Raw genomic sequence first — 461,373 nt, 5'->3', positions numbered from 1 at the left:
CTGACCATGGCGCTGCGCGGGGTGGGGGATTCGATCACCCCGCTCAAGTTCATGGCTTTGGGTTCGGTGCTCGACGTCGTGCTGAACCCGGTCTTCATCCTGGGGCTGGGGCCCGCCCCGGCGCTGGGGATCGAGGGGTCGGCGGTCGCGACGCTGATCGCCAATAGCGGCTCGCTGCTGGCCCTGGTCGCCTATCTCTATGCCAAGGACCTGGTCATCCGGCTGCGCGGGGCGGAGTGGCGCTATCTGATCCCCACGCCCGCATTGCTGAAGACGATCCTGGTCAAGGGCTTTCCGATGGGGCTCCAGATGCTGGTCGTCTCCACCTCGGCGCTGGCGATGATGGGGCTGGTCAACCGGCACGGCACCGCGACCACGGCGGCCTATGGCGCGGCGAACCAGCTCTGGACCTATATCCAGATGCCCGCCATGGCGGTGGGCGCGGCGGTCAGCGCCATGGCGGCGCAGAATATCGGCGCGGGGCAATGGGACCGGGTGGGCCGGATCACCCAGGCGGGCCTGCGCATGAACTTGCTGCTGACCGGGGCGCTGGTGGTGCTCGTCACCCTGCTCGACCGGCATGTCCTGTGGCTGTTCCTGGGCAGCGAGCCCGGCGCGATCGCCATCGCCGCGCGGATCAACCTGATCGGCGGGTGGAGCTTCATCCTGTTCGGCGTCTCGATGGTGCTGGCGGCGACGGTGCGCGCCAACGGGGCGGTCGTCGGGCCATTGGTCATCCTGGCCATTTCGATGTTCCCGGTCCGCTTCGGCCTGGCCAATGCCTTTGCGCCGATGCTGGGCGCGGATGCGATCTGGTGGAGCTTCCCGGCGGGCTCGCTCGCCTCGATGCTGATGACGATCGCCTATTACCGGCATGGCGGCTGGCGAAAGGGCAGGCTGGCCCAGGCTACCACCCCGCAGGAATGCGAGGAACAGGCCCTGGCCGAGGGGCAGCCGACCAACAAGGCGATGCCGGTCGGCTGACGATCAGGCCGGGGCCATCACCTCGATGATCCCCGGTGCGATCCTGGCCGTGACGGGCGTGTGCGCCAGCACCTCGCCATCGATCGAGATGGGCAGCGGCGGGATGGTGTTGATCCGGATCGAGCGGCCCCGGAACTCGCGCACCTTTTCCTTGCGATAGTCGCTGCGCAGGATGCTGGCCGCCCAGTTGACGATCAGGCGCCGCTTCACATGGCCGCACACCGCCTGGACCACGATCTCGCCCGAATCGACCGACGCCGATTCCACCAGCTCGGTGCCGCCATGATAAGGCCCGTTGGAGATGCGGACCTCGACCACGCGCAGCCTTTCGCGCGTTCCGTTCTGTTCGACGATCAGGGTGAAGGGGCGGAAGCGCAGGAACTGATAGGCTGCCCAGCCCAGATAGCCCAGCCGCCCCGCCACCTTCTTGAGCTTGTGCGGCACCGTCTCGGCGATCTTGGGGCTCATCCCCATCGCGGCGCAATTGGCGTAATAGTCGTTGTCGATCATGCCCAGGTCGATCCGGCGGGGCCGGCCGGTCCGGATCACCTCCACCGCCCCCTCGATATCGAGCGGGATGTCGAGCGAGCGCGCGAAGCTGTTCGCGGTGCCCAGCGGCAGCACGCCCAGCATCACGTCATGCCCGACCATCAGGTCGACCAGGCCGCTGATCGTGCCGTCGCCGCCGCCCAGGATCAGCAGGTCGGGCTTGGCCGCCAGCAGTTCGCGGACCGTGGGCTCCAGATCCTCCGGATCCTCGACCGCGCGCGCATCGACCGGATAGGGCAGGCCCGACATGGCCTTGCAGGCCCGCTCGAACAGCGCCTGTCCGCGCCGCGACTTGGCGTTCACCACCATCGCCGCCGATCGTATCTCTCTCAAGACGGATTTCCTTTCGCCCCCGGAACGCTTGCATGCAACGCTTGGCAAGCGCGGTCCGATCCCCCAAATGCGGACAATCATGACGGCATCATACCCCGCGCTTCGCCTTCGCCGCACCCGAGCTTCCCAGTGGAGCCGGCGGCTTCACGCCGAAACGGTGCTGACCCCGGCCGATCTGATCTGGCCGCTGTTCGTGACCGAGGGGCAGGGGGTGGAGGAACCGATCGCCAGCCTGCCCGGCGTGTCGCGCTGGTCGCTGGACGGCATCGTGGCGCGCGCGCGCGAGGCGGCGGACCTGGGCATTCCCTGTCTGGCGCTGTTCCCCAACACCCCCTCGCACCTGCGCACCGATGACGGGCGCGAGGCGCTGAACCCCGACAATCTGATGTGCCGCGCGATCGCGGCGATCAAGGATGCGGTGCCGGACATCGGCGTGCTGACCGACGTCGCGCTCGATCCCTATACGACGCATGGCCATGACGGGCTGGTCGATGCGGCGGGCTATGTCGTCAACGACCGCACCGCCGACGCACTGGTCCAGCAGGCACTGACCCAGGCGCGCGCGGGTTCGGACGTGATCGCGCCGTCGGACATGATGGACGGCCGCATCGGGCTGATCCGCGCGGCGCTGGAGGCCGAGGGCTTCGTCAACGTCCAGATCATGGCCTATGCCGCCAAATATGCCAGCGCCTTTTACGGCCCGTTCCGCGACGCGGTGAACACGCGCGGGCTGCTGAAGGGGGACAAGCGCACCTATCAGATGGACTCCGCCAATGCCGAGGAGGCGCTGCGCGAGGTCGCGCTCGATCTGGCCGAGGGCGCGGACAGCGTGATGGTCAAGCCGGGCCTGCCCTATCTGGACATCATCCGCCGCGTGAAGGACGAATTCCGCGTGCCGACCTTCGCCTATCAGGTGTCGGGCGAATATGCGATGATCGAGACGGCGGTGGCGGCGGGCGCGGCGGACCGCGATGCGATGGTGCTGGAGACGCTGATGGCGTTCAAGCGCGCCGGATGTTCGGGCGTGCTGACCTATCATGCCGCCCATGCCGCCCGGCTGCTGAACGGCTGAGCCGGACCATCGCCATTTCCCGGTCCGGCCGCTTGCCCGCGCTGATGGTGCGCGCGCTGTTCGTGGCGACGATCCTGACGGGATCGTTCCTGCTGTTCCTGGTCCAGCCGATGGTCGCGCGCATGGCGCTGCCCCGGCTGGGCGGCGCGCCCGCCGTCTGGAACTCAGCGATGCTGGTCTATCAGGCGCTGCTGCTCGGCGGCTATGCCTATGCCCATGCGCTGGGCCGATGGCGGCCACGGGTGCAGGCGGCGGTGCATGTCGGGGTGCTGGCGGCGGCGGCCTTGTGGCTGCCGATCGGGCTGATCGCGGTCGACCTGCCCGCCAATGCCGAGCCGACCCTTTGGGTGCCCTGGCTGCTGGGCCTGTCGATCGGGCCGCTCTTCTTCGCCGTATCCGCGCAGGCGCCGCTGATCCAGCGCTGGTTTGCGCTCGCCGCGCCGGGGCGTGACCCTTATGTGCTCTACGCGGCCTCCAATCTGGGGAGCTTCGCCGGGCTGATCGCCTATCCGCTGCTGGTCGAGCCCGCCATGGCGCTGCGGGGGCAGAGCCTGATGTGGAGCATCGGCTATGGGTTGCTCGCCTGCCTGGTGCTGGCCTGCGCGGCGCGACTGCCCGCGACCGGGCAGAAGGCCGAGGGCATCCCCGCGCCGACGCCCGCACCCGGATGGCGGCGGCGCGCGCTGTGGACCGCACTGGCGGCGGTGCCCTCGGGGCTGGTGCTGGCGACCTCGACCTATATCACCACCGACATCGTCGCGATGCCGCTGCTATGGGTGTTGCCGCTGGGGCTCTATCTGCTGAGCTTCATCATCGCCTTTGCCGCGCGGCGCGGAGTGGCGGACATGCTGACCCGGATCGCGCCGGTCACGCTGCTGCTGTTCGGCGGGGTCATCATGGGCGGCTATCCGCAGCGGCCCTATTTCAACGTCGTCGTCGCGCTGATGCTGTTGTTCATGGTGTCGGTCGCGCTGCACACCGCGCTGTACCGGGCGCGGCCCGCAGTCGACCGGCTGACGGGCTTCTATCTGTGGATGGCGGTCGGCGGGGCGCTGGGCGGCGTGTTCACGGGTCTGGTGGCGCCGGTCCTGTTCGACTGGACCTATGAATATCCCCTGCTGATCCTGGCGGCGGGGATGCTGATCCCGCAGCAGTTCCTGACCGCATCCCTGCGCGACCTGTGGCGGCGGCATCGCCGGACCATGCTGGTCGCGCTGGCGATCGTGGTGGGCGTGCTGCTCGACCTGCGGCTGGTCGGCGTTCCGGCCTGGTTCGGCGAGGAGCGGCAGGGTTTGGCGTTTCTGGTCATCGCGGCGCTGGGCTTCCTGACGATCGGCGCGCGGACGGGGTTCGTCCTGCTGCTGGCGGGGGCGCTGGTGCTGTTCGGCGGCTATCGCGCGCTGTCCCTGTCGATGGAGCGCGACGCGCGGATGCGCAGCTATTTCGGCGTCTATACGGTCCGCGACGGGCCGGGTTATCGCGAACTGGACCATGGGGCGACCGTGCATGGCATCCAGCTGCGCGGCTCGCCCGAGCGGGAGCGGACGCCCACCACCTATTATGCCCCCTATTCCGGGGTGGGCCGCGCGATGCGGGCCGCGCCCTCGCTTTATGGTCCGGGCGCGCGGATCGGGGTCGTCGGATTGGGGACGGGGACGCTGGCCTGCTATGCCCGGCCGGGGCAGCATTGGCGCTTCTACGAGATCGATCCGGTCATCGTCCGCATCGCGCGCGACACCGGCCAGTTCACCTATCTGCGGCGGTGCCAGCCCGATCCGGTGATCCGCATCGGCGACGCGCGCATCCGGCTGGCGGCGGAGGCCCCGGACAGCCTCGACCTGCTGGCGCTCGACGCCTTTTCGTCCGACGCGGTGCCCGCGCATCTGCTGACGCGGGAGGCCTTTGCGACCTATGCGCGGGTGCTGTCCCGCCGGGGGCTGCTGCTGATCCATATCTCCAACCGCTTCGTCGATCTGGAGCCGCTGGTCGCGGCGGCGGCGCGCGACGGCGGATGGGCGGTGCGCAAGCTGGCCTATGCGCCCACCGACCTGGACCGAGAGGCGGAGGCGACCGGATCGGTCTGGCTGGCGCTGTCCCGCGATACGGACCTGCTGGCCCGGCTGGCGGCGCAGGGCGGCGACTGGCGCCGGGTCGCCGCGCCCAGGGGGCTGGCCGCCTGGACCGACGGTTATTCGACGGTCCTGCCCTTCGTCCGCAACTTCTGAGCGACGTTCAGCCCGCGGGCAGGCTGGTCGACAGGGCCTTGATCTGTTCGCCCTGCCGCGTGTTCGCCTCGACCGCGCGCGTCCTGAGCGCGGTGAGCGCGGGATAGTCCGCCTCCAGCGCCGCCGCGCGCGCGATCGCCCGGTCGTCAATCTCGGTCAGCAGGCCCGAGGTGCGCGCCCGGATCTCGTCGAGTGCGGCAAGGTCGGTCTGCGCGGTCAGCCAGGCATCGCTGCCCACCGTCTGCCCGCGTGCCTTGGCGGCGCTGGCCCGCGCCTGGTCATAGGCCTTGGCGAATTCGTCCTGGATGCCGCCCAGCCGCCCGGCCAGCTGTGCGATCTGCGCATCGAGCGCGGGGTCGGGCCTGGCCTCGGGCGTTTCCACCTCGGGCTCGGCAAAGCCGCGCTTCTCGACCGGCCGCACCGCCAGCGAGGGATAGGCGCCGGTGTCGCGCGAACATCCCCCCAACAAACCGGCGGACATCAGGCCGAGTGCGAGGAGGGGGCGGGCGGTCTTGCGAAAGCGGAACTGGGTCATCGTCGCCCATCCTAGCCGGGGAAGCGTCCGGTGGAAAATGCCCGGCACGGCAAAGCGGACCCGATTGCAAGAAAATGTGGATAAGTGTTTTTTGTATATTGCCACGACCCGAAACCGCTTCTATCAGCCCACCTCCACAGCGCGCCCGTAGCTCAGCTGGATAGAGCATCAGACTACGAATCTGAGGGTCGGACGTTCGAATCGTTCCGGGCGCGCCAGTGGATCATATAACAGGTCTTCACGACCTCATGCGCGCCCGTAGCTCAGCTGGATAGAGCATCAGACTACGAATCTGAGGGTCGGACGTTCGAATCGTTCCGGGCGCGCCATTTCTTCCCACATCGCCGGTATCGCCACCCCGCCGGGGGCCAGTCGTCGCGCGCCAGCGCCGACGCAGCCATGGGCCGCGCCGACGCCGGTGCGGATCAGCGCCAGCCGAGCGCGGGCGCGATGTGGCGCAGGATGTTCTCGATCACATGCGCGTTATACGCCACGCCCAGCTGGTTGGGCACGGTCAGCAGCAGCGTGTCCGCCTCGGCAATGGCTTCGTCGGCGCGGAGCTGTTCGATCAGCCGTTCGGGCTCGTCGGCATAGGATCGGCCGAAGACGGCGCGCATATTGTCGATGATGCCGACCTGATCCTGGCTGTCGTCGCGCCCGAAATAGGCGCGGTCCTGGTCGGTGGTCAGCGCGAAGATCGAACGCGAGACCGACACGCGCGCGGGACGGGCATGGCCCGCCGCCGCCCAGGCGTCGCGATAGGCGCGGATCTGCCTGGCCTGCTGGACATGGAAGGGCTCGCCGCTCTCATCGGCCTTCAGGGTCGAGCTTTGCAGGTTCATGCCGCGCTGCGCCGCCCAGATCGCGGTCGCGTTGGAGGCCGAGCCCCACCAGATCCGGTCGCGCAGGCCCGGCGAATGCGGCTCCAGCCGCAACAGGCCCGGCGGGTTGGGGAACATCGGGCGCGGATTGGGCTTGGCGAAACCTTGGCCTTTCAGCAGGTGCAGGAAGACCTCGGCATGGCGACGGCCGAGATCGGCATCGCTCTCGCCCTGGGCGGGGCCATAGCCGAAATGCCGCCAGCCCTCGATCACCTGTTCGGGCGAACCCCGGCTGATGCCCAGTTGCAACCGGCCGTTGCCGATCAGGTCGGCCGATCCCGCATCCTCGACCATGTAGAAGGGGTTTTCGTAGCGCATGTCGATGACGCCGGTGCCGATCTCGATCCGCGAGGTCCGCGCGCCGACGGCCGCGAGGAGCGGGAAGGGCGAGGCGAGCTGCTGCGCGAAATGGTGTACGCGGAAATAGGCGCCGTCCGCGCCCAGTTCCTCGGCGGCGACCGCCAGGTCGATCGACTGGAGCAGCACGTCCTGCGCCGAGCGGGTGGCCGACTGGGGCGAGGGCGACCAATGGCCGAACGACAGGAATCCGATCTTTTTCATGCCCCCAAGATAGCGCGGGCATGGCCGCCTTGCACGGGGGGCTGGGGCACCGATCGGGAAACGCTGGGTTTTCCCGATCGGCGTAACCGGGTCTATCGGGTGCGCCAGCCCCGGTCGAGCGCCGCCCGCTCGCCATCTCGGTCGAGCGGCATGTCGGCCATCATGTCCTGCGCCGCCGCCATCAGCGCGGCGTCGGAGGAGCCCGCCTGCGCATAGCCGCCGCGCTCGGGCGTGCTGCCCGGCATGGTCCGCTCCAGCGCCCAGCCGCGATCGGTGCGACAGGCGATGCCGTCGGCGGCGGCAGACTGGAAGACACGGCAATAGCCATTGTCCCGGTTGCGGAAGCTGACCGCGATCCGCACCGCACCCGCCGTCCCGCTGGGCTGCCGGTCGAGCGCCTTTGCCAGCGACCCGGCGGCATAGAGCCCGTCGGCATTCGCGGCGACCGGCCCCTGGTCCACTCGCTGCCCGAGCACGACGCCGATCACGAGACAGGCGGCCATCGCCGCGACCGAGCGCCACGGGGCCCCGGCCCAGCGCGACGGCGCGGGCGCGCGGGTCGGCATGGCGACGACATTGGACCGCAGCAGCGCGGCCAGCCGGTCGGGCACGGGTTCGTCGGCGACCGGGGCAAAGGCACCCGACAGCGTCGCGCGGAGCCGCCGGTGCCGCGCCACCTCCTCGCCCAGCGCGGGATCGGCGGCGATGGCGGCCTCGACGCGCTTGGCGGTCAGCGGATCGAGCGCGTCGTCGGCATAGGCCATCAGCATTTCGGGTTCGATCGTCATGCCGCTTCTCCCAGCCGCGCCATCAGCGCCTGTCGCCCGCGCACCAGCCGTGAGGTCAGGGTGCCCATCGGAATATCGAGTATCTCCGCCGCCTCCTTATAGGCCAGCCCTTCGACCAGGACGAGCGCCACCGCCTCGCGCTGTTCGTCGGGCAGGGCGCGCATCGCCGCCTCCACCTCGGTCAGCGCGACATGCGCCTCCGCCGCGCCCGGCGCGCCGACGCCCATCCCGGCATCCTCCGCGATGAATGTCTCGGACGCGCGGCGGCGGGCGCGGGCGGTGTCGATCCAGGCGTTGCGCATGATGCGATACATCCAACTGTCCAATCGCGTTCCCGGCTGCCAGGACGAGCGGGCGAGCAACGCCTTCTCGATCGTGACCTGCGCCAGATCGTCGGCATCGGCCGCGTCATGGGTGAGCGATCGCGCGAACCGCCGCAGACGCGGCAGCAGGGCCAACAACTCCTGTTCGAACGCAGCCAAGCCTGATTCCTTGTTTGTCAGGATGAAACGGGTGAGGATTGTCGTTTAATCCATGTCAGTGTCGATTTTGGCAATGGGGCCGGTTTCGACAATGGGAGCGTGACGATGCGGCCGGTGATGATGGGTCTGGTGCTGGTGGCGGGCATGACGGCATGGGGGGCGGCCTCGGCACAGCTGCTGCCGGGCCTGCCCTCGCTGCCCGCCATGCCGGGGATCGGCGGCGGCCTGCCCGACATTCCCGGGCCCGATACGATCCTGTCTGAGGTCGGCCGTGTGTCGCGCGCGACGGTGGCGCGGCTGGACGCGGCGCGGCGGGCGGCCTTCGCGCAGCTGGTCCGCGACCACCCCGATGCGATCGTGCTCGATCCGCAGGGCTTTCCGGCGCGTGCGGGCGAGGTGGTGGTCGATTCGCCCAGCGAGGCGCTGCTGAACGCGGCGGCGCGGTCGGGATATGGGGTGATCGCGCGCGAGGATGTGCTGGGCATCGGCTTCGTGCGGTTGCGGCTGCCGCCGGGGCGGACGCTGAAGGCCGCGCTGGACGAACTCCGCGCGCTGGGGGGAGAGGTCAGCGCGGACCAGCTCCACCTGCCCAGCGGTGGCGGCCGCGCCCTCGTCATGATGCCGCTGGTGCAGCGCGGCGGGCAGGGGACGCTGGTCGGCGTGATCGATGGCGGGGTGGAAGGCGCGGCGGTGACGCAGGGTTTCGCGGCCGGTGCGCCGCGCGCCAACGACCATGGCACGGCGGTCGCCTCGCTGATCGCGGGCGGGCATGGCATCACCGGGTCCCTGCCGGGGGCGCGGATCGCCTCGGCCGATGTCTATGGCACCGATCCGGCGGGCGGCAACGCCACCGCCATCGCCCGCGCGCTGGGCTGGATGGTGCAACAGGGGGTGTCGGTCGCGACGATCAGCCTGGTCGGCCCCGCCAATCCGCTACTGGCGCGGGTGGTCGCGGCGGCACGGGCGCGCGGGCTGGTGATCGTCGCGGCGGTCGGAAACAACGGCCCCGCCGCGCCCCCGGCCTATCCGGCCTCCTATCCGGGGGTCATCGCGGTCACCGCCGTCGATGGCCGCAACCGGCGACTGATCGAGGCGGGGCAGGCGAGCCATGTCGACTATGCCGCGCCGGGGGCCGATATGCTGGCGGCGGGCGTGGGCGGGCGGCGGTTCAAGGTGCGCGGAACCTCCTTCGCCGCTCCGCTGGTCGCCGGGCGGATCGCGGCACTCTATCCGCGCCTCGATCCCGGCGCCATCGCGGCGGCGCTGGCGCGCGTCGACGCCTCGGCGGAGGATCTGGGGCCGCGCGGACAAGATAAATTCTTTGGCCGTGGAATGGTTTGCAGGAATTGCCGCACATTTTCGCGATAAATTCGACAGCCGCCGGGATTAAACCCCGATGGCGCGCCGTTGTCTCCGCAGAAGAAAAGGAGAATGACGATGAAGACGCTTCTGTCCAGCACCGCGATGCTTGCCGTGGCTCTGATCGCGGCCCCCGTGTCGGCACAGCTGCTTGGTGGCAGCGGAGGACTTGGCGGCGGCCTGGGTGGTGCGCTCGGCGGGGCGACCGGCACCCTAAGCGGGGCTGCGGGCGGTACGCTGAACGGCACGCTGGATCAGGGTCGGATCGCCACCGAGGGCGCGACCCGCACGCGCGGTTCGGTCCGCGCCGATCGCGCCGTCGACACCCGTCGCGGCCGCGTGTCGGCCTCGGGCAATGCCTCGGGCGGATCGACGCTCGATAACGCGACGCGGATCGGCGGCGCTTCGGGTGGCGGCAATGGCTCGGCCTCGGGCTCGGTCGGCGGCGGGATCGATGCGCAGCTGGTCGGCACCGACGCGGTTCGCGATGCGGCCGGTCGCGGGGTGAATGCAGTGGGTCGGGTCGCCGACGGCGCGCGCAGCACGGCGGGCGCGGTGGGGCAGCGGGTGCGCGGCTCGGCCGCCGGCCTGACCGAGCATGCGTCGAACCTCGGCACTATCGGCGGCAGCGCGGCCGGATCGGGTTCGGCCTCGGGCGGCAACGGCCTGTTCTCGGGCAATCTCGCCTTGGCCGGTAGCGGCGCGGCACGCAGCGGCGGCTTCCCGGTCAATCCCGGCATGGCGGTGACCGATGCCAAGGGGCGTGCGATCGGCGCGGTCCAGTCGGTTCGCACCAATGCGCAGGGCGCGGTCGACCGGGTACTGGTGAAGGTCGGCAACCGGGTGGCCGATCTGCCCGCCGCCAATTTCTCGGGATCGGGACAGGTCCTGGTCTCGGCCATGGGCAAGGGCGCGGTGAAGAACGCCGCCGAATAAGCGCCACCTCTGCTCAAGCGATGCGCCCGGTCCCACGGCCGGGCGCATCCCTATATCTTTGGGGCGTATTTCAGGCAGGCATCCCTTGGGCGGCGGGCAGGGTAACGATGTCCGAGGATTCGGCCCACAGGTTGATGCCGCCATCCTCCGCCGCGCGGTCGATCGCGCCTTGCTCTTCCGGCGAGAAGTCGAGGTTCTTCACCGCATCGAGCGAGTCGTCCAGCTGCTCGACGGTGCGCGCCCCGATCAACGCCGAGGTGATCCGGGGATCGCGCAGGACCCAGGCGATCGCCATTTGCGCCAGCGTCTGGCCTCGCGCCTCCGCAATCGCGTTCAGCCGCCGGATCGCGGCCAGATTGTCCTCGGTCAGCAATGTCTCGGACAGCGATCCGCCCCGGCTGGCCCGCGCATCCTGCGGCACGCCGTTCAGATATTTGGCGGTCAGCATCCCCTGCGCCAGCGGGGAGAAGGCGATGCAGCCCGTGCCCAGTTCCTCCAGCGTGGCCAGCAACTCGCGCTCGATCCAGCGATTGAGGATCGAATAGCTGGGCTGGTGGATGAACAGCGGCACCTTCTCCTCCGCCAGCAGCGCCGCCGCCCGCCGGGTCAGTCCGGGTTCGTAGGAGGAAAGGCCGATATAGAGCGCCTTGCCTTGCCGGTGCAGCTGGACGAGCGCGCCGACCGTTTCCTCCAGCGGGGTGTCGGGATCGACCCGGTGCGAATAGAAGATGTCGACATAGTCCAGCCCCATCCGCTTCAGGCTCTGGTCGCAGCTGGCGATGAGATATTTCTTGGACGAGCCGATATCGCCATAGGGGCCGGGCCACATGTCCCAGCCCGCCTTGGTCGAGACGATCAGCTCGTCGCGATGCGCTGCGAAATCGCTGGCGAGGACGCGGCCGAAATTCTCCTCCGCCGATCCGTAGGGCGGGCCGTAATTGTTCGCCAGGTCGAAATGGGTGACGCCCCGGTCAAAGGCGCGGCGCAGGATCGCCCGGCCGGTCTCGAACATGTCGGCGCCGCCGAAATTCTGCCATAGCCCCAGGCTGATCGCGGGCAGCTTCAACCCGCTTCGCCCACAGCGGCGATAGGGCATGCGACCGTCATAGCGCGCCGGATCGGCGGCATAGGGGGCGGGGAAGGGCATCGGGATCATCCTCTTTGACTTTGGCGGCCAGGATTAGGCGGCCGCGCGTGTGCCGCCAATCGCCTGGGATAATCGGCGGCGTTTATCCGAGCAGCGTCGCCAGCCGCTCCAGCCGCTCGGTCGGGTCGTCATGGCGTTCCTTCAGCAGATAGCGGCCGTCCTTCTCGACCAGCCCCTCCACCTGCGCCAGATCGGCATCCTCGCCATGCGGGGTCAGCGCGATCGCGGCCGGACCGGCATCGATGCGCGCGATGCCCAGCCCCCGCATCCGCTCGCGCAGCCGGGCGGTGGCGAGCAGGATGCGCGCATCCTCGGGCAGCGTGCCGAACCGATCCTCCAGCTCCGCCTCGAATTCGTCGATCGCCGCATCGTCGCGCAGCCGACCCAGCCGGGCATAAAGCGAGATGCGCAGATCCTCATCGGGTATCCAGTCCTCGGGCAGCCGCCCCTCGACCCCGAGACGCAGGTCCGGCGTCCAGCGCTCGACCGTCTCGCCGCGCGCGGTGCGCAGCGCATCCTCCAGCAGTTGCTGGTACAGCTCGACGCCGATCAGCCGCATATGTCCTGCCTGCGTATCGCCCAGCAGGTCGCCCGCGCCGCGCATGTCGAGGTCGCGCGCACTGATCGCGAACCCCGCGCCCAGCCGGTCGAACGCCTCCAGCGTGCGGAGCCGCTTCAGCGTGCGCGGGGCGATGGCGTCCTCCGCCTCGGTGAACAGCAGCACCTGGCCCCGCCGATGGCCACGCCCGACCCGGCCGCGCAGCTGGTGGAGCTGGGACAGGCCGAAGCGGTCGGCATGGACGATCGCCATGGTGTTGGCGCGGGGGACGTCCAGCCCCGCCTCGATGATGTTGGTCGCCAGCAGCACGTCGCCATCGCCTCGACCGAAGCGGACCATCACGTCATCGATCTCGGCGGCGGGCAATTTGCCATGGGCCTGGAGGATCTCCAGCTCGGGGACCAGCGTGGCCAGCCGCTCGGCCAGCGGGGCCATGTCGGCGATGCGCGGCACCACGACGAAGCTCTGTCCGCCGCGCGACCGTTCGCGCAGCAGCGCGGCGCGCAGCGTCTCGGGCGAGAAGCGCGACACCGCCGTGCGGATGGGCTGCCGCCGCGCCGGGGGCGTCGCGATGATCGACAGCCGCCGCAAGCCGACCAGCGCCGATTGCAGCGTGCGGGGAATGGGGGTGGCCGACAGGGTCAGGACATGACCGGCGGACAGTTCCTGCAGCCGCGCCTTGTCGCCCGCACCGAACCGCTGTTCCTCGTCGACGATCACCAGCGCCAGGTCCCGATAGGCGACGCCCTTGCCCGCCACCGCGCCGGTGCCGATCACCACCCGGATGCTGCCATCGGCCAGCCCCGCCTTGACGCGGCGCTTCTCGGCGGCGCTCGACAGGCGCGACAGCCCGGCGACGGTGACGTCGGTCCCCTCGAACCGCGCGGTAAAGCTGTCGAGATGCTGGCGGGCCAGCACCGTGGTCGGGGCGGCGAGTGCGACCTGGCGGCCCGCGAGCGCGGCGATGGCGGCGGCGCGCAATGCGACCTCGGTCTTGCCATAGCCGACATCGCCGACCACCAGTCGGTCCATCGGCCGCCCGGAGGCAAGGTCGGCGCGCACCGCCTCGATCGCGGTCAGCTGGTCGGGGGTTTCGCTGAACGGGAAACCGGCGGCGAAACGCTCATAGTCGGCCACCGGCGGATCGAGGACCGGGGCATGACGCTTGGCGCGGTCCGCCGCCATGTCGGTCAGCTGGCGGGCGGTCTGCGCGATCGCAGCATCGATGTCGCCGCGCCGCTCCTGCCAGCTCTTGCCGTCCAGCGTGTCGGACCTGACCACGTCGTCCTCGCCGCCATAGCGCCACAGCCGATCGGCCTCGGCGACCGGGACCAGCCGGGTCGCGGACTTGGCATAGACCAGCTTGATCGCATCGCCCTGCACCCCGTCCTGCCCGTCGAGCGGGACGATGCCCGCCACCGTCGCGATGCCGTGATCTTCATGGATGACGGTATCCCCGACGCGAATCTCGGCGGTCTGGATCAGCGACAGGTCGACATGCGGTGTGCCGCCGTCGCCGCGATCGGCGCGACTGCCCAGCAGGTCGGCGGCGGCGATGGCGATGATCCCCTTGCGCCGGAACCCTCGCTCGGCCGGAGCGACCAGGGTGAGCAACGAACCCCGCCTGGCCCTGGTCGCCTGTTGCCAGCCCTCGACGCGCTTCGCCTCGGCCTTCAGCACATGGTCGACGCGGCGCCCCAGGAAGCGAAGATCGCGCTCGCTGCCGATCAGCACGACCCGGTCCCCGGCGTCGAGCGCGGGACGGGCGAGCCTGGCGAAATCGCGCAGCGGCGCGCGCGTCTCGACAAAGCGGGGCGGCTCCTCGCCCTCGCGCGCGACGGTGGCGGTGCGCCGCTTGGCCAGCGCGTCTTTCCAGGCCGCGTCGCCGATCATGTCCCGCGCCGCGCGCTTCGAGCCGCGCCTCGCGACATCGGCGCTGAGCAGCAGCAGACGGCGGCGCCGCTCATCCGCGCCCGGCTCGACGATGACGAGCGCGTCGGGCAGATGGTCCAGCAGGCTGCTGGTCCGGTCGCCCTGCACCGGCTCCGCGACGCGGCCGAGTTCGCGCCGGGCGATATCGCCGGTGCTGCGCTGGTCGGCGGGGTCATAGGCGCGGATCGCCACGATCCGGTCGTCGCCGACCTCGATCCGCAGCGGCTGTTCGGCATCGGCCGGAAAGATATCGAGGACCTGCCCGCGCAACGCGATCTCGCCGGGTTCGTCCACCCGCTCGTCGGCGACATAGCCCAGGTCGATCAGTGTCGCATACAGCGCGGCCAGTTCGCATGGCTCGCCCGTCGCGACGCAGGGCGGTTCGGCATCGAAGGTCGCGGGCGAGGGCAGGGGCTGGGCCAGCGCCTCGCCCGAGGTGACCAGCGCGATCCGGCCCCGCCTGGGCTGCGCCAGCGCCACCCGCACGCCGTGCAGCGCCGACACGCGCTGCCCGACATTGGCGGGGGAGGCGGGGGCGTCGTCACCGGGCAGCGCATCCGATCCGGGGCAGAACAGCACCGTCGCGTCGGGCGCCATCGCGGCCAGCATCCGCGCGACCGCGATGGCGCGTGTCTCGTCGGTGACGGCGAGGAGGACATCGTCCTTCGCCAGATGCCCGGCGACGCCCGCCGCCAATTCGGCGATGCCGAGCAGGGGCACGGGGCCGTCGCCGACCGGCGGCATGGTGGCGATCTGGGTGTCGGACAGCTTGCGCACGGACGATGGCATCCCCTGAAATTCCCAGTTCCGAACGGGCGGGGTGCGGCGTCGTTCCGTGACGGATCAGGCATTTACCGGATCGCTCGCGGCGGAACCCTATGCCGTCTCGCCGCTTACGGACCGGAACATGTGAGGGAGAAGGTGAATGGATCTGGGCATCAAGGGCCGCATCGCACTGATCAGCGGCGCGGATTCGGGCATGGGCAAGGAAACCGCGCGGCTGCTGCTCGAAGCCGGGGTCCGCGTCGCGCTGACCGACAAGCCGGGCGGCACGATGGACCAGGTGGTGGACGAACTGACGCCGCTGGGCGAGATCGTGGCGGTGACGGGCGACGTCACCCGGCCCGATCAGGTCGCCGCGATCTGGCGCGAGGTGCGCGAGCGGCTGGGCGAGCCGGACATCTATGTCAACGCGGCGGGAGTCACCGGCGCGACCGGCGATTTCCTGGAGATCGACGACAAGGGCTGGCTGGAGACGCTCGACATCGACCTGATGGGCGCGGTGCGCATGTGCCGCGAGGCGATCCCGGCGATGCGTCGCAAGGGATGGGGGCGGATCGTCCTCTTCGCCTCCGAGGATGCGGTCCAGCCCTATGTCGACGAACTCCCCTATTGCGCGGCGAAGGCGGGGATCCTCAGCCTGGCGAAAGGGCTGTCCAAGGCTTATGGCGCGGACAATGTGCTGGTGAACACCGTCTCCCCGGCCTTTATCGCGACGCCGATGACCGATGCGATGATGCAGAAGCGCGCCGAGGAAAAGGGCGTCGGCTTCGACGAGGCGATCGCGACCTTCCTCGACGAAGAGCGCCCCGGCATGGTGCTGAAGCGGCGCGGCCGCCCCGAAGAGGTCGCCGCCGCCGTAGCCTTCCTGGTGTCGGAGCGGGCGAGCTTCATCAACGGCGCGGGCATACGCGTTGATTCCGGGTCGGTTTTTACGATTGCAGGCTGATTTCCCGCAGGCCGCCGGCATGGCTTTCGCCGATGGGCGGGGCTAGGCTGGCGGCCGGACGAGATGGGAGGATGGCCGATGATCGGGCGGGGATGGCTGGTGCTGGCCGGTGTGGCGGCGCTGGCGACGGGCGGGGCGGCTCAGCAGACGCAAGCCCCCGTCCGGTCCGACACGCTGGGCGCGACCAATTACGGATTTGCCGGGCCGATGACCGCCCCCCGCACCGCGCCCAGCTTCGGGGACGAATTCAGCCGCCGCATCGACCCCGCGCGCTGGCGCTGGGACGTCAGCCAGAACCGCAAGGGCTGGCCGAACAACGAGCTGCAATATTATGCCGGGCCGGACCGCGCCAATGCGCGGGTCAAACATGGTGCGCTGGTGATCGAGGCGAAGGCCGAGGCCCTGCGCGACGAGGCCGACTGGGGCGGCCAGAAGTACAGTTCGGCCAAGCTGGTGACGCAAAGGCCGCTTGGCTATGGTTTCTATGAGGTGCGTGCCAAGCTGCCATGCGGGCGCGGCATGTGGCCCGCCATCTGGCTGCTGCCGATGGACGGCTCCCGCTGGCCCGACGGGGGCGAGATCGACATCATGGAAATGGTCGGCTGGAACCCGGACGTGATCCATGCGACCGTCCACTCGGCGGCCTATAACCACCGGCTGGGCACGCAGCGCGGGGCCGAGACGCCGGTGCCGGGGGCGTGCACTGCCTTTCACCGCTATCAGCTCGACTGGACGCCGCAGGCGATCACCATCGGCGTCGATGGCCGCGCCTATATGCGGGTGAAGAACGACCGGCCGGGCGGCGCGGCGGCCTGGCCCTTCACCCGCCCCTATTCGCTGATCCTGAACCTGGCGGTCGGGGGCGACTGGGGCGGCAAGAAGGGCGTGGACGACGCCGCGCTGCCCCAGCGCATGGAGGTCGATTACGTCCGCTACTGGCGGCGTTAGAGCAACGTGCCGGACAGGATCGCCAGCGCGATCGTGAAATAGATCACCAGCCCGGTCACATCGACCAGCGTCGCGACGAACGGGGCCGAGGCGCTGGCGGGGTCGAAGCCCAGCCGCTGGAGCAGGAAGGGCAGCATCGATCCCGCCAGCGAGCCGAAGGTGACGATGCCGACCAGCCCGGTGCCGACCGTCGTCGCCACCAGCACCCAGTGCGGGCCGTAATCGTAAAAGCCCAGCGTCTGCCACAGCGCAATCCGCGCGATACCCAGCATGCCCAGTATCGCCCCCAGCGTCAGCCCGGCGGGCAGTTCGCGCAGCGCGACCCGCCACCAGTCGCGCAGCCGCACCTGGCCCAGCGCCAGCGCCCGGATGATCAGCGAGGTCGCCTGGCTGCCGCTATTGCCGCCCGAGCTCATGATGAGCGGGATGAACAGGGTCAGGACGACCGCGCGCTCCAGCTCGGATTCGAAATGCTGCATCGCGCTGGCGGTCAGCATCTCCGAGAAGAACAGGATGCTCAGCCACCCGGCGCGCTTGCGGATCATCGCGAGGAAGCCGGTTTCCAGATAGGGATTGTCGAGCGCCTCGACGCCGCCGAACTTCTGCGTATCCTCGGTATGCGCGGCGACCAGCGCGTCGAGCACGTCGTCGACGGTGACGATGCCGATCGGACGACCCTGTTCGTCGATGACGGGCAGGGCGAGTAGATCGTGGCGGCGGATCATGTGCGCCACTTCCTCGCGGTCGGTGGTCGGCGCGACGGTGATCGGATCATGGCCACGCGCCAGCTCGATCGCGGGCGAGTCGGGGTCGGCGGCGATCAGCTGGCGCAGCGAGACGGTCGCGACCAGCCGCCCCTGCGGTTCGAGCAGGAAGACCGAATAGACGGTCTCGCGGCTGCGCTCGACGGTGCGGATATGCGCCAGCACCTCGCCGACCGTGGCGTCGGCGGAGGCGGCGACATATTCGGTCGTCATCATGCCGCCCGCGCTGTCGGGCGGCCAGCGAAGCAGCGTGTCGATCGACGCGCGGATGGGGGCGGGGAGCGCGGCGTGGATCGCGGCGGCATCGTCCTCCTCCATTTCGGAGAGCACGTCGGCGGCGCGGTCCTCGGCCATTTGCGACACCAGCGCGGCGGCGCGCGCGGTGGTCAGCAGCGGCAGGATTTCGGACGCGCAGCGGAGTTCGGGGCTGTCGAGGACCGCCACGGCGCGCGCATCGGGCATTTGCGACAGGGCGTCGGCGGCCTCCGCGACCGGCAGCGACTGCAACGTATCGACGAGATCGGCGATGGACAGGCCGCGCCGCGAGGAACGGAAACCGGCGGCAACGCCGGCAATCAGATCGTTGACCATTTCAAACCTTTCGTCCGCACGACCCGGGCGGACGAAAGCCAGTCACGAAAACTAGCGAACGGGCCCGAGGCGTGCGGCGCTACTGGAACTGTCGCTGGACATGTTCTCGCTTTCTGGAACGACGCGGGGGACCCCGCATCTGCCCGGCCCTGTGATCCTCCGCAGGGCAATCGTCAACACCGCCGGGCAACCTGACAAAATTTTAATCCGGGCGGCAAGGATCGGGGGCGGTGGCTCCGTCTGGAGGGGCAAAAGGGACATAAAGGGGACCTCATCCGTGCATCGCCTGCTCTTCGCCTCGACCGCCACGCTCGCGCTGGCGGCGGGGGCGGCCGCCTCGGCCCAGACCGTGATCGACACCAAGCGCACGACGCCGGTCCGCACCGCCACCGTCAACAACGGCGCGGCTGCCGATGTCAGCATCACGGCGGCGGGCAGCGTGGTCCCGACCGGCGGCACCGCCGTCCGCATCGACAGCAACAACAAGGTCGCCAATGCCGGGACGATCCAGATCACCGACGCCAACGACTCGACCGGCATCGGCGCGGCGGCGGGCGTGAACGGCCAGATCACCAACACCGGCAAGATCATCATCGACGAACGCTATACGGCGGTCGATGTCGACAAGGACGGCGACCTGGACGGCCCCTTTGCACAGGGCGCCCGCCGCTATGGCATTCGCACCGATGGCGCGTTCACCGGCACCATCACCAATAGCGGCGAGATCACCATCAAGGGCACCGACTCCGCCGGGATCGCGCTGGGCGGTCCGCTGACCGGCAGTCTCGTCCAGTCGGGCAAGATCAACGTGCTGGGCGATCGGTCGGTGGGCGTGCAGACCGGGGCGGTCTCGGGCAATGTGACGCTGGGCGGCAGCATCGTCGCGGTCGGCGAGAATGCGGTCGGCGCGCGGATCGACGGCGATGTCGGCGGGGCGCTGACCGTCGAGGGCGGGATCGGGTCGACCGGCTATCGCTACACCACCCCGCCCGCCGATGTGTCGAAGCTGGACCGCGACGACCTGCTTCAGGGTGGATCGGCGCTGGTCGTCGCCGGCAATGTCGCGGGCGGCATCACGCTGGGCAATGTGACGGGCAAGGCGGCCGACCTCATCACCAACGGCGCGGCACCGACGATGCAGATCGGCGCGGCGAACCGGGCGGTCGTCATCGGCGCGACCGGCGGCGCCACCCCGGCGGCCGGGCTGGTCGTCAACGGGCGGGTGTCGGCGGCGGGCGTCTATAGCGGCGTGCGCGCGACCGCGCTGTCGATCGGTGGGCTGGGCGGCGCGGTGCAGATCGCGCAGGGCGTGTCCGTCGGCGGCACCGTGCAGGCGACGGCGAACGGCGCGGAGGCGACCGCCATCCGCTTCGGCGCGGGCGCCTCGACCCCGCAGCTTCAGGTCGGCGGCAGCGTGACCGCGACCGGCGGGGGCGCGGCCAGCGCGATGACGACCGCGATCCTGATCGATAGCGGCGCATCGGTCCCGACGCTCCGCAACACCGGCGCGATCAAGGCCAGCGCGACCGGCGCTTCCGCCACCGCGATCCTCGATCGCTCGGGCGGGCTGACCCTGATCGAAAATGGCGGCTCGATCGCCGCGGCGGGGGGTGATTCCTCGCGCAGCATCGCGATTGACCTGTCGGCGAACACCAGCGGCGCCGTCGTCCGGCAGCTCGCACCCGCGACCGGTGCCACCGCGCCGAGCATCAGCGGGGCGATCCGCTTTGGCAGCGGCAATGACAGGCTGGAGATTGCGGGCGGTTCGGTCAGCGGCGATGTGAGCTTCGGCGCGGGCAACAACCGGCTGGAGATGAGCGGCGGCACCTATGCGGGCACCGCGACCTTCGGCACCGGTGCCGACACGCTGGTCGTCGGCGGCAGCGCGCGGTTCGACGGCGTCGCCGATTTCGCGGGCCAGGGCCAGGATCTGCTGTCGATCACCGGCAAGGGCGTCTTTGCCGGGCGACTGGCCAATGCGGGTCATGTCGCGGTGACGGTCGCCAGCGGCGGCGGCACCTTCGCGGCCAACGGCGTATCCAGCATCGGCTCGCTGACGCTGGGCGACCAATCGATCCTGAGCGTGGCGCTGGACAAGGCCAATCCGACCGGCAACCTGATCCAGGTCGGCGGCGCGACGGTGATCGGCGCCAACAGCCAGCTGGCGCTTCGTGTGTCGGGCGGGACCGACGTGACGGGCCGCTATGTCGTGTTGCGGTCGGGCACGCTGACCGGCGCGAACAACCTGACCCTGGCCGCGAGCGCGATGCCGTTCCTCTACAAGGGGGCGATCGTCGCCACGCAACCCAATGAGATCGCGGTCGACGTCACGCGCAAGGCCAAGACCGAACTGGGCCTGAACCGCGCGGGCGTCAGCGCCTTCGACGCGATCGACACCGCGATCGCAAAGGACGCCAAGCTGTCCGACGCGATCCGGGGCATCTACGACGGCGCGGCGTTCCGGGGCGCGATCGAGCAGATGCTGCCCAATTACAGCGGCGGCGTGTTCGAAAGCGTGACGCTGGCCTCGCGCACCGCCGCCGCGCAGTTGCGCGAACCGGCGGGCGAGTTCAGCGAAGAAGGCAAATGGGGCTATTGGCTGACCCCGATCGGCTGGGACGCGTCGAAGGGCACGCGCTCGACCCGCAGCTATGACGTGCGCGGCTGGGGGGTCAGCGGCGGCATCGAGCACAAGACCGATGCGGGCAATTTCGGCGCCTCGCTGTCCTATATGAGCGGTCGCGACAATGAAGGCTCGGCGGTCAACCGCGTCGACCACAGCCAATATGAGCTGGCCGGTTTCTGGCGCGCGCGCTGGGGTGCCCTGGCGAGCCAGGCCCGCGCCTCGGCGGCGTTCCTGTCCTTCGGGTCGCAGCGTCAGTTCAACGGCGTGGTGGGATCGGAAGCGGTCCAGCGCCGCGCGACCGCCGACTGGAAGGGCATGCTCTATTCGGGGTCGGGATCGGTATCGTGGGAACATTGGGCGGGCCAGTTCAGCGTCCGGCCCATCCTGGCCCTCGACTATTACCGCCTGAACGAGGACGGCTATCGCGAGAGCGGCGGCGGGACGGGGTATGACCTGACGGTGCGCAAGCGGAGCAGCGACGAACTGGCGGTCACCGCCAGCGTCGCGGCGGGCATCAATTTCGGCGGCGACAATCGCTATGACCAGTGGAGCCGCCTGGAGATCGAGGGCGGACGGCGCGAGCGCGTCGCCGGGGCGCTGGGCCGCACGATCGCCAGCTTCGGTGACGGCACGCCCTTCATCCTCGATCCCGAGGCGCGTCGCGGCGGCTGGGTCGGCCGGGTGCGCGCGATCACCGGGACCAGCGAGATCCGGTTGAGCGGCGAGGTCAATGCCGAACAGAGATTGGGCAACGTGGCGCTGGCGGCGCGCGCGGCCCTCCAATTCGCCTTCTAGGCGAGTTCGTCCGCGTGCATCACCCCTGTAGCGCACGCGGGCGTTCGGAGCCCCACCCCGTCCTTGGGTGGGGCTCCTTTCCACATCGGGGCTCTTCGGCTAAACCACGACATTCCCTTTCCCTTTCTTCGGTCACCAGCATGCCGCCCACCGGGATCGAGGCCGTCTTCCTCGCCAATCGCGACAGGCTCGTGCGCTTTCTGGGCGCGCGCGGGGCGGGCGACGCGGCCGAGGATCTGGTCCAGGACCTGTGGTTGAAGGTGTCGGGGCGGATGGACGGGCCGATCGCCAATCCGCTGGCCTATCTCTACCGCGCGGCGGACATGCTGATGATCGATCGCTACCGGGCCAGCCGACAGGCCGAACGGCGCGAGCGGGACTGGGCCGAGGGGCAGCAGGCGGGCGATGCCGAGGCCCCCGCCGCCGAACGCGCCGTGGTCGCACGCCAGACCGCCGAGCGGATCGCCGCGACGCTGGCGGCGCTGGGCGAGCGGCCCGCGCTGGTGTTCCGGCGCGCGCGGGTGGAGGGGGTGCCGCAAAAGCAGATCGCCGCCGAACTCGGCATCAGTATCAGCACCGTCGAAAGCGATCTTCGCATGGCGGCGCACGCGCTCGCCGCGCTCAAGGAACAGATTGGATGAGCCAGCCCCCGCAATCCCCGCCCGATGCGACGATCGACACGGTCGCGATCGATTGGGCGCTGCGCATGGCCGATCCGGCATCGGCCGACTGGGACGCCTTCACCGATTGGCTGGAGGCCGATCCGGATCATGCCGGACGCTATGATCGCGCCGCGGCGATGCTGCGGGATGCGGCGGACGCGCTGGCGGCGCACCCGGATGTCATGGCGGCCCCGGTCGTGGTCGACGACGAACCCGTCATGCCCGCCCGGCGGCGTCGACCGCTGGGCTGGATCGGCGGCGCGGTCGCGGCGGCGCTGGTCGGGATGGTCGGCGTCCCGCTCTGGCTCGACCGGCCGCAGCCCTATGCCGTCGAGACCGCGGCCGGGGAAATGCGCCATATCGCCTTGCCCGACGGCAGCCGGATCATGCTGGCCGGGGGATCGCGCGTCACGCTGGACCGGGCGGATCGACGCCGCGCCGTGGTCGACCGGGGCGAGGCCCTGTTCGAGGTGCGGCACGACGCCGCGCATCCCTTTGCGGTCGAGGCGCGGGGCATCGGGCTGACCGATCTCGGCACCGTCTTCGACGTCAGGCTGGGCGCGCGCGCCATGCGGGTGGCGGTGGCGGAGGGCGCCGTCATGGTCGATCCGAAGGGTGCCGCGCTTCGGCTGATCCCCGGACAGGCGGTGGTGGCGGAGGGGGATCGGCTGATCCGCCAGCCGGTCGCGATCGAACAGGTCGGCGGCTGGCGGCAGGGGCGGCTGGCCTATGACGGGGTGCCGTTGGCCGAGGTCGCCGAAGACCTTTCGCGCTTCCTCCGCCAGCCGGTTGCCGTCATGCCCGCCATCGCCGACCGGGGATTTCGCGGCACCATCGAGCTGGAGGCGGTGCGGGAGCAGCCCGACCTGCTGGGCCGATTGCTTGACGTGCGGGTCCGCCGCCAGGCCGCCGGGTGGATGCTGGAACCGCGCGGGTGAGATTTTCGGGGGCGGGGTTCGCGGTCCTGACGGCGACCGTCGCGGCTTGCGCGACGACGGCGACGGCGGCCGAGCGCCTGCCCCTCGACCTGCCCGGCGGGACCGTCGCGACCCAGGTGATGGCGCTGGGGCAAAGGGCGCATGCCAATATCGTGGTGCCCGATGCGCGCCTCTGGTCCCGCGCGCTGCCCGCCTTGCGGGGCCGCATGTCGGTGGAGCGGGCGCTGGCGCTGATCGCCGAGCGCAGTGATGCGCGGGTCGAGGCGCTCGGCCCCGGTAGCTGGCGGCTGCTTCCCAGGGCGCGGCCCCGGATCGCGATCCCGCATCGCCGCCGGTCCGCGCCGCCGCCGCCCCCGGAAGTGCCGGACGGCGATGTCGTCGTCACCGCCAGCAAGCGCGACACGACCCGCGATCATTTCGCGGGGCAGGTGGTGCAGGTCGCGGGCGCCGATCTGGAGCTGGGCGGCGCAGGCGGCACGGGCAAGCTGGCGGACCGGATGACCGTGATCGCCTCGACCTATCTGGGTCCGGGGCGCAACAAGCTGTTCATCCGGGGCATCGCCGACTCCAGCTTCACCGGCCCGACCCAGGCGACGGTGGGGCAGTATTTCGGCGATCTGCGGCTCAGCTACAATGCGCCCGACCCCGATCTGCGGCTCGCCGATCTGGCGGCGGTCGAGGTGCTGGAGGGGCCGCAGGGCACCTTGTACGGCGCGGGGTCGTTGGGTGGGTTGATCCGGCTGGTCCCCAATGCGCCCGATGCGACGCGGGCCGGGGGATCGGTGATGCTGGGCGGATCGGCCACCGCGCGGGGCGCGCCGGGGGTGGATGCGCAGGCGGTGCTCAACATGCCGGTCATCGCCGATCGGCTGGCGATCCGGATCGTCGCCGATACCGCGAGTGAGGGCGGCTATATCGACAAGCCGCTGCTCGGCCGGACCGATGTCAACCGCACCCGGATCGAAGGCGGCCGCGCCGCCGCGCGGCTCGACCTGGGCGGCGGTTGGAGCGTCGAGGCGATCGGGATCGGCCAGCGGATACGCGGCGCCGACAGCCAATATGCCGATCGCGACGGCCCCCCGCTGACCCGCGCCGCGCCGGTGGCGGAGGGCTTTTCGGCCGATTTCGGCCAGGCCCAGCTGGTCCTGTCGGGCCGCCTGGGACGCGTCCGTTTCCGTTCGAGCAGCGGCATCACCGCGCACGACCTGATGGAACGCTATGACGCGACCCCGCCGGGCGGGCCGGTCCAGCTGTTCGCCCAGGCCAATGCCACCCGGATGCAGGCCAACGAGACCCGGCTGTGGCAGTCGTCGACCGAAGGGTCTGGCTGGCTGGCGGGGTTCAGCTATGTCCATAACCGCACCCGGCTGACCCGCCTGTTCGGCGAGCCCGGCGCGCTGGTCGCGCGGACCGGCGTGGTCAACGGCGTCGAGGAGGCGACGCTCTATGGCGAGGCGAGCGTCCGGCTGCTACCCGGCCTGCTGACCACGGGCGGGCTGCGCGTCACCCATTCGGTGCTCGACGGGGCGGGCGAGGACCTGCCTTCCGCCCTGTCGGTCCAGGCGCTGGCGCGGTTGCAGGATGTGACGGCGCGGCGTGCACAGACGATCCTGCTGCCCGCCGCCTCCGCGCTGATCGACCTGACCCCGCGGGCGCAGCTCTTCCTGCGCTATCAGCAGGGATTTCGTCCCGGCGGGCTGACCATCGAGGGGCCGGTGGTCCGCAGGTTCCGCAACGACCGGGTGGCGACGATCGAGGCGGGGTTGCGGACCGGGCGGCCGGGGCGCGACCGGTTCGACGGGTCGATCACGCTGGCCCACACGTCGTGGCGCGACATCCAGGCCGACTTCATCGATTCCAGCGGCCTGCCCAGCACCGCCAATATCGGCGACGGAAAGCTCTGGACGATCGAGATGCTGGTCGGCGCGCGGCTGGCCGAAGGGCTGCGGGTCGAGGGGGCGCTGTCCTATAATGACAGCCGGATCGACGAGCCGTCGAGCACCCGCGTCTTCGCGCTGGCCGAGGATCTTGCCGGCGATCCGGCGGCGGCGCGCGCGGCGGTGCTGGCGCGGTTGAGCCAGATTCCCAATATCGCGCGGGTTACGACGCGCGCGGGCTTGGTCTATCGCCGCATGCTGGCGGGCGGGCGCGACCTGCGCGTCGATGGCTGGCTGCGCTATGTCGGGGCGTCACGGCTGGGCGTGGGGCCGATCCTGGGCGAGCGCCAGGGCGATTATCTCGACAGCGGGCTGACCGCGCGGCTGGGGCTGGGCGCGATCGGGATCACCGCCAGCATCACCAACCTGGCCGATGTGCGCGGCAATCGCTTCGCGCTCGGCACACCCTTCGCCACCGGGCGCGACCAGGTGACGCCGCTGCGCCCCCGCACGCTGCGCATCGGGCTGGACGCCGCCTTCTGATCAGCGGCGCGGGGCCGCGAACAGCGACAGCGGCACCGCCTCGGCCATGGCGCGATAGCCCGCCATGCTGGGATGCAGATGATCGCCCGAGTCGTAGGCGGGCAGCAGCCGGTCGGGCCTGGCCGGATCGCGCACCGCCCGGTCGAAATCGATCACCCCGTCGAACAGCCCCGACGTGCGGATGAAGCGGTTGATCGCCTGCCGGTCCGCCTCGGTCTCGGGGCCGGGATGATAATAGTCGTTGCCCTGGAACGGCGTGATCGTCCCAACGATCAGGCGGATGCCATGCGCATGGGCGCGTTCGGCCAGCTGGCGATAGGCGCCGGTGATCCGGCGCACCATCGCCTGATGGGTCGCGGCGTCGACCGGATGCTCGCGGGTCAGCACGCCCAAATCATTGACCCCTTCCAGCAGGATGGCATGGCTGACGCCCGGCCGCGCGATCACGTCGCGGTCGAACCGCGCCATCAGATTGGGGCCGATCCCGTCGAGCAGCATCCGGTTGCCGCCGATGCCGGCATTGACCACCGAGAAGCGGCGCGTGGCGGGCGAGGCCGCCAGCCGCTGCGCGAGATCATCGGGCCAGCGGGTGTTGCTGTCGTCCTTGATGCCATAGCCGTCGGTGATCGAGTCGCCGATGGTGACGATGGTCGCGGTCTGCGCGGCGTCGCGTATCTCGACATCCGAGAGCGCCCACCAGCCGCCGATCTTCTGTGCATCGGGCAGGGCGGGCCGCGCGGTGGCGTCTCCGGCGATCAGGAAGGTGGTCGAGCGTGCGCCGGTATGGCCGGTCGGGGTCGTCACCGGATCGGGGAAATAGAGGCTGACCGCGACATCGCCGCCCGCCGCGACCGGCAGGGCGATCGCGTCCGAATAGAGTTCGGCTCCTGGCGGCACCACGACCTCGCCCGCGCCGTCGAAGGTCACCGCCAGCGGCGTGGCGACGTCCGACCGGCCGGGCGCGGCCAGGCCGATGCTTGCCGCGCCGATATGGAGCGCGGTGGTGCCCGCGACATTGGACAGGCGAAGGCGAAGCACCCTGCCGCTGGCGGTCAGGCGGACGGTCTGGCGGATCGTGACGGGACCGGCCTTGGCCACCCTGTCGGCATTGGTCCCCTCGACCCGAACCTGGGACGAGCCCCAGGCGGGGGTCCAGCGGGTGTCGCGCGCCTGGACGCCGGTCGCGATCATCACGGCCGTCGCGGCCACCATCGTCCAGTGCTTCATGCCCGATCCTCTCTTTGTCGCATCCGCGCTTGCGGCCTGCGGTTTGTGAGCGATAACAGTAAGCGAGACAAACGAAAATAGTCCCGGTCGTCCTGCACGACGGGGAGATCGGAGAGACGATGAACCCCCTGCTATTGTCCGCCGCGCTCGTCGCGCTGATCCCCGGCGCCGCAGCTGCGGCCGCCACCCGTCCGACCTGTGCAGGACCGGTCGTCGCCTGCGAGCGGAGCGTGGCGGGCGCCCTTTCGCTGCTGGCGCCGGGGCGGGTGGCGACGGTGGTCGTCGATCCGGGGGACGAGCCCGGCGTCCGCCGCGCCGCCACCGATCTGGTCGCCGACCTGAAGGCGGTGGGCGGCGGCGATGTCCGGCTGGCGGGGGATGCGGCGGGCGGGGCGACCGTCATTGCCGGGACGCTGGGGCACAGCGCGGTCGTGGATGCGCTGGTCAAGGCGGGACGGATCGACGTCACCGGCCTGGCCGGGCAATGGGAGGGCTATGTCGAGCAGGTGGTCGACAACCCGATGCCGGGCGTCGCGCGGGCGCTGGTGATCGTGGGGGCGGATCGGCGCGGCACCATCTATGGCCTGTACGACATCAGTGCGAAGGCCGGGGTCAGCCCCTGGACCTGGTGGGCCGACGTTCCGGCGCAGCGCCATCCGACGCTCTACCTGACAGCGGGACGCGTCGCCGATCATCCGGTTGTCAAATATCGCGGCATCTTCATCAATGACGAGGAGCCCGCATTCGGCGGCTGGGCGCGCAAGAGCTTCGGGGGGATCAACCACCGGGCCTATGAGCGGGTGTTCAACCTGCTGCTCCGCTCCAAGGCGAATTTCCTGTGGCCCGCCATGTGGGGCAAGTCGTTGTGGCAGGACGACCCCGCGACCGCGCCGCTGGCGCAGGAGATGGGGGTGCTGCTGGGCACCTCGCACCATGAACCGATGCAGCGCGCGCAGATCGAGTGGAAGCGGCAGGGCGGCGGCGCGTGGGACTATACGAAGAATGCCGACGAACTCCGCAAATTCTGGCGCTTCGGGATCGAGCGGCGCGGCCGGGCCGAGGACCCGGTGACGATCGGCATGCGCGGCGACGGCGACGAGCCGATGACCGAGGGGACCGCGACCGAGCTGCTCGAACGGATCGTCACCGACCAGCGCAGGATCATCGCCGATGTGACCGGACGCCCGGCCGCGCAGACGCCGCAGGTCTGGGCGCTCTACAAGGAGGTGCAGGATTATTACGACAAGGGGATGCGCGTTCCCGACGACGTGACCCTGCTGTTCGCCGACGACAATTGGGGCAATATCCGCCGTTTGCCCCCCATTGGCGAGACACGTGTCGGCGGATCGGGGGTCTATTATCACTTCGATTATGTCGGCGGCCCGCGCAACTATAAGTGGCTGGACACCAACGCGATCCCGCGCGTGTGGCAGCAGATGACGATGGCGCACCAATATGGTGCGGACCGGCTGTGGATCGTCAATGTCGGCGACCTGAAGCCGATGGAATATCCGACCAGCTTCTTCCTCGACATGGCGTGGAACCCGGATCGCATGGACCTGTCCGCGATGCAGGCCTATCCGGTGCGCTGGGCGACGCAGCAGTTCGGGGCCGCGCAGGGGCCGCAGATCGGCGAACTGATCCGCCGCTATGGCCAACTCGCCAGCCGTCGCAAGCCCGAGCTGATCGACGCCACCAGCTATGACTATCGGGGCGGCGAATGGGCGCGGGTGCTGGCCGAGTGGAACGCGCTCGACAAGGCCGCCCGCAAGCTCGAGACGCGGATTCCCGCCGACCGGCGCGACGCCTATTACGAACTGGTGCTGCACCGCATCGAGGCGATGACGAACCTGCATCGGCTGTATCAGGCGGTCGCCGCCAACCGCGCCGCCGCCAGTGCGGGCGATGCGGCGACGGTGGAGAAGATGGCGGCCGCCGCGCGGGGCTTCTTCGCGCGCGACGCCGCGATCCGCCGCCGTTACGAAGTGGAGACGGCGGGCGGCAAATGGCCCGAGATGATGGCGCAGACTCATATCGGCTATACCGGCTGGCAACAGCCCGACAGCGACGCGATGCCCGCGCTCGCCACCGTCGCCGCGCCGCTCCCCCTGCCACCCGCGCCGCCCCGTGCCGTACAGCGGATCGCAGCCGATCAGGGCCGGGCGGTCGATGGCGGCGGCATCCGGTGGCAGCGTGTCGCGAACTTCACCGCCGAGGGGGCTGCGATGATCGCCACGCCGACCACCGCGCCGACCATCGAGCGGCCGGGCGGGGCGAGCCCGCACCTCGTCTATGACCTAGCCACCGAGCGCGCCGGGCCGCTCAAGCTCGCGATCGTCGCGGCGCCGGGACTGGACGTGCGCGGCGGTGGGCGGCATCGGATCGCGGTGTCGGTCGATGACGGCACGCCCGTCATCCTGAACCTGATGGCCGGAGAGACGCCCGCCACCTGGGACCGTTCGGTAATCGAGAACCGGAGGGTCGCGACGACGACCCTGCCGGACGTCGCGGCGGGGCGGCATCGCGTGACCCTGTGGCTGGTCGATCCCGAGGTGGTGGTCGAGGGGATCGAAGTCCTGCCCTGACGGCTTAGCCGCCGCGCAGCATCCGCATCGCATGGGCGCGCAGCATCCCGGTATTTTCCGGGGCCGCGCCCAGCACGCCGCGCCGTTCCTCGGGCAGATGCGCCAGCGGATGGCCGTCGGGGCGGAACGCGTAATGATCGAACCACGCACGCCACGCCGCGCGCTCCGCCTCGGGCCGTGCGGCGATGGCGGTCATGGCGAGGAGCAGCGCCGCGAAGGGCTGGTCGGGGCCGACCGGAAACGCGTCCCACCAGTAATTGACCAGGATGTTGAGCGTTCCCGTCGCCTCGACCCGGTGCCACCAGAGCTTGGGCATGTAGAGCGCATCGCCCGCCTCCAGCTCGACCATGATCGCGCGGTGCCGGGCCTGCTCGAACCGGGGATAGCGCGGATCGCCGCTCTGTGCCTCGACCGCCAGCGCGATCGGCTGGCCCGCCATGGTATGGTCGATCGGCCCGACATAGAGGTCGCCGATCGCATCGGGCGGATAGAGGGTGAACCGCCGCCGCCCCGCCACGACGCAGGCGATATTGTCCATCATGTCGTAATGACAGGGCACGGTCGACGCATCGCCGATCCAGATCAGCGGCGACACGCCCGGCGGCGCGAAGGGCAGGGCATTGGCCTGCGCCAGTCCGGGCAGGACCGCCTCGGTCGGCACCGATCCGATATAGAGGCTCTCGTCCCTCTCCGCCCCGCTCGTCAGCCGTTCGATCGCGGCGCGCAGCGTCATCGTCTCGCGGCGGAAATTGAAGCCGGTCAGGTCGTCGCTATAGCTGTAGCGCCCGGCGATGGCGCGCGGGCCGATAAAGGCCTCCACCTGCCGTCCGGCATCGAAGCCCGCCAGATACCCGGCCAGCGTCGCCGCGCTGGCCGCCTGCCGCAACGGCCAGCCATCGGCCGCGCCCCGAATGATCGCGGGGCGACAGGGTTCGGCGACCAGGCGTCGAAACGCGTCATATCCGTCAAGCGCAGCGCGATCGATCTCGACCGCCGCGTCGGTCATGCCGCCAGCCCGCTCAGCCGGTCATTGCGCCGCCGCGCGAGGAACGGGATATGTCGGACTGATGCGGTCTGCGCATAGATGAGTTGCAGGTCGCCCGACCGGAACAGCGCCAATGCGGCCTCGTCGGGCAGGTCGTGCAGCGCATCGAGGCTGATCGTATAGAGCGCGTCCAGCCGCAGGCTCTCGCCATTGTCGAAGCGGAAGCTGAGGTCGATCGGCTCGATCAGCTTGTGCGCCAGCAGGCGGCCGACAAAGGCCTCGGTCTCGGGCAGGCCCCGGTGCAGCCGTCGCAGGGCGGCCTGGATCCGCTGCAACGCCGGGGCGGCGTCGCCGTCCTTTTCGAAGATCGGGTCCCCTTCGCCCCGGCCGAGCGCGGCATGGCCGGGATCGATCGCGATATTCTCGCCGGAGACGTAGAAACCCTGTCTTTCCAGATCGGCGGCGCGGTATCCGGCCAGCGTTCCGTTCGCGCCCAGGCAGAGATTTTCCTCCGGCACCAGCCCCATCAACGCGCCGGGATACAGGTCGCCGGTTTCCGGATGGCGGGCGAACAGGATCGGATAATGGAGCGCGGCGGGCAGGAATTCATCGGCCACCAACTGCACGAAATGGCGGTTTCGGTCGGGTGCGGCGGAGACGCGGAGCGCGGCATGCCGTGCGCTGTCGAGCAATTCCATATCGGCCATGACGGGCAAATCCTTTCGCGTCGCATCCTCTCGCCCCGCGTCGTCCGGCTGGCCGACAGCGGCGTCGAAGCCCGGTTTGTGTTCGGTTCCCAAGGTCTTCGTCAAGGGTGGGCATAACGCGACCCCGTCGCTCTGACAAATGGCTTGTTATAGCGCTATCATAGGAGTAGCATAAGCGTATCGAAAGGGCGGTATGGCGGCATAACGCTAGCGGCCCCGGTGATAAAAGATTGAAGGAGAGGGGAAAATGGTGTCTCGCACTGTTTCTGTTGCCGCACTGGTTTCACGCCGTGCACTGATGGGCGGCGTCTCGCCGTTGATGGCGTTAGCGCTTCTCACGCCCGGCACCGCCTATGCGCAGACCGCCGCGCCGGGTGCCGTCCGTCCCGATACGCCCGTCCAGGCCAACGCCACCACCGCGCAGCAGGCCGGTACGCCGCAGGATCAGGCGACCGCGCCCAGCGAACAGGACAATGCTCCATCGCCCTCGGGCGAGGCGAGCTCCGCCGAGATCATCGTCACCGGCCTGCGCAGCTCGCTCCAGCGCAACCTCGACATCAAGCGCACCGCGACCGGCGTGGTCGACGCCATCTCCGCCGAGGATATCGGCAAATTCCCCGACTCCAACGTCGCGGCGTCGCTCCAGCGTCTTCCCGGCGTCTCGATCCAGCGTAACGGTTCGCGTGGCGAGCCGACCGGCATCACGGTTCGCGGCTTTGGCGGCGACTTCAACACCACCCTCTATGACGGCCGTCGCATCTCGACCGCCGCGGGCGGCCGCCAGATCGACTTCAGTACCGTCGGTTCGGACTTTATCGGCGGGATCAGCGTCCTGAAGACGCCCGACGTGTCGCTGGCCTCCAGCTCGATCGGCGCGACCGTCGATATCCAGTTCCCCAAGCCGTTCGACCATCCCGGCTTCCGCGCGGCGGTCAGCGCCTCGGGCTCGCTCCAGGACCGTTCGGGCCATGTCACCCCGACGCTGGGCGCGCTGGTCAGCGACACCTTTGCCGACGATACGATCGGCATCCTGTCCAGCTTCATCTACACCCGCCGCGACACCGATACCAACCGCGTCTTCGTGTCGGGCTGGCCGGGCGGCAATTTCGCGCCCTGCCAGCTGTCGGGCAGCACCGCGACCAGCTGTGCGCCGACCACCAACGGTACGGCGGCGGCGTCCGACCAGCGCACGCTGACCGGCTGGTTCCCGCAGCAATATGGCGCCGAGCAGCAGCGGACCAAGGACGAGCGCGTCGACGGTCGCGTCGCGCTGCAATGGCATCCGTCCGAAGACGTGATGCTGACGCTCGACAACAATTATTCGCGCCAGACGATCACGACCGACGTGTTCGGCTTCGGCGTGTGGTTCAACCAGGGCGACCTGCGCAACGTGAAGCAGGACGCCAATGGTACGGCGGTCAGCTTCACCCAGACCGGCACGCCGACCGACTTCACCTCCGCGATCAATAAGCAGGTGCTTCAGACCAACCAGACCGGCCTGAACGTCAAATGGGACGTCAGCCCGAAGCTGACCGTCGAGGCGGATGGTGCCTATGCCAAGAGCTGGCTGAACCCCGGCGGCGTCGTGGGCAGCAGCAACGGCGACATCGGCTATGGCGGCAATCTGGGCACCAATCTGGGCTTCAACATTACGGGCGACAGCAACAAGGCGTTCCCGACGATCAGCAATTTCGGCCCCGCCGGCGACGGCGCGCGCTGGGCGGACCCGTCGCTGATCGGCTCGCACGTCACCGTGCTCCAGACCCAGAAGAACACCGACGAGCTGAAGCAATTCCGCGCCGTCGCCACCTGGAAGGAAGACAATCTGACGCTGAAGGCGGGCGGTCAGTATGTCGACGACAAATTCTACCAGCAGAATGCTAGCACCTTCACCAACAATTACTGGCAGGCCTATGCGGGTTACGGTTCGCCGTCGGGCCGCACCTCGGGCATCGCGCCGCTGCCGTCGAACCTGTATCAGGGTTCGATCAGCCTCAACAACTTCATCCCCGGCTTCCAGGGCGGCCTGCCGCCATCGGTCCTGATCTACAGCCCGCAAGCCTATCAGAATTATCTGACCAGCTTGGGCAACCCGCAGGCGCAGACCGTGCCGGGCTTCAACTATGGCGGCGGGGTCAACGGCTTTACCGGCGCGTTCGATCAGGCGATCGATCCCAACTCGGTCCGCACCATCCAGGAAAAGACCTGGTCGCTGTTCTTCAGCGCGCAGATCGAAGCGCAGGTCGCCAGCATGCCGCTGCACATCGCGGTGGGGCTGCGTAACGAGAATACGCATCTCAGCTCGGCCGGGCAGGGTCGCCAGCCGACCACCATCACGCGCAGCGCCGCCGACCCGACCTTGTTGTCGATCGACTTCACCCAGACCCAGCCGGTCGTCGGCCGCAACAATTATTCCTACATGCTGCCCACCCTCGACCTGCGTCTGGAGGTGACCGACAAGCTGCAGCTGCGCTTTGACGCGTCGCGCACCCTGACCCGTCCGGGCCTGACGCTGCTCAGCCCGGTGCTCAGCATCGGCAACGGCCAGCGTGTCGGCGCGCTGTCGGGCAGCGGCGGCAATCCGCAGCTGAAACCCTATCTGGCGGACAATTACGATCTGGCCGCCGAGTGGTATTATCAGCGCAACTCGTACCTGTCGGTCGACTTCTTCCTGAAGAATGTCAGCAACTTCATCGTCAACGGCGTGACCCGCCAGACGGTGAACGGCGTGGTCGACCCGACCACCGGCCAGCCTGCCGTCTTCTCGATCTCGCAGTCGATCAACGGCCCGGATGCCACGGTGCGCGGCGTCGAAATCGCCTGGCAGCAGGTGTTCGGCGACAGCGGCTTCGGTTTCCAGGCCAATGCCACGCTGGTCGACACCAACAAGCCGTACAACGCCAAGGACGTCTCGCAGAGCGGCTTTGCGGTGACGGGGCTTGCGAATTCGGCCAACTTCGTCGGCTTCTATGACAAGAACGGCTTCCAGTTCCGCACCGCGCTCAACTGGCGCGACGAGTATCTGCTGGCGTTCAGCCAGAACCAGAATACCGGGTCCTATGGCGCCGAGCCGACCTTCGTGAACCAGAGCTTCCAGGTCGACCTGACCAGCAGCTATGACGTGTCGAAGAACTTCTCGATCTTCGGCGAGATCCTGAACCTGAACAACAACAAGCAGAGCACGCATGGCCGGTTCAAGAACCAGCTGCTCGACGTGTTCGACTATGGCCGCCGCTTCACGGTCGGCGCGCGCTATCGCTTCTGACGATGGCCAGGGGCGGGGATGCCGGGCTTCGGCTTGACATCCCCGCGTCCAATCGGACCTTCTGACACCATGGTTCAACCCGTCCAGAATATCGTGATCGTCGGCGGCGGCACCGCCGGCTGGCTGACCGCGGGCGTGATCGCCGCCCGGCATCAGGGGCGGCGGCCGCATGGCTTCACCGTCACGCTGGTCGAATCCCCCAATGTCCCGATCATCGGGGTGGGCGAGGGGACCTGGCCGACGCTGCGCACCACGCTGAAGCGGATGGGCGCGTCGGAAACCGAATTCTTCCGCCAGTGCGACGCCTCGTTCAAGCAGGGCGCGCGCTTCAACCGCTGGACCACCGGCGCGGCGGATGACGGCTATTACCATCCGCTGATGCTGCCGCAGGGCTTTGCGCAGGTGAACCTGGCCTCGCACTGGCTGGCGGGCGAGGGCAAGGGAAGCTTTTGCGACGCGGTCACGCCACAGGGGCGCATCTGCGACGCGGGTCTCGCGCCCAAGACCATCGCAACGCCCGAATATGATGCGCTGGCCAATTACGCCTATCATCTCGACGCGGGCAAATTCGCCGATTTCCTGCGCCGCCATTGCTGCGAGACGCTGGGCGTCCGCCATGTCCTAGCCGATGTCGAGGAGGTGCTGCTGGCCGAGAACGGCGACATCCGCGCGGTCCGCACGGCGCAGGCGGGCGAAGTGGTGGGCGACCTGTTCGTGGACTGCACCGGCTTCCGCTCGCTGTTGCTGGGCGAGGCGATGGGGGTGCCGTTCCGGCCATTGAACGACGTGTTGTTCTGCGACACGGCGCTGGCCATCCAGGTGCCCTATGACGATCCCGAGGCGCCGATCGCCTCGCATACCATCTCGACCGCGCAGTCGGCGGGGTGGATATGGGATATCGGCCTGCCGACCCGGCGTGGGGTGGGGCATGTCTTTTCGAGCAGCCATATCGACCGCGATGCCGCCGAACGCGAACTGCGCGCCTATCTGGGCGAGGCGGGGCGCGACCTGCCCGTCCGCGAGTTGAAGATCCGTGCGGGCCACCGGGCGCGCTTCTGGGAGCGCAACTGCGTCGCCGTCGGGCTGGCGGCGGGGTTCCTAGAGCCGCTGGAAGCTTCGGCGATCGTCCTGATCGAGCTGTCCGCCAAGCTGATCGCCGAGCAGATGCCCGCCTGTCGCGAGGTCATGGACACGGTCGCCAGGCGGTTCAACGATACGACCCTGTATCGCTGGGGCCGGATCGTCGATTTCCTGAAGCTGCATTATGCGCTGACCCAGCGGACCGACAGCGATTTTTGGCGCGACAATCGCCGGGCCGAGACGATGCCCGACCGGCTTCGCGAGCTGATGGCGCTATGGCGATACCAGACGCCGTGGATGCATGACGAGTTCGACCGGGTGGAGGAGGTCTTCCCCTCGGCCAGCTATCAATATGTGCTGTACGGCATGGGCCAGCGCACCGAGATCGCGCCGGGCAGCCTCCACGCCGAAACCGTGATCGCCGAGCGGGCGCGGCGGGAGAATGACGTGCAGACCGGACGATTGCTGGCGGGTTTGCCGAAGCACCGCGACCTGATCCGCAAGATCGTGGAGCGGGGGATGCCGACGATCTGACGGCCAGGGGCGTGGCCTTCGACTTCGCTCAGGCTGAACGGCGTGAGGTATCCAGATCGCCCATTCCCACGGCCGTTCAGCCTGAGCGAAGTCGAAGGCCAAGGGATTCGCTTTCGACCTATCGCCCCGACAGCGTAAAGCGGTCCACGTCCATCCACCCGCCCCTGGCCCCCGGATTATAGCAGAACAGCGCGAATTGCTGTCCCTGGAAGGTGCCGGTCCGCCAGTCGAACGCCAGCGGGAAGTCCCCGCCCAGCGCCTGCCAATCGCGCCCGTCCAGGCTATAGGCGACACTCCCCCGGTCGGTGCGGAAGTCCATGTCGGTGCGCAGGAACAGCCTTTGCCCCGCGACCGGTCGGGCGTCGACGCGGACATCGGTCTTCTGCGTCGTGCCCTTGTCGGCGGCGACATCCTCGATCACCCGCATGGTCAGCGTCAGCCGCCCATCGGCCCCGCGCCCGACCGCGATATGGCCGCTATATTTGCCGAAGGTGCCAAAGCCGCACTGATCGCCCGCGACGATGTGCGAGGCATCGATCGCCACGACCCCGCGCCCGAACGGCCCCTGTCCCTTTTGCAGCAGGGTGTTGCGCGCGCTCCACAGCGCCGGGGCCCGGGTGGCGCGCAGCCGCAGGAAGCCGGGCCGCTCGGTCAGCGACCAGCGGTCGGGCAGGGGATTGTGGTTCCACTGCCATTGCAGGCCGAGCGTGCGGCCCGCAAAATCGTCCGAGGCGGGGAGCTGGCGGATCGGCTGGCCCATGATCGGCTTGGTCGCGGTGGCGGGGACGCGGCCGGGCGCGTCGGGCGTACCCCAGACGGGCCAGCCGTCGCGCCAGAAGACCGGGCTGATATTGGTCATCCGCCCGATCGCGCCCGCATCGACCATGACGAAGCCATAGTCGCGGCCATCGGGCAGGTCGACGATCGCGCCCTGGTGGCCGCCGGTCTTGTCGTCGATCTGGTCGCGCGTTTCCCAGGGGCCGAACAGGCTCCTGGCGCGCGACACCGTCATGCCCAGCCGCCGGGGTATGGCGTTGAACATATAGTAGAAATCGCCGCGCTTGACGATCTTCGACCCCTCGGCCCCCTTGTTGAAATAGACGACGCGCTTGTCGGTGACGCGGCGCAGGTCGCGGTCCAGGCTAAGGAGCGTGGTCGTGCCGTCCGACCCCACCGAGGTCATGATATAGGCGCTGCCGTCGGTGTCGAAGAACAGCCCCGGATCAAAGGCTTCCTCGCCGATCCGGTTCATCGCCCAGGGGCCGCGAATGTCGCGCGAACGATAGATGCGCGTCTTCTCGCCCACCGGCGTCACCGCGATGTAGAAGACGCCGTCGCGGTAGCGCAGGCTGGGCGCGAAAATGCCTTTGCGATAGGCGCCGCCATCCTTCAGCTCATAGGCGGGCAAGCCCTCCAGCCGGTCGATGACATGGCCGACGAAGCGCCAGTTCACCAGATCGCGCGAGGTCATGATCGTCAGGCCGGGGACGTTCGCGAAGGTGGTGGTGATGAAATAGAAATCGCGCCCGACCCGGATGATGTCGGGATCGGGATAATCGGCATAGAGTGGCGGGTTGGCATAGCGGCCGTCACCGCGATCCGACTGCCAGACCTGTCCGCCCGCCATGGCGGACACCCCCGCCAACGCCGCGCCGAGCGCGAGCGAGAAAAGCCGCCGCGCCGTCATTGCGGGCTATACGCATAGGGGCCGATCACCGTGCCGACGAACCCACCCGCTTTGGCGGTGCTGAGGAAGCGGACATCCATGTCGGACTTGAGCGTCGCCGTCGGCCCGTCCGCCTGATAGTCGAAGCTCATCGTCCCGCCCCTGGCATGGATGGTCAGCGTGACCGGCCCCTTGGCGGCGAAGGGCGCGGAGGCGATCAGCGTTTCCGGCGCGGTCTCGTCGCGGGTGTTCCGGCCCTCCCGCGCATAGAGCGCGATCCGGGGCTGTCCGTCGATCCGGGTCAGCCCGAAGAACAGATAGGCATAGTCGTTCTGGATCGCCGCCAGTCCGGCCCGCGCGCCGTTCGCGGTCGGGGCGAAGGTCAGCGTGGTCGAGACGTCCGCGACGACATGCTGCTGCCGCCGCCCGACAAAGGCGGGCACGCCATTCCGGTCGCCCAGCGCCGCACCGCCGTTCAGCGACAGGCGGCCATTCGCCACGCTGTAGAAGGGCGTTCGGGGGGTGCGGATGCCGATCCACTGCATCGCCAGACGATGGCCGTCGAACTCGTCGGTATAGCCGAAGTCGCCGCTGGTCGGCAGCGTGGGTGCCGGGCTGGCGGGCAGCCGGGGCCGTTTTTGCGTCCAGGGCACCGTCTTGCCCTTGTCCAGGATGATCGGCCAGCCGTCGCGCCACGTTACCGGCAGCAGGAAGGTCTCGCGTCCGATATTGTAATAATCCTCGGCATAGGGGCGCGTCGCCAGGAAGGTCGCCCACCAGTCGCCATTCTGGGTCTGGATCAGCTCGGCATGGCCCGCCGCGCTGATCGGATGCGGGCGGGCGGGGTCGAGATCGCGCTGGGTCAGGATGGGATTGCCCGCGAACGGGACATAGGGGCCGCGCAATTGCTTCGAGCGGAGAACGACCTGCGAATGGTTGACGCTGGTCCCGCCCTCGGCGGCGGTCAGATAATACCAGCCGTCCTTCTTGAAGATATGCGGCCCCTCGATCCAGACCGGCTTCTTGGACAGGTCGACGCCGCCGTTGATGAGCTGGGTGCTCTCGCCAACCATTTTTCCTGCGCGCCAGTCATATTCCTGGATCCAGATGGCGCGGTGGCCGTCATAGCGCGGCGGCTCGGCGGGGGCGCGATTGTTGACGATATAGGCGCGGTCGCCCTCCCAATAGAGCGAGGGGTCGATCCCCTCGAAGGGCAGCCAGATCGGATCGGACCAGGGCCCGGCGGGGTTCTTCGCGGTGATGACGAAATTGCCCCGGCACTGGACGCAGGTGTTGACGATATAGAAGGTGCCGTCGTGATAGCTGATGTCGGGCGCGAACACTGCCTCCGATATGGCGCGGCCCGAAAAGTCGAGCTGGCCCGGCCGGTCGATCGCATTGCCGATCTGGGTCCAGTGGACGAGGTCGGTCGAATGGAAGATCGGCAGTCCGGGGAAATGCGCGAAGGACGAGTTGACGAGGTAATAGTCCTTGCCCACCCGCGTCACCGAGGGATCGGGATAATAGCCAGCGACGATCGGGTTGAGATACTCGCCCGTCTTCGGCTTCACCTGTTCGAGCGAGCGGCCCTGATAGGTGAAGCGGTCGAAGCTGGCGGTCTGCGCGGCGGCGCCACCGGTGACGGCCAGTGCCAGGGCGAGCGCGGTCAGGCTGCGGCGGATCATGCGATTCCCTTTCGGACGGGGGCGGCGCGCAGCGCGTCGGCGATGGCGGCGCGCATCGGCTTGGGGCGAAGTGCCTCGTCATAGGGCAGGGGCCGCTGGGGCAGGCCGTCGGCGCGCGGTGCGAAGCCGTTCAGCCAGCTATGCTTGTCCCACAATCCCCAACACAGCAGCTGGTCGAGTTGCGGATAGGCGAGCATCTGGTCGAGATAGCTTTTGGCGACGGCGGCGGTCTGCGCATCGCGCCCGGCCACGTCGCGCGGCATTTCGCGGTCGTTGATGTCGAACTCGGTGATCAGCAGGCGATAGCCCATGGCGACCACTTCATCCAGGAACCGCTTCCATTCGCCGCGCTGGACGCGCGAATGGCTGCCGTCATTGCCGAGATGGCTCTGGATGCCGAGCGCGTCGACGGGGACATTCTCCTTGCGGAACCGCGCGAGCAGGCGGAGCACGCCGGCGCGGTGGGTCTCGTTGCCGACCTCCCAGGACATATAGTCGTTATAGACGCGCTGGGCATGGGGGGCGTGCTCGCGCGCGGTTTCATAGGCGATCTTGAACACGTCGAAGCCCAGCGCCTTGTCGAACACCGTGCCGCGGACCTCGCCCGTCTTGGGATCGATCGTCTCGTTGACTACGTCCCAGGAATAGATGCGGTCGCCGAAATGCCCCGCGACCTTCGCGATATAGGCGCGCAGCCATTTCTCGGCCCCGGTCGCCTCGACCGTCTGGGCGAGCGCGGGCGAGATATATTTGCCGTAGTTCCACAGGAGCGTGTGGCCGCGCAGCTTCATGCGGTGATCCTGCGCGAACGTCGCGATCCGGTCGGCGGGACCGAAGTTCAGCGCCTGCGGATCGTTGCCGAGGACATAGACCTTCATCTCGTTCTCGGGCACGACGACCGCGCATTCGCGGGCCACCAGCGCGCCATAGCCGGGATCGGCCATCGGCGAGGATCGCCCCGCGCTGATCGCGGTGCCGAACAGGACGCCCTTTTGCGCGGCCAGGTCCTTCAACGGTTCGTCACCAGCCGCGTCGAGACGCGAAGGGAGCGCTCCCATAACCAGGCCGCCCGCGATACCGGCCAGCTGCTGACGACGGGTCAGCATCGGCCCCTTTCCATTGGGTTCCATCACCCTCTCCTTGGTCTTTGCGCGGGACAGTCGCATGGCCCAACCGATCCGGCAAGGCCATGATCGCCCCTGTCAAAATGGATCAGTCGGTCAGCCGCGCCTCGCCCCAGACGACCGGCAGGGCCGCCTCGGGAGCGCTATCGGCGCGGGCGACCAGTTCGATCAGCGTGCGGCCCCGCACATCGGCCTCGATCGGGGCGGGGGCCTGGTTCAGCGCCATCGGCCGGGACCGGGCGAGCAGGCGTCCGTCGCCATAAACCTCGAACACGACGCGCCGCCCGCGCGCGGTGGCGGAGTCGTCGATGCCTACCGTCGCGGCAAAGCGCGCCTGCCCGCGATTTCGCACCTCCAGCCGCGAATTGGCCAGTACGCCCAGCCCGGTGTCATATCCCTTGCCCGCCAGCCGCAGGGGACGGCCAAAGGGGGTGCGGTCCGCCTGCGCGCCGCCCCAGCCCGCATATTGCGGATAGTCGCCCGGCCCCTTGCTGCCGCCCCAGGGGCTGAGCTCGTGATGGATGGTGGGATCGCCCTCGGGCGTGCGGATGCCGTCCTCGGCGGGATTCACGTCGCCGGGCGCTTCGGAGAGGTAATGGCCGTTCGTCAGCCGGTGCGCGCCCGTGACGCGGTAGATCAGCGTCTGGTGCGGCGCGACGGTCAGCTTGGTCTCGCCCGAAAAGCTGCTCTTCCGTCCGGTCCACAGATCGGTCATCACGACCGGGCGGTCGCCGCGCAGCTTCAGATGATCGGCGGTCAGGACGGGCTGGACCGGGCTGGCGGTCCGGTTGAGGATCGCCACCGCCTTGTCGCCATTGGCCAGGCTCTTCACGAAGATCTGGACATCGTCGGACAGATAGGCGGGCACCGCCTGATGCCCTGCCGGGTCCTGGTTGAGCGCGATGATCGCCCGGTTGCCCAGCAGCGCGATCTGCTCGGCATTGGCCTTGCGCAGGTCGAACCCGATCAGCAGCGGCGCATTCATCATCGTCCAGAGCGCGAAATGCGACCGCGCCTCGGTCATGTGGTTCGCATCGAAATCGCCCGATCCGACGAACAGCATGTCGGGGTCGTTCCAGCCATGCGGATGCGCATAGAGCGCGCGGCTGGCGCTGGTATCGAAATTGGTCAGCATCCGCGACCAGTGCGCGGTGATGTCGTCGCTGGTGCGCGAGACATTGCCGATCTGCTTGCCCCAGCTTCGGACGTCGGACGATCCCCACAGGCAGAGCGAGAAGATATAGTCGCCGTCCGGATTCTCGCGGCGCAGCGCGGCGGCGACCTGGTCGTAGAGCGCACGGACCGCCGGAATGTCGGTGCGCGCCAGCGAGTTCATGTCGATCAGCGGCGTCAGCTCGCGATAATCGCCCTTGCGCACATGCTCGGAATCCTTGCCCAGCCCCCGGATGCCGCAGCCGTCGACCTTGATGTAATCGAACCCCCATTCGCGGAAATATAGCGCGATGTCCTGGTCGATATGGCCGTACAGCCCGACCTCGCGCTCGGCGACCGTCCCCTCGGGCTGGTTGGCGAAGCTGGGCGTATAGACCTGACCGCAGCTGTTGCGGCCGATATCGGAATAGATGCCCGCTTTGAACCCCATGGCGTGCAGCCGGTCGGTCAGCGGGCGAAAGCTGGTCTGCTGGTCGGGGCCGGCGGCGGCGGAAGGGAATTTGTCCGCGCGGATGACCATGCGCCCATCGGGCTGGCGACGACGCAGCCACCAGCCATCATCGATGTTGATATAGCGATAGCCCGCCTCCGCCAGCCCCTTTTCCCGGATCAGCCGGGCCGAGGCCATGACCTTCTCCTCGTCGACATCGCTGTTGAAGGCGTTCCAGCTGTTCCAGCCCATCGGCGGCAGCGCGGCCTGCCCGTCCTGATTGGCGCTCCAGCGGCCGGTCGGGGCGAGCGGATCGACCCCGGCCTGTGCGCTGGCCGGACCGCCGGATATCGCCAGCGCGATCAGGGCGACAGCATTCCCCAGCGCCGCTCTCATGACAGGCCGCATGGCCATCCTCCCCATATTCGATCTTGGCCTTATCTTGTCCGAGTAAACCGCCGCTGTCCACCGCCTTGCGATTGAAAAAGCGGGGAATTTAAGTCCTCGAAAGACGGTCAGGCCAGATCGGCGCCGTCGAGGCGCACGGGGCGGCCGGGGACGAGCGTCACCTCGGCCCGGCGTCCGCCCAGCCGCACGGTCCGCTTGCCCGCCAGATCGCCGGTCAGCGTCGCCGAAACCAGCCGACCCTCGCGCCAGACCAGATCGACCCGCGTCCGCCCGCGGGCGCGCAGCCCGGCGACCGATCCGCTGTGCCAGGCGCGGGGGAGGGCGGGGAGCAGCAGGATCTCGTCCTCGCGGCTCTGCATCAGCATCTCGACCATCGCCCGCGTGCCGCCGAAATTGCCGTCGATCTGAAAGGGCGGGTGCGAGTCGAACAGATTGGGATAGGTGCGCTGCGGCCCCAGCAGATAGGCGATGATCCGGTGCGCATGCTCGCCATCGTGCAGCCGCGCCCAGAGGTTCGCACGCCAGGCGGTGGCCCAGCCGGTCGACTGGTCGCCGCGTATCTCCAGCGATCGGCGGGCCGCGCTGGCGAGCGCGGGCGTGCGGTCGGGGGTGATCTGGTCGCTGGGGAACAGCGCATAGAGGTGGGAGACATGGCGGTGGTGCGGATCGGGGGCGCGGCCGTCCCAATCCTCCTGCCATTCCTGCAACTGGCCATCGCGCCCGATCCGATCGGGGGCGAGGCGGGCGCGCGCCTCGCGAACCTGCCGGGCGAAGGCGGCGTCGGTATTCAGGATCGCGGCGGCGCGGGCCACCTGATCGAACAGGTCGCGCAGGATCTGCTGATCCATCGCCGGCCCCGCGCAGATCGAGACGCCGGGCGCATGTTCGTTCTCGGGCGACAGCGAAGGGCTGGTGACGAGCCGCCCGGTCCGGGCGTCGGTCTGGAGCGTGTCGAGGAAGAACAGCGCTGCCCCGCGCATCAGCGGATAGACCGAGGCGAGGAAGGCCCGGTCGCGGCCATAATCGTAATGCTCCCACAAATGGATGCACAGCCAGGCGCCGCCGGTCGGCCACATGCCCCAGGGGGCGCCGTCGATCGGGGCGGTCGCACGCCACAGATCGGTGTTGTGGTGACAGACCCAGCCACGCGCGCCATACATCTCGCGCGCGGTCCGCTCGCCCATGACGGCCAGGTCGCGGATCATGGCGACCAGCGGCGCGACGCATTCGCCCAGCCCCGTCGGCTGGGCAGGCCAGTAGTTCATCTCGGTGTTGATGTTGACCGTGTATTTGGAACCCCAGGGCGGGTTCGTGCTCTCGTTCCACAGCCCTTGCAGATTGGCCGCCTGTCCGCCGGGGCGCGAACAGGCGATCAGCAGATAGCGGCCATAGTTGAAATACAGGGTCGCCAGCGCCGGGTCATCCACCGCGCGGTCGGCGCGGACCCGCTCGTCGGTCGGTCGCGAACCCTGCGGGCTGGTGCCGAGGTCGAGGCGGACGCGCGCATAGAGGCGGCGATGCTCGGCCACCGCGTCGGCGGCGATCCGATCGTCCGTGCGGGCGGCGGCCTTGCGGAGAGTGGCGGTGGTCAGCGCGACCGGATCGCCGCCATGGTCGTCGAACCGCCGATAGCTGGTCGCCATCGCGACCCGCAGGGTCACCGCACGCGCGCCGCGCACCGCCAGCCGGTTGCCCGACACCGTCACCCGGCCGCCGACGGTCCGGGCCTGGAGCCGGGCCGCAAAGCGCAGCACCGCCTTCACCCCCGCATGATCGGCATTGCGTCCGGTCAGCGTCAGCCGCATGTCCGCCGCCTCGACCCGCGCATCGGGTTGCGGCGAGGTCAGCGCGATGTCGAGGTCAAAGGGGCGATCCGCCTCGATCCGCACCATCAGCAACTGATCGACCGGCGAGGCGAAGACAGTCCGCCGATGCTCCACCCCGCCCACCGAGAAGCGCGTCGTCGCGGTCGCGGTGTCGAGATCGAGTTGCCGCTGATAGCCGGTCGCTTCGGCATCGCTCAGCCCCGGCCAGCTGAGCGTCAGGTCGCCCAGCGGCTGATAGGGCATCTGGGTGCGCGGAGTGCCTAGCAGCGCCTTGTCGGCCAGGGCCTGCGCCTCCTTCCACTGCCCCGCCGCGATCAGGCGGCGGACTTGGGGCAGGGCGGCGCGGGCGGCTGGGTTGACCGGGTCATAGGGGCCGCCGCTCCACAGCGAATCCTCGTTGAGCTGCAACCGCTCGCGCGCCACGCCGCCAAAGACCATCGCCCCCAGCCGCCCGTTGCCGACCGGCAGCGCCTCGGTCCAGGCCTTGGCGGGCTGGCGATACCAAAGGGTATGCGTCGGGTCGGGCGGGGCCGCCGGACGGGCGCCCACCGGCCCCGCCAGCGAGCCCGAAACCGCGCCGGCGGTCAGCCCGTGCAGGACCCCGCGCCGCGACGGGCGCATCACCGGCCGCCCTTGGCCGTCAACATCTCTCCGAAGAAGGGCAGCACCTTGTCCTGGAAACGAACGCCGATCCGGTTGACGTGATCGCCCTCGTAAATCTCGAACCGATGCGCGATGCCATAGCGGTCGAGCGTGTCGTGCAGCGCCTGCGCATCCGCCTTCAACCCGTCCTGCGAGCCGACATCCAGCGCGATCGCGCGATAGCTGCGCAACGGCGTAATATACTGGTCGACAAAGGCCAGCGGCGTGTTGGCGAGCCACTTGGCCATCACGTCGTCGCGCACCTTGCCGTCCTTGACCGGCAGGTCGAGATAGAGCGGCGGGTTTTTCGGATCGGGGGACCAGGCGGCCGAGGCGGCGAGCATCGCGCGCTGGCCCCAGTTCAGCTTTTCCGATTCCTTCGGAGAGGCCAGGCCGGTCAGCAGCGTCTCGTCGGTCCCCTCGGGCCGCGCCATCATGCGCGGCGACAGGCAGCAGGGGCTCATCATATAGATGGCGCCGTACATATCGGCATGCTTCATCCCGATCCGCGACGTGCCATATCCGCCCATCGAATGGCCGACCAGGCCACGGGCTTCGCGGCGGGCGATGGTGCGATAGCGCGCGTCGATCGCGGCGATCAGGTCGTGGCTGACGAAACGCTCGAAATCGCCCACCGTCTGCGACGAGGAGTACATCGACCCGTTGTGCATCGTCCGGCTGTCGGGAAAGACCAGGATCATCGGCGGCACGCCGCGCGCGAACGCGCCCTCGATCGAGGAGGGGACATGGATCTCCTTCGTCCACTGGTCCGCGCCGATCGAATAGCCGTGCAGCGCATAGACCACCGGATAGCGGCGCGCCTTGTCCCGAGCATAGTCGGGCGGCAGCACCACGATGACGTCGCGGTCGGGGCTGTTGCCCTCCAGATTGCCTTCGATCGCGGGCGAATGGACCTTGATCCGCTCGATCGTGACGGGCTTCGCGCCCGGCACCACGGCGGGGGCCTGGGTGGCCATCTGGGCGGGCGCGGCGTGGAGCGGAAGCAGCGCCAGTCCGGCGGCGATCAGCCAGCGCGGCTGCGAAAGGCGAAGGGCCATGCGGTCATCCTCTGTCCTGGAAATTGCGCCGACATGGGCGTGTCGGTCTGTTCGTTCACCGTATCGGGTATCGTTACCAACTATGCGGGACGGGGTGTTGTCAAGCGGGGTGGAGCGGGTGGCCTGGTCCCGAATGTCAGACCGCCCGAGCGAAGCCGACGGCCACGTCGGGTCGCCACTGGAAAACGATGAACCGACCTTGCATCCTTCCGCTTGATAGCGCTATCGTTACTCGAAAGCTCCGAAGATGGAGCGAAAGGGAGAGGTAAGCGATGAAGCGCTTGATGATGGCCAGCGTGGCCGTGCTGGGTCTTTGCACGACGGCCTGCGGAACGTCGACCGATGCCGGGAACACGGCGCAGGAAACCGCCGTGACGTCCAACGACACCAACCCGACCGCGCCCGACGGCCGCCATTATCTGTCGCAGCCGCTGGTCCGCGACATCTTCACCGCCGATCCGTCCGCCCATGTCTGGGGCGACGGCAAGATGTATATCTATCCCAGCCACGACATCCCCACCGAGACCAAGGACGACGATCTCGGCAACCAGTACGCGATGCGCGACTATCGCGTGCTGCGCATGGACGAGCCGGGCGGCCCCGTCACCGTCGGCCCCGTCGCGCTCGACGTGAAGGACGTGCCCTGGGCCTCGCAGCAGATGTGGGCGCCCGATGCCGCCTATAAGGACGGCACCTATTATCTCTATTTCCCGGCGCGGGATAAGACCAAGGACAAGAACGGCCTGGGCGCGTTCCGTATCGGCGTCGCCACTTCGAAGAACCCCATGGGCCCCTTCAAGGCCGAGCCCGAGGCGATCCCCGGCAGCTACTCGATGGACCCCGCCGTCTTCCAGGATACGAACGGCACGGCGTATATGTATTTCGGCGGCATCTGGGGCGGGCAGCTCCAGCGCTGGAAGGACGGCAAATATGATCCGAACGGCAGCGACACCGACCTGAAGCAGGACGATCAGCCCGCCATCTCTGGCAAGATCGCCAAGCTGAACCCCGACATGAAGACCTTCGCCGAGACCCCGCGCGACGTCGTGATCCTCGACGAACAGGGCAAGCCGGTGCTGGGCGGCGACCATGACCGCCGCTTCTTCGAGGCGTCCTGGGTCTTCAAGCGCGACGGCAAATATTATTACACCTATTCGACCGGCGACACGCATTTCCTGAACTATGCGATCGGGACCAGCCCCTATGGCCCCTTCACCTATAAGGGCCATATCCTGAGCCCGGTGCAGGGCTGGACCACCCATCATTCGATCGTCGAGTGGAAGGGGAAGTGGTGGCTGTTCTACGCCGACACCCAGCTGTCGGGGAAGAACCACCTGCGCAACGTCAAGATGACCGAGCTGAGGTTCAACCCGGACGGCACGATCCCGACCATCGATCCGTTCGTGAAGTAAGGACCGCGCCATGTTTCTGGGCATCGATATCGGCACCTCGGGCGTCAAGGCCGTCGTGCTGGACGAACATGGCGCGGTGGTGGGGCAGGGGACCGCCGCGCTGACCGTGCAGCGGCCTCACCCGCTCTGGTCCGAACAGGACCCGGAGGCTTGGTGGCAGGCGACGACGGCGGCGGTCCGCGCCATCGACCCAGCGGTGCGCCGATCGGTGCGCGGCATCGGTCTGGCCGGGCAGATGCACGGCGCGACGTTGCTGGGCGCGGACGATCAGGTGCTGCGTCCGGGCATCCTGTGGAATGACGGCCGCAGCCATGCCGAATGCGCCGAGCTAGAGGCGAAGGCACCCGAACTTCACCGGGTCGCGGGCAATCTGGCGATGCCGGGCTTCACCGCGCCCAAGCTGCTCTGGGTCGCGCATCACGAGCCGGAAACGTTCGCGAAGATCCGGACCGTCCTGCTGCCCAAGGATTATGTCCGGCTGCGGATGACCGGCGAGAAGGCGTCCGACGTGTCGGATGCGGCGGGCACGCTGTGGCTCGACGTCGCCGCGCGCGAATGGAGCGACGACATCCTCGCCGCGACCGGGCTGACCCGCGAGCAGATGCCGCAGGCGGTCGAGGGGACGGCGCAGACCGGCCGCCTGCGCGCCGAGGTGGCGGAGGCCTGGGGGCTGGACCGGGTGCCGGTCGCGGGCGGCGGTGGCGACAATGCCGCCGGAGCGGTCGGCGTCGGCGTGGTCAAGGATGGCGATGCGCTGCTATCGCTGGGCACGTCGGGGGTGATCTTCGCCGCGACGAAGGATTTCCGCCCCAATCCGGCCGGTGCCGTCCATGCCTTTTGCCATTGTCTGCCGGACCTCTGGCACCAGATGTCGGTGCACCTGTCGGCGGCGGCCTGTATCGACTGGGTCGCGCGGCTGACCGGCGCGGCGGGGGCGGCCGAGCTGTTCGCCCGCGCCGAAAGCGTCGGCCCGGCGAGCGGCCCGGAAATCTTCCTGCCCTATCTGTCGGGCGAGCGGACGCCGCATAACGATGCCGAGGTGCGCGGCGCGTTCCTGGGCCTCGACCATGACACCACGCCGGAGCGGCTGGCGCAGGCGGTGCTGGAGGGCGTGGCCTTTGCGCTGGCCGACGGCCTGTCGGTGCTGCGCGACGCCGGGACCGAGCTGACGCAGCTGTCGGTCATCGGCGGGGGCGCGCGCTCCTCCTATTGGGGCCAGACCTTGGCCGCCGCGCTGAATGTCGAGCTCGTCTATCTGAAGGGCGGCGAGGTCGGCCCGGCACTGGGGGCGGCACGGCTCACCCAGCTGGCGGTCGATGGCGGCTCGCCGGAGGAGGTCTGCGCGCCCCCGCCCGTCAGCCACAGCATCGCGCCCGACGCGGCGCTCGCCGAGCGTTTCGCCCCCAAGATCGCGCGTTTCCGCGACAGCTATTCCCGTATCACCCCGAGGAGCTTCTAAATGGCTACCGATTTCTTCGCCGACATCCCCACGATTCGTTACGAAGGCCCGGACAGCGACAATGAGCTGGCCTATCGCTTCTACGACAAGAACCGCGTCGTGCTGGGCAAGACGATGGAGGAGCATCTGCGCTTCGCCGCCTGCTTCTGGCACACCTTCTGCTGGCCGGGTTCGGACGTGTTCGGCGGCGGCACCTTCAACCGCCCCTGGCATGCGGGCGCGAACGACAGCGCGGCGGCCGCGCAGAAGCGCGAAGTGGCGTTCGACTTCTTCTCGAAGCTGGACGTGCCCTATTACTGCTTCCACGATGTCGACGTGATGGCCGATGCGCAGGGCGTTGCCGAGCATCGCCGTTACTTTGCCGAAGCGGTCGATCATCTGGAGAAGCTGCAGGCCTCGTCGGGCCGCAAGCTGCTCTGGGGCACCGCGAACCTGTTCAGCCATCCGCGCTTCGCCGCCGGTGGCGCGACCAATCCCGATCCGGAAGTCTATGCGTTCGGCGCGATGCAGGTCCGCGACGCGCTGGAAGCGACGCACCGTCTGGGCGGGGCCAACTATGTGCTGTGGGGCGGTCGCGAAGGCTATGAGACGCTGCACAACACCGACATGAAGCGCGAGCTGGACAATCTGGGCCGCTTCCTGAGCCTGGTGGTCGAGCACAAGCACAAGATCGGCTTCACCGGCACCATCCTGATCGAACCGAAGCCGCACGAGCCGACCAAGCACCAGTATGATTTCGACACCGCGACCGTGTACGGCTTCCTCAAGGCCTATGGCCTGGAAAACGAAGTGAAGGTCAATATCGAGGCGAACCACGCCACGCTGGCAGGCCATACCTTCGAGCATGAGATCGCGACGGCGGGCGCGCTGGGCATCTTCGGCTCGATCGACGCCAATCGCGGCGACCACCAGAATGGCTGGGATACCGACCAGTTCCCCAACTCGGTCGAGGAGCTGACGCTGGCGATGATCGAGATCATCCGGGCGGGCGGCTTCACCACCGGCGGCTTCAATTTCGACGCCAAGGTGCGCCGCCAGTCGATGGACGCGGTCGACCTGTTCCATGGCCATGTCGGCGGCATCGACGTGGTGGCCAAGGGCCTGCTCAACGCCGCCGCGCTGATCGAGGACGGCCGCCTGGATGCGATCAAGACCGAGCGCTATGCGGGCTGGACCGGCGAGTTCGGCCAGCAGGTCGGCAGCCTCGACCTGGCCGGGATCGCCGATCTCGCCGAGCAGAAGGCGATCGATCCCAAGCCCCGTTCGGGCCGTCAGGAGCGGATCGAGAATATCGTCAACCGCTTCGTCCACTCGGGCAAGTAAGGTGGGGTGGGCCGGGTGATCCGGTCCGCCTCCCGCATGGAAAGGGGCGCGTCCGAACAGTCGGATGCGCCCCTTTTTTGCGGGTTCGCGTGGCCTTCGACTTCGCTCAGGCTGAACGGAGGTTTGGGCCAAAGTGCCATACGACGCCCCGTTCAGCCTGAGCGAAGTCGAAGGCCAAGGGACTCCGCCGCCCCAAGCGAACGGCGGGAGCCGCTGGATCAGGCGACCTCGTTCGCGACCATATCGCGCAGCGCTCAGGCTGAACGGGGTGTTGTAGCAGGTCCCATCCCCAACCTTCGTTCAGCCTGAGCGAAGCCGAAGGCCAAGGGGCTCCCGCCGCCCCAAGCGAACGGCGGGAGCCACGGGATCAGGCGACCCCGTTCGCGACCATATCGCGCAGCGCGTCGTGGAAGCGCGCGATCGCGGCGGTGCTGAACCCGGCGATGTTGATCCGCCCCGATCCGGCCATGTAGATGCCGTGCCGATCGCGCAGCCAGGCGACCTGGCTGGGGGAGAGGGGCAGGGTGGCGAACATGCCTTTGCCATGGGCGACCGCCGCCAGATCGATCGCGCCGATCCGCCCGCCCGCCGCCAGGGCGGCGCGCAGGCTGGCCAGCCGCTGGCGCATCGTCTCCAGCTCGTCGCGCCATTCGCGGGTCAGGGCGGCGTCCTCCAGGATGATGCGGACGATCGCCGCGCCGTGGTCGGGCGGCATCGACCAGTTGGCGCGCGCCAGCGCCAGCAGGTTGGACAGCACGACCGCACCCGTATCGGCATCGGGCGACAGCGCGAACAGCGCGCCGGTCCGCTCGCGATACAGCCCGAAATTCTTGTCGCAGGAATAGGCGAGCAGCGCTTCCGGCACCGCCGACAGGATCGTGCGCGCGCCCGCCGCGTCGATATCGAACCCGTCGCCCAGCCCCTGATAGGCGAGATCGACCACCGGCAGCAGCGCATGGTCGGCGACATGCTGCGCGATCGCGGCCCAGCCCTGCGCATCGGGATCGATCCCGATCGGATTGTGGCAACAGCCGTGCAGCAGCACCGCATCGCCCTGCGCCGCGCCGCCCAGACCGGCGAGGAAGCCGTCCAGGTCGAAATGCTGGCCGGTCAGGTCGTAGCAGGGGATCAGGGCGGGCTCGACCCCCGCCTGCTTGAACAGCGGGGCATGGTTGGCCCAGCTCGGGCTGCCGATCCAGATGCGCGGCACGCCCGCGCGCGCCAGCAGCTCGGCGGCGAGGCGCAGGGCCCCGGTGCCGCCCGGCGTCTGCAATCCGACCCGGCGGTCGGCGGGCACGACCTGGCCCAGCACCAGCTCGGCCAGCGCCCGGACGAAGCCGACATCGCCCTCCGGCCCCAGATAGGATTTGGTCGACTGTCCGGACAGCAGCCGCGCCTCCGCCGCCTTGACCGCGGTCATCACCGGAGTCCGCCCCGCCTCGTCGCGGAAGACGCCGACGCCCAGGTCGATCTTGTCGCTGCGGGGATCGGCGGCGTGCTGGCCGATGATCCGCAACAGGGGATCGTCGGGCTGGCGGGTCAGTTGGGCGAAACGCATCTGTAGGACCTCTTGAGGAAAAGGCGCGCACCATAGGGCCGTCGCGCCGAAAGGGAATGCGCCATGACCCAAATCGCGCGGTCCCGGCCGCGCGATCGCGACCGCCATGCCGCCCGGCGCCGATCCCGCGCCAACACCATGCCAAATGGGCGGCATGCAAGCTCGGCTCGCCCTGTTTTTCGCGCTAACGCACGAAATAATCTGGATATTGATTTGAATTATGGAGCCCGGCGGATTGTTGTTCGTACACAATGTGAACGGAAATCGCCGCTGCGGCATCCGACACGGTGTGCAAGTTCGGGAGGGCGCACCGACGACGGATGACATGGTCGATGCGATCGCCGCGTCGGATCCGACACGATCTTTTCCCCGGTGACGTGTTTCGCGTCATCGCCCTCGCCGCATGGCCGATGGTCGGCGGCCCGAAGAGGATAGCCTGCGATGAAGATCTGCCGTTCCTATGATCGATATGAGGTGCCGGGCGACGACGCATCGCGAGACCGGATGCCCGCCTCGGCCCGTTCGCCATGGGGATATATCCCATGAGCCTGAGTCTCAGCCGACCACTCGGCAGTTCGCCCCCCGCGCTCCAGCGTCTGTCGCGGCTGGCGACGCTCGACCAGGCCGCCGTCGCCGCGCTGATGGAGGCGATGGGCCGTCCGACCGTCTTCCGGCCGCGCCGCGAATTGCTGGTCGAGGGGCGCGACATCGTGACGCCGCACCTGATCCTGTCCGGCTGGGCCGCGCGGGTGCGCATCCTGCTCGACGGGCGGCGGCAGTTCCTCAACTTCGTCCTGCCGGGCGATGTGGTCGGCCTCTATCATCATGCCCGTGCGGTCGCGCCGACCACGGTCATCTCGCTGACCGAGGTGACGAGCTGCGTGCCGCCCGACTGGGGCGTCTCGCCCGCGCTGGACCAGGCCTATGCGGTGGGACATGCGCTGGACGAGGCGTATCTGCTGGCGCAGATCGCGCGGCTGGGGCGGATGAACGCGATGGAGCGGATCGGCGACCTGATGCTGGAGCTGCACGAGCGGCTGGCGCTGAGCGACCTGAGCCATGGCCGCAGCTTCGAGCTGCCGATCACGCAGGAAACCCTGGCCGATGCGCTGGGGCTGACCGCGGTGCATGTCAACCGGATGCTCCAGGCGGCCCGGCGCGCGGGCGACCTGATCTGGTCGTCGCGGTCGATGACTATCCCCGATCCCCGGCAACTGGCGCGCAAGGTCGGGCGGGCGCAGATCCGGGTCATGGCCGACTGAGCCGCCCGCCATCGGTCGCGGAAACCGATCAATCACCCACATGGATGATTGATGCTTATCAAGATACTGTAAAACCGATGTAAATCACGGAACAAGCCGCCTCACCCGACGCTGTCCGGGCTCGGAACGAGGAGAGGCTTATGCCGGATAGCGCCGACAGACCCTATGACGACGCGCCGCTTTCGACGGCGAAGGACACGGACGCCGCGGTCCGGATCGCGACCCATGAGGCGATCGCGGATCGCGGCGACAGCCTGACTGCGTGCGCGACCACGATCAACCGCCCGGCGGGCGAGCTGTTCGCCTGGTGGCGCGACTTCCCCAATCTGGCGAGCGTGATGGAGAATGTCGAACGGATCGACAGGATCGATGCCACGCGCTCGCACTGGGTGGTCAAGGCGCCCGGCGGGACGACCGTCGAATGGGATGCGATCGTGACCGAGGAAGAGGAGGGCCGGCTGATCGCCTGGGCCTCCGCCGAGGGGGCCGATGTCGCCAATTCGGGGCGTATCACCTTTCGCGACGCGGGCGCGCGCGGCACCGTCGTGACCGCGACGATCCTCTATGACCCGCCCGCCGGGGTCATCGGCAAGCTGGTCGCCAAGCTGTTCCAGCGCGAACCCAATATCCAGCTCCGCCGCGACCTCGCCCGCTTCAAGCAGCTGATGGAAACCGGCGAGGTCGCGACCAACGCGATGAACCCCAAGCAGTTCGAGGAGCAGGGTGCATGAAGGCGCTGACCTGGCACGGCAAGCATGACGTCCGCATCGACAATGTCGACGACCCCGGCATCGTCAACCCGCGCGACGCGATCATCAGGGTGACGGCCACCGCTATCTGCGGATCGGACCTGCACCTTTATGACGGCTATATCCCGACGATGAAGTCGGGCGACATATTGGGCCATGAGTTCATGGGCGAGGTGGTCGAGACCGGCTCCGCCTCGACGCTGAAAAAGGGGCAGAAGGTGGTGGTGCCGTTCACCATCGCCTGCGGCGCCTGCTATCATTGCGGCAAGCATCAATATTCGGGGTGCGAGAACGGGCTGCCCGCCGACAATCAGGATATCGCGCGCGAAATCTATGGCCATCCGATGGCCGGGCTGTTCGGATACAGCCACATGACCGGCGGCTATGCGGGTGGACAGGCAGAATATGTCCGCGTGCCGTTCAGCGATACCGGCCCCATCGTCATCCCCGACGGGGTGGACGACGAGAAGGTGCTGTTCCTGTCGGACATCCTGCCCACCGGCTGGATGGCGGCCGAGAATGCCCAGATCGAGCCGGGCGACACGGTCGCGGTCTGGGGCTGCGGCCCGGTCGGCCTGTTTGCGGTCCAGTCGGCGTTCCTGATGGGCGCGGAGCGGGTGATCGCGATCGACCATTTCCCGCACCGGCTGGAGCTCGCCCGCCAGTTCGGCGCCGAGACGATCAATTTCGAGGAAAGCGCGACCTATGACGCGCTGATGGTGATGACCGGCGGGATCGGCCCCGATGCGGTGATCGACTCGGTCGGGCTGGAGGCGCACGGCCTGTTCGTCGACAATGCCATCGACCAGATCAAGGCATCGACCTTCCTGGGCACCGATCGCATCCACGCCATCCGCCAGGCGATCCTGGCGGTGCGCAAGGGCGGCCGGGTGTCGATGCCCGCCGTCTATGGCGGCTTTGTCGACAAATTCCCGCTGGGGGCCGTGATGCAGAAGGGGCTGACGCTCAAGACCGGGCAGACGCATGTCCAGCATTACCTGCCGGGCCTGCTCGACGCGATCATGGAGGGGAAGATCGATACGACCTTCCTGATCTCGCACCGGCTTCCGCTGGAACAGGCGCCCGAGGGCTATCGCATGTTTCACGACAAGCAGAACGAAGTGACCAAGATCGTGCTGAAGCCCGGTCAATAAGGAGGTCCGACATGGCAGAGACATTCGCAATCGTGACCGGCGCCTCTTCGGGCATCGGCTATCATCTGGCGGCGTGCGCGGCGCGGGACGGCTATGACCTGCTGATCGTCGCGGACGAACCGGCGATCCACACCGCCGCCGCCGATCTGGCCGCGCTCGGCACCAAGGTACAGGCGGTCGAGGCCGACCTGTCCACGCTGGAGGGCGTCGACACGCTGCTGGCGGCGGCGGACGGGCGGCGGATCGACGTGCTGTGCGCCAATGCGGGCAACAGCAAGGGCGGCGCGTTCCTCGACCAGCCGGTGGAGGACTGGCGGCGATCGATCGACACCAACGTCACCGGCACCGTCCATCTGCTCCAGCGGGTGCTGACCGGCATGGTCCGGCATGGCGAGGGCAAGGTGCTGGTCACCGGGTCGATCGTCGGCTTCATCCCCGGCCCGTTCAACGCGATCTACAATGCGACCAAGGCGTTCATCGACAATTTCACCGAGGCGCTGCGCAACGAATTGAAGGAGCAGAAGGGCGTCACGCTGACCACGCTGATGCCCGGACCGACCGACACCGAATTCTTCGCGCGCGCCGACATGCTCGACACCCGCGTCGGGTCCATGGACAAGGACGACCCCGCCCAGGTCGCGCGCACCGGCTGGGACGCGATGAAGGCGGGACGGGGGCACATCACCGCCGGGCTGCTGAACAAGGCGCAGGTCGCCGCAGCAGGCGTCGTCCCGCAATCGGTGCTGGCCGAAGCCCATCGCAAGATCGCCGAGCCCGGCTCGGCCGACCGCTGACCATCACGAAGGAGACGGACCATGGGCCTATTCAGCAAGGACATCGCGACGCTGGACGATCTGTTCGTCCACCAGTTGCAGGATATCTATTATGCCGAGCATCAGATCACCAAGGCGCTGCCCAAGATGATCGAGAAGGCGACCGACCCGCAGTTGAAGGCGGGCTTCGAGCAGCATCTGCGCGAGACCGAGGGGCAGATCCGGCGGCTGGAACAGGTGTTCGAGATGCACGGGACGACCGCCAAGGCGGTCACCTGCCCGGCGATCGACGGCATCATCAAGGAGGCCAATGAGGTCGCGGGCGAGGTCGCCGACAAGCAGGTGCTGGACGCGGCCCTTATCGCGGCGGCGCAGGCGGTCGAGCATTATGAGATCGCCCGTTACGGCACGTTGGTCGCCTGGGCGCGGCAGCTGGGGCGCAGCGACTGCGCGGCGATTCTGGACGAGACGCTGGCCGAGGAAAAGGCGACCGACGAGAAGCTGACCGGCCTGGCCGAAGGCGGCGCCAACGCGGCGGCGGAAGCGGTTCAGCCCGCCTGACATTTTGGGTATCGCCGCCGGCTCCTCGCGATCCGGCGGCGGTCCCGCCTCAATGGGCGAAATGCGTGACGCCCAGCATCAGGGCCATGCCCGCCAGCGTCGCCATGCTGGTCCAGAGCCGGGGATCGAGCGCCCGGCTGCGCGGCACCAGCTCGCACGCGCCGATATAGAGGAAGGCCCCGGCGAACAGCGCCATCAGCGGCGCGAGCATCCCGCTCGGGATCGCGATGGCCAACCCCAGCACCACGCCCAGCATCGGCGCCAGCCCGTTGACCAGCAACCAGCGCCGCGCCGCCGCTTCGGAACGGGCGGCGAGGCTCAGGCTGACGGTGTTCACGCCGTCCGCCACGTCATGGGTCAGCACGGCCAGCGCGATCATCCATCCCGCCGCCGTATCGATCTGAAACGCCAGCCCGATGCCCAGCCCGTCCATCAGGCTGTGCAGGCAGAGCATGGCGGGGCCCAGATGCCCGCGCCAGGATTCGGCAGCGCGCGGGATGCCCGCCAATAGCCGGTCGAGCAGCATATAGCCCCCCAGCCCGGCGGCCGAGAACAGCATCAGCCCGCGTACCGGCCAGCGCCCCTCGGCGAGCCCCAGCGCCTCGGGAATCAGGTCGAACAGCGCGACGCCCAGCACGATCCCGGCGGTCACGCCCAGGACCAGCCCGATCCGATGCTGGAGACGCAGCGCCAGCAATCCGCCCGCCAGCGTCGCCACCATCGCCGCAAGACCGAAGGCTAGGGGAATGAACGTCATCGGGCGGACCGCGAAACGGAAGGGGCAAGGGGGGCAGGCGGCATATATTCCCCATGGACCAGCCGATGTGACGTTACAAGGTTACCTGTAACAGTCGTGGTCGCCTGCCGGGACGGGATGGGTGGGCCAGGTCGCGCGCTATCCGCGCGCGATCGCGTCCAGCACCTGCGCGGCGACCTCCTGGCGACAGATCAACAGATCGGGCAGCAGGGGATTCACGCAATTATAGACGAGTGGACTGCCGTCGATGCGCGAGGCATGAAGCCCGGCGGCCAGGGCAACGGCGGCGGGGGCGCAATTGTCCCATTCATATTGGCCGCCGTCATGCAGATAGACGTCCGCGCGCCCCTCGACCACCGCCATCGCCTTGGCGCCCGCCGACCCCATCGGGATCAGCGTCGCACCCAGCCGGTCGCCGACGCAGCGCGCGATGTCGGGCGCACGGCTGCGGCTGACGACGACGCGCAGGCCCGCCGGACAGGGGGGATGGACCGGGGGGAGGTCGTCGGTCGCGAACACCTGCCCCCGCGCCGGGACGGCCACCGCGCCGAGCGCCGGACGACCGTCGATGGCGAGGCCGATATGCACCGCCCACTCGTCCGACCCCTCGGCATATTCGCGCGTGCCGTCGAGCGGGTCGACGATCCACACCCGGCTGGCCGCGCACCGGGCGCGATCGTCGAGCGACTCTTCGGACAGGATGAAATCGTCCGGCCGTGCGGCACGCAGCCGGTCGAGGATCAGCGTGTTGGCGTCGCGATCCCCCCTGGCACCCAGCGCCGCGCCTTCCAGCCCGCTCGCTTGCAGGTCGCGGAGCAGCGCCCCCGCCTCGACGGCGATGGCCCGTGCGAGTTCGGCATCGGTCACAGGTCGTAGCTCCAGACGCCCAGCACATGCTCCACGATCCGCGAGGCGGCCTGTTCCGCCGTCTCCTTCGTCGTGTCGACGCGGATCTCCGGCCGTTCGGGCGCTTCATAGGGGCTGGAGATGCCGGTGAACTCGGCGATCTCACCCGCGCGCGCCTTGGCATAAAGGCCCTTGACGTCGCGCTCCTCGGCGACGGCCAGCGGCGTGTCGACGAAGATTTCGACGAATTCCCCTTCGGGCAACAGCGCGCGAACCATGTCGCGCTCGGCCTTGAAGGGCGAGATGAAGGCGGTCAGCACGATCAGGCCCGCATCGGCCATCAGCCTGGCGACCTCGCCCACGCGGCGGATATTCTCGACCCGCCCGGCTTCGGAGAAGTCCAGGTCGCGGTTCAGCCCGTGGCGGATATTGTCGCCGTCCAGCAGGAAGCTGTGGCGGCCCATGGCGTGCAGCTTCTGCTCGACCAGATTGGCGATGGTCGACTTGCCCGACCCCGACAGGCCGGTGAACCACAGCACGCGCGGCGACTGTCCCTTTTGCCGGGCATGCGCCTCGCGGGTGATGACGGTCGACTGCCAGTGGACGTTCTGCGCGCGGCGCAGCGCATGGTCGATCATCCCCGCCGCGACCGTCGCATTGGTCGCGCGGTCGATCAGGATGAAACCGCCCAGCGCGCTGCCTTTCTGATAGGGCTCGAACACGATCGGGCGGTCGGCATAGACTTCCGCCAGACCGATATCGTTGAGCGCCAGCGTATCGGCGGGGCGTTCCTCCTGGCTGTTGACGTCCACCACATGACGCGGCGGCTGAACCGTCGCGCCGACCAGCTGTGTGCCGAGCTTGAGCGAATAGCTGCGCCCCGGCACCAGCGGCGCATCGGCCATCCAGACGATGGTGGCGACGAACTGGTCGGCGACCTCGGGCGGGTCCTCGGCCGCCGCGATCACGTCGCCGCGCGAGCAGTCGACTTCCTCGGCCAGCACCAGGGTCACCGCCTCACCCGCGATCGCCTGATCCCGGTCGCCGTCATAAGTGACGATCCGCGCGATGCTGGTCGTCCGGCCCGACGGCGCGATCCGCACCCGGTCGCCGACCGACACCCGGCCGCTGGCGATCAGCCCGGCAAAGCCGCGAAAGTCGAGATCGGGCCGGTTGACCCATTGCACCGGCATACGGAACGACGCCGCGACCGCGCGGTCGCCGTCGATCGCCACCGTCTCCAGATGCGGCAGCAGCGCCGGGCCGTCATACCAGGGCATGTCGGGCGAAAGCGTGGTGACGTTCGCGCCGGTCAGCCCCGACAGCGGGATGGCGGTGAAACGCTCGATCCCGATGCCGCGCGCAAAGGCGGCATAATCGGCGACGATTGCGTCGAAGACCGACTGGTCGTTGCCGACCAGATCCATCTTGTTGACCGCCAGCACGATCTCCTTGATGCCGACCAGATGCGCCAGATAGCTGTGCCGCCGCGTCTGGGTCAGCACGCCTTTGCGCGCGTCGATCAGGATCACCGCCAGGTCGGCGGTCGAGGCGCCAGTCACCATGTTGCGGGTATACTGCTCGTGGCCTGGCGTGTCGGCGACGATGAACTTGCGCTTTTCCGTCGCGAAGAAGCGGTAGGCGACGTCGATCGTGATGCCCTGCTCGCGCTCGGCGGCGAGGCCGTCGACCAGCAGCGCGAAGTCGATATTCGCCCCTTGCGTGCCGACCCGGCGGCTGTCCGCCTCCAGCTGGCTTAGCTGATCCTCGAAGATGGTCTTGGAATCATAGAGCAGCCGCCCGATCAGCGTCGACTTGCCGTCATCGACCGAGCCGCAGGTGATGAAGCGCAGCATCGACTTGGCGGCATGGGTGGCGAGATAGGCGTCGATATCGGCGGCGATCAGCGCATCGGGTTGATAGGCGGTCATCTCAGAAATACCCCTCGCGCTTCTTCTTCTCCATGCTGGCGGCCTGATCATGGTCGATCGCGCGCCCCTGACGCTCCGAGGTGGTGGTCAGCAGCATTTCCTGAATGACCTCGGACAGCGTCGCCGCCTCGCTCTCGACCGCGCCGGTCAGCGGATAGCAGCCCAGCGTGCGGAAGCGGATCGAGCGTTCGACCGGCACCTCGCCCGGCCGCAGGCGGAAACGGTCGTCATCGACCATCAGCAGCATCCCGTCGCGCTCCACCGTCGGGCGGGGGGCGGCGAAATAGAGCGGCACGATCTCGATGCCTTCCTGCAGGATATACTGCCAGATATCGAGCTCGGTCCAGTTGGACAGCGGGAAGACGCGGATGCTCTCCCCCTTGTGGATGCGGCTGTTGTAGAGGTTCCACAGCTCGGGCCGCTGCGCCTTGGGGTCCCAGCCATGCGCGGCCGAGCGGAAGGAGAAGACGCGCTCCTTCGCGCGGCTCTTCTCCTCGTCGCGCCGCGCGCCGCCGAATGCCGCGTCATAGCCGCCCGCAGTCAGCGCCTGCTTCAACCCCTCGGTCTTCCACATGTCGGTGTGGCGGCTGCCATGGTCGAAGGGGTTGATGCTCAGTGCCTCTGCCTCCGGATTGCGGTGGACGATCAGCTCCATCCCCGCCGCCTCGGCGGCACGGTTGCGCAGTTCGTACATCGCCTGGAACTTCCAGGTCGTGTCGACATGGAGCAGCGGGAAGGGCGGGCGCGCCGGGAAGAACGCCTTCTTGGCCAGATGGAGCATCACGGCCGAATCCTTGCCGACCGAATAGAGCATCACCGGCCTTTCGGTCTCGGCAACGACTTCGCGCAGGATGTGGATGCTCTCGGCTTCGAGGCGCTGAAGGTGGGTTAGGCCAGTCATCGGATTGTCAGATAATGTCGCCAGCGAACCGCGCGACCAACTTATCCTGTCAATCGCGATAGTCCCGCTCCAGCGAGTCGAGAATCCGCGCACCCGCCATGAACACCGCAATGGGGCAGGCGGCGAACAGGATCTTGCCGGGAAGTCCCGGATAAGCGGTCAGATAATGCATCCCGCGCTCGACCGCGCCCAGGCCGAGTCCATAGATGACGAGAAACGCCTCGAACTTCGTCTTGATGGTGAACAGGGCGACCAGGCGGGACCACATGCGGCGCTTTACACCACCGCTCAGGCCCCGCGCCAAGCCTCAACCGGCGGCCAATATGAGACAGTCGAGCGATTCCAGCAGCGCGCGCCGGGCCCCCTCGACCTGTGCGATCAGGCGGGGATCGGCGATCCCGGTCGGATCGATCGCCTCGGGCCAATGCGCCTCGACGACGGCGGCGATCCGGTCGAGCGCGGCATGATCGACCAGGAAGCGCGGGTCGATGGTGGCGGGGTTGGCGACGACGCGCAGCCGCAGACAGGCGGGGCCGCCGCCATTGGCCATCGATTCGCGGACGTTCACCACCTCCAGCCGCCGGATCGGGCCATTGCCCGCGACATGCTCCTGTAGCCAGGACCAGACGGCGGCGTTGTCGCGCGCCTCTTGCGGCAGGATCAGCGTGGGCTGGCCGTCCGGCGGCGTGACGAGCTGCGCGTTGAACAGATAGGAGGTGATCGCATCCTCCAGGCTGACCCGCGCGGCGGGCACCTCGACGAGCTCGACATCGGGCATCAGGGTGCGCAGGTCGGCGTGGAGGCTCTCCCGGTCGGCAAAGGCCTGTTCATGCGCGAACAGCACGCGTTCATTGGCGACCGCGACGACATCGTTGTGGAAGGCGCCCGCCGCGATGGCGGCATCCGACTGGCGCGCGAACAGCACCCGGTCGGGCGACAGGCGATGCGCGCGCGCCACGGCCTCGCACGCCTGACGGTGCTGGCGCGCCGGGAAGGGGCCGCCGCTCTCGCCATAGACGAAGATCTCGACCCCGGGATGATCGTGGCCGCTGCACAGCCGCATGTGGTTGGCCGCGCCCTCGTCGCCGAACGGGGCGGGGACCGGCGGATGGACGACGAAGGCGGGATCGGCGAAGATCAGCTTGAGCTGCGCCAGCGTCGCGGGCCATTCGTGGCTGCGATGCGCCATGGTCAGCAGGTTGGCGACAGTCAGGTGGCATCGCCCGTCGCGCGTGTCGGGCGCGGGCGAGACGGTCGCCGCATTGGCTGCCCACATCGCCGAGGCGGACAGGCTTTGCGCCTTCAGGACGGGCGAGGCGGTGTCATAGTCGGTCGCCAGCCGCCCGAGCCAGCCATGATCGGGCCGGGGATGCGGCAGGAGGATGCCCTGTACCAGTCCCAGGTCGAGATTCGCGCGCATCTTGGCGATCCCCTGAAGCGCGGCGGCGCGGGGGTGCGAAGTCCTCCCCGCATTGCGGGTCGCGGCGAGATTGCCATGGCTGAGCCCCGCATAATTGTGGCTCGGCCCGATGATGCCGTCGAAGTTGATCTCTCTCAGCATGACGCTCACCGATCGATATGCAGGACGCTGTCGCCGACCGCCAGGTCGAGCGTGTTGGCGGCCTGTTCGGACAGGATGACCCCGCCGTCCCCGTCGCGCACCTCGGCCAGCGCGCAGCGGAAGTCGGTCAGCCGTCCCGCCGCCACCAGTGCCTCGCGCCCCGGATGCGCGTCGATCGCGACCACCCGGCTCTCGCGCGCGTCGCGGATGGTGCGCACCTGGTCGGTCCGCGCGGTCATGGTCGGACCGCCGTCGAAGATGTCGATATAATGCTCGAAGGCGAAGCCCTCATTCTCCAGCATCCGCATCGCCGCGCGGCCCGAGGGGTGGGGCAGGCCGATCGCGGCGCGCGCGGTGTCGGTCAGCATCGCGGTGTAGATGGGATGCTTGGGCATCAGGTCGGCGATGAACTGGTGGCCGTGGATCGCATTGAACTGGTCGGCTTCCTGGAAATTCATCCCGAAGAAGCGCCCCGCCAGCCCGTCCCAGAAGGGCGATCCGCCCGCCTCGTCGATCACCCCGCGCAGCTCGGCCAGCACCCGGTCGGCGAAGCGCGCCCGGTTGGCGCGCATGAACAGGTAGCGACTGCGCGCGAGCAACAGGCCCAGCCCGCCCGCGCGCTCGCCGGGATGCAGGAACAGCCCGCCGACCTCGCTCGCGCCCTCCAGGTCGGTGGTCAGCGACAGCATCTCGGCGCGGAAGGTGCGCTCCAGCTCGCGGCTATGCTGGGTCAGCGTGCCGATGCGATAGCTGTAGAAAGGATGTTTCTGCCCGACATGGGTGAAGATCTGGCAGGTGCCGCGCACCTCGCCGGTCGCGCGGTCCTCCAGCATCAGGACGAACAGCTCGTCCTTGACCTTGCCGTCGCCGTCACCGGCAAAGGCCTCATGGCTGCGCCCCAGCTTGGCGGTCAGGGCGCGGCGGTCGGGGGGCAGGTTGGTGAAGCCGCCGCCGGTCAGCTTGGCCATTTCATACAGATGGCGAAGGTCGCTATCGACCGCGGGGCGGATGCAGAAGCTGCTCATGCGGCACCGATGATGCGCAGGATGGTCAGCGCCGACAAGCCCGCGCGTTCGGCTAGGCTGTCGATCAACATATATTCCTCCGCCGAGTGGATCGCGCCGCCGCGAACGCCCATGGTGTCGACCACCGGAACCCCGGCCGCGGCGATGTTGTTGCCGTCGCACACCCCGCCCGTGTCGCGCCAGCCGATGGTCAGACCCAGATCGCCGCCCGCCGCGCGCACCGTCTCGAACAGCCGGGCCGCACCGTCGTCGATCGGTTTGGGCGGACGGTTGAAGCTGCCATGCACCGCCACGCCCACGTCATGCTCGGCGGCGATCCGCTCGGCAATGGCCTGCATCGCGGGGCCGGTCCGCTCGATCGCGGCGAGCGCGCGGGGGCGGAAATTGACGTGCAGCATGGCGAGGTCGGGCACGACATTGTTCGGCCCGCCGCCATCGATCCGCGCCGGGTTGACGGTGATGTCGTCCGAGCCCAGCCGCGCCAGTTCCAGCGTGATCCGTGCGGCGGCGACGATGGCGTTGCGCCCTTCCTCGGGATTGCGGCCCGCATGGGCGCTGCGCCCGCGCACGACGATGGTGAAATTGCCGGTGCCGCCGCGCGCCCCCGCCAGCGTCCCGTCGGGCAGCGCGGGTTCATAGGTCAGCGCGGCGACCTTGCCCGCCGCGACCCGCGCGATCAGCGCCGCCGACGATGCGGAGCCGGTCTCCTCGTCGGAGTTGATGAGGACGTCATAGCCGAACCGTTCGGCCAGCGGGCTCGCCTCCACCGCCTGGAGCGCGGCGAGCAGGACCGCCAGCCCGCCCTTCATGTCGGCGACGCCGGGTCCGCCGATGCGGTTGGCGTCGAGCCGCGTCACCGCCTGAAAGGGGTGGTCGGCCGGATAGACGGTGTCCATATGGCCGGTGAACAGCATCTGCACCGGCGCGTCGCGCCGGACCGAGAGATGCAGGTGGCGGCCATGGTCGAGGGGGGCGAGCCGCCCGTCCGCGCCGACCCGCTCGACCCGGTCGGGATCGACCAGCGTCAGCGTGCCGGGCAGGGTGCCGAATCGCTCGGCCAGCCGATCGGCCATGATCGCCAGTCCGGGCAGGTTGCGCGTGCCGCTGTTGATCGCGGCCCATTGCTCGACCAGCGGCAGCATCGGATAGGCGGCGGCGGATGCCACGGCGTCGCGTTCGATGGGTGTCAGTCTCTCCATCGCGCGAGACTATGCCATGCCATGGGGGCAGGTGAACCCCCCGCCGCGTCAGAAGCTGTACACCACCGAGGCGCGGGTGATCGTGTCGGTCGTCTGGCGGCCCGCCGGTGGCTGGCTTTCATACTGGACATTATACGAAATCTGCGCGGAGAGCGGCCCGAACACCTTGGCGTTCAGCGCCGAATTGGTGCCGATCGTGCTGTTGAACTTCTGGAGATAGGCCGAGGCGCTCTGGGTCAGCGACATGGCTGGGGTCAGCTTCCAGACGAAATTCAGGTTGCCGCGCGCCGCCAGCGCGCTTTCGATCCGACCGTCGGTGAACTCGGTATGCCGGAACGCCGGGCCGAGTTCGACGTCCAGCGTCATGCGGGGTTTCCGGATCGCGCTGTAACCCGCACCCGCCGAAGCCGAGAAACGGTTGAAATAGCCGAGGAAACGGTCGCCTTCATATTGCGCGGCGCCGTAAACGTAATTGTTCGCGCTGAGTTTGTAATTGGGTTCGTAGGACGCGACATAATGTTCGCGGCTGGTGACGCTGAAGCTCTCCTGATAATCGCCCTGGACGTGCAGCTTGTGCCGCCATTGCAGCCCCTCGCGCGTCAGGTCGAGCACGCCGGTCAGCCCCAGATTCTGGCTGTTGCCCGTCGTCGCGAACCCGCCCAGTTCGACGCGGCCATGCCACAGGTCGAAAAAGGTCGCCTCGCGCAGCGTCCGGCTGCGGCTGGCGGTCTTTTCGTCGCGCCAGACATCGGCCATCGCATCGATCGCGTCGGCGGCCTCGGGCACGGCGTTGCGGGCATATTTGACGACCGTGGTGATCTCGGTCTCGTTCCCGCTGGCGATCGCGGCCTCCAGCATGGCACGGATCGGCGGCGGGATCAGCGCGGGGTCGGGATCGTTCGGCTCGGCATTGGCCAGCAGGCCGAGCGCCATGGGGATCAGCAACAGCCGGGTCTTCATGGTTCGTGCCTTACGCCTTTGGCGGTTCCGCGGAAACGGTGCGGGCCCCGTACCCTGCGGTGAAATGCGCCGCGAAGACGACCAGCAGTTCCTCGTACAGCGCCTTCTTGAACGGCACGATCATCGCGGGCAGCGTCTCCGGCTCGGCCCAGCGCCAGGCGCGGAATTCGGGATGCTCGGTGTCGATGCGGATGTCGCCGTCCTCGCCCAGAAAGCGATAGAGGAACCAGATCTGCCGCTGGCCGCGCCATTTGTCCTTCCACACCTTGCCGATCATGTCCTCGGGCAGGTCATAGGTCAGCTCGCGGGGGGCCCTGGCGATCAATTCGACCTTGTCGGCGGTGACGCCGGTTTCCTCGAACAGCTCGCGAAGCCCCGCCGCATCGGCATCCTCGCCCGGATCGATCCCGCCCTGCGGCAGCTGCCACGCCTCCAGCGTCGAATCGATCCGCTGGCCGACAAAGACCCGGCCGTCGCGGTTCATCAGGATGACGCCCGCGCAGGGGCGATAGGGAAGGTCGGTCATGGCTGTTGTCCCATTTCGCTATGCCCCATCGCCTCGGCGATCAGTGCGCGCAACGCAAGCAGAAATCCGGTGAGGTCGGCAACGCCGGAGGGGATCGCCTTGCGAAGCGTCGCAAAGCCGTGGATCGTGCCCCGCGCCTCGCGGAAGGTGACCGGCACGCCCGCGCGCGCCAGCGCGGCGGCATAGGCGCGGCCCTGGTCGCGGATCGGATCGCATTCGGCGGTGACGATGACGGCGGGCGGCATGGCGGTCAGGTCGCCGCGCATCGGGGCGGCGCGGACATCGCCCAGGTCGGCGGCATAGCAGGCGACGAACCAGTCCAGCATCGCCCGCGTCAGGAAATGCCCCTCGGCGAAATCGCGCAAGGACGGATGCGCGCGGCCCATGTCGGTCGCGGGATAGAGCAGCCCCTGCGCGATCACCGGCACGGCGGCGGGCCGGTCGCGCAGCGCCATGGCGGTGACGGTGGCGAGCGTCCCGCCCGCGCTGTCGCCGGTAACGATCAACCCGGTCGTACCCGGCTGTCCCGTCAGCCAGCGCGCGGCGGCCTCGCAATCCTCGGGTGCGGCGGGCCAGGGATGTTCGGGGGCGAGGCGGTAATCGACCGACACGACCGGCAGGTCGAGCCGCCGCGCCATCTCGGCCGCCAGCGAGGCGTGGGTGTAAATATCGCCGATGACGAAGCCGCCGCCATGGCAGAACAGCACGACCGGGCCGGGCGCACGCTCCTCGCGCGGATCGAACCGCCGCGCCGGGATCGGACCTGCCGGTCCGTCTATCGTGAAGGCGCGATCGGTGCCGAGCGGCCCGACCGGCGGATCGGTCAGGTCGCGCGCCGCACGCATCATCCGGCGCGCACCCTCGGGCCCCAGCTCATGCTGCGGTGGGCCGGGCAGGCGGTTGTAATAGCCGAGGAAGCGGGCGACATCGGCGCGCAGTTCGGGCAACGGGGCCGGGGCCCTCCTATCGCGGGTCATGGCTTCCTAACTAGGGCGCATGATCCATGTCGTCCATCACCCGTCCTATGTGACGGAGGCCCCGGCCCGCTCCACCTATCGCTGGGGCAAGAATGGCGCGATCCGCGACCTGCTGCGCGCGAAGGGGGATGATGTCGCCTGGACAGAGCCGTCCCTGATCCCGCGCCGCTGGCTGGAGGCGGTGCATGATCCCGATTATGTCGCCGAGGTGCTGGAGGCGCGGGTGCCGCCGGACAAGACGCGGCGGATCGGCTTTCCCGTGACCGAACAGGTCGCGTTTCGGGCGCAGGCGGTGCCGGGAGGAAGCTGGACCGCGGCGATGCTGGCGCTGGAGCATGGCTTTGCCGCCAACACCGCCGGGGGCAGCCATCATGCGCTGGCGACGACGGGCGCGGGCTATTGCGTGTTCAATGACCTGGCGATCACGGCGGTGCGTCTGGTCGAGGAGGGGACGGTCGACCGCGTCGCCATCATCGACTGCGACGTGCATCAGGGCGACGGCACGGCGGCGCTGACCGCCGGGCGGCCCGATATCGTCACCTATTCGATCCATGCCGAAAAGAACTTCCCCGCGCGCAAGGCACGCTCGACGCTGGATGTCGGATTGCCCGACGGGGTGGACGATGACGGTTATCTGGCCGAGCTGGAGGCGACGCTGCGCCCGTTCCTCGCCGAGCATAGGCCGGACATTATTTTGTATCAGGCAGGCGTCGATCCCTTTGTCGACGACCGGCTGGGACGCTTGTCGCTCAGCCAGGCGGGGCTGGTCGCGCGCGAAAACCTGATCGCCGATCTGGCGCTGGCGCACGCGCTGCCGCTCGCCAGCACGGTGGGCGGCGGTTATGGCGACGACGTCATGGCCATCGCCGAGCGGCACGTCACCGCGCTCATGACGCTGGGCCAGAGATTGGGCCAGCGATTGGCGCGGCGACCGGAACGCGGGGAACCGGAACGGGATCGAAACGTAACGGCTGCATGACATCCCCGCATATTGTCTGGTTTCGCCAGGACCTCCGCCTTCACGATCAGCCCGCGCTTCTGGAGGCGGCGCAGGCGGGGCCGGTCATCCCGGTCTATATCCTGGACGATGAGACGCCCGGCGACTGGCGGATCGGCGGCGCGCAGCGTTGGTGGCTGCATCACAGCCTCACCTCGCTGGGCAAGGATCTGGAGGCGCTGGGCAGTCGCCTGATCCTGCGGCGCGGGTCGGCGGTCGCGGCGATCCGCGCGCTGGTCGAGGAGACGGGCGCCGCGCACGTCCATGCCATCCGCCATTACGAACCCTGGTGGCGCGCGGCGGAGGACGAACTAAGCGATGTGCTGACCCTGCATGACGGCAATCACCTGGCCCGCCCCGAATGCGTGACGACGGGCGGGGGCAAGCCGTTCCGCATCTATTCGGCCTTTTGGAAGGGCTTGCAGGGCCATATGCCGCCCGCCCATCCGCTCGACGCGCCCGACCGGCTGGATGCACCGGAGGCATGGCCCGAGGGCGAGGCGCTGGCCGCGTGGAAGCTGCTACCGACCAAGCCCGACTGGTCGACCGGCTTCGGCCAGGACTGGGAACCGGGCGAGGCGGCCGCGCGCGAGCGGATGGCGGATTTCGGGGCCAAGGCCTCGGCCTATGACACCGCGCGCAACATGCCGTCCGAGGAGGGAAGCTCGCGCCTGTCGCCGCATCTGCATTTCGGCGAGGTATCGCCGCGCGCGGTCTGGCACTCGCTCGACCGGCATGGCGATACCGAGACGTTCCGCAAGGAACTGGCGTGGCGCGACTTCACCGATGGCGTGGTGATGGCGCTGCCCGATTATGCCGATCGCAACGGGCGCGAGGCGTTCGATCGCCTGCCCTGGCGCACGGGCGAGGCGGCGGAGGCCGACCTCAAGGCGTGGCAGACCGGCAGGACCGGATACCCCATCGTCGATGCCGGGATGCGCCAGCTCTGGACGACCGGATGGATGCACAACCGGGTACGGATGATCGCCGCCTCCTTCCTCATCAAGCATCTGCTGATCGACTGGCGCGAAGGCGAACGCTGGTTCTGGGACTGTCTGGTCGATGCCGATTACGGTAATAATTCTGTGAACTGGCAATGGGTGGCGGGGACCGGGATCGACGCCAATATGTTCGGCCGGATCATGGCGCCGCTCAGCCAGTCGGAGAAGTTCGACGCGGGGGACTACATCCGCCAATGGGTGCCCGAATTGCGCGACCTGCCCGATGCGGTGATCCATGATCCCGAAGAAGCGGGACGGCGGCCCAAGGGCTATCCGGCCAAGATCATCGGCCACCGTGAGGGGCGCGAGCGCGCGCTGGCGGCGGGGAAGGTGGTGCGGGGATAGGGTGGGACTTGGCCTTCGACTTCGCTCAGGCTGAACGGGTCGGGCCACTCTCACCTCCGTTCAGCCTGAGCGAAGTCGAAGGCCAAGCGAAAACCTCACCGCTTCCTGCGGCAAGCATCCGAGCAATAGACGACCTGGTCCCAGTCCCGCGCCCATTTCTTGCGCCAGGTGAAGGGGCGTCCGCAGGCCGGGCAGGTCTTGCTCGGCAAATCCTGCTTGCGGACGCCATTGGGCATCAGCGCGCTTCCGTGTCCAGGAACGCCGCCACGTCGGCCAGATCGACCGTCTTGTCGAGATAGGTCCGGCCGATCCCGCGCGCCAGCAGGAAGGGCAGGGTGCCCGCCGCCATTTTCTTGTCGTGCTTCATATGCTCGACCAACGTCGCGGACGGCGCATCGATCCCGGCGGCGGCGAGGCCGTCGGGCAGGCCGACCGCGCGCAGATGCGCGGCGACCCGCTCGGCATCCTGCCCTTCGCAAATCCCCTTGCGCACCGAATAGCGGAAGGCGAGCGCGCAACCGGCTGCGACGCCCTCGCCATGCAGCAGTCGGTCGGAGAACCCGGCCTCCGCCTCCAGCGCATGGCCGAAAGTGTGGCCGAGGTTCAGGAGGGCGCGAATGCCGTTCGTCTCATGTTCGTCCGCCGCCACGATCCGCGCCTTGGCCGCGACCGAATGCGCGATGGCATGGACCCGCGCCTCCGCGTCGCCTGCCAGCAGCGCGGGGGCGTTGGCCTCGCACCATTCGAAAAAGGCGAAATCGTCGATCAGGCCATATTTGACGACCTCGGCATAACCGGCGCGCACCTGGCGCGCGGGCAGTGAGTCGAGCACGGCCGGGTCGATCAGCACCATCGCGGGCTGGTGGAACGCGCCGATCAGGTTCTTGCCCGCCGACGTGTTGATCGCGGTCTTGCCGCCGACCGACGAGTCGACCTGCGCCAGCAGCGTCGTCGGGATCTGGACGAAGCGGCAGCCGCGCTTGACGATCGAACAGGCGAAACCGACCAGATCGCCGATCACCCCGCCGCCCAGCGCGATGACATGGTCCGACCGCTCCACCCCCAGCTCGAGCAGCCGGTCGCAGACCCGCTCCAGCATCGCCCAGCTCTTGGTCTTCTCGCCCGGCGGCAGGATGATCGCCTCGCTGGCGACACCGGCATCGGTCAGCGACGCCTGGAGCTTGGCCAGGTGCGGGCGGACATTCTCGTCGGTGACGATCGCCATGGCGCGGCCGCGCGACAGCGGCGCCAGTATCTCGCCCGCGCGCGCCAGCAGTCCGGCCTCGATATGGATGGGATAGCTGCGGTCGCCCAGCGACACGGTGACGGTCTTCATCGTCCGATGGCTTTCAATATGGCGTTGACGGTGGCCTCGTGCGGGCCGCGCTTGCTGGAGACATGAATGGGGGCGAGCGCATAGATCGGATTACGGACCGCCGAGAGCTCGCGCAGCACCTTCAGCGGGTCCTTGCCGCGCAGCAGCGGGCGGGTGTCGCGCCGCCTTACCCGCTCGGCGAGCACCTCGGGGCTGGCGTTCAGCCAGATGGCGGTGGCCTGTTCCAGGATCAGCGCGCGGGTCTCGTCATTGATGAACGCGCCGCCGCCGGTCGCGATCACCTTGGGACGGCCATCGACCAGCCGCGCGATCACGCGCCGCTCGCCGTCGCGGAAATAGGGTTCGCCGAATTGTTCGAAGATTTCGGTCACGCTCATGCCGGCGGCTTGTTCGATCGCGTGGTCGGCATCGACGAAGGGCACGCGCAACCGATTCGCCAGACGGCGGCCCACGGTCGACTTGCCCACGCCCATCAGGCCGACGAGCACGATCGGTGAACCGGTCCAGCTTGCATCAACGGGGTTGTGGCTTTGCAACATTGCACTCTGCGCTATACAGCGGGCGCGCGCCCGGCAACACCGACCGGGCTTTCACGGGTCCATTATAAGGTTTTGCGTTTCATGTCCCGTATGGTCGTATCGCTTATCGTCCTGCTCGTCGTCATTGTCGGGGGGCTGTTCCTGCTCTCGGGCCGGGCGACCGAACGGCCCGTGACGCAGGTCGAAAAGGCGGTCTCGCTTGGCAACCTGCAATAAGCGTCGTCGCGCCCTCCGCCATGTGCCGAGGGCCGTCGCGCTTCTGATGGCCGGCGCGGCCGCGCTGGCCGCCGCGCAGGATCGTCCCGAATCGCTGCTCCCGCCGGGGTTCGGCCAGCCGAGCGCGCCGGGCGCCCCCCGGCCGACGCCGCGTGGCACCGCGACGCCCCGCGCCACGCCGCGTCCGGTCGCGAGCGGGACGCCCGTCGCGGTGCCGTCGCCCGCGCCGACTCCGGCCCAGGCCGACCCGGTCGGCGCGCTGATCGAATCGCTGTCGACCCCGGTTCCGACCCCCATGCCGTCCCCTTCGCCGACCCCGGCGATGGATGCGCGGACGCTGGCCGAATATGAGCTGCCCGCTTCGTCGCGCCGGTCGCTGGCGCTGGTCGGGCCCGCCGGACCGCGCGAGGGCGCAATGGGGCCGGAAATCTTCGCCGGGGCCGATGGCCGCGTCGCCGAGACGCTGATGCGGCGGCTTTCCGCCCCGCTGCCGTCGCGTTGGATGTCGATCCTGCTCCGCCGGACGCTGGCCGCGCAGCTGACGACCCCGAATGGTGTGAACGGCGCGGATTTCGCCGCCGAACGCGCCTGGCTGTTGCTGCGCATGGGCGAGGCGCAGGTCGCGCGCGCGGTCGTCCAGTCGGTCGATACGGCCAATTATACACCCAAACTCTATCAGGTCGCGATCAACGCGCTGCTGGCGTCCAGCGATCCGGCCGGGCTCTGTCCGCTGGCGGATCGCGGTGCGGCGGTGACCGGGCTGGTCGGATACCGTGTCGCGCAGGGCATGTGCGCCGCGCTGGCGGGCGATGCCGCGCGTGGCAGCGCGATCGTTCGGCAGGTCCGGCGACAGCGCGCCGCCGACGATTTCGACCTGAAGCTGGCCGAAAAGCTGATCGGGTCGGGCGGCAATGGTCGCCGGGCGGTGACGATCGAGTGGAGCGGCGCGGACCGGCTGACGACCTGGCGCTTCGGCCTGTCGACCGCGACCGGCGTGTCGATCCCCGAAGACTATCTGTCCTATGTCGGCCCGCAGGTGCGCGGCTGGCTGGCGACATCGCCTGCCGTGCCGGCGACCGAGCGCGCGAGCGTGGTCGATCAGGCGGCGGCGATGGGCGTGCTCTCCAACGTCGCGCTGGTCGATTTCTATGCGGCGCTGGCTGATAACGACCAGGCCAGCCGCGCCCAGGGCGCGATCGCCGACGATCTGCGCAATGCCTATGCCGCCGGGGATGCGGGGGCGCGGTTGAGCGCGATCCGTTCGCTCTGGGGGGACGGCGCGCGCACGCCTTATGGCCGGTTGATCCTGACCGCACGGGCGGCGGCCCGGTTGCCGGTGGTGGACGATGGCGAGGAGGCGGACCGGCTGGTCGCCTCGATGCTGTCCGCCGGACTGGATCGCAGCGCGGCGCGCTGGCACGGCGCGGTCAAGCAGGGCGGCGATGGCTGGGCGATGATCGAGCTGACCGATCCCGAGCAGCAGGGACAGGTCCCGTACGACCGCATCACGGGCTATGCGGGCACGGGCGGCGACACGCGGTTGAAGCAGCGGCTGTTCTTCGCGGCGATGGCCGGGCTCGGCCGCCTGTCCGCCGCCGATATGGAGCGCGGGGCCGAAGCCTTCGACGTCCGCATCGGCCAGCGCAATCCCTGGACCGAGGCGCTGGAACAGGCGGTGGCCGACGGGCAGACCGGCATGGTCGTCCTGCTCTGCGCGATCGGTATGCAGACCGGCAGCTGGAGCGGCGTGCCGCCCCAGGCGCTGTACCGCATGGTCGAGGCGCTGCGCAGCGTCGGGCTGGACGGCGAGGCGCGGATGATCGCGGCGGAGGCGATCGCGCGGGCATGAGCGCCACCGACCCCGTCCTGACCGACCGGGCGCTGATCGACCGTTTCCTGGAGATGATGGCGGCGGAGGCGGGGGCGGCGGGCAACACCGTCGCAGCCTATCGCTCCGACCTGCGGCTGGCGGGCGAGGCGATCGGCGGGCTGGCCGAGGCGGATGAGGCGGCGCTGCGGCGGTTGGCGGACGGCTGGTGCGATCTGGCCAACGCCACCGTGGCGCGCAAGGCGGCGGCGCTGCGCCGTTTCTATGCCTTTCTGTACGAAGAGGGGATGCGCGGGGACGACCCTTCCTCGGTGCTGCCGCGTCCGGGCCAGCGGCGCGCGCTCCCCAAGATCCTGAGCCATGCCGATATCGACCGGCTGTTCGCCGCGATCGGCGAGCGTGTGACGGCCGCGCATCCGGCCCCCGCCGACCTGCGGCTCGCGGCCTTGATCGAGCTGCTCTACGGCTCCGGCCTGCGGGCGAGCGAACTGGTCGCGCTGCCCCGCAACGCCATCCATCCCGACCGGCCGTTCCTGATCCTGCGCGGCAAGGGCGGGGTCGAGCGGATGGTGCCGATCTCCGATCGCGCGCGCGCGGCGGTGGCCGCGTGGCGCGCGCATGTCCCGGCGGACAAGCCTTGGCTGTTTCCCGGCGGCAAGAAGCACCTCTCGCGCATCCGCCTTTATCAACTGGTCAAGGCGCTGGCGGCGGAGGCGGGCATCCCGCCCGACCGGGTGAGCCCGCATGTCCTGCGCCATGCCTTTGCCACCCATTTGCTGGGCGGGGGCGCCGATCTGCGCGCGGTGCAGGCGATGCTGGGCCATGCCGACATCGCGACGACCGAAATCTACACCCATGTCGAGGCGGGTCGGCTGGTCGAACTGGTCAACACCCGCCACCCGCTCGTTGATTTTCGGGACAAGCGCCCTTAGGCGGTAGCGCCATGTCAACGAGCTTCCTCGATTTCGAGAAACCCATTGCCGAGCTTCAGAGCCGGATCGACGAACTGCGCGACACGACCGCCGAAGGGACGGTCGATATCGGCGCGGAGATCGCCAAGCTTCAGGCCAAGTCGGACAAGCTGCTGCGCGATACCTTCGCCAGGCTGACCCCGTGGCAGAAGACCCAGGTCGCCCGGCATCCGCAGCGTCCGCATTTCAAACATTATGTCGCCGGGCTGTTCGACGAGTTCGTGCCGCTGGCGGGCGACCGTGCCTTTGGCGACGACCAGGCGATCATGGGCGGCTTCGCGCAGTTTCGCGGCCAGCGCGTGATGGTGCTGGGCCATGAAAAGGGCGAGGACACCGCCAGCCGCCTGCGCCACAATTTCGGCATGGGCAAGCCCGAGGGCTATCGCAAGGCGATTCGCCTGGTCGAGCTGGCCGATCGTTTCGGCCTGCCGATCGTGACGCTGGTCGACACCTCGGGCGCCTTTCCCGGCATCCAGGCCGAAGAGCGCGGCCAGGCGGAAGCCATTGCCCGTTCGACCGAGGCCTGCCTGGCGGCGGGCGTGCCGGTCGTCTCGGCGATCGTCGGCGAGGGCGGCTCGGGCGGCGCGGTGGCGCTGGCGGCGGGCAACCGGGTGCTGATGTTCGAGCATGCCGTCTATTCGGTGATCAGCCCGGAGGGCTGCGCCTCGATCCTGTGGCGCACCGCCGACAAGGCATCCGAGGCGGCCGAGGCGATGCGTGTGACCGCGCAGGACCTGAAGGGCTTTGGCGTGATCGACACGATCGTGGCCGAGCCGGTCGGTGGCGCGCATCGCGATCCGGCGGGGGCGATCGCCAATCTGGGCGATGCGGTCGAGAAGGCGCTGGGCGAGCTGGGCGGCCTGGGCCGCGACGAACTGAAGCGCGGTCGTGCCGCCAAGTTCCTGGCGATGGGGCGGCTCTAATCGGCGTCGGCCGCCTGGACGGCCGGGTCTGAAACGAAAAGGGTCGGCGACCGCATCCCGCAGTCGCCGACCCTTTTCTCGTATCCGGCGAGCGACCTATTCGTCCCTTGCCGGGTCCGTTCATCAATTGGCGCTGGACGCACCGTTGAGGCGGGTCGAGATGTTGGTGAAGGTGTTGTGCAGGCTGTTGCCGAGCGTCTGCATCGCACCGATCGCTGCGACCGCGATCAGGGCAGCGATAAGGCCATATTCGATCGCCGTCGCGCCCTTGCTGTCCTTCATCATCTTGCGGATCGTCTTCATTCCGGGCTCCATTCCTTTGAACACCGTGTTGACCAGTCACAGTCTGAGCCGGAGGGCCGGATCAGCTGGTTATTCATAGGCTTGTATTCATTGAAGAATCTTTAATTCGCGGGTTTCCGGCCGAGCGCGGATCAGGTCGCGTCGGTCAGGCTCGTACTGATCCGGTCGAACACGGCCTGAAGGTCCACGCCGATCTGCGACAGGGCCGCGACGATGGCCAGCATGACACAGGCTATGATCAACGCATATTCGACGGCGGTCGCGCCGCGATGGTCCACCGCGATTTCGCGTGCCAGGGTGGGGATCGGGCCGAGCGCTTTCATCGATCCCATGGCGTAACGAGGAAAGGTTAATAATGTCTGTCGAACCCATGGCCCGCCCGCTCTTTCCGGTCGTCGCCGCGGCGCTGGTCGACGGCGAGGGGCGGGTGCTGTTGCAGCAGCGTCCGGCGGGCAAGACGCTGGCCGGGCTGTGGGAATTTCCGGGCGGCAAGCTGGAGCCGGGCGAAAGCGCCGAAGAGGCGCTGGTCCGTGAACTCCATGAGGAACTGGCGATCGCCGTCGATCCCGCCGCGCTGGAGCCCGCGGGCTTCGCGACCGAGATATTGCCCGACCGGCATCTCCTGCTGCTGCTCTATGTAATCCGGCGCTGGTCGGGCGAGCCCGTCGCGCTGGAGGCGGACGGGCTGGTGTGGCGCATGCCGGAGGCGATGGACACGTTGCCCATGCCCCCGGCGGACGGCCCGCTGGTGCGTCAGTTGCGCGCTTATCTGGGCGAGAGGCCGACCTCGGTCGGCCCGGCGGCCAACGGCACCGAATAGCCGCCGCGCTCCATCACCCCCCGATCGGGCGTATAGGCGCGGCCGCCGGTCGTCGTGGTCTCGACGAACAGCCGGGCCTGCGGCGTGTCGGCCCTGGCGGGATCGAGGATCAGCCGCACCGTGCCGGTGGCGGGGGTGTAGCGCACCTCGGCGATCTTGCCCGCCTCCAGCGTCAGCCAGAGCCCAGCGGGCGCGACGAACAACCGGCTACGCGCGCCGTCCTTCGGCACGACGCGGATCGTCCCCTCCGCCTCCGACAGGTTGCCGCCATAGGACAGCCAGCCCAGCCGGGGATCGTTCACCACATAGGTGGCGGCGGCATAGGCATGGCCGAAAAAGCCCATGCCATAATCCCCGCTATATGGATCCCACTCCATCCGGTCGGGCCAGCTGTGGAAGGCGGCGGAGGAGGATCCGTCCTGGCCGATATTGGTGATCCCGCCCATCAACCCGCCATAGGCGACGCGCAGCAGATGCAGGTCGGCCGGGTTGCGCCGGAACGAATCGAACAGCGGGATGGCGTTCAGCGTCGATCCGTAATGATGGATTTGCCGCTCCAGCCGGGGATATTTGCCGCCATAGAGGAAATCCCAATAGCGCCGGGCATTGCCGTTATAGCCCCAGCTGGGGATGGACGGGTCATAGCCCAATATGACTTCGCGCGTGACGTCGGCCTGCGGGCCATAGCCGAAATAGCGCATCCAGGCATAGACCTCGGCCTGGCCGGTCGAGTCCCACGCCATCTCGCTGCCAAAGGGATAGCGAAGCGTCCGCCAATGGTCCGCACGGCTCTTCATCAGCGCCTCCACCTCTGCGGCCTGGGCAGTCCAGCCCTCGCGCTTCAGATCGGTCAGGATGTCGACGAAGACGTCGCCTTCCATCAGGCCGTATTGCGCATAATGCGGCGCGTCTCGCATCATCGCGGTGATGGTGCGATAGGCATGGTCGAGATACCAGCGCCAGTCATGCACCCGCGTCATCCCCGGATGGTTGCGCGCGATCCGGTAGAGCGCCCAATGCCCCGCCGCGACATGCGGGTAATTATAGGCGCGACCCAGATCGTCCGCCTGATCCTTCTTCCACGAGGTCCAGCTCTGCCAGTCCTTGGCGGGTTGATAGAGCGAGGGGAAGGCGGCCGGGTCGTAATAGAACAGGCTCTTCTTCACACCGCCCGCATGCGGGCCGTCGGCGACCTGTAGGCGGCCGACCACCGTCTTGTCGACCAGTTCCTCGATCCGGGCGAGTTCGGTCGCGTCGGGATTGTCGAGCTGCTTCATGACGGCGGCGACCCAGCTGCCCGCGCCGCCCTCGTCGCTCATCCCCGAAATCCACACGCGCGGATCGGCGGTGACGATGCGATCCGCCTCGCGGTCATAGGTCAGGATGGCGGGCGACCGGCCGAAGGGATCGTCCTTGCCCTCAAACCATTGCCGCGTCGTCGCGAAGTGGCCGAGATCGGCCATGGTCCGCTCGAGCGGCTTGGTGACGAAATAGGGAATGGTCTGCACCTGGCCGTCGGCATAGGTCAGCGACAGCCGCGCACGGCCCCATTGCCGCCCGCGCACCGACAGCTTCTCCCAGCCGGGCTTGCCCGCCGCCCGCGTCACCTCCAGCGCACCCGCCGGATAGCTCTCGATCCCGGTGATGGGCGAGGGGGCCCGGACGAACAGCGATGCGTCGAGGTCGCTCGGCACGACATAGCCCGGCACGCCGACGACGACCGGCCGCTTCTGCGCGATCAGGGTCGGCTCGATCCCCCGGATGCTGGGCGCGGCGACGAAGCGAAGGCCGATCCGGCGGCTCTCGCCGGGGGCGAGGCGGATGCTGGTCGGCGCGTTCCAAGGCGCGCCCGCCTTGGTCCAGTCGGTCTGCGCATAGGCGGCGCTGGCGACCGTCCAGTCGTAAAAGCCCTCCGACGTCTGGGCGCGCGGGCTCGCCTCGGCGATCACCGCCTTGCCGCCGGTCTCGCGGACCGTGGGGATCGGGACATAGGCCTCCAGCGGCGTCGCGGCCTGGGGCAGGACCAGCAGCGCGGGGCCCGCGCCGTTCAGCCGCGTCACCTGCACATAGCCCGCGTCGCGCCCGATATAGGGATCGGCGAAGCTCGCCTGGGTATGCGCCTGTTCGAGCGTGCGGTCGGAGATGATGTTGTCGAACACCATCGGCAGGCCCAGCCCGCCAATCTCCACCGTCTGGCCGCTGGTGTTGGTCAGCGTGAAGGCCAGTCCGGGGGCGCCCGCCGCGTTCGTCCATTCGCGCACGATGCGCAGCGGCAGTCCGGGGCCCATCGTCGCGGTCATGTCCGCCGCCGCCAGCACGCCGCCCTTGGCAGGCAGGGCGCGGACCGGCACGCGCTGCTTCGAGGAGGAGAAATCCTGCCACGGCCCGGTGCCGGTACGGACCCGCAGGTGCAGGTCGCCCAGATGGTTGTACCCATTGCCGCTCCGCTCCCGCGACCGACCGACCGGCAGGAAGTCGAAAGCGGGATCGGCGAGCGGCGACAGGCTGCGCGCGGTCTGGCTGGCCGGATCGAGGCGCAGGCGAAACGCGCCGACGCGAATCGCCGGGGCGGAGGCTGCGGCCGCCTTGGGTCCGGTCGCGCCGGGCACGGCCTTTTGGGCCGGAACCGCCGCGACGGACAGCAGGGCCAGTGTCACGGGGAACAGGCGGAACGGAGAACGACGCATCGAGAACCCTTTCATCGGGTGTCGCTTCGCCGGTTATGGCAACGCGATTGACCCTGTCTCCAACGAACGCTAACGGTATACGGTATTTTGTGGAGAGCAAGATGGTACGGGCAAGCAGGCGCGAATGGATGCGGGGAGCGGCCACCGCCGCCTTGATTGGAGCGGCGCCCCGCGCGATCGCGGCGTCGGCTTCGCGACTTCCCGCCAAGGCCGAACCCCTGCCGCTGAACGCCGTTCGCCTGCGCCCGTCCATCTATGCGAACGCGGTCGAGACCAACCGGCGCTATCTCTATCGGCTCGATCCCGACCGGCTGCTCCACAATTTCCGCCTCTATGCCGGTCTGAAGCCCAAGGCGGAGATCTATGGCGGCTGGGAAAGCGACACGATCGCGGGCCATACGCTGGGCCATTACATGTCGGCGCTGGTGCTGACCTGGCAGCAGACCGGCGATACCGAGATGCGGCGGCGCGCCGACTATATCGTCGCCGAACTGGCCGAGGCCCAGGCCAAGCGCGGCAATGGCTATGTCGGCGGGCTGGGACGCAAGCGCCCCGACGGCACCATCGTCGATGGCGAGGAGATCTTCCCCGAGATCATGGCGGGCAAGATCAAGTCGGGCGGGTTCGACCTCAACGGGTCCTGGTCGCCGCTCTACACGGTTCACAAGCTGTTCGCCGGGCTGCTCGACATCCATGGCGGCTGGGGCAATGCGCAGGCGCTGTCGGTCGCGGTTGCGCTGGGCGGCTATTTCGCCCGCGTCTTCGCCGCGCTGGACGATGCGCGGCTGCAGGAAGTGCTGGGCTGCGAATATGGCGGGCTGAACGAGAGCTTCGCCGAACTCTATCAGCGGACCGGCGACCGCCAGTGGCTGGCGCTGGCCGAGCGCATCTATGACCGCAAGGTGCTCGACCCGCTGGTGGCGGGGAAGGACCAGCTCGCCAATTTCCACGCCAATACCCAGGTGCCCAAGCTGATCGGCCTGGCGCGGATCCACGAGATCACCGGCAATCCCGCACCGGCGGCGGGCGCGCGCTTCTTCTGGGACACGGTGACGCAGCATCACAGCTATGTCATCGGCGGCAATGCGGACCGCGAATATTTCTCGGAGCCCGACACGATCGCGCGGCACATCACCGAGCAGACGTGCGAGCACTGCAACACCTACAACATGCTCAAGCTGACCCGGCACCTCTATGGCTGGCAGCCCCAGGCGGCGCTGTTCGACTTCTATGAACGCGCGCATCTGAACCATGTCATGGCGGCGCAGAATCCGGAGGATGGCGGCTTCACCTATATGACGCCGCTGATGACCGGCATGGCGCGCGAATTCTCGACGCCCAAGGACGACGCCTTCTGGTGCTGCGTCGGCTCGGGGATGGAGTCGCATGCCAAGCATGGCGAGTCGATCTTCTGGCAGGGCGGGGACGCGCTGCTCGTGAACCTCTATATCCCGGCCGAGGCGCGGTGGGAGCGGCGCGGGGCGACCGTCACGCTCGACACCGCCTATCCGATGGAGGGGCAGGCGACGTTGCGCTTCACCCGTCTCGATCGCGCCGGACGCTTTCCGGTGGCGCTGCGGGTGCCCGGCTGGACGCAGGGCCAGGCGGTGGTGGAGGTCAACGGCCAGCCGGTCGAGCCGGTGTTCGACCGCGGCTATGCGGTGGTCGAGCGGCGGTGGAAGGCGGGCGACAGCGTCGCCATCCGCCTGCCGCTGGAATTGCGGGTCGAACCGACGCCGGGCGACGACAGCGTGGTCGCGGTGGTGCGCGGGCCGATGGTGATTGCGGCCGATCTGGGGTCGGTCGAGACGCCGTGGAACTCGCCCGACCCCGCCATGGTCGGCGCGCATCCGCTGGCCGCCTTCACCCCGGCCGAGGGTGCACCGGGGCGCTATGCGACGCGCGGCGTGTTCCGCCCGGCGGATCTCAGCTTCGTCCCCTTCTTCAGCCAATATGATCGCCGCAGCGCGGTCTATTTCAAGCGCTTCACCGAAGCGGGATGGAAGGCGGAGGAGGCGGCCTTCCTCGCCGACCAGGCACGCGCCCGCGACATCGCCGCACGCTCGGTCGACGTGATGCATCTGGGCGAGATGCAACCCGAGCGCGATCATGGGCTTACCTCGGAAATTTCCTATCCCGTCTCCTATCGCGGGCGGCAGGGGCGCGATGCGCGGTCGGGCGGCTATATCGAGTTCAGCATGGCGGTGCGTCCCGGCCCGCTGGTGCTCCAGGCGACCTATTGGGGCGACGAGCGCAAGCGTGACTTCGACATTCTGGTCGACAATGTGAAGGTCGCCACCCAGCATCTGGAAAGCGACAAGCCGGGTCAGTTCTTCGACGTCGAATATCCGCTTCCGCTAGGGGTGACGGCGGGCAAGAAGAGCGTGCGCATCCGCATCGTCCCGCATGACCGCAGCACGGCGGGGCCGATCTTCGGCATGCGCCTGTTCACCGCGAAGAAGGGCGTGACCGCGTGACCGGCATCCGCATGACGCTGGCGGAGTTGCGGTCGCTCGCGCGGGCCAAGCTGCTGGGCGCGGGGCTCGCCCCCGCCCATGCCGAAGCGGTGGCCGAGACGATGGTCGCGGGCGAGCGCGACGGATGCGCGTCGCATGGCATTTATCGCCTGCTGGTCGCCGTCTCCAGCATCAACAAGGGCGTCGTCGTGCCCGACGCCGAACCCGTCCTGTCGCATCCGGCGCATGCGCTGGTCCGCGTCGATGGCGGCGGCGGCTTTGCCCAGCTGGCGTTCCAGACCGGCAAGCCCGCGCTGATCGAAAAGGCGCGCAGGAACGGCATCGCCGCGTTGGCGCTCAACAATGTCGTGCATTTCGCCGCGCTCTGGCCCGAGGTCGAGGAACTGGCCGAGGCAGGGCTGGTCGCGCTGGCCTTCACCCCCAGCCATGCCTGGGTCGCGCCGTCGGGCGGGGCCGAGCCGGTGTTCGGGACCAATCCGATCGCGTTCGGCTGGCCGCGCCCCGATGGCCCGCCCTTCGTCTTCGACTTCGCCACCAGCATGGTCGCGCGCGGCGAGATCGAGCTTCATCGCCGCGCGGGCAAGGCGGTGCCCGACGACTGGGGCGTCGATGCGGAGGGACGGCCCACCACCGATCCCGCCGCGATCCTGTCGGGCGCGATGCGGACCTTTGGCGGGCATAAGGGATCGGCGCTGGCGGCGATGGTCGAGCTGCTCGCCGGGCCGCTGATCGGCGACATGACCAGCCGCGAGTCGATCGACGTCGATGCCGGGCGCGGCGGATCTCCGCTGGGTGGCGAATTGATTATCGCGATCGATCCCAAGGGGTTCCTGGGCGATCTTCTGCCCGAACATCAGGCGCGGGCGGAGGCGATGTTCGCCGCGATCACGGGGCAGGGGGCGCGGCTGCCCTCGGCCCGGCGCTATGCGGCGCGGGCGGTGTCGCTGGCGGAGGGCGTGGTGATCCCCGCCGATCTGCACCGCGACGTCACGGCACTGAATGGTTGAAGCAGGAAGGGTATGAGCATGACGAACCGGATCGCACCGCTTCTGGCGGGAATGGCCCTTCTCTGCGTACCGGGGGCCGCGGAGGCGAAGGCGCCGACGGCGCAGCCGCGTGGCAAAGCGGCGACGGCGACGCGTGCGGCGGACGCCCGCTTCCGTGCCTTGTCCGAGGCGGAGTATAAATGGCGGGTCAGCCAGAACGCCGCCGACGAGGATAGCGGCAGCGCCGGATCGCGTCAGCTGCCTGATGTCGGTCCGGTGGCGCAGGCGGCGCGGCTGGCCCGTTGGGAGGCGACCGCCAAGGCGCTGGACGGCATCGATATCAACGCCTTGTCGCCCGATGTTCGCACCGATTACATGGTCTATCGCGGCCAGATCGATGCCCTGCTCGCCGCCCAGCGCTTCCGGGAATATGAGAGGCCGCTGAACGCCGATACCAGCTTCTGGGGCAATCTCGCGAGCTGGGCGCGGGGCAGCTTCACCAAGGAAAGCCAGTATCGCGACTATATCGCGATGCTCCACCAGATGCCGCGCTATTACGACCAGCAGATCGGCAATATGCGCGCCGGACTGGCGCGGGGCTTCACCCCGCCGCGCGTCACGCTGAAGGGGCGCGATATCGGTGTCGCGCAGGTGGTCGATGCCGGCTTGGGCGAGGAGCAGCCCTTCTACGCACCGTTCCGCACCATGCCCGCCGCCATGGCGCCCGCCACCGTCGCGGCGCTGCGGGCCGAGGCGAGGGCGGCGATCCGCGACGATGTCCTGCCCGCGCATGTCAAGCTGCTCGCCTTCCTGCGCAACGACTATATGCCGGGCGGGCAGGCCAGCACGGCGGCCTATGACCTGCCCGAGGGCAAGGCCTATTACCGGTCGAAGATCCGCGAATATGTGACCGCCGACATGACCCCCGAACAGATCCATGCCATCGGCCTGTCGGAGATCAAGCGCATCCGCGCGCGGATGGACGATGTGATGCGCGAGGTGAAGTTCACGGGTGATTTCCCCGCCTTCCTGACCTTCCTGCGCACCGATCCGCAATTCTATGCCAAGACGCCGCAGGAACTGCTCGACCGCGCGGCCTGGTTCGCCAAGAGCTTCGACGGCATCGCCGCCGACTGGTTCGGCCGCCTGCCGCGCAGCCGGTTCGCGATCAAGCCGGTGCCCGCCGATCTCGCGCCCTTCTATACCGCCGGGCGCGGCGGTCCGGGCATCTATCTGGTCAACACCTATGATCTGCCGTCGCGTTCGCTCTATGCGCTGCCCGCGCTGACGCTGCATGAAAGCGCGCCCGGCCATGCCTTCCAGATGCCGCTGGCCGCCGAGAACAAGGATCTGCCCGCCTTCCGCCGCGACAGCTATCTGTCGGCCTATGGCGAGGGCTGGGCGCTCTATTGCGAGGCGCTGGGCGAGGATATGGGCTTCTACAAGACGCCCTATGATCGGTTCGGCATGCTGTCCTATCAGGCCTGGCGCGCCGCGCGGCTGGTGGTCGATACCGGCATCCATGCCATGGGATGGAGCCGCGAGCAGGCCCAGGCCTATCTCCACGACAATACCGCGCTGTCGGATCACGAGATCGAGACCGAGGTCGACCGCTATATCGCATGGCCGGGCCAGGCGCTGTCCTATTATATGGGGCAGCTCGCCTTCCAGAAGGCGCGGGCCAAGGCGGAGAAGGCGCTGGGGCCGAAGTTCAACATCCGCGCCTGGCACGATGCGATGCTGCAACTGGGCTATGTCCCCTTGCCCGTCATCGCGCAGCGCACCGATCAGTTCATCGCGGAGGGCGGCAAGGGCCCCTATCCCGATGAGGAATGATCGCGATTGACCTGCGATGATCGATTTGCTAAAAAGTATACGGTATCTAAATATAAACAGCAGGAAGACAGATTGTGAGCATCGGCTGGCGTGGCGTATTCCCCGCGGTGACGACCCAGGTGCGGGAGGATCTTTCGATCGATCTCGCCGACACGCAGCGCGTGGTGGACGATCTGGTCCGCGACGGCGTGACCGGCGTCATCGCCCTGGGCACGGTCGGCGAGAACAACTCGCTCGACTATGATGAGAAGGTCACGGTGCTGACCGCGATCGTCGAGGCGGTCGACGGCCGCGTGCCGGTGATCACCGGCGTGTCGGAATATGACACGCGCCGCGCGGTCCGCTATGCGCAGGCTGCCGAAAAGGCCGGCGCCGACGGCCTCATGCTGCTGCCGCCGATGGTCTATGTGCCCAAGGCGCATGAGCTGGTGAACCATTTCAAGGGCGTGGCGGATCAGGTCGGCCTGCCGATCATGCTCTACAACAACCCGCCCGCCTATCGCACGGTCATCGACCAGACGGTGCTGGAAGCGCTGGTCGACGTGAAGAACATCGTCGCGGTCAAGGAATCGGCTCCCGACACGCGTCGCTTCACCGACTTCCGCAACGCCTTTGGCGATCGTTACGTCCTGTTCGCCGGGCTGGACGACGTGGCGCTCGAGGGCCTGTACCTCGGCGCGCAGGGCTGGGTCTCGGGCCTGACCAACGCCTTCCCCAAGGAGTCGGTCGAACTGGTGGCCGCGTTCGAGCGGGGCGATCATGCCAAGGCGCTGGAAATCTATCGCTGGTTCATGCCGCTCCTCCACCTCGATGCCGAGCATGACCTGGTCCAGTCGATCAAGCTGGCCGAGCAGGTCATGGGTCGCGGTTCGGAGCGCGTGCTGCCGCCGCGCTACGTCCTCGAGGGCGAACGCCGTGCCCAGGTGATCGCGATGGTCGAAAAGGCCGCCGCGACCCGCCCGACCCTCGGGCTGAGCAAGGCCGCCTGATGGCGACGACGCTCCCGCCCCGCGACATGGTGCCGGATGACGGCCGAGCGCGGGGCGGGGGCGTCATCGTCGTGCAGACGCTGGCGGACAGGATCTTCGCCATCGTCCGCGAACGGATCGTGGCCGGTACGCTGGGGGGCGACCGACCGATCCGGCAGGACGCGCTGGCCGCCGAGCTGGGGGTCAGCAAGATCCCGCTGCGCGAGGCGCTCGCCCGGCTGGAGCAGGAGGGGCTGCTCCAGGGGGTTGCCAATCGCGGCTATCTGGTCGGTCGGCTGAGCGCGGCGCGGGCCGAGGAAATCTACATGCTTCGCTGCCGCCTCGAACCGGCGGCGGCGGCGCGTGCGGCGTTGGTCGCGAATGACGAGGACCGGACGCGGCTGATCGCGGCGTTCGACATGCTGGACCGCGCCGCGACCAGCGATCTGGCGCAGGTCGCCATCTCCAACCGGCAATTCCACATGGCGATGGTCCGCCCGATCGGACGGCCGCTGACCATCCGCATGATCCGACAATTGGCGGTGCTGGCGGAGCGCTATGTCGTCGCGCATCTGCAACCCGCCGGGCGCGATGCCCGCGCGCATCTGGAACACCGCGAACAGCTCGATGCCTTTCTGGCGCGCGACGCGGAACGGGTGCAAACATTGCTTGACGCGCATATCCGGTCCACGCTGATGGACCTGAAGGGCGGGTTCGCACTCGCCGGATAGCATGGAAACCATCGAGGCGGGGGATTTTGCTTCACATGTTCGGACCGTTCAAACCGCTGGGCAGCGCGACCCAGCATGGGGAAGGGCAGGCGCTGGCCAAGACGCTCAGCTGGCCGCACCTCATCGCGCTGGGGGTCGGCGCGATCGTCGGCACCGGCATCTACACGCTGACCGGGGTGGGCGCGGAACGGGCGGGGCCCGCCGTCATCCTGGCCTTCGCGATCGCGGGCGCGGTCTGCGCCTGCGCGGCGCTCGCCTATGCCGAACTGGCCACGCTGATCCCGGCGGCGGGCAGCGCCTATACCTTCAGCTACACCGCCTTGGGCGAGACGCTGGCCTGGGTCGTGGGGTGGAGCCTGATCCTCGAATATTCGCTGTCCTGCTCGGCGGTCGCGGTCGGCTGGGGTGGCTATCTGGTCGGCTGGATACAGGCGGCGGGGATACACTTGCCGCCCGAACTCCTGTCCGGGCCGCATGGCGGCGGCATCGTGAACCTGCCTGCGGTGGTCGTCGCCCTGTCGGTGATGGGCATGCTGATCGCGGGTACGCGTGAGAGCGCGACGCTCAATATCGTCCTCGTCGTCATCAAGCTGGTGGCGCTGGGCATCTTCGTGGCCTTTGCCCTTCCGGCCTTCCAGGGCGATAACCTCCATCCCTTCATGCCCTATGGCTTTGCCGCGCACGAGGTGGACGGTGCCAAGCGCGGCGTGATGGCGGCGGCGGCGATCGTGTTCTTTGCCTTTTACGGGTTCGACGCGGTCGCGACCTCGGCAGAGGAAGCAAAGAACCCCAGCCGTGACCTGACCATCGGTATCGTCGGCTCGATGCTGGTGTGCACGTTGATCTACATGGCGGTGGCCGTCGCGGCGATCGGATCGATGCCCTTCCAGCAGCTCGCCAATTCGCCCGAGCCGCTGGCGCTGGTCCTCCGCTCGCTGGGCCAGCCCCAGGCGGCGCATCTGATCGCGCTGGCCGCGGTCATCGCGCTGCCTTCGGTCATCCTGGTCATGATGTACGGACAGAGCCGCATCTTCTTCACCATGGCACGCGACGGCCTGTTGCCGCAGTCGCTCGCCGTGGTCAGCAAGCGCAGCGGCGCGCCGACCCGCATCACGCTGGTCACCGGCCTCTCAATCGCGCTGGTCGCTGGCACCTTCCGGCTGGACGAGATCGCCGAGCTGGCCAATGCGGGCACGCTGCTCGCCTTCATCGCGGTCGGCGCCTGTCTGATGGTGCTGCGGCGCAAGGCTCCCGAAGCCAAGCGGCTGTTCCGCTGCCCGCAGCCCTATCTGGTCGGCACGCTCGCCATCCTGGGCTGTATCTATCTGCTGTTCAGCCTGCCCAGTTCGACCATCATCCGGTTCGTCATCTGGAACCTGGCCGGGCTGGCCTTCTACTTCGTCTATGGTCGGCGGCGGAGCACGCTGGCGGCGGGATAAGCGGGCAGGCGGCCCGGGCGGCCGAACAGATAACCCTGGGCCTGGGGACATCCTTCCTCCAGCACCATGCGATGCTGTTCGGCCGTCTCCACCCCTTCGGCCACCACCGGCAGGTTCAGGCTCTGGCCCAGCCCGACGATCGCGCGGACGATCGACCGCGCGGCCTCGTCATCGGTGACGCCTGAGATGAAGCTGCGGTCGATCTTGATCTTGTCGAACGGAAAGCACTGGAGGTTGCTGAGCGAGCTGTAGCCGGTGCCGAAATCGTCCATGACGATCCCGACCCCCATGGCCTTCAGCCTGTGCAGCGTCCGCAGCGTGCCCTCCCGGTCGTGGAGCAGGACGTTCTCGGTGATCTCCAGCTCCAGCCGACGCGCGGGAAAGCCGCTTTCGGCCAGCGCCTTGGCGACGATCTCGGCCAGGTTGGGCAGCTGGAACTGGATGGGGGAGACGTTGACCGCCAGCGTCATCGGCTCGGGCCAGGTGGCGGCGGCGCGGCAGGCCTCGCCCAGCACCCATTCGCCGAGTTGCAGGATGATGCCCGTATCCTCGGCGATCGGCACGAACTCGTCAGGGACGATCTCGCCGCGCTCGGGATGCTGCCAGCGGAGCAGCGCCTCATAACCGATGACGCTCGCGCCCTCGGTCGAGACCAGCGGCTGATAGACCAACTGCATCTGGTCGCGCAGCAGGGCGTGGCGCAGGTCATGTTCTAGCGCACGGCGATGGCGGACCGCATGGTCCATGTCCTGGTCGAAGAAGGACGCCGCGCCGCGTCCGCTCGTCTTGGCGCGGTACAGCGCGACATCGGCATTGTGGCGAAGCCCATCGGCGTCGGCGGCATCCTGCGGGAACAGCGACACGCCGATGCTGACCCCGACTGCCGTCGGATCGCGGCTCAGGTCCATTTCGGTGGCAAAGGCGCCCAGGATCGTCGCGACCAGCTTGTGGACCCGGTCGGGATCGTCGACCCCGCGCTGCAGGATCAGGAACTCGTCGCCGCCGACCCGTGCGACCACCGCCGCCTCGTCGACCACGCCGGTCAGGATCCGGGCGACGCGACACAGGATCATGTCCCCCGCCGCATGGCCGAACAGATCGTTGACCGCCTTGAACCGATCGAGATCGAGCGCGAGCAGCGCGAAGGGGCCTTTCTGGTCGGCCTGTGCGATGGCCCCCTCCAGCGCCTGGGCGAAATAGGCGCGATTGGGCAATCCGGTCAGCGGGTCATGAACCGCCATATATTCGATCTGGCGCTGCGCCCGCCGCTGCTCGGTCAGGTCGCGCACCGCCATCACGGTCGATCGTCGTCCGCGATATTCGATCTCGTGACAGGCGACCTCCAGATAGCGTTCCATCGAGGCGTGGCAGGGGCGCGTCTCGACCGGGTGATCGTGCGTCAGGCTCAGCGGCACGCTGTCCATGGTTTCCAGCCAGTCCCCGGGGGTGGAGCCGATCAACGCCTGCGGCTCGACCCCCAGCATCGCGGCGAGCCGCGCATTGGTCTCGACGATACGGCCGTTCAGCAGGATCGCGATCCCCTCGCGGGTCGCCTGGGTCAGGCCGTGCAGGTCGGTCAGCCGCCGGTCGAGGATGGCCGCGCCGATCATCATCACGACGATCAGGCCGGTCGCCCCCAGCACGGCGCGGGCCAGGCCGTGCGGCTGGAGCGGTTCGAGCGTCGGATCGACCACCACTCCGCCGGGCAGGAGCGTCGTCGCCGCCATCGCCCCGAAATGCAGCATCACGACCCCCATCGCGCCCGCCAGGATCGGCAGGACCGCGCGCGTCATCCCGCGCAGCCGGATATGGGCAATCAGCGCGAGCGAGAGAAAGACCGTCGCGCCCAGCATCGCCTGCGTGACGCCCCATGGACTATACAGGATGCGGGCGGGCACGATCAGCGCGCTCATGCCGGCGAAGTGCATCGCGGCGATGCTGGCGGCCATGATCGTGGCCGCGATCACGAGCATCCCCGTCTCCCGCCGCCGGGCGATGAAGGTCAGCGCGAGCCAGATGCCCGCGATCGGAATCCCGATCGAAACGACGGTCAGCGACAGGTCGAAGCCCAGCGGCAGGGGCCCTCGATAGGCGAGCATGGCCAGGAAATGCGTTGCCCAGATGCCGATCCCCGCAGTGATCGCGGCAAAGGCCAGCCAACTGCGGCGGCGACCCTCGACGCATTCCTCCGAGCGGGCGTGCAGGAGGAAGAGCGCGGACAATCCCAGGACGCAGATCCCGGCGGCCAGTCCGACCAGCCAGGGATCATGGTCTTTGGTGATACATCCGACGATATTGAGCATGCTGTCCTGGTCCCCCGACGACCCTTCATAGGACGACGTCGCTTTCCGAACATTTAAGAGCGTTGGCACCGGATCGGAGGAAGCCGGCCGGGTAGGGCGTTCGGGGGTTTCAAAAATCGCCCAGATAATTATATACCGACTGTTATGGAAAATGCTTTGCCCGCTTGTAAGGGGCGTCCTCGCGAATTCTGCACCGAGCAGGCGCTGGCCTCGGCGCTCCGGGTCTTCTGGAGCAAGGGATATGAGGGCGCGTCGATGGCGGACCTGACCGAGGCGATGGGGATCACCAAGCCCAGCCTCTATGCCGCGTTCGGCAACAAGGAAGCATTGTTCCACAAGGCGCTGGACCTCTATGAGGCCGAGAAGATGGCCTTTATCCGCGAGGCGCTGAACCAGCCCACCGCGCGGGGCGTGGCCGAGCATTTGCTGCGCGGCGCGGTCGATGCGCAGACCAACCAGCAGGAACCGCGCGGTTGCCTGGGGGTGATCCACTCGGTCGCTTGCGGGTCGGAAGCCGAATCGATCAAGGCGGAGGTCGTCGCCCGCCGTGCCTCCTCACAGGCGGCGTTGCTCGCCCGGTTCCAGCGCGCCAAGGACGAAGGCGATCTGCGCGAGGATGTCGAGCCCGAGGGGCTGACCGCGATGCTCTATGCGCTGTTCCAGGGAATGGCCGTGCAGGCCGGGTCGGGGGCCAGCCGCGCCGATTTGGAAAGGCTGGTCGAGACGGGTCTGAAATGCTGGCCGACGCGTTGAATACCGGTCGGTATAAAATGCTTGACGGGGCGTCGGCGGCTTAATATACCGCTTGGTATGGAAGGCGCCTGGTAGTCTTCCGAACATCATTGGCGAGACATGGATACGGGCGGCATGGGGTCGCCGGATCGCGGCGGGCGGATGCGCTTTGCCGGACAGGGTGTCGCGCGACGCAAAAGGGGTATGTCATGGCCTATGTCGCTTTTCAGGAAATCGGTGCCGCGCGGGCCGCGTTCGATGCCGCCACCGCCGAACAGGGTGCGGCGGCGATCCCTCCTGACGCCCGCCTGTCCGCGCTGGAATGGCAGGTCGTGGCGCTGGCCCGTCGCGACCGCGTCTCGTCGCTGCGCGCGCCCAGCCGCCTGGGCCGGGCGCTCGGCTCGATCTTCGGCGAGACGCGCAATCCACGGCTGGCCGATCCCTCGCTCGAGGCGCTGCGCCGGATGGCGGTGCTGAGCTGGCATCATGGCTATAGCGTGCCCTCGCACGAGGTCCGCGCGTTCCTGGCCGCGGGGTACAGCCCCGATCAATATGAGTTGATGGTCGACAGCATCGCGACCGCGCTGGCGGGTTCGCGCCGTTCGACCCGGATCGCCGCCGCCTGACGGCGATCGTCGCGCCGGGACGAGGCGGCGTCGCGTCGATGCCCCTTGCCTCGCGCGATAAGCGGCGTACCTTGGGGGGATCAGCGACGGAGCAGATCCATGGCCGCCGAACTGCGTCTGACCGACCCCTTTTCGATCATCACCCTGCCCATGGCGGGCGCGCCGGGCAGCGAGCAGGCGGCGCCGTGGGAAAGGCTGTTCGCCTGGCCGCGACGGGGCGATGTCCAGCTTCCCTTCGACGCCAGCAGCCGCGAGGCGCGCGATGCCTGGGCCACCCGGCTCGACCATGCGGTGGCGCATGCTGACAAGGCGGTGCTGCTGGTCGCGGAAAACGCCGCCTGCCTGGCCAGCATCTGGTGGGCGCGGCTGTCGCCCAGCCATTATGTCTCCAAGGTCGCGGGCGCGCTGTTCTTCCAGCCGCCCTCCATCGCGCCGCTCGACCGGTCCGGCGGGCAACTTTTCGCCTCGCCCGAGGCGGCGCTGCCTTTCCCGTCTCTGGTGATCGACGGCGCGCTGCACGGACCCGCGCTGGCGCAGGCCTGTGGCGGGCGGCTGCTGGAGGCACCGCGCGCCGCGCCGCCCGCGACCGGCATGTGGCGACAGGCGCAGCGTTTGATCGAGCGGCTGTCGGCCGGGGTGGTCGAACAGGATATGCGCGTCCTGCGCACGCTGGGCATTCCCGACCGATGACAGGCATAAAAATGGCCCGGCGGGATGCCGCCGGGCCAGTCGAACGCCATAGGGAGCTTCCTTTGGCGAGCAGGAGAGGTGGCGGGCCGCGTCGCCCGCGTCCGTCCGCCGCTATTGCGGGGCCGTGCTGTTGAGGTCGGCGTCGTTGGACGTCAGCAGGTCGTTGCCCAGGGCCTCGTTTTCCGCCACCGGCGTTTCGTCATTGGCAAGCACCACCGATCCGTTATCCAGCGTGGCATTGTCGGCGGCGGTCCCCTTGGGCGAGCAACCGGCAAGCGGCGCGATCGACGCCAGCAGGATCAATGGAAAGGCGCGACGTCGCATCATGAATCCGGTTCCCTTCTGTCCCTGTACAGCCCTGTTCGGCTCGGCCTGATAAATACATACCAAATCGATGGGATATAAGAAGCGCTATTCTTTCGCGGCTGATAGCTGGGCTATCTGGCGCCTGATATTGGCCCTGGTCGGCATGGTATCGATCGCCGGTGTCGCCAGCGCGCAGCCGGTCGGGCCGGGCGGGCCGGTCGGGCTCGACGGGCAGGCGGCGCTTGCGCTCGACGCCGCGACCTATGCGACGCAGTCCGGCCTGTCGCCGTCCGACGCCTTGCGCGAGTTGCAGGTCCAGGACGCATCGGTGCCGGTGACCGATGCGCTTCGCACGGAGTTCGCCGATCGGCTGGCCGGGCTGTCGGTGGGGCATGCGCCCTTCCATGTCGATGTGCTGCTGACCGGCGACGCGCCCGTGGCGGACCGGGTGGTGCAGGTGGCGGGCATGCCGGTGCTGATCCGCTTTCGCACCGGAGCCTATGCCACCCATGGCCAGTTGGTGACCGCGCTCGCGCTTCACCAGACCGAAATCCGCGCCAGCCTGACACGCCCGCCGGGGATCGGCGTCGATCCGCGTATCGGCGCGCTGGTCGTCATGGTGGGGCAGGCGGACCTGCTGGCCGAGCCGGGCGAGGCCTTGCGCGACCGGATCGCGCGGCTGGCGGGGGTGCCGGTGCGGATCGCCACCATGGAGACGCCCGATACCGACCTTGCCGATCTGCAAGGCGGTGCGCGGCTGGTCGGTGTCGATCCGGCCGACGGGCGGCGCTATGCCTGTACCAGCGGTTTCGTCGTGCGGCGCGGCGGGGAGGATGCGGTCGTCACCGCCGCGCATTGTCCCGACAATCTGTCGTGGAGCGACGCCGCCCGCACCGAACATCCGCTGCCTTTCCTGGGGCAATGGGGCTGGGGCTATCAGGACGTGCAGGTCAATGGCAGCCCGGTGCCGCTGGCGCCGCGTTTCTGGAGCGATACGGCCAAGACGATCAGCCGGACCGTCACCGGCGAGCGCCCGCGCGATTCGACGCGGGCGGGTGACATCGTCTGCCATCGCGGCGAGCGGACCGGCTATAGCTGTGCCGAGATATGGATGCCCGATTTCGCACCCGCCGGCGATCTGTGCGGTGGCGGCTGCACGGCGGCCTGGGTCGCGGTGCGCGGTCCGACCTGTCGCAGCGGCGACAGCGGCGGGCCGGTCTTCCTGGGCGGCACCGCCTTCGGGATCGTCAAGGGCGGCAGCTACCGCGCCGACGGCAGCTGCGCCTTCTATTTCTACATGTCGCTCGATTTCCTGCCCAGCGGATGGTCCCTGGCGACCGGCGGAGGATCGCATCGCTGCATTGCAACGTTGGCGTGTCGGTAACGAATATCGGCAAAGGTCGACGACATGAAAGCGATGATCCTCGACGCACCCGGCGGGCTGGACCGTCTGCGTCTGGTCGAGCGTCCCGATCCGGGGGCACCGGGCGCGGGCATGATCCGGGTCCGGCTGCATGCGACGTCGCTCAACTATCATGACTATGGCGTCGTCTCTGGCCGGATGCCGACCGAGGATGGCCGCATCCCGATGGCGGATGGCGCCGGGATCGTCGAGGCGGTGGGCGAGGGGGTGACCGACTTCGCGGCGGGCGATTCGGTCGTCGCGTGCTTCTTTCCCGATTGGCAGGAGGGGCCCGCGCGGGTCGGCGACTTCGCCCGGACGCCCGGCGACGGCATCGATGGCTATGCCTGCGAGACGGTGGTCGCCCCCGCGACCGCCTTCACCCTGTCGCCCAAGGGCTATGACCATGCGCAGGCCGCGAGGATCACCACCGCCGGACTGACCGCGTGGCGCAGCCTGGTGGTCGATGGCGGGCTGAAGGCCGGGGACCGAGTGGCGGTGCTGGGCACGGGCGGCGTTTCGATCTGGGCGCTCCAGATCGCCAGGCTGATGGGGGCGAGCGTGGTGGTCACCTCGTCCTCCGATGCCAAGCTGGAACGCGCCAGGGCGCTGGGCGCGGATCATGTCATCAACTACCGCACCCATGCCGACTGGGGCCGGATGGTCCATGACTGGGCCGGAGGCGGCGTCGACCATGTGGTGGAGGTCGGCGGTCCGGGGACGCTCGCCCAGTCGATCGATGCGGTCCGGATCGGGGGGCATATCGGCTTGATCGGCGTGCTGACCGGTGCCAGCGGCGAGGTGCCGACCGCGACCATGATGCTGAAGCAGGCGCGCCTCCAGGGCCTGATCGTCGGCAGCCGCCGGATGCAGCAGGACTTCGTCCGCGCGCTCGACACCGCCGAACTCCGCCCGGTGATCGACCGGAGCTTTGCGCTGGACCAACTCGGCGATGCATTCCGCCATCAGGAAAGCGGCGCGCATTTCGGCAAGATCGCGGTGACATGGTGAGGGTGCCGTCATGAGCGGGCCCGAAGGCCACGCCGTCGATCCCGCCTGGCCGCATGTCGTCATCGTCGGCGCCGGGTTTGGCGGGCTGGCGGTGGCCAAGCGGCTGGCCCGCGCGCCGGTGCGGGTGACGGTGATCGACCGGAACAACTATCATCTGTTCGTGCCGCTGCTCTATCAGGTCGCGACCGCCGCGCTGTCCCCGGCGGATGTGGCCGAGCCGATCCGCCATGTCCTCGGCCGGTTCCCCAATATCCGCGTCGTGCTGGGTGATGTCGCGCAGATCGACACCGGGGCGCGCCGGATCGGCCTGTCGACCGGCGAGACGCTGTCCTATGACCGGCTGGTCGTCGCCACCGGATCGACCAGCAGCTATTTCGGGCATGACGAATGGCGCAGCGTCGCGCCCGCCTGCAAGTCGATCGAGGAGGCGCGGCTGATCCGCTCGCGCGTGCTGGGCGCGTTCGAGGAGGCGGAGCGCGACGGCGCGGCGGATCGCGAGGCGCTGATGACCTTCGTGATCGTCGGCGGCGGCCCGACCGGGGTGGAACTGGCGGGCTCGGTCGCCGAGCTGGCACGCTATACGCTGACCGCGGACTTCCGGCGCATCCGGCCCGAGGCGGCGAAGATCATCCTGGTCGAGGCGGGCCCGCGCATCCTGGCCGCCTTTCCCGATTCGCTGGCCGATTATGCCGAGCGGGCACTCGGGCGGCTGGGCGTCGAGATCATGACGAACATGCCGGTCGAGACGATCACTGAGGAAGGGCTGACCGCGGGCGGCCGCTTCATCCCGGCACGCACCGTCCTGTGGGGGGCGGGCGTCGCGCCGACGGGGGCGGCGGCGCTGCTGGGGGTGAAGCCGGGGCCGGGCGGTCGGGTCGCGGTAAAGCCCGACCTGAGCGTCGAGGGGCTGGAGGGCGTCTATGCGCTGGGCGATGTCGCCGCCTGTCCGGACGAGGCGGGCAAGCCGCTGCCGGGACTGGCGCAGGTGGCGCAGCAGCAGGGGGACTATCTGGGCAAGGCTTTGCGCGACCTGTTGACCCGGGGCCGGTCCGCGCCGCCCTTTCGCTTCCACAATCGCGGCAATGCGGCGATCATCGGGCGACACGCCGCGATCTTCGATTTCGGCCGCTATCGGTTAAAGGGCTATCCGGCCTGGATGCTATGGGCGATCGTCCATGTCGTGCTGCTGGTCAGCTTCGCGCAGCGCATCCGCGTCAGCCTGCAATGGCTCTGGCGCTATCTGACCTATCGCCGGGGCGCGCGGATCATCACGACGCCCGTGGCGCGGGGTTCGGGATAGCGTTTATTCGGCCAGCTGGGCGCGAAGGTCGACGATCGTCGCGCCAATATGATCGGTCAGCAGCCCGGCGACCCGCGCTTCGTCACGCGCCAGCCATGCATCGAGCAGCGCGTGATGCTCCTCATGCGCGCGGTCCTCGCGTCCGGCGGGTTTCAGATGCTGGACGACATAGCGTTCGGCCAGCACCTGCAACCGCTCGATCAGCTGGAAGGTGAGCGCGGCGCCCAGCGGCCGGACCAGCGCGAGGTGGAAGGCGCGGTTGAGGAGCGCGACCTCGTGCAGCGCCTCGCGCGCCGCCACGTCGAGCGCGGTCAGCGCCTCGCGCGCCGCCGCCTGATCGGCGATCGAGGCGACGCGGCTGGCCCGCGCGGCGGCATCGGGTTCGATCGACAGGCGGAGCTCGTAAATCTCCTCCGCCTCGCCCGCGCCCAGCGACCGGACGAAGAAGCCGCGATTGGCCTGGCTGACCAGCAGCCCTTCCTGCTCCAGACGCGCCAGCGCCTCGCGAAGCGGAATCTTGCTGACCCCCAACTCGTTGGCCAGCGCGTCCTGGCGGATCGGCTGGTCTTCGGGCAGGGCGCCGCTGATGATGCGTTCGCGGACGATCGTGAAGATCTGCTCCGACAGGGTGCGAACGACAAGGCTCATGGTATCTCTCGTGCCGACAGGCCGGGAGGAGCCTGTAATTTGGGAAGAAACGTATACGTCAAGCGTTCAGCATAGCGCCGAACGTCCTCCCCTGCCAAGCCCGCTCTGGTCAGGCCGGTGGCAGGGTGTCCCGCAATTCCGCCAGCCAGATCGCCGCACTGCCGTCCGAGGGCGCACGCCAGTCGCCACGGGGCGAAAGCGCGCCGCCCGGCGACACTTTCGGGCCGTTGGGAAGCGCCGAACGCTTGAACTGGCTGGTCTGGAAGAAGCGGGTCAGGAACCGCTCCAGCCAGTGGCGGATCACGGGCAGGTCATAGGCGATGCGCGCATCCTGCGGCAGATCCTCGGGCCAGCCGCCCGCCTCCGCGTCATGCCACGCATGCCAGGCGAGGAAGGCGATCTTGGAGGGCTTCAGGCCGTAGCGGATGACGTAATGCGCGAAGAAATCGTTGAGCGCATAGGGGCCGATCATCGCCTCGGTCGACTGCATCGCGCCGCTAGCATCGGCGGGGACCAGTTCGGGCGAGATTTCCTGCGCCAGGATCGCGGCCAGCACCTGGTTGGTCGCCGCGTCATACTGGCCGGTACGGATGCACCAGCGGATCAGGAACTGGATCAGCGTCTTCGGAACCCCCGCATTGACCGCATAATGGCTCATCTGGTCGCCGACGCCGTAGGTGCACCATCCGAGCGCCAGCTCCGACAGGTCGCCGGTGCCCAGCACGATCCCGCCGCGCTGGTTGGCGAGGCGGAAGAGATAGTCGGTGCGGAGCCCCGCCTGCACATTCTCGAAGGTCACGTCATGGACCGGCTCCCCGGCCGCGAAGGGATGGCCCATGTCCGCCAGCATCTGTTGCGCGGCGGGGCGGATGTCGATCTCCTCGGCGCTCACCCCCAACGCGCGCATCAGCGCCCAGGCCTGCGCCTTCGTCCCCTCGCCGGTGGCGAAGCCGGGCATGGTGAAGGCCAGGATGCGGTCGCGGCTCCAGCCCAGCCGGTCGGTCGCCTTGGCCGCGACGATCAGCGCATGGGTGGAATCGAGCCCGCCGGACACGCCGATGACCAGCGTCCGGGCGCGGCTCGCCTCCAGCCGCTTGGCCAGCGCCTCGACCTGGATGTTATAGGCCTCGAAGCAATCTTCGTCGCGCCGCGCGGGGTCGTCGGGGACGAAGGGAAAACGCTGCACCTGGCGGCGGAGGCCCTGTTCGACCGGCTCGACCCCGTGGACGAAGCCGATGCGGCGGAACCGCGTCTCGGGATGGCCCATGGCGGCGGCGGCGTCGTTGAACGTGCCGAAGCGCAGCCGCTCCTGCACGATCCGCTCGACATCGACATCGGCGATGGTGAGCGCGGGGCGCCGGTCGAACCGCTCCGACTGGGTCAGAAGCTCGCCCAGTTCGTGGATCAGCCCCTGGCCGTCCCAGGACAGGTCGGTCGTGCTCTCGCCAATCCCCGCCGCCGAATAGACATAGGCGCAGGCCGCCCGCGCCGACTGCGCCGCCGCCAGCATCGTCCGGTCGCGCGCCTTGCCGATGACGATGTTCGACGCCGACAGGTTGCAGCAGATCGTCGCACCCGCCAGCGCCCCCAGCGTCGAGGGCGGGGTGGGGGCCCAGTAATCCTCGCAGATTTCGGCATGGATGACGAAGCCGGGCAGGTCCTCGGCCGCGAAGATCAGGTCGGTGCCGAAGGGCACCGACTGTCCGTCCAGATCGATGGTCAGCCCGGTCAGGCCGACGCCGCTCGCGAACCAGCGCTTCTCGTAATATTCGCGGTAATTGGGCAGGAAGCTCTTGGGCACCACGCCCAGGATGCGGCCGCGCGCGATGGCGACGGCGCAATTGTACAGCCGCCCGTTGCGAGGCAGCGCCGCTCCGACGAGCATCACCGGCGACAGGGCGGCGCTGGCATCGACCATCTCGCCCAGCGCCTCCAGCGTGGCGCGGTGCATCGCGCCCTGAAGATGCAGGTCGTCGATCGCATAGGAGGTCAGCGACAATTCGGGAAAGACGATCAGGTCGACCCCGTCTTCATCCGCCGTCCGCGCCAGGTCGAGCATGGCCTGCGCATTGGCGAACGCATCCCCCACCGAGGCGGCGGGCGTCGCGGCGGCGACCCGGATCAGGCCATGGGTGTGAAGCGCGTAGAAGGGATGGTCCTGCATGGCTGTCGGGATAGCGGGCCGGAAAGGGGGGCGCCACCCCGTGTGGATTGCCACGGGTTAGGTTTCCGGGGGGGCGTGGCCTTCGACTTCGCTCAGGCTGAACGGAGCGAGGGAATGGGGACTTTTCAAGACACCAGTCACGTCGAGATCGTCATCAACGGAGCTGAACGGAGCGGGGGAATGGGGGCTTTCCCCAACCGCCGTTCAGCCTGAGCGAAGTCGAAGGCCACGCCCCACGCTAGCCCAATCCCCGAACCGACCTGCTGCAATTCCCCCACATCACCGCTAAAGCCCCCGACAAATCATGATCCGGAGCCTCGAATGACCATCCAACTCTACGGCATCCCCAATTGCGACACGATGAAGAAGGCGCGGACCTGGCTCGACCAGCATGGCGTCGACTATCGCTTCCACAACTACAAGACCGACGGGATCGACGAGGCCAGCCTGCGCCGCTGGGTCGATCAGGTGGGTTGGGAAGTGCTGCTGAACCGGGCGGGCACGACCTTTCGCAAGCTGGACGAGGCCGAACGCCAGGATATCGATGCCGACAAGGCGATCCATCTGATGCAGGCGCAGCCCTCGCTCATCAAGCGGCCGGTGCTCGACCGCGACGGCACGCTGACCGTGGGCTTCAAGCCCGAGCGCTACGCCGAAATCCTCCCCTGAAAATCCGCCCGCAAACCAGGGGGCTGGAGCCGGTGGCGTAGCGGGAGTAGAGGCTGGCGCCATGTCCACGACCTACACGCTCGACACCGCGACGAGTCGCGCCAATCCCACGCCCGCGCCGATGAAGCGGCTGACCATCCCCGCCATCCGCCGTGCCAAGGGCGGCACGCCCCTGGTCATGCTGACCGCCTATACGGTGCGCTCGGCGCAGCTGCTCGACCCGCATTGCGACATGCTGCTGGTCGGCGACAGCCTGGGGCAGGTGATCTATGGCCTGCCCTCGACCGTGCCGGTCACGCTCCAGATGATGGCGGCGCACGGGGCGGCGGTCGTGCGGGGCAGCTATCACGCGGTGGTCGTCATCGACCTGCCCTTCGGCAGCTATGAGGCGAGCCCGGAAAAGGCGTTCGAGAATGCCGCCTGGCTGCTCAAGGAAACCGGCGCGGCGGCGGTCAAGCTGGAGGGCGGGGTCGCCATGGCGCCGACCGTCCGCTTCCTGGTCGAGCGGGGCATCCCCGTCATGGGCCATGTCGGCCTGACGCCGCAGGCGGTGAACGTGCTGGGCGGCTATGGCGCGCGCGGCCGCAGCCCCGAGGAAGCCGCCAAGATCGTCGCCGATGCGGTGGCGGTGGCGGAGGCGGGGGCCTTTTCGGTGGTGATCGAGGGGGTGGTGGAACCCATCGCGATCGAGATCACCCGGCAGGTCGCCTGTCCGACCATCGGCATCGGCGCGTCGGCCGAGTGCGACGGGCAGGTGCTGGTCGGCGAGGACATGCTGGGCCTGTTCGACCGCACCGCGCGCTTCGTCCGCCGCTACGAGACGATGGGCGAGCGGATCGGCGAGGCGGCACGGACCTATGCCGAGGATGTCCGCGCCCGGCGTTTTCCGGGGCCCGAACAGGTCTACGCCCCCCGCGAATCCTGATCGCGCGGGGCGCAATTCCCAACCCCGCTTCCCACCGGGGCCGCTCCTCGCTAAAGGTCGCGGCTTCCTTATTGCCCTGATCCAGAATAGCGGAGCCCGTCTTGGCCCTAACGCCCCAATCCAGCCAGGCCTTTATGAGCGAGGTCGACGACGAACTGCGTCGCGACCGGCTGACCCGTTTCTGGACCCGCTGGGGCCTGGTGGTCGGGGCGGCGATCCTGATCGGCCTCGCGGCCTTTGGCGGCTATCTCTATTGGCAGCACCGCCAGCATCAGGCGGCAGGTGTCGATGGCGAGCAGTTGCAGAGCGCCTATGACGCGCTGGCGCAGAACGACACCAAGACGGCGGACGCCAAGCTGAAGACGCTGGCCGGGTCGAATGTCGACGCCTATCGCGCGCTGGCGGAATTCACCCAGGCGGACATCCTGCTCCAGCGCGACGACCTGAAGGGCGCGGCGGCCAGGTTCGCCGCGATCGCGGGCGATGCCTCGCTGGCGCAGCCGTTCCGCGACCTGGCGCTGGTTCGCCAGACCATGGCCGAATATGACACGATGAAGCCCCAGGCGGTCGTCGCCCGTCTGGGCACGCTGGCGGTGCCCGGCAATGCCTGGTTCGGCAGCGCGGGCGAGATGGTCGCGGTCGCCTATCTGCGGATGAACAAGCGGGCCGAAGCGGGCCGCCTGTTCGGACAGATTGCCAGCGACAAGGATGTGCCCGATACGTTGCGGCAACGTGCGGTTCAGATGGCCGGCGTATTGGGGGTCGATGCGGTCGGCCAGAGCGAGGACACGAAGACCCAATGACGAAGCATTTCCGCACCTCGGCAGCGCTTGCCGCGCTGATGGCGCTGGGCGCCTGTGGGGTATTCAAGGGCGCACCCAAGAAGACGCCGACCATCGGCAACCGGGTGCCGATCCTCGTCTCCGAGACGGGGGTCGAGGCCGACAAGACGATCGCCGACGTGCAGGTCCTGTTGCCCGCACCCGAAACCAACACCGACTGGTCGCAGCCGGGTGGCAATGCCGCCAAGTCAATGGGGCAGCTCGCGCTGGCGGCGCAGCCGCAGCGTCTGTGGCAGAGCACGATCGACGGCGGCTCGGCCCGCGATCCGCTGACCACCGCGCCGGTGGTGGCGGAGGGCAAGCTGTTCGTCGTCGATGTCGACGGCAACGTCATAGCCATGAACGCCGATACCGGGGCCAAGCTCTGGTCGACTGCGGTCAGCGAGGGGGAGGCCAACCATTCGGCCCGTTTCGGCGGCGGGGTCAGCTATGATTCCGGCACCGTCTTCGCCACCGACGGCCTGGGCGACGTGATCGCCGCCAGCGCGGCCGACGGCAAGGTGCTGTGGCGCGCCAAGCCCAGCGGCCCGCTGCGCGGTTCGCCGACGATCGCCAACGGCAATGTCTATGTCCTGACCCAGGACAACCAGCTTTATGCGATCAACCAGGCCGATGGTAAGATCGTCTGGGCGGGGCAGGGGACGCTCGGCACGCAGGGTGTGCTCGGCGTCGCCGCGCCCTCGGCCAGCCAGGGTACGGTGATCGCCGGCTTCTCCAGCGGCGAGCTGAACGCCTATCGCTATGAGAATGGCCGCATGCTGTGGCAGGACGCGCTGTCGCGCACGACCATCTCGACCTCGGTGTCGAGCCTGTCGGACATCGACGCCGCGCCGGTGATCGACCAGGGCCGCGTCTATGCGCTGGGCCAGGGCGGCCGCATGGTCGCGCTGGAATTGTCGACCGGCCAGCGGCTGTGGGAACAGAATTTCGCCGGTATCTCGACGCCGTGGATCGCGGGCGAATGGATATTCCTCGTCACCGACGATGCGCGCCTGGTCGCGCTCGCCCGGTCGAGCGGCAAGGCGCGCTGGATCGCCCAGCTCCAGCGTTTCCACAACGAGAAGAAGAAGACTGGCGCGATCACCTGGTTCGGTCCGGTGCTGGCGGGCAACCGTCTGATCCTGACCAATTCGGAGGGGCAGATCGTCTATGCCAATCCGGGCGACGGCTCGGTCGAGGCGACGGTCGACACCAAGGCGCCCTTCGCGCTGCCGCCGATCGTCGCGAACGGCACGCTGTACGTTCTGGATCAGAAGGGGCGGGTGACCGCTTACAAGTGATCGCTTGTCGCCTCCCCGGCAGGGCTCGGGGAGGCGATACGTTTGTACCGTGACGAAGGGCTCGGCTTTCGCTAACGCAGCGCGATGGCTAAACTCCCTATCGTCGCGATCGTCGGCCGACCCAATGTCGGCAAGTCGACGCTGTTCAACCGTCTGGTCGGCAAGAAGCTGGCGCTGGTCGACGACCGGCCCGGCGTGACGCGCGACCGGCGTGAAGGCGACGCGCATCTCCTGGGCCTCGATTTCCGCGTGATCGACACGGCGGGTTACGAGGACGAAGACCCCGATACCCTGCCCGGCCGGATGCGCCGCCAGACCGAAGCCGCTATCGGCGAGGCCGATGTCGCGCTGTTCCTGGTCGATGCGCGTGCGGGCGTCATGCCGCTGGACGAGGAAATCGCCCGCTGGCTGCGCAGCTCGAACACCCCCATCGTGCTCGCCGCGAACAAGGCCGAAGGCCGCGCCGCCGAGCAGGGCGTCCTCGAGGCGCTGGCGCTGGGCTTTGGCGACCCGGTCCAGCTGTCCGCCGAGCATGGCGAAGGCGTGGGCGACCTGTTCGAGGCGTTGCTGCCCTTTATCGACCGCGAGGACGAGGAGGAGGAAGAGGAGGTCGATCTCGACAATCCCTATGCCCCGCTGAAGCTCGCTATCGTCGGCCGCCCCAATGCGGGCAAGTCGACGCTGATCAACCGTTTCCTCGGCCAGGATCGCCTCATCACCGGCCCCGAGGCCGGGATCACGCGCGATTCGATCGCGATCGACTGGGAATGGCGCGACCGGGACGGCGAAGTGCGGCAGGTTCGCCTGATCGACACGGCGGGCATGCGCAAAAAGGCGAAGGTGCAGGACAAGCTGGAAAAGCTGTCGGTCGCCGATGCCCTGCGTGCGGTCGACTTCGCCGAGGTCGTCGTCCTGCTGCTCGACGCGACGCTGGGGCTGGAGTCGCAGGACCTGCGCATCGCCGACCGCGTGCTGGAAGAAGGCCGCGCGCTGCTGATTGCGCTCAACAAATGGGACGTGGCGGAAAGTCCGTCCTCGCTGTTCAACGGCGTGAAGAAGGCGCTGGAGGACGGGCTCAGCCAGGTGAAGGGCGTGCCGCTGCTGGCGGTGTCGGCGGCGACCGGCAAGGGGCTCGACACGCTGATCGAGGCCGCGTTCGAGACGCGCGCCGCCTGGTCGAAGCGCGTGCCGACCGGCGAACTCAACCGCTGGTTCGAGCGTGCGGTCGACGCCAACCCGCCGCCCGCGCCCGGCGGCAAGCGGATCAAGCTGCGCTACGTCACCCAGGTAAAGTCGCGCCCGCCCAGCTTCGTGATCTTCGGCACGCGCGTCGATCAGCTGCCCGCCAGCTATGAACGCTATCTGGTCAATTCGATGCGGCGCGAACTGGGCTTCGGTGCGGTTCCCGTTCGCCTGACGCTGCGTGCGCCGAAGAACCCGTTCGGCAACAAGGACGGATAAGGGCCGGGGGCGTTCGAGCCTGTCCTGGCGAGAGCGGGGCTAAGCCCCTCCCCTTCAGGGGAGGGGAGGGGTTGGGGTGGGGCATTGCCGCGAACCTCACGCTTGCGGAGGCGCCCCACCCCCGGCCCCTCCCCTGAAGGGGAGGGGTGGGGCAGTCTCATATCATCCCTATGGAATCGGGGTGACTGGGTGAAGGGCCGCCCTTGGCCTTCGACTTCGCTCAGGCTGAACGGGGCTTTGGGTTGGGTAAGGCGAGAGCGAGCCACGGGGCGGCGCTCTTCCATCGCCTATCATAATGCCGTCCCACCAGCCGTTCAGCCTGAGCGAAGTCGAAGGCCACGCCATTCGACAGCGCGGAGCCGTTCCATGCAAAACCGGGGGGCGAACCCTCGGGCCCGCCCCCTCGAAATCACCCCTTCAGATGCGGAGCCGCGCCCGACTTGGGCGTGTCGTTCTCGGCCATCGCGTTGAGCTGGACGTAATTCTGGATGCCCATGCGCTCGATCATCTCGAACTGTCGCTCCAGCGTGTCGACATGCTCCTCCTCGCTGGCCAGGATGCGCGCGAACAGGTCGCGGCTGACATAGTCCTTCACCTCTTCGCAATAGGCGATCGCGCCCTTCAGCTGCGCCACGGCCTCGATCTCGATGGCCAGGTCGCCCTTGAGCACTTCCTCGACCGTCTCGCCGATGCGCAGGCGACCGAGCAGCTGGAAATTGGGCAGGCCGTCCAGATACAGGATGCGCTCGGCCAGCCAGTCGGCGTGGCGCATCTCGTCGATCGATTCGTGATATTCGAACTGCGCCAGCTTGTAGACGCCCCAGTGGTCCAGCAGGCGATAGTGGAGGAAATACTGGTTGATCGCGGTCAGCTCGTTCTTGAGCGCCTCGTTCAGAAATTCGATGACCTTGGGGTCGCCTTTTGCGGCCATATGCTCGTCCTTTGTGATCGTTTCGGTCGCCATCTTAACGGCGGTTAGTTCCGGGCGACAAGTCGTCCCTTGCCGATAGGGTGCGAAACGCCCTCCCGGTGGCCGCGAAATGTGGTATTCCAAATATATGTTAAGCGAGATGGAAGGCCGGGCGCTGGCGAGACAGGCGACGGATCAACTGGCCCGGGTCATGGAGCATCTGCGTCACGGCATCCTGATCTACGATCGGGACGAGCGCATCACGCTGATCAACCACTATGTCAGCCGCATATTCGGGATCGCCGAGACGGCGGTGACGGTCGGGTCGACGCTTTCGAACTATCTCACCTGTGTCGGCGAGACGGTGGGTTGGTCGCGCGAGCGGGTGGCGGGCATATTGGAGAATCACCGGAGCTGGGCCCGCGAAGGCGTGCGGCGGCAGTTCGACCATCATTTCGATGACGGGCTGGTGTTCGAGATCACCTTTCACCCCGAGGCCGGTCATGGCGCGGTCATGACCTTTGTCGACGTGACCCATGCCCGCAACCTGGCGCGGGTGAGCGAACGGCGCGAGGATCTGGCGCGGCAGGCTCAGGCGATGCTGGAGCGGGTCGGCCGGATTTCGGCCAATACCCGGCTCGTCGCGCTGAACGCCCGTATCGAGGCGGCGAGGCTGGGCCATGAGGGGCGGGGCTTCGCGGTCGTCGCCGACGAGGTCCGCGACCTGTCGCTGGAGACGTCGGAGGTGCTGGTGGAGATCGGGCGGATCAACCAGGCGTCCCTTAATCTGGGCTGATCCCGGAGCCGGGCGACGCGTGCGGGGACGGTTGGTGGGCCCGGCAGGACTCGAACCCGCAACCTAGCCGTTATGAGCGGCCAGCTCTAACCATTGAGCTACAGGCCCAACCGTAATCCGTCCGTAGCGTGACGCAGGGCCTTTTCGCAACGCCGGATCGGCACTTTCCACAAGAAATTCGGGCAAAGAAAAAGGGCGCCTCCCCGTGGGGAAGCACCCTTTTTCCGACACACAGTCTGCGCTTCGGACCCGAAGGTCCGAGGCGGCATTACTGCAGGTTGTCAGCCTTGGCGTCGGCAGCGTCACGGACGTTGTCGGCGGCGGCGTTGATGTTGTCGGCAGCGTTCTCGAGCGACGCAGCAGCGGCGGTGTTCGAGGTGTTGTCGGCAACCGCGTCGAGGTTGTCGGCCTGCATTTCCATGTTGTCAGCCAGCATGTCCGCGTTGTTTTCAACAGCGGCCGCTTCCGGCGACTTCGTGCAGGCGGCCACGGACATCAGGCCGGCGGCAGCGAGAACAAAGGCAATCTTCTTCATTCGAATGCTCCCAAGCATAAGCAATCATCGCGGCCGACCCGAATGCCGTCGCGAAGCGGCTCAAATAACGTGCGGTTCATCGCGGTCAATCCGCAAAATTCATACGAAAGCAAGGTTCGCGACGAACCGATGGCGCCTATCGGGCTTTTTCAAGGCGTTGACGTTACCAAAAGGTTACCGGAATCGCCCCGGTCAGCGCGGCGTGACGGCCCCGATCGGCTCGGGCGCGTTGGCCACGACCGCCAGCATCGTCGTCCAGGCCGCGACATTCTGGCGCAGTCCCGCCGGGTCGACGCGGTCCAGTACGTCGTCGGGCGTGTGATGGGTATCGAAATAATCCCATCCCGACTGGTTCAGGTCGATCGCCGCGGTGCCCAGCTTCAGCGTCGGGCCAATATCGGTGCCGTCGCCGCCCAGGCCGCTGCCCCGCGTGATGCCCAGCGGGGCCAGAGCGGCCTGGAGCCGGTCCGCGACCGGGCTGGCGGCGGCGGGCAGGTTGACCTCGAACCGCCAGACCCGGTCGGCGCCGAAATCGCTTTCCGACGCGGTGGCATGGCGTTCGCCCGCATGCGCCTTGGCATAGGCCGCGCCGCCCATGCCGCCGACCTCTTCCGCGCCGAACCAGACGACGCGGATCGTCCGCTTGGGCTGGCCAGCATCCATGATTCGCTTGGCGGCCGCGGTGGTGATCGCCAGTCCGCTGGCATCGTCGATCGCGCCGGTGCCCAGGTCCCAGCTGTCGAGATGCCCACCGACCAGCACGATGCCCGCCGACGGATCGCTGCCCGGCACCTCGGCTATGACATTGCCCGATTCGCGCGTGCCGACCATGCGCGGGGTCAGGACCAGCTTCATCCGAACCGGCTTGCCGCGCGCCGCGACGCGTTCGAGCTGTTCGGCATCGGGCACCGACAGGGCCGCCGCCGGGATCGGCTTCACGCCCTCGGGGAAATTGGTCGTGCCGGTATGCGGAAAGCGGTGATGGTCGGTGCCGATCGAGCGGATCACGATGGCCAGCGCACCCCGCTTGGCCGCCAGCGCGGGTCCGGTAAAGCGCGCGGTGCCATAGGCGCCATACCCCGATCCGTCCTGGGTCCGGGGCATGGCGTTGCCGATATAGACGATCCGTCCCTTGATCGCCGAGTCGGGCGCCGACTGGAAGGCGGCCATGCTGGGGAAGACCGCGACGTCGGCGGTCAGCCCGCCTGCCGGGGTCGCCCCCGAATTGCCGAGCGCGGCAAGCGTCAGCTTCTGCGGAAAGGGCGCGACGATCTCGGCGCTCTCCGCACCGCGTTCCCAGACGGGCATCTGATAGGGCTCGATCCGGACATTCTTGAACCCCAGCGCGGTCAGCCGGGCGACCGCCCATTGCCGCGCCCGCGCCTCCGCCTCGGTTCCCGCCAGGCGCTGGCCGACTTCGGTCGTCAGTCCCTCGACAATGTCCCAGGCGACCGTGTCGGTCAGCGCGGCGTCGCGCAGCCGTTCGACCTCGGGCGCGACGGTCGCGGGCAGGGGCGGGGGCGTCCGCTGTGCCAGAACGGGAGAGGAAAGGGCGGAGGCGGCCAGTGCCGCAAGGACAATTCGCTTCATGGGTGCGACTGTTGCCCAGCCCGTCCCGTTTGCCAACCGCCCGCGCACCCACTACATGGTCGGGCAAACATCCAACAGTCGCAAAAAAGCACGGAGCCCCGCGCCGCCATGGCCGTCCAATATACCTATGTGATGAAGGGTCTGACCAAGACCTTCCCCGGCGCCAACAAGCCTGTCCTCAACAACATCCACCTCCAGTTCCTGCCGAGCGCGAAGATCGCGATCATCGGACCGAACGGCGCGGGCAAGTCCACGCTGATGAAGGTGATGGCGGGGATGGACACGGACTTCACCGGCGAGGCCTGGGCCGCCGAGGGCGTCCGGGTCGGCTATCTGGCGCAGGAGCCGCAGCTCGACCCCGCCAAGGACGTGATGGGCAACGTCAAGGACGGCGTCCGCCCGATCGCCGACCTGGTCGATCGCTTCAACGCCATCTCGGCGGAGATGGGCGACCCGAAGGACGACACCGATTTCGACGCCCTGATGGAAGAGATGGGCGAGCTTCAGGCCAAGATCGACGCGGTCGACGGCTGGTCGCTCGACAGCCAGCTGGAACAGGCGATGGAAGCGCTGCGCTGCCCGCCGGGCGATGCCGACGTCACCCGCCTGTCGGGCGGTGAGAAGCGTCGCGTGGCGCTCTGCAAGCTGCTGCTCGAAAAGCCCGACATCCTGCTGCTCGACGAACCGACCAACCACCTCGACGCCGAGAGCGTGTCGTGGCTGGAAAATTACCTCAAGGAATATACCGGCAACGTCATCCTCGTCACCCACGACCGTTACTTCCTGGATAACGTCGTGAACTGGGTGCTCGAGCTGGATCGCGGCCGCTATTACACCTACGAATCCAACTATTCCGGCTATCTGGAGAAGAAGGCCAAGCGCCTGGAGCAGGAAGAGCGCGACGAGGCGGGCAAGCAGAAGGCGATCGCCGACGAGCTGGCCTGGATGCGTCAGACGCCCAAGGCCCGCCAGACCAAGTCGAAGGCGCGTATCCGCGCGTTCGAGGAGCTGATGGAGAAGCAGGAGAACCGCGTCGCGGGCAAGGCGCAGATCCTGATCCAGATCCCTGAGCGCCTGGGCGGCAAGGTGATCGAGGCCAAGGGGCTGACCAAGTCGTACGGCGACAAGCTTTTGTTCGAAAATCTCGACTTCATGCTGCCGCCGGGTGGCATCGTCGGCGTGATCGGGCCGAACGGCGCGGGCAAGTCGACGCTGTTCAAGCTGATCACCGGCCAGGAACAGCCCGATGCGGGCACGATCGAGATCGGCTCGACCGTCAAGCTCGGCTATGTCGACCAGAGCCGCGACGAACTCGATCCCAACAAGAATGTCTGGCAGGAAATCTCCGACGAGCTGGAGGTCTTCCGCTTCGGCAAGCAGGAGCTGGGCACGCGCGCCTATGTCGGCGCGTTCAACTTCCGCGGCCCGGACCAGCAGAAGAAGGTCGGCCAGCTCTCGGGCGGTGAACGCAACCGCGTCCATATGGCCAAGATGCTGAAGGAGGGCGGCAACGTCCTGCTGCTCGACGAACCGACCAACGACCTCGACGTGGAAACGCTGCGCGCGCTCGAAGAGGCGCTGGAGACGTTCGCGGGCTGCGCGGTGGTCATCAGCCACGACCGCTTCTTCCTCGACCGCCTGTGCACCCACATCCTGGCGTTCGAGGGCGACAGCCATGTCGAATGGTTCGAGGGCAATTACGAGTCGTACGAAGAGGACAAGCGCCGCCGCATGGGCGATGCCGCCGACCGTCCGACCCGTCTGGCCTATAAGAAGCTGACGCGCTGATCCGCCTCGCGCATCGCTGACATCCGGCGCCCTTCCCGAGCGATCGGGGAGGGCGTCGTGCCATGGGCGGTCGGCCCATTTGCGGCCAGGGGTGCCGATCGCCTTCGGAACGGACCCGGATCGGGTTTAAAATGGTTAAAACAATCCTTATTCTGGACGCGTCCGGAACGGGGATGAAAGGGGTTCGACGGCGAATGGCGGTGGTGGAGCAGGCGCAGGGCGAGGATTTGGAAATCGCCGGCGCGGGGCAGTTGCATTATCGGCTTCGCCAGCAATCGGTGCTCGCCGCCTTCGGGATCGAGGCGCTGCGCGCGCGCGATCTGGACCCGATGCTGCAACGCGCGACCGAATTATGCGCTGAGGGGATGCGCTCGCGCTTCTGCAAGTTCCTGGAATATCGCGCCGACCGTGACACGCTGCTGGTGCGCACCGGCGTCGGTTGGGGGCCGGGCGTGGTCGGGTCGACCGAGATGCGGACCGACATGGGCTCGCCCGCGGGCTTCGCGCTCCAGACCGGGCAGGGCGTGATCTCCAACCATCTCGACCAGGAAGAGCGGTTCCGCACCCCGCAATTCATGGCCGACCATCATATCCGCCGCGCGATCAACGTGCTCGTCGAAGCCTCAGGGCAGCGTTACGGCGTGCTCGAGGTCGACAGCCCCGACGAAGGGCGATTCGAGGAGGCCGACCTAGCCTTCATGCAGGGTTTCGCCAATCTGATCGGCGTCGCCATCGAACGGCAGGAGGCCGAGCGTCGGCTGGCCGAGGCGGTCGAGCATCAGCAATTGCTGACCCGCGAGGCCAGCCACCGGGTCAAGAACAGTCTCGCGCTCGTCTCCGCCATGCTGAATCTGCAAAAGCAGGAGGATGACGATCCCCGCGTGCTGCGCATGCTGAACGACGCGCAGGCCCGGATCGCCGCCATCGCCCAGACGCATGACCAGCTCTGGCGCGGCGAGCGGGTGGGGATGGTGTCGCTCGACGATCTCGCCTGCGGGATTGCGCATCAACTGGCCGAGCAGGCGCAGAACCATCAGGTGCATTGCGACATCGAGGCGATCGAGATGAACGCCGATACCGCGATCCCGATCGGTTTGATGCTGACCGAGCTGCTGACCAACGCGATCAAATATGCCTATGACGAACAGGGCGGGGCGATCGACGTCTCGCTCCACGCGCGCGATGGCCAGATCGTCCTGACGGTGCGCGACCATGGCCAGGGGCTGCCCGCCGATTTCGACATGAAGGCGGCGTCGCGGCACAGCCTGGGCATGCGCATGATTGCCAGCCTGGCGCGCCAGTTGCGAGGGGAGGTGCGGTTCGACGATGCGACGCCCGGCACCTGCGCGACACTTACCATGCCCGACCCCAGGGAGTAGGACATTCCTCCCCTTGCCGGGGAGGATGCTACGGAATCACCGCACCCGCTTGACGAAGGTCCGGCCGTCCTCGCGGCGTTCGGTCTGGAAATTGGGCACCGCCTCGATCAGCTCGGACAGGCGCTTGAACCCATAATTGCGCGTGTCGAAGCTGGAGCGGTTGCCCGCCAGCTGGCCGATGGCGGACAGGCTGGCGAAACCGCGTTCGTCGCGCTTCACCGAATTATAGGCGTCGACCAGCAGCTTCAGCAGTTCCTCGTCGATCGGGCGCGGCGTGCCTGCGGTCCGCTTGGCCTGCTCGATCGAGGGGGGCAGCGATTCGGCGAGCGGCACGTCGGCGGCGGTCGGCTTGGCGCTTGCCGGGCGCGTCGCCTCGCCGATCAGCGCGCCGACATCGATGAACCGGCTGCACGCCTGTTTGAAGGCCTCGGGCGTCCGGGAATTGCCGAAGCCATAGACGGGAAAGCCGTCCTGCCGGATGCGGGTGGCGAGCGGCATGAAGTCGCTGTCCGACGACATGATGCCGAAGCCGTCGATCCGCCCCCGGAACAGAAGGTCCATCGCATCGATGGTCATCTTCATGTCGGTGGCGTTCTTGCCCTTGGTCAGGTCGAACTGCTGCTGCGGTTCGATGCCATGTTTGACCATGACGTCGCGCCAGCCCTTCAAGCCGGGTTTCGACCAATTTCCATAGGCACGGCGGACATTGACCGTGCCGAGCTCGGCCAGCACGGTCAGGACCGGGTCGATGGCGGCCGACTGGGCGTTGTCGGCATCGATCAGTAGCGCGATGTTGCGGGTCAGGGCATTCATCCGCCCTGTCTAGCAAAGCCGCGCCGCCGGAGCCATGGGCCGAAGCGTCAGCGTCGGCCGCCGTTGCGGACCTGTCCATTGGCCATTTCGGTGCCCTTGGTCACACGCTCATGGCTTTCGGGATCGTCGACGGCGCGGGTCAGCTCGTCGCGCGTGCCGACATCGGTGGCGATGCCGCCGGTCCGACCGACCGCCGAGGGGGCCGCCTCGGTCGCGTCGATGATCGCGCTGTCGTCATGATCGCGCGCGCTGGTGGTACGGGGATGTTCCATGATCGCTCTCCTGTGCTGCGCATCCAGCGCATGAGAGCGACCACCCGTTGCTCAGTTCGTCGGGTAAGTGATGGCGATGACCTCATATTCCTTTTCACCGGCCGGAAGGACGACGCGGCGCAGATCGCCCACCGCCGCCCCGCGCAGCGCGCGGACCAGCGGGGCGTTCCAGCCGACCCGCCCCTTGCCCGCCTCGGCCTCGTCATCGCCGACCAGCGTCAGGATGCGTTCATTGTCATCCTCGTCGGCAATGGTCACGGTGGCGCCGAACCAGACCTTGGTCCGGTCCTCCTGCCGCGCGGGGTCGACCACCTTGGCCGCCTTCATCCGCTTGGACAGCCAGCCCAGCCGCCGGTCGATCTCGCGCAGGCGCTTGCGGCCATAGATATAGTCGCCATTCTCCGACCGATCGCCATTGCCCGCCGCCCAGGCGATGGTGTCGACCAGCTTGGGCCGCTCGACGGCGAACAGCGTCTCATATTCCTGGCGAAGCGCGGCATAGCCCGCCGGGGTGATGTAGTTGGGGCGATCCATCGGCCTGCTCTATCGACTGGGCCCGGCCGATCAACCCGGCCGGGACGTCTTGCCCAGATACCAGCTGAGCGGCGTCGGCCCCCGGCTGGTCGCGCGGGCCGGGTTCATCAGGTCATAGACGACGGCGTTTTCCAGCACGCGCTGCACATAGTTGCGCGTCTCCGAATAGGGGATCGCCTCGATCCAGTCGACGATGTCGACGCTGCCCGTGCGGGGGTCGCCGTTCAGCCGCAGCCATTTGTTCACATTGCCGCCCCCGGCATTATAGGCCGCGATCGCAAGAGGATAACTAGCGAAGTTATTACGGATCCGCTCGAAATAGCTGGCGCCCAGCTGGATCGAGATATTGGGATCGGCGGTCAGCGAGGCGGGCGAATAGGCCAGCCCGATCTTGCTCGACTGTTCGGCGGCGGTGGCGGGCATCAGCTGCATCAGGCCGCGCGCGCCCGCATGGCTGACGGCGGCGCGGTCGAACTGGCTTTCCTGGCGCGCGATGGCGTGGATGATCGTCCAGCTCGATTCATAGCCGGGGGGGACGGGCACGGTCGGGAAGCCGGCGGCGGAATAATCGGTCAGCCCGTTCTGCATCGCGCTGCGCCCCACCATCACCGCCAGGTCGGGGCGGTTGATGCTGCGCGACAGGTCGGCGGCAAGCAGATGGTCGTTCTCGTCCTGCGCATCGGCCGCGATCTGGCGGACAAAGGCGGTCTGGTCCTGCCACTGGCCGATCTGGCCCAGGAAGCGTGCCGCGCGGACGATCTCCTTGGCGTCGAAGGCGGCGCGGATGGCGGGCGCGATGCCGGTCGCGGCGATGGCGGGCGGCGCGACCAGCGGACGGCCGGTGCGCTCCAGCGCAAGCTGGCCGTAGAATTGATCGCGATACTGCGCCGCGCGATTGTAGAAGGCGGCGGCCTCCGCCGTCCGGCCCGCCGCCTCGGCCGCGCGTCCGGCCCAGTAAAAGCCCTTGGCGCGGGTCTGCGGCGACTGGCTGCCTCGGCCATAGCGGTCGAACAGCGTCATGGCGTCGGCGGGACGGCCCAGCTTCATCGCGGTCTGCCCGCCCAGCCAGACGAGGCTGGTGTAATCGTCGCGCTCGCCATAGGGCTTGGTCGAGACGTCGGTGCCCGCCGGATAGGCGTCGTCCACCTGCCGCGCGATGTCATAGGCGGTCTGAAGCTGGTTGTCGGCCGAGGCGGCGCGCGCATTGACCAGCAACGCCTCGTAGAATTTCTCGACATTGCCCGGCCGCACCGTCAGCTGGCGGCTGCGCGCCAGCCAGGACCGCGCGGTCAGGCTGTCGCCGGTATCGCGCAGCCACATCGCGCGGTCGGCGACATAGCCCGCATCATTGGCGTATAGCTCGGCGGTCGAGGCGGACAGGCTGGCCGCATCCGCCGACTTGGTGCGGAAGGCCAGGCGGGCGGCGAAGACCGGGCGCCGGGCGCTGCTCGTATAGCCCAGCTGGCGCGCCGCCGCACTGGTCTGGCCGCTCCACAACAGCATGTCCATGCGCGCGTCATGATCCTCGGGCGTCAGCGCGGAGGCGAAGGTCGACATGACCAGCGCCTCGTCGGTCGGGGACAGCGCGCCGCGTCGCCAGGCGGCACGCGCGGCCTGCGCCGCCTCGCCCGGCGCGCCGGTCGCCAGCAGGGCGCGGGCATAGGCGACGCCGCCCGCCGCCGACAGGGGCGGGAAACGGCGGAAATAGGCGACGATGCTGCCGGGCGCGGCGGTGAAGTTCGCCGCCTGTCGCTCGGCCGCGCGGCGGTTGTTCGCCTCGCCCGGCCAGCCGGGATGCGCCATCACGAACCCGGCATAGCTGTCGAAGGGCAGCGAGTCGGTCTGTTGTAGCGCGCGCCACTGGGCCAGCGCCGCCGCGATCGCGCCATCGGCGGGGGCGGGCATCCCCCGAACCTCCTGCGGGCTCATATTCGCCATCTGGGTGCGATACCGTTCGAGCTGATCCTGCTCGCCCGATGCGACCATGGAACTCGCCAGCGTCGCGAGGATCGCCCCCGCCTTCGTCAATGCCATCATGGTGGACAGAATAGGGACTCTACCCGTACATGTCCTGAACAATTTCCCATTTCGGCCCAATTTCGGCGCAGCAGGAGCGCATTTCCTCTCATGTTTTCAGGGTCCATTCCGGCGCTCGTGACGCCGTTCGACGATCGTGGCGATCATCTCGGCGGGGCGTTCGACGAAGCGAAATTCCGGGACTTCGTCGAATGGCAGATCGCCGAGGGATCGTCGGCGCTGGTCGCGTGCGGCACCACGGGCGAGGCGGCGACCATGCCCAAGGACGAGCATTTCCATGTCGTCCGGGTCTGCGTCGACCAGGCCAATGGCCGGGTGCCGGTGATCGCGGGCGCGGGATCGAACGACACGATCGTCGCGATCGAGAATATGAAGGCCGCGCAGGCGGCGGGGGCCGACGCCACGCTGATGGTGCCGCCCTATTACAACCGGCCGAGCCAGGACGGCATCGTCCGCCACTTCGCCGAGCTGGCGCGCGAGGCGCCGCTGCCGATCATCCTCTACAACGTACCCGGCCGCACGGTGACCGACATTCAGGCGGCGACGCTGATCCGGATCGTCCAGTCCGCATCCGACATCTTCGTCGGGGTGAAGGATGCCAGCGGCGCGCTGCCGCGCGTCTCGCACCACCGCGCGGCGCTGGGCGCGGATTTCTGCCAGTTGTCGGGCAATGACGATCTGGCGCTGGCGTTCAACGCGATGGGCGGCGTCGGCTGCATCTCGGTCACTGCGAATGTCGCGCCGCGCCTGTGCGCCGAGTTCCAGGCGGCCTGCGCGGCGGGTGAGAGCGCGCGCGCGCTCGAGCTGCATGACCGGCTTTTCCCGCTGCACGAGGCGATGTTCGCCGACGCCTCGCCCGGCCCGGTCAAATATGCGCTCAGCCGGATCATGCCGCATTTCCCGACCGGCATCCGCCTGCCGATGACCTGGCCGTCCGAGGCGGCACGCGCACAGGTGGACGCCGCGCTGGCGCATGCCGGATTGATCTGACCGGAGCTGCCCGGCCCTGATCCTGCCGCAATCATCGCCGACCTTTTCCCGAGATCAGGGAAAGGTCGGCCGATGTGGATCGCGGTGATGATGGCCTTGCAAGCCGGGGCGGTGGCGGGGCCAGTCCTGCCCGCGCCCAGGCGTCCCTCCACCGGCCGCTGTCCGGCGGACGATGCGGGCGGCGATGTCGTGGTGTGCGGGCGGTCGTCCGAAAGCTATCGGCTACGGCCGATCCCGGACCGTTCCTCGCCCCTGACCCTGCCCAGGGCGCGTACCGAAATCCCCGGCGTCGGGACCCTGTCGGCCGAGGTCGAGCAGGGGGGCGTCGGCGGCTTTCCCAGCAACCGCGCGATGATCCGGCTCAAGATCCCGCTGGGCGGGCGTCGTCGCAACTGAAGCGATAGCTGTCGTCCAGCGCCAGCGCGAGGACCAGCGTGCGGACCCCCTGCTGGCGCGAGGCCGCGCACATCGTGTCGCGCGCGCCGCCGCTGTTGCTGCGATAGCGGTCGGCATATTCGGCGACCAGCACCGGCTTTCCGGCATCGAGAAAGGCCGAATAGCCGCCGCATTCCGAGAATTCATGGCATTGCTCGTTCAGCGCGAAGTCGAAGGCGGGTTGCAGCGCGGCGATCTGGTCGGTGTCGTTCTTGAGCCCGATCGCCAGCCCCCGGCCATGCGCCTCGGCGGCGAGGAAGCGGTTATAGTCCAGCTGCATCGCGGCGGTCAGCCCGAGCCCGTTGTCATTGGCATATCCATCGACATTGTCCGGCTCGACCGCGTCGCAGCCCTTGGCCCTCGCCAGATCGAGCCGCGCGGTCATCACCTTGCGGACGCCGGCCGAATCGATCCGCAGCCAGCGCTCGCCCGCCCAGCCGGACAGCGCCTTGCCGCGGTCGCCGCTGGCGAATTGCGCGTCGTCAGGGCGCCAGTTTTCCGAACTGCCCGCCGAGAAGTAACAGATCACGCGCCGCCCCTGACGATGGAGATCGGCGATCGTCGCGGCCGAACTGTCGAACAGGTCGATATCATAGGCGGCCACGGCATAGCCGGTATTGAGCGTCCCGTTGAGCTGCCATTGCCAGCTGAGCGTCCGCTCGGGCCGCCACCATCCGGCCGCGCTCGGCGTGGGGGTCGCGGTCGGGGTGGGCGAGGGGACGGGCGTGGGCGTCACGATCACCGGATCGCCGTCCGCCGCGCCGCCGCCACAGGCGCCGACCATCGCCAGCGCGGTGCAGGCGACGCCCAGGCGCCGGATGCGGGAGAGCGATCGATGCTTGCGTGTCCGGCCCATGCCCGCGCCTTTGCGCCGCCATTCCACCCGGGGCCAGTCCTGTCGCGGGATGGCACAGGTGGGGAACGCCCGGAAACGGGACATTGCACAGCGAGCGGCTTTTCATGGCGGGCGCGAACGCCTACATCGCTCCGTCCATGCGCCCGAAACCCCAGACATTCGACAAGAAGAAGATCGTCGCCGAGAACCGGCGCGCCCGCTTCGATTACGCCATCGAGACGACCTATGAGGCCGGTATCGCCCTGACCGGGACCGAGGTGAAATCGCTTCGCTTCGGCGAGGGATCGATCGCGGAATCCTATGCCGAGGTGCGCGGCGAGGAGGTCTGGCTGGTCAATTCCAACGTGCCCGAATTCAGCCACGGCAACCGCTTCAACCACGAAGCCAAGCGGCCGCGTAAATTGCTCCTTCATGAGCGCGAAATAAACAAGCTCCACGGTGCGGTGGCGCGCGAGGGGATGACCCTGGTGCCGCTGATGATTTATTTCAATTCGCGCGGACGTGCGAAGGTGGAGCTGGCGTTGGCGAAGGGCAAGAAGGCGCACGACAAGCGCGATTCGATCAAGGAACGCGACTGGAAGCGCGAGCAGGGCCGTATCCTGCGCGATCGCGGCTGATGGCCACGGCCGCGCCGACGATGTGGGGCCGGACGATGAACTGGGTCCGGCGCAACATGCCGACCCGCGATTCGATGGAGAGCAACCGGCTGCTCCGCCCGGTCGCGCACCGCGTGCTGGCACCCGAGCTGTGGCGTTTCACCCGCCGGTCGGTGCCGCGCGGCGTCGCGCTGGGCGTGGTGGCGGGTTTCCTGTTCCCGGTCGCGCAGATCGCGATCGCGGCAGTCTTCGCGCTGCCGTTCCGCGCCAATGTGCCGGTCGCGGCGCTGACCACCTTCATCACCAACCCGCTGACCACCCCGATCATCTGGGTCATCGCCTATCGCATCGGCACGTTCCTGTTGCGCAGCGAGACGCCGATCAACACCCAGCCGGTGGCCGAGGCCGCGACCGGATGGCTGCAATGGGCGCTCAGCGCCTTTCACTGGTTGTGGGAGCAGGGGCCCGCCTTCGGCCTGGGGCTGTGCGTCCTGACCGCGTCCTGCGCGGTGGTCGGCTATGCCGGGTCGGCGCTGGGCTGGCGGCTGTGGATCGCGCGCAAATGGCGCAACCGGCGGAGATCGCCCGCAATTTGATAGCGGTATATCGGTTTGGCGTGGGTTTCTAACGGTTTGACTAGCCGTGTCGTCCCGCTACAACCGTCGCATCACTGTCCTGTTCGGGAATTTCGATGCGCTCTCTGCTGGTCGCCGCTCTTCTGTCCACCGCGATTACTCCCGCTTTCGCCCAGACCCAAAACCCCGTCGACAAGGCCGCCGTCGGCCCGGTCAAGCCGCATGCCAAGAACGGCCCCGAAATCGGCGATTTCGGCTTCGACATGGCGGGCCGCGACACCACGGTGAAGCCGGGTGACGATTTCTTCGACTATGCCAACGGCACCTGGTACAAGACCACGACGATCCCCGCCGATCGCTCTTCCTATGGCATGTTCCACGTCCTGCAGGACCGCTCGCTCGAGCAGACCCGCACCATCCTGGACGACGCGGCCAAGCGGCCGGGCGACAAGGTCGGCGATTTCTACACCAGCTTCATGGATGAGGCGGCGGTCAACGCCAAGGGCGTCGCGCCCGTCAAGCCGTGGCTGAACCAGATCCGCGCGACCCAGAGCCGCGACGCGCTGGCGGTCGAGATGGCCAAGCTCCAGCGGCAGGGCGTCGGCGCGCCGTTCGGCGTCTATATCGGCCAGGACGACAAGGCGCCCGACACCTATATCGCCAATTTCGGCCAGAGCGGGCTCGGCCTGCCCGACCGCGATTATTATCTGAAGGACGACGCCAAGCTGGCGACGATCCGCACCGCCTATCAGGCCTATCTGGCCAGGATGCTGACGCTGGCGGGCGAGCCCAATGCCGAGGCGCGCGCCGCCGCCGTCTTCAACTTCGAAAAGGCGCTGGCGGGCGTTCACTGGACCCGGATCGAAAGCCGCGACGCGGACAAGACCTATAACAAGTGGCTGGCGGCGGACTTTACCGCCAAGGCGCCGGGCTTCCCCTGGGCGCAATATATACAGACGCTGGGCATTGCGGGCCGCCCCGCCTATCTGGTCGCGCAGCCCAGTGCGATCACCGGCGAGGCCAAGCTGTATAGCGAGACGCCGCTGAACGTCCTTCAGGACTATGCGATGCTGAAGGTCCTGCGCAGCTATGCGGGCTATCTGTCGAGCGACTTCGACAAGACCAACTTCGCCTTCTATGGCACCACCCTGTCGGGCACGCCCGAGCAGCAGGCGCGGTGGAAGCGCGGCGTCGGCCTCGTCTCCAACGGGCTGGGCGAAGAGGTCGGCAAGCAATATGTCGCCAAGTACTTCCCGCCGGAATCGAAGGCTGCCGCCGATGCGCTGGTCCGGAACCTGATCTCCGCGATGGGCGACCGGCTGCGCAAACTGGAATGGATGGCGCCCGAGACCAAGCAGAAGGCGCTGGCCAAGCTCGCCGCCTTCACGCCCAAGATCGGCTATCCCGACAAGTGGAAGGATTATTCGGGGCTTCAGATCGACCGGAACGACCTGGTCGGCAATGTCGCGCGCGCCAATGCCTTCGAGTTCCAGCGCGATCTCAACAAGCTGGGCCAGCCGATCGATCGCGGCGAATGGTTCATGACGCCGATGACGATCAACGCCTATGCCAACCCGCCGATGAACGAGATCGTCTTCCCGGCGGCGATCCTCCAGCCGCCCTTCTTCGATCCGAAGGCCGATCCGGCGGTGAACTATGGCGGCATCGGCGCGGTGATCGGGCATGAGATCAGCCACCATTTCGACGATCAGGGCCGCAAATATGACGCGACCGGCAAGCTGACCGACTGGTGGACGCCGCAGGACGTGGCGCGGTTCAAGACCTTCACCGACGCGCTGGTGAAGCAATATGATGGCTATGAGCCGCTGCCCGGCCAGCATGTCCAGGGCGGCCTGACGCTGGGCGAGAATATCGCCGACCTGGCGGGTCTGACCGTGGCGCTCGACGCCTATCACAAGTCGCTGGGCGGCAAGCCCGCGCCGATCATCGACGGGACGACCGGCGACCAGCGCTTCTATTATGGCTGGGCGCAGGTGTGGCGGACCAAGTGGCGCGACCCCGCGCTGCAACAGGCGCTGCTGTCCGATCCGCATTCGCCCGGCCATGAGCGGGTGCTGACCGTGCGCAACCTCGACCCCTGGTACAAGGCGTTCGGCGTCAAGCCGACCGACAAGATGGCGCTGACCCCGGCGCAGCGCGTCCGCATCTGGTAAGCGGACCCCGCATGGGGGCATGGTTCAGGATCGCGCTTGACCCATGCCCCGTCGGCGGACGATGAGTCGCACCATGGCGATCGCGTCTTCCGAAACCCTGTCCCCCGTCCGTGCCGCCGCGCTCGTCTCGATCCTGGGCGGTACGGCGGCGGCGGGGCTGATGTTCTTCGCGATCCGGAACTGGATCGTCGCGGCCGGCTTTCTGGCGACCGCGCTGCTGATGCTGGCCATCCTCGTCATGTGGCGGCTGCTCAGCCCGCGCGCGCAGGAGATGCGGCGCACGATCGATTGGGATTTCGCGCGCGTCGTCGCCGATGCCAGCCATGACGCGATCGCGGTGACCGACCGCGCCGGGCGTCTGGTCTGCGCCAACGAGGCCTATGCCGCGCTGTTTCCCGGCATGCCGACCCCGCCGGGCGTCCCGCTGGACGGTCCGTGCGTCGAGGCGCTGGCCCAGGCGGGTCGGACGGCGTGGCGCGACGGACTGGGCCGGGCCGACCGGATCGGGGTGATGGGCACCGAGCTGTCGGTGCTGGTCACCCGGTCGGGGGACGAGGCGGACCTGCTGGTCTGGCGCTTCGCCATCGCCGAGGAGCAGGACCTGGCCGAGACGGTCGAGCAGCTGATCGGCGGCATCCATGGCGACCGGCTGGGCGCGGCGGGGATCATGGCGGCGCTGATCGCCCCCGATGGCCGGGTGCGGGCCGCCAATCGGGTCCTGTGCGCGCGGGCGATGGGCGGCGAGATGGAGTCGATCGTCGGCCGCGACTTCGCGACCTTCCTCGCCCACAACCCCTCCGGCCAGATCCGGTTCGTCGCCGAAAAGGATGCCGCGACCCAGCACAGCCTGCGCATCCTGCAAATCCCCTTTGTCGAGGGCGAGGGCGCGCCGATGCTGGTCGTCCTGCTCGACGAAGAGCAGCAGATGGTCGCGCCCACCGGGGCGAATGCGGGCAACCATGTCCGTGGGCTCGTCTCGCTGATGCCGTTCGGCATCGCGCTGGTCGACCGGGATGGGCGGTTCCTCCAGATGAACTCCGCCTTCATGCGCGCGGCCGGGGTGAATGGCGGGCAGCCGCCGCTCTATCCGGGCGATCTGGTGGTGCGCGAGGACAAGGCGGCGGTGGCGGACGCGATTCGCCGCTTCGCCGGGGGGGCGACCCATTCCGCCGACATGGCGGTCCGGCTGAAGGATCATCCCGAGGAGCCCGTCGCGCTGACCATCGCGGGCGCGCGCGGGCTGGGTGATGCCGCCGTGCTGTTGAGCCTGAAGGACAATTCCGAGGAAAGTCGCCTCAAGCGCGAAGTGGCGCAGGCGACCAAGATGCAGGCGGTCGGCCAGCTGGCGGGCGGCGTCGCGCACGACTTCAACAACATCCTGACCGCGATCATCGGGCATTGCGACCTGATGCTGATGCGCCATTCGCCCGGCGACAGCGATTATGACGACATCCAGCAGATCCGCACCAACTCCAACCGCGCGGCGAGCCTGACCCGCCAGTTGCTGGCCTTTTCCCGCCAGCAGACGCTGCGCCCGCAGATCCTGCAACTGCCCGATGTCGTGTCGGAAGTGTCGAACCTGCTCAAACGGCTGCTGGGCGAACGCGTCCGGCTGGACGTCAGCCATGGCCGCAACCTGGGCCCGATCCGCGCCGATCCGGGGCAGCTGGAGCAGGTGGTCGTCAACCTGGCGGTCAATGCGCGCGACGCGATCCTGGAGAATGAACCGGCGGGCGGCGGCATCCTGACCATCCAGACCCGCGGTGTCTCGATGGCCGACGTGCGCGCGATGAACCACGACATCCTGCCCGCCGCCGACTATACCGCGCTCACCATCAGCGACAACGGCACGGGCATTCCGGTCGAGATCCTGCCCAAGATCTTCGAACCCTTCTTTACCACCAAGGAAATGGGGAAGGGGACCGGGCTGGGCCTGTCGACCGTCTATGGCATCATCAAGCAGTCGGGCGGCTATATCTTCGCCGAATCGCCATCGGGCGGGGGGGCGCGCTTCTCCATCTATCTGCCGGTCCATGCGGCCCCGGCGGTGCCCGTCGGCAAGGCGGTGGAGGTCAAACCGGCTCTGCCTGCGCCGACGCCCTGGGGGTCGGGCACGATCCTGCTGGTCGAGGACGAGGACATGGTCCGCGCGGTCGCCGAACGCGCGCTGACCCGCCAGGGCTATACCGTCCTGTCGGCGGAAAATGGCGAGGCGGCGCTCGACATGCTCGACAGGCATGGCAAGCCCGACCTGCTGATCTCCGACGTGGTCATGCCGACCATGGACGGGCCGACGATGGTCGGTCTGGTCCGCAAACGCTATCCCGACCTGGCCGTGCTGTTCATGTCGGGCTATGCCGAGGAACAGCTGCGCAAGTCGATCACCCTGCCCAATGTCGGTTTCCTGCCCAAACCCTTCTCGGTCCAGCAGCTTGCCGAGGCCACGCAGATCGCGCTGGCGCAACAAGCGGCTGGCGGATGACGCAAAGCATGATATGGCGGTGCCGATGACAGAGCCCGTGCAGATCCTCATCGTCGAGGACGAACCCCTGATCGCCATGATGCTGGAGGACTTTCTGGACGTCCTCGACAAACAGGTCGCGGGCACCGTGGACAGCGTCGACGACGCGCTGGCCCGGGTGGCCGAGGGGGGTATCGACGCCGCCATCCTCGACGTCAACCTGCGGGGCGGCCAGAAGAGCACCCCCGTCGCCGAAGCGTTGGCGGCGCGCGGCGTGCCCTTCGTCTTCGCGACCGGCGGGTCGGACGATGCGGTGGACGAACGCTTCCGCGACCGCCCGCGCCTGCAAAAGCCGTTCACCATGGACGGCGTGGCCAAGGCGCTGGGATCGCTCTGACCGTTCCAACGGGGTGCGAAAAGCCCCGTCGATGGCATGGCTCGCGAAATTTGCTTGCGTGGGCGGGGTGTCTGGCGACATAGGGCTGCGTCATGACACGCCAATTCGACAAGTCCCGCCTGCCGTCCCGCCACGTTTCCGTCGGCCCGGAGCGTGCGCCGCACCGCAGCTATTACTACGCCATGGGTATCCAGGAAGAGGATATCGCCAAGCCGTTCGTCGCGCTGGCGAGTGCGGGTAACAATTCCGCCCCCTGTAACACCACCCTCGATGCGCAGGCCGATGCCGCGCAGGGCGGGGTGATCCGCGGCGGCGGCATGCCGCGCCGGTTCAACACCATCACCGTGACCGACGGCATCGCGATGGGCCATCAGGGGATGAAGTCCTCGCTGGTCAGCCGAGAGGTCATCGCGGATTCGGTCGAGCTTTCGGTGCGCGGCCACTGCTATGACGCGCTGGTGGGCTTTGCCGGATGCGACAAGTCGCTGCCGGGCATGATGATGGCGATGCTGCGCCTGAACGTGCCGTCGATCTTCGTCTATGGCGGCTCGATCCTGCCCGGCCGCCACCAGGACCGCGACGTGACCGTGGTCGACGTGTTCGAGGCGGTCGGCCAGCATGCGGCGGGCAACTGTCCGCTCCATGACCTGATCGCGCTGGAAAAGGTCGCCTGCCCCGGTCACGGCGCGTGCGGGGGCCAGTTCACCGCCAACACCATGGCATGCGTCGGCGAGGCGATCGGCCTGTCGCTGCCGAACAGCAACATGATGCCCGCACCCTTCCTCGACCGGCACGGCATTGCCGAGGCGGCGGGCGAGCAGGTCATGGAGCTGGTCGCGCGCAACCTGCGTCCGCGCGACATCTGCACCCGCGAGGCGTTCGAAAATGCCGCGCGCGTCGTCGCCGCGACCGGCGGCTCGACCAATGCCGGGCTTCACCTGCCCGCGATGGCGAACGAGGCGGGGATCGACTTCGACCTGTTCGACGTGGCCGAGATCTTCAAGACCACCCCCTATATCGCCGACCTCAAGCCCGGCGGCCGCTACGTCGCCAAGGACATGTATGAGGCGGGCGGCGTCTATATGCTGATGAAGACGCTGCTGGCGGGCGGCTATCTGCACGGCGACTGCATCACCGTCACCGGCAAGACGCTGGCGGAGAATATCGACGAGGTGACGTGGAACCCCGACCAGAAGGTCATCTATGACGTAAAGACCCCGATCACGCCGACCGGTGGCGTCGTGGGTCTGCGCGGCAGCCTGGCGCCCGAGGGGGCGATCGTGAAGGTGGCGGGCATGAAGCGCCTCCAGTTCGAAGGCACCGCGCGCGTCTTCGACTGCGAGGAAGAGGCGTTCGCCGCCGTCGAGGCGCGCGAGATCACCGACGGCACCGTGGTCGTCATCCGCTATGAAGGACCCAAGGGCGGTCCGGGCATGCGCGAGATGCTGTCGACCACCGCCGCGCTCTACGGTCAGGGGCTGGGCGAGAAGGTCGCGCTCATCACCGACGGGCGCTTCTCGGGCGGCACGCGCGGCTTCTGCATCGGCCATGTCGGGCCCGAGGCGGCCGATGGCGGCCCGATCGCGCTGGTCGAGAATGGCGACACCATCCGCATCGATGCCGAGGCGGGGACGATCGACCTGGTGGTGGCCGAGGATGTGCTGGCCGAACGCCGCGCCCGCTGGACCCCGCGCATGAACGATTACCAGTCCGGCGTGTTGTGGCGCTATGCCCAGAATGTCGGCCCGGCGCACCAGGGCGCCGTCACCCATCCCGGCGCCAAGTCCGAGCGCCATGTCTATGCGGATATCTGAATCCGTCTGTCTGGCCGGCGCCCTGGCGCTGGCCGGATGTTCGGGACGGAGCGATGGCGAGGCGGGGGATGACGCCGCCGCCACCGCTCCGGCCCAAAAGCCCGGTCTCGCCATTGCCTGTGCCCGGGCGGGGGCCGCGCGATTTTCGCAAGACTGCACCGTCGAGCAATCGGCGGCGGGCGATGCGGTGATCCTGACCCTTCGCCATTCCGATGGCGGATTCCGGCGGCTTAAAGTGACGCAGGACGGTCACGGCGTCGCCGCCGCCGATGGGGCGCTTCCGGCGCAGGTCACCATCGCGGGCGACCGGGAGATCGAGATCGCTATCGGCCCCGAGCGCTATCGCCTGCCCGCCACGGTCGGCGCGCGATGATCCCGATCGCTGGCCGTACCGTTCTGACCGCCGAGGCGATGCGCGCGGCCGAGGCGGCGGTCTTCGCATCGGGCCTCGACCCGACCGCGCTGATGCGGCGTGCGGGGGAAGCGGTGGCGCAGGCGGTGGCCCGGCTCGCGGGCCCACGCGAGGTGCTGGTCCTGTGCGGCCCCGGCAATAATGGTGGGGACGGCTATATCGCCGCCGCGACGCTGAAACATAGGGGCATCGCCGTCCGGGTCGCGGCGAGCGACGAGCCGCGCAGCGACGGTGCGCGCTGGGCCCGTGCGCTTTGGGATGGCCCGGTCGAGCTGCTGGCGACGGCGCGTCCTGCGCCGGTGCTGGTCGATGCGCTGTTCGGGATCGGCCTGTCGCGGGCGCTCGATCCCGTGGTGCAGGCGGCGCTGGCACGGCTGGCGGGCGAGGCCTGGCTCGCCATTGCGCTGGACCTGCCCAGCGGGGTCGCGAGCGATGACGGCGCAATAGGGGGCGAGGTGCCCCGCTTCGACGTGACGCTGGCGCTGGGGGCGGTGAAGCCCTCGCACCTGTTGCAACCCGCCGCCGGTCGGATGGGGCAGGTGCGGCTGCTGGGTATCGGCGTGCCGGTCGAGGGGACGACCCATGTCCTGGATCGGCCTACGCTGCCCCAGCCCGACGCCCGATCGCACAAATATAGCCGTGGCATGGTCGCGGTGGTGGCGGGGAGCATGTCGGGAGCGTCGGAACTCGCCGCTACCGCAGCGCTTCGCGCCGGGGCAGGCTATGTCCTTCATTTGAGCGCGGGGGCGTCCGCCGTCGCGCATCCGCATGCCATCGTCCGCCGCGACTATGCGCCCGAAGCGCTGAACGAGCAGCGGATCGGCGCGATCGTCATCGGTCCCGGCCTGGGCCGGGATGGCGACGCCAGCGCCCGGCTGGCGGCGGCGCTGGGCAGCGGCCGCCCGCTGGTCGTCGACGGCGATGCGCTGCGGCTGATCGATGCCGAGGCGCTGGGGCAGCATATCGGCCCCAAGATCCTGACCCCGCATGGCGGCGAATTCAGCCATTTGTTCGGCGATGGCTCCGGCAGCAAGCCCGATCGCACCCGCCGGGCGGCCGAGCGGACCGGGGCGGTCGTCGTCCACAAGGGTGCCGACACGGTCATCGCCGCGCCCGATGGCCGCACCATCCTTTGCCCTGAGGCCAATTCCTGGCTGTCGACCGCTGGGACCGGCGACGTGCTGGCGGGCGCAGTCGGCGCGATGCTGGCGGCCGGGCTCGATCCGTTCGAGGCGGCGGCGGCGGGCGTGTGGCTTCATGCCGAGGCGGCGCGGCGTTGCGGGGCGGCTTTCATCGCCGACGACTTGGCAGACGCGCTTTCCGCCGTCAGAGGCTGATCGCATGAGCGATATCATCATCCGCGTTGCCGCACGCGGCGACGGCGTGACCGAAAACGGCCGCCACGCCGCCTTTGCCGCCCCCGGCGACCTGCTGGAAGCGGACGGCACCGTCACGCCCGGCCCGCATCACCAGGAGCCGCCTTGCGGCCATTTCCCCCGCTGTGGCGGGTGCCAGCTCCAGCATCTGGACGACGAAAGCTATGCCGCCTTCGTCACCGACCGGGTCGCCTCCGCGCTGGACGCGCAGGGGCTGGCCGCGCCGCTTCGCGGGCCCCATGTCTCGCCGCCGCGCAGCCGCCGCCGTGCCACGCTGCATGCCGAGGCGAAGGGCGGGCGCGTGATGATCGGCTTTTCGGAGGAAAAGAGCCACGCGATCGTCGATATCGCCGAATGCCATATCCTCGATCCCGTGCTGTTCGCGCTGGTCGCGCCGCTGCGCGCGCTGCTCCAGCGGCTGGGGTTCAAGCGGCGCGGCGACGTGCACCTGACGCTGGCCGATCAGGGGGCGGACGTGCTCGTCACCAATTTCTCGCCGGATGGTCTCGAAGCGGCGGAAACGATCATCGGCTTTTGCGAGCGGCACGGCGTCGCGCGATTCGCGGTCGATGACGGGCTGGGCCCCGAGACGCGCTGGGAGCCCGAGCCGGTGACGGTGACGTTCGGCGGCGTGGGCGTGCCCCTGCCGCCCGGCGCCTTTCTCCAGGCGACGTGCGATGGCGAGGCCGCGCTGGTCTCGGCGGTGCGCGAAGCGGTGGGCCGGCCGCGCACGACCGCCGATCTGTTCGCCGGGCTCGGCACCTTCGCGCTGGCGCTGCCCGGCAAGGTCTATGCGGCCGAGGGTGCGCGCGACGCGATCCTGTCGCTCAAAGGGGCCGCCAATGCGCAGGGGCGGCCGGTCTTTGCCGAGCATCGCGACCTGTATCGCCGCCCGCTGACCAAGGCGGAGCTGGACCGTTTCGACGCGATCGTGCTCGACCCGCCGCGCGCGGGCGCACGCGACCAGGCGGCGGCGCTGGCCAGCGCCAATGTCGCCTCGGCCGCCTATGTCTCGTGCAACCCGGCCAGCTTCGCGCGCGACGCGCGGGAGATGGTCGACCAGGGCTGGCAGCTGGAATGGGTGCAGCCGGTGGGCCAGTTCCGCTGGTCCACCCATGTCGAGCTGGCGGCGCGCTTCGTGCGTCAGCCGTCCGAGGGATAATCCGCCGCGACGAAGAACAGCCCGTCCGACGGCGCGTTCAGCCCCAGCTGCGCGCGGTCGCGGGCGACCAGCGCTGCCTCGACATCGTCCGGCGTCCAGCGCCCCATGCCGACCAGCGCGAGACAGCCGACCATCGACCGCACCTGATGGTGCAGGAAGGACCGGGCGGCGGCGCGGATATAGAGGCGGGCATCGACCCGCTCGACCGACAGCAGGTCGAGTGTGCGGACCGGGCTGTCCGCCTGGCAATGGACCGAGCGGAAGGTGGTGAAGTCGTGCCGCCCGACCAGCCGGGAGGCCGCCTCGGCCATCGCGGCCTCGTCCAGCGGCTGGGGCACCTGCCATGCCAGCCCCGCTTCGTGGGTCAGGGGGGCGCGGCGGTTGACGATGCGATATTCGTAAGACCGGCGGATGCACGAAAAGCGCGCATGCCAGTCGTCGGCCACCGTCACGCAGTCCAGCACCGCCACCGGGTTGGGCCGGATCCGCGCGTTGATCGCCTCCATCAGGCGAAAGGGTGCGATGTCCTTGGCGATGTCGACATGCGCGCGCATCGCCAGCCCGTGCACCCCCGCATCGGTACGCCCCGCGGCATGGACGGCGGTGCGCTCGCCGGTCACGGCATGGATCGCATCCTCCAGCGCCTGCTGCACGCTCGGCCCATGCGACTGGCGCTGCCAGCCCATGAAGGGCCGCCCGTCAAATTCGACCGTCAGCGCGAAACGGGTCAAAGCCGCGTTCCCGCCGGGATCGCAAAGCCGCGCAGCAGCTCGTCCGCGCTCGACACGCCACGCCCGGCGCGCTGGACCGAGACGGCGCGCAGCGCGCCTTCGCCGCACGCGATGGTCAGCGCATCGTCCAGCACCTCGCCGGGTGCCCCTTCGGCCTCGACCGGCTCGGCGGCGAGCAGCTTCACCCGCTCCCCCGCGACCTCGAACCAGGCGCCGGGTGCCGGGTTGAACGCGCGGACCTGTCGCTCGAGCTCGACGGCGGGGCGGGTGAAGTCGATCCGCGTCTCCGCCTTGTCGATCTTGGCGGCATAGGTCACGCCCTCCTCGGGCTGCGTCCGCGCAGGATAGCGGTCGGGGTCCTCCAGCACCCGGACCATCAGCCGCGCGCCCATCGCCGCCAGCTCGTCGGTCAGCTCGCCCGTCGTCTTGCGTCCGATCGGGGTGGAGTCCTCCAGCTTGACCGGGCCGGTGTCGAGCCCCGCCTCCATCTGCATGATGCCGACGCCGGTCACCGCATCCCCCGCCAGGATCGCCCGCTGGATCGGCGCGGCGCCGCGCCACCGGGGCAGCAGCGAGCCATGGACGTTCAGGCAGCCGAGGCGCGGCGCGGTCAGGATCGGCCTGGGCAGGATCAGGCCATAGGCGGCGACCACCGCGACATCGGCGTCATGGGCGGCGAACCGCGCCTGTTCCTCCTCGCCGCGCAACGACACGGGGGTGAGGACGGGGATGCCCAGCGCCTCGGCCGCCTGCTGCACCGGCGAGGCGACCAGTTGCCGCCCGCGCCGCCCGCCGGGGCGGGGCGGCTGGCTATAGCTGGCGACGATGTCATGCCCGGCCTGCGCCAGGGCTTCCAGGACCGGGACGGCAAAGCCCGGCGTGCCCATGAAGATGATCCGCATGGCAATGCCTCTCTGCGCTGGCGGGACGGCGCGCAACCCCCTATCTGTTCCCCATGGCATCCCCCGAGATCGAGGCGCTGACCCAGGCGCTGGCGCGCATCCCCGGCCTTGGCCCCCGTTCGGCGCGGCGCGCGGTCCTGCACCTGCTCAAGAAGCGCGAGGCGGCGCTGGCCCCGTTGCTGTCGGCGCTGGCGGCGGTCGAGGAGCGGCTGGAGACCTGTTCGACCTGCGGCAATATCGACACCGCGAACCCGTGCGCGATCTGTGCCGATCCCCGGCGCGACGCGGGCGCGCTCTGCGTGGTCGAGGAGGTGGCGGACCTCTGGGCGCTGGAGCGGTCGCGGCTGTTTCCGGGGCGCTTCCATGTGCTGGGCGGCCGCTTGTCCGCGCTGGAGGGCGTGCGGCCCGAAGACCTGGCGATCGACGCGCTCGTCCGCCGGATCGAGGGCGGCGGCATCGACGAGGTGGTGCTGGCGATGAACGCCACGCTGGAGGGGCAGACGACGGCGCATTACATCGCCGAGCGGATCGAGCGCTTCCCGGTCCGCGTGACCCAACTGGCGCATGGCCTGCCGGTCGGCGGCGAGCTGGACTATCTCGACGAAGGGACGCTGGCCCAGGCCCTGCGTGCGCGCCGGCCTGTGGTCTGACGCCCCGGCTTGACGCTTTTGCCCATGCGCCGTAGCGAAACCGTCATGGCCATTCTTCCGATCGTCGAAGTTCCCGACCCCCGTCTGCGTCTCGTCTCCAAGCCGGTGGAGGCGGTGGACGACGGTGTGCGCCAGCTCGTCACCGACATGATCGACACCATGTACGACGCGCACGGCATCGGCCTGGCGGCGATCCAGGTCGGCGTCGACAAGCGCGTGCTGGTCATCGACCTTCAGGAAGAAGAGGATGAAGAGGGCAAGCCGGTCAAGAACCCGCGCGCCTATATCAACCCCGAGATCCTGTCGGTCAGCGACGAACTGTCCAGCTATAATGAGGGCTGCCTGTCGATCCCCGAGCAATATGCCGAGGTGAAGCGGCCCGCACGCTGTCAGGTGAAGTGGCTGGACGAAAAGGGCGAGGCGCATGAGGCCGAACTCGACGGACTGCTCGCCACCTGCATGCAGCATGAGATCGACCATCTGAACGGCGTGCTGTTCATCGACCATGTCAGCCGGTTGAAGCGCGACATGCTGATGCGCAAGCTCAACAAGATGCGCAAGGGCTGATCCCTTTCGCGCGAATGGGCCTGTTCGTGCGGGCCCGTTCGATCTATGTTCCGGCCTGTCCTTTGGTTCTGACAGGTTGTGACAATGCCCGAATTGATTGCCGTCGCGCTGCTGGCGCTGTTGCTGGGCGGATTGGCCGGATGGCTGGCGGCCCGGCGCAAGGCCGACGGGCTGGCCGGGGAGCTGGCCACGGCCAGGGCGCGCGCGGCCGAGGTCGATCCCTTGCGCGCCGCCCGCGACGCCGCCGAGCGTGACAAGAGCGATGCGCTCCAGGCGCTGGCGGAGTTGCGCGGGCGCGCCGCCGACCTCGACATGATCCGCGCCGCGCGCGACGCCGTGGAGGCCGAGCGAAATGCGGCGCTGCGCGAACTGGCCGAGCTGCGCGCCCGGTCGCAGGAGCGCGAGGCCGCGCATGCCCAGGCGCTGGAGGCGCTGGGCCAGGCACGCGAGCAGATCAACAGCCAGTTCGGCGAGGCGGCGGCGCGTGCGCTCGAAGTCGCACAGCGCCAGTTCCTGGAACGTGCCGAGGCCCGCTTCCGCCAGTCGGAGGAAGCCTCGGGTCAGACGCTCAAGGCCTTGCTCGATCCCGTCCACCAGCGACTGCAAAGCTATGAAGAGGGCGTGCGCAAGGTCGAGGACGAACGCCGCGACGCATTCGGCGAGCTGAAGGGCCAGATCGAGGCGATGCGCATCGGCCAGGAGCGGGTCTCGGGCGAGGCCGCCAAGCTGGTCAACGCGTTGCGCAACGCCCCCAAGGCGCGGGGCCGCTGGGGCGAGCAGCAGCTGCGCAACGTGCTCGAAAGCTGCGGCCTGTCCGAACATGCCGATTTCCAGACCGAGGTCAGCGTCGCGGACGGCGAGGGCGGCCGGCTGCGCCCCGATGCGATCGTACGCGTGCCCGGCGGCAAGGCGCTGGTCATCGATGCCAAGGTGTCGCTCAACGACTATCAGGACGCGTTCGGCGCGGTCGACGAGGTCGAGCGCTTGGCGGGCCTGTCGCGCCATGCCGCCGCGATGCGTGCTCATGTGAACGGGTTGGGCAATAAGAGCTATTGGAACCAGTTCGACGACGCGCCCGATTACGTCATCATGTTCGTGCCGGGCGAGCATTTCCTGTCGGCGGCCTTGGAGCATGACCCGACCCTGTGGGATTTTGCCTTCGACAAGCGGGTGCTGTTGGCGACGCCGACGAACCTGATCGCGATCGCGCGGACGGTGGCTGCGGTGTGGCGGCAGGAAAAGCTGGCGCAGGAAGCGCGGCAGATCGGCGCGCTGGGCAAGGAGCTCTACGCGCGCCTGGCCGTGATGGGCGGGCATGTGTCGAAGCTGGGCAAGAATCTCGACACCGCGATGACCGCCTATAACGCCTTTGTCGGCAGCCTGGAGAGCCAGGTCCTGACCAGCGCCCGCCGGTTCGAGGCGCTGAACATCGACACCGGCGGCAAGAGCATCGACCAGCCCCCCATCGGCGAACAGGCCGCGCGACCGCTGACGAAGTTGATGCCGGTGGTGGAACTTGCGGGCGAGGGGGCGGAAGTCTCCGGCTAATGGCCGCGGGCAGTTGGGGCGAGGGCGGGCGTGGCCTTCGACTTCGCTCAGGCTGAACGGAGGTGGGGTGGGGCGGCTACGGTCATGGCCTCACCCTCACCCTCAGCCAAAGCTCCGTTCGCACTGAGCGAAGTCGAAGTGCAAGGGAATCGCTCTCCCCTTGCCAACCACCCTTACCCAGACCGAACGACACCAGGTTCGTCAGCCCGCCGACGCGCCACCCTGTTGGGCCAGAACCTCATAGGCCATCACCGCCGTCGCCACCGCCGCGTTCAGGCTGTCGGCCTTGCCCAGCATCGGGATCTTGACCAGCTGGTCGCACGCCGCCGCATAGTCGGCGGGCATCCCTTGCGCCTCGTTGCCGGTCAGCAGGAAGGTCGGCCCCGCGTAACTGGCGGACCGATAGTCCGTATCGGTGTCGAGGCTGAGGCCGACCAGCTGGCCCGGCCCCTGCCGCAACCAGTCGAGAAAAGGCTGCCACTCGGTCTTCACGATCGGCACGGTGAACAGCGCCCCCATGCTGGCGCGCACCGCCTCGACCGAAAAGGGGTCGACGCATTCGCCGATCAGGATCAACCCGCCCGCGCCGACCGCATCGCCGGTGCGCAGGATCGTCCCCAGATTGCCCGGATCGCGCAGCCGCTCCGCCACCAGCCAGATGCCCGCCGAGGATCGGTCGAGCGCGTCCAGCGTCGTGCCCAGTTCCTCGAACACGCCGACCACGGCCTGCGGATTGTCCTTGCCCGATAGCTTGGACAGGATGTCGGGCGTCGTCTCGATCGCTTCGCCCTCTGCCCGTTCGACCGCGCGGATCAGCTCGCGGACTAGCGGATGGTCGGCCGAGGGGCGGGCATAGAATAACAGGGTCGGCACCCGCCCGGTCTCGCGCGCTTCGGTCAGGATGCGCAGGCCCTCGGCGAGGAACTGGCGCGCCTGTTTGCGGTGGCGCTTGTCGCGCAGGTCGCGGACCCACTTGATCAGCGGGTTGGAATAAGCGGTAATTTCACGGGGCATCAGTCTTCGCCGAACTTCGCTTCCACCAGCGCGGCCAGCGCCTCGACCGTCTCGCCCGCGCCGTCGCCGGTTGCGCTGATCGTGATCGTGTCGCCCATCGCGGCGCCCAGCATCATCAGGCCCATGATCGAGGTGCCGGTCACCATGCTGCCATCCTTGCCGACGCGCACCTCGCAGGGCTGGGTCGAGGCGAGGGTGACGAACTTGGCGCTGGCGCGGGCGTGAAGGCCACGCCGGTTGGTGATGAGGACGGAGCGGCTCTGCTCGGTCATGCGGCGGCCTCGCCCAGCACCTCGGAGGCGACCGAGATATATTTGCGTCCGGCCTCGCGCGCGGCGGCGACGGCATCGACGACCTGCATCGCCTTGCGCGCTGATCCCAGGCGAATCAGCATGGGCAGGTTCATGCCCGCGATCACCTCGACCCGGCCGCGCTCCATCAGCGAGATGGCGAGGTTGGAAGGCGTGCCACCGAACAGGTCGGTCAGCACGATCACGCCGCGCCCGGCATCGACGGTGGCGATCGCCGCGGCGATGTCCGCGCGGCGCTCCTCCATATCGTCCTCGGGGCCGATCGCGATGGTCGCGATCCGCTCCTGGGGGCCGACCACATGCACCATCGCGGTCACGAACTCATCGGCGAGCCGCCCGTGCGTCACCAGAACCAGACCGATCATGTCAGACACGCATATCCATCATTTCTTGGCCGGCCCGGCTTCCAGAGAGTCTTTCGGCACGGCACGCAAATCACGATGCACCACCGTGGGCGAAAAACCGCTTTTGCGCAACCGTTCCGCGATCCGCTCGGCGACATGGACCGACCGATGCCGCCCGCCGGTACAGCCGATCGCGACGGTGATATAGGATTTGCCGCTGGCGATGTAACGCGGCACCAGCGTGTCGAGCAGCCCCTCGATCTGGCCGAGCGATGCCTCATAGGCGGGGTCGTGGCGGATATAGTCGATTACCGGCTGGTCCAGCCCGGTGCCCGGACGAAGCTCAGCCGACCAGTGCGGATTGCGCAGGAAGCGCATGTCGAAGACCAGATCGGCGTTGCGCGGCAACCCCTTGGAAAAGCCGAAGGACATGACGGTCATCACCGGCTCGCTCAGCCCCTCGACCGCATAATTGGCGCGCAGCCATTGGCCCAGGTCGTTGCTGGTCATGTTGGTCGTGTCGAGCAGGCGGTCGGCCATGTCGCGCAGCGGCGCGAGCAAGGCGCGTTCGTGCGCGATGCCATCGTCTGCCGCCCGGTCCATGGCCAGCGGATGGCGGTGCCGGGTCTCGGCATAGCGGCGCTTCAGCTCGGCCCCGCCACAGTTCAGGAACAGCGTCTCGACCGCGATGCTGGGGCTTTCGTTCAGCCGCGCCACGCGCTGCGAAATCTTGTGCGGATCGAAATCGCGCGTCCGGACTCCCAGGCTGATGGCGAGCGGGCGTTTCTTGCCCTCCATGCCGGCGGGCGGCGGCGCCTCCAGCAGACTGTCGAGCAGGAAGAGGGGGAGGTTGTCCACCACTTCCCAGCCCAGATCCTCCAGCGTTTTCAGCGTGGTCGACGTACCGGCACCGGACATGCCGGTGACCAGCAGAATGCGTTTGCGGTCCATCACAAGCGCTCCTTGATGTGCGTAACGAGTAGCTCGACCTTGATCGGTGCCGAGGCGGGGCGGGGATCGAGGCGAAACACAGGCAGGGAAACGCCCGCGATCGGGCTCCGGGCCCATTCGGGCATGCGGTCCTCCTCGCCCAGATCGATGACCAGCCCGACTATTGCCTCGGGCCGATGCGGCATGGGGCACAGGCCGACGCCCCTGACCTCGATCAGACCGGCGATCGTCTCGGGCACGCGGACCTGCAATTGGCCGCTCATGCCGCGGGCCTGGACGTAATCGTCACCGATCAGCGTCGCGCCGCGATCGATCAGCCGCAGCGCCAGGTCGGACTTGCCCGCGCCCGACGGCCCGCGCAGCAGCACGCCCATGCCCTTCACGACGACACCGGTCGCGTGGATCAGTTCGACGCGATCATCGGCCAGGGTCATGACACGGGTGCCAGCGGCAGTCGGACGACGAAACGCGCGCCGCTCATTCGGTCCTCCCGCGATTCGACATGGATGCGCCCCTGATGCGCCTCGACGATGGTGCGCGCAATGGCGAGGCCCAGGCCCGAATGACGGCCGAAATCCTCGGCAGCGGGGCGGATCGAGTGGAAGCGGCGGAAGATCGCCTCGCGCGCCTCTTCGGGAACGCCGGGGCCCTCGTCCTCAACGCGGACGATCAGGTCATTATGGTCGTGCGCCAGACTGATCGCCACCACCCCCTGATCGGGCGAGAAGGACAGCGCATTGGCGACCAGATTCTCGAACACCCGTTCCAGCCGCGCGCCTTCGCCCAGGACGATCGCTGGGCGCGGGTCGGGCGAGTCGAAGCGCAGGCGGATGCCGCGTTCCACCCCGCGCGCCTCGCGCTGTTCGATGAGCCTGCCGATCAGCGCGTGGAGGTCGACCGGATCGAACTTCGCGCGGCTCAACTGCGCGTCCAGTCGCGAGGCGTCGGAAATGTCGGTGATCAGCCGGTCGAGCCGCCGGACATCGTCGCGGACGATCGCCAGCAGCTGCGCCTGGAGCGCGGGGTCGCGGATCATCTCCAGGCTGTCGACCGCGGAGCGGAGCGAGGCGAGGGGGTTCTTCAACTCGTGGGTGACATCGGCGGCGAAGGCCTCGGTCGCATCGATCCGCGCGCGCAGCGCCAGGCTCATGTCCGACAGGGCGCGGGCCAGCATCCCCAGTTCGTCGCGACGATCGGGCAGGCGCGGCACCACCACTTCGCGCGCGCGGCCCAGCCGGACGCGGACCGCCGCGCGCGCCAGCCGCCGGAGCGGCCGGACGATGGTGCGCGCCAGGAACAGCGAAAGCAGGACCGAGATCAGTGCGACGAGCGCCAGCAGGACGCTCAGCCGGAACCGCTCGATCCGGACGGTTTCGGTGATGAAGCGGGCATTCTCGGTCGTCATGATCGCGCCGCCGCCGGGCAGCGGGGCGGCGGCGGTGATGACGGGGGTGCGGTCGGGCGCGCGCCAGACCGAGCCCGACACGCGCGCCTGTCGCGCCGCCACGACATCGGGCCATTCCGCGCCGCCGCGCCGTTCGCGATAGAGCGGCGGCCGGGCGGCACCGACGACGGTGTCGATCCCGGCGTCGAGGAAGCGCGCGATCGCCTGCCCCCAATCCTGCTTGTCGGGATCGCGCAGGACGAAGTTGCGCACGCCCAGGTCGCGGCTGTCGGCGGTCATCCGCCCCTGCGGATCATAGAGCCGCAACCGCCCGCCGGTATCTTTGGCGATCCGCATCATCAGCGCATCGCGCTCGCCCGGCCGGACCGAGCTGAGCGCCTCACCGACCAGCCGCACCTCGCGCAACGCCTGCGCCACCCGGTTGTCGAGCAGCCGGGTGCGATAGGAATCGAGATAGAAGAACCCACCCGCCAACAGCAACAGCGCAAAGATGTTGAGCGCCAGGATCCGCTGGGTCAGCGAGATCTGGCCCGACCAGCGCAGGGCCAGGTCGGGGGCTTCACTCCTCGGAGAATCGGTAACCGGCGCCATAAAGCGTCTCTATGGCGTCGAAATCGGGGTCCACCTGGCGGAACTTGCGGCGCAGGCGTTTGATATGGCTGTCGATCGTGCGGTCGTCGACATAGATGTCGTCCTGATAGGCCGCATCCATCAACTGGTTGCGGGTGCGCACGATGCCGGGCCGCTGGGCCAGCGTCTCCAGGATCAGGAATTCGGTCACGGTCAGGGTGACCGGCTCGTCCTTCCAGGTCACCTTGTGCCGCGCCGGGTCCATCGCCAGCGCCCCGCGCGTCAGCGGGCCCTGCACCTCGGCAGCGGTCGTGCCCTGCACCTGCCCGGACGCCTCCGACCGGCGCAGGATCGCACGGATGCGCGCGATCAGCAGCCGCTGAGAAAAGGGCTTGGCGATATAATCGTCCGCCCCCATCGCCAGCCCCAGCGCCTCGTCCAGCTCGTCATCCTTGCTGGTCAGGAAGATCACCGGGATCTGGCTCTTCTCGCGCAGGCGACGCAGCAGCTCCAGCCCGTCCATGCGCGGCATCTTGATGTCGAAGATCGCCAGGTCGGGCGGATTGTCGATCAGCGCCTTCAGCGCGGCTTCGCCATCGGCATAGATGCGCGTGAGGAAACCCTCCGCCTGAAGCGCGATCGACACCGAGGTCAGGATGTTCCGGTCGTCGTCGACCAGCGCGATCGTAGCGGTCATGCGATGGACTTGCCCTGGAACGAGGCTTGCGATCGGTTGGCCATGCGCACTCGGTTAGGCCAAAGCGGGACACGGCTCAACCGTCTTTGCGGATTCGTGTGTTTGACGTGTTAAACAAAGCGGCTATGAAAAGGGGGGACGCATACATATTCCTATGCGGCGGCAAGAGGTGCCGGAACTTCCGGCACCCGGCATGAGGGAATGAGGAAGCTCTTATGAACGAACGGATTCCGGAGATCGGATTGCAGGCGCAGGGGATCGAAACCCGCGCGACGCTGCATTGGAACCTGGTGACGGCGCGGCTGATCGAAACGGCGGTCGCGCGGGGCGAGGGCAAGCTGTCCGCGGACGGCCCGCTGGTGGTCGAGACGGGTGAACATACCGGCCGCTCGGCGCAGGACAAGTTCATGGTCCGCGACGACGAGACCCGCGACACCGTCTGGTGGGGCAAGACCAACAAGCCGATGAGCCCCGACGATTTCGCCGCGCTCAAGGCCGATTTCTTCGCCGCGCTGGGCCAGAAGGAAGACCTGTTCGTCCAGGACCTGTATGGCGGATCGCAGCCCGAGCACCGGGTCCGCGTCCGCGTCGTGACCGAGCTGGCCTGGCACAACCTCTTCATCCGCACCATGCTGGTCCGCCCCGAAGAGCATGAGCTGCGCAAGTTCGTCGCCGACTATACGATCATCGACCTGCCCAGCTTCCGCGCCGACCCCGCGCGCCATGGCTGCCGCTCCTCGACGGTCATCGCGGTCAACATGACCGAGAAGCTGATCCTGATCGGCGGCACGCGCTATGCGGGCGAGATGAAGAAGTCGGTCTTCGGCCTGCTCAACTATCTGCTGCCGACGACGGGCGTCATGCCGATGCATTGTTCGGCCAATATGGGCGCGGACGGATCGACGGCGGTGTTCTTCGGCCTGTCGGGCACCGGCAAGACTACGCTGTCGGCCGATGCCAGCCGTACGCTGATCGGCGATGACGAGCATGGCTGGTCGGACACGGCGGTCTTCAATTTCGAGGGCGGCTGCTATGCCAAGATGATCCGCCTCTCGCCCGAGGCCGAGCCCGAGATCTTCGCCACGACCAAGCGGTTCGGGACGGTCCTGGAAAACGTCGTGATGGACCCGGTCACGCGCCAGCTCGACCTGAACGACAACAGCCTGGCCGAGAACAGCCGGGGGGCGTACCCGATCGACTTCATCCCCAATGCGTCGAAGGACAATATGGGGGGCGTGCCGCGCAACATCGTGATGCTGACGGCGGACGCCTATGGCATCCTGCCGCCGATCGCCAAGCTGACGCCCGAACAGGCCATGTATCATTTCCTGTCGGGCTATACCGCGCGCGTCGCGGGGACCGAGATCGGCGTGACCGAGCCCGATGCGACCTTCTCGACCTGCTTCGGCGCGCCCTTCATGCCGCGTCATCCCTCGGTCTATGGCAATTTGCTCAAGGAGCGGATCGCGAAGGGCGGGGTCGATTGCTGGTTGGTCAATACCGGCTGGACCGGCGGCAAATATGGCGTAGGCCACCGCATGCCGATCAAGGCGACGCGCGCGCTGCTCAACGCCGCGCTCGACGGCAGTCTCAACCAGGCCGAGTTCCGGACCGATCCCAATTTCGGCTTCCAGGTGCCGGTCGCGGTGCCCGGCGTCGATCCGGCCATTCTCAACCCGCGTGATACCTGGGCGGACAAGGCGGCCTATGACGCGACGGCGGCCAGGCTGGTCGATCTGTTCAACGAGAATTTCGGCCAGTTCGCGGACCATGTCGACGAAGGCGTCCGCGCGGCGGCGCCCAAGGTGACGGTGGCGGCGTAGCTTCTCGGGTGAGGAGGGCGCTCATGGCGGGCGTTCTCCCTTGGCCTTCGACTGCGCTCAGGCTGAACGGGGTTTCGGGAATCCGCAACAACGCCCGTTCAGCCTGAGCGAAGTCGAAGGCCACGCCCCAACGCACGGCCTCAATCCGCCAAAGGCTCCACCAGCAACACGCCGCCATCGACATGCGCCACGCGCAGCCGAGTCCCCGTGGCGGCATCGGGTCCGCGCACTGGCCATTCGCCGTCGCCCAGCCGCGCGCGCCCTTCGCCGCCCGCGATCGGCGTCGTGACCGTCACGATCTGTCCGCGCAGCCGCCGGGCGGGCTCGTTCAGGACCGGCGCATCGCTCTCCACGGGAAAGTCCCGATACCAGCGCCGCCCGATCACGACGCACACCACGCTCCACACCGCGAAATCGGCGAGTTGCAGCCCGACCGGCAGGTCCGGCAAAGCCCAGACGGTCAACGCCGTCACCCCCACCGCGATGGCGAGGAAGATCAGGAAGACGCCCGGCACGAGCAGCTCGGCGATGCCCAGTACCAACCCCGCCGCCAGCCAGAGCGCGGCGGGGTCGATCTCCCCCAGGCTCACGAACCCGACGGCTCGAACGGCCCCGGCCTGGCGGGCGGGGTGGCGGCGCCCGGCTTGTTCGGGGCCAGCGCTTCCTTCGCCAGCTCGCCGATGCCGCCCAGCGTCCCGATCAGCTGGGTCGCCTCGACCGGGAAGAGGATCGTCTTGGCATTGGGGCTGGTCGCGAACTTGCCCACTGCCTCGACATATTTCTGCGCGACGAAATAGTTGATCGCCTGCGTCCCGCCCGAGGCGATCGCGTCGGACACGACTCGCGTCGCCTTGGCCTCCGCCTCGGCGGCGCGCTCGCGTGCTTCGGAGTCGCGGAACGCCGACTCGCGGCGGCCTTCGGCTTCCAGGATGCGCGCCTGCTTCTGGCCCTCGGCGCGCAGGATCTCCGAAGCGCGCGAGCCTTCCGCCTCCAGGATGTTGGCGCGCTTCTCGCGTTCGGCCTTCATCTGGCGGGCCATGGCGTTGACGATATCGACCGGCGGGCGGATGTCCTTGATCTCGACGCGGGTGATCTTCACCCCCCAGGGCGTGGTCGCATGGTCGACCACATTGAGCAGCCGCGCATTGATCTCGTCGCGCTTGGACAAGGTTTCGTCCAGATCCATCGCGCCCATGACGGTGCGCAAGTTGGTCGTCACCAAGTTCAGCAGCGCGACATACAGGTCCGACACCTCATAGGCGGCCTTGGGTGCATCCAATACCTGGAAGAAGACGACCCCGTCGGTCGAGATCATCGCATTGTCCTTGGTGATGATCTCCTGTCCCGGAATGTCGATCACCTGTTCCATCATGTTCACGCGGCGGCCGACGCGATAGAAGAAAGCGGGGTAGAAGTTGAAGCCGGGGGCGGCCGTGCCGGTATAGCGGCCGAAATGCTCGATCGTGTACTGATAGCCCTGGCGGACGATCTTGATCGACATCATCAGATACAGAAGCACCAGCAGCACCGCCAGCGCGGCAATGATCACGCCCATCGACAAACTCCCCCAGAGATCGATCCTGACACGTTCTAGCATGGCGGTGCAGCAAGGGCCTAGCGGGAACGGCTCGCTTTGGTTACATGGCCCGCCACTTGTTCCCTTCGCAGGATTTGGCAGCCCCATGGATATCCGCCTCGGCCTCACCTTCGACGACGTGCTCCTCGTTCCGCAGGAGTCCGACGTTCTGCCGAGCAGCGCGGACACGCGCACGCAACTGACCCGCTCGATCGCGCTCAACATCCCCGTCCTGTCGGCGGCGATGGACACCGTGACCGAGGCCGACATGGCGATCGTCATGGCGCAGCTGGGCGGCATGGGCGTTCTGCACCGCAACCTGACGCTCGATCAGCAGGTCGCCGCCGTGCGCCAGGTCAAGCGGTTCGAGAGCGGCATGGTCGTCAACCCGATCACCATCTCGCCGACCGCGACGCTGGCCGAGGCGCAGGCGCTGATGGCGCGGCACCGGATCAGCGGCATCCCCGTCGTCGAATTCGACGGCCGTCTCGTCGGCATCCTGACCAACCGCGACGTGCGCTTCGCCGAAAACCCGCAACAGCCGGTGTCCGAGCTGATGACGCATGAGGATCTGGCGACCGTGAAGGTCGGCGTCGGCCAGGACGAGGCGCGCCGCCTGCTCCACGCGCGCCGGATCGAGAAGCTGCTGGTCGTCGACGAAAGCTATCGCTGCGTCGGCCTGATCACCGTCAAGGATATCGAGAAGGCCGTCACCTATCCCTCGGCCACCAAGGATGCCGCCGGGCGCCTGCGCGTCGCCGCCGCCTCCACGGTGGGCGAAAAGGGCTTTGAGCGGACCCGCGCGCTGATCGAGGCGGAGGTCGACTGCGTCATCATCGACACCGCGCACGGCCATAACCGCGACGTCGCCCGCGCGGTCGAGGCGGCCAAGAAGCTGTCCGACACGGTGCAGGTGATCGCAGGCAATGTCGCCACCGCCGCCGCCACCCGCGCGCTGATCGATGCGGGTGCCGATGCGGTGAAGGTCGGCATCGGGCCGGGTTCGATCTGTACCACCCGCGTCGTCGCGGGCGTCGGGGTGCCCCAGTTGACCGCCGTGATGGACTGCGCCGAGGAAGGCTGGAAGTCGGGCGTGCCGGTGATTGCCGATGGCGGCCTGCGCACCTCGGGCGATCTCGCCAAGGCGCTGGCGGCGGGGGCGGGCGCCTGCATGGTCGGCTCGCTGCTCGCGGGCACCGAGGAAGCGCCAGGCGAGACCTTCCTGTACCAGGGCCGTGCCTATAAGTCCTATCGCGGCATGGGCTCGGTCGGCGCGATGGGGCGCGGCTCGGCGGACCGCTATTTCCAGGGCGATATCAAGGATCAGATGAAGCTGGTGCCCGAGGGCATCGAGGGGCAGGTCGCCTATAAGGGCCCGGCGCGCGACGTCATCCACCAGCTGGTCGGCGGCATCAAGGCGGCGATGGGCTATACCGGCTCGGCGACGCTGAAGGACCTGCGCGAACGGGCGCAGTTCGTCCAGATCACAGGGGCGGGCCTGAAGGAAAGCCATGTCCATGACGTGACGATCACGCGGGAAGCTCCCAATTACCCGACCCGCTGAGCCGAGGGACGCCCGCGCATGACCCCCGGTGCCCGCACCCAGGCGGCGATCGAACTGCTGGACGAGATCGTCGCCGCCGCCGCCAGCGGCGGTGCGGCGGCGGACACGCTGATCGCGCGCTATTTCGCGACGCGTCGCTATGCCGGGTCGAAGGACCGGCGGGCGGTGCGCGAGCTGGTCTATGCGGCGATCCGGCAGGCCGGACCGATGCCGGTTTCGGGCCGGGCCGCGATGCTGGCGGTCGCCGATCGCGATCCGGCGGTGGCGGCGACCTTCGACGGGGCGGGCCATGGCCCCGCGCCGATCGCGCCCGACGAACCGCGCGCCGAGGGCGGGGTGGCGCCGGGCTGGCTGGTCGAGGCGCTGACCGCGTCCGGGCTGGATGCGGCCCGGCAGGCCGCGCTGGTCGACCGGGCGCCGCTCGATCTGCGGGTCAACAGCCTGGCGACCACGCGCGACGCGGTGCTGGAGCAATGGCCCGAGGGCGCGGCCACGCCGCTCGCCCCGCTGGGCATCCGCCTGCCCAACGGGACGGCGGTGGAGTCGTCCGACCTCTACCGCGCCGGACTGGTCGAGGTGCAGGACGAGGGCAGCCAGTTGGTCGGCGCGGCGCTGAACGCGAAACCCGGCGAATGGCTGGTCGACCTGTGCGCCGGGGCGGGGGGCAAGACGCTCCAGCTGGCCGCCGCCATGGCCAATCAGGGCGCGCTGCTCGCCTGCGACATCGACCGGGCGCGGCTCCAGAAACTGCCGCCGCGCGCCGAGCGGGCGGGGGCGAGCATCATCGAGAGCCGGTTGCTCAATCCGGGTCACGAGGCCGAGATGCTGGCCGACTGGGCGGGCAAGGCCGATGGCGTCCTGATCGATGCGCCCTGTTCGGGCACCGGCACCTGGCGGCGCAATCCCGAGGCGCGCTGGCGGCTGACCCCGGAGCGATTGCAGCGTCTGCGCGCGATGCAGGAACAGGTGATGGCGATCGGCGCGGGGCTGGTGAAGCCGGGCGGGCGGATGGTCTATATCGTCTGCTCGCTGCTGGATGCCGAAGGGACCGACCAGGTCGCCGCCTTTCTCGCGCGGCATCCCGGCTGGGTGGCCGAGCAGATCGAACCCGCGATCGGTACGGGCCATGGGCCGGGCCGTCGCCTCGATCCCGCGACGCACGGCACCGACGGCTTTTTTGTCGCCTGCCTCCAGGCACCATGCTAGCATCCGGCTTCGTGCCCAGTCCGGAGTTCCTCATGCGTTTGACGTCCCTGGCCGCCGCCGCCGCATTGGCGGTGGTCTCGCTTTCCACGTCGCTCAGCGGCCAGCGCCCCGACAGCCAGATCGATGCCCGGTCGCTGCAATTGCTGGAGCAGGGGCGCAGCCTGAAGGCGGCGGGCAATCTCGACGGTGCGACCGACACTCTGGAAACGGCGGTGACGGTCGATCCGCGCAACCGTGCCGCCTTCGTGCTGCTCGCCGAGGTCGCCGATGCGCGCGGCCTGCCGGGCAAGGCGATCCGGCTGTATCGCGAGGCGCTGCTGCTCGACCCGAACGACACGCGCGCGCTGCGCGGTCAGGGTGAGGCCCTGGTGCAGAAGGGCGCGATCGCCCGCGCCAAGGACAATCTCGCCAAGATCAAGACGCTGTGCAAGCAGGATTGCGGCGATGCCACCGCGCTCGCCGCGCTGATCGCCAAGGGCCCCCCGGTCACGACCGCGCAGGTCGACAGCAAGACCCCGCCGACGCCTTAACCCGAATTCCTCCCTCTCACAGGGGAGGATTAGGGGGGAGACATTCACGATTGCGTATTCTTCTCCTCTCCCCTGTCCAGGGGAGAGGGTTAGCGAAGCTTGCCAGCGTGCTGGCTAGCGCAGCTTGGGTGAGGGGTTGAGCGAGCCTGGAGGCTCGCGCGCCCGCAGTGCGAGCGTCCACCCCTCACCCAGCTCCGACTAAGTCTTTGCTGTCGCAAAGACCAAGTCTGCGCAACCCTCTCCCCTCTGCGAGGGGCGAGGGAAGAACAGGCATGATGAATGTCGATCCAATCTAGTCCTTCACCCCAGCGCGCGGGCCAGGGCGACGAATTCGGCCACGGACAGCGTCTCGGCGCGGCGGGCCGGGTCGATACCGACTGCCTCCATCGCTTCGGTCGCGCCCGCCACCGGCTTCAGGCTCTGGCGCAGCATCTTGCGACGCTGGCCGAAGGCGGCGGCGGTCAGCCGTTCGAGCGTGCGGAAGCTGACCCCCTCGGGCGCCTCTTTCGGGGTGATGTGGACGACCGCCGACATGACCTTGGGCGGCGGGGTGAAGGCGGATCGATGGACCGGCATCGCGATCCGCGAATCGCTGCGCCACTGGGTCAGGACGGCCAGGCGACCATAGGCCGACTGGTCGGCACCGGCGACGATCCGCTCGGCCACTTCCTTCTGGAACATCAGCGTGCAGGACTGCCACCAGGGCAGCCATGCCCCCGACAGCCAGCCGACCAGCAACGGCGTGCCGACATTATAGGGCAGATTCGAGACGATGTGCGGCTTGCTCTCGAACAGCTCGGGCGCATTGATGCGCAGCGCGTCGCCCTCGATGACCTTCAGCCGGTCGGGAAACGCCTCGGACAGTTCGGCGAGCGCGGGGATGCAGCGGCGGTCGCGCTCGATCGCGGTCACGCGTGCGCCCGCCATCAGGAGCGCACGGGTCAGGCCGCCCGGGCCGGGGCCGATCTCCAGCACCTGCTGGTCGGTCAGGTCGCCGGGGATCGCGGCGATCCGCGCGAGCAGCTGGCCGTCGAACAGGAAATTCTGGCCGAGGGACTTGGCGGCGGACAGGCCATGGCGCGCGATGACATCGCGCAACGGCGGCAGGGGCGTGATCGGGGTCATGCGGTCAGGCCGCGGCCTCGGCCCGGCGTCGCGCGGCATCGCCCGCCATGGCGATCGCGGCGATCATCGCGCCGGGATGCGCCTGGTCCTGCCCGGCAATGCCGAAGGCGGTGCCGTGGTCGGGCGAGGTCCGCACGATCGGCAGTCCCAGCGTGATGTTGACCCCCTCGTCGAAATGCAGCGTCTTGAGCGGCACCAGCGCCTGATCGTGATAGCAGCACAGCACCGCATCATAGGCGGTGCGCGCGCGGGGGTGGAACAGCGTGTCGGCGGCGAAGGGGCCGGTCGCATCGATCCCCTCGGCCCGCAACTGCGCGATGGCCGGTTCGATCAGCTCGATCTCCTCGCGCCCGATCGCGCCGCCTTCGCCCGCATGCGGGTTCAGCCCGGCAAAGGCCAGGCGAGGGGCGGTGATACCGAAATTGCGGCACAGCCCGCGCGCGGTGGCGCGGCCCTTGGCGACGATCAGCTCGACCGACAACAGCCCCGATACCGCCGCGAGCGGCACATGGGTGGTGATCGGCACCACGCGCAGCGACGGCCCCGCCAGCATCATGACGGCATTGGCGCCCGCCACGCCGCAACGCTCGGCGACGAACTCGGTCTGCCCCGGATGGGTGAAGCCGATATCGTAGAGCTGCGCCTTGCTGACCGGCCCGGTCACCAGCGCACAGGCGGCGTCCGATCGAACGAGGCCGACCGCCAGCTCCAGCGCGTGGAGCGCACAGCGTGCGCCCTCGACATCCGGGCGGCCGGGATGGATTTCGCCCGCATCGTCGACCGACAGGATGGGCAGCGCCGTATCGAACGCCGAGACCGCCGCCGCCATGTCGGTGACGCGCCGGGTCGGCCCGTCCCAGACCCGCTCGATCGCGCGCGCATCGCCGACCGCGACGAAGGGCGGCAAACCGGCCGCGTCGCGCGCGGCCCAGGCCTTGGCGATGATCTCCGGACCGATACCGGCCGGGTCGCCCATCGAAATCGCCAGAGGCCGGATCATGCCGTCGCTCCCATCACCGATATTCGATCACCGCGTCGCGGCGAAGGTCGCGCATCTTCTGGTTGGCGCGCAGGTTGACGCGCTGCTGCTCCAGCTGGTTCTGCAACTGGTCGTTGGTCGGCAGATTGCCCGAACGCGGCTCTTCGCGGTCGCACAGCACCAGCGAGCGGACGCCTTGCTCCGGCGAGCCGAAGGGCGGGGTCGCCTGGCCGATCTGGAGCTTCAGCAGGATTTCCTGGAGCGGCGCGGGCAGCTGGCGGATCGTCACCTGGTCGTTGTCGACCACCTCGGCCTTCAGCTGGGTCGCCACGCGCTGCACGTCGCCGCAGCCGCGGATCGCCTGGGTCGCCTTGGCGAATTCCGCCGCGCGGGCGCTCGCCTGTGCCTGGGTGGTGCCAGCCGGGAACTTGACGGTCAGCTGCTTGAGCGACAGCCGCGAATCGCGCGGATCGGCGGTCAGTACCTGCCGCTTGTCGGTCAGGTACAGGATCGAGAAGCCGCCGGGGATCTGGATCGGTCCGGCGACCTGGCCGACCTGCATCTGGCCCACCGCCGCCTGAAGCTCGGGCGGCAGCTGCGCAGAACGGACCCAGCCCAAGTCACCGTTCACCGCGCGGGTCGACGCCTCGGAGAAGCTGCGCGCGAAATATTCGAAGGGCTGCTGCCCCTTCTGGATCTCGGCGATGATCTGCCGCGCATTGGCGAAGACCTGCTGCGCGGTCGCCTCGTTGGCGGACAGGAAGATTTCCTTGAGGTTATATTCCTCGGTGCCCTTGGCGGCTTCCAGGCGGGCGCGGATCGCATTCACCTCTTCGTCGCCGACATTGACGGTCGGCTCGACCTTGCGGCGGAGATAGCGGCTCCAGGCCAGCTCGCCCTCGATCTGGCGACGCATCGACTTTTCCGACGAGCCGACCTGGCGCAGGAACGCGTTCATCTGGCTGGGCGTCTTGCCGAACTGCTGCGAGAAGCGGGCATAGGCCTGGTTGATCTCGTCGGGCGTGACCGTGATGTCGGCGGTCTTCGCCTCCTGGATCTGCAACGTCTCGTCGATCAGCTGGCGCAGGATCTGCATGCGCAGCCGGTCGCGGTCCTCCGCCGACAGGTTGGTGACATTGTTCAGCGCGAGCGCCAGCGCCATGCGCTGGTCGAGGTCGGTGCCGGTCAGCACCGTGTCGTTCACGATCGCGGTCGGCTTGCGGATATTGGGGTCCAGCTTGCCGAACAGCTGAAGATTCGAGGGGATGTTGAGCCCGCCCGTGTCGGGCACGGCCTGATCCGGAACCGTCTGCGCCAGCGCGCCCGCGGCGACGGCGGCGAGCATCAGCGTGCCCCCGATGCGAAGGAAGCGGGCCTTGGAACGAATGTCGTGCTTCACCGTGTCTGTGATCCTCATCGCGCCAGCTCTCGGCGCGTAACCGCGGGGGTATGGGTCAACCATGCTGAATGTCGGCTTAGCGACCGAGATTGGTGAAGGCCAGCGTCAACAGAAAGCTGTTGCCCGCCCGCGCATCGCCGGTGTTCACATAATCGCGCCGCCAGGTGAAGCCGAGGCGAAGGCAATCATCCTCATATTGCACGCCCAGCCGGTGACGAATCGGATCGAAGCCATTGGCAACCGACAAAGAATCCTCCGACCGGTCGGTCAGGTCGATGACCGTCGAGCCAAAGGCCGACCAGAAGCGGGCGAACTGCACGCGCCCTGCCAGCCGCACTTCCTCGCGGTCCTGCAAATCCTCGATCGAGGGGAAGATATGCCGGTTCAGGCGCAGATAGCCCGCCTGGAAATAGGTGGCGCGCGATCCGATCGTCGCGTCCAGCTCGTTGCGGCGAACCGCGAAACTGTCCTTGTCCAGCCGGAAGCGGTGGGTCAGCGAGACGAAGTCGCGGAAGCGCAGCTCGGTCCGCCCCACGATATCCGACCAGCGATCGGACAGGCCGGTGCCCGGATAGAGGATGGTCTGGCGGTCGTTCAGGCGAAAGCTCTGTCCCACCAGCGTGTCGAGGGTGAAGCCGGGCAGGGTGAGCGCCCATTGCGCGCCGTAGGTGATGCGCGTCGAATCCTCGAACCGGTCATAGCCGGGGAAGCGGTTGAGCGCGAAGAGGTTGGAATCCTCCAGATCGACCGCGCGGGCATCCTCGTTGGGGATGCCGAGATTGCGGATCGGCGGGCTGGCGACGATCTGGACGCGCGGGGTGAAACGCTGGCTGCCGCCCCAAAGCTCGCCGACAAAGGGCCATTTGACATCGACCGCCAGCGCCCCGATCGCGCGCCCCTGGAACCCGTCCAGCCCCTGATAGACCAGCGGCGTGGTGGCGATGTTGCTGGAGTTATAGGCGTCGCCGCGCGCATAGGCGGTGAACGTCACCTCCTGGCCCCAGTTGGTCAGGCGGCGCAGGTCCCAGCGCAGGCTGGCAAAGGCACGCTGCGTGTCCTGGCCCGCCGTCCGGCTGATCGCCAGCGTGTTGAGCTGCATCTCGAACTTGCCGCCCAGCAGGCCGTCGTTGAAGCGGCGGCGATAGTCGATCTCGGGCAGGGCGATGGCCTGTTGCCCCTGCGGGTCGTTGACGCGCAGCGTCTGCACGTACCAGCCGTTGATCGCGAAATAGCTGTCGGCGTCGATCCGCTCCAGGCTGGCCGTGGTGCGCAGCCGGTCGTCGCGCGAAATATCGTAACGGCGCAGGAAGGTGCGGTCGGTCGTCACCCGCAGCGAGCCCGACAGGCTCCATTCGGGGGAAAACTGGTATCGGCCGATCCCGTCGAGATAGCCGCGAAACGCCTGGGTCGTGTCGGTCGGGTTGAGGGTGTTCAGGTCGTCGCTGCGGCGGCTGGCGGTGGCATAGCCGGTCAGGCGGAACGCGCCCAGCGTGTTCAGCGCCTCATATTCCGCCTCCATCATCGGCAGCACGGCGGTGAAGACGTGCGGCGTGACGGTCAGCCCCTTGTTGGGCGCGAGCTTCCAGTAATAGGGCGCGGCAATCTCGATCCCGTTGACCCGGTCGAGCCGGATGTCGGGGGTCAGGAAGCCGCTGTCGCCGCCCGATCCCACCGGCGCGGACAGGCGCGGCAGCGGGATGGTGGGCAGGCCGAACAGGTTCAGTCGCGCGCCGTTGAAATAGACGCGCTCGCGGTCCGGGCGATAGGTGACGCGGACCGCCGTGATCTTCCACGACGGCTCCTTGGGGCAGCCCTCGGACGTCTCGACCGCGCAGGGCGTATAGGCGGCATGTTCGAGATTGACGGTGCCGTCGGTCTGGCGGGTGCCCCGATCCGCCGCCAGGCGCCCACCCTGTTCGAGCACGACCAGCATATTGTCGACGACGCCGTCCTTCATCGAGTCGGTCAGCTCGATCTGGTCGCCATAGGCGATGTCGCCTTCGGGATTGGTGATCGCGATATTGCCGGTGGCGAGCACCTTGCCGGACTTGCGGTTCCACGTCACCTTGTCGGCGCGCAGGCGTTCGCCGTCGCGGATCATGCGGACATCGCCGGTCGCCGTCACGATATCGGCGTCGATGTCATATTCCAGCTGCGCCGCGCTGAAGCGGACCTGGTTGGAGTCCGCAGGGGCGGGGCCGTCGGCGGGCGGCGGTGCCACGGGGCGATCCTGCAGATCCTGCGCGGCGGCAGGCGTCGCAGCGAGCGCGGCCAACAGGGCGAGGGGCAGGGTGCTGCCGGTCAGAAGCGTCGATCGCAACACGATGATACCAGGTCCGTCCTTGCCGACATGATGATGAAAGCCTCCCCCCGGCAGGGCGACGCCGCGAATGGCCCGCCTATCGCATCACCGGCCGCCCGCTGCAATCGCGCGCTTGCCACATCGGCTCCAAGGCCTAGATGATAGCCGCTGTTACTTGTTCATCAGGGGTTTCCCATGCAGATCGCGTTTACCTCCGCCGTCGAAACCGGCGATGTCATCGTCCTTCCCGTCGCGAAGGGCAAGGTCGACACGGTGCAGTTCGGCGGCGAGGAACAGGGCGCACTGGGCAAGGCGGCCATCGAGGCGGCGCGTTTCAAGGGCGATGCGGGCACAATCGCCGAGTTCTTCGCGACCGTCGATAGCGCGGTCCGCCGGGTCGTCCTGCTCGGCATCGGCGAGGGTTCGGCGGCCGACTGGCGCAAGGCGGGCGGCGCGCTGACCGCCAAGCTGCTGACCTCGGCGTCGTCGGCGTCGGTCGATCTGACCGGGCTGGACGGCCAGCCCGCGGCCGAGGCCGTGGCGGGCTTTGCCGGGGCGGCGGTGCAGCGCGGCTGGCGCTATGACGTGTATCGCACCAAGCTGCCCGAAAGCGCCAAGCCGGTGCTGACCCGCATCGCGATCGTGGGGGCAGGCGCCGAGGCGGAAGCCGCATATGCGCGCATCCACGCGGTCAATGGCGGGCTGGAGCTGACCCGCACGCTCGTCTCGGAGCCGCCGAACAAGCTCTATCCCGAGAGCTTCGTCGAGCGCGTGCTGCGCGACGTCGACGGTCTGGGGCTGGAAGTCACCGTGCTGGACGAGGCGCAGATGCGCGACCTGGGCATGGGCGCGCTGCTGGGCGTCAGCCAGGGTTCGGTGCGCGAGGGGCGCCTGCTGGTCCTGAAGTGGAATGGCGGCGCGGCGGATGCCGAGACGCTGGCGCTGGTCGGCAAGGGCGTGACCTTCGACACCGGCGGCATCTCCATCAAGCCCGCCGCGGGCATGGAAGACATGAAGTGGGACATGGGCGGCGCCGGTGCGGTCGCGGGCGCGATGAAGGCGATCGCCGCGCGCAAGGCCAAGGCGAACGTCGTCGGCGTCATGGGCCTGGTCGAGAACATGCCCGACGGCAATGCGCAGCGCCCCGGTGACGTGGTGACGTCGATGTCGGGCCAGACGATCGAGGTCATCAACACCGACGCGGAAGGCCGCCTGGTCCTGTGCGACGCGCTGACCTGGGTCCAGAAGACCCATTCGCCCTCGACCATCGTCGACCTCGCCACGCTGACCGGCGCGATGATCATCAGCCTGGGCCATGAGCATGGCGGCCTGTTCGCCAATGACGATTCGCTGGCCGATGCGCTGCTCGCGGCGAGCAAGACCACCGACGAGAAGCTGTGGCGCTTCCCGCTGTCCGACGCCTATGACAAGCTGATCGACAGCCCGATCGCCGACATGAAGAATGTCGGTCCGCGCGGCGGCGGCTCGATCACGGCGGCGCAATTCCTGAAGCGCTATATCAACGAGGGCGTCGCCTGGGCGCATCTCGACATCGCCGGCATGGTCTGGTCGGACAAGCCGGGCGTCAACCACGACAAGGGCGCGACCGGATACGGCGTGCGCCTGCTCGACCAGTTCGTCGCGGACCGGTTCGAGGCGTAAGGACATAGGGCGGCGCGATGCAGGTCGACTTCTATCATCTGACCATGGCGCCGCTCGACCGGCTGCTTCCCGTCATCGCCGATCGGGTGATGGCGGGGGGCGGGCGGCTGTTGATCGTCAGCGGCGACCCCGACCAGCGGGCCGCCCTCGATCGGCAGCTCTGGATGGTCCCGGCGGACGGCTTCCTGCCGCATGCCCAGGCGGGGGAGGGCGACGATGCCGCCCAGCCGATCCTGATTTCGGGCGAGGTACAGCCCGCCAATGGCGCACGGCATGTCGCGCTGGCGGACGGCGTGTGGCGCGACGCGGCGCTGGACTTCGACCGCGCCTTCCACTTCTTCGACGGCGACCGGATCGCCGAGGCGCGCGCCGCCTGGCGGGCGCTCGCCGACTGCGAGGGCGTCGAGCGGCGCTACTGGAAACAGAACGACCAGGGCCGCTGGGAACAGGCGGCGTAACATTCCTCCCCGTCCCGGCGAGGACCAGCTTGTTGCCATAAGACATTGCATTGCCTTCGCGCCGCGACTAGGGCGACGCCACTTCCAGCCAACACCTTAATTCAGGAGCTGCGTGACCATCATGGCCGCGAACCGTACCTTTTCGATCATCAAGCCCGACGCGACCCGCCGCAACCTGACCGGCGCCGTCACCAAGATGCTGGAGGACGCCGGTCTGCGCGTCGTCGCCTCGAAGCGCATCCACATGACCCGCGAGCAGGCCGAGGGCTTCTATGCGGTCCACAAGGAGCGTCCCTTCTTCAACGATCTGGTCGAGTTCATGATCTCGGGCCCGGTCGTCGTGCAGGTGCTCGAGGGCGAGAACGCCATGCAGCGCAACCGCGACATCATGGGCGCGACCAACCCCGCCAATGCCGAGCCGGGCACGATCCGCAAGGAACTGGCCGAGTCGATCGAAGCCAACACCGTCCATGGTTCGGACTCGGACGAGAATGCCGCGATCGAGATCGCCTATTTCTTCAAGCCGGAAGAAATCGTCGGCTGATGGAATGGCGGCTGCGACGGGCCGGGCCGGGCGACGCGCCTGCGCTGTCGCTCGTCGCGGCCGCCACCTTTCTCGAGACCTTTGCCGGGACCATTGCCGGTCCCGACATGGTGTATCACTGCACCACCAACAGCTCGCCCGCCAAGTTCGATCACTGGATCGCGGATGACGCCTGCGTCGTCACTTTGGCCGAGCATCCCGATGGCGCAGCGCCCGTCGGCTATACGCTTCTCGTCCCGCCCGACCTGCCGGTCGAGACCGACGAGCATGATATCGAACTCCGCCGCATCTATGCGCTGTCGCTGACGCGCGGTTCGGGGCTGGGCCACAGGCTGATGGCCCGCGCGCTGGACGATGCCCGCGCACTCGGGCGACGCCGGATGCTACTCGGCGTGCTCGGCATCAACGAAAATGCCCGCGCCTTCTATGAGCGCGAAGGCTTCACGCTGGCAGGCACGCGCCAGTTCCGGGTCGGCGACACCGTCTATGACGATGTCGTCTATGCCCGCCGCCTCTAGGGCGAAGGCGACGATGCAAAGACCGGCAGGCGGGCGCACCGCGCATCTCCCCTCCGCCCACGCGGACCGTCCCGCCCCGGCTCTTGATCCGCAGGCTTCGCAGGCGCATGGCACAGGCCCTTCGCTAGTTGATGGAGCCCCCATGCGCCTGTTCGCCGCGACTGCCACGATCCTGCTGATGTCGACCACCGCGATGGCCCAGACCCCGGCCTCCGCCCCGGCCGGTGCACATGCGGCGTCCCTGCCCGCGTCCAATCCCTTCGCCGCGGCCAGCACGCTGCCGCTGGGGGCGCCGCCCTTCGATCGGATCAAGAGCAGCGACTATGCGCCCGCCCTGCTGGCGGGGATGGCGCAGCAACGGGCCGAAGTGCGGGCGATCGCCAATGCGCGCAGCGCGCCGACGTTCGACAATACCATTGCCGCGCTCGAACGGTCGGGCCGGTTGCTGGAACGTGCCAGCCTGGCTTTCGAGGGCGTGGTCGGTGCCAATACCGACGATGTCCTGCAAAAGACCGAGGCCGATCTGGCCCCGGCCTTCGCCGCGCATCAGGATGCGATCAACCTGGACCCCGCGCTGTTCGCCCGCGTCAGGACGCTGTACGACAAGCGCCGGACGCTGGGCCTGACGCCCGAGCAGCTTCAGGTGCTGACGCTCACCTATCAGAATATGGTGCGCGCGGGCGCGCTGCTGTCCCCGGCCGACAAGCTCACGCTGAGCCAATATAACGCGCAACTGTCGACGCTGGAGACCGCGTTCCAGCAGAAGCTGCTCGCCGCGACCAAGGCGGGTGCGCTGGTCGTCGAGGATCGCGCCAAGCTGGCCGGACTGTCCGAGGCGGAGATCGCGGCGGCGGCCGATGCGGCCAAGGCGCGCGGGCTGACCGGCAAATATGTGCTGACCCTGCAAAACACCACCCAGCAGCCCGAGCTTGCCAGCCTGACCGATCGCGCCACGCGCGAGGCGCTGTTCCGGGCGAGCTGGACGCGCGCGGAGAAGGGGGACGCCAACGATACCCGCGACACGATCGCACAGATCGCCCTGCTCCGGGCGCAAAAGGCCAAGCTGCTCGGCTTCCCCACCTGGGCCGATTACGTGCTGCAGGACCAGATGGCCAGGAACCCGCAGACCGCGCTGGCCTTCATGCAGCGGCTGGGCAAGCCCGTCGCCGTCGAGCAGCATCGCGAGGCGGCGGAATTGCAGGCGCGGATCAAGGCGACCGGCGGCGATTTCGAGCTGAAGCCCTGGGACTGGGATTTCTATTCGGAACAGGTTCGCAAGGCCAAATATGATCTGAACCAGGACGAGCTGAAACCCTATTTCGAGATCAACAAGGTCCTGACCGACGGTGTCTTCTATGCCGCGCACGAGCTGTACGGCCTGACCTTCAAGCGCCGCACCGACATTCCCGTCTATCAGCCCGACGTGATGGTCTATGAGGTGGATGAAGCGAATGGCGCGATGCTGGGCCTGATGTATTTCGACTATTGGAAGCGCGACAACAAGAATGGCGGCGCGTGGATGTCGAACTTCGTCAACCAGTCGAAGCTGATCGGCACCAAGCCGGTCATCTATAACGTCGCGAACTTCACCAAGCCCGCCGCCGGTCAGCCCTCCCTGATCAGCTTCGACGATGTCGTGACGATGTTCCACGAATTCGGCCATGCGCTGCACGGCCTGTTCGCGAACCAGGTCTATCCCTCGGTATCGGGCACGAATACCGCCCGCGACTTCGTGGAGTTCCCGTCGCAGTTCAACGAGCATTGGGCGCTCGATCCCAAGGTGCTGTCGCATTATGCGGTGAACTACAAGGACGGAAAGCCCATCCCGCAGGCGCTGGTCGACAAGATCAAGCGGGCCAGCACCTTCAATTCGGGCTATTCCTTCGGCGAGGCGCTGGCCGCGGCCGAGCTGGACATGAGCTGGCATTCGCTGACGGCGGCGCAGGGGCGGCAGGATGTCGACGCCTTCGAGGACAAGGCGCTGGCCGCGACCGGGCTGGACATCGCCGAGGTGCCGCCGCGCTATCGCTCCAGCTATTTCCTCCACATATGGTCGAACGGCTATTCGGCGGGCTATTACGCCTATAGCTGGACCAAGATGCTGAGCGCCAATGCGTTCAACTGGTTCGAACGCCATGGCGGCATGACCCGCGCCAATGGCCAGCGGTTCCGCGACATGATCCTGTCGAAGGGGCATACCGAGGATTATGCGCCGATGTTCCGGGCCTTCAACGGCGCGGACCCGCAGGTCGGCCCGTTGCTGAAGGACCTGGGCCTGGACGCCGATACCCCGGAGCATGCGCGGACCGCGACGACCGCCGGATAGGCCGGTGCCGGGCGGCATGACGGTGTGCCGCCCGAAAAAATCGCCTGGTCTCATGACCGTCATATTCCACGCGACGCGTCCGGTTTTTGCGGCTAGCGTCGATCCATTACCCCATGCCGTGATCGAGGAAGGTTGATGCGAGTAGCCCTGCTTTTCCGTCTTTTTCTGACGGGTATGGCGGCGAGTTTCACGAACCCGGCATCGGCGGTCACCCCGACGTCCGAACTGGTCGAGCTTCAGCGCGAGATGAACGCGCTGCTGGCCGGGCGTTCGGGGGAATATGGCATCGCCGCGATCGATCTGCGCGACGGCTATACCGCCAGCGTGAACGGCACGATCCCCTTTCCGATGGCGAGCACGGTGAAGCTCGCCATCGCGGCCGCCTATCTGACCGAGGTCGACCAGGGGCGGCGGAGCCTGGGCGACATGATCCATGGCCGCACCGCCGCGAAGGCGATGGAGGCGATGATCGTCCGCAGCGACAATCTGGCGGCCGACCAGCTGTTCGCGGCCGTCGGCGGCCCTGCCAAGGTCCAGCAATGGCTATGGACCCAGAACATCACCGGCATCCGGGTCGACCGGACGATTGCCCAGCTCCTCCGCGAGCGCGGCCATCTGGCGGACATCAAGGACGTCGCGACGCCGGTCGCCATGGTCACCCTGCTGAAACGGCTCGACAGCGGCTCGGTCCTCGCGCCGCAGAGCCGTGCCTTCCTGCTCGGCCTGATGCGGCAATGCCGGACGGGCACCCGCCGCATCCGCGCGTTGCTGCCCGCCGGAACGCTGGTGGAGGACAAGACGGGGACGCTGGACGGCATCTCGAACGATGTCGGGTTCATCACCATGCCCGACGGCCGCCGCGTGGCGATCGCCGTGTTCGCGCGCGGGGGACGCGATCGCCAGCCCGTCATCGCCGAGCTGTCGCGGATGATCTATGATCGCTTCACCGACAGCGTCCGCAATGCGGTCGCGGCGTTCATGAAGCTGCGATAACCGGGGTCGCAGGCGGTCGGTCCGCTGCGGTCGTCGCGTCGGGACCACCGCGCGAATACGGAAAATGGCTGGACAAACCCATCGGGGATTTGTCTTTTCAATGATCTACGTTAGCGCAGGCGGCGGGACGGGCCGGGGGGCCTTGTCCCGCTTTCGGGTGGCAGAATGATCAGGACACAGCCAGGCAGCATCTTCGATCGGATCATCATCTGGTCTTTCGACCGACCGGTGTCGGGTTTCACGCGCTATACGCTGGCGGCGCTGGTCGTCGCATTCGTGGCGGTCGCGCGGATCCTCATCATCCCCGACGAACTGCCATGGCTGCTCTTCATTCCGGCCACGATCGGCGTCGCGCTGGTCCTGGGGCTGGGCGCGGGATTGTTCGCCAGCATGGTGTCCACGGTCGCCGGTGCCCTGTCGATCGGCAATGCTGCCAACCCCTATTGGCTGCCGGACAATCAATGGGCGGCGGCAGTGGTGTTCCTCGTCATCCTGATCGGCATGGTCATGATGACCGGCGAATTGCGGGACACGCTGCGGCGGTCGCTGGCGCTGAACGCCGAACTGGTCGAGCGGGAGCGTTCCTCGGCGGAGCGCGAGGTGTTCCTGTCCAGCGTCCTGGCCGCGTCCACCGACTGCATCAAGGTCGTGGACCTGGACGGCAATCTGACCTTCATGAGCGAGGGCGGCATGAAGGTGATGGACATCAGCGACTTCAACGCGGTCCGTGGCTGTCCCTGGTCGGATTTCCTGAAGGGCAACGGCGCGGCTCAGGCCCGCGCGGCGCTGAAGGCGGCGGCCGAGGGGCGCTCGTCGCATTTCGAGACGCCTGCGGACACCTATATCGGCGTTCCCAAATGGTGGTCGGTTTCCGTCTCGCCCATCCCCGGCCCGGATGGTCGCCCGGCGCGCATCCTGTCGGTGTCGCGCGACCTCACCGCGCTGTACGAAGCCCGCGAGCAGCAGAAGCTCCTGAACGGCGAGCTGAGCCACCGGCTGAAGAATGTGCTGACCCTGGTCCAGTCGATCGCCAATCAGACGTTGCGCGGCGCGCACAGCATCGAACAGGCCTCCGCCGCCTTCTCCTCGCGGCTGGCCTCGCTGGGGCGGGCGACCGATGTGCTGACCACCACCGCATGGCAGCAGGCGGAGCTTCACGATGTCATCGAGGCCGGGCTGTCGGCCGTCTCCGGGATGAGGGACCGGATCGCGATCGATGGTCCGCGCATCCGATTGAACTCGCATGTCGCGCTGGCGTTGACCCTGGCTTTCCACGAGCTGGCGACCAATGCGACCAAATATGGCGCGCTCGGCAACGATACGGGATCGGTGACCTTGCGATGGCAGGTCAGCGGCACGCAGGGCAGCGCCTGTTTCCATCTGCGCTGGCAGGAACGGGGTGGGCCGCCGGTCGTCCGCCCGTCACAGCGCGGCTTTGGATCGCGCATGATCGAGCGCTCGCTCGGCGCCTATTTCCGGGGCAGGACGGTGCTCGACTTTCCGCCCGAAGGGGTCGTGTTCCGGATCGATGCGCCGCTGGGCGACACCGGCGAGCTGATCGACGGTTGATATGGGACAGCCCATTTCGCCGCGCAGCATCCTCATCGTCGAGGATGAGCCGTTCGTCCGCCACGACCTGGCGGACTTTTTCGAGGATCGCGGTTTTCAGGTCTTCGCGGCGCAGGATGCCGACACGGCGGCCGAGATCCTCGCCGCGCACGCGTCCATCCGCATCGTGCTTACCGATGTGCAGATGGCGGGGACGATGGACGGGGTGAAGCTGGCGCATGTCGTGCGCGACCGCTGTCCGCTGGCGATCCTCATCATCGTGTCGGGCATGGGGCATCCGCCCATAGCCGACCTGCCCGACGGATCGGTGTTCCTCGCCAAGCCGTTCGATCCCCGGCACGTACTGGACGAGATCGAACGCCTGTCCGCCTGACGGTCCGACCGGCCGACGCCTCGACGCGCGGGTGAGCGGCCGGGACATACGCCCCGGCCACCGTCACGTCAGAATTTGAAGCCCAGACGGGCATAGCCGAACTGGCCCGGCAGGTCATAGGTCGTCGGATCGAATCCGCCGCAGCTCAGGCAGTCGGGCGCTCTCTTCCCCAGGATGTTGTTGACCCCCATGGTCAGCGTCATACGCTGCGACATCCAGGGCAGGGTCCAGCCGACCTGCGCATCCAGATACAGGATCGGCTTCATCTCGCGATTGGCATAGGCGGGCTCGGTCACCTTGCCGATATAGCGGCCGGTGAGCGACGCCAGGAACGTCTCGCTCGACCAGTCGATCGTCGCGACGCTCTTGAAGCGGGGATAGGCCTGGTCGCCGCGTTCGGTGCCCTGCCGTTCCAGCTTGGCGCTGCCGGTGGCGGTGGGCAGGGTGGTCGAATATTCCAGCAGGACGTTGCTGGCCCAGTTCAGCCCGAACGTGCCCGCCCCGACGCGCGGACTGCGATAGAGGAGGGTGATGTCGATCCCCTCGCTCTTGAGCGAGGCGATATTCTGGAGCAGCCCGCGAATCTGCGTGATCTGGCCGCTGCCCGTCGAGGAGCGGGTGATCGCGCCGCAGCTGACCGCATCGCGCTGGTTGATGCAGTTCGCCAGCAGCACGTCCGCCCCGACCGAGGCGATCGCGTCGTCCACCTTGATCGTATAGTAATCGGCCTCCAGGCTCAGCTGGCTGGCGAAACCGGCCTCACGAGCCCAGGCAGGGCTATAGACGCCGCCCAGCACCCAGCTCTCCGACTTTTCAGGCTTCAGCGCGCGGTTGCCGCCGGTCAGGATCGGCAGCTGCAACCCGTTCTGGACGTAATTGACCGGCACGCCCAGCGCGACGCAGTTCTGTCGCACCGTGCTGTTCGCGGGCAGGCTGGCAATCCCCGAGCAGGGATCGATGACGGTGCCGTCGAACCGCGACGGCGTGCCGAACAGCTCGCCGATGCTGGGGGCGCGGAACCCCTGCGCCCAGGTGCCGCGCAGGCGCAGATCCTCGAACGGCTTCCAGCTGAGCCCGCCCTTCATCACCGTTCGGTTGCCGCTGGTCGAGTAATCCGAATAGCGCGCGGCGAACGACCCTTCGAGCAGGCGGAAGAAGGGGACGTCCTTCAGCACCGGGATGCTGAGTTCGGCGTAAACCTCGTTGACGTCGAACGCGCCCGCCGTCGGCTGGGCCGGAATGTCCGACCCCAGCCCCGCCGCGACGATGGGATCGGGGTTGAACGATCCCGTCTGGCGGCGGAACTCATATCCCGTGGCCAGACCCAGCGGCCCGGCGGGAAGCTGGAACAGCGTACCCGTCAGGTTGAAGGTCGCGTCGGTCATCGTCTGTTCGGACCGGTCGCGCTGGGTGAAGGTCACATAGTCGATCATCGCCTGGGTGATCGAACCGGCGCCGCCGAAGATGTTGAACGGCACGCATGCGCCGGTGCAGTTCGCCACCGGCCCCAGCGCCAGCGCCAGGTTGGCGGCGTTCACATTGCCGTGCGCCACCTGCTTGGCATGGTTCTCGGCATAGATGACATTGGCGTCCCAGTACCAGGTGCCCGCGCCGATCGGGATCTGGCCGTCCAGCGTGCTCGACATGTACATGGTGTCGACCCGCTGGCTGTAGTGGCGCGGTCCGTTTTCGACGAAGCGCCGCCCGATAAAGCCGTAATTGGCCGGCGTCCCGCTATTCCCCGCGCTCAGCGTCACGCCGAACGGGTTGAACGGATTGGTCCGGTCGATCGAAATGGTATCGAGCAGATTGCCGTTGCCCGCATCCGGCCCGACGAACAGCGGCAGCGGCGCCGCCTGGTTGTCCGAGGTGCGGCGGTTGTAGATCAGCTTGGTGCTCAGCCGGACATTGTCCGCCAGCTCGCCGGTGAAGTTGACGAAGGCGCCGACCCGCTCCTGCGGCGTCAGCAGATAGTTATAGGGGCGGAAGTTGAACCGATCGGCGACGGTGAAGGACTTGAAGTCGCTGTTCGCGCCGGTCGGGTCGGACGGGTCGAAGCGCGGCCGGGTGAGCGGGTTGCTCTTCAACGTCAGGTTCATCGCCTCGCCCGTCACGGGGTTGTTGATGATGAACCGGCCATTGGGCGTGCCCGAGCTGCACGTGCTGGTACAGGCGGTCGCGCCGGGATCGGGGAAGGCGTAATAGGGCCGATCGCCCGCAAAGACCGATCCCTGGTTGATGTAATTGGCGCCCGCGACGATCGAGACGCGGCCGTCCGAGGTCCGGTGCCCCCAGCTCAGCTGGTAATTCTGGGTTACCCCGTCGCCCTTGTCATAGCCGCCCAGCTGCGCCGAGGCGAGGAAGCCGTTCTGGCGCTTCTTGGTGATGATGTTGACGACGCCCGCAATCGCGTCCGAGCCGTAGATGGTCGACGCCCCGTCGCGCAGCACGTCGACGCGTTCGATCATGCTGTCGGGAATGGCGTTCAGGTCGACCGCGCCGGGAATGCCGCTCGCCGCGCTGCCGTTGATGAAACGCAGGCCGTCGACCAGCACCAGCGTGCGGCGGCTGCCCAGATAGCGCAGGTCGATCTCGGCCGACCCCGCGCCGACGCCGCCGCCATCAGGCGGGTTGCCGTTATTGCCCGACCGATTGAAGCGGGAATTGAGCCCACCCGCCGCACCGGGCAGGCGTTGCAGCACGTCGCCGATCGAGGAAAGGCCGGTCCGCGCGATGTCCGCGCCGTCGATCGCGGTCAGTGGTGCGCTCTGGTCCAGCGGATTGCGGCGGATGCGCGATCCCGTCACCACGATCGTCCCGTCGCTCGCACCCGCCGCATCGCCATCGGCGGTCTCGGCGGCGCCGCTGCCGCCCGAAGACTGGGTTTGCGCCTGGGCGTCGATGGCCAGGATCAGGGACCCGATGGCCGCCCCCGTCAGCGCCCATTTTCGCAACCGGCTCGGTCGATAAACCATGATCTTTCCCCTTTTTTGGTCCTGCTTTGCTCCCGTTCCTGCTGCGAATTTGGGGTGGCCTCTGTCGTGCCGCCTTTGATGGGGTGTGCGCCGTGATCGGCCCGTGTGACGCCCGCTGATACGGTGTGCCCATGCCGATCGCTGTCACCTCCATTTCATATACGGTATGACATTGCGGATGGTGTCAAGGGGCTTGCTGCAAGCGGCGATGGGGGCGGCGCGCCAAGTAATTCCTACCTATCGAGTAGGTAAAATAGCATTGTAGCGACTGCCCAGGGCCTTATGCCGGGCATGCGGCCGCGCCCATGGTCGCCCAAAGGGAGCAGATATGATCGGCCTGAGACTCATGGCGTCCTCCATCCCCGCGCTTGTCGCAGCCACGCCTGTCCCGGCGGCGGCCCAACAGACCGCGCCGGTCGCACCCGCCCAACAACAGGCGGCGAAGGACGCGCCCAATTTCCTGGTCATCGTCGCGGACGATCTGGGCTGGTCCGATCTGGGCGCGTTCGGGGGTGAGATCGCGACCCCCAATCTCGATGCGCTGGCGCTGTCGGGGGTGCGCTTCACCGGCTTCCATACCGCGCCCACCTGTTCGCCGACCCGCTCGATGCTGATGAGCGGGGTCGACAATCACGAGGCCGGGCTCGGCACCATGGCCGAGTTGCTGGGGCCGGAAACGCGTGGGCGGCCGGGCTATGAGGGCTATCTGAACGACCGCGTCGCCTCGATCGCCGAGCTGCTGCGCGCGGGCGGGTATACGACGCTGATGGCGGGCAAATGGCATCTCGGCCTGACCCCGGAGCGCGAACCTGCAGCGCGGGGCTTCGAGCACAGCTTCGCGCTGCTCCAGGGCCTGTCGAACCATTTCGGCGAGGACCAGAACGACGCCTGGACCCGGGCGGGCCTCGCCCCCAGCTATCGCGACGACGGCAAGCCCGCCGCGCTGCCCAAGGGCACCTATTCCGCCGATTATTTCGCGGACCGGCTGATCGGCTATCTCGACGCGGCGGCCAGGTCGGGGGATCGGCGCCCCTTCTTCGCCTATCTGCCCTTCACCACGCCGCACTGGCCGCTCCAGGCCCCGGCGGAGACGATCGCCAAATATAAGGGCCGCTATGATGCGGGCTATGAAGCGCTGCGGAGCGAGCGGCTGGCGCGGCAAAAGGCGCTGGGGCTGGTTCCCGCCGATGCGGTGCCGCACACGCTGGAACTGGCGCGGCCCTGGGCCTCGCTGACCGCCGAAGAGCGCGCGATCGAGGCGCGCAAGATGGAGGTCTATGCCGCGATGGTCGACCGGATGGACCAGAATGTCGGCCGCGTCCTGGCCGCGCTGAAGGCGCAAGGCAGGCTCGACAATACGATCATCCTGTTCTTCGCCGACAATGGCCCCGAAGGAAACGACATCCACGCGCCCAGCCCGCGCTTCAAGGTCGGTTCGCCCGATGCGGCCTTGCCCCGGGCGGAGGCGCTGGGGATCGACAACAGCCTGGGCAATATCGGCAAGGGCAGCAGCTATGTCGGCTATGGCCCGGGCTGGGCCCAGGCCAATTCGGTCCCGTCCTGGCTGGTCAAGAGCTATACCACCGAGGGCGGCATCCGGGTCAGCGCCTTTGCCGCCGGGCGCGGCGTGAAGGGCGGCGGGCGGATCGCCAATGCCAATCTGGACGTGCGCGACGTCGCGCCCACGCTGCTCGACTATGCGGGGTTGCGCCAGCCGAGCGCGTTCGCCGGTCGCCCAATCCTGCCCTATGAGGGGCATAGCCTGCGCCCCGTGCTGGCGGCCGATGCGGCGGGGGTGCGCGGCGCGGACGAGGCGCTCGGCTATGAACTCTTCTTCCGCCGGGCGTTGCGCAAGGGCGACTGGAAGGTCGTCTATCTGCCCGCGCCGACCAATCGCTATACGCGCGGCGGCGTCAGCACCGGGCGGTGGCAGCTCTTCAACATCGCGGCCGACCCCGGCGAGACGAAGGACCTGTCCGCCGCCGAGCCGGCGCGGCTGGCCGATCTGGTGGTGGCCTATGATCGTTATGCCAAGGCGAAGGGCGTGGTGCCGCTGCCCGCCGGGGCCGAGACCGCAACCGCCCCGGCGGCGCGGCCGTGAGGATAGGGGCGGCGTTGCTGCTGGCCGTCGCGGCGACCGCGACGCTGGGTGCGCAGGCCCCCGCGCCGGTGCATCGCTGTCTCGGTCAGGACGCAATCGTCTCGGTGCCCGCCGGGACCGTCCTGCTGGGCGAGGACGGCGCGGAGCGTCCGGGGCAGGCGGTGCGGGTAGCGGCGTTCCGCATCGACGCGCATGAGGTCACCAACCGCCAGTTCGCCGCCTTCGTCGCGGCGACCGGCCATCGCACCCGGGCCGAGCGCGAAGGTGCATCCGCGCTGTTCGTCGCCCCGACCGAGGCCGTATCGCTCGACGACGCCTCGCGCTGGTGGCGCTGGACGAAGGGGGCGGACTGGCGTCATCCCATGGGGCCGGGCAGCGACCTGACCGGCCGGGCGGACGAGCCGGTCGTCCATGTCGACCGCGACGATGCGGCCGTCTATGCCCGCTGGGTCGGCGGCGCGCTTCCGACCACGGCACAATGGGAACGCGCGGCGCGGGGCAATCAAAATGCCACGCGCGACCCGGTCGAATGGGCGTTCAACCATGGCAAGCCGCGCGCCAATGTCTGGGAAGGCGTCTTCCCGATCCGCGACACCGCCGAGGACGGCTATGCCGGGATCGCCCCGGTCGGCTGTTTCGAACCCAATGACCTGGCGCTCTACGACATGGTCGGCAATGTCTGGGAATGGGTGGCGGGCGAGGGCGATGTAGGGCTGGTCAAGGGCGGCAGCTATCTGTGCGCGATGAACTATTGCGCCAATTTCCGCCCCGCCGCCTATCAGGCCCAGGAACACGACCTGCCGACCTCGCATATCGGGTTTCGCGTGGCTTATCCGGTGGCTGCTCCCGGTGCGTCGCTTTCGATGCCGATCGCTCGGTCTTCATCGGGTTCGGTCATGGCGACCAATATTGGCGGGTAGGGTTGCCCGGATAAGAGGAAAGCTGTCATGCAATCCTGTGCAATTTATGGTTAACGAAAAGCTTGCCGTAGTTCATGGCTCATATTTGCATTGGTAGCCATCTGCCAAATTCAGGCATGCTCCGCGCCGATCTTGTGGCACGCTCCCGATCGCAATTGGCTCATACGCGCCAAGCTTTAACCCATGATCGGCAATTTGCTTCCGATTCCGAAGCTATAGCAGCCGATGCGGGCGATCGCGCTTTGACGAAGCGTGATCTGGAGGCACCGCATCGTGAAACGCTATCTCGCCATCGGTATCGCAGCGCTCGGCTGCGTCGTGATCCCCGCGCCGTCGGCCGCGCAGCAAAGCACGCAGTTCCAGGTGACGATGACGATCCAGGCCGAGTGCCGGTTGACCTCGGCAAGCGACCTGGCGTTCGGCGCGACCGGCGTGATCCAGACCGCGATCACCTCGACCAGCACGATCGGGGTCCAGTGCACCAACACGACGCCCTATAATATCGGCCTGAATGCGGGCGCGGGGGCGGGCGCGACGGTGACGGCGCGGCGGATGACCTCGGGCGCGGGCGCGACGGTGGTCTATGAGCTGTTCCGCGACCCTGCACGCTCGCAGATCTGGGGCAACACGGCGGGCACCGATACGCTGGCCGGGATCGGCAATGGCGCGGTGCAGACGCTGACCGTCTATGGCCGGGTCCCCCCGCAGACCACTCCGGCGGCCGGAAGCTATACCGACACCGTGCAGGTGACCGTCACCTATTGAGCTGCCCGCAGGAGGAACGCCCATGAGACGCGCCATAGCGGCGGCCGCCATGCTGCTGACGGTTCCGGCGATCGGCCGGGCATCGGACATCCGGGTCGCGCCGGTCGCCATCGATCCTTTGCCAGGTGCGCGGACCACCGCGCTGACGCTCAGCAATGCCGAGCAGCGGCCGGTACGAGTCCAGGTCCGCGTGATGCGATGGACTTCGCGCAACGGCGCGGACGTGCTGACGCCGACCAGCGACGTCGTCGCCAGTCCGCCCTTTTCGACGCTGGCGCCGCAGCAGCAATATCTGATCCGCGTCGTGCGCACCGCCAAGGCGCCGCCGGTGGGCGAGGAGGCCTACCGCGTCCTGATCGACGAGGTGCCCGATCCGGGCCGGGCGCAGCCGGGCACCGTCGACCTGGTCGTCCGCCAGTCGATCCCGGCCTTCTTCTCGGACATTCCCCGCCGAATGCCCGATGTCAGCTGGCGGATCGAGCGTTCGGGGGGAGCCACGGCGCTGGTCGGGCGGAATACGGGCAATCGGCGGCTGCGCCTGGCCGACCTGCAACTGATCGCGGGAAGCCAGCAGATCCTCGCGCGGGCCGGGCTGGTCGGCTATGTCCTGGCGGGGTCCGAGCTTCGCATCCCGCTGAACCCCGGCACCAGCGTTCCGAACGACGCCGATGTGCGGATGCGGGCGGTTTCCGATGGCGGCCCGATCGAGGTCTCCCTTGCGTCCCAGCCGCGCCGGTGAACTGGGCTGGACGATCCTGGCCGCGCTGTCCTGCGCCCATCCGGCACGGGCACAGGATGACGGCAGCCTGCGGGTAGGTGTCGACGTGGACCCCCGCCGCCAGGAACAGGCGTTGCAGCTGGAGGTCTATCTGAACGACCGTCCCACCGGCTATGTCGCGTCGTTCACCCAGCGCCCGGATGGCGGCTTCAGCGCCCCGGCGACCGAGTTGCGGACCGTCGGCGTCGCGCTGCCCGTCGAGGTCGATCGGGGCGACGTGCCGCTCGAGCGCATCGCCGGTCTGCGGTATCGCTATGAGGAGATGCGGCAGATCATGTGGCTGGTCGCGGGGCCGACCGCGGAGCGGCCGACGCTGATCGACGGCGGGCGAAACGGTCGCGGCGGGGCGGTTCCGGATCGTCCGCCGCCGGGCGTGGTGCTCGACTATACATTGTTCGCCAGCGGCGACCGGAGCGCGGTCGGTCCCCGCTTCACGGGCGCATCGGGGGCGTTCGGGACGCGGATATTCGGCGCGTTCGGCCTGATCGAGAACAGCGCCGTCGCGCTGTTGTCCAGCGGGCCGCGCGTAACCCGACTGTCGACCACCTACAGCTATGAGGATCCGTCGCGTCTGGTGACGCTGCGCGCGGGCGACACGATCAATGGCGGGCATGGCTGGACCCGGCCGATCCGGATGGGCGGCCTTCAGATCCAGCGGACGTTCGGGATGCGGCCCGACCTGGTCACCATGCCGATCCCGCGTCTGGCGGGGAGTGCAGCCGCCCCCTCGACCCTCGACCTGTTCATTGACCGGGTGCGCACGCTGTCGGCGCGCGTGCCCGCAGGGCCCTATGCCGTGATGCACCCGCCGGTCGTGCAGGGCGCGGGCGTCGCGACCGTGGTCGTCCGCGACGCGCTGGGCCGCGAGACGGTGTCGACCGCGCCCTTCTATGCCTCGCCGCAATTGCTGGCGGAGGGGCTGACGGACTTCAGCGCCGAGATCGGCTTTGCGCGGCGCAGCTATGCGATCGTGTCGAACGACTATGACCGGCGGCTGATCGCCTCGGCATCGGCGCGGCGCGGCATCTCCAGCCGATGGACGCTCCAGGCGCATCTCGAGGCTGGCGCGGGCCTCCTCCAGATCGGCGCGGGGAGCGTCGTGACGCTGCGCGACCGGGCGCTGCTGTCGGTCGCGGGCGCGATCAGCCAGGCCGGTGGGCGGACCGGGGGGCTTGTCGATATCGGCCTGGAGGCGCGCCGTCCCGGCTTCTCGGTCCTCCTGCGTTCGATGCGGACGATCGGCGGCTATGCCGACCTGGCGTCGCGGACCGCATCCTTCGGTCCGGTCCTGACGGGCGATCGTCGCATCTTCGGCGCGCCGCGCGAGATCGACCAATTCTCGCTGTCGCTCCCCATCCAGGCGACCTCGGCGTCGATTGGCATCAGCCTCGTCAATTCCAAATCGGCGGCGGGGGATCGCTATCGGCTGGCCAGCCTGTCCTCGACCGCCAATGTCGGGCGCTTGTCGCTGTTCGCCAATGCCGTGGCCGATCTGGGCGGCGATCGCAGCTTCGGCCTGTTCGTCGGCGCCAGCCTGCCGTTCGGACGGCGCGCCTCGATCACCACCGGTGCGACGGTTTCGCGAGGGCGCGTGTCGGGTTATGCCGAAATGTCGCGCCAGGGCGCGCACGAGCCGGGCTCCTGGGGATGGTCGGTGCGCGTCGCCGATGGCCGCGAACGGGCGGGACATGCGATCCTGCGCCACACGACCGGCTTTGCGCAGTTCGAGGCGACGGGCCTCTATGCCGGGGGCGGGGTATCGGGAACCTTGCAGGCGGAGGGGGCCGTGGCGCTGATCGGCGGCGACCTTTATGCGGCCCGGCGGCTCGACCAGTCCTTCGCGGTGGCCGATGCGGGGGCGAGCGGGGTGCGCGTGTACCGCGAGAACCGGCTGGTCGGGACGACCGGCGCGTCGGGCAAGCTGCTGGTCCCCGATATCGCGCCGTTCGAGCCGAGCGCCATCTCGATCGACCCCTCGTCATTGCCCGTCGATGCACGCATCGCGTCGACCCATGCCGAGGCGGTGGCCTTTTCCCGCGTGCCCGCCCGCGTCGCCTTCGGGGTGGGGCGCGAAACCGATACCGCGCTGGTCGAGTTCGTCGATGGGGAAGGGCGGCTGCTGCCGCTGGGGTCGCGCATCGCGCGGGAGGGCGCGCCCGACGAGGCGATCGGCTATGACGGGGTCGCCTTTCTCGCTGCGCTCGACCCCCGGAACGAGGTGGTCGTCACCGACCACGATGGCGGGCGTTGCCGCGCGCGCTTCGCCTTTGCGGCGCGACCGGGCGAACAGGTCCGCGTCCGCGCCGTCTGCCTGCCGATCGGGAGCACGACCCCATGAAGCCCCTGGTCCTGGCGCTGCTCGCCGCCCTGGCGCTCCTTGTCATGCCCGGCACCGCGCAGGCGCAGACCTGTTCGGCGACGGTCTCGACGATCGACTTCGGCAGCCCGGTACTCCTGGGCAGCGGCCCGGTCGATGTGACGGGGACGGTGTCGGTGACGTGCACCGGCATCCCGCTGCTCAGCGTGGTGAAGGTCTGTCCCGGCATCGGCGCGGGCAGCGGCGGCACCGATGGGTCGGCTCGATTGATGACCGGCACGGCGGGCACGCTGCGCTATCAGCTGTATCAGGATGCGGCGCGATCGGTCGCCTGGGGTTCGCTCGACAATCCGACCTTGGGCAGCGTGCCCGCGATCATCGTGTCGGTCGCGCTCAACGGGGCGGGGTCGGCGACGCGCACCCTCTACGCGCGGCTGTTCGGCGGCCAGACGACGGTGGTGCCGGGCAGCTATCGCTCCAGCTTCATCGGCAACGCCACGCAGTTCAGCTATGGGGTCGAACTGATCGGCGCGAGCAGCAACTGCACCGGCTTTGCGGGCTCCGCCTCGATCCGCCCGACATTCGATGTCAGCGCATCGCCGTCCAGGGGGTGCACCGTCGCGGCGACGCCGCTGTCCTTTCCGACGACCGGCGTGCTGTCGCGGCCGGTGACGGCGCAAAGCGCGCTGACCCTGACCTGCACCAACCAGACCGCCTATGCGGTGCGGCTCGATACGGGGCGCAATGCCGATGCGTCGGGTGTCCGGCGCATGCGGGGCGCTTCGGGGAGCTTCATCGCCTATGGGCTGTTCCGCGACGCGGCGCTGTCGTCGAGCTGGGATGGCGCGCTCCAGGCCACGGGCACCGGGCTGGCGCAGTCGCAGGCGATCCATGGCCGCGTGCCGCCCCAGCCGACCCCGGCGCCCGGCCTCTATTCGGACACCGTCGTCGTCACGGTCACCTATTAGCCCGGTCGAACCGAAGCCGGGGTGACACCGCCGCCCAGGGCGCGTGCCAGCGCGACGCTGGCCTCCAGCCTCTGCGTCTGCAGGGACAAGGCGCTCTGCTGGTCGCGGAGCAGGCTCTCCTGCGCGGTCGCGACGTCGAGATAGGTGGCCGCCCCCTTGATGTACCGGTCCAGCGCGATCTGCTCGGTGCTGGCGGCGGCGGCCACCGCCTGGGCCTGCGCGGTCTGGGCGTCGTCCAGATGGCGGAGCGTGGCGAGCGCATCCTCGACATCCTGGAACGCGCCCAGCGCATGGCTGCGATAGTCGGCCATGGCCGCCTTCCAGCCGGCGCGCGCGGCGGCGAGATCGGCGCGACGCTGCCCGCCGTCGAAGATGTTGAGGATCGCGCCGGGGCCGATCGCCCAGAACAGGTTCGGGGCGGCGACCAGACCGGCCAGCGCGGTGCTTTGGAAGCCGCCCGTACCGCCCAGCGTGATCCGGGGGAAGAAGGCCGCCCGCGCGACACCGATCCGGGCATTGGCCGCCGCCATGCGCCGTTCGGCCGCCGCGACGTCCGGCCGGTTGGCGAGCAGCGTGGAGGGCAGGCCGACGGGTATCGCGGGCTGGGCCAGCGGTGCGTCGCGGCGCGGGATGGCGAAGGTGGAGGCGGGCTGTCCGACCAGGCTGGCGATGGCATGTTCGGTGACCGCGCGCGACGCCTCCAGCGCGGCATATTGGGCGCGCGCCTCGCCGAGTAGCGCGCCCGCGCGGCCGACATCCATCCCCGTGGCGATGCCGCCGCGAAAGCGGTTGCGGGTCAGCGCGTCCGCCCTGGCGAAGGCGTCGATGGTCTTGGTCAGCAGCGCGAGTTGCTGGTCCTGTCCCCGCAACTGCACGAAATCGGTCGCCAACTGCCCCTGCAGCGCGAGCCTGACCGCCGCCAGATCGTCCCGGCTAGCCTCCGCCAGCGCGCGGCCGGACGCCACCGAATTGCGAACGCGGCCCCACAGGTCCGCCTCATAGGACAGGTCGCCGCCCAGCGTCGCGGCGGTGTAGAAATCCGGCTGCGATCCGCCCCGCAACGGGCGTTCGTCCGATTGCCGGTTGCGGAGCAGGCCGGGGGTCAGCTCGACATGCGGAAACAGCCCCGACCGCGCCCCCGCCAGCGTCGCGCGGGCGAGATCATAGCGGGCCAGCGCACCCGCCAGCGTCGGATTGTCGCGCTCGATCCGCCCCTCCAGTCCGTCGAGCAGCGGATCGCCAAAGCCCGTCCACCATGCCGCCGCCGGAGCGGGGGCGATCGCATCGACCGGCTTCCACAGGCCATCCCCCGTCGTCGGCATTTCCTTGTACGCCGCAGGCGCAGCCATGACCGGCGGGCGATAGGCGGGGGCCATCGAACATCCGCCGAGGAGCGCCAGCATCGCTCCCGACAGCCAGCGGGCGCGGGGTTTAGCCATGATGGTCGTCCCCCACGCGCACCAGCTCGCCCTGCGCCAGCGAGTCCGGAGGATTGTCGACGATCCGCTCGCCGGGGGTCACGCCCGACAGGATCTGGACGGTCGGCCCATTGTCCTGTCCGATATGGATCCGGTGCATCGCGATGCGGCCATGCGGATCGACCGTGGCGACCTGCGCCCCGCCCGCGCCGAACAGGATCGCGCTGGAGGGCACCAGCGCCGTTCCGGCCTGTCCGGGCAGATCGAACCGCGCCTGGGCATAGCCGCCGGGCTTCAGCACGTCGTCGGGATTGTCGGCCAGCAACTGGACGCGAAAGGCGCCGGACTGTGGATCGACCGCGCTCGACAGCCCCGCCACCGTTGCGGGGAAACGGCGCCCCGGAAAGGCGGGGACGCTCAGCGTCGCGGTCATGCCCGGCCGGATCGTCGCCGACAGCGATTGCGGGACGTTGACATAGATGCGGATGCGGTGGGTGTCGGCCACCCCGAACATCGGTGCCTGCGCCGCCGCGCCGGGGCCGACCAGATCGCCGACCTCGGCATTGCGCGCGGTCACCACCCCGGCAAAGGGCGCGCGCACCACGGCATAGCGTTTCATCGCCTCCAGCCGCGACAGCGCGGCGCGGGCCTCGGCGACCCCGGCGGTCTTGACCGCCAGATCGCCATTCTTCTCGTCGACCTCCTGCCGGGAAACCGAGGCGCTGGTCAGCAGGTCGGCCCAGCGAGCCGCCGTGCTGCGCGCCAGCTTCTCATGCGCCAGGGCGCTGGCGAGCGCGGCGCGGGCCTGCCCGATCTGCTCGTCCAGTTCGGGCGTGTCGATCTCGCCCAGCGCCTGCCCCTTGGCGACATGCGCGCCGATATCCTGCGACCAGCGGCGCACATAGCCGCTGACACGCGGAAAGAGCCGCGCGGCCTCCCAGGCCTGGAGCGTCGCGGGCAGGTCGAGCGCGTCGCTCGCCGCGCCGCCCTTGACGGTGACGAGGTGGACGGTCGGAATGGCATTGGCCGTCGACCAGCTGGCCGCGGACGCGACGTCATGGCTGCGCGACAGGGTTCCCACCCCCACGATGCCGATCGCCAGCACGGCGGCGGCAAGGCCTGCGGTCTTCAGGCCCTTGGGCGTGGGGGTGTCGGCCGACACAGCGGGGGCCGGGGCGGCTTCATGCATGGATGGCTTCTCCGATGGGCATGGCGGGGGAAGGGGTGGCGGCCGTCCGGCGGCGGTGCGCGATGGCGAAGACGACGGGGACGAAGACGAGCGTGGCGAGCGTCGCGCAGAGCAGGCCGCCGATGACCGCGCGGCCGAGCGGCGCATTCTGCTCGCCGCCTTCGCCCAGCCCCAGCGCCATCGGGGCCATGCCGATCATCATCGACAGCGCGGTCATCAGGACCGGGCGGAACCGGGTGGCGCCTGCCTCCATCGCCGCCTGGACGGCATCGCCGCACGCCGCCAGCCGTTCGCGCGCGAAGCTGACGACCAGCACGCTGTTGGCGGTCGCGACGCCCATGCACATGATGGCCCCGGTCAGCGCAGGCACGCTGAGCGGTGTATGGGTCGCGAACAGCATCCACACGATCCCGGCCAGCGCGGCGGGGAGGGCGGAGACGATCACCAGCGGATCGGTCCAGCTCTGGAAGTTCACGACGATCAGCAGGTAGATCAGCACGACCGCCCCGGCGAGGCCCAGGATCAGGCCGGTGAAGGCGGTGTTCATCGTCTCCACCTGTCCGCGCAGCGCCACCGTCGCGCCCTTGGGCAACTGGCCCCTGGTCTGCGCCAGCACCTGGCGGATGTCGGCGGCGACCGCGCCCAGATCGCGGCCCTGCGGCGTGGCATAGACGTCGAACACCGGCTGCACCGCATAATGCGAGACCAGGGCGGGGCTCGGCTCGCGGTGGAGCGTGCCCAGCGCGCGCAGCGTCTGGAAGCTGCCCGGCGTGCTGCCGGTGATCGGCAGATTGTCGATCTGTTCGACCGTGTCGGCGCGATATTGCGGGGCCTGGACCACGATCGGATAGGACACGCCGTTCTTCGGGTTCAGCCAGAAGGTCGGGGCGACCTGCGCGCTGCCCGCCAGGTTGACCGACAGGCTGCGCGTCACGTCGTTCTCGGTGATGCCAAGGCGGCTCGCCTCGGCACGGTCCACATCGACCGCATATTCGGGATAGTTGGACGCCTGTTGCAGCCGGACATCGGCCAGCCCCGGAATCCGCGACAGTTTCGCGACCAGCATCCGCGCATAGGCCTCGCCCCCCTTGGTATCGGGGCCCGCGACCTGCACGTCGATCGGCGCGGGCGAGCCGAAGTTCAGGATCTGGCTGACGATATCGGCGGGCAGGAAGGAGAAGGACGAACCCGGAAAGTCGTGCGGAAGCTGCTCGCGCAGGGCCTTCACGAACCCGGCCGTCGGGCCATGGCCTTCCTTCAGCGTGATCAGGATGTCGCCGTCCTGGGGACCGACGCCGCCGGTGTTGGAATAGGCGCGATTGATGCCGCTGACCGGCAGGCCGATATTGTCGACGATGGTGTCGATCTGGTCGGCGGGTACGACCTGGCGGATGCGGTTCTCGATATGGTCGAACAGCGCCGCCGTCTCCTCGATCCGGGTGCCGACGGGCGCGCGGACGTGAAGGCTGATCTGCCCCGCATCGACCGCGGGAAAGAAGTTGCGCCCCAGCATCGGCACCAGCGCGAAGGACATCAGGACGACCGCCATGAAGGCGATGACGAACGGCCGCCGCCGGGCCAGCGCGAAGGCGAGCAGGCCGGTATAATAGCCGCGCACCCCCTCGAACCGGCGCTCGAAGCCATGCTGGAACCGGCGGAGCGGGTTGCGGCTTTCGGGGCGTCCGGCCTGGGCGTCATGCGTCACCATCACCTCGGCGGTGTGCGGCCCCGCATGGTCGCGCAGCAGGTAATTGCCCATGGTCGGGACCAGCGTGCGCGACAGGACGAACGAGGCGATCATCGCGAACACCACCGCCATCGCCATCGGCGCGAACAGGAAGCCCGCGACGCCCGGCAGGAAGAACATCGGCACGAAGGCGATGCAGATGCACAGCAGCGAGACGAAGGCAGGGCCGACGATCTGCCGGGCGCCGTCCAGGATCGCGTCGCGCACCGGTTTGCCCTGTTCGAGATGCCAGTTGATATTTTCGATGGTGACCGTGGCGTCGTCGACCAGGATGCCGACCGCCAGCGCCAGCCCGCCCAGCGTCATGATGTTGAGCGTCTGCCCGGCCAGCGCCAGCCCGGCGATGGCGGCCAGGATGGCGAGCGGGATCGACGCGGCGATGATGACCGTCGACCGCCACGAACCGAGGAACAGCAGGATCATCAGGCTGGTCAGCGCGGCGGCGATGACGCCTTCGCGCATCACCCCCGACACCGCCGCCTTCACGAAAACCGACTGGTCGGACAGCAGCTTGACGTTCAGTCCGGCGGGCAGGGTCGCTTCGAGTTGCGGCATCAGCGCCTTGACGTGATCGACGATGGCGATGGTCGAGGCGGACCCGCTCTTCAGCACGGTCATCAGCACCGACCGCGCGCCGTCGACCCGGACCTCGTTGCGCTGCGGCGGCGAGCCGTCGCGGACATGCGCCACGTCGCGCATCAGGACCGTGGTCCCGTCGATCGTCCGGATCGGCAGGGCGTTGAGGTCCGCGATCGCGTCGGGGCTGTTGTTCAGCCGCAGATTATATTCGTAGCGGCCGATCCGGGCGGTCCCGGCGGGAATGATCTGGTTCTGCTGCGCCAGGGCATTGGCGACATCGGTCGCCGACAGCCGGTGCGCCTGAAGCGCGGCGGGATCAAGGTCGATCTGGATCTGCCGCTCCTTGCCGCCATAGGGCGACGGGATCGCCGCGCCCTGCACCGATGCCAGCGCCGGGCGGATCATGTTCTGGGCCAGGTCGTAGATCTTCTGTTCGGACAGGCCCCTGCCGGACAGCGCCAGTTGCAGGATCGGCACGGTCGAGGCGTTGTAGTTCAGGATCAGCGGCGGGGTGATGCCCGGCGGCATCTGATTCAACACGGTCTGCGAGACGGCCGTCACCTGCGCGGTGGCGGTCCGGATATCGACGCCGGGGCGGAAGAAGATCTTCACGATGCCGACGCCCGACAGCGACTGGCTCTCGATATGGTCGATATCGCCGACCGTCGCGGACAGCGACCGCTCGTAATAATAGATGACGCGCCCCGACATGTCGCGGGGCGGCAGGCCGCGATAGGTCCATACCGCCGCGATCACCGGGATGCGGATGTCGGGGAAGATGTCGGTCGGCGTCTCGACCGCCGCGATCCCGCCGCCCAGCACGATCAGGATCGCGAGGACGACGAAGCTATAGGGCTTGGCAAGGGCGAGCTTGACGAGTTGAAGCATGGGCATCCCGGTGTCGGACACGAACAGGGTGTCGGCGACGGCGCGGGGGAAGAGGGTGGGGACCGCGGCCGCGTCGCCGACGGAAGCTTCTTCGCGCCGATCGGGCGCGCAGGCGACTTAAATGAATTTCACACCGACCGGGGCAGCGCGATCCGGACGCACAGGCCGGGCCGGGCGTCGGACAGGTGCAGGCGAAAGCCGTGAAGGTTCAGGATCGCGACGACGACGCTGAGGCCCAGGCCGCTGCCCGGCACGTCCCGCGCCGCCACGCCCCGGTGGAAACGCCGCAGGACCGCATCGCGCTCCTCGGGCGGAATGCCGGGGCCGTCGTCACGGACTTCGATGGCCAGGCCGCGATCGTCCTCGGTCAGCGCGATGCCGACCCGCCCGCCGGGCCGCGCGAACTTGATCGCATTGTCGAGAAGGTTGCTGAGCGCCTCGAACAGCAACCGGTCGTCGCCCTCGACCCATAGCGGCCGGGTCGCCACCGACAGGGCGATGTCGCGGTCCTCCGCCAGCGGCTCGTACAGCTCGGCGACCTGCGCGACCAGCAGCGCCAGGTCGATCCTGTGGAAGCCCGCGCGTCGACGCCCCGCCTCCAGCTCCGAGATACGCAACAGCGCGGCGAACCGTTCGAGGACCAGATCCAGTTCGGCGGTCGCCCGACCGATGCCCGCCGCCACCTCCGCCGCGTCATGCGGCTGGTGGGCGAGCGCGTTCAGCGTGGCGCGGACGCGGGTGAGCGGGGTGCGCAGGTCATGGGCGATCGCATCGGTCGCGCCCTTCACCTGCGCGACGACGCGACCGACCTCTTCGACGGTCGCATTCACCGTATTGGCGAACTGATCAAGTTCGTCGTGCCGCCCCGCGATCGGCATCCGCACCGAAAAGTCGCCCGCCGCAATCTCCCGGCTGGCACGTTGCAGCGCCCGGACGCGGCGGAGCGGGGCCCGACTGAACTCCACCGCCGCCGCCGCGACGCAGAGCAGAATCAGCAGCCCGCTGACGATCAGCGTCTCCAATATGGTATGGCGCAGGTCGCGCAGCAGGCTGATGTCGCGACCGACCAGCAACGTCTCGCCATCGCGCGTCCGGAACGCGACCAGGCGGAACGGCCCGTGCGATCCGCTCTCCACGTCGACGGGACGGCCGGGGGGCAGCGGCCGCAGGAGACGGACATTGCCAAGCACCGGCGTACCGTCGCCCGCGATCAGCGCCAGATAGTTGAAGCCGGTCCGGTTCCGCCCCAGCTCATACCGGACCCGGTCGGGCAGCTGGTCGGCGGGCACCCGCGCCAGTTGCTCGGCGACGGCGTGCAGGATTCGGTCGCTGCGCGCGGTCAGGTCGCGGGCGGCGGCGAAATAGACCACGCCCAGCATCGCGATCAGCCCGATGACGAACACCGCCCCCAGCATCGCCGACAGGCGGAAGGTGCTGATCCGGACGACCTCGCGCCAGTGCAGCGGCTCAACCGGCGTCGAAGAGATAGCCCTCTCCCTTCACCGTCAGGATGGGGGAGGGATGGCCCGGCCGGTCGATCTTCTTGCGGAGGCGGGCGATATGGACGCTGATGAGATTGGCGCCGGGATCGAAATAATAGCCCCAGACCCTCTCGAAGATGATCCGCCGGGTCATCACCTCGCCCCGGTTGCGCATCAGGAATTCGAGCAGGCGGAATTCCATATGGAGCAGCCGGGTCGGCACGCCGTCCACCTTGACCGTGCGGCGGACGAGGTCGCATTCGATCCCGCCGCCGCGCAGCACCACCGCCTCGGCCTGTTCGCGCCGCCGGAGCAGCACCTCGACCCGCATCGCCATCTCGGCGAAATCGAACGGCTTGGTCAGGTAATCGTCGCCACCGGCGCGCAGGCCCGCGATCCGCTCGTCCACGTCGCTCAAGGCGCTCAGCATCAGGACGGGGATGGCGATATGACGCTCGCGCAGCCGGGCGACCAGGCTCAGCCCGTCGAGTCCCGGCAGCATCCGGTCGAGCGTGATCGCATCGAAGGCCTCGCGCGTGGCCAGAGTCAGGCCGGTCTCGCCATCGGCGGCGCGGCTGGCCTCATGGCCGTGCCGCTCCAGCTCGGCGATGATGGCCGTGGCGGTGGCGTCGTCGTCTTCGATGACCAGGATGGCAGCCATGCGACCGGCATAGCCGCACATGCCGTTCACGGCCAAGGCTCGGCGCATCAGGTGAAATTCATTTAAGTCGGCCGGATCGGGCTTTCGGGTGAAACGGCGGGGTATCACGCGCCTCATGCCCGAAGGATTCCCCATGCGCCGCCTCTGCCTGTCGATGATCGCCCTTTGCTCGGGCCTGGCCGCCGTCCCGGCCCATGCCTTGCCGACTGCCGGAGACATGGGCGACGATTGCTTCGACGTCGCGGCACCCATGGCCGAAGCGACCCCGTGTTGGGAACCCGGCCGTCACCGGAACCACCATCACGCGCGCCGCAATCGAAGCGCCGAGCGGCCAGGCCCTACCGCGTCACCGCATGAGCGAATGCCGCGACGTCGGCGATGACGGGCGCGCGGCCGCGAAAGGGGCGTGCGACCGACAGGATCATCCCGACATGCCCCAGCTTGGGATAGGTGCGCAGCGTCACCGGCACGTCGCCTGCGCGCAATCGGCTCGCCAGCGCCTCGCTGTTGCGGGGCAGGACCGTCCGGTCCTCGCCCCCGACCAGCAACAGGGCGGGGGGATCGCCTGCGCCCGCCCAGTGGACGGGCTGGGTCTCCTCGGGGCGCGGCCATGCGCCGAACGCCGCGCGGCTGACATCGACGTCGAAGGGCGCGAAGTCATAGGGGCCCGCCAGCCCGACCAGGCCACGGACCGCGCTTCGATCCGGGCCGAGCCAACGATCGTCGACCGCCAGCATCGCCGCGATATAGGCGCCCGCCGAATGGCCCATCAACACGATGCGCCGCGGATCGCCCCCGAACGACCCGATATGCGCCTCCCCCCAGCGCACCGCCGCCGCGCCATCCTCGACAAAGGCGGGATAGCGGACGTTCGGCACCAGCCGGTAATCCGGGATCACGACCACGAAGCCCTGCGCCGCCAGCGCCCGCCCGACAAAAGCATAGCCCGACCGCGTCCCGCTGTTCCAGCTGCCGCCATAGAAGAAGACGATCACCGGCTTCGGCCCGGCTTTGCCCGAGCGCGGCGCATAGATGTCGAGCACCTGCCGGGCATCGCGGCCATAGGCCAGCCCCGCCGCCACCCGCCTGGCTTCGCCATCCTTGGGCACCAGCGCGTCGAAGGTCTTGAGCGGCGAACAGGCGCCGATCATCAGCCCAAGGGCCAGCGACAGGGCGGCGCGACGCGACCGGGGACTGTGATAGGGGATCGTCATTCCTTCATGATGGGCATCGATCGCACCGCTAGCCAGTGTGCGGAACGCCACTCGACCTAGAGCGCCCGCAACGCGGCCGAGGGCCGTGCCCGCAGGACCGGAAGCGTGCCCAGGATACCGATGCCGATCGTCACGACCGCGCCGATCGCCAGCGTCGCCAGGATGACGGTCCAGTCGGGCAGCCATTCGAACTGGAACAGCCGCGTGACGACGAACCACCCGCCGCCTACGCCGAGCAGCAGCGCGACCAGGCCGACAATCCCCGCGAGCAGCGCATATTCGATCGCCTGCGTCGCCAGAACCTGTCGCCGCGTCGCGCCCAGCACCTTCAGCATGACCGCGTCATAGGTCCGTGCCGCGCGCGCCGCCGCGATCGCGCCCAGCAGCACCGCGATCCCCGCCAGCAACGCGATGCCCGCCGCGACGGTGATCGCGGTCGCCATTTGGCCGACGACGTCCTGCACCTGCTGGAGCACGCCGCCGACCTCCACGACCGAGGTCGAGGGGAAATGGGGCAGCAGCGCGCGGGTCACCGCCGATCCTTGTGCGGCGGGCATGTCGATGGTCGCGGCCAGATTGTGCGGCACATCGGCCAACGCCCCCGGCGAGAAGACCATGACGAAGTTGAACCCCAGCGTGTCCCAGGCGATCCGCCGGAACGAGGCGATCCGCGCGGTCCGCTCGATCCCCAGAACCGAGACGGTCAGCGGGTCGCCGATCCGCAGGTTCAGCGCCTTTGCCAGCCGCTCGTCGATCGACACCAGGCTCTGGCTGCCCTCCGCGCCACGCCACCATCGCCCCGCCGTCAGGGTGCTGCCGGGAGGCAGCGACGCCGCGAAGGTCAGCCCGCGCTCGCCCCGCAGCGCCCAGGCGCCTTCGGGAATCGTGGCCAGGTCGGCGACGCGGGTGGCGCCATAGCCGGTGATCGTGCCGCGCATCAGCGGAACGGTCGCGATCCGGGCCGATGGAGCGACCCGCGTGACGATGCGCCGGAATTCCGCTTCGCGTTCGGGCGGCACGTCGAGCGCGAAGAGCGCGGGCGCCCGCGCCGGGACCGAAAGCCGGATATTGCCGTCGATGCTGGTCCGGATGCTCGCCAGCAGGACGAACAGCGTCAGCCCCAGGCCGAGTGCGACGACCAGCGATACGGTCCGCGATCCCGGCCGATGGAGCGCGGTGACGGCCAGCCGCGCAAGCGGGCGGCGGGGGCGGGGCAGGCGGCGCGCGGCCGCCCGGATTGCCGCGCCGATCCCGACCAGCAGCGCCAGCGTCGCCGCCGTCGCGCCCAGAAACCCGGCCGCAAAGCCCGGACGCCCGGTGGTCGACAGCGCGAGCGCCACGACGGGCACGCCCGCCGCCACGCCCCATAGGGTGCCGCGCCAGCTGCCACCCGCTCGCGCATCGAGCACACCGCGCAACAGCGCCGCCGCCGGCACGCGCCCCGCCGCGACGAGCGGTCGCGCGCAAAAGGCGAGCGCAATCAGCAGCCCATATGCCGCCGCCAGCGCCAGCGGGACGGGCGCGATCGTCAGCCCCGGCGCGACGGGCAGCACCGACCCCATGGCCAGCCCGACCAGCGGTACCGCGACGATCCCCGCCGCCAGGCCCAGCAGGATGCCGACCCCAGCCACGGCGAACAGCTGGAGCAGATAGATCTTCGCCACCAGACCCGATGTCGCGCCCAGTACCTTCAGCATCGCGATGCTGCCGCGCCGCGCCTCCAGGTAGGAACCGACGCCGTTGCCGACCCCGATCCCGGCGATCACCAGCGCGGCGAGCCCGACCAGCGTCAGGAACTCCCCCATGCGCGCGACGAAGCGGCTGGCGCCGGGCGATGCGCGGTCGCGGGTCCGCGTCTCCCAACCGGCGGTAGCGAAGCTGCGTTCGAACGCCTTGGCGACCTGCGCCGGATCGCGCGCGGCGGCGATGCGATAGCGGCTATCGTACAGGCTACCCGGCTGGACCAGTCCGGTGCGATCCAGCCCCGCGCGCGAGACGATCGCGACCGGGCCGAGCGTGAAGCCTTCGCCCAGCCGGTCGGGCTCGTCCGCGATGATCCCGCCGACCCGGAACCATGCCGTGCCGAAGCGCAGCCGGGCGCCGGGCGTCAGGGACAGCCGCTCGGCCAGCGCACGTCCTATCCAGACGCCACCCGCACCCGGCGCGCGAACTGCGCGGCCATCGGCCAGCGTCAGCCGACCATAGAGCGGATAGGCGGCATCGACCGCCTTCAGCTGGACCGGGGCGATCGTGCCGTCGGGGGAGACGGCCATCGACTGCATCCGGATCGTTTCCGATACCCGTCCGGCGGCCTGCATCGCCGCCAGCTCGAGCCGGTCCGCCTGCCGCTGAGAAACGGCGAATTCGACATCGCCGCCCAGGATGACCCGGCCCCGCGCGGCGAGTTCGCCGCCGATCGCATCGCTCAGGCTGCCGATCGCGGCCAGCGCGCCGACGCCGAGGAACAGGCACAGCAGCAACAGGCGCAGTCCCCGGAACCGCACCGACAGCTCACGCCGGGCAAGCCGCCAGGCCAGCGACCAGCCGCTCACGCGGCGATCCGGCCATCGGCGAGTTCGACCACCCGGTCGCAGCGCCGGGCGAGCGCCGGGTCATGGGTGATGACGACCAGCGTCGCGCCGGTCGCCGCACGCCGGTCGAACAACAGGTCCATCACCCGTGCGCCGGTCGCCGCATCCAGGTTGCCGGTGGGTTCGTCGGCGAAGACGATCCGGGGGCGCGGGCCGAGCGCGCGGGCGATGGCGACGCGCTGCTGCTCGCCGCCCGACAATTGCGCGGGATAATGATCCAGCCGGTGCGCCAGCCCGACCGCCGTCAGCTCGGCCTCCGCGCGGGCGAAGGCGTCGGCTTCCCCGGCCAGCTCCATCGGCACCGCGACATTCTCGCGCGCGGTCATCGTCGGCAACAGGTGAAAGGCCTGGAGCACGATGCCGATCCCGCCGCGCCGCGCGATGGCCAGTCCGTCTTCGTCCAGCGCGCCGAAATCGGTTCCCGCCACCTCGACCCGGCCCGACGTCGCCCGCTCCAGCCCGGCGAGCACCGCCATCAGCGACGACTTGCCCGATCCCGATGCGCCGAGCAGCGCCAGGCTCTCGCCGTCTCCCACCGTCAGGTCGATGCCCTTCAGGATCTCGACCGGCGCGGCGCCGCCCAGCGTCAGCCTTACATCCGTCGCCCGGATGACCATATTGCCTGCGACCATAGTTGCGGGGATTCCAAGACAGAGATGACCAGGACGCCATATGTGGCCGGGGCCGCCCTTCTCCAAGCGGCATGGCTGTTATCCGCCTGTGATACCCGGCGCGAGGACGAGCCGTCCGCGACGAATGTCGCCTCGGCCGCCCCGGCGCAGCCCAGCCCTTCGCCGAGCGCCCGCGTCCCCGTTTCCGGCCCCCGGCGGGTGGTGCTGGCATTCGGCGACAGCCTCTATGCCGGATATGGCCTCCAGCGGGGCCAGAGCCTGCCCGATGCGATTCAGGCGCGGCTGCGCGGGCAGGGGATCGATGCCACGGTCGTCAATGCCGGGGTGTCGGGCGACACCACCGCCGACGGGCGGCGACGGCTGGCCTATACGCTCGACCGGCTGAAGACGAAGCCCGATCTGGTGATGCTCGGGCTGGGCGGCAATGACGTGCTGCGCCAGGTCGATCCGGCGGAGACGCGTGCGAACATGACGGCGATGCTGGACGAACTGGCCCGTCGGGACATTCCGGTGATCCTGACCGGGATGATTGCACCGCCCAATCTGGGGCCGGACTTCGCGTCGCGTTTCAATGCGATATGGCCCGACCTTGCGACCAGCCATCATGCGGTGCTCGACCCGTTCATCCTGCAAGGGGTGTTGGGCAACCGGACGCTGATGCTGCCCGACGGAGTCCACCCCAATGCGACCGGGGTCGCCCGGATCGCGGATCGGGTCGCGCCGCTGGTCGGCAAGGGGCTGGAGACACTGCCGAAGGATTGAGCGGGCGCCCGCACATCGCGACGCTATGCCAATGCTATGCGATCCCCGGAAATCGATCTCGAAACCCTATGCGCCGATCCGTAGCTGGGGCGGCGCGGATCACGGTCGGTCCGCGTCGATGACGAGGATCGTACGTCATGTCGGAAGTGCTGCCCGAATCGGACCCAAGCGGCCCGACCCTGTATGTCGGACAGGATGTCGCGGGCCATTGGCTGGTCCAGGATAGCGACAAGCGGATGGAGGGCCGTTTCGTCTCCTTCGCGGCCGCGATGCAGTATGCGCAGGGCGAGCGTCACGCCTATCGCGCCGCCGTCGTGGTGGCGATCGAGCCGCTCCGCCCGCTGGTGGCGTTCGTGCCGGTCGCGCCGTCCGAACGCGCGTTGCCGCGTGCGGCCTGAGGGGGGAGACGGTCGATGATCGCCCATGACCCGCGCTGGCCCGCCATCCATTCCGCTTTGTCCGGCCTGCGCGAGCAGCGGCGTTTCTCGGTCCGCATCGTCGATGCCGATTGCGGCGCGGGGGCGCTGTTGATCCGCGCGGTGCGCCATGCCCGAATGCTCGGCTTCACCGCGATCGAGGGGCGGGGGATCGGCGGCTCGCCCGCGTTGATCGGCCGCGCCCGCTCCGCTGCGCGGCGGGCCAGCGACCCCGCCATCGGCCTGGAGTTCGCGTCGCTGACGCTGGACGAAGCCTTGCGGGCCGAACGCGATCTGCCCGCCGACATCCTGCTCTGGCGCGGGCCGATCACGGCCGCCGTGTCGCAGGCCGCCATCCTCGTCATCGCACAGGACGACCGGACATGGCTGGGGATGGCGGCATGACGCGGCATGACAGGATATGGCGCGACAGGGCCTGGCGGGCGATGGGCGCGCTGCTGTGCGGCGGCGCCTGCGTGGCGGCAATGGGACTGGGCGAAGCACCGCTGGCAATCCCCTTCTTTCCGCTCGCGCTGCTGGGGCTGGTGCTGATGACCCATGGCAAGCGGGTGGCGACCGCATTGCGCGCCGAGCGGCGGGGCCATGGCCACACCGCCGACGTGATCCATGCCGAGCGTATCCGGCGCCATCGCCGACGCTTCGACTGACCATCCCTCCATCACGGAGACCTTTCATGGGATTTTTCGACTATCGCGACGGCATCCTCCATGCCGAGGACGTGCCGCTGCCGCGCATCGCCGAGGCGGTCGGTACGCCGGTGCATGTCTATTCCGCTGCGGCGGCGCGCCATGCCGCTCATGGCTTCTCGGCGGCGCTGGCCCCGTTGCCCGTCGCGCGCCGGGCCTTTGCGGTGAAGGCCAATCCCAACATCGCGGTGCTGCGACTGCTCGCGGAATGCGGCTATGGCGCGGACATCGTCTCGGGGGGCGAGCTGGCCCATGCGATCGCGGCCGGCATGAAGCCGCAGGACATCGTCTTTTCCGGCGTCGGCAAGACCGACCGGGAGATGGTCCAGGCGCTCGACGCGGGCATCGGCCAGTTCAATCTGGAACTGGAGGAGGAGGGGCAGGTCCTGTCCGACCTCGCCCGCGCGCGGGGCGTGCGTGCGCCGGTCGTCCTGCGCGTCAATCCGGATGTCGATGCGGGCACCCATGCGAAGATCGCGACCGGGCAGCGCGAAACCAAGTTCGGGGTGCCGATCGATGCGGCCCCGGCGATATATGCGCGCCTGGCGCGCCTCGACGGGCTCGATCCGCGCGGGATCGCGGTGCATATCGGCAGCCAGCTTCGCGACCTGATGCCGATGGAGCGGGCCTTTACCCGCATCGGCGAACTGGTCCGGGCGTTGCGCGCGGCCGGGCACCCGGTGAGCGATGTCGACCTGGGCGGCGGGCTGGGCATCGCCTATGCGCCGGACGAGACGGCGCCGTCGTTCGAGGATTATGCCCGGATGGTCGGTCGCGTGAGCCGGGGCTGGAACGTCGCGCTGACCGTCGAGCCTGGCCGGGCGATCGTGGGCGCGGCGGGGTTGTTGCTGACCCGCGTGATCTGGGTAAAGCCGGGCGTCACCCATCCCTATGTCATCGTCGATGCGGCGATGAACGACCTCATGCGGCCCGCCTTGTACGACGCGTTCCACCGCTTTGCGGCGGTCGCGCCGCGCGGCGGACGGATGCAGGCGCATATCGCCGGGCCGATCTGCGAGACGGGGGATAGCTTTGCGCGGGGGCGGGAGATCGACGCGGTGCGCCGGGGCGACCTGGCGGTGTTCCATACCACCGGCGCCTATGGCGCGGCGATGGCGTCGACCTATAATTGCCGCGCGGTCAGCCCTCAGCTGCTGGTGGATGGCGACGAGTACCGGATCGTCGGCGAGCGCGGCACCGTCATCGATCGCGCGGCGTGACTGGGCAGGAGGTTCAGTCGTCCGAACCATCCCGGAAAAGCATGATTTCTTAAGCCTTTCGTGAAACCTAGGGGGGCGAACAACGATCATAATATGAGAGACGATGCTCAAGAGCCTGTTCCGGGAACGGCGACGTTCCCACGCCGTACATGCCCTGGGCATCATGGGATCGCCACGCGAGCCGGGCTTTGACCGCTTCGTCTCGGCGGCGGCGCATGCGTTCGACGCGCCGATCGCCCTGCTCTCGCTGGTCCATGCCGACCGGCAATGGTTCAAGGCGACCCATGGCATGGATATCGACTGCAATTCCCGTAGCGGCAGCTTCTGCAACTTCGCGCTGGATCAGGCCGATGGGCTGGAGGTCTGCGATCCGTGCGGCGACAGTCGTTTCGCGACGTTGCGGTTCGTGGCGGGGGCGCCGCACATCCGATATTATATCGGCGCTCCGCTTCGGGTCGGGGCGGGCGTGGATGTCGGCGCGCTGTGCGTGATCGACGTCCGGCGGCGCGATCCGGCGTCCGTCGACCAGAAGGCCTATCTCGCGGCGCTCGCGCGGCAGGCGTCGGCCGCGTTGGAGGCACGGGCGGATCTGCTCGACATGCGGGGGTCGGCATGATCGCGGTCGCGCTCTGTATCTTCACGCAGCATGATCTACGCCTCGTCGCGCTCGCGCTGCTGATCTGCCTGATCGGATCGGCGGCGACCGTCCAGCTGTTCAGCCGGGTGCGCGCGTCCTCGGGCTATCGCCGCTTCGGCTGGGTCGTGCTGGGCGCGGTCGGGGCGGGCACGATGGTATGGGCGACCCACTTCGTCGCGATGATGGCGTTCCGGACGACCGCGCCGGTGGTCCTCGATCCGATATTGACGCTCCTGTCGCTGCTGGCGGTGATCGGCCTTGCCATTCCGGGCCTGGCCATCGCCGCCGGGCGACGGCGCGGGGCCGGGGCGTGCGGCGGCGCGCTGATCGGCCTGGGCATCAGCGTGATGCACTATGTCGGCATGGCGGCCTATCGCGTCGACGGGATCGTGACCTGGAACTGGCATTATGTCGTCGCCTCGATCTTGCTTTCCAGCGGGCTGTCGGCGCTGGCCTTTCATGTCCTGACTGGGCGCGGGCGCTGGCGGACCGCGGAGGGGATGGGGCTGCTCAGCCTGGCGGTCGCGGCGCTGCACTTCACCGGCATGACGGCGATGCGCATCTCCGTCCTGCAATTCGGGCAAGGACTGTCCGATGTGACGATGGTGGCGCTGGCGACGACGACGACGGTGGCAACCCTGATCATCGTCGGCTGTGCCGCGATCAGCGCGTTGATCGACGGGCATACCCAGTCGGAAACCTATCGCCGCCTGCGCCATATGGCGATGCATGACAGCCTGACCGATCTGCCCAACCGGATCAGCTTCATCGAGGAGATCGAGAAGCGTTTCCTGATCCGGGGCGGATATCCGTGCATGGCGGTCGTCATGATGGACCTGTCCCGGTTCAAGGTGGTCAACGACACCTATGGGCATCAGGCGGGCGACCAGTTGCTGGCCGCGCTGTCCGCCCGGCTGTCGGCGATGCTGAAGCCGGGCGAATGCGTCGCGCGCCTGGGCGGTGACGAATTCTCGGCGGTCATCTCCTATCACCGGCCCGAGGAGCTGGCCGATTTCCTGTCGCGCCTGACCGCCGCCTGCGACGCACCCTTCCTGTTCGAGCGGTTCACTGCCTCGATCGGGGGGAATGTCGGCGTGGCGATCGCCAATCGGGACGGCTTCGACGCCGATGCGCTGCTCGCCAAGGCCGACCTTGCCATGTACCGCGCCAAGTCCGCCCATTCCCGCCAGCCCTGCTTCTATGACGCGCAGATGGACGACGCAATCCGGCAGGGGCGCGAACTGGTCGCCGACCTCCGCACGGCGCTGGACGAGAACGCCTTCGAGCTTCACTATCAGGTGCAGGCCGCCATCCCATCGGGTGAGATTTGCGGCTATGAGGCGCTGATCCGCTGGAACCATCCGATGCGCGGCATGGTGCCGCCGTCGGAGTTCATCCCGCTGGCCGAAAAGAGCGGCGACATCGTGCCGCTGAGCATCTGGATCCTGCGCCAGGCCTGTTTCGAGGCCGCGCGCTGGGCCAACAGCCACTCCGTTTCGGTCAACCTGTCGCCCATGCATCTGGCCGATCCCCGGCTGATCGAGACGGTGCATTCGGCGCTGGAGGATAGCGGCCTGCCGCCCGAGCGGTTGTCACTGGAACTGACCGAGAGTGCGATCATCCATGACCGGCATTTCGCGCTGGGTCAGTTGCGGGCGCTCAAGGCGATGGGCATCGCCATCGCGCTGGACGATTTCGGGGTCGGCTATTCCTCGCTCGACGTGCTGCGATCCTTTCCGTTCGACCGGATCAAGCTGGATGCGTCCTTCGTCTCGGAGATCGAGCGGGACGAGCAGGCCGTGTCGATCCTGCGCTCGGTCGCCGCGCTGGGCGCGACGCTCAACATGCCGGTGCTGGCCGAGGGGATCGAGGAACCCGCGCAGCTGGCGATCGTCGCGCGCGAGGGGTGTACGGCCATTCAGGGCTATCTGATCGGCAGGCCGTCACGCCTGCTGGCCGATGCCGATCAGGTTCGCCGGATCGCGACGCGAAGGCCGCAGATCGTGGAAAGCGAGGCCGTGGCCTGAGCCCGCGACCTCGCTTCCTGCGGATCAGAAACGATCCGCGTCCATCACCTTGGTCCACACCGCGGCGAAGTCCTTGACGAACTTCTCCTTGGCGTCGTCGGCGGCATAGACCTCCGCTACCGCGCGCAGTTCGGAGTTGGAGCCGAAGATCAGGTCCACCGGCGTCGCGGTCCAGCGGGCCGTGCCCGTCGCGCGGTCCTTGCCCTCGTAAAGACCCGGCGTCGCCGACTTCGTCCAGACCGTGTCCATGGTCAGCAGGTTGACGAAGAAGTCGTTGCTGAGCGTTCCCGGCCGGGTCGTCAGCACGCCGTTCCGCGATCCGCCGCTATTGGCGTCCAGCGCACGCAGGCCGCCGACCAGCACCGTCATTTCCGGCACGGTCAGGTCAAGCGCATCGGCCTTGTCGACCAGCGCCTCTGGCGCGCTGACTTCCGCCTTGGGCCCGTAATAGTTGCGGAAGCCGTCCGCGACCGGCTCCAGATGGGCAAAGGACGTCACGTCGGTCTGCGCCTGGGTGGCGTCGACCCGGCCGGGGGTGAAGGGGAGGCTGATCGGCACGCCGCCAGCCTGCGCCGCCCGTTCGACCGCCGCATTGCCGCCCAGCACGATCAGGTCGGCCATCGACACCTGGCGACCGCCGCGCGCGAAATCCTTCTGGATCGCGGTCAGCTTGGCGAGCACCGTCTTCAGCTCGGCGGGGTCGTTGACCGCCCAGCCCTGTTGCGGGTCGAGCCGCAGCCGCGCGCCGTTGGCCCCGCCGCGCATGTCGGTGCTGCGGAAGGTCGAGGCCGAGGCCCAGGCGGTGCGGACCAGCGCCGGACCCGACAGGCCCGAGGCCAGCACCATCGCCTTCAGCTTGGCCTGATCCTCCGCCCCGATGGGTGCGAAGCTGGCGGCCGGAAGCGGGTCCTGCCAATTATAGGTCTCGCCCGGAATCTCGCTGCCCAGATAGCGGGCGCGCGGGCCGAGGTCGCGATGGGTCAGCTTGAACCAAGCGCGGGCAAAGGCCTGAGCGAACAGATCGGGGTTCTTCTGCCAGCTTTCCAGGATCTTGCGGAAGGCGGGATCGTCCTTCAGCGCCATGTCGGTGGTGAACATGATCGGCGCGTGGCGCACGTTCGGCAGGTGCGCGTCGGGCACCAGCTGCGCCGCGGCCGGGTCGGTCGGCACCCATTGGGTCGCGCCCGCCGGGCTCTTGGTCTTCACCCAATCATAGTTCAGCAGATTGTCGATATATTGCGTGGTGAACTGGGTGGGAGAGGCCGACCAGGCGCCCTCCAGGCCCGAGGTGATCGTGTCCTCGGCATTGCCCTTGCCGCACTTGTTGGCCCAGCCCATGCCCTGCTGCTCGATCGCACCGGCGGTGGGTTCGACGCCGAGGCACGCCTTTTGCGGATGCGCGCCATGCGCCTTGCCGAAGGTGTGGCCGCCCGCGATCAGCGCCAGCGTCTCCTCGTCGTTCATCGCCATGTTGCCGAAGGCGCGGCGAATGTCGGCGGCCGCGCCGATCGGATCGTGATTACCGTTCGGGCCTTCCGGGTTGACGTAGATGAGGCCCATGGTGGTCGCCGCCAGCGGCCGCTTCAGCGAGCCGTCGGGGTTCGAACGCTCGGTGCCCATCATCTTGGTCTCGGGGCCCCAGAAGACGACGTCGGGCTGCCAGGCATCGACGCGACCACCCGCAAAGCCGACCGTCTTGAAGCCCATATCCTCCAGTGCGACATTGCCGCTGAGCACCATCAGGTCGCCCCAGCTGAGCTTGCGGCCATATTTCTGCTTGATCGGCCAGACGAGGCGACGGGCCTTGTCCAGGCTGACATTGTCGGGCCAGCTATTGAGCGGGTCGAAACGCTGCTCGCCGCCGTCCGAACCACCGCGCCCGTCCCCGGCGCGGTACGTGCCCGCGCTGTGCCAGGCCATGCGGATAAAGAAGGGGCCGTAATTGCCATAGTCGGACGGCCACCAGGGTTGCGACGTGTGAAGCACCTTGCGGATGTCGGCCTTGACCGCTGCCATGTCTAGGCTGTTGAATTCCTTCACATAGTCATAATCGGCGCCATAGGGATTGGCGCGCGTGTCCTCATGCTGGCGCAGTGCGGTCAGGTCGAGGCGGCTGGGCCACCAATCGCGGTTGGTCATGCCGCCGGGCTTGGCGACGACCGGCGCGGGCGGGTCCTGCGTCACGGTCTTGGCGGCGGTGGCCGCCTTGGGCTGCGGACGATCGGTCTGCTGCGCCGGGCTGGTCAGCGCGGCGACCATCGCGATCAGGGAAACGGGTGCAATCGACATAAGGCCCCTTTGTGTGTCGTTCGTGGTGCGGGGGGCCGATTAGGAAAGCGCATGCGCGCGGCATAACGGGATAACCCGATTACAGTCATCGATTGCAGGGCGGTTGACGAACGGGTGGGGAGCGGCCTTGGGGTTACGGGAAGCCCTTGCCCCCATGCGCGCCGACGGCGGTGCCGGTCGAATAGCTCGCCTCGCCCGAGGCCAGCGCGACATAGAGCGAGGCCAGTTCGGCGGGCTGCCCTGCGCGACCCAGCGACGTGTCCTGCCCGAATTCATGCATCTTGCCCGGCAACTGGCCGCCCGCGACCTGAAGCGGGGTCCAGATCGGGCCGGGGGACACCGCGTTCACCCGGATGCCCTTCTTGGCGAGCTGCTTGGCCATGCCGCGAGTCAGGTTCTGGATCGCCGCCTTGGTCGAGGCATAGTCGATCAGGTCCTCGCCGGGGTCGTAGGAGTTTTGCGAGATGGTGTTGATGATGACCGACCCCGGCGGCATCGACGGGATCGCTGCCTTGGAGAAGCGGAAGACGTGGAAGACATTGGTCTCATAGGTGCGGACGAACTGTTCGTCGCTGATCTCCATGATGTCCGCCTTCGACTGCTGATAGGCGGCATTGTTGACCAGCAGGTCGAGTCCGCCCAGCTGGGCGATCGCCTTGCGGACCGTATCCTCGCAGGCCTTTTGCGTGCGGATGTCGGCGGGCAGCAGCACCGCCTTGCGCCCGGCCTGCCGGATCAGGTCGGCGACCTCGCGCGCATCGGGTTCCTCGCTGGGGTGATAGTTGATCGCGACATCGGCCCCCTCACGCGCGAAGGCGATGGCGGCGGCACGGCCGATGCCGCTGTCCCCGCCGGTCAGCAGCGCCTTGCGACCGGTGAGCTTGCCCGATCCGCGATAGCTGGTTTCGCCATGATCGGGGCGCGGCGTCATCTTGCTGGCCAATGCGGGCCAGGGCTGGCGCTGTTCGGGGAAGGGGGTGCGGGTATAGGCGTTGCGGGGATCGCGCAGGCTGGGGACCGAGGCGGGGGCTGCCGCCTGCGCCAGCGCCGCACCGGGGGCGACCGCGCCCGCAAGACCCAAGGCCGCGCCGCCCAGCACGCCGCGCCGAGAGGTGTCGATATCGCTCATAATCCATCCTTCCGGCGCTAACCCACGAGAAGATCGGGTGATCTTCCCGCTCAACCAGCGGGGATGGAAGATGATCCCTGTCCCGGCGCGGCGGGAGGGATGTAAAACCCGGCAGCGAGGATGCCGGGGCGTCAGGCGGCGGTGCGTTCCTCGTCGATGATCGCGCGGGCCAGGACGGCGCACTGTCCGCATTTGGGCTGGCGGCCCAGCGCGCGATACATCTGGCAGGGGGTGACCGATCCCGCACGGGCCGCGTCGCGGACCTGGGATTCCCGAATGGCATTACAGACGCAGACGACCAAGACCATCTCCCTGAGAAGCACTGTATTCGTAGCGCTAATGAGAGTGGATCGCAAGGCTCTTGCAACTCGTTTGCAGAAAAAGTCAGCTGCTCTTGGGGTGCCCGCGCGTCGCCAGACGCCACAATTTCTCCAGCGGCCCCTGACCGAACCGGTCGAGCCAGGGCTTGGACCAGAGCAGCATCAGCCCCCACATCGGCGGAACCAGCAGATAGATGGCCGCCCGGTCCCAGTGGGCGAACTGCCCCAGGCCATGGCCGTAAAAGATGAAGGTCATCACGACGCTGGTCGCGATATAGTTGGTGAACGCCATCCGACCGGCGGCCGCGATCCGGGTCGTCCACCACCCGCCGGGGCGCAGCAGCAGGAGGATCAGCGCGGCATAGCCGACCGTCCCGATCAGGCGGAAGGGCACGTTCAGGAACAATTCCGCCAGCGACACCGCGCGAACGTCGAAGCCGCTCGCCATGGTGACGATCGCCATGGCCGCATAGGCGGGCAGCGACAGCGCCATCGCGACGATCGTCCAGCGGCGATAGCGGGCGCGCGGCCAGGCCCCGGTCAGGAAACCCGATTTCAGCGCCGCCATGCCGATCAGCATCGCGCTCAACGTATCCGGCCCGATCGTCATCAGGTCGAACAGCGGGTCGCCATTATTGTCCAGGCGAAAGGCGGTGGCGGCGCTCCACGGCCCGCGCATCGCGGCGATCTCCGGCGCCAGCGCGGCCGCGCCGGGTGTGCCGAACGCGATCTGATAGGCATTCCACAGTGCGACTGCCTGGGGCGTGTCGCGGGCCGAGGCGGCCAGCAGGCTCGCACAGTCCAGCCAGCCGAGCAGCATCGACAGCCCCGCCATGAGCAGCGCGGCGATGCACAGCCGTCGCACGGACAGCCCGACAAAGGCCAGCGCGACGACCCCGACCAACGCGTAATGCACCAATATGTCGCCGGTCCAGATGAAGGTCCGGTGGATCATGCCCAGCACGAACAACACCCCCATCCGCCGCAGGTGCAGCGACGCGCCGTTCAGCCCGGCCTGGTCGGCGCGCTGGAGGATCAGCAGCGTGGAGGCGCCGAACAAAAGCGAGAACAGCCCGCGCATCCGCCCGTTGACGAAGATCTCGGTCAACAGCCAGACCGCGATGTCGCCCGGTCCCGCATCGCCCCAAGCCGCGGGATTGGAATAGGCCGGGTCGGGCAGCGCGAAGCCCGGCATGTTCGCGATCAGGACCGCCATCACCGCCACCCCGCGCAACGCATCGAGGGTCAACAGCCGCCCGCGATGGGTCGTCATGGCGGGCGAAAGGGGGGCGGGATCGGACAAGCACGGGCTCCGTTGCGGCCTGTCGGATTAGCTGGCGGCGCGCCGGATGCAACTGCCGGCGACCGCGAAGCATTGGCCTGGGATGGGATTATCGCCTCGCCTGACCGGACGCGCCTCCGCCCGCGCGCATCATTCGCCGCTGGCCTCGGCGTTCCTCCGCCGGGTCGAGCCCTTCTTCGCGGGAAGCGAGGTCACGGGTGGCCCCTTGCTGATCGCCACCATCCTGGCACTGGTCCTGACCAATATCGGCACCGCTCATGCCTATGAGCGGTTCTGGGACATGCCGGTCCGCATTGCCTTTGGCGACCGGGCGGTGTCGCATCGGCTGGCCGAATGGATCGACCATGCGCTGCTGCCGCTGTTCTTCGTCATCGTCGGCGCCGATGTGAAGCGCGAGCTGGTCGACGGGGCCCTGTCGGAATGGCAAAGCGCGGCCTTCCCGCTGGCGGGGGCGATCGGGGGCATGGCGGTGCCGATCGGCCTGTATCTGCTGGTGGCGGGCGGGGGCGCGGCCCAGCCGGGCTGGGGCACGGTGATCACCACCGATACCGCCTTCGGCCTGGCCCTGATCGCGCTGTTCGCGACCAGCCTGCCGGTCGGCCTGCGCGCGCTGATGCTGGCATTCGCGGCGGTGGACGATGTCGGCGGGCTGCTGGTCATCGCCTTTGCCTATAGCGATGCGATCGATCCGATCGGGCTGGTCGTGGCGGGCGCGGCGCTGGCGGGGATCGTCGGGCTGCGACGGATCGGCTGGGTTTCCTCGGTGCCTTATGTCCTGCTCGCGCTGATCGTCTGGGGCGGCGTACTCGAGTCGGGCATTCATGCGACGATCGCGGGCGTGCTGATCGGCTTGACCGTGCCGGTCGCGCCGCGCCTCGCCCAGGCGGCCTTTGCCGAGCGGGTCCAGCGCCGGGTGGACGAGTTCAAACATGCCCATGGCGCCGCCGAGCGCGCGGAGGATGACGAGGAGGAGCATCAACAGCGCGAGCGCGCCGAGGAGGGGCTGGGCTATCTTCAGGAAATGGCGTCGGCGACCCGCGTCGCCAGCAGCCGGTTGATCGAGGTGCTGACGCCCTGGGTCAATTATGTCGTGCTGCCGCTGTTCGCGCTGTCCAATGTCCGCATCCACCTGTCGGGCGATCTGCTGGCGATGGTGGCCAGCCCGCTCGTCATCGGCGTGGTGCTGGGGCTGGCCGTAGGCAAGCCGTTGGGGTTTCTGGGCTTTACCTGGGCGGCCAGCGCGATCGGCCTGGCGCGGCGTCCCGATCGGGTGACGTGGCGAATGGTGACCGGGGTAGGGGCACTGGCCGGGATCGGCTTTACCATCTCGTTGTTCATCGCCGGGCTGGCCTTTGGCGATGGCGGGATGCGCGAGGCAGCGTCGCTGGGGGTGCTGATCGCCTCGATCCTGGCGGCGGCGATCGGCTATGCGATCCTTCGTTCCTGCACGGGGCCCCGACCCATGGCCGGGGCCCCGCCGGAACCTTAGGCGAGGGCCGCGTCGGCGCCCATCAGCGCCGGGAAGAAGCCCTCATGCGCGCGGCGCAGATCGTCCAGCGCGACGACGAAATCGCCATCCTCGCGCTCGAAGATCAGGCGGCTGCCCGCCGTGCGGCCGATCCGCTCGACCTCGACCCCGGCCTGATGCGCGTTCGCCAGGAAGTCGACCAGCGCGGTATCCTCGACCGTGGCGATATAGAGGCCTTGATCCTCGGCGAAGAGCTGGCGGCAGGCCTCGCCCGTTTCCGGGAACTGGATCAGCGCGCCGATATTGCCCGCCAGCGCCATTTCCGCGACCGTCACCGCGATGCCGCCGTCCGACACGTCGTGCACGGCGGTCAGATGACCCGCGGTGATCGACTCGCGGACCAGGTCGCCGGTGCGACGCTCGGCATCCAGGTCGATCGACGGCGGCGGGCCCGCGTCGCGGCCTTCCAGCCCATGGACCTCGCGCAGCCACAGCGACTGGCCGATCTCGCCCTTGGGCGTGCCGATCAGGACGATCACGTCGCCGGTGCCCTTGAACGCCACCGTCGCCGACTTGGACCAGTCGGCCATCAGGCCGACGCCGCCGATCGCCGGGGTCGGCAGGATCGCCGAGCCGCCGCCGGTCGCCTTCGACTCGTTATAGAGCGAGACGTTGCCCGACACGATCGGGTAGTCGAGCGCACGGCAGGCCTGGCTCATGCCCTCGAGGCAGCCGACGATCTGGCCCATGATCTCGGGGCGCTGGGGATTGGCGAAGTTGAGGCAGTTGGTGATGGCGAGCGGCTTGGCACCGACCGCCGTGATGTTGCGCCACGTCTCGACCACCGCCTGCATGCCGCCGGTGACCGGATCGGCGTAGCAATAGCGCGGCGTGCAGTCGGTGCTCATCGCGAGCCCCTTCTGCGTGCCATGGACGCGGACCACGGCGGCGTCGCCACCGGGGCGCTGCACCGTGTCGCCGCCGACCATATGGTCATACTGCTCCCAGATCCACCGACGCGAGGCGATGTCGGGCGAGCCCATCAGCTTGAGCAGGTCAGCCGCCGGATCCTGGCAGCCGGGCGAGGTGATCGCGGCGGGAACCTCGGTCGGTACATGCGGACGGTCGTAAAGCGGCGCGTCGTCGGCCAGCGGCGCGAGCGGGATGTCGCAGACGATCTCGCCCTTGTGGCGCAGGACCATGCGGCCCGTATCGGTGACGTGGCCGATGACCGCGAAGTCGAGTTCCCACTTGCGGAAGATCGCCTCGGCGAAATCCTCGCGACCGGGCTTCAGCACCATGAGCATCCGCTCCTGGCTCTCCGACAGCATCATTTCATAGGCGGTCATGCCCTCTTCGCGCTGGGGCACATCGTCCATGATCAGCTCGATGCCGACGCCGCCCTTGGACGCCATCTCGACCGACGACGAGGTCAGGCCCGCCGCGCCCATGTCCTGGATCGCGACGATCGCGTCCGAGGCCATGAGTTCGAGGCACGCCTCGATCAGCAGCTTTTCGGTGAAGGGGTCGCCGACCTGCACGGTCGGGCGCTTGGCCTCCGCATCCTCGCCGAAATCGGCCGAGGCCATCGTCGCGCCGTGAATGCCGTCGCGGCCGGTCTTCGACCCGACATAGACGATCGGATTGCCGACGCCGCTGGCGGCCGAATAGAAGATCTTGTCCTGATCGGCGACGCCGACGGTCATCGCATTGACCAGGATATTGCCGTCATAGGCCGGGTGGAAGTTCACTTCGCCGCCGACCGTCGGCACGCCGACGCAATTGCCATAGCCGCCGATGCCGTGCACCACGCCCGAGATCAGGTGGCGCATCTTGGGGTGATCGGGCCGCCCGAAGCGCAGCGCGTTCAGGTTCGCGACCGGCCGCGCGCCCATGGTGAACACGTCGCGCAGAATGCCGCCCACGCCCGTCGCCGCACCCTGATAGGGCTCGATATACGAGGGATGGTTGTGGCTCTCCATCTTGAAGATGGCGGCCTGGCCGTCGCCGATGTCGATGACGCCCGCATTCTCGCCGGGACCGCAGATCACCTGGGGCCCTTCGGTGGGCAGCTTCTTCAGGTGGATGCGGCTGGACTTGTAGCTGCAATGCTCGGACCACATGACCGAGAAGATGCCGAGCTCCACGAGATTGGGCTCGCGGCCCAGCGCGTTCAGCACGCGCTGATATTCTTCTTCGGACAGGCCGTGGTCGGCGACGATCTGGGGCGTGATCTCGGTCATGGCCCGCGCCTTTAGCGAGGTGTCGCGGGTTCGTCACTATCGCTGTGTCGAATGATGTGCTGCTATCCGGTGGGACCAATTGCGGGGGGCGGGATCCGATGATCCTATCGATGCTGATGGGCGCGGCGCTGGCGGGGGCGCCAATGCCGCCCCGACCCGAGCGGGCGATGCTGGCGGAGGTTCAGCGTCTCTATCGCGGGGCGGGGGATCGGCTGTGGCCGGGATTCGGCAAGGTGCCGCTGGACCTGGTGCTGATCGGCCCGGATCGCGAGACCCTGTTCTGCCACGCGGCGGTCAAGGGCTTTACGGACGCCGGGCGCGACCCGCTGACGAAGTGCCATCTACAGGTCAGGCCTCGCCGGCTGAGCCCCGATCTTGCGGCGGCATATCCTGTGTTTCCCGGCGGCGAGAGCATCGCGATCGGCTATCCCGCGACGCTGGAGATGAGTCCAGCCTATTGGAAAGCCACGATACTCCACGAGGCGTTCCACCTCTATCAATCGCATTTGCCGGGCTATGGCCAGGCCGTGCAGGCTGTCGGCAGATCGCTGGGTTCCGATGGCGGCTGGATGCTGAACTATCCCTTTCCCTATGCCGATCCGAAGGTCGGGGAGGCCTTCCTCGCCATGGGGGAGGCGGGTCTCGCCTTTCTGACCGCCCCATCGGCCGAGCAGCGCCTTGCGGCCAGAAAGGCCTATGTCGCGGCGCGCGAGACGGCGCTGGCGCGGGTCAGCGCCGATGACCGGCTCTATTACGAATTTCAGGTCGGGCAGGAGGGCGTCGCACGCTGGACCGAACTGACGCTGGCGCGGCAGGGGGACGTCGCGATGCGCGCCGATGCGCTCGACCGCTGGACGGGGCTGGCGACGAGCCTGAGGGCGATTCGCGAGCAGGGTTTCAAGACGTGGAAGCGCGGCGCGCTCTATGTCTATGGCGCGATCGAGGCGGAGATGCTCGAACGCTCGGGCGTCGACTGGCGTCAGGCGTATCGCCGCCAACCCTTCGCGCTTGGCGAACAACTGCGGCGGCTGGATTAACCCAGCCGCATCGCCACCGCGATCGCCACGCCCGACAGGGCCAGCGCGCCCGCGATCCAGCCCGCGCCGGTGCGGATCGCGGCCTCGACCCCGGTGGTCGAGACGGCGGGGGCCTCGCTTTCCAGCTTGCGGGTCGTCGCCCGGATCAGCCGGGGCAGGTCGTCGCCCAGCCGGTCCAGTTCCAGCGCCAGCGCCGCCGCGCGCCGCGTCCAGCGCTCGGGCGAGAGCCGCGCCTCGACGATCCGGGCGCTTGCCCGGCGCAGCGCGGCGGACAGGTCGAAATCGGGCTGGATGCCGCTCAACACGCCGTCGATGGTGATCAGCGCCTTGAACAGCAGCAGCATGTCGGGTTGCAGGACGATCCGTTCCTCGCGAAGCACGGGGAAGATATCGGCCAGGATCGCCGCCAGCCGCAACGCGCCGCCGCCATGCCGCGCGACCAGCCGGTCGGCGACCGCCTGGAACCGTTCGGGGGCGATATCATCGGTTTGCGACCAGTGTCTCAGCGTCTCGGCGAGCAAGGTCGGGTCGCTGTTCGCGATGGACTGGGTAAAGGCGATCACCTCTTCGCGGCGACGCGGGCTGACATGGCCGATCAGGCCCAGATCGAGCAGCGCGATGCGGTTGCCCGGCAGGCACAGAAGGTTGCCCGGATGCGGGTCGCCATGAAAACGCCCGTTGATCAGCGTCATGTCGAGCACGATGTCCGCCCCCGCCGAGGCGATGGCGGCAGGATCGATTCCCGCCGCTTGCAGCATCGCGGCGTTGCGCGGCGGCACGCCCGCGATGAAGTCCATCACCAGCAGCGTTTCCGAACTGTGCGACCAGTGGATGACCGGCACGACCACGCGCAGTTCGTCCGCGAAATCCTCGCGCAGCCGGTCGGCGTTGCGGCCTTCGTTGGTGAAGTCCAGCTCTTCTAGGATGTCGCGGCCCAGCGCGCGGATCATCCGCATCGCGCCGTATCGACGCGCCTCGGCATTGGCCGCCTCGACCATCGCGGCGATCTGGGTCAGCAGGCGAAGGTCGGCCTCCATGATGGAGCGGATGCCGGGACGGCGGATCTTCAGGACGACCTCGGTCCCGTCGTGGAGCGCCGCGCGGTGGACCTGCGCGATCGACGCGGCTGCCAGCGGTTCGGGATCGAACCGGGCAAAGGCGCTCTCGGGCGGCTCGCCCAGCGCTGCCTCGACCTGATCGCGCAACTGCGCGAACGGAAGGCGCGGCGCCTCGCTATGCAGCTTTTCGAGTTCGGCGATCCATTCGGGCGGCAACAGGTCGGCGCGGGTGGCGAGGATCTGGCCCAGCTTGACCCAGACCGGCCCCAGCGCCTCCATGGCCGCCCGCGTCCTGGCGGGCAGGTCGAAGGGCAGGGCATCCGGGTCCCGCCGCGCCGGGTCGAGCCCGATGCGCGCTAGCAACACGTCCAGCCCGAAGCGCGAGGCGGTGGCGATCACCTCGGCCAGGCGGGCGCGGTCGCGTGCCGCAACCCGGATCGCGCCCAGCATGACCGGCTCAGCTATAAGGCGGCTGGGTGAAGCCCGCCGGGCTGAGCGTGAAGATCTCGCAGCCGTCTTCGGTGATGCCGATCGAATGCTCGAACTGCGCCGAGAGCGAGCGGTCGCGCGTCACCGCCGTCCAGCCATCGTCGAGCAGCTTCACGTCGGGGCGGCCGATATTGATCATCGGCTCGATGGTGAAGATCATGCCGGGCTTCAGCTCGGGGCCGGTGCCGGGGCGACCGACATGGACCACCTCGGGCGCGTCATGGAACAACAGGCCCAAGCCATGGCCGCAGAAATCGCGGACCACGCCGTAACGATGCTTCTCGGCATGGCGCTGGATGGCGTTGGCCACATCGCCCATATGGTTGCCGGGCCGGGCCTGCTCGATGCCCAGCATCAGGCATTCATAGGTGACCTCGACCAGCTTGCGCGCCTTCAGCGGCACGTCGCCGATCAGGTACATGCGGCTGGTGTCGCCGTGCCAGCCATCGACGATCGGGGTCACGTCGACATTGACGATATCGCCCGACTTCAGCGTCTTTTCGGACGGAATGCCGTGGCAGACGACATGGTTGATCGAGATGCAGGTCGAATGGGTATAGCCACGATAGCCCAGCGTCGCGGGCACGCCGCCGCGTTCCAGGATGAACTGGTGGATCAGCCGGTCGATCTCGGCAGTGGCGACGCCCGGCACCATATGGGGCACGAGCATGTCCAGCGTCTCGGCGGCCAGGCGGCCCGCCTTGTGCATGCCATCGAACGCCTCGCGGCCCCACAGCTTGATCGCGCCGGTCCGCCCCTCGGGCGCGTTGGCGGAAACGGTCACATATTCGGTCATGGCCGCGATATAGCGTGGCATCGCGGCTTTTGCGAGGCTATGTCCGGCACCATGCAAGCCGACCCCGCCTCCGAGCGTATCTGGACCGCCGCGCTGATCGTCATCGGCGACGAAATCCTCTCTGGCCGCACCCAGGACCGCAACATCGCGCAACTGGCGACATGGCTGAACGTGCAGGGCATCAGGCTGGCCGAGGTGCGGGTCGTCGCGGACCAGCCGGATGCCATTGCCGAGGCGGTCAACACGCTGCGCGTGCGCAACGACTATCTCTTCACCACCGGCGGGATCGGCCCGACGCATGACGACATCACGGTCGATGCGATCGCGGCGGCGCTGGGCGTGGCGGTGATCGAACATCCCGAGGCGCGGGCGATCCTGGAGGATTATTACACCACGCGCGGCGGCGTGACCCCGGCCCGCGCGCGGATGGCGCGGACGCCGGAGGGGGCCTCGCTGATCCCCAACCGCGTGTCGGGCGCGCCGGGCATCCGGATCGACAATATCTTCATCATGGCGGGCGTGCCGCATATCACGGCGGGGATGCTCGATGCGCTGACCGGCACGCTGGAGGGCGGGCGGCCGGTCGTGTCGGGCACGGTCGGCTGCTGGGTGGGGGAGAGCGAGGTGGCCGATCTGCTCCGCGCGACCGAAAAGGCGCATGAGGGCGTCGCCATCGGCAGCTATCCCTTTTTCCGCGAAGGCCGGACCGGCGCCAATTTCGTCGTGCGCAGTCCCGACCCCGCGCTGATGGAGACGTGCCTGGACGATCTGACCCGCGCGCTACAGGCGACGGGGCGCGACGTGGTGCCGGGCGGCATCTGACCCGGTGGCGGCGGCAATGCGCGGGAACGCACCCATTCTCGTCACGGGCGTGGCCGGGTTCATCGGCCATGCCACCGCTCACCGGCTGCTCGACCGCGGCGAGGCGGTGGTCGGTGTCGACATCGTCAACGACTATTACGACCCGGCGCTGAAGCAGGCCCGGCTCGCGACCTTCGAGGGGCGAGAGGGCTTCGCGTTCCACCGGATGGACGTGGCCGATGCCGAGGCGGTCGCCCGTCTGGTCCGCGAACGGGGCGTCACCCGCGTCGTCCATCTCGCCGCGCAGGCGGGGGTGCGCTACAGCATCGCCAATCCCTTCGCCTATGAACGCTCCAACCTGGCCGGGCACCTGGCGGTGATGGAGGCGTGTCGCAATGCGCCCGGCTTCGTCCATCTCGTCTATGCCTCGTCCAGTTCGGTCTATGGCGACAAGCCGATGGGCGGCCAGGGGTTTCGCGAGGACGAACCCGCCGCCAGCCCCGTCTCGCTCTATGCCGCGACCAAGCGCGCCTGCGAGTTGATGAGCCAGTCCTATGCCGCGCTCTATGGCTTTCCGCAGACGGGATTGCGGTTCTTCACCGTCTATGGCCCCTGGGGGCGCCCCGACATGGCCTATTTCTCGTTCACCGACCGGATCATGGCGGGCCGGCCGATCGAGGTTTACGGGGAAGGGCGGATGGCGCGCGACTTCACCTATATCGACGACATCGTTGACGGCATCGTCGGCGCGCTCGACCGTCCGCCCGAGACAGGAGGACACCGCATATTGAATATCGGCGGCAGCCATCCGGTCGGCCTGATGGAGATGATCGCGACGCTGGAACACGCGCTGGACCGCGAGGCGGTGAAGATCATGAAGCCGATGCAGCCGGGGGACGTGACGGCCACCTATGCCGATGTCTCGCGACTCCACGCGCTGACGGGATATGCCCCGCGCGTCCGATTGCAGGAGGGACTCGGCCGCTTCGCCGACTGGTATCGCGGCTATTTCCGGGTCTGATCGATTGCCGGTCCGGCAGCATCCTGCCGAAATCCGGCAATGTCAGTGCCGATTTAAAGCATTTGGAAACGAATTTCGTCCTATACGCGCAACGGACCGTCGACGGGGCGGTGAGCGTGAGGAAGAGATAGCGTGGGCATCCCCGAGAATATCGCGTGGCAGGACCCGACCGAGCGTCGCGAGGAAGTCCGCGTCCCGATCCAGCGCGAAGGCACCGTCCGCGTCGCCGACGACGGCGATTCGCTGCCCATCCTGATCTCGAACCTCCATCGCGAGGGCTGTCGGATCGACGGCTCGGTAGAGCTTTCGGTCAACCAGACCGTGATGATCGGCATTCCCGGCATCGGCCTGCGCGAGGCGCGGGTGAAATGGAAGAATGACGGGGCATATGGCGCCTGTTTCCTCCGTCCGCTGCCTGTGGGTAGCGTCGGCTCGGCGCTGGCCGACAATGTCCATGCGCTGGCGGGGGCGCCGTCGCCCGTGTCGCATGCCCAGGTCCGCATCATGCCGATCGCCGGCCGTGGCGATTCGGTCGAGAAAAAATGGTCGCCCCGCGTCCGTTTCGCGCTGTTCGTCGCGATGACCTTCGTCGGCGGCACGATGATGGTTTCGCTCGCCGATCTGCTGCTCAGCTGAGCTATTGCCGTTCGAAGCGCGGCGCGGTCGCCTTAGCCGCGCCGAGTGCGATCACGACCGGGCGATAGCCGACCGGCACCGCCGCGCCCTGACCCGCTTGCCCGCAGATCGGGCGATAGCGCACCGACCCGGAGAATTTCAGGACGAGCCGATCATCCGGCGCGTCGGTCCAGACGATCATCTTCGAACCCTCCGCCCCGTCGACGCGCAGGGCGGTGATGCCCGGCTGCGACCGGTCCACCCGCCAGGCCTTGCCCGCGGACGCCAGCGCCGTCGCCTCGCGCACCGCACAGGCGGCGGGCTTCGGGCGATAGTCATAGGTGTAGAGGCCGAAATTATCCTCCATCTCGCTCGGCCGCCGTCCCTGATCCTTCAGCTGATAGACCCAGACGCCGCCCATCCAGGGCGTCGCGGCCGACCATAGCAGGAATTGCGCGACATTGTCCGCCGCACGCTCGGGCGCGATATCGCCGCAGGGGCCGCCCGTGGTGGTCGGCCAGCCCAGCTCGGTGACATAGATGGGCAGCGCATGGCCGTCGGTCGTCGGCAGCGCGCGGTGCAGCGCCTCGATCTGGCCGATCGCATCGGCGCCGGTCCGCTTCGCCACCGGCTCGCACTGGTTGTAATAATGGACCGACAGTGCGCTCGCCCCGGCCAGCCCGCCATTGGCAGCGACCGAGCGGACCCAGGCCCAGCCCTTGTCCTCGCCCGCCGCGCCGACCAGGATCATGGCCTTGGGATCGACCGCGCGGATCGCGCGCGTCGCCTGGTTGGCGAGCCGGGCATAGTTGATGCCCGAACGCGGATCGTCGGCGGTGCCCGCCCCGCGTAGCATCCCGCGCTCGGGCGCGGCGTTCAGATTCCACTCGTTCCAGATTTCATAAAGCGGCTGGCGCGCTTCGGTGACGCGCACCGCGTCCTGATTGAAGGCGGCAAAGGCACGCCGCGCCGTATCGGATACCGGCGCCTTGCCGCCATCGACGGCGGGGTGGGTATAGGTGAGGATCCACAGCGGCCGCGCACGGGTGGCGGCGACCATCGCCTGTTGTCGGGGCGAGATGTCGCCGGGAACCGCCAGCCCCTTCTGCTTGAAGGCGACCCAGGGGATGTCGTCGCGGAACGAGGCGACGCCCAGCTCGTCGATCGCCTTGGCGGTGGGGGCTGGCTCATAGCCGAATTGGCCGCCGATGCCGAAATGCACGCCCACCCCGACGATCAGCGGCGTGGCGCGTCTGGTCAGCGGGCCGTCGGGCAACGTGCCCGCCGCCTGTCCCGAGCAGGCGGACTGGGTCCCGACCAGCAGGGTGGCGCAGGCCAGCACACGGCCGCCCAGCCGAAGCAGTGATGCGGGGGATGATCGTCGTTTCACGTGGTGTCTCCCTCGTTGTCCAACGGCGCCCCCCGGCGCGACCGGCTTTCCCGTCAATAGGCGTTCTTGTGCACCAGAACCGCGGCCGTGCGGAACAGGATCGAGATGTCCCGTGCCAGGCTCCAGCCGTGCAGATATTCCAGATCGGCGCGCAGGCGGTTCTTGAGGTCGACGTCGCGGTGCGTCGCGCCCCGGAAGCCGCGCACCTGCGCCAGTCCGGTGATGCCGGGCTTCAGCGCGTGACGCTGCCAATATTGGCGGTCGACCTCCCAGAACAGCTGGTCCCCGGCGAGCGAACCCAGCGCGTGCGGACGCGGCCCGACCAGGCTCATGTCGCCCAGCAGGACGTTCAGCAGCTGCGGCAGTTCGTCGATGCTGGTCTTGCGGATGAAGCCGCCGACGCGGGTGATCCGCTTGTCGTCGCGCGAGGCGGAGGTGTTGCCCTTGGCATCGCTGCTCTCGACCCGCATCGAGCGGAACTTCAGGATGTGGAAGATGCGGTTGCCGCGCCCGATCCGTTCCTGGCGGAACAGCACGGGGCCCGGCGAGTCGAGCTTCACCGCCAGCGCGATCAGCAGCAGCATCGGGGTCAGCGCGATGACCAGCGGCACGGTGATCAGCAGATCGAGCATGCGCTTCTTGAACATGTCGCGGTAGCTGAGCGGCCCCTGTGCCACGACCAGGGTCTGGCGGCCCTTGAAATCGGTCAGCCCGAGCACGCCGAGCGAGCCGAAGCCGGGGATCAGGATCTCGCCGTCCACCGCCGCGCCGCGCAGCAGCAGCGCCCAGTCATGCTGGCGATTGGGGGCGCAGCGGACGACCACGCGCTCATATTTCGCCAGCAGCTCGGCCAGGCGGTGGAGCATATAGGGGTTTTCGAGATCGGGCTCGACCCCGACCTCCTTGGAGAAGACGGTGTCACACAGTTGCGGCTCGGACCATTCCTCGCGCGTCTTGTCGTCGACGATCAGCAGTTCGGCGACCAGCTTGGGTGCGGCGGTCGGGCGGACCATGATGACCAGCGTCATGCGCATCGCCGCCATGAAGACCGCGCTGCTCGCCATGCCGATCGCCAGCGCGACGCGCGACAGTTCGGGCCCGGCCTTGAAGAAGAAGATCAGCGTCATCGCCGCGAAGAAGGTGATCGCCAGCGGCGTCAGCGACCGACGCAGCGAGATCGTCCCGCTGGTCAGCGCGTCGCGGCCATAGGCCTCGCTGTTGAACGCGATGATCAGGTAGATGGGCAGGATCGGATAGGCCAGGTCGATGCCGCTGAACGACAGCCACTGGCCGTCGCGGAACAGGCTGGCCACCAGAAAGCCCAGGCTGATCGCGATCACGTCGATCATCATCAGCGCGACATACAGCCGGATGCGGACGTTCCGCCGGTGGATAGCCCCGGCGAGCGACATTTCATCCGTCAGCGCTGTCGCGAAACTCATCGTAGTCTGATTTCCCATAGCCGGCATAAGGACGCTCCGCCGCTGCCCAGGCATGTGATGGCTAGCCCGGTTCATCCGGGCCAGCAATCTGCTTTCGCACCTGCAACATAGCTGTTACGACCGTTCAACAGATTATGAGCACGGGGTACCGACAGCTCTCTGAAAACCCGGTCCGGGTCGTATCAAATGGAACCAAGTCATGACGAAGATCTACGTGAACGGCCGGTTCCTCGGCCGGACGATGACCGGGGTCGAACGCTTCGCCTTCATGGTGCTGGACCGCGTCCATGCGCGGATCGTTTCGGGCGCGGAGCCCGCGCGATGGACGCTCCTCCTGCCGCCAGGGGTTGAAAAGCCTGCGCAATGGACTGGTTTCGCGGCAAAAAACGTCGGAAGCCGGGGCGGCCATTTCTGGGAGCAGGCGACGCTGCCGGGGGCGGCGCGGGACGGGGTGCTGGTCAATCTGTGCAATTCGGGGCCGGTGCTGCCACGCCGGTCGCTGACCGTCATCCACGACGCGCTTGTCTATGACATGCCGGGCAATTTTTCGCGCCCCTACCGGCTGCTTCACCAGAGTTTGGGGCGCCTTCTGTCCCGTCGATCCCATCTTGGGACGGTTTCGATGTTCTCGCGCGACAGATTGTCGGCGGTGCTCAAGGTTCCGGCGGATGCCATCCCGGTCATCCCCAATGCCGCCGATCATATCGACGCGATCGCGCCCGACGACACGGTGCTGAACGCGCTCGACGTCGAGCGCGGCCGCTATCTGCTGTTCGTCGGATCCTTCGCGCCCAACAAGAACCTGCCGCGCGCGCTGGAGGCGTTCGCGCGGATCCGGCGGCCCGAGGACCGGCTGGTGCTGGTCGGCGCGGCGGTGCGGTCTTTCGCGCAGAACGGGCTGGGCGACGTGCCGCCCGAGGGTGTCGTGCTGCCCGGCCGGATCAGCGATGCAGCGCTCATGAGCCTTTATCGCTCGGCGCGGGCGCTGGTCTTTCCCAGCCTTTACGAAGGGTTCGGCATCCCGCCGCTGGAGGCGATGCGGTTCGGCCGCCCGGTGATCGCGGGCGACATTCCCCCGGTGCGCGAGGTGTGCGGCGACGCCGCGCTCTATTGCGATCCGAAGTCGGTGGAGGCGATCGCGACGGCGATGCAGACGATGCTGCGCGACGATGCCGTGCATGCCGATCTGGCCGGCAAAGTCAGCGCGCGCAGTCGGCAGTTCAGCTGGGATGCCAGCGCCGATGCCCTGCTGCGCGCGCTGAAGGCGGTCTAGGCCGCCGTCACCCGGCGGCGAAGCCCCATCTGCCGGACGATCACCGTCGCATTGCCCGCCGCCAGCGCGGAGACGCGAAGCGTGGCGATCAGATAGGGATAGGGGCCGCTCGACGCCGGGACGATGGCGGGGCGGGTGCGCAGGGTCATCAGCGCGGGGTCGTTGATCCCCTGATCGTTGGCGCCGTTCGGATTGCTCATGTCCTGCGATCCGAAGGCCGTGCCGTTGGAGCCCATGCTGGCCCCCGCCAGTTCCAGGGTGATCGACTGGAGCGAGGCGGGAGCGGCGACCAGTTCGACGAGCGCGAAGCCCTCCAGTTCGTCGCCCGGCCGCAGATTGGCGTGATATTGCCCGCCGACCGTGCCGGGCAAGGTCTGCTCCAGCCGGAAATGACCCGCGCCGCCAAAGCTGATCGCAGCCTGGACCCCGTTGCCGATGCCGTCGGGATTGGTGACGTTCGACAGCGTGGCGGAGCCGCCGCCGCTGCTCATCGCGGCGGTCCAGCCCGAGGGCGCATCGCCCGTCACCCCGTTGCCCGCCGTCCCGCCGGTCGTCGTGGTGAACAGATGGTTGGTCAGGATCTGGCGACGGCCATTGGCGGGGGTGTCGATGACCCCGCTCGACAGGACCGGGCGCGGCGGTACGATCCGCGCGAGCAGCGCCGCCAGGCTCTTGCCGTGCCAATAGGCCCCGCGCGCATTCATATGGATGCCGTCATAGGAATAGCCCGAGCGAAAGGTCGGCGTCGTCGCCCCGGCCTGCATCACCACGGGATAGGCGTCATGGACATGGATGCCGGGCGTCCGTTCGGCATAGTCGGCGATCAGGTGGCGCAGCTGGACCAGCGCCGCGATCTTCTCTCCGCTGGTCAGGCTCGATCCGCCGACCTCATTCTCCAGGACCACGGTCATTCCGGCGGCGTAGGCGGTATCGGCGATCAGCCTCAGGTCCCGCATCGTGACGGCGGCGACCGTGTCGATCGTCACCGTCTCGCCGGTGACCGCGTGATTATAGGTAAATCCCGTCGCGACTTGGCCGATATTGTTGATACCGCCCTGCACATAGAGCAGCCCCGCGCCGGTCGCGATCGCGGCGGGCAGCCGCGCCAGCATCTGGTCGGTCCGGTCGCCGCTGACGCCGAACGTGTCCCCGATCGTCATATTATGGCCGAGCAGCGCATTGGCCCAGTTGATCGGCGACCGCGCGCAGCGGTTGCGGCGGCCGAAGTCGAGATAGATGATCGCCACCCGGCTGTCGCCGAGCGCGGTCAGTTGCTTGGTCAGCCGCCGGTCGGGGCTGACATTCAGGCGCGCCAGCCGCGACAGGCCGACCCCGATGCTGCCAGAGGCATATCCCATCGCTCAGGCCTCCGCGATCAGGTTGGCGGCGGTGGTGCCGGTGGCGCGGACATAGGCGGCGTGCACCGCGATGTAGCTGGCGTCGGGCAGGTTGCGATAGGTGACGTCGACCGCGCCATCGATCCCGCGAAGCGTCACGTCGCCGCCGATGCCGACGTAAATGCCCTTGGGAATCTGCGGCAGGGGCTGGGTATCGCTGGGCGTGACGGGGAAGGGCGCGCGCGAGGGGCTGTTCACCGTGTCGATGATGCTGCGTGGATCGGCCATGCAAAGACTCTCCCATCGGGGCGGACAGGATCGTCCGCTCCATGGTTGTTCCAGTTATGTTCCAATTTTCGTGTAGGACAGCGAAATTTTCGCGAGGCTCGTCCGTGACGGTGCGTTTCAGCCCGACTTCGCCATGCTGCGCCGCAAAATGGTACAGCCTGCCCCGGTCGCGACCGCTATACCCTTTCGATCCAACCCGCTAGGCAGCGGCGTTGTCTCCACGTCGATGCCATCAAGAGGATCAAGGTGAACGGATTTCTACGATCGGTCTGCCGCGACCTTCACCGCTATGCCCATTTCGAGCAGACGCGGCCGTCATTCGCCTTTGCGGTTCGCATGGTGCTGCTGACCCAGGGGTTCCAGTTCGTGCTGGCGCGCCGCATCCAGGATCTGATCGTGCGGATCCCGGTCGCCGGGCGGCCGCTGCGCCGGGTCTGGTGGTGGTGGACCTGCCGCCGCTTCGGCGCGGAGATCGCGATCGGTGCGACGGTGGGCGATGGGCTCTATATCCCGCACCCCTATGGCATCGTGGTCGGCGTCTGCACCATCGGCGAGGATGTCGCGATCCTTCAGAACGTCACCATCGGCGCGCGCGGGCCCGAAGCGCCCAGCCAGGCGGTGATCGGGCGCGGCAGCTATCTGTCGGCCGGATCGGTGCTGGTCGGTGCGATCACGCTGGGCGAGGGCGCGGTGATCGGCGCGAATGCGGTGGTCCTGACCGATGTGCCCGCCCGCGCCACCGCCGTGGGCATTCCCGCCCGGATCATCACGCGCGGCTGACGCCTTCGCCTCGCCCGCCGACTTTCCAGAGGATTACCCCATGCGCATCCTGAGCATCACGGCCTTCTACACCCCTTTCGTCATCGGCGGCGCGGAGATGTGCGCGCAGAACCTGACCGACTGGTTCGTCGCCAACGGGCATGAGGCGGCGGTGCTGACCGCCGCGCCGACCCCGGCGGACGAGCAATGGGGCGCGGACAAGGACGGCTACAAGGTCTATCGCGTCAGCACGCCGCACCTCTATCCGGTCGCCGCGACCAACCAGCAACCGGGCTGGAAGAAGCCGATCTGGCACATGCAGGACATTCTCGATCCCCGCAATGAGGCGGTGTTCGACCGGGTGATCGCGGAGTTCAAGCCCGACTTCATCCATATCCACTGGATCCAGGGGCTGGGCTATAACGGGCTGAAGGTCATTGCCCGGCACGGCATTCCGACCGCGATCACGTTGCATGATCTGGCGCTGGCCTGCGTCCGCACGACGATGTTCCGCGGCATCGACGAATGCGCCGGGCAATGCGGGACGTGCAAGTTCAGCGCGAAGGTGAAGATGGGCTATCTGCGGCAGCTGCCGCGCCTGGGCTTCATCTCGCCGTCTCAGGCCAATCTGGACCGTGTGGCCGAGCTGTTGCCGATCGACGATTACCCGAAGTTCCATATCCTCAACCCCAACCGCTATCCCGCCCCGACGGTGCGCCATTCGCCGCAGGCCAGGACCCGGCTGCTCTTCGTCGGGCGTCTGGAGGAAACCAAGGGAATCAACTTCCTGCTCGGCATCCTCGACACGCTGTCGAAGGATTTCGATTTCCATCTGACCGTGCTGGGCAAGGGCCCCGAGGAACTGCGCCTGCGCGAGCAATATGGCCATCACGACTGGCTGGAGCTGAAGGGCCATGTCCCGCAGCAGGAGGTGTCGGACATCATGGCGACCAGCGACCTGCTGATCACGCCGTCGCTCTGGGCGGAAAATTCGCCCGGCGTGGTGATCCAGGCGCTGGCCAACGGCCTGCCGGTGATGGGCAGCGACAAGGGCGGCCTGCCCGAGCTGATCCAGCCGGGCGAGAATGGCATGCTGGTGCCGCCGGGCGACGAGGCGCTGTGGCGCGCGGCGATCACCGATGTCCTGCGCCACCCCGAAAAGATGGCGGCGCTGCGCGAAAGCACGATCCGTTCGGCCGACCGTTTCGACTATGACCGGCTGGGCCGACAGATCATGGCGGCGCTGGAACACATCGCCGCGCAACCGGCCCGCGCAGCCTGATCGCTCAGGAGCGCGGGCGCCGGGTCACAGCAGCCGGGCGTTGACCCCCAGCCGGCTGACGCCGGGTACGTCGATGACGACCGGCATCTCGCCGACCGTGACGGTGCGGTCGGCCGTCCCCGCCGTCGCCGACTGGCAGAGCGTGCGCGTCGTATAGGCCGCAGTGCCGCCCACGGTCAGGCGGCCGGTCCGTCCGGCCAGACTGCTCCACGCGATGACCTGAAGCCCCTGCGGCGTCGCGACGCGAACCACGGTCAGGCCCGATCCGACCTGTTGTACCGACATGGCGGTGGCGTTGCGGACGATCTGTGCCGCTTCGCTGAAACCGCATAGCGCGGGCTTGGCGTTGCCCGCCGCGTCGTACAGCCCGAAATGATGCTCCAGATCGTTGGCGTTGGTGCCGGAGTCCTTCAATTCGTAGATCCAGCTTCCCGCGATCCAGGGCAGGGCGGCGGTGTGGAGCAGGAATTGTGGCACGCTGGTCGCGACGACCGAGCTGGCCACCGAACAGGACAGCGATCCGCCCGGCCAGCCCCATTCGGAGATGTAGATGGGCGGCGTCTGTCCGCCGGTGACCGATGCCAGACGGGTCTGAAGCTGATAGAGGCGGGCGATCGCCGCCGTCGCGGTGCGCAGGTCGGTGCGTTCGCACTGGTTGTAGAGGTGGACCGACACCCCGTCCGCCCGTTTGGCCGCGCCGCGTGCGACCGCATCGGCGATCCAGTCCCAACTGGGGTCGCTGCCCCCTGCGCCGACGATCACCTTGGTATCGGGCGTGCTGTCCTTGATCGCGGCGACGGTATCGCTGGCCAACGCCGCATAATAGCGCGCCGCGCGGACATCGCCTTCCTCGCCCGCGGTCATCAGCATCGGCTTGTCGGGCGCGGCGGTGACGTTCCACTCGTTCCAGATCTCGTACATCGCATTGCGGCCCGCCGTTGCCGCGACGGCGCGCTTGGCGAAGGCGACGAAGGCGGCGCGACCGGCGGCGCTGATCGGAGGCCAGCTTTCGGGGATGAAGGGATTGCCGTTGGTCAGGATGAACATCGGCCGCGCGCTGGTCTGCTTCAGGAAGCCGCTGATCGCGGGCGCCAGGTGCGAACCGTTGACGTCCCAGTCGGGCGCGAAGTCGTTCCAGAAGATGTCGTCGCGAAACGCGGTGACATTGGCCGCCTTCATCCACTGGGTGGTGGTGGCCGCGTCATAGCCGGACTTGCTGGCATAGGCGAAATGGGTCGCCACCCCAATCTCATAGGGCGTCGACCGGGCGGACAGGTCCCCGGCGCCGAAGATGATGGCGGTGGCGCCCGGATCGCTGGCCAGCGCGGTGGCGTCCGCCGAGGCCGAGCTGGTCGGCGTCGGGGTTGCGGTGGGTGTCGGCGTCGGTGTCGGTCCCGTGACCACGCTCACCGCGCCCGATGACGTGGAACCGCCCCCGCCGCCGCATGCGGCCATTAGGGGAAGGAGGAGCAGAGCAAAATGGGCACGCATGACAAAGCCTTGCTAGGTTTCATCACCTTGTAGGCAGCGCATGATGCAGGGTGGTTAAGTCCACTGGTTAATGCCGGATTCACCGGGATTTTGCCGTTACCGGGAAAATCGATTTGGTTCCCTGCTGAGGAGATAATTTCGACCTGTCCCATTTTTGCCGCGTTGCAACAAAACCGCCCCTTTTGGGACAATGCTCGGGCTTGACCGGTGATAGGGGAAAGGGCACCGCAGGTCGTTGTTGGTTGGGTAAACGTAACGAGGGCACGAGCAGGATGCTGCAAAGCGGTGACATTTTGCGGCTGCCATCACGGCCTGTTTGTATGGGAATTGCCGCGATCGCCTTATGGTGCGTCGGCGGTGCCGCCCATGCACAGGACGAGCGGCTGGGCGTTCCCCTGGTGCCGGTCCTGCCGGTCGCGCGGCCCGTCGTCGCCGATCCCGGCCTTTCGTTAACCACCTCGGCCGAGGCGGCCTATGACGACAATATCTTCCGCACCAATTCGCGGCGGACGCCGTCGGTGGATGACTTCATCCTGACGCCGGGCGTGCGCGGCGTATATTGGCGGCAGGTCGGGCTGAACGACGTGCGGGTCGATGCCGATCTGGCCTATAGCTTCTTCACGCTGAACCCGGATCGCAGCCGGGGTCGCGCCGACCTGCATGGCAGCGGGACGTTCCGGGTCGCGGGCGTGTGCCAGATCCAGCCCGATGCGCGCATCCTGCGGCAGCAATCGGACTATGGCGACATTAACGCGGCGCGCGACAATTTCCAGACGGTCAGCAATCTGTCGCTTCGCGTCAGCTGCCCGCGCACCGTCGGCTTCTATCCCGTGGCGGACATCAGCCGCCGGACGACGACGAACAGCACCGCCTTCGACTTTGCCGACCTGCGCAGCGTCTCGTTGCTGGGCGGCATCGGCTATAGCCGCCCAAGCATCGGTCAGGCGGTGCTCTATTATCGCCATCTGAACAGCGATCGTCCGACGATCAACGTCACCAACCGGGCCGAGCAGGTCGGCGTGACCTTCCACCGCGCGGTGGTCAGCCGCGTGACGCTGGATCTGGACCTCAGCTATCTCGACGTGACGTCGCGCGGGGCGAATGTGCGGCCCTATCGCGGGCCGGGCTGGGACGCCAAGCTCGAACTCAAGCCGGTTCCCGCCGCCTCCTTCTCGGTCGAGACGGAGCGCCGGATCGTCAACGACTCCCTGGTCCCGGCCGGTTTCGCCGTGCAGACCGATGTGCAGCTGGCGAGCGAGCTGCGCTTCGCCGAGCGGACGCGCTTTCGGGCCGGTGCCATATTGGGGCATCGCGACTTTCGGGGCGACCCACTCGTCATTGCGTCGCCCTTCGCGAAGGACGATTTTCAGTCCTACTCACTGGGCGTGACACGCCAGCTCGGCGAGCGTCTGAACCTGAACCTGGACGGGCAGTATAGCAATCGCAACACGGATACGGGTGTGAACGAATATCACTTCACCCGCCTTGTTGCCGGAGTTTCCTATCGTTTCTGATCGGTCCTCCCGGACCGGCCGGATATCGCGCGAATAGCATGAGGACGAAAAATGCGCCGTAAGCATAAGCTATTGCTGGCCATGGTCGTGCTGACGCCGGGCATGGCGTCGGCCCAGCAGGGTGTCGCGCCCGCCCCCGTGCGGACGGCCCCGCTGCCGACCCCGGGGGTGCGCCCGGTCGATACCGCCGCCAGCGCCTATGTGCTGGGCCCGGACGACGAGATCGAGATGAAGGTCTTCGGGCAGGACAATATGTCGCTCAAGACCCGTATCCGCGCCGACGGCACGATCACCGCGCCGTTCCTGGGCAATATCCAGGCGGCCGGGCGGACCACCGCGCAACTCGCCCAGCAACTGAGCGAGGCCTATCTGCGCGGCGGCTATCTCAGCCGTCCGTCGATCAACATCGAAGTCACCAACTATGCCAGCAAGAGCGCGACGGTGCTCGGCTCGGTCGGGCAGGCGGGCCTGTATCCGCTCGATCGCCCCTATACGGTGGCGGCGATGGTCGCGCGTGCGGGCGGCCCGCGCGCGGACGGGGCCAATACGGTGATCCTGACCCCGATGGGTGGCCAGCCCGAGCGCATCTCGCTGGCCGATGTCAGCGGCGGCGCGGCGCGGCTGGTCCAGCCGGGCGACACGCTGTTCGTGCCGGTCGCCGAGCAGGTCTATGTCTATGGCCAGGTCGAGAAGGGCGGCGGCTTCCCGGTCCAGCCGGGAATGACCTTCCGTCAGGCGCTGGCGCTAGCCGGCGGCCCGACGCTGGCGGGTTCGACCAAGCGGATCGAGGTGCGCCGCGGTGGCAAGGTCCTGCCCAAGGCGACGCTCGACGACGTGGTCCAGCCCGAGGACGTGCTGGTCATCAAGGAAAAATGGTTCTGATCCTGGGGCCGTGGAACCCGGTAATGGCGTTGGGAGTGGCGTAGATGGGGTTCAAGACATGGCTGGCCGCGATCAAGGCCTGGCTGATGGGGGGCACGGCGGAAGCGGCCACCGGCTTGCCGCGCCCGGTGACGGGTGAGCGGCCGATGGGCCGCGTGCCGGTCGGCGGCGCGGTGCGGTCGCCGGTGCCGGTCGCCCCGGCCTTCGCCGCGCCTGCCCCCGCTCCGTCGGGGTCGGCGCGTGCGCGGATCCATGCCGCGTTCGACACCGGCATGCCGGTCGAAAGCCGCGCCGGACTGGCGGGACGATCCGAAGAGCTGAACCGGCTGGTCGAGGCGGTCATCGAGAATGGCAAGCACGGCATCGTCTTCGGCGCGCGCGGTTCGGGCAAGACCTCGCTGTCGCGCGTGTTCGGCGATCTGGCGGACGAGAAGGGGGCGGTGGTCCTCTATAATCTCGCCAGCGGCGACCTGAGCTTCTCCGAGCTGTATCGTCCCTATCTCACCGAATTGGCGACCATTCCCGGCGGCGGATTGCGGCGCGGCGACATCGCGTCGCTGCTCGATGCGCCGTTCGACGCGCGCGCGCTGGCCAGCATTCTGGCGGAGCGGGTGCGTCGGCCGGTCATCCTGGTGCTCGACGAGTTCGATCGCGTGGAGTCGGCGGCGACCAAGTCCGAGGTCGCGGCGCTGATGAAGCTGCTGACCGATATGCGCGCCACGACGCGGGTCGTGACGGTCGGCATCGCCGCCAATGTCGAGGATCTGATCCAGGGCCATCCCTCGCTGCGCCGCCACATGGTGTCGGTGCCGGTCGGCGGGATCGGCGCGGAGTCGCTCAAGGATCTGTTCGTGCGCTGCTGCACGCAGGCCGGGCTGACGGTTGAGGACGGTGCGGCGAGCGAGGTCGCGTCGGCGGCCTATGGCTCGCCCTATCACCTTCGGCTTTTCGGCCTGAACTGCGCGCTGGCCGCCGAGAAGGCGGGCGTGAGCCGGATCGATCGCGAGATCGTGCGTATCGGGTTCGGCAAGGCCTTTGCGGACTGGCGAATGCTCAGCGCCACGACGGCGGACCTGCTGGTGCGATGCGCCCAGCTGCCGACCGGGCACCGCTTCGTGATCGCGCTGATCGCCTATGCGGCGGCGATGCGCACGCGGGTCGACCAGGCCGAGATCACCGCGCTGGCGATCGGCGACGGCTCGCTCGACCCGGCGGTCGTCCAGGCCGCGTTCGACATGCTCCGTCCCATCTTGCGGCCCAGCGCGATCGACGGCCAATATCTGTTCGACGACGCGCTTGCGCCGCAATTCTATCTCCTGCTGCACAGTGGCAGGATTGATCCGCAACCGGCCGACCAGGGCCTGCGCTCCGACCTGCGAGCGTTCCTGGAGCAGGGAGGGCCCATGGCATGACCAGTTTTTCCGATCTCTTGATGGCGCTGCGCCATCGCAGCCGACTGGCGATCGTCGTGGGCGGCGTGGTCTTCGCGCTCATCGCGGTGCTCGGCTTTCTCCAGCCGCGCGCCTACACCGCCAGTTCGTCGATCCTGATCGATCTGACCCAGCGCGATCCGACGACCGAACGTCAGGCCAGCGAGACCGCGGCCTCGGTGATCGATACGATCATCGGGACCCAGCTCGACATCATCCGCAGCGGTGCCGTGCTCGAAGAGGTAGCGCGTCGTGCGCCGCCATCGGTCCTCGCCAAGGCGGGGGAAGGCACGGCGGAATCGCGCATGCAGCGTGCGGTCGGTATTCTTCGCCGCAATCTGAAGGCCGATGCCGACAAGGGCAGCAATGTCATTCAGCTCAGCTATACGGCACCCACCCCTCAGGAAGCGGCCAAGACGCTGAACATCATCACCGAGGTGTTCCTCGGTAAGCAGGTGGCGCTGCGTAGCGTCGCTGCGCGCGAGAATGCCAAATGGTATGACGCCCGGACCGCAGAGGTTCGCAGCCGACTGGAACAAGCGCAGCGCCGCCTGTCCGACTTCCAGCGCCAGCATGGCATCGTCGGCGTGAACCGCATGGATCTCGAGGCCGACAAGGCCCGCAGCCTGTCGACCGAGCTCGTCGCGGCCCAGGCCGCCGCCGCCGCCGCCCGTTCCAAGTCGGGCTCGGCCGCGCAGCCGGAGGTCGCGCAATCGACTATCGTGCAGGATCTCCAGCGCGAAATCGGCGTCCAGGCCGGTCGCGTGGCCGAACTGTCCAAGACGCTGGGCCCGAACCACCCAGACATGGTGGCGGCGAATGCGCAACTCGCCGCGCTGCGCAGCCAGCTGGGCAATGCACGATCTGTGCAGGCCCAGGCGCTGACCGCCGCCAGTTCGGCAGCGGCCCAGCGCGAAGCCACGCTTCGTTCCGATCTGGCGCAGCAGCAAGCCCGGATGGTCGCCTTGTCGAGCGTGCAGGACGATCTGAACGTGCTCCAGCGTGACGTCGACGCCGCGCGCCAGACCTATGACACGGTGCGCCAGCGCTTCAACGAAGCCACGCTTCAGAGCGAGATTTCGCGGGCCAATGCCAGCAGCCTTGATCCGGCCGAACCGCCCCTCCTGCCGTCCAAGCCCAATCTGGTGCTGTGGCTGATCGCCGCCATCATCCTGGGCGCCGGCACCGGATTGGCTGCCGCCTTGGGCTCCGAAATGCTCCGGCCGCGTCTGCGCACGCCGGCGGGCACGTCGCAGTCGCTTGATCTGGACGTGCTGGCGGATATGACCGACTTGCGGTCGACGCAAAATAGCGGCTGGGCCGCAAACCGGGAGGTAATGGCGTGAGGCTCCGTTCGAGCGCGAATTCCGCGCAGTCCTATGCCGAGGCTGAGGCGCTGCAGGGGCGGGCGACAGGGCAGGGGATCGATCCCCTGCTGGTCGCGGCCTTCACGATGGACGACCCCTATGTCGTCGCGATCCGCAGCATCCGCAGCTCGATCGTCCAGCGTTATGAAGACGTGTCGCGCGACACGCGTTACTGCGCGCTGATCGGTCTCGATTGCAACGAGGCGCTGGCGGTGATGGCCGCCAATCTGGCCGTGGTAACGACGCATATGGGATCGTCGACGCTGGTGGTCGACACCAACCATGCGCATCCGCGCGTCGCCGAACTGTTCGGCTGTTCGGATTCGCCGGTGGTCCAGTCGACGCCGCTGGTCGGGTTGACGGTGATCGGGACGGGGCGCGGCGAGGGCGGTGTGGCCGACCCGGTCGAGCGTCGCCCCCTGATCGAGCAGCGCGACGAATGGAATGCGCGGGTCGATCAGGTCATCGTTGCGATCGCGTTGAACGAGGCGCATAGCGCCGCCAGTATCGCCAACGCGCTGCATGGCTTCGACGCGGCGGTGATCGTCGCGCGCAAGAACGTGACGCAAGTCCGGCCGACCCGTGCGCTGATCGACGTTCTGGACCAGCACCGCGTGCCGATCGTCGGTACGGTTCTGGTTTGAGCCACGCCATGGCGTCGGAGCACGGTCCTGCGCGCGCGGCACCCCGGGTGCTGCACGTTTGCGACAGCATCATCGGGGGGACTGGAAGCTATCTTGCGGAGCTCCTGACTCCGCAAGCCAAGCTATACGGGCCCGCGCAGCTTATGCTGCTGATGCCGCGCCAGCACATCCCTGATCTTGAGCCTCGACTGATCGATAGCGGCATTTCGCTCGTATATTTCCATCGCCCCAATCGATTGCTGGGCATGGTGATGTTGTTTTTTGCATATCTGGCATGTTTGAGGCGCTATCGCCCTGACATCGTCCATGCCCATTCGTTCGGCGCTGGGGTCTGTACCCGTATCGTACCCTGGTTTCGCCGCCACCGCTTGGTTTTCTGCCCGCATGGCTGGGCTTTCAACATGCCGGTGAGCGCATGGATTCGGAGGGCGATAACCCTTGTCGAGCGCATTCTGGCTATGCGCGTCGACCGCATCCTTTTGATATCCCAACACGAGCGGCAGTCTGCCGAACAGGCCGGAATGCCCGTCCGAAAGTTGGTAACCATTCCGAATGCGATCGCGACGGAGCCGCCTCCGGTTGCGGCGGTTTCATGGCAGGATACCCGGATCAAGCTGTTGTTCGTCGGGCGGTTTGATCGACAAAAGGGGTTGGATTTGCTGCTGGATGCCATTCGACCTCTTGGGGCAAAATATAGCGTCCGCGTCGTCGGTCGTCGGGTGGTCGGCAACGGCGTCGATTTGGGTGAGCCGCTGGATTTCGTGGATTTCGTCGGTTGGCGCGATCGAGACGAGGTCTCGGCCGAAATGAAGGCTGCGGACGCGGTGATCGTGCCGTCACGCTGGGAAGGCTTTGGCCTGGTAGCGATCGAGGCGATGCGGCTCGGCCGCCCGGTGATCGCATCCGACGCAGGCGGACTGAACGACATTCTGGATCATGGCCGCTATGGTTTCAGTTTTCCGGCCGGTGACGTCCAAGCACTTCGCACCCTGCTGACCAATCTTGATAAAGATCAATTGCCGTCATTTGGAGAAATTGGTCGCAAACGTTTTCTGGCAGAGTATTCCGCGGACCGTATGGTCGGCCAAGTTGACGATGTTTATCGCGATTTGATGACCAAATGATTTTGTTCCGGTAATTTGCGGCAATCTTTTCGGCCAAATTGGTCTCCAGACACGCCGTGTGGCACCGCCATGGGACAGATTCGCCTGTTGGCCTATTGAGTAATCCTTAAAGAAGCTCATGTTGTGAACCCGTTACACTGTTCCGCATGGGGAACGAACGGGGTTGGCTTTTGGATGGCGGAACGACAGATCAGGTTCGATGCGCTGGACGCGTGGCGGGGCATTGCGGCGCTGATCGTCGCCCTGTTCCATTTTCAGGCAGCCGGATATTTTTACGCGGTTCCGCTGGTGCGGCATGGTAACCTGGCCGTGCCGTTCTTTTTCGTCCTGAGCGGCTTCGTCATTACCCATGCCTATCGATCCAAGCTGCATGACGCGGGGGACGGCTGGCGGTTCATGATCCGACGTTTTGGACGTCTATATCCGCTGCACTTCGTCACATTGATGGTTCTTGTCGTGCTGGAACTCGCAAAGCTGGCCGCGATGCAGTTCGGGTTTTCCGCCGCCGAGGGCGCGTTTCAGGGTACGAACAACATATCGTCGCTGATCGCCAACATCTTCCTGCTGCACGCCATCATTCCATTTCCCGACCTGAGCTGGAACGCAGCGAGTTGGTCGATCAGCACGGAATTCTACACCTATCTTGTGTTTTTGCTGGTCTATCTGCTGTCCGGGGCTCGTCATCGCCTGCTGGGATGCGCCATGGCCTTTGTCGCATCCGGGCTGGTGTTGTTGAATATCGAGATATTCCACCCGCAACTGGGCATCGTGCAAGGCATGGGCATGGCGCAGTGCGTGTTCGGTTTCTTCACGGGCAATCTGACATACGAGCTGTATCTGCGTCTGCGTGACAATCCCGTATTTCAGGGAACACGGCCCGAGATACTCGCGACCGTGCTGATGGTGCTGTTGTTCTGGTTCAAGCCGCCCTTCATCTCATTCGATATTTTGGTGTTCGGCCTGGTCATCCTGCTGTTCTCCTATGAGGGCGGTGCCGTGGCGCGTGTGATGCGTGCGCCGGCGCTGCAGCGACTGGGGGAATTGTCCTATTCGATCTACCTCGTGCACTTCATCATCTTTGCCGTGATGTTCGTCATCGTGCGTCTGGCACAGGCGAAGTTGCACGTGCCGCTGATCGGCGCGATCGGCGGGATCGAGGTGATGGATTTCGGCCCGTCCTGGCTCATGGACTTGGTCGCCCTAGGCTATCTGATCACGGTCGTTATCTGTGCGACCCTGACCTATCGGTTCGTCGAGGTTCCCGGTCGCCGCTTTTTCAATCGCCTGTCCCGGAGCCGCGCCCAGCCCGAAATTCCGACCGGGGTTGAACCAACCCAGGCCTGACATGTTCAGGGCGGGCAGCCACCGGAAACAGGCTTTCCGCAGCATTAATCATTTGTTGGTCTTTGCGACGTAACGTTTGCGCAATGAGTTATGTCGCTGATCCAATTTACTTAAAATTGGTTTAGCTATTCCGATTAGAGATTCGGCCACGGATGGACTCCGATATTGGGGACCGAACCTAATCGGAGTTCCAAGCCCGTGGCTGCTCAACCTGCTTCCGTTTCTGCCTTTCTTTCGACGCTGGGCGTAAACGCCCATGCGGGCAGCGCGAACGGTGCCTATGCGAATTCCAGCATGGTGCTAAGCGCGCTGAATTACCTGGGGATCAGCACGGTTCGTGATCATTTCACGAACCTGGGCACCGGTGGTGCCGCGGTCAGCGCGATGGCCGCGGCCGGTATCAAATTCGATTTCGTGGCATCGTCCGATCTGCCTGCCAAGGGTGATGCGGGGATGGCGGACTATGTCGCCGGACTGAAGGCGTTCCAGAGCAAATATGCGGGCAGCATCTTTGCGATCGAAGGGCTGAATGAAGTCAACATTCAGGCTTTCAACTACAAGGGCAGCGGCGATCTGGCGGCTGCGGCGGCCTATCAAAAGGCGTTGTACGGCGCCGTGAAGGGCGACTCCGCCCTGTCCGGTATCCCGGTCATCAACCTGTCGATCGGGTTGGAGAGCAGCTCGGCCTACGCCGCCATCGGCAATCTGGGGGCCTATGCCGATTACGGCAACGCCCATGCCTATACCGCGACGGGGTGGCAGTCGGACAAGGTCATGGAGGCGTCGATGGCGCGCGCGGCGGGCGCGGCCAAGGGCGATCCGGTCATCGTCACCGAAACGGGCTATACGACCCTCAAGAGCGACACCGGTCTGGGCGTCAACGAGAGCGCGCAGGCCAAATTGACGTTGAACGCGGTTCTGCATGCGTATGAGAACGGCTCGAGCAAGACATTTCTTTACGAACTTTTTGACAGCAGCCTGGAGCCCACGGGTCCGGCGCGGGAATTCAACTTCGGCCTGTTCAAGACGGACGGCACGCCCAAGCAGGCGGCCGTTGCCCTGCACAACCTGACCAGCATCCTGGCCTATACCGATGCCGGGACCGGCACGGCGGCCAGCGCCGCGACCGCCTATACGCTGAAGGACATGCCCGCCGATGGGCATTCGATGGCGTTGACCAAGGGCAACGGCGCCTACGACCTGGTGCTGTGGCGCGACGTGAAGATGTGGGACAGCGTCAGCCAGACCGAAACGACGACCGCGCCGCGTTCGATGACCATCGATCTCGGCGGGGTGCAGAAGACCGTCTATGTCTATGATCCGCTGAACGGCACGACGCCGATAGCGACCTATACGAATGTCAGCTCGATCACCGTCGCCATGGGCGACAGGCCGCTGATCGTCGAGGTCGGCGCGAAGGGCGCCTATACCGAGGTCAAGCCCAGCGTCGCGCCCGACCTGACCCTGACGGCGGAAGCCTTTGTCGCGCAGATCGACAAGCTCGCGGTGTCGACCGGGCTCAACAGCGTCACGCTGACCGGCTCCTCGGTGCTGCAGGTCGCGTCGGACGCGACGATGAAGTACATGGTCGCCAATTACGGCTCGGTCCTGTCCAAGGTGAAGGGCAGCTATTCCTTCCAGGTCACGCAGACCGGAGACAATTGGAAGGAAGAGCGCAGCTTCGACAGCGCGGGCAAGCTCACCGGCACGGTGGATTATGGCTATTCGGCCGGTGTCCTCGCCAATGTCCACAGCGAACTGGCCGACGGGACGGTCAACGATCGGACCTATAATGGCGGCAAGCTGGCGCAGGTAACCACGCTGGCGCCTGGTGGGCTGCGCACGACGATCACCTATGACGTGGCGACGGGCAAGCCCACCGCAATGTCCGAGGTTACCTCGTCGTCGACGACGTACAGCGTCTACAAGAACGGGATCTTGTCGACCCGGACGATCAATGCCGCCGACAAGAGCAGCGAAGTGGACAGCTACGACTCGACCGGCAGGCTGACCACGACCGTCCGTGTCGATACGGCCGGTGTCTGGACGACGACGAACTTGGATGCCGCTGGCAAGGCGACGCGCGTCTTCATCGAACGGCCGGACGGTACCGGCGAGAACACCACCTATGGTATCACCGGCCAGGCCTGGACCACCCAGCGCCAGGTGACGGCCGCAGGCGGGCGGGTCACGCTTGTCGAGCGTATCCGCGCCGACGGCAGTTTCGTCAGCACCGAACGTTATCCGGGCGACGGCAGCAGCGTCGTGACCAGCTTCGACAGCCGTGGCGTCAGGCAACAGGAGGTCAGCGTCTCGGCCAAGGGGGATCGGACGACGCTGGTCTATGATACGGCCAGCGGCAATGTGAAGACCCGTGTCGACCAGACGACGGCCGGGACCACCACGATCACCTATAGCGGCGGCGCGATGACCGACCGCACGCTGGTTCGCGCGGACGGCAGCCGCCAGTCGGAGACCTTCTCGAACGGCGTCTGCATCCGCCTTGTCGAAGTGGCGGCCGACGCGACCTTTACCACCCGGCTATTCGATCCGGTGTCGGGCAAACCGACGAAAATCTATGTCACTAGCCCCGACGGCACCAATACGAACACGACCTTCGGCATCACCGGCAAGAGCTATGTGACCGAAGTCCAGATCGTCTCGAAGGCGGGCAAGGTCATGTCCGTCGTGCGCACCCATGCCGATGGAACCTATGACTATACCGACATCACCGGAAGCGACGGCAGCCATACGCTGACCTATTACAACGCAAGCGGACAGCGCACGAGCACGACGATCATCGCGCCGGACGGCAGCCGCACGACCAAGACCTATGATATGTCCGCAGCTTCGCAGACCGGGCAGACCCCGCAGCTCGTGGAGAGCAACAAGACCACGACCAATGGCGGCACCTCGACGGACGCGGGGCCTGCCGGTTCGGGCACCAGCATCACCTATGCCTATGACGCCAACGGCGTGCGCAAGTCGCAGCTGGCGGTGGACGCCGCGGGCAACAAGACGACCACCACCTATGATACCGCCACGGGCGCGGTGACGGCGGTCTATGCCGCCTATGCCGATGGCAGCGGCGAGACGCGGCTCTATGGGATCACGGGCAAGAGCTGGACGACCGAGGTTCAGGTCACGAACACGGCCGGCAAGGTGATCGCGCTGACCCGCACCCGCGCCGATGGCAGCGCGGTCTATACCGAACGGCGCGACGGCAACGGCCTGACCGTGACGACCTATGACGCCAAGGGCGGCAAGCAGGTCGAGACGATGACCGCGAGCGATGGCGGCCAGACGATCCTCACCTACGCATCCGATGGCCAGCTGACCCAGCGCGTGACCAAGCCCGTAGCGGGCGGTTCGACCACGGCCACGATCTCGTCGGGCATCGTGACCTCGCTGCTGACGGTCGCGCCCGATGGGGCACGCACGACGACCAAATATGACGCGAAGGGCGCGAAGCTGAGCGAGCAGTTGGTCGATGCCGCCAACACATGGACGACGACGAATTACGATGCGAACGGCAATGTCAGCCGCCGCTATGTCAAGCGGGCCGATGGTTCGGGCGACAATTATGCCTATGGCATCACCGGCCAGACCTATGTCAGCGAGCATCAGACGCTGGATACGCAGGGCAAGGTGATCGGGGTCGAGCGGCGCAACGCTGATGACAGCTTGGCCTATCTCGACCGGCGTCTGGACAATGGCGGGCGCCAGATGACCAGCTTCGACCAGAGCGGCCGGATGACGCAGGATATCGTCATCGCCGCCGACGGTGGCGAGGTCGTCAAGGACTATGACGTCGCCAGCGGCAAGGTGAAGCGTCAGCTGGACCGGCCGGCGTCGGGCGATGTCATCGTAAGCCAGTTCGACCAGGGCGTGATGGTCAGCCGTCGCAGTCAGCTGGCGACCGGCAATATCGTCCTCGAAACCTTCAATGCCGACGGGTCGTGGTCGGCGGATACGTTGAACAGCGCAGGCTCGAAGATCCAGTCCCAGAGCCGCGACGCATCGAACACCTGGCGCACGACGCTGGTCGATGCGGCGACCGGGCGGCCGACGATGCTGTTCGTCCAGCAGGCGGACGGCACCTCTGAGAACACCGTCTATAATGTCACGGGTCAGAATTATACGACCCAGGTCCAGAAGGTCGACGCCAAGGGCGTGGTCGTGGGGGTGACGCGTCTGGGGTCCGATGGATCGTTGCGCTACACCGAGCAGCGTCGCGCCGATGGCGGCATCGATGCCTCCTATTATGACGGAAAGGGGCGCAAGACCTCGGACGTCACGATCGCGACGTCGGGCGCGCGCGACACGCGCAACTATGACGCGGGGACCGGCACGCTGCTGAACATGGTGTCCGAGCAGGCCGATGGCGTGACTGCGACCACCTATGCCGGCGGCAAGGTCAGCCGCGTCGATTTCAAGGGAAGCGATGGCGCCAAGCGAACCCGCGATTACAATGCCGCCGGAACCCTGGTGTCCGACGTCACGGTCACGGCTGCCGGAGAGTGGACGACGCTGAAGTACGATGCTTCGGGGACGCTGACGACCAAGTACGTCACCCATGCCGACGGTACGGGCGAGAACACCCAATATTATGCCTCGGGTCAACCTTATGCCGAGCAGCGGCAGGTGGTCGATGCGAACGGCAAGGCTGTGGCGGTGTTCCGCTATCGCAGCGACGGCACCCTGTCCTTCACCAGCCAGACGGGCGAGGATGGCCGGACCGAGCTGTACCGCGATGCGCAGGGGCGAGCGACGACCCAGTTGCAGGTCCGCACCAATGGCGACCGGATCGAGACGCAGCTCGATGCCGCCACCGGCACGCCGTTGTCGGCCACCGCGAAGCTGGCCGATGGGACGAGCGTCGTGTCGACCTATACGGGCGGCGTTCTGGTCCGCCGCGTGACCCAGCCAGCGGGCGGCAGCGCGACGACCGAGACCTTCTCGGCCAGCGGTCACGATACGACCAGGGTCGCGGCCCAGCCCGGTTTCGGTGTGATGGTTTCGGACTCGAAGGGGTGGATCAGCGGCGGCGCGACCGACGACATCCTGCTCGCCGACCGGCGGGACATGGTGCTGACGGGCGGCAGCGGCAGCGACCGGTTCCTGGTCACGCTGGGGGCCAGTGCCACGATCCGCGACTTCGGCGCGGGCCATGACCTGCTCGACCTCAGCGCCTTTGCCAAGTCGGGCTATCAGCCGATGATCTCGCTGGAGGGCGGCAATACGCTGCTCCGTTATGCCGGAGGAGAATCAGTCACGCTGATCGGTGTCACGCCGGACAAGCTGAACACGAATCAGGCGGCATCGGGGCTGTTCCAGCTCGGCTGATCGCGATTGGGCGGCCAGAACGAGGCCCGGACGACGAAGTTCCGTCGTCCGGGCCTTATTTTTGTTCGGCCCATCGACCAAGTGCTGTCGTGACAACGAAAATGTAGGGATTTCACGCTATTGCGGTCGCATCGGATGGTGGTGCCGAGCGGGGTGCAGGCCGCCACGATCCGACCGTCGGAAGCCCGGACAGGGCGGCACCCCGCCGCCCGCCGGTTCCGGCAAGCCATGAGCGGGTGGACGGTCGACAGTGGATTTCAAAACTATTCGTGACGATAGCGGGCTGACGGCGCTCGCCGCGCTATTGGCCATCCATCGCATCGCGGTCGAGCCCGAGCAGCTTCGCCACGGCCTGGGGCATTTCCACAGCCTGACCGGGGACGATCTGGTCCGGCTGGCCAATGGCATGGACGGCGTACGCGCCAAGACGCGCCGTGCCGACTGGGCGGAGCTGGGCCGGATGCCCTTGCCCGTGCTGGGCAACGGCCCGGAGGGCTGGTTCCTGATCGGCCGGATGCAGGGCGACGAGCTATTGGTCCAGCGGGCCGGGGCGCCGGTCGTGAAGATCGGCCGCGCCGAGTTCGAGGCGATGTGGTCGGGCGAACTGGTCCTGATCGCCACGCGCGAAAGCGCACGCCTCAACCAGCGCGGTTTCGACATTTCCTGGTTTATTCCGCAGATCGTCCGCTATCGGCGGCTGATCGGCGAGGTGCTGCTGCTGACGCTGGCGCTCAACCTGCTGGGCCTGGCGGCGCCCCTGTTCTTCCAGACGGTGGTGGACAAGGTGCTGGTCCATGGCACCATGTCGACGCTGGCGGTGCTGGCGATCGGCTTCGTCGCGGTGTCCTTCTGGGAAACCGCGTTCGGCTGGCTGCGCACCCGGCTCTATTCCGAAACCAGCCAGAAGATCGATGTCGAGCTGGGCGCGCGGCTGTTCCGTCATCTGCTGCGCCTGCCGCTCGGTTATTTCGAGCAGCGCCGCGTCGGCGACACCGCCGCGCGCGTCCGTCAGCTGGAGACGATCCGCGAATTCCTGACCAACGCCTCGCTGACCGTACTGATCGACCCGGCCTTTGCGCTGGTCTTCCTGGCGGTAATGGCGCTCTATTCGATCAAGCTGTTCCTGATCAGCATCATCGCGATCCCCGCCTATATCGCGGTCGCGGTGCTGGTGACGGGGCCGCTGCGCAACCGGCTGGACGACAAGTTCGAGCGTGGCGCGGCCAACAACGCCCTTCTGGTCGAGACGATCGCGGGCATCCAGACGGTCAAGGCCGCTGCGGTCGAGCCGCAATGGCAGGACAATTGGGAGCGCAAGCTGGCGGGCTATTCCGCCGCCAACCAGCGCGTCATCGACCTGGGCAATAGCGGGTCGCAGGCGATCCAGCTGATCTCCAAGCTGAACCTGGCCGCCATCCTCTATTTCGGGGCGCAGGCGGTGATCGCGCAGGACATGACGGTCGGCGCGCTCGTCGCCTTCAACATGTTCGCGCAGCGCGTGTCGGGTCCGGTCATCCGCATGGCGCAGCTATGGCAGGAGTTCCAGCAGGTCCGCATAGCGGTCGACCGGCTGGGCGACGTGCTCAACCACCGGGTCGAGCCGGGCAGCGGCAGCCAGACCGCGCTTCCATCGATCCGTGGCGACATCCGGTTCGAGCGGGTTCGCTTCCGCTATGGCGATGACGGCCCCTGGACGCTGGAGGATATCGACCTGGCCATTCCGGCGGGCTCGACGCTGGGCATCGTCGGGTCGTCGGGCTCGGGCAAGTCGACGCTGACCAAGCTGCTCCAGCGGCTCTATGTCCCGGCGGGGGGGCGCGTCCTGATCGACGGCACCGACGTCGCGCAGATCGATCCGGCCTGGCTGCGGCGGCAGATCGGCGTGGTGTTGCAGGAGAATATCCTGTTCAACCGCACGGTGCGCGAGAATATCGCGCTCGCCAACCCCGCGCTGCCGATGGAGCGGGTGATGGAGGCCGCCGAGCTGGCAGGGGCGCACGAGTTCATCACGCGACTGCCGCAAGGCTATGACACCATGATCGAGGAGCGCGGTGCCAACCTGTCGGGTGGCCAGCGTCAGCGGCTCGCCATCGCCCGCGCGCTGATCAACCGTCCGCGCATCCTGATCTTCGACGAGGCGACCTCCGCGCTCGACGCCGAGAGCGAGGAGATCATCCAAACCAATCTCAAGCGCATGGCGGCCGGTCGTACGGTCATCATCATCGCCCACCGCCTGTCCGCGATCCGCCAGTGCGACCGCATCGTCGCGCTGGAACGCGGGCGGCTGGTCGAGACGGGCTCGCATGACGAACTGCTCGCCACCGGCGGGCGCTATGCCGATCTTCACCGACGCCAGATGGGCGTCCTGTATGGAATTGCATCATGAGCACGCTGGCGCAGAACTGGGCGCTCTTTCGCACCGCATGGTCCGAGGATCGTGCCGAACGGCGCGGGGCGGCCCGTCCTCTCGAACACAGCTTCCTGCCCGCCGCGCTGGAGGTGATCGAGCGGCCGGTATCGCCGACCGCGCGGATCACCGCCTGGCTGCTGATGGGCGGTCTGGCGCTGACCGGCGGCTGGCTGGTGCTGGGCAAGGTCGATGTCGTCGCCTCGGCACAGGGGCGGACGGTCCCGGCGGAGTCGGTCAAGCTCGTCCAGTCGGCGACCGGCGGCATCGTCCGGCGCATCTGGGTGCATGAGGGCGATGTGGTCCGGCGCGGCCAGCCGCTCGTCGACCTGGACCCGACGCTGTCGAGCGCCGACGAGGCACAGGCGCGCCAGGCGCTGCTCGCGGCCGAGATCGATGTCGCGCGCAATGCCGCGATCGTCAACGGCCTGAGCGGTGGGGCTGGGGTCTTCACCGCGCCCGAGGGGACGCCCGCCGATGTCGCGGCGACCCAGCGCCGCCTGGTCGCCGCGCAGATCGCCGGTGCTCGCGCGACCGAGGCTGGCCTGGCGGCGGCGCGGCGCTCCGCTTTGTCGGATGCCGAGGCGGCGGCGCAGCAGATGCGGACCTATGCCGCCAACCAGCCGCTGCTCGACCGGCAGGTCCAGGCGGTCGAGACGCTGGCCCAGCGCGGCTATGCGTCGGGCATGCGCGTGCTCGAGATGCAGCGCCAGCAGCGGGCCGAGGCGGGCAACCGCAACGTCGCCGCAGCGCAGCGCTCACGCGGCCTGTCGGAAGCCGGGCGCTATGCCGAGGAACTGGCCCGTTCGCGCGAGCAGGCGCGCCAAATCGCGCTGTCCGACCTGTCCAAGGCGCAGACCGAGGCGATGCAGCGCCGCGAGGAACTGACCAAGGCGCGCCAGCACAGCCGGATGCAGCGCCTGACCGCGCCGGTCGACGGCACGGTGCAGCAGCTGAGCGTCCATACGCTGGGCGGCGTGGTCGAATCGGTCCGGCCGTTGATGGTCGTGGTGCCCAACGGACAGGTCACGGTGGAGGCCAAGCTCCTCAACCGCGACATCGGCTTCGTCCGGGCGGGCCAGTCGGTCGCGGTGAAGCTGGAGGCCTATCCCTTCACCCGCTACGGCACGGTGCCGGGCCATATCCTGTCGGTCAGCCGCGATGCGGTGACCGAGGAGAAAAGCGCGCCCTATTATCTGGCCCGCATCGCGCTCGACCGCCGGACGATCGGGGTGGATGGGCGTCAGGTGCCGCTAACGCCGGGCCTGAGCGCCACGGCGGACATCCGCACCGGTCAGCGGCGCCTGATCGAATATCTGATCGACCCGGTCAGCCGCGACGTATCCGAAGCGGCGCGGGAGCGGTAGGGGATGGGGCGGGGGCCTAAACGGCTTCCCGCCTTTCCGCTCGCGGGGCCCGCCCCCAATAGCGCGGCACGATCAGCCAGGAAAATCGGCTGTTGCTCAACCACTGGCCCGCCACCACGCATATCACCGTGAGGAAGACGGTGACCCCGAGGATGACTCCGTTCGCCACGATCGACGATTGATGGATCGCGTCCAGCGGCGGCGCCATGATGCGGATCAGTCCGCCGACCCCGGCGATGATCAGAATGTGGAAGATGTAGAGCGGCAGGGTCTGTTTGCCGACCGATTTGAAAATCCGCATGATCGCCAGTCGGCCGGGGATCATCCCCAGCAAATTGGCGAAGAACCACAGCAATAGTACGGACTTGATAAGCCGAACGCCGGCGGCGTCGGACCCCCAGCTCGCCCAGATGACGAGCGCGCACAACAGGCCCGTCATGAGCAGCCGCATCCCGTTCGCCTGCTGAACGATCCGCTTGTAGATCTCGCCAAAATAGGCCCCCAGCGCGAACCAGATGAAATTGAACAGGATCGGTCCGACCTGGACGTGCCCGAACGTGTTCGTCACCATCGGTTCGACACGCTGTTGCGCGACATTGGATAGCAGCGCCATCGCCAGTGCGACGAGGAGCACCGGCCAGGGATGAGGCCCAATCCGGTTCTTGCACAGGATGATCAGCACGTTGAACAGCGGCAGGCACAGCAGGAACCAGTAGATGGTCGGAATGGCCAGAGCGGTGAGGAACTCACCGACCGTCGGGGCCGTCTCCCCGGTCGCCAGCGTGATCAGGAAGCTGCGCGAGAATAATATGCAGGACCAGAAGAGGTAGATGAACAACAGGCCGACGATGCGGGCATCGCGCTTCTCGACCGGAGCCTTGTGGATGTTCTGCGACAGGATGCCCGAGATCAGGAAGAACAAGGGCATCCGAAGAGGCGCCAATGCCAGCGCGACATCTTGCAGCAGGAAACGGTCGGGCGAGAATTCGGAAAACCAGTCGCAGACATGGTATAAAACCACGCCCACGCCACAAAATCCACGCCCGGCGTCGATCCAGTCAAGTCGCGGCTTTTGCATCAATCGGCTCGCCGCCGGAAATACATACTACGTCTGTCCGGCAAAATCCGAAGAGGTATCAGCCTTACCAGAACCACGCCAACTCCTTTTCCATCTGTCACCGCTGATGAACATATTGCTAAACGCATATCCCAGGAACAAGGTTGCAGTCGAAGGACCGTAACATTGCACCGTGACCGCATAAAAATTCAGCGTGGTCAGCAACAAAAGCTTTTCGATACTTTGATTCTTGCCGATCGTGAAATAGGACCCGATGACGAAAACCAAAAACGGCAGCCCCATCATGATAAAGGTTGCTACGTAGAAATTGTCAACTGGAACAATAAGATAACCTAATTTGGTATATTCCATCGGATAGGTGAAACAGCCCAGGCCGCACCCGGCAAAGATCGCCGCCGGTGCGTTTTCCGCCAGCCAGGTGAAGGGGAAGATCCATGTGCGGCTGATCCGGTCCTGCATGCTGAAAAGGACGGGGCTGATCTTCGTCAGGTCCATCCCGCCCATCAGCGGCATCAGGATGAACGGGATTGGAATGGTCAGATAGGAGGCGCGAGCCAGAAACTGGGCGACCCGCAGTTCGCGATCCCTTTGAATTTCTACCGCAATATAAATCGCAGAGAAAGCGATGAGGGTCAACAGAGCGGTTTTGCTCGTCGAAAGCTCCACCGCGATATAGAGCGGGATCCACAGCGCGAAGTTGACCATTCGCGGAAAATGGCGGTGCATGACGATATAGGGGACCACCGCCATATAGGCGGCCATGGTCGATTCTCCGGCGAATCCCCCGTACCGGATTTTGCCGCCCGTCCACCAGATTTTGCCGACCTGTTTGACCGCGCCGAAATTGTCGAGATTCTGTCCCAGCCAGGGAAAATCCACATAGGGGGATATCAGCAGGCCGATGGTGGACGCGACGAACAGGGCGGTGAGCGCCCACCGCGCGGGCCGCGTTGCCGTCAGCGAGCGATCGACCATGACCGCCCCCACGAAGAAGGGCAGGAACAGCTTGATCGACGACACGAAGGCGAACACCGTCGACTGCATGAACACGAGGCCGACGATCGTCGAGAACAGGAAGGAACAGGTGAGCAGGATCGCATAGGGCGACCGGCGCTGCCATGCGACGCGCCATGCGAAATAGAAGAAGATGAACAGGCTGAACAGGTCGGGGATGAACCAGGCCGCGCTCAGGTGAGCCAGCGACAGGTAATAGCGCAGCGAGCTGGTCAGCGTATCCCGGAAGAAGAACATGAACGCCACCGCCAGGATCAGCAGATAGGCCCGCTCGCCGATGATCGGCGCCTCGGTCGTCTTGCGCGATGGGGCGGAACGCCAGCGCCGTGCTGGCAGGATTTCGCCGATGGTCGTCGCCATTTACCGAACTCCCGTTTCAGCTTTTACGATGATGCCCGATCGGCCGGGGGCAGGCTGGCCGTCGCCCCGCCCGGTGCTGCCTTCGCGGCTCCAGCGACGGTTCAGCCATCGCAGCATCGGTTTTTCGATACCGACATGAACGATCGCCGATCCGATCAAGGCGCCGAGAATGACCATCGCCAGGAACAGCGCCGGCGACCGCGCCGACAGTCCCAGCCGCGCGTCCAGGATCTCGCCGACATGGATCGCGAACGGGTGGGAAAGATACAGCGCATAGGACGCGTTCCCGCCCGCGATCAGCCAGCCTATCCAGCGCGTCCGCCGCCGCGGCTCGAGCCCCAGGACCGAAGCGGTGACGATCATCACGGCGGGCAGCCCCCCGGTAAAGGGTCGGCCGATCGTGTCATAGGCCCCGATTTGGTAGAACAGCACCGCCAGTGCAAATCCGGCGCCGACCATCGTCCATGCCAGGGCGCGGGGAATCGCCATACCGCGCAGGAACATATGCGCCACGCCCATGCCCGCCACGAACTCCAGGGTGATCGGCAGGCCCCAGAAACGGATCATGCGCCAATCGGGCGGCGTGGGCGCGGCGATTGCGATCAGGAGCAGCAGAATGCCGACGATCAGCGTCAATCCCCGTCGATAAGGCAGCATCAATCCCGCGGCAAACACCAGATAGAACATCATCTCGTAATTGAGCGTCCAGCCCAGCGTCAGCAGCGGCGTGCAATAGAGGTCGCAGGTCGGCCCCGGCAGGAACAGGTAGGAGAAGACGATCCGTATCGTGCTGGGCAGCGGCACATGCAGCACCAGCCCCATGACCAGGGTCAGCGTGGTGAACAGGTAATAGAGCGGCACCACCCGAATGACCCGGCGGCGCAAGAAGTCGGCGGCGACGCCCGGCACCCCGAACCGATCATGCATCATATAATACATGACGAAACCCGAGATGACGAAGAAGATGTCGACGCCCAGACCCCAATCGAGGGGAATGACCGACCAGGGGCGGGGGGGGGGGGCGGTCAGCTTGACCAGCGCCTGCTGCGCGTGACCGCACAAGACCAGGAATGCTGCGACGAAGCGCAGGACCTGTAGTGAATCGACCCGTTGGGAACGCATCAGAGTTCACTCTCCCGCTTCGTAACACCACAAGACGGGCCTGCCTCCGCTGTGCGACGAAACCCATTCCGTCAAATGCCTTAGCGCATGCAATATGCCGGGGTATATGCTGATCGCCATTATTTGAGGGACAGATTGTCCCTTTTTTAACCCTTGCGCAGCGGCACCCTCTTCCCGCATTGGGACATCATGCTGCGCTGCATCAACGTCCCGGTCCGGCCAGCGGCCCGTCTGCGAGACAGTGGCCCTTCACGCCCGAACGTCATGTCCCGGAGTGCAATCCCCGTGGTCAGGACGGCAGAAACAGGATAGGTCCCGAACGAATGGCCGCACTCCTTTCTCGCCTGATGCGCAGCGGTTTCGTCAGCATGGGAATCCGTGCGGCAACGCTGTTCTTCCGCTTCGCGCTGTCCTTCTATGTGGTCAGCTATCTCGGACTGGAGGCGGCCGGCGTCTATGGCCTGGCGATCGGCGCGATCGGCATCGTGCCCGCCCTGCTGGGTTGGGGACTGAACTATTTCGTGTCCCGCGATGTCGTCGGCATGACCCCGGATGGCGCCGCGCCGCTGGTGCGCGATCGCCTGACCGTGACCTTGGTGTCGCTGGCCCTGGGCACGGCCGTCGCCATTCCCGTGATCGTCGCGCAGACCGGCGGGGTTTCGACCGTCTATATGCTGATCCTCGCGCTCCTGTGGCTCGAAACCTTGGCGCTTGACGTGTATATGCCGCTGGTCGGGCTTCAGATGGCCTTGCAGGCCAATATTCTGGTCCTTGTGCGGTCTGCCCTCTGGATTCCGGTGGCGGTGGGGCTGGGCATGGTGTCGCCGACGTTCCGCAATCTGGAAACCGTCTTCGCGAGCTGGATCGTCAGTCATTTCATGGCGATCGCCCTGCTGTTCGTCTTTCTGCGCCACTGGCCGGTGCGCGCCGCGCTTTCCAAGCGGCTCGACCGCGCGGGGATGTGGCTGCGCATTCGTAACGGATGGTATATCTACCTCAGCGACCTGGGGCTGGTCGGCCTCAGCTATGCCGATCGTTTCATCCTGAACGCCATGCTGGGGCTCGCGGCGACCGGCATCTACAGCTTCTACTGGTCGATCACCAATGCGCTCTACACGTTGTTGAGCACCGCGGTCGTCCAGCTGGCATTGCCCCGGATGGTGCTGGTGCTGCGCCAGCGCGGAATGGAGGAGTGGCTGGCGGCGTTGCGTCGCGAGGTTCTCAAGGTCCTGGCGTTCGCGGCCGTCCTGAGCGTCGTGATCTTCCTGGCGACCGAGGCGATCATCCGCTTCGCGCCGCCGGGGCGCTTCCCGGTGGCCCGCCCGTTGCTGATCCTCATGCTGATCGCGGCGGTCCTGCGAGCCTGTGGCGACTTGCTGAGCGTCGGACTGACCAGCGCGGGCAAGGATCGCGTCTATGCCATCACCAATGTCGGCGGCGTCTTGCTGACGGTGCTCCTGAGTTCACTCAGCCTGTGGCTGTTCGGCCTGATCGGCGCAGGCATTTCGGCTGTCGGGACCGCACTGGCCCTGTGCGTCGTGCGCATCCTCTATCTGCGCACCCTACCGAAGCGCAATCCACCCGCCAAGGCGGGGCGGCGTGACGAAACCGGTACCGCCGCGCAATGACGGAATGAAGAAAACGGCATCTGGGTGCTTGCCAAGGGAGGCGCACTTTTATAGTGGGCTTACACCATGTCGGAATTCCAACGGAACAGAAGTTGGGACGACGAACGGCAAAGCGCGGTTTTTCCAGTAAACACGACGCGATGCGGGTGTAGCTCAATGGTAGAGCAGAAGCTTCCCAAGCTTACGACGAGGGTTCGATTCCCTTCACCCGCTCCACATTCGCGCTGAACCCACATAAATCCGCCATTCCGGCGTCCGGCCGCGCCTCGCGGGACACCGGATTGTGCACCAAGCTGTGCACACGATGGTATCGTCCGCCCGCATGAGAGGTCCGCGCCGGCGTCCGGGCGAGACGTGGATGTGGCCTCGATTTCCTATCTGTGGCGGCGCGGCGCGCGCTATCACTATCGCCGCAGGCTGTACCTGCGGAAAATCGTCAACCGTCCTATAACGGTCCCTTTGGCCACCGCAGATCCGGCCGAGGCACGTCGTCTCGCCACCCGGCTCTCGGCGAAATGGGAGGTGTTGACGATGCAGATGTTCGATCGTGCCGGTTGCGGCTTTCTGAAAGCGGGCGAGTTGGAGAGCGTGTTCCGGGCGGGTCTGGACGAGGAACTGGGGCTGGCGATGGCCTCTCGGCTCGACGGCGGCATGGCGGCGGGGCTCGACCGTCGTCCACTCCGCGTCCTGGAGGCGACCTATCGGATCGCTGCCTGCCTGCCGGCCGATGCCGATAGCGCTCCATCCGACCTGATCGACGAGCTGACCGACGGCTTCTCCGCGCAGGACCGCGCCGCCGTCGTGCTCATGCTGAGATCGCTCGCGCCGCACCGAAGCGCCCGGCAGGACGCCGAGCATCTGCTGCACCAACTCTCGGCACCGGTGACCAAACGGACGATCGGCGATGCGCGGGTCCAGCTTCTTCTGGCCCGGGCTGAGGCGCAGGCGCGCGCGACCTTCGCGGGCCATCCGCTCGTCGTCCGACAGGGCGATCCATTCGCGGCGTTGCTCGACGACGTCGTCGTCGCGGCAATCCGTCGAGGGAGCGCTGGCCATCAGACACCGGCTGACCTGGGTTCCGCTGTCGATGGCGATCCCTACGCGGCTCCCGCCAGTTCCCTGTTTCTTATGCCGGATACCCGGCGTTTCAGCGAGATCATCGAGCCGACCATCGCGTCCATCCGCGGATCGGGCGACTGGAACGCAGACATGGAGCAGCGTCGCCGCGTCATCCATGGCTTCGCCTGGATCAGTGGCGACAAACGCCTCTGCGATTACGGTCCGGCCGACGCCCAGCTTTTCGCCGAGACTTTGAGAAACCTGCCGGTCGATTTCCGCTGGGGAACGGCAACCGAGGGCGCCATGTCCCGTCCACTCGCCGACGTCCTCGCCGAGGTCAAGGCGATGCCAGCCAAGACCCCGCGCAGCGACCGCACCTTCAATCGTGACCTGACGATCATGGCGCGCTTCTCGCGCGAATTGGCCAAGACCGCGTGGCGACCGAAATTCGGTAAGGACCTGATCGTCGACTTCAACGCCTTCACCACCTCGATCAAAGCAATTCCAGGCGAGACGGATCGGATGCCGTGGACCGAAGAGCAGCTGGTCTGTGCCTTCTCCAGCCCCATCTACACCGGCGGCGGCGCATGCAAGCGGCGGCTGAAGAACGATCCAAACGCGACGGTCTGGCAGGACGCCGCCTATTGGGTGCCGCTGCTGCTGGCCTATACCTTCATGAGCCGCGAGGAAGCCTGCGGGCTGGAATGCGTCGAGGTCATCTTCGACGTCAGCACGCCCTTCCTTCTCGTCAAGGCGAACATGACGAAGAGCAAGGACGGGGTCACGGCGGCAGGGCTCAAGCGCCCGTCGCGCTATCGCGTCATCCCGCTGCATCCAGAACTCCTGCGCCTCGGCTTCGAGGACTATGTGGCGGCGATCGAGGCCGAAGGGCATAAGATGCTGTTTCCCGAACTCTATCGCGGGGATCTGGCCAAGCGCGGCGGCGTCCGGTTCTACGCGACGTGCGGCCGCTATCTGCTCGACCATGTCGACAGGATCACGCCGCTCCTCCGCACCGCGTCGGGTAAGCGCGCCGATCTCCACTCGATGCGCACCGCCGGGGGCAGCGCGCTGGAGGATTCGCGCGCCAAGCAGATCCACGTCGACGACATCATGGGCCATGCCCGCAAGGGCACGGGGCCGCGCAACTACAGCAAGGCGTGGTTCGCCAAAGGCGGTGCCGCGATCCTCGAAAAGCGGCTCGCGCTGATGTGCGAGGCGACGCCGAACGTCACGGCGCACCTCGCGCGCGCGCCGCTCGCCCTGCTGCCGCTGGAAGAGCGTTCGCGGACCGGGTCATCGGTCGGGTGTGCGTCACGCAAGAAGAGCTGATCGGCGCCCTGCCAGCCGTCAGCAGCGACTACCCCGAATTAGGTCAAAGCAAGGTCATTGTGCCGGTGGAGGTACCATTTCCTCCGGCACAAGTGCGGTCCTGGGAACCAGATATCGAACCGCCGGCACGGGGGACGCAAACAGCGGGAGCACTCGCCAATCGAACAGCCGCGCCCGCAGCCATTCGGGTTGCAGCCACTCATCCGTCACATGCCGGCCGACCAGCAGAAAAAGCCAGCCGTTGATGAGGTCGTCGTCGAACGGATCGTCCGCCAAGTGGTAGTCGTGGCATTGGGACAGGTAGCCGTTGATTGCCCAATGCCGCTCTGCCCAGTGCCACCAGATGCGGCAGCGTTCGTCGTCCTGAAGGATGTCGTAATCCCGATCGATCAGCCGCGACAAGTCGTGGTCGGGCATGTCCGCGCCGGTCTGGGCGACGATCCTTGCATAGGCGCGGTCGGCCCATTGCCGCGTCTCCTCTTCGGCATCGCGTGGGATGTCCCGCATCATCCGGACATGCATCGACAGGTTGGTGAAGCGTCGCCGCGCCTCATTCGCCCAAAAGGCGAATTTCGCGTCCCGCGCGATCATCAGGTCATAGTCGCCGAAGCGCGGCATGGGATCATCCTCCCACTCGAATTCCGTCCCGTCGCCAACGGGTAGATCGAGTGGGCAGTGAAAGGGATAGGCCCGGACCGCGTCCCAATATGGGCGCGGGATCGGCCGGCCGGACCGTTCGAAATCGGCCGGCGGCAGGACGAATCCCGTCGTCAGCGCGCCAAGCGCTCCGTCGGTTTCGTCAGCCATCGGCGATACCGAAACGTCGTCATGTTCAACCAAACCCGCTTCACGCGCTCGCGTGAATGCAGCATGGAAAAGCGTGGCCGCCGGCATGTCGGCCTTGCGCTCGCGGGCGAGCGCTGCCTTGATCCTCGCTGGCAGATCTGCGGCAAGTTCGTCCGCGGGTGATTTCGTCTTCTTCGTCGACCGCTCGACATACTGTCGCTGCTGCTCCAGCTGGGCCAGGCGCAGCAGCTTGCCTAATGTCGCGGGAAGCTCGGATACCAGCTCATTGCGCAGTCGGTAGATCGCCGGCTGAGGGTCTTTGAGCGCACTCGCGGTCGTGCTGGTGCCCCAGGGCTGCCGCGCGGCCTTGCGATCGCCCCGCTGGATCAGCGCGTCGATCTCGGCTTCCACCCGGTCGCCATGCTCTTCGCACGCCAGGACCAGGGCCTTGAGCAGCGTGTCAGGTGCAAATCGCCAAAGGGCTGCGTCGTCATCCAGCATTCGGGACCTCGCGTCGTCGCCATCGCCATGACGGCTGGCCCGCAAAGATAGGCAAGGATCGTAAACCGAACCTTGCCATTCATGTCCGCAGGTGTCCCGGAACCTGCTATTGGCGGATAGCGATCTCGCCAAAGGTCAGTCGGCAAGGATTTCCCCACGATCCTTGCCAAACCTCCATCCGCATTTCCCCTAAAACTCGGATTGAGCCGAATTCCAAACCCATTTTCTGGGAACACAGCCCCAGAAGATATAAGTTGCGCAATTCCTTTATCGGGTATGCAGTACACCCGATAAAGGGGATGCTCTGGCGAGCGGTCGCTTCGCGATAATCACCGTCGTCATCGACGGTGGCGGCAATGAGCCGTAGAACTTTTCCAGTTCATCCTATAAACTGTGGAGACGCATGTCATTCACAATTTCTATTGTGCGTCGATAGTATTCGGTGGACACTACCCACCATGACATCGCAGTTCACTTTTAACTTCGAACCGTCGGCCGCAATGGACTCGGCCAAGGTTGCCCGCGCTCAGGCGGCCATCGGGCGATACCGCTCGCGCCTGGCCGATGATGACATTACCGGGCGCGAAACCGACATCATGGGCCTTCGGCGACGCCGTCGGGTCGAGGAACCCAAACGCCAGGTCGTAGTCGAGCGGGCGGCGCGCCCATCCCGTGACCTGCCGCCTGCGCGTTTCCATATGCCACGGCCTCCAATCGGCCGATTCGTTACCGCTGATGGGCACCAGTCGTTTCACTTCGCGCTGACCAGCGTGACCAAGGGGGTCGATGGGGCATGCCGCACCAATGACGGCCTTCCCGCCGATCCGGTCGGTCATGTCGACTATGTGACACGCGAGGAAGCCGTAGCGACTACTGAGCCGAATGAGGTTCATGACGCCGTCGCGCATGTTGCCTACGTGACACGTGACGCAGCCCTCGCGCGAGACGGAGAAGGGGCGGCGATAATTGAGACCAACATCATCGGCGATGCGGGCGCCTTCTTCGCCACCGTGCTCGCCCATGAGGACAGCGGCCATCCCGACGGCATCTGTCTGGCCGAGCGGTTTGATCCAGTGATGTTGGCCGTCATGATGCAGGAGCCAGACATCCCGTCAGCGCTCAAGACCGCGCTCGAGCGGATCATGGCCGATCCGGAGGCGTACCGGGTCGAGAAAGCGGGGAAAATAACCAGCGCGTCGCCGAGCAGGACGCACCCCTTCCAGGTGGAAGCCGACATCGCCGATTGTGCCAGCTGGTTGAAAAAGCATGACCCCAACGGACTGGTCCACCTACGCAAGGGGCGTGGTGGCATTGCTCAACGCCGGATCACCGGCGAGTTGCCAGCCGACCTCGACCTCGACGGCTGTCAGAGGGTCCTGAAAACGTTGAAGCACGAGTTCGAACGCCGTCACCTGCGCTGCTATATCGCGCTGCACGCACCGACAGCTGCGAACCATCAGCGCAACTGGCATTTCCACCTGCTCTATCATGACAGGCCTTGCGAGCAGATCGATGGTCAATGGGACTTCGCCATCGTGGAGGAAAAGCGCACCAAATCCCGTAATCGCCGACAGACCTATCCATATCGCCAAAAGAAATGCGCCGAGGTCCGTCACAAGGACTGGCCGATGTACATGCGGACGCGCTTCGCCGCTGCGGTGAACGTGGAACTGGAGGCGATCGGATCACGGCGGCGCTATGATCCGCGCTCGTACGAAGCCATGGGGATCGAGGCCGAGCCGCAGCAGCACCTTACTCGCAAACCGGCGTTCCTCGCGGCATGTGGCGCCGCCCCCGCAAAGGATGTCGAAAACGCGAGTAAGGGCTGGCGGGCGCGGATGGCTGCGTTACTCAAGCGGCATGACGAGGTAGAGAAGGCCGACACTGACCGGGTGGCGGACCTGCGTGCCATAATCGGCGAAAGGCCAAAGGACCGCGCCACGCTCGCGGACCTTGAACGCGAACTGACGGAGCGGCGCGCGGAGGAGCGGACCGCTGATGTACTTTTATCGATTTTCCATCCCATGGCGCGCAGCAATGCGGATCAAACCGCCGAGAAGATGCGCGGCCATGCCGACGACCTCGCCGGCAAGCTGCAAGCGAAAGGCAAAGACCCTTCGGATCACCCGCGCTACCAGTCTTTCAAGCAGCGTGAGCGGGAGGCACACGCCTATCTCGACGACCTTGAAAAGGCCGCCGCGCCCGACGTCAAATTCGCAGTGTCGCTAATGGCCGATGCCCAAATCGCCCGCCAGCGGATCGAGATGGAATTACAGGTCCTGCATGACACCGCGATCTGGCGGCGCGCCCAAGCCGCAATCGAAACCTCGGTGACCGTTGCCGCCCCGGCGAAACAAACCGTCAGCCAGCCCCAGCCGATGGAAGACGCGACTGCCCCGCCGACCCCGACGACCGAGCCTGGATCGACTCCCGCGCCATCGGCCGAGGTGCCGGTTGCAGCAAAAGTCCAATCCAGCGCCGAAGTTGACGACTGGCTGGCGCGCATCGAGATTTTGCGGCGCCGTATCACGCGCCGCGACGGTCGAACCGAGCCGCTTAAAATCAACGATCTGGATCGGCGCATGCTCGATCTGGCATCACCGGAGCAGGTAAAGAAGCTGAACCTGATCCGCGACCGGCAGAACCGGCTGATCGCCGATATCGTCGAGGCCGTAAAAGCCGCTCCCGGCATTCTCACCATTCCCGACGACCCCAGCGGCAAATGGATATTGGCCCACCGTGACGGGACCCTTCAGGACGGTTTTAGGTGCTATATCGCCGACCCCAGTGTCCAGGATCGACTGCGTGAGGCCCGCAACAAGGGCCTGGAGCGCCGAGCGAGGGCAGGAAAGGCGCCATCGCAGGTCCACCGCGCGATCGACGAAATTTCGCGTACTGGTATCCCGGTTCGGCAGCAAGACGAGGGGCTTGTCCTTCGCGATACCGATGCGGCTCGTCTGGGAATCACCCCAGAGGCATTGCAGTCAGCAGATGTGCAGCGCCGGCTGGAGGGTATCCGTCAGTCGCAGGAAAAGCAGACGGCACCAATTGCCCCGCAGCCCACCATTGTGTCACCGTCGGCGACCGAGTGTCCACATCCGCCGATCGAGGCCACGACCCCGCCCGCATCTTTATCAACGCCAGTCCCATTGAAGGAGCCGGATATCACGGCTCCCGCAGCGGCAGAGATGGTCGAGCATGCGTCGGTCGTGCCGCCCGTTACCACCCATCCGCTCGTCGTCCGTTGGCAGGAGGCGCATGACGCCAATCTCCGGCCCGGCAGCGCCATCACCATCGGTGAACGCAACCGGCGCGCGGCGGTGGCCTTGGCCGACAAGGTGGCGGCGGCCGAACTGGCTCGGCTGGCTCCCTCACTACTGGCGGAGGCGACAGCGCAGGCGACCGAAAACCGGCGGTATGTACAGCGTGTCGCCGGCCGATCGGGTCCGTCCCCACATATCCGGTGACGGGGTTCGCCATGGCCGCGTCACGCCAGCCACGCCTCTGCTGATGGCGGAAGGATTGACCGATCCGATATCGGCGGGGCACCCTTTCGGATCAAATTGTGAGGGGATAGGTCATGTCCATACCGCCCGTTGATACCGATCGCATCGACGAAGCCGTGCTGGCGCTGCTTTACCTCACTCTACACCGGGATGGTGCCGGTCATTCGACATGGCGTGCGTGGAAGACGTATGATTGGTCGGCACTTGACCGCCTTCACGAGCAGGGGCTGATCACTGATCCGGCCAGCAAGGCGAAGTCGGTGGCGCTGACCGAGGACGGGGTCCGCCGCTGCAAACAGGCATTCGAACGCCTGTTCGTTAAGCAGTCCTGATCGACGCGGCCGGCCCGTGGATGAGGGCGATACCTTTCCTCCATCCACCCGCCATGGGGAGACGATCGAACCCCACACGCCTCCATTCTACATCGTAATGTACCACTTGCCATCGATGCGGCGTACCTTGCCGGTGTCGGTCTGTGTCGATCCATCGCCAAAGCGGGTGACGGTGGTCACCACGGCGTGATCCCCGTCCGTCTCGTCGACCTTCTCGACCTCGACCGACGTTACGCCGCCCTTTGCCCTGGCTTTCATAGCCTTGTCTTGCAGCATTGGCGTGATGAAAATCCCGGCGGTCGCTTTGATCTCCGGATCAATGCGTTCGAGCGCCTCGGCGGTCTGACCGCGCCCGGCCGCCTCCATCGCGACACGGGCGGCGTCACCCGGTCCCTGGCCGCAGGCGGTCAGCGCCAGAAGTGCGGCGGCTGCGACAATTGGACGGATGTGCATCGTCCCCTTCAGGATCGCGCCCATCACAGCACCGGCTTTTTGGCACGAGAGGCAATGAAGGCGTCAGTCGCTTGTGCCACCAGAGCGGCTGGCCGTTGGGATGATCCATCGGGTGAACCGATGCCGACCGTACCGCCACGAGGTCCGACATCGGCGTCGGCGTGGTAGCCATCCAGCCCGGCTTTCCCCCAACGCGCGGAGAAGGTGTCACGGCTGCTCTCCTGATGGGGCGTGCCCCATTTGGTGACGAGCATCTGCCGCCATTCGGCGACCGCCGTACCTTGTGGCGCGATATAGGTGATCCCGGACAAATGCGCCCCATCCGGCCAGACGAGCATTCGTAGCGTATATCGCCCGCCCGCGTCGTCCTGAAGCGTCGCCTCGCCGAGCACGCTGCGTCGGGTCGGGGCTCCACCAGCGCCACCCGCGATATTGATCGCACCGCGTACCTCGCTTTCAAAATCAACGAAGCGGGTCGCGCCCTTGGTGACCAATCGACGGGATGTCGCGACAGCGGTCACCTCCGCCTCGCTCATGCCGAGGCGAAAGCCGCCAAGATCGAAGGTGACCGGATCACCGGCAACGCTGCGATCGGCAGCGCGGGTCAGGCCGACGATCACCGGCGTGGTCGGCATGGTGATGGCAGGCTGCTTCGGCCCGTTGCCGAAGACGGATGGGATCTTGTCGAGCAACTTGGTGATCGGTGCCCGCTGGGCGGCGGCGGGCACGGCGGCCAGCCCGATGACGAGTGCAATGGTCAAACGCATGTGTGTCTCCCTTGAATTAGTCGGATCAGAAGCCGGTGTGCCAGCCGACGAGCGCGGCGACGGAGCCGTCGGTGACGTCGTGCATGACGCCGAGGCGAAGCGGCATGGCGGTGCGGCTGACGTAACCGGCGGTCAGCTGGACACGGCGTCGCCCCGCAAGGCTGGCGCGGGTGACGCCGTACATGACCGAACGGCTGGCAAGGTCGTAGCCGGTGCCCAGCGTCAGTTCCGCCGCGCCCGCCTCGATGGCGAGCGGCTGCGCGATTCCGAGCGTCAGCAGACCGCCGGGCACAGCACCGGTTGCCTGCACGCCGATCCGGCTGCCGAGGATCGGGGTGGCGCCGGTGACGAGCGAGGCGGTGTCAATCTTCAGCCGGGTCACGCCCAGCGAGCCATAGCCCTCCAGCGCCCAGCCATCGGTCACACCGATGCGGTGATGCACCTCGACAATGACGGTGCGGGCACCGCGTCCCAGCCGCAGAGCGCCGCTGCCGGTCGGCATACCCATCAGCGTGCCGTCCTCGTCGATGAACGAGGCGCGCAGATCGAGGCCACCCCGGCTCCAGCCCAGCGTCAGCGCCTGCGCGGCACTCCCGCTGGCTCGCCCCGCCGCCATGGTCAGCCCGAGCCGTCCGCCACCGACCGCCCGGTCGACGCCGAGGCTGGTCGCGGCCTGCGGGGCATAGGCGAGCACGCCATCGGCGAAGGGCGCCAGACCCATGACATCGGCCTGGAGCATGTCGGCACCGTTCCACGCCGCATGCACCCCGGTTATCCCGTCAGTGTAACCGAAGGTGCCCGCCGTCGCTTCGGCACGGACCTGATCCTGTCCTGGGCCGAAGCGGGTGCTGGTAAAGCCCATCGTCCCGCTGAAGCCGCCGAGTGACAAGCTCGCCTGTCGTCCCATCTGCTGGACCCGCCGCTCGATCCGGCGGTCGGCCATGACCTGCGGCTGGACGACGAGCGCGGCGACCGAACCCGCAAAGTCGCGGCCATAGGCGTCGAGCACTGTGACATGCGACAGCGCCGTCTGGATCGCAGCGGTGCCGACCGCCGTCGGCACCATCATCACCGACTTGGCGACGCTGGTCTGGGTCGATCCGTTCGACAGCGTCGGATTGACCGGCGACAGCGCCGCCTGGAAGTCGATCAGACCCATGCCGAATACCTCGTCCGGTCCCGGCGCACCGATGTCCTTGGCGGTCTTCAGGATGACGTCGCCCGCCTGCTGGCCGCTCAGCTGCGGCCATTTGGACAGGATGTCGGCAGCGAGGCCTGCGACCACAGGCGCCGCCGAACTGGTGCCGGAGAAGACACCGACCGTGCCGTCGACCAGCGTCGTCACATTGGCGCCGACCGCAACGACGGTGCGGTCCTTCATCGACCCCGCCCGATTGGAATAGGCCTCGATTTCGTATTGATTCAGCGCCGGGCTGAGCGCGCCGACGAACAAAAGTGCCTTGCGATTGTCGGCGGTGATCCACTGGCTATTGTGGGGATCGGGAGCGCCGTAATTGCCGGTCGAGTTGACCAGCAGCCCGCCGGTCGTCGCCAGCCTTTCCGTTGCTGCGGTCCAGCTCGCGCTGCCACCGACCAGCGATGAACTGACGATCTTGATGCCCTTGTCCGCCGCATAGCGGATGGCCTCGTCGGTGTGCCACAAGATCTCCCCTTGCGTCTTCTCGTCCCAGTCGGCGACCCGCAGCGCGACGATCGTCGCCGACGGGGCATAACCAACAGTCGCGTTGCCGTTGATGCGGGCGGCGATGATGTTGGCGACCGCCGTACCGTGGTCCGACGCTGCGCTGCCCAGCTCGTTGCGCTTGGTCCGGGTGCCGTCGGCGGCCACGATATAGCCGAAGTCCTTGGAAAGCGTCTGGTCGATGCGGCCGTCGAGCTCGCCGTTCACGTTCATCACGCCATCGTCGACCACCGCGACGGTGACACCCTGACCGGTGTGCCCGCTGTCGAGCGCGTAGAGCGCATTCATGAACTCGTTCGCACCGTAGTTGCGGCGGAACTCGGGCGTGTCGTTGACCGAGCGGATCGGCTGGCGGTCCGATGGCGTGATGACATAGCCCGGCGGTGGCGGCACCGGCGTCGAATAGACCGGCGGCGTCGGCGTCGGCGTTGGCGTGGGGGCCGGTGTCGGCGTGGGTGTGGGTGTGGGTGAAGGCGTCGGAGACGGCGAGGGCGTTGGGCTCGGCGACGGCGTTGGCGACGGTGTCGGACTTGGCGATGGCGTCGGCGCGGGCGTCGGTGTCGGTGTCGGCGCAGGCGTCGGTGATGGACTGGGCGTCGGCGTCGAGCCGCCAGTCGGCGGTGGCGTCGCTATGCTGCCCGAACTGCTGATCGCGCCGCCACCCCCGCAGGCGGCGATCGTCATCGCCAGCATGCTGGCCGACGCTGCCCTAATCCCCCGTATCCCAACCATATTATCCCCCGATGGGGATGCGCGCCGGACAGCCGGCGGCACCCCGTGAAATGGCGGGGTGCCGGCCCTGGAGACCGGATGTTAGGAACCTGTAGTGAAACAGGCGCGGACATCTTTAAGCCGGGCGGCTCTGGACATGCATGTCCGCCACCCGGTCACAAAGAGCTTTTGCGACCGTTTGTTGGTCTTGCGACCGGCTTTCACTACGGGGTTCCTACGCCCCGGTTCGCAGACAAAATCCGCGAACCGCCTCAGGCTATAGGCCAAACCTTAACGAATTGCGACAGTCCGAAGGGGCACATCCATGCCGCTGGCATGGAAAAGGGGCGCTGGTGGCGCTGATCCGTACGGACGGATGAAGCGAAGGTTCTGAGAGAAGGGAAAAACAGAGCTGGCATCCGCCGGTTCGACTCTCGTCAGGATCTTCGTCGTCGACCGGTTCTGCCGGTCATCCCCCACCATCTGCGCGTCCTCACCCCAGCCGTTTCACGCAGTCTGGGGCCTATGGCGCGTGCCTGGAGCACATTGCCTATGCTTCCTTCACCTATCATCACGGCCCTGAGCGTCGCCCGGCTCGATATCGGTCATCGCCTGGGCGTCGACCGCCAGATCCCCATCGGTGCTGCCATCCTGACCGCTGAACTGCACGGTCCAGACATTCACTTTGCCCTCGACCGCTGCGTCCTCCAGCCTTCTGATCCCGCAGAGTGGCTCCTGACATGGCTCGACGAACAGCTGCTCCGCGATGGGGCAACCATTGCCGGATATGGCCTGGATGATGACGCGGCGCTTCTCGAGCGCCTGCCCGGTGCCAGATGGTCGCCCTGCATCCGCGCGCTTGCGGGATGCGGTCAACAATATGCCTTGAATTTGACCGCCAGCCACGACGACAAACGGCTGACCTTCGCGCAGGCCTGCGCGAACATGAACATTCTCCATGCCCAGGTCGATCGAGGGCGCCGCTTCGCCGCCTGGCTGCGGTCGGACATCAGCGAGATCGAGGGGCAAGTGCAAGTCGATGCGATCGCCACCTTCCGCCTCGTCATACGACGCTTCTCTGCACTGAATCCGGTCGGACACAGCATCGCCGCCGTCCTCAGCGACCATCTCTCCGTCTGGCTCGGCGAAAGCGATCACACCGCAGCGCAAGCGCATGTCGCGGACCTGCTGTCCGCCGCCGACTGATCCCACTCGGCCGCTATGCGGCCAATTCTCAAGGAAATGCCTATGTCTCTCATCGACCTGTCGGTCGAGGCGCGAGGTTTTGCGCCCTCATCGATCGCACTCGCCATCCGCACCATCGGGGCCTGTCCCGCTGCGCGCAACAGACCGGATGCCCGCATCCTCTGCGGGATCGGCGTGCTCACCGTCACCCACGATCATGACGGCTACCGCTTTTCGACCGAGGCTCGCTGCCTCGGCGAAGGGGATACCGTCCTTGATCTGCTCGACTGGCTGGAGCCCCAGATGGCATCACCCCATGCCGTGATCAGCTGGCACAATTTTGGCGCCGTCCCCTACCGTCTGCTCGCGCTGGCCGATCCAGCGCGCCATCCGCAAATCATAATGGCCGCCGCCGACACAGCGGGACGATGGCGGGCCCTGCCGCTCGGCCACACATGGCACCTTCGTCAGGCACGCGCGCATCTCATGCCCTGCATGTGCCCGCCGCAGACGCCAGTTGACGAGTGCGCTGCAGAAATGCCGACCATCCTGCTGCCGGACCCGGCGACCACTGCGGTCGAACTGATCGGCGAGGCGATCGCCGGATGGCGATGCTGGGCTCAAGGCTTCGGCGATTTCGACGACGCCCACCATCCCGCACAAGCCACGCTCCGCGCCCTCGACCGCTGGCGCGCCGATCAGCCCGCCACCCGCTGACCTTTACCCATCGACATGCGGGCGCGCGAGCGCCCGCCGGAGACCCACTATGCACCACGACCTGACCGCGCTCTGGAAGAGCACCGCGCCCCGCTTCGTCGTCGTCCTCGATGCCGAGCTCGCCTATGATCATGAAGCGCATGGCCGATACCAGGCAAGCGAACGCTTCCTGCCCGCCGATGCCGCAAACCTGTCTTCGCGCGAATTACGCATGGACCCGCGCGTGACACCGCGCTGGCCCTGTCACCGGATCACGACGCTGAGTTGGCTGGTAATGACCGAGGCGGAGGACGGCCTGCGCCCGGTCAGGCTGGAAACGCGCGGCCTGCCGGAGCAGGACGAAGCCGCTGTCCTGAAGGCCTTCTTCACCGACATGGAGCAGCTTGACCACGTCCAACTCGTGACCTGGGGTGGCTTCCACGCCGACCTGCCGCAGATGCTGATCGGGGCGATCGACGCCGGGCTGCGGTTGCCGCCGAGCCTCACCGGCCTGCTGTCGCCGTGGCGGCGCGATGCGTCGGGCCATCTCGACCTCTGCAGCGAGATGTGCGGCGGGGCGGCACCCGCGCACCTCGCCGAGGTCGCCGCCCGTCTGGGCGTCCCGGCCAAGCTGACCTGCCGGCCGGACCTCGTCTCGCAATTGATGCAGCAGGGCAAATGGTCGGCGGTCCGCTCGGTCTGCGAGGGCGATGTGCTGAGCACGGCGGCACTGTTGATGCGCTGGCGCCACCTGTCCGGTGGCACCGTCTCGATCCTGGAGGCAATGCGGCGGTTGACGGGCTTCGTCGCCGAACACTGCGCCCACCGGCCCTACGCCGCCGATTGGGGACGATACGGCGACCGCGTCCTGCACGAGGCCATCACGGCCGAAACACTCAAGCGCGAAGTGCTCGCGCCCTGAGTCCAGATCAGAACAGACAAAGAATATGCGCCCTTTGGAGGGCGGAAAACAAGAAGATCGGCGCATGGCTCGGCCTGCGTCGGTCGCAACGGAAGGTAATGAATATGATCGAACGTACCCCTCAGCAGCAGGCCGCCAACCTCATCGCCGCCGTCGGCCACCTGCTGATCGGCTCGCCCGGCCAGCAGGCGAACCTCGATGACAAACTCGCAATCATCGTCGGCCCGCCCGTCCGCCCTCTCAATCTGCTCCACTGGACCAACTGGGTCCGCAATTCACGCCAGGACATCCTGCACATCTCCTTCCGGGAGGATTGGGCCGGCGTCCCCAACGTCGCGCTGGTGTTCGTCGACGATGACGACCGCGCCGTCGTCGCCGAGCACTGCTGGCTATGGCTGCCACAGAGCGGCGGTCCCTGCTGGCTCATCCCGGAAGGCGAGGGTTGGGGCGCATACCGGCTCGACGCCGACCTGAAGCTCCGCCACCACCCACGCGCCCCGGTGCGCGGCGAAAAGGCACGGCAAGACGGCTACATGCGCGCCTATCGGCGCTTCGCCGATATCCTCGAGGAACAGAGTGCCAGCGGCTTCGAGCTACCGCTGCCGGACCAACTGCGCACTGCGGCGTGACACGGTCGCAAATCCAGTGCGTTAGGGTCAGGACCCATTGATATGAGGGTCGCGATCTGACTCACGCTCCGCAAGGAGACCGGAATGAGCGACCTGTTTTGGCTGACGGATGAGCAGATGGATCGGCTGCGGCCGTTCTTTCCCAAGAGCCACGGGAAGCCTCGCGTGGACGACCGGGGCGTGCTGAGCGGCATCGTGTTCGTCAACAAGAATGGGCTGCGCTGGGGAGACGCACCCGGCGTCTATGGCCCCCACAAGACGCTGTACAACCGGTGGAAGCGTTGGGGCGAAGCTGGTGTGTTCACGCGGATGATGGAGGGGCTGGCTGAAGCTGGTGCCGAGCCGAAGACGGTGATGATCGACGCTACTTACCTGAAGGCGCACCGCACGGCCTCGAGCCTGCGGGTTAAAAAGGGGATCTTGGGCGCCTGATCGGCCGCACCAAATGCCTGCCCCGGCGAAGGCCGGGGGCGGCATGAACACCAAGCTCCATGCCATCGCCGATGCGAACGGCCGCCCCTTGAGCTTCTTCATGACCGCCGGGCAAGTCAGCGACTACACGGGCGCGGCAGCGCTGCTCGATGATCTGCCAAAAGCACAGTGGCTGCTCGGCGACCGCGGCTACGATGCCGACTGGTTCAGGGATGCGCTCCAGGCCAAAGGCATCCAGCCCTGTATCCCAGGCCGCAGATCACGCAACGACCCGGTCAGATACGACAAGCGCCGCTACCGGCGCCGCAGCCGTATCGAGATCATGTTCGGCCGCCTCAAGGACTGGCGTCGTGTCGCTACCCGCTACGATCGCTGTCCTACAGCCTTCTTCTCCGCTGTTGCTCTCGCTGCTACCGTTATCTTCTGGCTGTAATCAACGAGTCCTGACCCTAAGGAGCCTTTATGTCTTAATTTTTGGCAGGTACCTTGATGCTCAGCTCGGCGCGCGGAAAATCAATTGAATAAGCAGGAAATAGATTAAGGAGGTCGTCGCCCAGAATGATCGAGGGCTTGGGATCATTGTCGTCCGAGATCATGACTGGCACGTTCGACAGTCCGATCTTGCCGATCGACAACGTGCCGATCCGGGCGATCCGGATTTTTTGCCTACCCGCGGAGGCACCCCGGATTTCGCCGCCGTCGCTCAGGCGCGGATCATTATCGGCCCAGCCGAGCAGGCGGAAGGCGGCGGTGTTGGCGATCGTCACGGCCGCGCCGGTGTCGATCAGGGCGGGGATGCGGACGCCGTCCAGCGTCAATGGGATCTGGACGAAACCTTCGCCGGTCCTGCTGCCCACGATCGTCGCGAAGCCGGGGCCTGCGGGGGCAGAGGGTTCGGCGGCGATGCGGTTCGTGCTGCGATCGATCAGCAGCTTGCGGCTGGTAAAGAACTCCATGCCGATGATGCCGCGTGCATCGGTCACGTTGCCATTGGCCAGTTCGACCATCGCGACATAACGCGCATCGACCAGTGCATTGGTCATGCGGTCGACTGGATAAAGCCGCGCCTGTTCGCTGCCCGTCGCCCCGTTCACGCCGATGCCGCCGTTCAACGGCTTGAGCGCCAGTTCCGTGGCCAGGGCGCGGCTCATCAGGCTGGTCTGTGCCGCCGTGTCGACCACCATGGGGAAGGGGCCTTTGCCGTTGATCTGTACGGTCATGACCGGCCGCCCACGCGTATCGTGCAGCAGCGGTGCCTGCGCCGGGGCCATTGCGGGGGCGGGCGGCTGTGGCGATGCACGCACGGTGGGATTGGCTTGGGCCAGGGCGATGGCGGCGAGGAGAAACATGGGCGGTTCCTGAGGATCGATGAGAAGGGAAAGGGTTGATCAGCGTAGCTTGCGGCCGTGAACGTCCCAGACTTCGACCGGGGCGAGGCCCAGTGCGCGGATTTGCGGCTCGATGGACGTCAGGTCGCCGATCACGACCCAGGTCAGTGCATCGGGCCGGAGAAGACGGCGTGCGCCGTCCTGCACATCCTGGGGTGTCACCGCGTCCAGCCGCTGTGCCAGCGTGGTCGGACGGTCATAGGCCAAGTGGTAGCTGCCCGATGTTTCCAGCGAATCCAGAAACGCCGCGTTCCGCGAATAGCGAAGCGTCGCGGCGCGGATCATCGTGTCGCGCTGGGCATTCAGTTCCGCCTCCGTCGGCGGGCGCGTCGTGACGAATTCCAGAAACTCGCGGCGGAGTTCGGCCAGGCTGGCGGCGGTGCGATCCGCCTGCACGGTGCCGCGCGCCACGAAGAGGCGACTGCCGCTCGGGGCATCCTGGATTTCGCCGCCAAAGCCATAGCTCCACCCCTTGTCCTGTCGCAGATTGGCGTTGAGCCGCCCCGATCCGATATCGGCCAGCGCGGCGACGGCGAGGTTCTCGGCCGCCGAACGATCCTTGTCGAAGGGCGGGATGAGCGTGCCGACCGTGATGCTGCTCTGCGGCGCGCCGGGCGCGTCGACCAGGATCAGGCGGGGGCCTTTGGCCTCGGGCGGGGCAACCGGCATCGGCGGGTAAGGATGCGGCGCCGGGCCGCCCCAATTGCCGAAATATTTCTCGGCCAAGGCCCTGGCCCGCTCGGGCGAAACGTCGCCGACGACATAGAGCGTCGCATCGCCGGGCACGATATGATGGCTTTGATAATCAAGCAGCCGCTGGCGTGAAACCGCATCGGCATCCGGCTTCGTGGGGATGTGGCCGCGCGGATCGGTGTCGCCCCAGATCGCCCGGTTCAGCAGCGGCATTTCGGCCGCGAACGGATTGCGGGCCTGTGCCTCCACACCGTGCATCGCATCGGCGCGCGCGTCTTCGACGGCGGTTTGGGGGTAGCTGGGATGCCGGACCAGGTCGGCGACGAGCGCGAAGGAGTCGTCCAGCCGGTTGTTCGCCACGCTCCAGCGAACCGCGCTGCTCCATGGGCCAGCCTGGGCACCCATCTGGATACCAAGTTGCGACAGTCGCTGTTCGACCGGATCGCCCGACCGGGTCCTGGCGCCTGCCCCCAGCAGTCGGAAGGCATTGGCGACGATGGTCGGTGCAACCCCCGGATCGGTCAGCGTGCCGTCGGCGAATTGCAGGCTCAGGTCTACGGTGGCGGTTCCGGTACGCTGCGCGACAACCAGCTTGAGGCCGTTGGCCAGCGTCATGGTGGTGGCGGGAGGAAAGAGGATCTGTGATTTGAAAGGGCCGGGCGGCGGCATATGGCTGCGGTCGACATCCGCGCTGGCGGCCTGCCGATCCGGGACCGGCATCGTGACCAGCTCATAATAAGGGCGGGCGAGCCATTTGGCGGCGACCGTCCGCACATCGTCGGGGCGCGCTTCGTTGATCCAGGTACGTTGCTTCAGGAAATAGGCGGGATCGCCATGCGCGACTTCCCCCTCGCCCAATCGGTTTCCGACCGCGCCATGATCGTCGAGCGAGCGAAGCAGGGAGGCGTCCGTGGCGGCGATGATGCTCTGTAACCGCGAAGGGGGCGGTCCCTTGGCCGCGTAATCCGCCAGTGCGGCGTCGAGCGCATGTTCCGCGACCTCGGGGGAAACGCCGGGGCGCAGCGCGATCGCGACGTTCAGGATGCTGCCCAGCGCGCTTTCGTCCACCGTCGCGGTCACGCCCGTCGCGACCTTCGCGTCCGTGACCAGCGCCCGGACGAGCGGCGCGTCCTTCGGCCCCGCCATGGCGCGCGCGGCCAGGAGCAGCAGCGTCGTGTCGCGCGGCGAGGTGTTCGGGATGGGCCAGCTTCGCGAGATGCTGGTCTGCGCGAAATCGCCATAGAGGCGGTCGCGCCGCGTCTCGGTCAGCGACGGTGTCCATTGCAGCGGTCGGCTGATCGGCGTGCCGGGGCGGATCGCGCCGAAATAGCGGGTGATCTTCTCGCGCGCGGCGGCGACGTCGATATCGCCGGACAGGACCAGCACGGCATTGCCCGCGCCATAATGCCCCTGAAACCAGCGCTTCACGTCATCCAGCGTCGCGCCCTCGATATCCTCGGTCGAGCCGATCGTGGGGTGGGCATAGGGATGACCGGCGGGATAGAAGGCGGTCAGGAAATGCCGCCACGCCATCTCCTCGGGGCGAAGTTCTCCCTGACGCTTTTCGTTCAGCACCACGCGACGCTGTTCGTCGAGCAGACCCTGGGTGATGCCCCCGTCCAGATAGCCCATGCGGTCGGACTCCAGCCACAGCACCGAATCAAGCGCGTTGGTCGGGACCGTTTCGAAATAGACGGTGTCGTCGGTGCGGGTCATGCCGTTGGCACCGACCGCACCGATTGCCTTCAGGGCGGCCATATATTCCTGGGGGCGATGCGCCGTGCTCTGGAACATCAAATGCTCGAACAGATGCGCAAAGCCGGTCTTGCCAGGCGGCTCGTCGCGCGATCCGGTCTTGTACCACAGACCGACAAAGACCGACGGGCTGCTGTGATCGGTATGGACCAGCGCGGTCAGGCCATTGGGCAGGGTGAAGCGCTCGAAGGCCACGCTGGCCACTTGGGCCACGGGCGTGGTCGGCTTTGCCTGGGACCATGCGGGTGCGGGTAGGCAGGCCGCCGTACCGGCGAGCCAGAGAGGCCATAAAGCGCGTTTGGCAGATTTCACGTCGACGATCCCATCATGACCCATGCCCCATGTTCATGGCGACGACCCACAGGAACCATGATTTGCTTGCATCAGCCTTGCAGGAACCGGGCTCGTCGGTATCGCGCGACAAGGGGGCAAGGTTGGTGCAAGCCAGCCGCCTTAGACCCTTGGGCTTGTCCCGAATTGGGGGCGGGGACGCGGATGGACGATCGATCGGACGGGCTGCTCCATCAGCGGCTCGACAGGCTGGAGGAGAAGGGGCGCGCGACGCTGGCCGCGGCCGCGCGCGGGGCGGCCTGGCGTGACGGGGGCGATCTGGCCCTGCGGAGTTCGATCGTCGTGCCGGTCGTGGTGGCGGCTTGGGCGATGATACGGCCCGTGGCGGCTCTCCCCGCTATCGCGTTTTCTGTCGTCGTGCCGTTGGTCGTGATGCTGCTGGTGGTCGCTGTGCGGATGGCGCGGTTCCGGGTGGAGCGTCGCGCCGCGCTGGCCTCGGTCGACCGCGCGCTGGCGCTGAAAGATCGGGCGGTCGTCACGGCCGAATTCCTGACGGATGACCGGCCGGACGGCTTCCGCCAGGCGGCCCTTCAGGAGGCGATGCCATGGCTGGATCGTGCCCTGTCGGCGCAGGTCGATGGGGAAGCCCGGTCTGCGCAATATGGTCGGTATCGATGGGTCATGCCCATATTGGCGCTGGCCGTCTTGATGGCAGCATTGGCTGTGCGGCCCTCTTCGTCCGTCGGGTCCGGCGGGGGGGAGTCCTCCGCCCTTCATCAGGTGGCCATGGCCCTTGGTCTTCGGCCCGATGGCCGAGATCCCGAACTCGATCGAGATGGTCGGGGCGGGGAGGGCAGCGGCCGGGACTCATCAGCCGGCGCGGCAGGTCGCGGCGCGACGGGCGGTTCGCCAGCGAGCGCGGTCGGGGCATCCGCCATGGCAAAAGCGGGTGGCGGTTCCGACGATACCGCCAGGCTCCTCGGCCAGTCGCAAAGCGTAGGAAGTGGCGCATCGCCATCGTCGGGCAGCGGGCGGGCAAATGGAGTGGGGAGCACCGGACGCATGGGGGAGGCGGACAGCACCGGGCCGTCGGGCAAGGGACCTGACGGCCAGCGCGCCGAGGATGCCAAGACGCGCGGTGACGGTCAGGCCATGGCGGCCGAAAGCCGTGCCACGCCGCCGCAAGGGGCGCAGAATGGCGCGGCGGCGGGTGTCTCCGCCCCGGCCGGTTCGCCGCCCGCGCCGCGTAATCCGGGTGGCAGTCAGGGGCCGCAGTCTTCCGGCTCGCGCAATCGGCAACAGTCGGGCCAGCAATCGCAAGGTTCGGGCAGTTCGGGCCGAGCCAACAATAATGGGCAGCAAGGCTCCAATCGCGGCGATGGTCAGGAAGGGGCCAAGCGGGCGCGCGGATCGTCGTCGCTGATGCTGGCGGTACCGATGGAGGATCGGGTTATCGGTACGGTCAATGCCGGGACGGTCAGCAGCACGACGCGCAACGCCCCTCCGCGCGCCATGACGGCGGGCGCGGTTGCGGCCCAGTCGCGCGGGGCCGGGCAGGGGCCGGACGCATCGCTGCCCGAACGCACCCGCAGCGTGCAGGAGGATCGGCTGCTCGAACGCTATTTCGCCCGACCGGGAGTAGGGCGGTGAACCTGTCCAGCGCCCCCGGCTTCGACGAACTCTTCGATCCCGTCTTCCTCGATCGGGTCAATACGCTCACCCTGCGGATCGCGGCAGCGCAGAAGGGCGGTCGTCTGGCCGATCAGCGGACATCGGCGCGCGGGCAGGGATCGGACTTCGCCGATTTCAAACCCTATGTCGCGGGCGACGATCTGCGCGCGATCGACTGGAACATCTATCGGCGGCTGGGCAAGGCCTTCGTCCGGGTGTTCGAGGAACGGCAGGACCTGCCGGTCTATATCCTGCTCGATGTGTCGCGCAGCATGTTTGTCGAAAGCCCGCCCCGCATCGGCCCGGCGATGCGCACCGTTCTGGCGCTGGCCGCCGTCGCGCTGGGGCAGCAGGACGCGGTCAGCCTGATGACGGTCAGCGACGATATGGGCACCGCGATGAGGAGCGTGGCGGGCAAGGGCGGGATCGCCCGCGTCGCGCAAACCCTGGCCGATCAGGTGGCGCAGGGCCGCAGCGCGTTGGCCGGAGCGGTCGTCAAGCTGGCGTCGATGCGGTTGCGGCGTGGTCTGGTGATCCTGGTGTCCGACTTCTTCAACGACGATGGGCTGGAGGGGGTTCTCGCCGGGCTGGAGGCGCTGCCCCATCGGCTGCTGCTGGTGCAGATGGTTCGTGCCTCCGACGCGGACCCGAGCCTTCTGGCCGATCTGGACGGCGATGTGGTGATCGAGGACGGCGAGCGTGACGGTGCGGGCATGACCGTGACGCCCGAGCTGATCGCGCGCTATCGCGCCGCCTACCGGGATTTCACCGATAGTCTCGACGCCTTCGCGCGGCAGCGCGGTGCGACCCTGGTTCGCATGGACGCGGATGGCGACGTGCTCGACCAGCTGGTGCCGGTGCTTACGGCGGGGAGCGTGCTGCCATGAGCTTCACCCAGTTCGGCTGGCCGCTGACCCTTGCGGGGATGATCCCGCTGGCGGGGATCGTCTTCCTGCTGCAACGGCTGCGCGCGCGGACGCGGGTGCTACGCCTGCCCACCGCCGGTCTATGGGCGCAGGCGTTGCGCGATACGCCGGTTCGTGTGCTGGGGGGGCGGTTCCGCTACTGGCTGGCCTATCTGTTGGTTCTGGCGATCGCGCTTCTGCTATGGCTCGCGGCGGCTCATCCGCAAGTGGTCTCGGTGACGAGCGGCGGTGGATTGCAGCGCTTCTACCTCGACAATTCGGCGTTGATGACCGGCGGCGGCGACCTCGCACGGGCCAAACGGGCGCTGCTGGCCGATGTGCGTGCAACCCCCGCCGACCGCCGCGAGGTGATCCTGGGCGATGCGGTCGGGACGCGGTTGCTGACGCCGGGGGAGAGCGTGTCCCTGCTGTCCCGGCGACTGGACATGGTGTCGGCGGAAATCCGGCCGTCGATCTTCGCCACGTGGGCGGCTACGGCCGATGCTGCCACGGTTCATTATTACGGTGCCTGGGGCGCCGCACGCGCGGCCCCACATTCGGCGCGCCTGCGCTACGGCTATCTGGCCGACCCCGTGCCGGACAATCGCGGTATCGTCGCGCTGGGCGTCACCCCGGCAGCTTCGGGGCAGGTTGGCAAGGCGGACCTGCTGGTCACGGTCGCGGCGGCGCATCGGCCTTTGCCGACCGCTGCCGATCTGCGCTGGACCGAGAATGGGCGCCGTATCACGGCGTCACGGGGCGAGGCATTGGGCGACGGGCGCTTCCTGGCGCGAGACGTGGACGCGGCCGGTGAAATGGTCGGCGTCGCGCTCGCGCAGGGCGACGGCTTTGCGGCAGACGACAAGGCCGAAATGCAGGTGGCCGATCGCCGTCCGATCAACGTCGCGCTGCTGGACGGTACGCCGCCCGCCGTTCGTGCGGCGGTAACGGCGGACCCGTCCCTGACCGTCGTGCCCGCTGCCGAGGCGCAGGTCGTGGTCGGGAACCCGGTCGCGGTTCGCGCGGCCGGGCGGCCGGGCCTCATGCTGTCGGATGCGTCGGCGCAGGCCTTTACCTTTGCCGGACCCGACGAAAGTCAGCGCGGGCCGATCGCCGCGCGGCTCGATGCTTTGGGGTTGGCGCAGCTCAATGCCGGGGCGCTGGCGGATGCGCTGCACCGGTCGGTCGGTGTAGATATCCGCGACGCCCGCCAGCGCCGGATCACGGCATGGCGTACGATCTTCGCGCCCGCGTCACCCTTCGTCCAAAGCCCCGCCATGCCGGTCTTCGTCAGCCGCGGCCTCCATTGGCTCGGGCAGCGGCAGCCTTGGCGCTCCTTTGCGCAGGCCGGGGACAGCGGCGATCCCCTGACAGCCCCGCCGGGCAAGAGCGAAGCGACGGTATCCCTGACCGACCGTGCCACCACGCTGGCAGTAGCCGACACCAGCGCGCATCCGGCGGTGGCGAACAGCGCTGGGATCTGGCCATCGGACCTGCCCTTTCTGCTGTTGCTGCTGGCGGCGGGCGTCCTGCTCGGCATCGAGTGGTGGCTGGTGCAGCGGCGCGTAATTCCTTGAGGGCCGGACTGTCGTGAGCATCACCTTCCTCTTTCCGGTCGCCGCCTGGCTGTTCCTGCTCGTCCCGCCGCTGATCTGGTGGCCGATGCGGGCGCGGCCGCACTGGCGGCAGGCGGCGATGCGGGGCGCGGTGTTCGCCTGCCTGATCCTGGCGATGATGCAGCCCAGCCTAGTGCACCGTGACGGCGCGGGGGCACAGGTCTATATCCTCGATCAGCGACCCGTCCTGGGCGCGGCAGGCCAGGCGGCGGCGCGGCGCGTGCTCGACCGGCTGATGGCGAAGGCACCCGCCGATGCCCGGCTGTCGGTGATCCAGCTGGGCGGGGCGGCCAAGCGGCGCGTGGTGGTGCAGGACGGCTCGCTGTCCCGCGCGTTACGCAAGGCGGCGCAGGCGATCCCGCTCGGCTCGGACGGGGCGGTGACGCTGATCGGCAGCGGGCTGTCGACCGACGACCATTGGCGGGACGGTATCGCTGCGTTCGTCGCGCGGGGCATTCCGGTCAATACGATTTCCGTACCCATCGCCTCGCGTCCCGCCTTTGTCGCCGATCTGCGACTGGCCCCGGCGCGGGTCGGGGAGACTTTGCGCGGGGATGTCGTGGTCGAGGGGGACGGCGCCCTGCATCGACTGGCGGTATTCAGCGGCGACCGGCGGCTGTTGACCCGCCCGTCTTTTCGCGCGGATGGCGAAACCCATGTCGCGTTGGATATTCCGACGGAGCGTGCCGGGTTCCTGCCGCTGCGCGTGGAGCTGGACGGACGCGGCGGCTTCGAGACGCTGGCGGCGGTTCAGGAGCCGCGCCATTTCCTCTATCTGGGTGAGCGGCAACAGGGCGCGGCTGGGCAGCTCCAGCGGCTGCTGGGGCCGAGCTTCGTCGTCGACCAGCGTGCACCAGGCTCGCTTTCGCAAGGGTTCGATCCGGCGCGCTGGCCGCTGGTCATGATCGACGATCTGCCCGCCGCGCACCTACCGGTCGCCGCTCAGCAAAGCCTCAACCGCGCGGTGGCGCAGGATGGAACGGGGCTGTTCGTCTCGGGCGGCATGGCCGCATTCGGCGCGGGCGGCTATGCCGACACGCCGCTCGGCGCAGCGTTGCCCGTCATCGCGCGCGGACAGGAAAAACAGGTCCGCCCGAGCGTCGCACTGGCGATCGTCATCGACAGTTCGGGTTCGATGCAGGGCGATCGGCTGGAGCTTGCCAAGCAGGTGGCGCGGCAGACGGTGCGCAAGCTGAACGGCAATGACTGGGTCGGCGTCGTCGAATTCTATGGCGCGCGGCAATGGTCGGTGCCGATGCACCACGCGACGGACCTGCCCGATGTCGAGCGAGCGATCGGGCGGATGCAGGCGCAGGGCGCGAGCGTCCTGTTTCCTGCGCTGCAGGAAGCGTTTTACGGGCTGAAGGACCTGGACGCGCGCTACAAGCACATCTTGGTCATCTCGGACGGTGGCGTGGCGGAGGACCGCTATCAACAACTGCTACGTCATATCGCCGAGAACCGGATCAACGTCTCGACGGTCGCGGTCGGGGGGCAAGTCGATGACGAAAAGAGCATGGCCGACTGGGCGCGGGTGGGGCGCGGCCGCTTCTATTCGGTGCCGGACGAGTTCAACCTGGTCGAACTTGACTTCAAACAGCCGCAGACCCGGCCCGACCCCGGCTATCGCAGCGGAACGGTCGCGGTACGGCAGGAGACGCGACCCGGCTGGTCGGACGGCGCGTCGCTAAGCGCCCCGCCACCGCTGTCCGGCTATGTCCCGACCCGCGCGCGCCCGGACGCCCAGGTCCTGCTTCGCACCGATGGCGGCGATCCCATCGTGTCGAGCTGGCCCGTGGGCAGCGGGCGTGTCACGGTGATGATGACCGAGCCGCTGGGGGCCGGGACCGCGAATTGGCGGGGCTGGCCCGATTATGGCCGCTGGCTGGCGCGGCTGCTGGCGATGACCGCGCGCGCTCGACCCGATCTGACCGTCGAGACGGCGCGTCGCTTCGATCGGCTGACGATCACCGTGCGGCGCAACGGGGCGGGCGCCTTGAGCGGGACGATGCCCGTTGTCGCGTCGGTCGACGCGAACGGACGCCCTCAGCGCCGGATCGACGGTCTGGAGGAGCGCGCGCCGGGCCTGTTCGTGTCGGACATCGCGTGGCCCGCCGGGGAGCCCGCGCGGATCGAGGTGCGCGATGGCGACCATCTTGCCCGGACCGCCGATCCGGCCTCGTCCGATGTCCGGCCGGTCGATGCGATGCCGGAGTTCATGGCGCTGCCGCTCGCCAGCCTGTCGTCGCGAACCGGCGGATGGCACCGCGACGATCCCGCCGCCGCGCCGGGAGCCGTGCAGCGGATCGGCGGCTTGCGCGCGATCGACCTCTGGCCGTGGATCGCGTTGCTGGCGCTGGGACTCTATCTGTTCGACATTGGCTATCGGCGCTGGCCCTCGCGCCGCATCGCAGGAATTCGATGATGCGCTTCTCTCCCCGCCGGTCGGCCTTCCGGTCGCTGCTGCTGGCCCTGTCGCTGTCGTCCAGCCTGACGGGCCCGTCCTGGGCGATGGCTCGTCCGGTTCAGACGGATGGCTCGAACCCGTCAGCCCCGACCGATGTCCGGCGCGTCGAACGCCTCTGGCGCGATGGCGACCGCAGCGGTGCGCTGGCCGCGGCCGATGCGGCGTTGGCGAGCGCGCCAAGTGCCGAGGGCTATCACCTCAAGGCCGAACTGCTCGATGCGCTGGGCCGGGTGGCGGAAGCGGTGCCGCTCTATCGCCAGGCGGAGGAGCGGGAGCATGATCCGGTGGCCAAGCGCCGGATCGCGCTGCGGCTGGCGATCATCGATGCGGTCCGCCGTCCCGACACGCTGCTGGGCTATGCCAAGGGCGCGCCGCCTGCCCGAGCGCGGCGGCTTGCGGATATTCTGGCGCTGCTTGGGCGGCCCAAGGCGGCGCTGGCCCTGGCGGGACCGGGCGGCGATGTCGGGCAGCGGCTGGCGGCGGCGCAATGGGCGCTGGCGGCGGGCGAGGCCGGGCCTGCCCGCGATGCGGCCAAGGCGGCGCTCGCGGCGGCGCCCACGCCCGACGATCGACGCTATGCGCTGGCACTGGTCGTCGAGGCGTATCGTGATACGGGCGACCTGGCCGGGGCGCTGAGCTTCCTCGACGCCTTGCCGCCCAGCGAGCCGGTCGCCAATGCGAAGGTCGATGTGCTGCTCGAACTCGGTCGAACCAAGGCCGCCATCGCCGCGATCGAGGGGGCGAAGAGCGCCGAATTGCGCCGCCGCCTGACCGGGGTGCTCGACCTGTCGGGCGACCGGGCGGCGGCGCAGGCGGAATATCGTCGCCTGATCGCGGCCGATCCGCATCAGGTCGACCTCTATGCCCGGCTGGCCGGAAGCTATCTGACGCAGGGTGACGAGGCGCAGGCCGTGGCGGCCTGGCGACAGATGTTCGCCGCCAATCGCGGACGGGCCGACGTGCTGACGGCGGGGGCGCGCGCGATGATCGGCATGGGCCTTCAGGATCAGGCGGTCGCGATGCTGGCGGGCAGCGCAGGCGACCCGGCGGTGGCGACGGCGACGCATCTGTTCTTGTTCGAGACCTATCTGGATCGCGGCGACATGGCCAAGGCGCTGGCGGAGTTGCAGGCGGTCGAGCGCGGCGACACCCGTGGACTGCTGCTCGCCGATGTCGCCGATGGTTATGAGCGGCTGGGTCGCCCCGATCAGGCGCTGGCGCTGCTGAAGCGGTTGGAGGCGAAGGGCGCGCCCGCCTACGACGTGCGCGCCCGTATCGCGCAGCTCGCCGCCGAGGCCGGGCATGACGACGAGGCCCTGACCCGTTGGCGGGCGCTGTGGGCCGACACGACGTTGCCCGCCCGCCGCAACATCATCGAGCGGCAAATCGTCACGCTCGCCACGCGGATGAACCGGCTGGAGCCGATGGCGAAGGACATTACCGCGCGGCTGCAGGCGGGCACGATCCGGCCCGGCGAGATCGACCTGCTGGTCGCGCTTCGTCTAGCGCAGAACAAGCCCGAGGCCGCTGCCGAAGCGGTACGCCGTTTCGCCGCGCGAAGCGGCAAAAGCGAAGTGTCGCTCCTCAACCAGTTGGCGCAGCTCTATGCGCGGGTCCGCGACTATGATCGGCTGGAAACGACGCTGGCGCGGCTGATCGCGCTCGACCCCGGCAATCGCGACGCGCACGTCCGCCAGTTGATCCTGACCCGGTTGCGCCATGATGACACGGGCGTCTCGGCAGAGCAGCGGCAGCAGGACCTCGACCGGCTGATGGCGCAATTGACCGATACCGGGGAAGGCGACGCCCATGCGTTCAAGGCCACCGTCTATGCGCAGGCCGACCTCGATACCCAGGCGATCCGGCAGCTGCGCGAGGGGCTGGCGGCGCGGCCCGACGATGCCGATGCGCTGTCGCGGCTGGCCACCGAGCTCAAGCGCCAGCATCGGCGGGGCGAGGCGATCGGGCTGCTGCAATATGCCGCGGATCATGGCGACGGGCGTCAGTTCCTGCCCGCGATCGATGCGCTGATCGACATGGTCGCGGACGGGGCCGATAGCGACGCGGCGACAAACGGCGTGCTCGACTGGGCCGAGCGGCGCGTGCTGGAGCGGATCGCCGACGGGGGCGCCATGCCCCGGTTGCTCGGCCTGCTATCCGACATCGCGGCGGCGGATGCCGATCTCGACCTGCAAATCCGCGCGACCGAGGCGACGGTGCCGGGGGCGGGCGAGCAGCGGGCGTTCGTGCTGCGCGAACTGGCGACGCTCAGCGGCGGTGGCGCGAACGACGGGGGCGCGGTGGCGATCATCGGCGATCCGCGTCGCAAGCTGATCTATGCCCGTCGGCTGCTGGCCCTGGGCAAGTCCTTCCCGCCCGATCTCTACGCCGATCTGGCGCGCACCTTGTTGACGCAGGGCGACGAGGCGGGGTCCGAGCGCGCCTTTGCCATGATGAACGGCTTGGGCGGGCTGGTGAATGTCGACGAAGCCAAGGGCGACGCCTATGCCGCCGCCGGACGCCCGGCGCAGGCGCTGACCAACTATGCCCGTGCGCTGCTCCAGGACCAGTCGAATTTCGATCTGCTGGTCAAGACCGCGATCCTTCAGGAGCGCGCGGGCGAGGACGCGCTGGCGCGGCGCTGGTATTGGCGGGGCCTGCGCTCCCTCCTGGCGCGGCAGCCCGCGACGCCGATGGGCGAACGCGACGAGCGGGGGCTGGACGTCCGCCGCTATTATCCGACGATGGTCGAAGGACTGTTGCTGACATGGCCGGGCGAGGCGGGTGCCGCCGACCCGATGCTGGCCGATCTGGCGCAGCGCTTCACCACCGAGATGGGACAGGTCGATGCCGCGAAGCCGGGGGCGCTGGCCGATCATCCGCGCCTCGCGCTGCTGGTCGATCTGGGGCATCGCATTGTCGATGCCGGACACGGCGATGCCAGGCTGTCGGCATGGGATGCCGCGCTGGACGGCCGTTTCGGCAGTGATCCGGCCTATCGTCGTGTGAGCAGGCTACGCCATCATCTGACGGGGCGCGGCGGGGACCCGGTCGCGGCCGCACCCGACTGGCCGTTGGCGGGGCTGCGCGTGCAGGCGGGCGATACCGGCAATGACGAAGCGGCGCTGGTGCTGGCCCTGTCGCGAGGGGACCAGACGACGGCGCAGGGCCTGTTGGGTGCGGCGCTGGCCGAGGAAGAAAAAGCCCTTAACGCTCCGCAGGAGGGTTTCCGTCGTCCGCTCTACCTGTTGCTGCTGAGCGACGCGCTGGACCTGCTGCCGCCCGATCGGTTCCGCGACTGGGTGTGGCCGCCACTTCAGGCCTCACCGGCGCGGGACGGCATCCTGTTCGACCTGTTCCGGGCATCGCCCGAGCGTTATGCCCGGCTGGCCAAGGCGGTGGGCACGACGCTGTTGTCGCCCGATGCGCTGGTCCGCCTGACCATCACGCAGAGCAATCGGCCGCTCGGCATCAGCCTGACCGTATCGCGGCGGCATGGCGGCGGGGGCATGGACTGGCTCGACCAGTTTTCGGTCGATCAGCTGGTCACGCTTTACAACGGCCTCGTCACGCAGCTGGAACGTGGCGAAGGGGATTCGGGGCTGAGCGAGCTGACGCTGGACGGCCTGTTCCGGCATCCGCTGGACGCAGGCCAAAAGGCGCGGCTCGCGGCGGTGCTGGACCGCGACATAGCCGTGGTGCGCGATTCCAAGGCCCGGAGCGGTGCGCCGCTCGCCGCCCGTCTGCTCCAGTTCGATGCGCTGGCCGCCAATCGGGACGTGGTGCTGGACGCGGCCAAGGCTGCTGCGGCGCGCTATGCCGACAGTGCCGCGCTGCCGATCGTGCTGGAACGCTGGTATGCCGGGGACAAGCGACAGGCATTCGTCCAGCTGACGACGATGGGCGAGGCGATGCGCGCCAATGGGCAGCAGACGCCCTGGCTGGACCGCGCCATCGCCCGGCACTTCCCCGATGTCCGTCGCGATCAGATCGAGTCCTTCCTCGCCGATCCCCATCCCGATCCCCAGGTCGCGGCGCAGGTCTATCAGCACTTCGCCGTTCAGGACGGGCAGACCACGCCCGACCAGCGGCTGGCGCTGACCCGGCGGATGATCGCGCTCGATCCGACCAACCCGGCCTATCGCGAGCATTTGCTGGCGCTGTATGTCGACAATGCGGACTGGCGCGAGCTTGCGCCTGCGCTTCAGGAGTATGTGGCAAGCCACCCCGACGACCGGTCCGCCGCGACGATGCTGGTGATGGTCTATCGCCTGATCGACAAGCCGGACCAGGCAGCCGCCGTCGCAACGGCGGCGCAGGTTGACGCGGACGATCCCGACTGGCTGGTCGCCCTTCTCAACCGCGCGCGGGCGATGCGTGGGCGAGGGGGCGGTGGCGGGAGCGCCGGGCTGTTCGCCAGTGTCTATGACGCCTATCTGCGCCACGACCCGGCCCGCCCGGCGGTGGTCGCGGTGGAGGCGCGGCAGGGGCGCAGTGCCATGCCGGTGGTGCGTGGCGACGACGCAACCCTCGCGCCGTTGCTTCAGCCGCGCAAGGACGATCCCACGCCGCCATCGCGGGTGCTGCGGGCGCTATGGCGCCACTCCAATGCCATCGCCACCGAGGGGGATACCGGGCGGGGCCGCCGCGCGCTCGTCTATACGCTGGCGGCGGCAACCAAGGGGCAGGGGGCAGCGGCGGCCCTGCTGGCGCAGCCAGCCATGTCGGTCGAGTTGCAGCGTTATCCCGGCGTGATGGCCCCCGAGGACCAGGCACGCCAGCATACGCTGTACGATGTCATCACCTATGGCCCTGCCCGGCGTGGCGAGGGCGGGCCGCAATTGGCGACGATGCTGGCCGATCTTCGCGCCGGGAAGGCGGATGCCGATGAGGTGGCGCGCCTGCTCGCGCTAGCCGACCGCGTCGCGGCCCCGTTGACGGCGGAGGACGGTGCCGCGCTTGACGCGCGGCTGCGCGCGATGCCGGTGATGGCGGCGGAGGGGAGGATCGTGGCGGCCCGCGTCTATGTGCGCAGCGGCCTGCTGCCCCAGGCGGAGGCGATGCTGGGTGCCGCCTTCCTCCAGATGCTCTATCCCGCCGGGCCGCTAGACAATGTCGACGATCTGGCGGCCGCCATGGCGCGGCTGGTCGCGACAGCCCGCTTGTGGCCCGACGCGGTGGATCAGCGGCGGGTCTATGCCGCTCTTGCGCAAATCCTCGAAAAGCGGAAGCTGGGGCCGAACGGGGGCGACTTGCCGCCGATGCCGCCCCTCGACGGAGGCGCGGCGCACTGAGGCGGGGAACGGCAAGGGTGGGATTGCTGCGGCGCATCTGGGACTGGCGCAAGTCGATGTTCGCGCAGATGCTGGTGCTGACGTCGATCTTCCTCGGCTGGGGGCTTTACGCCTTCGTCATCCGGCCTCTGGCCGACATGCCGGTGCAGGTCGACGTCGCGCCGCCCCTGCAGGCCACGGAGTCCGAGGTCCGCAGCGTCCTGGCCCAGTTCATGATCACCGTCCGTGACGATCCGTCGGATGCGGGCGACATCACCAAGGACAGCCTTATCCGCGAGGTCGAGGCGCGCAATCCCGACTTCCGGTTCTATGTGCGGGTCGGCAACCGGGCGTTCGGCAACGGGCCGCCCGCCTTCTTCCGCCATTTCGGTTTCGCCGCGCTGGAGCGGGTTCATCGGACATTGGCCGACCCCAGCATCTGCACCCAGGGCGAGAAGATCATGCAGGGCAAGGACGGCGATGGCTACGCGTCCTTCCGCATGTGCGACGAATTGACCTATTTCGAATATCGCGACCTGCGCCACCCGGTCATCATCGATCGCTCCAGGCCTATGGGTGCGCGGGGCAAATGGCTATGGGCGTTCAGCGGCAACTTCCTGCTGGCGGCGGGCGGCGTCTTCCTGATCTTCGCCACCATCTTTTCGCTACACATGTGGTCGATCCGGCGCGTCGCGCGGCTGGCCCGGTCGATCGACCCGCAGCGGCTGGATGCGCTCCTACCCGAAAAAGGCGTGGCCAGTGAAATCCTGCCGCTCGTCCGCGCGGTCAACCATTTGATCGGACAGGTCGATGCGGCCCAGCGGCGTGCGACCTTCTTCCTGTCGGCGGCCGCGCATGAGATGCGGACCCCGCTGACCGTGTTGCGTACCCGGCTGGAATTGATGGATGACGGCGCGCAGAAGGACAAGCTGGTCGGCGACGTCCGGCGGCTGACCCGGCTGGTCAACCAGCTGCTGACCCTGATGAGCATCGGTAATCGCCGGGAGGTGACGGGCTTTACCGATCTGGCCGCCTCCGCCGCCAAGGTCATCCGGGGGCGGGCACTTCTTGCCGAACAGGCAGGCGTCACGCTGATGCTCGACAGCGTGAGAGACGAGGTCGAGATCCCCGGCGATGCGACGCTGATCGAGTCCGCCATCGCCAATCTGGTCGACAACGCGATCTCCTTCGCGCCGCCGGACACGACAGTCCGCGTGGCGATCGACGCCGATGGACGGATCACGGTGCGCGACCATGGCCCCGGTTTTGGCGATATCGATCCCGTCGCCCTGTTCGAGCCCTTTGCGCGTCCCGTGTCGGCGCGGCGCGGCTATGGGTTGGGGCTGGCGATCGTGGCCGCCATCGTTCGTCTGCATGGCGGCGAAATGAGCGCGCGAAACGTCGAGGACGGCGGCGCCGAGTTCACCCTGACGTTTGCGTCATAAGGCTTTTTCATCGTCTCCTGTCGCGGTCCGGGGACATAGTATTTCGCAGATGCCACAAATCGCGACATTCCAAATCCTTTGCTGCAAGGTTGGTGCAAGCCTCGTCGCGCAGCATGGCTCCGTCATAGAACAGCGTCTCGTGGACCGAATGACCGAGCGACAAGCCAAGGCATCGCATCACGAACGCTGACGATCATAGTATCTATGGGGGGTACGATCATGAAGAAGTCAGCCTTTCTGGGGGCATGTTCGCTCATCGCCTATTTCGCCACCACCGGGGCAGCCGCCGCGCAGCAGGATCGAACGACGGCGCCGGGTGCCGCCGCGAACGACCAAGTTGAAAGTCAGCAAGGCGTGGTTCCTGTTCCGCAGAACAGCGACGCGGCAGAAGAGGAGAAGGCACGCCGGAATGTCGAGCGCGAGGACGCGCCCGCTGCCAGGGCCGGCGACCCGGAGGCCGAGATCAAGGAGGCCGAGCTTCGCCGCGGGCGAACCCCGGTCATCAGGAAGCACCAAGGCAATGACGACGTGCTGGTTACGGGCAGCCGTCTGCGCGACGGCGACAAGACCAGCCGTCTGATCGTCATCGACGCCAAGGAAATTCGCGATCGCGGTGTCACCTCGGTCGAAGAACTGGTGCGCACCTTGCCGCAGAACGTCTCGACCATCGGCGCGATCACCAACAGCCGTGGTAAGGGACCGCTGAATTCCAACGTCGGTCCCAGCGGTTCGAACATCGTTTCCCAGGTCGGCGGGCTGGGTCTGGCGGCGGCCAACTTGGGCGGGGTCGGGGCGGGCAACACGCTCGTCCTGGTCAACGGACGGCGGATTGCCGGAGCGGCGGGTGTCGAGCAGGGCTATGTTAACCTCAACGGCATCCCGCTGAGTGCGATCGAGCGGGTCGAGATCAGCACGGGCGGCCAAGCGGCGATCTATGGTGCCGATGCCATGGGCGGCGTCATCAACTTCATCCTGAAGAAGAATTACGTCGGTACGACCATTTCTGCTTCGCACCGCGAGACCAGCTCCGGCGCGGACGATACGCGGATCAGCCTGTATACCGGCCGTGCCTGGGGCAGCGGCAGCATCGCGGCCACACTGGAATTCGCGCGGGTCGATCCGATCGTGAACGCCAAGACCGGCTATGTGACGAACAACTACGCGCCCTTTTTCAACGGCAATGCCGCGTATGACAAGCGTACCTTCAATTCGGGGACGCAGCCTGGGACGACGGTTGTGCCGGGCGTCTATAATCCCGCCACCGGCCAGGTCTCTCCTTCCACGGGCCTCAGCGTGCCGCCGGGCTTCACGGGCGCGCCCAAGCGGTCCGATCTGATTCCCGTGACGCTGAGCAGCAGCCGCGACTATGTGCCCGAATTCGCCGGGCCGCGCAGCCGGACGGTCAGTGCGACCGTCAATTTCGAGCAGAAGATCACCGATCGCCTGAGCATCTTCGGCACCGGCCTTTACACCAAGGCGCGCAATTCGCAGGCCAATGCGATCTTCGGCGGGCTGGCGGTCGATCTGGCGCCGGGGCAATATTACAACCCGTTCCCCGCCTTCACCTTCGGGTCGTCGGCCTATTCCAGCAGGGTCAATTATTTCCCCGGCGCCGAGATCGCGGACGGCACGCTGGTGCCCGCGCAGATCCGCAATACATCGACCAGCTGGACCGCCAATGGCGGGGTCAGCTATGATTTCGGCAAGGCCGCCAAGCTGCAGTTGATCTATACCCGGTCGGGCACCGAGACTGCGGGTTCGGGAACGCAGCTGGGCAGTCTGGTCAGCTTTGCACGCACGGTCACAAACGGGGTCGTGTCCTATCCCTGCTATAATTTCCAGCTGGCGAACAATCGTATTCCGGCCAATCAGCTGGCGGGCTATAAGGCGGCGTTCCAGGCGCAGTGCGCCGCGCTGACCAGCAGCGATCCGAATATCGCGTTCAACCCATGGAAGAGCACGACGAGCGGCGGCGGCAGCAGCGTCACGGCCTTCCTCTATCCCTATGTCGTCGACGATCTGGGCAATTCGCTGAGCAATCTGGAAGGGCGCGTCACGGGCGAGGCCTTGGCGCTCCCCGCCGGTTCGGTCAGCTATGCCGTCGGCGCGGAATATGCCCGCAACACGCTGAAGAACAGCTTCATCAGCAGCATCGCTGGCCCCGACCCGGCGACGGACCGCTATGCGTTTTTCGGCGAGATCAACCTGCCGATCCTGGGCAAGGATTATACCCTGCCATTCGCCCGTCGCCTGTTGTTCAACATCGCCATGCGCCGCGACGTGACGAGCAGCGTCGGCGCGATCGGCACCGTCAACAAGGTACCGGTCGATCAGGGCGGCCAGATCATCTATGGCAAGAATCGGTTCGGCCGCACGACGCCGTCCTGGGGCATGTTGTGGTCGCCGACCAACACGATCGACTTCCGCGCGAAATTCACCACCGGCTTCAAGGCGCCGCCGCCCACCCAGCTCTATTCGGTGCAGGGCACGCAGCAGACGCTGACGTCGATCGTCGGCGATCCGCTTTATAGCTGCACGACCGATTGCGCTCGCCCGGTCAACGGGCAGAAGGCCTATAACGTCCCGATGGTCATCGCGGCGAACCCCGATCTTCGCCCCGAAACCTCGCGCCAGCAGATCTACAGCCTGTCGTGGCAGCCCACCGGTCCGTTGTCGGGCCTCAGCCTGGCCGTGACCTATAACCGCAACCGGATCCGCAATCAGTTCGCGACGACGCGCGAGCTCTTCTACTATATGCCCGCCGTCGACATCCTGAAGCTGCCGCTCTTCTATCCGCGCGACCCGGCGACCAACAAGATCATCTCGTTCAACAACGTCCGCTACAACATCATCGGTTCCAATTACGACTCGCTGACCTATGAGGCGAGCTATCTGATCCCGACCAATATCGGCACTTTCCTGCCCAAGATCATGTATGTCGACAATATCGTCGCCGAAACGACGGGGTTGAGCGATGGCCAGAAGATCGACCAGCGGGGTCGCATCCTGGGCGTCGACAAATATAAGATCGTGGGCTCGCTCCAGTGGAACTGGGACAAGCTGAGTACGAACGTCTATGTGTATCACACGCCCAGCTATCTGAACGATTATATGTCGATATACGCGGCCGGGGTGCAGCTCAATCCCGAGTTGATCACCCGCGTGAAGCCGTTGACCACCGTCGACCTGTCGGTGTCCTGGATCGCATCGAAGCGTTTCAGCCTACAGTTTGCGGGACGCAACATCTTCAAAGCACCGGCGCCCTTCACGGTCGTCGACTACCTGCCCTATGATACCTCGCGCTACAACGTGGAGGGTCGCAGCCTGATGCTGACCGGGCGACTGACCTTCTGACCGTGGCGGGGCGGCGGTTTGCCTGTTGGGCCGCCGCCCTCGCATCGCTCGATCCGGTCGTATAGGTTCGCGCCCGATGAGACTGCTGCTTGTAGAAGATGATGGAGATGTCGCCGAGACCCTGACCGCTTATCTGGAGCGGCAGGGTTTCGTCGTCGACCGGGCCGATACGCTGGCGATGGCGCAGGATGCGTTGCTGGACAATGATTTCGACCTGGTTCTGCTTGATCGCCTGCTGCCCGACGGGGACGGCGTCTCGCTGATCGGCTATGCCGAGGCGAAGAAGCGGCCGCAGCGTTTCCTGCTCCTGTCCGCGCTCGCCGGGATCGACGACAAGGTGACGGGGTTGGAACTCGGGGCGCATGACTATATCGCCAAGCCGTTCGAGCCGCGCGAGCTTGTCGCGCGGATCCGCGCGGCATTGCGCCATGACCTGCACAAAACGCGTGAGATGCGTCAGTTCGGCCCGATCCTGCACGATGTCGAGGGCGGCGGTTTCTTCGTCAACGATGCGCCCATGTCGCTGCGGCGGTCGGAGGCGCTGGTCCTGGCCGCGCTGATGATGCGCGACGGCGCGCTGGTCCGGCGCGAGACGCTGGAAACGCGCGTCTATGGCTATGACAAGTTCGTCAACGGCAACTCGCTGGAATCGATCATCTCGCGGTTGCGCAAGGCACTGGCCGCCAAGACCGGCGCGGTAAAGATCCTGTCGGTCCGCGGCGTCGGCTATCAACTGGTCGAAGGCGACTGACATGCAAGGCTGGTGCAAGCCGGGCGTGTCACCCCTTTGGCCTATCTCTCTCATTTGAGCCCCTTATCCATGCAGATGATCGATCAGGCCCAGGCCGCCCGCGAACAGGCGGAGGAGTTTCGGACGGTGTTCCGCGCCATCCGTGACCAGGTTCGTCGGATGATGGTGGGGCAGCAGGACGTGATCGACGGCGTCCTGACCGCACTGATGGCGGGGGGGCATGTCCTGCTTGAAGGCGTGCCGGGGCTGGGCAAGACGATGCTCATCAACTCGATCAGCCGGGCGGTCGACCTGCCGTTTTCGCGTATCCAGTTCACGCCCGACATGATGCCCGCCGATATCATCGGCACCACCATGCTGACCGAGGCCGAGGGGGGCGGCCATGAACTGACCTTCCAGCAGGGGCCGATCGTCGCCAATCTGGTCCTGGCCGACGAGATCAACCGCGCCACACCCAAGACTCAGTCGGCGCTGCTCGAAGTCATGCAGGAGCGGCAGGTCACGGTCGGCCGCCGCACGCTGAAGATGCCGGAGCCGTTCTGCGTCATGGCGACCCAGAACCCGGTCGATCAGGAAGGCACCTATCCGCTGCCCGAGGCGCAGCTCGACCGTTTCCTTTTCAAGCTGCTCGTGGGCTATCCGACCGAGGCGGAGTATCACGCGATCATCGACCGAACGACCGGCGGCGAGGCGGTGGCGATCGACCCGGTGACGGACGCCGCCACGCTATGCCGGTTGCGCGACGTGGTGCGCCAAGTGCCGGTGCCCGAAGTTGCGAAAAGCTATGCCATCCGCCTCGTGATGGCGACCCAGCCGGGCAGTGCCTATGCGCCGGAATCGGTACAACGCGGCGTGGCGCTGGGCGCGTCTCCACGCGGTGTCCAGAGCCTGATCCTCGCGGCCAAGGTTCAATGCCTGCTAGACGATCGCTTCGCCGTCAGTTGCGACGACATCGCGGCCGTCGCGCGTCCTGTTCTGCGGCACCGGGTCATCGTCAATTATCAGGCCTTGGCACGCGGCGATGGAATTGAGACTTTTATCGATGATATTATGAGGGTTGTGTTGCGGTCGTGAAGATATGCTTGCGGCGCCGGTCCGGTAGAAGCAAATGACTGCAAGTACGATCATTTGGGAGGGTGGTAGGACGCCATGCTATAAAATGCCCGGCGGCCGCAGGAAAGCAACGACCAACCCATCTTCCGGCGTGTACTGGGACAGGCCGTGTAAAAAGGGCTTCACAGCAGCTGGTCGGTATTTCCGGCACGGCGCGTTGAAGGTTGAGCGTTGACGCTCAACTCTGGATTGCTGCGATCATCGTCCGGACGCCGAGGATGGCGATCAGCCGCTTGAAGTTATAGGCTAGGATATGGAGGCTGGCCTCCGTTCTGACATTCTTGAGCGTTTTCGTTTGGAAGTGCGTCGAGCCCATCCATGCTTTCAGCGTGCCGAACGGATGTTCGACAGTCTGCCGGCGGATCCGCATGGCATCTGGCGCACGATCGAGGCGCCGCTCCATCGCCTCGACGACTGCCTCATGTTCCCATCTTTTGACCCGGCGTTCCTTGCCGGTCGTGCATTGGTCATGGAGCGCGCATGTCTGGCAATTCGAGCTCCAGTAGCTATGGAGCGTCATTCCGGCCTCGACCGAGGTGTACCGATAGATCAGGTCTTCGCCAGCGGGACAGCGATAGACGTTTTCCTGCTCCAGATAGACGAAGTCCTGCTTGCCGAAGCGACCTTGCGCCTTTGCGCCCGAGGTCAGCGGCCTGGGCACGAAGGCGGTAACGCCCATCCCCTCGCAAGTCCGGATGTCCTCCCCTTGAAATAGCCCTTGTCGGCAATGGCATCCAAAGCCTCCACCCCCATGGCGTCCTTGGCTTTCGCCGCCATGGGGGCAAGTTGCCCGCGGTCATAGCCAATGTTCAAAAGCTCGTGCGCGACGATGAGGTGGTGCTCGACATCGACGGCCGCCTGGAGATTGTAGCCGACGACGCTCGTGCCGCGCCCCGCACTCGCCATGGCGCGGGCGTCCGGATCGGTCAGCGACACCTGCTGATCCGGCGCATTCCGGACTTCCTCCTCACGTACCGCAAGATCGCGCAACTGCGCGCGCAACCGGGCGATCTTCTCCGTCAATCGCTTCGCCTTCGGCTCGGCAATATCACTTTCTTCGCGGTCGGCACGATCAAGCGCGTCGAGATACCGGTCGATATTGTCCTGCACCTGCTTCATCCGCGAGGCGACCTTGGCGGCGGTGTAGTTCTTGTCGCGGTTGTTGACCGCCTTCATCTTGCTGCCGTCGATGGCGACCACCGCGCGTGTGAACAGCCCCAATTGCCGGCACAGCGTGATGAACTGGCTGCACACCGCCCGGATCGCAGCGCCATTGGCCTGGCGGAAGTTGGCGATCGTCTTGAAGTCGGGCGCCAACCGCCCCGTCAGCCACATCAATTCCACGTTGCGCTGCGCTTCACGCTCGAGCCGTCGGCTCGACTGGACCCGGTTCAGATAGCCATAGAGGTAGATCTTGAGCATCGTCGCCGGATGATAGGCGGGCCGTCCCGTCTCAGCTGGCGTCATGCCCGCGAACTCCAGCGCCTTCAGATCCAGCGCATCGATGAACGCCTCGACCGCCCGCACCGGGTTATCTGTCGATACGTAATCATCAAGCGATGCAGGCAGCAGATAGGCCTGCCGACGGTCTTCCCCGTGTACGAAACGGCCCATGCCCAAGCCTCCCGAAACGCCAAAGAAGCATAGCAGATTCCGACGTTTTTACACAGCCTCGGTCGAAAGCTGCCGCAAATGGGACGACCCGGTTGCGGTCATTTGCGTTAGCCCGCTGGTCGCGCGTGAGCGGGCGTTTGTTCAGGCTCGCCTCGACGACGATGCGGTGCAACTGCCGCGTGCTGATCGGCTTGAGATAATTCTGGCCGGGGAACAGCCAGCCATCAATGTGCAACACGCCCTCCCGCCGACCGACCCTCCACCATTCCCGCAGCAGCGCCAGCAGACCGGCCGGCAGCATCGCGTTGCGATACCGTCCGCCCTTGTCGCGCTCGACCCGGAGCAGCATGCGTTCGCTGTCGATGTCGCCGACCTTGAGCGCGGCGATATCGGACGCGCGCAACCCAGGGGAATAGGGGACGGACAGCGCTGCCTGATGCTTCAAGCACGTGGTTGCCGCCAGCAGCCGTGCCACCTCGTCCTGGCTCAGCACCACCGGCAGCTTCCGCACCAAGTCCGGGCGGTCGAGCGTCTGCGCGAAGAAGAACCGCAGCGCCGACACGTTGGCGTTCATGGTCGGCGCCGGCACGCCCAGGTCACATTGCTCGATCTGGAAGCACCGCACCTATTCTGCCGTCGCGGTGTCGGGTGACCGCCCCAGGAACGTCGCGAACCGCCCGACGTCGCGGATATAATTGCGCTGCGTCTCATGGCCGAAACGGCGCAGATCCATCTCGTCGATAAGACGCGGGCGTGACGAGCTGACGGCAACAACCGGGGGAAGGATGGTCATGGCAGGACTCCCTTCGTGGAACCCCTATGCTCTGCCTGCCTCCTGAAACGCTCAACTGGCGCGTAACGCCCGTTCCATCACCTCAACCATGCCCCGCACGCCCTCCCGCGCAGCGGGTTCGTGCATCCCACCAAGCCAACCCAAATGATCCGATCAGTTTCAAAGGAGGTGGGGTTCCAGGTTGTGCATTGAATTGTGCACTAACCTGTAGCACAAGGCTGATCGGACGAACCAAGAACCGCGGATTTCCGTGGCTTTCGGCGCCGTAAGATATTGGAACGGAATCCCTTCACCCGCTCCATTCTGATAGGAATGGTCCTGCTCGGCAGATTTCCGATCGCCGGATGATGATCGCTGCAACGCGGCCCTGCCCCCCCCAAATTCAACGCCACACGCTTGGGCCGACAAAAGCCACGTCATCAAGCGGTTCGACCCGCCGGTCGGCAAACCGGCGGGTCGTGATCGACGGCAAAATGCGAACGGTCCCGGAATCCCGTCAGCCGATCACCCGATCCGCTTCGTATGTCCGTCGATCAGCGCGATGGCCTCGGCCGTTCCGGCGGCGTTGGTGATCTTGCCCGCCTGGATATCGTCGGCGATCGTCAGCAGGCGGCCGCTGATCACCGTGCCGGTTTCGGGCTCTTCCTGGATCGCGATCCCGCCCTTCGTCTCGGCGACCCGTTGCCATGCGGCCCGCACCGCCGCCCAATAGGCGCTGGTCTTCGCCCAATAGGTGTCCGCGGCCTTCACGTCATAGCCGTCGAAGCGCTCATAGCTGTTCAGCACCGATTCCTGGACGATGGGGACGAGCTTGCCGTCCTTCAGGCCCATCTTCGTATTGTCCTGCCAATGGATCCAGCCGGTCGGGGTCGGCTGGTGTCGATTGATCGCATAATAGCGGTCATAGACCGGATGGCGGACCGCATCGCGGCGGGCGAGGGGGCGCCAGGTCCAGTTCGACCGCCAGCGCCGGACGCCGGCTTGTGTCTCGAACTGGCCCCATCCGGCATAACGCGGGCTGTCGTCGACCTGATAGACGGTCTGCGACCAGCGTCCGGCGCGCATCCGCTCGGGCACGGCCTCCCACACCCATCGGCCCGGTCCCGCATAGACCAGCACGCGGGACGGTTGATAGTCCCAATCCTGCCGCCAATGCTTGATGACATGGGTCTTGCCGCCATGCTCGACGACCAGAAGATGCTGGAGCGCGATATGGTCGGGCGTGTCCGCGATCACGCGGACCACTTCGTTGCCGCCGGAAATCTTGCGCTCCAACGGAACATAGTCCGCCGCCCATGGCGTGGTTTCCTGCATGTCGAAGCGGACCTTGTAATTGCCCGCCATCGCCAGGATCTCGGCCCGGTCGGCGGCCTTGGCGGCCTGGGCCTCGGTCATGGTCTGCTTCACGGGGCCATCGGCATGAGCGGGAACGGGGAGCAGCGCGAGCGCGGCCAGCATCAGCATCGGACGGTTCATCATCGGGTCAGTCCTTTCAGAAGCGCAAGGAGAGCGACGCGCTGGCGTTGCGCCCCGGCTGGGTGAAGGCGGCGGGGGGCACATCGGCGGCGCCGGTGGGGAGGGGGCGCGGCACCGACAGGCCGCGCACATCGGACCACCAGGCATAGGTGGCGTTGGTGAGGTTGAAGATGCCCGCGCGCATGGTCAGCGTGTCGGTCAGCTTCGCGAACAGCGTCGCGTCGAGGATCGTGAAGGCGGCGGGTCGGAAACATGTGGTGGAGCACAGGCCGCTGGTGTCCCGCGCCGCCTTTTGCGCGCTGTGGGTCATCACGACCTGACCGCCGAAGCGCCCCTGGCCGGGTTCGCGCCAGCCCACCCCCATCACCAGCTTGAGCGGGTCGATCGTCGCCAGCGGCTTGCGGGTGCCGTCGGCGGCGATCTGGTTCCCTTGCGAATAGGAAATGGCGAGCTGGCCGGTCAGGCCGTTGCGGGCCCGCCCCTCGAACCGGGCTTCGGCGCCCTTCACGCTTGCGCGGTCGAGATTGATGAATTGGTACAGCGCCGGATCGCTGGGGGTGAAGCGTCCGCCCACCACCTCCTGGCTGATGAAGTCGCGGTAATCGGCGCGAAAGACGCTCGCCGACAGGTCCACGGCATCGCTGTTCAGCCGCAATCCGGCCTCGACCGCCTCGCTCGTCTCCGGGCGAAGGTTCGGATTGGGGATCGAGGTATAGCCGAAGGCGAGGTTGGAGAAGAACTGGTTGATCTGCCCCGGTTCGGGCGCGCGGAAGCCACGGGCATAGCTGGCGAACAGTCGCACCATGGGGGTGAGCGTGACGACCGCGCCGATGCGCGGGCTGACCCGGTCGGCCGATTGCCCGGCGCCGGTGAATTGCGGCAACAGGGGATCGCGCCGGGGCGACAGGCGATACCAGTCATAGCGCAGCGCCGGGTGCAGCGTCACCGGCCCGATGCCGATCGCGTCCCCGACAAAGGCCCCGGCCAGGGTGAAGTCGGTCGTCGGAAAGGCACGGGTCGGGAATGTCTCGCCCGATGGCGGCACGGTGCCGTCGCGGACGCCCCGCTGGCGCAGCACGCTGACATCGGCGCCCGTCACCAGCCGGTGGGTGATCGCCCCCGTCGAGAAGCCGAGCCGGACCTCGCCCGAGCCGCCATAGACCCGGTTCTCCAGCGTGTTGAGCCGGGTGCGGTCGGCCAGCGTCCGGCGGTCCTCGGCGCTGAACTGGCGATCCTCGGCATTCTGGACATAGGCGGCGGCGCGCGCGAACTCGATCAGGCCGGTCCCGTCATAGGTCCAGTCGAGCGTGCCGCGCCAGCGCTCGGCGGTATCGCGGGCCTGCAACCCGGCGACGCTGGTGTTGATCCCGGTGAGCACGTCGGTGGCGACGCGGTTGCCGAGATACTCGCCGGTCGCGCGCAGGCGGTGACCCGGCGCGACGTTCCAGACCAGCTTGCCGAGCAGGGCATTGGAGTGGCCGTCCTGCGGATTGGGCGCGGTGCGGGTTACGCCGGTGCCCTCGACATCGCCCCGGTTCTTCAGTTCGGAAAAGTCGCGCCGGGTATAGGCGAGCATGGCCGAAACCGCGCCCGATCGGCCCGCGACGATGCCCGATTGGGTGAACTCCTCGTCCGCCGAGTTATACTGGGTGCGCAGCGATCCGCCGAAGGATTTGTCGCCCAGAATGTCGACGGGGTCGCTGGTGACGAAGCTGACCGCACCCGCCAGCCCGTCGCTGCCATAGAGCGCCGAGGCAGGGCCGCGCAGGAACTCGACCGACTTGATCAGGCCGATATCGACATAGTCGCCGCGCCCGGCATCCTGCGCCCCGAAGCTGAAGCCGTAGGGTACGCGTACACCGTCGACCTGGATCAGCACGCGGTTGCCGCCGATGCCGCGGATGACGAAGCCTTCATTGCCCGCTCGTCCGGTCGATCCCGATGCGGCGCCGAAGCGGGTGGGCGCGCGGCGGACGCTGACGCCCGGTTCGAAGCGGACCAGATCCTTGATGTCGGTCGCCAGTTCGTCGGCGATGGTCTCGGCGCGTTTGACCGAGATGGTGACCGGCGCATCCCGCGCCTCGATCGGCGCGCGGGTCGCCGTCACGACGATGTCGCGCTGTTCGGTCTTTTCGTCAGCTTTTTCCCCGGGTTCCCCGATCGCAGCCATTACGGCGAGCGCCAGAAGCATATGACCCCTTTCATCTATTGCCTATCACTCGCAATAAGACGCTAAGGTGCAATTCTCAATGGAAAAATGCAAATGACTCGCATTATGGTCTACGAGCTAACACTAGGGGCGGTGCATCGCCAGTTGCGCGGATTTCGTGTCGCGTTTTGGTTTCTGACCAGAGGTATTTGGTGCAAGCTATTGAAATAGCTGTGATCTAATGGGGCTGTGCGGGAAATGCGTTTTACCCGACGATGCTCTGTCCCATGGCGAGCCGTTTGCCGTTGGTGACGATCACTCGGTCACCGATCCGCGTCGCGGCGAACAATTTGCGCGCAAAGGCGGTGGGCACGCCGACACAGCCATGGGTCGCATAGCCATAACGCACATCGCTGCCATGGATCGCCACACCGTCGCGGGTCAGCCGCAACATATAGGGCATGGGCGCATCATAGAGGTTGGACACATGGTCGGCGTCCTTCTCCAGGATGGGAAAGACGCCGAGCGGGGTCGGCATATTGTCCGCGCCATAGATGATGGCCGCCGTGCCGATCTCATAGCCGTCACGAAAGATCGACACGACCTGCGCGGCGAGGTCGACGGTAATCACCACCGGCCCCTGCGGCGCGCCACTCTCGTCCCACACGAAGTCGCCATGGTGCAGCGGTGCCTTCAGGTCGAGAATGCGGCGTACGACGAAAGGCGCGGGCGAGGGGCTCGGGCTGGGAGAGGGCGCGGGGGGACGGGTAGCCGCCGCTCGTGGCGCCGCCGCGACCTTCATCCGCGTGACGTCCGCATCGGCGGAATGCCGGATCAGCATCACGCCGCCACCCAGGGCGCCGATCAGGATCGCACCGGCCAGGATCTGCATGGGGCGCATGGACAGCGCTTTAGCAGAATGGCTTCAACGAAGCGTTACCGGATTTCGACCGTCACATGGCCGACCGCGGGCATTCCATCCAGGCGGCGATGGACCTCCGCACAATCCAGCGTGGTGCCGATCCCCTCGATCGACAGGACGACGGCATGGGCGGTCGGGCCGATCCGCCAGATATGGAAGTCATGGATCCGCGTATCGCCGGACGCCTCGATCCGCTCGCGCACTTCGGCGGCCAGCCTGGGATCGGCGGCGTCGAGCAGCACGGCGGAGGCCTGTCGCATCAGCCCGACCGCCCAGTTGGCGATGACCAGCGCGCCCAACAGGCCCACCGCCGGGTCGAGCCAGACCCAACCCAGATAGCGCCCCGCGACCAGCGCGACGATCGCCATGACCGAGGTCAGCGCATCGGCAAGGATATGGATATAGGCCGCGCGCATATTGGTGTCGCCGCCATGTCGGTCATGGGCATGGTCGTGATGATGATGCCCATGATGATGGCCGTGGTCATGCCCATGGCTGTGCCCGTGCCCGTGATCATGCCCGTGGCCGCCAGCCAGCATCCACGCGCTGATCAGGTTGATCGCCAGGCCCAGCACCGCGACCAATATGGCATCGCGAAACGCGACCGGATGCGGATCGCCCAGCCGGACGACGGATTCATAGGCGATGCCCAGTGACACGATGCCCAGCACCATGGCCGATCCGAACCCCGCCAGTTCGCCGACCTTGCCCGTGCCCCAGCTGTAACGGGGATTGGCGACATGCTTCTTGGCATAGGAATAGGCGAGCGCGGCGATCCCCAGCGCGCCGACATGCGTCGCCATGTGAAAGCCGTCCGCCAGCAACGCCATCGATCCGGTCAGATAGCCCGCGACGATCTCCGCGACCATCATTCCGGCCGAAAGCCAGACGACCGCCCGCGTCCGCCGGGCATTCTCGTCATGGGCATGGCCCAGATAATCATGGCTGTGGGCGGTCACGGTCGGGTCCTTCGGCAGCATCGGGTCACGGGATAGAAGTTCAGCGGAAATGGCGGCGGAGCAGCTTGGCCAGCTCGGCGGCGGCGGCGGTCCGCTCGGCATCGCCGAGGTCGGGGGCGGCGACATGGGCGTGGAGATGATCCTCGACCAGCTCGTCCATCAACCCGGCCACCGCACCCCGCACCGCCGCCACCAGATGAAGCGTCTCGGCACAATCGGCATCCGCCGTCACCGATCGCTCGATCGCCGCGACCTGCCCCGCGATGCGGCGGACGCGCGCGACGATCTTTTCCTTGCTGGTGGTGACATGCGCCATAACGCATAGGGGTATAGGGTATATCGGGCGGTTTCGCAAGACGGCTTGCCGGGGCGGCGTCGGTTCGGCCAAGGTGGCGGATGCAACGGCAGGAGGCGGCGGACGTGAAGGCATGGCGGCGATGGAGTATGGCGCTGACGGCGTTGCTGGCGGGGACGGCAGCTCTGCCGGTTCGGGCGGAGACGATCCTGTTCGTCGGCAACAGCTTCACCTTCGGCGCCCACTCGCCGGTCATGCGCTATCGCCCCGATCTGGTCCGCGACCTCAACAATGAGGGGATTGGCGGCGTGCCCGCGCTGTTCAAGACCTTTGCCGAAGAGGCGGGGCAGAATTGGACGGTCAGTCTGGAGACCTCGCCGGGCAAGGACCTGGCGTTCCATTACGAGCAGAAACGGCGCGAGATCGATGGGCGCTGGGATGTCGTGATCCTTCAGGATTACAGCACGCTCGATGCGCAGCGCCCCGGCGATCCGACCCGCCATGCCGAGGCGGCGGGGCTGATCGCGTCGATGCTCCGCCGCGCCAATCCGCGCGTCCGCATCGAACTGGTCACCACCTGGAGCCGCGCCGACCTGACCTATCGCACCCCCAGTCCGTGGCGGGGCAAACCGATCGACGCGATGGCGGACGATCTGGCGGCGGGCAATGCCTATGCCCTGCGTCGCAATCCGGAGATCGCGGGGGCGATCCCGGTGGGACAGGCCTGGAACCGGGCATGGCGCGACCGGGTGGCCGATCCGAACCCCTATGACGGTATCGCCTATGGTCAGGTCGATCTGTGGACCTGGGACCAGTATCATGCCAGCGCGGCGGGCTATTATCTGGAGGCGCTGGTCGTGTTCGGAAAAGTGACCGGCTACGACGTCCAGCGGCTGGGCGAGCAGGAGCGGGCGGGGCGCGATCTGGGCCTCGATCCGCGCGTGGTCGGCCGGTTGCAGGCGATCGCCCAGGCCGAGCTGACGCAAGCTATTCCGTGACGATCTTTCCGTCGCGGACGGTGACCGGCCAGGGGCTGAGCGCCTGCCCCATGCAGGGGCCGCCCAGGCAATGCCCGTCCTCGACCGCGAACAGCGCGCCGTGCCACGAACAGGCGATGCGCTCGCCGCCGGGGGTGAGGTAGGCATCGAGTTCCTGCGCCAGCGGCAGGCCCATATGCGGGCAGCGGTCGACATAGCCATGCACCATGGTGCCGCGCCGGACGACGAAGCCGTGGAAGCGTCCGGCACGCATCTGGATCACGAAGTTGCGCGCCGCGCCGTCCGCGATCGTCTCCAGCGGACCGAGCGTGATTCCGGCCGGGGTGGCGGTCAGGCGTTCGTCGCTCATGCCGCGTCCTCCTGCGCTTCGGGCGCGGCTTCGGGGGTGCGGCGTCGCAGCCGGTCGGCGGCAGCGGTCAGATGCGGGTAGGGGCTGAGGTCGACCGCGAACCGCTCGGCATTATAGAGCTGCGGCAGGACATGGCAGTCGGCCAGCGTCGGGGTATCGCCATAGGCATAGCCGCGCCCATGCCGCGCGATCAGCCCCTCCAGCGCGGCAAAGCCCTCCGCGATCCAATGGGCGATCCAGCGCCGGACCGCGTCGTCATCGGCCATCATGTCCTGGCGAAGCACCGTCAGGACGCGCAGATTGTTGATCGGATGGATGTCGCACGCGACGATCGCCGCCATCGCCCGTACCACCGCGCGCCCCGCCGGATCGGCGGGAAGCAGCGGCGGATCGGGATAGCGCTCCTCCAGCCATTCGAGGATCGCCGGGCTCTGGATCAGCGCGCCGTCTGGGCCGTCCAGCACCGGCACCAGCCCTTGCGGTTGCAGGGCGCGATACGCCTCCGCCCGCTGCTCCCCCGTTCGCAGGTCGTGAGACACGCTGTCATAGGAGAGTCCCTTCAGCGCCAGCGCCAGCCGGACGCGATAGGCCGCGCTTGACCGCCAATAGCCGTGGAGCGTCAGGCTCATGGCAGCCGGGCCTTGGGGAAGTCCTTCCACACCGCGTCATAGTCGAGCTGCGCGTGCGACAGGGCATGGGTGGTGGGACGATAGGGCCAGCAGCTTTCCACCATGAACGCCATCGTCCCCTCGATCCGGTGCGGCTTGAGGTCGGCCGCGCTCGCCGCCTGCCAGCTGGCGAGGTCGGGGCCGTGCCCCGCCATCAGATTGTGCAGCGACAGCCCGCCGGGACGAAAGCCTTCCGCCTTGGCATCATAGGCGCCGGTGATGAGGCCCATCGCCTCCGACATGACGTTGCGGTGGAACCAGGGCGGACGGAAGCTATCCTCCGCCACCATCCAGCGCGGCGGAAACAGCACGAGATCGGCATTGGCCCGGCCGGGCACGTCGCTGGGCGAGGTCAGCAGGGTGAAGATCGACGGATCGGGATGGTCGAAGCTGACCGTGTTGATCGTGTTGAAGCGCGACAGATCGTACCGCCACGGCGCCAGATTGCCGTGCCAGGCCACCACGTCGAGCGGGCTGTGGTCGAGCGTCGTCGTCCAGAGCGAGCCGAGGAACTTCTGGACGACCTGGGTGGGCTCGTCGCGATCCTCGAACCAGGCGACCGGCGTCTCGAAGTCGCGCGGATTGCCCAGGCCGTTGGCGCCGATCGGTCCCAGGTCGGGCAGGCGGAACAGGCTCCCATGGTTCTCGGCGATATAGCCCGAGGCCTCGCCATCGGGCAGCGCGACGCGGAAGCGCACGCCGCGCGGCACCAGCGCGATCTGGCCGGGCGCGATGTCGATCCGGCCCAGTTCGGTCAGGATCGTCAGGCGCCCCGATTGCGGCAGGAAGACCAGCTCGCCATCGGCGTCGACGAAGACCCGTGCCATGTCGCGGTTGCAGGCATAGACATGCACCCCCACACCCTCCAGATCGGCGGGGTCGCGATTGGCGAGCATCGTCGTCATGCCGTCCAGCCAGTCCGTCCCGGCGGACGGCATCGGTGCCGGGTCCCAGCGCAGCCGGTTGGGGGGCAGGGGGGCGTCGCCGGTGCCGGGCGCGAAACGCGGCGCGCCGTCATAGGGCCGATAGGGCGGATGCTCGGCGGTCGGGCGCAGGCGATAGAGCCAGGAACGGCGGTTTTCGTGGCGCGGTGCGGTAAAGGCGGTGCCCGACAGCTGCTCGGCATAGAGGCCGAAGGCGGGGCGCTGCGGCGAATTGCGACCGATGGGCAGCGCGCCGGAGACCGCCTCGGTCGCGATGTGGTTGCCGAAGCCGGGGATGTAGCGCGGGGTTGCCGTCTCGTTCATGATCCTCTCCTTTGTCCGGGCACTCTTACCCTCCACGCCGTCGGTCACGGCGAAGCCGCGCCCTGTGGCGTGGCCCCGCCGTGCTGGCCGGCCGATCCTGGTCAGGCGTCGACCGTAATCACCCCGCGCCGGATCTGGTCGAGTTCGATGCTTTCGAACAGCGCCTGGAAATTGCCGTTGCCAAAGCCCTCATTGCCCTTGCGCTGGATGATCTCGAAGAAGATCGGGCCGATCATATTCTCGGTGAAGATCTGGAGCAGGATGCCCTCTTCCCCGACATTGCCGTCGATCAGGATGCGGTTGCGCTTCAGCCGGTCCAGGTCCTCGCCATGGCCGGGCACGCGCTTGTCGACCAGTTCGTAATAGGTCTCGATCGTGTCCTGCAAACGGACGCCGCGCGCGCGCAGCTTTTCGACGGTTTCGTAGATGTCGTCGGTGGTCAGCGCGAGATGCTGGATGCCTTCGCCATTATATTCGCGGATGAATTCCTCGATCTGGCTCTTCTCGTCCTGGCTCTCGTTCAGGGGGATGCGGATCGCCTTGTCGGGGGCGATCATCGCCTGGCTGAACAGTCCGGTCGCCTTGCCCTTGATGTCGAAATATTTCTGTTCCTCGAAACCGAACAGCTTGGAATAGAAGCCCGACCAAGTCCGCATCTCGCCGCGACGGACATTGTGGGTCAAATGGTCGAGCAGGTCGAGCCCGACATTGTTCTCGGCCTCCGCCTGCTGCCAGCCCGCCACCTCGGTCCAGTCGGCGAACAGGTCGTCGCCCGCCTTTACCAGATAGAGATAGCTGCCGCCAATGCCCTCGATCGCCCGGGCGTCCGGGCTCAGGCAGCCGCGCGCCGCGTCGACCGGCACCGCGCCGCCCTTTACCGCATGGTCGAACGCCTCCGCCGGATCGGCCACGTAAAAGCCCATGCCGCTGGCCGAGGGGCCGTGCTGGCTGCGGAACTCGGCGGCCTGACCTTCGGCCTCGGCGTTGAGGAGCAGGGTGATGCGCCCCTGCTTGTAGCGGGTGATCGCATTGGCCGGGTGACGATGGGTGGGGACGAAGCCCATCATGTCGAACTGGCGCGCCAGCATGTCGGGCTCGGGGGTCGTGAATTCGCAGAAAGCGAAGCCGTCGAGGCCCAGCGGATTGTTCGGGGTGGTTGCCATGACGTCCAACTCCTGATCCAGTAACGTTGGAGACTAAATCGCAGACCGGAGAATTGGTGTCAAATGTTACGATCTCGCGAATTGCGGCTGGACGCCTTTCTGCCCTATCGCCTGTCGATCACCTCGAACCTGGTCAGCGACCATATCGCCAGCGCCTATCAGCAGCTGTTCGGGCTCACGATCCCGGAATGGCGGCTGATCGCGATCGTGGCGGAGGAAGGCGCGGTGGCGCAGTCGGCGGTGTGTGAGCGCAGCCGGATGGACAAGGTCACCGTCTCGCGCGCGGCGATCGCGATGGTCGGGCGCGGCTTGCTGGCCCGCACCGCGCATGACGGCGACCGACGCTCGCACCTGCTCGTCCTGACCGATGCGGGGCGAGAACTCTACGCAGATGTGTCGCCCAAGGCCCTGGAACTGGAAGAACAATTATTCTCCAGTTTTAGGCCGGAGGAGCTGGAGACATTCGTCGCCATGCTCCACCGGATCGACGCGGTCGCCCTGTCGCTACGCGATCAGCCCAAGATCGAGCGGTAGAGCGCCAGATATTCGTCGGCCATCCGGTCGACCGAAAAGCGGGTCGCCGCCGCCCGGCGGCAGGCGGCGCGATCGATTTCGCCGATGCGCGCCACCGCTTCGATCGCCTGTTCGACCGTATCGACCAGAAAGCCGGTCACGCCGTCTTCGATCAGCTCGGCCATCGAGCCCCGCCGGATGGCGATGACCGGCGTGCCGCAGGTCATGGCCTCGACCACCGACAGGCCGAAGGGCTCGTCGAAATTGATGAGGTGCAGGAGGGCAAAGGCCTGCCCCAGCGTCGCGGTCCGGTCCGCACCGCCGACGGGGCCGCGATAGACGATCCGGTCGCCATCGACATGGGGCTGCACCTCGCGCTCCCAATAGCCTTGATCCTGTACGATCCCGGCCATCACCAGCCGCCGGTCGGCCGCCCGCGCGGTCGCGATAGCCTCCGCCGCGCCCTTGTCGGGATGGATGCGACCGAAGAAGAGGAGGTCGTCGCTACCCTTTGGATCGAAGGGGAAATCCTCGATAGGGATGCCGTGGTGAATAGTCGCGGCATAGCGCAGATCTGGGTGCCGATCCGCGTCCGAAATGGCGACATAATGCACCCGATCCTGATAGGGGGCGTACATCGGCAGGATGCGCTCGGACGAAAAGCCATGGATCGTCGTGACCATCGGCGTATCGACCAGCCCCGAAAAGGCATGGGCCGGAAAATCGGCCTGATTGTGGATCAGATCGAACTCGTCCGCCCGCTCGAACACGGCGGCGAGATGGCGCATCTCCCAGACCTTGGCATCGATCGACGGGTCTTCCGAATAGGCGGCGGGCACGGGCCCGGCCAGCTTGGCTTTCGTGATGCTGTCCTGGGTGGCGAACAGCGTCACATCGACGCCGCGCGCGACCAGGGCTTCGGTCAGCAGGCTCGTCACCAGCTCCCACGGGCCATAGGCGCGGGGCGGGGTACGCCACGCAATCGGGGCAATCATCGCGATTTTCATGCGTCGGTATCGACTTTCAGGATCAGCCCCTCATTGGGGCGAAGCAGGGTGGGATCGGCGTCGGACAGCGGGCCGGACAGGGTGGAGAGCAGCGCCACGCCCGGCGGCAGCACGACCGGCGCCGGGGCGGACCCCAGGTTCAGCGCCACGACCAGCCGCCCGCCATCCTGTTCCCGCTCATAGGCCAGGACATCGCCGTCCGCCTCGATCAGCCGGATCGCTCCCGTGGCGAGCGCGGGCGTCATGCGCCGGAGCCTTAGCAGAGCGCGGTGGAGTGCAAGGATCGACGCGGGCTCCTCCAACTCGGCGGCGACATTGCGGCGCAGCCATTCACCGCCCAGCGGCAACCAGGGCTCGCCGGTGGTGAACCCCCCATGAGGGCTGTCGTCCCATGGCATCGGCGTGCGGACGGGATCGCGACCCAGCCCCAGTCCGGGCTCACGCAGTTCGCGGGGATCGCGGACCCGCTCGGGCGGGATATGGCCGTTCTCCATGCCGAGTTCGTCGCCATAATAGAGCGTCGGCGTACCGCGCAGCGTCAGCAGTAGCATGGCGGCGACCCGCGCCTGCGCGCGTCCGCGCTTGGTGGCGCTGCGCGGGCGGTCATGATTGCCCAGCACCCAATTGGGCCAGCCGCCCGGTGGCAGGGCAGCCTCATAATCCGCGATCATGCGGGCCAGTCCGCGCGCATTCCAGGGCGCATCGATCAACTGGAAATTGAAGGGCAGGTGGACGCCTTCGCCCGCCAGTCCATAATAGCGCATCAATCGCTCGACCGGCAGATAGATCTCGCCGATCAGCACCCGGTCGTCACCTTCGCGGCCAAAGGCATCGGCGATCGCGCGCATGTCGGCGGCGATGTCGTGGACCTCGGGCTGATCGGTCGAATGAAGTTGGAACACCCGGTTCATCTCGCCGGTCGCCGGGTCCCAGTCCGGGTTGAGCGGGTTGTCGGGAAAGCCGGCATGCTTGAGGATGTGCCACAGCACGTCGATCCGGAAGCCGTCCACCCCGCGCGCGAACCAGAAGCGCAGGACGTCGAGCATCGCCGCCCGCACCGCCGGGTTGCGCCAGTTAAGGTCGGGCTGCTCCTTCAGAAAGGCATGATAATAATATTGGCCGGTCGTTGCGTCCCAGGTCCAGGCTGAACCCCCGAAATCGCTGATCCAATTGTTGGGCGGTCCTCCGTCCGGCGCGGCGTCCTGCCAGATATACCAGTCGCGCTTGGGATTGTCGCGCGATGCCCGGCTCTCGACGAACCAGGGATGCTGGTCGGAGCTGTGATTGGGCACGAAGTCGAGCAGCAGCTTCAACCCGCGCGCATGCGCCGAGGCGAGCAGGGAGTCGAAATCCGCCAACGTCCCGAACCGGGGATCGATCCCGCAATAATCGGCCACGTCATATCCGAAATCCGCCATAGGTGACGGAAAGATCGGCGAAAGCCAGATCGCATCCACCCCCAGCTCGCCCAGATAGTCGAGCCGGTTCTCGATCCCGCGCAAATCCCCTATCCCGTCGCCATCGCTGTCCTGAAACGACCAGGGATAGATTTGATAGAGGACGGCCGACTGCCACCAGGGCCGTGCGCTCACTGGAACAGATCCTTGGGCAGCCGCGTCATCCGGCAGGCCAGATCGGCCTCACCGCTGGCCACCAGATAATGATCGCCCATATCGACGATGCCGGTCGAGAAGACGACCGGCGTGGGCAGGTACATCTGGTGCGCGATGGAGGCGGTGAGGCTGGGGTTCGCTTCCAGCAGCGGACACTCGTCCTCGATGCGCAGGATACGGGTCGGATCGTCCCTGTCGAATAGCGCCCAGAAGCTGCGGTAGATGCCCACCGACTCCCGCCGCTCGACGCCGTGATACAGGGTCAGCCAGCCCCGCTCGGTCAGGATCGGCGGCGTGCCGCCACCGACCTTCATCGCCGAGGTCGAGGCCTTGCGCGCGCGGATGCCGGGTGCCTCGAGCGGTTTCCAGTGAAGCCCGTCGGGCGATGTCGCGAAATTGATCGACGGACCGCCGACAAAGGGGCTGTCCTCGGGATAGGCGAAATAGACTTCGCCCAGCGGCCGGGTCAGCGCCATGAAGCGCCCGTCGACCAGCCCCTCGAAGAACAGCATGTCCTTGTTCTGATGGTCGAGGATGATCCCCGCCAGGCGATAGTCGAGCCCGTTGTCCGAAATGTGGAGCGTCGTCGAATGCCGCTCCGCCGAGACCGAACAGGTGGTCATGTACCAGCGATCGCCGACCCGGCTGATCCGCGCATCCTCGACCCCATAATCCTGCCATGAGGCAGCGGGCTCGATCGCCTTGTCGTAATGCACCGCCAGGACGGTCGCGCCGTCGGGGGAAAGCTCGACCGGCAACAACCAGGACAGCGAGGTCAGCGCCAATATGCGATGGGCCGAGCCGCGGATCGCGAACTGGCGCGGATCGGTCATGTCGACCCGGTCGATGGGATAGCGGTCGAGTCCATAGCCCGCCCCGGTCCAGCGGATCGCGCGGACATGATCGCCATCGACCGGGTTCGACAGCGCCTCCGCTACCCGGACCATCAGCAGCAGATTGCCATTGGCCAGCCGGGTCATGCCCGGATTGAAGGCGCCCAGGACATAGGTCGGCTCGGCGATGCCCCGGCGCAGCGGCGACCGGGACAGGTCGACATCGTCGGGGCGAAAGATCAGCAGGTCGTCGGACATGTGCCGCCAACGCCTGCTGTCATCGCCCGTTCCCGCTCATCCGGCGCTGGCGACCTTCAGGAAGACCGACCAGCGATGCTCGAAGAAGTCGCTGGGGTCCAACCCCGAAAAGGGATCGGGCAATTCGAACTGCATCCGGCGACTGGGGCCGTCGATCATGTCGGCGAGCAGGTTGAACAGTGCGATCGGCGTCTCGTCCGCGCGCAGCAGCCCGACCTTTTGCGACGCCTGGATACAGGCGATGATCGGATCGGACAGGACGCGGTCCCAGGTCGCGAAGCGCCGACGCAGTTCGTCGGAAAACACCGCTTCGGAGGTCAGGAAGGCGAGGAAACGAACCGTGTCGGGTTCGACGCAGAAGAAGAAGAAGCGGCGCGCGGAATTCTTCAGCCGCTCCAGCGGATCGCTGCCCTTGCTGTCTTCGACCATGGCCTGGTTGAGGCGATCCAGATCGCGCGACACCACCGCGTCGAGCAGCGCCATCTTGCCCGCATAACGCCGATAGATGGTGTGCTTGCTCACGCCGACGGAAAGGGCGATTTCCTCCATCGAGGTGCCCTCGATCCCGCGACGGCAAAACGCCTCGCGCGCGCCCGACATGATGATATCGTCGATCTGCTGTGCCTGCTCCCGGGTCGGGCGACCAGCAGTCCTTTTCGTAATGGCCATGATCCCCCTTCTGCGGCCTTATCCCTGCGCCGTCAAATTCAACTGCACCGCGTCGTGTCGTTTATGCAAAATGCGTAATCCAGGGGAATTGCATGACTTGAACGTCATGAGGTTCGGGGAGTTTCACGGCCGGTCCAAATTTCCGCCTTTCGGGCCGTCGCCGCTGGTGGCTTCGGCATGCGGACAGGGGGATCGCCGGCCACCCCTTTGCTTTGCGACCCGGAGCGCCTAACCGGCCCGTCATGGAACAGGAGCAGGGCATGACGGGCTGGACGATCGGGGTCATCGGCGGATCGGGTCTGTATGCGATCGACGCGCTGCAGGATGTCGAGCCGCTGGTGATCGACACGCCCTGGGGCGCGCCGTCGGACACGCTGGTGCGCGGGCGGATCGGCGCGGTGCGGTTCGTCTTCCTGCCCCGCCATGGCCGGGGGCATCGCCTGTCGCCGACCGAGGTCAATGCGCGCGCCAATATCCATGCCCTGAAGCTGGCGGGCTGCACCGACATCCTCGCCATCTCGGCCATCGGGTCGCTGCGCGAGGAACTGGCGCCGGGCCGTTTCGTCGCGGTCGACCAGTTCATCGACCGGACGGTGCACCGCGACACCAGCTTCTTCGGCGCAGGCCTTGTCGCGCATGTCTCTATGGCGGACCCCGTCTGTCCGCGCCTGTCGGCGCTGGCGGCGCAGGCCGGGGAGCGCGCCGGGGCGTCGGTGACGCATGGCGGCACCTATCTGGCGATGGAGGGCCCCCAATTCTCGACCCGTGCCGAAAGCCTTCTCTACCGCCAATGGGGCGCCGACGTCATCGGCATGACCGCCATGCCCGAGGCCAAGCTCGCGCGCGAGGCGGAGCTGCCCTATGCGTTGATCGGCATGGTCACCGATTATGACTGCTGGCGCGAGGACGAGGCGCATGTCGAGGTCGACGCGGTGCTGGCGCAACTGGCCCGGAATGCGGCGACCGCGCGGGGGCTGGTGACGGAACTGGCGGCCTTGCTACCTGCGGAGCGGACCGCGTCGCCGATCGATACGGTGCTCGACCAGGCGCTGATCACCCATGGTTCGCATATCGACCGGGCCAAGGCCGACAGCCTCGGCCCGATCGTGTCGCGCGTCCTGGCCGCGCGGGGCTGAGGATCAGTCCTCGACGATCTGGCTGTGATTGCGGGTGTCGCGCATCCGCAGATAGACGATCAGCGAGACGCCGATCATCGCGGTGACATACCAGTAGAAGCCCTGTTCGAACCCGGCCTTCTTGAACAGCAGCGCGACCGACTCGGCCGTGCCGCCGAAGATGGTGTTGGCCAGCGCATAGGGCAAAGCGACGCCCAGCGCGCGGATATGCGCCGGGAACAGCTCGGCCTTCACCACCGCGTTGATCGAGGTATAGCCGGTCACGATGATCAGCGCGATCATCACCAGCGTGCCCGCCACCATCGGATCGCGCGTCGTCGCCAGCGTCGAGAAGATGGGATAGGTGAACAGGACGCCCGCGATACCGAACGCGACCATCAGCGGCTTGCGCCCGATCCGGTCGGACAGTCCGCCCGCCACCGGCTGGAGCAGCATGAAGACGAACAGCGTGACGGCGTTGATCTGGCTGGCGACCTCGCGGCTGAACCCGCTGGTGTTGACCAGGAACTTCTGCATGTAGATCGAATAGGCATAGAAGGCGAGGGTGCCGCCCGCCGTCAGCAGCATCACGGTCAGCGTCTCGCGCGGGTGCTTGGTAAACAGCTGGATCAGGCCCGATTGCGGCGCGCCGTCCTTCTTGACGTTCTCGAAGCTCTTCGTCTCGGCCAGCCCGCGCCGAATATAGAAGACGACGACCGCCAGCACCGCGCCCAGCGCGAACGGCACGCGCCAGCCCCATTCGTCCAGCGCCGCCTCCGAAAGCGTCGCCTGCAGGATCAGCAGGACACAGATGGCGAGCAACTGGCCCGAGATCAGCGTGACATATTGGAAGGACGAGAAGAATCCGCGCCGGTCCTTGCCCGCCATCTCGGTCAGATAGGTCGCGCTGGCGCCATATTCGCCGCCGACCGACAGGCCCTGCATCAGCCGCGCCAGGACGAGAAGCGCCGGGGCGGCGATCCCGATCGTGGCATAGCCGGGCGTCACCGCGATGATGAGCGACCCCAGGCACATCAGCGTGACCGAGAGGCTGAGCCCGGCCTTGCGCCCCTTGCGATCGGCATAGATGCCCATCACCCATGCGCCGATCGGCCGCATGATGAAACCGACCGCGAAGACCGCCGCCGCGCTCAGCAGCTGCGCGGTGCGGTCTTCGGACGGAAAGAAGTGCGGCGCGAAATAGAGGGTGAAGGCGGAGTAGACATACCAGTCGAACCATTCGACGAGATTGCCGGTCGAGCCGCCGATAATGGCCTTCAGCCGCTCGCGCCCGGGGTCGGCGATACTGGTGGTCATGTCATACTCCCTTTGGTTGCATCTTGCCCGCGAACGATCCTCAGAAGCGGAAGCTGAGCCAGCCGGCCCAGAAATCCGAACTCTTGAGGTTGGCGCGTTGCATCACCGTGTCCGCCTTGAAATGTTCGTACCGCCCGGTGAACGAAAAGCGCGGCGTGATGGTCCACACCGCCTGAAGGCGGGCGACCTCGCCGATCTTCTTGCCCCGGACATTCTGGGTTCCCGCCCAAGGGGCACCGCTGGCGCGATAGACCGCGTCGAACTCGTCGGGACGCCAGGCAAAGCCATATTCGGTCGCCAGCCGCACGCCCTTGATCGGCGTGAACGTGAAGTTCGGCGCCGCGTACAGCAGGTTGGTCGGCGTCAGGAACAGGCCGTAGCTGTAATAGATATTGTTGCCGAACAGGCCGTTGGTCGTGTTCAGCTCGCCGGTCCGCTGATAGGAACCGCCGCCCGAGCCATAGTCGAAATGGACGCCGACGCGCGGGGCATCGGGCTTCTTGCCCAGGCGATAGGTCTGCGCGATGAACGCCTGCCACGCCGAGATCGGGCGGTTGGCGAAGGTGCCGCGCTGGTTGTTGACCGTCCAGTCGATATTGACCGGCCCGGCATCGCCATAGGCATGCAGGCCCAGGAAATAGCGTTCCTCCAACCTGGTGGTCGGCCCCCAGACGGCACGACGGTTGCGCAGCCGCCAGATGAAGGGATCGAGATAGAGCTTCGATCCGCCGAACAGCTTGGGCGACAGGCGGAAGCCGAAGGTCGCGCCGGTGAAGCGCACGTCCGGGTTGGTCTTGTCGTCGCTGATGCCCTGGAAGCCATAGGTGACATAGTTCAGGTCGAACACATCGACCCGCGCGTCCTTGCCGCGGGCATAAGCGCGAACGCCGTCCAGCACGAAATAAAGGGTGTTGTTGTCACGGCCTACGGTCAGAAGCTGCGGCCCGTCGTAAAATTCCTGACGGCCCGCGCGCACGCCGACATCCAGGCCCAGCGCCTTGCCCTTCACCTCGGCGAACAGCTGCTGCACCGCCAGCTTGTTGCGCAGGTTGCCGCCCGGCGTGCCCAGGTTGATGCCCTGAAGCTCGGCGCGGCCCAGTTCGCCGAAGACGCGGAAATGGTCGCCCAGATGGACGTCCGCGCCACCGATGATGCGCGCAATATCCTGCCGCTGCTGCTCGACCTCGCGAAGATTGGGATTGGTCGTGATGTTGACCCGCGTGCGCAGCTCGCCCGAGAAGGTGACATAGGACTTGCCGTCCTCGGTCAGCTTCACGCATTTGAGCGCGTCGATGACATCGTCCCGCTTGGCGGGGTCGCACATCTTGCGCCAGTCCTCGGCCCAGCGCGACTGGTTGTACCCGCCGGCGGTGTTGCCGTCCCCCGACGCACTGGCCGGATAGGCGGTGCTGGCGGGACTGGCGGGTTCGGATGCCGCCCTGGGGGTGACGGTCTGCGCCGCCACCGGGGACGCGGCGAGCCCCGCGGTCATTATGGCCGTACCGGCAAGCCAACGAAACTTCATGAAATACCCCCCTCAATCAAACCACTTTGCCAAGACGATGGCGGCCCTATCGCACCCAGGTAAACAAATGACCCGGCCGATGGGAGCGGCCGGGCCTGTACCGGGATCAGGCGATGACGGGCCGGGCGGCGGGATCGGGGAGGACGGGGGTGCCGTTCAGCGCGGCGTCGAGCGCGTCCTTGTCGAGGGCATTCTCCCAGCGGGCGACGACGACCGTCGCGACAGCGTTGCCGATGAAGTTGGTCAGGCTGCGGCATTCCGACATGAAGCGGTCGACGCCCAAAATCAGCGCCATGCCCGCGACCGGCACGTCCGGCACGATCGACAGGGTGGCGGCCAGGGTGATGAAGCCCGCGCCGGTGACGCCCGCCGCGCCCTTGGACGAGAGCATGGCGACGAGGAGCAGGGCCAGCTGCTGACCGAGCGACAGATCCACGCCGCAGGCCTGGGCGATGAACAGCGCCGCCAGCGTCATGTAGATGTTGGTGCCGTCGAGGTTGAACGAATAGCCGGTGGGAACGACGAGGCCGACGACCGACTTTTCGCAACCGGCCTTCTCCATCTTCTGGAGCAGGCTGGGCAGCGCGGCTTCCGAAGACGAGGTGCCCAGAACCAGCAGCAGCTCCGCCTTCAGATAGCGGATCAGCTTCAGGACCGAGAAGCCGTTGGCGCGGGCGATGGTGCCCAGCACGACGACGACGAACAGGATCGAGGTGAGGTAGAAGGTCGCGACCAGCGCGCCGAGATTGACGAGGCTGCCGACGCCATACTTACCGATGGTGAAGGCGATGGCGCCGAAGGCCCCGATCGGCGCGGCACGCATCAGGATGCCGACCAGGCGGAAGATGACGACGCTGAGCCGCTCCAGGCTGGTCAGCAGCGGACGGGCGGGCTCGCCGACCAGCGCCATGGCCACGCCGAACAGGATTGCGACCATCAGCACCTGCAGGATATTGCCCTGGGTGAAGGCGCTGACCAGCGTGTCGGGAATGATGCCCAGCAGGAAGCCGGTGACGGTCGTGTCATGCGCCTTGGCGGTATATTCGGCGATCGATCCGGCGTTCAGCGTGGCGGGATCGATGTTCATGCCCGCGCCCGGCTGGACGACATTGGCGACGATCAGGCCCACGACCAGCGCGAAGGTCGACACGGTGATGAAGTAGAAAAAGGCCTTGCCGGCGACGCGGCCGACCGAGCCCAACTCGCGCATGCCCGCGATGCCGGTGACGACGGTCAGGAAGATGACGGGGGCGATGATCATCTTCACCAGCTTGATGAAGGCATCGCCGATCGGCTTCAGCGACTCGCCGAAGGACGGCCAGAAATGGCCGATGATCGCGCCGAGCGCGATCGCGAAGAGAACCTGGACATAGAGATGGGACCAGATACGCGCCCGGCGGGGCGCCTCTGCCACGGCATAATCCTGAGCGATCATGACTTTAGGACATCCTCTGCAAAAAAGGGCCGGACGCGGTAGGCCGCGCTTCCGAATTGCCGTGAGTGTGCGGGATGCGAACCGGCATTACAAATTTTCCGGATGAGTATCTAACGCGTTGTAAAAGAATGATATAAGTCGAGATGGCCGGAGGCGTAGCGCGAAAATCCGCATGGCGCTCGGTGGTGGGTTGCGATATTCCGCACATATGCCGCCGACATGGTCCGTCATCCGTCTGTATATGCAGCGCTATGCGCTGCCCTTGATCGGCGTGCTGGTCCTGACCATCGCGGCGGCGGCGGTCCTGCGGGTCTATGCGCATCGCCAAGCCGTGGCGGAGCTGCGCGCCGAGGCCGTCCGCGTGGCCCGGCAGGAAGAGCGGCTGCTCAACAGCGAGTTGCAGCGCTTTCGCCTGCTTCCGATCGTGCTGGTCGAATATCCCGATGTCGGCGCCGCGTTGCGCAACGGATCGGTCCGCGCGGCCGAGCGGCTGAACGAAAAGCTGCGCGGGCTGGCGGAGCGGACCGGCGCGCCCGTCATCTATGCGATCGACCGGCGGGGGCGGACCATCTCGGCCTCGAATGCAGGCCAGTCGGACAGTTTCGTCGGGCGGGATTACAGCTTCCGCCCCTATTTCCGGCAGGCGATGCGCACCGGCACTTCCGAATATTTCGCGCTGGGCAATACCAGCCTTCGCCCTGGCCTCTTCCTCGCGCGGCGGATCGGCCCCGCCTCGGCCCCGGACGGCGTCGTGGTGGTGAAGGTCGAATTCGCCCGGATGGTGCAGGCCTGGGCCAGCGACGCGGGCCAGACGCTGCTGCTCGACGAGCATGGCGTGGTGGTGGTCACGACCGATCCGCGCGCGGTCTTCACCCTGACCCGCCCGCTCACTGCCGCGGCGCGGGCGGCGATCCGCCAGAGCCAGCAATTCGGCGACATCCTGCTGCGTCCCGGCCCCTTTCGCATCAGCGGGGGGGACGCGACCGACCGCGACGGTGCGCGCTATGTCGCCGGGACCACGGCGGCGCCGCTGCCACGCTGGCGGCTGGTCCATGTCCTGCCGTCGCGTCCCGCGCTCAAGGAGGCGGATGGCTGGGTCCGTTCGGCGACCGCGCTGATCGCGGTCGGGCTGATCGGTCTGACGCTGCTGGCGATCTGGCGCCGCACCCGCGCCGAACGCGCGGCACTGGCGCGCGAGGCGCTGGAGCAGGAGGTCGCCCGCCGCACCGCCGAGCTTCGCGCGACCAACGACCAGCTGACCGTCGAAATCTCCGAGCGCATCCGGGCGGACCAGCGGTTCCGCGCCGCGCGCGAGGAACTGGCCCAGGCCAATCGGCTGGGCTCGCTGGGATCGATCACCGCAGGCGTCGCGCACGAGATCAACCAGCCGGTGGCGGCGATCCGCACCCTGGCTGACAATGCCCGCACCTTCCTGACCCGCGACAGGCCCGACCGGGCGGCGACCAACCTGGCGACCATCGTCGAGCTGACCGAGCGGATCGGGTCGATCGTCCAGGAGATGCGCCGTTTCGTCCGGCGGGGCACGCATGGCATCGGTGCGGTATCGCTGAACGAAGTGCTCGACGGCACCATGTTGTTGATCGGCGACCGTTTCCGCACGGCCGGGGTTGCATTGGAGCGTCCCGGCGGCGGCGCGCTGCCACGGGTGGTGGCGGGGCGGGTCCGGCTGGAGCAGGTGCTGGTCAATCTGCTCCAGAACGCGCTCGACGCCGTGGCGGACCGCCCGGCCCCGCGCGTGCGGCTGACCGTCAGCGAGCAGCCGGACGGGGTGGACCTGATCGTCGAGGATAACGGGCCGGGCCTGGACCCCGCTATCGCCACCGAGATTTTTACCCCCTTCGTCACCGGCAAGCCCGACGGGCTCGGTCTGGGACTGGGGATCGCAAGGGATATCATGACGGAGTTTGGCGGCATGCTGGAGGTCATCCCCTCCACACTGGGCGGTGCGGGTTTCCGCATCCGGATGCGCCGGGCATGAGCGATACGCTGCGCGTCCTGCTGGTCGATGACGACACGGTGCTGCGCCAGGCGCTGGCCCAGTCGTTCGAGCTGGCGGGGATCGATGTCGAGCCGCATGGCGACCCGCTGGCGGCACTCGCGCGGATCGATGCCGATTTTCCGGGCATGGTCGTCTCCGACATCCGGATGCCGGGGATCGACGGGATCGAACTGGCCCGGCGGGTCGCGGCGATCGACAGCGAGATCCCCGTGATCCTGATGACCGGGCATGGCGACGTGCCGATGGCGGTCGCCGCGCTGAAACAGGGGGCGTTCGATTTCGTCGCCAAGCCCTTCGCCGCCGATCACCTGATCGCCAGCGCCGAGCGCGCGCTGGAGATGCGGCGGCTGGTACTGGACAATCGGCGGCTGCGGCTGGCGGCGGAGGAGGCGCAGGGGGCCTATCCGCTGATCGGCGAAACCCCGGTGATGATGCGGCTGCGCGATACCGTGCGGCAGGTGGCACAAGCCGATGTCGACGTGCTGATCGAGGGGGAGACGGGGACCGGCAAGGAACTGGTCGCGCTCTTGCTCCACCGCTGGAGCGGGCGGCGGACGCGCCCCTTCGTCGCGGTCGACTGCGCGGCCTTGCCCGAGGCGATCGCCGAGGACGAACTGTTCGGCCAGGCGCATGGCCGGACGCCGGGCCGGATCGCGGCGGCGCATCGCGGCACGCTGTTCCTCGACGAGGTGGACAGCATGGCGCCCGCCCTGCAGGGCCGGATGCTGCGCGTGGTCGAGGAGCGCGAAGTGCGCGCCATCGGTGCCGAGGACCCCCAGATCCTCGACCTGCGGATCGTGGCCGCCGCCAAGTCCGACCTGGCGCGGGCGGTGGACGAGGGACGGTTCCGCGCCGACCTTCTTTATCGGCTCGACGCAGTGCGGTTGCGGGTGCCGCCGCTGCGGGAGCGGCGCGCCGATGTGCCGCTGCTCTTCGCCCATTTCCTGCGCGAGGCGGCCGAGCGTTTCGGCCGCCCGGTGCCGATGATCGACGGCGCGATCCAGGCCCGGCTGTTGTCGCACGACTGGCCGGGCAATGTCCGCGAGGTGCGCAACTACGCCAATCGCGTCGCGCTGGGCCTGTCGGGCGAGGGACAGGTGGAGGGCGATCCGCTGCCGCTGCCCGAACGTGTCGAGCGGTTCGAGGGGGCGACGATCCGCGCGGTGCTGGAGGAAGCGGCGGGCGATGTCCGCGCCGCGCTCGCCATCCTGGGCATTCCGCGCAAGACCTTCTACGACAAGGTCGCGCGCCACGGCATCGACCTGAACGCCTATCGGCCCCAGCGAAGCTAGGCTGGACCGGCATTCAGTATCGCCTCTCCCCTCTCCCCTGGACAGGGGAGAGGGTTAGCGAAGCTTGCCAGCCTGCTGGCTAGCGCAGCTTGGGTGAGGGGTTAAGCGAGCCCAAAGACTCGCGCGCTCGCGGAGCGAGCGCCCACCCCTCACCCAGCTCCGACTAGGCCTTTGCTTTCGCAAAGACCAAGTCTGCGCAACCCTCTCCCCTCTGCGAGGGGCGAGGGACGGAAAGGCATCGCTGAATGGCGATCGGCCCTGGCGCCATTCCCGCTTGACGCCGACCGGGGGGCGGGGGAGCATGGTCCCGACGCCGGACGCAATCGGCGCAGGGTTAGGAGAATGCCATGGAGGATGCCGCCAGCCGTCTGGCGCGTGACCCGCGCTATATCGCGCTCGTCCGCAAGCGAGGTCGTTTCACCACCATCCTGACGATCGTCATGCTGATCGTCTATTTCGGGTTCGTCCTCACCATCGCCTTCGACAAGGCGCTGCTGGCCCGATCGATCTCGGGTGGGGCGACATCCTGGGGCATCCCGGTCGGGCTGGGGGTGATCGCGCTCGCGATCCTGCTGACCGGCTTGTATGTCTGGCGCGCCAATCGCGACTTTGATCCGGTGATCGACGCCCTGCGTGCGGAGGAGAGGGCATGAGGGGGCGGGGGCTATGGCTCGCCGTGCCGCTGGCGTTGCTGCCCCTGTCGGCGGCCCATGCCCATGCGATCGGCCCGGCGGTGCAGCAGGCGACCAACTGGACCGCGATCGGCATGTTCGCGGCCTTTGTCGCGCTGACCCTGGCGATCACCCGCTGGGCTGCGCGGCGGACGCGCACGGCGTCGGACTTCTATACGGCGGGGGGCGGCATCACCGGCTTTCAGAACGGGTTGGCGATCGCGGGCGACTTCATGTCGGCGGCGTCGTTCCTGGGCATCTCGGCGCAGATCTATGCCGATGGCTATGACGGGCTGATCTATTCGATCGGCTTTCTGGTCGGCTGGCCGATCCTGCTGTTCCTGATGGCCGAGCGGCTACGCAATCTGGGGCGGTTCACCTTTGCCGATGTGGCGTCGTTCCGCTTTGCCCAGACCCCGGTGCGGATGGTCGCGGCCTGTTCGACCCTGATGGTCGTGCTGTTCTATCTGATTGCGCAGATGGTGGGGGCGGGGCAGCTGATCCGGCTGCTCTTCGGCCTGCCTTACGGCTATGCCGTGGTCATCGTCGGCGTGCTGATGACCTTCTACGTCCTGTTCGGCGGGATGACCGCGACGACCTGGGTGCAGATCGTCAAGGCGATGATGCTGCTCGGCGCGGCCAGCTTCATGGCGATCGCGGTGCTGGCGCGGTTCGGCTTCAGCCCCGAGGCGCTGTTCGCGCGCGCGGTCGAGGTCAAGACGGCGCTCGCCGCGCTGGCCGGGGCGGGGCCCGACGAGGCGGTGACGAAGGGCCGGGCGATCATGGGGCCGGGCGGGTTCATCAAGGACCCGATCTCCGCCATCTCGATCGGCGCGGCGCTGATGTTCGGGACCGCGGGCCTGCCCCACATCCTGATGCGCTTCTTCACCGTCCCCGATGCCAAGGCGGCGCGCAGCTCGGTGCTGTGGGCGACGGGGTGGATCGGCTATTTCTATATCCTGACTTTCGTCATCGGCTTTGGTGCGATCGTGCTGGTCGCCACCGACCCGGGCTTCCTCGATGCCGATGGCGCGCTTCGCGGCGGCAGCAACATGGCCGCGATCCATCTGGCGCAGGCGGTCGGCGGCAACCTGTTCCTGGGCTTCATCTCAGCGGTGGCGTTCGCGACGATCCTGGCGGTGGTCGCGGGGCTGACCCTGTCGGGCGCCTCGGCGGTCAGCCACGACCTTTATGCGACCGTCGTCAAGAAAGGGCAGGCGGATTCGGCCTCCGAACTGCGCGTGTCGCGCATCACGGTGCTGGTGCTGGCGGTCGTCGCCATCCTGCTGGGCATCCTGTTCGAGAAGCAGAATGTCGCCTTCATGGTCAGCTTGGCCTTCGCGCTGGCGGCATCGGCTAATTTCCCGGTGCTGCTGCTGTCGCTGCTCTGGTCTGGGTGCACGACGCGCGGCGTGGTCGTGGGCGGGGTGGTCGGCCTGTCGACCGCGCTGGTGCTGACCATCCTGTCACCCGCCATCTGGGTGAAGGTGCTCGGCTATGACGCGCCGATCTTCCCTTATGGATCGCCGACCATCTTCTCGATGCCGCTGGCGTTCCTGACCATCTGGCTGGTGTCGATCACCGATCGCAGCGGCCGCGCGGCGGTCGACAAGGCGGGCTATCCGGCCCAGCGCATCCGCTCGGAAACCGGGATCGGCGCGGCGGCGCCGCAGGATCACTGATCGAGCCTGTCCCCGCTGTCTTCAAATGGGGCAGCGGGGACGGTTCCGGTGCGGCATGGACCCGTGCCCCAATGGTCAACAAAACGTTAACGTCCATGCCATGAGACGCCGCCTTGTCCTGACCAACGAAGCCGCCCGGCACCCCTTCCGACGGTCGCTGCCGCCCGTGCCGCCCGCGCGCAGCCGCCGGGACGACGATCAGGACATTCGCCTGTTCGTGCTCAGTTTCACCGCCTTCTTCATCTGCTTCTACAGCTTCCTGTTCTGATCGGCCGCCATTTGCCGGGCGGGATCAGCCCGGCTGGACGCACCCATCGTCGCAGGCGCGGTGGAGCCGGAGCGCCAGCCAGGCGGAAATCAGGCACATGCCCGCCACGACGAACAGCATATTCTCCGGCGTGACGCCCATCGCGCTGATCCCGAAGACCGCCACCGAGCCGATCGTCATCGCAAAGCAGTTCACGATGTTGTTCGCCGCGACGGTGCGCGCGGTCTGGTCCTTTTCGACTGTGGTGGTCAGGAAGGCATAGAGCGGGACCACGAACATGCCGCCGGTCGTCGCGATGGCGAGCAAGGTGGCGAGGATGCCGATCGCGCGCGGCTCGGCGAGGAAGGCCTGCCAGCTATACAGCCCGCCATCGGGTGCCGGCGTCCAGTTGCGGCACAGGACCGAGAACAGGACGACGAACGCCCCCATCGCGATGACCGAGATCGGCGAATAGCGCGCCGAAATCTCGCCCTTCAGCATCGTGTTGATGACCACCGATCCGATCGCCACCCCGACCGAGAAGATCGCGATGGCCAGGCTCGCCACCTCCTTGTCGGCGGTCAGGACATTCTTCACCAGCGGCGGGAAGACGATGATCAGCACCGCGCCGATCGTCCAGAAGAAGCTGATCGCGATGATGGCCAGGAACAGGCGGCGGATATGCAGCGTCGCCGAGATCAGCCGCCAGGATGCGGTGAAGGGGTTGTAGTTCAGCTTGAGCGGCGGTCCCTCGCGCGGGGCGGGGGGCACCTGCCGCCCGGTGAACCAGCCCAGCACCGCCACGACGATCACACCGCCCGCCGCCGCCTCGACCGGGATCCATCCGGCCGCGACCGTGCCCAGCAGGATCGCGAGATAGGTCCCCGCCTCGACCAGCCCGGTGCCGCCCAGAATGTCGTCGGGCTCCAGATGCTGGGGCAGGATGGCGTATTTGATCGGCCCGAAAAAGGTCGAATGGACGCCCAGCGCCAGCACCGTCCCCAGCATCAGCGCCAGCCCGATGGTGCTATGCCCCGATCTGGCGATCAGCAGGCCCGCCGCGCCGACCAGCATGATGCCGATCTCGACCGTCTTGACGATGCGGATGATCCGCGCCTTGTCATGACTGTCCGCCAGCTGTCCCGACAGTGCCGAGAGGAAGACGAAGGGAAGGATCGATGCCCCGGTCGCGGCGGCGTTGAAATAGGATTCCGACGTCGCATCGGTGAAGATCGCATAGGTCGCGAACAGCACCATCGAGGTCTTGAACAGATTGTCGTTGAAGGCGCCGAGAAACTGGGTGGCGAACAGCGGCAGGAACCGACGCCGCTTGAGAAGCCCGAGGGCATTGAGCATAACGAAAAATGGCCCGATCGTGGCAACAGAATGGCAGCAACATAACCATCCGGCGGGCCATCGCCAACCGCTTAAAGCGGTTTGTCATGGGCAGGCTTGTCGTTAGAAGGCCTTATGCTGACGCTGCCCAACCTGTTGACACTCTCGCGAATCCTGGCCGTGCCGCTTCTGGCGGGGCTGTTGTGGCAACCCGAATGGGCGCTGGGCTATGCCATCGCCTTCGCGCTCTACTGCCTGATGGGCATCACCGATTATTTCGACGGCTATCTCGCGCGGGCCAAGGGCACGGTGTCGAAGCTGGGCGTGTTCCTCGACCCCATCGCCGACAAGATCATGGTCGCTTCGGTGATCCTGGTGCTGGTCGCGGTGCAAGTGTTGAGCGGGATCAGCGTCGTTGCGGGCCTCGTCATCCTGTTGCGGGAAATCGCGGTGTCGGGGCTGCGCGAATTCCTGGCGCAGTTGCAGGTGTCGGTGCCGGTGTCGCGGCTCGCCAAGTGGAAGACGACGTTGCAGTTGATCGCGCTGGGCGGCCTGATCCTGGGCGGGGCGCTGCCCGGATGGCCCTGGCTCCACCTGGCGGCGCTGGCCGCTTTATGGGGCGCGGCGGTGCTGACGCTCGTCACCGGATGGGACTATCTGCGCGTCGGCCTCAAGCATATGGATAGCTGATGCCGCTCACCATTCTCTATTTCGCCTGGGTTCGCGAACGGATCGGCCTGTCCGAAGAGACGGTCACCCCGCCGCCCGAGGTCGCGACCATGGCCGATCTGATCGGCTGGCTGGCGGCGCGGGGCGGCGGCTATGCCGAGGCGCTGGCCGAGCCGGAACGGCTGCGCGCGGCGGTGGACCAGAATTTCGTCGCGCTCGATACGGCGATCGGTCGGGCGTGCGAGGTCGCGATCTTCCCGCCGGTGACCGGCGGATGATCCGGATCCTCGTATCACGCGATCCCATCGACCTGGCGGCCGAGGCGGCGCGCGTCGAGCAGGCGGAGGTGGGCGCGGTCGCCACCTTTTGCGGTCTGGTCCGCGCGGACGACGGGGTCGACCGGCTCGAACTCGAACATTATCCCGGCGCGACCGAGGCCGCGCTGGACAGGATCGCCCATCTCGCCAAGGCGCGGTGGTCGTTGCAGGCGGCCACCATCGTCCACCGCGTCGGGCCGATGCAGCCGGGCGAGCGGATCGTCTTCGTCGCGGCGGCGGCCCCGCATCGGCGCGATGCGCTGGACGCCTGCGCCTATCTGATTGACCGGCTCAAGACCGATGCGCCGTTCTGGAAACGCGAGACGCGGGGGGCGGACGCCCGCTGGGTCGAGGCGCGCGACAGCGACGGGGCGGCGGCCGCGCGCTGGGACGACATCTGATCGACACGAAAAAGGCGGAGCCGCAGCCCCGCCTTTCCGATCGTCCCCGAGGGGGAGGGATCAGCCGATCTTCGGCACGCTGATGCCGTTGGTCAGATGGACGACGCCGTTGGTCGCCGCCACGTCCGCCTTGTCGACATAGGCCTTCTGGCCGTTCACGTCGGTCAGCATGATATTGCCGTTCGGCCCCAACTGCGCGGTCAGCGGCTGTCCGGCAAGCGTCGTCAGCGTCGCGGTGCCGTTGCCTGCGGCGATCTGCTGCTTCAACTGCTCGGCGGTCAGCTTGCCCGAGACGACGTGATATTTCAGGATCGTGGTCAGCGCCGCCTTGTTCGCGGGCTGGCTCAGCGTGTCGAGCGCGCCGGCGGGCATGCGGCTGAACGCCTCGTCGCTGGGGGCGAAGACGGTGAAGGGGCCGGGACCCGACAGATCGGCGGCCAGACCCGCCGTCGTGACCAGCTTGGCCAGGGTGCTGCGGTCGGGCGTGGCGGCGAGGACCTGAACGACGGTGCCGGTCGCGACCGGGGTGGCCGGAGCGGGCTGGGCCGGAGCCTGGGCGGGGGCCGTGGCCGTCGGCGCGGTCTGCGCCGTCTGGGCGGTGGCGGCGGTGCCCGCAGCGACCATCGCGGTGGCGGACATCAGGATGGCAAGGGTCTTCGTCATGAAAGCATATTCCCGTCTATGGGCGGCGGAGCACACATGGGGGCCCACGCCGCGTGGAAGGGCAGGACATCCGAACCGGTTGCGAAACGGACGTCCCGTCGAGGGTAACGCACTTAATCCAGTTTTGGCACCAACACACCGTTCACGATGTGGATCATGCCGTTGGCCTGACGCATGTCGCCCGCCTCGATATAGCTCTTGTTGCCGCCGCCATCGGTCAGGGTGATGACCGACTGGGTCATGCTGAGGGTCAGCGGTTCGCCCTGCGCCGTCATCAGCGTGGCGGTCCCGCCGCCCGCCGCGATACGCCGTTGCAGCTCGGTCACCGTCACCACCCCCGGCACCAGGTGATAGCGCAGCACGCGGACCAGCGAGGCCTGGTTGGCGGGCTGGAGCAGCTGCGCCTCGACACCGGGGGCGAGCCGCCCGAACGCCGCATTGGTCGGCGCGAACAGCGTGAAGGGGCCGGGGCCCGCCAACGTGGTCGAGAGCGAGGCCGCGCGAATCGCCGCGACCAGCGACGAGAGCGACGGCGTCGCGGCCGCATTGTCCAGGATGGTGCGGGTCGGCGCCATCGGCCGGTCGGCGACGAAGGGCGCCTCCTGCGCCGGCGCCGTGACCGCCGTGGCGGAGGGGGCGGCGGGCGCCTCTCGCTCGTCCCGTCCCCGCCCGCAGGCGCCCAGCATCACCAGAGCCGCGATTGGCAGGGCCGCCAGCATGCGCTTCGCTGGATGGGTCATGGGCCAAAACTCCTTTGCAAATCGATGGGTGTCGATGAACGCGATCGATCAGGCCGCTTCCGCCAGCACCTGGGCGAGCAGCCGGAAATCCTTTTCGCGCGGGCTCGCCCGGCGCCAGACCAGCGCGATCTTGCGCACGGCATTGTCGGCGTCGAGCGGCCGCGCGGTGATGTTGGTATTGTCGAGGATACCCGACCGCAGCGCCATTTCGGGCAGCATCGTCATGCCCAGCCCATTGTCCACCATCTGAACGATGGTGTGGAGCGAGGTGCCCAGCATCGTCGCCTCGGCCCGCAGCTCGGGGCGATTGCACGCCGCGAGCGCATGGTCCTTGAGACAATGCCCGTCCTCGAGCAGCAACAGCCGGTTCTCGTCGATCGCCGACGCCGGGAAGGCGGGCGGCGGGCTGTGATCCTCGTCGGTCGGGAAGGCGACGAACAGCCGGTCGTCGAACAGCGGCTCGGCGGTCACCTCGCCACAGGCGAAGGGCAGGGCGAGCAGCACGCAGTCGGTGCGGCCATTGTGCAGCCGCTCGCAGGCGGGGCCGCTGGGCTCCTCGCGCAGGAACAGCTTCAGGTCGGGAAAGTCGCGGCGGAGCCGGGGCAGGATGCGCGGCAGCATGAAGGGCGCGATGGTCGGGATGACCGACATGCGCATCTCTCCCGACAGTGGACGTCCGGCGGCGCGCGCCATGTCGCCCAGCTCGTCCGCCTCGCGCAGCACCCGGCGCGCCTTGTCGGCGATCCGCTCGCCCAGCGGGGTGAAGCGCACCACGCGCCGGGTCCGCTCGACCAACGTCACGCCGATCAGCGTTTCCAGCTCGCGCAGGCCCGCCGACAGGGTCGACTGGGTCACGAAGCAGGCGTCGGCGGCCCGGCCGAAATGGCCATGGTCCTGCAAGGCCACGAGATATTGAAGCTGTTTCAGGGTCGGTAGATAGGTCGCGGCCATTGATCGTCTCAGTCGATTGCCATGTGACAAATAGCTTGTTGGATCAAAGGCGCCAGTCCCCATATCCGTCGGTACAACGAATACAGGCGGTCGAACCGCCGATCGTGCGAGAGGATGGCTGGAGCCGAATTTCTAGAGAAGGAGGCACATTGCCATGTTGACCGTTGGAGACAAGCTCCCCGCATTCACCGTTCCCGTCCAGCAGGGCACCAGCGCGCTGCCCGCCGGCGAGACGATCAGCGACACGTCGTACGAGGGCAAGTGGAAGGTCCTGTTCTACTGGCCGAAGGACTTCACCTTCGTCTGCCCGACCGAGATCGTCGGCTATTCCGAGCTGAAGGGCGATTTCGAGGATCGCGACGCCGTGCTGATCGGCGCGTCGACCGACACCGCGCACGTCCACCTGGCATGGCGCAAGTCGGACCCGGATCTGGCCGCGGCCGATTTCCCCTGGATCGCGGACAATGGCCGCGTGCTCGCCGACGCGCTTGGCATCGTCGACAAGAATGAGCATGTCGCCTACCGCGCGACCTTCATCATCGACCCCGACAATGTCATCCAGCATGTCACGATCAACGGCCTGAACGTCGGCCGCAACCCGGCCGAGACGCTGCGTGTCCTGGACGCGCTGCAGACCGACGAGCTGTGCCCGTGCAACTGGAATAAGGGCGACGACGTCCTCCAGCTCGCGGCCGAGTAATCTTCGCGTCGGGGGGCGCCATCGTCCCCCGGCCCATCTTCCAGACGCCCCGGCGAGGGTCGTCGGTCCCATGCGATCGACGGCCCGGACTGGGGCGTCGCATATCTGGAGCATCCCATCCATGTCGCTCAAGGAATTTGCCGGGCAGCTGCCCGATTTCGCCAAGGACATCCGCCTGAACGTCGGCTCGCTGATCAACGAGCCGGTGCTGAACGACCAGCGCAAATACGGCCTGCTGCTCGCCTGTGCGCATGGCTCGGGCCACAAGCCGCTCGTCGAGGCGGCGGAAGCCGAATGCGCCCCCAAGCTGTCGGCCGAGGCGGCCAATGCGGCGCGCGCGGCGGCCGCGGTGATGGCGATGAACAATGTCTATTACCGCTTCACGCACCTGGCCGGGAACCAGGAATATCGCAACATGCCCGCCAAGCTGCGCATGAACGTGATCGGAGCGCCCGGCATCGACAAGATCGATTTCGAGCTGTTCAGCCTCGCGGTGTCGGCGATGAACGGCTGCGGCATGTGCATCGACGCGCATGAGGCGGTGCTGAAGAAGGCGGGCGTCACGGCGGAGGTCATCCAGACCTCGGTCCGTATCGCGGCGGTGATGCAGGCGGTGGCGACCGTCCACGCGGCAATCGCCTAACCGGTCGAGGGGCGCGCCGGCATGGGCCGGGCGCCCCATCGCTCTTACAGGTCAGCCCTTCATGGCCTGATAGAAACCCCAAAGGCTGGTCAGGGTCAGGATGACGCCAACCAGCGTCAGCAAGACCCGCGCGGGCACGCGCTTGGCCAGCATCGCGCCGAACGGCGCGGCGCAGATGCCGCCGATCAGCAGCCCGACCGTCGCCATGGTGAACGCCTCCCAACCCAGCTGGGTGATGAAGGTTGCCGAGATCGTCGCGGTCAGGAAGAATTCGGCGGTGTTGACCGTCCCGATCGTCGTCCGCGGGGCCGCGCCCTGGGCCAGCAAGTTGGAGGTCACGACCGGCCCCCATCCGCCGCCGCCCGCCGCATCGAGAAACCCGCCGAGAAAGCCCAGCGGCTCGACCACCTTCGGCTCGCGGCTATGCGCCTTGTGCCGCCAGGCACGGATCAGGAGATAGACGCCGATCGCGGTCAGATAGGCGAGGATGAACGGCTTCACCACCGCCGCATCGATATTGGACAGGACATAGGCGCCCAGCGCGCCGCCGATGACGCCCGGAATCATCAGCCGCAGGAACAGCCGCCAGTTGACGTTGCGGTGAACCGCATGGCTGATCCCCGATACGGCGGTCGTGAAGGTCTCGACGCTGTGCACCCCCGCCGACGCGGCCGCCGGGGGAACGCCCAAGCTGATCAGCAGGGTATTGGAAATCACCCCGAACGCCATGCCCAAAGCGCCATCGACCACCTGGGCGGCAAAGCCGACGCCGATAAAGGGCAGGATATGGATCCATTCGCTACTGGTCGGGTCCATCATCTCTCCTTACCCTGTGACGCCCGGCCCATGCCGTGCCCGAGGCGTGGCTGCAACAAAGATAGACTTTGTCGCGTCCGCCAAGGTTCCACGCCTATCTGGAATTCAGGAAAAGCCGTGCTTAAATGCCGGTATCGCATCTGGGGACATGCTCATGCCGAGCCGATTGGCCGCTTATCTCGATTCGATCCGGGCTCGTGACCCCGCTCCGCACTCGCGTGCCGAGATCCTGCTCTATCCGGGCGTCTGGGCCCTGGCGGGGCACCGGGTGGCGCATCGGCTCTATCGGTCACGTGCCTTCTTCCTCGCGCGGCTGGTCAACCATTTCACCCGCTTCCTGACCGCGATCGACATCCATCCGGGTGCGAAGATCGGGCGGAATTTCTTCATCGACCATGGCTTCGTCGTGATCGGCGAGACGGCGGAGATCGGCGACGACGTCACCATTTATCAATGCGTGACGCTGGGCGGGACCAGCCCCGACAATGGCGTGGCGGGCAAGCGCCACCCGACGCTGATGGACGGCTCGATCGTCGGATCGGGTGCGCAGGTGCTCGGCCCGATCACGATCGGCCCGCGTGCGCGGGTCGGGGCTAATGCGGTCGTCACCCGCGACGTGCCCGAGGGTGCGGTGATGGTCGGTATTCCCGCAAGGCCGACGATGGTCGAGGGCGGCGCGGCGCCCGAGAAGCGCTTCGTCCCCTATGGCACGCCCTGTTCGGAGGTGTTCGACCCCCAGACCCAGAAGATCGAGATGCTGCGGTGCGAGCTGGACACGCTGCGGCGACAGCTCGACACGCTGCTGGCCGAACAGAATATCGAGCGCGACCGCGCCTGATGGAGATCGTCCCGTTTCCTAAGACTCCAGTGCAGGTGGGGTTCGAGCGTGCCGAGCTGAACCGCATCCTCGACCTGTATGGCCGGATGGTCGCGGCGGGACACTGGCGCGACTATGCGATGGATCTGGGGCGCGACGCCGCGATCTTCTCGGCCTTTCGGCGCACCGCCGAGCGGCCCGAATACCGGATCGAGAAGCGCCCGGCGCTGCGCAACCGCCAGGGCATGTGGGCGCTGATCGGCGAGGCCGGAGCGGTGCTGAAGCGCGGGCATGAGCTGGGGCCGGTGCTGGCGCCGGTCGAGCGCCGCCTGATGAAGCTGGTCGAGGAATAGCCGCTCCGACAGCAAAACGCCGACCCTCGCGAGAGGATCGGCGCTTCGTCGGAGCAATCGGGTCAGGCGATCACTTGCCGCCGCGCTGGCGACACTGGTCGAACTGGCCCTTCTTGCAGATCGGATAGCTCTTCAGCGCGGCCGGGGCCGGATAGGCCTGTTCGGGGCTCGGCGCCTGCTTGAAGATGACCGGCACGCCGGGGGCGGGGGGCGACGCCATCGGCGGCTGCGCGGGCTGATAGCCGCCCGGCGTCTCCGTCCCGGCCGAGGCACTGGCCTGCATCGAGGCGTCGGCCGACGCGGTGGTGCCGGTCTGTCCGGTGCTCGCGCCGGCCTGGGCCGTGGCGTCCGCCTGGGTGGTCGTCTGGGCGAGGGCGGGGGCTGCCATCAGCGTGGCGGCCGCCAGAATTACGAGCTTCATGCGAATCTCCTGTTCAGAAGCGCAAGTGCGTTAGCGCGGTGGATTGAACGCCCCACCCGCGACTTGGCTCCATCGTTTCGGACCCGGCCCAATTCTGACGGCCCGTTCACGTTCAGCCCCCGGCGTCGAGCGAATAGCCCGCCGAGCGCACGGTGCGGATGATATCGGGCCGGTCGCCGACATTGATCGCCTTGCGCAGACGGCGGATATGGACGTCGACCGTCCGGCTCTCGATATCCGAATCGTGACCCCATACCGCGTCGAGCAGCCGCTCGCGCGAGAAGACCCAGCCGGGATGTTCCAGGAAATGCTTCAGGAGGCGGAACTCGGTCGGCCCTAGCGAGACGACCTCGCCCGCGCGGCGGACCTTGTGACCGACCGTGTCCATCTCGATATCGGCATAGGTCAGCGCCTCGCCCGCCAGCGCCGGGCGTACGCGGCGCAGCACCGCGCCGACGCGCGCGACCAGTTCGCGGGGGGAAAAGGGCTTGGTGACATAATCGTCCGCACCCGTCTCCAGCCCGCGCACCCGGTCCTCTTCCTCGCCGCGCGCGGTCAGCATGATGATCGGCACGTTCGCGGTCTCGGGCGAACGGCGCAGGCGGCGGCAGACCTCGATCCCCGAAATCCCCTCGACCATCCAGTCGAGCAGGACGATGTCGGGCGTGCTCTCGCGCGCCAGCAACAGCGCCTCCTCGCCGTCGGGCGTGTGGGCGACCTCGAAATCCTCGCGCTTGAAATGGAAGACGAGCAGTTCCGCCAGCGCGGCATCGTCTTCGACCAGCAACATCTTTACCCGTGCCATGGTGCCTGTTCCCTCAAGAAGGCCAAGTACCGCCGCGATCCCGCTCACCCATCTGGGTACCGGTGGCGGCGAAATAGACCATCTCCGCGACGTTCGTCGCATGGTCGCCGATGCGTTCGAGATTCTTGGCGATGAACAGCAGGTGCGCGACCTGTCCGATCGTCTTGGGATTCTCGACCATATGGGTGACGAGCGTGCGGAAGATGGAATCGTAGAAATCGTCGAGTGCGTTGTCGCTGTCGCGGACCCGGACCGCCGCCTCGGCATCGCGCGCGGCAAAGGCGTCGAGCACGTCATGCACCATCGCCGAGGCGATCTTGGCCATGGCGGGCAGGATGGAGACGGGCTCGATCCGGTCCTCGCTCTCGATCATCGGCACGCGCTTGGCGATGTTCTTGGCATAGTCGCCGATCCGCTCGACGACGCTGGCGATCTTCAGTGCGGCGACGACCTCGCGCAGGTCGTTGGCCATCGGCGCCCGCAGCGCGATGGTGCGCACCGCCAGCCGCTCGACCTCCGCCTCGATCAGGTCGATCGCCTTGTCGTCCTCGCGGACCTTGCGCGCCAACTCCAGGTCGGAGCGTTGCAGCGCGCGGATCGCATTGGCGATCGCTTCCTCGGCCAATCCGCCCATCTGGCTGATCAGCCCGCGCAAGCGGCCGATATCGTTGTCGAATGCCTTTACGGTGTGGTCCATGATCCTCGTCCTCAGCCGTAACGGCCGGTAATATAGTCCTTCGTCCGCTCTTCCTTCGGGTTCGTGAAGATGTCGGACGTCTTCCCGTACTCGACGAGCGTGCCGAGATGGAAAAAGGCGGTGCGCTGCGACACGCGGGCCGCCTGCTGCATGTTGTGGGTGACGATCGCGATGGCGTAGCGGCCGCGCAGGTCGTGGATCAGTTCCTCGATCCGCGCGGTCGCGATCGGGTCGAGCGCGCTGCACGGCTCGTCCATCAGGATCACCTCGGGGTCGACCGCGATGGCGCGCGCGATGCACAGACGCTGCTGCTGCCCGCCCGACAGCGCGGTGCCGCTTTCGGACAGCCGGTCCTTCACCTCGTTCCACAGCCCGGCACGGGTCAGCGAGCGCTCCACGATCATGTCGAGTTCGCCGCGCGACGTGGCCAGCCCGTGGATGCGCGGACCATAGGCGACATTCTCGTAGATCGATTTGGGGAAGGGGTTGGGCTTCTGGAACACCATGCCGACGCGGGCGCGCAACTGCACCACGTCCATCTCGGGCGCATAGATGTCCTGCCCGTCCAGCCGCACGTCCCCCGACACCCGCGCCGAGGGGATGGTGTCGTTCATCCGGTTGAGCGTGCGCAGGAAGGTCGACTTGCCGCAGCCCGACGGGCCGATAAAGGCGATGACGTGATCCCGTTCGACATCGATCGAAATGTCGTGGATCGCCTGCTTGGCGCCGTAGGACACGCTGACGTTGCGCGCGGTTATCTTGGGAATGCTCACCAGCGTGTCTCGAACCGATTGCGGAGGTAAATGGCCAGCCCGTTCATCGCGAGCAGGAAGACGAGCAGGACGATGATCGCCGCCGAGGTCTTTTCGATGAAGCCGCGATCGACCTGATCGGACCACAGGAAGATCTGCACCGGCAGCACGGTCGCCGGATCGGTCAGCCCCTGCGGCGGCGCGGCGATGAACGCGCGCATGCCGATCATCAGCAGCGGCGCGGTCTCCCCCAATGCACGGGCCATGCCGATGATCGTGCCGGTCAGGATGCCTGGCAGCGCGAGCGGCAGGACATGGTGGAAGATCACCTGCACCCGCGAGGCACCGATCGCCAGCGCCGCGTCGCGGATCGACGGCGGCACCGCCTTGATCGCGTTGCGCCCTGCGATCACGATGACCGGCATCGTCATCAGCGCCAGCGTCAGCCCGCCGACGAGCGGAGCCGAACGCGGCAGCCCGAACGTGCCCAGGAACACCGCCAGCCCCAGCAAGCCGAAGATGATCGACGGGACCGCCGCGAGATTGTTGATCGACACCTCGATCAGGTCGGTCCAACGGTTCTTCGGCGCATATTCCTCCAGATAGAGCGCGGCGAGCACCCCGATCGGGAAGGCGAGCGCCAGTGTGACCAGCATGGTCAGCAGCGATCCCTTGGCCGCGCCCCAGATGCCGACGCGGGTCGGATCGGTCGCATCGGCGTCGGTCAGGAAGGTCAGGTTCCACCCGGTCGACAGGACGCCGCGGGCCTTGAGCCGCGCGACCACCGCCTCGGCCTCGGGCGTGCCTTCGCCCTTGGCGGCGACGTCATAGGCGCTGGCGACGGGCAGCGAGAAGCGCGTGGTGCCGCGCAACAGCGCCGGGTCCGCCTTGACCGCATCGCGCACCACGATCCACGCACCCGGCGACAACAGGTCGGTGCCGTCGGCGCCGAAGGCCAGGGTCGCCGCGCCGTCGACCGCATGCTCCAGCCCCGCACCCGCCAGCGCGAGGTCGGCACCGCGCCCCTTCAGCCGCGCGGGCTCGACCGGCAGTTCGGCGGCGGCCAGGTCGACGGGCAGGGTCACGCGCGTCTGGGTAAAGCCGCCAATCCCCTGCGCCACCATGGTGATCAGCAAAAAGGCCAGGAACGCCGCCGACAGGGCGACCGCCGCCATGCCGATCAACCGGAACCGCCGCTCCGCCGCATAGCGACGGCGCAGCCGGCGCGTCATGGCGGGGCTGTTCCAGATGGTGGGGGCGTCGTCCGCCGGGGAAGGGGGCGGGCTATTCATAGGTTTCCCGGTAACGCTTCACCACGCTCAGCGCGATGATGTTGAGCAGCAGCGTGATGACGAACAGCGTCAGCCCCAGCGCGAAGGCCGCGAGCGTCTTGGGGCTGTCGAACTCCGCCTCGCCGGTCAGCAGGTCGACGATCTGGCGGGTGACGGTCGTGGTGCTGGCGAAGGGATTGGCGGTCAGGGTCGCAACCCCGCTTGCCGCCATGACGACGATCATCGTCTCGCCGATCGCGCGACTGACCGCCAGCAGGACGCCGCCGACCACGCCGGGCAGGGCGGCGGGCAGCATGACGCGGGTGATCGTCTCGGACGGGGTCGCCCCCATCGCCAGGCTGCCGTCGCGCATCGAATCGGGCACCGCCGCCAGGCTGTCGTCGGCCATGGACGAGACGAAGGGGATGATCATCACCCCCATGACCAGCCCGGCCGCCAGCGCGCTTTCCGACGACGCCCATTCGATGCCGATCGACACCGCGAACTGGCGGACGGCGGGCGCGACGATCAGCGCGGCGAAATAGCCATAGACGACGGTCGGGATACCCGCGAGCACCTCCAGCACCGGCTTCATGATCCGCCGCGCGCGCGGTTGGGCATATTGGGTCAGGTAGATGGCGCTCATCAGCCCGAACGGAATGGCCACCGCCATCGCGATCACCGCGCCGATGAAGAACGTTCCCCAGAACAGCGGCACCGCGCCCAGCGACGCGCCCGGATCGCGCGGATCGATGACCTGCGGGCTCCAATGCGTGCCGAACAGGAAGTCGGTGATGGGCACCACCGCAAAGAAGCGCCCGGCCTCGTACAGCAGCGAGGCGACGATCCCGGCGGTCGTCAGGATCGCGATGAGCGAGGCGCCGAGCAGCAGCCCCAGCACCACCCGCTCGATCCGCGTCCGCGCCGAAAAGTCGGGCCGGACCCGCAGATAGGCATAGGCGCCGCCCGCCAGCGCGAGCAGCAGGACGATGGCGGTCGCGATCCAGTCGATGCGCGTCTGGGCGGTCGCGTAAGCGGGGGCCAGGGTGCGCGAAAGCGTATGGAAGGCCCCGTGCGCTTGTCCGGCGGCCAGCGCCCGCGCTTCGGACAGGATCGCTGCCCGCTCGAAGCCCGGCGGCGGCAAGCGTCCGGCGGCGGGCGTACCCAGCACCATATCGGTGACGAGCGCGGGCGAGGTCGCGGCCCAGACCGCCAGGAAGATCAGCGGCGGCGCGGCGGTCCACAGCGCGACATACCAGCCATGATGATGCGGCAACGAGCGGACCCGTCCGCCCGTCCGGCGCCGAAAGCCGAGCGCGCGCATCCGCGTCGTCGCCCAGGCGATGACACCCAATCCGACGATCAGGACCAGAAGGATGACGCCGTTCATGACGGCAGGGTCGCCGGATCGAGGGCGGTCTCGTTCGCGATGATCGACCGCGCCCGTGCCTGAACGCTGGCGGGCGCCGCGATCAGCCCACGCCGGACCAGCGGCCCGCCACGCCCCCAATTGGCGGCATAGAGCGACAGGAACTGGCGCAGCCCCGGAATGGCATCGAGATGCGCCTTCTTGACGTAGAGATAGAGCAGCCGCGAACCCGGATAACGGTCGGCGGCGATCGCCTCATAGCTGGGGGCGATGCCGTCGATCGCCACCCCGTTCACCGTATTCCGGTTTTCCTCGAGATAGGAATAGCCGAACACGCCGAGCGCATCGGGGTTGGATTGCAGCTTCTGGACGATCAGATTGTCGTTCTCGCCCGCATCGATATAGGCGCCGTCGTCGCGGACGCGGGTGCAGAGCAGGCGATGGGCATCGGGATCGCGATGCGCCAGCGCCGCCGCGCCCGGTTCGACCGCATCGCACCCGCGCATCAGGATCAGTTCGGCCAGGGCGTCGCGCGTGCCGCTGGTCGCGGGGGGACCATAGACCTGGATCGGAATGGCTGGCAGGGCGGGATTGACGTCATGCCAGGTCCGCGCCGTGTTGGGCCGCCCGCCGGGATGCGCCGCGAGCGCCCGGTAGAGGTCGACGGTGCTCAGCGCCATGCGCGGCCCGCGCTTCGATTCGGCAAAGGCGATGCCGTCGATCCCGATCGGAATCTCCAGCAGCGCGGCCGCGCCATGCGCGGCGCAATCGCGATATTCGGCGGCCTTCATCCGGCGCGAGGCATTTTCGATATCGGGATGCGCCGCGCCGATCCCGGCGCAGAACAGTTTCATGCCCGCGCCCGTGCCTGTCGACTCGATCACCGGCGCCTTGGCATCGGGATCGGCGGTGACGAAACGCTCGGCGATGATGGTCGTGAAGGGATAGACGGTGGAGGAGCCGACCGCCGTGATCTGATCCCGCACGCCCGCGCCGCCGCCATTGGCCTGATCGTGACAGGCCGCCAGCGCGACGATCGCGGCGAGAAGGCAGGGCAGGCGCATCATGATCCTTGAACACACCGGAACGGGTGTGGGCCGGCGCTGCCACGCCCACCGGACCTCCGTGTGACATTTCTATTGCGGTTTTGTGACAGTGCCCTCGGAAACGGGTTTCTCGCTGGATTTTATCGGGGGCAGGCGGACGGTGACGGTCGTGCCCACCCCGACCTCGCTGGCGATATCCAGCCGTCCGCGATGCCGCTCGACGATATGCTTGACGATCGCGAGCCCCAGCCCGGTGCCACCGATGCTGCGGCTCCGCCCCGAATCGACGCGGTAGAAACGCTCGGTCAGGCGGGGAATATGCCCCGGCGCGATGCCCTCGCCCCGATCCGCCACCGTCAGGCGCAGCATGGGCCCGTCGCGGTCCAGCGTGACGCGCACCGGGGTTTCGGCCCGCCCATATTTCATCGCATTGCCGATGAGATTGTGGAGCATCTGCGACAATTGCGCACGGTCGCCCGCGATCGGCGGCAACCCCTCGGCCACGTCGCAGCTGATATCCTCGGCCCGCGGCGAGCCGGAGTCGAGGAACTCGTCCCAGACATGCTGGACCAGGTCGGCCATGGCGACCGGCTGGGCGGGCTGGCGATATTTGTCCGCTTCGATCCGGCTGAGCGAGATCAGGTCCTCGACCAGCCGCTGCATCCGGCGGGCCTCGTCGAACATCACCTTCAGGAACCGTGCGCGGATCTCGGCATCCTCGCCCGCCTCATCGCCCAGCGTCTCGATGAACCCCAGGATCGAGGCGAGGGGGGTGCGCAGTTCGTGGCTGGCATTGGCGACGAAATCGACGCGCATCCGCTCGGCGGCGTCGTGCGCGGTCTGGTCGATCAGATGGACGATCCGCTGCCCACCGCTGGTGTCGGCTAGCCGCATCTCCCAGCGATGGTCGAGCGAGCCGAGCCCGACGAGCGAGATGGGATGGTCGGGGGCGGTCGCGCCCGGAGCCATCAACCGCTCGGCGGCGGCGGGATGGCGGATGGCGATCCGCGCATCCTCACCGACGATATGCGCGCCCAGCAGCGTGCGGGCGGCGCGGTTGGCCAGCGTCACCCGGCCGCGTTCGATCAGCAGCACCGGCTCGACGATCGCATCTAGCGCCTCGGTCAGCAGGGGGGACAGCGTATCGCCGTCCTCGACCTGCGCATCGTCCTCCTCCGCGTCGGTCGCCTCGCCCTCGCTTGCGACCAGCGCGGCGGCGATCCCGCCGACCAGCGTGATGATCGCGGGCCCCGGCCCGGCGGTCAGGAACACCACGACCGCAGCGACCACCGCCACCACGATGCCCCACAAGGTGCGAATGCCGAATCCCATGATGTCGCCGATGTAGCGGGCGCAGGTCGCCCTGTCTTCCCGCAACATCCGCCCTCTCCCGATGCGGGGCAGGCGGGATCGCACAGGTGCTTGTCGCGAAAGCGCGAATATGGGACATCCGCTTCACATGGACGAGACGCCCCAGCCCCACCGGACCGACGATGACGGCCCCGAGCCGTCGCGTGCCGCCACATCCAGCCGCCGCGCGCTGATGCTGGGGGCGATCGGGGCGAGCACGGTGGTCGCGATCCGCCCCGCGCTGGCGCAGACGACGGGCTCGGTACTGAACTGCCAGATCCCCGTTCCCGATCCTGGGCGCGCGGGCAGCTATATCGCGCGCGACGGGTCCACCGTGCCCGCGCGCACGCAGGGTTCGTTCGCGCCCCCCGGCCGGCCCTATACCGGCGAGGAAGTGAAGCGCGCCCTGCAGGGTGGCCAACTCCCCAATTCCAACTCCCTCAGCAACCGGGCCTATCTCAACTATATCCGCCGGTTGCAGCGGGGGCAGGGCGGCTTCACCTGCTATGCCTCGCTCCAGATGCCGGGCGGCTGACCCATGGCCGCTCCGCGCTACCGCGCGGCGGGGGCGGAGCTGTTGCTGGTCGAGCCGCTGGACATGTTCACCGCCGTCTTCCACCGGCCGTCGGGCATCACCCATTTGCTGACCGAACCCGCGCCGCAGATCCTGCGCGCGCTGGCGGATGCGCCGCTGGACGCCGGGGCGCTGCTGGCCCGGCTATCGCGGGACTTCGATCTCGGCGAGCCGGGCGATGCGGAGGCGATGCTGCTGGCTCGGTTGGCCGAGCTGGAGGCGGCGGGGCTGGTTGAGCGGGTATGAGGTATCGGACGACCCTGCGCGTCGGGCCGGTCGGCTTTCGCATCGGCTCCGACTGGCGGGGGCCGATCGCGGCGGTCGAGGCGCTGTACCGCGATTATCCACGTGCCGAATTCGCTGATTTCAGCGTGCGACTGGAGGCCGGGCAGCCCTGGCGGCGGTGGCTTCGCCCCTCCATCCATATCGGCGGCGATTACCGCTTGCCGGAGGCGGCGCCGCTGCCGCTGGCCCAGGGGCTGCTGGCGGCCGAACTGGGCATGAACCTGCAAATGGCGCTGGGGCATCGACGGCATGTGCTGCTCCATGCCTCGGTCGTGGCGCGCGGCGACAGGGCCATTGTGATGAGCGGCATATCCGGTGCGGGCAAGTCGACGCTGGCGTTGCTCCTTGCCGAGCGGGGCTGGCGGTTCATGGGCGACGAGTTCGCGCTGATCGATCCTGCATCGGGGCTCGCCTTTCCGTTCCCCCGCCCGGTCAGCCTGAAGAATGAGAGCCTGGCGGCGATTCCGGCAGGCCGGGTCACCGGACCGCTGCTGTCGGGAACGCCCAAGGGCGACATCCGCCATGTCGCCCCCGACCCCGCCGCCATCGCCGCGATGGATGAACCCGCGCGGCCCGCCCTGTTGCTGTTTCCCCGTTTCGGCTTCCCGTCGGCGATCCGCCCGCTGCCCCCGGCCGAATGTTTCGTGCGCCTGACCCAGGCATCGACCAATTATGTCGCGATGGGCGAGCCGGGGTTCCGCGCCCTGACCCGCCTGCGTGCCGAGGTTCCGGCGGTCGCCGTCGACTATCCCGATGGCGAAGCGGGGATCGCCGCCGTGGAGGCGCTATGGGTCGCGCTATGACCCCCGTTCTGACCCCCGCCGAGCGGCTGATCGCCCTGCTGCGCGAGCCGGGGTATGCGCGGCATCTGACGGCCAGTGACTGGACGGCGGTACTGACCGTCGCGCGGGCCGAGCTGCTGATCGGCACGCTGGCCTATCGGCTGCACGGATTGGACCTGCCGCCGCACGTCGCCCTGTGCCTGTCTGATGCGAAGGCCGCGGCGGAGGAGGGGCGGCGTGCGGCGCTGTGGGAGGCGAACCGCGTCGCCCGTGCGCTGGCCCAGCTGGGTCGTCCGGTCATCCTGCTGAAGGGTACGGCCTTCGTGGCGGCGGGGCTGGCGGCGGGATGCGGGCGATCGATCGGCGATTGCGACATATTGCTGCCCCAGGCCGATCTGGACCGGGCCGAGGCCTGGCTGATCGAGGCGGGATGGGAGTGGGTCAAGCCCGACCCCTATGACGATCTTTACTACCGGCGATGGATGCACGAACTGCCGCCGCTGATCCATCGCGACCGCGACCGGATGCTCGACGTGCATCACACCATCCTGCCCCCGACCGCGCGACCCAAGCCCGACGCGGCCAGGCTGATCGCGGGGGCGGTGCCGCTGGCCAACGGGCTGGCCGTGTTGTCGCACCTCGACATGATCGTCCATGCTGCCGCGCATCTGTTCGCCGATGGCGACCTGACGGGCGGGCTGCGCAATCTCTGGGATATCCACGCGCTGGTCGGCGAAGGGGGCTGTGAGGGGCTGGCCGAGCGGGCCCGCCATCACGGACTGGACCGAGCCGTCGCCCGCGCGATGCGGTTGAGCCATGCGCTGTTCGGCACGCCCGTGCCGCCGCAATGGCAGGCGCTGACGCTGGCCGACCGTCTCTATCGCCGCCGCATCCTGGCGCGCGACGGCTGGGGACGCGGGCGGCATCCCCTGACGCGTCTGGCCTTCTATCTGCGTTCGCACCTGATCCGGATGCCCCTGCCGCTCCTCCTACGGCACCTGTGGATCAAGGGGCGGAAGGCGCGAGCCGCTCCAGCGTCGGGATGAGGCCCTCATAGCCGTCGATGATCGCATCGGCGCCCAGCGTCTCGACCGGCTGGCTGAGGAAGCCGAAGGAACAGGCGATCACCGGCAGGCCCGCGGCCTTGGCGGCCTGCACGTCGAAGATCGAATCGCCGACAAAGGCCGCCGCCCCGCCGCCGCACCGGGCGACGAGCGCCTGGATCGGCACCGGCGAGGGCTTGGCAACGCCCATCGTGTCGCCGCCGATGATCGCATCGAACCGATCGGTCAGCCCGAGCCCGTCCAGGATCGCCCGTGCGAAGCGTTCCAGCTTGTTGGTCATGACGCCCAACCGGACGCCGCGCAGCGCCAGCTCGTCGAGCGCCGCCAGCGTACCCGGAAAGGGGCATGTATGGTCCGCCAGATGCGCCTCATAATGGTCCAGCAGCCGCTGGTGCAGAACATCCAGCGTCTCGGTATCGCATCCCCCGGTCGCCGCCAGCCCATGCTCCAGCATCCGCCGCGCACCCCCGCCGATCATCGGCTTCACCGCCTCGACATCGAGGGCCGGACGCCCGATCGAGGCCAGCGCATGATTGACCGCCGCCGCCAGGTCGCCGCTGGTGTCGAGCAAGGTGCCGTCCAGATCGAAGCCCACGATGGAAAAGGGAAAACGGTCGGGTGAATTCGCGTCCATGAGCCATCCTGCGCCAAGTCTTGGTATGGCTTTGGCAAGAAATCCATGGCAGGCGCAACCATCATGACGAGACCAGTCGCCGCCATCATCCTTGCCGCGGGCAAGGGCACCCGCATGAAGTCGGACCTGCACAAGGTCCTTCACCCGATCGCCGGACGGCCGATGCTGCTCCACCTGATCGACAGCGTCGGGGCGCTCTCGCCCGAACGCATGGTCGTGGTGACCGGCGCCGGGCGCGAGCAGGTCGAGGCGGCCGTGACGCCGCTGGGCGTGCGCACCGCGCTTCAGGCCGAGCAGCTCGGTACGGCGCATGCGGTGGCGCAGGCGCGCGAGGCGCTGTCGGGCTTTATGGGCGATGTGCTGATCCTGTATGGCGACGTGCCGCTGGTCGAGACCGCGACGATGCGCCGGATGATCGATCGGCTGGCCGAGGCGGACAGTCCCGCGGCGGTGGTGCTCGGCTTCCGACCCGCCGACCCCGCCGCCTATGGCCGGGTGATCGCCGATGCTGACGGGCGCATCGACAGAATGGTCGAGTTCAAGGATGCCAGTGCCGAAGAGCGTGCCGTAACCCTTTGCAATTCCGGCTTGATGGCGGTCCGTTCGGAAGATCTGTTCGGCCTGCTCGACCGGGTCGGCAACGACAATGCGGCGGGCGAATATTATCTGCCCGATATCGTCATGCTGGCGGCCGGCGACGGACGTCCTTCGGCGGTGATCGAGACGAGCGCCGGGGAAGTGGCGGGCGTCAACAGCCGCGCCGAGCTGGCGGTGGTGGAGGGCGACTGGCAGGTCCGTCGCCGCACCCGTGCGATGGCCGACGGCGCTACGCTGATCGCGCCGGAGACGGTGTGGTTCGCTCATGACACCCGGATCGGCCGTGACGTGGTGATCGAACCCCATGTCGTCTTCGGCCCCGGCGTCCATGTGGCGGACGGCGTGACCATCCATGCCTTCAGCCATCTGGAGGGCGCGACCGTGGCGAGCGGCGCCGATATCGGCCCCTATGCGCGCCTCCGCCCCGGTGCCGATGTGCGGAAAGGCGCACGTGTCGGCAATTTCGTCGAGATGAAGAAGGCGGTGCTCGGCCCCGGCGCCAAGGCGAACCACCTCACCTATCTGGGCGATGCCGAGGTCGGTGCGAACGCCAATATCGGCGCGGGCACGATCACCTGCAATTATGACGGCTTCCTCAAATATCGCACCGTGATCGGCGAGGGCGCCTTCATCGGTTCCAACTCGGCGCTGGTCGCCCCGGTCCAGGTGGGTGCGGGCGCGATCGTCGGCGCGGGGTCGGTCGTGACGAGCGATGTCGAGGCCGACGCGCTGGCGCTGGTCCGGGCGGAGCGGCAGACCAAGCCGGGTTGGGCCAAGCGTTTCAGAGAGATGATGACGGCCAAGAAGGCCGCGAAAAAGGCTGGGGAGTAAAAGGCTTATGTGCGGTATCGTAGGAATTCTGGGCGGTGACGACGTTGCCGAGCGGCTGCTCGACGGGCTGCGTCGCCTAGAATATCGCGGATATGACTCGGCGGGCATCGCGACGATCGACCAGGGTTCGATCGAACGGCGTCGCGCATCGGGCAAGCTGGTCAATCTGGCGCGCGAGCTTGCCGCGCACCCGCTGCCCGGCACCATTGGCATCGCCCATACCCGCTGGGCGACGCATGGCGGCCCCACCACCAACAACGCACACCCCCATGCGACCGATCATGTCGCGGTCGTCCACAATGGAATCATCGAGAATTTCAAGGCGTTGCGCGACGAACTGATCGGTCGTGGTCATGTCTTCACCAGCGAAACCGACACCGAGGTCGTCGCCCATCTGGTCAGCGAGAAGGTCGAACAGGGGCTCGATCCGGTTGCGGCGGTCCGCGAGGTGCTGCCGCGCCTGCACGGGGCCTTCGCGCTCGCCATCCTGTTTCGCGACCAGCCCGATCTGCTGATCGGCGCGCGACTGGGCTCGCCGCTGGTCGTGGGATATGGCGATGACGAAACCTATCTGGGATCGGACGCGCTCGCGCTGGCCCCGCTCACCCAGCGCATCGCCTATCTCGACGAAGGCGACTGGGTCGTCTGCACCCGCGAGGGCGCACAGGTCTATGACCGCGACAATAACCCGGTCGAGCGGCCCGTCACGATCTCGGGCGTGACCGGCGCGCTGATCGACAAGGGCAATCACCGCCACTTCATGCAGAAGGAGATTTACGAGCAGCCGATCGTCGTCGCCCAGACGCTTCGCTCGTATCTTCAGCGGCTTGAGGGCAAGATCGCACTTCCCATCCCCGAATTCGACCTGTCGGGGATCAAGCGCGTCACCATCGTCGCATGCGGCACCAGCTTCTATGCGGGCATGGTCGCGAAATACTGGTTCGAGCAGTTTGCGCGCGTGCCGGTCGACCTCGATGTCGCCTCCGAATTCCGCTACCGCGCGCCGGTGATGGAGCCGGGCGGGCTGATGATCGTCATCAGCCAGTCGGGCGAGACCGCCGACACGCTCGCCGCGCTCCGCCACGCCAAGGCCGAGGGGCAGACGATCGCCGCCGTCGTCAACGTGCCGACCAGCTCGATGGCGCGCGAGGCCGACCTGCTGCTCCCGACCCATGCCGGGCCCGAGATCGGCGTCGCCTCGACCAAGGCCTTTACCTGCCAGCTGAGCGTGCTGGCCGCGCTCGCCGCCAATCTCGCCAAGGCCAAGGGGCGGCTGTCGGCTGACGAGGAACGCCAGATCGTCCGTCATCTGGCCGAGGCCCCCGCCGCGATCAACGGCGCGCTGGCCTATGACGAGGCGATCGAGGGCATGGCGGGCACCGTCGCGGGCGCGCGCGACGTGCTGTATCTGGGCCGTGGCACCGACTATCCGCTGGCGCTGGAGGGTGCGCTAAAGCTCAAGGAAATCAGCTATATCCATGCCGAAGGCTATGCGGCGGGCGAAATGAAGCACGGCCCGATCGCGCTGATCGACGAGCATGTCCCCGTGATCGTCATCGCTCCGTCCGGCCCGCTGTTCGAGAAGACCGTCTCCAACATGCAGGAGGTCCAGGCGCGCGGCGGCAAGGTCGTGCTGATCTCCGACTATGACGGGATCGAGGCGGCGGGCGAGGGCTGTATCGCGACCATCACCATGCCCAAGGTCCACCCGCTGATCGCGCCGATCGTCTATGCGGTGCCGGTCCAGCTGCTCGCCTATCATGTCGCGGTCGCCAAGGGCACCGATGTCGACCAGCCCCGCAACCTGGCCAAGAGCGTCACCGTCGAGTGACGGGGGGCCAGACCTGACCATTTACGTCACTTTAAGCGTATCCGGTTACCATTGATCCATATAACGGGGATCGATGGATTCATGGTGACCGGATGCGCATACTGATCGTCGACGACGAACCGGCAATCCACGACAGCTATGCATTGTGCTTTTCCGGCCAGGGTCTGGCGCAGGACGCGATGCTCGACGCCATGGCCGCCGACCTGTTCGGCAAGCCCGAGATATCGGATGACGAAGGCGACGCGGTGTTCGAGCGTCACCATTATCGTCAGGGCCAGGATGCCGTCGCGGCGGTCGAGCGGGCGCTGGCCGACGGCACGCCCTTTGCCGTCGCCTTCATCGACATCCGGATGCCGCCGGGGTTCGACGGTCGCGAGACGGCACGGCGGATCAGGGCGCTGGACCCCGATATCCATCTGGTGATCGTCACCGGCTATTCCGACTTTTCGCCGGTTGAGATCAGCAAGGTCGCCGGGCCCGCCGACAAGATCTTCTACATCGCCAAGCCCTTCGAGGTCGCCGAGATCTGGCAGACCGCGCTGGCACTGTGTCGTCGCTGGCAGAATGAGCGCGAGCTGGCGGCGACGCGGGTCCTGTTGGCCGCGCAGGTCGCCGCGCTGGAGGAAAAGACCGCCGAGCTGGAGGCCAATGAGAGCCGCGCCATGCATCTGGCGCTGCACGATGCCTTGACCGACGCGCCCAACCGCGTCGCCTTTCTGCGCGCGCTGGACGAACGGGGTCGCCGGGGCGGCCGGTTCGTAACGGCGATGCTGGACCTCGACCGGTTCAAGCTGGTCAACGACACGCTCGGCCATCTGGCGGGCGACGAACTGATCCGCGAGGTGTATGCCACGCTGAACCAGGCCGCACCCGCCGGTGCGCTGATCGCCCGGCTGGGCGGCGACGAATTCGGCATCCTGTTCGACAGCGCGCATCATGAGGAGGCCGTTGCCGCGTGCGAGCGGATCGTGACCGCCTGTGCGACCACCTTCAGCATATTGGGGCATTCGGTGCGCTGCGGAGCGTCATGCGGGCTGGTGGTTCGACAGGGCGGCACCGATGGCGATTCGATCGACCTGATCCGCCAGGCGGACATGGCGCTGAACGAGGCCAAGCGCGCCGGGCGCGGCGTCGTCCGGCTGTTCGATGCGCAGATGGACGACGGCATTCGCCTGCGTCGCGGTGTCGAAGCCGGGCTGACTCAGGCGATCGCCCGTGACGAGCTGACCCTGGCCTTCCAGCCGATCGTCGGGCGCGCCGATCTCGACATTGTCGGGTTCGAGGCGCTGGTCCGGTGGGACACCGTCGAACATGGCGCGGTCAGCCCAACCATCTTCATCCCCATCGCCGAGGAGAGCAATCTCATTCACGAACTGGGCGACTGGGTGCTCGACCATGCGCTGGCCGAGTTGCGCCACTGGCCCGATCAATATGTTTCGGTCAATTTCAGCCCGATCCAGTTCCGCCGTTCGCATTTCGTCGCGCATGTCCTCGACAGCGTGCAGAGGGCGGGGGTCGCACCCGGTCGGGTCCAGATCGAGATCACCGAGACGGCGATCTTCGATGATGCCGAGCGCGCGGCCGAGACGTTGTGCGAACTGCGCGACTTGGGCTTCCGCATCGCTCTCGACGATTTCGGCACGGGCTATTCCAGCCTGTACAATATCCGCAAATTTGCGCTCGACTGCCTGAAGATCGATCGCAGCTTCATCGACGGCATGGGCCGCGAGCGCGAGTCCGCCGCGATCGTCCATTCGATCATCCATCTCGGCCGTGCCCTTGGGCTGGGCGTGATCGCCGAGGGGGTCGAAACCGAGGCGCAGGCCCAGGCGCTGCGCGTCGCAGGGGCCAGCCACCTACAGGGGTATCTCTTCTCCCACCCGGTTCCCGCCGCACAGGCGCGGGCGCTGGCGGTGCAGCGTTACATGTCGCTGGACGGTATGCCGCCCGCGCAACCCCCGATGGCCGGCGTGCAAGGCTGACCCTGATGCGCACCGCGATCCGGTGGTTGGGCGAATGGTCGCGTCGTCGATCGCTGCGCAACACGATGGTCGCGATGCTGACGCTGACCGGGATCGGCGGTGCGGTGGCGGTCGCGACCTTTCTGGCGTTGGTGATCTCACCCGGTTTCGATCGGCTGGAGCAGCAGGCGATCATGGGCTATCGCCAACGGGCGCAGACCCTGTTGGCCGATATCACCCAGCGGGTCGAGGAGATCGCGCGCGATCATGCCGGTATCGTGCCGGATGTGTTTCCCAATCATCCGATTCAAGGCTTGGCCTATCGGACCGCTGCCGATGGGCGGTGGAAGGCACGGTGGCGCGATCCCGGACATCCGGACGAGGCGGACGCCATGGCGTCGGCGCTGGCCGATGCGCTGAACCGTAGGGAGCTTTCGCAGCTGCTTGAAGGACGGGATTCGAACAGCTTCTATCTGCCGCTACGCGGGCGGATCGCCGCCATCGGTATCGCCACCGTCACCGGCACGGTGGGACGACCGCGCGACTATCTCGCCGTCGCCCGCATTCTGACCCCCGCCCACCTGTCCCACGCGATGCACAAGACGGCGCGCCTGACCGGCCCCGCATCCGGACCGGACCGGACCATGTCGAAGGAGACGCGGCGCATGGAGATTGCCGTTCCGGTTCAGGGTCTGGATGGTCGCGCGGTCGGCATGGCGCGGTTCCGGATCTCGCGTGAGGTCACGCTGCTTGGCCGTCGGGTGCTCCTGCTGGCGACGGCCGGATCGATTCTGCTCCTGGTCTTCACGCTGCTGATGCTGCGGCGTGCGCTGGGATGGCTGGTGCTGGCACCGCTCGGCCGGGTCGAGCGCCATATGCAGCGGGTCCAGGCGTCGGGCGTCCTTTCTCCCTATCACGACAGGGAGGGGCGCGACGACGAATTCGGTTCGCTCGGCCGCAGTTTCAACGCGATGCTCAGCCAGTTGAAGGACCTGCGCGAACAGAATGAGATACAGAGCTTCGCGCTCGGCCGCTCGGAAAGCGCGGTGGCGGTGCTGCACAATGTCCGTAACGCGCTATCCCCGCTCGGCGCCATCCTCAGCCATGGCGGCGAGCGGTCGCCCGCCTATGATCGCGCGCTGATCGACCGGGCCTTGGCCGAACTGGCGGGGGAGGGCGTTGCGCCCGAACGCCGGGTCAAGCTGGTGGCGTTCGTCGCGGGCGCGTTCGATGCCGAGGCCAAGGCGCGCGAGGCGGTGCGGGCGCGGCTCGATATCGGGCGCGATGCGATGCGTCAGACGCTGGAGATCATCGGGGCGCAACAGGCCAGAGCGCATGAACGCCCTCCACGCGAACGCTGCGACGTCACCGACATCATCGCGCGCAACGCCACCATCGCCCGCTATTCGCAGGCGGCCTCGATCCATTTCGCCTTTCCCGCCCGGCCCTTTCCCGTGCTGGCCAATCGGGTGATCCTGAGCCAGGTGGTCGGCAATCTGTTTGCCAATGCGATCGAGGCGATCGCCGAAACCGGGCGCGACCATGGTGCGATCACCGTCACCATCCAATCGGAGGGTGGCCGGGTAACGGTGCGGATCATGGATGACGGGCAGGGCTTCGACCCGGCGCTGGCGACCAAGCTGTTCCGGTCGGGCTTTTCCACCCGGACCGAGAAATCCGGCGGGCTGGGCCTCCACTGGTGCGCCAATTCCACGGCCGCGATGGGCGGATCGCTCGAACTGCATAGCCATGGGCAAGGATTGGGGGCGGTCGCGATACTGGTCCTCGAAGCGGCCGAGGAGACGGAAGCGGACGCCGACCGGGCCGTGTGACCAAAGGCCTATAAGGGCAGTTCGGCCTGGCTCGGCCCATCCTCGCCGCCATGCGCCAAGTTGAGGCCCGACAGCGTCAGTCCCAACAGCCGGACGCCGCCGGCCACCGGCAATTGCTGGTCGAGAAGGTCGAGACCGATCGCCAGGAATTGCGCTCGCTCGGTGATCGGCTGGCCGGTCGAGCGGGCGCGGGTGATGGTACGGAAATCGCTGTACCGCAATTTCAGCGTCACGGTCCGCCCGGCGACGCCGCTCCGCTCGATCCGGACCCATGCGGCCTCGACCACCCGCTCCAGCGCGGCCCGCAGCGCGTCGCGTTCGGTCAGGTCGTTCTCGAAGGTCCGCTCGGCGCCCACCGACTTCGCCTCGCGATGGGCGCGGACCGGGCGATGGTCGACGCCGCGCGCCGCACCGTGCAGATAGTCGGCATAGCTGCCGAAATGCCGTTGCAGGACATCGAGCGGCCGCTCGCGCAGGTCTTGCCCGGTCAGGATGCCCAGCGCCTCCATCTTTCGCGCGGTGACCGGACCGACGCCGTGGAAACGCTTGACCGGCAGGGCGGCGACGAAGGCCGGTCCATGCGCCGGAGGGATGATGCAAATGCCGTCGGGCTTGTTCTGGTCGGAGGCGAGCTTGGCGATGAACTTGTTGTAGCTGACCCCGGCCGAGGCGGTCAGCCCGGTCTCCTCGCGAATGGCGGCCCGGATCGCCCCGGCGATCGCGGTGGCCGAACCCAGCCCGGCCCGGTCGCTGGTGACGTCCAGATAGGCCTCGTCCAGCGACAGCGGCTCGATCTGGTCGGTATAGCGCGCGAAGATCGCCCGGATCTGCTGCGAAACGCTGCGATACACGTCGAAGCGCGGGGGAACGAACACCAGATCAGGACAGCGGCGCAGCGCGGTGACCGACGGCATTGCGGACCGAACGCCATAGCCCCGCGCCTCATAGCTGGCCGCCGCCACCACACCCCGCGCACGCGATCCCCCCACGGCGACCGGCCGCCCGCGCAGACCCGGATCGTCGCGCTGTTCGACCGACGCATAGAAGGCGTCCATGTCGACATGGATGATCTTGCGGTTGTCGCCGACGGCGTCGGGGGCAGGGGGCTGGAGCGACACGGAAAAAGCTCGTCAGGTTTGTCGGCCGATCAGGCACGGCCCTGGAAACGAAACAGGAACGCGGGCGGTTCGTCAAGTCGGATCCCGCCGCTCGTCGGGAAGGCCGACACGCGACGTATGGCGCAATTAACCTGGTTTTATGAGGTCGCCTGATATGGGTTCCCAGGATTAAGCCTATGAAGCCATACCGTCCCCTGGCCGTGCTGGCCCTGTTCCTTTCGGTCATGATCCTGCCCTTTGGGCGCCTTCAGGCGGCCGATTCGTGGGCGGCATGGCGATGGACGTCGTTCGCGAGCCTCGGCGAAGCGATCGGCCTGCCGCATATCACGACCACCGCAGTCGTGCGCGCGCGCGACGGGACGATGTGGATCGGCACCCGTGGCGGCCTGACCCGCTATGACGGCCAGCGGGTGCGGACCTTCAAGCAGCGCCAGACCGATCCCCATTCGCTGCCCGACAATTATGTCCGTTCGCTGATGGCGCTGCCGGGCGGGGGCGTGCTGATCGGCACCAATGTCGGCGGCCTGGCCCGCTACGACCCGCAACGGGACGCGTTCATCCGGCTCAAGCCGACTCACGGCGCGATCGGAGCCCGCATCTTCAGCTTCACGCCGGACGGGGCGGGCGGCGCCTATATCGGCTCGGACGGCGGCGTGCACCATTATATCGCCAGGCTCGATCGCGTCGATCCGATGACCGATAGCGCGATACCCTCGCCCGATGGCCGCCCCCAGGGCGCCTTTGCGGTGTTCCGCGACGGCGACGGCACCTTGTGGGCGGGCTCCGACCATGGACTATGGAGGCGTACGCCGGGTACGCGCCCGTTCAGCCCTGTTCCGCTGGGCGCGCACAAGCCATCGGGCGATGTCTGGTCGATCCTGCGCGACCGCCGGGGGCGGCTTTGGGTCGGCACCGGGTCGGATGGCGTGTACCTGTCGGAGAATGGCGATCCCCGGCACTTCGTCCAGCTGCCCACGCTGACCAGCGATGCACCGTTGATCGGGCACCGGACGATCCGCGCCTTTGCCGAGGATCGGCTCGGGCGGATATGGATCGCGACCGACGGCATGGGCATCGTGCTGCTCGACCCGGCGCGCGGGTTCGCCGCCAGCGGGCTGCGTCACGACACGGGCAATCCGCTGGCGCTGGCCGGGGATACGGTGCGAGCCCTTGCGATGGACGATGGCGGCGGGATTTGGGCCGCGACCGAACTGGGCGCGTCGCGAACCCAGGGGCCGGGGGGCGGCGTGCTGCGTATCGGTTCGGCGATGCACGACCCCCGGCTGTCGCTGGCCGATGACAATGTCCGGGGCGTGCTGGTCGATCGTCGCCAGCAGATATGGCTGGGGTTCAGCAACGGCTCGGTCGATCGGCTCGACCGGGCGGCGGGGCAGGTCCGCCACCTCGCGCTCGCCGGGCATCATGCGGGTCAGGATATCAAGGCGCTGCTCGAATCGTCGGATGGCGCGATCCTGATCGGCGCGCGTGGCGTCGTGGCGATCGATCCCCGGACGCTCGCCACCCATGATCTCGCCATTCCCGAGCTTGGCGACCTGCCGGTCATCTCGCTGGCCGAGACGAAGCGCGATCTGCTGATTGGCACCTATAAGGGACTGTACAAGCGCGACCGGGCGACCGGGCGGGTGACGGTGTACCGGCACGATCCGGCGGACCCGCGCAGCCTGCCCAATAACGAGGTCATCAACATCCTGCCACGGCCCGATGGCAAGGTGCTGGTCGCCACGCCCGCCGGGATCGGGCAGTTCGATCCGCGCAGCGGCCGGTTCGTCTGCTATGCCAATCGGGCGAACGATCCCTATAGCCTGCCGCAGGATTATGTCGGGTCGATGGTGCCCGACGGACAGAGATTGTGGGTCGGCACCTATGGCGGCGTGGCGCTCGGCCACACGACGCGCGGCGGCTGGAAATTCCGCGCGATCGGCGAGGCGCAGGGGCTGGCGGGCGACAATGTCGCCTCGCTGACGCGCGACTCGCGGCGTCGCCTGTGGACGGCGAGCGCGGGCGGGATATCGGTCATCGATCCGACCACGCTCCATGTCCTGGAAATGAGCCAGCGCGACGGCATGCCGATGCGTGCGTTCAACCAGCGTGCGGCGGCCACCATGAACGACGGATCATTGCTGTTCGGCTCGCCCGAGGGGTTGATGGTCCTGCAACCCGATCTGCTGCTGGGGCGGCGGGACAGGAGCGATACCGCCCAGCTGATCGTCAGCCAGGCGGATATCAACGGGCGGCTGCTGGCGATCGACTCGGTCGCGCGCGACCCGGTGGTGCATCTCGATCGTCAGGGCCGGACGTTGCGGCTGGGCTTTTCGCTGACCGATTATGCGGCGCCCGAGGAGATACGCTATCGCTATCGGCTCGAGGGGTTCGATGCCGACTGGATGACGGTGCCCGCGGGCACCCCTGCCACCGCCATCTATACAAACCTGCCCTCGGGCGATTACTGGCTGACGCTCAGCGCGCATGTGCCGGGGCTGGCGGCGCGAACGGTGACGCGACAGGTGCGGATCACCGTCGATCCGCAATGGTATGAAACCTGGCCCGCCCGGATCGGCCTGAGCCTGTTGCTGCTGATGTCGATCGGCGGCGCCTTCTGGCTGGTGACGGCGGTGATCCGGCGGCGTGCCGACGTGCTGGAGGCGATCGTGGCCGAGCGGACCAGCGCGCTGCGCGTCGCGAACGCCCAGCTCGACCGGCTGGCCAGCACCGACCCGCTGACCGGCCTGGCCAATCGCCGCACCTTGATGAACGAAATGGAGCAGGCCGCCGAGCGGGCATGCCGTTCGGGCGGCGGCTTCGCCTTCGCGCTGCTCGACCTCGACCATTTCAAGCGGATCAACGACGAACATGGCCACAGCGTCGGCGATGCCGTGCTGGTCGAGGTGGCGCGACGTATCCAGGGGGCGGTGCGCGCGAAGGACTGCGTCGCGCGCTATGGCGGGGAAGAGATCGCGATCCTGTTTCCCGACACCGGGCTGGAGATCGCCACCGCCATCGTCGAGCGGTTGCGGCGCCAGATCGCCGAATCTCCGGTCATGGCCGAACATGGCCCGGTGCCCGTCACGATGAGCGCAGGGGTCGCCCATTGGCGGGCGGGCAATATCGCGGGCGACCTGATGCGCCGCGCGGACGAAGCGCTCTACCGCGCGAAGCGGGGCGGCCGCGACAGGGTGGAGCAGGCCCGCGATCTGGAAAGGGCCGATGGATGACCTTGCGGGAACCGGAGGTGGGCGTCACCGTTGGCCCGATGATGACGAGCGACGACGCCCTTTCGGACACGCCCACCCACTCGCTGACCGGCCGGCTGGTGCGGCGGCACGGCGCCTTCATCCTGCAATGCGATGACGGTGCGACATTCGAGTTGCGTCTGTCGCGCGTGCCCGTCGATCATGTCGGCAAGTCGGTGACGATCACCGGCCGGTTGCTGGGCCCCGACCTGCTGGAGGCGGATGGCGTCCGCGCCGCCTGAGCGGATCAGTGCGCGCCCTTGCGGGACGGGAGCAGGTGCAGCCCCCCCGCAATCACCCCGCCGACGATCAGCCCGACGATCGCGGCACCGATCGCGCTGACGATCCAGGCGATGGCGGCCCCGGCAAAGGGCAGCGCCTCGCCCGCGTGATGCGCGGTGTCGTGGATCAGATGGGGCAGGGTGGTCAGCCCGAACTCTTCCATGCCGTGCACGATGATCCCGCCACCGACCCAGACCATCGCGGCGGTGCCGACGATCGCCAGGATACGCAGCAAGACCGGCATCGCCTTGACCAGCCCGCGCCCGACCGTCTGCGCCAGCGCATTGTCGCGCTGCGCCAGGTGCAGGCCGATATCGTCCATCTTCACGATGGCGGCGACCAGCCCGTACACGCCGACGGTGATGGCGATGCCGACCAGCGCCAGCGCGATCGCCTGGGTCCCGATCGACAGGTCGGGCAGTTCGGATAGCGCGATCGCCATGATCTCGGCGGACAGGATCAGGTCGGTGCGGATCGCCCCCGAAACCTGGCGCTCCTCCAGCGTTTTGGCATCGACCGCCGCTTCCTCCTCGGCCTCGCCATGCCCGCCGATCAGCGATTCGAGGATCTTCTCGCTCGCCTCGAAGCATAGGAAGGCACCGCCCGCCATCAGGATCGGGGTGATCGCCCAGGGCGCGAAGGCGCTGAGCAGCAGGGCGGCGGGAAGCAGGAACAACAGCTTGTTGCGCAGCGACCCCAGCGCGATCTTGCCGATGATCGGCAATTCGCGCTGGGGCGACAGTCCGACGACATAGCGCGGCGTGACGGCGGTGTCGTCGATCACCACCCCGGCGGCCTTGGCCCCGGCGCGGGCGGAGGCCGCCGCGACATCGTCGAGCGATGCCGCCGCCAGCTTGGCGATCGCCGCCACGTCGTCCAGCAATGCGACCAGACCCCCTGCCATCGAACCGTAACTCCCCAAATTGATGGGCAGTGCCTAAAGCCTGTGTCGGGCCGATGCACGGAAAAATGACGGGGCCGTCATGTCATCCAGGCCGCCCCGCGCCATTGCTCGGTCAGATGGGCGATCAGCGCGGGAACCGCGGCGGGGGCGCCGACCGGCGCGTGGAGGCCCCAGATGCCGACCTCGACCGATCCTTGCCGTTCGGGAAGCACGCGAACCAGCCGTCCATCGGCCAGCGCATCGGCCACGTCCCAGAGCGAGCGAAGCGCAATGCCCGCGCCCGCCAGCGCCAGTTCCCGCACGGCTTCGCTGGAATTGGTTTCCACGCGGCTCTCGCCCTCGACCGTCGCGCCGGTCAGGCGCCAGGGCAATTGCCCCTGTGCGGCGATCAGCCGGTGGCGGCGAAGTTCCGCGACCGTCGCGGGACGGCCTTCGCGCTCCAGATAGGCCGGGCTGGCGCAGAGCAGGCGGCGATTGTCGGCAAAGCGATGCCCGGCCAGCCCCGGCGGCGGCGCGGTCGTGATCCGGATCGCCAGATCGACCCGCGCCGTGGCCAGATCGACATAATCGTCCGACAGATCGAGTTGCAGCCGGACCGCCGGATAGCGATCGAGAAAGGCGGGCAGGCAGGGCGCGACCCAGAGCCGCCCGAAGGAGGTCGGAACGGTCAGCCGCAACGGCCCGGCCGGGGCGGCGGCGGTCTGGCTGATCCGCGCCTCGGCCATGCGGAGCCCGGCGACCAGCGGCGAGACATCCGCGTGAAAGGCCTCTCCCGCCTGGGTCATCGTCAGCCGTCGCGTCGTGCGATGAAGCAGCCGGACGCCCAGCCGAGCCTCGAGCCGTGCGATCCGCTTGGACACCATGGCGGGGGACAGTCGCCATGCCCGCGCCCCGCCCGCCAGGCTGGATTCGCGAACCACATCGACGAACAGGGCGATATCGGGGTCCATTCGTTCCTCCCGCGATCGACAGCGTTGCGATTATGCCCTCTACCGAAGGATATGGCGATGGCCTATCCTGACCCCCGAAATGCCAGTTCGGGAGAGTATCGATGATCGATCGCAAGGGCCTGTCCGTCGCGCCGGAACTGGTCCGCTTCCTGGAGGTGCGCGCCTTGCCGGGAAGCGGGATCGATGCGGATCGCTTCTGGACCGGCATGGCCGCCATCATGGCACGCTTCGCGCCGGAAAACGCCGCGCTGTTGCGCAAGCGCGATGCGATGCAGGCGGCGATCGACGACTGGTATCGTGGTGGTGGTCCGCATGACGGTGCCGCGCAGCGGCGCTTCCTGACCGGGATCGGCTATCTGGTGCCCGAACCGCCGCCGTTCACCATCGCCCCCGATAAGGTCGATCCGGAGGTCGCCCTGCTCGCCGGGCCGCAGCTGGTCGTGCCGATGCTCAACGCGCGGTTCCTGCTCAACGCGGCGAATGCGCGCTGGGGAAGCCTGTATGACGCGCTCTACGGCACCGATGCCATCGCCCCCATCGGCGATGCCGGGGGCTATGATCCCGAACGCGGGGCGGGGGTGATAGACTGGGCCCGCGCTTTCCTGGACACGGCGGTGCCGGTCGCGGGCGGCTGGTCGGCGGTGACCGATCTGGCCGCCGCGGTCGCCGCGCTGGACGATCCGTCGCAATTCGTCGGGCGCAGCGAGACGGGATGGCTGTTCCGCCATCACGGGCTTCATATCGAGGTGACGGTGGACCGCAGCCACCCGTTCGGCCGGAGCGACCCGGCGGGGATCGCCGATGTCGTGCTGGAATCGGCGCTGACCACCATCTGCGATCTGGAAGATTCGGTTGCGGCGGTCGACGCGGCCGACAAGGTGGCGGGCTATGCCAATTGGCTGGGGTTGATCGACGGCACGCTGACCGCATCGGTCGAGAAGAACGGTCGCACGACCACCCGGCGGCTGGCCGGGGACCGCGCCTATCGCGCTCCCGACGGGACGCCCTTCACCTTGCCCGGTCGAAGCCTGCTCTTCGTGCGCAATGTCGGGCATCTGATGACCACGCCCGCCGTCCGCCTGGCCGATGGTACCGAAGCACCGGAAGGCATTCTCGACGCGATCGTCACCAGCCTGATCGCAATGCGCGACGGCCGGAATGGAGCGCCCTTGCGCAACGGGCGGACGGGTTCGATCTATATCGTCAAGCCCAAGATGCACGGCCCCGAGGAAGCCGCCTTCGCCGACCGGCTGTTCGACGCGGTCGAGGATATGCTGGGGCTCGACCGGCACCGGATCAAGATCGGGGTGATGGACGAGGAGCGCCGGACCTCGGCCAATCTGGCGGCCTGCATCCATGCGGTGAAGGATAGGGTCGTCTTCATCAACACCGGCTTTCTCGACCGGACCGGCGACGAGATCCACAGCGCGATGCAGGCCGGTCCGGTGGTCCGCAAGGGCGCGATGAAGGCATGCGACTGGATCGCCGCCTATGAGGATCGCAACGTCCAGATCGGCCAGGCCTGCGGCTTTGCCGGGCGGGCGCAGATCGGCAAGGGGATGTGGGCCGCACCCGACCGGATGGCCGATATGCTCGCGCAGAAACAGGCGCATCCGATCAGCGGCGCCTCGACCGCCTGGGTTCCGTCGCCGACCGCCGCGACGCTCCACGCGACCCATTATCACCGCGTCGACGTCGCCGCCCGCCAGCGGGCCCGTGCAGCCGAGCCGGTCGCCGCGCTCGAACGCCTGCTGACGCCGCCGATCGCGGTCGATCCCGATTGGACGGCCGAGCAGATCGCCGACGAGCTGGAGAATAATGCGCAAGGGCTGCTCGGCTATGTGGTCCGCTGGATCGATCAGGGCATCGGCTGCTCCAAGGTGCCCGACATCCATGACATCGGACTGATGGAGGATCGCGCGACGCTGCGTATTTCCGCTCAGCATATCGCCAACTGGCTGCACCACGGGATCGTCGATGCGGGCCAGGTCGAGGCGGCGCTGATGCGGATGGCCGCAAAGGTCGATGCCCAGAACCGGAGCGATCCGGCCTATCGTCCGATGGCCGGACGGGCCGACAGCCTGGCGCTCGCCGCGGCCCGTGCGCTGATCTTCGAGGGGGTGGCCCAGCCGAACGGCTATACCGAGCCGCTGCTCCATCGTTTCCGCCAGGCCGCAAAACAGGGCTCGGCACTGGGGGAGGCCGCCTGATGCCGCTCTATGCCCTGGGCGCGCATCGCCCGGACGTCCATCCCAGCGCCTGGATCGCCCCCTCCGCCGATGTCATAGGACAGGCGGTGATCGAGGCGGAGGCGAGCCTCTGGTTCGGGGCGGTGGTGCGCGCCGACAATACGCCGATCCGGGTCGGCGCGCGGACCAATGTGCAGGACGGCGCGGTGCTGCATTCCGATCCGGACAGCCCGTTGACGATCGGACAGGACTGCACCATCGGCCACCGGGCGATCCTGCATGGCTGCACCGTCGGGGAGGGCTGCCTGATCGGCATGGGCGCGACCATCCTCAACGATGCGGTGATCGGTGCCGGTTCGCTGGTCGGCGCGGGTGCGCTGGTGACCGAGGGCAAGGTCTTCCCGCCCGCCAGCCTGATCGTGGGGGCGCCCGCAAAGGCGATCCGGACGCTCACGCCGGAAGATCTGGCGCGGCTGCGGCGGTCGGCGGACGGCTATGCCGACCGTGCGCAGCGATATGCCGTGCAGTTGCAGCGACTTGACGGGGATCGGTCCGGAGCGGCCGTTGACGACGGCGTCGCACCTGCCTAGCCAGATGGGGTGACGCCGCCTACCATCCTGATCGTCGAGGACGATCCCGCCCTCCGCACCCTGACCGCGCGCGCGCTTCAGGAGAACGGATTTGCCGTGAAGCTGGCCAATGCCGCGCCCGAAATGTGGCAGGCGCTGGAGGTCGGCCAGATCGACCTGATCCTGCTCGACATCATGCTGCCCGGCACCAGCGGCATCGACCTGTGCCGTCAGGTGCGCCAGAAGAGCCCGGTCCCGATCATCTTCATCAGCGCCAAGGGCAGCGAGGTCGACCGCGTCGTCGGGCTGGAGCTGGGTGCGGACGATTATCTTGCCAAGCCGTTCGGCACGCGCGAGCTGGTCGCCCGCATCCGCGCGGTGCTGCGGCGCGGCGGGCTGGAGAGCACGCCGGGCGAGCGCGAGGCGGGCATATTGGGCTTTGACGGCTGGACCGCCAACCTGCCCCGGCGCGAGCTGATGTCGCCATCGGGCGCCCAGGTCGAGTTGACCGGGGCCGAGTTCGACCTGCTCGTCGCCTTTCTCGACAATGCCCAGCGCGTCATCGCGCGCGAACGCCTGATCGAGCTGTCGCGCGCGCGGATCGGCGACAGTTCGGATCGCAGCATCGACGTGCTGGTCAGCCGGTTGCGCCGCAAGCTGTCGGGGGCGGGGGGCGCCGCGCCGATCGTCACGGTGCGCGGTGTCGGTTACATGCTCAACGTTCCGGTGGACCGGCGGTGATCCGTCCCTCGGTCGGCCTGCTCGGCCGGATCGTCGCGATCCTGCTGCTGGCGGTGACGATCGAGTTCGCCGTCTCCACCTATCTCTACGAGCGCGCCAGCCATGTCTCGGTCCGTGACGACGAGGCGCGGCGGCTGGCCGAGCATCTGATCGTCGCGCGCCGCGTCCTCAACGAGCGGCCCGCGATCGAACGCCCCGAAGTCGCCGAGGAACTGACCACCGACCGCTATATCGTCGGCTGGTCCACCCAGACCCCGCCACGCCCGACCATTGCGCCTGCGATGGACAGCATGCGCCGCCAGATCGTCGATTGGGAGCCGTCGCTGGCCGCGACCGACATTCATCTGCGGCTGACCTCGCCGGGGCGGACCTCGATGGTGTCGGGGGATTTGCGGCTGGACGACGGGTCGCTGCTGAGCTTCCGGATGCGCGAGGGGGTGCGGACGCTCGACCTGGCCCTGGGACGGGTGCTGCTGGCGCTGATCCCGGCGATCGCGCTGATGTTCGTCAGCGGCGCGCTGATCGGGCGGATCCTGCATCCGCTCCGCACCCTGGCCCGCGCGGCCGACAAGCTGGGGCGGGGGCAGGGGGCGAGCGCGCTGATCGTTCCCGAGCGGGGCCCCAAGGAGGTGCGCCACGTGACCCGTGCCTTCAACCGGATGCAGGCGCGGATCGGGCGGTTGATCGACGAACAGACTCGTGCCCTGGCCGCGGTGGGCCATGACCTGCGCACGCCGCTCGCACGATTGCGCTTGCGGGCCGATTCCATCCGCGAGGTCGAGGTTCGCGATGCGATCGGCAATGATATCGAGGAGATGGAAGCGATGGTCTCGTCGCTTCTGGCGTTTTTGGGCGGGGAAGGGGATGTCGAGCAGCCCGAATTGACCGACCTGGCCATATTATGCGCCAATCTTGCCGACGATGCCGCCGATCACGGGCGCGACGTCCGCTATGCCGGGCCCGATCATTTCGACTGTCGTCTTCGCCGCTTCGGGATGAAGCGCGCGCTGACCAATCTGGTCGAGAACGCGCTGCACTATGGCCAGCATGCGGTCATCACGCTGGATGTCGAACGCAGCGACGCGGTGCGCATCCGGGTCGAGGATGACGGGCCCGGCATTCCCGAGGAGTCGCTCGAACTGGTCCTGGAACCGTTCGTCCGGCTGGACGTGGCGCGGCGGCGCGACACGGTGGGCTTTGGTCTTGGCCTGTCGATCGTCGCGCGGGTCGTCGCGGTCGAAGGCGGGGAGCTGACCCTCGCCAATCGGCCCGAAGGCGGGCTGTGCGCGGAAATTAGCCTGCCGCATTGCCGGACATGATTTGTCACGAACGCGCTGCACGACAGCAAAAAACAGCGCGTATATCCTGTGCGTAGAGGAGAGGAGTGACGGGTCGTCGATCGGCGGCCATGACCGGCTTCAGAAGTATTGAAGCCAGCGATCATGGAAGAGGCGCAAGGTCGATGGTCCGTCACGAACGCCGGTGCGCCTTTATGCTCCGGCACCATCCTGCGACGGTCATCCGCACCTTGTGGAAAGACCGCCGAACGGTTCGTTGTTTTGACATCATTCGGGAGCATGACCGATGACGATGGAGTTTGATTTGACCGCACTGGAATTGCAGGGCGCCCTGCTGGTGCTCGCGGTGATCATCACCTTCGCCGCGATCGAGGGCTGGAAGGCCCGCTAACCCCTTACTCGGTTTCGTCCGGGCTCCCCTGCCGCCCCCCTCCGGCATGAGCCCGATCGAAGGGGGTGGGCGGTCCGACCTCAGGGTCGGGCCGCCTGCTCCGTAACATCCAGCCGTCCCCGGATCGCGTTGAGCAGCTGCCCCGCCGAATAGGGCTTCGTCAGCAGCGCCGCGTCCAGTTCCGCCGCATCGCCCGCCATTCCGCCGTCGCCCGTCGCGAACACGATCGACAGCGTCGACCGCAATTGCCGCGCCCGTCCCGCCAGTTCGATTCCCGATTCGCCCGGCAGGTTGATGTCGGTCACCAGCACGTCGATCTGCGCCGTCTGAAGCGCGGTCATCGCTTCCTCGGCGGTCACGGCATGGACCACGACGAAGCCCGCTTCCTGCAACACCTCGGCCGTATTGGCGCGGATCAGATCGTCATCCTCCACCAGCAGGATGGTCTGTCCGTCGTGGAGCGGATGGACGACCGGCTGGCTGTCGACCGGGTCGCCCGGGGCGGCGTGGCCCGCATCGTCCCTGGGCATCTTGCGTTGCCGCTGATTGGCCAGGACATGGCGGAACTTCCGCGCCAGCGCCTCGCGGGTATAGGGCTTGGACAGCAGCTCGACGCCCTTGTCCAGCCGTCCGCCATGGACGATCGAATTCTCGGTATAGCCGGAAGTGAAGAGCACCGCGATATCGGGCAGCCGCTCGCGCGCCTTGCGCGCCAGTTCGGGGCTTTTCAGCGTGCCGGGCATGACGACATCGGTGAAGAGCATGTCGATCGGAATGCCGCTTTCGATGACGTTGAGCGCGCTTTGCGCGTCGACCGCCTTCAGGACGCGGTAACCCAGGTCCGACAGCAGCTCGACCACGGTCGCGCGCACCTCGGCATCGTCCTCGACGACCAGCACGGTTTCGGTGCCGCCGGTGATCGGGCCGGTGTCGACCGCCACCTCGACATCCTCGGCCTCCATCGCGCGCGGCAGATAGAGCTTGATCGTGGTGCCGTGGCCGACCTCGGAATAGATCTTCACATGGCCGCCCGACTGTTTGACGAAGCCATAGACCATCGACAGGCCCAGCCCCGACCCCTTGCCCTCGCTCTTGGTCGAGAAGAAAGGCTCGAACACCTTTTGGATGATGTCCTCGGACATGCCGCTGCCGGTGTCGGACACCGCCAGCATGACATATTGGCCCGGCACCACCTCGTCATGGGTGCGCGCATAGGCGTCGTCGAGATGTGCATTGCCCAGCTCGATGGTCAGCTTGCCCTGACCATCCATCGCGTCGCGCGCGTTGATCGCCAGATTCAGCAGCGCATTTTCGATCTGGGCGGGGTCGATGAAGGTGTTCCACAGGCCGCCACCGACGATCGTCTCGATCTCCACGCCCTCGCCGATCGCACGGCGCAGCATGTCGTCCATGCCCTGCACGAAACGGGTGACGTTGACGACCTTGGGCTCCAGCGCCTGCCGCCGCCCGAAGGCCAGCAATTGCGACGCCAGCTTCGAGCCCCGCGAGACGCCCGCCATGGCGTTGGCGACCCGTTGCTCGGCGCGGCTGTTGCCCGCCACGTCCTTGCCGAGCAGCTGGAGATTGCCCGACACGACCTGAAGCAGATTGTTGAAGTCGTGCGCGACGCCGCCGGTCAGCTTGCCGATCGTCTCCATCTTCTGCGCCTGGGCCAGCTTCATCTCGGCCTGGCGGCGCTCGGCGATCTCCTCGATGACGCGGCTTTCCAGCGTCTCGTTGAGCTGGCGAAGCTGCGCCTCGGCGCGTTCGCGGTGATGGACCTGACGCGCCAGCACATTGGCCTGGTCGCGCAGCGCCTGTTCGGCCGCGCGCTGCTCGGTGATGTCGGTATGCACACCGACCCACTCGACCAGTTCGCCATCGGTCCCGATGATCGGCAGGCCCCGGATCGCATAGGTGCGCCATTCGCCGTCATGGCGACGGACGCGGTGTTCGTGAACGAACATGCCCTTGGCGGCCACCGCCTTGTTCCAGGCGACGATGCTATCCGCCGCATCGTCCGGATGGACGGCATTCGCCCAGCCGAAATTCTGATATTCCTCGCGGGTCTGGCCGGTGATCGCGGCCCAGCCGGGCTGCTCGCCGACCATCCGTCCATCGGCGCTGTTGGTCCACAGCACCCCGTGGACGGCGTCCATCGCAGCGCGGAACCGGCGATTGCTGCGCTCGATCACTTCGGCATGGCGCATCCGCTCATCGACATCGAAGACCAGGATATGAAAGCCGACGACCGCGCCCTGTTCGTCCCGCCGGGGAATATAGCGCGTCTCGGCGCGCCGATGGCTGCCGTCGCGATGCTGGATCCGGACATCGGCGACGACCGTCTCGCCCGCCAACGCCCGCTCGATCAACGGGCGCCGCTCGGCATAATCCTCGTCGGTCAGCACGTCGCTGATCCGCGTTCCCAGCATGGCGTCGGGGTCGACGCCCAGGAACTCGCGGTAATAGCTGTTGGCGAAGCGATAGCGTTCCTCGCGATCGACAAAGGCGACCAGCACGGGCAGCGAGTCGGTGATGACGCGCAGCTCGGCCTCGCTCTCCGCCAGCCGCCGCTCCGCCGCGACCCGCCCGGTATTCTCGACGACGGTGCACATCACCCCGCCGACATCGCCATGGTCGAGATAGACCGGCGTATAATAGAGGTCGAACACCACCTCTTCGGGCTGCCCTGCGCGGGTGACGATCAGCTTCTGATCGTGAAAGGCCAGATCCTCGCCCTGGAATCCGCGCGACAGGATATCGCGATTCCAGTCCCATATTTCGGGCCAGACCTCCGGCACCAGGCCACCGAACGCCGAGGGATGGCGCGGCCCGGCGATAGTGCGATAGGAGTCGTTATAGATCATCACATGATCCGGACCCCACATCAGGACCTTGGCAATCGGCGAGTGGACGATGTTCGCCACGGTCGTGCGCAGCGCGGCGGGCCAGCCGCCGATCGCCCCCAGCGCCGTGGCGGCCCAGTCATGATCGCGCACCCGCTGCCCGCATTCGCCGCCGCCGACCAGCCAGGCGGTCGCCTCGTCGAAAGGCTGCTCCGCGCGCAGCCGCTCGAGCGCCGCGACCAGCAGCGCGTGCTCGTCGGGAAAACGGCCGGTTTCAATGGCATGGACGACATATCGGTCGAGCTGCGCCGGGAGCGGCAGCATTCGCGACAGGGGAGTGTTCATGGATTGACGCATGGGTAAGCTAAACCGCCAAGTCAATCGGCGGTGTCGCCGATTGCACTGATTTCCATCATCTTCTTGTCATGATAGCGATGACCGGTGGGTTAATGGCTGTGGGTGGTGCGGCTCCAGGATCAGCGTCGATCCCTCGACCCGCCAGCTCTTGAGCCGCGACAGGAAGTTCATGCCCAGCACGTCCGTCTCGCCGAATGCGGGGGAGATGACGACGGGGATGCCGTCGGCACGGATCGTACCGATCTCCAGCGTCTTCACGCGTCCGGTCTGCGCGCGGATCATGCCGTTGGCCGTGTTGAGCACCACGGGGAAGACCGGGGCGGACGGTCGCAGCCCGGCGGCGCGCGCAGTGTCGGTCGACAAGGCGGTCAGCGTCGCGCCGCTGTCGACCAGCATCCGTCGGCTGACTCCGTCGAGCGTGACCCGTGCCCAGAAATGCCCGTCCGGCGACATCCGGATGCGTACCGTGTCACCCATGACGCTCTGGTCCTGCAGATTGAGGACCTGCATCACCCGCTGGATATAGGGATCGAACTGCTCGCGCTGTTGCAGCACGACCAGAAGCAGGCCGCCCAGCACCAGCCAGCTTACCAGGTTGATCGCCAACCGCAGGAACGGCACGCGACGCGCGACGATGCCTGCGACGACGATCGCCACGACGACGAGCAGCAAGGGCGTGGGGATGCCCCAATCGACAAACATGAAACCGCTATATCCTTGTCGGGCCAGGGAAAGGCCGGATTAGGCTATATCGCGGAATCCGTCTGTACCGTTGCTGACCGTGACGCGATCAGCCCTGATCCGCAACCCCGACATCGGACGCGCTGAAACGCTGGCCGCCATACCAGCGGCGGAAGCTGCCGTCGGGTTGACGGAAATAGCGATTGCCGTTGTGAAGAACTGGTGCGCCCAGCGAACGATAGGCCGCCCAGACGCCATAGACCATGGCGACCACCGCCAGGACCTTGATCCACTCCATCGACTCGTCCCCTTATCGTTATCCCAGGGAGGCTCGCGACAAATAGGTGTGAGATCAAGCAAAATAGATGCTGCGGCGCATGGCATTACTTGCCCGATCGATGCTGCACCGCGACAAGATCTTGCGGAAATGGGCGGCTCAGCCACGGAGATCCGGCAATACCGAACCGGCGGGGGCGTTCCGCAGCGCGGGTAATGCCGATGCGCGGTCCGCTGACGATCGTGATATCGGTGGCGGTCGGAAGCAGATGAAAAGGCGGCGCGCCGAGAAAGGCCCCGTCCAGGCCCTGGTCGACGCCCAGTGCCGCGCACAGCCGCCCAGGTCCGGCGCAAAGCTGTTTGATGGTGACCCGCCCGCCGCGCCGCCGGTGCATGACATCCAGGCCATGGAGCGGCTCGATGGCGCGGATGAGGACGGCGCTGCCCGGTGTGCCGCAGACGATGTTGAGGCAATGATGCAGCCCGTAGATGCGATAGACATAGGCATGGCCGACCGCCCCGAACATCGCCGCGTTGCGTGCGGTCCGGCCGGCGAAGCTGTGCGAGGCCGGATCGGCGGCGTCATAGGCCTCGGTCTCCACGATCGGACCGCCGACGCCGTCCAACAGTAGGGTCACGCCAAGCAGCGCGCGGGCGACGACATCGACCTCCTGCCCGTAAAAGTCGGGCGGCAGCATCATCATACCTCGGTCGTGCGGGCCTTTCGCCCGTCATTGCCAAAGACGCCCAGATAGCGCGCGATCTCCGCGGGATCGCCATTGGCCTTAGCCGGATTGTCGGAGAGCTTGACGGCAGGACGGCCATCCACCTCTACGACCTTTGCGACCAGCGAGATCGGCTCCAGCCCCGGCAGCCCGTCGGGATCGCAATCGCGGAAGTCGTTGGTCAGGTTGGTCCCCCAGCCAAAGCTCATCCGGACGCGGCCGTTGAAATGCCGATAGGTCCGCTCGATCGTGTCGACGTCCATGCCATCGGAAAAGATCAGCAGCTTCTCGCCCGGATCGCGGCCATGCTGGCGCCACCAGTCCAGGATCGCCTCGCCCGCTTCGATCGGCGGCGCGCTGTCGGGTCGGAAGCCGGTCCAGTCGGCGACCCAATCGGGTGCATCGCGCAGGAAGGCGGCGGTGCCGAACGCGTCGGGCAGGACGATCAGGAGGTTGCCATGATAATGCTGCCGCCATTCCCGAAGGACGCGGTAGGGGGCCTGGCGCAGCTCGTCGTCGGTCCGCGCCATCGCCGCGACCGCCATGGGCAGCTCATGCGCGTTGGTGCCGATCGCCTCCAGATCATTGTCCATCGCCAGCAGCACGTTCGAGGTGCCGATCAGCCGGTCGCCAAGCCCTTCCTTCAGCGCCTCCACGCACCAGCGCTGCCACAGGAAACCATGGCGTCGCCGCGTGCCGAAGTCGGAAATGGCCAGATCGGGAAGCGCCCGCAGCCGCTCGACCTTGCCCCACAGCTTGGCCTTGGCGCGGGCATAGAGGATGTCGAGCGCGAAGCGGCCCTTGGCATGCAGCGCCGCACGGGCACGCAGTTCGTTGACGATGGCGAGCGCGGGGATTTCCCACATCGTCGTCGCGCACCAGGGGCCGTGAAAGCGCAGCTCGAACTGGCCGTCGCGGCGGCTCAACTCGTATTCGGGAAGCTGGAAATCGGCCAGCCATGCCAGGAATTCCGGCGCGAACATCCGGGTCTGGCCGTAGAAGCTGTTACCCGCCAGCCAGATCAATTCCTTCTTCGTGAAGCGCAACGTCCGGGCATGGTCCAACTGCGCGCGCAGCTCCGCCTCGTCGATGACGTCCGCCAGGCGAACCGATCGCGTCCGGTTGTGGAGCGCGAAGGTCGCCTGCGTATCCGGATAAAGGTTCCGGATCATCTGCAGCATCAGCAGCTTGTAGAAATCGGTGTCCAGCAGGCTGCGGACGATGGGATCCAGCCGCCAGCCATGGTCCCATGTCCGTGTCGCGATATCGGTGACGGCCATGCCTATCCTTTGCCGGTGCCGGGACGGACGTCATACCAGACTGGCCCGTCCGCCAGCAAATCGGCCAACAGACGGGGGCCGTCCGCCAGCATCACGGCGGTATCCCGCCAGTCGACCTGGCCCTGCGCATCCATCAGCGGGGCCAGGCGAAGCCCCATGACGCAGGTCAGCACCGCATCGCCGTGCCGCCGCTCGAACGCGATCACCCGGACACGGCCATGCCCCTTGACGGGAAGCGGCCGGTAATCGCCCTCGGCAAACAGCGCGGGGTATCGACGGCGCACGCCAAGCAATCCGGCGAGCAGGTCCAGCTTCGCATTGCCGCCTTCCGCCAGCGCCTGTTCGCGGGCGCGATAGTCGACCGGACGACGATTGTCGGGATCGACCAGGCTGAGATCGGCGAACTCCGTACCCTGATAGCAATCTGGTATCCCCGGCACCGTATAGCGCAGCGCCAGTTGCACCAGCGAATTGGCCGAGGCCGCCGGTGCTATCCGCCGCAGCAGGTCGTGCAGCCGTGCTCGAAACGGCTCACCCTCCGCGCCGTCGATCAGCGCTTCGGCCAGAGCGTTGCAGCGCCCCTCATAATCCTCGTCCGGGGCTTCCCAGGACGAGCGCAGCTTGGCCTCTCGCAAGGCCTTTTCCTGCCACGCCGTCACCCGCTCCGCGAAATCGCCCAGATGCTCCGGCCGGGGCCAGGCACCGACCAGTGTCTGGACGAGCATGTACCAGTCCGCCGGATCGACCCCTTCGGACAGGGCCAGCGTGTCCTGTCGCCACCCTTCGACTGCGATGCGCCATTCGTCCGGGATTGCGCTCAACACCGCAAGGCGGGCGCGCACATCCTCGCCGCGCTTATGATCATGGGTGGCGGTGGTCAGCATGGCATGCGGGAACGTCTTGGCTCTTCCGGACATCCGATCGTGAAAGGCCGCGATCGGCAGGCTCATCCGCCCCGCATCGAACCCGACATCGTTGCGCGAGAGCAAGACGCCGTGCCGATAAAAGGCGGTGTCCTCGACCGCCTTGGCGGCGATCGGCGCGGACAATTGCTGGAAACGGCGCACCGCCTCGGCCAGCAGGGCGCGGTCTGCGTCACCTTCACCCGCCAGCCAGGCGAGGATCTGGTCGACCACGAAGGTTTCGCCCGGCGGGATGAAACGCTCGACCCGTGACCGGGCCTGCCCACGCACCTCGGCATCCGTCGCGGGCGCGTCGGGGCCGTAGGTACGATACACCGGGAAGACCCACAGCAGGCGCTCGATCGCGCGGCGGAGCATCGCGGTCGTGATCGCCCCCTCCAGCGCAGGGTCGGATGCCGTCAGCGCGGCAAAGGCCGCGACGCATCCGTCCAGCTGTCCTGCGAACTGCCAGGCGAGCAGATCCTGCCGCGCCTGCAATTCCTCGGGCGCGAAATCGGCTGATCGTCCGCTCAGCTGCGCCCAGAGTTCGGCGAGCGGTCGCGTACCTTCCGGTGCATGGAGAAGGGCGGCGACCTCTTCCATGAAATCATAGCCGCTGGTGCCGTCGACACCCCAGTCGCGCCCCATCGCCTCGTCAGCGCCCAGGATCTTCTCCACCACGATATAGGCGCGGTTGCCGTCGTCGCGGGGGATGGCATCGAACCGCGCGCGCAGTTTCCGGCCATAGCCGATCGGGTCGGTCAGCCCGTCGATATGGTCGATCCGCACGCCGTCGATCAGCCCCTCGGCATAAAGGCGGAAATAGAACGCATGGGTCTCCTCGAAGACAGCATCGTCCTCCACCCGAAGCCCGGCCAGTTCGTTGATCGTGAAGAAGCGCCGCCAGTTGAGTTCGTCATTGGACACGCGCCACGAGGCCAGCCGGTAATGCTGGCGGTCGAGCAGTTCGGCGATCGGCAGGATTTCGGCCTCGTCCTGATCGGCGTCGCGGATCGGCAGGCGGTGTTCGCCATAGGCGACGACTTCCGCCCGTCCGTCGGTCCGCTCGACGGTGATCTGTCCTTCGGCCAGGACGTGGGAGAGCTGGTCGCCCAGGATGGGTAGGACGAGCCTGCGCGACCAGTCGATGTCGAAGAGCCGGGCATAGCGGCTGTCGGGCCCCGCGCGCAGCACGTCGTTCCACCATTCGTTACCGCCGCCCGCCACGCCCATATGGTTGGGCACGATATCGATGATGACGCCCATGCCTCGCGCCCGCGCCGCCAGGGCCAGTGACCGGAAGCCATCCTCACCCCCCAGTTCGGGATTGATCCGCGTCGGGTCGATCACGTCATAGCCGTGCATCGACCCCGCCGTGGCCGTGGTGATCGGCGAGGCATAGACATGGCTGATACCCAGTCGATCGAGATAGGGCAGCAGCGCTTCCGCACGGGCGAAGGGGAAGTCCTTGTGGAACTGGAATCGATAGGTGGCGCGCGGCGTCATGGCGACGTCCTTTGGTTCGAGCGGGTCAGCGGGCGTTGAGCGTGGCGATGCGGTCGGCGACGTCGGGGTCCGCCAGCAGCGGCTCCAGCCTGTCGGGCAGGCGGCGGCGCCAATTGGGATGCTCGTCGGTGGTGCCGGGCAGGTTGGGCTGTTCCTCCAGCGCCAGCAGATCCTCGATCGGCACGATCGCGAGCGGGCAGGGAGTGTCGGCCACCGCCGCGATCGCGGCACCGACGACGGCGGCGGGGTCGTCGGGCAGGGGGGCGGCATCGCCGATCGCCGCCCATAGCGCCTCGCGTTCGCTGTCGCGCCTCGCAGCGTCTTCGTCGGACACGGGCTTACCCGCGATCCGCGCCCGCCATTCGAGATCGCGGCCGCGCCACCATCCCGCGACCGTCGCGATGTCATGGGTTGCGGTCATCGAAATCGCCTCGGCATCCCATTTCCCCGGCGGGATGAATCCGCCAGCAGCGTCCCGCTCGAACGGCAGGACCCGCATGCCGAGCATCCCGGCCTCTGCCATCCTGTCGCGAAATCCCGGCGGCACGGTGCCCAGATCCTCGCCGATGACGATGGCGCCGCGTCCCTGATTGGCGCGGTGCGCCTCGATCTTCAGGATGCGCAGCATGTCCTCGAACGGCATCGCCAGATAGGCGCCCTGATCGGCGGCGGCGCCTTCGGGGACGACCCACAAGCGGCACAGGCCGAGCGCATGGTCGATCCGCACGCCACCGGCATGCGCGAACACGGCGCGCAGCGTGGCGATGAAGGGCGCGAACCCCTGTCTGCGCAGCGCGAAGGGCGAGAGCGCGGTGATCCCCCAATTCTGTCCGTCGGGGCCAAGCGGGTCAGGCGGCGCGCCGATGGACAGGCCGGTGAGCAGCTCGTCGGGGCGGCTCCAGGCGTCCGCGCCGTCCCCGGCCACGCCAATGGCAAGATCGGCGATCAGCCCGATCCCCATCCCGCCATCCCGCGCGGCTATGGCGGCGTCATGCAGCGTGCGGTCGGCGTGCCACTGGGCAAAGGCATGGAAGGCGATCGCATCCCGGTGCTCGTCGGCGAAGGCCCGCACCGCCGGACCGGCGAAATCACGATAATCCGCAGGCCAGTCGCGCCACCCTTGCGCACCAGTGCGGGCGTGGAAATAGCCTTGCAGCGCGTCGAACAGGGCCTGATGCTCAAGTGCTTCGCCCTGTCGATCGCGCCAGAGCTCGAAGGCGTGCCGATCCGTCCCGGCCAGCCGATCAAAGACCGCGCGAAGGTCGCGCATCCGGTCCGGGACGGCGCTGGTCCAGTCGATCAGCTCGGGCTGATCCGGCACAGGCTCTCCCGCTGGCGCCAGCCAGACGTTGCGGAACAGGCGGCTCGACGGCGCATAGGGGCTGAACCGGCTGGCCTCGGCGGGGAAAAGGGCGTGGACCGGGCTGATCGCCAGGGCGGCGGCCCCCGCACGGGCCAAGGCACCCGCCGCCGAGGCGAGGCTCGCAAAGTCGCCATAGGCGCCGCCGCCTTCCCGAAGCGACGGGATCTGGACCGCGCTGCCCCAATGGCGTCCGGCGGGCGGTGCCGGGCAGCGAAGCGGGGCGACGGCGACCGTCACGAAACGGTCGTCCTGCTCCAGTCGATGATAACCCCATGACGTCGGCGCGGGGAGCGACACCCGGTCGGCATGGCCGGTCAGGACGACCGCGCAAGTCTCGCCATCTTCCAGGATCAGCCGTGCATTCCCCGCCCGCCAACCCGGTGGCAGCAGGACGGCATCGCCCAGATCGGTGGAGACGAACGTCTCCTCCCCGACCTCGGTATCCAGCCGGTCGAGGATCGCGCCTAGCGCTTCATCCGAGACCTGCTGGTCCCGGCCCTTGGCATCCTGCCACGCGATCGACAGACCGGCGGCTTCGGCGCGGGCGTGAAGGTCGCTCATCGTGCGATCCATGCGGCGAAGCGGTCGCCTTCGCGAAAGATCAGTTCCGCCTCCTCGTCACCGATCGGCGACGGCGCGTCGCCTAGATCGATCGCGATGGTCAGCGTCGCGCCATCCCCCATCCGCCAGCGGGCCTTGACCGCCGCCGGGCCGCAGACCTCCGCCGCCAGCCCGACCGTATCCTTCAGCCGCGGCACGATATGCGCATGGCGAAGGCTCAGCAATTCGCGGTACAGCGCCCGCCACTCGCCCGCCTGCGGTCCCGGCTCGGGGACCGACGCCTCGAAGGTCGAGCGCGCATTGGGGTCGGGAATGCGCGCGCGTGCCGCCTCGTCGGCAAAGGCGTCGAACTTCGCGAATTCGCGGCGACGCCCCTCGCGCACCGCATCGGCCAGTTCGTCATGGAAATCGGTGAAGAACAGGAACGGACTCTCGCTCCCCTCATCCTCGCCCATGAACAATAGCGGGATCTGCGGCCCGAGCAGCAGCAGCGCGGTCGCCGCGCGCAGCCGTTCGCGGTCGGTCAGCCGGATCAGCCGCTCGCCCATCGCCCGGTTGCCGACCTGGTCGTGGTTCTGGAGGAACGCGACGAAGGCGGTGCTGGGCAGGTCGCCCGACGGCTTGCCACGCGGCTTGCCGTCATGGTTGGGCGAACCCTCGCCCTGATAGATGAAGCCTTCCTTCAGGCAGCGTGCCAGCCGCTCGGCGGGACGATCCGCGAAGTCGCCATAATAGGCGCTCGTCTCTCCCGTCAGCAGGACATGGAGGACGTTGTGGAAATCGTCGTTCCACTGCGCGTCATAGCCACCCGGCGTCAGGCGGTCCGCATCGTTCTTCTCGTTTTCCAGCACGAGATGGACATGCCGCTCGGGCAGGGCGGCGCGGATTTCGGCGGCCATCCGGTCCAGGAAGCCGTCATTCTCGATCGCATGGACCGCGTCGAACCGCAGCCCGTCGATCCGATAGTCGCGCAGCCACATCAGGGCGTTGTCGACGAAGTAGCGATGCACCGGATCGGCATCGACCGCCACCGCGCCGCCCCAGGGCGTATCGACATCCTGATGGAAGAAGGCACCGGCATAGGTGCCCAGATAATTCCCGTCCGGCCCGAAATGGTTGTAGACCACGTCGAGAAAGACCGAGAGGCCCAGCGCATGCGCGGTGTCGACCAGCGTCTTCAGCTCGGCGGGCGAACCATAGGCTTCGGCCACCGCATAGGGCAGGACGCCGTCATAGCCCCAGTTGCGGGTGCCGCCAAAGGCGTTGACCGGCATCAGCTCGATCGCGGTGATCCCCGACGCGGCGATCGCGCCCAGCCGTTCGCGCACACCCGAAAAGCCGCCGAGCGTGCCCGCGTGCACCTCCAGCAGCACCGTCTCTTCCCAGGGACGTCCACGCCATTCGGTCGCGCTCCAGGCGAAGGACGGATCGACGACCACGCTCCAGCCATGGACGCTCCCCGACTGGAGCCGCGAGGCGGGATCGGGAACGGCAAGATCGGGCGCGACCCTGAACCGGTAGCGGGTGCCCGGCGAGGCAGGGGCCTCGCCGGTGAACCAGCCATCAGCGTCGCGCACCATGGCAACCTCGCCGCCGCCGTCGATCTCCAGCGTGACCGACGGCCGGTCCGGAGCCCACAGACGGAAGCGGGTATCCGCGCCGTCGCGCAGTTCGGGGCCCCAATGCGTCATGCCGCGATCCCATTGCGCCAGGTGACCAACACGGCACTTTGCGGCTCGACCTCATAGCTGTCGTCGATCGCGACCTCGTCCTGATCCGGCTTGGCGCTGTCGATCAGGACGGTGCGGTCGGCATGGGGCGGGGGCAGGGTGAAGGTGATCGGATCGGCCGACGCGTTGAGGAGCAGCGACACCGCCTCGACCTCGCCATCCTCGGTCACCGAGGCCCGGCGCATCATCAGCGCGCGGCCTTCCGGGTTCTGCCAGTCCTCGGGCGACAGCTGGTTGCCGCGCTCGTCCCACCATTCGATATCATTGATCCCGTGCCCCGGCGTATCCTGGCCATAGAGGAACTGGGGGGCGCGCAGCACAACGAAGCGGCGGCGCAACTCGGCCAGCCGTGCGGTGAAGGCGATCATCGTCTCGCCATCCTCCGACGCCGCCGCCTTCCAGTCGAGCCAACTGATCTCGTTATCCTGGCAATAGGCGTTGTTGTTGCCGTGCTGCGTCCGGCCGAACTCGTCGCCCGCCACGATCATCGGCGTGCCGAGCGAGGTGAGCAGCGTCGTCATCATCGACCGCATCACCCGGCCGCGCGCCGCGTTGATGCCCGGATCGTCGGTCGGCCCCTCCGCGCCCCAGTTGCGCGAGTAATTCTCGGAATGGCCGTCGCGATTGTCTTCCTTGTTGGCTTCGTTATGCCTCTCCTCGTACATGACGGTATCGGCCAGGGTGAAGCCGTCATGCGCCGCCAGCATGTTGAGGCTGGCCCAGGGGCGCCTCGCCCGCCGGTCGAACAGGTCCCCCGATCCGGCCAGTCGTGCCGCCAGATCGCCGCGCTGGCCGGGGTCGCCGCGCCAGTATTTGCGCACGGTGTCGCGATACTTGTCGTTCCATTCGGAAAAGCCGGGCGGAAAATTGCCGAGCTGATAGCCGCCGGGGCCGACATCCCAGGGCTCGGTCAGCAGCTTGAGCCGCCCCAATACCGGGTCCTGCCGCAGCACGTCGAAAAAGGCCGAGCCCGGATCGAAGCCGTCGGCCTCGCGCCCCAGCGTCAGGCCAAGGTCGAAGCGGAACCCGTCGATCCCGAAGCTGGTCGCCCAGTAGCGCAGCGAGTCCGCGACCATCTGGATCACCCGTGCCTTGGACAGGTTCAGCGTATTGCCGGTGCCGGTATCGTTGATCGTATAGCGCGGCTGATCCTGGACCAGCCGGTAATAGCTGGCATTGTCGAGACCGCGCCACGACAGGGTCGGGCCCTTTTCCGAACCTTCGCAGGTGTGATTGTAGACGACATCGAGGATCACCTCGATCCCCGCCTTGTGAAGCCGGTGGACCGCACGGCGAAGCTCGTCCTGCGTATCGGTCGCGAAATAGGCCTGTTCGGGCGCGAAGAAGCCGAGGGTGTTATAGCCCCAGTAATTGCGCAGTCCCTTTTCCTGAAGGAAACGGTCCTGGGTGAAGCTGTGGATCGGCAGCAGTTCGATAGCGGTGACGCCGATCCGCTTCAGATGCTTGATGACCGCCGGATGGCCGAGCCCGGCATAGGTGCCCCGCTCGCGCGGCGGCACCAGTTCCATCAGCTTGGTCAGCCCCTTGACGTGCGCTTCGTAGATGACCGTTTCGGACCAGGGCGTGCTGGGCTTCACGTCGCGCGACCAGTCGAAATGATCGTCCACCACCACCGCTTTGGGCATGGCGGCGGCGCTGTCGCGCTTGTCGAAGCTCAGATCCTCCTTCTTGGAACGGATCTGATAGCCGTGCAGCGCATCGGTCCATTTGATCTCGCCATGCAGCTTGCGCGCATAGGGGTCGAGCAACAGCTTGTTGGGGTTGAAGCGGTGTCCGGCCTCCGGCTCATAGGGACCATGCGCGCGATAGCCATAGAGGAGGCCGGGCCCGACATCGGACAGATAGCCGTGCCACACCTCGTCCGTGCATTCGGGCAGCGTATAGCGGCGCAACTCGCGCTTGCCCTGGGGGTCGAAGATGCAGAGTTCGATCCGGTCGGCATTGGCGGAGAAGACGGCGAAGTTGACGCCTTCGCCATCGAACGTGGCACCCAGCGGATGGGGCGAACCGGCAAGCATCTGGTCGGGCAAAGCGGTCAAAGAGGGTCTCCGGCAAAAGTCGAACGACTATCCGTGGGGTCAACGCAAGAAGGGGAAGCGAGGGGCCGCATCCGGCCCGTCGCTCTAGAACCACCCGCCAGGCGGGCAGCGTTATTCGGTCTTGGCGGCGCGCGGCTTGCGCGCCTTCGCCTTGGGGGCGGGAGCCGTGGTTTCGGTTTCGGCCGGGGAGGTCAGCTTGCTGCTCTTGCGTCGCGTGACGGCGGCTTTGGGCTGGGGAGTGGCTTCCGCAGCCTGGGGCTTGTCCACAGTCTGGACAGGCTCGGGATCGGCCGGTGCGGGGTCGGCATCGGCCAGTTCGCGTTCCGCCATTTCCCAATGCTCGCGGTCGCGCCCATGCGGCTCGCCTTCGGCTTGCCAGATGCCATAGGCCCGTTCGCGAAGCTGTTCGTCCCTGTTGTCCACCATCGACTCCCTGAAGTGACGTCAATTGTCATCGGCAGCGTAACGATTGATCCTGTCATTCCGCTCCCCAAGAAGCGAATAGATAATGATCAGCTGGCGCCGGTGGGCGACTTGACCTTGACCGGCGCCGGGCGATCGACGGCGGAGAGGGTCTGGCGCTGGCTGGCGGGATCGATCCGCCGGGTACGGGTGAAGGGCGGCAGTTCCACCCGGCCGCCGGTCTTCAGTGCCTGCTTGATCCCCTCGATCACGCGCAGGTCGGACAATCCTTCCTCCACATCCGGCTCCGGATCGCGATCGTTCAGGATGCAGTCGGAGAAATAGCGCATCTCGCCGCCGAAATGATCGGTGTGCTTGAAGGCTTCATGGCTCTTCTTGTCGCCAATCGTCACATTCTGCTCGATCGCTGACTGGAAGCCATAGGCGGGGCTCATATGGATCGAGCCCTTCATGCCCGCGACGATCAGGCTGTCGACATCGTTCATCGCATAGCTGACGGTGAAGCTGGCAAGCTTGTCGCCCGGCATCCGCAGCACGACGGCGAAGGTATCGTCCAGATCGCCCAGACCTGCGCTCGGCTGGCGCGTGGCGACCGCGCTTTCGACCGCGACCGGCTCGGCGCCGAACAGATAGCGGATAGCGTTGATCGGATAAGGCGCCATGTCGAACAGCGGCCCGGCCTCCAGACCATGTTTGGCGCGGTGGTTGTCGGGGTCCAGCTTCTGCCCGAAGCAGGAGGTGAAGGCGACCAGCTCGCCCAGTTCGCCGTTGCGGATCTTCTCGATCGCGTCGAGCGTGCCCGGCTCGAAATGCAGACGATAGGCGGTCATCAGCTTGGCCGAGGAACGGCGCTCGGCGTCCTGAATGGCGCGGCCCTGTTCGACCGAGATTTCCAGCGGCTTTTCGCACAGGACATGGATGCCCGCTTCCAGCGCCGGAATGGCGAATTCGGCATGGCGCCAATTGGGCGTGCCCAGATAGATGGCATCGCAGACATTGGCGGTCAGCAGCTTGCCGAACTCTTCATAGGAATAGACATGCTCGACACCGTATTTCTCGGCGAGCAGGCGCCCCTTTTCCGCATCGCCGGTGACGATCGCGGTCAGTTCGGAATTGCCGGTATGGCGGATGCCGGGCAGCATCGCCGATTGGGTGATGTCGCCCGCGCCGACGACTGCGTAGCGCACTTTCTTGGTGCCGAATCCGAATGCCGATGCCAGGCTCATGGCGATGCTCCCAATAGACAGGTCGGATGTTGCAACGCGCAAATCACGGGAAGGTCCCACGGAGATTTAACGGTTCTGGCGAGTTTCCATGCTCCTAACCTAGATTGTCTTTCCGCCAGCGGAGCCTGCGCCATCGTGACCCTGCCCGATCAGCACCCCGACCCGCTTCGCGACCAGCACGGCTTTCTGCACCTCGAGGATTATGCCGCGCTCGGCGATGGGCGCAGCGTGGCGCTGAGCGGGGCGGACGGGGCGATCGACTGGTGGTGCGTGCCCAACATGGACTCCCCGCCGCTGTTCGACCGGCTGCTCGACGCCGAACGCGGCGGCACCTTCGCGATCACCCCGGTCGAGCCGTTCACGGTCGAACGCCGCTATCGCCCCGACAGCAACGTGCTGGAGACGATCTTCACGACCGCATCGGGGCGCGCCAAGCTGGTCGAGTCGATCAACAGCGGCACGGCGGGGCGATTGCCCTGGGCGGAGCTGGCGCGGCGGGTGGAGGGGCTGGACGGCCATGTTCGCTTCGGCATCACCCTGCGCTTCAGCCGACGCGCGGACACGGTCAGCCCCTATTTCGCGCCCGCCGGGGGGCATAATGTCTTCCATGTCGACCGGGTGCTCGGCATATTCCGGCATTGCGGCCATGTCGTGATCGATCATCTGGAGGACGGGCTGGTGACGGGCCATACCTCGGTCGCGCCGGGCGATCGCGCCCGGATCGCGCTGATCGCCGGGGAGGACGAGCCGCTGGTTTGCCAGGACATCGAACAGATCGATGCGCGGATCGACCTGTCCGACGCCGAATGGCGGCAATGGACCGCCGGACTGAAAGTGCCAGAGGCCCAGCGCGACCGGGTGTTGCGCAGCGCGCTCGCCCTGAAGCTGCTGCTCTATTCGCCCACCGGCGCGATCACGGCGGCGGCGACGACCTCCTTGCCCGAGGGGATCGGCGGGCAGAAGAATTACGACTATCGCTACGCCTGGGTTCGCGACGCGGGCTATACGATCAAGGCGTTCCTGCGGATCGGCGCGCATGCCGAGGCGAAGGCGGCCTTTACCTGGCTGCTCAAGCGGTTGGGCGAGGGACAGCCCCAGGTCTGCTACACGCTCGACGGACGCCCCGTGCCCGCCGAGCGCGAGATCGCGGTGAGCGGCTATCGCCATTCCCGGCCGGTGCGCGTCGGCAATCTGGCGGGCGGCCAGCATCAGCACGGCATCTATGGCGACATATTCGAGACGGCGAGCCGCTTCGTCGCGTGCGGCAATTTCCTCGACACCTCCAGCGCCGAGACACTGTCGCATCTGGCCGATGCCTGCGCGGATCGCTGGCGCCAGCCCGATGCGGGCATCTGGGAATTGCCGGAGGAACGGCATTACACCATGTCCAAGATCAGCTGCTGGCAGGCGCTGGCCCGCGCGGTGGAGCTGGCCGACGAGGGACAGATTCCCACCACCTGTCGCGACCGCTGGGCGCGGGAGCGGGACCGGATCGAGGCGTGGATCGGCGAACATTGCTGGTCGGAAGCGCGCGGCGCCTATCTGATGCACCCCGACAGCGACGCGCTCGACGCCAGCCTGGCGCTTGCCGTGCGCTTCCGGTTCGATGGGCAGGACCGGCTGGCCCGGACGCTGGACGCGCTCGACCGCGAACTGGGGGCGGGGGCATTCCATTATCGCTATTCGGGGGTGGAGAAGGAGGAGGCATGCTTCCTGGCCTGCACCTTCTGGATGATCGAGGCGCGCGCGATCCTGGGCCAGCACGATGCGGCTCAGGCCGCATTCGATGCCGCGACAAAGGCGCTCGATAGCCGGGGGGCCGGGCTCTATGCCGAGATGATCGATCCCGAGACGGGGCATTATCTGGGCAACATGCCGCAGGGTCTGACGCATCTGGCGGTCATTCAGGCGGCGGCCACGCTGGCGGGCGAGGAACTATAGCCGAGCATGGTGGCGGACCCGCGGCCGACTTGCTAGCAGCGGGGCGATGACCGCCGCCCAGCCCGATCCCGCCCTGGCCTTCCTCGACGGGGGCGGCGAGGCGGCACGCCTGATCCTCGCGCGCGACTGGACCGACCATCCTCTGGGGCCGCCCCGGAATTGACCGGAGGCGTTCCGCGTCGCGCTCAGCCTGGTGCTCAACTCACCGGAATCGATGATCCTGGCCTGGGGGCCGGAGTTGCATTTCTTCTTCAACGAAACCTATTTTCCGCTGCTCGGCCCCCGTCTGCCCTGGGCGATGGGAACGCGTTTCGACGAGGTCTGGGCCGACGCGCTGGAACAGGCGCGGCCGATCATAGACGATGCGCTGGCGGGGCGGACCCAGCGTTTCGTCGATCTGCCCTGGAAGCTGGATACCGACCGGGGCGAGGCGCACACCTTCTGGTCCTCTTCCTATTCGCGCGTCCTCGACGGCCGGGGCGATGTCGCGGGGCTGTTCATCTTCACCAACGAGACGACGGCGCGGGTCCATGCCGACGCGGCGCTGCGCGACAGCCAGCTGCAATTGTCGCAGGCGCTGGAGGAGCTGCGCGGGCTCAACGTCACGTTAGAACAGCGGATCATCGAACGGACCGCCGAGCGCGACCGCATGTGGGACGTATCCCCCGACCTGCTCGCCGTGCTCGATGCCGATGGCATGATCCAGCGGACCAACCCGGCCTGGGGCAAGCTGCTCGGCTATGGCGGACAGGCGCTGGTCGGGCGATCGGTGATGGATCTGGTTCACCCCGACGATCTGGCCGGGGCGCAAGAGGCCCTCAGCAATTCGCTGGCCCGGCAGGTCTCGCGGATCGAGGTTCGAATGCGTCACGCCCAGGGCGATTACGAGTGGATCGCCTGGGTCGGCGCCTCCAGCGCGCGCGAAGTCTTTGCGGTCGGACGGCATATCACCCAGCAGAAAGCGGCGGAGGAGGCGCTGCGCCAGACCGAGGAACAGCTGCGTCAGGCGCAGAAGCTGGAGGCGATCGGCCAGCTGACCGGCAGCGTCGCGCACGACTTCAACAATCTGCTGACCGTCATTCGCGGTTCGATCGACCTAATCCGCCGCCCCGGATTCCCGCCCGAGCGCCGACAGCGCCAGATCGAGGCGATCGCGGATGCGGCCGACCGCGCCGCCAAGCTGACCGCACAGTTGCTGGCCTTTGCCCGGCGGCAACCGCTGACGCCCGAGGTAGTCGATGTCGGGGCAAGTATCATGACGCTGTCCGACATGATCGCCACGCTGTCGGGGCCGGGCATCCGGCTGGTCTTCGATCTGCCGGAACGGCCGTGCCATGCCCATGTCGACCGCAGCCAGTTCGACACCGCGATCGTCAACATGGCGGTCAATGCCCGCGACGCGATGGCGGGGCAGGGGACGCTGACCATCCGCGTCTGGTCGGAGGCGGCCCCGCAAGGACCGGATCAGGTTCGGATTGCGATCATCGATACCGGCGAGGGCATTCCCGCCGACCGGCTCGACCAGATCTTCGAGCCCTTCTTCACCACCAAGCGGCTGGGGGCGGGGACTGGCCTGGGTCTCAGCCAGGTGTTCGGCTTTGCGCGCCAGTCCGGCGGCGATGTGCATGTCGCCAGCACGCCGGGGCAGGGCGCGACCTTCACCCTGGTCCTGCCCCGGACCGACGGCTTGCCCGCCGCCGATCGGCAGCAGGGCGATCGGCGCGCAGCGAACGGGACCGAGCGCTGCGTGCTGGTGGTCGAGGACAATGTCGAGGTCGGGCAGTTCGCGGTCGAGGCGCTACAGACGCTGGGCTATCGCACGGTCATCGCCACCAATGCGGCGGCGGCGATGGAAGAGCTGAAAGCCGGGGCGGAGCGGTTCGACCTGGTATTTTCCGACGTCATGATGCCGGGCCAGTCGGGCATCGACTTCGCGCATGATATCGCCCGGCTCCACCCACAGCTGCGCATTCTGCTCACTAGCGGCTATAGCCGGGTCATCGCCGACGAGGGGAGCCATGGCTTCGCGTTGCTCCGCAAACCCTATACGCTTGCGGAGCTCGCCCAGCAGATCGATCGGCTGTTTGGCGTCTGACGCTCAGTCGAGATCATTCTCACTGACCACGACCAGCGCCTGCTCCATGTCCCGGCCCAGCGCGGTCAGCGCGGCGTCCAGAATATCGTCGGAGTAGCGATCGAACATCTCGACGGCATCGCCATCGGGCACGTCGCCGCTCAGGGCTTCGAGCAGGTCATATTGGACGGCGAACTGATATTCCTCGCCCTCCAGCTCGGCCACGAATTCGACCTGCCGGTCCGCCACATTGTCCTCGACCGTTTCCTTGATGACCGTCAGCGTGTCGTCCGCCATGGCGTGCCTTTCCTGAATGTTCGCGACGGGGACGCGGCAGACGCCCCCGGGTTCCCTGATCGAGTGCGGTTATTTTACCCGATGCCAGCGCTGCTCGCGACAGCCCAGCCGCCCCAGCAGGCATCCCTGGCCGACCAAAGTCCGCGCATCGAGTTGGGTGATCGTGCCCTCGACCTCGCGACCGATGTCCGGAACGAAGACGGTGCCCGCCCAGCGCCCTGGCTCTTCCTCCTCGAAATCGGTGAACAGCCGGGTGCCCACCAGACGGGGCGAGCCGCCGCGCGCGGCATCCGCCTTGGCCTGTTCGCTCGCCCAGACCACCGTGCCGCACATCAGCTCCGCGTCGGGGCCACGGCCGCAGGGGGCGAAGCGGACCTGCACGGTGTTGGACGGATTGGCCCATGTACCCGCAGGCACCCGCGCGTCCGCCGCCCCGGCCATGCCGATCCCCGCCATCGCCGCGGTGGCCATTGCTATCCAGCGCTTCCCGTTCGTCATCCTGTTTCCCGTCATGCATCCCCTGTCGAGAACCGATGTAGGGCGCGATCCGGCCAAAACAAAACGGCCAGTGGATCGCTCCACCGGCCGCCCGCATGAGATTGGTCGATCGGGATCAGGACGCGCGCTTGGCAAGTTCCTTGTTAATCCCCAGCGCGGCAAGCGTCGCGACCGCACCCGACAGCAGATAGGCGCCGACCGACAGCAGGCCGAAATGGCTCGAAAGCAGCAGCGCGGCGAGCGGCGCGAAACCCGCACCGATCAGCCAAGCGAGATCCGAGGTGATCGCGGCGCCCGTGTAGCGACGAAGCGACGAGAAGCCCGAGTTGATCGCACCCGACGACTGGCCGAAGCCCAGGCCGAGCAGCAGGAAGCCGAGCACGATGTAGATCGTCTCACCCGTGCCGCCATTGTCGAGCAGCTGCGGCGCGAAGCCGGCAAAGGCCGCGATGCCCGCCGCCGAGAAGCCCAGCAGCGTGCGACGGCCGACCCGGTCGGCGATCTTGCCCGAGGCGAGGATGGCGAACACGCCGACGATGCTGCCGATGATCTCGATCATCATGAAGTCCTGCGGGCGCTCCTTGTTGAACAGGACGACCCAGGACAGCGGGAACACGGTCACGATGTGGAACATGGCGAAGCTGGCGAGCGGCGCGAAGGCGCCCAGAAGGACGGTGCGCCCCTCGGTGCTCAGCGTCTCGCCGACCGGCGCGGGCTGAAGCTCGCGGCTTTCGAACAGGCGCTGGAACTCGGGCGTGGCGACGATGCGCAGGCGTGCGAACAGCGCCACGACGTTGATCGCGAACGCCACGAAGAACGGATAGCGCCAGCCCCAGTCGAGGAAGTCGGCCCGGCTGAGCGTGGTCAGGAAGAAGGCGAACAGGCCGTTGGCCACCAGCAGGCCGAGCGGCGCGCCCAGCTGCGGGATCATCGCATACCAGCCGCGACGACGCTCGGGCGCATTGAGCGACAGGAGCGACGGCAGGCCGTCCCATGCCCCGCCCAGCGCCAGGCCCTGCATGACGCGGAAGATGCCGAGCAGCACGGCCGCCGACGTGCCGATCTGCGCATAGCCGGGCAGGAAGGCGATCGCCATGGTCGACCCGCCGAGCAGGAACAGCGCTATGGTCAGCTTGACGCCGCGACCAAGATTGCGGTCGACCGCCATGAAGATGAAGGTGCCGATCGGGCGGGCGATGAACGCCAGAGCGAACAGCGCGAACGAATAGATCGTGCCGGTCAGCGCGTCGACGTAAGGAAAGATCAGCGACGGGAAGACCAGCACCGAGGCGATGGCGTAGACGAAGAAGTCGAAAAACTCCGACGTACGCCCGATGATGACGCCGATGGCGATGTCGCCCGGGGCGACATGGTGCGGATCGCGGGCATTGACCAGCCGCGCGTCCCGCTCAAGGGGCGTCGAGGTCGATGCGGTTAACTCTGCGCTCATCGGCTGCCAGTCCTGATTTCTTGCATTTTCATCTCGGCGGAACGGTGGCGGCGCAAAACGACCGCACAAAACCGCCATTCTGTTGCGCCTATGCGCCTTTCGGGGGGGCAGGGGGATTGGACAAACTGTCCAATGTGCGCAGGTGCAGCAAAGGCGTAGCGGCCCTTGCCATATGTCTCATTCGTCGAGCCTTGCGCGCCTGCGCCCTCTTCGCTGGGCCGCCTTGCCCCTCCTGGCCATGCTGGGGGGATGCGATGCGGTCGTGCTAAACCCTGCCGGTGACGTTGCCGTGCAGCAACGCGATCTGGTGCTGATCGCGACGGCCCTGATGCTGCTCATCATCATTCCGGTGATGGCGCTGACGGTGCTGTTCGCGTGGCGCTATCGCAAGAGCAACACGCAGGCCGAATATGATCCGGAGTTCGATCACTCCACCATGCTGGAGCTGGTGATCTGGTCGGCGCCGCTGCTGATCATCATCTGCCTGGGCGCGGTGACGTGGACGAGCACCCATCTGCTCGACCCGTATCGCCCGATCGAACGGACGGCCCCCGGCCAGCCGATCGCCTCCAGCGTCAAGCCGCTCGAGGTCCAGGTCGTCGCGCTCGACTGGAAATGGCTGTTCATCTATCCCGAGCAGGGCATCGCCACGATCAACGAACTGGCGCTGCCGGTCGACCGGCCCGTCGAGTTCCGCCTGACCGGCACCTCGGTGATGAACGCCTTCTACGTCCCCGCCATGGCCGGCATGATCTACACCATGCCCGGCATGGAGACGCAGCTGCATGCGGTCATCAACCGCGAGGGCACGTTCAAGGGCCTGTCGTCGCACTATAGCGGCGCCGGTTTCTCGGGCATGCACTTCCCGGTCTATGCGCTCCAGGCGAACGGCTTCGACCAGTGGGTCGAGAAGGTCCGGACCTCGCAGGCCGGTCAGGGCAAGGGCCATGGCCAGCTGACCCGCGCCGCCTTCCTGACGGTCGAGAAGCCCAGCGAATATGTGCCCGCCATGTATTTCAACGGCGTGCAGGGCGGCCTGTTCGATCGCGTCGTCAATCGCTGCGTCGCGGACAACACGCCGTGCATGTCGGACGTGATGATGCACGACCGGATGACCGGTGGCGGCGACCCGCACAAGATGAAGGTCGGCGAGGGCAATCCGCCGGTCAACAATACCGGCCCCATGCACGGTGATCGGACCAAGGGCGCGCTCGAAAAGTCGCCGGAGGAAATCCAGACCTCGCCGCATCAGAGCAAGGAGCCTGTCCCGTCGAAGGGCGTGCAGGAGCCTGGTGAGATGAAGAACCGCCGCATGTCCTTCCTTTCCATCCCGCAGACCCCCGGCCCGCAGACCTTTGGTCATGCCGGTGCGGGTCGCGGCTGAGGCACGCCATCATGGAACACATCATAAAGACCATCTTCGGACGGCTATCGATCGAATCGCTGCCGATCCACGAGCCGATCGTCGTCGGCACCTTCCTGGGTGTCGCGGTCGGCGGCATCGCGGTGCTGGCGCTCATCACCAAGTTCAAGCTGTGGGGCTATCTCTGGAAGGAGTGGTTCACCACGGTCGATCACAAGCGCATCGGGATCATGTACATGATCCTGGGCATCGTGATGCTGCTGCGCGGCTTTGCCGACGCGTTGATGATGCGCGGCCAGCAGGCGATCGCGTTCGGCGACAATCAGGGCTTCCTGAACTCGCACCACTATGATCAGGTGTTCACCGCGCACGGCGTCATCATGATCTTCTTCGTGGCGATGCCGATCATCACCGGCCTGATGAACTATGTCGTGCCGCTCCAGATCGGTGCGCGCGACGTGTCCTTCCCGTATCTCAATAATCTGAGCTTCTGGATGACCGCGGGCGGCGTCGTGCTGGTCATGGCCTCGCTGTTCATCGGCGAGTTCGCGCGGACCGGCTGGCTGGCCTTCCCGCCGCTGTCGGAACTGGACTTCAGTCCCGATGTCGGCGTCGATTATTATATCTGGGCCCTCCAGGTGGCCGGTGTCGGTACGACCCTGTCGGGCATCAACCTGATCGCGACCATCATCAAGATGCGCGCGCCGGGCATGACCATGATGAAGCTGCCGGTGTTCTGCTGGACCTCGCTGTGCGCGAACGTCCTGATCGTCGCCAGCTTCCCCGTGCTGACCGCCACGCTCGTCCTGCTGTCGCTCGACCGCTATGTCGGCACCAACTTCTTCACGAACAATCTCGGCGGCAACCCGATGATGTACGTGAACCTGATCTGGATCTGGGGCCACCCGGAGGTGTACATCCTGATCCTGCCGCTGTTCGGCGTGTTCTCGGAAGTCACCTCGACCTTCTCGGGCAAGCGTCTGTTCGGCTATACCTCGATGGTCTATGCCACGATCGTCATCACGATCCTGTCGTACCTCGTCTGGCTGCATCACTTCTTCACCATGGGTTCGGGCGCGAGCGTCAACTCGTTCTTCGGCATCACCACCATGGTGATCTCGATCCCGACGGGTGCGAAGATCTTCAACTGGCTGTTCACCATGTACAAGGGGCGCATCCGGTTCGAGCTGCCGATGATGTGGACCATCGCGTTCATGCTGACCTTCACCATCGGTGGCATGACCGGCGTTCTGCTGGCCGTTCCGCCCGCCGACTTCGTGCTGCACAACTCGCTGTTCCTGATCGCGCACTTCCACAACGTGATCATCGGCGGCGTGCTGTTCGGGGCCTTCGCCGCGATCAACTACTGGTGGCCCAAGGCCTTCGGGTTCAAGCTCAACCAGTTCTGGGGCAAGGTGTCGTTCTGGCTGTGGGTCGTCGGCTTCTGGGTCGCCTTCACGCCGCTCTACATTCTGGGCTTCATGGGCGTGACGCGTCGCCTCCATCACTTCGACGATCCGTCGCTTCAGATCTATTTCGTCGTGGCCCTGCTGGGCGCGCTGATGATCGCGGGCGGCATCGGGGCCTTCCTGGTTCAGATCGGCGTGTCGATCTGGAAGAAAGAAGAACTGCGCGACGTGACGGGCGATCCCTGGGACGGCCGCACGCTGGAATGGGCGACCTCGTCGCCGCCGCCGGATTACAACTTCGCGTTCACGCCCGTCATCCACGAATTGGATGCCTGGTACGACATGAAGGACAAGAAGGCGCAGGCTCCGGCCGAGGGCTATCGTCCGATCCACATGCCCAAGAATACGGGTACCGGCGTCATCATCGCCGGTCTGTCGACCGCCGCGGGCTTTGGCATGATCTGGTACATGTGGTGGCTCGCTGCCCTGGGGCTGATCGGTGTCGTCGTCGTCGCCATCTGGCACACGTTCAACTATGACCGCGATTACTACATCCCCGTCGATGAAGTCGTGGCAACGGAAAACGAGCGGCGTCGCCTGCTCGGTCAGGGGGCCTGATCCATGTCGACCGATGTTCTGAGCGCCGATCCGGCGAAGAACCCGACCTATTATCTGGTCGAGGACGAGGATCATCATCACGAATCCGGTGGCTCGACCGCCATCGGTTTCTGGATGTACCTGATGAGCGACTGCCTCATCTTCGCCATCCTGTTCGCCACCTATGGCGTGCTGGGCACCAGCTATGCGGGCGGGCCGACCCCGCGGGAGATTTTCGAACTCCCGCTGGTCGCGCTCAACACCTCGATGCTGCTGCTGTCGTCGATCACCTATGGCTTCGCCATGATCGCGATGGAGAAGAACCAGAAGTCGAACACGCTGATCTGGCTAGGCATCACCGGCCTGTTCGGTCTCGCCTTCCTGTCGATCGAGCTCTACGAATTCGCCAACCTCATCCATGAGGGCGCGGGTCCGCAGCGTTCGGCCTTCTTGTCGTCCTTCTTCACGCTGGTCGGCACGCACGGTCTGCACGTCACCTTCGGTTCGATCTGGCTGGTCACGCTGATGGTGCAGGTCGGCCGCTTCGGCCTGATCGAGGCAAACAAGCGGCGCCTGATGTGCCTGTCGATGTTCTGGCACTTCCTGGACGTCGTCTGGATCGGCGTCTTCACCTTTGTCTATCTGCTGGGAGTTCTCCGTTGAGCGCTCATCCTCCGCATGGTCATGGCGATCACGCCAATCTGGACCATGACCTCCACGCGCATGGCGATACGCACGGTCACGGCTCGATGAAGGGCTATATGATCGGGTTCGTGCTGTCGGTGATCCTGACGGCCATCCCGTTCTGGGCGGTCATGACCGGCGCGCTGGGCGATACCCAGACGACCGCGCTCGTCATCATGGGTCTGGCCTTCGTCCAGATCGTCGTCCACATGATCTACTTCCTCCACATGAACACCAAGTCGGAGGGGGGCTGGACGATGATGGCCCTGGTCTTTACCGCCGTGTTGGTTGTCATCACGCTCAGCGGGTCGATCTGGGTCATGTATCACATGAATACCAACATGATGCCCGACATGGCCGCCCAGATGGGCGGTGGCATGTAATGACGGACGCCGGCACAAGCGGTGAGCGGCGGGGCCGCTCGCCGCTGGGGCTGGCGATCCTGTCCGCGATCGGGATCGCCCTGATCGCGGGCTTCGTCTCCCTCGGCGTCTGGCAGTTGCAGCGCCGGGTCTGGAAGCTGGACCTGATCGCCCGTGTCGAGGCGCGGCTCCATGCCTCCCCGGTGGCGGCTCCGCCCGTCGCCGATCCCGACGACACCTATCGCCGCGTGACGGCACGCGGTGTCTTCCGCAACGATCGCGAGACCTTCGTCCAGGCGGTGACCGAGCGCGGTCCCGGCTATTGGGTGCTGACCCCACTGGTCGGCCCGCAATTTACCGTCTTGGTCAATCGCGGCTTCGTTCCGGCCGAAAGGCGCGCTGTTCACGATCGTCCCTCCGGCCCGGTTTCGGTGACCGGCCTGATCCGGATGACCGAGCCCAAGGGGGGCTTCCTGCGCTCCAACGATCCCGTGCAGGATCGCTGGTACTCACGCGACGTCGCCGCCATTGCCGCCGCCAAGCGCCTCGGCCGCGTAGCCCCTTATTTCATCGATGCCGACGCCACGGCCAATCCGGGCGGCTATCCGGTCGGGGGACTGACCGTCGTCACCTTCCGCAACAGCCATATTTCCTATGCGCTGACCTGGTTCGGTCTGGCGATTCTGACGGGCATGGGGCTTGTGATCCTCTGGCGGGGTGGTCGGGACGGGAGTTCCGAATGACGCCGGGCGCTCCGCCCTTCCTGCCGTTCACCGTCCGTCCGCGCGAGCCCGACGCGACGGCGGGCACCGCGAACATGCGCCAGCTGATCCATCTGCGCTGGATGGCGGTGGTGGGGCAGCTCGTGACGATCCTGGTCGTCAACCGCATCATGGGCGTGCAGCTGCCCGTGGCGGCGATGATGGGCGTGCTGGCCATGGCGGTGGGGATCAACCTGCTCAGCCATCTGCGCCTTCGCTTCCACCGGATTACCAACACCGAATTGCTGTTCGCATTGATGTTCGATGTCGGCACGCTGACGCTTCAGCTGTTCCTGTCGGGCGGGGCGACCAATCCCTTCATCTCGCTTTATCTGATCCAGGTGGTGCTCGGGGCGGTCTTGCTGGAGACTTGGTCCGCCTGGGCGCTGGCCGGAATCACGGGGCTGTGTTTCGGACTGCTGTCGCTGCATCACCGCCCGCTGGCCTTTCCGTCCTGGCTGTTCGGCGATATTGCCGGGCTCCACACGCTGGGCAATTGGCTGAGCTTCGCGATCGTCGCCGGCTTGCTGATCCTCTTCGTGACCCGGATCAGCCGCAATCTGCGGCGCAGCGCCGCACGGCTCGCCGATCTGCGCCAACAGGCGTCGGAGGAGGAGCATATCGTCCGCATGGGCCTGCTCGCCTCGGGGGCGGCGCATGAACTGGGCACCCCGCTGGCCAGCCTTTCGGTGATCCTGAGCGACTGGCGCCGCGTCCCCAAGCTGCGCGACGACGCCGAGCTGATGGGCGAGATCGCCGAGATGCAGGCCGAGGTGCAGCGGTGCAAGGCGATCGTCACCAGCATCCTGCAATCGGCGGGCGAACCGCGCGGCGAGGCCGCAGAACTGTCCGAGGTAGGGCGGTTCATCGATGCGATCGTCGGCGAATGGCGGCGCAGTCATGGCCAGATCCCGCTCGACTATCGCTCGATCGACGACGATGCCCCGATCGTGTCCGACCCGGCGATCAAGCAGGCGGTGTGGAACGTGCTGGATAATGCCGCAGAGGCCTCTCCGCACTGGGTGGGGCTGAGCGTCGTGCGCGAGGGCGGGGTAGTGGCGGTGCGTGTCTCGGATCGTGGCCCCGGCTTCACCGCCGCCACCCTGGCGCAGTTCGGACGACCGCAGCAATCGACCAAGGGCGAGGGGCATGGCGTCGGCCTGTTCCTCGCCTCCAGCGTGGTTCGCAAGCTGGGCGGCCGGGTCGAGGCGATCAACCGCGTCGAGGGTGGCGCGACGGTGACGCTGACCCTACCTCTCAGCATGATAGGCTTTTCGGATCGGGACATGTGATGGACGGCGAACGATCGCTGATAATCGTCGAGGATGACGAGACTTTCGCGCGCACGCTGCAACGTTCGTTCGAGCGGCGCGGCTATCAGGTGCGGGTGGCTGGAACGCCCGACATGCTCGTCGCGACGCTGGCGGAGATGACGCCGCGCTATGCCGTGGTCGACCTCAAGCTGGGCCAGGCTTCAGGTCTGGCATGCGTGCAGACCCTCCATGCGCATGATCCCGAAATGCTGATCGTCGTGCTGACCGGCTTTGCCAGCATCGCCACGGCGGTCGAGGCGATCAAGCTGGGCGCGTGCCACTATCTCGCCAAGCCATCCAACACCGACGATATCGAGGCGGCCTTCCACAAGGCGAGCGGCGATGCCACGACCGCGATCACCGATCGCCCCAGCTCGATCAAGACGCTGGAATGGGAACGGATCAACGAGACGCTGGCCGATACCAACTTCAACATCTCGGAAACCGCGCGGCGGCTGGGGATGCACCGCCGGACGCTCGCGCGCAAACTCGAAAAGCGTCACGTTCCCTGACGCGGTGCCAGGGGAGCGACGGTATGCCGCTCCCCCGGTCGATCACGCCCGGCGTTTTTCCGCCGCGATCCAGTCGTCGATCTTCTTCTCCAGCACCGGCATCGGCAGAGCGCCGGTGTCCAGCACCACCGCATGGAAACGCCGCGGATCGAACTTCGCGCCGAGTTCGGCCTTGGCCTTGGCCTTGGCGCGGCTGATCGTGATCTGTCCGATCTTGTAGGCGAGCGCCTGGCCCGGAATGGCGATATAGCGTTCGACCTCGGCGGTGGCATCGGTCCGCGCCATCGGCGAATTGGCCAGCATATAGGCGATGGCCTGGTCGCGGCTCCACCCCTTGGCATGGATGCCGGTATCGACCACCAGCCGCATCGCGCGCAGCATCTCGTCGCTCAGGCCGCCCATGCGCTGATAGGGATCGGTTTCCATCCCCAGTTCGGGCCACAGCGTCTCGGCATAGAGCGCCCAGCCTTCGGCATAGGCGGTGTTGCCGCCGAAGCGCATGAAGGCGGGCAGGGCCGCATTTTCCTGTGCGAGGCTGATCTGGAAATGATGCCCCGGCACCGCTTCATGGAGATAGAGCGTCTCCATCTCCCACATATAGCGCGAGGGCAGGTCATAGGTGTTGTAATAGAAGACACCCGGCCGCGTCCCGTCCGGCGTCCCGCCCTGGTAAGAGCCGCCCGCATCGGTCTTTTCCTTGAAGGCGGGCACGGGGCGGATTTCGAGCGGCGTCTTGGGGATCAGCGAGAATTGCTCGCGGACGCGGGCGTCGATACGGCGGCCGATCGCCTCATAGCCCTCGCGCAGCTGTGCCGCCGACTGGGGCTGGAACCGCGTGTCGGTGCGCAGGAAGGTGAAGAAATCGGCCAGGCTGCCCTTGAAGCCGACCGCCTGCTTCTGCACCTCCATCGCCTTCAGGATACGCGCGACCTCGGACAGGCCGAGCTGGTGCACATCCTCGGCCTTGAGCGGCAGGGTGGTATTCTGCTCGATCAGATAGGCATAGAGCCGGTCGCCGCCCGGCATTCCCGACAGGCCGATACTGTCGCGCGCGGCGGGCAGATAGGTATCGGCGAGAAAGGCCCGCATCCGCCGCTCGGCGGGGAGGATGACGTCGCGGATCTGCGTGGCATAGGCGGCCTTGAGCCGCGCCTGATCCGCCGCCGGAACGCTGGCGGGAAACTGACGGACCGGACCGTAGAAGGTCGATTGCTCGACCGGCCCGGCGAGCAGATTGTCGAACTGCGCGATCATGTTGCGAACGACGAGCTTGGGCTGAACCACGCCGCTCGCCATGCCCTGCCGGAAGCGGCCGATGGCTTCGTCGAGCAGCCGCGCATATTCGACGTTGCGCTTCAGGTTGTTTTCATAGTCCGCCACCGTATTGAACGGCGCCGCGCCCTGGCCCGAGGCGAATTCGGGATAGAAGGTCTGGATGCCGTAGAAATGGTCCATCGGCCGCACGATGGTCAGCGCGACGATGGCCGGGTCATAGCCCTTGAGCGTGGTTTCGGTCTGCTGTCGAAAGACGTCATAGGCGATCTGGTTGGTCGCGGTCAGCCGGGCACGGTCGATCTGGCCGAGCCGCTTCAGGTCGCTTTCCGCCGCCTGCCGTTCGGCCTGGATATAGGCATCCGAATAGAAGTCGCCGATCCGGTCGGCGCGGCGCATGTCGCCCCGGAAAAGACCGCTGATCGGATTGCGCGCCAGGCTGGCTTCGTCGCTGTCATGGAAAAGCTGCTTGAGCCGGGCATCCTCCTTGCCTTCGCCGGGCTGGACGGGCGTCGGGGGCAGCGCCTGGGCGGCCGCGATGGCGAAGGGAACAGGCAGGGTGGCGGCAGCGAGCAAGGCGGCAAGGGGCAGAAGGCGCAAGCGGAAATCCCGTTCTGATCGAGGAGATCCTATCCCTATAAACCGCAATCCCCGGCGACAAGGTGGCGCGGTCGTCCGCTTCGCTTCCCCATGAAAAGCACGCCGTAACCCATGTTATGGGTCCGGCGCGCCATCATTCGGTTAAGGGCTGTGGCGGGGTCAGGCCGACTTGTTCGCCGCAGCCTTGGCCGCCGCCGATCCGGCATTGCTCGCCGCCTTCACGACATCGTCGAACAGCGACTTGGCGCGGTCCTTCGCCGCGTCCTTCGTCAGACCGGCTTCCTCCAGCTCGCGAAGGCCGGTCTCGCGCGCCGCCTGGGTGGCCTGGCGAATGGTCTCGCCCAGCTTCTTGCCGACCGGCGCCAAGAGCTGCTTTTCACGCGGCGAACGCGGGATCAGCGCCCCGGCGAGCGCGCCCACCGCAAGGCCGCCGACCAGGATGCCCAGCGGATTGCCCTCGATGGTGCGCGCGGTCTTCTGCGCGATCTCGCCCGCCTTGTCCTTGGCATCGTGATAGGCATGCGACGCGGTCTCACGACCATGGTCCAGCGTTTCGCGAAGCCGGCTATTCTGCTGATCGGTAGGGATTTCGGTGGTCATTGCGATCATCCTTCTGAACTACGGTGCCGACGGGTGCATCCGCCGGAAAACCAAATCAGCGCTTGCGCTTGAACAGGCGTGCGATCCGCCGACGGTTGAGCAACAGCCCGATGACGGCGACGCCGCCAGCCACCGCGCCGGGATTGTTCTTCGCGCCTTCCAGACCGCATTTGGCGGCGGTGCGGCCCGCATCCCGCGCCTGCGCGGCCAGGGCCTGCGGCTCCAGCCGCGCCTGGATGCGCGAGGCGGTCTTGTTCAGCCGCTCGCGCGCTTCGGCGGCCCGCAATTCGGCTTCGGCGACGGTCATGCCGCACCTCCCGCCAAGCGGCCCTTGCCGATCATCGCCAACACGCCGGCAATCACGACGACCAGGCCGACGACGATCAGCGTCGCGCCAAAGGGGCCGACCAACGGCGTCAGCGACAGGATCAGCCCGACGAGCAGCGCGACCAGTGCCGCAAGCCCGAGGACCGCCGCCGCACCGAAGAAGATCGCCGCGCTGCGATACCGGCCAACCTTGTCGCTGGCTTTCGCCTTGGCCAGATCGATCTCCGCCGCGATGAACGAGCGACCGTCATCGACCAGTTGCGACACCAGCGAGGTCAGCGTCTCGGGCTCGGGCACCCGCGCCGATAGGGGAGCAGCCGCCCGGGTCACGCCGTGGCGTCACCCGGCTCGCGGGTTTCGATACCCGACTGTACCACGCGTGCCAGCACGAAGCCCAGTGCCGCCGCAATGCCGATCGCGACCGCCGGGCTTTTCGCGACAAAGGCGCGGGCGTCGTCGAGCAGTTCCTCGACGTCCTTGTCCTTGATCGCGCCGGACAGCGAGGTCACGCTGTCGGCCGCCGAGCGGGCATATTGCCCATATTGGCTGCCCAGCTTCTCATCGACCTGACCGGCCGCATCGTTGAGCAGCTGCGCGACCTGATCGAGTGCCGATCCCGCCTTGGCCTTGCCGTCACCCGCCAGCGCATAGACCTTGTCCACCGCCTGCTGCTGGACCTTGGTGGCGCCTTCCTTGACCGACTGCTTGGCATCCGCCAGTCCCGCCTTGGGCTTGTCATGCGCCTCCGCCTCGCTGGCGAGCGGAGCCACTTCGGGCGCCACGCCCGCATTGCCCGCAAAATTGGGAGTGGTGCTCTGCGTCGTCGGCAATGTGCCGTCGGTGTCGACCATAGGAAAATCCTTTCTCCAAGGCCCGGATCACCGGGCGATTTGCGTTCTAACCCCGGTGACGGAAGCACAGTTCCATGCTTTTCCCGCAATTGCCCTTCGTCGTGTCACGCGATAGAGCGCCGCCGAGACCTTCAAGGCTGATGTAGGAGCATCGTTACGTGACCGCAATCATCGACATCCACGGGCGCCAGATCCTGGACAGCCGCGGCAATCCCACGGTCGAGGTGGACGTTCTGCTCGAAGACGGCAGCTTCGGCCGCGCCGCCGTACCCTCGGGCGCGTCGACCGGCGCGCATGAGGCGGTCGAACGCCGCGACGGCGACAAGAGCCGCTGGATGGGCAAGGGCGTCGAGGCGGCGGTCGAGGCGGTCAATGACGAGATCACCGACGCGATCCTGGGCATGGACGCCGAGGACCAGGCCGATCTGGACCGCGCCATGATCGAGCTGGACGGCACCGAGAACAAGGGCCGTCTGGGCGCCAACGCGATCCTGGGCGTCAGCTTGGCGGTGGCCAAGGCTGCGGCCGAAGCGCGGGGCCTGCCGCTCTACAAATATGTCGGTGGCGTCTCGGCGCACCTGCTGCCGGTGCCGATGATGAACATCATCAATGGCGGCGAGCATGCCGACAATCCGATCGACTTCCAGGAATTCATGATCATGCCGGTCGGCGCGGCGAACATCGTGGAGGCGGTCCGCTGCGGCTCGGAAATCTTCCACACGCTGAAGAAGGCGCTGCATGAGAAGGGTCTGGCGACCGGCGTAGGCGACGAGGGGGGTTTTGCCCCCAACATCGCCTCGACCACCGAAGCGCTCGACTTCATCATGGCCTCGGTCGAGAAGGCCGGGTACAAGCCGGGCGACGACGTGATGATCGCGCTCGACTGCGCCGCGACCGAGTTCTTTAAGGACGGCAAGTACAATATCTCGGGCGAGGGCAAGATCCTGTCGAGCCATGAGATGGCCGAATATCTGGCGAACCTGACCCGGCAGTACCCGATCCTGTCGATCGAGGACGGCATGGCCGAGGACGATTGGGAAGGCTGGAAGGCGCTGACCGACCTGATCGGCGACAAGGTCCAGCTGGTCGGCGACGATCTGTTCGTCACCAACCCGAAGCGTCTGAAGAAGGGCATCGAAGGCGGCTATGCCAACTCGCTGCTGGTGAAGGTCAACCAGATCGGCACGCTGACCGAGACGCTGGAGGCCGTGTCGCTGGCGCAGCGTTCGCGCTACACCGCCGTCATGTCGCACCGTTCGGGTGAGACCGAAGACGCGACCATCGCCGACCTGGCGGTCGCGACCAACTGCGGCCAGATCAAGACGGGCAGCCTCGCGCGTTCGGACCGGCTCGCCAAGTACAACCAGCTGATCCGCATCGAGGAAGAGCTGGGCGACTCGGCGCGCTATGCCGGTCGCGATATTCTGATCCGCGCTTGAAATCGAAGGGCGTCGATACAATTATGGCCGCTGTGACCAAGTCGACGCCTTTCATGCGGACCATGCGGCGGGCTGCCTTGCCCGCGCTCGGGTTGACGATCGTTGCGTTCTTCGGTGCCTATGCGGTGCTGGGGCGCAACGGTCTGCTCGCTTATGGCGAGTATCAGCGGCAATTGGTGAAGCGCGAACAGGATTATGCCGCGCTCGACAAGCGGCGGACCATCCTGAAGAACCGTGTCGCGCTGCTCGATCCCGACCATGCCAATCCGGACATGGTCGATGAGATGGTGCGCAAGGAACTGAACGTCGCGCATCCGGACGAGGTGATCGTCCCGTTGAAATAAGGGCGACCCCGCCGGGGGCCGCCCTTTTCCATTATCGACCCAGGAAGGTCAGCAGGTCGCCGGTCAGGCGATCGGCATGGGTGACGTTGAGCCCGTGCGGCGCGCCGTCATATTCGACCAGCTGCGATCCGGCGATTCCCGCCGCCGCCGCGCGACCCGCCGGATCGATCAGCACGGTCTGGTCGCCGGTGCCATGGACGACCAATGTCGGCACGCGGAAGGCGGGCAGGTCGGGCCGGAAATCGGTCTGGCTGAAGGCCTCGGCACAGGCCAGCGTCGGCTTCAGCCCCGCCTGCATCGCAACGCCGGTCGCCCAGTCGAGCACCTCGTCGCTAACCGGGCTGGAGATATAGCCCACGCCGAAGAACTGCTTGAAGAAGGTATGGCGCAGGAAATGCGCGCGGTCGTCGCGCAGCCCCTGGGCGATCTGGTCGAACACCGATTGGTCGGTGCCCTGCGGATTGTCGTCGGTCTTGGGCATATAGGGGACGACCGACGCGATCAGCCCGGCGGCGATCACGCCCTTGCCGTCGTGGCGGCTCATATAGCGGGCCACCTCGCCGCCGCCCATCGAAAAGCCGATCAGCGCGGCATCCTGCGCGCCCGTCGCCTCCAGCACGTCGGCCAGATCGTCCGACAGCGTGTCATAGTCGTAACCCGACCAGGGCTGGCCCGAACGGCCGAAGCCGCGCCGATCATAGGCAATGGCGCGGAAACCGGCTTCGGCCAGTCCCATCATCTGCGTGTCCCACATGTCGGCCGACAGCGGCCAGCCATGGATGAGGACGACCGGGCGGCCTTCGCCCCAGTCCTTGACATAGATGTCGGTCCCGTCACGCGTCTTCACATAAGGCATCGCCAACTCCTTGACGTTCTTGTGGTAAGCGGAAGGGGGAACGGGCCGCCCGAGCCACCGTTCCGTCGCCATGCCGCCATCAGTGCGATGTGGGCCGCGTGCGATTTTTCGGGACGTAACGCATTGCCAGCGGCTGGTGATGAAGTCACATTCGCCCCCATTCAGGATATGGAGCATGACGAATGCGGGGATGGCGGTGGATGCTGGCCGGATCGATGCTGGCGACACAGGTTGCGGGGGCCCCGGCGATGGCCCAGATGAGCACGATGACGGAGAATGACCCCTATATCTGGCTGGAGGACAAGGACGGCGCCAAGGCGCTGTCCTGGGTCGAGGCCGAAAATGCCAAGACACTGCCCCGGTTGCAGAATGATCCGCGCTATCAGACCTTCTACCAGGAAGCGCTGGCCATCGCCTCGGCGAAGGATCGCATTCCGATGCCGGGCCAGATGTATGGCCGCATCGTCAATTTCTGGCGCGACACCGATCACCCCCAGGGGCTGTGGCGCTGGACGACCGAGGCCGACTACGCCACCGCGAATCCCCGCTGGACGACGCTGCTCGACCTGGATGCGCTGAGCAAGGCCGAGGGCAAGAAATGGGTGTGGAAGGGCGTCACCTGCCTCAGCCCCGAGGAAAGGCTCTGCCTGGTCGCGCTGTCGGAGGGCGGTGAGGATGCGATCGAATATCGCGAGTTCGACATGGCGACCGGCGGCTTCGTACCCGATGGTTTCCGCCTGTCGACCTCCAAGCAGGGCGCGGCATGGCTGGACAAGGACACGTTGCTGGTCAGCCGAGACTGGGGGCAGGGGACCCTGACCAAGTCGAGCTATCCCTTCGTCGTGAAGATGGTCCGGCGCGGACAGCCGCTGTCGCAGGCCACCGAGATCTACCGCGGCGAGCCGTCGGACGAGCTGGGCACCTATGCGGGTGTGCTGACCGATGCCCAGGGCCATCGCGCGGTCGTGATCGAGCGGCGGCGGACCTTTTTCGGCGGCGACAAGCTGTTCTGGACGCCGCAGGGTGGGGCCAAGGCGATCGCCATGCCCGCGCGCGCCTTCCCCGCCGGAATGGTCGATGGCCGCGTGATCTTCCAGACCAGCGACGCATGGGGCTCGTTCCCGGCGGGTTCGGTCGTCTGGGCGCCGCTGTCCGAGCTGGAGGCGGGCAAGATCACCCCGCGCGCGCTGTTCACCCCGACCGACCGTCAGGCGGTGGAGGGCGTGTCGACCACGAAGGACCGCGTGGTCATTACCTATATCGACAATGTCCGGGGCCGGGCGAGCGTCTTTGCCCCCACCGCCACCGGCTGGGCGTCCTCGGCGGTGCAGATGCCCGACAATATGACCGTCGACGTGGCCAGCACGAGCGACCGGTCGGACATCGTCTATCTGTCGACCTCGGGCTTCACGACCCCGACCATCCTGTCGCGCTTCGACGCGGCGAAACCCTCCGCGCCGCAGGTGCTCAAGACGCTGCCCGCCCGGTTCGACGCGACCGGCGCGACGGTCCATCAATATGAGGCGGTGTCGACCGACGGCACCAAGATCCCCTATTTCGTCGTCCTGCCCAAGGGCGCGAAGCTGGACGGCACCACGCCGACGCTGATGACCGCCTATGGCGGGTTCGAGATTGCGCGGCTGCCCTATTATCTGGGGTCGACCGGCAAGATCTGGACCGAGCGTGGCGGGGCGTTCGTGCTCGCCAATATCCGGGGTGGTGGCGAGTTCGGGCCGAAATGGCATGACGCGGGCCGCAAGACCAAGCGGCAGATCATCTATGACGACTTCGCCTCGGTCGCCAAGGACCTGTTCGCACGGCATATCTCCAGCCCGCAGAAGCTGGGCATCTATGGCGGCTCGAACGGCGGCCTGTTGATGGGGGTCGAACTGACCCAGCATCCCGAGCTGTGGAAGGCGGTGACGATCCAGGTACCGCTGCTCGACATGGTCCGCTACCAGAAGATCGCGGCGGGCGATTCGTGGAAGGACGAATATGGCTCGATCGACGTGCCCGAAGAGGCCGCGTTCCTGCGCAAGATCTCGCCCTATGCCAATATCCGCAAGGGCGTCGCCTATCCCGAGCCTTATATCTGGACGACCACCAAGGACGATCGCGTCGGGCCGCAACATGCCCGCAAGTTCGCGGCGCGGCTGGGTGAATATGGCATCCCCTATCTCTTCTACGAGGATATGGCGGGCGGCCATTCGGGCGACGCAGACATCGCGCAGGGCGCCCGGCTCAATGCCCAGCAGATGGTCTATTTCGCACAGAAACTGATGGGCCCGGCGAAGTGAACCAGGGGGCGCGAGCGCATGCCGTTCGCTCGCGCCCTTTATCGATGGGCGATTGCGGCGTAATTGCTCTTGCTGCGTTGCGGCAGGACGGGCAAATGCAGGGCATGACCGATATGACGACGACCGAGCGCCGTCCGGCTGAGCCGGCGGCGGGCGCTCCTGCGATCATCTTCGAAGCCATTGTGAAGATGCAGGCGGTGTCCGCCATGTATAATCGCGGCGAAGTGGTGTTGGCGCCCCATGTGATCTACACGCGGCATGACGAGCTGTACGTCGATGCCACGACCGTCGAGCGGGACGGCAAGCCGCCGCGCGAGGAAAAGATGGGGACGTTCAAGCTGGCGGGCCTGGGCTCGCTGCGCCTGACCCCACGCCGCTTCCCCGCCAGCGCGCTGTTCGAGCGGGACGCGGAGAAGTACAGGAACTGCGCCCTGATGATGGTCGACCCCGCCTGATCGGGCGTCGCTGAAATCCGGGGCGGCCGGGTGTTCCCCGACCGCCCCCCAAATGTCCGATCAGCGGCAGCGAACCTGGTTCTGCTCGATCGACCGCCCGGCCAGCGCACCACCGGCCGCGCCCAGCAGCGTCGCGATCGTGCTGCTTCGCCCGCCGACCAGATTGCCCAATATGCCGCCCGCCGCGCCGCCGATGATCAGGCCGGTCGTGCCGTCCGACCGGCGGCAATAATAGCGGCCATCGGTGCCCGCATAGACGCGGTCCTGCGGTTGCAGCACGCGTTCGCGATATTGCGGGCCGTCCCGATAATCGCCGACCGGGTCGTAATAGGGTTCGCCATTGGCATAGCCATCCGCCGGGATCGACGGCGCGACGCGATAGCCGCCGGGACCGCCGGGCGGCGGCGGGGCGGGGCGGTCATAGCCGTCGTCATATCCGCCGCGTTCGCGCCGCGACAGGTACAGCTCGGCCTCCTGCCGGTAGATCTGATATTCCCGGTCGAACCGCGCCTGCGCCGCGCGGAAGCGCGCATCGTCGGCGGCGGTCTGTGCCGTGGCGGGAATGGCGGTCAGGGTGACGGCCGTCGTGATCGCGACGGTGGCCAGGCGGCGAAAGCCCATCGGTTATCCTCCAGCGCTCGGACAATCGGGCGATGCGACCGATACGGCTACGAATCGATATGGTTCCTGAACGACGCCCCCGGATCAGGCGACGCTTTTGGTGACGAAGCTGTCCATCACCCGCTTGCGTCCCGCCTGTTCGAAATCGATCTCCAGCTTGTTGCCCTCGATCGCGGCGATCGCCCCATATCCGAATTTCTGGTGGAAGACCCGGTCGCCCACGCCCAGGTCGTCGCGCCCCTTTTGCCCCAAGCCGACCGAGGGCGCGCGCGACTCGACGATCCGCGCGGGGCGCGTCGGCGTCGCGTTCTGGCTGGTCGCCGCTCGCTGCCAGCCCGGCCCGCGCCCCGTCCCCCGCGCCACATTGGCGAAGGGGTCGGCATGTTCGGACCAGTTGGCGCGCCACAGGCTCTCGCCGCCGGTCATGCTCGTCTCGCTGTCGATATGCTCGGGCGGCAGTTCGCCGACGAAGCGGCTCGGCAGGCTGGAGGTCCATTGGCCATAGATGCGCCGATTGGCCGCATGCAGGATCACCGCCTTGCGCCGCGCCCGGGTGATCGCGACATAGGCAAGGCGCCGCTCCTCCTCCAGGCTGCGCGTGCCGCCTTCATCGATCGCGCGCTGCGAGGGGAACAGCCCTTCCTCCCAGCCCGCGAGGAAGACGGTGTCGAACTCCAGCCCCTTGGCGGCGTGGATCGTCATGATCGTCACCTCGGGCTCGCGCTGGTCGCCGTCGCGTTCCATGACCAGCGACACATGCTCCAGAAACGCGCCGAGCGACTCGTAATCCTCCATCGCGCGGACGAGTTCGGACAGGTTCTCCAGCCGCCCGGCCGCCTCCGCCGACTTTTCGTTCTGGTACATGGCAGTATAGCCGCTCTCGTCGAGCAGCTGTCGGGCGAGTTCGGGATGCGGCAGGTCGCGGGCCATGTCGCGCCACCGCGCGATGTCGCCGATCAGATTGCCCAGGCTCCGCCGTGCCTGCGGGGTCAGCTCGTCGGTGTCGAGGATACGCGCCGAGGCCAGGGTCAGCGGCAGGCCCTCGGCCCGCGCCAATTGGTGGATCTTGGCCAGCGCCTTGTCGCCCAGTCCGCGCTTGGGAACGTTGACGATCCGCTCGAACGCCAGATCGTCCGATGGTTGGTTGACCACCCGCAGATAGGCCAGCGCATCGCGGATTTCGGCGCGCTCGTAGAAGCGGAAGCCGCCGACGATCCGGTACGGCAGGCCGATCGCGATGAAGCGATCCTCGAACTCGCGCGTCTGGTGCGAGGCGCGGACCAGGATCGCGATATCGCCATAGGAGGTGCCGGATCGCCGCGCCGCCTCGATCTCCTCGCCGACGCGCCGGGCCTCTTCGGGGCCGTCCCATACGCCCAGCACCCGGACCTTTTCGCCCACGTCGAGTTCGGTCCACAGCGTCTTGCCCAGTCGTCCGCCATTATTGGCGATCACGCCCGACGCCGCCCCCAGGATATGCGGGGTCGAACGGTAATTCTGTTCCAGCCGGATGACCTTGGCACCGGGGAAGTCGCGCTCGAAGCGCAGGATATTCTCCACCTGCGCGCCGCGCCAGGAATAGATGGACTGGTCGTCGTCGCCGACGCACGCGATATTCTTGCGCGCCTGCGCCAGCAGCCGCAGCCAGAGATACTGGACGCTGTTGGTGTCCTGATATTCGTCGACCATGATATAGCGGAAACGCTGCTGATAATGCTCCAGCACATCGCGATGCGTCTTCAGGATGGTCAGCATGTGGAGCAGCAGATCGCCGAAGTCGCAAGCGTTCACGCTGCGCAGCCGGTCCTGATACTGGCGATACAGCTCGGCCCCACGGCCATTGGCATAGCGTTCGGCCTCGCCCGCATCGATGTCGCCGGGGACCAGCCCCTTGTTCTTCCACTCGTCGATCAGCCCGCCGAGCGCCCGCGCCGGGAAACGCTTCTCGTCGATATCGGCCGCGACGATCAGCTGCTTGAGCAGGCGGAGCTGGTCGTCGGTGTCGAGGATGGTAAAGTTCGACTGGAGCCCGACCAGCTCGGCATGGCGGCGCAGCATCTTGGCGCCGATGGCATGGAAGGTGCCCAGCCATGGCATCCCCTCCACGGCATCGCCGACCAGCCGCCCGACGCGTTCCCGCATCTCGCGTGCAGCCTTGTTGGTGAAGGTGACGGACAGGATTTCGGAAGGCCAGGCCTTGCGGGTGTAGAGCAGATGCGCCAGCCGCGCGGTCAGCGCCGCCGTCTTGCCCGTGCCCGCGCCCGCCAGCACCAGGACCGGGCCATCGGTGGTCAGCACCGCCTCACGCTGTGCCGGGTTCAGCGTGCGCAGATAAGGGTAATCGGCCATTTGTCCGGTGGAAATCCGGGCGGGATCGGCGGAGGAAGCGACGGTCATCGCGAACAGTTAGGGAACGTTGGCCGCCGGGGCAACCTTCGGCCGTTCGATGGCGATGCTGTGTCATAGCGGGATATGTCACACGGGCGTCCCACGCCCGACCCGAAACCGACATGCGGGCGGCCTAGGGCCGGTGCGTGCCGACGAGCGACGCGGTGGAAACACCGACGCCGCCGTGACGGGCATGACCCCATGCAGGAGCTTCCCATGAGCAAGATCTTTGCCGTCGCCCTTGCGACCTCGTTTTTCCTGTCCGGCGCCTCCGTTCAGGCGCAGCTGCGCGAACCGGTCAGCATCAAGGTCCGTCACGTCGATCTCGATCTCCATCGACCCGATCACCGGGCGATGCTCGACGCCCGCATTCGCCGCGCGGCGGCGATCGCGTGCGGACCCATGACCAATGATCTGGCGCAGAACGAAGGCGTAGCGCGGTGCCGCGCGGAGATGCAGGCCGACGCCGCCGTGAAGGTCGCCGCGCTGCTCGCCGCCCCCGTCATGCTGGCCAGCACGCGATAAGGGCCTGTCCGGGATAGGGCGGGACGTCGCACGAGGGCGTCCCGCCGCATCCCGGCATGGCATTCGCCACGGCTCACGGGCCCGGCGTCATAAAAACGTCACCTCCGTGGCGCAACGGACGTTCATCATGACACCTTATGCGCTTGCCGGCGGGGAATCCGAATCTCGCGCTCGTGGACCGAAGCTCGATGCGTCGCTGCATCCGTCGGGGCGGTGGATTTTCCTCGCGCTGATCGTTGGCGGCCTGGCCTATGCGGGGGGCAGCATCGTGACTGACACGGCGCGGGTCGGCGAGCCGATGGCGGTTGGTGTCTTCGCCTTTCTGGGCCTCGCTCTGCTAATTGCGCTGGGGTTCGAGTTCGTCAACGGCTTCCACGATACCGCCAATGCGGTGGCGACGGTGATCTATACCCATTCGCTCCCCGCGCCGGTGGCCGTCATATGGTCGGGTTTCTTCAACTTCCTCGGCGTCGTCACCTCCACCGGCGCGGTCGCCTATTCGATCATCACCCTGCTGCCGATCGACCTGATGCTGCATGTCGGATCGGCGGGCGGGTTCGCGATGATCTTCGCGCTGCTGCTGGCGGCGGTGATCTGGAATCTGGCGACCTGGGCGGTGGGGCTGCCCAATTCGTCCAGCCATGCGCTGATCGGGTCGATCCTGGGAGTCGGCCTCGCCAACCAGCTTCTGTCCAGCATCCCCGGCACGTCGGGCGTCGACATGGAGCAGGTGCGGAAGGTCCTCTCCGCGCTGCTGTTCAGTCCGCTGATCGGCTTTGCCGGTGCGCTGATGCTGCTCCTCGTCATGAAGCGTTTTTTCCGCGACGACCGCCTGTATCGCGAACCCGAGGGCGATACGCCCCCGCCGCGCGGCATCCGGGCGTTGCTGATCTTCACCTGCACGGCGGTCAGCTTCGCGCATGGCGGCAATGACGGGCAGAAGGGGATGGGGCTGATCATGCTCATCCTGATCGGCTGCGCGCCCACCGCCTATGCGCTCAACCGGACGCTGCCCGAAAGTGCGATGCCCGCCTTTGTCCGCAGCGCCGACATCGCCTCCGCCGCCTATGCCGCGCACGGCACCGGCCACGCGGTCCCGCTGGACCAGGCCCGCGCCGCCGTCGTCGATGGCGTACGCGCCAAGACGATCGATACGCCGCAGGTCTATGAGGGCCTGTCGGTCCTGTCGCACGACATCGGCGAGCGGATCGCCGATTACGGTACGCTCAGCCGCGTACCGGCGGCGGTCGTTCCCAATCTGCGCAACGATATGTATCTCGTTCTCGATACCACCCGGATGGTGACCAAGGACGAAGGTGCCAAGAGCCGTTTCACCGCCGGCCAGATCGAGTCGCTCAACGGTTATGCCAAGCAGCTGGAGCGCGGCACCCGCTATATTCCGCTCTGGGTGAAGATCACGGTCGCCCTGGCGCTGGGCCTGGGGACCATGGTCGGCTGGCGGCGCATCGTGGTCACGGTCGGCGAGCGGATCGGCAAGACGCATCTGACTTATGGCATGGGGGCGGCGGCCGAGCTGATGACGGCGGCGACGATCCTGCTCGCCGACCAGTTGGGGCGGCCGGTGTCGACCACGCATATCCTGTCCTCCGGCGTCGCCGGTGCCTCGGTCGCCAATGGCGCCGGGCTCCAGGCGCGGACGATCCGCAACATGGCGCTCGCCTGGGTCATGACCCTGCCGGTCGCGATGTTGCTGTCGGGTACGCTCTATTGGCTGCTGCTCAAGTTGACCGAGGTGCTGGCGGGCTGATCCGGCCCGCCGGGTCGCAGCTTATAGGCCTTTACGACGGCATTTGGCTTCTGCCACAGCGGGCGGATGACCCGTGCCTCGACACCTTCGCACCGCCATATCCTGCTGGCCAGCCTGACTGGGACGGCGGTCGAGTTCTACGATTTCTACATATATGCGACGGCGGCGGCGCTGGTGTTCGGGCCGCTCTTCTTCCCGGCCTCCTCGGCGGCGGCGCAATTGCTGCTGTCCTATGCCAGTTTCGGGCTTGCCTTTGTCGCGCGGCCGGTCGGGGCGATCGCCTTTGGTCACTTCGGCGACCGGGTCGGGCGCAAGTCGACACTGGTGGTCAGCCTGATGCTGATGGGCGGATCGACCGTCGCCATCGCCTTCCTGCCGACCTATGCGCAGGCGGGCTGGATCGCCCCGTTGCTGTTGTGCATCGCGCGACTGGGGCAAGGCCTTGGGCTGGGCGGCGAATGGGGTGGTGCGGCGCTGCTGGCGGTGGAGAATGCGCCGTCGGGGCGGCGCAACACCTGGGGCATGTTTCCCCCGCTCGGCGCGCCGGTCGGCTTCATCCTGGCGAACGGCTTTTTCCTGCTCCTGGGTCTCGTCCTGACCGATGCGCAATTCCGCGCCTGGGGGTGGCGACTGCCGTTCCTGGCCAGCGCGGTGCTGGTGATGCTTGGCCTGTGGGTCCGCCTGCGGCTGACCGAGACACCGGATTTCGCCGAGGCCAAGCGGACCGAGGCCCTGCCGCGTGTGCCGATCGCGACGCTGTTGCAGGGGCATGGCCGTGCGCTGCTGGCGGGGACGGGCGGGGTGATCGCCTGTTTCGCCATCTTCTACCTCGCGACCGCCTTCGCGCTGGGCTATGGCACCAGCGCCCTCGGCTATCCGCGTGAGGCGTTCTTGGGCGTCCAGCTCGTCGCGATCCTGTTCCTGGCGCTGGGCGTCGTGGTGTCGAGCGTGATGGCCGATCGCCGTGGCGCGCCCATGATGCTGGCGCTGGGCTTTGCCGGATGTGCGCTGGTCGGCGTCGCGATGGGGCCGATGCTGGGATCGGGATCGCTGGCGATCGTCTTCGTCTGGCTGGCGGCGGCGCTGTTCGTGATGGGCTTCGCCTATGGACCGCTGGGCGGTTGGCTGCCCGCGCTGTTCCCGGCGGGGGTGCGCTATACCGGCGTATCGATGACCTTCAATCTGGGTGGGATCATCGGCGGTGCGCTGGCGCCGATCGCGGCGCAGGCGCTGACCGAGCGCGGCGGGCTGAACTGGGTCGGCGGCTATCTGGTTGCCGCGGGCCTGCTCAGCCTCGCCGGGCTGGCGTTGATGCGGGGGCGGAGCTTGGCTCAGCCCTGACGCAACAGGGTCAACCGCGCCTTGCCATGGACGCGCGAGGCGTCGACGACGAAGCCCGGCAGGTCGATCTCTTCCTGCTTGGCCGTCTCGATGCTGATCCAGGTGCCCGCCGCCACCCAGCCCAGTCGGGTCAGCTTGTCGAGCGCCACGACGCCCGCGCCGGTGCCATAAGGCGGGTCCATCAGGATCAGGTCGAGCGGCTGGCGCGCGGGGCCCAGCGCCAGCACCGAGGTCGCCCGGACATCGCCCTTCGCCCCCAGCTTGGCGAGATTGGCGCGTAGTGCGTCCAGCGCCCCGCGATCCTGCTCGACAAACAGGCAGGACGCCGCGCCGCGCGACAGCGCCTCGATCCCCAGCGCGCCCGATCCCGCGAAGAAGTCGCCGACCGCCAGCCCCTCGAAATCGCCCAGCCGCGCCGCCAGCATCGAGAAAAGGGCTTCGCGCGTGCGATCCGCGGTCGGGCGCGTGACGTCACCCTTGGGCGCGACCAGCGGGCGGCCCCGCCACTCTCCGGCAATGACGCGCATCAGCGATTTCCTCCCGGACGACCGGGCCGTCCGTTACGCCCACCGCCAAAGGGGCGTCCGCCGCCCGATGGTGCGGGCGGTCGCGGACCCCGCGACGGCCGATCACCGCCCGAGGGGCGCTCGTCGCGACCACCCCGCGCCGAGGGCGCCGCGTCGGACCGCGCCCGGAACGAACGATCCCCTCCGGAGGGGCGTTCGCCGCCACGCGCGGGTCTTTCGTCACGAGCGCCGCGTCCCGTGGGTCCGGCATCCGGACGCGCCCGGAAGGGACGTTCGGTGCCCCGTGCAGGCCGATCCTCGCGAACGGCGCGCCCGCTCGGTCCGGCATCGGTCCGGGAGCGAAAGGGACGCTCCCCCCCGGCCAGCCGTTCGCCACGGGCAGGACGCTCGTCACGCCCACCGCGCCCCGACGGGGCGTTTTCGGATCGCGGGCGGAAGGAACGCTCCTGCCGGTCGCCGGAGCGTGGCGCACCGGGACGCGCGCGCTCGCCGAACGGTGTCGAAGCGCGAGGCTTGGCGTCGCGCCGGGGCGTGGCATCCTGGTCCGCCGTGCGCCGCGCCTCGGGCCGGGCCGGGCGTTCCGGCTTGGCATTCGTGGGCGGCGTGCGGAAACCGGCGCGGGGCGTCGGGCGGACGGCATCGGCGGGGATACCGCCCAGCAGGGTCTTGCGGAACTCGACGATCTGCGCGCCCTTGACCTCCCCGATCTCGCCCACCGGCAGATCGTCCAGGACGAAGGGGCCATAGCGCAGGCGGATCAGACGGCTGACCTGGAGGCCGAGATGTTCGAGGACGCGCCGGACCTCGCGATTCTTGCCCTCGCGCAAGGTCATCTCGATCCAGACATTGGCGCCCGTGCGACGCTCCAGATTGGCGTCGATCTGGCCATAGCGGATACCGTCGATCTCGACCCCGTGGATCAGATCCTCGAGCTGCGCCTGGGTGATGTCGCCATAGGCGCGTGCGCGATAGGTCCGCTCCACCCCGGTCGCAGGCAGTTCCAGCTGGCGCTTGAACCCGCCATCGGTGGTCAGCAGCAGCAGTCCTTCGGTATTGAGGTCGAGCCGCCCGACCGGCACGAGGCGGGGAAGCCCGGCGGGCAGACGGTCATAGATGGTCGGCCGCCCGGCGGGATCGCGTTCGGTCACCAACAGGCCGTTGGGCTTGTTGTAGAGGAACAGCCGCGTCGGCTCGGGCGCGGCGACCTGTTGGCCGTCGACCGTTACTCCGTCGAGCGAGGAAAGCAGCGTCGCGGGCGTGTCGATCGTCGTGCCGTTCAGCGCGACCCGACCCTCGGCGATCATCCGCTCGACTTCCCGGCGCGAGGCGACTCCGGCCCGGGCAAGCAGCTTGGCGATACGTTGTTCTGGTGTCATGATCCACGCTGATACATAGGGTGTCGCGCAAAGGAAAATATTTGCGTCGTTTCCCCCGACAATGCGTTAGGCGCAAGAGCGGGCAAGAAAGACGGGCCGATACGGGATGAGACTCTTCGGGCGAAAGAAGCGACAGCTGACCAAGCTGTTGGTGGTCGAAGACGAACCGCTGGTCGCGTTCGACACCGAACATGTCCTGACCGACGCCGATTACGAGGTCGTCGCGACCGTTGACCGGGCCAGCAAGGCGGTGACGCTGATCGAGGGGGACACCCCTATCGACCTCGTTCTGGCGGATGTCAGGCTGGCCGACGGCAGCGGACTCGACGTGGCGCGCGCGGCGCGGGCGCGGGGCATACCGGTGCTGTTCCTGACCGGAACGCCGCCCGACGAGGCGGACGGATTGGCCGAGGGCATCCTCATGAAGCCCTATGGCCCGCGCGAGCTGCTGGGTGCGATCACGGTCATCGAGGAGCGCCGGACCGGCAAGCCGCCGAGCCGTCTGCCCGCGGGCTTCCGCCTGTTCGCAGGCGCCTGACGCCGCCGTCATCGGCGACATTGCCCCCATCGGCCAAGCCCTCTACGGTCCGCGCTTTGCAGTCGAGGCGAAACGGATCGGGTATGGCGAGTGGGCGTTGGGTGGATGCGGTAAGGCCCTATATCGAACCGGCGCCGCTCGCCGCACTGGCGCTCGGCATATCCTCCGCCTTTCCGCTGACCATGATCAACGCGACCCTGGCGAGCCGTCTGGCGGAGGCGGGGATCGAGAAGAAGAGCGTCACCGCCTTCGCGCTGGTCATCCTGGCCTATAATCTCAAATGGCTGTGGGCCTGGATCGTCGAGGGGGTGAAGATCCCCGTCCTGCACCGTCTGGGCCAACGCGTATCCTGGCTGTTCGTCGTCGCCGCGCTCGTCTGTGCGGCGGCGGTCGGGCTGGGGCTTTCGGACCCCCGCGTCTCGCTGGCGCAGACGGCCATGGCCGCGATCGCGCTGGGCATTGCCGGTGCGACCTTCGACATCGTGATCGACGCCTATCGCATCGAATTGCTGGAGCCGCGCCAGCTGGGCGTCGGTGCGGGCATGGGGCAATATGGCTGGCGCATCGGATCGGCGCTGGTCGCTTCTCTGTCGCTGGTGATCGCGGCGCGGGCGGGGTGGAGCATCGCCTATATCGTCAGCTGCGCCTTCGCGCTGCCCGCGCTGCTGACCGCGCTGATCATGGGTGAGCCCGCGCGGCATGCCGAAATCACCGCGCGCCGCCCGGCCGAGGGGATCGTTCGCGCGGTCGTCGGCCCCTTTGCCGAGTTCTTTCGGCGGCAGGATGCGGTTCTCGTGCTGGCCTTCATCCTGGTCCACAAGATCGGCGACACGCTGGCCAATCTGACCTTCCGCCTGCTGTTCAACGATCTGGGCTTTTCCAAGGACGAGATCGCCTTTTACGACGTCGGGGTCGGTTTCTGGGCGCTGCTGGTCGGCGTGTTCGTCGGCGGCATTCTCTATGCCCGGCTGGGCATGAAGCGATCGGTGATGATCAGCCTGGTGCTGATGGCAGTGTCCAACCTGTCCTTCGCCGGGCTGGCAGCGGCGGGGCACAGCAATCTGGGCATGGCGGGCGCGATCGGGTTCGAGAATTTCGCGAGCGGGATCGGCGGCGTCACGCTGGTCGCCTATTTTTCGGCCTTGACCGATCTGCGTTTCACCGCCGCGCAATATGCCCTGATCTCGGCCGCGACCAGCGTGTTGGGGCGTATCCTGAGCGGAACGACGGCGGGGGCGCTGGTCGAGCGGTTCGGCTATGTCGATTTTTACCTGCTGACCACCGTCATCGCCTTGCCTGGCGTCGTCCTGTTCGGCTGGATGGCGCGGTCGGGGATGATCGACCGCTCGATCGGCAGCGCGGGCGTCGAGGGGGAAGGCGACACCCGCGCCGACGTGGCCGTCAAAGGCTGATCGGCCGCCCTTCGTCGGCGAAGGCGGCGCTGACCGCCGCCGCGCTGGCGAGGACTCCGTCGATCCGCCGGGCGCCGAGCAGATCGCTCATCAGGAAGCGCGCCTTTTCCGGCGCCACCTCCATCTGCGCCAGGACGGTGAGCAAGGCCGCCTCCGCCGCCGTCATCCGCCCGCAGCAGCACGGCGCGATCGCGATCTGGCCCGAGGCATGCGCCGCGAGATCGGCCATCAGCGTCCGCATCAGGATAAGCGGGCGGCGAAAATCCTGCCCGAAGACGGTGAACAATGTATGCGCCGCCCGCGCATCGGCCAGCCCGTGCGCGCCCATCCGGCGGATCGCGAACAACGCGATCCGGGCATGGGGGCAGGCCGGGAGCATATGGGGCAGGGCAGTGGCGAGCGTGGTGGTTTCGGCCATCGGGCGGGACTCCGTATTTGCCCGCTCATGCTAAACCGTCGCTATTGATAGTCAATCGCAAATAAAGCGTGATGCGTTATCGGTTCGTCGCATCATTGCGGCACCTCGTCATTCGCTTCCAGAACCTGTCCCGCCAGATAGAGCGATCCGGCGATCAGAACCCTGGCGGGGCGGTCGAAATGCCCGGCGATCCGCGACAAGGCGTCGGCCGGATCGGTGGCGGCTTCGGCCGACAGACCCTGGCGGCGCGCCTGCTCGGCCAGGTCCTCGGGCGCGTGGCAGGCATGATGCGGCACCGGCACGGTCACGACTAGGTCCACCATAGCGCCCAGCCTATGCAGGACGGGCCCGGCATCCTTGTTGGCCAGCATGCCCAGCACCAGCGCGGAAGGCCCTTGCGCCTTCCACCCGGCCATCGTTCGCGCCACCGGCGTCGCGGCAGAGGGGTTGTGCGCGCCGTCCAGCCAGCATTCGCTTCCCTTGGGCAAGACCTGCGTCAGCGGGCCGGATGACAGTCTCTGCATCCGCGCGGGCCAGTGCGCCTGCGTCGCTGCGGCCTGGAGCGCGCTATCGGGGATCGTCACCGCCGCCTGATGCCGCGCCATGGCCACCGCCAGGGCCAGATTGCGAGACTGGTGCGGGCCCGACAGGCCGGGGCGGGGGAGGGTGATCGTGCCCTGCCGGTCCTCGTAGAGAATGGCCTTGCCATCGGATCGGCTGAACCAGGCTTCCCCACGCGCCAGCATCGGTGCGCCAGCAGCCTCGGCGACCTCCGCGATCGCCTGTCGCAACGGCCGGGCATAGTCCATCGTCACCAGCGGGGTGCCCGCCTTGGCGATCCCGGCCTTTTCGCGAGCGATGCCGGTCAGGCTGCTGCCCAGAAAGGCCTCATGGTCGATCCCCAGCGCCGCGATCCCGCATATGGCGGGGGGCGGCAGGATGTTGGTCGCGTCGAGCCGCCCGCCCAGGCCCACCTCGACGATGGTTGCCGCCGCCGGGGTCCGCGCAAAGCAGAGAAAGGCGGCGGCGGTCGTCACCTCGAAGAAGCTCGCGCCGATCCCCTCGGCATGGTCGAGCACCTCGTCCAGCACGGAGGCCAGCTCAGTGTCGTCGATTAACCGCCCGCCAAGCCGGATACGCTCGTTGAAGCGAACCAGATGCGGGCTGGAATAGACATGCACCGCCTGGCCCGACGCCTCGATCGCGGCACGCAGAAAGGCACAGGTCGATCCCTTGCCGTTCGTCCCGGCGACATGGAAGACCGGCGGCAGATGATGCTGTGGATCCCCCAGCCGGGCGAGCAGCGTCGTGATCCGTTCCAGCCCCAATATGTCCGCCCCCGGCGACAGCGACCAGAGCCGGTCGAGTTGCGCCTGCACGGCGGGGTTTTGGGATCGGGCATGATCGGGCATCGGCCGGTCTCGTGAAGGGAATGAAAAAGAGGCGGACCTCTCGGCCCGCCCCTCTAGTGGCGTCGCGGCGAAAAGGCGACGCTTCGCGATCGGGATGTCAGGCGGCCTGACGCGAGGCGGTCAGATAGCCGATGACCGTCGCCAGCCGCTCGCGCAGATCGTGGCGATGGACGACCATGTCGAGCATGCCGTGATCCAGATAATATTCCGAAGTCTGGAAATCGTCGGGCAGCTTTTCGCGGATCGTGCTCTCGATCACGCGGCGGCCGGTGAACGCCAAGGTCGCCTTGGGCTCGGCGATCTGGACGTCGCCCAGCATCGCATAGGCGGCCATCACACCGCCCGAGGTCGGGTCGGTCAGCACGACGATATAGGGCAGGCCCGCATCGTGCAGCATCTGGATGGCGACCGTGGTGCGCGGCATCTGCATCAGGCTGAGGATACCCTCCTGCATCCGCGCGCCGCCCGAGGCGGTGAAGATCACATAGGGGCAGTTGTCGGCGATCGCCGCCTCGACGCCGCGCACGAACGCCTCACCCACGGCCAGGCCCATCGAGCCGCCCATGAAGGCGAAGTCCTGTACGCCGACCACGACCTTGTTGCCCAGGATCGTGCCGCGCGCATTGACCAGCGCGTCGGCGTCGCCGTTATTGGCACGGGCGACCTTCAGGCGGTCGGTATAGCGCTTGGAGTCGCGGAATTTCAGCGGATCCTCGGGCACCTTGGGCGGCGACAGCTCGGCGCAGCTGCCCTCGTCGAACAGGTGCCGGAAACGCGCCTTCGGCCCGATGCGGTCGTGATGATCGCATTTCGGGCAGACGTTCAGATTGTCTTCCAGCTCCTTGGTGAAGACCATCTGCCCGCATCCCTTGCACTTGTGCCAGAGATTGTCGGGCGTCTCCCGCTTGGCGACGAAGGGGATGACGTTGCGGACGCTGTTGAGCCAGCTCATGCGAGTTCCTTGCGCGCGTCGGCGATCGCCGACGACAGAGTTTCAATATAGGCACGGACCGGGGCGGGCGCCGCCGCGCCATGTTCTCCGACCAGATCCACGATGGCGGAGCCGACGACCACGCCGTCGGCGACCCGGCCGATCGCCGCCGCCTGGTCGGGCGTACGGACGCCGAAACCCACCGCGACCGGCAGGTTCGTCGCCGCCTTCAGCCGGGCGACCGCATCCTCGATCGAGGATTGCGCCGCCTGCTGCTGGCCGGTGATGCCCGCGACGGAGACATAATAGAGGAAGCCATCGGCACCCGTCAAAATCGTCGGCAGCCGCACGGCGTCGCTGGTCGGGGTCGCCAGCCGGATCGAGGCGATGCCCTTATCCCGCAAGGCGACGCCCAGCGCGTCGTCCTCTTCGGCGGGCACGTCGACGCAGATCACGCCGTCCACGCCTGCGCCAGCTGCGGCCTGCGCGAACCATTCGGGGCCGCGCACCGTCATGGGATTGGCATAGCCCATCAGGACCAGCGGCACTTCGGCATGGCGCGCGCGGAAGGCGCTGGCGATCGCCAGCACGTCGGCGGTGCGGGTGCCCGCCCCCAGGCTGCGGATATTGGCCTTCTGGATCGCGGGGCCGTCGGCCATCGGATCGGTGAAGGGCATGCCCAGTTCGATCAGGTCCGCGCCACCCTCGACCAGCGCGTCGAGGATCGCGGCAGTGTCGGCGGGGGTCGGATCACCAGCGGTCACGAAACAGACGAGCGCGGCGCGCCCCGCCGCACCGCAGCGGGCGAAGGTGTCGGCGATCCGGCTCACATCTTGGCTCCCAGCGCTTCGGCGACGGTGAAGATGTCCTTGTCCCCCCGGCCCGAGATATTGACCAGCACGATCTGGTCGCGGTTCATCAGCGGCGCACGGCGGATCAGGCCGACCAGCGCATGGCTGCATTCCAGCGCGGGAATGATCCCCTCGACCTTGCAGCACAGCTGGAACGCGTCGAGCGCCTCGGTGTCGGTCACGCCCTCATAGACGACGCGACCGGTGTCGTTCAGCCAGCTATGCTCGGGCCCGATGCCCGGATAGTCGAGCCCGGCCGAGATCGAATGCGCCTCGGCGATCTGGCCGTCCTCGTCCTGCAGCAGATAGGTCTTGTTGCCGTGCAGGATACCCGGCTTGCCACCGGTCAGGCTGGCGGCATGCTGGGTGGTGTTCAGGCCATGCCCTGCCGCCTCGATGCCCAGCATCGCGACCTCGGGATCGTCGAGGAAGGGGTGGAACAGGCCGATCGCGTTCGATCCGCCGCCGACCGCGGCGATCAGCAGGTCGGGCAGCCGTCCTTCGGCCTCGAGAATCTGCGCCTTCGACTCGGTGCCGATGACCGCCTGGAAGTCGCGGACCATCTCCGGATAGGGATGCGGTCCCGCCGCCGTGCCGATGATGTAGAAGGTGTCGTGGACATTGGCGACCCAGTCGCGCAGCGCCTCGTTCATCGCGTCCTTCAGCGTCTGCGCGCCCGAGGTCACCGGGCGGACCTCAGCGCCGAGCAGCTTCATGCGGAAGACGTTGGGCGCCTGACGCTCGATATCGCGCGCGCCCATGAAGATGGTGCAGGGCAGGCCGAAGCGCGCCGCCACCGTGGCGGTCGCGACGCCATGCTGCCCCGCGCCCGTCTCGGCGATGATCCGCGTCTTGCCCATGCGCTTGGCGAGCAGGATCTGGCCGATGCAGTTGTTGATCTTGTGCGCGCCGGTGTGGTTCAGTTCCTCGCGCTTGAAATAGACCTTCGGCCCCTTGCCCTCGGGCGCACTGGCGCGGAGCGTCTCGGTCATGCGTTCGGCATAGTACATCGGGCTGGGACGACCGACATAATGGGTCATCAGGTCGTCGAACTCGGCCTTGAAGGCCGGATCGACCTGCGCCGCGCGATATTCGCGCTCCAGGTCGAGGATCAGCGGCATCAGCGTCTCGGCGACATAGCGGCCGCCGAAATCACCGAAATGGCCGCGCTCGTCGGGCTGCGCACGGAAGGAATTGGGGGCGTTCATCTCGTTTCCCTTGGGCGTTTGCAAAGGCGACCCCTGCAAACGATCCTGTCACTGATTTGTCGCAACGGCTTTAAGGAACGTCGCGATCTTGTCCATATCCTTGACGCCGGGCGCGCTCTCGACGCCGGAGGATATATCGACCAGTGGCGCGCCGGTCCGGCGGATCGCCTCGCCCACATTGCCCGCGTCCAGTCCGCCCGACAGTGCCCAGCGGAGCGGATGGCGCACCCCGTCGAGCAGGCTCCAGTCGAAGCGCAGCCCCATGCCGCCCGGCAGCGATGCGTCGTCGGGCGTCTTGGCATCGTACAGGATACGCGTCGCCGCTCCGGCATAGTCGCGGACCTTGTCGACATCGGCGCGCACCTTGATGGCGACCGCGGCCCAGACCTCGCGGTCGAATTTCGACCGGATCGCCGCCACCCGCGCCGGGGCGGTGCGGTGGAGCTGGATCGCATCGAGCATTCCAGCGCGCACCGCGGCCTCCAGCAGTTGGTCGTCGGGATCGACAAAGACGCCGACACGCTGGACATGGCCCGGGACCCGCCCCGCCAGTCCCGCCGCAACGTCGAAGGTCAGGTGGCGCGGCGAGGCGGGGAAGAACACGAAGCCGACATGGCTCGCCCCGCCGCCCAGCGCGGCGTCGAGCGTGGCGGGGGTCGTCAGTCCGCAGATCTTGGCAGTGGTCGTCATGGCCAGCTCCGAAAAGAGAGGACTGTCGCGAATATCGTCAAAGCGTCGCGGCGATCGCCCGCGCGGCGGCGTCGGGGTCTTCGGCCTGGGTGATCGGGCGGCCGATGACCAGGATCGAGGCCCCGGCGTCCAGCGCGGCGCGCGGGGTCACCACGCGCTTCTGGTCGCCGACGGGACCATCCGTCGGACGGACGCCCGGCACCACGAAGAAGCCCTTGGGCCAGGCCTTGCGCACCGCCGCGACCTCGGCACCCGAACAGACGATGCCGTCCACCCCGGACTCGGCGGCCAGATCGGCGAGGCGACGGACGTGATCGGCGGGCGAGCCGGTGACGCCGGTATCCGACAGGTCATTGGCGTCGAGGCTGGTCAGCATCGTCACCGCCACCACCTTGGTGCCGGTCGGCGCGGCGGCCTTGGCATCCTCCAGCATCGCGCGGCCGCCGCTGGCATGGACGGTCAGGATCGCCGGGGCGAGCGGCCCCAGCGACTGGACCGCCTTGGCGACGGTGTTGGGAATGTCGTGCAGCTTCAGGTCGAGGAAGATGGGCAGCCCGATATGCGCCATCTCGCGCACGCCCCCCGCGCCGTGCGCGCAGAAGAATTCCAGCCCCAGCTTCAGCCCGCCGACATGATGGCGGACCTTGTTCGCCAGCGCCTGGGCACGGGCGAGGTCGGGGGTGTCGATCGCGACGAAGATGCGGTTGCTCATAAAGGGATCAGACCATGGGCTGGGGGGTGGCGATGGGCTGGGCGGCGACCGGGCCGGTGGCGGCATAGGCGTCGGTCTCCGCCGAGACGGCGGCCAGCGAACGCTCGGCCGCGCTCAGCCGCTGGCGAAGACGCCAGCGTGCCGCATGCTGCCAGATCAGCGTCGGGACCAGCCCCATCAGGAAGGTCAGGAACAGGAGAAGCGGCAGGTTGACGTCGGCCACCAGCCCGCCGACCAGCCGGATCGGCACGGTCGTCCAGTTCCCGATCGTGAAGGCCGCGGCCAGAAAGGCCAGCAGGCACCAGAACAGCATTTTCAGGAACTGCATGCGCTTCTCCGCGTCATTCTCTCGTCCGAACGCCCTACAGGCACCGGACATCGCTTGGCGAGGCGGGTCTAGCGGCGTTGGTCCGGCATGACCAGCCTGTCAGCCGATCTCCTGGCGAAGCGAGGCGATCAGCGGGGCGATCGCGGTCAGCCGCGCCTCCTCCTCGTCCAGGATCGCCAGGAAGGCCCGGCGCTTGAACGCGGCGACGCGACCCGGCTTCAGTCGGATGGTGGGGGGCAGGGTGGAGATGGCGATGTCGATCATCCGCTCCGCCCCGTGCAGCCGGCCCCACAGATAGTCGTTCTCGCGGTAGCTGCGGCTGAAGAACGCGCCGAAGGTCAGGAACTGGATCCCCTTCAACGTCGCCTCCGCGCCGCCGGAACGGATCGCGGTGGCATCGTCGGGGGCGATGCGATCGACCTTGATCGGATCGAACTCGTCCAGTCCCTCGCCCTGGAGCAGCGGCAGGGTCGCCACGTCGAAATAGGGAAAGCCCAGATAGGTCAGCAGCAGCGTCCGTCGAGCGACCCGGGGCAGCCCGGCAAAGGCCGCCGCCAGCCGTGCATCGGCCTCGCCATCGAGCCGGATCAGGTCGAACCGCGCCGCGATCCGGTCGAGCAGCGCCGCGCCATCGTCGGGCATGTTGCGGAGATCGTCCGCCCCTATGGCATCCGCGCTGCCATGCTGGCGTTCCAGATAGTCGGCGAGCGAATCATAGATCGCGTCGCGCACCGGGGCGAGCTGGGCCTCGCTGTGATCCGCCTCCAGCTCGGTCAGCCGCCGCGCCAGCAGGCGCAGCCGCCGGATGCGATAGCCCAGGTCGAAGGCGCGCAGGAAGGTCTTGGCGCCGTTGCTCGGGCCGCCGGTGAAGGAGATGGCATCGCCCTCGACGCTGCGTGCCGCGATCGTCCGCTCGACCATCGCGCGCAGCCGGATACGCCGTTGCGGCCCTTCGTCGCCAATGGCGTCGGACAGCAGCGTTGTCAGCGCGTCGATGACGTTGGCGACCTTCAGATGCCCATAAGCGGCATAGCTGAACCCGGCCTTTGCAGCGGCCGCCGCCTGGGCGCGGACACGCCAGGACGCCAGCCGTGCGGCGGTGGGACGGTCGAGGAAGAAGGTGCCGCCGAACAGCTGCTCGATCTCCAACTCCACCTCTTCGCGGATCGCGGCGACGATCGCCTGCATCCGGTCGATCCGCCCCGAGCGGGCGGCGATCGCCTCCAGATTGTCGCGGATGGGCTGTTGTCGGGGAAGTTCGCTGATCGCGCCGATGATCGTCTGGAAGAAGCCGGGATGGCCGCCGCCGCCGGGCAGGCGGAAATGCATGCCCGGAAAGGGATCGATATAGACGAAGCGGCGATCCACCTGCCGCCGGGCCGGTCGCCGACCCAGCGCATCGATGGCGGGACGGAAGGGTGCGTTGACCAGCACCGATCCGTCAATCAGCACCGCCTTGTCCGCCGCCCCCGCCGCATGATGGCGCGGCAGGACGCGGCGCAGGAAGGTGTCGCGGCTTTCCCAGCTCTGGTCGCGGCTTTCGAGCACCCGGTCCAGCTCGCCGACCGTGAAGGGCGGAAATGCGCCGGGAAAGCTCGACGTCGCGCGCGCGGCGAACACCAGTTCCGGGATGGCCGCCAGCCTGCCGCCGCCGCTGTCGGTGAAATCGACCACCATGCGATGTTCGGTCTCCACCACCTCGCCCGGCGAATGGAGCCGCAGCCGCTGGGGCTGGCCGGTGAAATCGGTGACGGTGACGAACAGGTCGAGCGGCTGGCCGGGGGGAAGCAGGCGCTTGCCCGCCGGGGCCGCCGCCATCCGGTCGAAGGCATCGAGCAGCCGGGCGGTGAAGGCATTGGCGGCGAAGGGCGGCTCGAACCAGCGGGAGCGGATGAGATGGCCGACCTTGCGTCGCACCTCCTCGCGCGTTTCCTCGTCCAGCAGGTCGAGCTTCTCGCCGCTGCGGCCCGCCGCCATCCATGCGATCGGCATCGCCCACATCTTGGAAAAGCGCGAGGTCGGCGCAGCCTCCGGCGCGATCAGCGATTCGATGTCCGCCGCCTCCAGCCAGAGGTCGGTCAGCGGATCGAGCGACTGGCCGGTCGCAAGTGCCTGCCCCAGGAAGATGCCGTTGATCCCCCCGGCGCTCGCCCCCGCGATGATGTCGGCCAGAATACGCACCCGCACGCCGCCGCGCGCCGCCATCTCGTCCAGCAGATCGTGATAGACCGCATCGACCGCCGAGGCGGGCTCGTCGCCTTCGTGCGAGGCGCGGCTGGCGCGCACCACCCGCCAGATTTCCTTGGTGATGCCGTGCATATAGACGGCCAGGCTGATCCCGCCATAGCAGACCAGCGCCAGCCGCAACTCCTTCTCGCGCATCAATGCCGTCCGATCATCGCCCAGATGGGCAGATGATCCGATGCCTTGCGCGAGGTGGCCGTGGCATGAACGCCGCAATCGGCGATGCGCAATTCGGGCGATACCATGATCCGGTCCAGCCGCCCGATCGGCCGCCGGGCATGAAAGCTGGGCCCCGTCTCGGCCAGGGTGAAGTCCCGCGTAAAGTCGCGCAGACAGCCGGCGGCGCGTGTCCACTCGTTGAGGTCGCCCATCATCACCGTGGGATGGCGATCGATGCAACTCGTCAGATGCGAGATGATGGCCGCCGCCTGCCGCCGCCGCCACAGCCCCGACAGGTCGAGATGCATCCCCACCACCCGCAACACCCCCGCCGTGGTGCGCAGATCGGCCATGACGGCGCCGCGCGGCTCCAGCGAGGGGAGGTGGATCGCCTCGAAATCCAGGATCTCGGTCGACTTGCGCACCAGGATGGTATTGCCGTGCCAGCCGAGCGAGCGCGCCTTCATGCCATAGACGATGGGCTTCCACGCGCTATGCTCGTCGAGCAGATGCAGCGGGATCACGCCCTCGCGCTCGCCGAAGCGGCGATCGGCTTCCTGTAACGCGATGATGTCGGCATCGACCTCGCGCAACACGTCGAGGATACGGTCGGGATTGCGGCGGCGGTCGGCGCCGATCCCCTTGCGGATATTGTAGCTCGCGACCTTGATCATTTCGCGACTGAAACGCCGCGCGGGGCGTTTGGTGCCACCCAGGGTCTGGGAGGTGGTGCCGGATGAGGGGATCGAACCCCCGACCTTCGGTTTACAAAACCGCTGCACTACCGCTGTGCTAATCCGGCGTTGCCGATCCCCCTAGCGTCAAGCGACGCCAAAGGTCCAGCCCTCCGTTTGTGCGATCTGCGGGGTAAGACCCGCCGGGCGCCACAAGTCGGGTCGCGCCGCGACCTTGCGCAACCATGCGGCGGTCAGGATCGCGTCGGTGCTGTGGTCGTCATAGACGGCCAGGGTATCATGGGCCCGGCCGCCGAGATGCAGCAGTGCGGCATCCAATGTCTCGGCGCTCCGCATCTTGCTGCGCCCACGGGGTCGCCCGGCGTCGCGCGCAGCGATCGTGGTATAGATTTCCACCACCGTCATGCCGGCGGGCGGCACGGGATCGAACGGCCAGATGGCGACCTGTCCGTCCAGTCGGTGCAGCAGCCGCATGCCCGAAAAGCTGGCCTTGGCGACCTGCGACGCACCGATCGCGTCATAGACGGTCGAGGGTTTGCGGGTGCCGTCGACCGCGACCTCGCAGCGGCGCCAGTGGAGGAAATCCGCCTTTCGCCCATCGGCGACACCGAGATAGAAATGCCGCCCCCGCCGCGCCTCGAGAAAGCTGCGCGCGCCCAGATCGGGATCGTCGCAGCTCCGCTCGATATGGGCCCAAAGCGCGCGGGCGTCCGGCGTGGCGGGATCGCCGGGAAGATGCGCGCCCCGCTCGACAAAGGGGGCGGAGAAGCTGAAGTCGAAACCGACCAGCAGCGGTTCATGCCGCCGTGCGATCAGCCATGCCGCAATGCCCTCCCGCGACCAGGCCCGCCCCGGCGGCGCGACGATGCGAGGCGCGGTGTCGCCACGAGCACAGCGGGCCATCCGGATGCCGGAATGCGCCGTGCCCTGCGCGCCCGACCAGTCGATCGCGACGAATTCCGTAAAACGATCAGCCTTCATCGCCGCCGCCCTGGAGCGCGCGCCGCCGCTCGTCCCACCAGGCCATGCGTTCGGCAATCCGCTTCTCCAGGCCACGGCCGGAGGGCTCGTAGAAGGGCTGGGGCGGCAGTTCGTCGGGCCAGTAATTCGCCCCCGAAAAGCCGCCATCGGCGTCATGGTCATATTGATAGCCCGCGCCATATCCGATCTGCTTCATGAGCTTGGTGGGCGCGTTCAGGATATTGGCGGGCGGCATCAGCGATCCCGTTTCCTTCGCGGTCCGCCAGGCCTGTTTCTGCGCCTTGTAGGCCGCATTGGATTTGGGCGCGGTCGCGCAATAGAGACAGGCCTGCACGATCGCCAGCTCGCCCTCCGGCGAACCCAGAAACTCATAGGCATCCTTGGCCGCCAGGCACTGGGCCAGCGCCTGCGGGTCGGCCAGGCCGATATCCTCGATCGCGGCGCGGGTCAGCCGACGGAGCACGTAGAGCGGCTCCTCTCCGGCGGTCAGCATCCGGGCGAGATAATAGAGCGCCGCCTGCGGATCCGATCCCCGGATCGATTTGTGCAGCGCGGAGATCAGGTTGTAATGCCCCTCGCGATCCTTGTCGTAGACGGCCACGCGGCGCTGGAGAAAGGATGACAGCCCTGCGGCGTCGAGCGGCTCCGGGAGGTCGACCGAGAACAGCGTCTCCGCCTGGTTGAGCAGGAAGCGGCCATCGCCATCGGCACTGGCGATCAGGGCCTCGCGCGCGCCGTCCAGCAGGGGCAGGGGGCGCTCCATCACCGCCTCGGCCCGCTCCAGCAATTGTTCGAGCGCGGATTGTCCCAGCCGGTGGAGGATCAGCACCTGTGCCCGGCTGAGCAGTGCGGCGTTGAGTTCGAAGGAGGGGTTCTCCGTCGTCGCGCCGACCAGCGTGACCGTGCCGTCCTCGACAAAGGGCAGGAAGCCGTCCTGCTGCGCGCGATTGAAGCGGTGGATCTCGTCCACGAACAACAAGGTGCGCTGCCCCATCCGGGCATGCTCGCGCGCCTCGGCAAATACCTTCTTGAGATCGGCCACGCCGGAAAACACCGCAGAGATCGCGGCGTAGCGCAGGTTCACCGCGGCGGCGAGCAGGCGTGCGATCGTCGTCTTGCCCGTGCCCGGCGGTCCCCAGAGGATCATCGAGGACAACCGCCCCGCCGCGACCATCCGCCCGATCGCCCCGCCGGGTCCGGTCAGGTGATCTTGCCCCACGACATCCTCCAACCGCTCCGGGCGAAGACGGTCGGCGAGCGGCGCGTTCGTCGGGGGCGGGGCGGGAGAGGGGGCGGGGTCCATGCCCGCGAACAGATCGGCCATGCCTCCATGTAGGAAATGGGAATGCGATCGTCACCTCTCCATCAAGATATATCGCAAAGCATCTTGACGCTATTCGCGAAAGATATATCTTGATGCTATCGAAACAAGGAAGATTTATGCGACACCATCATCACAGGGGCGAGCACGGCGATGGCCACTCGCGCGACCGGTGGCATTTCGGGCCGCCCGATCGGGAAGGCATGTTCCGGGGGCCACGCGGCGACTGGTTCATGGGTGGCGAGCGTCCCGGCGGCGGGCGTCGTCCGCGCATGTTCGACGGCAGCGAACTCCGCCTCGTCCTGCTCCGGCTGATCGCCGACGAACCGCGCCACGGCTATGATCTGATCCGTGCGATCGAGGCGCTGACCGGCGGTGCCTATGCCCCCAGCCCGGGCGTCATCTATCCGACGATCACGCTGCTCGACGAAATGGGCTTCATCGAGGAACAACAGTCCCAGGGTGCCAAGAAGCGCTTCGCCGCCACCGATACGGGGCTTGCGCATCTTGCCGAACATGCCGAACAGGTCGAGGCGCTGATCGCCCGACTGAGCGCGCTTGGCGAACATCGCGAGCGGGTCGACTCGGCACCGATCCGGCGGGCGATGGGCAATCTGCGCGTCGCGCTGGGCGAGCGGTTCGGGAGCGGCGATGTTTCGCAGGACATGCTGCACCAGGTGGCCGCCATGATCGACGAACTGGCCCAGAAGGTGGAGCGACTGAAATGACCATCTCCGTCACCCGCGTACCGACCTTGTCGGCCAGCCGCTATCTCCAGCAGCTCGCCAAGCATTGGAGCCACAAGATGGAGGTGGTCTTCACCCTGGAAGAGGGGACCATCACCTTTCCCAACGGCTCGCGGCTGGAAATGCGTGCGGCCAGCGAGACGCTCGACATCGTGCTGCACGTGCCCGAAGACGGCGACACGGCCCGGATGCGCGAAGTGGTGTCGAGCCATCTCGACCGTTTCGCCTTTCGCGAGGCGCCGCTGACCTTCGACTGGCGCGACGGTTGAGCGTCAGGCCCGTTCGGCAAACAGCAGGCGATAGGCGTCGATCACCGCCTCGTTCACCTTGTCCCACCGGTAATCGGCAACGCGGGCCTGTCCCGCCTCGCTGTACCGGCGGCGCAGGTCGGGATCGGTGGCGATCCGCTCCAGCGCGTCGGCATAGCCGGTGATGTCGCGCGCGCCGACCAGATGGCCGGTCTCGCCCTCGACCACCAGGTCCATCGCCCCGGTGGCATTGGCCGCCACCACGGGCACGCCCGCCGCCATCGCCTCGGTCGTGACGTTGCCGAAGGTCTCGGTCACGCTGGGGTTGAAGAAGATGTCCATCGACGCGACGGCCCGGCCCAGATCGTCTCCGGTCTGATAGCCTGCGAAGATCGCATCGGGCGTCGCCTTGGCGAACCAGTCCTGTGCGGGGCCTTTCCCCACGACCAGCACCTTGTGCGGCACGCCCCGGCGGCGCAGCTCGGCAAGCGCCTCGGCAAAGACGTCGAGACCCTTTTCCTTGACCAGTCGACCCAGGAAGCCGATCGCCACCTCGTCGTCGCCGATGCCCAGCGAACGCCGCCATTCCAGGCTGCGGCGCGAAGGGCGGAAACGGTCGTGATCGATCCCGCGCGACCAGATGCTCATCGGCGGCGTCACGCCCCAGCCGCGCAGCAGGGCGACCATGCTGGGGCTGGGGGCGACGATGCGGTCGAATTTGTTGTAGAAGCGGGTGAGCAACCGGATGATCGCCGATTCCAGAAAGCCGAGGCCGTAATAGGCCGGATAGGTCTCGAACCGGGTGTGCACCGATGCGAGCGAGGCGACCCCCTTGTCCCTTGCCCAGCGCACCGCCGCATGACCCAGAAATTCGGGGGCGGAGACATGGACGATATTGGGCGCGAACGCCTCCAGATCGGCGCGCACGCTGGCGGGCAGGCCGCGCGCCAGCTTATAGTCGGCGCGCAGCGGCATCGGGATCGACGGCACGTCGACCAGATCGCCCACCGGCGGAAAGGCCGGGGTCGAGGAAGTCGGCGAATAGACGCGCACCGCGACTCCGCGCGCGAGCAGATGGCCGACGAGCAGGTTCAGACTCTGGTTCGCGCCGTCGCGCGTATAATTATAGTTGCCGCTGAACAGGGCGACACGAAACTGATCTGGGGTCATGGAATCCTGCCCATAGCCGGGTGACGCCCGGATGACCACTCCCGTGCACATGCTGCGCTCTGTTCCATTTACGTTCCGCCGACGCTACATGGGCGTCATGGCCAAGATCCAGAAGCGTTATGTCTGCCAATCCTGCGGATCGGTATCCTCCCGCTGGCAGGGGCAATGCCCCGACTGTTCCGAATGGAACACCATGTTGGAGGAAGCGCCGGTCCAGATGACCCCCTTTGCCGCCAAGCATAATTTGCAGGGCGGTGGACGGGCGATCCAGCTCGTCGGGCTGGACGCCGATATTCCGCTGCCCGACCGGATGGCGACCGGCATCGCCGAACTCGACCGGGCACTCGGCGGCGGCTTCGTCGAGGGATCGGCGACGCTGATCGGCGGCGATCCGGGGATCGGCAAGTCGACGCTGCTGCTTCAGGCGGCGGCGAAGCTGGCAATGGCGGGGCGGCCGGTCGCCTATGTGTCGGGCGAGGAAGCGGCGGATCAGGTCCGGCTGCGAGCACGGCGGCTGGGGCTGGGGCAGGCGCCCGTCCGGCTCGCGGCGGCGACCTCGGTACGCGACATCCTGACCACCCTGTCGATCGGCACGCCGCCCGCGCTCCTTATCATCGACTCGATCCAGACCATGCATTCCGACCTGATCGAAGGCGCGCCGGGCACGGTCAGCCAGGTCCGCGCCTCGGGTCAGGAACTGATCCGCTTCGCCAAGGAGCGCGGCACTGCCGTCGTGCTCGTCGGACATGTCACCAAGGACGGATCGATCGCGGGTCCGCGCGTGCTCGAACATATGGTCGACACCGTGCTGGCCTTCGAAGGCGAGCGGAGCCACCAATATCGCATCCTGCGCGCGATCAAGAACCGCTTCGGCGGCACCGACGAGATCGGCGTCTTTTCCATGCAGACCGAGGGGCTGGCCGAGGTCGGCAATCCCTCCTCGCTGTTCCTGACCAACCGCGAGGAGGGGATGACCGGCGCGACCGTATTCCCCGCCCTGGAAGGGACGCGGCCCGTGCTGGTCGAGATCCAGGCCTTGACCGTCCGCCTGGCCTCGGGCGCGACGCCGCGCCGGGCGGTCGTGGGATGGGACTCCGGGCGGCTGGCGATGATCCTGGCGGTGCTGGAGGCACGGTGCGGGCTCAGCTTCTCCTCGGCCGAGGTCTATCTCAACATCGCCGGGGGATACCGCGTGCAGGACCCCGCTGCCGACCTGGCGGTCGCCGCCGCACTCATTTCGGCGCTGTCGGAGCGTCCGGTGCCCTCGACCGCGATCGTGTTCGGCGAGATCGCGCTGTCGGGCGAAATCCGTTCGGTCGCGCACGGCCCGCTGCGGTTGAAGGAGGCGGGCAAGCTGGGCTTCGAAAAGGCCATGCTCCCGCGTGCGATGGCCGGGGACGAGGGCGGATTGGCGATGACCGGCTTTCGAACCTTGGCCGAGTTCGTTGACCATATGCTGGGCCGGGGGTAGCGAGGGGAGGTGCCGCCCTGCCTGCCCCCGCCAGCCGGGCGGACAAGGCATTCCCGCCGGGCGCATGTCGGATGGGTTGAAGAGTTGGACACCAGGCGTTGACGGCCCTTGATATTCTTGTCCTGATCGCGGTGTTCGGCGCGGCGATCCAGGGTTTCCTGCGCGGTTTCGTGACCGAGGTGCTGGCGCTGTTCGCCTGGGTCGCGATGGTCGCCGCGTTGAAGTTGTTCCATATTCCGCTGGCCCAGACCCTGACCGGTCTGGTCGGCACCGTATCGGGCGCGGCGGTGCTGGCCTTCGCCCTGATCGTCGGCGTCACCTATCTCGGCGGGCGGCTGGTCGCACGGGCGATCGGACAGCGCACGCGGACCTCGGTGCTGGGGCCGGTCGACCGGGCGCTGGGCTTCGGCTTCGGCGCGCTCAAGGGGCTGATCCTGGCGAGCCTCGTTTTCCTTGTCGTCGCGCTGATGGTCGATACGGTCAGCGGCGGCCCCGCCCGGCGACCCGAATGGATGGTCAAGAGCCGGACCTATAAGCTGCTCAACGCCACCAGCGCCGGGATCGCCGATTTCGTCGATCGCCGCCGTCGCGGGCTTCCCGTCTTCGGCGCGCCCACCCCGCCCGCCGCCTCAAACAGCGAGACGCCGTCATGACCGCCCCCCTCTACAATGCCGAGATCCTGCGGCTGACCACGGCCATCCCGCATGACCGCCGCCTGGCCGACCCGATGGCCAGCGTCGAGCGCCGCTCGCCCATTTGCGGCAGCCGGGTGACCGTCGACGTCAATCTGGACGAGGACGGGCGGGTGAGCGAGGTCGGGATGCTGGTCCGTGCCTGCGCGCTGGGTCAGGCATCCTCGGCATTGCTGGCGGGCCATGTCGTGGGGCGCACCCCGTCCGAGCTGGCGGCCGCCCGCGACCGTCTGACCGACTGGCTGGCGAGCGGACAGGGGGATGCGCCCGACTGGCCGGGGCTCGACGTCTTTGCCCCCGCCTTGCCCTATACCGCGCGTCATCCCTCGATCCGGCTGGCCTTCGAGGCCGCCGCCGATGCCGCACAGGAAGCGGGAGCGCGGCGCTGATGCATGGCGAGGTCTCGCTGATCCGTGACGGCGCGATCCTGTTCGGCTTCGGTCTCGCCTTCGTTCTAATCTTCCGCCGACTGGGGCTCGGCGCGACGCTGGGTTATCTGGTCGCGGGCGCCGTCGTCGGACCGCATGTCCTGGGGCTGGTCGGCGACGCCGAGTCGAAGCTGGGCATTGCCGAGATCGGCATCACGCTTCTCCTGTTCATCGTCGGGCTGGAGCTCAACCCCGCCCGGTTGTGGCGGATGAAGCACGAGATTTTCGGACTGGGGCTGCTCCAGGTCGCCGCCTGCGGGCTGGCGATCAGCGGTATCGTCCTTCTCGCGCATTTCTCGCTGGAGGCGGCGCTGGCGCTGGGCCTGCCGCTCGCCCTGTCGTCGACCGCGCAGGTGCTGCCGATGCTCCAGTCCTCGGGGCGGTTGCGGACACCCTTTGGCGAGCGGGCCTTCTCGATCCTGTTGTTTCAGGACCTGTCGATCGTCCCGCTCATCACCATCGTCGCGGCCATGTCGCGCAATCCCGCCGATCATGCCGGGCCGCCGGGCTGGATCCTCGCGCTTGAGACGGTCGGCGCGATCATCGGGCTGATCGTGGCGGGGCGCTTCCTGCTGCGCCCGCTCTTCCGCCTGATCGGCAATATGGGCGAACGCGAGATGTTCGTCTTTGCGGGCCTTTTTACCGTCGTCGCCAGCGCGGCGGTGATGGAAATGCTGGGCCTGTCGACCGCGCTGGGGGCCTTTATCGCGGGAGTGATGCTGGCCGACAGCCCGTACCGGCATGAGCTGGAGGCCGATGTCGAGCCCTTCCGCTCGATCCTGCTCGGCCTGTTCTTCCTGGCGGTCGGCATGATGCTCGATCTGCCCGCCATCGCCCAGCGGCCCGTGTTCGTCGCGGTCATGGCGCTGGCGCTGATCGCGACCAAGACCGGGGTCATCGCGCTGATCGGGCTGGCGTTCCGGATGAACTGGCGCTCCGCGCTCGCGTTGGGCCTGCTGATGAGCCAGGGGGGCGAGTTCGGCTTCGTGCTGTTCGCCCAGGCCCAGCAGGGCTATCTGATCGCGCCCGAGGCGGCGAGCCTGTTCGGCGCGATCATCACCCTGTCGATGGCGACTACGCCGTTCCTGATGCGCGCGACGCGCAGCATCCGCGAGGAACCGGTCATCACCCGGGGCGGCGAGCGCCAGGGGCCGGTGACCGACGGTGCCAACGCCCTGATCGTCGGTTACGGCCGCTTTGGCCAGACGGTCGCGCAGATGCTGATCGCCAGCGACATTCCCGTCACGCTGATCGACCGCGATATCGAGATGATCGACATCGCCGCCTCGTTCGGCGCCAAGGTCTATTATGGCGACGGCACCCGGCTGGACCTGTTGCGCCAGGCGGGCGCGGCAGAAGCCGAACTGATCCTGTTCTGCCTCGACGACGACCAGATCACGCTCGATCTGCTGGAAAGCGTCCATGCCGCCTTCCCGAATGCGGCGCTGTTCGTGCGCGCCTATGATCGGCGGGCGGTGCTGCGGCTGAAGGGCGGACCGGCCGCCTATGTGGTCCGCGAGGTGCTGGAGTCCGCAGTCAAGATGGCGCGGCTGGCGCTGGGCAGTCTCGATGTCGGCGAGGCGGAGATCGAACGGGTGGAGGCGATGTACCGCGCGCGCGACAAGGAACGGCTCGCCGCCCAGGCCGAGGCGGGCGATCTGCGCGCGGCAAACGACCGGATCATCACGCAGGACGAACGGAAGGGCTGACCATGGGATTGGTGGCGATATGGGCGGCGCTGTCGGGGGCGATCGCCATTGCGGCGGGGGCCTTCGGCGCGCATCGGGCCGAGGGCGCGGCCGTCGAGTGGCTGCGCACCGGCGGTCAGTATCAGCTGATCCATGCCGTCGCCGCCCTGGTCGCCTTGCGCTTCGAGGCGCGCGGGGTGGCATGGGCTTTCGTGATCGGGGCGGCGATCTTTGCTGGCACGCTTTATGCCATGGCCTTTGGCGCGCCGCGCTGGCTGGGGGCGATCACGCCGATCGGGGGAACGGTCCTGATCGCCGGATGGCTCTGGTTCGCCTGGACCCTGCGCAGCTGAACGCGGCGGCTTCACCTGCGCGAGGCGATGTTCTAGGGACCAGCCATGGCCGATCCATTCTATATCACCACCGCGATCCACTATCCCAATGGCCGTCCGCATATCGGCCATGCCTATGAGATGGTCGCCGCCGACGTCATCGCCCGCTTTCAGCGTCAGGCGGGGCGCGACGTGCTGTTCCAGACGGGCACCGACGAGCATGGCCTGAAAATGGCACAGGCGGCGCGTGCGCGCGGCATTTCGACGCGCGAGTTCGCGGATGAAATGTCCAGTCATTTCCATGTCATGGCCGACCGTCTTGACATTTCCTATGATCGGTTCATCCGGACCGTCGACGCCGATCACTATGCCGCGAGCCAGGCGATCTGGAAGGCGATGCAGGACAAGGGCGATCTGTATCTCGATCGCTACGAGGGCTGGTATTCGGTTCGCGACGAAGCCTTTTACGACGAGAGCGAACTGACCGTCGGCGACGACGGCACCAAGCTGTCGCCGCAGGGTACGCCGGTGGAATGGACGGCGGAGGAGACCTGGTTCTTCCGCCTGTCCAAATATCAGCAGCCGCTGCTCGACCTGTATCGCGACAATCCCGATTTCATCCGCCCCGAAAGCCGCCGCAACGAGGTGATGCGCTTCGTCGAGGGCGGGCTGTCCGACTTGTCGGTCTCGCGCACCAGCTTCGACTGGGGGGTGCCGGTGCCCGACAGCCCCGGCCACGTCATGTATGTCTGGGTCGACGCGCTGACCAATTACCTGACCGGCACCGGCTATCCGGACAAGGGCAGCGAACTGGCGCGTTTCTGGCCCGCCAATCTGCACCTGATCGGCAAGGACATCGTGCGGTTCCACACCGTCTATTGGCCCGCCTTCCTGATGTCGGCGGACCTGCCGCTGCCGCAATCGGTGTTTGGCCATGGCTTCCTGCTACACCGGGGCGAGAAGATGTCGAAGTCGGTCGGCAACGTGGTCGATCCGATGGGCCTCGCCGATGCCTTCGGCGTCGATGCGCTGCGGTATTTCTTCCTGCGCGAAGTCAGTTTTGGGCAGGACGGTTCCTATTCGGCCGAGGCGATCGTGACCCGCGTCAATGCGGAGCTGGCCAACAGCTTCGGCAATCTGGCGCAGCGCACCCTGTCGTTCATCGCCAAGAATTTGGGCGGCGCCTTGCCCGAGGCGGGGCGGAGCGATCCGACCGATGCCGTCTTGCTGGAAGAGGTGGTCGTCGCCTGTGCCGCCCTGAAGAGCGCATTTGATGATCTGGCGCTGAGCCAGGGGATCGAGGCATGGATGCGCGGCGTCTATGCCTGCAACCAGTATATCGACGTGCAGGCGCCCTGGTCGTTGCGCAAGACCGATCCGGAGCGGATGCACGCCGTGCTGGGCACGCTGGTCCGCGCGATCCGGATGCTGGCGATCGCCATCCTGCCCGTCACGCCGCGCGGGGCGGGGCTGGTGCTCGATACGCTGGGCGCGGACGAGCGCGATCATGCCGCGATCGACGATGACGGGTGGTATGCCCGCCGTGCCGCCAATGGCGTGCCGCTGTCCCCGCCGTCCCCGGCCTTTCCGCGGCTGGAAATCCCGGCCGAGGCGGACGCCTGATGCTTGCCGACAGCCATTGCCACCTCAATTATAAGGGGCTGGCGGAGGATCAGGCGGCGCTGGCGCGCGCACGCGACCGCGGCGTGACCGCGATGCTCAACATCTCCACGCGCGAGAACGAATGGGATGCCGTCATCGCCACTGCCGAGCGCGAGCCCGACATCTGGGCGACGGTCGGCATCCATCCGCACGAGGCCGATGCGCATCCCCATATCGATACCGCCAAGCTGATCGAGCGGGCGGCGCATCCGCGCGTCGTCGGCATCGGCGAAAGCGGGCTCGACTATTTCTATGACCATAGCGACCGCGCCCGCCAGCAGGCGAGCTTTCGCGCGCATATCGCCGCCTGTCGCGAAACCGGCCTGCCGCTTGTCGTCCATACTCGCGAAGCGGAGGACGACACCGCCGAAATCCTGGCCGACGAGATGGGGAAGGGGGCCTATCCCGGGGTGATCCACTGCTTCACGGCGAGTGGAGATTTTGCCGACAAGGCATTGGCATTGGGCTTTTATATCTCGATCTCGGGCATCGTGACCTTCAAGAATGCCAGGGATCTGCAACAGACGGCCGCCCGGCTGCCGCTCGACCGTCTGCTGATCGAGACGGACGCGCCCTTCCTGGCGCCGGTGCCGCATCGGGGCAAGACGGGGGAGCCGTCCTTCGTCGCCGACACCGCGCAATTCCTGGCCGATCTGCGCGGGGAATCCTTCGAGGATCTGACTCGCGCCACCGCCGAGAATTTTCATCGTTTGTTTTCGAAGACGCGCGCATGAAGCTTCGCATCCTGGGGTGCGGTACATCGTCGGGCGTGCCCCGGATCGGCAACGACTGGGGCGCATGTGATCCCGCCGAGCCGCGCAACCGGCGGATGCGTATGGCCGCGCTGGTCGAGCATGGCGATACCCGCATTCTGATCGATACCGGCCCCGACATGCGCGAGCAGTTGCTGGCCGCGAATGTCGCCACGGTCGATGCGGTCCTGTGGACCCACGACCATGCCGATCATTGCCACGGTATCGATGACCTGCGGCAAATCTTCCATGCCCTGGGCGAGCCGGTGAGCGGCTATGCCCGACCTGCTACCGCCGCATCGCTTGAAAACCGCTTCGCCTATGTCTTTCACGGCAAGACCGGCTATCCGCCGACCGCGACCATGACCGAACTGGGCGACAGCCTGACGATTGGCGACATTCACATCCGCACCGTGGATCAGCCACACGGGCGGACACGTTCGGCGGGTTTCCGGTTCGAATGCGATGGCAAGAGCATCGGCTATGCCACGGATTTCCATGAATTGACGCCGGAGATGGCCGCGCTTTACCGCGATCTGGATATCTGGATCGTCGATGCGCTGCGCCGCCATCCGCATCCCGCGCATGCCGACCTGCCATCGGTGCTGGATTGGATCGCGATGCTGCGGCCAAGGCAGAGCGTGCTGATCCATATGGATCAGTCGATGGATTATGCGACCTTGCGCCGGGAACTGCCCGATGGGGTGGAGCCCGCCTATGACGGCATGGAGCTGATCCCGTGACCCCTGATCGGGCCGCGGACCTCGTCTATTTTGGCCTGATCCTGCTTTTCGCGCTCAGTGCCTTGGCCGCGCGGCGTATCCCACTGCGTCGAACCTTGCAAATGGCTCTGGCCTGGATCGGCATTTTCGGCATCGGCTTTCTGATCCTGGCTCAGCGCGACCGTTTGGCCGCTCTCTGGCCGGGCACTGCGGCACCACAAGGCTCGGCGCATATTCCCGTGGCCAAAGACGGTCATTTCTGGGTCATGGCGCGCATCAACGGTGTTCCGCGCCGCATGCTTGTCGACAGCGGTGCGACGACGACAGCGCTATCGGTCGCGACCGCCAAGGCGGCGGGGCTCGACTTGGCGGAAAGCCCGTTTCCGCGGATAATCGATACCGCCAATGGCACGATCACCGCTGACCATGCGACGATCCGGGTGCTGGAGATCGGTGCGATTGCGCTGGACGATGTTGGTGCGGTCGTTTCGCCCGCCTTTGGCGATCAGGACGTGATTGGCATGAACGTCCTTCGGCGTTTGAAGGGGTGGAAAGTCGACAGGGGGACCTTGGTACTCAACCCGCAAGACTGACCTATTTTTACATAATACATATTATCATACGCGAGGATATATGGCTGTCGAACGGCTGCTGACCATCATGAAACGCCTGCGCGATCCCCAGTCCGGTTGCGAATGGGACGTGGCGCAGAGTTTTGAAAGCATCGCTCCCTATACGATCGAGGAAGCGCATGAAGTCGCCGATGCGATCGCCCGTGGAGACATGGCCGAGCTCAAGGACGAACTGGGCGACCTGCTGCTCCAGGTCGTGTTTCATGCGCAGATCGCGCAGGATCAGGGGCATTTTGCCTTTGACGATGTCGTGGCCGCGATCAGTGACAAGATGGAGCGGCGTCATCCCCATATCTTCGGCGACGCGGCCTCGGGCGGCCATTACCTGTGGGAGCAGATCAAGGCGGAGGAACGCCGCTCCAAGGCCGCCGAGGGAACGCTGGACGGCGTGGCGCTAGGCCTTCCGGCCCTGATGCGCGCCGAGAAATTGCAGAATCGTGCGGCGCGGGTCGGCTTCGACTGGCCCGATGCCGAGGGTCCGCGCGCCAAGATCGACGAAGAACTTCAGGAAATTGCCGAAGCCACGCCCGACACGCTGGAAGAGGAATTTGGCGACCTGCTGTTCGCCGTCGTCAACTGGGCGCGCCACCATGGCGTCGATCCCGAAGCCGCCCTTCGCGCCGGCAACCGCAAGTTCGAGCGCCGCTTCCGTGCCATGGAGGCCGAGGCAGGCGATGATTTCGCTGCACTCGACCTCGCAGGCAAGGAAGCCCTTTGGCAGAGCGTCAAGGAACGCGGCGGGTAAAGCGGTCGTAATCCGCCTCCGACAGCCGCACGTCGTAAACGGCTTCGTCGTCCTCGATCGTCTGATCCAGCACCTCGCCATGCGCGTGCAGCCAGGCGGCCCCCGCCCCGTCGCCCGCGTCCAGCGTGACGCGGTAGCGGCGGTGGCCGGAGGTCAGAGCCGCCGCGACCTGCTCGATCAGGTCATCGACCCCCTCGCCCGTCATCGCCGACAAGGCGACGATATTCGGCCGCCGCGCGGCCTCGGTCAGCAGGTCTTCGCGTAGATCACCCTCGACCAGATCGACCTTGTTCCACGCCTCGAACCGGGGCGTTTCGGGATCGACGCCGATCTCGGTCAGCACCGCCTCGACATCGGCGCGCTGCGCTTCGGTATCGGGATGCGCGATGTCGCGGACATGGATCAGCAGGTCGGCCGACACCACTTCCTCCAGCGTCGCCTTGAACGCGGCCACCAACTGGGTCGGCAGATCAGACACGAAACCCACCGTGTCCGACAGGATCGCCTTGTCGATGCCGGGCAACTGGATCTGGCGCAAGGTCGGATCCAGCGTGGCGAAGAGCAGATCCTTCGCCATGACATGAGCGCCGGTCAGCCGATTGAAAAGCGTCGATTTTCCGGCATTGGTGTACCCGACCAGCGCGATCACCGGCCAAGGTGCGCGCTGGCGTCGGTCGCGGTGGAGGCCGCGCGTCCGGCTGACCTGATCGAGTTCGCGCCGCAACCGCGCCATGCGATCACGGATCATCCGCCGATCCGCCTCGATCTGCGTCTCACCGGGGCCGCCGAGAAAGCCGAAGCCGCCGCGCTGACGCTCCAAATGGGTCCAGCTGCGAACCAGCCGCCCCGCCTGATAGTCCAGATGGGCGAGTTCGACCTGCAACCGCCCTTCGGCGGTCGCCGCTCGTTCCCCGAAGATTTCGAGGATCAGGCCGGTGCGGTCGATGACCTTGGCCTCTAGCGCGGTTTCGAGGTTGCGCTGCTGCACAGGCGTCAACGCGCCGTCGAATACGACAAGCTGCGCGTCCTCCATGCGGACCTGCTGCGCAACCTGCTCGACCTGACCGCTGCCGATCAGGGTGGCGGGTTTCGGGGCCCGGACGCGCAGCGCGATCCGTTCGACCACGTCCAAGCCGATCGCCATGGCGAGCCCGGCGGTTTCGTCTAGGCGCGCATCGGCGTCACGGGCGGCATCGCCCTGGTCGGGCAGGACGATGACGGTCCGGGCACCACGGGCGAACTCGCCGCGATCGCGATCGAAACCGGTGCTCAATCCTCGGCCGATCCCGCCTGCTCTTCCGCCAGGTTCAGCGGCCGTGCGGGCTGAATGGTGGAAACCGCATGCTTGTAGACGAGCTGCGCCATGCCCTCACGCTGAAGCAACATGCAAAACAGGTCGAAACCCGCAATCTGCCCCTGCAGCATCACGCCGTTGATCAGGAACATTGTGACGGGGTCTTCGGACTTGCGTACCGCGTTCAGGAAAATTTCCTGCAAAAGCGGGGTCTTGCGCTGCTGTTCGTTCACGCCGTCGACGATGGCGGCCACGTCCAGCGGGCCCGAGGGCATGATGGTGGAGATGGCGTGCTTGTAGATCAGCTGCGACTGACCATCGCGACGCAGGAGGACCGAGAAGTTGTCGAACCACGTCACGATGCCCTGCAGCTTGACGCCCTTGACGAGGAACATGGTGACCGGCGCCTTGGAGCGGCGCAGTGCATTGAGGAAGAGGTCCTGAAGCGAACCCGCTTTGTCGGCCATGGGGAAGCCCTTGTTCTTGGCGGGTCCGTGCCCGCGAATTGCGCCGTTTCCCGGCGTCGGAACCGCGCCCGTGCGCCGGACGCCTCGAGTATCTATGGTCTCGCCGGGCATTCGTCCAGAGGGGGCGGACACCCGGCACCGATCAATCCTCGCGCGTCTCGCTGATCCCGAGCAGCTTCAGCTTGCGATGAAGCGCCGAGCGCTCCATTCCGATGAAGCTGGCAGTGCGCGAAATATTGCCTGAGAAGCGCCGGATCTGGACGCGCAGATATTCGCGTTCGAAACTCTCCCTCGCCTCGCGGAGCGGTGCCCCCATGATGGCGGTGGCGCCCCCGCCCCCCATATCGGCCCCCTCGCCCAGCACTTCGGCGGGCAGCAGGTCGAGGTCGATCCTGGCAAGCCGATCGCCCGGCGCCAGGATGATCGTGCGTTCGACGACGTTGCGCAGCTGGCGGACATTGCCCGGCCAATCATAGGATTGCATGGCGACCATCGCATCGGGTGCGATCTCGGGCGTGCGTACGCGCCGTTCGGACGCATAATGCGCCATGAAATGCTCGACCAGCGGAGGAATGTCCTCACGCCGCTCCGCCAGCGAGGGGATCGTCACCGGCACCACGTTGAGCCGGTAGTAAAGATCTTCGCGGAAACGTCCCTCGGCGATTTCCTGGGTCAGATCGCGCGCGGTGGCGGATACGACGCGGACATCGACCTTGACGACGCGTGTACCGCCGACGCGCGTGAAGCTCTGATCGGTCAGGACACGCAGGATGCGCGCCTGGGTCGCGATCGGCATGTCGGCGATCTCGTCGAGGAACAGCGTGCCGCCATGCGCCTGTTCGAGAAGGCCCGTGCGGACGAGGTCACCCCCCTCCTCCACCCCGAACAACTCCTCCTCGACCCGCTCAGGCGTCATCCGGGCAGCGCTGACCACGACGAAGGGCGCGTCGACACGGTTGCTCCAGCCATGGAGGAGCCGCGCCGCGACCTCCTTGCCGACGCCCGCCGCGCCCATGATCAGCACCCGGCTGCCGGTCGCGGCGACGCGCTTCAGGGTGGCGCGGATGCCGTTGATCGCGCTGGACGATCCGGTCAGGTCGTTCTCGCGCCCGACACTGGCACGCAGCGAGGCGTTCTCGCGCCGCAGCCGCTCGGTCTCGGTCGCGCGACCGACCATCAGCAACAGGCGTTCAGCCTCGAACGGCTTTTCGATGAAGTCCGCGGCCCCCTTGCGGATCGCGGCGACGGCGGTGTCGAGGTTGCCATGGCCCGAAATGACCAGCACCGGGATCGACGGATCGCGCCGCTTGATCTCGTCGAGCAATTCCAGCCCGTCGAGCTTCGATCCCTGGAGCCACACGTCGAGCAGGACCAGCGAAGGCCGCCGCACCGCCATCGCCTCCAGCGCGGAATCGCTGTCGGCGGCGACGCGGGCGTCATAGCCTTCGTCCTCCAGCACGCCCGCGACCAGTTCGCGGATATCAAGTTCGTCATCGACGACGAGAATGTCCAAAGCCATGGTGTCTTTACGTCCGGGTACGAGTCAAAGCGGTGAGCTGGCCCTCCCCAGCCAGTTCGGGTTCGGCGCCCCCCTGATCCAGTGCGGCGAGGGCTCCGGCGTCGAACATCATCGAAACGATGGTGCCGCCGGTCGGATTGTCGGAAAAGCCGATCGTGCCGGCATGTTCCTCGATGATCTTGTTGACGATCGCCAGGCCCAGGCCGGTGCCCCGCGCGCGGGTCGTCATATAGGGTTCGATGATGCGATCGCGCTCGGGCGGCAGGCCGACGCCGTTATCGGCGACGGTGATCGTGACCATGCTCGCCTGCTGGCCGACGGTCATCACCACCTTGCCGCCCTTGGCCCCTTCCGGCCTGCCCTCAATGGCTTCGACCGCATTCTTGACGATGTTGGTCAGCGCCTGGCTCATCTGGCGACGGTCGCAGACGAGCGTGGGGGCGGGGTCGTCCTGCACGATCTCGAACGTCACGTCGGGATGCGCCACTTCGTGCAGGAACATCGCCTGCGCGCAGATGTCGGCAATGGCCTCTTCGCGGAAAACCGGCTTGGGCATTCGCGCGAAGGACGAGAATTCGTCAACCATGCGGCGCAGGTCGCCGACCTGGCGGACGATCGTCTCGGTCAGGCGGCCGAAGGTCTGATCCTCCGGATCGATCACCTTGCCATAGCGGCGCTGGAGCCGCTCGGCAGCGAGCTGGATCGGGGTAAGCGGGTTCTTGATCTCGTGCGCGATCCGGCGCGCGACGTCGGACCAGGCGGCGCGGCGCTGGTCGAGAAGCTGCTGGGTGATGTCGTCGAAGGTCAGGATGGGGCCGTCCGCGGTCTGCGCGATCCGCACCGCCAGCGTCCGCATGTCGCCGTGCAAGGCCACCTGTACCGTCGCCTCGCGCCGGCCCTGGTCGAGCAGTTCGTCCAGTTCGGGCGCGACATCGCCGAGCTTGCGCCCCACCAGCCCGCCCTGGTCCGCACCCAGCAGCAGGTCGGCGGAGTTGTTGGCAATCCGCACCTGCCGATCGCGCCCGACCGCGACGACGCCTGCCGACACGCCCGCCATCACCGCCTCGATCAGCGCGCGGCGATTGTGCAGCTGCGCATTGGCCGTCACCAACTCGGTGTTCTGCTGCTCGAGCTGGCCGGTCATCTGGTTGAAGGCATTGGCCAGCGTGCCGACTTCGTCACGTGTTCGGGGATCGGGCACGCGCGCGGTCAGGTCGCCGCCCGCGATCCGGCGTGCGGCATCGACCAGCTCGCCGACCGGCCGGACCAGCCGGTCCGCCACCGCCAGCGCGATCCAAACCGCGATCCCTACGATCAGCAATGCGACGGCGAGCAGCGCCAGGTTGAACTTCAGTTGGAGCGACCGCGCCCGGCCTTGCAGCGCGCGATAGCCATCGACCACGTCCTCGGCCGCGAAATGCTGCTGACTGAGAAAGGCCGCGTTCACGCTGGTTCCGACATAGAGCATGACATTGCCGCTGTCGGGCAAGGGCGTGACGACCCAGACGCGCTGCTCGTTGGCACCGCCGACCGGCTGGTCCGATCGCCCCGCCTGTCCGATCACGTCGGGCGTCACCAGATTGCGGAAGCTCGCGTCGGATGGCTGGTTGAAGAAATCGTAGAATTTGAACCCCTGTTTGGGGTCGTAGGAGAATAGGACCGCTTCCTCCAGGTCGCGCACGATCGTCTGCTGCGCCATATAATTGTGGAAATCGCGCGGATTTTCGCGAAGCAGGGGCAAGTTGCGCCCCAGGTCCTTCGACATGGCGCGCCCGGCCAGGATCCAGCGGTTGATGATCTGCTGCTGCGACTGGCGCGCGATATCCATCGCGTCGCCAAACGCCTTGCGGGCGCGATCGGAAATCCAGAATTCGGCCGAAGACTGGAACATCATCGACGCGGTGACGACGGTCAGCAGGATCGGAACGCTGGCGGTCAGCGAGAAGATCGCGACCAGCCGGACGTGCAGCCGCCCGCCCCCGCCAACGGCCGATTCCGCCGCCCGGCGCATCGCCACGCGTCGCCCGAGCAGCATCAGCAGCAGGATGCCTGGCACCAGGTTGAGCGCGAGCAGGCCCGCAATGACCGGCGGTGCGATCAGTCCCTGCGCATCATGCTGTCGGGCGATGAACCAATAGGTCCCGATCGCGATCGCAACCGCGCCGACGATCACTGCAAGCTCGACCGCCGGGGTCACCGCGAAGCGGGATCGCGGCGTTTCGGCAGGACCAGCAGGCTTCAGGAACGCCAACATCGTTGCAATCGTACAACGTCGAGCGTGTCCTGCAAGCCACAATTCCAAAAAATCACGCGGCCGGGTCGAGCCCCTCGTCCTCGCTTCCCACGGCAATTCGCAGGGTGTCGAGCCGCTTGCGCAAGGTGTTGCGGTTGATTCCCATCGCCCGAGCGGTGCGAAGCTGGTTGCCGCCATGGCGCGCCAGCATCGCCTCGATCAACGGGCGCTCGACCTCGCTGATGACGCGATCATAAAGCGTGCCGTCGTCCAATGCCGCCGGGCGTTCCGAAGCGAGCCGGGCCAGATAGGTGCGGACGGCCGCCGCCAGATCGCCGTCCGACGGCGCGGCGCCAGCGGCCAGTGTCGGCGGCGCCTCGCCCAGCATCCCGCGCACCGCCTCGGCATCGATCACCTCGTCGCGCGCCAGCACGGCCAGCCGCCGCATCAGATTTTCCAACTCGCGGACATTGCCCGGCCAGTCATGCGCGACCAGCACGTCGAGGGCATGGGCATCGACCTTGCGCCGGGGCAGCCCCTGAGCCGCTGCATTTTCCAGGAAATGCCGGGCGAGCAAGGGAATATCCTGTCGCCGCTCCCGCAGCGACGGCAGGGTGATCGGCACGACGTTGAGCCGGTAGAACAAATCCTCGCGGAACTGGCCCGAGGTCACCTGCTGGCTGAGATCGCGATTGGTGGCGGCCACGATCCGGACATCGGTGCGGATCGTCCGCGCACCGCCGACCGTGGTGAACTCGCCCGATTGCAGCACGCGGAGCAGCCGGGTCTGCGCCTCCATCGGCATGTCGCCGATCTCGTCCAGGAACAGCGTGCCGCCCGCCGCCTGCTCGAAGCGACCGGCATTGCGCTGTGCCGCGCCGGTAAAGGCGCCGCGTTCATGGCCGAACAGCTCCGCCTCGATCAGCTCGCGCGGGATCGCCGCCATGTTGATCGCGACGAAGGGGGCCTGGCGACGCGGGCCGAGGTCATGGATGGCGCGCGCGACCAGTTCCTTGCCCGTGCCCGACTCGCCGGAGATCAGGACGGTCAGATCGGTGGCCACGACGCGCGCGATGATCCGATACACGCTCTGCATCGCCTGCGACCGCCCGATCAACGGAAGCGCGCGGTCGTCCTCGCCCAGCCCGTCCTCGACCAGCACGCCGCCGCGCGCCAGCGCCCCGGCCACCGCATTGGTCAGCGCATCGAGATCGAAGGGCTTGGGCAGATATTCATAGGCGCCGACCTCCGCCGCGCGCACGGCGGTGGTCAGGGTGTTCTGCGCGGACAGGATGATGATCGGGAGGGCCGGAAAGCGTGCCGCGACGCTGCGGATATGATCGATCCCGTCCCCATCGGGCAGGATCACATCGGTCACCAGCACGTCTGGGGCACCGCCGGTCAGCACGCGATCGAGCCGGGCCAGCGTCTCGACCGCCGTCACCTCATGCCCGGCGCGGCGAAGCGCCTGGCCGACGACGGTCCGGATCGCGGCATCGTCATCGACGACCAGGACATGGCTCATGCCCGTGCCCTTGGCAGCAACAGACGCAGCACGGTCATTTCCGGTGTACCCTCTCTGGCATATTGGACGATCCCGCTCATGTCGCGGACCAGCTTGTCGACCAGCGCCAGCCCCAGCCCCTGCCCCTCGCGACGCCCCGACACGAACGGGTCGAACAGATGGTCGGCAATATCGGACGGGGCACCGGGGCCATTGTCGATCACGCAGATCTCGATCGGCAGCGGCAGGCGCGATTGCCCCTCTCCGGTGCTGACCGACATGCCGTGTCGATAGGCGGTGGTCAGGATGATCCGGGGGTTGCGCACCGAGCGGACAGCCTCCCGCGCATTCTTCAGCAGGTTGATGACGATCTGGAGAAGGGCGTCCCGGTTGATCCGCGCGGGCGGTAGCGAGGGATCAAACCGTTCCTCGATCTGGATGCCCCTGGCGAACCCGGCCAGCGCGACGCTGCGCGCATGGGCGAGCAGCGGATAGATATTCTCCGGCACCAGCGGCAATGGCCGGGTATCGCTGAAATCCTGCATCCGATCGATCAGCGCGGCGATACGATCGACCTCGGTGGTGATCAGGGTGGTCAACTCCCCGCCGTTCAGCAACTGCGCGGCGCCGCGTATCCCCGACAGCGGGTTCTTGATCTCGTGCGCGAGCATCGCCGCTGCCCCGACCGCCGCACGCGCACCCGCACCGCGCTCCGACGCATGGCCCAGCCGTCGGGAAGGACCGGCGCTGTGCAGCGTGATGGCGCGCCAGCCGGGATGGTCGGGAATTTGCGCCTCGACGAAATCCACCCGGATCTTGGGGCCGCGCGGCATCGCGATCTCGGTATCGTACACGGCAAAGCCATGGCCATCGCGGCTGCGCGGCGCGTCCGGCGGGGGCAGGATCGCCTCGACCGGCTGTCCGACCATCACCCGCTCGGACAGGTTGAGCATCTGCTCGGCCAGGCCATTGGCGTGGGCGATGCGATTGTCGGGATCGACCACCACCACGGCCACGGGCAGCGCCCCGAACAGCGCGGCGAAACCCGGTCGGCCATGGCGGGTCGGCTCAGGCAGCGGCGGCAAGCTCAATCTGCGGCATGTAGAAATCGTACAGCATCGCCTTGACCCGGTCGGCGCTCGCCTCCTGGTTCACCTTGTTGCGGAAATCAGCAGAGCCATGCAACCCGCGCGTGTACCAGCCGATATGCTTGCGGGCCATGTTGACGCCGGTCTCGGTGCCGTAATGCTCGAGCATCGCGTCATAATGTTCGGTAACCGCACGATATTGCTCGTCCAGCGGCGGATCGGCCCGACGCTCGCCGGTGGCGAACCAGTGCATCACCTGACCCAACAGCCACGGACGGCCATAGGCACCGCGCCCGATCATGATGCCGTCCGCGCCCGACTGGTCCAGCGCCGCATCGGCATCGTCGATCGAACAGATATCGCCATTGGCGATCACCGGGATGTTGACCGCGTCCTTGACGTTGCGGATGAACGCCCAGTCGGCGCTGCCCTTGTACATCTGATTGCGGGTGCGGCCATGGACCGTGATCATCTTCACGCCAATATCCTCGGCGATACGCGCGAGTTCGGGGGCATTCAGGCTGTCATGGCACCAGCCCATCCGCATCTTCAGCGTAACGGGCACGTCGACCGCCTTCACCGTCGCCTCGATGATCGCGGAGGCCAGCTTCAGGTCGCGCATCAGCGCCGAGCCCGCATCGCCGTTGACGACCTTGCGCACCGGACAGCCCATATTGATGTCGATGATCGCCGCGCCGCGATCGGCATTGAGCTTGGCGGCCTCGCCCATCTCCAGCGGGGTGCAGCCGACCAACTGCATCGACACCGGCTCTTCGAGGGGGTGCCAGGCGGCCTTCTGGATCGACTGACGCGTCTCCCGGATCGCGGCCTGACTGGCGATCATCTCGGTGACATTGAGCCCCGAGCCGTAGCGGCGGACGAGCGTGCGGAACGGCATATCGGTCACGCCGGTCATGGGCGCGAGGACGACGGGGCTGTCGATCGTGACGGGACCGACCTGAATGGGGGCGAGGTTACGCATCAAACTGCCTGAAAAATAAGCCACGCCCTATCCCAAGATGGTCAGGAAGGCAAGATTGGCGGGGATAGGCAAAAGCCGCTAGGCGGCGTCGCCATGAGCCAGAAAGCAAAGATCGCCGCGCTGATCGTCGCGGCGGGTGGCGGCAGCCGGATGGGCGGCGGTGTGCCGAAGCAGTTCCGCGATCTCGGCGGGCGGCCGATGCTGTTCTGGAGCCATGACGCCTTTCTCTCGCATCCCGCCATCGACATGGTGCTGACCGTGGTGGCGGAGGATCGGCTGGACCAGGCCCGCGCCATCCTGCCGGGCGGCTGGGTGGAGCCGGGCGGCGCGTCGCGACGCGAATCGGTGGCGCGGGGCTTGCGGCACCTCGCGCTGGCAGGGGTGGAGCAGGTGCTGATCCACGACGCCGCCCGCCCCTTCCTCTCGGCCGAGGTGATCGACCGGGTGCTGGCGGGCATGGCATCGGCCGATGGCGCGATGCCGGCCCTGCCGGTGGCGGACACGCTGGCGCGCGACAGGGATGCGGTGCTGGGGGAGATCGTACCGCGCGACGGCGTCGTTCGGGTGCAGACGCCGCAGGGCTTTCACCTGCAGGCGGTAGTCGCCGCGCATGCCGCCTGGCCAGCCGATGCGGAGGCGACCGACGATGCGCAGATGGTGCGACGGCTTGGCGGACGCGTCGCTTTGGTGCAGGGCGATGCCATGCTCGAGAAAATCACCTATCCCGACGACCTGACCGGCGCGGACATGCGCCTGACCTGGGAAACCCGGACGGCCATGGGCTATGACGTCCACCGGCTGGAAGACGACGAGGAATTGTGGCTGGGCGGGGTGTTGATCCCGCACCATCAGGGCCTGTCGGGACATAGCGACGCCGATGTCGCGCTCCATGCGCTGACCGACGCGCTGCTCGGCACGATCGCGGCCGGGGATATCGGCACGCATTTCCCACCCAGCGATCCGCAATGGAAGGGGGCCGAGTCGGGGCAGTTCCTCCAGCACGCCGCCAAGCTGATCGCCGACAAGGGCGGTCGGATCGATTTCGTCGACCTGACGATCATCTGCGAGGCCCCCAAGATCGGGCCGCATCGCGCCGCCATGGTCGCGCGGATCGCCGAACTGCTCGGTATCGATCAGGGCCGGGTCAGCCTGAAGGCGACGACCACCGAGCGGCTGGGCTTTACCGGACGCGGCGAAGGCATTGCGACGCAGGCGGTGGCGACCGTCCGTCTGCCGGGCGGGTCGGCGGCGTGAAGCGGCTGGCGCTGATCGCCGCGTTGGCCTCGCTTATCGCCCCGGAGGCGGCGATGGCGCAGCAGCGGGCCTGCATCACACCGCCGGAGGCCGAGGCGATGACCCTGGTCGCCATGCCGGATATTCTGCGCGAAACCGGCCGGGTCTGCGGCGCGCGGCTGCCTGCCAACAGCCTGATCCGCGGCAACGGCACGCTGATCGCCAAATACGAGGCCTCGGCCGATCAGGCATGGCCGACCGCGCGCGCCGCGATCGTCAAGCTGTCCGATCCGACCGTGGATACGCTGCTCCAGTCGGACTATGCCCGGCCGCTGCTGACCTCCCTGCTGGTCCCGTTCATCGTCGGGCGGATCGGGCTGGAGGATTGCGGGACGATCGACCGGCTGGTGACGCAGCTTGCCCCCCTGCCTCCGCGCAACATGGCGGCGGTGATCGTCACCGCGCTGCAATATCTCAAAAGCGAAAAGGCGCGTGGCCGGCAGGTTGCCGTGCCCGACCTGCCTCTCTGCCCCAACGGAAACCGCTGATGGACGTGCTCCTCCCCCCCGAACTGGTCGCGCTGGCCGAGCGTGTCGTCGTCGCCAACCGCGCGATCGGCCGCCGCGTCGCGCTGGCCGAGAGCTGCACCGGCGGCCTGGTATCGGCCGCGCTGACCGAAATTCCCGGCTCGTCCGACGTGGTCGAGGCGGGTTTCGTCACCTATTCCAACCAGGCCAAGATCAAGCTGCTGAACGTCAGCCCGGACATGATCGACACGTTCGGTGCGGTATCGACCGCCACCGCCTGGGCGATGGCGCAGGGTGCGCTGGCGGCGAGCGAGGCCGACATCGCCGTTGCGATCACCGGCGTGGCGGGGCCCGGCGGCGGCACGGCGAAGAAGCCGGTCGGCACGGTTGTCTTCGCCCAGGCGCTCCGCGACGGCGACCCTGAAGAGATCAAGGCCGAGCGGCACGAATTCGGGGAAATCGGCCGCGGCGCGATCCGGCTTCAGGCCGCGCTGTTGGCGCTGGAGCTGCTGTTGCCGTAAAGCTTGGCGGCGCGGTCCTCGAACGCGCCGATCATGCGGCGGAGCGCAGTGCCGAACACCTGCCCCGCCAGCATCTCGAACACCCGGTTCTTGAAGGCGAAGTCGACGGTGAAGTCGACCGCGCAGCCCTGCTCTTCGGGCCGGAAGCGCCAGTTGTTGCGCAGATATTTGAGCGGCCCGTCGAGATATTCGACATCGATCGCCTCCGGCCGCGCCTTGGTGACGCGGCTGGTGAAGGTCTCGCGCAGGCCCTTGAAGCCGACGATCATGTCGGCCACCGTCTCGGTGTCCGAGTCCGACCGCACGCGCATCGCCGAAACCCAGGGCAGGAATTCCGGATAGCGCGCGACGTCGGCGACCAGGTCGAACATCTGCTCCGGCGTATAGGGCAGATGCCTTGTTTCGCTATGCTTGGGCATTAGCGGGCGCTGGCCAGCTTCGCCTCGCGCGCGGTCCGCAGCCGTTCGAAATCGTCACCCGCATGATAGCTGGACCGCGTCAGCGGCGAGCTGGCGACCAGCAGGAAGCCCTTGGCGCGGGCGATCGAGGCATAGGCGTCGAACGCCTTGGGCGTGACGAACTCGGCAACCTTGGCATGGCGCGGCGTTGGCTGGAGATACTGGCCCATGGTCAGGAAATCGATGTCGGCCGAACGCATGTCGTCCATCACCTGATGGACCTCCAGCCGCTCTTCACCCAGGCCCAGCATGACGCCCGACTTGGTGAAGATCGACGGATCGTGGCGCTTCACACTCTCCAGCAGGCGCAGCGAGGCGTAATAGCGCGCGCCGGGACGGATCGTCGGGTAAAGCCGGGGCACCGTTTCCAGATTGTGGTTGTACACGTCGGGCCGTGCCTCGACGATCGACTCGATCGCGGCCTGCGCCTTGTTGCGGAAGTCGGGCGTCAGGATTTCGATGGTCGTGTCGGGGGTCGTGCGGCGCAGCGCCTGGATGACCTTCACGAATTGCGATGCGCCGCCATCGGGCAGGTCGTCGCGGTCGACCGAGGTGACGACGATGTGCTTCAGGCCCATCTGCGCCGCTGCATCGGCGACATTCTGCGGCTCCATCGCATCGACCTTGCGCGGCATGCCGGTCTTGACGTTGCAGAAGGCGCAGGCGCGGGTGCAGGTGTCGCCCAGGATCATGACGGTCGCATGCTTTTTCGACCAGCATTCTCCGATATTGGGGCAGGCCGCCTCTTCGCAGACGGTCGTCAGGCTCTTGGCGCGCATCAGCTCGCGGGTCGCGGCGAAACCGGCGCTCGTCGGTGCCTTGACGCGGATCCAGTCGGGCTTGCGCGCGCGCGCGGGCGCGGCCAACGGTGTCAACTCATTCATGCCCGCGAAATAGCGATGCAGCCGGTCGGACACAATGCCCGCTGACACGCAGCGCGATATCCGTGGACAGACACATTTTGATATGGAACCGAAACGGCCATGCCCGGGTTCGCCTGCTATAGCGTGGCTTCCTTAACTGGATAAGAGAGAGCAATGACCGACTTTAACGACCTCGTGGATGGCTATCAGCGCTTTCGGACCTCCGATTGGCGTCGCCAGCGCGACCGCTGGGCCGAACTGAAGGAAGGCCAGAGCCCCAAGGTGATGGTGATCGCCTGCTCGGACAGCCGCGTCGATCCGGCCCAGATCTTCGACACGCTGCCCGGTGAGATCTTCGTCGTACGCAACGTCGCCAATCTGGTTCCCCCGTTCGAGACGGGCGGCGGGCATCACGGCGTGTCGGCGGCGCTGGAATTCGCGGTGACGCAGCTGGAGGTGACCGACGTCGTCGTCATGGGTCACGGCGCCTGCGGCGGCTGCAAGGCCGCGCTGACCCAGGGCTTCGCCCATGCTCCGCAGGGCGAAGGCGGCTTCATCTCCGACTGGGTGAACCTGCTCGACGGTGCGCGCGAAAAGGTCATCGCCAAGCATGGCGACAGCCCGGACGCGATGCGCGAGATGGAGCTCGAGTCGGTTCGCACCTCGATCGCCAATCTGCGCACCTTCCCGTTCGTCACCAAGCGTGAGGAGGCGGGCAAGCTGACCCTGCGCGGCGCCTATTTCGCGATCGCCGACGGCGTGCTGCACCTGATGGACGAGAGCGGCGAGTTCAAGCCCGCCTCCCCGTCGCTGGTCGCGGCCTGAGAGAGCCGGTCCGGGCCCCCGGCCCGGACACGACAGAAAAAAGGGCGGACGCCGCATCCGGCGCCCGCCCTTTTTCTGTGCCCGTCAGGCGGGATCAGCCCACCGAAGCGGCGACGACCTGATCCACATCCTTCTTGGGCTCGGCGGTCGAGCGCAGCGACAGCTCGCGCATCTGCTTGTTGCTGGGCAGGCTGGGCGCGCCCATCAGCAGGTCCTCGGCACGCTGGTTCATCGGGAACAGCGAGATTTCGCGCAGATTCTGCGCACCGCAGATCAGCATCACGATCCGGTCGACACCGGCGGCCATGCCGCCATGCGGCGGCGCGCCGTACTGGAAAGCGCGGTAGAGGCCGCCGAAACGCTCCTCGACATCCGCCTTGGACAGGCCGACCTTCTCGAACGCGGCGACCATCAGTTCCGGCGACTGGTTTCGGATCGAACCCGATGCGATCTCGAAGCCGTTGCAGACCAGGTCATACTGATAGGCCTTGAGCGACAGCGGGTCGGCGGTGGTCAGCGCCTCCATGCCACCCTGCGGCATCGAGAAGGGGTTGTGCGCGAACTCGACCTTCTTCTCGTCCTCGTCCCACTCATAGAAGGGGAAGTCGACGATCCAGCAGAGGCGGAACGCCCCCTCCTCGATCAGGCCCAGCTGTTCGGCGACGCGGGTGCGGGCGAGGCCGGCCAGCTTGGCAGCCGCATCGACCTTGCCCGCCGCGAAGAACAGGCCGTCATCCGGGCCCAGGCCCAGCGCGGCATAGATCGCCTCCATGCCCTCGGTGCCGTGGTTCTTGGCGATCGGACCGCCGAATTCGCCACCCTTGCGGGTGACATAGCCCAGACCGGCATGGCCTTCGGCGCGCGCCCATTCGTTCATCTCGTCGAAGAACTTGCGGCTCTTCTCGGCGGTCTTGGGCGCCGGAATCGCGCGGACGACGCCGCCCGAACCGACGATCTTCTCGAACAGCCCGAAGCCCGACGTCGTGAAATGCTCGGAGACGTCGTTGATGATCAGCGGGTTGCGCAGGTCGGGCTTGTCGTTGCCGTACTTCAGCATCGATTCCGAATAGGGAATGCGCGGGAACTCGCCCGTGGGCGTGACGGTGCGGCCATCGGCGAACTTCTCGAAGATGCCGCCGATCACCGGCTCCATCGTCTCCCACACCTCTTCCTGGGTGACGAAGCTCATTTCCAGGTCGAGCTGGTAGAACTCGCCCGGCAGGCGGTCGGCGCGCGGGTCCTCGTCGCGGAAGCAGGGCGCGATCTGGAAATAGCGGTCGAACCCGGCGACCATCAGCAGCTGCTTATACTGCTGCGGCGCCTGCGGCAGCGCGTAGAACTTGCCCGGATGGATGCGGCTCGGCACCAGGAAGTCGCGCGCGCCCTCGGGCGAGGAGGCGGTCAGGATCGGGGTCGAATATTCGGTGAAGCCCGCCGTCTCCATGCGACGCCGCATGTCGGAGATGACCTGGGTCCGGCGCACGATATTGGCGTGCAGCGTCTCGCGACGCAGGTCGAGGAAGCGATAGCGCAGGCGGATATCCTCCGGATATTCCTGCTCGCCCGCCACCGGCATCGGCAGTTCCTCGGCGGCCGACAGCACGGTGGCACCGCGCGCGAAGACCTCGATCTCGCCAGTCGCCAGATTGCCGTTGACCGTGCCCGCCGAGCGCGCCTTCACCACGCCGTCGATGGTCACGACCGACTCGACGCGCACCGCCTCGAGGACGGCGAGCGCGGGGGTGTCGCTGTCCGCGACGATCTGGGTGATGCCATAATGGTCGCGCAGATCGACGAAAAGGACGCCGCCATGGTCGCGCTTGCGATGGACCCAGCCGGACAGGCGGACCGTCTGGCCCACGGCGTCGGCCGTCAGCGCGGCACAGGTATGAGTACGATAGGCGTGCATGGCGAGCATTCTCTGAACGTCTGGGGAAAGTGACGCCGCTTCCCCGCCCACCCCTGTTTTGTCAATCCCCCAGTGGCCGCTCCCCATGCCGAACGGGCACCTGCGCGTTCCTCTTTGTCAACCCGCGCGCGTGCGGCTATGTGCATGCGATGCACGTTCATCCGTTGATTACCGACAGCGCCACGCTCGCCAATCTCTGCGCCCGCCTCTCGCAAGCCGACTTCATCACGGTCGATACCGAGTTCATGCGCGAAAGCACCTATTGGCCGGAGCTGTGCCTGATCCAGATCGCCGACACCGAAGAGGCCGCCGCGATCGACCCCAAGGCGCCGGGTCTGGACATGACGCCGCTGCTCGACCTGCTGGTCAACAATGACGAGGTTCTGAAGGTCTTCCATGCCGGTGGGCAGGATATCGAGATCATCTACAACCTGACCGGAAAGACCCCCCACCCCCTGTTCGACACCCAGATCGCCGCCATGGCGCTGGGCCAGGGCGAGCAGATCGGCTATTCCAACCTGGTCGACAGCTGGCTCGGCATCCCGATCGACAAGGGTGCGCGCTTCACCGACTGGTCGCGCCGCCCGCTCGACCAGCGGCAGGTCGATTATGCGATCGGCGACGTGACCCACCTCTCCGCCATCTTCCCCAAGATGCTGGAACGGCTGCGCAAGACCGGGCGCGGCGCATGGCTGGACCAGGAAATGGAGCGGCTGGCCGATCCCTCGCATTACGCCAACGATCCCGACAGCGCCTGGAAGCGCGTCCGCGTATCGGGTCGCAAGCCCGACATGCTCGGCCGCCTGAAGGCGCTGGCCCGTTGGCGCGAACTGGAGGCACAGGCCAAGGACCTGCCGCGCGGCCGCATCGTCAAGGACGAGACGCTGGCCGACCTCGCCGGGCATCCGCCGCGCAAGCAGGCCGATCTCGCCAAGGTGCGCGGACTGTCCGCCACCTGGGCGGGCAACGACATCGGTCATCGCCTGATGGAGGCGCTGGAGGGCGCAACGCCGCTCGACGCCGACGAACTGCCCGCGCGCGACGATCGCAAGCCGGGGCTGGGGCGCGAGGGCGCGCTGGTCGCCGATCTCCTCAAGCTGTTGCTCAAGATCCGCGCGCGCGACATCGACGTGGCGCCGCGCCTGCTCGCCCGGTCGGACGATCTGGAGATGCTGGCGGCGGGGGTTCGCAGCGGCCTGTCGGTGCTTGATGGCTGGCGGTTCGAGCAGTTCGGGCGCGATGCGCTCGATCTGGTCGAGGGGCGCACCGGCTTCGTCGTCAAGGGCGGCAAGCTGAAGATGGTCCGTACCGAGGATCCGGTGGCATGAACCGGGCCGTGGTCCTCGTCGCGCTGATGGCGATCGGTGCCTGTACCCCGACCGGAACGCCGCCGTCGCGCGGCGAGCAGATGGCGGAATTACCGATGCAGTGCGGTGAGGGCCGCGTCGCCGACCTGATCGGCAAGCGCTGGGCCGAGGCGATGCGAGCCGACGTGCTGAAGCGCACCGGCGCGCGGACCCTGCGGGTGATCGCGCCGGGCGATGCGGTCACGATGGACTATCGCACCGACCGGCTGAACCTGGAAACCGATGCCGTGGGACGGATCACGCGGATTCGGTGCGGCTGATCCGCGTCGCCGTCCGCCCCAGCGCGGCGGCGAGCGCGGCGTGGCGGCGCTCGATCGCCTCGCCGTAAAAGCCCCGGTCCTCGTCCAGCATCGCGAGGCCCAGGCTGGTCGTTCCCAGAACCAGGCTGGTCCGCTCCAACGGCCCCTCCAGGCCGCCGCTAAGCCGCTGGCCCAGCCGGATCGCCAATCCCCAGCTCGTCGCCAGCTTCAGCTGTGCCGGGGTCGCGAGTTCGGCGAGCGGTGCCGGCACGTCCAGCCCTCCGCCCAGACTCGTGTGCAGCGCCTGCGCCAGCATGGCGCGCCCCGTCGCGTCGATCCCGACCCAATTGCCGTGGAGCGCGATCTCCACCCCGCGTTCGGCCCGAAATTCCGGATTGGCGCGCCAGCCCACATCGGCGAGCAGGCAGGCGGCGTGACGAAGCCGCGCCTCGGCGGCGGCTTCCCCGGCAAATAGTGGGGCGATCCAGCTTTCGAGCAGGTCGCCATGTTCGGGAAAGCGCCCGAGCAACCGCCCCTCCTCGCGCGCCGCCACGATCAACGGATCTTGGGCGCGGGTCCGGGCATCCAGATTGCCGTAGAGCAGCCCTTCGCGCAGGCCATAGGCGGACACCACGGTCGTACTGCTGCCCAGATGCTTGAGGAGGACGCTCAGCAGCGCGGTCGCATCGCCGAGCGTCGCGGCACGGCTGGACGACAGGCCCTTCACGTCGCGCAGCCGCGCCTTGGACAGGTGCGGGATGGTCCGCGACAGCCTCGCTATATCGGTCGGCGTCAGTTCATAATGATGGATGATCGGCAGCGGATATTCGGCCAGCGTCATGTCGAGCCGCGCCAGCGCCCGCCACGATCCGCCAACGAGATAGAAGGGCAGGCCCCGACCGCGGCCCTCCCATCCCGCCTCCTCGATCAGTCGCCCGATCTGCCGCTCGAACGCCTTGCCACCACGCTCGCGCAGCGCCGGGATACGCAGCACGCCGAGCGGAAAGGATACCCGGTCCTCGACCCCGCCGTCCCGCACCCGAACGAGTTCCAGGCTGCCGCCGCCCAGATCGCCGACGATCCCGTCGGCATCGGGAATGGCGGACAGGACCCCCTCGCCCGCCCCCTTGGCCTCCTGCTCGCCCGACAGCAGCTCGACCTCAAGCCCCAGCGACTCGGCGCAGTCGATCAGTTCCTGCCCATTGGCGGCGTCGCGCACCGCCGCCGTCGCCACGGTGCGCAGGCCGCTCACCCCCATCTCCCGCGCCAGGCTGGCGAAGCGGGCCAGCGCCACCCGCGCCTTGCCCAGCGCTACCGGGTCGATCGCCCCCGTGGCGGCAAGGCCCCGCCCGAGGCCCGCCATCACCTTCTCGTTGAACAGGATCGCGGGCAGGCGCGCCGGGCCCTGATAGACGACGAGACGGACCGAGTTCGAGCCGATGTCGATGATCGCCGTACGCGGCGCGCGGATTGCTGCCATCGTTCCGCCGCCCCCGGTCAGCGCTGCCGCCGGAGCGACAGGGTGGGGACCGCCTTGCTGGTGTCGAGCGCGGCGCCGCGCCCCGAAAGCGAAGGATTGGTCATGAAATACCGATGCAGGTTGAAGGGGCGATCGCCCGGTTCGTCACGGACATAGCGGCCATCCGGCTCCAGTTCCCAGCTCTGTTCGTTGTCGAGCAGGTTGGCGACCATGACCTGATCGAGGATCTGGTCGTGAACGGTCGGGTTGAGGATGGGCAGCATATATTCGACCCGCCGGTCGAAGTTGCGCGGCATCCAGTCGGCCGAGGAAATGAAGAGCTTGGCCGCGTCATGGGGCAGCGCCTTGCCGTCGCCGAATGCCCAGATGCGGCTATGCTCCAGGAAGCGACCGACGACCGATTTCACGCGGATATGATCCGACAGGCCGGGGACGCCGGGGCGCAGGCAGCAGATACCGCGCACGATCAAGTCGATCTCGACGCCCGCACCGCTTGCCTCGTACAGCTTCTCGATGATCAGCGGATCGACCAGCGAGTTCATCTTGGCCCAGATGCTGCCCTTTCGGCCTGCGCGGGCATGGGCGATCTCGGCATCGACCAGCGCCATCAGATTGTGCCGCAGGTCGCGCGGCGACAGGCTGACCCGGTTCATCGCAACGGGTTCGACATAGCCGGTGATATAGTTGAACATCTGCGCCGCATCGCGCCCGATGGCCGGGTCGGCGGTGAAGAAGCTGAGATCGGTATAGATGCGTGCCGTCACGGGGTGATAATTGCCCGTGCCGAAATGGCAGTAGGTGCGGAAGTCGCCGCCCTCGCGCCGGACGACCATCGACACCTTGGCATGCGTCTTCCAGTCGATAAAGCCATAGACGACCTGAACGCCCGCCCGCTCCAGCGCAGAGGCCCAGTAGAGATTCTGCTCTTCGTCGAAGCGCGCCTTCAACTCGACGATCGCGGTCACCGACTTGCCCGCCTCGGCCGCCGCGATCAGGGCGTTGATGACCGCCGACTGCTTGCCCGCGCGGTAGAGGGTCTGCTTGATCGCCACCACATCCGGGTCGACCGCCGCCTGCTTCAGAAAGGCGATGACCGCCTCGAACGTCTCGTACGGATGGTGGACGACGATGTCCTTGGCCTTGATCGCGGCGAAGCAGTCGCCCGCGAACTCGCGGATCCGTTCGGGAAAGCGCGGCGTATAGGGCGGGAATTTCAGGTCCGGCCGATCCGCATCGACCAGCATGTCGAGATCGCCGATACCGAGCAGATTTCCGCTCTCGGTGATGATCGCATCCGTCCCGCCCAGTTCGTCGCGCAGCACGTCGGCCAGTTCGTCGGGCATCCCCGTCTCCAGCTCCAGCCGGATGACGCGCCCGCGCCGCCGCCGCTTGATCGCATTGGCGAAATAGCGGACGAGATCCTCGGCCTCCTCCTCGATCTCGATATCGCTGTCGCGCAGGACGCGGAAGGTCGCCGCGCCGTTGACGACATAGCCGGGGAAGAGCAGCCCGGAAAAGCGGCGCAGGATCGTCTCGATCGACACATAGCGCGTCCCCTCGCCCGGAAGACGAACGAAGCGCGGCATCGTCGGGGGCATCATCACCAGCTCGCGGATCGGCGCCTTGTCCGACACGCGGGTCAGGTCGAAGATCATCGACAGCCCCTTGTTCGGGATGAACGGAAAGGGGTGTGCGGGATCGAGCGCCTGGGGGGTCAGGATCGGGAAGATCTGGTCGCGGACATGCCCCTCCAGCCAGGCGCTGGCCTCGGCATCGATCGCATCGCGGCGCAACACGAAAATGCCCGCCGCGTCGAGCAGGTTGCGCAGGTCGCCCCAGACCTCCTGCTGGCTGGCCATCAGCCGGTCCGCCTCGGCCACGATCTCGTTCAGCTGCTGTCCCGGCGTCAGCCCGTCGACCGAGCGCTGTTCGACGTCCTGCGCCTGCTGCCCCTTCAGGCCCGCAACCCGGACCATGAAAAATTCATCGAGGTTCGAGCCCGAGATCGACAGGAAGCGAAGCCGCTCGAGCAGCGGATGCGCGGTGTTGCACGCTTCTTCCAGCACGCGCCGGTTGAAGGCCAGCCAGGACAGCTCGCGATTGAAATAGCGCCCGTTCGGCTCCCGCGTGACATGATCGTCGTCCGGTTCGGACATTTGCGCGATATGGGCAGGCCGGGTCATCGTTTCTCGCTTGGTTCGCGGGGCTCAGGGCTCGGCGATCAGACCGGCCCCGATCAGGGTGGAACGTGCAAGGGCAATCGATAAGCGCGCGCGCCGTTCCATCGCCCCCTGATCGAGCATATCCACCGCGCGGATGACAGAAAGGTGACTACGCTCGATCCGCGCGGTCAGCCATTCGATCAGATCGGGCCGCGCATCGAGGCCGCGCCGCTGGAACAGCAGCTCGAACAGGGCGGCGACCAGCTCGTCGTCGGGTGCTCCGATCTCGGCCAGGCTGCTATTGGCGAGCCGCGACCGCAGGTCGGGCAGCTTGACCGCCCAGCGCGGCGGCGCGGCGTCAGCGACGATGACCAGCGGCCGACGCTCTGCCTGCGCCGTGTTCCAAGCATGGAAGATCTGGACCTCGGGCACGCGCTCGGCATCGTCGATGATCGTACCGCCGCTGCGCGCGGCGAAGATGCGCGCCAGCAGCGACCGCCCCGACTTGCGCGGGCCGGTCAGGATCGCGGCCATGGTCGGCCATTTTTCCCATTGCTCCAGCATGCGCGCGGCAAGCCGGTTGGAATCGGTCAGCAGGAACGCGTCCGACAAGGGGTCCGCTGGCCATTCCAGCGGAAGCGCCATTTGGTTCATCCGGTGATCACATTATCCGATGGAGGCGCAGGCGCCTGGACTTGGGGGGCGCGACGAATGCGAAGCGTCGTGCCGGACCCTGAAACCTGATAGCCGCGCTGTTCCAGCGCGCGGCGAAGCTGCTCGGGGTCGCCGTCATAGGTCACGCCCATCAACGACACGCCCCCCAGCGCCAGGCTGGTGGTGGCGGCCCGCACGACCCCCGGAATGCCGCGTACAAGGCTTTCGGCATTGGCGACCGCGCTGGCACTGGGCGCATCATATTGCAGCGTGACCGATATCCCCGCGCCCGACGGGGCGATGGCGCTATCGACACCGGCGACGGGTCCGTCGCCGCCCATGCTGTCGTCGGTGATCGCCACCTCCGGCTTGGGCGGCGGCGCGAGTGTCGAATCGGGATGAAGCGTCCCGCCCGCCAGCGCGCGCTGGTACAGGCCGTCGAGCCGTGCCACGCCGGTATCGAGCAGTTGCGGCAACGCATCGGTGCTGCCGACGCGTAGCGTGACCGTCCCGAGCAGGACATTGTCGGGGCCGTGCCGCGCCTCGAAGACGCCGATCACCGGCCCGCCGGGCCATTGGCGATAGAGGCGGACGACCGGGATCAGGATGTCCGACGCGCCATATTGGTCGAGGATCGCCCGCCACCAGCCCCGCGACCGGCGACCGATCTGCCCCGCATTCAGGAGCAGCGGGTCCATGCCGGTGCCCGAGGGGCGGATATAGTCGATGCTGCTGTTGCCCGTCCGGAACCGCGCCCAAGCCAGCTGCCACGACGTCCGGCTCTCGAACATCTGCGCGCTGCCGCCCGAAATCTGGAGGGGCATGACCAGCATCGGCGGCGAGCGATCGGCATAGGCCGACACGCCCAGCACCGAGGCGGCCCGCACCCGGTCGAACAGGACCCCCAGCCGCGCGACATAGCGGGTCGGCCCGATCCCCTCATTCTCCACCACGATGCCCGAGACGAGCGAATCGAGCAGGCCGTCGGACGCGCCGACGCCGCCCCGCCCCAGCCGCTGCGCCAGCATCGCCCAGGCCTTTCGCTGCGCGATTCGCCAGCCGCCGAGCCGCGCGGCCTCCGCCGTGCTGCCCGACACGTCGACCGTCACGCCGGTGACTTCATAGGCGCCGCCGCTGTCGACGGGCGCGACGCCGCGATCCTGTCCTTCGATCTGGGCCAGGACCGCACCGCCCCCCGCGCCCACCGCGACAAGGGCGGTCAGGCCGTACATCAATGAGGGCAATCGCAAACGCATCGCGGCCTTTTGGCGAAGCAGGCGTGGAAATCCAAGCGCGATATAGCTAACGGGCAAACATGACCGACAACAGCACGCCGTCCACCACCCCGTCGCCCGCCGAAACCGGCGCTCCCTACACCTATGCCGATGCGGGCGTTTCGATCGCCGCGGGCAACGCGCTGGTCCGCGCGATCGGCCCGCTTGCCAAGGCGACGCGGCGGCCGGGCGCCGACGCCGATCTGGGCGGGTTCGGCGGCTTCTTCGACCTGAAGGCGGCGGGCTTCACCGATCCGCTGCTGGTCGCCGCCAATGACGGCGTGGGCACCAAGCTGAAGCTGGCGATCGAGCATGATCGCCATGACGGGGTCGGCATCGACCTGGTCGCGATGTGCGCCAACGATCTGGTGGTACAGGGCGCCGAGCCCTTGTTCTTCCTCGATTATTACGCCACCGCCAAGCTGGAGGGCGATGTTCCCGAGCGGGTCATCGCCTCGATCGCCGAAGGATGCCGCATTGCGGGCTGCGCGCTGATCGGTGGCGAGACCGCCGAGATGCCTGGCATGTATGCGCCGGGCGACTATGACTTGGCGGGCTTCTGCGTCGGCGCGGTCGAGCGGGACCAGGTGCTGACGGGAAGCGGGATTTCCGACGGCGACGTGATCCTCGGCCTCGCCTCGTCGGGGGTCCACTCCAACGGCTTCTCGCTGGTCCGCCGCCTTGCCGCCGACAAGGGATGGAAGCTCGATCGCCCCGCATTGTTCGATCAGGAGCGGCTGCTGATCGAGGCGCTGATGGCGCCGACTCGGATCTATGTCCGCTCGCTGCTCCCCTCGCTCAAGGCCGGGACGATCAAGGGGCTCGCGCACATCACCGGCGGCGGTCTGCTCGAAAACATCCCGCGCGTGCTGCCCAAGGGCGTCCATGCCGTGGTCGATGCGGATCGCTGGGAACAGCCGCGCCTGATGGCGTTCCTGCAGGCGCAGGGCGGGATCGAACCCGAGGAAATGGCGCGTACCTTCAACTGCGGCATCGGCATGGCGGTGGTAGTCGCGGCCGACCAGGCCGAGGCGCTGGCCGCCACCCTGACCGAGGCGGGCGAAACCGTGCTGACCATCGGCCGGATCGAGGCGGGCGAGCGCGGCTGCACCGTCACCGGCTCGGCGGGCACCTGGAGCGCCAAGGCGGACTGGACGGCGACCCATGCGGCCTGACGGCCCGGTCAAGGTCGGCATCCTGATTTCCGGCCGCGGCTCCAACATGCAGTCGCTGGTCGCCGCTTCGCAGGGCGGCGACCCGGCTTATCATGTCGCCCTCGTCGCCTCGGACAAGCCCGAGGCGGCCGGGCTGGCCTGGGCGGCGGAGCGGGGCATCGCGACCTTCGCGCTGTCGCCCAAAGGGATCGGCAAGCCCGCCTATGAAGCGGCGATCGACCAAGCGCTGCGCGACGCGGGCGTGGAGGTGATCGCGCTGGCGGGCTATATGCGGCTGTTGTCGGGCGATTTCGTCCGCCGCTGGGAAGGCCGTATCCTCAACATCCATCCCTCGCTGCTGCCGCTTTACAAGGGGCTCGACACCCATGCGCGCGCGATCGCAGCGGGCGATGCCAAGGCGGGGTGCTCGGTCCATATCGTGACCGAGGAACTGGATGATGGCGAGGTGCTGGGTCAGGCGGAAGTACCGATCCTGCCGGGTGACGACGCCGGGGCACTTGCCGCGCGCGTCCTGGTCGAGGAACATCGTCTCTATCCCCGCATCCTCTCGGAGTTCGTGCGTCGATGACCGATAATCTCGCCCGCATTCGCGACATCGCCCTGCTGCTGCCCGGTGTGACCGAGGACCTGCACGACGGCGAAACCCGGTTCCTGGTCGAAGGCGAGCCCTTTGTGCGGGTCGCTGACGGGGCGTCGGGGCTGCACCTTTGCATCGCCGACGAAGGTGCCGCGCCGCACTGGACGAGCATCGCTCTGTCGGCCGACAGCGACTGGACGCTGATCGAGGACCGGATCGCGCGCAGCTGGGAACTGGTCGCGCCGACCGAATTGCTCGAGGCGGGCGGGCGATGAGCCAATCGGCGGGCGACGAGGCCGCCGATCGCGCCAAGTCGCGGCGGCGATTGCTGAGCCTGGCCGAGTTCGTGGCCGTGGCAGGCCTGCTCGTCGCCGCGCTGACGCTCTATCTGAACTGGTCGCAGCGCCGCAGCGATGCCGAGGACAAGGCGGCCGCCGCCAGCGCGCAACGCAACGACCGCGCCCGGCTGGACCTGACCGCGACGGTCGAAGGGGATGGCCGCCGCCTCGCGCTGCGCGACCCGAATCATGACCTGCAGGACGTGACGATCGATTTCCCGGCAAAGTCGGGGATCGCCCGGCAGGCGCCCGTCGGCGACCCCGTGATCGATGCGGGGCCGATAGCCGGGCCGATCCTGGCCCTGACCGATGGTCAGGCGGATACGAACGAAGGCCGTCTGCCGGTGCTGATTACGACCCGCTATTGGGACGGGGATACCGCGCGGACGGCGAGCGGGCTGTACGACGTGATCTGGAGCACGCATGGTCGCCTGCTGCGGGGCCGGACGCTGCGCCTGGAAGGACTGCGGCTGCGGGACCGTCACGGCACGATGGCCAAGCTGAACGCCGCCTGGGCGACGAAGCACGGCTAAGGCCCCTCTGGCGTTTGAGAGGGGCTGGTCCATTCATCGTGCGATGATGGCATTGGCATTGATGATGCGGCTTATCTCGCGTGTGTCTATTAATCGCCAGATCGGCGCTCGCTTGATCGCCGCTTGTTCGAACGGCAGGCGGGGACCGCCAACCCGGAGATCGTCGCTTAGCGGTCAGATGCTCCCTGCACGCTCGACGACCAGCACCCGCGCAGGTCCGATCGGCACGGCGCGATGGGTGTCGCCGGGTTCGGCGTGGAAGATCGTCCCCGGCGTCAGGCGATGGACGCGCTCCTCGCCCCGCTCGCGCACCTGCATGTCGACCATGCCGTCCAGCACGACAAACACCTCGGCACCGTCATTGACGTGCCAGATATAGGGCTGGTCGGTCCAGTGGAGCCGAACCGATACCCCGTCGATCTCCGCGATATCCAGCGCTGCCCAGGGGCGATGGCCGGTGAACGTGGCTGCTTCGATGATCTTCATCACGACCTCCCTTGTCGCGGCCCCCATGCTATGGGACGAGGTGATTGGCGAGATTGCGGATCGCCGTCAGTGACGACGTTTCGAAAGCGCCCATGAACCGGACCGGTATGACCCTGGACGAGACTGACCGGAAGCTGGTGGCATTGTTGCGTCATGACGCGCGCCGGACGACCACCTCGCTGGCCCGCGCGTTGAACCTGTCGCGCACCGCCGTGCAGGCCCGTATCGCGCGGCTGGAACGTGACGGGATCATCCAGGGCTATAGCGCGATGATCGCGCCCGATGTCGTCGCAGGCGTCCAGGCGCTGGTGACGCTTTGCCTGGCGGTTCGCCCGTGCCGGCGGATCACCGACCCGCTCCTGTCCTGGCCCGAGGTGGAGCGCATCTATGCCATCGCGGGCGACCGGGACGCGGTGTTGGTCGTCTCGGTCGCGTCGCCACAGGCCTTGTCGGACCTGGCGGACCGGCTGCGGGCGGTGGAGGGCATCGCCTCTGTGGAGACGACCGTCATCCTGTCGGCACAGGCGGGGTGCCCGGAAAAGCCCTGATCGGCGACGGCCGGGTTGCGCAATGGCCGCTCCGTCGCATAGCGTGGCACCAATAGCTTCATAAACGGGGAAATTTCATGGATCGTCGCACCTTCATGCTGTCCGGTGCCGCGGCCGTTGGGCTTGGTGCATTACCCGCCCGTCCGGCCTCCGCGCAGGCTTCGGGCGGTCCGGCGGCGGCGGCCTTGCCGGGGGACACGCGGCTGAATGCGGTCTTCGATCAGGTGCTGGGCGAAACCGTGCGCCAGTCGCCGGAATTTGCCACTTCGCTGGGCTTCGATACCGGCACGAACGCCGATCTGCGGCACAAGCTGAGCGACAACAGCTACCAGGCGATCGCCAAGGACCTCGCCCGCAATCGCAAGGCCCATGCGCTCGTCGCCGCCGTCGACCCCGCTTCGCTATCGCCCCAGGCTCGCATCGACCGCGAAGTCGTGCTTTACAACATCAAGTCCAACATGGTCGGCCCGGAGCAGTTCGGCCTCTCCTCGCCGCAGGGGCCCTATCCGATCTCGCAGCAGGACGGCGTGTATTTCTCGCTGCCCGATTTTCTGGCCTCGACCCATCCGGTTAAAACCGCCGACGATGCCGAAGCCTATCTCGATCGCCTCGCATTGATGGGGCGTCAGCTCGATAACGAAACCGAGGTTCAGCGGCGCGAGGCGGCAAAGGGGCGACTCGCCCCCGACTTCTCGCTCGATCTCGCGCTTGGCCAGATGGCGAAGCTCCGGTCGCCCGCCCCGGCCGACAGCCAGCTTGTCCAGGCCCTGACCCGCCGCACCGGCGCGGCGAACATCGCTGGCGACTGGCAGGGGCGTGCCGCCCGGATCGTCACCGAACAGATCTATCCCGCGCTCGATCGCCAGATCGCACTGTTGCGTTCGCTTCGCCCTTCGGCGCGCAGTGCCGCCGGCGTCTGGGCGCTGCCGGACGGCGAGGCGCTCTATGCCGCGGCCCTGGCGCAGGCGACCACCACGACCCTGTCGCCGGACGCGGTACATCGCATGGGGCTGCAACAGGTGGCCGAACTGACCGCACAGCTCGAACCCATCCTGCGGAGCCAGGGTCTGACCAAGGGAAGCGTCGGCGCGCGCCTCGACCAGCTCAACCGCCTGCCGACCCAGTTGTTCGCCGATACCGACGCGGGACGCGCCGAGCTGCTCGCCAGCCTCAACGCCAGCGTCCAGGCGATGCAGGCGCGCCTGCCGCAGGCGTTCACCAACCCGCCCAATGCCCCACTCGAGATCCGCCGCGTCGCGCCCGAAATCCAGGACGGTGCGCCCAATGGCTATTATTTCCGCGCGCCGCTCGATGGTTCGCGCGCCGCGATCTACTGGATCAACCTCAAGAGCGTGCACGACTGGCCGAAATACACATTGCCGAGCCTGACCTATCATGAAGGCGTGCCGGGCCATCACCTCCAGATTTCGACCGCCCAGCGCGCGCCGACCCATCCGCTGCGCAAGATCGCCTTCTTCAATGCCTATCTGGAAGGCTGGGCGCTCTATGCGGAACAACTGGCCGACGAACTCGGCGGCTATGCCTCGCCAGTCGAGCGCGCAGGTTATCTCCAATCCTTCCTGTTCCGCGCCGCGCGGCTGGTGGTGGATACCGGCATCCATACCAAGCGCTGGACGCATGATCAGGCGACCAAATACCTGGTCGACACGGTCGGCTTCGCACCAGGTCGCTCGCAGCGCGAGATCGAACGCTATTGCGTCTCGCCGGGTCAGGCTTGCAGCTACAAGATCGGCCACGCCGCCTGGCTGCGCGCGCGCGAAAAGGCCAGGGCGATCGCGGGCGACCGCTTCGACCTCAAGCATTTCCATGACGTGCTGGAGTCCGGCGCGATGCCGCTGTCGATGCTCGAGCGGATCGTCGAGGAACGGGCCCGCGCCGTCTGACGGCCGCTATTCGGCCCCTCGTTCCGGGGGGATGAAGCTGACATGGTCGAGGCGCCACGACCGATCCGGGGCGCCCGGCCAGAACGCCGCCGGATCATAGTCGCCCTCGTCCGGCAGGGCGCCGACGACCTGGGCGCCGATGACGCGTCCTGTCTCGCGCAGGCGCACTTCGGCGCCCGGGAAGCGGGCGTTCAACGCCGCATGCAGCGTCGAGGCATCGTCGGCCACGCGCTCCCCGTCGAGCGCGCGGGGGGCGCCGTCGATCAGTTCCGCCGCCGCCGACTTCAGCGAGCGCAGCCCGTCGTTCAGAATATCCAGCGAGATCAGGCCCGCCGCGACCGCATCCGCCCACCAATAGCCCAGCCCGATACCGATCACCCCGCCGATCCCGGCCACGCCCGTCATCCAGTTGGCCTTTTGCGTCATCGCATCCGTGAAGAGCGTCTTGTCGTTCAATTCGCGCGCGAGCGGCAGCTTCAACCGGCCGAGGACGATCGGCACGATGATCGAATAGACCTGAGCGGCCGCCATCAGCCAACCCAGCCAGATTTCCTGCCCCGCGATGTTTACGGAAGTAACTGTGGCATGCTCCTGGCCGATCAGGCTCATCGCCGAGGTCACCAGCAGAACGCCGCCGAGAGCGGTGAGCGCGGCGGCGGCCAGTGCGAAGGCGACGCTCGGCGCGCGGGCGAAGCCGTTCGGAAAGAGCGCGGTGGGCGGACGTCTCTCCAGGCGCGCCGAGATCAGGAAGACGATCGGCGGGACCAGGCTGAGGCAGTCCTCGATCCAGGCCGTCTTCATCGCCTGGCTTGCCCCCATCGCCGCCCCCATGACGGCGATCACGCTGATCGTCCAGGCCAGCGACCACCACTCCAGCCGTTGCGCGCGGGCGAAGACGGGTTTCAAATGCGGGGGCAAGACGTCCTTGCTCATCGGTTCGGCGCCTCCGCTCTTGTTTCGCGTTCGACCAGCGTGATCCACGCATTCTCGCCGTTCCGGGCGACGATATGCGATGCCGTCACGGCCTTGCCTTCGTCATGGCGGCGGTATGGCAGACCGAGCGCGACGCGCTTCGCCCAGGGGGATTTCGCGTCGAAGCGCCCGCCGACGACGAGGTCGAGTTGCCCCGCCTCCAGCCGGAGGAGCAGCGGCTCGAGCGTACCGCCGACGACCATGGGCGCAGCACCGGTCCGCGCGGCGATCCGGGCCAGGATCCTGTCGGCAACCGCCATGTCCCCTCGCTCGGCACCCGCGACCGCCCCAATGCGAATGGCTCGGCTCGCGCGGACGGTCTCCAGCGTTCCCTCGGGGTCGCGCGGAATGTCGCCACAGCCCGCGAGCAGGAGAAGCGGCAGCCAGACGAATCTCATCGACGGTCTGCGCCAATGCAAAGGACATTCCTCATGACCCATAGCAGCGGGATTTTCCTTTCGATGCAAGCACATTGGGTCAGGCGCGTGATATTGTCCGCCCTGCCCGCTGGCCGCCCCCGATCGCAACGGCCCACAAACCATTTGCGCCATAATAGATAGATAGCTATCTATATTTCGAAATGTCCGATTCTCGACGTCATCTGGAACGGCGATTGGCGACCACGCTGATCCCGCTGGCCCGCGCCTACAGGCGGCATCTCGACCGTGCCCTGGCAGGGCTGTCGCTTTCGCACTCGTCCGCGCTTGCCGTCATGTTGCTCGGCCGGATGGACGACGGGGTGCGCCAGGGCATGTTGGCGGAGCAGCTCGGCGTCGAAGGGCCCACGGTCGTACCGCTGGTCGACCAGATCGAGCGCGCAGGCCTTGCCGAGCGGCGGCCGGATGCCAGCGACAAGCGCGCCAAGACGATCCATCTCACCCCGGCGGGTCGTTCGCTCGCCGCGCTGGCGGAAACCCGCTCGGCGGAAATCCGGTCTGCGCTCTTTGCCGATATCCCGGCCGAAGATCTGGCCATCGCGATCACCGTGGTGGAACGGCTCAGCCAGGCGATCGGCGCGTCCGAGACGGATTGAGCCCATGCGGATCGGCGTGCGGCAGGCGGTATTTTCCGCCAATTGCTTCGTGGCGGCGATGCTGGCGCTGTTCGTGTCGTTCCGGCTCGGGCTGGATCGCCCCTTCTGGGCCATGGCGACCGTCTATATCACCAGCCAGCCGCTGACCGGCGCGGTGCGGTCCAAGGCCGTGTTCCGCCTCCTCGGGACGATCGTCGGGGCCAGCGCCACCGTCGTGCTGATACCCTTGCTGGTCAACGCGCCGATCTTGCTGTCGCTTGCGCTTGCGCTCTGGGTTGCGGGCTGCCAGTTCGTTTCGCTGCTCGACCGTACGCCGCGATCCTATCTGTTCATGCTGGCGGGCTATACGGCGGCGCTCGTGGGTTTCCCCAGCGTCACCCACCCGGAGGCGATTTTCCAGGTGGCGGTGCTGCGCGCCCAGGAAATCGGGATCGGCGTGACCTGCGCCGCCATCGTCCATGCGGTCGTCTGGCCGCGCAGCGTCACCGCCCTGCTCCGCACGCGCATTCAGGCTGTGATGGGCGAGGCGGAAAGCTGGATCGTCGACTCGCTCGCGCCGGAGCCTCTGGCCCATACGGATGCGAAGCGCCGCCGCCTCGCCGGAGACGTCACCGAACTTCACGTCATGGCCACGCATGTGCCGTTCGATACCGACGCGCAGCGACCGACCACGGCAGTACTGGCGGCATTGCAGGATCGGCTGGTGCTTCTCGTCCCGCTCGTTTCCGCCGTGGAGGACCGCATACGCAGCCTTTCGGTGCTGCACGCCCTTCCCGCCCCCGTCGCGGCGCTGATCGACGATGTCCGGCGCTGGGTGCGGGAGCCGGACAGTGCCGCGCCTGCCGCGCTCGTCGCGCGCGGCGCCGCGTTGGCGGCCGACGATCCCATGCGGTCATGGGGCAGCCTGCTGATCGCCAATCTGCTCGCCCGTCTCGGCGAACTGGTCGTGGCGCTCGACACGGCGCGGCATGTCGCCGTGCAGGCGACCGCGCCCGACACCCCGATGCCGGAACCCGTCCGGTTCCTGCTGCGCGAGCGACAGCGCCGCCCGCTCCACCGGGATTATGCGCTGGCGGCGCTGTCCGCCGCGGCGACCGCGATCGCGATCCTGGGGTGCTGCGCTTTCTGGATCGTGGCCGCCTGGCCCGAGGGAGCGGTGGCGGCGATGATCGCGGCCGTCGTATGCTGTTTCTTTGCGACGATGGACGATCCGGTTCCCGCCCAGCGTGGTTTCCTGATCTGGACCGCCGTGTCGCTGCCGCTGACCGCGCTTTATCTCTTTGCGCTGCTGCCGCTGGTGCACAGCTTCGAGATGCTGGCGCTGGTGCTGGCCCCGATGCTCCTGATCGCCGGTGCCCTGCTCGCGCTGCCGCACTGGTATGGCCGGATGATGCCGATGATCATCGGGATCGCGGGGGGCCTGGCGTTGACCAACAACTTCTCCGCCGATGCCGTTGGTTTCTTCAATGGCAGCATCGCCCAGCTGGTCGGCGTGGCGGCCGCGATCTTTGCGACGCGTGTCTTCCGCAGCCTTGGCGCGGGAACGGCCGTTCGGCGGCTGCGCCGCGCGGGCTGGCGCGAACTGGCCGATCTCGCGTCCGGTCCGTCCAGCCTTGCCATCGCCAGTTGGAAGAGCCGGATGCTCGACCGGGTGGGGCTTCTCGCCGCGCGCGTCGGTGATGTCGACCAGGCGGACCGCGATGTCGCCATGGCGACGCTGCGCGATCTGCGGGTGGGCGTGAATGTGGCTCAGCTGGCGCCGGACGGGAGCGAGGATAACGCAGCGCTGGCCGCGTTGCGCAACGAGATCGCCGTGCATTTCCGCAACGGCGATCCCGACACGACGGCGATACCCGCATCCGCCCTGCTCGCCCGGATCGATGCCGCCATCGCCTCCGCGATCGACCTGCCGGCTTCCGAAAGCCGGTGGAACGAGCTTGCCGCGTTGACCGGGCTGCGTCGCAACTTCTTTCCGGGGGCGGCTCCCTGGGAAATGCGGAAGGAAGCGGCATGACGGGGGAAGTCGATCTTGCCGGGGTCTATGTCCACCCGCTGTTGATCGCCGCCATTCTAGCGTTCGTTGCTGCGGAAGCGATCGCCTGGGTGCTGGGGCGGCTGCGACTATATCGGTTCGTCTGGCATCGCGGCCTGTTCGACGTGGCGCTTACCATTCTCCTTTGGGCGGGCTTTGCCGCGCTCCTCAACGGCGGCGATGTGGCCGCTCTTTTCGGTTAGTGAAATGAAGAAGACTGCATTTCTGCGCGTCGCCGTGACGCTGATGGTCGTCGCCCTCGCCGGGTTCGCCGGGCAACGGCTATGGGCGCATTATGAGGAAGACCCCTGGACCCGCGACGGCCGGGTCCGCGCCGATGTGGTTCAGGTGGCGCCTGATGTGTCCGGGCTGGTCACCTCGGTCCTTGTCCGCGACAACCAGCAGGTGGCGGTCGGCACGCCGTTGTTCGAGGTCGACCGGCCGCGTTACCGGCTGGCCGTGGCGCAGGCGCAGGCGGCGGTCGCCGCCCAGCAGGTGCAGCTTGCCCAAGCCCGACGCGAGGCCCGACGCAACCAGTCGCTGGGGGATCTGGTCGCCGGGGAAGTCCGCGAACAGAGCATGGCCAAGGTCGCCCAGCTCGATGCTTCGCTGGCCCAGGCCCGCACGGCGCTGGACACCGCTCGCCTCAACCTGGCCCGGACGATGGTACGCGCCAGCGTCGCCGGCACGGTCACGAACTTGGAGCTCCGCCCCGGCGACTATGCGAGTGCCGGTCACCCCGAATTTGCGATCATCGACCGGAGTTCGCTCCACATCATCGGCTATTTCGAGGAGACGAAACTGCCCCGCATCCATGTCGGCGATCCCGTGCAGATCCGCCTGATGGGTGAAGGATCGACCATTGCGGGGCATGTGCAGAGCATCGCTGGCGGTATCGAGGATCGCGATCGCAATTCGGGCGCGAATTTGCTCGCCAATGTGAACCCGACCTTCAGCTGGGTCCGGCTGGCACAGCGCATCCCCGTCCGCATCACCATCGATCGGCTGCCCGCCGGGATTGCGCTGGTGGTCGGCCGAACCGCGACCGTCGAGATATTGCCGCCAGCGGCACCGGCTCGACCCAAGGGGGTACGGGCATGAGGCGCCACCCGCTTGCCTCTTCCCTCATGGCGGCCTTGCTTGCGGGCTGTGCAGCGGCGGGGCCCGATTATCACAGGCCCGCCACAGCCGTCGCGGAACGCCCCAGTGCGACGGGCGGCTTCGTCAGCGGCTCTTCCCCGGCCTTCGCCTCTGCCCCGCTGCCGGACCATTGGTGGAAGTTGTACAGCGATCCGGTGCTGGACCGACTTGTCGAGGACGCGCTTGCTCATAACACGGACCTGCGCGTCGCCAGCGCCAATATCGCACGCGCCAATGCCGCGCTCGGCCTTGTCGAGCAGGCGCGCCAGCCAAGGACCGAGATCGAGGCCGCGCCCGGCTATGCCCAGCGATCGGCGGAGGAAGAGCTGTTGCCCGGTGCCCCCCTGCCCTCATCCTTCGTCTATTCGGCGCGGGCGGGTATTTCCTATCAGGTCGACCTTGCCGGGCAGATCCGGCGCGCCGTCGAAGCGGCCGGGGCGGATGTCGCAGCGACCCAGGCCGCCTATGACGCGACCCGCGCGACCGTCGTGGCGGATACGACCCGCGCCTATCTCGATGCCTGTGCCGCGGGGCGGGAGATCGGCATCGCGCAGCAGGCGGTAGCCCTTCAGTCGCGCACGACGACCCTGACGCAGCGGCTGATCCGCGCAGGACGCGGCATCGCGCTCGACGCGACCCGATCGCGGGCGCAGGAGGAACAGGTTCGGGCCAGCTTGCCGAGCTTGCTCGGCGCCAAGCAGGTCGCGCTGTTCCGTCTGGCGACGCTGACCGGCCGCCCTCCCGCCGAGTTCGACCGCCAGGTCGCGGCCTGTACGCAGGAGCCCCGTCTCGACCGGGCCATTCCGATCGGCGACGGTGCCGCCCTGCTGCAACGTCGTCCGGACGTGCGCCGGGCCGAATTGGAATTGCACGCCGCCACGGCGAGGATCGGGGTTGCGGAAGCGGAACTCTACCCGCGCATCACCCTCGGCGCCTCGGTGGGCTCGGTCGGCCTGTTGCGCAATGCTCTCGGCAGCGACACCTATAAATTCTCGCTGGGCCCGCTGATCAGCTGGGAGTTTCCGAACCGTGGACGGGTCCGCGCGCGCATCGCCAGCGCGCAGGCCGACGCCGACGCCGCTTATGCCAAGTTCGACGGGACGGTTTTGGCCGCGTTGCGCGAGACCGAAACCGCCCTGACCATTTACGCTCGGGACTTGGATGGCCGTGCGGCCCTAACCGCCGCCCGCGACCAGTCCGCTCGCGCTGCGGCTGATGCCGAACGGCTGTTCAAGGCGGGGCGCACGGGTTTTCTGTCCGTCCTCGATGCCCAACGCACGCTGATCGGCGCAGAGCAGACGCTCGCGGCGGCGGACAGCCGGCTGGCGGCGGACCAGGTCCAGCTATTCCTGGCATTGGGGGGAGGCTGGCAGATTTAGCCTTTCGGCCAAGCAAAACCGGGGGTTTCCCAGATATGGCCGGGCAACCGGAATTCCCGCTTCCAATAAGGATCACCCTGCCGATCAGCTGTGCTACGCTTGATCCGTCGTCCCTGACCGACCGCTCCGCATATTCCAGAGCAGCCCTGCCACGATACACGCAGCCCCGCCGACGAGCACCGACGGTCGGATACCAAGACGGACAGCCGAATGGTCGAGCATCACCTCCCCTCGACCGACGGCGTTGACCAGTCGCGGCACGATTTGCGTGTCGATGAAATATTTCGGGGCCGAGGGCCCCGTCGTCTTTTCCAGCATATAGTCGCGACCGACCGTCATGGCATTTCTCCTTTTTAAATCCGTATCTTAGATTAAATCTGGGATAGCCGCCGCCGCTACAGGGTTAACGACAGGACCCGGCGAATGTTTCGCAAGGAAACGCTCGCCGCCCCCGGCCGGAGATGCCCGATGAAAGCCACTTACAAGCCGTATCGCCTCCCCTCCGGCGGGTGGGGATCGGCCCGATCGGTCGGCAATATCCTGCGCCGGGAGGGCGTGCTCGGCAGCGCCAGCATTGCACTGTCGCGCCACAACAAGGTCGACGGCTATCAGTGCAACAGTTGCGCCTGGGTCAAACCGGCCACGCCGCTCCCCTTCGAGTTCTGTGAGAACGGGGTGAAAGCAGTGGCGTGGGAGTTGACCGCTCACCGCTGCACGCCCGCCTTCTTCGCCGAACATACGGTCAGCGAATTGCTGGGATGGGACGATTATCATCTGGAGCAGCCGGGGCGGCTGACCCATCCGCTGCGCTATGATCCCGCGACCGACAAATATGTGCCGGTATCCTGGGGCCATGCCATCGAGGAGATCGCCTGCGAACTTCGCGCGGTGGACGACAAGCAACACGGCACCGTCTTCTACAGCTCCGGCCGGTTGTCGAACGAAGGTAGCTATCTCTATCAGCTATTCGCCAGGCTTTATGGCAACAACAACCTGCCCGACAGCTCGAACATGTGCCACGAAACGACCTCGGTCGCGCTTCCCGCCAGTATCGGCCAGGGCGTCGGTACGGTCGATCTGGGAGACTTCGCCAAGACCGACTGCCTGATGTTCTTCGGCCAGAATCCGGGGAGCAACTCGCCGCGCATGCTGCACCCGCTTCAGGAAGCCAGTCAGCGCGGGGTGCCGATCATCACCTTCAACCCGCTGCGCGAGCAGGGGTTGGAGCGGTTCCTGAACCCCCAGTCGCCGACCGAGATGCTGACCGGCAAGGATACGCGGATCAGTTCGGACTATCATCAGGTCAAGAATGGCGGCGATCTGGCCGCGATCGCGGGTATCTGCAAGGCGGTGCTGACGCTGCACGACGACGCCCTGGCGGCGGGTGAGCCGCCGATCCTCGACCTCGCCTTTATCGACGAGCACACGCATGGGTTCGCGCGCTTCGCCGACTGGCTGCGGGCGCAGGATTGGGACGTGTTGGAGCGGCGTTCCGGACTGCACCGTGCCGACCTCGAAGCGACGGCACTGATCTATGCCCGTGCGCCGTCGACCATCGGCATTTACGGCATGGGCCTGACGCAGCACCGTGCGGGGGTCGAGACGGTGCAGATGCTGGTCAACCTGCTCCTGATGCGCGGCAATATCGGACGACCCGGCGCGGGCATCTGTCCGGTGCGCGGCCACAGCAATGTCCAGGGCCAACGGACGGTCGGCATCACGGAAAAGCCCGAGCTTTTTCCACTCGACCGGCTGGGTGAGCAATTCGGCTTCGAGCCACCCCGCAAGGCGGGGTACAACACGGTCGAAGCGTGCGAGGCGATCCTCGAAGGGCGGGTGAAGGCGTTCTTCATGCTGGGCGGCAATTTCGCCCGTGCCATCCCGGACCAGGGCCGGATGGAGCCTGCCTGGCGGCGGATGCGGCTGACCGTCAACGTCCTGACCAAGCTTAACCGCACCGCCCTGCTCCCCGGCGAGATCAGCTATATCCTGCCGGTGATCGGGCGGCTGGAGATAGACGAGACGGCGGCCGGGCAGCAGGCGCTGTCGATGGAAGACACGTCTGGCTGCGTACACGGCAATCGCGGAATCCGCACACCGGCCTCTCCGCATCTCATCAGCGAGATCCGGCTGCTATGCGAACTTGCCAAACAGGTGTTCGAGCCCAACCCCAAGGTGCGGTGGGACGATTATATGACCGACTATGCCGAGATCCGGCGGGAGATTGCCCATACGCTCCCCGACAATTTCCATGACTATGAAACACGCATGTGGGAGCCCGGCGGCTTCCAGCGCGACCTGCCGGCCAAGCGGCGCGAATGGCAGACCGATACCGGCCGCGCCAATTTCGTTACGCCTGAGGCACTCGACGAAGACCTCGATATGCCGGACGTCGGCCATGACGTGCTGCGGTTGATGACATTGCGCAGCAACGACCAGTTCAACACCACCGTCTATGGCTATAGCGATCGTTTCCGGGGCATCGACGGCATCCGCAACATCGTGCTGATGAACCGCTCCGACATCGAACGCCGGGGCCTGAGGGTCGGGCAGGCGGTGACGTTGCGCACCGTCGCCGATGACGGGGTCGACCGGCATTTGTCGGGGATGATCGTCGTTGCCTATGACATCCCGGTCGGATGCATCGGCGGCTATTATCCCGAGTGCAACGTCCTGATGCCGGTGTGGCATTATGCCGTGGGCAGCAAGACGCCCGCCGCCAAATCCATTCCCGTGACGGTCGAGAGCGACGGGGATGCGATAGTCGAGCCGGGCATGGAGGATCGTTCGACGGCATGACCGGCATAACCGGTCTTTTGGGAAGCCGAGCCCAGGCATGCGGTCCTCGCTCACAGCAAGGGATTTCGAGCCTAGCACGTTGATTTTGCGCATTTCGGCGGATGCAAGCCCGTCACGCCCACCGGCCTGAATCGACGCGTGGCAGGCCCTTTGCAAATCGCTTGCTATTCGTAGGGCTTAGTCCATACATTACGATTTGATGACGCTTACCATCCCCGACATGTCACGGGACCGCCGGATAGAAGATCCGACAAATCTCTGGATTATTCATCCAGCGGCGCGCTTTCTTTTGCCCTGGTTCATCGCGCGCGGAATTTCGGCCAATGCCGTTTCCCTGGCCGGGCTGGCTTTGGGCACGTTAGCGGCGCTGGCCTACACCCAGTGGGAAATGTGGCCTTTCGCCTTGGTCGGCTTGCTGCTGTCGGTCGGCTGGCTTGTCGCCGACGGCCTGGACGGGATGATCGCGCGGGCCACGGGCACCGCCAGTCCGCTGGGGCGCGTGCTGGACGGGTTGTGCGATCACGGTGTCTTCATCCTGATCTATGTTTCTCTGGCCTTGTCGATCGGCACATTGGAAGGCTGGGCGCTGGCCGTGGCGGCAGGCATTGCGCACATGGTCCAGTCCAACATGTACGAGAGCGAGCGGGCCCGCTTTCACCGTCGTCGCAACGCGGTGGCGATGATCGCCCCTCCGACTCCGAGCCGCAATCCGTTGGTTCGACTTTATGACCTTTGCTGGGGACTATTGGATCGGGTCGCCGCGCGGTTCGATTATGTGCTGGGGCAGCACCCTGCGCCCTCCGAGTTTGCGGCAAGATATGCCGCTCAGGCCGTTGGGCCTATGCGACTGATGAGCCTGTTGTCCGCCAATGTGCGGGTCTACGCGATTTTCCTTGCCTGCCTTTTCGCCAATCCCCGCCTGTTCTGGTGGTTTGAACTCATCCCACTGAACGTCATCCTCATCTTCGGACTTTTCCAGCACCGCATCGTCGAAAATCGTCTGAGTGCAGTACCGGCAGATCCTTTTCTGGCAAATAAGAGGGAATAAGAAATAATGTCGGCCATTAATATCGCTATCGTTGGAATAGGAAACTGCGCCAGTTCTCTCGTGCAGGGTCTTTCCTATTATCGCGAGGGCGCAAATGAGACCGTCGGGCTCATGCATTGGGACCTTGGCGGGTATAAGCCGAGCGATATCCGCGTCGTCGCGGCTTGGGACGTCGATCAACGGAAAGTCGGCAAGGACGTATCAGAGGCGATTTTCGCCAAGCCCAATTGCACCGCCGTCTTTTGCGAAACCGTGCCTGCCACTGGGACCAAGGTACGGATGGGGCATGTGCTTGACGGCGTCGCCGAACATATGTCGGATTATGACGACAATCGGACATTCCTGCTCGCGCATGAAAAGGAGGCGTCCAAAGCGGAAGTGGTCGCCGCCCTGCGCGAGACCAAGACCGATGTGCTGATGAACTATCTGCCGGTGGGTTCGCAGGCCGCCAGCGAGTTCTACGCCGAATGCGCGCTCGAGGCGGGTGTGGCGTTCGTGAACAATATTCCCGTGTTCATCGCGAGCGACCCCATCTGGGCGGAGCGCTTCACCCAGGCTGGCGTGCCGATCATTGGCGACGACATCAAGGCGCAGCTCGGTGCCACCATCGTTCATCGCGTGCTGACCGATCTGTTCGCCAAGCGGGGCGTCAAGCTGGAGCGGACCTATCAGCTCAACACCGGGGGCAACACCGACTTCCTGAACATGTCCAATCATCGCCGCCTCGCCTCCAAGAAAATCTCGAAGACCGAGGCGGTGCAGTCGGTCGCTGCGGAGCGGCTGCATGACGACAATGTTCATATCGGCCCGTCCGACTATGTGCCCTGGCAGAACGACAACAAGATCTGCTTCCTGCGGATGGAAGGGACGATGTTCGGCGGTGTGCCGATGAACCTGGAATTGCGACTGTCCGTCGAGGACAGCCCGAACAGTGCCGGTGTCGCCATTGATATGATCCGGTGCGCCAAGCTGGCGAAGGATCGCGGTTTGGCGGGGCCGATCGACGCGGCATCGGCGTATTTCTGTAAGCATCCGCGTTTTCAGATGACGGATGACCTGGCGGCCCAGGCCGTCGATGAGTTCATTGCCGAAGCGGCGGAATGATCGAAACCGGTATCGTTCTCGCGGCAGGCGAAGGCTCCCGCCTTCGCGCTGTCGCTCCGCTCAAGCCCCTTTGCCTGGTGGACGGGCGAACACTGCTTGCCCATGCCGTGTTCGGTATGGCGCAGGCAGGGCTGGCGCGAACGGTCGTGGTCGTCGGCTATGAGGCAGAGACGATCGAAGCCTATGTCGCGGCGCAGGACTGGCCCATCGAGGTCGAAACAGTACGGGTGAAGGATCATCGGCATCCCAATGGCTCGTCATTGCTGGCGGCCGAACCGCTGCTGAACGGTGAGGAGGCGATCCTTGCGATGTGCGACCATCTGGTCGAACCCGCCTTTTATCGGCGAATGGCCGCCGCCGATACGGGCGGCGGCGCGTCGCTCGGGATCGACCGTCGGATCGATAGCGATTGGATCGATCTTGACGACGTGACGTGCGTTCAGACGGAGGGCGACCGCTTGGTCGGCATCGGCAAGGGTCTCGCCCTCTATGACTGCTTCGATACGGGGGTGTTCAAGGTCGGCAAGGGCCTTTTCGACGCGCTCCGCGGATTGGACAGGCCATCGCTCACCGAGGGAATGCGGTGCCTCGTAACCGACCGGGCCGCTGGCATCACGGATTGCAGCGATCTGGGATGGATCGATGTGGACGATGAGCGGGCATGGCGCATCGCAGAAACATGGATGGCGTCAAGTCGTCTTGGGGGTAGTCGACGCTTAAGTGTTCCGTCCCGGCATCTGATGGATCGGATCGACGATGAACCGGCCTTGCTCTGACGTACAGACTTTTAGGGTCGATCGACATTCAGTATTGCGTCTTCTTCCCCTCTCCCCTGGACAGGGGAGAGGGTTAGCGAAGCTTGCCAGCCTGCTGGCTAGCGTAGCTTGGGTGAGGGGTTGAGCGAGCCCAAAGGCTCGCGCGCTCGCCAAGCGAGCGCCCACCCCTCACCCAGCTCCGACTAGGCCTTTGCTTTCGCAAAGACCAAGTCTGCGCAACCCTCTCCCCTCTACGAGGGGCGAGGGAGGGAAAGGCATTGCTGAATGGCGATCGGCCCTAGGTTGTATTCGTAGGGTAGGAGGCCGCTGGGCTCTTGAGTTATAGGCGGCCATGAAGGTTGTGACCGCCGGTATCGATCCTGTTTGCGGCCTATGCCATGGCCGGTCAGGCCTTTGCTTCGTTGATGACATGAACCTGCGTGAATTCGTGGAAGCCCTCCTCCGCGAATTCGACGCCCAGCCCCGATTGTTTCGCGCCGCCGAACGGAATGCTCGGGCCGAAATCGAGATGTTTGTTGATCCAGACCGTGCCCGCCTCCATGCGCATGGCGAGGTCACGTGCCGCATCGCGGTCGGACGACCAGATCGAGCCGCCCAGTCCCATATCGGACGCGTTGGCGCGTGCCAGCGCGTCTTCGGGATCGTCATAGCGGATGACGGGAAGCACGGGGCCGAACTGCTCCTCGTCCACCAGCCGCGCACCGTCGTTGATGTCGCGCACGATGGTCGGCCGGATGAAATAGCCGGGCCGGTCCAGCACTTCGCCCCCGGCGATGATCGTGCCGTCCGATCGCGCCGCTTCGATGATTGCCTTCACCTTGTCATATTGTGCCCGGTTCTGGAGCGGCCCGATCTGTGCGCCCTGCTTCAGACCGTCATCGACAACGGCTTCTTCGGCGAGCTTGGCCAGTTCCGCGCAGAGCGCATCATAGATGTCGGCATGGGCATAGACGCGCTTGATGGCGATGCAGACCTGTCCGGCGTTCAGGAACGCACCGCCGAAAATGCCCGTCGCCGCCTTCACCGGGTCGGCATCGGGCAGGACGATCGCCGCGTCGTTGCCGCCCAGTTCCAGCGTGAGGCGCTTGACCGACGCCGCCGCGCTCTCCATCACCTTCCGACCGGTCGCGGTCGATCCGGTGAAGCTGATCTTCGCGATATCGGGATGCGACGTCAGACGAGTGCCCAGATCGTTCTGATCGGTGATGACGTTGACCACGCCGGGTGGGAAGATCCCGGCCATCATCTCGCCCAGGCGCAGCGTCGACAGCGGCGTGGTGGGCGCCGGTTTGATGACCAGCGTATTGCCCGCCAGCAGCGCCAAAGGCAGTTTGAAGGCTACGATCAGCACCGGGAAGTTCCAGGGGATGATTGCGCCGACCACCCCCAGCGGGCGACGATGCCGTTCGACCCGGCGGCTGTCATTGTCCTCCAACACCCCGACCGGCAGGTCATGGGTCGCGAGCTGGCGAATGAAGGCGATGCTATAGGCGATCTCGGCGGTGGCTTCGCTCAATGGCTTGCCCTGTTCCTGGGTCAGCAGACGCGCCAAGCTTTCCGCATGCACCTCGATGCAATCGGCAAGATCGAGGATCAGCGCGCGTCGCTCCGCGATCGGGGTCTTCGCCCAGGCCGGAAAGGCCCGCTTCGCCGCCCCGACCGCTTCATCCAACTGCCCTGCCGAGGCGCGCGGGCATAAGGCCAGCACCTCCTCGGTCGCGGGGTTGATGACCTCCATCCTATCCGCGCCATCGACCAAATGACCGTCGATCAGAAGCCGGTAACCAGGCATATCCCATCCTCCTGCATAGTCGTCGACGTCGGCCACCTGGCGAAGGGAACGTCGAGGAATTTCAGGAAGGCTAAGAAGCTTTCGGTCCATCCCCTAGAGCCAAATCCGGCCTTAAGAGTGGTACCAGTTGGGGCGGCCTAGCGCCGCTGGCCGACCACCGTGGCGACACGGGTAAAGGCTTCGCGGATCGCCTCCTCCGACAGCCCGGTATAACCAAGTACCAGCGAGCGTTCGCGAAAGCGGCCGGGGTTGCCATATTCCTGCGTCGCGGCGCCCGCGAACGGATACAGACCGACGCCGCAGTTCAGCGCGATACGCTGCATGTCATTCGCGGCGGGAAGATCGGGTGGCAGCGTCCACATCATGTGCATCCCGCATTCGCGCCCCATCAGCACGCCGCCGGGGAAATGCTCTTCGATCGACCGGATCACTTGGTCGCGCGCGCCCATATAGGACCGGCGGATTCGGCGCAGATGGCGGAGAAACGCGCCTTCCTTCAGGAAATCCGCGATCACCGCCTGTTCCAGCCATGGTGCGCCATGGTCGGTCAATGTCTTCACCAATCGCGCCTGATCGAGAAGATGACGCGGCATCACCGCATAACCCACTCTCAGCCCCGCGCCGATCGATTTGGAGAAGGTGCCGAGATAGATGACGTGACCCCGGCGATCCAGTCCGGCCAGCGCGGTCAGTGGCGGTCCGTCATAGCGGAAGTCGCTGTCATAATCATCCTCGATGACATAGCTGCCCGTCTGATAGGCCCAGTCGAGAAGGTGCAGCCGCCGGTCGAGGCTGAGCGTGCAGCCGGTCGGAAACTGGTGGGACGGCGTCACATAGACGAGATTGCCCATGAAGCTTTCGAGTTGCGAGACGACGATACCCTGTTCGTCGACGTCGATCGGACGGATGCTGGCACCATAGCTGCCGAAGAGAAAGGCCGCACCCTGGTAACAGGGATTCTCGACCGCCACGCTCGCCTTCGTACGATCGGTGATGAAGATGCGGGCGAGCAGGTTGAGCGCTCCCTGGATGCCGGAGGTGACCATGATCTGATCGGCGCTGGCTTCCATCCCGCGCGTTTCGCCCAGATGCGCCGCGATCGCCTCGCGCAGCGCGGCCAGTCCACGCGGATCGCTATATTCGGTCTGGATGCCATGGGCATAAGCGAGATGCCGCGCGATCGTGCGTTGCCAGAAGCTGGTCGGGAAACTGTCGGGGCGCGGTCGTCCGACAAAGAAATCGAACTGCGGCCGCGATCGCCTTTCGTGCCACAACCGGGGCGCCCGCCCGGAAAAGCTGGGATTCTTGCCCAACCGGAGCCGCTTGCGGCTGGGCTGAACCGATGAATGGCCATTGCGCAGCAGGACGGTCGCGTCGGGCAGCCGGTCATTGACGAAGATGCCCGCCTTGGCCCGCGAGGTGATATAATCCTCTGCGGCGAGGCGTTCATAGGCCAGCGTCACGGTGTTGCGGGCGATGCCCAGCTGGTCCGACATGCTGCGCGTAGAGGGCAGTCGCTTGCCCGCGGCCAATGTGCCTTGCAGGATCTGATCGCGGACCGCCTCGTAAATCTGCACCTGCAGCGATCGCTCGTCTTCGCGGTCGATACGAATGATCAGGTTCATCGTCATCGTCAGGCATGCCTTCGCTACCCCAGCTGCACCGATCCTATCGCACGGTCGCGCCAATGATAGAGCCGTCAGCATCTGGCACCATCATCTTCAGCTATACTGGCCCTACCGACTGGCCAAGTCGCTCTTCATCCTCACCGCACAGCTTATCGGGCTGGACTCATTGAGCGGAGAATCCCATGTCCATCTATCTCAGTATGCAGCGTGTGCGCTTTTCCAGCCCGGACGGATACGAGAAGTTCAAGGTCATTTTCGCCGATACGCGCAATCACCTGATGAAGCTGCCCGGCTTCCTCCATCTGACGTGGTGGGTCCATCCCGAAGACCCGACCTGGTTCAACGAGGTCAGCTTCTGGGTGAACCGCGCGGCGCTCAAGGACTGGCACCAGGCGACCTACCACAAGCATGCCAAGGCATGGGCGGCGCGTGGTGCGATCATGGAAGACATCATCACCAATTTCGAACTGACCAACACGCGGCTTCTCCGCGTATGCCCCAATTGCGGGCTGGTCGAGGACAAGGCGTTCGAGCTGCAGGAGGAGCAGAAGGTTCTCGCCGAACCCTGCCCCCAGTGCAATTTCAACTTCCCCGTCATGCCGAACACGCCGAGCAGCTTCGCCGTGTTCAAGGATGTGCCGCTCCTCGCGGAGACCATCTCGCTGACCGCCCCGTCGATGGAGGCGTGAACGGCGGAGAAGGCGGTCGAATGTGGCCATCTGGCCCCATCAAAAAGGCCAGGGATGGCGCTAGGCCGTCGGTCGTGATGCTCTGATAGTCAAGCCTGGTCGACGTTCGGGGGGAACCGAATGGTTTTCCCGATCGGCCGGTTACGGTTCAATCTCGTTCAAGGGAGATTTGGCATGGCAACGCAGTTGGCGGCGCAAGTGCAGGAATTGCCGCGTTACGCGGTTCATGGCGGCGTGCAGAACGAACCCAATGACAAATGGCTGCCGTTCGAATGGGTCGAGCCCCGTTTCGGCATGCAGGTGCACGGCGAATATGTGGTGACCCGGCCCGAGGGTATGTCGGGATCGCTGTCGGCCGGTTTCTGGCGCACTGGCCCCACCGCGCCGGGCGCGACGGCGGATGGGTCGCATACCATCGTCTATTCCTCGCCCCTGGGCGACGAAGTCGCCTGCGTGATCGACGGCACCGCCGTGCTCACCGTCCTTTCCACCGGCAAGCGCTACAAGGTCGGCCCCGGTTCCATCATCAACTCGCCCAAGGGGCTGGAAGTGCAGTGGGAGATCGAGGGACCATCGTTCAAGAAATGGTGGTGCATCTGGAACGGCAGCGAACCGACGGGCAACGCGCCGCAGGATCTGCTGATCGCGCACACCAGCGACAATCCCGCCGATTGGCTGGAATATCATTTCGACGAACCCGCCGAAGGCCCCCTGGTCGCAGGCGAACTCTATTTCCTGCGCTCCGGCGGTTCGACGGGCACGATGATGAGCGGCGTCTGGCGGTCGGGCAAGGGCATCGCGGGCAGCGATGTCGATGAAAAGGGCGCACTCAAGACCCCCTATACCGGCGTGCTGGGCGACGAGACGATCCTGCTGCTCGAAGGCGAGGTCGAGGTGGTGGAAACCGACACCGGCAAGGTCCACAATTTCAAGGCGGGCGATACGATCGGCCTGTCTTCCGGCATGCACATCACATGGACGTCGAAGGGCCCCTTCTCGAAGAAGCTGTGGGTCATCACGCGGGACGTACTGCCCGAATAACGCCGGGATCGCGGTGACGGGTGGCGGGACCTCTGGGGCCGCCACTCCGGTCCGGCAGACGCCGTCCGCAGGGGCGAACGCATCATCATGGATTCAGGCCGACGCCTCCTCCCGCCAGGCGCAGCGGCAATTCAACAATCAAGGTGGGAAGCCCGAGAGACCGCATCGATGCGGCGTGATCGTGGAGAGGATCGAACGTATGACCGGCCTATCGGCATCGGTCGCCGTCCCTGATTACAGGAAGGCGGTCGAGGAATTCTGCATTGAACGCGAGCGGGCGCGCCTTTCGGGCCATCTGTCGGACGGCATCAACGCCTGTGTCGAATGCTGCGACCGCTATGCCGATAGCGACGATGTGGCGCTCATCACGATCGCGGCGGATGGCACACGCCGTGATCATGGCTTCGCCGCGTTGCGCGACCTGTCGGCGCAAGTCGCGCATATGCTGGTGGCGCACGGCGTCCGGCCCGGCGACGTCGTAGCGGGACTGTTGCCGCGAAGGCTGGAGCTGGTCGCGACGATCCTGGGCGTGTGGCGTATCGGGGCGACCTATCAGCCGCTGTTCACCGCCTTCGGCCCCAAGGCGATCGCGCATCGGCTGGGTATCGGAAACGCCGTGCTGGTCGTGACGGACAGCGCCAATCGCCCGAAGCTGACGGACATCGCGCAATGTCCACCGATTGCGGTCGTCCGCACCCCGGAAGAGCCGCTCGTGGCGGGCGACATCGACTTCCAGGCCCAGGTGGCTGGGATGTCTACCGATTTCGAGCCGGTCCTGCGCACGGGCAACGATCTTTTCCTCATGATGTCGACATCGGGGTCCACCGGCCTCCCCAAAGGCGTGGGTGTGCCCCTGAAGGCGCTGATCGCGATCGGCGCCTATATGCGATGGGCGATAGACCTGCGAGCGGAGGACCTTTTCTGGAATATCGCGGATCCCGGCTGGGCCTATGGTCTCTATTACGGGATCACCGGGCCGCTGCTGCTCGGCCGGGCGACGATCCTGCATGATGGCGTCTTCTCCGCTGAGGCCGCCATCGATCTTATCGCCCGGCTCGGCGTCACCAATCTCGCCGGTTCGCCCACCGCGTATCGCCTGCTGATGGCGGGGGGCGGCGCGGCCGCTTCCAAGATAAAGGGCATGCTGCGCGTCGTCAGCAGTGCGGGCGAGCCGCTGAATCCCGAAGTCATCCGGTGGTTCGATGCCCAGCTCGCCGTGCCCGTGCACGATCATTACGGCCAGACGGAAACCGGCATGCTCGTGAACAACCATCACGGCCTGTCGCACGCCGTCCGCATCGGCTCGGCCGGAGTTGCGATGCCCGGTTATCGGGTCGCGGTGCTGGATGAGGACGGCCACGAACGGGGCTTCTGCGAACCGGGCGAACTGGCGATCGACATCGCCCGGTCTCCCCTCTTCTGGTTTGACGGCTATTGGCAACAACCCACGCCCGCCATCCGTGGCGGCTATTACCGGACGGGGGATACGGTGGAGCTGGGCCCCGACGGCAGTGTCAGCTTCATCGCGCGTGCCGACGACGTCATCACCTCATCGGGCTATCGGATCGGCCCCTTCGATGTCGAAAGCGCATTGATCGAACATCCCGCCGTGATGGAGGCCGCGGTCATCGGCGTGCCGGACCCGGACCGCACCGAGCTGGTCAAGGCCTTCATCGTCCTGAACGCGGGATTTGCGCCAACGCCAGCGCTGGCCGAGGCCCTGAAAGCGCATGTCAAAACCCGACTGTCCGCGCATGCCTATCCCCGGCTGATCGCGTTCCTGTCGGAACTGCCGAAAACCCCCAGCGGCAAGATACAACGCTTCATGCTGCGCGCCATGGAACAGGACCAGAGCTGAACTGGCCCCATCAAAAAGCGGCGAACAGGTCCTAAGAAGAGGGGCAGATATCCGGCACCTTGATCCCTGGCACCAGCGTTCGGGGCTGTGCGACAGGATCCACGCACCCCTTTATCCCTGACTGCTGATGCCCAGGCGCAACGGGTCACCAATGCACTCAGATGCAGTGACCTTATCAGGGAGCTTCACATGAAAAGGGTCGGGGGCATCAGCATTCTCGCCATCGCGACATGCACGGCAATGCCGGCATCCGCGCAGGATGCGAGCAAGGCGCAGACACAGGCCGGAGGATTGGAGGAGATCGTCGTGACCGCCACCAAGCGGTCGGAGAACCTCCAGGACGTTCCGGTTGCCGTGTCGGCCATTTCGTCGTCGGAACTCGCCGCCCAGGGCGTGTTCGACACGTCGGACCTGAACGGTTCGATGCCCAATCTGCAAGTGTCATCGGCTTATGGTTCGCAGCAGCCCAACTTCACCCTGCGCGGTATCGGTGTCGGCACCGAACTCAGCGCAAGCGCGGCATCGCCGGTCGGCGTCTATGTCGACGAGGTCTATCAGACCTTCCGCGCGAGCCAGGGGCAGCAACTCTATGATCTGAACCAGGTCGAAGTGGTCCGCGGGCCCCAGGGGACGCTCTATGGCCGCAACACGACGGGCGGTGCGATCAACTTCATCACCCGCAAGCCCGCTCTGAAGGGCGATAATGGGTATCTGACGGTGGGCTATGCCAATTACGACCGCTGGAACTTCGAAGGCGCGGTCGAACTGACCCCCGTCGAAGACCGGTTCGGTATCCGCATCGCGGGCACCTATGTCAAAATGGATCCCTATATCCATAATCTGATGCCCGCCGGTCTGAACAAGACGGCGGCAGGCGGTGCGTCCGGGCGGAATTTCGCGACGGGTCGCGATCCGGGCGGCGATGAGAGCTATGCGTTTCGCGGCACGATGCGGTTTAAGCCGGTCGACGCGCTCGACATCACGCTGAAGGGCTATGCGTCCAAATCGACCGGAGGCGCGGCGGCCTCTCTCGGTGCTGGCCCGTACAAGTCCAATCCGGGCCTGTTCGACTATGAAAACCCGAATTTCATCCTTTCGCCCCTGTTCCAGGCACTGGGTTCCAAGGGCGCCGGTCTACTGCCGAGCAGCTACAGCCGGGCGGGACTGTCGGATACCGAGATCGAACAGGATACCGTCGGCCGCGCCGTTACCCGCACCGAGGGGGCGGTGTTGACGGTGAAGGCCGACCTTGCCGACCGGCTCAGCCTCACCTCGATCACGGGCTATGATTCCGGCCTCTATCTCCAGACACAGACGGATTGCGACAGCGGCCCGCTGCGCCTCTGTTCGAACGGCTATCGGTCCGATTTCAAGGCCTTCAATCAGGATATGCGGCTCGATTACAGCAGCGGCCCGTTCAAGATGATCGCGGGCGCCTATTATGGCTGGGATTCAGTCACGTCGAACAACGCCATCGACATCTTCAACCTGCTGAGCGACGTCCGTGCCGCCGTCGGCCTGCCCTCGACCTGGTTCAACCCGGCGGGCGGCTTCAACGGAAAGGTGTTGTCGGCCGGTTCGGTGCCGACCGGCATTATGGGCAAGCAGCATTTCCGGCAGGAGCGCGAAAGCTGGGCCGTCTATGGCGAAGGCAGCTATGAAATCACCCCGACGGTGAAGTTCACGGCGGGCCTGCGCTACACGACCGACATCACCCGATATCGCGATGGCATCACCACCTATTATGACGACGCGGGCAATGCGCGAATGCTCGCCGTTTCCGCCTATGGCGCGCCCTATTTCCTGTCGCCGGTCTATAACGAGGCCGGTGCCGTGGTGATCCCGGCAACCGGGGGGAGCGTGCCCGGCGGCATCAACAAGGACGGCAAGACCAGCCGCATCTCGGGCCGCGCCATCCTGGACTGGAAGCCGGTGGACGGCGTCATGCTGTATGCCAGCTACAGTCGCGGCTATCGCGCCGGAACGTTCAACGGCCTCGCCTATATCAGCTCGCCGCAGGTCTATTTCGTCAAACCGGAAGAAGTGAACGCCTATGAGGTGGGGTTCAAGACCCGGTTTCTTGACAACCGGCTTCAGGTCAATGGCAGCTTCTTCTATTATGATTACAAGAACCAGCAGAGCCAGGTCGTCGACCAGAGCGTGACGGCGAACGTCATCACGCTCGACGGCACGATGAAGGGGCTGGAACTGGATGTCGAATTCGCTGCCACCAATCGCCTGACGCTCAGCGCATCGCTCGGCCTGCTCGACAGCAAGTATAAGGATTTCGATCAGGCAAGCTGCGCGGCGCTGAACCTCAGCGGCCTGTATCCGGCACAGAAAGGGTCTTGCGTACAATCGGGCGCGGGTAGTGTCAGCGTCGGCGGCAACCCCTTCCCCTATGCACCGAAGTCGTCGATCAACCTGGGCTTCGACTGGGATGCGGCGGATGTCGGGGCTGGCACGATCAAGATACATGGCGACACCGCCTATTCGGGCCGCTTCTATTACGACTCGTTCAAGGACTATAGTCGCGGTGTCCTGAAGAACCTTGCGACGGGCCTCTATACAAATGGCGAGGGCGATTATTGGGTGTTCAACAGCCGTATCAGCTATGTGACGGATCGCTACACCCTTTCGGTATGGGGCAAGAACCTGTCGAACAGGCTCTATTTCCCGGGCGGCTATCCCAATGAGGGCATCACCGGAGCGGGCTATCTGGTTCGGGCCCTGCCCAGGACCTTCGGCGTGGAAGCCACTGTTCGCTTCTGACGACAGGGGGGATCGCACCGCGATCCCCCCTTCCCCAACGACCTTCCTATTCTGTCACTGGAGTATTCTTGTCGTGAAGACCCGCGCCGCCGTCGCCTTCGAAGCGAAGAAGCCGCTCGAAATCGTCGAACTCGATCTGGAAGGACCCAAGGCCGGGGAGGTCCTGGTCGAGATCATGGCGACCGGCATCTGCCACACCGACGCCTATACGCTGGACGGCCTGGACAGCGAAGGCATCTTCCCCAGCGTGCTCGGCCATGAAGGCTGCGGCATCGTGCGCGAGGTGGGCGCGGGCGTGACCAGCGTCGTGCCGGGCGACCATGTCATCCCGCTCTACACCCCCGAATGCCGCCAGTGTAAGTCGTGCCTGTCGGGCAAGACCAACCTGTGCACCGCGATCCGCGCGACGCAAGGCAAGGGGCTGATGCCCGACGGCACGACCCGGTTCAGCTACAAGGGCCAGCCGATCTTCCATTATATGGGCTGCTCGACCTTCTCGAACTTCACCGTCCTGCC

391 protein-coding genes, 5 tRNA genes and 3 pseudogenes (1 of these 399 only partly in view) are annotated in these 461,373 nt (G+C 67.3%); 213 read left to right on the top strand and 186 right to left on the bottom strand.

Annotated features, from left to right (window positions below; all coding sequences use genetic code 11):
- Nucleotides 1-984: the 3' portion of an MATE family efflux transporter gene (locus ABIC44_RS01995; RefSeq protein WP_354293313.1), read on the top strand. Its footprint begins 465 nt before the window's first position; only the last 984 of its 1,449 coding nucleotides appear in the window; its start codon lies off the left edge, out of view; it ends in the stop codon at nt 982-984.
- Between the two features lie 3 nt (nt 985-987).
- On the opposite strand, the gene ABIC44_RS01990 is transcribed toward ABIC44_RS01995, so the two are convergent.
- The gene (locus ABIC44_RS01990; protein WP_354293384.1) at nt 988-1,842 is read right to left on the bottom strand and encodes a diacylglycerol/lipid kinase family protein; all 855 of its coding nucleotides are present in this window, start codon (nt 1,840-1,842) and stop codon (nt 988-990) included.
- Nucleotides 1,843-1,945: 103 nt separating this feature from the next.
- Here ABIC44_RS01990 and hemB point away from each other — a divergent pair, with 103 nt between their 5' ends.
- Complete coding sequence (hemB, locus tag ABIC44_RS01985; protein WP_307099433.1) at nt 1,946-2,938, top strand: porphobilinogen synthase; 993 nt, start codon at nt 1,946-1,948, stop codon at nt 2,936-2,938.
- 44 nt (nt 2,939-2,982) lie between these two features.
- Nucleotides 2,983-5,163, top strand: a complete 2,181-nt coding sequence (locus ABIC44_RS01980) for a hypothetical protein (protein WP_354293383.1) — start codon at nt 2,983-2,985, stop codon at nt 5,161-5,163.
- 7 nt (nt 5,164-5,170) lie between these two features.
- Here ABIC44_RS01980 and ABIC44_RS01975 read toward each other — a convergent pair whose 3' ends face one another.
- Nucleotides 5,171-5,698 carry a hypothetical protein gene (locus tag ABIC44_RS01975; RefSeq protein ID WP_354293311.1) on the bottom strand — a complete coding sequence of 176 codons (528 nt, stop codon included), beginning with the start codon at nt 5,696-5,698 and terminating at the stop codon, nt 5,171-5,173.
- 141 nt (nt 5,699-5,839) lie between these two features.
- Between ABIC44_RS01975 and ABIC44_RS01970 the strand changes: the two genes are divergently transcribed.
- Together ABIC44_RS01970 and ABIC44_RS01965 are read left to right on the top strand one after the other, a co-directional pair.
- A tRNA-Arg gene (locus ABIC44_RS01970) sits at nt 5,840-5,916 on the top strand.
- A 34-nt stretch (nt 5,917-5,950) separates the two neighbouring features.
- A tRNA-Arg gene (locus ABIC44_RS01965) sits at nt 5,951-6,027 on the top strand.
- Between the two features lie 96 nt (nt 6,028-6,123).
- Here ABIC44_RS01965 and ABIC44_RS01960 read toward each other — a convergent pair.
- The 3 genes from ABIC44_RS01960 to ABIC44_RS01950 form a co-directional block, all read right to left on the bottom strand.
- Complete coding sequence (locus ABIC44_RS01960; RefSeq protein WP_354293309.1) at nt 6,124-7,140, bottom strand: LLM class flavin-dependent oxidoreductase; 1,017 nt, start codon at nt 7,138-7,140, stop codon at nt 6,124-6,126.
- 92 nt (nt 7,141-7,232) lie between these two features.
- A complete protein-coding gene (locus ABIC44_RS01955) occupies nt 7,233-7,928 on the bottom strand; it encodes an anti-sigma factor family protein (protein ID WP_354293308.1) in 696 nt (231 codons plus the stop codon).
- Nucleotides 7,925-8,410 carry a sigma-70 family RNA polymerase sigma factor gene (locus ABIC44_RS01950; protein WP_309702098.1) on the bottom strand — a complete coding sequence of 162 codons (486 nt, stop codon included), beginning with the start codon at nt 8,408-8,410 and terminating at the stop codon, nt 7,925-7,927. Before ABIC44_RS01950 ends, ABIC44_RS01955 begins: the two co-directional genes overlap by 4 nt.
- 105 nt (nt 8,411-8,515) lie before the next feature.
- Between ABIC44_RS01950 and ABIC44_RS01945 the strand changes: the two genes are divergently transcribed.
- Together ABIC44_RS01945 and ABIC44_RS01940 are read left to right on the top strand one after the other, a co-directional pair.
- Nucleotides 8,516-9,778 (top strand): S8 family serine peptidase, encoded by a 1,263-nt coding sequence (locus ABIC44_RS01945; protein ID WP_354293381.1) that lies wholly within the window; start codon nt 8,516-8,518, stop codon nt 9,776-9,778.
- A gap of 69 nt (nt 9,779-9,847) precedes the next feature.
- Nucleotides 9,848-10,705 carry a hypothetical protein gene (locus tag ABIC44_RS01940; protein WP_354293306.1) on the top strand — a complete coding sequence of 286 codons (858 nt, stop codon included), beginning with the start codon at nt 9,848-9,850 and terminating at the stop codon, nt 10,703-10,705.
- A gap of 70 nt (nt 10,706-10,775) precedes the next feature.
- On the opposite strand, the gene mgrA is transcribed toward ABIC44_RS01940, so the two are convergent.
- Nucleotides 10,776-11,852 (bottom strand): L-glyceraldehyde 3-phosphate reductase, encoded by a 1,077-nt coding sequence (mgrA, locus tag ABIC44_RS01935; protein ID WP_354293380.1) that lies wholly within the window; start codon nt 11,850-11,852, stop codon nt 10,776-10,778.
- Nucleotides 11,853-11,934: 82 nt separating this feature from the next.
- Complete coding sequence (locus tag ABIC44_RS01930; protein WP_354293305.1) at nt 11,935-15,132, bottom strand: TRCF domain-containing protein; 3,198 nt, start codon at nt 15,130-15,132, stop codon at nt 11,935-11,937.
- Between the two features lie 136 nt (nt 15,133-15,268).
- Here ABIC44_RS01930 and ABIC44_RS01925 point away from each other — a divergent pair, with 136 nt between their 5' ends.
- Nucleotides 15,269-16,072: an SDR family NAD(P)-dependent oxidoreductase gene (locus tag ABIC44_RS01925; protein WP_354293304.1), complete on the top strand. Its 804-nt coding sequence runs from the start codon at nt 15,269-15,271 to the stop codon at nt 16,070-16,072.
- 78 nt (nt 16,073-16,150) lie between these two features.
- Entirely contained in the window at nt 16,151-17,020 is an 870-nt protein-coding gene (locus ABIC44_RS01920) for a glycoside hydrolase family 16 protein (protein ID WP_354293302.1), read from the top strand.
- Here ABIC44_RS01920 and mgtE read toward each other — a convergent pair.
- Nucleotides 17,017-18,375, bottom strand: a complete 1,359-nt coding sequence (gene mgtE / locus ABIC44_RS01915) for a magnesium transporter (RefSeq protein ID WP_354293301.1) — start codon at nt 18,373-18,375, stop codon at nt 17,017-17,019. The genes ABIC44_RS01920 and mgtE overlap by 4 nt on opposite strands.
- A 277-nt stretch (nt 18,376-18,652) precedes the next feature.
- On the opposite strand from mgtE, the gene ABIC44_RS01910 reads away from it, so the two are divergent.
- The 4 genes from ABIC44_RS01910 to ABIC44_RS01895 all read left to right on the top strand — a co-directional run bounded on the left by ABIC44_RS01910 (nt 18,653) and on the right by ABIC44_RS01895 (nt 25,816).
- Entirely contained in the window at nt 18,653-21,796 is a 3,144-nt protein-coding gene (locus ABIC44_RS01910) for an autotransporter outer membrane beta-barrel domain-containing protein (protein ID WP_354293299.1), read from the top strand.
- A 140-nt stretch (nt 21,797-21,936) separates the two neighbouring features.
- Entirely contained in the window at nt 21,937-22,437 is a 501-nt protein-coding gene (locus tag ABIC44_RS01905; RefSeq protein ID WP_307099405.1) for an RNA polymerase sigma factor, read from the top strand.
- The gene (locus ABIC44_RS01900; RefSeq protein ID WP_354293296.1) at nt 22,434-23,396 is read left to right on the top strand and encodes a FecR family protein; all 963 of its coding nucleotides are present in this window, start codon (nt 22,434-22,436) and stop codon (nt 23,394-23,396) included. The genes ABIC44_RS01905 and ABIC44_RS01900 overlap by 4 nt, the downstream gene beginning before the upstream one ends.
- Nucleotides 23,393-25,816: a TonB-dependent receptor gene (locus ABIC44_RS01895; RefSeq protein ID WP_354293295.1), complete on the top strand. Its 2,424-nt coding sequence runs from the start codon at nt 23,393-23,395 to the stop codon at nt 25,814-25,816. The genes ABIC44_RS01900 and ABIC44_RS01895 overlap by 4 nt, the downstream gene beginning before the upstream one ends.
- On the opposite strand, the gene ABIC44_RS01890 is transcribed toward ABIC44_RS01895, so the two are convergent.
- Nucleotides 25,817-27,043, bottom strand: a complete 1,227-nt coding sequence (locus tag ABIC44_RS01890) for an SGNH/GDSL hydrolase family protein (RefSeq protein WP_354293293.1) — start codon at nt 27,041-27,043, stop codon at nt 25,817-25,819.
- 119 nt (nt 27,044-27,162) lie between these two features.
- Between ABIC44_RS01890 and ABIC44_RS01885 the strand changes: the two genes are divergently transcribed.
- Complete coding sequence (locus tag ABIC44_RS01885; protein WP_354293292.1) at nt 27,163-29,628, top strand: glycosyl hydrolase 115 family protein; 2,466 nt, start codon at nt 27,163-27,165, stop codon at nt 29,626-29,628.
- Between the two features lie 4 nt (nt 29,629-29,632).
- On the opposite strand, the gene ABIC44_RS01880 is transcribed toward ABIC44_RS01885, so the two are convergent.
- Together ABIC44_RS01880 and ABIC44_RS01875 are read right to left on the bottom strand one after the other, a co-directional pair.
- Nucleotides 29,633-30,634: a cupin-like domain-containing protein gene (locus ABIC44_RS01880; RefSeq protein ID WP_354293291.1), complete on the bottom strand. Its 1,002-nt coding sequence runs from the start codon at nt 30,632-30,634 to the stop codon at nt 29,633-29,635.
- Nucleotides 30,631-31,320 (bottom strand): SapC family protein, encoded by a 690-nt coding sequence (locus tag ABIC44_RS01875; RefSeq protein WP_354293290.1) that lies wholly within the window; start codon nt 31,318-31,320, stop codon nt 30,631-30,633. Before ABIC44_RS01875 ends, ABIC44_RS01880 begins: the two co-directional genes overlap by 4 nt.
- A 247-nt stretch (nt 31,321-31,567) precedes the next feature.
- On the opposite strand from ABIC44_RS01875, the gene ABIC44_RS01870 reads away from it, so the two are divergent.
- Nucleotides 31,568-34,585: a TonB-dependent receptor gene (locus tag ABIC44_RS01870; RefSeq protein ID WP_354293288.1), complete on the top strand. Its 3,018-nt coding sequence runs from the start codon at nt 31,568-31,570 to the stop codon at nt 34,583-34,585.
- Nucleotides 34,586-34,654: 69 nt separating this feature from the next.
- Entirely contained in the window at nt 34,655-36,199 is a 1,545-nt protein-coding gene (locus tag ABIC44_RS01865; RefSeq protein WP_354293287.1) for a tryptophan halogenase family protein, read from the top strand.
- Nucleotides 36,200-36,317: 118 nt separating this feature from the next.
- Here the strand turns inward: ABIC44_RS01865 and ABIC44_RS01860 are convergent, their stop codons facing one another.
- From ABIC44_RS01860 to ABIC44_RS01835, 6 genes are all read right to left on the bottom strand, one after another.
- A complete protein-coding gene (locus tag ABIC44_RS01860; protein WP_354293286.1) occupies nt 36,318-37,886 on the bottom strand; it encodes a glycoside hydrolase family 43 protein in 1,569 nt (522 codons plus the stop codon).
- The gene (locus ABIC44_RS01855) at nt 37,883-39,550 is read right to left on the bottom strand and encodes a glycoside hydrolase family 43 protein (protein WP_354293284.1); all 1,668 of its coding nucleotides are present in this window, start codon (nt 39,548-39,550) and stop codon (nt 37,883-37,885) included. Before ABIC44_RS01855 ends, ABIC44_RS01860 begins: the two co-directional genes overlap by 4 nt.
- Entirely contained in the window at nt 39,547-40,680 is a 1,134-nt protein-coding gene (locus tag ABIC44_RS01850; protein WP_354293282.1) for an endo-1,4-beta-xylanase, read from the bottom strand. The genes ABIC44_RS01855 and ABIC44_RS01850 overlap by 4 nt, the downstream gene beginning before the upstream one ends.
- 82 nt (nt 40,681-40,762) lie before the next feature.
- Nucleotides 40,763-42,685 (bottom strand): NPCBM/NEW2 domain-containing protein, encoded by a 1,923-nt coding sequence (locus ABIC44_RS01845; protein ID WP_354293280.1) that lies wholly within the window; start codon nt 42,683-42,685, stop codon nt 40,763-40,765.
- 107 nt (nt 42,686-42,792) lie between these two features.
- Complete coding sequence (locus ABIC44_RS01840) at nt 42,793-45,132, bottom strand: glycoside hydrolase family 95 protein (RefSeq protein WP_354293379.1); 2,340 nt, start codon at nt 45,130-45,132, stop codon at nt 42,793-42,795.
- Complete coding sequence (locus ABIC44_RS01835; protein ID WP_354293278.1) at nt 45,132-46,211, bottom strand: alpha/beta hydrolase; 1,080 nt, start codon at nt 46,209-46,211, stop codon at nt 45,132-45,134. The genes ABIC44_RS01840 and ABIC44_RS01835 overlap by 1 nt, the downstream gene beginning before the upstream one ends.
- Before the next feature lie 272 nt (nt 46,212-46,483).
- Between ABIC44_RS01835 and ABIC44_RS01830 the strand changes: the two genes are divergently transcribed.
- From ABIC44_RS01830 to xylA, 3 genes are read left to right on the top strand one after another with little or no spacing between them, the layout of a single operon-like run.
- Nucleotides 46,484-47,623: a glycoside hydrolase family 43 protein gene (locus ABIC44_RS01830; protein ID WP_354293276.1), complete on the top strand. Its 1,140-nt coding sequence runs from the start codon at nt 46,484-46,486 to the stop codon at nt 47,621-47,623.
- A 10-nt stretch (nt 47,624-47,633) separates the two neighbouring features.
- On the top strand, nt 47,634-49,082 hold the full coding sequence (gene xylB, locus ABIC44_RS01825) for a xylulokinase (protein ID WP_354293275.1): 1,449 nt from the start codon (nt 47,634-47,636) through the stop codon (nt 49,080-49,082).
- Entirely contained in the window at nt 49,083-50,405 is a 1,323-nt protein-coding gene (xylA, locus tag ABIC44_RS01820) for a xylose isomerase (RefSeq protein ID WP_354293273.1), read from the top strand.
- Between the two features lie 367 nt (nt 50,406-50,772).
- Here the strand turns inward: xylA and ABIC44_RS01815 are convergent, their stop codons facing one another.
- Nucleotides 50,773-51,963 (bottom strand): aromatic amino acid transaminase, encoded by a 1,191-nt coding sequence (locus ABIC44_RS01815; RefSeq protein WP_354293271.1) that lies wholly within the window; start codon nt 51,961-51,963, stop codon nt 50,773-50,775.
- Nucleotides 51,964-52,505: 542 nt separating this feature from the next.
- On the opposite strand from ABIC44_RS01815, the gene ABIC44_RS01810 reads away from it, so the two are divergent.
- The 5 genes from ABIC44_RS01810 (at nt 52,506) to ABIC44_RS01790 (ending at nt 56,462) form a co-directional block, all read left to right on the top strand.
- On the top strand, nt 52,506-53,225 hold the full coding sequence (locus ABIC44_RS01810; RefSeq protein WP_354293269.1) for a Crp/Fnr family transcriptional regulator: 720 nt from the start codon (nt 52,506-52,508) through the stop codon (nt 53,223-53,225).
- A 140-nt stretch (nt 53,226-53,365) separates the two neighbouring features.
- Nucleotides 53,366-53,956: an SRPBCC family protein gene (locus ABIC44_RS01805; protein ID WP_309696020.1), complete on the top strand. Its 591-nt coding sequence runs from the start codon at nt 53,366-53,368 to the stop codon at nt 53,954-53,956.
- Nucleotides 53,953-55,128 (top strand): zinc-dependent alcohol dehydrogenase, encoded by a 1,176-nt coding sequence (locus tag ABIC44_RS01800; protein ID WP_307099367.1) that lies wholly within the window; start codon nt 53,953-53,955, stop codon nt 55,126-55,128. Before ABIC44_RS01805 ends, ABIC44_RS01800 begins: the two co-directional genes overlap by 4 nt.
- 11 nt (nt 55,129-55,139) lie before the next feature.
- On the top strand, nt 55,140-55,922 hold the full coding sequence (locus ABIC44_RS01795; RefSeq protein WP_309702153.1) for an SDR family NAD(P)-dependent oxidoreductase: 783 nt from the start codon (nt 55,140-55,142) through the stop codon (nt 55,920-55,922).
- 21 nt (nt 55,923-55,943) lie between these two features.
- Nucleotides 55,944-56,462, top strand: coding sequence for a YciE/YciF ferroxidase family protein (locus ABIC44_RS01790; RefSeq protein WP_309696014.1), 519 nt, complete (start codon nt 55,944-55,946; stop codon nt 56,460-56,462).
- A 49-nt stretch (nt 56,463-56,511) separates the two neighbouring features.
- On the opposite strand, the gene ABIC44_RS01785 is transcribed toward ABIC44_RS01790, so the two are convergent.
- From ABIC44_RS01785 to ABIC44_RS01735, 11 genes are all read right to left on the bottom strand, one after another.
- On the bottom strand, nt 56,512-57,219 hold the full coding sequence (locus tag ABIC44_RS01785; protein WP_354293267.1) for a ZIP family metal transporter: 708 nt from the start codon (nt 57,217-57,219) through the stop codon (nt 56,512-56,514).
- A 138-nt stretch (nt 57,220-57,357) separates the two neighbouring features.
- Entirely contained in the window at nt 57,358-58,086 is a 729-nt protein-coding gene (locus ABIC44_RS01780) for a 3'(2'),5'-bisphosphate nucleotidase CysQ (RefSeq protein ID WP_354293266.1), read from the bottom strand.
- Entirely contained in the window at nt 58,083-59,996 is a 1,914-nt protein-coding gene (gene cysN, locus ABIC44_RS01775; protein WP_354293265.1) for a sulfate adenylyltransferase subunit CysN, read from the bottom strand. Before cysN ends, ABIC44_RS01780 begins: the two co-directional genes overlap by 4 nt.
- A 1-nt stretch (nt 59,997) precedes the next feature.
- Nucleotides 59,998-60,897 (bottom strand): sulfate adenylyltransferase subunit CysD, encoded by a 900-nt coding sequence (gene cysD / locus ABIC44_RS01770; protein WP_354293263.1) that lies wholly within the window; start codon nt 60,895-60,897, stop codon nt 59,998-60,000.
- A gap of 49 nt (nt 60,898-60,946) precedes the next feature.
- Nucleotides 60,947-61,165, bottom strand: coding sequence for a hypothetical protein (locus tag ABIC44_RS01765; protein ID WP_307099352.1), 219 nt, complete (start codon nt 61,163-61,165; stop codon nt 60,947-60,949).
- Between the two features lie 39 nt (nt 61,166-61,204).
- Entirely contained in the window at nt 61,205-62,458 is a 1,254-nt protein-coding gene (locus tag ABIC44_RS01760; RefSeq protein ID WP_354293262.1) for an N-succinylarginine dihydrolase, read from the bottom strand.
- A gap of 5 nt (nt 62,459-62,463) precedes the next feature.
- On the bottom strand, nt 62,464-63,483 hold the full coding sequence (locus ABIC44_RS01755; protein WP_354293261.1) for an arginine N-succinyltransferase: 1,020 nt from the start codon (nt 63,481-63,483) through the stop codon (nt 62,464-62,466).
- A complete protein-coding gene (locus ABIC44_RS01750; RefSeq protein ID WP_309696002.1) occupies nt 63,480-64,682 on the bottom strand; it encodes a hydrolase in 1,203 nt (400 codons plus the stop codon). The genes ABIC44_RS01755 and ABIC44_RS01750 overlap by 4 nt, the downstream gene beginning before the upstream one ends.
- A gap of 48 nt (nt 64,683-64,730) precedes the next feature.
- Complete coding sequence (locus ABIC44_RS01745; RefSeq protein WP_354293260.1) at nt 64,731-65,642, bottom strand: DUF481 domain-containing protein; 912 nt, start codon at nt 65,640-65,642, stop codon at nt 64,731-64,733.
- A gap of 10 nt (nt 65,643-65,652) precedes the next feature.
- On the bottom strand, nt 65,653-66,168 hold the full coding sequence (locus ABIC44_RS01740) for an RNA pyrophosphohydrolase (RefSeq protein WP_354293259.1): 516 nt from the start codon (nt 66,166-66,168) through the stop codon (nt 65,653-65,655).
- Nucleotides 66,165-67,145: an alpha/beta hydrolase gene (locus tag ABIC44_RS01735; RefSeq protein WP_354293258.1), complete on the bottom strand. Its 981-nt coding sequence runs from the start codon at nt 67,143-67,145 to the stop codon at nt 66,165-66,167. The genes ABIC44_RS01740 and ABIC44_RS01735 overlap by 4 nt, the downstream gene beginning before the upstream one ends.
- A 19-nt stretch (nt 67,146-67,164) precedes the next feature.
- Between ABIC44_RS01735 and ABIC44_RS01730 the strand changes: the two genes are divergently transcribed.
- Complete coding sequence (locus tag ABIC44_RS01730; protein WP_354293257.1) at nt 67,165-68,124, top strand: histone deacetylase family protein; 960 nt, start codon at nt 67,165-67,167, stop codon at nt 68,122-68,124.
- Nucleotides 68,121-69,488: a cryptochrome/photolyase family protein gene (locus tag ABIC44_RS01725; RefSeq protein WP_354293256.1), complete on the top strand. Its 1,368-nt coding sequence runs from the start codon at nt 68,121-68,123 to the stop codon at nt 69,486-69,488. Before ABIC44_RS01730 ends, ABIC44_RS01725 begins: the two co-directional genes overlap by 4 nt.
- A gap of 95 nt (nt 69,489-69,583) precedes the next feature.
- Here ABIC44_RS01725 and ABIC44_RS01720 read toward each other — a convergent pair whose 3' ends face one another.
- The 3 genes from ABIC44_RS01720 to ABIC44_RS01710 are packed head-to-tail and all read right to left on the bottom strand — an operon-like array spanning nt 69,584 to nt 71,363.
- Nucleotides 69,584-69,724, bottom strand: a complete 141-nt coding sequence (locus ABIC44_RS01720) for a DUF2256 domain-containing protein (protein WP_183950758.1) — start codon at nt 69,722-69,724, stop codon at nt 69,584-69,586.
- Nucleotides 69,724-70,824, bottom strand: a complete 1,101-nt coding sequence (gene aroB, locus ABIC44_RS01715) for a 3-dehydroquinate synthase (protein WP_354293255.1) — start codon at nt 70,822-70,824, stop codon at nt 69,724-69,726. The genes ABIC44_RS01720 and aroB overlap by 1 nt, the downstream gene beginning before the upstream one ends.
- Complete coding sequence (locus ABIC44_RS01710; RefSeq protein WP_307099329.1) at nt 70,821-71,363, bottom strand: shikimate kinase; 543 nt, start codon at nt 71,361-71,363, stop codon at nt 70,821-70,823. Before ABIC44_RS01710 ends, aroB begins: the two co-directional genes overlap by 4 nt.
- Before the next feature lie 81 nt (nt 71,364-71,444).
- Here ABIC44_RS01710 and ABIC44_RS01705 point away from each other — a divergent pair, with 81 nt between their 5' ends.
- Genes ABIC44_RS01705 through ABIC44_RS01690 form a run of 4 tightly spaced genes read left to right on the top strand, consistent with a single transcriptional unit; the run spans nt 71,445 to nt 75,301 of the window.
- The gene (locus tag ABIC44_RS01705; protein WP_307099327.1) at nt 71,445-71,579 is read left to right on the top strand and encodes a hypothetical protein; all 135 of its coding nucleotides are present in this window, start codon (nt 71,445-71,447) and stop codon (nt 71,577-71,579) included.
- A gap of 46 nt (nt 71,580-71,625) precedes the next feature.
- On the top strand, nt 71,626-73,428 hold the full coding sequence (locus tag ABIC44_RS01700) for a hypothetical protein (RefSeq protein ID WP_354293254.1): 1,803 nt from the start codon (nt 71,626-71,628) through the stop codon (nt 73,426-73,428).
- Complete coding sequence (locus ABIC44_RS01695) at nt 73,425-74,339, top strand: tyrosine-type recombinase/integrase (RefSeq protein WP_354293253.1); 915 nt, start codon at nt 73,425-73,427, stop codon at nt 74,337-74,339. The genes ABIC44_RS01700 and ABIC44_RS01695 overlap by 4 nt, the downstream gene beginning before the upstream one ends.
- Nucleotides 74,340-74,350: 11 nt before the next feature.
- Complete coding sequence (locus tag ABIC44_RS01690; protein ID WP_309702178.1) at nt 74,351-75,301, top strand: acetyl-CoA carboxylase carboxyltransferase subunit alpha; 951 nt, start codon at nt 74,351-74,353, stop codon at nt 75,299-75,301.
- A 123-nt stretch (nt 75,302-75,424) separates the two neighbouring features.
- On the opposite strand, the gene ABIC44_RS01685 is transcribed toward ABIC44_RS01690, so the two are convergent.
- Both ABIC44_RS01685 and ABIC44_RS01680 read right to left on the bottom strand, forming a co-directional pair.
- Nucleotides 75,425-75,604 (bottom strand): Flp family type IVb pilin, encoded by a 180-nt coding sequence (locus ABIC44_RS01685; RefSeq protein ID WP_354293252.1) that lies wholly within the window; start codon nt 75,602-75,604, stop codon nt 75,425-75,427.
- Between the two features lie 131 nt (nt 75,605-75,735).
- Complete coding sequence (locus ABIC44_RS01680; protein WP_354293251.1) at nt 75,736-75,927, bottom strand: Flp family type IVb pilin; 192 nt, start codon at nt 75,925-75,927, stop codon at nt 75,736-75,738.
- Nucleotides 75,928-75,959: 32 nt separating this feature from the next.
- On the opposite strand from ABIC44_RS01680, the gene ABIC44_RS01675 reads away from it, so the two are divergent.
- The gene (locus ABIC44_RS01675; RefSeq protein WP_354293250.1) at nt 75,960-76,424 is read left to right on the top strand and encodes a (deoxy)nucleoside triphosphate pyrophosphohydrolase; all 465 of its coding nucleotides are present in this window, start codon (nt 75,960-75,962) and stop codon (nt 76,422-76,424) included.
- On the opposite strand, the gene ABIC44_RS01670 is transcribed toward ABIC44_RS01675, so the two are convergent.
- Nucleotides 76,370-79,111, bottom strand: a complete 2,742-nt coding sequence (locus ABIC44_RS01670; protein WP_354293249.1) for a DUF5695 domain-containing protein — start codon at nt 79,109-79,111, stop codon at nt 76,370-76,372. The two genes, ABIC44_RS01675 and ABIC44_RS01670, sit on opposite strands and share 55 nt — an antisense overlap.
- Before the next feature lie 101 nt (nt 79,112-79,212).
- On the opposite strand from ABIC44_RS01670, the gene ABIC44_RS01665 reads away from it, so the two are divergent.
- The 6 genes from ABIC44_RS01665 (at nt 79,213) to ABIC44_RS01640 (ending at nt 87,548) form a co-directional block, all read left to right on the top strand.
- Entirely contained in the window at nt 79,213-81,588 is a 2,376-nt protein-coding gene (locus ABIC44_RS01665) for a beta-L-arabinofuranosidase domain-containing protein (protein ID WP_354293248.1), read from the top strand.
- 11 nt (nt 81,589-81,599) lie between these two features.
- Entirely contained in the window at nt 81,600-82,595 is a 996-nt protein-coding gene (locus tag ABIC44_RS01660) for an Ldh family oxidoreductase (RefSeq protein ID WP_309704179.1), read from the top strand.
- An 18-nt stretch (nt 82,596-82,613) separates the two neighbouring features.
- Nucleotides 82,614-84,410: a DUF885 domain-containing protein gene (locus ABIC44_RS01655; protein ID WP_354293247.1), complete on the top strand. Its 1,797-nt coding sequence runs from the start codon at nt 82,614-82,616 to the stop codon at nt 84,408-84,410.
- A 74-nt stretch (nt 84,411-84,484) separates the two neighbouring features.
- A complete protein-coding gene (locus tag ABIC44_RS01650; protein ID WP_354293246.1) occupies nt 84,485-85,399 on the top strand; it encodes a dihydrodipicolinate synthase family protein in 915 nt (304 codons plus the stop codon).
- Nucleotides 85,399-86,109: a GntR family transcriptional regulator gene (locus ABIC44_RS01645; RefSeq protein ID WP_354293245.1), complete on the top strand. Its 711-nt coding sequence runs from the start codon at nt 85,399-85,401 to the stop codon at nt 86,107-86,109. The genes ABIC44_RS01650 and ABIC44_RS01645 overlap by 1 nt, the downstream gene beginning before the upstream one ends.
- A gap of 35 nt (nt 86,110-86,144) precedes the next feature.
- Nucleotides 86,145-87,548, top strand: a complete 1,404-nt coding sequence (locus ABIC44_RS01640; protein WP_354293244.1) for an amino acid permease — start codon at nt 86,145-86,147, stop codon at nt 87,546-87,548.
- On the opposite strand, the gene ABIC44_RS01635 is transcribed toward ABIC44_RS01640, so the two are convergent.
- Nucleotides 87,512-89,851 (bottom strand): bifunctional diguanylate cyclase/phosphodiesterase, encoded by a 2,340-nt coding sequence (locus ABIC44_RS01635; RefSeq protein WP_354293243.1) that lies wholly within the window; start codon nt 89,849-89,851, stop codon nt 87,512-87,514. The two genes, ABIC44_RS01640 and ABIC44_RS01635, sit on opposite strands and share 37 nt — an antisense overlap.
- A gap of 144 nt (nt 89,852-89,995) precedes the next feature.
- On the opposite strand from ABIC44_RS01635, the gene ABIC44_RS01630 reads away from it, so the two are divergent.
- The 3 genes from ABIC44_RS01630 to ABIC44_RS01620 all read left to right on the top strand — a co-directional run bounded on the left by ABIC44_RS01630 (nt 89,996) and on the right by ABIC44_RS01620 (nt 91,899).
- Nucleotides 89,996-90,604: a TetR/AcrR family transcriptional regulator gene (locus tag ABIC44_RS01630; protein WP_307099299.1), complete on the top strand. Its 609-nt coding sequence runs from the start codon at nt 89,996-89,998 to the stop codon at nt 90,602-90,604.
- Nucleotides 90,605-90,792: 188 nt separating this feature from the next.
- Nucleotides 90,793-91,209 carry a hypothetical protein gene (locus ABIC44_RS01625; protein ID WP_354293242.1) on the top strand — a complete coding sequence of 139 codons (417 nt, stop codon included), beginning with the start codon at nt 90,793-90,795 and terminating at the stop codon, nt 91,207-91,209.
- A gap of 99 nt (nt 91,210-91,308) precedes the next feature.
- Nucleotides 91,309-91,899, top strand: a complete 591-nt coding sequence (locus ABIC44_RS01620; protein ID WP_309695965.1) for an alpha/beta hydrolase — start codon at nt 91,309-91,311, stop codon at nt 91,897-91,899.
- Between the two features lie 111 nt (nt 91,900-92,010).
- Here the strand turns inward: ABIC44_RS01620 and ABIC44_RS01615 are convergent, their stop codons facing one another.
- On the bottom strand, nt 92,011-92,226 hold the full coding sequence (locus tag ABIC44_RS01615; protein WP_354293241.1) for a hypothetical protein: 216 nt from the start codon (nt 92,224-92,226) through the stop codon (nt 92,011-92,013).
- A gap of 142 nt (nt 92,227-92,368) precedes the next feature.
- On the opposite strand from ABIC44_RS01615, the gene ABIC44_RS01610 reads away from it, so the two are divergent.
- Genes ABIC44_RS01610 through ABIC44_RS01600 form a run of 3 tightly spaced genes read left to right on the top strand, consistent with a single transcriptional unit; the run spans nt 92,369 to nt 95,918 of the window.
- On the top strand, nt 92,369-93,589 hold the full coding sequence (locus tag ABIC44_RS01610; RefSeq protein WP_354293240.1) for a chymotrypsin family serine protease: 1,221 nt from the start codon (nt 92,369-92,371) through the stop codon (nt 93,587-93,589).
- A 24-nt stretch (nt 93,590-93,613) separates the two neighbouring features.
- A complete protein-coding gene (locus ABIC44_RS01605) occupies nt 93,614-94,618 on the top strand; it encodes a zinc-dependent alcohol dehydrogenase family protein (protein ID WP_354293239.1) in 1,005 nt (334 codons plus the stop codon).
- Between the two features lie 10 nt (nt 94,619-94,628).
- Entirely contained in the window at nt 94,629-95,918 is a 1,290-nt protein-coding gene (locus ABIC44_RS01600; RefSeq protein WP_354293238.1) for an NAD(P)/FAD-dependent oxidoreductase, read from the top strand.
- Between the two features lie 3 nt (nt 95,919-95,921).
- Here ABIC44_RS01600 and ABIC44_RS01595 read toward each other — a convergent pair whose 3' ends face one another.
- Nucleotides 95,922-96,566: a GntR family transcriptional regulator gene (locus ABIC44_RS01595; protein ID WP_307099286.1), complete on the bottom strand. Its 645-nt coding sequence runs from the start codon at nt 96,564-96,566 to the stop codon at nt 95,922-95,924.
- Nucleotides 96,567-96,675: 109 nt separating this feature from the next.
- The gene (locus ABIC44_RS01590) at nt 96,676-98,730 is read right to left on the bottom strand and encodes an NAD(+) synthase (RefSeq protein WP_354293237.1); all 2,055 of its coding nucleotides are present in this window, start codon (nt 98,728-98,730) and stop codon (nt 96,676-96,678) included.
- Between the two features lie 321 nt (nt 98,731-99,051).
- Between ABIC44_RS01590 and ABIC44_RS01585 the strand changes: the two genes are divergently transcribed.
- The 5 genes from ABIC44_RS01585 (at nt 99,052) to der (ending at nt 103,907) form a co-directional block, all read left to right on the top strand.
- Nucleotides 99,052-99,399 carry an ArsC family reductase gene (locus ABIC44_RS01585; RefSeq protein WP_354293236.1) on the top strand — a complete coding sequence of 116 codons (348 nt, stop codon included), beginning with the start codon at nt 99,052-99,054 and terminating at the stop codon, nt 99,397-99,399.
- Between the two features lie 61 nt (nt 99,400-99,460).
- Nucleotides 99,461-100,324 carry a 3-methyl-2-oxobutanoate hydroxymethyltransferase gene (gene panB / locus ABIC44_RS01580; RefSeq protein WP_307099279.1) on the top strand — a complete coding sequence of 288 codons (864 nt, stop codon included), beginning with the start codon at nt 99,461-99,463 and terminating at the stop codon, nt 100,322-100,324.
- A 134-nt stretch (nt 100,325-100,458) separates the two neighbouring features.
- On the top strand, nt 100,459-101,127 hold the full coding sequence (locus tag ABIC44_RS01575) for a tetratricopeptide repeat protein (protein ID WP_354293235.1): 669 nt from the start codon (nt 100,459-100,461) through the stop codon (nt 101,125-101,127).
- Nucleotides 101,124-102,446, top strand: coding sequence for an outer membrane protein assembly factor BamB family protein (locus ABIC44_RS01570; protein ID WP_354293234.1), 1,323 nt, complete (start codon nt 101,124-101,126; stop codon nt 102,444-102,446). The genes ABIC44_RS01575 and ABIC44_RS01570 overlap by 4 nt, the downstream gene beginning before the upstream one ends.
- Nucleotides 102,447-102,530: 84 nt before the next feature.
- Nucleotides 102,531-103,907, top strand: a complete 1,377-nt coding sequence (gene der, locus ABIC44_RS01565; RefSeq protein WP_309695947.1) for a ribosome biogenesis GTPase Der — start codon at nt 102,531-102,533, stop codon at nt 103,905-103,907.
- A gap of 409 nt (nt 103,908-104,316) precedes the next feature.
- Here der and bfr read toward each other — a convergent pair whose 3' ends face one another.
- Nucleotides 104,317-104,838, bottom strand: coding sequence for a bacterioferritin (gene bfr / locus ABIC44_RS01560; protein WP_307099269.1), 522 nt, complete (start codon nt 104,836-104,838; stop codon nt 104,317-104,319).
- Between the two features lie 127 nt (nt 104,839-104,965).
- On the opposite strand from bfr, the gene ABIC44_RS01555 reads away from it, so the two are divergent.
- Nucleotides 104,966-105,613 (top strand): PAS-domain containing protein, encoded by a 648-nt coding sequence (locus ABIC44_RS01555; RefSeq protein WP_354293233.1) that lies wholly within the window; start codon nt 104,966-104,968, stop codon nt 105,611-105,613.
- 32 nt (nt 105,614-105,645) lie between these two features.
- On the opposite strand, the gene ABIC44_RS01550 is transcribed toward ABIC44_RS01555, so the two are convergent.
- From ABIC44_RS01550 to ABIC44_RS01540, 3 genes are all read right to left on the bottom strand, one after another.
- A tRNA-Ile gene (locus ABIC44_RS01550) sits at nt 105,646-105,721 on the bottom strand.
- 160 nt (nt 105,722-105,881) lie between these two features.
- Nucleotides 105,882-106,148, bottom strand: coding sequence for a hypothetical protein (locus tag ABIC44_RS01545; protein ID WP_307099264.1), 267 nt, complete (start codon nt 106,146-106,148; stop codon nt 105,882-105,884).
- 192 nt (nt 106,149-106,340) lie between these two features.
- Entirely contained in the window at nt 106,341-107,738 is a 1,398-nt protein-coding gene (locus ABIC44_RS01540; protein ID WP_354293232.1) for a M20/M25/M40 family metallo-hydrolase, read from the bottom strand.
- A gap of 108 nt (nt 107,739-107,846) precedes the next feature.
- On the opposite strand from ABIC44_RS01540, the gene ettA reads away from it, so the two are divergent.
- Both ettA and ABIC44_RS01530 read left to right on the top strand, forming a co-directional pair.
- The gene (gene ettA / locus ABIC44_RS01535; protein ID WP_309695939.1) at nt 107,847-109,526 is read left to right on the top strand and encodes an energy-dependent translational throttle protein EttA; all 1,680 of its coding nucleotides are present in this window, start codon (nt 107,847-107,849) and stop codon (nt 109,524-109,526) included.
- 194 nt (nt 109,527-109,720) lie between these two features.
- Nucleotides 109,721-110,905, top strand: coding sequence for a sensor histidine kinase (locus ABIC44_RS01530; protein ID WP_354293231.1), 1,185 nt, complete (start codon nt 109,721-109,723; stop codon nt 110,903-110,905).
- Between the two features lie 36 nt (nt 110,906-110,941).
- Here the strand turns inward: ABIC44_RS01530 and ABIC44_RS01525 are convergent, their stop codons facing one another.
- From ABIC44_RS01525 to ABIC44_RS01510, 4 genes are read right to left on the bottom strand one after another with little or no spacing between them, the layout of a single operon-like run.
- Nucleotides 110,942-111,718, bottom strand: coding sequence for an NYN domain-containing protein (locus ABIC44_RS01525; RefSeq protein WP_354293230.1), 777 nt, complete (start codon nt 111,716-111,718; stop codon nt 110,942-110,944).
- A 47-nt stretch (nt 111,719-111,765) separates the two neighbouring features.
- The gene (locus ABIC44_RS01520) at nt 111,766-111,990 is read right to left on the bottom strand and encodes a hypothetical protein (RefSeq protein WP_354293228.1); all 225 of its coding nucleotides are present in this window, start codon (nt 111,988-111,990) and stop codon (nt 111,766-111,768) included.
- Nucleotides 111,991-112,041: 51 nt separating this feature from the next.
- Complete coding sequence (greB, locus tag ABIC44_RS01515) at nt 112,042-112,524, bottom strand: transcription elongation factor GreB (RefSeq protein WP_354293227.1); 483 nt, start codon at nt 112,522-112,524, stop codon at nt 112,042-112,044.
- A 30-nt stretch (nt 112,525-112,554) separates the two neighbouring features.
- Nucleotides 112,555-114,561, bottom strand: coding sequence for a lytic transglycosylase domain-containing protein (locus tag ABIC44_RS01510; protein ID WP_354293226.1), 2,007 nt, complete (start codon nt 114,559-114,561; stop codon nt 112,555-112,557).
- 90 nt (nt 114,562-114,651) lie between these two features.
- On the opposite strand from ABIC44_RS01510, the gene dapA reads away from it, so the two are divergent.
- Both dapA and ABIC44_RS01500 read left to right on the top strand, forming a co-directional pair.
- Complete coding sequence (gene dapA / locus ABIC44_RS01505; RefSeq protein ID WP_354293225.1) at nt 114,652-115,551, top strand: 4-hydroxy-tetrahydrodipicolinate synthase; 900 nt, start codon at nt 114,652-114,654, stop codon at nt 115,549-115,551.
- Nucleotides 115,552-115,638: 87 nt separating this feature from the next.
- Nucleotides 115,639-115,947, top strand: a complete 309-nt coding sequence (locus ABIC44_RS01500; RefSeq protein WP_354293224.1) for a 5'-nucleotidase — start codon at nt 115,639-115,641, stop codon at nt 115,945-115,947.
- Here ABIC44_RS01500 and ABIC44_RS01495 read toward each other — a convergent pair.
- Nucleotides 115,913-116,842, bottom strand: a complete 930-nt coding sequence (locus ABIC44_RS01495) for an endo alpha-1,4 polygalactosaminidase (protein ID WP_354293222.1) — start codon at nt 116,840-116,842, stop codon at nt 115,913-115,915. The two genes, ABIC44_RS01500 and ABIC44_RS01495, sit on opposite strands and share 35 nt — an antisense overlap.
- A 137-nt stretch (nt 116,843-116,979) precedes the next feature.
- Between ABIC44_RS01495 and smpB the strand changes: the two genes are divergently transcribed.
- The 9 genes from smpB to ABIC44_RS01450 all read left to right on the top strand — a co-directional run bounded on the left by smpB (nt 116,980) and on the right by ABIC44_RS01450 (nt 127,809).
- Nucleotides 116,980-117,459: an SsrA-binding protein SmpB gene (gene smpB, locus ABIC44_RS01490; protein WP_007403364.1), complete on the top strand. Its 480-nt coding sequence runs from the start codon at nt 116,980-116,982 to the stop codon at nt 117,457-117,459.
- Nucleotides 117,459-118,034 (top strand): DUF2062 domain-containing protein, encoded by a 576-nt coding sequence (locus ABIC44_RS01485; protein ID WP_309695912.1) that lies wholly within the window; start codon nt 117,459-117,461, stop codon nt 118,032-118,034. Before smpB ends, ABIC44_RS01485 begins: the two co-directional genes overlap by 1 nt.
- Nucleotides 118,035-118,129: 95 nt before the next feature.
- Entirely contained in the window at nt 118,130-120,187 is a 2,058-nt protein-coding gene (locus ABIC44_RS01480) for a M13 family metallopeptidase (protein WP_354293221.1), read from the top strand.
- Between the two features lie 73 nt (nt 120,188-120,260).
- A complete protein-coding gene (locus ABIC44_RS01475) occupies nt 120,261-122,669 on the top strand; it encodes a hybrid sensor histidine kinase/response regulator (protein ID WP_354293219.1) in 2,409 nt (802 codons plus the stop codon).
- A gap of 25 nt (nt 122,670-122,694) precedes the next feature.
- Entirely contained in the window at nt 122,695-123,045 is a 351-nt protein-coding gene (locus tag ABIC44_RS01470) for a response regulator (protein ID WP_307099237.1), read from the top strand.
- Nucleotides 123,046-123,137: 92 nt separating this feature from the next.
- Complete coding sequence (ilvD, locus tag ABIC44_RS01465) at nt 123,138-124,859, top strand: dihydroxy-acid dehydratase (protein ID WP_354293218.1); 1,722 nt, start codon at nt 123,138-123,140, stop codon at nt 124,857-124,859.
- The gene (locus ABIC44_RS01460; RefSeq protein WP_354293216.1) at nt 124,846-125,232 is read left to right on the top strand and encodes a hypothetical protein; all 387 of its coding nucleotides are present in this window, start codon (nt 124,846-124,848) and stop codon (nt 125,230-125,232) included. The genes ilvD and ABIC44_RS01460 overlap by 14 nt, the downstream gene beginning before the upstream one ends.
- Nucleotides 125,229-126,608, top strand: a complete 1,380-nt coding sequence (locus tag ABIC44_RS01455) for an NAD(P)H-hydrate dehydratase (RefSeq protein ID WP_354293214.1) — start codon at nt 125,229-125,231, stop codon at nt 126,606-126,608. Before ABIC44_RS01460 ends, ABIC44_RS01455 begins: the two co-directional genes overlap by 4 nt.
- Nucleotides 126,609-126,612: 4 nt before the next feature.
- On the top strand, nt 126,613-127,809 hold the full coding sequence (locus ABIC44_RS01450; protein WP_354293212.1) for a class I SAM-dependent RNA methyltransferase: 1,197 nt from the start codon (nt 126,613-126,615) through the stop codon (nt 127,807-127,809).
- Here the strand turns inward: ABIC44_RS01450 and truA are convergent.
- Together truA and fmt are read right to left on the bottom strand one after the other, a co-directional pair.
- Nucleotides 127,791-128,540: a tRNA pseudouridine(38-40) synthase TruA gene (truA, locus tag ABIC44_RS01445; RefSeq protein ID WP_354293211.1), complete on the bottom strand. Its 750-nt coding sequence runs from the start codon at nt 128,538-128,540 to the stop codon at nt 127,791-127,793. The two genes, ABIC44_RS01450 and truA, sit on opposite strands and share 19 nt — an antisense overlap.
- Nucleotides 128,537-129,442, bottom strand: a complete 906-nt coding sequence (fmt, locus tag ABIC44_RS01440) for a methionyl-tRNA formyltransferase (protein WP_354293209.1) — start codon at nt 129,440-129,442, stop codon at nt 128,537-128,539. The genes truA and fmt overlap by 4 nt, the downstream gene beginning before the upstream one ends.
- 53 nt (nt 129,443-129,495) lie before the next feature.
- On the opposite strand from fmt, the gene recR reads away from it, so the two are divergent.
- The 3 genes from recR (at nt 129,496) to ABIC44_RS01425 (ending at nt 132,207) form a co-directional block, all read left to right on the top strand.
- Nucleotides 129,496-130,092 (top strand): recombination mediator RecR, encoded by a 597-nt coding sequence (gene recR / locus ABIC44_RS01435; protein WP_307099223.1) that lies wholly within the window; start codon nt 129,496-129,498, stop codon nt 130,090-130,092.
- Nucleotides 130,093-130,137: 45 nt separating this feature from the next.
- A complete protein-coding gene (def, locus tag ABIC44_RS01430) occupies nt 130,138-130,659 on the top strand; it encodes a peptide deformylase (RefSeq protein ID WP_309695892.1) in 522 nt (173 codons plus the stop codon).
- Nucleotides 130,660-130,743: 84 nt separating this feature from the next.
- A complete protein-coding gene (locus ABIC44_RS01425; RefSeq protein ID WP_354293207.1) occupies nt 130,744-132,207 on the top strand; it encodes a DNA recombination protein RmuC in 1,464 nt (487 codons plus the stop codon).
- A 201-nt stretch (nt 132,208-132,408) separates the two neighbouring features.
- On the opposite strand, the gene ABIC44_RS01420 is transcribed toward ABIC44_RS01425, so the two are convergent.
- Genes ABIC44_RS01420 through ABIC44_RS01390 form a run of 7 tightly spaced genes read right to left on the bottom strand, consistent with a single transcriptional unit; the run spans nt 132,409 to nt 137,499 of the window.
- A complete protein-coding gene (locus ABIC44_RS01420) occupies nt 132,409-133,221 on the bottom strand; it encodes a TrmH family RNA methyltransferase (protein WP_354293205.1) in 813 nt (270 codons plus the stop codon).
- Complete coding sequence (locus ABIC44_RS01415; protein WP_307099215.1) at nt 133,221-133,493, bottom strand: HPr family phosphocarrier protein; 273 nt, start codon at nt 133,491-133,493, stop codon at nt 133,221-133,223. The genes ABIC44_RS01420 and ABIC44_RS01415 overlap by 1 nt, the downstream gene beginning before the upstream one ends.
- A complete protein-coding gene (locus ABIC44_RS01410; RefSeq protein WP_307104538.1) occupies nt 133,490-133,897 on the bottom strand; it encodes a PTS sugar transporter subunit IIA in 408 nt (135 codons plus the stop codon). The genes ABIC44_RS01415 and ABIC44_RS01410 overlap by 4 nt, the downstream gene beginning before the upstream one ends.
- Before the next feature lie 18 nt (nt 133,898-133,915).
- Nucleotides 133,916-134,827, bottom strand: a complete 912-nt coding sequence (rapZ, locus tag ABIC44_RS01405; protein ID WP_309695884.1) for an RNase adapter RapZ — start codon at nt 134,825-134,827, stop codon at nt 133,916-133,918.
- The gene (locus ABIC44_RS01400) at nt 134,827-135,261 is read right to left on the bottom strand and encodes an HPr kinase/phosphorylase (RefSeq protein ID WP_354293203.1); all 435 of its coding nucleotides are present in this window, start codon (nt 135,259-135,261) and stop codon (nt 134,827-134,829) included. Before ABIC44_RS01400 ends, rapZ begins: the two co-directional genes overlap by 1 nt.
- Entirely contained in the window at nt 135,258-136,823 is a 1,566-nt protein-coding gene (locus tag ABIC44_RS01395) for a sensor histidine kinase (RefSeq protein WP_309702269.1), read from the bottom strand. Before ABIC44_RS01395 ends, ABIC44_RS01400 begins: the two co-directional genes overlap by 4 nt.
- Nucleotides 136,792-137,499, bottom strand: a complete 708-nt coding sequence (locus tag ABIC44_RS01390; RefSeq protein WP_307099206.1) for a response regulator transcription factor — start codon at nt 137,497-137,499, stop codon at nt 136,792-136,794. Before ABIC44_RS01390 ends, ABIC44_RS01395 begins: the two co-directional genes overlap by 32 nt.
- A gap of 215 nt (nt 137,500-137,714) precedes the next feature.
- Here ABIC44_RS01390 and ABIC44_RS01385 point away from each other — a divergent pair, with 215 nt between their 5' ends.
- Nucleotides 137,715-139,322, top strand: coding sequence for a phosphoenolpyruvate carboxykinase (locus tag ABIC44_RS01385; RefSeq protein WP_309702274.1), 1,608 nt, complete (start codon nt 137,715-137,717; stop codon nt 139,320-139,322).
- Nucleotides 139,323-139,462: 140 nt separating this feature from the next.
- On the opposite strand, the gene ABIC44_RS01380 is transcribed toward ABIC44_RS01385, so the two are convergent.
- On the bottom strand, nt 139,463-139,912 hold the full coding sequence (locus tag ABIC44_RS01380; RefSeq protein ID WP_354293200.1) for an NfeD family protein: 450 nt from the start codon (nt 139,910-139,912) through the stop codon (nt 139,463-139,465).
- Complete coding sequence (locus ABIC44_RS01375) at nt 139,909-140,877, bottom strand: SPFH domain-containing protein (protein WP_309695875.1); 969 nt, start codon at nt 140,875-140,877, stop codon at nt 139,909-139,911. Before ABIC44_RS01375 ends, ABIC44_RS01380 begins: the two co-directional genes overlap by 4 nt.
- 127 nt (nt 140,878-141,004) lie before the next feature.
- Between ABIC44_RS01375 and guaB the strand changes: the two genes are divergently transcribed.
- Genes guaB through ABIC44_RS01360 form a run of 3 tightly spaced genes read left to right on the top strand, consistent with a single transcriptional unit; the run spans nt 141,005 to nt 144,198 of the window.
- Nucleotides 141,005-142,462 (top strand): IMP dehydrogenase, encoded by a 1,458-nt coding sequence (gene guaB, locus ABIC44_RS01370; protein ID WP_307099198.1) that lies wholly within the window; start codon nt 141,005-141,007, stop codon nt 142,460-142,462.
- 18 nt (nt 142,463-142,480) lie between these two features.
- Nucleotides 142,481-143,668, top strand: a complete 1,188-nt coding sequence (locus ABIC44_RS01365) for an RsmB/NOP family class I SAM-dependent RNA methyltransferase (RefSeq protein ID WP_354293197.1) — start codon at nt 142,481-142,483, stop codon at nt 143,666-143,668.
- Nucleotides 143,669-143,700: 32 nt separating this feature from the next.
- The gene (locus ABIC44_RS01360) at nt 143,701-144,198 is read left to right on the top strand and encodes a tetratricopeptide repeat protein (RefSeq protein WP_354293195.1); all 498 of its coding nucleotides are present in this window, start codon (nt 143,701-143,703) and stop codon (nt 144,196-144,198) included.
- A 300-nt stretch (nt 144,199-144,498) separates the two neighbouring features.
- Here the strand turns inward: ABIC44_RS01360 and rsmA are convergent, their stop codons facing one another.
- The 4 genes from rsmA to ABIC44_RS01340 are packed head-to-tail and all read right to left on the bottom strand — an operon-like array spanning nt 144,499 to nt 150,024.
- Nucleotides 144,499-145,323 (bottom strand): 16S rRNA (adenine(1518)-N(6)/adenine(1519)-N(6))-dimethyltransferase RsmA, encoded by an 825-nt coding sequence (gene rsmA, locus ABIC44_RS01355; RefSeq protein ID WP_354293193.1) that lies wholly within the window; start codon nt 145,321-145,323, stop codon nt 144,499-144,501.
- A 4-nt stretch (nt 145,324-145,327) separates the two neighbouring features.
- The gene (gene pdxA, locus ABIC44_RS01350; protein WP_354293192.1) at nt 145,328-146,323 is read right to left on the bottom strand and encodes a 4-hydroxythreonine-4-phosphate dehydrogenase PdxA; all 996 of its coding nucleotides are present in this window, start codon (nt 146,321-146,323) and stop codon (nt 145,328-145,330) included.
- A gap of 13 nt (nt 146,324-146,336) precedes the next feature.
- Complete coding sequence (locus tag ABIC44_RS01345; RefSeq protein ID WP_307099168.1) at nt 146,337-147,719, bottom strand: peptidylprolyl isomerase; 1,383 nt, start codon at nt 147,717-147,719, stop codon at nt 146,337-146,339.
- 58 nt (nt 147,720-147,777) lie between these two features.
- The gene (locus ABIC44_RS01340; protein ID WP_307099166.1) at nt 147,778-150,024 is read right to left on the bottom strand and encodes an LPS-assembly protein LptD; all 2,247 of its coding nucleotides are present in this window, start codon (nt 150,022-150,024) and stop codon (nt 147,778-147,780) included.
- Between the two features lie 174 nt (nt 150,025-150,198).
- Here ABIC44_RS01340 and ABIC44_RS01335 point away from each other — a divergent pair, with 174 nt between their 5' ends.
- From ABIC44_RS01335 to ABIC44_RS01300, 8 genes are all read left to right on the top strand, one after another.
- Nucleotides 150,199-151,665, top strand: coding sequence for a leucyl aminopeptidase (locus ABIC44_RS01335; RefSeq protein WP_354293188.1), 1,467 nt, complete (start codon nt 150,199-150,201; stop codon nt 151,663-151,665).
- A 17-nt stretch (nt 151,666-151,682) separates the two neighbouring features.
- Complete coding sequence (locus tag ABIC44_RS01330; protein WP_354293187.1) at nt 151,683-152,123, top strand: DNA polymerase III subunit chi; 441 nt, start codon at nt 151,683-151,685, stop codon at nt 152,121-152,123.
- 121 nt (nt 152,124-152,244) lie between these two features.
- Nucleotides 152,245-152,667 (top strand): nucleoside-diphosphate kinase, encoded by a 423-nt coding sequence (gene ndk, locus ABIC44_RS01325; RefSeq protein WP_307099160.1) that lies wholly within the window; start codon nt 152,245-152,247, stop codon nt 152,665-152,667.
- Nucleotides 152,667-153,185, top strand: coding sequence for a GNAT family N-acetyltransferase (locus ABIC44_RS01320; protein ID WP_354293185.1), 519 nt, complete (start codon nt 152,667-152,669; stop codon nt 153,183-153,185). Before ndk ends, ABIC44_RS01320 begins: the two co-directional genes overlap by 1 nt.
- Nucleotides 153,186-153,327: 142 nt before the next feature.
- Nucleotides 153,328-155,511: a M3 family metallopeptidase gene (locus ABIC44_RS01315; RefSeq protein ID WP_354293183.1), complete on the top strand. Its 2,184-nt coding sequence runs from the start codon at nt 153,328-153,330 to the stop codon at nt 155,509-155,511.
- 174 nt (nt 155,512-155,685) lie between these two features.
- The gene (locus ABIC44_RS01310) at nt 155,686-156,504 is read left to right on the top strand and encodes a serine hydrolase (RefSeq protein ID WP_307099155.1); all 819 of its coding nucleotides are present in this window, start codon (nt 155,686-155,688) and stop codon (nt 156,502-156,504) included.
- A 165-nt stretch (nt 156,505-156,669) separates the two neighbouring features.
- Nucleotides 156,670-158,073 (top strand): sensor histidine kinase, encoded by a 1,404-nt coding sequence (locus tag ABIC44_RS01305; RefSeq protein WP_354293182.1) that lies wholly within the window; start codon nt 156,670-156,672, stop codon nt 158,071-158,073.
- 1 nt (nt 158,074) lies between these two features.
- The gene (locus tag ABIC44_RS01300) at nt 158,075-158,446 is read left to right on the top strand and encodes a response regulator (RefSeq protein ID WP_354293180.1); all 372 of its coding nucleotides are present in this window, start codon (nt 158,075-158,077) and stop codon (nt 158,444-158,446) included.
- 68 nt (nt 158,447-158,514) lie between these two features.
- Here ABIC44_RS01300 and ABIC44_RS01295 read toward each other — a convergent pair whose 3' ends face one another.
- The gene (locus tag ABIC44_RS01295) at nt 158,515-161,421 is read right to left on the bottom strand and encodes a TonB-dependent receptor domain-containing protein (RefSeq protein WP_354293178.1); all 2,907 of its coding nucleotides are present in this window, start codon (nt 161,419-161,421) and stop codon (nt 158,515-158,517) included.
- A 328-nt stretch (nt 161,422-161,749) separates the two neighbouring features.
- Here ABIC44_RS01295 and ABIC44_RS01290 point away from each other — a divergent pair, with 328 nt between their 5' ends.
- From ABIC44_RS01290 to ABIC44_RS01265, 6 genes are all read left to right on the top strand, one after another.
- A complete protein-coding gene (locus tag ABIC44_RS01290; protein WP_354293177.1) occupies nt 161,750-163,522 on the top strand; it encodes an arylsulfatase in 1,773 nt (590 codons plus the stop codon).
- A gap of 14 nt (nt 163,523-163,536) precedes the next feature.
- On the top strand, nt 163,537-164,442 hold the full coding sequence (locus tag ABIC44_RS01285) for an SUMF1/EgtB/PvdO family nonheme iron enzyme (protein WP_354293175.1): 906 nt from the start codon (nt 163,537-163,539) through the stop codon (nt 164,440-164,442).
- Nucleotides 164,443-164,715: 273 nt separating this feature from the next.
- Nucleotides 164,716-165,207 (top strand): Csu type fimbrial protein, encoded by a 492-nt coding sequence (locus tag ABIC44_RS01280; RefSeq protein WP_309695838.1) that lies wholly within the window; start codon nt 164,716-164,718, stop codon nt 165,205-165,207.
- A gap of 22 nt (nt 165,208-165,229) precedes the next feature.
- Nucleotides 165,230-165,946 (top strand): fimbrial biogenesis chaperone, encoded by a 717-nt coding sequence (locus tag ABIC44_RS01275; RefSeq protein WP_354293173.1) that lies wholly within the window; start codon nt 165,230-165,232, stop codon nt 165,944-165,946.
- Nucleotides 165,924-168,323: a fimbria/pilus outer membrane usher protein gene (locus ABIC44_RS01270; protein WP_354293171.1), complete on the top strand. Its 2,400-nt coding sequence runs from the start codon at nt 165,924-165,926 to the stop codon at nt 168,321-168,323. Before ABIC44_RS01275 ends, ABIC44_RS01270 begins: the two co-directional genes overlap by 23 nt.
- On the top strand, nt 168,320-169,270 hold the full coding sequence (locus tag ABIC44_RS01265) for a Csu type fimbrial protein (RefSeq protein ID WP_354293169.1): 951 nt from the start codon (nt 168,320-168,322) through the stop codon (nt 169,268-169,270). The genes ABIC44_RS01270 and ABIC44_RS01265 overlap by 4 nt, the downstream gene beginning before the upstream one ends.
- On the opposite strand, the gene ABIC44_RS01260 is transcribed toward ABIC44_RS01265, so the two are convergent.
- The 8 genes from ABIC44_RS01260 to ABIC44_RS01225 all read right to left on the bottom strand — a co-directional run bounded on the left by ABIC44_RS01260 (nt 169,267) and on the right by ABIC44_RS01225 (nt 181,670).
- Entirely contained in the window at nt 169,267-170,709 is a 1,443-nt protein-coding gene (locus tag ABIC44_RS01260) for an efflux transporter outer membrane subunit (RefSeq protein ID WP_354293168.1), read from the bottom strand. The two genes, ABIC44_RS01265 and ABIC44_RS01260, sit on opposite strands and share 4 nt — an antisense overlap.
- Entirely contained in the window at nt 170,702-171,877 is a 1,176-nt protein-coding gene (locus ABIC44_RS01255; protein ID WP_354293167.1) for an efflux RND transporter periplasmic adaptor subunit, read from the bottom strand. The genes ABIC44_RS01260 and ABIC44_RS01255 overlap by 8 nt, the downstream gene beginning before the upstream one ends.
- Nucleotides 171,870-175,091: an efflux RND transporter permease subunit gene (locus ABIC44_RS01250; RefSeq protein ID WP_354293166.1), complete on the bottom strand. Its 3,222-nt coding sequence runs from the start codon at nt 175,089-175,091 to the stop codon at nt 171,870-171,872. Before ABIC44_RS01250 ends, ABIC44_RS01255 begins: the two co-directional genes overlap by 8 nt.
- 128 nt (nt 175,092-175,219) lie before the next feature.
- On the bottom strand, nt 175,220-176,506 hold the full coding sequence (locus ABIC44_RS01245) for a sensor histidine kinase (RefSeq protein WP_354293165.1): 1,287 nt from the start codon (nt 176,504-176,506) through the stop codon (nt 175,220-175,222).
- A gap of 52 nt (nt 176,507-176,558) precedes the next feature.
- Nucleotides 176,559-177,233: a response regulator transcription factor gene (locus tag ABIC44_RS01240; RefSeq protein ID WP_354293378.1), complete on the bottom strand. Its 675-nt coding sequence runs from the start codon at nt 177,231-177,233 to the stop codon at nt 176,559-176,561.
- Between the two features lie 338 nt (nt 177,234-177,571).
- Nucleotides 177,572-178,447 (bottom strand): alpha/beta hydrolase, encoded by an 876-nt coding sequence (locus ABIC44_RS01235; RefSeq protein WP_354293164.1) that lies wholly within the window; start codon nt 178,445-178,447, stop codon nt 177,572-177,574.
- 56 nt (nt 178,448-178,503) lie between these two features.
- The gene (locus ABIC44_RS01230) at nt 178,504-180,999 is read right to left on the bottom strand and encodes an ABC transporter permease (protein WP_354293163.1); all 2,496 of its coding nucleotides are present in this window, start codon (nt 180,997-180,999) and stop codon (nt 178,504-178,506) included.
- Complete coding sequence (locus ABIC44_RS01225) at nt 180,996-181,670, bottom strand: ABC transporter ATP-binding protein (protein WP_354293161.1); 675 nt, start codon at nt 181,668-181,670, stop codon at nt 180,996-180,998. The genes ABIC44_RS01230 and ABIC44_RS01225 overlap by 4 nt, the downstream gene beginning before the upstream one ends.
- Nucleotides 181,671-181,712: 42 nt before the next feature.
- On the opposite strand from ABIC44_RS01225, the gene ABIC44_RS01220 reads away from it, so the two are divergent.
- The 7 genes from ABIC44_RS01220 (at nt 181,713) to ABIC44_RS01190 (ending at nt 187,439) form a co-directional block, all read left to right on the top strand.
- Nucleotides 181,713-182,432, top strand: coding sequence for an arylesterase (locus ABIC44_RS01220; protein ID WP_354293160.1), 720 nt, complete (start codon nt 181,713-181,715; stop codon nt 182,430-182,432).
- Nucleotides 182,433-182,569: 137 nt separating this feature from the next.
- On the top strand, nt 182,570-182,830 hold the full coding sequence (locus tag ABIC44_RS01215; RefSeq protein WP_354293159.1) for a hypothetical protein: 261 nt from the start codon (nt 182,570-182,572) through the stop codon (nt 182,828-182,830).
- A gap of 15 nt (nt 182,831-182,845) precedes the next feature.
- Nucleotides 182,846-183,253 carry an SAM-dependent methyltransferase gene (locus ABIC44_RS01210; protein ID WP_354293157.1) on the top strand — a complete coding sequence of 136 codons (408 nt, stop codon included), beginning with the start codon at nt 182,846-182,848 and terminating at the stop codon, nt 183,251-183,253.
- Nucleotides 183,250-183,516, top strand: a complete 267-nt coding sequence (locus tag ABIC44_RS01205; protein ID WP_354293156.1) for a hypothetical protein — start codon at nt 183,250-183,252, stop codon at nt 183,514-183,516. The genes ABIC44_RS01210 and ABIC44_RS01205 overlap by 4 nt, the downstream gene beginning before the upstream one ends.
- 26 nt (nt 183,517-183,542) lie before the next feature.
- The gene (gene lysA, locus ABIC44_RS01200) at nt 183,543-184,775 is read left to right on the top strand and encodes a diaminopimelate decarboxylase (RefSeq protein WP_354293154.1); all 1,233 of its coding nucleotides are present in this window, start codon (nt 183,543-183,545) and stop codon (nt 184,773-184,775) included.
- Between the two features lie 163 nt (nt 184,776-184,938).
- Entirely contained in the window at nt 184,939-185,391 is a 453-nt protein-coding gene (locus ABIC44_RS01195) for a GAF domain-containing protein (RefSeq protein ID WP_354293153.1), read from the top strand.
- Entirely contained in the window at nt 185,388-187,439 is a 2,052-nt protein-coding gene (locus ABIC44_RS01190; RefSeq protein ID WP_354293151.1) for a putative bifunctional diguanylate cyclase/phosphodiesterase, read from the top strand. Before ABIC44_RS01195 ends, ABIC44_RS01190 begins: the two co-directional genes overlap by 4 nt.
- Nucleotides 187,440-187,463: 24 nt before the next feature.
- Here ABIC44_RS01190 and katG read toward each other — a convergent pair whose 3' ends face one another.
- The 4 genes from katG to ABIC44_RS01170 form a co-directional block, all read right to left on the bottom strand.
- Nucleotides 187,464-189,728 (bottom strand): catalase/peroxidase HPI, encoded by a 2,265-nt coding sequence (gene katG, locus ABIC44_RS01185; RefSeq protein ID WP_354293150.1) that lies wholly within the window; start codon nt 189,726-189,728, stop codon nt 187,464-187,466.
- Between the two features lie 133 nt (nt 189,729-189,861).
- Entirely contained in the window at nt 189,862-190,857 is a 996-nt protein-coding gene (locus tag ABIC44_RS01180; protein ID WP_354293149.1) for an SDR family oxidoreductase, read from the bottom strand.
- 131 nt (nt 190,858-190,988) lie between these two features.
- Complete coding sequence (locus tag ABIC44_RS01175) at nt 190,989-191,159, bottom strand: (2Fe-2S)-binding protein (RefSeq protein ID WP_309695797.1); 171 nt, start codon at nt 191,157-191,159, stop codon at nt 190,989-190,991.
- A gap of 82 nt (nt 191,160-191,241) precedes the next feature.
- A complete protein-coding gene (locus tag ABIC44_RS01170) occupies nt 191,242-192,480 on the bottom strand; it encodes a DUF418 domain-containing protein (RefSeq protein ID WP_354293147.1) in 1,239 nt (412 codons plus the stop codon).
- A gap of 82 nt (nt 192,481-192,562) precedes the next feature.
- Between ABIC44_RS01170 and nhaA the strand changes: the two genes are divergently transcribed.
- A complete protein-coding gene (gene nhaA / locus ABIC44_RS01165; protein WP_354293146.1) occupies nt 192,563-193,969 on the top strand; it encodes a Na+/H+ antiporter NhaA in 1,407 nt (468 codons plus the stop codon).
- Here nhaA and purL read toward each other — a convergent pair.
- Complete coding sequence (purL, locus tag ABIC44_RS01160; protein ID WP_354293145.1) at nt 193,966-196,191, bottom strand: phosphoribosylformylglycinamidine synthase subunit PurL; 2,226 nt, start codon at nt 196,189-196,191, stop codon at nt 193,966-193,968. The two genes, nhaA and purL, sit on opposite strands and share 4 nt — an antisense overlap.
- Nucleotides 196,192-196,289: 98 nt before the next feature.
- Between purL and ABIC44_RS01155 the strand changes: the two genes are divergently transcribed.
- Complete coding sequence (locus ABIC44_RS01155; RefSeq protein WP_354293144.1) at nt 196,290-197,228, top strand: hypothetical protein; 939 nt, start codon at nt 196,290-196,292, stop codon at nt 197,226-197,228.
- Here ABIC44_RS01155 and ABIC44_RS01150 read toward each other — a convergent pair.
- The gene (locus tag ABIC44_RS01150; protein ID WP_354293143.1) at nt 197,225-198,736 is read right to left on the bottom strand and encodes an ABC1 kinase family protein; all 1,512 of its coding nucleotides are present in this window, start codon (nt 198,734-198,736) and stop codon (nt 197,225-197,227) included. The two genes, ABIC44_RS01155 and ABIC44_RS01150, sit on opposite strands and share 4 nt — an antisense overlap.
- 7 nt (nt 198,737-198,743) lie before the next feature.
- Nucleotides 198,744-199,571 (bottom strand): type I methionyl aminopeptidase, encoded by an 828-nt coding sequence (gene map, locus ABIC44_RS01145; RefSeq protein WP_307104535.1) that lies wholly within the window; start codon nt 199,569-199,571, stop codon nt 198,744-198,746.
- A gap of 51 nt (nt 199,572-199,622) precedes the next feature.
- Between map and ABIC44_RS01140 the strand changes: the two genes are divergently transcribed.
- From ABIC44_RS01140 to ABIC44_RS01130, 3 genes are all read left to right on the top strand, one after another.
- Entirely contained in the window at nt 199,623-200,393 is a 771-nt protein-coding gene (locus tag ABIC44_RS01140; protein ID WP_354293142.1) for a competence/damage-inducible protein A, read from the top strand.
- Between the two features lie 16 nt (nt 200,394-200,409).
- The gene (locus ABIC44_RS01135; protein ID WP_354293141.1) at nt 200,410-201,393 is read left to right on the top strand and encodes an SDR family NAD(P)-dependent oxidoreductase; all 984 of its coding nucleotides are present in this window, start codon (nt 200,410-200,412) and stop codon (nt 201,391-201,393) included.
- 132 nt (nt 201,394-201,525) lie between these two features.
- Nucleotides 201,526-202,029 (top strand): hypothetical protein, encoded by a 504-nt coding sequence (locus ABIC44_RS01130; protein WP_354293140.1) that lies wholly within the window; start codon nt 201,526-201,528, stop codon nt 202,027-202,029.
- A gap of 1 nt (nt 202,030) precedes the next feature.
- Here ABIC44_RS01130 and ABIC44_RS01125 read toward each other — a convergent pair whose 3' ends face one another.
- Nucleotides 202,031-203,398: a cellulase family glycosylhydrolase gene (locus ABIC44_RS01125; RefSeq protein ID WP_354293139.1), complete on the bottom strand. Its 1,368-nt coding sequence runs from the start codon at nt 203,396-203,398 to the stop codon at nt 202,031-202,033.
- Nucleotides 203,399-203,451: 53 nt separating this feature from the next.
- Nucleotides 203,452-204,840: an exopolysaccharide biosynthesis polyprenyl glycosylphosphotransferase gene (locus tag ABIC44_RS01120; RefSeq protein WP_354293138.1), complete on the bottom strand. Its 1,389-nt coding sequence runs from the start codon at nt 204,838-204,840 to the stop codon at nt 203,452-203,454.
- A gap of 199 nt (nt 204,841-205,039) precedes the next feature.
- Between ABIC44_RS01120 and ABIC44_RS01115 the strand changes: the two genes are divergently transcribed.
- Complete coding sequence (locus ABIC44_RS01115) at nt 205,040-206,113, top strand: glycosyltransferase family 4 protein (RefSeq protein WP_354293137.1); 1,074 nt, start codon at nt 205,040-205,042, stop codon at nt 206,111-206,113.
- Here ABIC44_RS01115 and ABIC44_RS01110 read toward each other — a convergent pair.
- Entirely contained in the window at nt 206,110-207,471 is a 1,362-nt protein-coding gene (locus ABIC44_RS01110) for an SGNH/GDSL hydrolase family protein (RefSeq protein WP_354293136.1), read from the bottom strand. The two genes, ABIC44_RS01115 and ABIC44_RS01110, sit on opposite strands and share 4 nt — an antisense overlap.
- A 3-nt stretch (nt 207,472-207,474) precedes the next feature.
- Entirely contained in the window at nt 207,475-207,738 is a 264-nt protein-coding gene (locus ABIC44_RS01105; RefSeq protein ID WP_307099073.1) for a spike base protein, RCAP_Rcc01079 family, read from the bottom strand.
- 246 nt (nt 207,739-207,984) lie between these two features.
- Here ABIC44_RS01105 and ABIC44_RS01100 point away from each other — a divergent pair, with 246 nt between their 5' ends.
- Nucleotides 207,985-208,518 (top strand): serine O-acetyltransferase, encoded by a 534-nt coding sequence (locus tag ABIC44_RS01100; RefSeq protein WP_309695769.1) that lies wholly within the window; start codon nt 207,985-207,987, stop codon nt 208,516-208,518.
- Nucleotides 208,519-208,558: 40 nt separating this feature from the next.
- Nucleotides 208,559-209,779, top strand: a complete 1,221-nt coding sequence (locus ABIC44_RS01095) for a glycosyltransferase family 4 protein (protein ID WP_354293135.1) — start codon at nt 208,559-208,561, stop codon at nt 209,777-209,779.
- Nucleotides 209,780-209,803: 24 nt separating this feature from the next.
- Here ABIC44_RS01095 and ABIC44_RS01090 read toward each other — a convergent pair whose 3' ends face one another.
- Nucleotides 209,804-211,189, bottom strand: coding sequence for a hypothetical protein (locus tag ABIC44_RS01090; protein WP_354293134.1), 1,386 nt, complete (start codon nt 211,187-211,189; stop codon nt 209,804-209,806).
- A 401-nt stretch (nt 211,190-211,590) separates the two neighbouring features.
- Between ABIC44_RS01090 and ABIC44_RS01085 the strand changes: the two genes are divergently transcribed.
- The 10 genes from ABIC44_RS01085 (at nt 211,591) to ABIC44_RS01040 (ending at nt 228,695) form a co-directional block, all read left to right on the top strand.
- Nucleotides 211,591-212,784 (top strand): hypothetical protein, encoded by a 1,194-nt coding sequence (locus ABIC44_RS01085; RefSeq protein WP_354293133.1) that lies wholly within the window; start codon nt 211,591-211,593, stop codon nt 212,782-212,784.
- Between the two features lie 51 nt (nt 212,785-212,835).
- Entirely contained in the window at nt 212,836-213,666 is an 831-nt protein-coding gene (locus ABIC44_RS01080) for a polysaccharide biosynthesis/export family protein (protein WP_307099065.1), read from the top strand.
- Nucleotides 213,667-213,710: 44 nt separating this feature from the next.
- Nucleotides 213,711-215,078, top strand: a complete 1,368-nt coding sequence (locus tag ABIC44_RS01075) for an ATP-binding protein (protein ID WP_354293132.1) — start codon at nt 213,711-213,713, stop codon at nt 215,076-215,078.
- Nucleotides 215,075-216,442 (top strand): GNVR domain-containing protein, encoded by a 1,368-nt coding sequence (locus ABIC44_RS01070; RefSeq protein WP_307099061.1) that lies wholly within the window; start codon nt 215,075-215,077, stop codon nt 216,440-216,442. The genes ABIC44_RS01075 and ABIC44_RS01070 overlap by 4 nt, the downstream gene beginning before the upstream one ends.
- On the top strand, nt 216,439-217,107 hold the full coding sequence (locus ABIC44_RS01065) for a P-loop NTPase family protein (protein WP_307099059.1): 669 nt from the start codon (nt 216,439-216,441) through the stop codon (nt 217,105-217,107). The genes ABIC44_RS01070 and ABIC44_RS01065 overlap by 4 nt, the downstream gene beginning before the upstream one ends.
- A gap of 8 nt (nt 217,108-217,115) precedes the next feature.
- A complete protein-coding gene (locus ABIC44_RS01060; protein WP_354293131.1) occupies nt 217,116-218,231 on the top strand; it encodes a glycosyltransferase family 4 protein in 1,116 nt (371 codons plus the stop codon).
- 174 nt (nt 218,232-218,405) lie between these two features.
- Complete coding sequence (locus ABIC44_RS01055; RefSeq protein ID WP_354293130.1) at nt 218,406-219,575, top strand: acyltransferase family protein; 1,170 nt, start codon at nt 218,406-218,408, stop codon at nt 219,573-219,575.
- Nucleotides 219,576-219,869: 294 nt separating this feature from the next.
- Complete coding sequence (locus tag ABIC44_RS01050) at nt 219,870-224,921, top strand: hypothetical protein (protein WP_354293129.1); 5,052 nt, start codon at nt 219,870-219,872, stop codon at nt 224,919-224,921.
- 250 nt (nt 224,922-225,171) lie between these two features.
- The gene (locus ABIC44_RS01045) at nt 225,172-227,307 is read left to right on the top strand and encodes a type I secretion system permease/ATPase (RefSeq protein ID WP_354293128.1); all 2,136 of its coding nucleotides are present in this window, start codon (nt 225,172-225,174) and stop codon (nt 227,305-227,307) included.
- Nucleotides 227,304-228,695 (top strand): HlyD family type I secretion periplasmic adaptor subunit, encoded by a 1,392-nt coding sequence (locus tag ABIC44_RS01040; protein ID WP_354293127.1) that lies wholly within the window; start codon nt 227,304-227,306, stop codon nt 228,693-228,695. The genes ABIC44_RS01045 and ABIC44_RS01040 overlap by 4 nt, the downstream gene beginning before the upstream one ends.
- Before the next feature lie 16 nt (nt 228,696-228,711).
- Here ABIC44_RS01040 and ABIC44_RS01035 read toward each other — a convergent pair whose 3' ends face one another.
- From ABIC44_RS01035 to ABIC44_RS01025, 3 genes are read right to left on the bottom strand one after another with little or no spacing between them, the layout of a single operon-like run.
- On the bottom strand, nt 228,712-229,773 hold the full coding sequence (locus ABIC44_RS01035; RefSeq protein ID WP_354293125.1) for an acyltransferase family protein: 1,062 nt from the start codon (nt 229,771-229,773) through the stop codon (nt 228,712-228,714).
- Nucleotides 229,774-229,800: 27 nt separating this feature from the next.
- Complete coding sequence (locus ABIC44_RS01030) at nt 229,801-231,147, bottom strand: hypothetical protein (protein WP_354293124.1); 1,347 nt, start codon at nt 231,145-231,147, stop codon at nt 229,801-229,803.
- On the bottom strand, nt 231,148-232,269 hold the full coding sequence (locus tag ABIC44_RS01025) for an acyltransferase family protein (RefSeq protein ID WP_354293123.1): 1,122 nt from the start codon (nt 232,267-232,269) through the stop codon (nt 231,148-231,150).
- A 323-nt stretch (nt 232,270-232,592) separates the two neighbouring features.
- Between ABIC44_RS01025 and ABIC44_RS01020 the strand changes: the two genes are divergently transcribed.
- The 3 genes from ABIC44_RS01020 to ABIC44_RS01010 all read left to right on the top strand — a co-directional run bounded on the left by ABIC44_RS01020 (nt 232,593) and on the right by ABIC44_RS01010 (nt 236,288).
- Nucleotides 232,593-233,897 (top strand): lipopolysaccharide biosynthesis protein, encoded by a 1,305-nt coding sequence (locus ABIC44_RS01020; protein ID WP_307099042.1) that lies wholly within the window; start codon nt 232,593-232,595, stop codon nt 233,895-233,897.
- A 142-nt stretch (nt 233,898-234,039) separates the two neighbouring features.
- A tRNA-Gly gene (locus tag ABIC44_RS01015) sits at nt 234,040-234,113 on the top strand.
- Nucleotides 234,114-234,257: 144 nt separating this feature from the next.
- Nucleotides 234,258-236,288 (top strand): DUF6538 domain-containing protein, encoded by a 2,031-nt coding sequence (locus ABIC44_RS01010; RefSeq protein WP_354293122.1) that lies wholly within the window; start codon nt 234,258-234,260, stop codon nt 236,286-236,288.
- Nucleotides 236,289-236,342: 54 nt separating this feature from the next.
- On the opposite strand, the gene ABIC44_RS01005 is transcribed toward ABIC44_RS01010, so the two are convergent.
- Nucleotides 236,343-237,575, bottom strand: a complete 1,233-nt coding sequence (locus ABIC44_RS01005; protein WP_354293121.1) for a hypothetical protein — start codon at nt 237,573-237,575, stop codon at nt 236,343-236,345.
- 458 nt (nt 237,576-238,033) lie between these two features.
- On the opposite strand from ABIC44_RS01005, the gene ABIC44_RS01000 reads away from it, so the two are divergent.
- Both ABIC44_RS01000 and ABIC44_RS00995 read left to right on the top strand, forming a co-directional pair.
- Nucleotides 238,034-241,042 carry a MobA/MobL family protein gene (locus tag ABIC44_RS01000; RefSeq protein WP_354293119.1) on the top strand — a complete coding sequence of 1,003 codons (3,009 nt, stop codon included), beginning with the start codon at nt 238,034-238,036 and terminating at the stop codon, nt 241,040-241,042.
- A gap of 113 nt (nt 241,043-241,155) precedes the next feature.
- The gene (locus ABIC44_RS00995) at nt 241,156-241,413 is read left to right on the top strand and encodes a DUF6429 family protein (RefSeq protein ID WP_354293118.1); all 258 of its coding nucleotides are present in this window, start codon (nt 241,156-241,158) and stop codon (nt 241,411-241,413) included.
- Between the two features lie 87 nt (nt 241,414-241,500).
- On the opposite strand, the gene ABIC44_RS00990 is transcribed toward ABIC44_RS00995, so the two are convergent.
- Genes ABIC44_RS00990 through ABIC44_RS00980 form a run of 3 tightly spaced genes read right to left on the bottom strand, consistent with a single transcriptional unit; the run spans nt 241,501 to nt 244,728 of the window.
- On the bottom strand, nt 241,501-241,890 hold the full coding sequence (locus tag ABIC44_RS00990) for a DUF4878 domain-containing protein (RefSeq protein ID WP_354293117.1): 390 nt from the start codon (nt 241,888-241,890) through the stop codon (nt 241,501-241,503).
- Nucleotides 241,890-242,633 (bottom strand): hypothetical protein, encoded by a 744-nt coding sequence (locus ABIC44_RS00985; RefSeq protein ID WP_354293116.1) that lies wholly within the window; start codon nt 242,631-242,633, stop codon nt 241,890-241,892. The genes ABIC44_RS00990 and ABIC44_RS00985 overlap by 1 nt, the downstream gene beginning before the upstream one ends.
- A gap of 25 nt (nt 242,634-242,658) precedes the next feature.
- Nucleotides 242,659-244,728, bottom strand: a complete 2,070-nt coding sequence (locus tag ABIC44_RS00980; RefSeq protein WP_354293115.1) for a S8 family serine peptidase — start codon at nt 244,726-244,728, stop codon at nt 242,659-242,661.
- A gap of 70 nt (nt 244,729-244,798) precedes the next feature.
- On the opposite strand from ABIC44_RS00980, the gene ABIC44_RS00975 reads away from it, so the two are divergent.
- The 6 genes and pseudogenes from ABIC44_RS00975 to ABIC44_RS00950 all read left to right on the top strand — a co-directional run bounded on the left by ABIC44_RS00975 (nt 244,799) and on the right by ABIC44_RS00950 (nt 249,343).
- Nucleotides 244,799-245,116, top strand: a complete 318-nt coding sequence (locus ABIC44_RS00975) for a hypothetical protein (protein WP_354293114.1) — start codon at nt 244,799-244,801, stop codon at nt 245,114-245,116.
- A gap of 455 nt (nt 245,117-245,571) precedes the next feature.
- Nucleotides 245,572-246,252 carry a hypothetical protein gene (locus ABIC44_RS00970; RefSeq protein WP_354293113.1) on the top strand — a complete coding sequence of 227 codons (681 nt, stop codon included), beginning with the start codon at nt 245,572-245,574 and terminating at the stop codon, nt 246,250-246,252.
- Between the two features lie 42 nt (nt 246,253-246,294).
- A complete protein-coding gene (locus ABIC44_RS00965; protein WP_354293112.1) occupies nt 246,295-246,948 on the top strand; it encodes a hypothetical protein in 654 nt (217 codons plus the stop codon).
- Between the two features lie 49 nt (nt 246,949-246,997).
- Complete coding sequence (locus tag ABIC44_RS00960; protein ID WP_354293110.1) at nt 246,998-247,849, top strand: hypothetical protein; 852 nt, start codon at nt 246,998-247,000, stop codon at nt 247,847-247,849.
- A 104-nt stretch (nt 247,850-247,953) separates the two neighbouring features.
- Nucleotides 247,954-248,478 carry a hypothetical protein gene (locus ABIC44_RS00955; RefSeq protein ID WP_354293109.1) on the top strand — a complete coding sequence of 175 codons (525 nt, stop codon included), beginning with the start codon at nt 247,954-247,956 and terminating at the stop codon, nt 248,476-248,478.
- Between the two features lie 84 nt (nt 248,479-248,562).
- Nucleotides 248,563-249,343, top strand: a pseudogene (locus tag ABIC44_RS00950) (IS5 family transposase).
- 34 nt (nt 249,344-249,377) lie between these two features.
- Here the strand turns inward: ABIC44_RS00950 and ABIC44_RS00945 are convergent.
- Both ABIC44_RS00945 and ABIC44_RS00940 read right to left on the bottom strand, forming a co-directional pair.
- Nucleotides 249,378-250,259 (bottom strand): retropepsin-like aspartic protease, encoded by an 882-nt coding sequence (locus ABIC44_RS00945; protein WP_354293108.1) that lies wholly within the window; start codon nt 250,257-250,259, stop codon nt 249,378-249,380.
- Between the two features lie 39 nt (nt 250,260-250,298).
- Nucleotides 250,299-253,058 (bottom strand): M16 family metallopeptidase, encoded by a 2,760-nt coding sequence (locus ABIC44_RS00940; RefSeq protein ID WP_354293107.1) that lies wholly within the window; start codon nt 253,056-253,058, stop codon nt 250,299-250,301.
- Nucleotides 253,059-253,241: 183 nt separating this feature from the next.
- Between ABIC44_RS00940 and ABIC44_RS00935 the strand changes: the two genes are divergently transcribed.
- The 9 genes from ABIC44_RS00935 (at nt 253,242) to ABIC44_RS00895 (ending at nt 271,593) form a co-directional block, all read left to right on the top strand.
- The gene (locus tag ABIC44_RS00935; protein WP_354293105.1) at nt 253,242-254,687 is read left to right on the top strand and encodes a hypothetical protein; all 1,446 of its coding nucleotides are present in this window, start codon (nt 253,242-253,244) and stop codon (nt 254,685-254,687) included.
- Nucleotides 254,684-255,595, top strand: a complete 912-nt coding sequence (locus ABIC44_RS00930) for a DUF58 domain-containing protein (RefSeq protein ID WP_354293104.1) — start codon at nt 254,684-254,686, stop codon at nt 255,593-255,595. The genes ABIC44_RS00935 and ABIC44_RS00930 overlap by 4 nt, the downstream gene beginning before the upstream one ends.
- Nucleotides 255,592-257,190, top strand: a complete 1,599-nt coding sequence (locus tag ABIC44_RS00925) for a hypothetical protein (RefSeq protein ID WP_354293103.1) — start codon at nt 255,592-255,594, stop codon at nt 257,188-257,190. The genes ABIC44_RS00930 and ABIC44_RS00925 overlap by 4 nt, the downstream gene beginning before the upstream one ends.
- A 13-nt stretch (nt 257,191-257,203) precedes the next feature.
- Nucleotides 257,204-259,654, top strand: a complete 2,451-nt coding sequence (locus tag ABIC44_RS00920; RefSeq protein ID WP_354293102.1) for a VWA domain-containing protein — start codon at nt 257,204-257,206, stop codon at nt 259,652-259,654.
- Nucleotides 259,651-264,990, top strand: a complete 5,340-nt coding sequence (locus ABIC44_RS00915) for a hypothetical protein (protein ID WP_354293101.1) — start codon at nt 259,651-259,653, stop codon at nt 264,988-264,990. The genes ABIC44_RS00920 and ABIC44_RS00915 overlap by 4 nt, the downstream gene beginning before the upstream one ends.
- Before the next feature lie 17 nt (nt 264,991-265,007).
- Nucleotides 265,008-266,414 (top strand): sensor histidine kinase, encoded by a 1,407-nt coding sequence (locus ABIC44_RS00910; protein ID WP_354293099.1) that lies wholly within the window; start codon nt 265,008-265,010, stop codon nt 266,412-266,414.
- 219 nt (nt 266,415-266,633) lie between these two features.
- Nucleotides 266,634-269,768: a TonB-dependent receptor domain-containing protein gene (locus ABIC44_RS00905; RefSeq protein WP_354293098.1), complete on the top strand. Its 3,135-nt coding sequence runs from the start codon at nt 266,634-266,636 to the stop codon at nt 269,766-269,768.
- A gap of 76 nt (nt 269,769-269,844) precedes the next feature.
- Nucleotides 269,845-270,519: a response regulator transcription factor gene (locus tag ABIC44_RS00900; protein WP_307098147.1), complete on the top strand. Its 675-nt coding sequence runs from the start codon at nt 269,845-269,847 to the stop codon at nt 270,517-270,519.
- 69 nt (nt 270,520-270,588) lie between these two features.
- Entirely contained in the window at nt 270,589-271,593 is a 1,005-nt protein-coding gene (locus tag ABIC44_RS00895) for an AAA family ATPase (protein WP_354293097.1), read from the top strand.
- A 217-nt stretch (nt 271,594-271,810) separates the two neighbouring features.
- On the opposite strand, the pseudogene ABIC44_RS00890 reads toward ABIC44_RS00895, so the two are convergent.
- The 7 genes and pseudogenes from ABIC44_RS00890 to ABIC44_RS00860 all read right to left on the bottom strand — a co-directional run bounded on the left by ABIC44_RS00890 (nt 271,811) and on the right by ABIC44_RS00860 (nt 279,861).
- Nucleotides 271,811-273,246 (bottom strand): annotated as a pseudogene (locus tag ABIC44_RS00890) (IS1182 family transposase).
- Nucleotides 273,247-273,391: 145 nt separating this feature from the next.
- Nucleotides 273,392-274,039: pseudogene (locus tag ABIC44_RS00885) on the bottom strand (tyrosine-type recombinase/integrase); the annotation flags it as partial.
- A gap of 504 nt (nt 274,040-274,543) precedes the next feature.
- On the bottom strand, nt 274,544-275,518 hold the full coding sequence (locus tag ABIC44_RS00880) for a DUF6607 family protein (RefSeq protein WP_354293096.1): 975 nt from the start codon (nt 275,516-275,518) through the stop codon (nt 274,544-274,546).
- Between the two features lie 13 nt (nt 275,519-275,531).
- Nucleotides 275,532-277,706, bottom strand: coding sequence for a TonB-dependent hemoglobin/transferrin/lactoferrin family receptor (locus ABIC44_RS00875; protein ID WP_354293095.1), 2,175 nt, complete (start codon nt 277,704-277,706; stop codon nt 275,532-275,534).
- A 223-nt stretch (nt 277,707-277,929) separates the two neighbouring features.
- Nucleotides 277,930-278,565, bottom strand: coding sequence for a L,D-transpeptidase family protein (locus ABIC44_RS00870; protein ID WP_354293094.1), 636 nt, complete (start codon nt 278,563-278,565; stop codon nt 277,930-277,932).
- A 35-nt stretch (nt 278,566-278,600) separates the two neighbouring features.
- Nucleotides 278,601-279,566 (bottom strand): CDF family Co(II)/Ni(II) efflux transporter DmeF, encoded by a 966-nt coding sequence (dmeF, locus tag ABIC44_RS00865; RefSeq protein WP_354293093.1) that lies wholly within the window; start codon nt 279,564-279,566, stop codon nt 278,601-278,603.
- A 19-nt stretch (nt 279,567-279,585) separates the two neighbouring features.
- Nucleotides 279,586-279,861 (bottom strand): metal/formaldehyde-sensitive transcriptional repressor, encoded by a 276-nt coding sequence (locus ABIC44_RS00860; protein WP_309695678.1) that lies wholly within the window; start codon nt 279,859-279,861, stop codon nt 279,586-279,588.
- Nucleotides 279,862-279,941: 80 nt separating this feature from the next.
- On the opposite strand from ABIC44_RS00860, the gene ABIC44_RS00855 reads away from it, so the two are divergent.
- Nucleotides 279,942-280,838, top strand: a complete 897-nt coding sequence (locus ABIC44_RS00855; protein WP_354293092.1) for a PEP-CTERM sorting domain-containing protein — start codon at nt 279,942-279,944, stop codon at nt 280,836-280,838.
- Here the strand turns inward: ABIC44_RS00855 and ABIC44_RS00850 are convergent.
- From ABIC44_RS00850 to hppD, 4 genes are all read right to left on the bottom strand, one after another.
- The gene (locus tag ABIC44_RS00850; protein ID WP_354293091.1) at nt 280,828-281,187 is read right to left on the bottom strand and encodes a Rieske (2Fe-2S) protein; all 360 of its coding nucleotides are present in this window, start codon (nt 281,185-281,187) and stop codon (nt 280,828-280,830) included. The genes ABIC44_RS00855 and ABIC44_RS00850 overlap by 11 nt on opposite strands.
- Nucleotides 281,184-281,816: a maleylacetoacetate isomerase gene (maiA, locus tag ABIC44_RS00845; RefSeq protein ID WP_354293090.1), complete on the bottom strand. Its 633-nt coding sequence runs from the start codon at nt 281,814-281,816 to the stop codon at nt 281,184-281,186. The genes ABIC44_RS00850 and maiA overlap by 4 nt, the downstream gene beginning before the upstream one ends.
- Nucleotides 281,813-283,102, bottom strand: coding sequence for a homogentisate 1,2-dioxygenase (hmgA, locus tag ABIC44_RS00840; RefSeq protein WP_354293089.1), 1,290 nt, complete (start codon nt 283,100-283,102; stop codon nt 281,813-281,815). Before hmgA ends, maiA begins: the two co-directional genes overlap by 4 nt.
- 101 nt (nt 283,103-283,203) lie before the next feature.
- Nucleotides 283,204-284,265, bottom strand: a complete 1,062-nt coding sequence (gene hppD, locus ABIC44_RS00835; RefSeq protein ID WP_354293088.1) for a 4-hydroxyphenylpyruvate dioxygenase — start codon at nt 284,263-284,265, stop codon at nt 283,204-283,206.
- Between the two features lie 63 nt (nt 284,266-284,328).
- Between hppD and ABIC44_RS00830 the strand changes: the two genes are divergently transcribed.
- On the top strand, nt 284,329-284,799 hold the full coding sequence (locus ABIC44_RS00830) for a MarR family winged helix-turn-helix transcriptional regulator (protein WP_354293087.1): 471 nt from the start codon (nt 284,329-284,331) through the stop codon (nt 284,797-284,799).
- Here the strand turns inward: ABIC44_RS00830 and ABIC44_RS00825 are convergent.
- Genes ABIC44_RS00825 through ABIC44_RS00810 form a run of 4 tightly spaced genes read right to left on the bottom strand, consistent with a single transcriptional unit; the run spans nt 284,778 to nt 289,158 of the window.
- Nucleotides 284,778-285,785: a glycosyltransferase family 4 protein gene (locus ABIC44_RS00825; RefSeq protein WP_354293086.1), complete on the bottom strand. Its 1,008-nt coding sequence runs from the start codon at nt 285,783-285,785 to the stop codon at nt 284,778-284,780. The two genes, ABIC44_RS00830 and ABIC44_RS00825, sit on opposite strands and share 22 nt — an antisense overlap.
- The gene (locus ABIC44_RS00820; RefSeq protein ID WP_354293085.1) at nt 285,782-287,377 is read right to left on the bottom strand and encodes an alpha-amylase family glycosyl hydrolase; all 1,596 of its coding nucleotides are present in this window, start codon (nt 287,375-287,377) and stop codon (nt 285,782-285,784) included. The genes ABIC44_RS00825 and ABIC44_RS00820 overlap by 4 nt, the downstream gene beginning before the upstream one ends.
- On the bottom strand, nt 287,374-288,489 hold the full coding sequence (locus ABIC44_RS00815; RefSeq protein ID WP_354293084.1) for a glycoside hydrolase family 130 protein: 1,116 nt from the start codon (nt 288,487-288,489) through the stop codon (nt 287,374-287,376). Before ABIC44_RS00815 ends, ABIC44_RS00820 begins: the two co-directional genes overlap by 4 nt.
- A 36-nt stretch (nt 288,490-288,525) precedes the next feature.
- Nucleotides 288,526-289,158: a TetR/AcrR family transcriptional regulator gene (locus ABIC44_RS00810; RefSeq protein WP_307099010.1), complete on the bottom strand. Its 633-nt coding sequence runs from the start codon at nt 289,156-289,158 to the stop codon at nt 288,526-288,528.
- Between the two features lie 260 nt (nt 289,159-289,418).
- Between ABIC44_RS00810 and mtnP the strand changes: the two genes are divergently transcribed.
- Nucleotides 289,419-290,294 (top strand): S-methyl-5'-thioadenosine phosphorylase, encoded by an 876-nt coding sequence (gene mtnP / locus ABIC44_RS00805; protein WP_354293083.1) that lies wholly within the window; start codon nt 289,419-289,421, stop codon nt 290,292-290,294.
- Between the two features lie 3 nt (nt 290,295-290,297).
- On the opposite strand, the gene ABIC44_RS00800 is transcribed toward mtnP, so the two are convergent.
- The 3 genes from ABIC44_RS00800 to ABIC44_RS00790 all read right to left on the bottom strand — a co-directional run bounded on the left by ABIC44_RS00800 (nt 290,298) and on the right by ABIC44_RS00790 (nt 294,550).
- Nucleotides 290,298-291,590 (bottom strand): MFS transporter, encoded by a 1,293-nt coding sequence (locus tag ABIC44_RS00800; protein ID WP_354293082.1) that lies wholly within the window; start codon nt 291,588-291,590, stop codon nt 290,298-290,300.
- 40 nt (nt 291,591-291,630) lie between these two features.
- Nucleotides 291,631-293,115 carry an alginate export family protein gene (locus tag ABIC44_RS00795; protein WP_354293081.1) on the bottom strand — a complete coding sequence of 495 codons (1,485 nt, stop codon included), beginning with the start codon at nt 293,113-293,115 and terminating at the stop codon, nt 291,631-291,633.
- A 106-nt stretch (nt 293,116-293,221) separates the two neighbouring features.
- The gene (locus ABIC44_RS00790) at nt 293,222-294,550 is read right to left on the bottom strand and encodes a dicarboxylate/amino acid:cation symporter (protein ID WP_354293080.1); all 1,329 of its coding nucleotides are present in this window, start codon (nt 294,548-294,550) and stop codon (nt 293,222-293,224) included.
- A gap of 241 nt (nt 294,551-294,791) precedes the next feature.
- Here ABIC44_RS00790 and ABIC44_RS00785 point away from each other — a divergent pair, with 241 nt between their 5' ends.
- From ABIC44_RS00785 to ABIC44_RS00765, 5 genes are all read left to right on the top strand, one after another.
- The gene (locus ABIC44_RS00785; RefSeq protein WP_354293079.1) at nt 294,792-296,549 is read left to right on the top strand and encodes a sensor histidine kinase; all 1,758 of its coding nucleotides are present in this window, start codon (nt 294,792-294,794) and stop codon (nt 296,547-296,549) included.
- Nucleotides 296,546-297,862, top strand: a complete 1,317-nt coding sequence (locus ABIC44_RS00780; protein ID WP_354293077.1) for a sigma-54-dependent transcriptional regulator — start codon at nt 296,546-296,548, stop codon at nt 297,860-297,862. The genes ABIC44_RS00785 and ABIC44_RS00780 overlap by 4 nt, the downstream gene beginning before the upstream one ends.
- Before the next feature lie 347 nt (nt 297,863-298,209).
- Nucleotides 298,210-298,515: a DUF485 domain-containing protein gene (locus tag ABIC44_RS00775; protein ID WP_307098997.1), complete on the top strand. Its 306-nt coding sequence runs from the start codon at nt 298,210-298,212 to the stop codon at nt 298,513-298,515.
- Nucleotides 298,512-300,215, top strand: coding sequence for a cation acetate symporter (locus ABIC44_RS00770; RefSeq protein ID WP_354293076.1), 1,704 nt, complete (start codon nt 298,512-298,514; stop codon nt 300,213-300,215). Before ABIC44_RS00775 ends, ABIC44_RS00770 begins: the two co-directional genes overlap by 4 nt.
- Before the next feature lie 100 nt (nt 300,216-300,315).
- Entirely contained in the window at nt 300,316-300,483 is a 168-nt protein-coding gene (locus ABIC44_RS00765; protein ID WP_307098993.1) for a hypothetical protein, read from the top strand.
- A gap of 24 nt (nt 300,484-300,507) precedes the next feature.
- Here the strand turns inward: ABIC44_RS00765 and ABIC44_RS00760 are convergent, their stop codons facing one another.
- Nucleotides 300,508-301,818, bottom strand: a complete 1,311-nt coding sequence (locus ABIC44_RS00760; protein ID WP_354293075.1) for an MFS transporter — start codon at nt 301,816-301,818, stop codon at nt 300,508-300,510.
- A 114-nt stretch (nt 301,819-301,932) separates the two neighbouring features.
- Between ABIC44_RS00760 and pgsA the strand changes: the two genes are divergently transcribed.
- Genes pgsA through ABIC44_RS00745 form a run of 3 tightly spaced genes read left to right on the top strand, consistent with a single transcriptional unit; the run spans nt 301,933 to nt 303,184 of the window.
- Nucleotides 301,933-302,487 (top strand): CDP-diacylglycerol--glycerol-3-phosphate 3-phosphatidyltransferase, encoded by a 555-nt coding sequence (gene pgsA, locus ABIC44_RS00755; protein WP_309702493.1) that lies wholly within the window; start codon nt 301,933-301,935, stop codon nt 302,485-302,487.
- Entirely contained in the window at nt 302,487-302,744 is a 258-nt protein-coding gene (gene moaD, locus ABIC44_RS00750) for a molybdopterin converting factor subunit 1 (protein WP_354293074.1), read from the top strand. The genes pgsA and moaD overlap by 1 nt, the downstream gene beginning before the upstream one ends.
- Nucleotides 302,741-303,184, top strand: a complete 444-nt coding sequence (locus ABIC44_RS00745; RefSeq protein WP_307098984.1) for a molybdenum cofactor biosynthesis protein MoaE — start codon at nt 302,741-302,743, stop codon at nt 303,182-303,184. The genes moaD and ABIC44_RS00745 overlap by 4 nt, the downstream gene beginning before the upstream one ends.
- 60 nt (nt 303,185-303,244) lie before the next feature.
- Here ABIC44_RS00745 and ABIC44_RS00740 read toward each other — a convergent pair whose 3' ends face one another.
- From ABIC44_RS00740 to ABIC44_RS00730, 3 genes are all read right to left on the bottom strand, one after another.
- Nucleotides 303,245-303,847 (bottom strand): fasciclin domain-containing protein, encoded by a 603-nt coding sequence (locus ABIC44_RS00740; RefSeq protein ID WP_354293073.1) that lies wholly within the window; start codon nt 303,845-303,847, stop codon nt 303,245-303,247.
- Nucleotides 303,848-303,960: 113 nt separating this feature from the next.
- Nucleotides 303,961-304,587 (bottom strand): fasciclin domain-containing protein, encoded by a 627-nt coding sequence (locus tag ABIC44_RS00735; RefSeq protein WP_307098980.1) that lies wholly within the window; start codon nt 304,585-304,587, stop codon nt 303,961-303,963.
- A gap of 48 nt (nt 304,588-304,635) precedes the next feature.
- Nucleotides 304,636-305,538: a hydrogen peroxide-inducible genes activator gene (locus ABIC44_RS00730; protein WP_307098978.1), complete on the bottom strand. Its 903-nt coding sequence runs from the start codon at nt 305,536-305,538 to the stop codon at nt 304,636-304,638.
- 154 nt (nt 305,539-305,692) lie between these two features.
- On the opposite strand from ABIC44_RS00730, the gene ABIC44_RS00725 reads away from it, so the two are divergent.
- Both ABIC44_RS00725 and ahpD read left to right on the top strand, forming a co-directional pair.
- Nucleotides 305,693-306,238, top strand: a complete 546-nt coding sequence (locus ABIC44_RS00725) for a peroxiredoxin (protein ID WP_307098974.1) — start codon at nt 305,693-305,695, stop codon at nt 306,236-306,238.
- Nucleotides 306,239-306,359: 121 nt separating this feature from the next.
- Complete coding sequence (ahpD, locus tag ABIC44_RS00720) at nt 306,360-306,881, top strand: alkylhydroperoxidase, AhpD family (protein WP_307098971.1); 522 nt, start codon at nt 306,360-306,362, stop codon at nt 306,879-306,881.
- Between the two features lie 51 nt (nt 306,882-306,932).
- Here the strand turns inward: ahpD and ABIC44_RS00715 are convergent, their stop codons facing one another.
- A complete protein-coding gene (locus tag ABIC44_RS00715; protein ID WP_387430957.1) occupies nt 306,933-307,700 on the bottom strand; it encodes a sulfite exporter TauE/SafE family protein in 768 nt (255 codons plus the stop codon).
- A gap of 151 nt (nt 307,701-307,851) precedes the next feature.
- Here ABIC44_RS00715 and epsC point away from each other — a divergent pair, with 151 nt between their 5' ends.
- Together epsC and ABIC44_RS00705 are read left to right on the top strand one after the other, a co-directional pair.
- Nucleotides 307,852-308,535 carry a serine O-acetyltransferase EpsC gene (gene epsC, locus ABIC44_RS00710; RefSeq protein WP_309695629.1) on the top strand — a complete coding sequence of 228 codons (684 nt, stop codon included), beginning with the start codon at nt 307,852-307,854 and terminating at the stop codon, nt 308,533-308,535.
- Complete coding sequence (locus ABIC44_RS00705) at nt 308,535-308,867, top strand: DUF2794 domain-containing protein (protein WP_354293072.1); 333 nt, start codon at nt 308,535-308,537, stop codon at nt 308,865-308,867. The genes epsC and ABIC44_RS00705 overlap by 1 nt, the downstream gene beginning before the upstream one ends.
- 70 nt (nt 308,868-308,937) lie before the next feature.
- On the opposite strand, the gene ABIC44_RS00700 is transcribed toward ABIC44_RS00705, so the two are convergent.
- The 8 genes from ABIC44_RS00700 to ABIC44_RS00665 all read right to left on the bottom strand — a co-directional run bounded on the left by ABIC44_RS00700 (nt 308,938) and on the right by ABIC44_RS00665 (nt 316,608).
- Complete coding sequence (locus ABIC44_RS00700; protein ID WP_307098963.1) at nt 308,938-309,288, bottom strand: hypothetical protein; 351 nt, start codon at nt 309,286-309,288, stop codon at nt 308,938-308,940.
- Between the two features lie 112 nt (nt 309,289-309,400).
- The gene (gene phoB, locus ABIC44_RS00695) at nt 309,401-310,093 is read right to left on the bottom strand and encodes a phosphate regulon transcriptional regulator PhoB (protein ID WP_307098960.1); all 693 of its coding nucleotides are present in this window, start codon (nt 310,091-310,093) and stop codon (nt 309,401-309,403) included.
- A 13-nt stretch (nt 310,094-310,106) separates the two neighbouring features.
- Nucleotides 310,107-310,790 (bottom strand): phosphate signaling complex protein PhoU, encoded by a 684-nt coding sequence (phoU, locus tag ABIC44_RS00690; RefSeq protein ID WP_307098958.1) that lies wholly within the window; start codon nt 310,788-310,790, stop codon nt 310,107-310,109.
- A gap of 11 nt (nt 310,791-310,801) precedes the next feature.
- A complete protein-coding gene (gene pstB / locus ABIC44_RS00685; RefSeq protein WP_502959811.1) occupies nt 310,802-311,566 on the bottom strand; it encodes a phosphate ABC transporter ATP-binding protein PstB in 765 nt (254 codons plus the stop codon).
- Complete coding sequence (pstA, locus tag ABIC44_RS00680) at nt 311,560-312,774, bottom strand: phosphate ABC transporter permease PstA (RefSeq protein WP_354293067.1); 1,215 nt, start codon at nt 312,772-312,774, stop codon at nt 311,560-311,562. The genes pstB and pstA overlap by 7 nt, the downstream gene beginning before the upstream one ends.
- A gap of 52 nt (nt 312,775-312,826) precedes the next feature.
- A complete protein-coding gene (gene pstC / locus ABIC44_RS00675; RefSeq protein ID WP_354293066.1) occupies nt 312,827-314,203 on the bottom strand; it encodes a phosphate ABC transporter permease subunit PstC in 1,377 nt (458 codons plus the stop codon).
- Entirely contained in the window at nt 314,200-315,246 is a 1,047-nt protein-coding gene (locus ABIC44_RS00670) for a substrate-binding domain-containing protein (RefSeq protein ID WP_354293377.1), read from the bottom strand. Before ABIC44_RS00670 ends, pstC begins: the two co-directional genes overlap by 4 nt.
- Nucleotides 315,247-315,318: 72 nt before the next feature.
- The gene (locus ABIC44_RS00665) at nt 315,319-316,608 is read right to left on the bottom strand and encodes a sensor histidine kinase (protein ID WP_502959810.1); all 1,290 of its coding nucleotides are present in this window, start codon (nt 316,606-316,608) and stop codon (nt 315,319-315,321) included.
- Nucleotides 316,609-316,669: 61 nt separating this feature from the next.
- Between ABIC44_RS00665 and ABIC44_RS00660 the strand changes: the two genes are divergently transcribed.
- Genes ABIC44_RS00660 through ABIC44_RS00645 form a run of 4 tightly spaced genes read left to right on the top strand, consistent with a single transcriptional unit; the run spans nt 316,670 to nt 319,265 of the window.
- On the top strand, nt 316,670-317,113 hold the full coding sequence (locus ABIC44_RS00660) for a hypothetical protein (RefSeq protein ID WP_502959809.1): 444 nt from the start codon (nt 316,670-316,672) through the stop codon (nt 317,111-317,113).
- A gap of 3 nt (nt 317,114-317,116) precedes the next feature.
- Nucleotides 317,117-317,398 (top strand): HPr-rel-A system PqqD family peptide chaperone, encoded by a 282-nt coding sequence (locus ABIC44_RS00655; RefSeq protein WP_309695617.1) that lies wholly within the window; start codon nt 317,117-317,119, stop codon nt 317,396-317,398.
- A complete protein-coding gene (locus ABIC44_RS00650) occupies nt 317,395-318,240 on the top strand; it encodes an HprK-related kinase A (protein ID WP_354293064.1) in 846 nt (281 codons plus the stop codon). The genes ABIC44_RS00655 and ABIC44_RS00650 overlap by 4 nt, the downstream gene beginning before the upstream one ends.
- Nucleotides 318,237-319,265, top strand: coding sequence for a nucleotidyltransferase domain-containing protein (locus ABIC44_RS00645; protein WP_354293062.1), 1,029 nt, complete (start codon nt 318,237-318,239; stop codon nt 319,263-319,265). Before ABIC44_RS00650 ends, ABIC44_RS00645 begins: the two co-directional genes overlap by 4 nt.
- Here the strand turns inward: ABIC44_RS00645 and ABIC44_RS00640 are convergent.
- Complete coding sequence (locus ABIC44_RS00640) at nt 319,225-319,917, bottom strand: HAD-IA family hydrolase (RefSeq protein ID WP_354293060.1); 693 nt, start codon at nt 319,915-319,917, stop codon at nt 319,225-319,227. The two genes, ABIC44_RS00645 and ABIC44_RS00640, sit on opposite strands and share 41 nt — an antisense overlap.
- 63 nt (nt 319,918-319,980) lie before the next feature.
- Here ABIC44_RS00640 and glmU point away from each other — a divergent pair, with 63 nt between their 5' ends.
- From glmU to ABIC44_RS00620, 4 genes are all read left to right on the top strand, one after another.
- Entirely contained in the window at nt 319,981-321,345 is a 1,365-nt protein-coding gene (gene glmU, locus ABIC44_RS00635; protein WP_354293058.1) for a bifunctional UDP-N-acetylglucosamine diphosphorylase/glucosamine-1-phosphate N-acetyltransferase GlmU, read from the top strand.
- Between the two features lie 7 nt (nt 321,346-321,352).
- Nucleotides 321,353-323,176, top strand: a complete 1,824-nt coding sequence (glmS, locus tag ABIC44_RS00630; protein WP_307098940.1) for a glutamine--fructose-6-phosphate transaminase (isomerizing) — start codon at nt 321,353-321,355, stop codon at nt 323,174-323,176.
- A gap of 92 nt (nt 323,177-323,268) precedes the next feature.
- A complete protein-coding gene (locus ABIC44_RS00625; RefSeq protein WP_354293057.1) occupies nt 323,269-325,158 on the top strand; it encodes a putative bifunctional diguanylate cyclase/phosphodiesterase in 1,890 nt (629 codons plus the stop codon).
- A gap of 5 nt (nt 325,159-325,163) precedes the next feature.
- Nucleotides 325,164-326,969 (top strand): ATP-binding protein, encoded by a 1,806-nt coding sequence (locus ABIC44_RS00620; RefSeq protein ID WP_354293056.1) that lies wholly within the window; start codon nt 325,164-325,166, stop codon nt 326,967-326,969.
- An 8-nt stretch (nt 326,970-326,977) separates the two neighbouring features.
- Here the strand turns inward: ABIC44_RS00620 and dinB are convergent, their stop codons facing one another.
- The gene (gene dinB / locus ABIC44_RS00615) at nt 326,978-328,087 is read right to left on the bottom strand and encodes a DNA polymerase IV (RefSeq protein ID WP_354293055.1); all 1,110 of its coding nucleotides are present in this window, start codon (nt 328,085-328,087) and stop codon (nt 326,978-326,980) included.
- 176 nt (nt 328,088-328,263) lie between these two features.
- Between dinB and ABIC44_RS00610 the strand changes: the two genes are divergently transcribed.
- Together ABIC44_RS00610 and ABIC44_RS00605 are read left to right on the top strand one after the other, a co-directional pair.
- Nucleotides 328,264-331,320 (top strand): ligand-binding sensor domain-containing diguanylate cyclase, encoded by a 3,057-nt coding sequence (locus ABIC44_RS00610; protein WP_354293054.1) that lies wholly within the window; start codon nt 328,264-328,266, stop codon nt 331,318-331,320.
- Nucleotides 331,317-331,580 (top strand): DUF5818 domain-containing protein, encoded by a 264-nt coding sequence (locus ABIC44_RS00605; RefSeq protein WP_354293052.1) that lies wholly within the window; start codon nt 331,317-331,319, stop codon nt 331,578-331,580. The genes ABIC44_RS00610 and ABIC44_RS00605 overlap by 4 nt, the downstream gene beginning before the upstream one ends.
- A gap of 5 nt (nt 331,581-331,585) precedes the next feature.
- Here the strand turns inward: ABIC44_RS00605 and ABIC44_RS00600 are convergent, their stop codons facing one another.
- Nucleotides 331,586-332,524 (bottom strand): DUF808 domain-containing protein, encoded by a 939-nt coding sequence (locus tag ABIC44_RS00600; RefSeq protein ID WP_354293051.1) that lies wholly within the window; start codon nt 332,522-332,524, stop codon nt 331,586-331,588.
- 77 nt (nt 332,525-332,601) lie between these two features.
- Nucleotides 332,602-333,474 carry a LysR family transcriptional regulator gene (locus tag ABIC44_RS00595; RefSeq protein ID WP_354293050.1) on the bottom strand — a complete coding sequence of 291 codons (873 nt, stop codon included), beginning with the start codon at nt 333,472-333,474 and terminating at the stop codon, nt 332,602-332,604.
- Between the two features lie 101 nt (nt 333,475-333,575).
- On the opposite strand from ABIC44_RS00595, the gene ABIC44_RS00590 reads away from it, so the two are divergent.
- The 4 genes from ABIC44_RS00590 to ABIC44_RS00575 are packed head-to-tail and all read left to right on the top strand — an operon-like array spanning nt 333,576 to nt 338,292.
- Entirely contained in the window at nt 333,576-335,684 is a 2,109-nt protein-coding gene (locus ABIC44_RS00590; protein ID WP_354293048.1) for a malate synthase G, read from the top strand.
- Nucleotides 335,684-336,253, top strand: a complete 570-nt coding sequence (locus ABIC44_RS00585) for a gamma carbonic anhydrase family protein (protein WP_354293046.1) — start codon at nt 335,684-335,686, stop codon at nt 336,251-336,253. The genes ABIC44_RS00590 and ABIC44_RS00585 overlap by 1 nt, the downstream gene beginning before the upstream one ends.
- A gap of 9 nt (nt 336,254-336,262) precedes the next feature.
- On the top strand, nt 336,263-336,973 hold the full coding sequence (locus ABIC44_RS00580; protein WP_354293044.1) for a response regulator: 711 nt from the start codon (nt 336,263-336,265) through the stop codon (nt 336,971-336,973).
- Nucleotides 336,970-338,292 (top strand): ATP-binding protein, encoded by a 1,323-nt coding sequence (locus tag ABIC44_RS00575; protein ID WP_354293043.1) that lies wholly within the window; start codon nt 336,970-336,972, stop codon nt 338,290-338,292. Before ABIC44_RS00580 ends, ABIC44_RS00575 begins: the two co-directional genes overlap by 4 nt.
- 450 nt (nt 338,293-338,742) lie before the next feature.
- Here ABIC44_RS00575 and ABIC44_RS00570 read toward each other — a convergent pair whose 3' ends face one another.
- The 11 genes from ABIC44_RS00570 to ABIC44_RS00520 form a co-directional block, all read right to left on the bottom strand.
- On the bottom strand, nt 338,743-341,853 hold the full coding sequence (locus ABIC44_RS00570) for a response regulator (RefSeq protein WP_354293042.1): 3,111 nt from the start codon (nt 341,851-341,853) through the stop codon (nt 338,743-338,745).
- Nucleotides 341,854-341,931: 78 nt separating this feature from the next.
- Entirely contained in the window at nt 341,932-342,567 is a 636-nt protein-coding gene (locus ABIC44_RS00565; protein ID WP_354293040.1) for a retropepsin-like aspartic protease family protein, read from the bottom strand.
- An 88-nt stretch (nt 342,568-342,655) separates the two neighbouring features.
- Nucleotides 342,656-342,844 (bottom strand): hypothetical protein, encoded by a 189-nt coding sequence (locus ABIC44_RS00560; protein WP_309695581.1) that lies wholly within the window; start codon nt 342,842-342,844, stop codon nt 342,656-342,658.
- Between the two features lie 85 nt (nt 342,845-342,929).
- Nucleotides 342,930-343,526, bottom strand: a complete 597-nt coding sequence (locus ABIC44_RS00555; protein ID WP_354293039.1) for a DNA-3-methyladenine glycosylase — start codon at nt 343,524-343,526, stop codon at nt 342,930-342,932.
- On the bottom strand, nt 343,523-344,827 hold the full coding sequence (pncB, locus tag ABIC44_RS00550; RefSeq protein WP_354293038.1) for a nicotinate phosphoribosyltransferase: 1,305 nt from the start codon (nt 344,825-344,827) through the stop codon (nt 343,523-343,525). Before pncB ends, ABIC44_RS00555 begins: the two co-directional genes overlap by 4 nt.
- A gap of 2 nt (nt 344,828-344,829) precedes the next feature.
- Nucleotides 344,830-347,235: a malto-oligosyltrehalose synthase gene (gene treY / locus ABIC44_RS00545; RefSeq protein WP_354293036.1), complete on the bottom strand. Its 2,406-nt coding sequence runs from the start codon at nt 347,233-347,235 to the stop codon at nt 344,830-344,832.
- Between the two features lie 25 nt (nt 347,236-347,260).
- Nucleotides 347,261-349,159: a 4-alpha-glucanotransferase gene (gene malQ / locus ABIC44_RS00540; RefSeq protein ID WP_354293035.1), complete on the bottom strand. Its 1,899-nt coding sequence runs from the start codon at nt 349,157-349,159 to the stop codon at nt 347,261-347,263.
- Nucleotides 349,156-350,850, bottom strand: coding sequence for a malto-oligosyltrehalose trehalohydrolase (gene treZ, locus ABIC44_RS00535; protein ID WP_354293034.1), 1,695 nt, complete (start codon nt 350,848-350,850; stop codon nt 349,156-349,158). Before treZ ends, malQ begins: the two co-directional genes overlap by 4 nt.
- Nucleotides 350,847-352,949 carry a glycogen debranching protein GlgX gene (gene glgX, locus ABIC44_RS00530; protein WP_354293032.1) on the bottom strand — a complete coding sequence of 701 codons (2,103 nt, stop codon included), beginning with the start codon at nt 352,947-352,949 and terminating at the stop codon, nt 350,847-350,849. The genes treZ and glgX overlap by 4 nt, the downstream gene beginning before the upstream one ends.
- A gap of 111 nt (nt 352,950-353,060) precedes the next feature.
- A complete protein-coding gene (locus ABIC44_RS00525) occupies nt 353,061-353,375 on the bottom strand; it encodes a DUF2934 domain-containing protein (protein ID WP_354293031.1) in 315 nt (104 codons plus the stop codon).
- Between the two features lie 86 nt (nt 353,376-353,461).
- Nucleotides 353,462-354,598 carry a Gfo/Idh/MocA family protein gene (locus ABIC44_RS00520; protein ID WP_354293029.1) on the bottom strand — a complete coding sequence of 379 codons (1,137 nt, stop codon included), beginning with the start codon at nt 354,596-354,598 and terminating at the stop codon, nt 353,462-353,464.
- A gap of 135 nt (nt 354,599-354,733) precedes the next feature.
- Here ABIC44_RS00520 and ABIC44_RS00515 point away from each other — a divergent pair, with 135 nt between their 5' ends.
- Entirely contained in the window at nt 354,734-356,539 is a 1,806-nt protein-coding gene (locus tag ABIC44_RS00515) for a glycoside hydrolase family 15 protein (RefSeq protein ID WP_354293028.1), read from the top strand.
- A gap of 214 nt (nt 356,540-356,753) precedes the next feature.
- Entirely contained in the window at nt 356,754-358,634 is a 1,881-nt protein-coding gene (locus ABIC44_RS00510; RefSeq protein WP_354293027.1) for an ATP-binding protein, read from the top strand.
- 3 nt (nt 358,635-358,637) lie between these two features.
- On the opposite strand, the gene ABIC44_RS00505 is transcribed toward ABIC44_RS00510, so the two are convergent.
- The 3 genes from ABIC44_RS00505 to ABIC44_RS00495 all read right to left on the bottom strand — a co-directional run bounded on the left by ABIC44_RS00505 (nt 358,638) and on the right by ABIC44_RS00495 (nt 360,858).
- On the bottom strand, nt 358,638-358,910 hold the full coding sequence (locus ABIC44_RS00505; protein WP_307098886.1) for a DUF1488 family protein: 273 nt from the start codon (nt 358,908-358,910) through the stop codon (nt 358,638-358,640).
- Nucleotides 358,911-358,979: 69 nt separating this feature from the next.
- On the bottom strand, nt 358,980-359,408 hold the full coding sequence (locus tag ABIC44_RS00500) for a DUF2147 domain-containing protein (RefSeq protein ID WP_354293026.1): 429 nt from the start codon (nt 359,406-359,408) through the stop codon (nt 358,980-358,982).
- Nucleotides 359,409-359,523: 115 nt separating this feature from the next.
- On the bottom strand, nt 359,524-360,858 hold the full coding sequence (locus tag ABIC44_RS00495; RefSeq protein ID WP_309695553.1) for an MFS transporter: 1,335 nt from the start codon (nt 360,856-360,858) through the stop codon (nt 359,524-359,526).
- Nucleotides 360,859-361,030: 172 nt separating this feature from the next.
- On the opposite strand from ABIC44_RS00495, the gene cyoA reads away from it, so the two are divergent.
- From cyoA to ABIC44_RS00460, 7 genes are read left to right on the top strand one after another with little or no spacing between them, the layout of a single operon-like run.
- Nucleotides 361,031-362,242, top strand: coding sequence for a ubiquinol oxidase subunit II (gene cyoA / locus ABIC44_RS00490; RefSeq protein WP_307098881.1), 1,212 nt, complete (start codon nt 361,031-361,033; stop codon nt 362,240-362,242).
- An 11-nt stretch (nt 362,243-362,253) separates the two neighbouring features.
- Nucleotides 362,254-364,248 carry a cytochrome o ubiquinol oxidase subunit I gene (gene cyoB, locus ABIC44_RS00485; protein WP_307098879.1) on the top strand — a complete coding sequence of 665 codons (1,995 nt, stop codon included), beginning with the start codon at nt 362,254-362,256 and terminating at the stop codon, nt 364,246-364,248.
- Between the two features lie 3 nt (nt 364,249-364,251).
- A complete protein-coding gene (cyoC, locus tag ABIC44_RS00480) occupies nt 364,252-364,890 on the top strand; it encodes a cytochrome o ubiquinol oxidase subunit III (protein ID WP_007403230.1) in 639 nt (212 codons plus the stop codon).
- Entirely contained in the window at nt 364,887-365,294 is a 408-nt protein-coding gene (gene cyoD, locus ABIC44_RS00475; protein ID WP_373424621.1) for a cytochrome o ubiquinol oxidase subunit IV, read from the top strand. Before cyoC ends, cyoD begins: the two co-directional genes overlap by 4 nt.
- Entirely contained in the window at nt 365,294-366,016 is a 723-nt protein-coding gene (locus ABIC44_RS00470; RefSeq protein ID WP_354293024.1) for an SURF1 family protein, read from the top strand. Before cyoD ends, ABIC44_RS00470 begins: the two co-directional genes overlap by 1 nt.
- Complete coding sequence (locus ABIC44_RS00465; RefSeq protein ID WP_354293022.1) at nt 366,013-367,326, top strand: ATP-binding protein; 1,314 nt, start codon at nt 366,013-366,015, stop codon at nt 367,324-367,326. The genes ABIC44_RS00470 and ABIC44_RS00465 overlap by 4 nt, the downstream gene beginning before the upstream one ends.
- Nucleotides 367,326-367,859 carry a response regulator transcription factor gene (locus ABIC44_RS00460; RefSeq protein WP_307098875.1) on the top strand — a complete coding sequence of 178 codons (534 nt, stop codon included), beginning with the start codon at nt 367,326-367,328 and terminating at the stop codon, nt 367,857-367,859. The genes ABIC44_RS00465 and ABIC44_RS00460 overlap by 1 nt, the downstream gene beginning before the upstream one ends.
- A gap of 42 nt (nt 367,860-367,901) precedes the next feature.
- On the opposite strand, the gene ABIC44_RS00455 is transcribed toward ABIC44_RS00460, so the two are convergent.
- From ABIC44_RS00455 to ABIC44_RS00435, 5 genes are all read right to left on the bottom strand, one after another.
- Complete coding sequence (locus tag ABIC44_RS00455) at nt 367,902-369,731, bottom strand: DUF885 domain-containing protein (protein WP_354293020.1); 1,830 nt, start codon at nt 369,729-369,731, stop codon at nt 367,902-367,904.
- Between the two features lie 159 nt (nt 369,732-369,890).
- Nucleotides 369,891-370,331: a hypothetical protein gene (locus ABIC44_RS00450; protein WP_309695540.1), complete on the bottom strand. Its 441-nt coding sequence runs from the start codon at nt 370,329-370,331 to the stop codon at nt 369,891-369,893.
- A 55-nt stretch (nt 370,332-370,386) separates the two neighbouring features.
- Complete coding sequence (locus tag ABIC44_RS00445; protein ID WP_307098869.1) at nt 370,387-370,638, bottom strand: phosphatase; 252 nt, start codon at nt 370,636-370,638, stop codon at nt 370,387-370,389.
- Complete coding sequence (locus tag ABIC44_RS00440; RefSeq protein WP_354293018.1) at nt 370,635-370,988, bottom strand: phage holin family protein; 354 nt, start codon at nt 370,986-370,988, stop codon at nt 370,635-370,637. Before ABIC44_RS00440 ends, ABIC44_RS00445 begins: the two co-directional genes overlap by 4 nt.
- Complete coding sequence (locus ABIC44_RS00435; protein WP_354293017.1) at nt 370,985-371,509, bottom strand: hypothetical protein; 525 nt, start codon at nt 371,507-371,509, stop codon at nt 370,985-370,987. Before ABIC44_RS00435 ends, ABIC44_RS00440 begins: the two co-directional genes overlap by 4 nt.
- A gap of 158 nt (nt 371,510-371,667) precedes the next feature.
- Here ABIC44_RS00435 and eno point away from each other — a divergent pair, with 158 nt between their 5' ends.
- Both eno and ABIC44_RS00425 read left to right on the top strand, forming a co-directional pair.
- Nucleotides 371,668-372,948 (top strand): phosphopyruvate hydratase, encoded by a 1,281-nt coding sequence (eno, locus tag ABIC44_RS00430; protein WP_309695534.1) that lies wholly within the window; start codon nt 371,668-371,670, stop codon nt 372,946-372,948.
- A gap of 23 nt (nt 372,949-372,971) precedes the next feature.
- Nucleotides 372,972-373,292 carry an FtsB family cell division protein gene (locus ABIC44_RS00425; protein WP_307098861.1) on the top strand — a complete coding sequence of 107 codons (321 nt, stop codon included), beginning with the start codon at nt 372,972-372,974 and terminating at the stop codon, nt 373,290-373,292.
- A 31-nt stretch (nt 373,293-373,323) separates the two neighbouring features.
- On the opposite strand, the gene ABIC44_RS00420 is transcribed toward ABIC44_RS00425, so the two are convergent.
- Complete coding sequence (locus ABIC44_RS00420; RefSeq protein ID WP_354293015.1) at nt 373,324-374,148, bottom strand: alpha/beta fold hydrolase; 825 nt, start codon at nt 374,146-374,148, stop codon at nt 373,324-373,326.
- Nucleotides 374,149-374,330: 182 nt separating this feature from the next.
- Between ABIC44_RS00420 and ABIC44_RS00415 the strand changes: the two genes are divergently transcribed.
- Nucleotides 374,331-376,445 (top strand): prolyl oligopeptidase family serine peptidase, encoded by a 2,115-nt coding sequence (locus ABIC44_RS00415; protein WP_354293013.1) that lies wholly within the window; start codon nt 374,331-374,333, stop codon nt 376,443-376,445.
- A gap of 95 nt (nt 376,446-376,540) precedes the next feature.
- The gene (locus tag ABIC44_RS00410) at nt 376,541-376,900 is read left to right on the top strand and encodes a hypothetical protein (RefSeq protein ID WP_307098855.1); all 360 of its coding nucleotides are present in this window, start codon (nt 376,541-376,543) and stop codon (nt 376,898-376,900) included.
- 60 nt (nt 376,901-376,960) lie between these two features.
- Here the strand turns inward: ABIC44_RS00410 and ABIC44_RS00405 are convergent, their stop codons facing one another.
- A complete protein-coding gene (locus tag ABIC44_RS00405; protein WP_307098853.1) occupies nt 376,961-377,521 on the bottom strand; it encodes a glycine zipper 2TM domain-containing protein in 561 nt (186 codons plus the stop codon).
- A gap of 84 nt (nt 377,522-377,605) precedes the next feature.
- On the bottom strand, nt 377,606-379,918 hold the full coding sequence (locus ABIC44_RS00400; protein ID WP_354293012.1) for an ATP-dependent helicase: 2,313 nt from the start codon (nt 379,916-379,918) through the stop codon (nt 377,606-377,608).
- A 207-nt stretch (nt 379,919-380,125) separates the two neighbouring features.
- On the opposite strand from ABIC44_RS00400, the gene ABIC44_RS00395 reads away from it, so the two are divergent.
- From ABIC44_RS00395 to ABIC44_RS00385, 3 genes are all read left to right on the top strand, one after another.
- Nucleotides 380,126-380,434, top strand: coding sequence for a UrcA family protein (locus tag ABIC44_RS00395; protein ID WP_354293011.1), 309 nt, complete (start codon nt 380,126-380,128; stop codon nt 380,432-380,434).
- A gap of 127 nt (nt 380,435-380,561) precedes the next feature.
- On the top strand, nt 380,562-382,202 hold the full coding sequence (locus tag ABIC44_RS00390; protein WP_354293009.1) for an inorganic phosphate transporter: 1,641 nt from the start codon (nt 380,562-380,564) through the stop codon (nt 382,200-382,202).
- Nucleotides 382,203-382,268: 66 nt separating this feature from the next.
- Nucleotides 382,269-383,543, top strand: a complete 1,275-nt coding sequence (locus ABIC44_RS00385; protein ID WP_354293008.1) for an MFS transporter — start codon at nt 382,269-382,271, stop codon at nt 383,541-383,543.
- Here ABIC44_RS00385 and rsmD read toward each other — a convergent pair.
- Both rsmD and ABIC44_RS00375 read right to left on the bottom strand, forming a co-directional pair.
- The gene (rsmD, locus tag ABIC44_RS00380) at nt 383,534-384,070 is read right to left on the bottom strand and encodes a 16S rRNA (guanine(966)-N(2))-methyltransferase RsmD (RefSeq protein ID WP_354293007.1); all 537 of its coding nucleotides are present in this window, start codon (nt 384,068-384,070) and stop codon (nt 383,534-383,536) included. The two genes, ABIC44_RS00385 and rsmD, sit on opposite strands and share 10 nt — an antisense overlap.
- A complete protein-coding gene (locus tag ABIC44_RS00375) occupies nt 384,070-385,446 on the bottom strand; it encodes a pseudouridine synthase (RefSeq protein WP_354293006.1) in 1,377 nt (458 codons plus the stop codon). Before ABIC44_RS00375 ends, rsmD begins: the two co-directional genes overlap by 1 nt.
- A 106-nt stretch (nt 385,447-385,552) precedes the next feature.
- On the opposite strand from ABIC44_RS00375, the gene ABIC44_RS00370 reads away from it, so the two are divergent.
- Together ABIC44_RS00370 and ABIC44_RS00365 are read left to right on the top strand one after the other, a co-directional pair.
- A complete protein-coding gene (locus ABIC44_RS00370) occupies nt 385,553-385,984 on the top strand; it encodes a response regulator (protein WP_309695513.1) in 432 nt (143 codons plus the stop codon).
- Nucleotides 385,985-386,067: 83 nt separating this feature from the next.
- Entirely contained in the window at nt 386,068-387,396 is a 1,329-nt protein-coding gene (locus ABIC44_RS00365) for an AmpG family muropeptide MFS transporter (RefSeq protein WP_354293005.1), read from the top strand.
- On the opposite strand, the gene ABIC44_RS00360 is transcribed toward ABIC44_RS00365, so the two are convergent.
- From ABIC44_RS00360 to ABIC44_RS00300, 13 genes are all read right to left on the bottom strand, one after another.
- Nucleotides 387,386-387,814, bottom strand: a complete 429-nt coding sequence (locus ABIC44_RS00360; protein ID WP_307098835.1) for a DUF6628 family protein — start codon at nt 387,812-387,814, stop codon at nt 387,386-387,388. The two genes, ABIC44_RS00365 and ABIC44_RS00360, sit on opposite strands and share 11 nt — an antisense overlap.
- Nucleotides 387,815-387,906: 92 nt before the next feature.
- Entirely contained in the window at nt 387,907-389,226 is a 1,320-nt protein-coding gene (locus ABIC44_RS00355; RefSeq protein ID WP_354293003.1) for a bifunctional folylpolyglutamate synthase/dihydrofolate synthase, read from the bottom strand.
- A 97-nt stretch (nt 389,227-389,323) separates the two neighbouring features.
- Nucleotides 389,324-390,178: an acetyl-CoA carboxylase, carboxyltransferase subunit beta gene (accD, locus tag ABIC44_RS00350; RefSeq protein ID WP_309695507.1), complete on the bottom strand. Its 855-nt coding sequence runs from the start codon at nt 390,176-390,178 to the stop codon at nt 389,324-389,326.
- Nucleotides 390,175-390,987 carry a tryptophan synthase subunit alpha gene (trpA, locus tag ABIC44_RS00345; protein WP_309702625.1) on the bottom strand — a complete coding sequence of 271 codons (813 nt, stop codon included), beginning with the start codon at nt 390,985-390,987 and terminating at the stop codon, nt 390,175-390,177. The genes accD and trpA overlap by 4 nt, the downstream gene beginning before the upstream one ends.
- Entirely contained in the window at nt 390,984-392,216 is a 1,233-nt protein-coding gene (trpB, locus tag ABIC44_RS00340; RefSeq protein ID WP_309695503.1) for a tryptophan synthase subunit beta, read from the bottom strand. Before trpB ends, trpA begins: the two co-directional genes overlap by 4 nt.
- A gap of 48 nt (nt 392,217-392,264) precedes the next feature.
- Entirely contained in the window at nt 392,265-392,906 is a 642-nt protein-coding gene (locus ABIC44_RS00335; protein WP_309702629.1) for a phosphoribosylanthranilate isomerase, read from the bottom strand.
- Nucleotides 392,907-392,943: 37 nt separating this feature from the next.
- A complete protein-coding gene (gene pyrF, locus ABIC44_RS00330) occupies nt 392,944-393,618 on the bottom strand; it encodes an orotidine-5'-phosphate decarboxylase (protein ID WP_354293002.1) in 675 nt (224 codons plus the stop codon).
- Nucleotides 393,619-393,625: 7 nt separating this feature from the next.
- Nucleotides 393,626-393,946, bottom strand: a complete 321-nt coding sequence (locus ABIC44_RS00325; protein WP_307098822.1) for a hypothetical protein — start codon at nt 393,944-393,946, stop codon at nt 393,626-393,628.
- Between the two features lie 99 nt (nt 393,947-394,045).
- The gene (locus tag ABIC44_RS00320) at nt 394,046-396,328 is read right to left on the bottom strand and encodes a patatin-like protein (protein ID WP_354293001.1); all 2,283 of its coding nucleotides are present in this window, start codon (nt 396,326-396,328) and stop codon (nt 394,046-394,048) included.
- Nucleotides 396,328-397,023, bottom strand: coding sequence for an endonuclease/exonuclease/phosphatase family protein (locus ABIC44_RS00315; protein ID WP_307098819.1), 696 nt, complete (start codon nt 397,021-397,023; stop codon nt 396,328-396,330). Before ABIC44_RS00315 ends, ABIC44_RS00320 begins: the two co-directional genes overlap by 1 nt.
- A gap of 53 nt (nt 397,024-397,076) precedes the next feature.
- Nucleotides 397,077-397,151 (bottom strand) — tRNA-Thr (locus ABIC44_RS00310).
- A 19-nt stretch (nt 397,152-397,170) separates the two neighbouring features.
- Nucleotides 397,171-398,025: a hypothetical protein gene (locus tag ABIC44_RS00305; protein ID WP_354293000.1), complete on the bottom strand. Its 855-nt coding sequence runs from the start codon at nt 398,023-398,025 to the stop codon at nt 397,171-397,173.
- A complete protein-coding gene (locus ABIC44_RS00300; RefSeq protein WP_354292999.1) occupies nt 398,015-399,349 on the bottom strand; it encodes a replication-associated recombination protein A in 1,335 nt (444 codons plus the stop codon). The genes ABIC44_RS00305 and ABIC44_RS00300 overlap by 11 nt, the downstream gene beginning before the upstream one ends.
- A gap of 116 nt (nt 399,350-399,465) precedes the next feature.
- Between ABIC44_RS00300 and ABIC44_RS00295 the strand changes: the two genes are divergently transcribed.
- Together ABIC44_RS00295 and ABIC44_RS00290 are read left to right on the top strand one after the other, a co-directional pair.
- Nucleotides 399,466-400,074, top strand: a complete 609-nt coding sequence (locus ABIC44_RS00295; protein ID WP_502959808.1) for a PadR family transcriptional regulator — start codon at nt 399,466-399,468, stop codon at nt 400,072-400,074.
- Nucleotides 400,071-400,361: a DUF2218 domain-containing protein gene (locus tag ABIC44_RS00290; RefSeq protein ID WP_354292998.1), complete on the top strand. Its 291-nt coding sequence runs from the start codon at nt 400,071-400,073 to the stop codon at nt 400,359-400,361. Before ABIC44_RS00295 ends, ABIC44_RS00290 begins: the two co-directional genes overlap by 4 nt.
- Before the next feature lie 3 nt (nt 400,362-400,364).
- Here the strand turns inward: ABIC44_RS00290 and ABIC44_RS00285 are convergent, their stop codons facing one another.
- On the bottom strand, nt 400,365-401,510 hold the full coding sequence (locus ABIC44_RS00285) for a glycosyltransferase family 4 protein (protein ID WP_354292997.1): 1,146 nt from the start codon (nt 401,508-401,510) through the stop codon (nt 400,365-400,367).
- A gap of 97 nt (nt 401,511-401,607) precedes the next feature.
- Here ABIC44_RS00285 and radA point away from each other — a divergent pair, with 97 nt between their 5' ends.
- The 10 genes from radA (at nt 401,608) to mazG (ending at nt 410,634) form a co-directional block, all read left to right on the top strand.
- Entirely contained in the window at nt 401,608-402,981 is a 1,374-nt protein-coding gene (gene radA, locus ABIC44_RS00280; protein ID WP_354292996.1) for a DNA repair protein RadA, read from the top strand.
- A 98-nt stretch (nt 402,982-403,079) separates the two neighbouring features.
- On the top strand, nt 403,080-403,634 hold the full coding sequence (locus ABIC44_RS00275; protein WP_354292995.1) for a CvpA family protein: 555 nt from the start codon (nt 403,080-403,082) through the stop codon (nt 403,632-403,634).
- The gene (locus ABIC44_RS00270; RefSeq protein ID WP_354292994.1) at nt 403,631-404,062 is read left to right on the top strand and encodes an iron-sulfur cluster assembly scaffold protein; all 432 of its coding nucleotides are present in this window, start codon (nt 403,631-403,633) and stop codon (nt 404,060-404,062) included. The genes ABIC44_RS00275 and ABIC44_RS00270 overlap by 4 nt, the downstream gene beginning before the upstream one ends.
- Nucleotides 404,062-405,810, top strand: coding sequence for a cation:proton antiporter domain-containing protein (locus ABIC44_RS00265; protein ID WP_354292993.1), 1,749 nt, complete (start codon nt 404,062-404,064; stop codon nt 405,808-405,810). The genes ABIC44_RS00270 and ABIC44_RS00265 overlap by 1 nt, the downstream gene beginning before the upstream one ends.
- A 2-nt stretch (nt 405,811-405,812) precedes the next feature.
- Complete coding sequence (locus ABIC44_RS00260) at nt 405,813-406,142, top strand: DUF423 domain-containing protein (RefSeq protein WP_354292992.1); 330 nt, start codon at nt 405,813-405,815, stop codon at nt 406,140-406,142.
- A gap of 45 nt (nt 406,143-406,187) precedes the next feature.
- Nucleotides 406,188-407,744, top strand: coding sequence for a methionine--tRNA ligase (metG, locus tag ABIC44_RS00255; RefSeq protein ID WP_354292991.1), 1,557 nt, complete (start codon nt 406,188-406,190; stop codon nt 407,742-407,744).
- Complete coding sequence (locus tag ABIC44_RS00250) at nt 407,744-408,517, top strand: TatD family hydrolase (protein ID WP_354292990.1); 774 nt, start codon at nt 407,744-407,746, stop codon at nt 408,515-408,517. Before metG ends, ABIC44_RS00250 begins: the two co-directional genes overlap by 1 nt.
- Nucleotides 408,514-409,278 carry an MBL fold metallo-hydrolase gene (locus tag ABIC44_RS00245; protein ID WP_354292989.1) on the top strand — a complete coding sequence of 255 codons (765 nt, stop codon included), beginning with the start codon at nt 408,514-408,516 and terminating at the stop codon, nt 409,276-409,278. Before ABIC44_RS00250 ends, ABIC44_RS00245 begins: the two co-directional genes overlap by 4 nt.
- Nucleotides 409,275-409,850 (top strand): retropepsin-like aspartic protease family protein, encoded by a 576-nt coding sequence (locus ABIC44_RS00240; protein ID WP_354292988.1) that lies wholly within the window; start codon nt 409,275-409,277, stop codon nt 409,848-409,850. Before ABIC44_RS00245 ends, ABIC44_RS00240 begins: the two co-directional genes overlap by 4 nt.
- Nucleotides 409,851-409,890: 40 nt before the next feature.
- The gene (gene mazG, locus ABIC44_RS00235; protein WP_354292987.1) at nt 409,891-410,634 is read left to right on the top strand and encodes a nucleoside triphosphate pyrophosphohydrolase; all 744 of its coding nucleotides are present in this window, start codon (nt 409,891-409,893) and stop codon (nt 410,632-410,634) included.
- Here the strand turns inward: mazG and hflX are convergent.
- From hflX to dusB, 7 genes are all read right to left on the bottom strand, one after another.
- Nucleotides 410,615-411,907 carry a GTPase HflX gene (hflX, locus tag ABIC44_RS00230; RefSeq protein WP_307098790.1) on the bottom strand — a complete coding sequence of 431 codons (1,293 nt, stop codon included), beginning with the start codon at nt 411,905-411,907 and terminating at the stop codon, nt 410,615-410,617. The two genes, mazG and hflX, sit on opposite strands and share 20 nt — an antisense overlap.
- Nucleotides 411,904-412,395, bottom strand: coding sequence for an RNA chaperone Hfq (gene hfq / locus ABIC44_RS00225; protein WP_387431205.1), 492 nt, complete (start codon nt 412,393-412,395; stop codon nt 411,904-411,906). The genes hflX and hfq overlap by 4 nt, the downstream gene beginning before the upstream one ends.
- Nucleotides 412,396-412,537: 142 nt before the next feature.
- On the bottom strand, nt 412,538-413,914 hold the full coding sequence (gene ntrX / locus ABIC44_RS00220; protein WP_307098786.1) for a nitrogen assimilation response regulator NtrX: 1,377 nt from the start codon (nt 413,912-413,914) through the stop codon (nt 412,538-412,540).
- Between the two features lie 7 nt (nt 413,915-413,921).
- Nucleotides 413,922-416,168, bottom strand: coding sequence for a sensor histidine kinase NtrY-like (locus tag ABIC44_RS00215; protein ID WP_309695456.1), 2,247 nt, complete (start codon nt 416,166-416,168; stop codon nt 413,922-413,924).
- A 52-nt stretch (nt 416,169-416,220) separates the two neighbouring features.
- On the bottom strand, nt 416,221-417,672 hold the full coding sequence (ntrC, locus tag ABIC44_RS00210; protein WP_354292985.1) for a nitrogen regulation protein NR(I): 1,452 nt from the start codon (nt 417,670-417,672) through the stop codon (nt 416,221-416,223).
- Entirely contained in the window at nt 417,669-418,736 is a 1,068-nt protein-coding gene (locus ABIC44_RS00205) for a two-component system sensor histidine kinase NtrB (RefSeq protein ID WP_354292984.1), read from the bottom strand. The genes ntrC and ABIC44_RS00205 overlap by 4 nt, the downstream gene beginning before the upstream one ends.
- Complete coding sequence (gene dusB / locus ABIC44_RS00200; protein ID WP_307098779.1) at nt 418,720-419,721, bottom strand: tRNA dihydrouridine synthase DusB; 1,002 nt, start codon at nt 419,719-419,721, stop codon at nt 418,720-418,722. Before dusB ends, ABIC44_RS00205 begins: the two co-directional genes overlap by 17 nt.
- A gap of 93 nt (nt 419,722-419,814) precedes the next feature.
- Between dusB and ABIC44_RS00195 the strand changes: the two genes are divergently transcribed.
- The 3 genes from ABIC44_RS00195 to ABIC44_RS00185 are packed head-to-tail and all read left to right on the top strand — an operon-like array spanning nt 419,815 to nt 422,002.
- The gene (locus ABIC44_RS00195) at nt 419,815-420,975 is read left to right on the top strand and encodes a bifunctional 2-C-methyl-D-erythritol 4-phosphate cytidylyltransferase/2-C-methyl-D-erythritol 2,4-cyclodiphosphate synthase (protein ID WP_354292983.1); all 1,161 of its coding nucleotides are present in this window, start codon (nt 419,815-419,817) and stop codon (nt 420,973-420,975) included.
- Nucleotides 420,972-421,502, top strand: coding sequence for a hypothetical protein (locus tag ABIC44_RS00190; protein WP_354292982.1), 531 nt, complete (start codon nt 420,972-420,974; stop codon nt 421,500-421,502). Before ABIC44_RS00195 ends, ABIC44_RS00190 begins: the two co-directional genes overlap by 4 nt.
- Nucleotides 421,502-422,002: a CinA family protein gene (locus tag ABIC44_RS00185; RefSeq protein ID WP_309695443.1), complete on the top strand. Its 501-nt coding sequence runs from the start codon at nt 421,502-421,504 to the stop codon at nt 422,000-422,002. Before ABIC44_RS00190 ends, ABIC44_RS00185 begins: the two co-directional genes overlap by 1 nt.
- Here the strand turns inward: ABIC44_RS00185 and ABIC44_RS00180 are convergent.
- Both ABIC44_RS00180 and lipA read right to left on the bottom strand, forming a co-directional pair.
- On the bottom strand, nt 421,963-422,421 hold the full coding sequence (locus tag ABIC44_RS00180) for a type II toxin-antitoxin system RatA family toxin (protein ID WP_354292981.1): 459 nt from the start codon (nt 422,419-422,421) through the stop codon (nt 421,963-421,965). The genes ABIC44_RS00185 and ABIC44_RS00180 overlap by 40 nt on opposite strands.
- A complete protein-coding gene (gene lipA, locus ABIC44_RS00175; protein WP_307104519.1) occupies nt 422,421-423,344 on the bottom strand; it encodes a lipoyl synthase in 924 nt (307 codons plus the stop codon). Before lipA ends, ABIC44_RS00180 begins: the two co-directional genes overlap by 1 nt.
- Before the next feature lie 153 nt (nt 423,345-423,497).
- Between lipA and ABIC44_RS00170 the strand changes: the two genes are divergently transcribed.
- Nucleotides 423,498-424,148: a carbonic anhydrase gene (locus tag ABIC44_RS00170; protein ID WP_354292980.1), complete on the top strand. Its 651-nt coding sequence runs from the start codon at nt 423,498-423,500 to the stop codon at nt 424,146-424,148.
- Nucleotides 424,149-424,242: 94 nt separating this feature from the next.
- Here the strand turns inward: ABIC44_RS00170 and aspS are convergent, their stop codons facing one another.
- Nucleotides 424,243-426,057, bottom strand: coding sequence for an aspartate--tRNA ligase (gene aspS, locus ABIC44_RS00165; protein ID WP_354292979.1), 1,815 nt, complete (start codon nt 426,055-426,057; stop codon nt 424,243-424,245).
- 149 nt (nt 426,058-426,206) lie between these two features.
- On the opposite strand from aspS, the gene rnd reads away from it, so the two are divergent.
- The gene (gene rnd / locus ABIC44_RS00160) at nt 426,207-427,385 is read left to right on the top strand and encodes a ribonuclease D (protein WP_354292978.1); all 1,179 of its coding nucleotides are present in this window, start codon (nt 426,207-426,209) and stop codon (nt 427,383-427,385) included.
- The gene (locus ABIC44_RS00155; protein ID WP_354292977.1) at nt 427,382-427,684 is read left to right on the top strand and encodes an I78 family peptidase inhibitor; all 303 of its coding nucleotides are present in this window, start codon (nt 427,382-427,384) and stop codon (nt 427,682-427,684) included. The genes rnd and ABIC44_RS00155 overlap by 4 nt, the downstream gene beginning before the upstream one ends.
- Here the strand turns inward: ABIC44_RS00155 and ABIC44_RS00150 are convergent.
- Genes ABIC44_RS00150 through ABIC44_RS00135 form a run of 4 tightly spaced genes read right to left on the bottom strand, consistent with a single transcriptional unit; the run spans nt 427,662 to nt 433,215 of the window.
- A complete protein-coding gene (locus tag ABIC44_RS00150; RefSeq protein WP_354292976.1) occupies nt 427,662-429,143 on the bottom strand; it encodes a Ppx/GppA phosphatase family protein in 1,482 nt (493 codons plus the stop codon). The two genes, ABIC44_RS00155 and ABIC44_RS00150, sit on opposite strands and share 23 nt — an antisense overlap.
- A 17-nt stretch (nt 429,144-429,160) precedes the next feature.
- Nucleotides 429,161-431,326 (bottom strand): RNA degradosome polyphosphate kinase, encoded by a 2,166-nt coding sequence (locus ABIC44_RS00145; RefSeq protein ID WP_502959807.1) that lies wholly within the window; start codon nt 431,324-431,326, stop codon nt 429,161-429,163.
- Nucleotides 431,327-431,350: 24 nt separating this feature from the next.
- Nucleotides 431,351-431,959: a P-loop NTPase family protein gene (locus ABIC44_RS00140; protein ID WP_307098758.1), complete on the bottom strand. Its 609-nt coding sequence runs from the start codon at nt 431,957-431,959 to the stop codon at nt 431,351-431,353.
- Nucleotides 431,956-433,215 (bottom strand): heavy-metal-associated domain-containing protein, encoded by a 1,260-nt coding sequence (locus ABIC44_RS00135; protein ID WP_354292975.1) that lies wholly within the window; start codon nt 433,213-433,215, stop codon nt 431,956-431,958. Before ABIC44_RS00135 ends, ABIC44_RS00140 begins: the two co-directional genes overlap by 4 nt.
- Before the next feature lie 59 nt (nt 433,216-433,274).
- On the opposite strand from ABIC44_RS00135, the gene purM reads away from it, so the two are divergent.
- The 4 genes from purM to ABIC44_RS00115 are packed head-to-tail and all read left to right on the top strand — an operon-like array spanning nt 433,275 to nt 435,856.
- The gene (purM, locus tag ABIC44_RS00130; protein WP_354292974.1) at nt 433,275-434,408 is read left to right on the top strand and encodes a phosphoribosylformylglycinamidine cyclo-ligase; all 1,134 of its coding nucleotides are present in this window, start codon (nt 433,275-433,277) and stop codon (nt 434,406-434,408) included.
- Nucleotides 434,398-434,976 (top strand): phosphoribosylglycinamide formyltransferase, encoded by a 579-nt coding sequence (purN, locus tag ABIC44_RS00125; RefSeq protein WP_354292973.1) that lies wholly within the window; start codon nt 434,398-434,400, stop codon nt 434,974-434,976. The genes purM and purN overlap by 11 nt, the downstream gene beginning before the upstream one ends.
- A complete protein-coding gene (locus ABIC44_RS00120; protein ID WP_354292972.1) occupies nt 434,973-435,260 on the top strand; it encodes an MmcQ/YjbR family DNA-binding protein in 288 nt (95 codons plus the stop codon). The genes purN and ABIC44_RS00120 overlap by 4 nt, the downstream gene beginning before the upstream one ends.
- Nucleotides 435,257-435,856: a hypothetical protein gene (locus tag ABIC44_RS00115; protein ID WP_354292971.1), complete on the top strand. Its 600-nt coding sequence runs from the start codon at nt 435,257-435,259 to the stop codon at nt 435,854-435,856. The genes ABIC44_RS00120 and ABIC44_RS00115 overlap by 4 nt, the downstream gene beginning before the upstream one ends.
- 174 nt (nt 435,857-436,030) lie before the next feature.
- On the opposite strand, the gene ABIC44_RS00110 is transcribed toward ABIC44_RS00115, so the two are convergent.
- Complete coding sequence (locus tag ABIC44_RS00110) at nt 436,031-436,342, bottom strand: cupin domain-containing protein (RefSeq protein ID WP_354292970.1); 312 nt, start codon at nt 436,340-436,342, stop codon at nt 436,031-436,033.
- A 92-nt stretch (nt 436,343-436,434) separates the two neighbouring features.
- Here ABIC44_RS00110 and ABIC44_RS00105 point away from each other — a divergent pair, with 92 nt between their 5' ends.
- Both ABIC44_RS00105 and ABIC44_RS00100 read left to right on the top strand, forming a co-directional pair.
- On the top strand, nt 436,435-436,890 hold the full coding sequence (locus ABIC44_RS00105) for an Lrp/AsnC family transcriptional regulator (protein ID WP_354292969.1): 456 nt from the start codon (nt 436,435-436,437) through the stop codon (nt 436,888-436,890).
- Between the two features lie 77 nt (nt 436,891-436,967).
- Nucleotides 436,968-438,794 (top strand): DUF885 domain-containing protein, encoded by a 1,827-nt coding sequence (locus ABIC44_RS00100; protein WP_354292968.1) that lies wholly within the window; start codon nt 436,968-436,970, stop codon nt 438,792-438,794.
- Nucleotides 438,795-438,800: 6 nt separating this feature from the next.
- Here the strand turns inward: ABIC44_RS00100 and ABIC44_RS00095 are convergent, their stop codons facing one another.
- Both ABIC44_RS00095 and ABIC44_RS00090 read right to left on the bottom strand, forming a co-directional pair.
- Nucleotides 438,801-439,727 (bottom strand): cation efflux transmembrane domain-containing protein, encoded by a 927-nt coding sequence (locus ABIC44_RS00095; RefSeq protein WP_354292967.1) that lies wholly within the window; start codon nt 439,725-439,727, stop codon nt 438,801-438,803.
- The gene (locus ABIC44_RS00090) at nt 439,724-440,164 is read right to left on the bottom strand and encodes a hypothetical protein (RefSeq protein ID WP_354292966.1); all 441 of its coding nucleotides are present in this window, start codon (nt 440,162-440,164) and stop codon (nt 439,724-439,726) included. The genes ABIC44_RS00095 and ABIC44_RS00090 overlap by 4 nt, the downstream gene beginning before the upstream one ends.
- Nucleotides 440,165-440,379: 215 nt before the next feature.
- Between ABIC44_RS00090 and ABIC44_RS00085 the strand changes: the two genes are divergently transcribed.
- From ABIC44_RS00085 to ABIC44_RS00065, 5 genes are read left to right on the top strand one after another with little or no spacing between them, the layout of a single operon-like run.
- On the top strand, nt 440,380-440,799 hold the full coding sequence (locus tag ABIC44_RS00085) for a MarR family winged helix-turn-helix transcriptional regulator (RefSeq protein ID WP_354292965.1): 420 nt from the start codon (nt 440,380-440,382) through the stop codon (nt 440,797-440,799).
- A gap of 4 nt (nt 440,800-440,803) precedes the next feature.
- Nucleotides 440,804-442,813: an FUSC family protein gene (locus ABIC44_RS00080; RefSeq protein WP_354292964.1), complete on the top strand. Its 2,010-nt coding sequence runs from the start codon at nt 440,804-440,806 to the stop codon at nt 442,811-442,813.
- Nucleotides 442,810-443,034, top strand: coding sequence for a DUF1656 domain-containing protein (locus ABIC44_RS00075; RefSeq protein WP_307098731.1), 225 nt, complete (start codon nt 442,810-442,812; stop codon nt 443,032-443,034). The genes ABIC44_RS00080 and ABIC44_RS00075 overlap by 4 nt, the downstream gene beginning before the upstream one ends.
- A gap of 4 nt (nt 443,035-443,038) precedes the next feature.
- Nucleotides 443,039-443,932 (top strand): efflux RND transporter periplasmic adaptor subunit, encoded by an 894-nt coding sequence (locus tag ABIC44_RS00070; protein WP_354292963.1) that lies wholly within the window; start codon nt 443,039-443,041, stop codon nt 443,930-443,932.
- Nucleotides 443,929-445,350 carry an efflux transporter outer membrane subunit gene (locus tag ABIC44_RS00065; protein WP_354292962.1) on the top strand — a complete coding sequence of 474 codons (1,422 nt, stop codon included), beginning with the start codon at nt 443,929-443,931 and terminating at the stop codon, nt 445,348-445,350. Before ABIC44_RS00070 ends, ABIC44_RS00065 begins: the two co-directional genes overlap by 4 nt.
- A gap of 93 nt (nt 445,351-445,443) precedes the next feature.
- On the opposite strand, the gene ABIC44_RS00060 is transcribed toward ABIC44_RS00065, so the two are convergent.
- Nucleotides 445,444-445,689, bottom strand: a complete 246-nt coding sequence (locus ABIC44_RS00060; protein ID WP_354292961.1) for a hypothetical protein — start codon at nt 445,687-445,689, stop codon at nt 445,444-445,446.
- 129 nt (nt 445,690-445,818) lie between these two features.
- On the opposite strand from ABIC44_RS00060, the gene ABIC44_RS00055 reads away from it, so the two are divergent.
- The 4 genes from ABIC44_RS00055 (at nt 445,819) to ABIC44_RS00040 (ending at nt 451,077) form a co-directional block, all read left to right on the top strand.
- The gene (locus ABIC44_RS00055) at nt 445,819-448,149 is read left to right on the top strand and encodes an FdhF/YdeP family oxidoreductase (protein ID WP_354292960.1); all 2,331 of its coding nucleotides are present in this window, start codon (nt 445,819-445,821) and stop codon (nt 448,147-448,149) included.
- A gap of 199 nt (nt 448,150-448,348) precedes the next feature.
- A complete protein-coding gene (locus tag ABIC44_RS00050) occupies nt 448,349-449,197 on the top strand; it encodes a CDP-alcohol phosphatidyltransferase family protein (RefSeq protein WP_354292959.1) in 849 nt (282 codons plus the stop codon).
- Nucleotides 449,198-449,203: 6 nt separating this feature from the next.
- Complete coding sequence (locus tag ABIC44_RS00045) at nt 449,204-450,301, top strand: inositol-3-phosphate synthase (RefSeq protein ID WP_307098722.1); 1,098 nt, start codon at nt 449,204-449,206, stop codon at nt 450,299-450,301.
- On the top strand, nt 450,298-451,077 hold the full coding sequence (locus ABIC44_RS00040) for a phosphocholine cytidylyltransferase family protein (RefSeq protein WP_354292958.1): 780 nt from the start codon (nt 450,298-450,300) through the stop codon (nt 451,075-451,077). Before ABIC44_RS00045 ends, ABIC44_RS00040 begins: the two co-directional genes overlap by 4 nt.
- 385 nt (nt 451,078-451,462) lie before the next feature.
- Here the strand turns inward: ABIC44_RS00040 and ABIC44_RS00035 are convergent, their stop codons facing one another.
- Together ABIC44_RS00035 and pdxR are read right to left on the bottom strand one after the other, a co-directional pair.
- On the bottom strand, nt 451,463-452,869 hold the full coding sequence (locus tag ABIC44_RS00035) for an aldehyde dehydrogenase family protein (RefSeq protein ID WP_354292957.1): 1,407 nt from the start codon (nt 452,867-452,869) through the stop codon (nt 451,463-451,465).
- A gap of 137 nt (nt 452,870-453,006) precedes the next feature.
- Complete coding sequence (pdxR, locus tag ABIC44_RS00030) at nt 453,007-454,500, bottom strand: MocR-like pyridoxine biosynthesis transcription factor PdxR (protein ID WP_307098716.1); 1,494 nt, start codon at nt 454,498-454,500, stop codon at nt 453,007-453,009.
- 179 nt (nt 454,501-454,679) lie between these two features.
- Here pdxR and ABIC44_RS00025 point away from each other — a divergent pair, with 179 nt between their 5' ends.
- From ABIC44_RS00025 to ABIC44_RS00005, 5 genes are all read left to right on the top strand, one after another.
- Nucleotides 454,680-455,186: an antibiotic biosynthesis monooxygenase family protein gene (locus ABIC44_RS00025; RefSeq protein ID WP_307098714.1), complete on the top strand. Its 507-nt coding sequence runs from the start codon at nt 454,680-454,682 to the stop codon at nt 455,184-455,186.
- A gap of 174 nt (nt 455,187-455,360) precedes the next feature.
- Nucleotides 455,361-456,227: a cupin domain-containing protein gene (locus ABIC44_RS00020; protein WP_354292956.1), complete on the top strand. Its 867-nt coding sequence runs from the start codon at nt 455,361-455,363 to the stop codon at nt 456,225-456,227.
- Nucleotides 456,228-456,240: 13 nt separating this feature from the next.
- Entirely contained in the window at nt 456,241-458,085 is a 1,845-nt protein-coding gene (locus tag ABIC44_RS00015; protein WP_354292955.1) for an AMP-binding protein, read from the top strand.
- Between the two features lie 189 nt (nt 458,086-458,274).
- Nucleotides 458,275-460,857, top strand: coding sequence for a TonB-dependent receptor (locus ABIC44_RS00010; protein ID WP_354292954.1), 2,583 nt, complete (start codon nt 458,275-458,277; stop codon nt 460,855-460,857).
- Between the two features lie 73 nt (nt 460,858-460,930).
- A partial coding sequence (locus ABIC44_RS00005) for an alcohol dehydrogenase catalytic domain-containing protein (RefSeq protein ID WP_354292953.1) occupies nt 460,931-461,373 on the top strand: 443 nt, incomplete at its 3' end.

It is taken from the genome of Sphingomonas sp. 1185, assembly GCF_040544655.1.
GTDB lineage: Bacteria > Pseudomonadota > Alphaproteobacteria > Sphingomonadales > Sphingomonadaceae > Sphingomonas.
The sequence above is the reverse complement of the archived record's forward strand: the minus strand, read 5'-3'. Positions and strand labels throughout refer to the sequence as shown.

Coding starts and splice junctions, on each gene's coding strand:
- ABIC44_RS00790 (WP_354293080.1), bottom strand. CDS start 294,550: ATGATCGCTCAGGATTATGCCGTGGCAGAGGCGCCCCGCCGGGCGCGT.
- ABIC44_RS00955 (WP_354293109.1), top strand. CDS start 247,954: ATGATCGAACGTACCCCTCAGCAGCAGGCCGCCAACCTCATCGCCGCC.
- ABIC44_RS01150 (WP_354293143.1), bottom strand. CDS start 198,736: ATGCTGGGCGCGATCCGGGTTGCGGCACGCGACCGCGCCCGCCTGGCC.
- cysD (WP_354293263.1), bottom strand. CDS start 60,897: ATGACTGGCCTAACCCACCTTCAGCGCCTCGAAGCCGAGAGCATCCAC.
- ABIC44_RS00990 (WP_354293117.1), bottom strand. CDS start 241,890: ATGGGCGCGATCCTGAAGGGGACGATGCACATCCGTCCAATTGTCGCA.
- smpB (WP_007403364.1), top strand. CDS start 116,980: ATGCGCCCGAAACCCCAGACATTCGACAAGAAGAAGATCGTCGCCGAG.
- ABIC44_RS00315 (WP_307098819.1), bottom strand. CDS start 397,023: ATGATCAAGGTCGCGAGCTACAATATCCGCAAGGGGATCGGCGCCGAC.
- ABIC44_RS01450 (WP_354293212.1), top strand. CDS start 126,613: ATGAGCGATATCATCATCCGCGTTGCCGCACGCGGCGACGGCGTGACC.
- ABIC44_RS00700 (WP_307098963.1), bottom strand. CDS start 309,288: ATGAAGCTCGTAATTCTGGCGGCCGCCACGCTGATGGCAGCCCCCGCC.
- ABIC44_RS00010 (WP_354292954.1), top strand. CDS start 458,275: ATGAAAAGGGTCGGGGGCATCAGCATTCTCGCCATCGCGACATGCACG.
- pdxA (WP_354293192.1), bottom strand. CDS start 146,323: ATGATCCGGCCTCTGGCGATTTCGATGGGCGACCCGGCCGGTATCGGT.
- lipA (WP_307104519.1), bottom strand. CDS start 423,344: ATGAATGAGTTGACACCGTTGGCCGCGCCCGCGCGCGCGCGCAAGCCC.
- ABIC44_RS00135 (WP_354292975.1), bottom strand. CDS start 433,215: ATGCGTTTGCGATTGCCCTCATTGATGTACGGCCTGACCGCCCTTGTC.
- pstA (WP_354293067.1), bottom strand. CDS start 312,774: ATGACGCGCCGGCTGCGCCGTCGCTATGCGGCGGAGCGGCGGTTCCGG.
- cyoA (WP_307098881.1), top strand. CDS start 361,031: ATGTCTCATTCGTCGAGCCTTGCGCGCCTGCGCCCTCTTCGCTGGGCC.
- ABIC44_RS01700 (WP_354293254.1), top strand. CDS start 71,626: ATGGCCGGCGCGGCCGCGCTGGCCGCCGCGCAGGATCGTCCCGAATCG.
- ABIC44_RS01250 (WP_354293166.1), bottom strand. CDS start 175,091: ATGCTTCAACTCGTCAAGCTCGCCCTTGCCAAGCCCTATAGCTTCGTC.
- ABIC44_RS00785 (WP_354293079.1), top strand. CDS start 294,792: ATGCAGCGCTATGCGCTGCCCTTGATCGGCGTGCTGGTCCTGACCATC.
- ABIC44_RS00735 (WP_307098980.1), bottom strand. CDS start 304,587: ATGACCCATCCAGCGAAGCGCATGCTGGCGGCCCTGCCAATCGCGGCT.
- hmgA (WP_354293089.1), bottom strand. CDS start 283,102: ATGAACGAGACGGCAACCCCGCGCTACATCCCCGGCTTCGGCAACCAC.
- aroB (WP_354293255.1), bottom strand. CDS start 70,824: ATGAAGACCGTCACCGTGTCGCTGGGCGACCGCAGCTATCCCATCCAT.
- ABIC44_RS00115 (WP_354292971.1), top strand. CDS start 435,257: ATGAGCCAATCGGCGGGCGACGAGGCCGCCGATCGCGCCAAGTCGCGG.
- ABIC44_RS01615 (WP_354293241.1), bottom strand. CDS start 92,226: ATGATGCGACGTCGCGCCTTTCCATTGATCCTGCTGGCGTCGATCGCG.
- ABIC44_RS00070 (WP_354292963.1), top strand. CDS start 443,039: ATGAAGAAGACTGCATTTCTGCGCGTCGCCGTGACGCTGATGGTCGTC.
- ABIC44_RS01555 (WP_354293233.1), top strand. CDS start 104,966: ATGTTAAGCGAGATGGAAGGCCGGGCGCTGGCGAGACAGGCGACGGAT.
- ABIC44_RS01610 (WP_354293240.1), top strand. CDS start 92,369: ATGGTATCGATCGCCGGTGTCGCCAGCGCGCAGCCGGTCGGGCCGGGC.
- ABIC44_RS00140 (WP_307098758.1), bottom strand. CDS start 431,959: ATGAACCAAATGGCGCTTCCGCTGGAATGGCCAGCGGACCCCTTGTCG.
- ABIC44_RS00170 (WP_354292980.1), top strand. CDS start 423,498: ATGACCGACTTTAACGACCTCGTGGATGGCTATCAGCGCTTTCGGACC.
- ABIC44_RS00425 (WP_307098861.1), top strand. CDS start 372,972: ATGGCCGCTGTGACCAAGTCGACGCCTTTCATGCGGACCATGCGGCGG.
- ABIC44_RS01605 (WP_354293239.1), top strand. CDS start 93,614: ATGAAAGCGATGATCCTCGACGCACCCGGCGGGCTGGACCGTCTGCGT.
- ABIC44_RS00320 (WP_354293001.1), bottom strand. CDS start 396,328: ATGCGCGAGAAGGAGTTGCGGCTGGCGCTGGTCTGCTATGGCGGGATC.
- purL (WP_354293145.1), bottom strand. CDS start 196,191: ATGACCGAGATCACGCCCCAGATCGTCGCCGACCACGGCCTGTCCGAA.
- ABIC44_RS01990 (WP_354293384.1), bottom strand. CDS start 1,842: ATGGTGGTGAACGCCAAGTCGCGGCGCGGACAGGCGCTGTTCGAGCGG.
- ABIC44_RS00120 (WP_354292972.1), top strand. CDS start 434,973: ATGACCGATAATCTCGCCCGCATTCGCGACATCGCCCTGCTGCTGCCC.
- ABIC44_RS00065 (WP_354292962.1), top strand. CDS start 443,929: ATGAGGCGCCACCCGCTTGCCTCTTCCCTCATGGCGGCCTTGCTTGCG.
- ABIC44_RS00390 (WP_354293009.1), top strand. CDS start 380,562: ATGACACCTTATGCGCTTGCCGGCGGGGAATCCGAATCTCGCGCTCGT.
- ABIC44_RS00375 (WP_354293006.1), bottom strand. CDS start 385,446: ATGACACCAGAACAACGTATCGCCAAGCTGCTTGCCCGGGCCGGAGTC.
- ABIC44_RS00260 (WP_354292992.1), top strand. CDS start 405,813: ATGGGATTGGTGGCGATATGGGCGGCGCTGTCGGGGGCGATCGCCATT.
- ABIC44_RS00250 (WP_354292990.1), top strand. CDS start 407,744: ATGCTTGCCGACAGCCATTGCCACCTCAATTATAAGGGGCTGGCGGAG.
- ABIC44_RS00855 (WP_354293092.1), top strand. CDS start 279,942: ATGCAACGGCAGGAGGCGGCGGACGTGAAGGCATGGCGGCGATGGAGT.
- ABIC44_RS01205 (WP_354293156.1), top strand. CDS start 183,250: ATGACGCGGCATGACAGGATATGGCGCGACAGGGCCTGGCGGGCGATG.
- ABIC44_RS00040 (WP_354292958.1), top strand. CDS start 450,298: ATGATCGAAACCGGTATCGTTCTCGCGGCAGGCGAAGGCTCCCGCCTT.
- ABIC44_RS01210 (WP_354293157.1), top strand. CDS start 182,846: ATGATCGCCCATGACCCGCGCTGGCCCGCCATCCATTCCGCTTTGTCC.
- ABIC44_RS00055 (WP_354292960.1), top strand. CDS start 445,819: ATGAAAGCCACTTACAAGCCGTATCGCCTCCCCTCCGGCGGGTGGGGA.
- ABIC44_RS00565 (WP_354293040.1), bottom strand. CDS start 342,567: ATGTTTGTCGATTGGGGCATCCCCACGCCCTTGCTGCTCGTCGTCGTG.
- ABIC44_RS01105 (WP_307099073.1), bottom strand. CDS start 207,738: ATGGCCGATCCACGCAGCATCATCGACACGGTGAACAGCCCCTCGCGC.
- aspS (WP_354292979.1), bottom strand. CDS start 426,057: ATGCACGCCTATCGTACTCATACCTGTGCCGCGCTGACGGCCGACGCC.
- ABIC44_RS00600 (WP_354293051.1), bottom strand. CDS start 332,524: ATGGCAGGGGGTCTGGTCGCATTGCTGGACGACGTGGCGGCGATCGCC.
- ABIC44_RS00725 (WP_307098974.1), top strand. CDS start 305,693: ATGTTGACCGTTGGAGACAAGCTCCCCGCATTCACCGTTCCCGTCCAG.
- ABIC44_RS01110 (WP_354293136.1), bottom strand. CDS start 207,471: ATGGGATATGCCTCTGGCAGCATCGGGGTCGGCCTGTCGCGGCTGGCG.
- ABIC44_RS00795 (WP_354293081.1), bottom strand. CDS start 293,115: ATGAAGTTTCGTTGGCTTGCCGGTACGGCCATAATGACCGCGGGGCTC.
- ABIC44_RS01345 (WP_307099168.1), bottom strand. CDS start 147,719: ATGAGGATCACAGACACGGTGAAGCACGACATTCGTTCCAAGGCCCGC.
- ABIC44_RS01655 (WP_354293247.1), top strand. CDS start 82,614: ATGACGAACCGGATCGCACCGCTTCTGGCGGGAATGGCCCTTCTCTGC.
- ABIC44_RS01815 (WP_354293271.1), bottom strand. CDS start 51,963: ATGCGTTTCGCCCAACTGACCCGCCAGCCCGACGATCCCCTGTTGCGG.
- guaB (WP_307099198.1), top strand. CDS start 141,005: ATGGATATCCGCCTCGGCCTCACCTTCGACGACGTGCTCCTCGTTCCG.
- ABIC44_RS01240 (WP_354293378.1), bottom strand. CDS start 177,233: ATGGCTGCCATCCTGGTCATCGAAGACGACGACGCCACCGCCACGGCC.
- bfr (WP_307099269.1), bottom strand. CDS start 104,838: ATGGCCGCAAAAGGCGACCCCAAGGTCATCGAATTTCTGAACGAGGCG.
- ABIC44_RS01085 (WP_354293133.1), top strand. CDS start 211,591: ATGGGAATTGCCGCGATCGCCTTATGGTGCGTCGGCGGTGCCGCCCAT.
- panB (WP_307099279.1), top strand. CDS start 99,461: ATGTCCACGACCTACACGCTCGACACCGCGACGAGTCGCGCCAATCCC.
- ABIC44_RS00025 (WP_307098714.1), top strand. CDS start 454,680: ATGTCCATCTATCTCAGTATGCAGCGTGTGCGCTTTTCCAGCCCGGAC.
- greB (WP_354293227.1), bottom strand. CDS start 112,524: ATGGATCGCCCCAACTACATCACCCCGGCGGGCTATGCCGCGCTTCGC.
- ABIC44_RS00810 (WP_307099010.1), bottom strand. CDS start 289,158: ATGGCCATTACGAAAAGGACTGCTGGTCGCCCGACCCGGGAGCAGGCA.
- ABIC44_RS00960 (WP_354293110.1), top strand. CDS start 246,998: ATGCACCACGACCTGACCGCGCTCTGGAAGAGCACCGCGCCCCGCTTC.
- ABIC44_RS01495 (WP_354293222.1), bottom strand. CDS start 116,842: ATGGGCCGGACACGCAAGCATCGATCGCTCTCCCGCATCCGGCGCCTG.
- hemB (WP_307099433.1), top strand. CDS start 1,946: ATGACGGCATCATACCCCGCGCTTCGCCTTCGCCGCACCCGAGCTTCC.
- ABIC44_RS01785 (WP_354293267.1), bottom strand. CDS start 57,219: ATGACGTTCATTCCCCTAGCCTTCGGTCTTGCGGCGATGGTGGCGACG.
- ABIC44_RS01845 (WP_354293280.1), bottom strand. CDS start 42,685: ATGCGGCCTGTCATGAGAGCGGCGCTGGGGAATGCTGTCGCCCTGATC.
- ilvD (WP_354293218.1), top strand. CDS start 123,138: ATGACACGCCAATTCGACAAGTCCCGCCTGCCGTCCCGCCACGTTTCC.
- ABIC44_RS01455 (WP_354293214.1), top strand. CDS start 125,229: ATGATCCCGATCGCTGGCCGTACCGTTCTGACCGCCGAGGCGATGCGC.
- ABIC44_RS00095 (WP_354292967.1), bottom strand. CDS start 439,727: ATGAGCAAGGACGTCTTGCCCCCGCATTTGAAACCCGTCTTCGCCCGC.
- phoB (WP_307098960.1), bottom strand. CDS start 310,093: ATGGCACGGGTAAAGATGTTGCTGGTCGAAGACGATGCCGCGCTGGCG.
- ABIC44_RS00655 (WP_309695617.1), top strand. CDS start 317,117: ATGGCCGCTCCGCGCTACCGCGCGGCGGGGGCGGAGCTGTTGCTGGTC.
- ABIC44_RS01705 (WP_307099327.1), top strand. CDS start 71,445: ATGTCCCGTATGGTCGTATCGCTTATCGTCCTGCTCGTCGTCATTGTC.
- ABIC44_RS00265 (WP_354292993.1), top strand. CDS start 404,062: ATGCATGGCGAGGTCTCGCTGATCCGTGACGGCGCGATCCTGTTCGGC.
- ABIC44_RS01755 (WP_354293261.1), bottom strand. CDS start 63,483: ATGAGCAGCTTCTGCATCCGCCCCGCGGTCGATAGCGACCTTCGCCAT.
- ABIC44_RS00880 (WP_354293096.1), bottom strand. CDS start 275,518: ATGATGAACCGTCCGATGCTGATGCTGGCCGCGCTCGCGCTGCTCCCC.
- ABIC44_RS01545 (WP_307099264.1), bottom strand. CDS start 106,148: ATGAAGAAGATTGCCTTTGTTCTCGCTGCCGCCGGCCTGATGTCCGTG.
- ABIC44_RS01135 (WP_354293141.1), top strand. CDS start 200,410: ATGCGCGGGAACGCACCCATTCTCGTCACGGGCGTGGCCGGGTTCATC.
- ABIC44_RS01080 (WP_307099065.1), top strand. CDS start 212,836: ATGCGCCGTAAGCATAAGCTATTGCTGGCCATGGTCGTGCTGACGCCG.
- ABIC44_RS01460 (WP_354293216.1), top strand. CDS start 124,846: ATGCGGATATCTGAATCCGTCTGTCTGGCCGGCGCCCTGGCGCTGGCC.
- ABIC44_RS00020 (WP_354292956.1), top strand. CDS start 455,361: ATGGCAACGCAGTTGGCGGCGCAAGTGCAGGAATTGCCGCGTTACGCG.
- pdxR (WP_307098716.1), bottom strand. CDS start 454,500: ATGACGATGAACCTGATCATTCGTATCGACCGCGAAGACGAGCGATCG.
- ABIC44_RS00605 (WP_354293052.1), top strand. CDS start 331,317: ATGACCTTGCGGGAACCGGAGGTGGGCGTCACCGTTGGCCCGATGATG.
- ABIC44_RS00395 (WP_354293011.1), top strand. CDS start 380,126: ATGAGCAAGATCTTTGCCGTCGCCCTTGCGACCTCGTTTTTCCTGTCC.
- hfq (WP_387431205.1), bottom strand. CDS start 412,395: ATGGCCGACAAAGCGGGTTCGCTTCAGGACCTCTTCCTCAATGCACTG.
- ABIC44_RS01750 (WP_309696002.1), bottom strand. CDS start 64,682: ATGGAGAGACTGACACCCATCGAACGCGACGCCGTGGCATCCGCCGCC.
- moaD (WP_354293074.1), top strand. CDS start 302,487: ATGCCGCTCACCATTCTCTATTTCGCCTGGGTTCGCGAACGGATCGGC.
- ABIC44_RS00610 (WP_354293054.1), top strand. CDS start 328,264: ATGAAGCCATACCGTCCCCTGGCCGTGCTGGCCCTGTTCCTTTCGGTC.
- ABIC44_RS01400 (WP_354293203.1), bottom strand. CDS start 135,261: ATGACCCTGGCCGATGATCGCGTCGAACTGATCCACGCGACCGGTGTC.
- ABIC44_RS00585 (WP_354293046.1), top strand. CDS start 335,684: ATGCCGCTCTATGCCCTGGGCGCGCATCGCCCGGACGTCCATCCCAGC.
- hppD (WP_354293088.1), bottom strand. CDS start 284,265: ATGGCAACCACCCCGAACAATCCGCTGGGCCTCGACGGCTTCGCTTTC.
- ABIC44_RS01000 (WP_354293119.1), top strand. CDS start 238,034: ATGACATCGCAGTTCACTTTTAACTTCGAACCGTCGGCCGCAATGGAC.
- ABIC44_RS00625 (WP_354293057.1), top strand. CDS start 323,269: ATGCGCATACTGATCGTCGACGACGAACCGGCAATCCACGACAGCTAT.
- ABIC44_RS01290 (WP_354293177.1), top strand. CDS start 161,750: ATGATCGGCCTGAGACTCATGGCGTCCTCCATCCCCGCGCTTGTCGCA.
- ABIC44_RS01260 (WP_354293168.1), bottom strand. CDS start 170,709: ATGGCTAAACCCCGCGCCCGCTGGCTGTCGGGAGCGATGCTGGCGCTC.
- ABIC44_RS01940 (WP_354293306.1), top strand. CDS start 9,848: ATGAAGACGCTTCTGTCCAGCACCGCGATGCTTGCCGTGGCTCTGATC.
- ABIC44_RS00090 (WP_354292966.1), bottom strand. CDS start 440,164: ATGAGATTCGTCTGGCTGCCGCTTCTCCTGCTCGCGGGCTGTGGCGAC.
- ABIC44_RS00415 (WP_354293013.1), top strand. CDS start 374,331: ATGCGGGGATGGCGGTGGATGCTGGCCGGATCGATGCTGGCGACACAG.
- ABIC44_RS00150 (WP_354292976.1), bottom strand. CDS start 429,143: ATGGCAGCAATCCGCGCGCCGCGTACGGCGATCATCGACATCGGCTCG.
- ABIC44_RS01475 (WP_354293219.1), top strand. CDS start 120,261: ATGGCGATCGCGTCTTCCGAAACCCTGTCCCCCGTCCGTGCCGCCGCG.
- ABIC44_RS01855 (WP_354293284.1), bottom strand. CDS start 39,550: ATGATCCGCCGCAGCCTGACCGCGCTCGCCCTGGCACTGGCCGTCACC.
- ABIC44_RS00435 (WP_354293017.1), bottom strand. CDS start 371,509: ATGGTCGACACCGACGGCACATTGCCGACGACGCAGAGCACCACTCCC.
- ntrC (WP_354292985.1), bottom strand. CDS start 417,672: ATGAGCCATGTCCTGGTCGTCGATGACGATGCCGCGATCCGGACCGTC.
- ABIC44_RS01890 (WP_354293293.1), bottom strand. CDS start 27,043: ATGAAGCACTGGACGATGGTGGCCGCGACGGCCGTGATGATCGCGACC.
- ABIC44_RS00445 (WP_307098869.1), bottom strand. CDS start 370,638: ATGACCGTCGCCGAAGCCGAATTGCGGGCCGCCGAAGCGCGCGAGCGG.
- ABIC44_RS01795 (WP_309702153.1), top strand. CDS start 55,140: ATGGCAGAGACATTCGCAATCGTGACCGGCGCCTCTTCGGGCATCGGC.
- ABIC44_RS01520 (WP_354293228.1), bottom strand. CDS start 111,990: ATGGAACATCCCCGTACCACCAGCGCGCGCGATCATGACGACAGCGCG.
- glmS (WP_307098940.1), top strand. CDS start 321,353: ATGTGCGGTATCGTAGGAATTCTGGGCGGTGACGACGTTGCCGAGCGG.
- ABIC44_RS01315 (WP_354293183.1), top strand. CDS start 153,328: ATGCGCCTGTTCGCCGCGACTGCCACGATCCTGCTGATGTCGACCACC.
- cyoC (WP_007403230.1), top strand. CDS start 364,252: ATGTCGACCGATGTTCTGAGCGCCGATCCGGCGAAGAACCCGACCTAT.
- map (WP_307104535.1), bottom strand. CDS start 199,571: ATGACCGAATATGTGACCGTTTCCGCCAACGCGCCCGAGGGGCGGACC.
- ABIC44_RS01840 (WP_354293379.1), bottom strand. CDS start 45,132: ATGCGCCCGTCGCGGCGCGGGGTCCTGCACGGGCTGACCGCCGGCGCG.
- ABIC44_RS00945 (WP_354293108.1), bottom strand. CDS start 250,259: ATGTTTCTCCTCGCCGCCATCGCCCTGGCCCAAGCCAATCCCACCGTG.
- ABIC44_RS00180 (WP_354292981.1), bottom strand. CDS start 422,421: ATGCCCAAGCATAGCGAAACAAGGCATCTGCCCTATACGCCGGAGCAG.
- ABIC44_RS00830 (WP_354293087.1), top strand. CDS start 284,329: ATGTTACGATCTCGCGAATTGCGGCTGGACGCCTTTCTGCCCTATCGC.
- ABIC44_RS00760 (WP_354293075.1), bottom strand. CDS start 301,818: ATGCTCAATGCCCTCGGGCTTCTCAAGCGGCGTCGGTTCCTGCCGCTG.
- ABIC44_RS00985 (WP_354293116.1), bottom strand. CDS start 242,633: ATGCGTTTGACCATTGCACTCGTCATCGGGCTGGCCGCCGTGCCCGCC.
- ABIC44_RS01800 (WP_307099367.1), top strand. CDS start 53,953: ATGAAGGCGCTGACCTGGCACGGCAAGCATGACGTCCGCATCGACAAT.
- ABIC44_RS01875 (WP_354293290.1), bottom strand. CDS start 31,320: ATGGCCGATATGGAATTGCTCGACAGCGCACGGCATGCCGCGCTCCGC.
- ABIC44_RS00075 (WP_307098731.1), top strand. CDS start 442,810: ATGACGGGGGAAGTCGATCTTGCCGGGGTCTATGTCCACCCGCTGTTG.
- ABIC44_RS01620 (WP_309695965.1), top strand. CDS start 91,309: ATGGCCGCCGAACTGCGTCTGACCGACCCCTTTTCGATCATCACCCTG.
- xylB (WP_354293275.1), top strand. CDS start 47,634: ATGTTTCTGGGCATCGATATCGGCACCTCGGGCGTCAAGGCCGTCGTG.
- ABIC44_RS01685 (WP_354293252.1), bottom strand. CDS start 75,604: ATGAAGACGATCCGCAAGATGATGAAGGACAGCAAGGGCGCGACGGCG.
- ABIC44_RS01095 (WP_354293135.1), top strand. CDS start 208,559: ATGCGCATCCTGAGCATCACGGCCTTCTACACCCCTTTCGTCATCGGC.
- ABIC44_RS01510 (WP_354293226.1), bottom strand. CDS start 114,561: ATGATGGCATTGACGAAGGCGGGGGCGATCCTCGCGACGCTGGCGAGT.
- ABIC44_RS01480 (WP_354293221.1), top strand. CDS start 118,130: ATGCGCTCTCTGCTGGTCGCCGCTCTTCTGTCCACCGCGATTACTCCC.
- ABIC44_RS01070 (WP_307099061.1), top strand. CDS start 215,075: ATGACCAGTTTTTCCGATCTCTTGATGGCGCTGCGCCATCGCAGCCGA.
- ABIC44_RS01060 (WP_354293131.1), top strand. CDS start 217,116: ATGGCGTCGGAGCACGGTCCTGCGCGCGCGGCACCCCGGGTGCTGCAC.
- ABIC44_RS01120 (WP_354293138.1), bottom strand. CDS start 204,840: ATGAGTTTCGCGACAGCGCTGACGGATGAAATGTCGCTCGCCGGGGCT.
- ABIC44_RS00570 (WP_354293042.1), bottom strand. CDS start 341,853: ATGAACACTCCCCTGTCGCGAATGCTGCCGCTCCCGGCGCAGCTCGAC.
- dmeF (WP_354293093.1), bottom strand. CDS start 279,566: ATGCTGCCGAAGGACCCGACCGTGACCGCCCACAGCCATGATTATCTG.
- ABIC44_RS00060 (WP_354292961.1), bottom strand. CDS start 445,689: ATGACGGTCGGTCGCGACTATATGCTGGAAAAGACGACGGGGCCCTCG.
- ABIC44_RS00935 (WP_354293105.1), top strand. CDS start 253,242: ATGGACGATCGATCGGACGGGCTGCTCCATCAGCGGCTCGACAGGCTG.
- ABIC44_RS00405 (WP_307098853.1), bottom strand. CDS start 377,521: ATGGGCTTTCGCCGCCTGGCCACCGTCGCGATCACGACGGCCGTCACC.
- ABIC44_RS01595 (WP_307099286.1), bottom strand. CDS start 96,566: ATGAGCCTTGTCGTTCGCACCCTGTCGGAGCAGATCTTCACGATCGTC.
- ABIC44_RS01245 (WP_354293165.1), bottom strand. CDS start 176,506: ATGCTGGGGGCGGTGTTCGTCATCGGGCTGATCGCGATGCTGGGCGTG.
- ABIC44_RS01330 (WP_354293187.1), top strand. CDS start 151,683: ATGCAGGTCGACTTCTATCATCTGACCATGGCGCCGCTCGACCGGCTG.
- ABIC44_RS00285 (WP_354292997.1), bottom strand. CDS start 401,510: ATGACCCCAGATCAGTTTCGTGTCGCCCTGTTCAGCGGCAACTATAAT.
- ABIC44_RS01305 (WP_354293182.1), top strand. CDS start 156,670: ATGATCAGGACACAGCCAGGCAGCATCTTCGATCGGATCATCATCTGG.
- ettA (WP_309695939.1), top strand. CDS start 107,847: ATGGCCGTCCAATATACCTATGTGATGAAGGGTCTGACCAAGACCTTC.
- ndk (WP_307099160.1), top strand. CDS start 152,245: ATGGCCGCGAACCGTACCTTTTCGATCATCAAGCCCGACGCGACCCGC.
- cysN (WP_354293265.1), bottom strand. CDS start 59,996: ATGACCGCCTATCAACCCGATGCGCTGATCGCCGCCGATATCGACGCC.
- ABIC44_RS01425 (WP_354293207.1), top strand. CDS start 130,744: ATGCCCGAATTGATTGCCGTCGCGCTGCTGGCGCTGTTGCTGGGCGGA.
- ABIC44_RS01235 (WP_354293164.1), bottom strand. CDS start 178,447: ATGACGATCCCCTATCACAGTCCCCGGTCGCGTCGCGCCGCCCTGTCG.
- pstC (WP_354293066.1), bottom strand. CDS start 314,203: ATGAACGGCGTCATCCTTCTGGTCCTGATCGTCGGATTGGGTGTCATC.
- treZ (WP_354293034.1), bottom strand. CDS start 350,850: ATGACGCATTGGGGCCCCGAACTGCGCGACGGCGCGGATACCCGCTTC.
- ABIC44_RS00505 (WP_307098886.1), bottom strand. CDS start 358,910: ATGGCGGACGACACGCTGACGGTCATCAAGGAAACGGTCGAGGACAAT.
- epsC (WP_309695629.1), top strand. CDS start 307,852: ATGCCGAGCCGATTGGCCGCTTATCTCGATTCGATCCGGGCTCGTGAC.
- radA (WP_354292996.1), top strand. CDS start 401,608: ATGGCCAAGATCCAGAAGCGTTATGTCTGCCAATCCTGCGGATCGGTA.
- ABIC44_RS01740 (WP_354293259.1), bottom strand. CDS start 66,168: ATGACCGACCTTCCCTATCGCCCCTGCGCGGGCGTCATCCTGATGAAC.
- katG (WP_354293150.1), bottom strand. CDS start 189,728: ATGTCGATTGCACCCGTTTCCCTGATCGCGATGGTCGCCGCGCTGACC.
- ABIC44_RS01365 (WP_354293197.1), top strand. CDS start 142,481: ATGACCCCCGGTGCCCGCACCCAGGCGGCGATCGAACTGCTGGACGAG.
- ABIC44_RS01395 (WP_309702269.1), bottom strand. CDS start 136,823: ATGGCGCCGGTTACCGATTCTCCGAGGAGTGAAGCCCCCGACCTGGCC.
- ABIC44_RS00965 (WP_354293112.1), top strand. CDS start 246,295: ATGTCTCTCATCGACCTGTCGGTCGAGGCGCGAGGTTTTGCGCCCTCA.
- ABIC44_RS01830 (WP_354293276.1), top strand. CDS start 46,484: ATGAAGCGCTTGATGATGGCCAGCGTGGCCGTGCTGGGTCTTTGCACG.
- def (WP_309695892.1), top strand. CDS start 130,138: ATGGCCATTCTTCCGATCGTCGAAGTTCCCGACCCCCGTCTGCGTCTC.
- ABIC44_RS00520 (WP_354293029.1), bottom strand. CDS start 354,598: ATGAGCCTGGCATCGGCATTCGGATTCGGCACCAAGAAAGTGCGCTAC.
- ABIC44_RS01115 (WP_354293137.1), top strand. CDS start 205,040: ATGACGAAGATCTACGTGAACGGCCGGTTCCTCGGCCGGACGATGACC.
- ABIC44_RS00105 (WP_354292969.1), top strand. CDS start 436,435: ATGAACCGGACCGGTATGACCCTGGACGAGACTGACCGGAAGCTGGTG.
- treY (WP_354293036.1), bottom strand. CDS start 347,235: ATGACGCCGCGCGCCACCTATCGATTCCAGTTCCACAAGGACTTCCCC.
- ABIC44_RS01540 (WP_354293232.1), bottom strand. CDS start 107,738: ATGAAGCGAATTGTCCTTGCGGCACTGGCCGCCTCCGCCCTTTCCTCT.
- ABIC44_RS00400 (WP_354293012.1), bottom strand. CDS start 379,918: ATGACCGTCGCTTCCTCCGCCGATCCCGCCCGGATTTCCACCGGACAA.
- ABIC44_RS00300 (WP_354292999.1), bottom strand. CDS start 399,349: ATGGCCGATCTGTTCGCGGGCATGGACCCCGCCCCCTCTCCCGCCCCG.
- nhaA (WP_354293146.1), top strand. CDS start 192,563: ATGGGATTATCGCCTCGCCTGACCGGACGCGCCTCCGCCCGCGCGCAT.
- pyrF (WP_354293002.1), bottom strand. CDS start 393,618: ATGAGCAACCGCATCTTCGTCGCGATCGACACCCCCGACCTCGCCCGT.
- der (WP_309695947.1), top strand. CDS start 102,531: ATGGCTAAACTCCCTATCGTCGCGATCGTCGGCCGACCCAATGTCGGC.
- mgtE (WP_354293301.1), bottom strand. CDS start 18,375: ATGGTCAACGATCTGATTGCCGGCGTTGCCGCCGGTTTCCGTTCCTCG.
- ABIC44_RS00870 (WP_354293094.1), bottom strand. CDS start 278,565: ATGCGCCCCATGCAGATCCTGGCCGGTGCGATCCTGATCGGCGCCCTG.
- ABIC44_RS00365 (WP_354293005.1), top strand. CDS start 386,068: ATGGCGAGTGGGCGTTGGGTGGATGCGGTAAGGCCCTATATCGAACCG.
- ABIC44_RS00765 (WP_307098993.1), top strand. CDS start 300,316: ATGAGACGCCGCCTTGTCCTGACCAACGAAGCCGCCCGGCACCCCTTC.
- cyoB (WP_307098879.1), top strand. CDS start 362,254: ATGGAACACATCATAAAGACCATCTTCGGACGGCTATCGATCGAATCG.
- ABIC44_RS01980 (WP_354293383.1), top strand. CDS start 2,983: ATGGTGCGCGCGCTGTTCGTGGCGACGATCCTGACGGGATCGTTCCTG.
- ABIC44_RS01945 (WP_354293381.1), top strand. CDS start 8,516: ATGCGGCCGGTGATGATGGGTCTGGTGCTGGTGGCGGGCATGACGGCA.
- ABIC44_RS01975 (WP_354293311.1), bottom strand. CDS start 5,698: ATGACCCAGTTCCGCTTTCGCAAGACCGCCCGCCCCCTCCTCGCACTC.
- glmU (WP_354293058.1), top strand. CDS start 319,981: ATGACGAGACCAGTCGCCGCCATCATCCTTGCCGCGGGCAAGGGCACC.
- ABIC44_RS00780 (WP_354293077.1), top strand. CDS start 296,546: ATGAGCGATACGCTGCGCGTCCTGCTGGTCGATGACGACACGGTGCTG.
- ABIC44_RS00905 (WP_354293098.1), top strand. CDS start 266,634: ATGAAGAAGTCAGCCTTTCTGGGGGCATGTTCGCTCATCGCCTATTTC.
- ABIC44_RS01625 (WP_354293242.1), top strand. CDS start 90,793: ATGGCCTATGTCGCTTTTCAGGAAATCGGTGCCGCGCGGGCCGCGTTC.
- ABIC44_RS00895 (WP_354293097.1), top strand. CDS start 270,589: ATGCAGATGATCGATCAGGCCCAGGCCGCCCGCGAACAGGCGGAGGAG.
- dusB (WP_307098779.1), bottom strand. CDS start 419,721: ATGCGTAACCTCGCCCCCATTCAGGTCGGTCCCGTCACGATCGACAGC.
- ABIC44_RS01765 (WP_307099352.1), bottom strand. CDS start 61,165: ATGTGGTCCCGCCTGGTCGCCCTGTTCACCATCAAGACGAAGTTCGAG.
- ABIC44_RS00925 (WP_354293103.1), top strand. CDS start 255,592: ATGAGCTTCACCCAGTTCGGCTGGCCGCTGACCCTTGCGGGGATGATC.
- ABIC44_RS01530 (WP_354293231.1), top strand. CDS start 109,721: ATGGCGGTGGTGGAGCAGGCGCAGGGCGAGGATTTGGAAATCGCCGGC.
- ABIC44_RS01265 (WP_354293169.1), top strand. CDS start 168,320: ATGAAGCCCCTGGTCCTGGCGCTGCTCGCCGCCCTGGCGCTCCTTGTC.
- ABIC44_RS01335 (WP_354293188.1), top strand. CDS start 150,199: ATGCAGATCGCGTTTACCTCCGCCGTCGAAACCGGCGATGTCATCGTC.
- ABIC44_RS00305 (WP_354293000.1), bottom strand. CDS start 398,025: ATGAAGGCTGATCGTTTTACGGAATTCGTCGCGATCGACTGGTCGGGC.
- ABIC44_RS00860 (WP_309695678.1), bottom strand. CDS start 279,861: ATGGCGCATGTCACCACCAGCAAGGAAAAGATCGTCGCGCGCGTCCGC.
- ABIC44_RS01390 (WP_307099206.1), bottom strand. CDS start 137,499: ATGACCGCTACGATCGCGCTGGTCGACGACGACCGGAACATCCTGACC.
- ABIC44_RS01810 (WP_354293269.1), top strand. CDS start 52,506: ATGAGCCTGAGTCTCAGCCGACCACTCGGCAGTTCGCCCCCCGCGCTC.
- ABIC44_RS01225 (WP_354293161.1), bottom strand. CDS start 181,670: ATGGTCGCAGGCAATATGGTCATCCGGGCGACGGATGTAAGGCTGACG.
- ABIC44_RS00465 (WP_354293022.1), top strand. CDS start 366,013: ATGACGCCGGGCGCTCCGCCCTTCCTGCCGTTCACCGTCCGTCCGCGC.
- ABIC44_RS01760 (WP_354293262.1), bottom strand. CDS start 62,458: ATGCTGAGAGAGATCAACTTCGACGGCATCATCGGGCCGAGCCACAAT.
- ABIC44_RS01570 (WP_354293234.1), top strand. CDS start 101,124: ATGACGAAGCATTTCCGCACCTCGGCAGCGCTTGCCGCGCTGATGGCG.
- ABIC44_RS00590 (WP_354293048.1), top strand. CDS start 333,576: ATGATCGATCGCAAGGGCCTGTCCGTCGCGCCGGAACTGGTCCGCTTC.
- ABIC44_RS00650 (WP_354293064.1), top strand. CDS start 317,395: ATGAGGTATCGGACGACCCTGCGCGTCGGGCCGGTCGGCTTTCGCATC.
- ABIC44_RS01880 (WP_354293291.1), bottom strand. CDS start 30,634: ATGACCGACGCGGCGGTCGAGATCGATCGCGCTGCGCTTGACGGATAT.
- ABIC44_RS01055 (WP_354293130.1), top strand. CDS start 218,406: ATGGCGGAACGACAGATCAGGTTCGATGCGCTGGACGCGTGGCGGGGC.
- ABIC44_RS00385 (WP_354293008.1), top strand. CDS start 382,269: ATGACCCGTGCCTCGACACCTTCGCACCGCCATATCCTGCTGGCCAGC.
- rsmD (WP_354293007.1), bottom strand. CDS start 384,070: ATGCGCGTCATTGCCGGAGAGTGGCGGGGCCGCCCGCTGGTCGCGCCC.
- ABIC44_RS01745 (WP_354293260.1), bottom strand. CDS start 65,642: ATGAAGACCCGGCTGTTGCTGATCCCCATGGCGCTCGGCCTGCTGGCC.
- ABIC44_RS01195 (WP_354293153.1), top strand. CDS start 184,939: ATGGGATCGCCACGCGAGCCGGGCTTTGACCGCTTCGTCTCGGCGGCG.
- ABIC44_RS01190 (WP_354293151.1), top strand. CDS start 185,388: ATGATCGCGGTCGCGCTCTGTATCTTCACGCAGCATGATCTACGCCTC.
- ABIC44_RS01275 (WP_354293173.1), top strand. CDS start 165,230: ATGAGACGCGCCATAGCGGCGGCCGCCATGCTGCTGACGGTTCCGGCG.
- malQ (WP_354293035.1), bottom strand. CDS start 349,159: ATGAGCGACCTTCACGCCCGCGCCGAAGCCGCCGGTCTGTCGATCGCG.
- fmt (WP_354293209.1), bottom strand. CDS start 129,442: ATGCGGATCATCTTCATGGGCACGCCGGGCTTTGCCGTCCCGGTCCTG.
- ABIC44_RS00525 (WP_354293031.1), bottom strand. CDS start 353,375: ATGGTGGACAACAGGGACGAACAGCTTCGCGAACGGGCCTATGGCATC.
- ABIC44_RS00775 (WP_307098997.1), top strand. CDS start 298,210: ATGGAGGATGCCGCCAGCCGTCTGGCGCGTGACCCGCGCTATATCGCG.
- ABIC44_RS00215 (WP_309695456.1), bottom strand. CDS start 416,168: ATGTTGGCGTTCCTGAAGCCTGCTGGTCCTGCCGAAACGCCGCGATCC.
- ABIC44_RS01710 (WP_307099329.1), bottom strand. CDS start 71,363: ATGTTGCAAAGCCACAACCCCGTTGATGCAAGCTGGACCGGTTCACCG.
- ABIC44_RS00420 (WP_354293015.1), bottom strand. CDS start 374,148: ATGCCTTATGTGAAGACGCGTGACGGGACCGACATCTATGTCAAGGAC.
- ABIC44_RS00715 (WP_387430957.1), bottom strand. CDS start 307,700: ATGATGGACCCGACCAGTAGCGAATGGATCCATATCCTGCCCTTTATC.
- ABIC44_RS01300 (WP_354293180.1), top strand. CDS start 158,075: ATGGGACAGCCCATTTCGCCGCGCAGCATCCTCATCGTCGAGGATGAG.
- ABIC44_RS00915 (WP_354293101.1), top strand. CDS start 259,651: ATGATGCGCTTCTCTCCCCGCCGGTCGGCCTTCCGGTCGCTGCTGCTG.
- ABIC44_RS00670 (WP_354293377.1), bottom strand. CDS start 315,246: ATGCGCCTGCCCTGCCTTCTCGCCGCGATCGTCGCGCTGGCGGCCTGT.
- ABIC44_RS01470 (WP_307099237.1), top strand. CDS start 122,695: ATGACAGAGCCCGTGCAGATCCTCATCGTCGAGGACGAACCCCTGATC.
- ABIC44_RS01025 (WP_354293123.1), bottom strand. CDS start 232,269: ATGCGTTCCCAACGGGTCGATTCACTACAGGTCCTGCGCTTCGTCGCA.
- ABIC44_RS00770 (WP_354293076.1), top strand. CDS start 298,512: ATGAGGGGGCGGGGGCTATGGCTCGCCGTGCCGCTGGCGTTGCTGCCC.
- rapZ (WP_309695884.1), bottom strand. CDS start 134,827: ATGGACCGCAAACGCATTCTGCTGGTCACCGGCATGTCCGGTGCCGGT.
- ABIC44_RS00080 (WP_354292964.1), top strand. CDS start 440,804: ATGCGGATCGGCGTGCGGCAGGCGGTATTTTCCGCCAATTGCTTCGTG.
- ABIC44_RS00370 (WP_309695513.1), top strand. CDS start 385,553: ATGAGACTCTTCGGGCGAAAGAAGCGACAGCTGACCAAGCTGTTGGTG.
- phoU (WP_307098958.1), bottom strand. CDS start 310,790: ATGGACCACACCGTAAAGGCATTCGACAACGATATCGGCCGCTTGCGC.
- pncB (WP_354293038.1), bottom strand. CDS start 344,827: ATGGCCGTCACCGATATCGCGACACGGACATGGGACCATGGCTGGCGG.
- ABIC44_RS01805 (WP_309696020.1), top strand. CDS start 53,366: ATGCCGGATAGCGCCGACAGACCCTATGACGACGCGCCGCTTTCGACG.
- ABIC44_RS00100 (WP_354292968.1), top strand. CDS start 436,968: ATGGATCGTCGCACCTTCATGCTGTCCGGTGCCGCGGCCGTTGGGCTT.
- ABIC44_RS00050 (WP_354292959.1), top strand. CDS start 448,349: ATGACGCTTACCATCCCCGACATGTCACGGGACCGCCGGATAGAAGAT.
- ABIC44_RS01600 (WP_354293238.1), top strand. CDS start 94,629: ATGAGCGGGCCCGAAGGCCACGCCGTCGATCCCGCCTGGCCGCATGTC.
- ABIC44_RS01670 (WP_354293249.1), bottom strand. CDS start 79,111: ATGCGTCGTTCTCCGTTCCGCCTGTTCCCCGTGACACTGGCCCTGCTG.
- ABIC44_RS01885 (WP_354293292.1), top strand. CDS start 27,163: ATGAACCCCCTGCTATTGTCCGCCGCGCTCGTCGCGCTGATCCCCGGC.
- ABIC44_RS00460 (WP_307098875.1), top strand. CDS start 367,326: ATGGACGGCGAACGATCGCTGATAATCGTCGAGGATGACGAGACTTTC.
- ABIC44_RS01640 (WP_354293244.1), top strand. CDS start 86,145: ATGTTCGGACCGTTCAAACCGCTGGGCAGCGCGACCCAGCATGGGGAA.
- ABIC44_RS00995 (WP_354293118.1), top strand. CDS start 241,156: ATGTCCATACCGCCCGTTGATACCGATCGCATCGACGAAGCCGTGCTG.
- mtnP (WP_354293083.1), top strand. CDS start 289,419: ATGACGGGCTGGACGATCGGGGTCATCGGCGGATCGGGTCTGTATGCG.
- ABIC44_RS00195 (WP_354292983.1), top strand. CDS start 419,815: ATGAGCCAGAAAGCAAAGATCGCCGCGCTGATCGTCGCGGCGGGTGGC.
- ABIC44_RS00155 (WP_354292977.1), top strand. CDS start 427,382: ATGAACCGGGCCGTGGTCCTCGTCGCGCTGATGGCGATCGGTGCCTGT.
- ABIC44_RS00470 (WP_354293024.1), top strand. CDS start 365,294: ATGACGGACGCCGGCACAAGCGGTGAGCGGCGGGGCCGCTCGCCGCTG.
- ABIC44_RS01420 (WP_354293205.1), bottom strand. CDS start 133,221: ATGCCCCGTGAAATTACCGCTTATTCCAACCCGCTGATCAAGTGGGTC.
- ABIC44_RS00815 (WP_354293084.1), bottom strand. CDS start 288,489: ATGTCCGACGACCTGCTGATCTTTCGCCCCGACGATGTCGACCTGTCC.
- ABIC44_RS00145 (WP_502959807.1), bottom strand. CDS start 431,326: ATGACCCGGCCTGCCCATATCGCGCAAATGTCCGAACCGGACGACGAT.
- rsmA (WP_354293193.1), bottom strand. CDS start 145,323: ATGACCCCGATCACGCCCCTGCCGCCGTTGCGCGATGTCATCGCGCGC.
- accD (WP_309695507.1), bottom strand. CDS start 390,178: ATGAGCTGGCTCAACAGCGTCCGCAACGTCATCCCCTTCGTCGCCAAG.
- ABIC44_RS00500 (WP_354293026.1), bottom strand. CDS start 359,408: ATGACGAACGGGAAGCGCTGGATAGCAATGGCCACCGCGGCGATGGCG.
- ABIC44_RS00705 (WP_354293072.1), top strand. CDS start 308,535: ATGGAGATCGTCCCGTTTCCTAAGACTCCAGTGCAGGTGGGGTTCGAG.
- ABIC44_RS00745 (WP_307098984.1), top strand. CDS start 302,741: ATGATCCGGATCCTCGTATCACGCGATCCCATCGACCTGGCGGCCGAG.
- ntrX (WP_307098786.1), bottom strand. CDS start 413,914: ATGGCTTTGGACATTCTCGTCGTCGATGACGAACTTGATATCCGCGAA.
- ABIC44_RS00620 (WP_354293056.1), top strand. CDS start 325,164: ATGCGCACCGCGATCCGGTGGTTGGGCGAATGGTCGCGTCGTCGATCG.
- ABIC44_RS01410 (WP_307104538.1), bottom strand. CDS start 133,897: ATGATCGGTCTGGTTCTGGTGACGCACGGGCGGCTCGCCGATGAGTTC.
- ABIC44_RS01375 (WP_309695875.1), bottom strand. CDS start 140,877: ATGGGCGTGATCATTGCCGCGCTGGCGGTGCTGCTGGTGCTTCTGTAT.
- ABIC44_RS01860 (WP_354293286.1), bottom strand. CDS start 37,886: ATGACGGCGCGGCGGCTTTTCTCGCTCGCGCTCGGCGCGGCGTTGGCG.
- ABIC44_RS00825 (WP_354293086.1), bottom strand. CDS start 285,785: ATGAAAATCGCGATGATTGCCCCGATTGCGTGGCGTACCCCGCCCCGC.
- ABIC44_RS01035 (WP_354293125.1), bottom strand. CDS start 229,773: ATGCAAAAGCCGCGACTTGACTGGATCGACGCCGGGCGTGGATTTTGT.
- ABIC44_RS00325 (WP_307098822.1), bottom strand. CDS start 393,946: ATGCAGTTCCTGAAAATGCTGTTCTGGTGCCTGCTGGCCTTTCTGGCC.
- ABIC44_RS01255 (WP_354293167.1), bottom strand. CDS start 171,877: ATGCATGAAGCCGCCCCGGCCCCCGCTGTGTCGGCCGACACCCCCACG.
- ABIC44_RS00800 (WP_354293082.1), bottom strand. CDS start 291,590: ATGACCACCAGTATCGCCGACCCCGGGCGCGAGCGGCTGAAGGCCATT.
- ABIC44_RS01075 (WP_354293132.1), top strand. CDS start 213,711: ATGGGGTTCAAGACATGGCTGGCCGCGATCAAGGCCTGGCTGATGGGG.
- dapA (WP_354293225.1), top strand. CDS start 114,652: ATGTTTTCAGGGTCCATTCCGGCGCTCGTGACGCCGTTCGACGATCGT.
- ABIC44_RS01720 (WP_183950758.1), bottom strand. CDS start 69,724: ATGCCCAATGGCGTCCGCAAGCAGGATTTGCCGAGCAAGACCTGCCCG.
- ABIC44_RS00355 (WP_354293003.1), bottom strand. CDS start 389,226: ATGCCCGATCATGCCCGATCCCAAAACCCCGCCGTGCAGGCGCAACTC.
- ABIC44_RS01870 (WP_354293288.1), top strand. CDS start 31,568: ATGGTGTCTCGCACTGTTTCTGTTGCCGCACTGGTTTCACGCCGTGCA.
- ABIC44_RS00185 (WP_309695443.1), top strand. CDS start 421,502: ATGGACGTGCTCCTCCCCCCCGAACTGGTCGCGCTGGCCGAGCGTGTC.
- ABIC44_RS01320 (WP_354293185.1), top strand. CDS start 152,667: ATGGAATGGCGGCTGCGACGGGCCGGGCCGGGCGACGCGCCTGCGCTG.
- ABIC44_RS00270 (WP_354292994.1), top strand. CDS start 403,631: ATGACCGCCCCCCTCTACAATGCCGAGATCCTGCGGCTGACCACGGCC.
- ABIC44_RS01730 (WP_354293257.1), top strand. CDS start 67,165: ATGATCCATGTCGTCCATCACCCGTCCTATGTGACGGAGGCCCCGGCC.
- ABIC44_RS00660 (WP_502959809.1), top strand. CDS start 316,670: ATGGGACATCCGCTTCACATGGACGAGACGCCCCAGCCCCACCGGACC.
- lysA (WP_354293154.1), top strand. CDS start 183,543: ATGGGATTTTTCGACTATCGCGACGGCATCCTCCATGCCGAGGACGTG.
- ABIC44_RS01960 (WP_354293309.1), bottom strand. CDS start 7,140: ATGAAAAAGATCGGATTCCTGTCGTTCGGCCATTGGTCGCCCTCGCCC.
- ABIC44_RS01900 (WP_354293296.1), top strand. CDS start 22,434: ATGAGCCAGCCCCCGCAATCCCCGCCCGATGCGACGATCGACACGGTC.
- ABIC44_RS01360 (WP_354293195.1), top strand. CDS start 143,701: ATGCGTTTGACGTCCCTGGCCGCCGCCGCCGCATTGGCGGTGGTCTCG.
- ABIC44_RS01925 (WP_354293304.1), top strand. CDS start 15,269: ATGGATCTGGGCATCAAGGGCCGCATCGCACTGATCAGCGGCGCGGAT.
- ABIC44_RS01645 (WP_354293245.1), top strand. CDS start 85,399: ATGGCGACGACGCTCCCGCCCCGCGACATGGTGCCGGATGACGGCCGA.
- ABIC44_RS01735 (WP_354293258.1), bottom strand. CDS start 67,145: ATGACCCGCGATAGGAGGGCCCCGGCCCCGTTGCCCGAACTGCGCGCC.
- ABIC44_RS01665 (WP_354293248.1), top strand. CDS start 79,213: ATGGTACGGGCAAGCAGGCGCGAATGGATGCGGGGAGCGGCCACCGCC.
- ABIC44_RS01030 (WP_354293124.1), bottom strand. CDS start 231,147: ATGGCGACGACCATCGGCGAAATCCTGCCAGCACGGCGCTGGCGTTCC.
- ABIC44_RS00850 (WP_354293091.1), bottom strand. CDS start 281,187: ATGAGCGACGAACGCCTGACCGCCACCCCGGCCGGAATCACGCTCGGT.
- ABIC44_RS00360 (WP_307098835.1), bottom strand. CDS start 387,814: ATGGCCGAAACCACCACGCTCGCCACTGCCCTGCCCCATATGCTCCCG.
- ABIC44_RS01675 (WP_354293250.1), top strand. CDS start 75,960: ATGTCTGTCGAACCCATGGCCCGCCCGCTCTTTCCGGTCGTCGCCGCG.
- ABIC44_RS01140 (WP_354293142.1), top strand. CDS start 199,623: ATGCAAGCCGACCCCGCCTCCGAGCGTATCTGGACCGCCGCGCTGATC.
- ABIC44_RS00245 (WP_354292989.1), top strand. CDS start 408,514: ATGAAGCTTCGCATCCTGGGGTGCGGTACATCGTCGGGCGTGCCCCGG.
- ABIC44_RS01500 (WP_354293224.1), top strand. CDS start 115,639: ATGATGGCCTTGCAAGCCGGGGCGGTGGCGGGGCCAGTCCTGCCCGCG.
- recR (WP_307099223.1), top strand. CDS start 129,496: ATGGCATCCCCCGAGATCGAGGCGCTGACCCAGGCGCTGGCGCGCATC.
- purM (WP_354292974.1), top strand. CDS start 433,275: ATGACCGACAACAGCACGCCGTCCACCACCCCGTCGCCCGCCGAAACC.
- trpB (WP_309695503.1), bottom strand. CDS start 392,216: ATGAACGCCCCCAATTCCTTCCGTGCGCAGCCCGACGAGCGCGGCCAT.
- ABIC44_RS00740 (WP_354293073.1), bottom strand. CDS start 303,847: ATGACGAAGACCCTTGCCATCCTGATGTCCGCCACCGCGATGGTCGCT.
- ABIC44_RS00640 (WP_354293060.1), bottom strand. CDS start 319,917: ATGGACGCGAATTCACCCGACCGTTTTCCCTTTTCCATCGTGGGCTTC.
- ABIC44_RS00900 (WP_307098147.1), top strand. CDS start 269,845: ATGAGACTGCTGCTTGTAGAAGATGATGGAGATGTCGCCGAGACCCTG.
- ABIC44_RS01020 (WP_307099042.1), top strand. CDS start 232,593: ATGGCCGCACTCCTTTCTCGCCTGATGCGCAGCGGTTTCGTCAGCATG.
- ABIC44_RS01385 (WP_309702274.1), top strand. CDS start 137,715: ATGAACGAACGGATTCCGGAGATCGGATTGCAGGCGCAGGGGATCGAA.
- ABIC44_RS00510 (WP_354293027.1), top strand. CDS start 356,754: ATGATCCTGGCCTGGGGGCCGGAGTTGCATTTCTTCTTCAACGAAACC.
- ABIC44_RS01005 (WP_354293121.1), bottom strand. CDS start 237,575: ATGCTGGATGACGACGCAGCCCTTTGGCGATTTGCACCTGACACGCTG.
- ABIC44_RS00035 (WP_354292957.1), bottom strand. CDS start 452,869: ATGCCTGGTTACCGGCTTCTGATCGACGGTCATTTGGTCGATGGCGCG.
- ABIC44_RS01835 (WP_354293278.1), bottom strand. CDS start 46,211: ATGGCCCTTCGCCTTTCGCAGCCGCGCTGGCTGATCGCCGCCGGACTG.
- ABIC44_RS01955 (WP_354293308.1), bottom strand. CDS start 7,928: ATGACGATCGAACCCGAAATGCTGATGGCCTATGCCGACGACGCGCTC.
- ABIC44_RS01180 (WP_354293149.1), bottom strand. CDS start 190,857: ATGAGCGATATCGACACCTCTCGGCGCGGCGTGCTGGGCGGCGCGGCC.
- rnd (WP_354292978.1), top strand. CDS start 426,207: ATGCACGTTCATCCGTTGATTACCGACAGCGCCACGCTCGCCAATCTC.
- ABIC44_RS01905 (WP_307099405.1), top strand. CDS start 21,937: ATGCCGCCCACCGGGATCGAGGCCGTCTTCCTCGCCAATCGCGACAGG.
- ABIC44_RS01725 (WP_354293256.1), top strand. CDS start 68,121: ATGACATCCCCGCATATTGTCTGGTTTCGCCAGGACCTCCGCCTTCAC.
- ABIC44_RS01155 (WP_354293144.1), top strand. CDS start 196,290: ATGATCCTATCGATGCTGATGGGCGCGGCGCTGGCGGGGGCGCCAATG.
- ABIC44_RS01865 (WP_354293287.1), top strand. CDS start 34,655: ATGGTTCAACCCGTCCAGAATATCGTGATCGTCGGCGGCGGCACCGCC.
- ABIC44_RS01690 (WP_309702178.1), top strand. CDS start 74,351: ATGTCAACGAGCTTCCTCGATTTCGAGAAACCCATTGCCGAGCTTCAG.
- ABIC44_RS01050 (WP_354293129.1), top strand. CDS start 219,870: ATGGTGCTAAGCGCGCTGAATTACCTGGGGATCAGCACGGTTCGTGAT.
- ABIC44_RS01660 (WP_309704179.1), top strand. CDS start 81,600: ATGACGCTGGCGGAGTTGCGGTCGCTCGCGCGGGCCAAGCTGCTGGGC.
- ABIC44_RS01585 (WP_354293236.1), top strand. CDS start 99,052: ATGACCATCCAACTCTACGGCATCCCCAATTGCGACACGATGAAGAAG.
- pgsA (WP_309702493.1), top strand. CDS start 301,933: ATGCTGACGCTGCCCAACCTGTTGACACTCTCGCGAATCCTGGCCGTG.
- ABIC44_RS01680 (WP_354293251.1), bottom strand. CDS start 75,927: ATGAAAGCGCTCGGCCCGATCCCCACCCTGGCACGCGAAATCGCGGTG.
- ABIC44_RS00555 (WP_354293039.1), bottom strand. CDS start 343,526: ATGATGATGCTGCCGCCCGACTTTTACGGGCAGGAGGTCGATGTCGTC.
- maiA (WP_354293090.1), bottom strand. CDS start 281,816: ATGAGCCTGACGCTCCACGGCTATTGGCGGTCAAGCGCGGCCTATCGC.
- ABIC44_RS00290 (WP_354292998.1), top strand. CDS start 400,071: ATGACCATCTCCGTCACCCGCGTACCGACCTTGTCGGCCAGCCGCTAT.
- ABIC44_RS01695 (WP_354293253.1), top strand. CDS start 73,425: ATGAGCGCCACCGACCCCGTCCTGACCGACCGGGCGCTGATCGACCGT.
- ABIC44_RS01630 (WP_307099299.1), top strand. CDS start 89,996: ATGGAAAATGCTTTGCCCGCTTGTAAGGGGCGTCCTCGCGAATTCTGC.
- ABIC44_RS00665 (WP_502959810.1), bottom strand. CDS start 316,608: ATGTTGCGGGAAGACAGGGCGACCTGCGCCCGCTACATCGGCGACATC.
- ABIC44_RS01485 (WP_309695912.1), top strand. CDS start 117,459: ATGGCCACGGCCGCGCCGACGATGTGGGGCCGGACGATGAACTGGGTC.
- ABIC44_RS01790 (WP_309696014.1), top strand. CDS start 55,944: ATGGGCCTATTCAGCAAGGACATCGCGACGCTGGACGATCTGTTCGTC.
- ABIC44_RS01575 (WP_354293235.1), top strand. CDS start 100,459: ATGAGCGAGGTCGACGACGAACTGCGTCGCGACCGGCTGACCCGTTTC.
- ABIC44_RS00560 (WP_309695581.1), bottom strand. CDS start 342,844: ATGGAGTGGATCAAGGTCCTGGCGGTGGTCGCCATGGTCTATGGCGTC.
- ABIC44_RS01590 (WP_354293237.1), bottom strand. CDS start 98,730: ATGCAGGACCATCCCTTCTACGCGCTTCACACCCATGGCCTGATCCGG.
- ABIC44_RS00450 (WP_309695540.1), bottom strand. CDS start 370,331: ATGACCACCGAAATCCCTACCGATCAGCAGAATAGCCGGCTTCGCGAA.
- ABIC44_RS00110 (WP_354292970.1), bottom strand. CDS start 436,342: ATGAAGATCATCGAAGCAGCCACGTTCACCGGCCATCGCCCCTGGGCA.
- ABIC44_RS01040 (WP_354293127.1), top strand. CDS start 227,304: ATGAGCACGCTGGCGCAGAACTGGGCGCTCTTTCGCACCGCATGGTCC.
- ABIC44_RS00045 (WP_307098722.1), top strand. CDS start 449,204: ATGTCGGCCATTAATATCGCTATCGTTGGAATAGGAAACTGCGCCAGT.
- ABIC44_RS01525 (WP_354293230.1), bottom strand. CDS start 111,718: ATGAATGCCCTGACCCGCAACATCGCGCTACTGATCGATGCCGACAAC.
- ABIC44_RS00495 (WP_309695553.1), bottom strand. CDS start 360,858: ATGAGCGCAGAGTTAACCGCATCGACCTCGACGCCCCTTGAGCGGGAC.
- ABIC44_RS01215 (WP_354293159.1), top strand. CDS start 182,570: ATGTCGGAAGTGCTGCCCGAATCGGACCCAAGCGGCCCGACCCTGTAT.
- ABIC44_RS01415 (WP_307099215.1), bottom strand. CDS start 133,493: ATGACCGAGCAGAGCCGCTCCGTCCTCATCACCAACCGGCGTGGCCTT.
- ABIC44_RS00875 (WP_354293095.1), bottom strand. CDS start 277,706: ATGCTTCTGGCGCTCGCCGTAATGGCTGCGATCGGGGAACCCGGGGAA.
- mgrA (WP_354293380.1), bottom strand. CDS start 11,852: ATGCCCTTCCCCGCCCCCTATGCCGCCGATCCGGCGCGCTATGACGGT.
- metG (WP_354292991.1), top strand. CDS start 406,188: ATGGCCGATCCATTCTATATCACCACCGCGATCCACTATCCCAATGGC.
- ABIC44_RS00595 (WP_354293050.1), bottom strand. CDS start 333,474: ATGGACCCCGATATCGCCCTGTTCGTCGATGTGGTTCGCGAATCCAGC.
- ABIC44_RS00335 (WP_309702629.1), bottom strand. CDS start 392,906: ATGACGACCACTGCCAAGATCTGCGGACTGACGACCCCCGCCACGCTC.
- ABIC44_RS00295 (WP_502959808.1), top strand. CDS start 399,466: ATGCGACACCATCATCACAGGGGCGAGCACGGCGATGGCCACTCGCGC.
- ABIC44_RS00410 (WP_307098855.1), top strand. CDS start 376,541: ATGCAGGGCATGACCGATATGACGACGACCGAGCGCCGTCCGGCTGAG.
- ABIC44_RS00730 (WP_307098978.1), bottom strand. CDS start 305,538: ATGGCCGCGACCTATCTACCGACCCTGAAACAGCTTCAATATCTCGTG.
- ABIC44_RS01930 (WP_354293305.1), bottom strand. CDS start 15,132: ATGCCATCGTCCGTGCGCAAGCTGTCCGACACCCAGATCGCCACCATG.
- ABIC44_RS01635 (WP_354293243.1), bottom strand. CDS start 89,851: ATGCTCAATATCGTCGGATGTATCACCAAAGACCATGATCCCTGGCTG.
- mazG (WP_354292987.1), top strand. CDS start 409,891: ATGGCTGTCGAACGGCTGCTGACCATCATGAAACGCCTGCGCGATCCC.
- ABIC44_RS01310 (WP_307099155.1), top strand. CDS start 155,686: ATGGCGGCGAGTTTCACGAACCCGGCATCGGCGGTCACCCCGACGTCC.
- ABIC44_RS00645 (WP_354293062.1), top strand. CDS start 318,237: ATGACCCCCGTTCTGACCCCCGCCGAGCGGCTGATCGCCCTGCTGCGC.
- xylA (WP_354293273.1), top strand. CDS start 49,083: ATGGCTACCGATTTCTTCGCCGACATCCCCACGATTCGTTACGAAGGC.
- ahpD (WP_307098971.1), top strand. CDS start 306,360: ATGTCGCTCAAGGAATTTGCCGGGCAGCTGCCCGATTTCGCCAAGGAC.
- ABIC44_RS01920 (WP_354293302.1), top strand. CDS start 16,151: ATGATCGGGCGGGGATGGCTGGTGCTGGCCGGTGTGGCGGCGCTGGCG.
- ABIC44_RS01850 (WP_354293282.1), bottom strand. CDS start 40,680: ATGGAACCCAATGGAAAGGGGCCGATGCTGACCCGTCGTCAGCAGCTG.
- ABIC44_RS01295 (WP_354293178.1), bottom strand. CDS start 161,421: ATGGTTTATCGACCGAGCCGGTTGCGAAAATGGGCGCTGACGGGGGCG.
- purN (WP_354292973.1), top strand. CDS start 434,398: ATGCGGCCTGACGGCCCGGTCAAGGTCGGCATCCTGATTTCCGGCCGC.
- ABIC44_RS00970 (WP_354293113.1), top strand. CDS start 245,572: ATGGCGCGTGCCTGGAGCACATTGCCTATGCTTCCTTCACCTATCATC.